Consider the following 447,946-nt stretch of genomic DNA (forward strand, 5'->3'; position numbering starts at 1 on the left):
ACGCCGAGCGTCAGCAGGACGAACCGCGAGCCTTCGGGGGTCAGGCGCACCGAGTAGGGAGCGAACCAGCGGAGAAAACGGCGAAGGCAATCCCGATTCATGGGCCAGTGGCAAGCCGCAAGTGACCAGTGGAAGAGGTTGCGTCCATACCGCTAGCCTCTCGCCCCTAGCCCCTCGCCCCGGTTTCAGAGCGGCACTGGCACCGAGTCCACGATGTCCTGAATGACCTGCCCGGCCTCTTCGAAGCGCCGGCTGGACCCGCCCTGCCCAGAGCTGAGCAGCACTCGATGCGAGAGCACCACGGGCGCCAGCTCCTTCAGGTCGTCCGGCAGGCAGTAGTCCCGCCCGCGGGCCAGCGCGAGCGCCTTCGCCGCGGTCTGAAGCGCGAGCGCCCCCCGCGGGCTTACCCCCAGGGCCAGCAGCTCGCTCCGCCGGGTCTCGGCTACGATGGCGAGCAGGTACTGCTTGAGACTGCCCTCGAGGCGGACCCGCTCGGCCCGCTGTTGCAGGGCGAGGACCTCCGCCACCGAGGCGACCGGCTTCAGGTCGTCGGCCGGATGCAGCACCTGCTCGCGATCGAGGATCTTCTTCTCCTCGGCCGGGTCGGGATAGCCGATCCGGATCCGCATGAGGAACCGGTCGAGCTGCGACTCGGGGAGCGGGAACGTGCCGTGATACTCCATGGGATTCTGGGTCGCCACGACCATGAACGGCGCCGGGAGCGGATAGGTTTGGCTGTCGACCGACACCTGCGCGTCGTTCATCGCCTCGAGCAGGCTGCTCTGGGTCTTGGGCGTCGTGCGGTTGATCTCGTCTGCCAGGACCACGTTCGCGAAGATGGGGCCCGGCTTGAACTCGAAGGCCTGGCGTTGCTGGTTGAAGATCGAGACGCCCAGGATGTCGGATGGCAGGAGGTCGCTCGTGAACTGGATGCGCCGGAACGAGCAATCGAGCGAGCGGGCGAGGCTGTGGGCCAGGGTCGTCTTCCCCACGCCCGGCACGTCCTCGATCAGCAGATGCCCGCGCGCCAGGAGGCACACGACGGCTAGCTCGACCACCTGGGTCTTCCCCTTAATGACGCGCTCGATGTTCGCCTGAATCGCGCGGATCTTCGCGGTGGTATCCATGCGTTGACCGGACTATCCCTCGCGACGGGATGACGGGCAGAGCTTAGCAGAGGGGTCGGGGGCCGTCAATTTACGGAGGGCGTTTGGACGAAGCGTGCGGTGGTGCTTTCTTCGCTGGAGCTGGGTGCCAGAACGAGCTCGCGTCGTCCGGCTTCTTACTCCGGCACCAGCACGACAAACCAGGGCGGCGGCTCCTCGGTCATGTGCGCGAACAGGCGCGCGGTGGAGCTGGCCGGCACACCCTCGAACACTGCGCCGCGGCGGATCTGGACGTAGCGAAAGCGAGCGGGCGGCCCCGGCTCCCCGCCCGTGCTCAGCACGCGGGGCAGCGCCGCACGCAGCGGCGCGATCTCCGACAGCGCCACCGCCTCGCCGAGCTGGAGCGCGGACAGGCGGGCGTGGACCTCGCCGAAGATCTCGCGCAGCGTGCCCGGCTCAAAGACGACATCGGCCGGCCGGTAGCAGTCGTCGGCGAGCAACTGGGCGAGCAGCTCCCAGAACACCTCCGCATCCACCGCGGCCAGGACGCCGAGCTGCCCGCGCTGGGCCACCAGCTCCAGCAAAGCGAGCGGCCCGCGAATCTCGAACTTCCAGGGGGGAAACAGGAGCGCCTGCCCCCCATGGCGCACCTCGAGCGCCGCCTCGCCGCCCTCGCGCACCAGCCGGAACTCCCCCTTGGTTTCGCGCAGGCGGCGCTCGATCACCGCGCGGGACAGGCGCGTCGGCTCGAAGGCGCAGGCAGGCGTCGGCGGCGCATAACAGGCGGCGATCGTGTACCGCGGCCGGAGGCCTTTGAGCCGCCCCAGCGCGAACATGTCCTGCCCGCCCCAGAATCGGAAGTGAAGGCCCGGGGTCGGGTAACACCTCAGCCGATCCAGCCGCGCCCGGTCCGCGTGCAGCCGCCCGCCCAGCTTCGAGTCCGGATGCAGCCGGTCTACACAGTGGAGCGTCAGCTCCTTGGACCGGGCCGCCAGCCGCGGCACGTACTGGTCGGCCAGTTCGGCGGCCAACGAGAGATCGCCCGCGCCAAGATCGAGCACCGACGGCTCATCCACATCGAGCAGGAGGTCAAAGGGATTGGCGGCGCGGCGGACGAGGTCTTCGATCTGCGTCGGCGCGAGCGAGGAGCCGGCCGCCGCGCCGGCTGGCTCGGTGAGCAGTCCGAAAAGCAGGCAGAGGGCACGGACGGCCTTGGTGGCGGGCAGACCGGTGAGCTGCTTGAGCGTCTCGGCGGGCAGATCTTGGACGTGCGCGGCGTCGCCGGCGCCGCGTCTCGGCCGACCAGCCGGCTGGAGGCCTCCCAGGCCTGTGGGTCCGACTTCCGGGCCTGGCTGAGCCGGGCCCGGAAGTCGGCGAGCACCCGCGGATCAAGCCCCATGGGGGCTCAGGACGTGGCGCTCCATGCCCCGCCAGAGGCCGTGCCACTTCTCCATGGCGAGCAGGGCGTGGGCCCGCACCTTCTCGCGCTGCTCCTCTAGGTTGGCGTAGGCCGCCAGCGCGGCGCGGAGCCAGTCGCCGTGCTGGAGCTCCTCGAAGAGATGGGTCTGGAAGAAGCGGATGTCCTCCAAGGACAGGTCCGGAAAGGTCAGGAGCCCGCCATACAGGTAGCGGTAGGTCAGACCCGCGGTCGTCTCGATGCCGAACGAGGCGCCGAGTGCGGACGGCAGATCCCCGTGGAGGAAGACCGCGCCGATCGTGTCAATATAATCCTGCGCCTCGGGACAGAGGCGCTCGTCGGCGAGCGTGGCCCGGTCAATCCCCAGCCGGTCCGCCAGCCGGAGGATCTGCGCGGCGTGCACGTCCTCGCGCACCCCGCCGCCGTATTCCGAATAGAGGACGCGCATCAATTCCAGCCCGATCCCCTCGTCCTTGTCGGAGAGGTTGTATAGCAGCCCGATCAGGATCTTCCGGAACTGGATGCCGAACCGGTACCACTGCCGGACGAAGCGCCGGAGCTGCTCGCGCGTGACGCCGCGATGGAAGGCGACGAAAAAGGGATTCTGGTGCACCGGGAGGGCTTGGAGCTCTTGCTCCAATGCGCGCAGGAATTCCTGGGCTGAGGGCTTGGTGGTGAGGTTCGCCATCGGATGCACCGCCGCAGGAGCGCCAGCGCCAGCATAGCCCCGCCCTCCCTGGCCGTCAAGATCGCCGACTTGCCGAGCCCCGGCGGCTGTGGTAGGTAGGAAATTGGGGCCCGCCCTCCTCGGCCGGCACGCGTATCCGATTGGCCGTCTGGGTTTGTCGGAGACACCGAATGGGCAAGTGGTTTCCCGCCTGTACCGCCCTCATCCTGATCGGCCTGCTCGTCGCGCCCGCCGGCCGCCCGGCCGAGCCGGACAGCGCGCCCACCAAGCCCCTGTTTCGGGAATGGCAGGTGCTAGACGCGCGGACCGCGCAGCCGGTCCCCTTCGACGACTGGATCCGCGACCTAGCCGCGACCCAGGTGATCTATCTGGGCGAGGAACACCGCAACCGCCATCACGTCGAGGGAGCGCTGAAGATCCTGCGGGCTCTGATCGCACGAGGCCGGCGGCCGATCCTGGCCCTCGAAATGTTCGGCTGGGACGGGCAGCCGGCACTCGACCGCTACGTGGCGGATCACCGGACGACGCGGGAGCGGTTCCTCCAGGAGGCCCATTGGGAGCAGAACTGGGGCGGCGCCTTCGAAGAGTACGAGCCGCTCATCGCTTTCGCGCGGGAGACAGGGACGCCCGTGCTCGCGCTCAACCCGCCGCGCGCGCTGGTCCGCCAGGTCGCCAAGCGCGGCCTCTCACAGGCGCTCGCGGACCCGGAGATGATGCGCTGGGGCATGCTGAACGAGCCGCTGGCCGACGAGCCCGCCTACCGCCGGGTCCTCTTCGACCAGATCCGGCGCTGCCACGACGGCCTATCGGACGAGGCCTATCAGCGGATGTACGAGGCCTCCCTCTTCCGGGACGAGGGCATGGCCAAGACGATCGCCAGCTTCCTCGATCACCCGCCGGTCGGCGCCGGCCCTGTCGTAAGCTATACCGGCGGTGGCCACATCCAGTACCGTCTGCCGGTCCCCAACCGCGTCCAGCGCCGGCGGGCCGGCACGGTCACGCAGGCGACGATTTATTTGACGGCCTTCACGCCGGACCGGGTGGAGGAGATCCAGGCGCTCCTCCGAGACGGGATTGCCGACTACCTCTGGCTGACGCCGCTGAGCGCCCACGGGGCGCCGCGCCGCTGCCGGTAAGGCCGCCTTTCTTTCTCGGTTGATCTTCGAGTACAATGCCGCCTCTGTTGGGGCGCGAGACACGAGGTGAGGAGGACTGCATGGCCGATCAGGTCGTCATCGCGCAGCGCGGGCCCTACGTCTTGGAAGTCGGGCCAGGCACGGTGTACTGGTGCCGGTGCGGGCGGTCCAAGACGCAGCCCTTCTGCGACGGCTCGCACACGGGGACCGACTTCGCGCCCCTGGAGGTCGAGTTCAAGGAGACCAAGCGGGTCGCCTTCTGCGGCTGCAAGCACACGAAGCGTCCGCCTTTCTGCGACGGGACGCACTCGAGAATCTAGCCGTCAGGGCAGCGATCCGCGCGCAACCAGGAACTTCCGGCCGACTTCACGAGCCCTCGGATGCGAAGAGCCACTGGCTGGCGCGTTCGGCCCGGGAACGCCTGGATGCGATCGAGGTCCTGCGGCAGATTCCTCTCTGGCTACGATCCACTTTCCGCCAGACTGCAAAGCAGTCTTACAGTTGCTCACCTCGACAGAGGTGGCTCCAAGACGCGCAGCGATCGCAACGCGCGCTGAGCGACTCCCCTGATGGCGCTCCTCAGGACGGATCTTGGCCCCGGACCTAGGAACAACCATCAGCCTGCCATTCGCCACCTCGCCAAGGCCGATCCGGTCTTGCGCCGGCTGATCGCGCGCCTCGGCCCCTGCACGCTCGTCCCGCGCCGCGACTACTTTGCCACCCTCTGCGACTCGATCATCTCGCAGCAGCTTTCCGCCCCGGTGGCCGCCGCCATCTACGACCGCTTCGCCGCCCTGTTCCACGGCCGCCGTCCGACTCCCGCGGCGCTCGCCAAGACGCCGGTGCTGCGCCTGCGCGCCGCCGGCCTGTCTCGGCAGAAGATCGCCTACCTGAAGGACCTGGCGGCGGGCTTTTGCGACGGCCGCATCCAGCCGCGGCGGTTCGGCCGCCTCTCGAACGACGCTATCATTGCCGCGCTCGTCTCGATCCACGGCATCGGCCGGTGGACCGCCGAGATGTTCCTGATGTTCGCGCTCAACCGGCCGGATGTGCTGCCCGTGGACGACCTGGGCATCCGGAAGGCAATCCAGCGCTGGTACGGGCTGCGCCGGCTCCCAACGGCGCGGACGATCCGGACCATCGCCAGACCCTGGCACCCCTACGAGACGGTGGCCTGCTGGTATCTCTGGCGGAGCCTGCGGCAGGACTAGGGCCCGCGCACGACCTCGCGTCGGTCGGCAGCCCCGCAGCTTCTACGTACGCCGTTCGGCGTATTGGCCTCCCGTCGCCCTTCTCGTAAGCTGCGGGACAGGTTCCTAACCAAGGAGGAACTCCCATGCGGCCTCACTGGTTTCGATCCGCCTTGTGGTCGGCGCTCGCCTTTTGGCTCCTCGCCGGATGCGCAACGGGACCAGCGGACGGTTCGGGCCGGACCGCCGGCTTCGGGCCGCGCCACGTCGAGGGCCGGCAGCTCAAGTGGTCCATGGACCTCGCCCCCGGCTGGCTCGGCGGCACGCCGGACTTCTGGGAGCGGAAGCTGGCGGCCGCGCCCGTCGGCGGCGGCCCGGACGCCACGGCGAGCCTGCTCCGAACGATTCGAGCCAACGACATCTACGCCGCGTACAGCGCCGAAGCCATGAAGGGGAACCCTCGACCTACCCGGTTCGATATCGCCGAGCTGTACGTGGCCTTGGCCCCGGAGGCGGCCGCGATCGGCGATCCGGGATTCCGGGCCAGGCTCTGGCAGGCCTTCCAGGCGAGTGCCGCGAAGATCAATCCGGCGAACCGAATGACGCTCGTGAGCGAGCAGTCCATGAAGACCGGCGGGCAGCCGGCCTACCAGGCGATCTTTCGGACCGACTCGGCCGACGGCACGGCCCAATACCAGGTGGTCCACTACGTGACGTTGCTGAGCGGAGAAGTCCAACTCTTCCAACTCCGGACGCGGGGCCCCGACTTCGACGCGCGCTACCAGGACTTCTCCGCCATGCTGGCGACCGTGCGCTACGAGCGGGCGCCTTCCGAGGCGCCCGCCTACGTCGGGCAGCGGACCCGCTTTTCCAAATGGAAAATGGGAATGCTCGGCGGGTGGTACGGCGGAGGCCAGGAGTATTGGGCGCAGCGGTTCCAGGATCTTTCTTCCGCGGCAACCGCCGACCGGGCCCAGATCGCGCAGATGTTGGACCGGGGCGGCATCGCGTTGATCCGGCCGGACAAGAACGAGAAGCCCTGGAGGCCCGTGGCGACGATCCTGATCAACCACGGCCTTTTCCCCCGAGACACGTTCGACCTCGTGCAGTCCGCGGACGGCGTCGAGTTTCTCCGCAAGCATCTGGAAGGAGAGTACGGCGGCGCCGCCAAGACCATCGGCGCCAAAGAGACCGCGGTCGCCGGGAAGCGCGGGTTCGAAGCCAGCTTCCTGCTGACCTCTCCGAGCGGGTATGTGATGATCGTGCACCAGCAGTGGGTCCTGTCGGCCTCCCGCCTGCCGGGCGACGACCAGAACGTGGAGATCGGGATCTTCCAGTTGCAGACCGCGAGCTATGAGGGAGCGGTCCGGGACTTCGACCGGATGATGCAGTCCCTGGAATATGAGTGAGCGCTCAACCGGCGGGCCAAAGAGCTGCCGGAGCGCTGGACGAAGAGAAGCCGCACGGGCGGCAGACGCCACCCGTGGCCTGCAGGTGCGTGCCGTGAGGTCCCCGGGGTGGCCCCCGCCTCGGCGGGACAGCAAATCTCTGAAGCCGGCAGGACGGAGCTAGCTCTTCCGGCTCGTCTTGGCCATGACGCTGGTGATGAGCTGCTCCATCCGCTTGCTCTTACAGGACGGGCAGGTCACCGCACCGCTGTCATGGTCTTTGAGGCTCAGGCTCAAGAGCGCTTCCTTGCCGCAGTCCAGACACTTGTACTCGTACATCGGCATCGGCACCACCTCCCGGCTGTCCTTTGAGGCTCCGGCCAGACCCTGCCGCGTCGCGGGATGCGGCGGGAGCCGGCTCTCGCCCCGTTGTCCCCAGAGCGACGTTTTGCTATATTTTCAACACTCTCCGTTTCGCTTTCAACCCTTACCGTTCGCAGACGGGCCGCCGCCCTGGGAGGACAGCGGCGAGCCCAGCCCCTCGCACGGATTAGCGGCGGTGATGCGGCGGTTCAGGCTGGGAAGGAGACTAAACAATTACTGGTACTGGGTATCCGCCGCGCGCTCGACCCATTGCTCACACAACCCCTTGCTAAGGAAAAAGCAATGGGGACCCCGGCGCGGCGGTTCAGGCTAGCGTGGAATGGAGGGGGCGAGCCATGGAAGTTGAAGGCACCTTTAAGCTCAGAAAGCAGGAGACTGGCCCGATCGAAGTGACCTTCGAGCCGAAGGACAGCGCAACTGCGAGCAAGCGCACGAAGCGGTTCCCGACCTACGACGGCATGGTACGGTTCCTCACCGACATCGGCGTGAAGTCCGACAAGATTCCCCCGGCCTACGAGCTGCGGCCGAACCGGTCCCTTAGCATCTCGGACGTGAAAGTGGACCGGGAGCGCGTGGGCGCTTAAGACCGAGCCACCGGGAGCCTCTGGCGGCGGCCCGGAGATCAGGAACGGGCCGCCGCCGGCTTCGCGGTGAGGCGCATCACCAGCACGTACAGCGCGCAGAGAAGCAGGGCGAACCCGCCGACCAGGTCAGAGCGTTGCTTCATGGCCTGCACCAGCCCCTGCGGGTTCTGGATCAGGTCCGGCTGGCTCCCGAGCAGGTCCCCGCCGAACCAGGCCAGCACCCAGCACCAGAGCCCCGCGCCGATGACGGTCATGAGGCTGTAGAGGCCGAAGGGCATCCGGACCAATCCGGCGGGAATCCCAATCAGGTGGCGCACCACCGGAACGAGTCGGGCGAAAAACACCCCGCCGGCTTCATAGCGGGCGAGCCAGCGCTCCGCCCGCAGCAGCTTGTCCTCCGGGCAAAAGACGTATTTGCCATAACGAACCAGCAGCGGCCGGCCCAGCCAGCGCGCGACCCAGTACGTGGCCGCGGCGCCCAGGTAACTACCCACCGTCCCCGCCAGAACCACGCCGCCGAAGCTGTACCGGCCCTGGGTCGCCCAGTAGGCGGCCGGAGGGATCACGATCTCGCTAGGAATCGGGAAGACCGAGCTTTCCATGGCCATCAGCAGCACGATGCCCGCGTAGCCCCAGTCATGCACCCATTGGAACCAGAGACTGATCCAGTGATTCACGCGCGACGCTCCCGTGACAAGAAGCCGTGATTGTACAGTGGGACTGCACTGGAAGGCCAGCGGGGACGCGCCGCTCTCCGGCTTGCACCGGCCCCCAGAGGGCGCTATAGTGCGGCGCATCCGAAAAGCTGATAGCGGTGAGCTTCCGAGCGATGACCGAAGACTGGCTAGCTGTGCTGATGGGGTTAGGCCTGGTCGTGCTGGCGGCGACGGGTCTCATCGCCCAGGTTCCCTGGTAAGGGGCGGACCTCGGTGACGGAGCACGCACCGGTGCACAAGAGCAGCGATGGGCTCGGCGGCGTCCTGTCGTTCCTGCTCGTGATCGCGCTCGCCCTGCTAGCCAACCGGCTCACGCACCAGAGCAAGTTCTGGCTCGGCCGGGAGGTCCTGGAATATCCGCTCTGGGCGGCCGGGCTCGGACTGGCCGCCAACCTCGCGCTGCGGGCCGCCGGCTCCCGGGAGCGGCTGAGCGCCGCCTTCCGGACCGAGTTCTTCCTCAAGACAGGATTGGTGCTCATGGGCGCCACCATCAATTTCCTGGACCTCCTCACGATCGGCGCGCGGGGCATGATCCAGGCCGTGATCGTGGTCACGACGATTTTCTTCCTGACTTGGCAGCTTGCCGGCTGGTTCAAGCTGGACGACAAGCTGCGGGCGCTGATGGCGGCCTCTGTTTCGATCTGCGGGGTCTCGGCCGCGATCGCGGCGGCCGGGGCCGTGCTCGCCAAGAAGGAGCACCTGACCTACGTGGCCACGCTGGTCATCGTCTTTGCGCTCCCGCTCATGCTGCTCCAGCCTTACGCCGCCAAGGCCATGGGCCTCTCGCCGGATGTGGCCGGCGCCTGGATCGGCGGGAACATTGACACGACCGCGGCGGTGGTCGGGGCCGGCGCCATCCACAGTGAGGCCGCCATGAAGGTGGCCTCGGTGGTGAAGGTCTCCCAGAACGCCCTGATCGGCTTCGCGGCGTTCTTGCTCGCGGTCTACTGGGTGGTGGTGGTCGAGCGCAAGCCCGACCAGAAGCCGGATCCTCGGGACATCTGGACGCGGTTCCCCAAGTTCGTCTTGGGGTTCCTCGTCGCGTCGCTGGTCACGACAGCCGGGCTGCTCACCCCCGACCAGGTCAAGCAGGCCATCGTCCCGCTGCGGAACTGGTTCCTCACCGCCGCGTTCGTCTGCATCGGGCTGGAGCTGACCTTCGACGAGTTCACCAAGGTGGGCTGGCGGCCCGTGCTCGTGTACTTCCTGGCGACCGTGGCCAACACGCTGCTCGCGCTCGCCGCCGCCTCCGTGCTGTTCGGGAAAGTCCTGTAAAGGGGAACGCTTCACGGGTCATGGGCCACTCGGCACCCGTCACTCCTGGCACGGAGCGAATGATAAAAAACGAAGGACGGATACCGATGCCTGCTGACGGTCCCACACGCCGCGTCGTTGCGGTCGCCCCCATGCCGCCGGAGAAGTCGGCGTACGCGCTCGCGCGCTACAGCCGCTCGCCGGACTCCATCGAGGACAGCATCCGCTGGGTGCACACCCACTCTTCCGAGAAGTTCTGGGAGCAGTTCTACTTCGCGTACGGCCACGCCTCGATCGCCGACCTCGGCCACGTCATCATCTGTTTCGAGAATGTCTCCGAGCTCGCGGCCATCCGGATCGAGGACGAGCCGCTCTGGGACGGCCAGGCCAAATCCAGCCGGTACCAGAACTTCGGCCCGAGCGGCTGCGTCACCCCCGAGTCCATCCGCGGCACCGAGACCGAAGGCGCCTACCAGGGCATCCTCCGCAGCCTCGCCTCCATCTACACGCTGCTCCATGAGCCGCTCACGCAGTTCTTCAAGGCGCGGCATCCCACGCCCGAGGGCATGAAGGCAGGCGACTACGACCGCATCATCGCCGCCCGCGCGTTCGACGTGACGCGCTACCTGCTGCCGCTGGCCGCACGGACGAACGTGGGCCAGGTCGTCAGCATCCGGACGCTCGAGAAGCAGATCACCCGGCTGCTCTCCTCGCAGCTCCCCGAGCTGAAGCAGATCGGCGAGGAGCTGCGGGAGGCCTGCCAGCGCCCCCCAGTCAATCTCTGGGCCGAGCTGTGCGGTCAGCCGGCCGGGCTCGCCGAACCGCTCGCGCCGACGCTGGCCCGGCACGCCGCGCCGAGCCCCTATCTCGCCGCGGTCTACACCGACCTGGCCCAGTATGGGCGGGACGTGCTCAAGGCCGCGGGGCTCGATCAGCCGTCGGCCTGGGCGGCGGTGCCAGGGACGACCGAAGCCGTAGACCTCATCGAGCCCCACGACCCGATGGACGAGCTGGTCGCCACGCTGCTCTACCGGGTGAGCCATGCGCCCTATCGGCTGATTCTCGCCGTCGTCCGGGACTGGGCCGACAAACAGAAGCGGGAGACGGTCGAGGTGGCGCTCCGCCGCCGCGGGCCTTACGACGAGCTGATCAAGGAGTTCCGCTGCGGCTACGCCTTCGTCTTCGATATCCTGATGGACATCGGCGGCTGGCGGGACCTGCACCGGCACCGGCGCTGCCAGCAGGTGCAGCAGACGTTCACGACCCTGCACGGATACGAGGTGCCGCCGCCGCTGGCGGAGGCCGGCCTGCGAGCCGATTACGTCATGGCGATGGACGCGGTGAAGGCGGACATCGAGCGGCTCCGCGCGGCCAGCCAGGAGGCGGCGCTCTACGCGATCCCCTTCGGGTTCAAGGTCCGCTGCCTCTTCAAGATGGACTACGCCGAGGCGGAGTACATCGCGAAGCTGCGCTCCGGTGTCAAGGGGCACTGGTCCTACCGCCGCGTCGCCTGGGCAATGAAGCAGCAGCTCGCCCGCCGCTATCCCTACCTCGCCGACCAAATCCAAGCGACCCCGCCGGACGTCGAGGACACCCTGACGCGGTAGATAGTCGGCAGGACCGGGGCGACCGGTGAGGGACCTTTTATGCTGGCCGTTCCGATGCTATACTAGCGCCCTGAACAGCTCGGTCGCAGGGGATGAGCCATGAAGAGCCGCCTGCAGGTCGCTGGCCATCCGTTGCACGCGATGGTGGTGGGTTTCCCCATCGGGCTCTACACCACGGCCTTGCTGTGCGACGTGCTCTTTGTCCTGCTGAAGGAACCCTTCTGGTTCCGCATGGCCTTCTGGGCCATCGTCTTCGGAGTGGTGACGCACGTGGCGGCCGCGGGCACCGGCCTGCCGGACTTCCTGGCGGTCATGAAGGAGCACAAGGAGGCGCGGCGGGCGGCCTCGTCCCATCTCGTCTTCGGCATCGGGCTGCTGGTCGTCCAGGCGCTGAACCTGGGCCTCCGGAACGGGGGCGAAGCCCCGGCGGGCGGCTCGGCCGGCATGCCGCTGATCGTGAACCTGATCGCCGCCGCGCTGGTCGGGGTACAGGGCTGGTACGGCGGCGAGCTGGTCTATCGTTATTTCATCGGCGTGGACGTACCGGATCCGGCATCGGCCCCGCCCGGCGGCAAGCACAAGGCCAAGCATTGACCTCGTCCATCTTCCCCACCGACTCTCTCGTTGAAGGATCCCTCCCGTGACCGAACGGTACCAGCCGTTGATTCAAGACGCCTTCCTGCACGGTGACTGGGCGGCGGCCTTCGAGCAGGCGACGGCCTGGGCGCGTGACCTCGAGCGGGCAGGCCGGCGCGACCCCCGGCCCCATTTCGCCCTGAACGTCGTCCACCTGATCCGCGGGGAGTTCAGGGAGGCCTGGGCCACCCACGCGAAGGCGCTTCAGGAAGAAGCGGACATCGGGGCCGTACGCGCCTGGGTCGAGGGCCTGCTCAAAGACCACGCTGGCCAGGCGAACATCCAGCTTATCGCGGGCCTGTTCCTCTCGCAGTCCGGCCAGTCCGAGCGCTCCATCGAACGGTACAAAGAGGCCATCCGGCTCGATCCCCAGTCGCCGTATCCCCATTACTTCCTCGCGCAGATCCACGAGCGCGCAAACCGGCTGGAGCTGGCGATCAAGGAGTACCGGGAGGCGGTCAAGCTGGATCCCGGCTACGTTGCGGCGAGGACAAACCTGGGCGTGGCCTACCAGGAGCAAGGCCGGCTCGAGATGGCGATCCCACAGTATCGCGAGGTCATCAAGTTGAAGCCCGACGATCCGGTCGCCCACGCGAACCTCGCCTGTGCGCTCGCGGAGCAGGGGAAGATCGAGGCGGCGCTGGCCGAGTACAAGGAGGCCCTGCGGCTCAACCCCCGGGACGTGGAGATCCACCTCGCGCTCGCCGGGCTCTACGAGACCAAGGGGCGGAAGGACCTGGTCCGCAAGGCATACGAGGACGCGCTGGCTATCCAGCCGGAATGCCCCCCTGCCCTGACCTGGCTGGGGTGGACGGCCCTGGAGCAGCATCAACTCGAGAAGGCGATGGAGCTGTTCAACCGGGCACTCAAGGCGGACCCCGAGCACGCGCAGGCCTATTTAGGCATCGCGCGCGTGTACCAGGCGCGCGGCAAGCACCAGTCGGCCATGGAGAACTACGTACAGGCCCTCAAGTACGAACGGGACCCGGAGCGGAAGAACCAGATCATGAATCAACTGTACAAGGAAGGCGGGACGTGGGACGTGTGAACGCCCATGCCTGGGCTTCCGGCGACCTGCGCCGGAAGCCCAGGCATGGGCTGTTGGGGAGGAGAAGAGGCTTGACCCAAATGAATCGGCTGCGGCGCGCACCGCCCGGCGGGAATACAACAACGACCAGACGCCGCAACTGTCCGGCAGCCCCGGCCTGCTGACCGAAGGCGTCCGCTTGGTCGAGCGCGCCATCCCACGGAAACCGTGCTCACAGCGGCCGCTCGAAATTGCCTCCAGCGAGGCCGCAGGAAGCGCGGCGACCAGAGGCGTACGCGGGGAGGGACGTCGCAGGGAGACGCGCGACGAGAACGAAGCTGGAGGCGATTTTCAGCAGCCGCCTACAGGTCCCGGATGCTGCCTTGCAGGACGGTAATCTGGGTGAGGGGATCGCCGGCCTTTTTCAGCTCTTCGCGGATCTGCTCCTTGAGAAAGCTCGAATAGCCGACCTTCTCGACCAGCAGCTCCAGGAACCGCGCGGCGGGCAGGAGGCTCTGTCCCTTCAGCTCGGTGACGGTCTCGTCGCTAACCGGGACGTACGTGCTCCCGATGTGGAGGATCACGTTATAGTGGCGGTCCTTCCCAATGCGTTCGAAGCGGAGCCCCTTCACGACGCCCTCACGGTCCTCGGCAAAAGAGCGCCCCATTCTAGACAAACCGGGAGTCGAAACACAAGGCACCGGGCCGGCCCCGGGCCCGGCACGCGTAGGCCTCCCCCCTGGCTCCTTGCTGGGCGCCTGGTTTAGAATGACGCCCATGCGAAGTCGAGGCACGGCGCTCATCCTGCTGGCGGCGACGCTCCTGGTCGGCGGGGCCGTGGACGCCAAGCCCGCGGACCAGGAACGCTGGGACTCCAAGTACGATACCGCGACGTACATCTTCGGGACGGAGCCCGTGCGCTTCCTGGCCGAGCACGTCCATCTGCTGCCGAAGGGCAAGGCGCTGGACCTCGCCATGGGCGAGGGGCGCAACGGCGTCTTCCTCGCCAAGCAGGGGTTCCAGGTCCTGGGCCTCGACATTTCCGGAAAGGGCCTGAGCAAGGCCAGAAAACTGGCCGAGGCGCAGGGGGTCTCGATCGAGACGAAGGTCGTGGACCTGGAGACGTACGAGTTAGAGAAAGACGCCTACGACGTGATCGTCTGCACGTACTATCTTCAGCGCAGCCTGTTCCCGCAGATCAAGGCGGCGCTGAAAAGCGGCGGCATGGCGGTGGTGGAGACTTACACTATCCGCCACCAGAAGTACAACCCGAAAATGAAGGCCGAGTACCTGCTCCAAGAGGACGAGCTGCCCGAGCTCTTTAACGGCTTCAAGGTCATCAAGTACCAGACCGTGGACGACGGCGAGTCGGCCTATGCCAGCATCATCGTCCAGAAGCCGAACCGCTCCCCGACATTCCCCGCCGCACCCTCCCGGACCCGCAGGAGCCCCCATGACCGAGCGCTGGGCCGAGCCCGCCGTTGTCGCCTGGAGCCAACTCCTGCTAGACAGCTTCCGCCGGTGGCTGGGCCGGGAGTTGATCGAGCGGACCGGGACGCCGGAGGAGCAGGCCCGCGCGCTCTTCTACGCCCCCTTCGTCGTGGTCTCCCACGGCACCGAGCCGGATCCGATCCTCAACTACGGCAACCGGGCGGCGCTGACGCTCTGGGAGCTGGACTGGGACGAGCTGATCAAGACCCCGTCCCGGCTCACGGCCGAGCCGGTCAACCGCGCCGAGCGCCAGCGCATGCTGGAGCAGGCATCTCGCTGCGGCTACATTGACGACTACCGCGGCGTCCGCATCTCCCGGACGGGCCGCCGCTTCCTGGTCGAGGACGCAACCGTCTGGACCCTTGTGGCCCCCGACGGCAGGCCGCGCGGCCAGGCCGCCACCTTCTCGCGCTGGACCTTCCTGGACCGGCGCTGACCCGCCCCCGCCCCATCGCCTCCTCTGCTTCCCTGTCTCGTTCGACAACCAGCCCGTTTACCCACAACAAAGAAAGGGGACAGCTTGGCGTGGGCCCATTTCACGATAGAGAACGCGCCGCCGACTTCCCTATATACAGCGAGACCCGGGGTCATCCGGCAACCGTCGTTCCGGTATCCACGGCCCGGGGGCCAGACCCGTTGTTCGGTTTCAGGGCTCCGCAGGGAGGCGGCCGTGACGCAGGGGACTCTCGCACCCGAGACTCAGGTCATCCCACGCAGCCTGGCTCTCGCGCTCGCCGTGCTCGGAGCTGGAGCGGCCTTCTCGAACGGCACCGGGCCCCCTTCCAGCCTCTCGGTCAGCGGCCACGTGCAGCCGGGCGGATCCGATCCGGCCGGCCAGGCAAAGATCAAGATCAAAGAGGCCTACGGGGCCCTCCCACTCGCCTTCGAGGCCAACCAGGGCCAAACAGATCGCCGCGTGCAGTTTTTCGCCCGCGGCCGTGGCTTCCGCCTGTTCTTGACCGCCCCCGAAGCCGTGCTGGCCATCCGCCAACCGGGGACCTCGCCTCACCCGCCCTTGGTCCCACCGAGGTCGCCCGATCCACCGCCGGCCGCCGGGGCCCTCCTGCGTATGCAGTTCGTAGGAATCAGCCCCGCCGTTCGCATCGTGGGGACGGACCGCTTGCCCGGGAGAGTGAATTATTTTGTGGGCCAGGATCCAACGCGCTGGCACACTGCGATTCCAACCTTTGCCAAGGTCCGGTACCAGGACCTCTATCGAGGGATCGACCTGGTGTACGACGGCACCCAGGGGCATCTCGAATACGATTTCATCGTCGCGCCCGGAGCTGACCCGTCCGACATTCGGCTCAAGTTCACAGGGATCGAGGCAATGAGCCTGGATGAAGCCGGGAACTTGCGCTTGCAGATCGGGGAAGCGACTGTGCACTCCCTCCGCCCGCAGGTCTATCAAGAACGCAAGGGAGTGCGGCGGGAGGTCGCCAGCCGCTATCGGCTGTTGGGCGAGCACCAAGTGGGGTTCAGCCTGGGCGCCTACGACCGCAGCCTGCCCCTCGTCATCGACCCGATTCTGGTGTATTCGACCTTTCTGGGCGGCGCCGAAGCCGAGCAGGCGTTTGGGATTGCTGTTGATTCGGCCGGCGACGCCTACGTGACCGGGGCGACCGAGTCCGCCGACTTTCCGGCGACGACCCCGCTAACCGCCCTCCAGGCCCGAGAGGCGTTCGTGACGAAGCTGAACGCGTCGGGGACCTCGGTCATCTACTCCACCGTCTTTGGTGGGGACAGCTTCGATGAGGGACATGGGATCGCCGTGGATGCCGTCGGCAATGCCTATGTCCTGGTTCAAACCGCCTCCCACGATTACCCGATCACCCCGGGGGCCTTCCAGCGTTGCCATTCAGGGCCGTCCTGCGACGTGTCCCCAGGAGCCTTCGACCTGGCTGTCACCAAGCTGAATCCTGACGGGAACGCGCTGGTCTATTCCACGTTTCTGGGCCCCTCTGATGACATCTTCAGCCGCCCCAGCCTCGCCATCGATGGAGAGGGGAATGCGTATGTGACAGGGGGCACCACGTCTCCCGATTTTCCGACCGCGAATGCGCTGCAGCCAGCCTTTGGAGGCGGCCGGTGTGATGGCATCATCCTCAAGCTGAATCCCACGGGCACCGGCCTGGTGTATTCCACCTTCCTCGGGGGCGAGGGAGATGACGCAGGCCGCAGCATCGCCGTGGATGCCGCCGGCAATGCCTACGTGACAGGCCACACCAACTCCCTGGCCTTCCCCATCGTCCAGCCCTTCCAAGCCACGTTTGGCGGAGGACAGTTTGATGCGTTCGTGGCTAAGGTGGCCGCCTCGGGCGCGGCGCTCGTCTATTCGACATACCTGGGCGGAAACTTGTTGGACACGGGCGATGGGATCAAGGCCGACGCGGACGGCCATGCCTACCTGACCGGCACGACCCAATCCGACGACTTCCCCATCGTCGGCCAAATTCCGGGGACTCGCGGAACTGGGGCCGACGCGTTCGTCGCCAAGCTCACCCCTGCCGGAAATAGCTTGATCTACTCCACCTACATCGGTGGCAACAACCACGACTTCGCCCACGGCCTCGCGTTGGCCGCGACCGGCGGCGTTTCGATCACGGGCTCGACGTTCTCCGACAACTTCCCCACGGTGGAGCCAGTGCAGAGCGCCAACCATGGGGATCAGGACGTATTCGTGGCGACGGTGAATCCCGCCGGCACCGCGCTGACGCTTTCCACCTACCTGGGCGGCGCCGGCACGGACATCGGGCACAGCCTTGCCGTGGATCAGGCCGGCAGCCTCTCCGTGGCAGGCACCACCAATTCGAGCGATTTCCCGGTGACGGCGGGAGCCTTCCAAGCAGCCTTGCGCGGCAACTCCGACGGCTTCGTGGCCAAGATCAGGACCCTGCCGACGTCAACCACCACGACGACCACCACAACAACGACCTCCACCACGACGACCACGACGGCGCCGCCGGCCGTCCACGACGTCATCTGTCAGTTCGCCCCGAGCCAACCGGCCTTCAAGATCATGACGGTCGTCCAGGTTCGCGTCGTCGTCACCAATGTCGGCACCGTCGCGGAGCCCGTGCGTGTGACCTTGAGCGGCACTATCAACTACAGTGCCGCGCAGACCGTCACGGTCCCAGCCGGCTCGTCCGTCACGCTCCTGTTCGATTATCCGGTCCCGGTGCGGACCGAGGTCACGCTGACCGCGACCGCCGAGCTCGCGCCCGGCCTCGCCGACGCAACACCGGCGAACAATTCCGACACCAAGACCTACCCGACGACGGTCCTCTGACGAACCGAACATGGCGGGTTTCAGCTCCCGGCCCAAAGAAATGGCCGTCGCTCCGGGCAGCAGGAAGGCCTTCGCTACGAATCAGGCCGAGACGACGGTCTCGGTGATCGCGATCCCGGCGCCGTAGCAGGGGCATGAGTTCCTTCCGGACCATTCCCCCGATCTTTCTATCGGACTAGCCTCCCCACTCCTTGAGCGTTCCTTCCCAAGAGAACGCGTCCCCTTGTCCCCTGCAGTCTGGCAGGCCGCCCTCGCAACCTCCCTCCGCCACTTGAGCTTCAGCGGATCTCCATCCAGGCCGATATGGTTCCTGGGGCCGGCACCGGGAGTGCGCGGGGCGGCGTCGGCAGGCAATCGAAAGGCAGGGCCCATGAAGCAGCAACGCGGAGTGTTCAGGGTTCCCCTTGAACGCGCGGGACAGCTTCGCCGGGGAACGGAACTCGCCGCCTGTGAAATCCAGAAACTGACGCCTCAGGGGGTCGGGCTGCGGTCCGACCTGCGGGTCGAACCCGGCGAGACGCTGGAACTGGACTTCGAGCTCGCGAAAGGCTGTCTGATCCACTGCGTCATCACGGTCACCCACGCGGCCCATCCCAAGCTGGGAGGCCGGATCACCGACATCGCGCCGGACCAACAGGTCCTCCTCGCGCGGTTCCTCGACGAACTGGCGGTCAGCGCGCTGACCGGCTGGTAGCGGAAAGGAGAGGGCCGCCATGGTCCCCGACGGTCCCAACGGTCTGCGCGCGACGCTCCCGTCGCTGGCCCTGCTCGCCGCGGTCCTTGTGCTCAGTACGATGTCCCCCGTGACGAAGGAGCTGCTGCGGCAGGGCACGGTGGCCCCTTTCGACTTCCTGTGGTTCCGCGTGCTGCTCGCCTGCCTGTTCCTGACCGCGATCGCGCTGGTCACCTCCCGCCGAGAACTGGCCGCGCTGGCCTGGCCCGACGCCCTGCGCCTGAGTCTGCTCGGCATGCTGGCTGTCGGCCTGGGCTACGGCTGCGCGGCCTGGGGCCTCATGTACACCACCGTCACGCACTACGTACTGATCTACAGCCTGCAGCCGTCGTTCACGGCCCTGTTCAGTTGCCTCATGAGGCAGGAGCGGATGGACGGCCTCACGCTGACCGGCATTGCCCTCTCCCTTCTCGGCTGCTTCATTTCCGTCTCGGAGGGCCGCCTGCGCCCGGTTCACGAGACCGGGTTCGGCGATGCGCTGGTCCTGCTCTTCACCGTGACGGGGTCCGCTGGCATCGTCCTGAGCACCGGGGCGGTGCGGCGCTATGGGCCCACCACGGTCACGACGGTCATGTTCGGGAGCAGCGCCCTGGCGCTCGCGCTCGCCACGGGCCTCTGGTCGGTCCCCTCGCACGCCCTGCCCACCGCGACAGAGGGGATCATGCTCGCCTATGTCGGGATCGCCACCGCCGCCGTCTTCCTGCTTCGGTCCGTCTCCCTGAAATCGTTGACGCCGACCACCGTGGGGGCGTTCCACAACCTGGTGCCGGTCCTCGGCACGCTGTGGGCCCACCTCTTTCTGGGCGAGCCGCTGGGGCCGCCCACGATCATCGGCGGGCTGACCATTCTGGCCGGCGTGGAGCTGGTACGGCGCGCCCGCGACAGCCGGCCCGACTTTCCCGTGCTGACCCCTCTACCCAAGCGTGCGTAGGCCTAGATCCGCTGCCTGTACTGGAGATCGGAGAAGGTGACCGCGATGGCGGTACCCTGACCCCGCTGCCGCTCCAACGTTCCGTCGAGCTGCGCGATCAGCATCGGGACCAGTTGCCACCCCAAGGAAGAGACCTTTTCCACGGCGAAGTCCGGCGGCAGGCCGATGCCATCATCCTGGACAACCAGCCGATACCGCTCGTCGGCACTCGGTTCCAGAGCAATCGTCAATATCGCCGAGGTGCACCTCATGCAGGGCAGCTTCCAGGTCAGCCATATTGACCAGCAGCTCGACGGGCGAAACCGGGAACCCGGCGACGTGGCGACGTTCCGCTTCTGCGGATCGCTCGACAAGGATGACGAGGATGGGGCCTTTCTCGTGAACCTGCGGTATGTCCCCGATCAGAACGACCCCTGCCCGCGGGACGAGAACGGGTTCTGCTACGTGAAACGTTCGGCCAAGATCCAGGCCCACGAGAAGAAGGCCAAGAAGGAGAAATAAGTCCGCGAGTCCGGCTCAGCCGTCGGGATCGAGCTTGAGAATCCACTCGCCGCGCACGGCGCTGCTTTCGCGCCATTCGCCAACCAGCACGTCCCCGGCCGGGCTGCGGAACCGCTCGAACGTCACGTCCCCGTTCGAGTAGCTCCCGTCGCGATACCGGTAATCGCCCTCATAGCGGAGGCCGTCCTGGGAGCAGGCCGTCACGGTCACCCTGTCCTCGCCGGTCTCCAGCTCGACCGTCAGGTCGCGGTCGGACAGCGAGGCTCCAGTGAATGTCAGCTCATGCCAGCGATGCTCGTATTTGTAGAGAGTCCAGCCTCTGCGCATGATCACTCCCTCCAAAGGGTTAGCCTGTCATGGATTACCTGCTCCGCCCAGACTACCGAAACCGCTGTCTGATGGCCCTCCCGTAAGCGCCACGCCTCGGCGGAGCGCATCCGTGCCCGCGGGGCGGCCCCATAGCCTGGCGGAAGGCAGGGAGCCACACTTCAGGACTGGCGCGGCGCCCGCGCCTGAGAGAAAATCCGGCTCATTCGACGCCAAGTGGGCCACCAAGAACCCGTAAAGCCTGGGCGAGGGAAGCGAGGGCTCGGGAAGGCGCGCTAGGTGCGTTCCGGAGGACCCACTCCCCCGCCGCCCAGGCGGGCTTCATCCTCCCGCACCTTCCCGCACTAGCCACAGTCCCCAGAGGATCAGGGCGAAGCCGGCGACGCGGCTGAGCGCCGGGCCTCGCGCGACCACCCGCTCGACCAGGACGACGGCAGACAGCACCGCGATCCAGGCGAGGTTCATCACCCCACCGACGAACAGCAGTGCCATCAGGGCCCAGCAGCATCCGACGCAATAGCCGCCGTGGTGGAGTCCCATGAGCCAGGCCCCGCGCGGCCCGTCGCGCCAGTGGCGCACCAGAAACTGGAGCGGGGCCTGGCAATGGGCGAGACAGGCCTGCTTGAGCGGCGTAAGCTGGTAGAGCCCGGCGGCCAGGAGAATTCCCCCGCCGAGCAGGGGGCTGCGGAGCGCCGCCTCGGGCGAGAGGAGCACCAGCGCATGCAGCGTCCCTTGGGCCGCTGTCGCGACCAGGCTGAACCCGCCCCACAGGGCAAGGTAGCCAGCGAGGAAGAGGCCGGTTGGACCCTCGGGGCGGCCGCACCCCGCCCGCTGGCGGGTGATGGTCGCGAAGAGGAGGAGCATGGGCACCGCCGCGGGGAGCATCATCGCGACCATCATCACCAACCACATGGCCGCCGTCATGGCAGCGTCGGCCGGCCCCCAGGGGGCCGCCTGCGGCATGCCCAGCGCCTGCGCAATGCCGGCGGAGGTGAAGACACCGGCCCGGCGCAGGACGTCGAGCCAGGCCAGCGCCAGCAGCGCGAGGAGGCCGAGTGTCACCCCGAGGTGCTCCCGCGCAAGCCATCCCGTCCAGACCGCCTTCGCGCCCTGCGGGTTCCGCTCCTCAGCCGCCATCTTGGCCCTCCGCCTGGCCTCCACGAGAAGCCAGCATGCGCCGCGCCCGCCGCCGGATCAAGTCCCCTGCAGGCGGCCCCCCGCGGCCCGGCCTCAGCCCGGTCTTTACATCTAGCGCCCGATGGGGCATCGTAGGCGGACCTCAGCGGAGGCCAGGATGCCGGACGACCTAGACAGCCTGGTGAACCTGCACGACGTGGAGGCGCACGCCGCGGCCAAGCTCCCCAAGCCGGTCTTCGACTACTATGCCGGCGGGGCCTGCGATGAGGTCACGCTCGGGGAGAACCAGGCAGCCTTCTCCCGCATCGCCTTGAAGCCCCGCGCGCTCGTGGACCTCAGCCGGCGGGATCTCTCGACCACCATCCTCGGCCAGCCCGTCGCGCTCCCGGTCCTCATCGCCCCGACCGCCTTCCACCGGCTCGCCCATCCCCGGGGCGAGGTCGCGACGGCGCGCGGGGCCGCCGCGGCCGGGACGCTCATGGTCCTGAGCACACTCGCCACCTGCTCGGTCGAAGAGGTCGCCAAGGCCGCGGGCGGCCCGCTCTGGTTCCAGCTTTACGTGTACAAGGACCGCGGGGCCACCCGCACGCTCGTCGAGCGGGCCGAAGCAGCCGGCTGCACGGCGCTGGTCCTGACCGTGGACGCCCCGGTGCTCGGCCGCCGCGAGGCGGACATCCGCAACCGGTTTCGGCTCCCAGACGGACTCACCGTGAAAAACCTCGGGGGAGCCGGCCGGGACCGGCTACCCGACATCCAGATGGACTCGCAGGCGGACTCGAGCCTCGCCGCTTACTTCGCCGAGCAGCTCGATCCCGCGCTCACCTGGCAGGACATAGAGTGGCTCCGCTCGCTCACCGCTCTACCGCTGCTGGTCAAAGGGCTTCTGCGGGCCGACGACGCGGTCCGCGCCGCTGAGAGTGGCGCAGCCGGCGTCATCGTGTCCAACCACGGCGGGCGGCAGCTCGACACCGTGCCGGCGACGATCACCGTGCTCCCGGAGATCGTGGAGGCGCTCGCCGGCCGGGCCGCGGTGCTCGTGGACGGCGGGATCCGGCGCGGCACGGACGTGCTCAAGGCGCTCGCCCTGGGCGCGAGCGCGGTGCTGGTCGGCCGGCCGATCCTCTGGGGCCTTGCGGTCGGCGGCGAGCGGGGCGTCGCGCACGTGCTCGCCCTGTTGCGGGCCGAGTTTGACCAGGCCATGGCGCTCTGCGGCTGCCGATCGGTCGCGGAGATCACGAAGGACCTGCTCGCCTGAGCGGCGCTCAGCCGCGCGGGGACAATCCCCCCACGACCCCGACGTGGACCGTGAAGCGGCCGCGCCGCCGGTCCTCGACATAGCAGGCCAGGATCTCCTGGATCACACGGAAGGCGAGCTGGTCCCAGGGAATCTTTTCAGGATCAAAGAGCTGCACCGCCAGGCTTTCGTGGCCCGCGCCGAACTCCGGCGCCCGCAGCCGGCCGCGGAAGACCGCATAGACCTGATCCACACGGGCGAGCGTGAACAGCGCATAGAGGTCCGTGATCTCGACCTGGGCCTGGGCCTCCTCGAGCGTCTCCCGCGCCGCTGCCTGCTCGACGCTCTCCCCTAACTCCATGAACCCGGCCGGAAAGGTCCAGAAGCCTAAGCGGGGCTCGATGGCCCGTCGGCAGAGGAGGATCTGCCCGCCCCATTCGGGGATGCAGCCGGCAACGATCTTGGGGTTCTGATAATGGATGGTCCGGCAAGAGGGGCAGACGAACCGCGGGTGGGTGTCGCCTGCGGGGACGGCCAGCGAGACTGGCGCGCCGCAGTGGCTGCAGAAGTTCACAGCGTGGAGCTCCCGGCGGGCCGCCGCACGGGGCAGGATGCGCGCACGGCCCCGACGCTCCAAGGTAGGCGCGCCGACTGGACGGAGTCAAGAGAGGCCTTCCGCCGACCTCGTCACGGTTAGCGCGGCAGTGACGGATCCGGTGTCCACACCGGCGCCGCTTCGGCGCGGGCCTGGACTGCCGGCAGGCGCCTCCGCAGCAGCTCGGCTGTGGCGAGCAGGACCAGGCCGCCCAGCGCGACGGTCAGCGGCGCCCCGAGCCATGTCGCGCCGATGCCCGCGAGCAGGCTGCCGAAGATCGTGAGGCCCAGCGAGCCAGTCGCATAGAGGCTGACCACCCGTCCCCGCAGCCGCTCCGGGGCCAGGGACTGGAGCAGCGTGTTCGTCGCCGCGAGGCTGCTCACCAATCCGTAGCCGACCACGACGAGCGCGAGCACGGACAGCCAGAACGTCGCGCTCGCCGCGAGCCCGAGCAGGCCCAGGCCGAAGAGCGCCACGGCGCGGGCGATCGCGCCGCCGAGACCCGCGACCGTGCGCCGCCAGGCGAGCCGCAGCGCCCCGGCGAGCGCGCCCAGGCCGGTCGCCGCCATCAACAATCCCAAGCCGTCCGGGCCCCGCCGGAGGATCTCGCTGGCAAACACCGGCAGCAGCGTCGCGAAGGGCATTGCCGCGACGCTCAGCACCGCGGTCAGGCCCAGCAGCAGCCGCACATGCGGCGTCTCCCGGGCGTAGGCCAGCCCTTCAGCCAGGAGCCCCAGGGTCCCGCCGTGCCGCGGTGCGGCCGCCGGCTCGACCCGGATCGCCGCCAGGCATCCAAGGACGACAAGAAAACTAGCCGCGTTGAGCAGAAAGCAGAGTCCTTCCCCGGCCCAGGCGACCAGCACGCCCGCGAGCGAGGGGCCGATGATCCGAGTGAGGTTGAACAGGGAGGAGTTCAACCCGATGGCCGAGGGGATGTCCGCGCGCGGCACGAGGTCGGTCAGGAACGTTTGGCGGACCGTCACCTCGACCACGCTGATCAGGCCCAGGGCGAACCCCAGCGCGAGGATCCACCCGATCGTGACCGCGCCCGTCAGGGTCAGGCCCCCGAGGGCAAGCGCCTGCAGCAGCAGGAGCGTCTGCGTCACGAGCATCGTCCGGCGGCGGGGCCACCGGTCCACCAGCGGACCGGCCAGCAGGCCGAACAGCAGAATGGGCGCGCGGGAGAGGAACTCCACGAGCCCGAGCATGAAGGGCGAGCCCGTCAGCCGGTACACGAGCCAGGCCTGCGCCATGGACTGCATCCAGGTGCCGCAGAGCGAGAGCCCGTGCCCGGCGAAGAACAGCGCGAAGTTCCGGTGCGCGAGCGCCCGCCAGGGCGAGCCGCGCACCGCCGTCGTCACAGACGCAGACAACGATCAAGTCCCCCGCTCCTGACCATCTGGACCGCGCAGCCGCACGGATCGAGCCCGGCCCCGGATGGGCGCGCCGAGCGGCTTCATGGTGGGAGCAGTGTAGTCAAACGGCGGCCATCCTGTCCACTGAGCGGGCACCGACAGGCCGCCTCTTCCCATTCCTCCGCGAGCGTGCTATAAGGGCTTCACCATAGCCCCGCCGGCTCCTCGCCCGCCGGGGGGGGCCGCACCTCATCGGCAGACGGAGCTGGGGTGTTCAAGCCTCCGGAACGGTTGCAGGGTCTCCTGCTCCCCGCCAGCGCGGCGATCACGGTCGCCGTGTTCGTCCTCGATCTCTCGGTTCCCCTCGGTGTCGCGGTCTGGGGGCTCTACCCCATCCCGCTCGTCCTGCTGTCCTGGACCCCCCACCGGCATGCCCCGCTCGTCTTCGCGCTGATCGGCTCCGTCCTGGTCGCGGTGGGCGCGCTGTATTCGCCGCCCGGACCCGTGCCGGTGAAGTACGCCATCTTCAACCGGTCGGTCGCCGTCGGCACGCTCTGGATCCTGGCAGTCGCCCTCACCAAGCGCCACTAGCGCGCGCCGGCAGAGCCTAACTTGTCAATCGTTCTCGCCGTTGCTAAGATCGCGCCTCTCATGATTGAGTTCGCGATCACGCGGGACGACAGGACCGGCGAGGAAACCTGGGAAGTGCCGCTGTGCGGGCACTGGCTCCTCGACCAGCCCCTGTTCAACAAGGGCACGGCGTTCACGGAACAGGAGCGCCGGGACCTGGACCTGTTGGGACTGCTGCCGCCCCACGTGGACACGATCGAGGAGCAGCTCGCGCGCGCCTACGACGCCTACCGCCGCAAGGACTCCGACCTCGAACGGCACATCTTCCTGCGCGCCCTGCAGGACGAGAACGAGACGCTCTTCTACCGGCTGATGCTCGAGCACATCGAGGAGATGATGCCGATCATCTACACGCCGACCGTCGGGGAAGCCTGTCAGCACTTCAGCCGCATCTACCGGCACCCGCGGGGGCTGTTCATCGCCTATCCCGAGCGGGACGCCATGGACCGGATCCTGGCCAACGCGATCGCCCGCCGCGTCGAGGTCATCGTCGTCACCGATGGCGAGCGCATCCTGGGGCTCGGCGACCAGGGAGCGGGCGGCATGGGCATCCCGATCGGCAAGTTGTCGCTCTACACGCTCTGTGGCGGCATCCACCCCGCGACGACGCTTCCCGTCCTGCTGGATGTCGGCACCAACAACCAGGAGGCGCTGCGCTCGCCCCTGTACCTCGGGTGGCGGCACGAGCGCGTGCGCGGGCAGGCCTATGACAACTTCATCGAGCTGTTCGTCCAGGGCGTGATCCGGCGATTCCCGAACGTGCTGCTCCAGTGGGAGGACTTCGCCCAGGCCAACGCGGCCCGGCTGCTCGACCGGTACCGGGACCGGCTCTGCACGTTCAACGACGACATCCAGGGGACGGCGGCGGTGACGACCGGCACGGTGCTCGCGGCCGTGAGCGTGACCGGCTCGAAGCTCCGGGACCAGCGAGTGGTCGTGGTCGGGGCCGGCTCGGCCGGCTGCGGGATCAGCGAGCAGCTCTGCGCGGCGATGGTGCGGGACGGGCTGTCGGAGCGGGAAGCCCGCTCTCGCTTCTGGTTGATTGACCGGCAGGGCCTGCTCCGCGAGGGCCTGCCCGGCCTGCTCCCCTTCCAAGCGCCATTCGTGCAGCCGCGGGCGGCGCTGGCCGGCTGGAAGCTGGCGCGGCTGGACGAGGTCGGGCTGGCGGACGTCGTGGCGAACGTGCGCCCCACGATCCTGATCGGGACCTCCGGTGTGCCCGGTGTCTTTACGGAGCCGATCGTCCGCGAGATGGCTCGCCACGTCGGCCGACCGATCATCCTTCCCCTCTCCAATCCGACCGAGCGGGCCGAGGCGAGGCCGGCGGACCTCCTGGCCTGGACGGACGGGCGCGTGCTCGTCGCGACGGGCAGCCCGTTCGAGCCGGTAGCCTTCCGCGGGCGGACCATCCCGATCGCCCAGTGCAATAACAGCTATATCTTTCCGGGCGTGGGGCTCGGCATCCTGGCCGTCGGGGCGACACGAGTCACGGACGGGATGTTCATGGCGGCGTCGCTGGCGCTCGCCGACTGCGCCCCGGCGCTCCGGGACCGAGAGGCGCCGCTGCTGCCTCCGCTGACCGAGATCCGCGCCGTGTCCCGCCGGATTGCCCTGGCGGTGGCTGCCGAGGCGCAGCGGGCCGGCCTCGCCGCCCCCACCGCACGGGAAGAGCTGGAGCGGCTGGTTGACGCGAAGATGTGGGCGCCCCGCTACCCGCGCCTTGTCCGGAAGGTCGGCTGATCAACGGCCGCGCGAGGCCCACACGGCCGTGTTGGCCGGAGGCGGACCCATGAACTTACGGAGGCCCATGGCTGACACCGAGCGACCGACAACCGGAGCGGACCTGTTGGTGCGCTCCCTGGAAGCCCACGGGGTGGAGTACATCTTCGGCGTGCCAGGCGGCGCGGTCCTGCCGATCCTGAACGTGCTGGCCGACGGCGGTCCGCGCTTCGTGCTCTGCCGGCACGAAACCGGCGCCGCGTTCATGGCCCAAGCCTGGGGCCGGATCACCGGGAAGCCAGGCGTCGTGCTGACGACGTCCGGACCGGGCCTCATCAACGCGGTGTGCGGGGTGGCGACCGCGACGGAGGATCGTGACCCGCTGGTCGTCATCACCGGCCAGGCTCCCCGCGCCGCACGGTGCAAGCCGAGCCACATGAACCTGGATTCGGTCAGCCTCTTCGCGCCGATCACCAAGTGAAGCGTCGAGGCGGAAGAGCCGAACACCCTGCCCGAGATCGTGACCAACGCGTTCCGTGTCGCCGCGCGGCCGAGGCCCGGAGCCGTGCACCTGTCGGTGCCGGTGGACGTGGCCAAGGCGGCCGTCTCGGCTGCGCCGATCCCGGCCCCCGCTCCGGTGGAGCAAGGCGCGGCGCCGGCCGACATCCTGAACCGAGCCGCCACCCTGTTGAACGGGGCGACGGCCCCGGTCGTGTTGCTGGGGGTGAGCGCGGGGCGCCCCGCCGCCGCGGCCGCCGTGCGCCGCTTCGTCCGGCAGCATCCCCTGCCGGTCGCCATGACCTTCGAGGCGGCCGGGACGCTCGCGCGCGACGGGCTCGACCGGTTCGTGGGTCGGGTCGGCTATGTTCGCAACCAGCCGGGCGACCTCGTGCTCCAGCGGGCCGACCTCGTCCTCGCGATCGGCTACGACACGGTCGAGTATGAGCCGGCCGCCTGGAACACCTCGCCCAACCTTTCGCTCATCCACCTGGATGAACTGCCGGCGACCGTGGACCGGGCCTACCGGCCTGCCGTCGAGGTCATCGGTGACATCGCCCGCAACCTGGACGCGCTCGCCCCCCTGGTTCGCCTGACCGCGCCGGCCGAGCGGCCCGAAGTGGTCCAGGCGCGGAAGGCCTTGCTCGACGACGAGCGTCGGGGCGCCGCCCTGACCGGCTCGCCGGTGCATCCGCTGCGCTTCATGTACGACCTCCGGCAAACGCTCGGCGACGACGTGACCGTCACCTGCGACGTAGGGGCACACGAAATCTGGATGGCCCGGCACTTCCTCTGCTACGAGCCGCGCCACCTCCTGTTCAGCATGGGCCACCAGACGATGGGCGTGGCCCTGCCCTGGGCGATCGGGGCGGCGCTCGCTCGGCCAGGCCGCAAGGCCGTCTCGGTGTCGGGCGACGGGTCGTTCCTGATGACGGGCATGGAGCTGGAGACGGCGGTCCGGCTCAGGCTCCCGATCGTGCACATCGTCTGGAAGGACGGGAGCTACAACCTCATCAAGTCCCTCCAGGCGCGGGACTACGGCCGGTGGTTCGGGGCAGAGTTCGGCAACCCGGATTTCGTCGCGCTCGGGGAGGCTTTCGGGGCGGCGGCCTTCCGGATCACGGAAGCGGAAGAGATCGTGCCCGTCTTGAAGAAAGCCCTGGCGACCGAGGGACCGGCGCTGATCGAAGTGGCGATCGACTATCGGGACAATCACGAACTGGCCAGGGCGATGGGTGCATCCGCCCAGCATTGACGCGGCGGCGGAAAGCGAGGAGGACCGCGGCATGGCGATCGACGACGTCTTCATCAAGGCTTTCCAGGCCCATCGGCAGCAGGGCGACCTGTTCCACCACGATCGCGCCAAGGCCCACGAACTGTTTCAGACCTCGACCATCGGCGCCCTGGTCGAGGGCGTCTACGACGGAGAGACGACCTACGCGGAGCTGGCGAAGCACGGGGACTTCGGGCTGGGCACCTTCAACGCCCTGGACGGCGAGATGATCGCCTTCGGGGGCCGGTTCTACCAGATCAAGGCCGACGGGAAGGCCTATCCAGTGGAGCCCTCGCAGAAGACACCCTTCGCCGTCGTGATGTTTTTCGACCCGACTGTGAGGGTCCTGTACGAGGACGTGATAGATTGGACGAAGTTCCAGCAGGCCGTGGACAAGGCGGTGCCGAGCAAGAACATCTTCTACGCGCTCCTGGCGACGGGTACGTTCGACTATATGAAGGTCCGGGCTGTGCCCCGGCAGGTGAAGCCCTATCCGCCGCTGGCCGAGGTGGCCAAGCAGCAGCCGGTCTTTGTCCATGAGGGACTCAGGGGCACGCTCGTGGGTTACCGGTTTCCCGACTATACCCAGGGCATCAATGTGCCCGGCTACCATGTCCACTTCTTGTCCGAAGACCGGACCCGCGGCGGCCACGTGCTGGACTTCCGGATGCGGGACGTGACGGTGGAGATTGACGTGTCCTCGGACCTGCACATGGAAGTTCCGGCCTCCGGGGAGTTTCTCGAGACGGATCTGAGCAAGGACCAGCGCGACACGATCGAGCGGGTCGAACAGGACCGCTGATCCGCTCAACGGACAAATGACCGCAAACGACAAACAGATCATCTTCTCCCTGATCGGCGTCGGCAAGGTCTATCCGCCGAAGAAGCAGGTGCTGAAGGACATCTCTCTCTCCTTCTACTACGGGGCCAAGATCGGGGTGATCGGGCCCAACGGGTCGGGCAAGAGCACGCTGCTCCGGATCATCGCGGGGGTCGAGCAGGCCTATCTCGGCGAGCTGACGAGGTCCAAGGGCTACACGGTGGGGCTCCTGGAGCAGGAGCCCCACCTGACCCCGGGCAAGACGGTGAAGGAGGTCGTCCAGGAGGGGCGCCGGGACGTGATCGCGCTGCTCCGTGAGTACGAGGCGGTCAGCACCAAGCTGGGCGATTGCGCGCCGGACGAGATGGAGGCGCTCCTGGAGAAGCAGAGCCGGCTCCAGGAGCAGATCGAAGCGGCGAACGGCTGGGAGCTGGAGACCGAGCTGGAGATCGCCATGGACGCGCTCCGCTGCCCGCCGCCCGACCTGCCCGTGGATGTGCTCTCCGGCGGGGAGCGGCGCCGCGTGGCGCTCTGCCGGCTGCTGATCCAGGAGCCGGACATCCTCCTCCTGGACGAGCCGACGAACCACCTGGACGCCGAGTCCGTCCAATGGCTGGAGCAGCATCTGCAGCAGTACCAGGGAACGGTCATCGCGGTCACGCACGACCGGTACTTCCTGGACAACGTCGCCGGCTGGATCCTGGAGCTGGATCGCGGGCACGGCATCCCCTTTCAGGGCAACTATTCCGCCTGGCTGGAGCAGAAGCAGGCGCGGCTCGCGCAGGAGGAGAAGGCCGAATCGAAGCGCCGCAAGACGCTGGAGCACGAGCTGGAATGGATCCGGATGGCGCCGAAGGCCCGGCAGGCCAAGGGCAAGGCCCGGATCGCCCGCTACGAGGAGCTGCTGCGGCAGGAGCCGGAGCGGCTGGCGGGCGACCTCGAGATCTACATCCCGCCGGGCCCGCGCCTGGGGGATGTGGTCGTGGAGGCGCGGGGCCTCAAGAAGGCGTATGGGGACAAGCTGCTGTTCGAGGACCTGAGCTTCACCCTGCCGCGCGGCGGCATCGTGGGCGTGATCGGCCCCAATGGCGCCGGCAAGACGACGCTGTTCAAGCTGATCACCGGCAAGGAACAGCCCGACGCCGGGACGATCCGGACCGGCGAGACCGTCAGGCTCGCCTACGTGGACCAGGACCGCAAGCTCGACGAGGACAAAACGGTCTGGGAGGTCATCGCGGACGGCCAGGACACAGTCAAGCTGGGCAAGGTCGCGGTGAACGCGCGCGCCTACTGCGGGCGGTTCAACTTCGGCGGCTCCGACCAGCAGAAGCAGGTCAAGGACCTCTCAGGCGGCGAGCGGAACCGCGTCCACCTCGCGCGGATGCTCAAGGAGGGCGCGAACCTCCTGCTGTTGGACGAGCCGACGAACGACTTGGACGTCAGCACCCTGCGGGCGCTCGAAGAGGCGCTGGAGCAGTTCGCGGGCTGCTGCGTGATCATCAGCCACGACCGCTGGTTCCTCGACCGGATCGCCACCCATATCCTCGCTTTCGAAGGGGATTCCAAGGTCGTCTGGTTCGAGGGGAACTACACGGACTACGAGGCGGACCGGAAGAAGCGGCTGGGCAAGGCCGCGGAGCGCCCGCACCGGATCCGGTACCGGGGGCTGACGCGCGGATGAAAGCCATTTCGGCAATCACGGTGTCATCACAGTTGCTTCCCCTAGAATAATCAGATACCCTACCTTTACCAAGAGTGGCCATTCTGGCGGACCTCCCTATGGCTCGCAACCCAGAAAACTGAGGTTGCAATCACATGATCACAAGGCTTCGCGTAAAGAACTTCCTCAGTCTTCGGGAGGTTGATCTTCCTCTCGGCCAGAGGAACATTCTGGTTGGTCCGAATATGTCGGGCAAGAGCAACCTCGTCGAGAGCCTGCGTTTTCTAACCTCGATCGCCGCGAGCGGTGCCAATCAGGCATTCCTCGATCGCGGAGGATTTCACGAAGTTCTCTGGAAGGGAGGAACAGAGAATAGAATAACCCTGGCACTCACCTGTGAGGTTCCTGCCGAATCGGAGCAGGACCGGAGGGGTTACGACTATGAAATATCCTTCGTCGGTGGTGCGACCGGTGCGTTTGACGTCGAGCATGAGCGGTTGATTCTTCGTGTCGGCGGGAGCACCGCAAAGCTGGTCGATGCACGCGCTGGGCAGGGAGAATTTCTCCACGAAGACGGGACGCCTGCAATCAAGACTTCAATCGACTCAAACCGGTCGGTCCTCGAACTCAACGTTCCTGGTTGGGCTGTCACGACATTTAAGACCTATGTTGCCCTGTGGCATTTTTATAAGCTGATTCCCACCCTCATGCGTCAACCGAATGCCGTCAAAGAGCAATTCTTCCTGAGTCAGACGGGGGACAACTTGTCGGCATGGCTTCTCACTCTTCAGACTGCTCATAGCCAGCAGTTCAACCGGTTGAAACAGGTCGCCTTGGATACGCTCCCCTCGCTGGAAGACGTGTTTGCGCCGCCGACTCAGCTCGGGACGACGATCCTTTCTTCCAGAGAAAAACATCTGAGCCGATCGGTCAATATTTGGCGTATGTCCGACGGCGAACTGACCTTCCTCGCCTTGCTCTCGCTGATCTTCGTTCCCGATTCTCTCGGGTCACCCGTGGTGTGTCTGGAAGAACCGGAGAACCATCTTCATCCCAAGTTGTTAGAAACGTTGGTGGATGTTTACGAACAGCGGAGACAAGAGGTTGGGCCACGGCGCGCCCAACTCATCGTGACGACCCATTCGCCTTATTTGATTGACCGAATGTCCCTTGACGACATCGTGGTCACAGAAAAACACGAGGGCGCCACGGTGTGCCGTAAGCCTGCATCGAAGCAGCATCTCCAAGAATTGTTGGCACGGAACGAGTTGGGCCTTGGAGATCTCTGGTATTCTGGGGCTCTTAGTGAACCCTGATGCCGACGGTCGGGGTGGTTTGCGAGGGAGTGGCTGCCGGAGAGGGAGTGGCTGCCGGAAAAGATGAGGCCATTTTCACGAGCTTGATCCAGCGAACCCTGACGTCATCGCATGAGGTCGTCGTTCGTCCCTGCGACGGTGTGGCGACCCTGATGAAAAAGTTTCCAGGCTATCTGGAGGAGTTTAAGTACCGAGGAGATGTTGTCAAAGCCGTCGTCGTTCGGGACGGGGATAACAAGTGCACTGCAGAACTCCGACAAAAGATGCAAAAGAGGCTATCAGGCCGGCACTATCCATTTGGTCTGTGCCTTCTGATTATCCCCCAAGAGCTTGAAGCATGGCTGCTGGCCGACACCTGCGCCCTCTCGCAGGTGACTGGGCAGCCCCAGGCTCGGATCCCGAATCCTGAGACTATTTCCGATCCCAAGAGGCGATTACAAGAACTCTTGACTAGTGCCGACATCTATTACACCGCTGAGCAAGCAAGAAAGATTGCTCAAGCCCTAAACCTTGAAATTTTAGCTCAGCAATGCCCCAGCTTTGCCAGATTGCGTCGCTTCTTGACCGCAACTGCCTAATCCGGATCGCCCCCACAAGTTGACCAAGAATTGAGGCACTTGTGAGCGCGAGAAAACGTCTCGTTCTCAAGACGGTTGCGATCCTCATCAGCCTTGCCTGGGCTGGGCCCGCGCCGGGCGAGCCGCCGGCCAGTGGCCCATCGGGGGTGATCGAGCAGGTCACGCGCGGGACCCTCGGTATCCTCCAGGACCAGCCGGCACCGGTGGGCCAGAGCGGCGCGAAGATCCTTGTGAAGGCGTCGGGGTTCCACCTCCACGACGGCTACCTGGTGACCGCCCGGCACGCGGTCGAGCAGGAGGAGAAGGGCGATCAGGTCGTCGCCAAGCAGCTCACCGTCCTGACGAACGCGCTGGAGCAGGTCCCGGCTGTCCTCGTCGGCGTCAACGCCTACCTGGACGTGGCGGTCTATCGCGTGACGGACCCGGAGGTGGTCAAGCGGCTCCCGGTCGCGACCTTCGCCGAGCGGGAGCCGGCGCCGGGCGATCCGGTCTTCACCGTCGGCTACCCGCTCGGCTGGGGCCCGGCCGTAGCCTTCGGGCGGGTGGGGAATCCCAACATCTTCCTCTCGACCGTGGACACCCGGCTCATGCAGCTCGACCTCTCCGCCTGCAGCGGCAACTCCGGCGGCGGGCTCTTCAACGAGCAGGGCGAGGTCATCGGGTTCCTGCACGCGGTTATCCGCACCGAGACCACCCAGGGCGAGCCGCAGTGCAGCCGCCTGGCCTTCTCCGTCCCCGGCCGGCTGGCCAAGCGCGTCGTGACGGCCTTGATCCAGGGGGCGCAGCCGAGCTTCTCCCGGCTAGGCATCGCGCTCACCGCGGTCAAGGTGGGCACCCGGCTCCGCGCCGCGGTGGCAGAGGCCACCGGGCCAGCGAAGGAAGGCGGCCTCCAGAAGGGCGATGTGCTGCTCGCGATTGACGAGACCGAGATCGCCGACGGCAAGCAGCTCAAGAACTATCTCATCGAGCGCACCGTCCCCGGCCAGAAGGTGGCGGTCCGCGTCCGCCGGGGCGACCAGGAGCTGGTCCTGACCGTGACGCTGGGGAGGTCCTGACGGATCGGCTAGATCGCCTTGAAGGCCGCCCGCGCGCTCGCGACCGTGTGCGCGATGTCCGCGGCGCTGTGGGCGGTCGAGAGGAAGGCCGCTTCGAACTGCGAGGGGGCCAGATAGATGCCCCGGGCCAGCATCGCCCGGAAGAACTTCGCGTAGGCCTCCCTGTTGGATTGCTTAGCCGTGGCGAAGTCCACGACCGGTCCCTTGGTAAAGAACCCGCCGAGCATGGAGCCGACACGCGTCTGGGTAAAGGGGACGCCCGCCTTTTTCGCCGCCTCGCCCAGCCCCTTCGCCAGCTCGGCGGCTTTCCTGTCGAGTTGCTCGTACAAGCCCTTCGCCTTGAGCCGCGTGAGCGTCTCGATCCCCGCCGTGACCGCGAGGGGATTGCCGGAGAGCGTCCCCGCCTGATACACGGGCCCCGCCGGCGCAATTAGCTCCATGATCTCCTTGCGCCCGCCGTAGGCCCCGACTGGCAAGCCGCCCCCGATGATCTTGCCCAGACAGGTGAGGTCCGGGGTCACGCCGTAGAGCGCCTGCGCGCCGCCGTAGTGGACGCGGAAGCCGGTGATGATCTCGTCGAAAATCAGCAGGATCCCGTGCTGGCGCGTCAGCTCGCGGAGCGCCGGCAGGAAATCCGGGGCGGGCGGCACGACGCCCATGTTGCCCGCGACCGGCTCCACGATGACGCAGGCGAGGTCCCGCTGGTGCGCCTCAATCAGCTTCTGTACGGTCCGGATGTCGTTGTACGGCGCCGTGAGCGTGTGGCGGGTGAAGTCGGCGGGCACCCCGGGACAGTCGGGAATCCCCAGCGTCGCCAGGCCGGAGCCGGCCTTGGCCAGCAGGAAGTCGCTGTGCCCGTGGTAGCAGCCTTCGAACTTGAGGACCCCATCGCGCCGGGTATAGGCGCGGGCGACCCGGATGGCGCTCATGACCGCTTCGGTCCCCGAGCTGACCAGCCGGACGAGTTGCATGGAGGGCACGGCCTCAGTGATCAGCTTGGCCAGCCGCACCTCCAGCTCCGTCGGCGCGCCGTAGCTCGTGCCCTGCGCGGCCGCACGCGCGACCGCCCGCACGACCGGCGCCGGGGCATGCCCCAGGATCATCGGCCCCCAGGAGAGCACGTAGTCAATGAAGCGGTTCCCGTCCACGTCGTAGAGGCGCGAGCCCTTGGCGCGCTTGATGAACAGCGGCCGGCCGCCCACGGACTGGAACGCGCGGACCGGGCTGTTGACGCCCCCAGGAATATACCGCTGGGCTTCGGCGAAGAGCTGCTCCGACTTCCTCGTTTTCATCCTTCTCTCTTCCTCTAAAAACGCGGGGGATGTGGACAGGCTCCTACCACGCGCCGCGCCGCCAGGTCAACCGTGCCGACCGGCTTCTCCCCCGCAGCCGCCGCCACGGGTGCGCCGCCGGACCCCAGTCTGTTAGAATGCGCCGACGCCCTGGCCCGTCCCTGTCCCGGCTGACGGCTGAACGCTGGCGGATCCCGGATGATGCGCAAAGCCAAGATCGTCTGCACCATCGGCCCGGCGTCCGAGTCGCCGGCGGTCCTCGACCAGCTCATCGCGAAGGGGATGGATGTGGCCCGGCTGAATTTCTCGCACGGCTCACAGGACTGGCACGGCCGGGCGATCAAGGCCATTCGCGAGGCGGCGGGGCGACAGGGGGCAGCGGTCGCCATCCTTCAGGACTTGCAGGGCCCGCGCATCCGCGTCGGGCCGCTGCCGCCCGAGGGGATCGAGTTGGCGCCGGGCCAGCGGGTGCGGCTCCGCCCGGACAGGCCGCGGGGCCCCGCCGGCCCGGACGACCTGCCGGTCGGCTACGCGCGGCTCGCCCAGGACGTCAAGCCGGGCGCCCGCGTGCTGATTGACGACGGGCTGATCGAGCTGGTCGCCGACGGCGTCTTCGGCGACGCCGTCGCCTGCACAGTCGTCCGCGGCGGCCGGGTGAGCGCGCACAAGGGGATCAACCTGCCGGGCACCCGGATCAGCGAGCCGACGCTCACCGCGAAGGACCAGGCCGACCTCCGCTTCGGGGTGGCGCAGGGCGTGGATTACATCGCCCTTTCCTTCGTCCGGCACCCCGAGGACGTAAGGGCGGCCCGGGCGCTGATCGCCGAGTGCGGCGGCGACCAGCCGGTCATCGCCAAGATCGAGCGCCCAGAGGCGGTCGCCTGCCTGGAGGCGCTGCTGGAGGAGGCGGACGGCGTCATGGTCGCGCGCGGCGACCTCGGCGTCGAGCTGGGCCCGGAGGAGGTCCCGGTGCTGCAGAAGCAGATCATCGCCGCGGCCAACCGCCGGCACCGGCTAGTCATCACGGCGACCCAGATGCTCGAGTCCATGACCCAGCAGGCGCAGCCAACCCGGGCCGAGGCGTCCGACGTGGCGAACGCGGTCTTCGACGGCACTGACGCGGTGATGCTCTCGGCCGAGACCTCGACCGGCCGCCATCCGGTCGAGGCCGTGCGGGTAATGGACCGCATCGTGCAGGCGGCGGAGCGCGGCGCACAGTCCGGGAGTATCCGCCGGTTGGAGCCGGGACGCAGCCCCCTCTCCTTCCAGGAGGCCATCTGCGCGGCCGCACCGCCCGTCGCGGAACTGGTCGAAGCCAGCGCGATCGTCGCGTTCACCGAGTCGGGCACGACGGCCCGGCTGCTCGCCAAGCAGCGGCCCGCCCCACCCATCATCGCCTTCACCCCGTTCGAGCCGATCCGGCGACGGATGGCGCTCTACTGGGGCGTACGCCCGCTGACGTTGCCGCCGATCGCGCAGACCGAGGAGCGCGTGCAGGCGGCGGAGCGCCGACTGCTGCAGGCGGGGCTCGCGGCGCGCGGCCACCGGCTCGTGATCGTCACGGGCACGCAGGTCGCGCAGCGGGGGGGCACGACGCTGCTCAAGCTCCATGAAGTCGCGTGAAGCGATGAGAACGACGCGACGGGCCGGGCCGCTGCGACACTGGATTAGTGGCGTAGCTCTCGGTCTTGCGCTCGGTCTGCTCCTCTCGGACGGGCTCGCCGTCACCGGCGAGTTGACGAAGAGCCCGGCCGAGGTCGTCAAGAAGTACCTCGAGCTGGACATGAAGGGCGCCCGCCTCGAGGCGCTCTCGCGCGAGGCGCTCCGCCCATACACAACGTGGAAGGAGGAGCCGGCCTGGGGGCACGTGGTGGTGATCCAGGGCTATACCGTCGCGGACGAGAGCAAGCGTTGGGAGATCCTGGGGCCCCTCGAGGTCGTGATCCCCGTCCACTTTCAGGTGCTCGGCCGGATGTACTGGAGCACGGCGACGTTCATCTCCGAGCCGCACGTCGAGGAAGTGCGCGTGCGGGTCGCCGCGGTCGGGGACCGCTGGCGGATCATCGAGCCGCTCGTGCCGCCCCACGTCGGCCGGCAGCGCCTCGTCAACCACGTCAAGCAGGCGCTGCTCGAGACGACGGAGCCGTCGGAGCGGGACGCGCTGACCGCGCTGCGGGACGACCTGAAGCAGGCGAAGTGACCCATGGGCCAGAGGCCGGGCAGCGGGAGCAAGGAGCTGGTCGAGCTGTTGATCTTCGACCTGGACGGGACGCTCATCGAGTCGAAGTGGGACATTGCGACCGCGGTGAACCTCACGCTCGCCGACCTGGGGCTGCCGCGCCGGAGCCAGGAGGAAATCTTCAGCTTCGTCGGCGACGGCGTGAAGCGGCTGCTGCGCCTCTCCGTCGGCGAGGAGAACCAGGCGCGGTACGAGGAGGCGCTGCGGGTGTTCCGCGGGCATTACCTGGCCCACTGCCTGGACCGCACGCGCTTCTACCCTGGGGTCGAGACTGTCCTGGCCCACTTCGCGGACAAGCTCAAGGCCGTCGCGACGAACAAGTCGCTGGAGTACACGCAGCGCATCCTGGAGGGCCTGGGCTCCCACCACTTCGCCTACGTCGTCGGGGGCGACAACGGATACGGCCTCAAGCCGGACCCGGGAATGATCCTCCAGGTCATCGAGGCGCTGAAGGCCGACAAGCGGCGGACCGTCCTGATCGGCGACAGCACGAACGATATCGTCGGGGGCCACAACGCCGGGATCCGGGTGTGCGCCGTGGGGTACGGGATGGGCAACCGGGAGAAGATGGCCGCCTGCAACCCGGATTGGTTCGTCGAGCGGCCCGAAGAGCTGATGGAGCTGTTCGCATGATCGCACGATCGGTGCTCGCGCTCGTGCTCGTGCTCGGGGCCGCCGCACTCCCCGCGGCGCCTGCCGGGCGTGCCGCGGAAGCGCCGGCGCAGGCCGAGCGCCCCGGCCTGGCCGAGCGGGTCGTCGAGCACCGGCTGGCCAACGGCCTGACCCTGCTGATGGTCGAACGGCACCAGGCGCCCATCGTCTCGATCAACCTGACCTTCGGCGTCGGCGGGCTGAACGAGACGACCGGCGCCACCGGCGTTGCGCACCTCTACGAGCACATGGCGTTCAAGGGCACGCGCACGCTGGGCACGCGGGACTACGAGCGCGAGCGGCCGCTCTTAGACGAGCTGGAGCGGCTGCACGCCCGGCTCGCCCAGCTCGAGGCGGCGGACCGGGCCGATCCGGCCGTCGCCGCCGAGCTGGAGCGGGTGCGCCGGCAGCTCGCCGAGACGCAGGAGCAGGCCGACGCGCTCGTCGTCGTCAACGAGGTGCCGCAGCTCTACCAGCGCCACGGGGCCGTCGGCCTGAACGCGTCCACGGGCAAGGACGTGACCCGGTATACGGTCAGCCTCCCGTCCAACCGGCTGCCGCTCTGGGCCGCGATCGAGTCCGACCGGATGGCGCATCCGGTCTTGCGGGAGTTCTACAAGGAGCGCGCCGTGGTCATGGAGGAGCGGCGCCTCCGGACCGAGGACAGTCCCGCCGGCCTGCTCTACGAGGCCTTCACGGCCGCCGCGTTCCAGGCGCATCCTTATGGGTTTCCCACGATCGGTTGGGCCTCGGACATCCAGGCCCTGACCCCGCAGGTCACCGAGCAGTTCTTCCGCACCTACTACGGGCCGAACAACGCCGTCATCGCCCTCGTCGGGGACTTCAAGCCCCAGGAGGTCATCGCCCTCGTCGAGCGCACGTTCGGCCGGATCCCGAGCGCACCGCCTCCGCCCCCAGTGGTGACGGTCGAGCCCCCGCAGCGCGGGGAGCGGCGCGTCGAGGTCGAGTTCGACGCCGAGCCGGCGCTCCTGATCGGCTACCACAAGCCGGCGATCCACCATCCGGACGACTTCGTCTTCGAGGTCATCGAGGCGGTGCTGTCGGACGGCGTGACGTCGCGCCTCTACAAGCGGCTCGTGCGGGAGAAGCAGCTCGCGGCCTCCGTGACGGCGTTCACTGGCTATCCCGGCGTGCTGGCCCCGAACCTGTTCGTGATCAGCGCGACGCCGCTCGCGCCCCACACGACGGCGGAGCTGGAGGCCGCCATCTACGAGGAGCTCGAGCGGCTCAAGACCGAGCCGGTCACGCCGAAGGAGCTGGAGAAGGTGCTGAACAACCTGGACGCCTCGCTGGTGCGGTCGCTCCGCTCGAACAGCGGGCTGGCCTCCCAACTCGCCTACTTCCAGGTCGTCGCCAAGGACTGGCGCTACTTGCTGCGGGCGCGCGACCGGATCGCGGCGGTCACGCCGGCCGACATTCAGCGGGTGGCGGCGCAGTACCTGGTGAAAGCCAACCGGACGGTGGCGACGCTCGTGAAGCCGCCCGGCGCGGCGCCCCTCCCGGCGCCCGTCACGCTGAAGGCGGGGTAGCCATGACGATGCATCCGCCTCGCTCCAGCCGCACCCGCGGGCTTCTGCCGGCCTGCCTACTCCTGCTGGCCACGCTCTGGAGCAGCGGCGCGCTCGCGGGCCCGCCGCAGGACCGGCCGCCCGCCCCGCCGGCCCCGCGTGCCGAGCTGGATCCCCGCACCATGCACTTCGAGCCGGTGGAGTTCCATCCGCCCGAGCCCGAGCGCCTGGTGCTCGAGAACGGCATGATCGTCTATCTGCTCGAGGACCACGAGCTGCCCCTGGTCACCATCACCGCCACGCTCCAGACCGGCGCCTGGCTGGATCCGCCCGAGAAGATCGGCCTGGCTGGGCTGACCGGCGTGGTCATGCAGACCGGTGGCACCAGCCGGATGAGCCCGGACGAGGTGGACGAAGAGCTCGAGCGGCTCGCCGCCTCGCTCTCGGTGAACATCGGGACGGATTCCGGCAGCGCGACGCTGGACGTGCTCACGAAGGACCTGGACCGCGGGCTCCGCATCTTCGCCGACGTGCTCATGACGCCGGCCTTCGACCCGGCCCGGCTGGAGCTGGCCAAGCGGCAAACCATCGAGGGCATCCGGCGCCGGCAGGACCACCCCGGCGCCATCGCGGGCCGGGAGTTCGCCAAGCTGCTCTACGGGCCGGACCACCCCTGGGCGCGGGAGAGCACCGTGGAGTCTGTCTCCCGGATTACGCGCGACGACCTGGTGGCCTTCCACCGGCGCACTGTCCATCCCAACGGGATCATCCTCGGGGTGACCGGCGACTTCCAACGGAACGTCCTGCTCGCGAAGCTGCGCGAAGTCTTCGGCGGCTGGCCGACGGGCGACGTCTCGCCGATCGCGATCCCGCCGGTGGACGCCGTGACGGCCGAGGCCGCGACCGTCCGCTACGTCGGCAAGGACACCCAGCAGACGCACCTCCGGGTCGGGCACCTGTCGGTGAAGGAATCCGACCCGGACTATCCGGCCCTGGCGCTGCTCAACGACATCCTCGGCGGCGGCTCGTTCCGGAGCCGGCTCTTCCAGGACGTGCGGACCCGCCGGGGCCTCGCCTATGCGGTCGGCAGCTCGCTCCGGCCTGGCATCCGGGAGCCCGGCGCCTGGCTGATGCGCGCGGAGACCAAGCTGGCCTCGACGGAAGAGGTGCTCCGACGCATGCTCGCCAACGTGCAGCGGCTGCGCGAGGAGCCGGTGACGGACACCGAGCTGGAGGAGGCGAAAGAGGCGTTCGTCAATTCCTTTGTCTTCTCGTTCAGCAGCCCCTCCGCCATCGTGAGCCGCCTGATCGGCCTGGAGTACGACGGCCTGCCCAAGGACTTCCTGCAGCGGCTCCGAGACCGGGTGGTGAAGCTCACGAAGGAGGACCTCCTCCGGGCCGCCCGCACGCACCTGCATCCGGAGCGGCTGAAGATCCTGGCCGTTGGCCCGCCCGACACCCTCCCGCGCCTGCTCTCGACCTTCGGGGAGGTCAAGGAGATCAAGCTGCCGCCAGAAGGGTAAAGGACCGCGGGTGACGCGCCATCAGGCGCTGAGCCCGACGAGCCGTCCGCCGATCTCCTCCGCCCGTTGGCCGTCAAACAAGCTCCGGGGTTGGCTCGTGTCGTCTTCCTGTGGCACACTCTGTCCGTTGAGCGAGGACGGAGCGCAGCGCATGAGCGCCGACCGCCTGCAGATCACCATCCTCCGCGGCAGCCTGCTCGACGCGGACGCCGAGGCGATCGTCAACGCGGCGAACAGCCTGGGGCTCATGGGGGGCGGGGTGGCCGGCGTGATCAAGCGGGCGGCCGGGGCCGAGGTGGAGACGGAGGCGCGCCGGCAGGCGCCGATTCCGGTGGGGCGCGCGGTGCTGACCTCCGGCGGCCGGACGAAGTTCCGGGGCATCATCCATGCGCCGACGATGCCACAGCCGGCGATGCGGATCCCCGCCGAGAACGTCGCCCTCGCCACGCGCGCCGCGCTCGCGCTGGCGGACGAACGCGGGTTCGCCACGGTGGCGCTGCCGGGCATGGGCACCGGGGTCGGCGGGGTCGCACCCGCTGAGGCGGCCGCCCGTATGGTGGCCGAGATCCGGGCCTTCGCGCCCACGGTGCTCCAGTCCGTGATCCTGGTGGACGTGGACCCCGCGATGGTGGAGGCCTGGCGTGGCTGCCTAGCCGGCAGCACATAGCCAACACCTCATAGTCTGAGCAAGCAACCAGGACGGGCAACCGACTTGTGGTTCTGCTGTCAGCGATTCGCTGCTTGCTAGGAGCTTGGTATGCCCCTCGAAGACGACTTCGGCGACATCGTCAAGAAGGCCCGGACAGGCCAGGGGCTCTCGGTCGGCGACCTGGCCCAGCGGGCCGGCTTGCCCGCCGGCGACCTGACGGTGCTCGAGCGCGGCGGGCGGCGCCCGACCAGCACCGAGGTGGAGGCCCTCGCCGCGGCGCTCCAGTTGCGGGCGGAGCCGCTGGCGCAGATCGTCGCGGGGTGGAGGCCCGCCCCGGTGCCGGAGGTCACGGACGAAGTGACGACCGTGCACGGCTCGGTCGGCGGCTACGCCGTCAAGGGCTACGTCCTGCACGAGGGGGGCGACGCGATCTTCGTGGACACGGCCTATCATGCGGAGGCCATGCTGGAGGTCCTCGCCCAGCGCCAGCTCCGGCTCAAGGCCGTCTGTCTGACGCATGGCCACGCCGACCATGCCGAGGGACTGGACGTCATCCTGCAGCACCACCGGGTGCCGGTGTATATTGGGCAGGCGGACCTGAGCCTGCTGGCGTGGCGCCCGCCCCGGGATCTGCTCGTCCTGCCGGAAGACGGACAGGCCATCCCCGTCGGGGGCTTGACGGTCCGCTGCCTGGTCACGCCTGGCCACACGCCTGGCGGCCTGTGCTATCAGGTGGACAAGGGAACGCGGGCCCTCTGCTTCGTCGGCGACACCCTGTTTGCCGGCTCCATCGGCCGCTCCAACCCCGCCTCGCTGTACCAGACCCATCTGGTCTCGGTCCGGCGGCGGGTGCTCACGCTGCCGGAGCCGACGGTCCTGCTGCCAGGCCACGGGCCAGCCACCACGGTGCGCGAGGAGGCGGCCCACAACCCCTTTGCGATGAACTTATGAGCCTGCCCCAGGATCAGGAGGGTCGCCCGCCGGACCCGTGCTCGCCGGGCTCGGATGAGGATCGGCTCGGGTCCGCCGGGCGGCCGGAGTCGCCGGCCGGGGGCGACGACGCGGAAGAGGGACCTCAGTCATCCCCCGGGGTGGCGCTGCCACTGGCGCTCTTCCTGGCCACGGTGTTCACGACCCTCTGGGCTGGGGCCTACGCGACCAATACCAACCCGAAGCTGGGCGCCCTCGCCTTTTTGCTGGAACATCCGGCCGCGCTGCTCCGGGGAGCGCCCTTTGCCGGCACGCTGCTCGCGATCCTCGTGACGCACGAGCTGGGCCACTACGTGCTCTCCAAGATCCACGGCGTGCCCACCTCCCTCCCGCTTTTCATCCCGGGGCCGCCCCAGTTCATCGGGACGTTCGGCGCCATCATCCGGATGCGCGGGCCGATCCTCAGCCGCAAGGCGCTGTTCGACATCGGAGTCGCCGGCCCGATCGCCGGGTTCGTGGTGGCCGTGGTCGCCCTGGTTATCGGAATGCGGATGTCCAAGGTGGTGCCAGCCGAGGCCGCCTACGGGCTCCACCTCGGCGCCCCGCTGCTGCTGCAGTTCGTCGCGTGGCTGGTGCACGGGCCGATTCCAGAGGGGCAGGAGCTGGTGCTGGGCCCCGTCGGGTTCGCCGCCTGGTTTGGCCTGTTCGTGACCTCGCTGAATCTGATCCCGATCGGCCAGCTCGACGGCGGCCACGTGGCCTTCGCCCTCTGGGGGGCCCGCCAACGCACGATGGCGCTGGCGATCCTGCCGGTGCTGTTGGTCCTGGGGTTCGTCGGCTGGCCCGGGTGGTATCTGTGGGCCGGCCTGGCCGGGCTCATGGGCTTCGCCCATCCCCCCGTCCGCGATCCGGAGGCTGCTCTGGGCCAAGTCCGTATCTGGATCGGCTGGGGCACGCTGGCCATCTTCGTGCTGACCTTCGCGCCCATTCCCTTCTCGGTCCACTAGCCGAAAGCCCCCGACGCTTCACGGCCGATTTTCTCCAGATGGATACGTATAATACTCCAGCCGTTTCTGGTGGGTAAAAAAGCTCTGTCTCCTGGGGGTATCCTGTGTTCCAGCGACAGCCTGTCGCGTGGGAGAGGACGGCACAGGCTCGGCTCGCGAAGAGTGCTGGCATGTCTATCAACGGAGGGCGCCAATGATCCCGCCCGTCTGTCCCAAGCGCGATGTCCCAGGTGCCCAGCCCGCCGTTCCTCGGCCCTGAGTGCACTGCAGGTCGAGCACCTGCGCGCACTCGTCGAGGCGGCGCCGCGATGCTCGAAGCAATCTCCGACCCGGCTCCCTATCACCTCACCGGCTTTGCCGTGCCGCCGCTGGTGGCCGGTGTGCTGATCGCCGCCCTGGGAGTGGCTGTCACGGTCCGGGAGCGCGGGACGGCCGTGAGCCTGGCGTTCCTATTCGTCACCGCAACCGCCTGGGTGTGGCTGCTCTCCTTCGCCTGGATCTATTCCGTGCGGGATGCCGCTGTCGCACGCTGGTGGGTCAACGTGGAGCACCTCGGGGTCGCGTTCATCCCGAGCGCGATCCTCCTGTTCGCGCTGACGACCGTGGGGCGGGTCCGCCAATCCCGGCCGGTCGTCGCCGGCGCGCTCGCCCTCTCTGGGCTGTTCTGCCTGAGCGTCCCGACGACCGACTGGTTCGTCACCGGCTTGCGAGAGTATCCCTGGGGCCTGTACCCGCAGTACGGGCCGCTAAGCGTCCCGTTCGTGCTCTTCCTACTCACCGCCATGGTGGCCAGCGCCCGCCTGCAGTGGAGCGAGTTTCGGCACCGCGCCATAGGGTCGCGGCAGCGGCTGGTTCGGGGGCTCTTCCTCGCTTTCTGCGTCGGGTACCTGGGCGCCGTGGACCTGCTACCGGCCTATGGCGTCCCCGTCTATCCCTTCGGGTTTCTCGCCGTGCTGGGATTCGTCGGGCTGGCCGCCCGGGCGATCTGGCGAGACCGGCTCATGATTCTGACGCCGGCCGTCGCGGCCGGCCAAATCCTCGACACCATGCAGGAAGTCGTGCTCGTCGTGGGTCCCGAGGGGCTCATTCACGTCGCCAATCGGGCTGTCAACACAACTTTGGGGTACCCACCGGCCGACTTGGTCGGGCAGCCGATCAGCGTGATCAGCCCGGCCTTGGCGGTGTCCCAGCCGGAGCCCGCGGCCCGGGTCCAAAATTGCGAAATGGTCTGGCGCACCCGGCCGGGCGAGCTCGTGACCGTCAGCGTGTCCGCCGCCCCGATCACGGACCGGGACGGTCGGCCCGCCGGAACCCTGTTTGTCGCCCGCGACTTGAGCGAGCGCCTCCGGATGGAGGCGACGCTGCACGAGTCCGAGCGGAAGTTCCGCTCGTTGCTGCAATCCGCGCCGGACGCCATCGTGATCGCCGACGCCCATGGCTCCATCCTCTCCTGGAATCGGGCGGCGGAGCGGATGTTCGGCTACAGCGAGCCGGAAATCCTCGGGAAACCGCTGACGGTGCTCATGCCGGAGCGGTATCGGGAGGCGCACCAACTCGGACTGGAGCGGCTGCGCCGGACCGGCGAATCCCGCCTCCTCGGCACGATGCTGGAGCTGGAGGGGCTCCGGCAGGACGGCCGCGAATTTTCCTTGGAGCTGTCCCTCACAACCTGGACGACCGGCGGGCAGGCGTTCTACGGAGGGATCATCCGCGACATCACGGAGCGCCGGCAGGCCCAGGCCCAACTGGAACGAAGCCGCACCGAGCTGGCTGAAGCGGAACGACTCGCCCAATTGGGAAGCTGGAGCTGGGACATCGCAGCGAACCGGATCCACTGGTCCGACGAGCTGTACCGGATCTTCGGCCTGAGCCCGGGCGAGTTCGAGGCCACCTTCGAGGCCTACCTGGGCAGGATTCACCCAGACGACCGGGAGGCCGTGCGAACCCGCATCGAGCGGGCCTGCCGGGACCAGGCCCCCTTCGCCTTCGACCATCGCATCGTCCGCGGCGACGGGGCGATCCGCATCCTGCAGTGCCGGGGGACGGTGGTCGCGGGTTGCCAGGGCCAACCGCTGTCCATGTTCGGGAGCGCTCAGGACGTGACCGAGCTGCGGCAGGCCGAGGAGGCGCTCCGCAAGGCGCAGGAGGAGCTGGAGATCCGCGTCCGGGAGCGCACGGCCGAGCTGGAGGCGGCGAACGAGCGCCTGCTCCAGCAGATCGGCGAGCGCCTCCAGGCCCAGGAGGCGCTCCGGCAGAGCCAGGAGGAGCTGATCCAGGCGCGAAAGCTGGAGGCGGTCGGCAAGCTGGCGGGCGGCATCGCCCACGAGTTCAACAATCTGCTGACCGTCATCCTCGGGTACGGGGAACTGGTCGGCAAGGCCGTCACCGGGCAGACGGTGCTGGCCGACCAGATCGCGCACATGATGCGGGCCGCCGAGCGGGCAGCCTCGCTCACCCAGCAGCTCCTGGCCTTCGGCCGCAAGCAGGTGCTCCAGGCCCAGGTCCTGGACCTGAACGACCTGGTGACCTCCTTCCATCAGATGCTGGCGCGCCTGATCGGCGAAGACGTCACGATGGCGCTGAGGCTCGAGGCCACGCGCGCGATCCGCGCGGACCCGGGCCAGCTCCAGCAGGTGCTGCTGAATCTGGTGAACAACGCCCGCGACGCCATGCCCACCGGCGGCCGCCTGACCATCGCGACGGCCGACCTGGCGGTCATGGAGCCAGCCGCGCCGTCCCACGGGGTTCCGCCCGGCACCTACGTGACCTTAAGCGTCCGCGACACCGGCGTCGGTATGGCGCCAGACACCCAGGCCCGCATCTTCGAGCCCTTTTTCACCACCAAGGAGGTCGGTCAAGGGACCGGGCTGGGGCTCTCGACCGTCTACGGGATCGTCGCCCAGAGCGGGGGCCACATCCGGGTCGAGAGCGAGCCGGGCCGGGGCACTACCTTCACGCTCTACTTTCCGGCCGTGCAGCCTGACGCGCCAGCGCCAGACCTGCCGGCGCCCCCGGCGGAGCTGCCCACCGGCACGGAGACGATCCTCGTCGTCGAGGACGAGCCGGAGATCCGGGCGATCGTGCGCGAGGTGCTCGAGCCCCTGGGATACCTGGTGCTGGAGGCGGAGCGCGGCGAGGAGGCGCTGCGCCTCTGCAAACAGGACGACCGGCCCGTGCACCTCCTGCTCACCGACGTCGTCATGCCGGGCATGACGGGACGGGAGCTGGCGGATCGGCTGCGGGTGCGGTACCCGCAGCTCCAGGTCCTCTACATCTCCGGCTACACGGAGGACCGGACCTTGCGCCACGGGATTCTCCAATCCGAATCCGACTTCCTGCAAAAGCCCTTCAGCCACGCCGCCCTGGCGAGGAAGGTGCGGGCCCGGCTGGACGCCCGCTCGGCCGAGCCCTCCTAAACCGGGGTTGTCTCGCGCCGGGGCCCTGCGCTATGCTGCCCCCGCCACGCGGCGGCGCGCCGCTGAGCCGAGAGTCCCGAGCATGACGCCGACCGAAGCCGCCCAGACGATCCTCGCCGCGCTCCCGCGTCCCCTGCCGCCCGCCACGCTGGCGGAGTACGGGGTCACGGTCTCGCCCGACCAGGCTCGGCGGTTCACCCGCGAGCTGCTCTCGCTCTGCCTGTTTTGGGTCCGCTCGGCGCTCCAGGTCGCCTTCAAGGACACGACCCGAGCGCGGATCTACGGCGAGCTGCGCCAGTGTCTCGCCAAGGCCTGGGCGTCCGAGTTCGGCCAGGACGAGCAGGACCTCCCCCGCTATTTCGAGGAGGCGGAGGCGCGCCGCCGGACCTACGACCAGATCATGCAGGAGGGCGGCTCGCCCGTGATGATCGCCACCGAGGCGGCGGCCATCCTGGTCGAGGTTGGGGCCGTGCCACCAGAGGACCGGACGAAGGCGCTGGCCCTGCTCGTCGACGTGATCCCTGTGGACGAGATCGGCCAGCTCATTGCCGATCTCGAGGTGGGCGATGGGTGAGGGGCGGGCGTGTCACAGGTAGCGGCGCCCGATGACGTCGCCGCGCGCATCGAATTCGTACAGGAGCGGCACGCCGGTCGGGATGTTGAGCTCCAGGACCTCCTCGGGGGTCAGCCGGTCCAGGTGCATGACGAGCGCACGGAGACTGTTGCCGTGCGCCGAAACCAGGACGTTGCGCCCGGCGAGCAGGTGCGGGCGGATCTGCCGCTCATAGTAAGGCAGCACCCGCTCGGCGGTATCCTTGAGGCTCTCACCCCCCGGAGGACGGACATCGTAGCTCCGCCGCCAGAGCTTGACCTGCTGCGCCCCGTATTTCTTCGCGGTCTCGTCCTTGTTCAGGCCCTGTAGATCACCGTACATCCGCTCGTTCAGCGCTTGGTCCTTCTCAATCGGAATGTCGGTCTGGCCGATGACCTCCAACACGAGCCGCAGGGTCTCGCTCGCGCGCGTGAGGACCGACGTGAAGGCCCGATCGAAGCGGAACCCTCTGAGCTTCCGGCCGGCCTCGCGCGCTTCCTCCTCGCCCTTAGGCGAGAGCGGGACATCCACCCAGCCGGTGAAGCGGTTCTCCAGATTCCACTGCGACTGTCCGTGTCGGAGCAACACCAATTGCGCCATCGTGCTGTCTCCCTGTCGGCCGCCTCCTTATCCCCGAGAGCGGCTCGTGTCCGTGGCTTGCAATCCTTCCGGGTGAACGGTACGATGCGCCGACGGGCGCCTGGTATCCCTCGCCGTGAACCCTGGAGCTGTCATGTCCGCCTCACCCCCGCCGCAGGATCCGCCCTGGCACGAGATCGAGCAGTGGTGGGTGGACATGGCCCGCCGGCTCGGCGTCGCCGAGCGCGGCCAGGCGTTTTTCAAGAATGCGCTTGGCCGGAACGGGATCCTGGAGCGCGTCGCGCGCCTCGGCGCCGACGTGCACTACGTGCTGTTCGTGCTGATCCGCTACTGGATCCCACCGGTGCTCCCCCCGGCCGGCCGCGAGCGGACCGCCAAGGGCGACCAGGACTACTGGCTCGAATCCGAGCAGATTCTCAAAGCCGCGGTCGCGCGCCTGCGCGAGCTCAAGCCGCTCATTGACCTGTTGACGGCGCCCAATCCCTTCGCCCCGGAGCCCCCGCCGGATTCCCCACCGGCCAAGCCGGTCGTGGAGGTCGAGCTGGCGCGCATGCTGGAGGGCATCGCGGAGGTCGCCGGGAGCTACGGAGGGCCCGACTACACCTCGGTCATCAAAAATTTCGATCCCATGCCGTTCCGCCAGACGCAGCCGTTCAAGCACAATAAGAAGAACAGCGCCGAGCTATGGGTCGTCTTCCTCCTCCGCGAGCATTTTAAGGCGCTGGGACTCGGCAAGGACCGGTACTGGCCGCTGCTCGCCGAACTCATCGCGGCCGCCGGGATCCTCCAGCCCACCGGCCTCCCCTACGCGGCCGAGGAGCTCAAGTCCTGGTGGCAGAAGAACTGGCCCCGCACCTACACCCAGTTCGTCCAGAAGAGCGCCGAGATCGAGCCGAGCGGCGCCGCGTACCAGCAGGACATGGACTGGTTCCGGGCCTGGTTTGCCTGGCAGATGGCTCGTCCTCGCGGCCGAGGCGCTTAGCCCCGGGCGGGGATCAGCCGCGGCACGGTGCGGGGCAGCTTGCCTCCTTCCGGCGGCCCTTGCAGGATCGCGGCCACCAGCAGCGCGAGCAGCAGCAGGTGGAGCGCGACGCCCAGCCAGATCACGTACACCTGCACCCCGCCCATGTCCTTGAGCAAGGCCTCCCGGCCCGCGGCGTCGAGACCGCCTTTCGAGCGGAGGTCGGCGAGCTTGTCGCGCACGTGCCAGTAGTAGATGTAGTTCGCGCTGGCCCCCGCCATGATCCGCCACACGATCCCGACCGTGACATCGCCCGTGAGATACACAGACAGCACCGGCCCCACGGCGTAGACCGCGGCGTAGAGGTACATTTTCCGGTACAGAAACCAGAGAAACGGATCCACGAGAAAGGCCGGCCAGTGCCAGGTGAGTGCGAACCGGGGCGTCGGGCCGGTCGTGAACTTCTTGAATTGCTGCAGGTACCGGTCGGCGTTCGGGCCGATGAAGGCGCGCCAGAGCGCGGTCTCGTCGGCGGGCATGGCCTGCTCCCAAACCGTCGGTGCCGCGACCGGGGCCTGGGCCGAAAAGGCCTCCCCGCATTGGAGGCAGAACCGCGCCTCCTCGGGATTCGGCTGCTCGCACTTGGCACAGGGTTTCATGAGTCGAGCCTCCTTCCGCCCGACCGGCTTGGCAGAGACCGCGTCCCGGACACGCGCGCGGCAAGCTCGCGCGCCCGCGCCCCCCTTATAACACTTGTCCTGGCGCACGCTCAAGCGCGGGCCGGCCAGAAATTCCCCAATAGAGTGAACGGGATAGCGCCCGACCGCGCTCAGTTTCCGGTTGCGTTCCGGGAGGCACTGTGTTACGTTGCCCCAATTGTTATCTTGTAGGCTTTTCCCATGCTGACCGAGCACCTCCAGCGGGACGCGGATCGGTATCTGATGCACACCTACGCGCGGTGGCCGGTTTCCATCGTCCGCGGCCGGGGCTGCAAAGTCTACGATCTTGAAGGCCGCGAATACCTGGACTTTGTCGCAGGGATCGCGGTGAACACGCTCGGGCACGCGCACCCCGACCTGGTGCTGGCCATTCAGAAGCAGGCCCAACTGGTGCTCCATGCCTCGAACCTCTATTACACCGAGCCGCAGGTCAAACTGGCCGAACTGCTCGTCGCCCATTCCTTCGCCCAGAAGGTCTTCTTCTGCAACAGCGGCGCGGAGGCCAACGAGACGGCGATCAAGCTGGCGCGCCGATACGCCCACCAGCACCACGGCCCGGACCGCTATGAGATCATCACGATGCGAAACTCGTTTCACGGCCGCACGATGGCGACGCTGACGGCCACAGGCCAGGAGAAGGTGCAGCAGGGCTACGAGCCGCTCGTCCCCGGCTTCGTCACGGTTCCCTTCAACGACCTGGCGGCCGTCGAGCAGGCCGTGACCGGTCGCACGGCCGCGGTCATGCTGGAGCCCGTGCAGGGCGAGGGTGGCGTCCACGTCGCCGACCGGGCCTATCTCGCCGGGCTCCGCGAGCTCTGCCGCGCGCGGGACCTGCTGCTGATCTTCGATGAAGTCCAGACCGGGATGGGCCGGACCGGGACTCTCTTCGCCTACGAGCAGCTCGGCGTGCAGCCTGACATCATGACGCTCGCGAAGGGCCTCGGCGGCGGGCTCCCGATCGGCGCCTGCCTGGCCACCAACCGGGTGGCGGCGGCCTTCACGCCCAGCTCGCACGCCTCCACTTTCGGCGGCAATCCTCTCGCCTGCGCGGGGGCGCTGGCCGTCCTCCGGATCCTCCTGGAGGGGCGGGTGTTGGAGAACTGTCGCCGCATGGGCGAGTACCTTGCCAAAGGGCTCCTGGAGATCAAGGACCGAGTCTCGACCGTCAAGGAGGTTCGAGGCCTCGGCCTGCTCCTGGGGATGGAGCTCACGATTGACGGCCAGCCGGTCGTGGCGGCCTGCCTGGCCCGCAGGCTCCTGATCAACTGCACGATGGACCGGGTCCTGCGGTTCGTTCCGCCGCTGATCATCTCGCAGCACGAGATTGACCGCCTCCTGACCGTGCTGCCTCAGGTGCTCGGCAAGCAGCGCTGACAAGACTGGGGAGCTCGTCGTCATGAGCAGAACGTCCAGTCGCGCCGGCCGCCGCACCAGCGGCGCCGCCTGGGGCAAGGACCTGCTGACCGTTTCTACGATCCCGCGGGAGGACGTGCTGCGGCTGCTCAGGACCGCCCGGGCCATGAAGGCTCTGCGGCGCCGCGGCGCGCCGCATCGGCCCCTGCGCGGGGCCACGCTGGGACTGGTCTTCGAGAAGCCCTCGACCCGGACGCGCGTGTCGTTCGAGGCGGGCATGAACCAGCTCGGCGGGCAGTCCCTGTTCCTGTCCGCGACGGACATCCAGATGTGCCGGGGCGAGAGCATCGCCGACACGGCACGCGTGCTCTCCCGGTACCTGGACGGATTGGTGGTGCGCACGTACGAGCACGCCGTCGTCGAGGAATGGGCGCGGGAGGCCACGATCCCGGTCATCAACGGACTCACGGACCTGTGCCATCCGTGCCAGGCGCTCTCGGACCTGCTGACGATCCTGGAGAAGAAAGGCCGGCTGAAGGGGGTCAAGCTCGCCTACGTCGGGGACGGGAACAACGTCGCCAACTCGCTGATCGAGGGGGCGGCGAAGACCGGCATGACGATCAGCCTGGCCTGTCCGAGCGGATATGAGCCGGATCAGCGGATCGTGGACCTGGCGCGGGCGGAAGCGGAGCAGACCGGCGCGGCGATCGAGCTCGGCGACGACCCGCAAGTCGCCGTCAAGGACGCGGACGTCGTATACACCGACGTGTGGATCAGCATGGGCCGCGAGCGGGAGCAAGCGCGGCGGCTGAAGGTACTCGCGCCCTACCAAGTCAACGAGCGTCTGCTGCGGCGGGCGCGGCCCGACGCCATCGTGCTGCACTGCCTGCCCGCGCACCGCGGGCAGGAGATCACCGCCGGCGTGCTCGACGGCCCCCAGTCCGCGGTGCTGGACCAGGCCGAGAACCGCCTGCACATGCAGAAGGCCATTCTGGTCGAACTGCTGGGAGGGCGGGCGGCGGGCCGCCGCGTGCAGGCCCCAGCGGGTCACATCGGCAACAAGTGATGGAAGGAACTCATGAAGCGTGACGGGATCAAGAAGGTCGTGCTGGCCTATTCCGGCGGGCTCGACACGTCGGTCATCCTGAAGTGGCTGCAGGAGACCTACGGCTGCGCCGTGGTGGCGTTTTGCGCGGACCTGGGCCAGGGCGAGGATCTCGCCGCGATCAAGAAGAAAGCGCTCGCGGTGGGCGCAGCCAAGGTCTACGTCGAGGACCTGCGCGAGATCTTCGTGAAAGAGCACATCTTCCCGATGCTCCGCGCCAACGCCGTGTACGAGGGGAGCTACCTGCTCGGCACCTCGATCGCCCGGCCGTTGATCGCGCGACGGCAGATCGAGATCGCCGAGCAAGAAGGCGCGGACGCGGTGGCGCACGGGGCCACCGGGAAGGGCAATGACCAGGTGCGGTTCGAGGTCACCTATCTGGCGCTCGACCCGCGGGTCCGGATCATCGCCCCCTGGCGGGAGTGGGCCTTCCGCTCGCGGCGGGAGTTGATCGAATACGCGGCAACCCACGGGATCCCGGTGACGGCAACCAAGGCCAAGCCGTACAGCATGGACCTGAACCTGTTTCACATCAGCTACGAGGGCGGCATCCTCGAGGATCCTTGGGAAGAGCCCCCAGAGGAGATCTTCCGGATGACGGTCTCGCCCGAGCGGGCGCCCGACGAGCCCCGCTACGTCGAGATTGACTACGAGCACGGCGACCCTGTGGCGGTGGACGGCAAGCGCCTGAGCCCGGCACGGCTGCTCGCGTACCTCAACAAGCTGGGCGGGGCGCACGGGGTCGGCCGGGTGGACCTGGTCGAGAACCGGTACGTGGGCATGAAGTCCCGCGGCGTCTACGAGACGCCCGGGGGCACCGTCCTGCACGTCGCTCATCGCGGGCTCGAGTCCCTCACGATGGACCGCGAGGTCCTGCACCTCCGCGACAGCCTGATCCCCCGCTACGCCGAGCTGGTCTACTACGGCTACTGGTATGCGCCGGAGCGGGTCATGTTGCAGAAGGCGATGGACGAGGCGCAACAGGACGTGAGCGGCACCGTCCGGGTCAAGCTCTATAAGGGAAGCTGCACGGTCGTGGGGCGGCGGTCCGACCGATCGCTCTACCGCCTGGACCTGGCCACCTTCGAGGAGGACGAGGCCTACCGGCAGAGGGACGCCGAGGGTTTCATCCGATTGAACGCGCTGCGGCTGGCGATCCGGGCCCAGCGACGCTCACGGAGGCGAGATCGGTGAACGGTGAACCATGAAACGGGTTGCGCGTCAGCCGTCACCTGTCGCCCGCCCTCCGTCCCGGACCGGCGGGAAGCTGTGGGCGGGCCGGTTCCGCGAGCGAACCCATCCGGCGGTGGAGGCGTTCACCGCCTCGCTCAGCTTCGATCGCCGGCTCTACGCCTACGACATCCAAGGCAGCATCGCGCATTGCCGGACACTGGCGCGCGCCGGCGTCCTGACCCGTCGGGAGAGCCGCGCGATCATCAAGGGCTTAGAGGCGGTGCGGGCCGAGCTCGACGGCGGCCGCTTCCCCGTCGCTCCGCAGGACGAGGACATCCACATGGCCATTGAGCGCCGGCTCACGGAGCTCATCGGGCCGGTGGGCGGCAAGCTGCATACGGGCCGGAGCCGGAACGACCAGATCGCATTGGACCTTCGCCTCTACCTCCGCGACGCGCTGGGCGGGTTGCAGGGGCGCCTGCGCCGCCTCCAGCGCGCCTTCGTGAAGCAGGCGCGAGCGAACCTGGACGTCATCATGCCCGGCTACACGCACCTGCAGCGGGCGCAGCCGGTCCTGTTTGCGCACCACCTGCTAGCCTATGTGGAGATGCTGGAGCGCGACCACGGGCGGCTGCAGGACGCCCTGGGCCGCCTGGACGCGATGCCGCTGGGCTCGGGCGCGCTGGCCGGGACCAACTATCCGGTGGACCGGGCCTACACCGCCAAGCTGCTGGGCTTCCGCGCCGTCACGCAGAACAGCCTGGACGCGGTGTCGGATCGCGACTTCGCGCTCGAGGTGCTGTCGGCGCTCGCGATCCTCATGATGCACCTGTCACGGCTCAGCGAGGAGCTGGTGCTGTGGACGTCGCAGGAGTTTCGCTTCGTGGAGCTGCCCGACGCCTTCTGCACGGGCAGCAGCATGATGCCGCAAAAGAAAAACCCGGACGTGCCGGAGCTGGTCCGCGCCAAGACGGGCCGCGTGTACGGCCACCTCATGGCGCTCCTGACCGTCATGAAGGGGCTCCCGCTCAGCTACAACCGGGACCTCCAGGAGGACAAGGAAGCACTCTTCGACGCGCTCGACACCGTCACTGCGTCGGTGGACCTGTACGCCGACCTGGTCGAGGGACTGGTCCCGCAACGCACGGCGCTCAAGCGGGCGGTGGAGTCCGGCTTCCTCCTGGCCACAGAGTTGGCCGACTACCTGGTCGGCAAGGGGCTGCCGTTCCGTGAGGCGCACGAACTGGTCGGTCGGCTCGTCCGCCACTGCCTGGATCACGGGCGAGACCTGCGCGCGCTCACGCTGGCCGACCTGCGCGGCTTCTCGGAGCGCTTCGAGAAGGACGCGCTGGACGTGCTCACCGCCGAGGGGGCGGTGGAGCGGAAGGCTCAGGTCGGCGGGACCGCCCGCAAACGGGTGGAGGAACGGATCAAGGCGCTGGAGGCGGCGCTCCGGTGACTGAGGCCCCATGGCAAGCCGCCTAACCGGACCAAGCCACTGGGCAATCGCGGGACTATTGCTCCTGGCAGCCCTCATCAGCCTCTCGGCGGGCTGCGGCGCGGTCGGAGCCCCGATCCCGCCGGAGAGCTACGGTGTTGCGGCCCAGCAGGCCCGGGAACGGGAGCGGGAGGCCCAGGCCAAGGGGCGGCCCGTCCCGCCGGCCGCCCCGGAGGTCACGCCGAAGGAACCGAAACCGGAAGAAGAGGAGATCCTGCCGGAGCTTCGCCCCATCGGCTCCCGGTGAGCCAGGCGGCACGGCAGGCTGTTGAGCGAGCGACTGGAGGAGGAACAGCAATGCATCCAATCCGCACACTGGGGAAGACGCGCAGGTTGCTCTTGATCGATCCCTATCCCCGGAACAACCCGTACCATCTGACCGCGAGCGAACGCCGGGCGGTCTGGTTCCCCAAGCTGAGCTTGCCGGTCATCGCCGCCTATACGCCGGAGCATTGGGAGGTCCGGCTCGTGGACGAGGCCGTGCAGGACATTGACTTCGACCAGCCCTGCGACCTCGTCGGGCTGTCGGTGATGACCTGTTACGCGCCGCGCGCCTACGAGATCGCCGCCGAGTTCCGCAAGCGCGGGAAGAAGGTCGTGCTGGGCGGCGTGCATCCGACCTACTGCCCCGACGAGGCGCTGCGGCACTGCGACGCGGTCGTCTGCGGGGAGGCCGAGGACCTCTGGCCCCAGCTCGTCGCGGACTTCGAGGCGGGTGCGCTGAAGCGGCTGTACAAGATGGAGCAGTTCCCGTCGCTCGAGCACTACAAGAGCCCGCGCGTCGAACTGCTGAGCCCGGATGCCTATATGACCCGCCAGTGTACCTTCACGACCCGCGGGTGCCACTTCGACTGCGAGTTCTGCAGCGTCTCCCCCTTCAACGGGAAGACGACCCGGCGCCGACCCGTCCACGAGGTGATCCAGGAGTTGATCCGCGTGAAGCAGTGGATCCGCTCCGAGCTGGTCGAGCGGATGGCGAACGATTCGCTCTGGCAGGCCTTCGTGACCGCGCTCCGGATCCGGGTCGGCATCGAGGACGGCTGCATCTTCGCCTTCGTGGACGACCTCCACAACAGCAACCGGGCCTACTGCCGGGAGCTGTGGACCGCTATGAAGCCGCTCGGCATCAAGTGGGGCTGCCAGTCCACACTGTTCCTCGGCGACGACGAAGAGATGGTCAAGCTCGCCGCCGAGAGCGGCTGCGTCTCGGTCTTTGTCGGCATGGAGTCGCTCGACGAGGAGTGCTTGGAGGAGACCAACAAGTCGTTCAACCGCGTGCAGAAGTTCGAAGCCGAGATCAAGATGTTTCACGACCACGGGATCATGGTGAACCCGGGGATCGTCTTCGGCTTCGACAACGACGACGAATCGGTGTTCGAGCGCGCCGTGGACTTTCTCATCCGGAACCAGGTGGAGCTGGCGTACTTCAACATCCTGACCCCGCTGCCGGGAACGGCGCTCTACGAGCGCTACCACGCCGCCGGCCGCATCTTCGACCGCGATTGGGCCAAGTACGACGGCAAGCATGTGGTCTTCTACCCGAGCCGGATGACCCCGGAGCAGCTCCAGGAAGGCTTCTTCTGGGCCAATCACCAGTTTTACTCTTGGCCCTCCATCTGGCACCGGCTCCGCGGCACGAAACAGCGGTTCTTGGCGCGCCTGCAGATGAACCGGGAGTTCCGCAAGCTGGTCAAGCGGGCCTGCCCGACCGGCCACCTGTCCCCGGTCGCGAAGGTGCTCAAGAATCTCCAGGCGCACCTGCCGACGTTCGACACGGAGCACCTGATCCCCAACGCCCTGCACGCGCTGAAGGTGGGGGAGAAGACCGCTCAGGAGCTGTGGCTCCGGGTGAAGGCCAAGCGGCACGACCAGATGGCGGCGCTGTTCGTGGACCTCGAAGGAACGCTCGACCACCTCAACGCCCAGGAGCTGCTCGAGCGGATCACGCAAGCAGCCGAGAAGGCGAAGATGGACATCATCGTCAACTTCGAGCACCTGCGCCAGGCGACGCCAGCCGCCCTCCAGACGCTCCTGGAGCGGGAGCCCCTGAAGGCGGTTGCGCCCTCCGTGCGGGTGCGGTACCGCAAGTTCAAAGCGGCGTTCGAATCGGCCCTCCGGGGGCTCTCCTTGCCCGGGCTGGAGACGCTGGAAGAGGACTGGCAAGATGCATGACTTTCAGTACCGGCACGGGGAGCTCCATTGCGAGGACGTGCCGCTGAGCCGCATCGGCAAAGAGGTCGGCACGCCCTGCTACGTGTACAGCCACGCGACGCTCGTGCGCCACTTCCGGGTCTTCGACGGTGCCTTTCAGGGCGTCCCGCACCTCGTGGCCTTCGCGATGAAGGCGAACTCGAACCTGGCCATCCTCCGGCTGATGGCCCGAGAAGGCAGCGGCGCGGACATCGTCTCGGGGGGCGAGCTGTACCGGGCGCTCAAGGCAGGGATCCCGCCCTCGAAGATCGTGTTCGCGGGCGTCGGCAAGAGCCGCGAAGAGATCCGCGCCGCCCTCGACGCGGACGTGCTCATGTTCAATGTGGAGTCCTCCGCCGAGCTGCGCGCCATTGACGAGGTGGCGGCGGAGCGGGGCCGCCGGGCCCGCGTCGCGCTGCGGATCAACCCCGACATTGACCCCAAGACACACCCCTACATCTCCACGGGGCTCAAGAAGAGTAAGTTCGGGATCAGCGCCGACCGGGCGCTCGACGAGTACAAGCTGGCCTCCTCGCTCCCGCACATCGAGGTGGTCGGCGTGCACAAGCACATCGGCTCACAGCTCACCGAGGTGACCCCCTTCGTGGACGCCCTCAAGAAGGTGCTCGCGCTCGTCGAGCAGCTCAAGAGCCACGGGGCCGCGATCCGGTACATCAACATCGGCGGCGGCCTGGGGATCACCTACGCGGACGAGACCCCGCCGCGGCCGGAGGAGCTGGCGAACGCCGTCGCCCCGCTGGTCCGCGACCTCAAGTGCGTGCTGATCATGGAGCCAGGCCGCGTCATCGTCGGCAACGCGGGCGTACTCCTCACCCGCGTCCTCTACGCCAAGGAGGGCGAGGCCAAGCGGTTCGTCATCGTGGACGCGGCGATGAACGACCTGATCCGGCCCAGCCTGTACGGGGCGTACCATGAGATCAAGCCTGTGCGCGAAGCAGTGGGGACGAAGACCGTCACGGTGGACGTGGTGGGCCCCGTCTGCGAGTCGGGCGACTTTCTCGCGAAGGACCGCCCGATCCCAGAAGCGGCCCCCGGCGATCTGCTGGCCGTGATGAGCGCGGGCGCCTACGGCTTCGTCATGGCGTCGAACTACAATTCGAGGCCGCGGGTGCCCGAGGTGCTTGTGAAAGGGAGCGAGATCCACGTGGTCCGGGCCCGGGAGACCTACGAGGATCTCGTGCGGGGCGAGACGATTCCGGACTTTCTCAGGTGAGCGCGATGGCGACGCAGCGGTTTCCCGACAAGGCCAGGCCGATCCCGTTCATGAAGCTGTCCGGGAGCGGGAACGACTTCATCCTGATAGATAACCGGAAGCGGCTCGTGGACCCCGAGCGCGCCAGCGCGCTGGCCGCCAAGGTCTGTGCGCATCGCCTGTCCGTGGGCGGCGACGGGCTGATCCTCATCGAGGGCTCGCGCCGGGCCGACTTCCGCTGGCGGCTGTTCAACGCGGACGGAAGCGAGGCCGAGTTCAGCGGCAACGGCGCCCGCTGCGCGGCCCGGTTCGCGTTCCTGAAGCGGATCGCCCCGCGCCGGATGCGGTTCGAGACCCTGGCCGGGCTGATCGAGGCCGAGCTGGTCCCGGCCGGCCGCGGCACGCCGCCGCGCGACCTGACCCAGGTCAAGGTCCGGTTCCCGGATCCCAAGGGCCTGCGACTCCATCTCCGGGTCTCCGTCGGCGGCACAGAGCGCGAGGCGCACTTCGTGGACACGGGCGTCCCGCACTGCGTGTACTTCGTGGACGATCCGGAGACGGTGGACGTCGTCGGGCTCGGCCGCCCGACCCGCTACCACGAGCTGTTCCAGCCGGCCGGGACCAACGTCAATTTCATCAAGGTGCTGGACCCGCACCGGATCCGGATCCGCACGTACGAGCGCGGGGTCGAGGACGAAACGCTGGCCTGCGGCACGGGCTCTATCGCGTCCGCCTTGATCGCGAGCCGCGTGGCGAAGGCGGAATCTCCGGTCGTGCTCGTGCCGCAGAGCGGGCTCGAGCTGACGGTCCACTTCGAGCTGCGCGGCGAGTCCTTCACGAACGTGTACCTGCAAGGCGACGCCAGGGCGGTCTACGAGGGGCGCATCCTGCCGGAGGCCTGGCAGTAACACCGTGATGGGCGACGGGTGATGAGGAAGATGAAAGCTGATCACTCATCACGTACCACTGGAGGTTGAGATGTTTACCGGTTCATTCGTCGCGATCGTGACGCCGTTCCGCCGCGGCCGCGTGGACGAGCGGGCGCTGGGCGACTTGATCGAGTTCCAGCTCGCGAACGGGACGCACGGCATCGTGCCCTGCGGAACCACCGGCGAGTCCGCCACGCTCTCCCACGAGGAGCACAACCGCGTCGTCGACCTGACCGTGGAGGTAGTCCGCAAGCGGGTCCCGGTGATCGCTGGCACGGGCTCGAACAGCACCGAGGAGGCCATCGCCCTTACCAGCCACGCCAAGGCAGCCGGCGCGGACGGAGCCCTGCTGATCACCCCCTACTACAACAAGCCGACGCAGGAGGGGCTCTACCAGCACTACAAGGCCGTCGCCGAGGCGGTGGAACTGCCGCTGGTGCTCTACAATATCCCGGGGCGGACCGGCGTCAACATGACGCCCGCCACCGTGGCGCGCTTGGCTGCCCTGCGCAACATCGTGGCGATCAAGGAGGGCAGCGGATCGGTCCAGCAGGTCTCCGAGATCATCCAGGCCTGCGGCGACCGGCTCACGGTGCTCTCCGGCGACGACGCACTGACCCTGCCCATGATGGCGGTCGGGGCCAAGGGCGTCATCACGGTCACAGCCAACCTCGTCCCGCGGGACATGGCGGACCTGGTCGAGGCAGCACTGGCCGGCCGGTACGACGAGGCCCGACGCCTGCATGCGAAGCTCTACCCGCTGTTCACAGCCCTGTTCCTCGAGACCAACCCGATCCCGGTGAAGGAAGCGCTGGCCTTGATGGGGAAGATAGACGGCGAACTGCGCCTGCCGCTCTGCCCCCTGTCGAGCGAGAACCGCGACAAGCTGACCCGCGTGCTGAAGGAATACGGGCTCATCTAGGAGCGTGATGGGTGAGCAGGGATGCGATACCGACTCTCCGCCAACCCATTCCTCATCACCCAGCACCCATCACGAGACTTATGATTAACGTCATCGTCGCTGGCGCGGCCGGCCGCATGGGCGGGCGGCTCGTGGCGCTGACCGCCGAATCAGCCGGCCTCAAGCTGGTGGGTGCGGTGGAGCGGAAGGGCCATCCCGCGGTGGGCCGCGACGCCGGCGAGGTGGCTGGCGTCGGCCGCCTCGGCGTGCCCATCGGAGACGATCTCGCCGCGCCCCTGGCCCAGGGCGACGTCGTCGTTGACTTCTCCGCACCCGCCGCCACGCTCGAGCATGCGCGCCTGGCGGTCCAACAGCGACGGGCCCTCGTCATCGGGACGACCGGATTCTCGAAGGACGAAGCCGCCGAGCTCCGGCGGCTGGCCCAGTCAGTCCCCTGCGTCTGGTCCCCGAATATGAGCGTGGGGGTCAACCTGCTGCTCAAGGTCGTGGCCGACATGGCCCGCGCGCTCGGCGAGGACTACGACATCGAGATCGTCGAGGCGCATCATCGGCTCAAGAAGGACGCCCCGAGTGGGACGGCGCTCAAGCTGGCCGAGGTGCTCGCCCAGGCCGTCAACCGGGACCTGGACCAGGTGGGAGTCTATACGCGGCGGGGCCTGATCGGGGAGCGCCGGCGCGGCGAGATCGGCATCCAGACGGTGCGCGCCGGCGACATTGTGGGCGACCACACGGTGCTGTTCGGCGGGCTCGGCGAGCGGATCGAGGTCACCCACCGGGCGCAAAGCCGTGACACGTTCGCGCGCGGCGCGCTCCGCGCCGCGCAGTGGGTCGTCGGGCGCTCGCCCGGGCTCTATGACATGGCGGACGTGCTGGGCCTGCGGTAGGGAGGGCTCACGCCCTCCCCTCCGGTCTCCGGGCCAGCCCTCCCGCGGGGGCCGGCTGCATCACTTCGCGGGCAGGTTCAAGTAGAGCAGGACGGGGATCACGATCGCGCTCGTCCAGGTCAGCCACTTCTTCTGGAAGACATCGTGAATGCCGAAGATGAGCACGAACGCGATCGCCGAAAAATAGATGAACGCGTTGCCCCTCGAGTAGCCTGACACCCCTTCGGCCAGCGCCACCGCGGGCGTGATGGTCACCGCGAGCCCCGACAACAAGCCCAAGAGTCGCTTCATGGTGTCTCCCTCCCTGTGAGAAGTTCATACCCCTGCTTCTCCCGGACGGATCATGTCGCATGAAAGAAAAACGCCTCCACGGGCATACACCCCGTGAAGGCGCACCAAGAAGGCCAGGCGAGCTGTCTGCTGACCGATCCCCTTCTGGAAGCTTACCCGGTTCCACGGCTTCCTCCGGGCGTCAACCGGATTTTATGATGCGCCGGCGGCGGGCAAAAGTCAATGTCCTCCGGGTGCCGGATGCAAGCCAGGCCCGATCAGGGGACCAGGGGCTGAAAGTACGGGCGCAGCCGTTCCACGTACTGACGGTCGGACTCCCCGGAAGCCCGCAAGACATCGAGCGCAAGCCCGATCTGGTCCAGGTAGCGGGAGCCCTCGGCCAACCGATGCCGGCGCGTGCCCTCGGCCACGTCCAGCCCCTGGTCAATTTCGTACCGGGTGTACCCGTCGTGCGCCAGGTGCTCGGCACGCACGTCGAAGCTCTTGCGATGCAGCTCGACCATGAGGGGGAGGTACTGGCGCCGGCTCTGGCGTTTGGCCCGGGCCAGCGTCGCGAACCAGCAGCCAGAGAGCACGGTGACGTGAAGCAGGATGTCCGACCAGAATCCCACGAGATACCAGGGCTCGCCCTCGCGGGTCGCTCCGACGCCGAGCGCCAGGACGCCGATCGTGAGCCACCGGACACCCGCCATCGCCTCCGAATGCCGGATGATCCCGTCGCGAACGATGAGCGGGTCACACTCCCGTGCGGACAGCGGGCCGGGCATCGCGGGGAAGGCCCGGACCCAGTAGCGTCTGGCGAACAGCAGGCCCCCCCCGAGCGACACCAGGGTTCCGAGCACGATCAGATCGAATCCGCTCACACCCATTCCGATCGGGCTGATTGGGTCTCCGAGCTCCGCGGCCCCGCGTCCCCGCCGGGCCAGGGCGACCAGATGAACAAGAAACCAAGCAGGAGGTGCGAGCAGGGATCAGGTCACAGCCTTCAATCCTTCAGCGCCGAACGAGACCTCCGGGGCTATCAGCGGCGGCACGATATCACGCCCGCCGGGGCCACGGCAAGGGTGGTGGCGGACCGGTCAGTCCCCTTGCGACACATCGTCCAGGGTCCCCGATAGGGCCGGTCCTCGGACCACGGCTCCGCAAGCGTGGCAGGAGACAAGGGCCTGGCTGGCCTCAAAGCTGATCAGCCGGTAGCACTGCGGACAGCAGACCAGGGAGGTCAATGGGACGCTGGAGACTCGTTTGACGCTCGGTTTCATGACACCTTCAGCCGACACCTCAGGCGAGCGCCGGACGGATTGCGCTTCTCTCCCCCGCAGGGTTCCGGGAAGCCCGCTGGTTGAGGGCTCAGGAAGCGGTGAGGGCGGGATCGGGGCCCTCAGGCGTGGCGACTTAACGACGCGCGGCCATTGGACGCGGCTCTTGTTCCGCAGCTTGGCGTCGCCCGCAGTTCAGGCAGGCGAATAAGGCAAGGACGAGACCGGCGTCCATATCCACAGCCCGTTCCAACAACATTGTGCCGTGGCACTTATCACAGACTCTCATGGGCCCTAAGCTAACATCGGCGCGGTAGCCTGGCTATCGGTCTGAAGACCCTTCCGCGCTGGGCAAAGGACCTCTTCCTTCCTGTCAGCATGGGCCCTTTGGGTCAAACCGGGGCCACGCTGGAGCTAGCCAGGTTCGTCTAGGTCGCCATGTCCCTTCCTTGACAGGGCCTCGGTGTTCCCCCTAGGATGGGTGCACAGATCCGACCCGGTAGAAACCCATCCAGGCGTCCCATGTACCGACTGATCATCGTCCTCGCCCTGCTCGTCGTCGTCTATTTCCTCCTCCGGAACCTCATCCGCGAGCTGACGGGCCGGTCCCGGCGGGACGAGACGCTACCGGACAAGAACCAGATGGTCCAGGATCCCGTCTGTCGGACCTATGTCCCCCGGGGCACGGCGGTGGCGGCCACGATCGGCGGGCAAACCTACTACTTCTGCAGCCAGGACTGCGCGCGAACCTTGCGGAACCAGCTCGCGAGCTGACCCACCCTCTAGCAGCCCGAATAGCTGTACGAACTGAGCTTGTCCTGCTTGTCGAACTTCAGGGTGATCTGACATTGGTTGGGCGCGAAGTTGAAGAAGGGCGGGCCCGTCTTCCCGCCCGCGATGCGGAAGTAGGTCCAGGTCTCGCCCCCGAACCACCGTGGCGCCTTCCCGCTCGGCGGCCCCCAGTTCTTCTCGAACCACGCCTTGTCCTTGCCCTCCAGCTCCGCCGGGTTCAGCGAGGCGTCAAGGTAGGGGTTTCCCCCACAGCTTGCCGCCAGTGCCGCCCCGAGCAGGAGCCCCGCGAGTCGCCGCATCGTCCCAGCCCTCCCTTGTCACTCGAATCCCGCTCGCGCGATTCTAGACTCCGGCCGAGAGGCTGTCAAATTGACCGCGGGACCCGGTACGCCTTGCTTTGAGCTTCAGTTGTTCCTAGAATAGCCGATAGGGAGACAGGGACGGACTCTCGGATGAAAGGAACGAGCTATGAAGATCTTTTTGGACACCGCCAGTGTGAAGGAGATCCAGGAGGCGGCGAGCTTCGGCATCCTCGACGGGGTCACGACCAACCCGTCGCTGGTGTCCAAGGAGGGGCGCAGCTTCCGCGAGATCCTGCTCGAGATCTGCAACCTCGTGGACGGGCCGATCAGCGCGGAGGTGGTCTCCGTCGAGGCGGACGCCATGGTGAAGGAGGGCCGCGAGCTGGCCAAGATCCACAAGAACATCGTGGTGAAGTGCCCCCTGATCCCCGAGGGGATCAAGGCGACCAAGCGCCTGGCGGCGGAAGGGATCCGGGTGAACGTCACGCTCTGCTTCTCCCCGACCCAGGCCCTGCTGGCTGCGAAGGCGGGGGCCTGGTGCGTGTCTCCGTTCATCGGCCGGCTCGACGACATCAGCTCGAACGGCATGGAGCTGATCCGCCAGATCGTGACGATCTATCGGAACTACGACTTCAAGACCCTCGTACTCGTCGCGAGCGTCCGGCACCCGCAGCACGTCGTGGAGGCGGCGCTGGCCGGCGGGCACATCTGCACCATGCCCTTCGGGGTGTTCCAAAGCCTGTTCAAGCATCCGCTCACCGACCTCGGGCTCAAGAAGTTCCTCGCTGACTGGAACGCGAGCGCCGTGAAGTAAGCCTGTGGTCGGGGAACAGTGGGCAAGGGTCAGTGCGAAAACATGCTGATCCCCTGACCACCGACCATCATCCACGGTCTTTCTCTAACACCGCACGCGCCTTCCGGAAGACGGCGTGGAACATCGGCCGGGTGAGCTTCCGGGTGAAGGTATTCTGCTGGCTGGGATGGTAGGACCCGATGAGGGTCACGGCCCAGGGCAGGCGGTAGACGGCCCCGTGGCCGAAGCGAGGGACGGGCGAGGGCACCGCCCGGCCGAGCTCCCGGCAGGCCCGCAGGTAGGCCTCGAACGCGATCTTCCCTAGCGCGACCACCACGCGCAGCCGCCGCAGTAGGCGCAGCTCCTCGAGCAGAAAGGGGCGGCAGGCGTCGAACTCCTCGGGGGTCGGCTTGTTCCCCGGGGGGACGCACCGGACCGCCGCCGCGATGTAGCAGTCGGCGAGCCACAGCCCGTCGCCCCGGTGCGTGGATGCCGCCTGGTTGGCAAACCCGAAGCGGTGGAGCGTTTCATACAGCCAGTCTCCGCTGCGGTCCCCGGTGAAGACACGACCGGTGCGGTTGCCACCGTGGGCTGCCGGGGCGAGCCCGAGCACGAGCAGGCGGGCTGCTGGATCGCCGAACCCAGGCACCGGCCGTCCCCAGTAGGTCCAGTCGCGGAACTGCCGGCGCTTGGCCCGGGCAACCGCCTCCCGGTGCGCGACGAGCCGGGGGCAGCGCCGGCATGCGATGATCCGGTCGTTGAGCACCCGCAGGCTTCGCATGGCGGGCGACAGTGTAACACAGCTCCCCCTGGGAAAGGCCTTGCCGCGCGCCTGACTTCCTGCTAGCATGACGCCGTTCTCCTATCACGACTCACCGAGAGGAACCGCATGGGACAGTGGGTCGCGTGGGCCAGCGAAGTGGCGGCAGCCCTCCTGGTACTCGCCCTGGCTCCCGGCGCGACCGCGGCCCCCGACGACCCGACCTCGGCGCCCGGGCAGAGCCCGCAACTGGCGCAGCCAGGCCCGCTCCCGACGCAGTCCGCCAAGCCGACGGTGCCCCAGACTCCCATGCCACCCGCCCCAGATCAGGCCACAGCCGGCGATGAGGCCGGCCCCGGCGACCTGAGCGAGGGCCCGCCGGAGCAGGAAGACCGCCTGGTCGTGCTCCCCGAGATCCAGCGGTCGGGCACCCGCCACTTCTTGAGCCACTTCAAGCTGCCCGAGAAGCTCGTCTTCGCCGGCCAGCCGATCCCGCTCGACAGCTGGCAGGTTCGCGAGCGGATCGAGTACGAGTTCTATCAGTTTCTCGCCGACGAAGGCGAAAGCATCATCATGGCCAAGCGGACGGGCCGCTGTTTCCCGCCGGTGGAGAAGCAGCTCGCCGAGGCCGGCCTGCCGGACGACCTCAAGTACATGTTGTTGGTCGAGAGCAAGTGCATCGCCGCCGCCTTCTCCCGCGCCAAGGCCTCCGGGCCCTGGCAGTTCATCCGCCCGACCGGCAAGCGCTACAAGCTGAACAGCAACCACTGGCGCGACGACCGCCGCAACTTGGAGCTGTCCACCGAGGCCGCGATCAAGTACCTCCGCACGCTCAAGGAGGAGTTCGGCGACTGGTTCCTAGCGATGGCGGCCTACAACGCCGGCGAGGACCGGGTCCGGAAGCTGATGAAGGAGCAGCGCGTCAGCGACTACTGGAAGCTCTACTACGTGCGCGAGACGATGCGGTACGTGCCCCGGATCATCGCGGCCAAGGAGATCTACTCCCAGCCCGAGAAATACCTCGGCTTGACCAAGGCGGACCTCTACGCGCCGGTGGAGACCGAAACGGTCACCGTGAGCGTCAAGGAGCCGCAGCGCCACCTGGCCGCGATCGCCGAGGAGTACGGCACCTATTTTCTCGAACTGAAGATGTTGAACCCGGAGATTCGGAAGGAATACCTGCCCAAGGGCATCCACCAGATCAAGGTGCCGCGGCGGACCTGCCCCTCCCGCTGCTTCAAGCAGGACAAGTAAACACCGCCTGTACATGCGGATTCGGCTCCCTCACCCTGAGGTCCAGGCGTGGCTGCGGCGGATCCTGACGGCCGCGCTCGCGGCGGTGGATCCGGCCAACGCCCTCCGGCGGTCCGTGCGGCGCACGGGCTCGACCTTGCGGGTCGGCGCGCAGCGCTACGATTTGCGCCGCTATCGGCGCGTCGTCGCGGTGGGCGCCGGCAAGGCCTCGGCCCGGATGGGCGCGGCGCTCGAGCGCGTGCTCGGCGACCGGCTCGACGAGGGACTGGTCGTGGTCAAGTACGGGTACGGCGCCCCCACCAAGCAGATCACGGTCCTGGAGGCCGGCCACCCCGTCCCCGATCGAGCGGGCCTCCGCGCGGCGGCCCGCCTGCACGCGCTCGTCCGAAGCCTGGGCCCCGACGACCTCTTGTTCGTGCTCCTGTCTGGCGGCGCCTCAAGCCTGCTCCCAGCCCCGGCGCCCGGCCTCACGCTCGCCGACACGCAGCGGACGTCCCGGCTGCTGCTGGCCAGCGGCGCCGGCATTCAGGAAATCAACGCGGTCCGCAAGCACCTCTCCTCGCTCAAGGGCGGGAGATTGGCGGCGGCGACCCAGGCCCGGGTGGTCACGGTCATCCTGTCGGACGTGCTCGGGGATGACCTGGCGGCGATCGGCTCGGGCCCCACCGCACCCGATCCGACCACGTTCGAGGAGGCCTGCGCCATCCTGCGGCGCTATGGCCTCTGGCGCGCGGCACCGGCACGGGTACAGCGGCACCTCCGGCGGGGGTGCCAGGGGCTCGTCGCGGAGACGGCCAAGCCGGGCGCCCGCATCTTCGACCGGGTGCAGCACCAGATCATCGGCAACAACGTCCGGGCGGTCGTGGCCGCCGCGCGCGCCGCGCGGCACGCGGGGCTAAAGCCCCTCATCCTCACGACGACGCTCACCGGCGAGGCGCGCGAGGCAGGCCGGGTGTTCGGCGCGCTGGCGCGCGAGATCGTCGCCTGGGGCCGGCCGATCGCTCCGCCCTGTTGCGTGCTCGCCGGCGGGGAGCTGACGGTCACCGTCCGGGGAAGGGGCTTGGGGGGACGGGCACAGGAGTTCGCGCTCGCGGCGGCGCGCGAGATCGCCGGCCTGTCGCGGGTCTGGATCGCGGGCTTCGGCACGGACGGCACCGACGGGCCGACCGATGCGGCGGGCGCGGTGGTGGACGGGCGCACCCTGGCGCGGGCCGCGCGCGTCGGGCTGGATGCTGCCGCCGCGCTGGCGCGCCACGACGCCTATCCGTTCTTCCGCCGGGCCGGCGGCCACATCGTGACGGGCCCGACGGGGACCAACGTCAACGACCTGTACCTATTGATGGTCAGATAGCCGTCAGCTTCTATCTGGGGCTTCCCGTGTCCGACCCGTACGTGGTTCCCCTGGGCGCTTGCGCCGACCGGGCGCTGGTGGGGGGCAAAGCGGCCGGTTTGGGATTGCTGATCCGGCAAGGCTTCCCGGTGCCCGCGGGGCTCTGCGTGACGATCGCCGCCTACCGGGAGGCCCTGCACGCCGCTGGGCTGGATCTCGCCGAGTCCCGATCACCTAGTCGGATCGAGGAGCTCCGTCGGCGACTCGAGGCGGTCGCGGTGCCGGCGCCGGTGCAGGCAGCGTTGGATCCCGAGTTGGACCGGGTGGCGCGGGAGGCCGGCCTGGGGGACGGTGTCGCGCGCTGGGCCGTCCGGTCCTCCTCGTCCGACGAAGACGACGAGGCCGCGACGTTCAGCGGCCTGTACCGGACCCGGCTGGCCGTCCCGCGCGAGCGGCTTGCCGAGACAATCGTGCAGTGCTGGGCATCGCTCTGGACCCCCGAAGCCCTCGCCTACCGGAGCCGGCTCGCTCCCCCGCGGGCCGCGCCCGCCATGGCCGTCGTCATCCAGCCGCTCATCGCTCCGCGCGCCGCCGGCGTCGCCTACTCGCGCCATCCGCTGTCCGGCGACACGACCGTGGTCGTGATCAACGCCGTCTTCGGCCTGGCCGAGCCGCTGGTGAGCGGGCTCGTGCGGCCAGACGAGTATCTGGTCGCAGTGGAAGGAGACCGTGGCACCGTGATCGGGCGCGACGTCCCCGCGAAGCCGTTCGCGCGAGTGCCCGGGCCAGCCGGGCTCACGGACGAGCGGCTGCCGCCGGACCGGGCCGCCCAACCGGCCTTGAGCGACGAGGAGGCCGTGGCCCTGGCCCACCTCGCCAAACGGGTCGAGCGCGCCACGGGCCAGCCGGCAGACATCGAGTGGGCGATGGACCGGCGCGGGTTCTGGCTGCTCCAGGTCCGCGCGATCCCCGTCCCCGCACCCGGGCCCGGCACTCAGACTGTCGTCTGGTCCCGCGCCAACTTCAAGGAGACTCTCCCGGAGCTGCCCAGCCCGCTCGCCCTATCGTTCGTGCGGGAGTTCATGGACCAGTGCATCGTCCGCCCCTACCGGGAGGCGGGCTGCGTCATCCCGCCGGGCTGGTCCGCAATTGAAGTGGTCCGGGGCCGTCCCTACATCAACGTCACATTGTTTCAGACTCTGATGGGGCAGCTCCGCGGCGAGCCGCGGCTCGTGACGGAGCAGATGGGCGGCGAGCCGGGCCTCATCCCGGCGGCCCAGCCGCTCCCCTGGTGGCGGCTCGTCCGGGCGCACCTGATCCTGGACAGCAAGGTCCGCGCGGCGGCGCGGCGGGCGGCGGCGCGGTTCGCGGAGCTGCGGCGGCTCGGCGAGGCGCAGGCCGCCTGGGCGAAGGACCCCGCGAGCTCAGGGCTGGACGAACCGGCGCTCCTGGATCGCGTCGAGGCGCAGCACCGCCGGCTGCTCGACGAGGACCTCACGTTCGGGATCGTGGGCGGCGTCTCCCGGGGCCTCTACGTCCTGGGCGCCACGCTGGCGCGGCGCGCCCCCGACGACTGGCGCCGGCTGCTGAACGCCTCGACGCAGGGCCTGGGGACCATTATCAGTGCGAACCAGATCCTGAGCCTGGCGGACCTGGCCCGGCTCGCGCGGGACGAGCCGGCCGCCCGCGCCTTTCTCCTCACGTCCCCCTGGGCTCCCGAGGACTACCGGGCCCGCCTGGCCGGGACCCGCTTTCTGGAGGCGTTCGACCGGTACCTGGAGGAGTACGGCCACCGCGCAGTCGGCGAGTCGGACGTCATGGTCCCCCAGTTCGCCGAGACCCCGGCCTACCTCCTCGGCATCGTGCGCGGGCATCTCCAGTCCGATGCGCCGCCGGATCCTGACGCCGTCCGCGCCCGCCAGGCGGCTGCGCGCCGGACCGCGCTAGCGCGCATCCGGCGCGCGTTCGGCTGGCGGTGGCATGAATGGCTCTGGTTCCGGCTCTGGTACCGGTCGCTCTGCCGCTTCCTCGCGCTCCGGGAGGCCAACCGCCACGCCCTCATGCGGTACCAGGCCGGCAGCCGGCAGGCGCTGCTCGCGCTCGGGCGCCGGCTCGCCGCCCGCGGGCTTCTGGGCACGGCCGACGATCTGTTCTTCCTGACAGCGCGCGAAGTCCGGACGATCGCGGCTGGAGCCTGTCCGGCGCGGGGCGGAACCTGGCAGGCCGTGGTGGCGGCGCGCCGCGCCGAGCGAGAGCAGCACGCCAGGCTCCCCGCGCCGGACACGCTCATCCACCACGGGAGTGTGCTGCGGGGCAAGGCCGCCGAGGCCGGCGACGAGGCTAACGGTCTGGCCGGACTCCCGATCAGCGCCGGCGTCGCCGAAGGTCCCGTCCGCCTGGTCGTCACCCCCGAGGACACCGGGCGCGTCCAGCCTGGGGACATCCTCGTGGTCCCCGTCATTGACCCGGGGCTCGCCCCGCTCCTAGGCCTCGCCGCGGGGCTTATCGCCGAGCTGGGCGGAACGCTCTCGCACGGAGCGATCATCGTGCGGGAGTACGGGCTGCCGGCCCTCGCGAACGTGGCCGCCGCGACGACGCGCCTGCAGGACGGCGAGCGCGTGCAGGTGGACGCCGACCGCGGACGGGTGAGGCGGCTCGGGCTCGGCTAATCGAGATGGTAGGGCACGTCGAGCACGATCGTGTTGTACTTGAACAGCAGGGCGCCTTTGATCAGCAGCGCGCGCTGGTTGTGGAGCAGCGTCTGCCACCAGCGCCCGGGGACCACCTCCGGCAGGACGACCGTGACCCAGCCGCCCAGATTCTCCTGGCGCACCTGTTCGATATAGCGAAGCAGCGGGACGACGATCTCGCGAAACGGCGAGGGGATGACAATGAGCGGGACTCCCCGCCCCCATTTCTCCCACTGGGCCTTCACCTCGGCCGTCGCGTCCGGGTCCGTGTCCACGTAGACCGCGCGCAGGTCGGGCCGCTCGACGTTGTCCAGGACATAGTCGAGGGCGAGGATGACGGCTCGGTTCACCCCGCTGATGGGCATCACGTACACGGTCCGCTTGGGGACGGGTAGGCGGGAATACTGGCTCAGCGAGAGCGCCCAGTCCGCCGCGACGTAGTGGCGGCGGATGGTGCGGAACATCATCATGAGTAGGGGGATGAGGAGGATCACCGCCCAGGCGCCGTGGACGAACTTCGTGACCGCGATCACGACGGTCGCCAGCCCCGTGGCGATGCAGCCCGCCAGGTTGATGGCCAACGCCTTCCGGGCCCCGCGCTGGCGCTCGAACCGCCAGGCGGCGCGCCAGTACTGCACCATGCCGGCTTGCGAGAGGGTGAACGAAAGGAAGACCCCGATCGCGTACAAGGGGATCAGCGCGTGCGTGTCGCCCCCGAACAGCAGCAGGAGCAGGGCGGCAAAGCCGCCGAGCAGCAGGATCCCGTTGGAGAAAACAAGCTTGTCCCCCAACTCGCTCATTTGGTGGGGCAGAAAGCCGTCCTTGGCCAGCAGCGAGGCGAGGCGTGGAAACCCGGCGAAGCTCCCATTGGCTGCAAGGAAGAGGATGCCCAACGTGGTGGCCTGCAAAAAGTAATAGAGCGGCCCGTCGCCGAACACGGCGTGGCCGAGCTGGGAGACCACTGTCTCGTCCTCCCGCGGCAGGATGGTGAAGGCGGCGGCCAGGCCCGTAATCCCGAGGAACAGGGTGCCGAGGATCGCGGCCATCCAGACCATCGTGATCGCCGCGTTCTCCGCGGCCGGTTTGCGGAAGGCCGCGACGCCGTTCGAGATCACCTCGAGGCCCGTCAGCGCGGTACAGCCGGAGGAGAAGGCGCGGAGCAAGAGGAAGAGCGTGAGGCCTTCCGTCGCGCCGGCGAGCGCCGGGGCGGGCGCCGCAGGCTGGAGTTCCCCGCCGAACAGGAGACGGCCCAGGCCCCCCGCCAGCAGCAGGCCCAGGCTGCCAATGAACAGATAGGTCGGCACGGCGAAGAGCTTCCCGGACTCCCGGACGCCCCGCAGGTTGGCGTAGGTGAGCCCCAGGATGGCCAGCACCCCGAGTCCGACGCGGTGCTCGCGGAGGGCCGGGAACGCAGACGTCACCGCCGCGATCCCGGCCGCGACGCTCACCGCGACGGTGAGGACGTAATCAATCAGCAGCGCGGCTGCCGCGGCCAAACTCCACTTGACGCCGAGGTTGGCCTTCGAGACCGTGTAGGCTCCGCCGCCGGCGGGATAGGCCACGATGATCTGCCGGTAGGACGCGGTGAGGATCGCCAGCAGGAGGACGATCGCCAGGCTGATCCAGATCGAGGCCTTCAGGGCGACCGTGCCGGCCAGCACCAGGACGAGCAGGATCTCCTCGGTCGCGTAGGCCACGGAGGACAGTGCGTCCGAGGAGAAGACGGCGAGCGCCACGGGCTTGGACAGCCGCTCCTCGGCCGCTTGGGCCGTCGCCAGCGGATGTCCGAGCAGCCAGTGCTTGATCTGCATGCGACGGGACTCTGGGGTCCTGCGTGTCGTCCGGCCGCGGCGGGCCGCGGCCACCGTTCCCGGAGGCCGGAGCGGGCACGGGTGAATTCCGACGGCTGGCCGTAGCGGCCCGTCAATGGTCGCCGTGCGGATTGTTCATCTGCTTGGGGCCCGCCGGCGGCTCCTGGGGGCGGGGCTCCGTCACCGGCTGGCCGGCCCAGCCGACCTTCGACGCGAAGCCCTTGCCGTAGCGATCGTACAGCTCGAAGAACTGAAAGGCCTTGCAGTCGGTGAGCACTTCCTTGATCTCTTCGAGGTACCGCTCGAAGGTGTATTCGAAGAGCACCCCCTGGCCGCCGACCATGGTGACCACGCGCCGGGCCGGATCAATCCGGCTCTCCTGGTGGAAGACATACCGGTAATAGGGGCTGTCCGGGCCGCCAATGTGCTTGAGGAACTGCGCCCAGGTCGGCGGCTTGTCCATGGAGAGGCGCAACCGGATGCTCACGCCGGTGACAGGCCCGTAGGGCTCAAAGAACTCCTTGAACATGTTGTCCTGCCAGCGGTGCTCGTCCGCGATGTGATGAATCGCGTGCTCGAAGGGCACGAGCGTGTGGGTCTCCCAGCGCGACCCTGGCGCCCAGTGGAAGATCACGCCGTTGGTCGGCCCCTCCCATTCGGTCCCGCCCACCTGCTCGACCTGGTGCTCGATGATCTTGTTCGCCCAGACCCAGTAGAGGAAATCCAGGAACCGGGGATCCCAGGGCTTGATCGTGAGCGTATCGGTCCGGAGCGGCCCGGTCGGGTTGTAGCTCGTCCGGACATCCGCGCACCGCTGCTCCCACTGGGCGTCGGACCAGGCGGCGCTGCTGATCGGAAACCCTGCCGCCGGATCCGACGACGCCAGCAGCCAGATTAGCAGTGCGCTGCATCCATGCGTGAGCAGGCGGTTCATCGCAAGGCGCTGGTCGCCTCCCCTGCGGACTCGTGCTTGCGGTATTCTACCCAGAATGCCTGCCGAAGGCCAAATCCGTTTCTTGACGGACGCCCGCGATTCCCGTACCCTTGCGGCAGCGCCATCGAGCCGAAGGGTCCGGTGCGGCGCGCAGGGAGGTCGTCCCCTTGGTGGATCTGACGTCCTTCTCGATCGGCCTCGTCGCCGGCCTGATCGTCGGCGCGCTCGTGGCTGGCCTGTGGGCAGCCACCCGATTGCGGGCACAGGCGCAGCCCCGGTTGGTGGAGACGGCCGAGCGAGCGCAGCGGGCCGAGGCGGTCGCGGCGGAACTCCGCAAGCAGATAGACGCTGAGCGCGGAGAGCTGGCCCGCCTCCGCGGCGAGCTGGACGAGGCGCGGCAGGCCCGCGCGGTCGCCGAGACCCGCTGCGAGGACACGCTCAAGAGCCTGGCCGAGCGGACCGCGCTCCTCGCCCAGGCGCGGCAGGAGCTGGCGGACGCCTTCAAGGCCCTCTCAGGCGAAGCCCTCAAGAGCAACAACGAAGCCTTCCTCGATCTGGCCCGGGCCTCCTTCGAGGCGCTGCAGGCCGAAGCCAAAAGTGAGCTGGCGCGGCACCACCAGGCCATTGACGAGGCGGTCCGCCCCCTCCAGGAGGCACTGAAACGGTACGAGGAGCAGCTCCTGCTCCTCGAGCAGTCGCGCCAGTCGGCCTACGGCGGGCTGGACCAGCACCTCAAGCTCCTCGCGGAATCCCACCAACGGCTCCAGCAGGAGACCGGCAACCTGGTCAAGGCTCTCCGCTCTCCGGTCGTCCGGGGGCGCTGGGGCGAGCTCACGCTCAAGCGGGTCGTGGAGCTGGCCGGCCTGGTCGAGCACTGCGACTTCATCGAGCAGGAATCGGTCGAGACCGACGAGGGACGGCAGCGGCCCGACCTGCTCGTGCAGCTCCCCAACGGCCACCAGATCGTCGTGGACGCCAAGGCGGTGCTCGCCGCCTACCTGGAGGCCCACGAGGCGGCGGACGAGGCCCAGCGCCTGGCCGCGCTGCGCCGGCACGCCGCGCAGATCCGGGCCCACATCGAGCAGCTCGGCGCCAAGGCCTACTGGGCGCAGTTTCCACAGGCCCCGGAGTTCGTCGTCCTCTTCCTGCCCGGCGAGCAATTCCTGGGCGCGGCCCTCGAGCAGGACCCCACGCTCATCGAGGACGGGTTCGCGCGCAGCGTCGTGCTCGCGACGCCCACCACGCTGATCGCGCTGCTCCGCGCCGTGGCCTACGGGTGGCGGCAGGAGCGGCTCAGCCGACACGCCGAGCAGGCTGGCCGGCTGGGCAAGGAGCTGTTCGAGCGGATGGCGGTGCTGGCGGAGCACCTGGCGGAGGTCGGCCTGGCGCTGAGCAAGAGCGTGCAGTCCTACAACCGGGCGGTCGGCTCGCTGGAGGCCCGCGTGCTGCCGGCGGCCCGCAAGTTCAAGGAGCTGGGGATCGCCACCGACAAGGACCTACCGCCGCTGGAGCCGATCGAGACCGGCCCGCGGCAGGCACCCGCCCTGGAGGCGGACTGAGCAGGCCGAAGGAGGGCTCATGACGGAGGAGCAGCGGATGGTGGCGGAGTTTCACCGAACGTTCGAGATCCTGGTCGCACCCGCACCGATGCTCCCGGACGAGGCGACGCACCAGCTCAGGGTCCGGCTGATCGCCGAGGAATTCGGCGAGCTGCAGGAGGCCTTGGCGCACAAGGACCTGGTCGGCGTCGCCAAGGAACTGGCCGACCTGCTCTACGTGGTCTATGGGACCGCCGTCTCCTGCGGTATTGACATGGAGCCCGTGTTTCGCGAGGTCCACCGCTCGAACATGAGCAAGGTCGGTGGACACAAGCGCGCCGACGGCAAGTGGGTCAAGCCGCTGACCTACTCTCCTGCCGACCTCGAGCCGATCCTGGCTGCGCAGCGCCTCACGAACGGATCGTCCGGACCCGATGCGGCCCGGCAGGAGGGAGTCTGATGGAACCGCCGTGCCCCCAGTGCGGCAAGGACTATGTCCGCCGGACCCGCCGCGACGGCCTCTTCGAGCAGGTCGCCAGCGTCTTCTACCTCTACCCATTCCGCTGTCAGCTCTGCATGTACCGTTTTCGGGCCTTTCAATGGGGCACGCGCTACACCCGTGGCCCGGCGGACAAGCGGGAATACGAGCGCATCCCGACGTGGATTCCCGCGACGTTCTCCGGCGAGGGAGTGGAAGGGACCGGCGTGGTGACAGACCTCTCGATGGCGGGCTGCGCCCTGCAGACAAGCGTGCGCCCGGATGAGGGCGCCTTGCTGCAGCTCGTGCTGCAGCTCACCGACCCGGCCCAGACGGTGACGGTCGAGGCCGCGGTCGTGCGCTCGATCCGCCCGGCGGGCCTGGGGCTTCAGTTTCTCCGCATCCGCACGGAAGACCGGGACCGCCTCAGCCGGCACATCCAGGAGCTGGTCGCCGCCAAGCGGCACGCGCCCGCCTGACTGCGATCCGCCGGGGCGCCGCCTCCCCGCCCCAGGGCCCTCCACCCGGCTCAGCCCTGCACCAGGAGATTGTCAATCAGCCGGACGCGCCCGACCCGCACGGAGCCGAGCAGGACCGCTCGGCCGCTCACGCGCGGGAGCGGTTCGAGCGTGTCGGGATCGCACACCGCCAGGTACTCCTCGCGGGCTAGCGGCTCGGCGGCGATCACGCGCTGCATGACGGCGCGGACCCGCGCCCCCGAGCGGACGCCGGCGCGGATCGCCTGACGGCCGGCCTGGAGCGCCCGGTAAAGGACCGGCGCGGCACGGCGCTGCGCCGGCGTCAAATATTCGTTCCGAGAGCTGAGGGCCAAGCCATCCGGCTCGCGGACGGTCGGACAGACCACGATCCGCACGCCGAGGTTCAGGTCCGCCGCCAGCCGGCGCACGAGGGCGGCCTGCTGGAAATCCTTCTGGCCGAAGAAGGCGAGGTCCGGCTGGATCAGACACAAGAGCTTGGTGACGACGGTCGCGACCCCTTCGAAGTGGTGGGACCGGGCCTCCCCTTCCCACCGTCGCGAGAGGCGCCGCACGATGACCGAGGTCTGGAACCCGGGCGGATACATGTCCCGGACCGACGGGGTGAAAAGCACGTCCACGCCTTCCCGCCGGCACAGCGCGAGGTCCGCGTGGAGCCGCCGCGGATAGCGGGCCAGGTCTTCCGTTGGGCCAAACTGACGGGGGTTCACAAAGAGGCTGACGACGACCGCGTCGCTCGCCAGCCGCGCCGCCCGGATCAGCGCGCGGTGTCCCTCATGCAGCGCCCCCATCGTCGGCACGAGGCCGACCCGGACGCCTTCCCGCCGGAGGGCGCGGCTCCAGGCCGCCATGGCACGAACGGATCGAATGAGCCGCATCAGATGGGTGAGGGGCGCACCCGTTGCTCTGCCGGGTCCCCAGTGATGGGTGATGCGCACGCGGGGCGGGACCCGTAACGGGAGCCGGGTACCGGCTCCCGTCTCCGGACCTCGGCCGGGTCGGCGAGGCGATCGAGCAGGTCCTTCACGGTCTGCCGCAGGACCGGATGGACCAGGTTGGGGGCCAGTTCGGCCAGGGGTACCAGGACGAAGCGCCGGAGATGCAGGCGGGGATGGGGCACCGTGAGGTCGGACTCGCCGATGACACGGTCTCCATAAAGGAGCAGGTCCAAGTCCAGGGTGCGCGGGCCGCCGCGGTGATCGAGGTCGCGGCCGAGGGCCCGCTCGATCTCCCGGCAGACGGTGAGCAGACTTCGGGGCGTGAGGTCGGTCTCCAGGCGGACGACCCCGTTGAGGAACCAGCCCGCGCCGGGGTCCGTGCCGTCGGCGACCGGCTCCGTCTCGTAAAGCGAGGAGACGGCGGTCACCTGCGAGGAGGGCAGCAGGCTCAGGAGCGTGACCGCCCGGTCGCAGAAATCCAACCGGTCCCCCACGTTGGAGCCGAAGCCAATATATGCAATTTCTCGTGTCATAAGATGCGGGTCCTGTCGTGGCGACCGGGGATACCTCGTCGGGGCCTTGCCCGGTAGAGAACAGGTTGACATCTTAGTGCCCCCTGGCTAGAGTTTGCCAGTTAGAGGAAACCATTACACCAGTTCAGTCGTCTGGTTCAAGCAAGGACTATTCGACGGTGAAAAACTCTTTCAAGGTACATGAAGGTAACACCTCATATGAAATCACCAGCAACCAATTGGCTGAATATGCCAGTCTCTATAGACTGGAACGGCTCATCCCCGGACGGTATAGCTGGTTATTTGTTCTGAATTTAATTGTGCTCGATGTTGATCCATTTTCGATCATTGACGAGATCAAGGCTTTAGAAGGTGTCGGGCAACCTTTGCATACGAAACCCGCCTCCGAATTCAAGGGTAATCATCTCAGAGGACTGTGGCACAAGCACTGGTCAAGCTCTTTTTTTCCTGTAAAAGAGCCTGTTGCACAAACCCCTTGACACCTAGGCAATTATATGTATACTGTCTTCCCGAGTCATGACCGAAGGGAGGATGCGATGGGCTACAACTTTCTGCCGTGTGAGCGCGAGCAACTGTATCTGATGCCGCCGGCGTTGCAGGATTGGCTGCCGGAGGGCGATCTGGCCTGGTTCATCCTGGATGCGGTGGCCCAGATGGATCTGACGAAGATCGAGCGGACGTACCGAGCCGATGGCTGGGGCCAAGCGGCCTACGAGCCGGCCATGATGGTGGCGCTGCTGCTGTATGCGTACTGCCTGGGGGAGCGCTCCAGCCGCCGGATCGAACGGCTGTGCGAGCGGGATGTGGCCTTTCGGGTGCTCGCGGCCAATCAGCGGCCCGATCACACCACGATCGCCCGATTCCGGCAGACCCATGAGGCCGCGTTGGCCGCCCTGTTTACGCAGGTGCTGACGCTGTGTGCGGCGGCGGGGTTGGTGAAGGTCGGGGTGGTGGCCCTGGATGGCACGAAGATCAAGGCCGACGCGGCGCTGGCAGCGAATCGGACCGCCGAGACGATTGCGGCGGAGGTGACGCGGATGCTGACCGAGGCTCAGGCCACCGATGCCGCCGAGGATCGGCTGTACGGACCGGAGCAGCGGGGCGACGAACTGCCGGAGGCGTTGCGGGATCGGCGGAGCCGACTGGCCCGGTTGAAGGCGTGCCAGGCACGGTTGACGCAGGCGGCGGCCGAGGCGACCGCGCAGCAGCAGGCCAAGCTTGAGGCCCGCCAGGCCGAGGAAGCCGCCACCGGGCAGAAGAAGCGGGGCCGCAAGCCGAAGGCGGCCGAAGCGGCAGCGGATGCCACGGCCAAGGCGAACGTGACAGACCCGGACAGTCGCATCATGAAGACCCAGGCCGGGTACGTGCAAGGCTACAATGCCCAAGCGGTCGTGACGGAGGCGCAGATCATCGTGGCGGCCGCCGTCACGCAGGAGGCGAACGATGTCCGGCAACTGCATCCGATGCTGACGCAGGCGCAGGAGAATCTGCAGGCCATCGAGCACCCGCAGGCCATCAAGACCGCCCTGGCAGATGCCGGCTATTGCAGCGAGGCCAACCTGACGGAGGCCGATCCCGCCGGACCTGAGTTGCTGATCGCGCCGAACCAAGATTGGAAACAGCGCAAGGCGCTGCGGGAGCAGCCACCGCCACGAGGCCGCTGTCCGAAGGGGCTGACGGCCCGCGACCGCATGGAGCGCACGCTGCTGACGCAGCGCGGACGTCGTCTGTACACGCAGCGCGGCCAGACGGTGGAGCCGGTATTCGGCCAGATCAAGAGCACCCGTGGCTGTGATCGCTTCATGCGCCGTGGCCGCCAAGCCTGTGACGGCGAGTGGAAGCTGCTCTGCGCCACGCATAACTTGTTGAAGCTCTGGCGGAGTGGGAAGGCGGCCTGGACCGGTCGGCGCAGGGGCAGCGAACCGCGACGGCTTGGCCGGGGAAGCGGAAAGAAGACAAGGGGATGACTCTCTCAAAGGCCACGCTCCCTCGCGGTCTCGGCAGCGAGAAGCCCACATGGGAGCGAAGCGAATCAATGTCTGGTGACCAGAGGGCTCGATCATGAGTTTGAGCAACAGGCTCAAAAGTGGCCATGGCGCTGATCCCTCCGGCTGTCTCCCTCAGGCCACCTGACTCTGCACGGGATACCGCTCCTGGCGGATGGCATCCAACTCGCGCAGGATGCGCGGCGTCATGCGCAACCCACGCCAGCGTTGCGCGGCGGTGAGCAAGGTGGCGAACACCAGCGTCAGACAGGCGGTCTCGGTCGGGAACCGCGGAATCACCTTCGTGCGGCGCCGCCCTTCCCCGAACGTCCGTTCGAGGAGATTCGTCGTCCGAATACTCTTGTGATGCTCCTTGGGAAACTTCAGATAGACCAGGCACGCCTCCAGATCCTGTTCCAGACAGGCCATCGCCGCCGGATAGCGGGCGCGCCACCGGGCGATGAGCGCACGGCCCCGCGTCAGCCCCTGCTCATAGGTGGCGGCACAGAAGACCTGGCGGATCAGCGGCTTGAGCAGCGCCCGCGCGGCCTGCGGCAACTTGGCCAGGATGTTCCGCATCTTATGCACCTGACACCGCTGATGGAAGGCGCGGGGGAACACCTCCCGCAGCGCCTTGCGCAGGCCGGGCTGGCCATCCGAGACCACCAGCAACGGCGCCTCCAGGCCGCGCGCGGTCAGGTCGTGCAGGAAGCTCAACCAGGCGTCGTAGGACTCGCGGCTGCCCAGGGCCAGAGACAGCAGGACCTTCTGGCCCGACTCCAGAATCCCGTAGGCGCAGAGCACCCCTTCCTGCTCGTCCGTCCCTTGCCGCACGGCCAGATAGATCGCGTCCAGGAACAGATAGACGACCTTCAGGGCACTGAGATCCCGGCGCTGCCACGCCTCGAAGTCCGCCTGCAGCTGGCGACAGACCTCGCTGACGCCGGTGCGGGAAATCACCCGGTCCCCCACCGTCTCCAGAAACAGGGCTTCGACATCGGCCTGCGAGAGCCCGCGCACCCACATCCGCGTGGCCAAGCGTTCCAACGCCTTCGAGCGTGTGCCCACCGCCTGCGCCACCCGGGCCGGAAACGGCTCGTCGGTCCCCCGCACCTGCGGCACCGCCACCGGCAGCAGCCCCAGCGGGGTCTTGAGCCCCTTGGGCTCGTAGCCATTCCGCCAGCCGCGCCGCCGCCGGGCGCCCCGCTGATAATGGGCGCGGCCCAGCCACTCGGTCACTTCTTGTTCATAGGCCACTTGCAACACGTACCGGGCGCCCAATTTGATGAGTTCATCCAACGGATGCTCCGCGCTCTTGCTGCCTTGCTCCAACACGGTCGTGAGTGCTTGCTTCAGGTGCTCGCTCGGTGGTACCCTCTTTCGCATGGCGTAAGTCCTCCTTTCAGCTTGGGGCCTCGGCCCCGGGTTGGTAAACGCCGGAGGCATCTTACGCCATTTTTGTTTCTGCTCAACTCACTTTTACAGGAAGTATAGAGCATCACCCAAGCACTTCTTACCAGCAAACCCGAGCTCGCTGGCCCACAACATCGCCAACCAGCTATCAGGGGGAAGACTCGAAAATCTTGTGAATGAGGTTTTTGATCCGAACAAGAGCCCAGTCATAACCAAAGAGATGATAGGCGAGTTATCCCGTAGGGTTGTTTATGAGTCGTTGGACAAGAGAGCCGCTGAAAGCAAGCTCACGGGTGAGTGGATTGTTTTTGCCAAACACCAAGGCCAGAACTACTACCTCTGCATTACAACTCACGAATCAGGCGACGAAAATATCGCCAACAGCATTAAATCAGTATGTTTGCCGCAGTTCCCATTTTTGAGCAGTCTCATGTGTGAACCCGGCAGTTGAGTTGGATCGGCCGCAACCACTGCTGTTCTCGTTGATGCCGCCACATTTAAGAGCCGATAAAGGCCGAACTTTTTGTATCCCACGCGCGGACGAATTCTTCCAATGGCTGGTTCGCATGCCGATCCGTCTTACTCCCGCTTGAACCTGGTGATGGCATGCCTGCAAAGGCACCGTCATGCCCGCGACGGCGGGCATCCAGAAGAACGAGGAATGACCTGGATTCCCGCTTTCGCGAGAATGACAGACGGTGCGGTGATTAACGCCGCTGTGTACAGAAGCCGGATCTTTCCTCCGCTCCACTACTTCCGTCAGCCACTCCCTGGTCGTCGTGACCGTCATGCGGATGTAGCCGTTGCCCGGTGTCGTGACGCCAGCGCCGCCGAGGCACCCCTTGCGGGATCATACCAAATATGGTATAGCCTAACCCGATCATGTGGGAGGTCTACGAGCACCGTCGGGCCGCCAAGCGGCTCGATCGACTCCCGAAAGAAATCCTCAAGCGGTACGAAAAATGGAAGGATATCGTGCAGATTTCGGGACCTCCCGGTCTGCGTCTGATCAAAGGATTCCACGATGAAAGCCTTCGAGGACAGTGGAGAGGACATCGGTCGTCCAAGCTCAGTGACCAATATCGCGTGATCTATAAGGTCGAGGAAGAGCAGGTCCTGGTCATGGACGTGACCGCCCACGATTATCGGAGGAAATCATGAGGAAGAAGGATTTTCGTCGAGCACGGAAGCGGGTGACCGTGTCGGTCGGGGAATCCGTGCGGATCATTCGCGAACTTCAGGGTTTCAGCCAGAGTGAGTTGGCCAGGCTTACGGACATGCCACAATCCACAATCTCCGCTATCGAGCGCGACCGCATCAATCTTGGAGTCGAGCGGGCGAAGATTCTCGCGCGAGTGCTCCGGTGCCACCCGGCTGTCCTGGTGTTTCCAGGATGGGACGTCAAGAAACAGTCCGCGGCCTGATTTCATCGCGTACCCAGCCTGCAGTATTCATGGCGGTTCGTCGCGAAATCGCGGAGTCGCCTGGCGAGACGGGCGCGTGGAGCCGCGAAGGAAGGAGGCGTGCTCCCTGCAGCACGTTGACTGACTGAGCGGCGAGCCCGCCCGCCTGCGTGCTTGAAATTCGCACGCAGGCTTGTCGCAGCCGCGAATCTGCGGTTGCAGCAGAAGCGTTCATGAATAATGGAGGCATCGGCTACCACCCCGCCTTCTTGATCCGCTCCACCGCCTCCGCCAGCCGCTCTTTGCTCGTCGTCACGGTCATCCGGATATAACCCTCGCCCGGCTCGCCGAACCCGTTGCCCGGCGTCGTGACGATCCCGGCCTTCTCCAAGAGATGCGCAGTGAACGAGGTGGAGGTGTAGCCCTTCGGCACGGTCACCCAGACATAGAAGGCCGCCGGCGGCAGGTCCACTTCGAGCCCGAGCTGCTGGAGCCCCGGCACGAGCACGTCGCGCCGCTCCTGGTAGATCCGCCGCAGGTCCGGTGTCAGCGTGTCGTCCAGGTCCAGGGCCGTGATCCCCGCCTCCTGGACGGCTTGGAAGACGCCCGAGTCCAGGTTGCTCTTGATCTTCAAGAGCCCCTGCAGGACTTGCTGATTGCCCACCGCGAACCCGATGCGCCACCCGGTCATGTTGAAGGTCTTCGAGAGCGAGTGGAACTCGATTCCCACCTCCTTAGCTCCGGGCGCCTCCAGGAAGCTCGGCGGCCGCCGGCCGTCGTAGTAGATCTCCGAATAGGCGGCGTCGTGGCAGACGATGATCCGGTGCTCCTGCGCGAAGGCGACGGCCCGCGCGAAGTAGTCTTTGCTCATGACAACGGAGGTCGGATTGTTCGGCGAGTTCAAGAACATGAGTTTGGCGCGCCGCGCCACGTCCTTCGGGACCGCGTCCAGGTCCGGCAAAAATCCGTTCTGCTTCAGCAGCGGCATCACGTAGGGCACCCCGCCGGCGAAGCTCGTGCCCACCGGATAGACCGGATACCCGGGGCTCGGCACCAGGACCACGTCGCCGGGATCCACGAAGGCGAGCGGGATGTGGCCGATCCCCTCCTTCGAGCCGATGAGCGTCAGTACCTCGGTCGCCGGGTCCAGCATCACACCAAAGCGCCGCCGGTACCAGTTGGCGACGGCCTGGCGGAAGGACAGCATCCCCTCGTAGGACGGATACTGGTGGTGCTTCGGATCGGCGGCGGCCTGCTTGAGGCGCTCGATGATCGGCGCCGGCGTCGGGAGATCGGGATCGCCGATACCCAGGTTGATGATGTCCACCCCGCGGGCGAGGGCGGCCCGCTTCATCTCATCAATGGCGGCGAAGAGATAGGGGGGCAGGGACTTGATTCGTCCCGCGTACTCGATCAGAAATCCGGCCATGCGATCGCTCCTTTCGGTCTCGTGCTTGGTCCGCACAGGGTACTGCAGCAGAAGCCCCGCAATCAACGTGCGGGCTGTGCGAGATGCTCGATCAGGCGGTCCGCCCATTCGTGCTGGCGGGGCAGGGCCGGCGCGGCACAGGCGAGCAGGGCCGCCGCATCCAGCTCCGCGCGCCGGAGCTCGCCGGGACATGCCTGGCAGAGTGCCTCGATGTCGGCCCGCTCCATCTCCAGGTGGAACAGGAGCCCATAGGCTCGCTCGCCGGAACGGAACGCCTGGCAGGGATAGAGCGCGGACCGGGCGAGCGAGACGGCCCCGCTGGGGAGATCGAAGCCTTCCCCGTGCCACTGGAAGACCTCAAAGGGGTCGGGGAACGTGCCGAACACCGGGTCCTGGCGGCCGTCCTCGGTCAGGTGGACGGGGGTCATGCCGAGCTCGAGCCCGGGCCCTGGCCGGACCGTCGCCCCCAGTGCCCGCGCCAGGAGCTGCGCCCCGAGGCAGACCCCGAGCACGGGGACGCCAGCCTGCACGGCCAGCTTGAGGAACTCGATCTCCTCGCGGAGCCAGGGCTCCGGGTCGTTGACCGACATCGGTCCGCCCATGACGAGCAGGAAGTCCCCCGGCGCCGCCGGCAGCCCCTGAGCCGGGACCAGGCGGCGCTCGAGCCGGTAGCCCCGCTGCGTCAGCAGCGGCGCGAAGGCGCCGGGGCCTTCGAAAGGGACGTGCTGGAGGCAGAGGGCGCGCCGCTCCATCAGCGCCTCTCCTGGATGGGGACCCCGGCGCCCGGGCGGGGCCGGCGGCGGCTACAACTCTCCAGTGGTCCTTCCCCTCCGTTGTGCGCTAGAATGGCCGCATGTTGCGCCGCATTCGCAGCGCGGAGGACCTGGCCCTCCTGCTGGAGCACGCAAACGCCTTCCAAGGCGGGCAGATCACCGACCTGCACGTGCACAAGCACCGCCTGTTCGACGAGGCCTCGGGCCGCGAGGTCACCGCCGCCACCACCATCACCGCCGTCATCCAGTACGAGCTGCCTGTACGGGCGGCGGGCGGCGCGTTCTCCGTGACCCGCGTCGCCAAGCTCACCATGACCGGGGTCACCGATTTCTCGATCTTCGAGCAGGAGGGCGCGGACTGCTCGGAGATCGGGACGATCCATGCGGAGGCGGCCGGCGGGCGGCTTCGGTTCTGGTTCGACCCCCGCGGGGAGCTCTACGTGATCTGCGACGAGGCGGAAATCGAGGAAGTCTCGCGGCCCGGGACAGGCCGGCTGGTCCCGCGGGGACGGCTCGAGTGGACCTTCCAGGCTGAGCGCGGGGACCTGCCTCCGGTGTCCTGGTTTCTCGACCACCTCGATCGGGCTGGGCTGCCCTGTGCCTGGCGCGCAGCCAAGCGGTCGGGCCCGGCGCATCCGCTTATCCGTTGGGAAGGCTGTCTCGTGCCGGCCGGCGCGCCGGATGAGCCGCGTGGCGGCGTGTACATCCAGTCCTTCGGCCCGCTGGACGGCCGGACATTCGGGATCTCGTTGCGCGCGACCGAAGAAGGGAGGCTGAGCGACCGCCTGCTCGCGGCGCTGGCTGACCTGATCACGCGCCAATTCCCCGGCACCTGCTTGGCCGGGAACGTCGTGCTCGATCGGGACGAATGGCTGGAAGGGCACAGCCTCGGCCTCAGCCCCTGAAGCGGAGCCCCGACGGCGATCCGCGTGACCCCGCCCCAACCCCAACAGAACTCCGCTGCGAACGAGCTAATGCGTGCAGGCGGCCGAGCCGTTCTTGCCGTTGACGCACTCGACCAGATGCCAGAACCGGAAGGGATTGACCTTTTCCTTACGGGCGACGAGGAGCGACGTGCCGGCGAGGACATTGTCCAGCGAGAGGTCGGTCCGGAAGCCGATGTGCTTGCAGAGCGGTGAGATGACCTTTTCCACCGCCGCGATGAGCTTGTTGCCGTTGCTGAAGTGATTGAGCATGATGATGCGGCCACCGGGGCGACACACACGAATCATCTCGGTGACCACTTTCCGGTAGTCGGGCACGGCGGTCACCACGTAGGCCGCCATGACCGTATCGAAGCTGTCGTCGGGGAACTCCATCTGCCCCGCGTCCATCCGGAACAGCTCGATGTGGCGCAGCCGGTGCCGCTCGATGCGCTCCTCCGCCTTCTTCAACATGCCCGGGGACAGGTCAATCCCGACCACCTTGCAGGTGGCCGGGTACAGCGGCAGGGACAGGCCGGTGCCCACCCCGACCTCCAGGATACGCTCGCCCGGCTGAATTTTCAGGTTGCGGACGGCGGCCTCCCGGGATTCGTGGAAGATCCTGCCGAAGATTTGGTCGTAGAATCCTGCATAATTCGAGTACACCCGCTCGATTTTCTTCAGATCCATTGATGCTCTGCCTCCCCGAGCTATGCCATCCCGGCGGCGCCACGGCCGGCCGGGATGTCCTGCCTGTGCGGCAGCGTCGAGAGGTCGTCCCGAGGCAGGGAACCGGATGGTGAAGCTTAACCGGAAGGCCCGCCTGACCCAAAAAGCCGCGCTTACTGTAGCCAAGTTTCCGCACGGAGTCAACACATGAGCCCCATGGAGGACCGCCCCGACCGCGGAGGCGCGGCGTCCCCGGGAACCCTCCGCCTTTTCCGGCCGTCGTCCCCTGTGCTATCGTACGCCTATGTTGCTCGCCGGCCTGTTCGGAGGTCTCCTGCTCGTCGCGCTCGTGCTCGGGGACTGGATCCACTTTACCAGCCTGACGGCGCCGGCGAGCCGTTACGGATGCCCAGTCGCCCGGCGGGAGGACCGGCTCCCTCTCGCCGCGGTGAGCGCGGCCGCGGCGCGCTTCGGCCCGCAGGATGTGCTCGCGCTGCCCCACGGGATCGCCCGCCTCTTCCGCAAAGAGCGCCGGATCCTCCTCCGGCCACAGTACCGGCTCTTTGCCCTGCGGTTCCGGACCGCCTGGCCGATCAAAGGCTCGATCGAGCTGGTGACGGACGGCGAGGCCGCGCGCCTGGTCTGCGCCAAGCGCGTGCCTTGGTCGTCGGCCGTCCTCACCCTGGCCTGGTTCGCCGTGGTCACGGTGGGCACGGTCGCCTTCGTGGTCGCGTACCTGCTGAACGGGGGCCTGTCGTCGCTCCTCGGCGTGCTGCTGGGCCTGGGCATCGCGGGGCTCGGGCTCCTCGTCCTGGCCTTCGGCCTGATCGTCGTCTCGCTGGCCTACCGCCTGGAAGATCACCGGTTCATGCAGGCCTATGAGGAGCTCCGCGCCGCGTTAACCGGCGAGCCGCCCGCGGCCGGCGCCTGACGGTGCGCTCAGGACACGAAGGCGTCGAGGAACGGCTGGTAGTCCGGCGGCAGGTCCCCGGTCTGCCGCGAGCGGACGAGCCCCGCAATGATCCCCCGGTGCTTCTGGCTCAGGCCGGACTCGATGAAGGCTCGCCGGTAGAGCTCCCACCGCCGGGCGGGGTCGGCGGCGACCCGCTCGCGCTCCGCCGGCTCCAGCGCCTTCAACGCGCTGGTCAGGTGCGCGATCGCCTGCTCGACGCTGTGGTACGGCGGGGCGAGCTTCAGGCTCGCGTAGAAGGTCTCCAGGCATCGCCGGAAGTCGTCGCGGAGAGCGTGAATGGGATCGGGCGGCGGTGTTGACATGGGCACGCGGTCGTTCGAGGTCCAACGCACGGTCGCAGGATAGGCCGGCCGGCGCCGGGATGGCAAGGGCCGCCGGCACGGCTCGTGGTCGGGGGACGGTGGTCGGTGAGCAGTAAAGGAGAACCCCAGCCGCTCGACGGACGTCTGCGTGAGGCGGCCCGGGAGGCGGCCATAGCCGCGGCGCGGCTCGCGGGCGCGATCCTCCAGGACCACGCCCGGCGCGGGTTTCGCGTCGAGCACAAGAACGCCGTGAACCTGGTCACGGACGCGGACCGGCGCGCCGAGGCGGCCATCGTCGCAGCCCTGCGGAAGGCTTTCCCCGACCACGAGGTCCTCGGCGAGGAGGAGGGGCTTCAGGCCACCCGGACGTCCCCGTACCGATGGGTCATTGACCCGCTGGACGGCACGACCAACTTTGCGCACGGCTTTCCCGCCTACTGTGTTTCGATCGGGCTGGAGGTCGAGAGGCGGCCGATGCTCGGCGTGGTCTTCGACCCGACGCGGGACGAACTGTTCGTCGGCGAGGCCGGCCGGGGCGCCTGGCTCAACGGCGAGCGGCTGCGGGTGTCGCGCGTGGCGACGCTGAACGCCGCGCTCCTCGTCACGGGGTTCGCCTACGACATCCGAGAGAGCCCGGAGAACAACCTGGACCACTTCTCCCGCTTCGCCCTGCGCGCGCAGGGGGTGCGGCGGACCGGCGCCGCTGCGCTGGATCTCTGCTACGTCGCGGCCGGGCGCTTCGACGGATTCTGGGAGCTGAAGCTGCACCCCTGGGACATGGCGGCGGGAGTCGTGATCGTTCGGGAGGCGGGCGGCCACGTCACCAACTTCCGCGGGCAGGCCCATTCCATCTACGGCGAGCAGCTCGTCGCGAGCAACGGCCTCATCCACGCCGAGATGCTGGCGGTGCTGCAAGGCGGCGAGCCGCCCTTCCCGGGGGCCGCCGGGGCGAGCGGACCTCCTTGCCCCGGCAGTACTCAGTAGAGCTGCTCGAGTTGTCCGCGCGCGCGGGCGAGGTTGATCCGGGCGGCGTTGAAGTTGGAGAGGGCCTCGATCAGGTTGTCGCGCGCCCGCGCGACCGAGGTCTGGGCATTCGTGACCTCGATGTTGCTCGCCACTCCGACCGCGAACCGCTCCCGCGACAGCTCCAGTTCCTTGAGCGCAAGCCGCAGGCCCTCCTGCGAGACCAGCACCTGCTTCCGTGTGGATTCGATCGTGAGCAGCGCGTCGCGCACCTCCAGCGTGATCTGGTCGTTCAGGTCCTTCGTCCGGATTTGCTCTTGCAGGACCTGGCTGCGCCCCTCGGCGATGCGCCCCTCCCGCTGCCCACCGTCGAAGACCGGCACGCTGAGCACGAGCGCGCCGGTATAGGTACCGAAGTTCCGGTCCGGGTCCACCCCGATGAACCCGTAGTCGCCGTTGATCGCGAGCGAGGGGATCCGCTCGCTGGTGATCGAGCTGAGGGACAGGGCCGCCAGCCGCTCCCGCCGGGCCTGGGCCTTCAGCTCGACCCGGTTCGCCCGGGCCGCGGTCAGGACCTGCTGCCAGGGTTCCTCAGGGACCTCGACTAGTTTCAGCTCGTCGGTGAGGACCAGGCGCACGTCGAAGTCAATCCCGATCGCACGGATCAGGTTCAGCTTCGCCCGCTCGCGCTGGTTCTGCGCGGCCAGCAGCCGCTGCCGCTCGTTCTCGAGCTGGACCTGGGCGCGGGTGACGTCCAGCCCCGTCGCCAAGCCGGCCACCTTCCGGTCCTGGGCTAGCTTGAGGAGCTGCTGGTTCAGCTCGAGGTTCGCCTCGCTGGCCTTCACGGCCGCCTCGGCCCTCAGGGCTTCCACATAGAGCAGCCCAACCGTCGCCATCGTGTCGCGCTTGTTCACCTCCGCCTCCAGCTCCGCAACCTCGATGCCCGCCCGGGCCGCCTGCCACCGCTGGATCAAGCTGAGGCTGAAGAGGTTCTGGGTCAGCGCGCCCCGGGTGTCGAAGACATCGAACGGCCCGACGACCCCGCCCGTGATGCCGAAGGTCCCGAGGAAGAAGGTGCGCCGGGTCGCGCTGTAATTGCCGGAAAGGTTCGGGAGCAGCGCCCCCAGGCGGTTCTGCGCGACCCCGCGGGCGGCCTGGATCTTCTCCCGGAACAGCCGCACGGTCGGGTTGTTGTCCAGGGCCGCCTGGATGGCGTCGTGCAGGCTCAGCCTGAGCTCGGGGGCCTCGGGCTCAGCGGCCCGCGCCGGCGTGAGCGTCGCGCCGATCCAGAGGAGCCCAAGGCCGATGAGGAGGCGGACGAGGCGAATGATCGCTCTAGGCTTCATGGCAGACCTTCTCCGAGCGTCCCTAGCGGCCCACGTGGTCCGGGAGCGGCGCCCCCCGCCGGCACGCCAGCCTCGCGCGCCGCCTCCTCTGCGTCCGCCGGCTCCACCGCTGCCCGCCGCGACAGCAGGGTATAGACGGTCGGGACGATGAACAGCGTGAGCAGGGTAGAAAAGCTCAAGCCCCCGACGAGGACATAGCCGAGCTGCTGCCGGCTCTCCGCCCCCGCCCCGGTCGCCAGGGCCAGGGGCACCGCACCCAGGATCATCGCCGCCGTGGTCATCAGAATCGGGCGGAGCCGCAGCGTCGCCGCCGCGACGACCGCCTCGCCGAGCGCCAGCCCCCGCGCGCGAAGCTGGTTGGTGAATTCCACGATCAGGATCGCGTTCTTGCTCACCAATCCCACCAGCATGACCATCCCGATCTGGCTGTACACGTTCAGCGTCGTGCCCATGACCGTGAGCGACAGCAGCGCCCCGGTGACCGCTGAGGGGACTGAGAGCAGGATCGTGAAGGGATGGACGAAGCTCTCGAACTGCGCCGCCAGCACGAGATAAATGAGCAGGATGGCGAGCCCGAACGTCACGTAGAGGCTCCCGCTCGCCTCCTTGAACTCCTTGGACATGCCCGCGTAGGTGATCCGCGTGCCCGGCGGCAGGACCTCGCGGGCCAGGCGCTCCAGCTCGTCCAGGGCCTCGCCCAGCGAGTAGCCGGGTGCGACGTTGGCCGTGATCATGGCCGCCCGCAGCTTGTCGTAGTGGTTCAGCTCGCGCGGGGCCACCGTCTCCTGTAGCGTCACGAGGTTGCTGAGCTGGATGAGCGCCCCCTCCCGGCTCCGCACGTAGAGCGAGCTGAGATCCGCCGGCGTGGCCCGGTGCTCATCGCGCAGCTTGACGATGACGTTGTACTCCTCGCCTTCACGCTTGAAGGTCGTGACCTCGCGCCCGCCCAGCATCGTCTCCAGCGTGCGGCCGATCACGGCCACGGGGACACCCACGTCCGCCGCCTTGTCCCGGTTGATCGTGACCTGCAGCTCCGGCTTGTTGAGTTTGAGGTCGGTGTCCAGATTCATGAGGCTCGGAACGACTCGCGCCCGCTCCAGGATCAGGCCCACGGAGGCCTGCAGGCTCTCGTAGCTCGTCCCCTGGATCACGAACTGGACGGGCGTCTTGATGAAGCTCTGCCCGAGCGAGGGCGGGTTGATCGGGAAGGCGAGGAAGCCCGGGATAGCGAACATCTTGGGCGCCAGCTCCGCAACGATCTCCTGCTGGCTGCGCGTCCGCTCCTTCCAATCCTTGAGCATCGTGAAGCTGAGCGCGTTGGTCACCGGGTTCGGCCGCTCGAGGCCGGGCGCCACGACCATGAAGAACTTGTCGATCTCCGGGACCTGCGCGTACAGCGCCCCCACCTGCTGCGCGTAGGCGTCCGTGTAGGCGAGCGTCGAGCCCTCCGGCGCGATCATGACGCCGATGAAGATACCGCGGTCCTCGACCGGCGCCAGCTCGGCCTTGAGCCCGACAAACAGGACGGCGCTCACGACCGAGGCGGCGAGGCCGACGACGATCACCGCTGCCTGGTGCGCGAGCGCGGCTGCGAGCGCCCGCCGGTAGAGCCGGTTGAGCCCCACGAACAGTCGCTCGGTGACCCGGTGCAGCCAGGTGTGCGCCGCCTCCGGTGTGAGGAACTTGGCGCACATCATCGGGGTCAGGGCCAGCGCGACGAAGCCGGAGAGCAGCACCGAGCCGGCCACGGCCAGGCCGAACTCGGAGAACAGCCGGCCGGTGTTCCCGGTCATGAACGCGATCGGGACGAAGACCGCGACCAGCGAGATGGTGGTAGCGACCACCGCGAAGCCGATCTCGCGGCTGCCGGCCAGCGCCGCCTGCAGGGGCGGCTCGCCCCGCTCGATCCGGCGGTGGACGTTCTCCAGCACGACGATGGCGTCGTCCACCACGAGCCCGATCGCCAGCACGAGCCCCAGCAGCGTGAGCACGTTGATCGAGAAGCCCAGGGCGTACATGATCGTGAACGTGCTGATGATCGAGGCCGGGATCGCGACGGCCGGGATGACGGTGGCCCGCAGGCTCCGCAGGAACCCGAACGTGACGAGGACCACGAGGACCAGCGCGATCGCCATCGTCACGTACACCTCGTGGATCGAGCGCTCGATGAAGATCGAGCTGTCGTAGGCGACCTCCAGCTTCATCCCATCCGGCAGCGCCCGCTCGATGTCGGGCAACTCAGCCTTGATCGCCGCCGCGACGGCCAGCGTGTTGGCCTTCGACTGCTTGACGACGCCGAGACCGACCGCCGGCTTGCCGTTCACCCGGACCTTGTTCCGGTCGTCCTCCGCGCCCAGTTCCGCGGCGCCCACGTCCCGCAGGCGGATCGGGTAGCCCTGGCTGTAGCCAAGGATGATCTGGTTGAACTGCTCGGGCGTGGCGAGGTCGCCCCGCGTCCGGACGCTGAACTCGCGGCGGGCGCTCTCGATCCGGCCGGAGGGGATCTCGACGTTCTGGTTGCGGAGCGCGTCTTCGACGTCCTGGACGGTGAGCTGGCGGGCGGCCAGCCGGTCCTTGTCCAGCCAGATCCGCATGGCGTACCGGCGCTCGCCCCCGATCATCACGTAGGAGACGCCCGGCAGGGCGGAGAGCCGGTCCTTGACGTAGCGCTCGGCGAAGTCGGTGATTTCCAGCGTCGAGTGGCGGTCGCTGGAGAAGGCCAGCCAGATGATCGCGTTCGCGTCGGCTTCCACCTTCGAGATGATCGGCTCTTCGATGTCGTCCGGGAGCTGCCCCCGGGCCCGCGAGACGCGGTCGCGCACGTCGTTCGCGGCCGCGTCCACGTCGCGCGTCAGCTCGAACTCGATCGTGATCTGGGAAACCTCTTCGCGGCTGGTCGAGGAGAGCGTCTTGATGCCCTCGATCCCGTTGAGGTGGTCCTCCAGAATCTTCGTGACGTCGGTCTCGATGATCTGGGCGCTCGCGCCCTGGTACACGGTGCGCACGGAGACGACCGGCGGGTCAATGTCCGGATACTCCCGCACCGAGAGGCGGCCAAACGAGATGACCCCGAACAGGACGAGCACGAGGGTCATCACCGTGGCCAGGACCGGCCGCTTGATGGAGGTCTCGGAGAGCTTCACGGGTGTCGCACCGCCTGGACCGGCATCCCGTCCCGGATCTTCTGGAGCCCGGCCTTGATCACCTGGTCCCCCGCATCGAGGCCGCTGACCACCTGCACGACGCCACGCTCGCGGACGCCCAGCTTCACCTCAGTCTGCTTCGCGAGCCCGTCCGCGACCCGGAAGACGAAGGTCTGTTCCTGGTGGGGCACGACCGCTTCCTCCGGGATCAGGAGCGCCGACTCGATGACCCCCAGGACCAGCCGGAGGCTCGCGAACATGCCGGGCCGCAGCCTCGCCTGCGGGTTCGGGATGCGGGCACGCACCGGGACCGTGCGGGTCACCTCGTCCACGCGCGGGTCCATCGAATAGACCCGCCCTTCGAACACCTGCCCGGGGAAGGCATCCACCGCGACCTCCACCCGCTGCCCCACGCGCAGGCGGCTGAAGAGCGTCTCTGGGATGCGGAAGTCAATCTTGAGCACGGACAGGTCCTCGAGGTTGACCAGGTCGCGGCCGGCCTGGACGTAATCGCCCGGCGAGATGCGCCGGTGGCCCAGGTACCCGGCGAAGGGGGCCACGATCCGGGTCTTGGCGAGCCGTTCCTGATACAGCTTGTAGTTGGCCTGGGCGGACTTGAAGGTGGTCGCGGCCTGGTCGTGCTCCTGCTGGGACACGTTGTCATTTACGATCAGCTTCTGCGCGCGCTCGTAGTTCAGCCGCGCGATCTCCAGCGACGCGGCCGCCTGCGCCAGCTCGGCCTCTAGCTCCGTCGAGTCCAGCTCGAAGAGCACCATGCCCTGCTCGACCTGCTGTCCCTCGCGGAAGTTGATGCGAGTGACGCGGCCCGGGATCTCCGGCCGGATCATGACCGACTCGTTCGCCTGGAGCGTGCCGACGGCGTTGGCAGCCTCGGTTACGCGCCCGACGGTCACCGCGGCCACCTCGACCGGCATGGCGAAGGTGGGCGGCTTGGTGGACGCCTGGACGGATTGGGCAGCCGGCGGCGCCTCCGCCCCCTCGCGGCCCAGGTTCATGAGGACGGGCACGGCGGCGACGAGCAGGAGGACCGTCGCGACCAGCGTCCAGCCGGCCCGGCGGGTCATGACGCCCCCTTCCGGCGGGACGCCGGCGCGCCGGCGCCGTGGAGGAACAACTCGAGCAGCGAGTCGCTCTTCCCCACCAGCGATTCGGACGGCCTGGCCTGTAGCATCCAGAGGTAGATGGTCGAGTTCAGCATCCCGTGGAGCGCGAAGGCCGCCTCCGCCGGGTCCACGGGACGGAACTCGCCCCGGTGGACCCCCTCGCGGATCACCCCCGCAACCAGGTCGAGCTGGGCCTGGTAGCGCTTCCAGCAGCGCTCGCCGAACGCGCTCTTCATCGTCCATTCGAACCCGCTCCACTCCGAGACGTAGATTCGGAAGAAGTCCCGGTTGCGCTCGAAGTACTCAAGCTTCGTTCGGATCACCGCGCCGACCTTCTCCGTCGCCGACCGCGCAGCCGCCAGGCGCTCATCCATCAGCCCGGCGAACTCGTCCATCTTGGACTCGACGACGGAGACATAGATGTCTTCCTTGCTCTTGAAGAACTGGTACACGGTGCCGATGGCGAACTCGGCCGCCTCCGCGATCTGGACCATGCTGGTGTTGAAGTAACCCTGCTTGGAGAAGAGGCGCTCGGCCGCGTCGAGAATGTCGCGGCGCCGCCACTCGAGCTCCCGGGTCTTGCGCAAGGACCGCTGGCTCATGGGTGAGGCTCCGTCGTATGAATGACAATTCCAGCTCGCGAACAATACGAATCATGAGATGAAATGTCAAGTCTATTGTATAGCAGACTCGTATCATCTGTGGCGCGCGGCCAGGCTGCCCGGGAGCGCCCGCATATACAGGGCGGAGACGGATGCGATAAGATGTCCTCCACGCCTTTCAACCGAACGAGGTGAGCGATGGCCAGTCAGGTTCCCCCAGAGACCCCGGGCAACGGGTCGAACGGGTCGGCCGGCGAGCGAGCCGAACCAGCGAGCGAGGTCGAGCTGCTGAAGGTCGTGGTCGCGCGGGAGGGGCAGAAGGTGAGCGCGCAGTGGGGGATCCATCCCCAGATGAAGCTCGACCTCAAGCCCGAGGAATGGAAGGAGCTGTCCGACCTCATGGCCAAGGTCACGAGCCTGGTCGGCACCCGGTTTGCGGAGATCCTGGACCAAGCGGAGCCGGATCCGCCAGGCCACGCGTAGCCCCGCGGGGGCTCAGGCACGAGCAAGGGGCCAAGGAGCGAAGCCATGGAGACCTACTACCATCCCCACGACCTGCACCGGTTCGCCGAGATGGGCAAGGGCAACAAGGAGCTGTGGGAGAAGTTTTCGAGCTACTACACCGCTGTCTTCGCCGAAGGGGCGTTGACGGAGCGGGAGAAGGCGCTGATCGCGCTGGGCGTCGCCCATGCGGTCCAGTGCCCCTACTGCATCGACGCCTACACCCAGGCCTGCCTCGAGAAGGGCTCCAACATCGAGGAGATGACCGAGGCGGTCCACGTCGCCTGCGCGATCCGCGGCGGCGCCTCGCTCGTCCATGGCGTCCAGATGCGCACCGTGGCCGAGAAGCTGTCGATGTGACTCCGCCGTTGGCCGTGACCGCTAACGCCCGCCTGTGCGCTCGCCGACGCTTACAGGGGGGCCAAGGGAAGGCGGTCCAGCCTTGATCGGAGCACGGTTAGATGGACTCTCGAACACACCTGTAGAGGATTCTCCGATGCCGAAGGTTCCAGCCATTATCCCAGTCACCGATCTCCGCCATGATGCAGCGGCCGCCCTCAAGCGTGTTCGAACCTCCCGACAGCCGGTCGTGATCACGCAACGGGGTCGGCCAGGTGCGATCATGTTGAGCGTTGAAGCCTACGAGGACAGAGAGCACGAGCGTGAGCTGTTGCGCCTTCTGGCTCGCGGCGAGCGGGAGATTGCCGAAGGCAAGGGGCACGACCTCGCCAGCGTCCTGGCCGAGGCCGACAACCTGTTGGCGTCGGACTGACCGTTGCGCATACGATTTACGCCTTCGGGGCGCGCCCAGTTCCTCGTTCCTCACAGGTATCCGTTCTGCTTGAACCAGGCCAGCGCGTCGTGGATGGCCGGCTCGATGGGGCTCCGCGGATAGTCCAGCTCGCGGAGGGCTTTCGAACAGTCGTACTGCTGCATGTGCCGGAGCACCTCGACGAAGAAGGCGGGGACGGGCGCCGGCCGGCGCAGCACGGCGCGGAAGAGCCGCTCGCCGACGGCCGACCCGAGCCGGGCGAGCGCGAAGGGGATGGCCACCAGCGGCGCCATGACGCCGGCGAGCCGCGCGATCAGGAGGTTCAGCTCTCGCTGCGTCGTGTTCCAGTTGCCGAGGATGTACCGCTCGCCGATCCGGCCCCGTTCGGCCGCCCGAATCATCCCCGCCGCCACGTCCCGTACGTCAATGACGTTCGTCGGCCCGTCCACGTAGGCCGGCATCAGCCGCTTGGCGATCAGGAGGATCTGGGTTCCCGAGGTCGGCCGGCTGTCGTAGGGACCGAAGAAGACCGTCGGGTTGACGACGACGGCTGGCAGCCCGTTCTTGGCCGCCTCCAGCACCTCCCGCTCCATGGCGGCCTTGGCCATCAGGTAGGGGTTCTTCGGGTAGAGCGGGACGAAGGGGCAGTCTTCGTCGGCGAGCGCGTCGGAGCCAGGCGGCGGGAACCCGATCGTCGTGAGCGTGCTGGTGAAGACGAGCCGCTCGATGGGCGGGCGGCTTGCACGCCGGACGGCGCCCAGCAGATTGCGGGTTTCGGTCAGCGCCTCGCCGACAGCGCGCCCGGCAGGGATCGTCTCGGTGGGGTAGTAGCTGGCCGCCTGATAGACGACCTGGACGCCGTTGCAGGCCCGGTAGAGCGAGGCCTCGTCGCGGAGGTCCCCCTCGATGAGCTCGAGGTCGAGGCCGCTCAGGGTCGGGCGGCCCCGCGCCGCGCTGGAGGGGCGGACGAGCGCCCGGACCTCGTCGCCCTTGGCCAGGAGCGCGCGGACGAGGTTGGAGCCCAGGAGCCCGCCCGCCCCCAGCACCAGGACCTTCATGCCAGTCCCTCCGGATCGGGCCCCCGCACTGACGCCCTCGTCCCCACCGGGGAGAGCACGGAGTGAGCGAAGGCTCCGTCAGAAGTAGGGGTTCATCGGAAGGGCCAGGGTGAAATACTTGCCCTTCTCCTCGTAGAGGATCCGCCGCTCGACCAGGAGCGCGAGCGCCTCCTCCGGCGAGCCCGCGCCACCGCTTCCCTCGCGCGCCTGCCAGGCGCTCTGGATCTGCTCCAGGCTCTTGGGGGCCTCGTTGCAGTAGTCAATGATGAAGGCCGCCAGCCCGTCGTACCGCTGCTTGCTCGGCTGGTCCGGCGCGCGCCCCTCGAAGACCGTGACGTAGCTCGGCGCCTTGGCGTAGTAGAGGAACGGCCGGTTGTCCGAGGCATGCCGGCGCCGCCATTCCTGGGCGAGGGCGACCAGTTCCTCGTAGAGATGGGGGCTCACCCGCGACTCCAGCTCGTATTCGAAGTCGTAGGCGATCTTGTTCAAGTCCACCTTCCGGGGGTCGTAGACGTACTCGTAGGCCAGCCCCGGCCCGGTGATCCGGATGCCATACTGGTGCGGCCGCATGAAGTAGGGGCTGAACCGCTCGAGCCAGAACCGGCCGACCGATTCGGGCGGCTGGAGGTGGAAGAGCGCAGGGAGCAGGCGGATCTGCCGGAGGTAGTCCTCATCGCTTTCCCCCGGAAAGCCGAGCAGAATGTTCCAGGAGATGTCGATCCGATAGTAGAGGCTCCACTTGAGACACTGGATGTTCTGCATCGGGCTGACGCCCTTGTCCATCGCGGTGAGCGAGGCCTGGCTCAGGCTCTCGATGCCGGGTTGCATGCACTTGACGCCGCCCTGCGCGAGGGTCTGGATCTGCCGCCGGGTGAGATTGCTCTTGGTCTCGATGAACACGTCCAGGTCCAGCCGCTCGGCCGCGAACTTCCCGAACAGGTTGTCCACGTACTTCATGTCAATGATGTTGTCCACGAGCCGGAACCGGGTCGTGTCGTAGCGGCTGGAGAGCGCGTCCAGCTCGCGCATCACCTGCTCGGGCGACTTGGCGCGGAATTTCATGCTCTGCGCGTTCAGCCCGCAGAACGTGCAGTGGTGCTTTTCGCCCCACCAGCAGCCGCGCGAGCCCTCGTAGAGGAGGATCCGATCCAGGCCCTTGGACGGGCCCGCGCCAGCCTCCTCCAGGTCGCGGAAGTAGTCGTCGTAGTCCGGCGGGCCCATCCGGTCGAACTCCGTGAACAGGTGCGGGTTCGGCTGGAATAGGATGCGGCCGTCCCGGCGATAGGCCACGCCCGGTGGGTAGCCTTCCCCCTGCCCCTCCCGGCCTTCCAGGATGAGCCTGACGAGCGGCGGGAAGGCGGTCTCGCCCTCCCCGACCACGACGAAGTCAATCCAGGGCCAGGCGCGGAGGTGCTCGAGGCCCATCTCGCCGTCGAAGTTGGCGCCACCGAAGACGATCGTGACCGCCGGATAGAGGTCCTTGATGAGCTTGGCCAGCGTGAGGCTGGAGACGTTCTGGTCGAAGGTCGAGGTGAAGCCGACGATCCGGTACTGGCCCCAGTCAATCGCCGTGAGCGCCCAAGTGAGGAACTGTGGCGCGGTCCGCGCCGCCATCTCCTCGAAGTGCGAGATCGGATAACCGCTCTGGCGGGCGAGGTCTTCGAAGACCGGCTTGAACGTCCGGGGATAGTCGGCGTGCTTGGGGCTGTCCCGGAACAGGAGATAGGAGAAGAGCCACTCGCCGAAGAGCGCCCGCTTCTCGCAGATCAGCTCGTAGAGCTCGACCCCGATCCGGTGAGCGAAGAAGACGTTGAGGTTGTGGCTGCGGACGCCGATCCCCTGTGCTTTCAGCAGGGTCGAGAGCGTGCCCAACTGGATGGACGGGTACTTCGCATAGCCGAACGGCATGTTGACCAGCGCCACCGGCGGCCGGCCCTGCCTCCCGTCCATCGGTTCCCTCGCCCCCGTCGCGTCCGAACCCGGCCGTCAGCGGGCCACCTTGACCATCGCGTCAAACACCCGGTCAGCCTTGGCAGCCATATAGAAGTCGCTCTCGGTCAGCCCGTTGATCTTGTGGGTCCACAGCTCGACCTTGCACTTGCCCCAGGCCAGGTGCAGGTCGGGGTGGTGGCCCTCCTCCTCGGCGACCGCGCCCACCTTGTTCACGAACGCGAGCGCCTCGGCAAAGTCCTTGAACGTGTAGAGCCGCTCCAGGTGCCCGTCCTTGTTGACCGACCAGCCCGGATTCAGCTCCCGCAACAGCTCGTTCACGCGCGCCGGCGCAAGCGGCGGCACGCCGCCGCGGCAAGGCACGCACTTGTTGTCCGCGAGTCCCATGCTTCCCTCCTGGCGCGAGCCCAGCCGGCCGCCGGCTCGCTCAATCAGATAGCTATTATGCTCGCCGGACCCGGCACAATGTCAACGGCCGGGCCAGGCCGGGCAGGAGGCAGGTCCACGCGGCGACGGGCGGCGACGTTGACCGTCCGCCCGAAGTAGTCCAGCCGGCCGTTGGCGTGGATCGCGATGGCGGGCCCGTGGTGCAGCCCAAGCTTGATCACCAACGGCGGCGGAGCCGGACCGGCGGCCGAGGCGGATGCGCCAGCCCCCGGCGCCGCCGGGTCGGGACGCAGGAGCAGCTCGACGTTCGCCCGCAGGCCTGGAGCCGGTACGCCTCCGCCGCAGTGGGACGGCCACCTCGCGGGCCTCGCCGGGCCGCAGCCTCCACCTCGTGCGCGAGACCGCGAGACCGGGGCCTCGATCACCCACTCCTGGCTCACGCAGCGTGGGACCGGTGCCATGGCACCGTCACTCGGCTTCGTCGGGAGGGCCGGCCGCTTCCGCCAGGTCTTCGCTCTTCACCCTGGCGGGGTCGAACTTGGCGGCGGCCTTCACCATGCGGCTCAGGGCCTCGTCGTAGGAAAGCGGCGCAGCCTCCTTCGGCCGGAAGCGGAGCGGATTGATCCGCGCGACCACGAAGTTCCGGAGGTAGGGGCTGGTCAGGCCCCGCGCCTTGAGGGCCTCGACCTGTTGCGTGACAACCGCGTCCAGCTCGAGGAGGCACCGCGCGCGCCGCTCGCGGACGCCCAGCGCCTCCCGGAGCGGCTGCGCGAGAAACGCGTCCACGCGCTTGAGGATCGGATGGTAGGCCCCGCCGCCAAACCGCGGGCGCTCCTCGTAGCAGAGGCCGAGGGTGATCAGCGCGGGCTCCTCGAACTCGAGCGCGTAGGTCTCCTCCGTCGCCGCGTCCCGGGCATCGGCGCCGAGACGCGCCAGCTCCTTGTACATGCGGATCACCTCCAGCGCCTTCTCGCGGAGGTTGTGGGCCTTCTCGGTGTTGAGCGCGAGGATCTGATAGGCGGCGGCCGCCTCGGGGACGACGATCGCGGTGATGCTCTTCGCCCCGAGCGTGCGCATGGCCGAGAGGCGGTGATGCCCGTTGGGGGTCCAGTACTTGGCCCCGCTGTCCCGCGGCTGCTGCGCCCGCACCGCGATGATCGGGTCCAGGAACCGGCCCAGCTTGCCGATCACCGCCTCCAGCTTCCGCACGTGGGTGTCCGAGAGGGTGCGCTGGTAGGGAGTCGGCTCGACCAGCTCGATGGGGAGCGCGGCGAGCAGCACCCACCGGCCACCGAAGGGCTCCCGATAGACCGCGAGCACCTTCCCGCTGTCGCCTTCGATCGCCCGGTGCAGCTCGGCGACCTCGCCCGGCGGCGCAGCCGCCTGCAGCTCGGTCGCGGCCAACCCGATAGCCTGCCCGGCCGGCTTCCGCCGCCGCTTGGCGCCCGGCGCGGGAGCTTTTTTTGCTTTCTTCTCCGCCATAACCTGCTATGGTAGAGAATTCGTAGGATAAAAGAAAGCCCGGCCTGAGGAAGCCCCTGTCATCGGGGGGAGGCAGATGCCCAGAAAGACTTCCAAGAAGGCCAAGACGGACCAGCGCGGCCGCCCGCGCGCGAAGGGCGCGCCGGCCAGGCAGCCGGTTGCGGCGATCCCGGCCGCTCCGGCGCCGCCCGCCCCGGCCGTTGCGCCGCCGCCCCGGGCGGCGGTCGGGCTGATTGACGCACCCCGGGATCTGATCTGCGTCCACGGCGTCCAGTGGCAGCGGGACTACGAGATCAAGGGCTATTCCCGTCCCACACAGGATCTGATGCGGAACCAAGCCCCGACCGTGAACTTCCGGTTCCACGAAGTGCTCTGGTCGGACGTGGTGGAACGGGACGAGCAGGCCCTCATCGCGGGCGCCGGCGTCATCGCGGATATCCTCCAGGGGAACTACGCCGCCGCAGTCTTCGACCTGTTCAAGCTCATTGGGCAGCGCACGGATTTTCAGCTCGACTCCCAGGAGGAAGCCTTCCAGACCCCGCTCCCCTCGCTCATCGCGGGCAAGGGCGGGTTCGTGGAGAAGGCCGTGAGCGCGATCCTGGACATCGTCTTCTATTTCTCGGACCTGTACGGGCCACGTATCCGGGCCAAGGTGCGCGAGGCACTCGACCCGCTCCGAGCCGGTCCCCCGCCGATCCTGTTCGGCCATAGCCTGGGCTCGGTCATCCTGCTGGACATCATCCGCGAAGACTTCGACAACGGGCGGGCGCACGTCGGCGGGTTCGTGTCCGCGGGCAGCCCGATCGGGCTCTTCTACCCGGACCGGGACCGGCCGGAGTTCGCGGAGCTCGACTGGGTCAACTTCTACGACACCGATGACCTCGTGACGTTCTGGAACCCGCTCCGCAAGCGCGGCTATACCTCGGTCACCGATCAGCGGATTGACACGCACGAGCTGCCCTTCTACTCGCACGTCAAATACTGGACGAACTCGGTGTTGGCGCGAGAGCTGGTGGACAAGTGCCTGACCGCCTAGCCGCGGGTGCGGAGGGGCAGGGGCGAGGGGATAAGGAGGGCGACGATGAAGCGATGCGCGTGGGTGCTGCTGAGCGTCTGGCTGGCCGGCTGCTCGGGAACCGCGATCATCCCGGCCAAGGTCACCTACACCTACCCCCTGGCCGGGCCATCCGGCTACGAATCCCCGGCCGGCACCGGCGCCGTGGCCTACCTCGACAACGGCACCCTGGAGCTGTACCTCCCGCTGTTCGCGCCCGGCCAGATCAAGCCCCAGCGCTTCGTCTTTCAGCCCACCAGCCCCACCGGCCTCCTGTGGGCCGAGCGCAAGGACCCGGACCTCCAGGCCCGGATCATCCAACAACCGGAAGAGGCCACATCGGCGACCGGGACCGTGCTCGCCCACTTGAACGAGGGCATGCTGCTGATCGCCTTCCCCGCCAAGCCGCAGTACCGCGACCTGGCGGGCAAGCAGCTCTGGCTCACCTCGACCGCCGGCCCCGACGAGGTCTTCCATCTGCGGGGCCTGTACTGGAAGTCCAAGGCCGCCGTCGGCGACCTGGTCCGGTAGGCCGCCGCGGGCTTCTCCTCGCCCGGCCTCGCTGGCCGAGCGAGACCGCCGCGCCCCAGCACCGACCGGCCACGCGCGGCGGGCGGCCCGGGTGCGGCCAGGATCCCCTTCCTTGACGGCTGGGGCGGGATGGCGGTACAAGGTCAGCGCGCGTGACCACCACCGTCGTCATCGTCTTCACCCTCGTCTACCTCGGGATGATCCTCGGGGGCCTGCCGTTCTTCCAGCTCGACCGCACCGGCGTGGCCGTGCTGGGGGCGATCGCGCTGGTGGCGACAGGCGACGTGGGCTTGGAGGAAGCGGGCCGCGCGATCCATGCGCCGACCCTGCTCCTGCTCTTCGCCTTCATGGTGCTGTCGGCCCAACTGCGCCTGGGCGGCTTCTACACGTTCGTCACCCTCCGGCTCGCCGCCCTACCGCTCGCGCCCGCGCGCCTGCTCGGCGTCCTGATCCTGACGGCCGGGACCCTTTCCGCCGTCTTCAGCAACGACATCGTGTGTCTTGCGATGGCGCCGGTGCTCGTGGATGCCTGCCTCAAGCGACGGCTGGATCCGGTGCCCTATCTGCTCGCGCTCGCCTGCGCGGCCAACATCGGCTCGGCGCTCACGCTGATCGGCAACCCGCAGAACATGCTGATCGGCGAGTCCCTGCGGCTCTCCTTCGGCGGCTACCTGCGCGACGCGGCGCTGCCGGTGCTGTTGGGGCTGGCGGTGACGTGGGCGCTGATCGTGGCCCAGGTCCGGGGCCGCTGGGGGTGCCCGGCCTCGCTGCAGGCCACCCCGCCCGCGTCTGAGCGGCGGCAGGAAGGGGCCGCGCCCTTCGACCGCTGGCAGACGACGAAGGGCTTGACCGTGGCGGCCGTGCTCGTGGCGGTCTTTCTCGCCACGGCCTGGCCGCGCGAGCTGGCGGCCCTGGCGGGCGCCGGCATCCTCCTGCTCAGCCGCCGGCTCCATTCGCGCCACATGCTCGGGCTCGTGGACTGGGAGCTGCTGGTACTGTTCATCGGCCTCTTCGTGGTCAACCACGCGTTCGTACGAACCGGCCTGATGGCCGAGACCGTGCGGGCGCTGGCGGAGGCCGGCCTGCAGCTCGAGCAGCCAGGGACGCTCTTCCTGGCGACGTTTCTCTTGAGCAATGTCGTGTCCAACGTGCCGGCGGTGATGCTCCTCCTACCGGTGGCGACGCATCCCTTGGCCGGGACGCTGCTGGCGCTGGCCAGCACGCTCGCGGGCAACCTGCTGATCGTCGGCAGCATCGCGAACATCATCGTGGTGGACGCGGCCGAGCGGCGGGGGATCCGCATTGACTGGCGCCGGCACGCGCGCGTCGGCGTGCCGGTCACGCTCGCGACACTCACGATCTCCGGCGCGTACCTGTGGCTGCGCCTGGCCTAAACACACGGCCCCTGGCGGCCACAAGCCGCCAGGGGCCGAGCTGATCATCGCAGTTGGTGGAGGTGCCGGGAATTGAACCCGGGTCCGAAGACCTTCGGCGCAACGGTTCTACATGCGTAGCCGATCGTTTGGGGTTCGCCACCGCCCACGCCCATCGGCCGGCTTAGAACGGTGGCTAGCCCAGTGTCGTCTCGTCCTCAGCCGCTGAGCACCAGCCTTGGACCAGCCTGCTGCATCGCGCCCCTTCCGCCCCCGCAGGCCTCAGGCGGAGGGACGTCGCGGTCGTTTACGCCGCGAGTGCCAGCTCGTGGTTGGCAGTTGCTTGTTTCCCGGAGGTTTTACGAGTCCCCGAGAGCTCGGCATGCCCCGTTGACCTCTTGATCCCCGTCGAAGCCTGTCACCCCCTTTGGTTGGCGAGTTCATCCTCATGATACCGCGGGCGCTCGACGTTTACCACTCCGCGCCAGGCCGTCGGCCGGGTGGGCGCATCCCCGCTCACTGCCCCCGCCGTCCGCCTTTCATCTCCCGCTCGATCTCGCGCCCCGCTTCCCGGTCCTTGATCGCCGCCCGCCGGTCGTACTGCTTCTTCCCGCGTGCGAGGGCCAGCTCGACCTTGGCGAGGCCTCTCGGGCTGAAATAGATCCGGAGCGGCACGAGCGTGAGCCCTTTGTGCTGGGTCTTGCCGAGCAGCTTGTTGATCTCTTTCCGGTGCAGCAGAAGCCTGCGGGGCCTGGTGGGGTCGTGGTTCATGATGTTCCCGTGGCTGTAGGGGCTGATGTGGCAGTGGTGCAAGACGACCTCACCGTGCTCCACGGCGGCGTAGCTGTCCCGGAGGTTCGCCTGCCCGGCCCGGAGCGCCTTGACCTCCGTGCCCGTGAGTGCGATCCCGGCCTCCAGCTTCTCCTCGATGTGGTAGTCGTGGAACGCCTTCCGGTTCGTCGCGACGACCTTTTCGCCACGGTCTCGTTCCTGCTCCCGTGCCATCAGCCGCCACTATAGCACGGAGGCCCATTCAGGCGCATGGGCGCGCTTGACACGACTTGCACAAGAGCGGATAGTTATAGGGAGTTTTGGCCCAGATACTAGGATGATTGACCTTGCTTGAACACCCTGCGGGAGAGCATCAGATGGACCCGACGAGTCCTTCGATCTTTGATCTGAGTCCGGCGGAAAAACTCCAGCTCGTGGAAGATCTGTGGGACGACCTTGCGGCGACGCCCGAAGCGGTACCAGTTCACGACTGGCAGAAGCAAGCACTCGCCGAGAGAAAGACGAACCTCATGAATCATCCGGCCTCTGGACTCTCGTGGGAAGAAGTCAAGCGAAGAGTCCGCCGCCGCTATGGCCGCTGAGTTGGTCCTTGCGCCGGAGGCTGAGCAAGACCTCGCGGAGGCTTACGGCTGGTATGAAGGTCAGCGCAGCGGTTTGGGTGAAGAGTTTTTGAGTTGTGTTGATGCTTGTATTGAAGCAATCTGCCGTACCCCAGAGTTGTACGCTGTCATCCACGATCGCCGGGGCTTGGTCCGTCGCTTTCCGTATGCCGTCCTCTACGAGCATGTTGGGAACACGGTAACCGTCTACGGTGTGTTTCACGCTTCTCGCGATCCCGACAAATGGCGTCAGCGGCTTTCGTAAGCCATTCATGAAGAGAGTGTCTCATCGTAAAAGCGCCGGCGGGGAGATCGAGGCCATGCGCTGCGAATACCGATTCGATTACCGAAAGGCGCGGCCGAACCGCTTCGCGGGTCGGTTCAAGGGCGGCACGGTCGCGGTCGTCCCCGACCCCGACGTCGCCGCGGTGTTTCGCTCGTCCGAATCAGTCAACGCGCTCCTGTGATCCGTCATCTCGGCCTTGCCGGAGCAGAAGCGAACACCGGCCAAGTCCGGCTAGGCGTCTCCGCAGAGAGAGAGGACTGCAAGGCTTGACTTCCCAATCTTTGACAGGACCTGACTCTTCTTCGATGACGGTCGGCCCTCGGTTACCTAGACTGGTCCTTTTCCTGGACTATTCAGTCCTTGATCATATCCATAAGCTTGACCGACGTAGGTATTCTGGATCGAGCGCTGCCGCTTTGACGGCTCTGAGGCAAACCGCAGTAGCCGGTAAAATCGAGGTATGGATGTCGAAGCTCTCTCCCGTGGAAATGACCATCGGCCTTGAATCCCTTGAATCGCAGAAGCTCGATCCAGCGCAACTAGCCGGAGCCCAAAAGAATGATATGGATAAACTTGCAATCACGAACTCGATGTACGTCCGCTGGCTTACCTATCCAGCCAACAAGTCCGACGACAATTATTCCAGTGTGGACCTCACCTTTCAGGTGAACTCGGTGGAAGAATTCGCCCATGGTATGACTAATGAGCAGTGGTAGGGTGCGTCGGCACAAATGGTTGAGAATGGAGAACCCGGAGCTGCCCGCCCGTCGTCGCCCGCCGATTCCTCCTTGACCTCCCTCGGCCGCCCGCTTACCATCCCGCCTATGCGCTGCGGATCGTTCTTCCATTCGGTCACGTCTATCCTCCAGGACCTCGTGCACCGGTACGGGATCGAAACCAAGCTGCTCGAACGGCGGCTCCGCCGGTGCTGGCCGGAGATCGCCGGCGAAGTCATCGCCGCGCACACGCGCCCCGACCAGATCCGCTACAGGAAGCTCTATCTACTCGCGGACAGCTCGGCCTGGCTGCAGCACCTGACGTTCCTTAAGCCAGCCCTGATCGAGAAGGTCAACGCGACCGCCGGCAGCCCGGTCGTGACCGATCTCGTGTTGCGAGTAGGAGAGGTCGAGCAAGTCGAACTACCGAAGGCACCAGCCGCATCCGAGGGCGGCGCCGAGGAGGCCGGGCTGACGCCAGAGGCCCTGGCCGAGGCGGAGGCGCGCGCCGCGGCCGTCACAGACCCCGAGCTGCGGACGCGGCTGACGGCCCTGATGGCGAAGGCGCTGGGGCCGCGGTCGTCCCGGGACCAGCGATCGGTCCCTTCTTCTCAAAGGCCTCCTTGACCCCCGGCTCTCCCGCCAGGTACCGATGCAGCATCTCCGGCTCCGCCCAGGCGTCGTGCGTGACTCGGTTACCCGCTGTCGCCATCCGGTCCAGCGCCGTCGCCGTTCTCGGCGGCGCCCTCGTCCCGCTCCGAGCTTTCGGCCAGCCGGGCGACCGCGACTACGCGGTCATCCGGCTCGTCCAGGTCCAGGATGCGGACCCCCTGGGTGTTCCGGCTGGCCTCGCGGATGTCGTCCACGCGGCAGCGCAGCACCTTGCCCTTCGCCGCCATGATCATGATCTCGTCGTCGTCGCGCACCTGGAGGAACCCGACCGCGAGGCCGTTCTTCTCCGTGGTCTTCACGCTGATGATGCCCTTCCCGCCGCGGCCCTGGACGCGGTACTCAGTGACCGGGGTGCGCTTGCCGTAGCCACCCTCGGTGATCGTGAGGATCGTCGTCGTGGAGTCCGGGGTGATCGTCTCCATGCCGATCACCTCGTTCCCTTCCTCCAGCGTGATGCCGCGCACGCCCTGGGCAGTGCGGCCCATCGCCCGGACCTCGTCCTCCTTGAACCGGATCACGATTCCCTGTCGCGTGCCCAGCAGGATCTCCCGCTGCCCGTCGGTGATCTCCGCTCCGACCAGCTTGTCCCCCTCCTCGAGCGTGATCGCGATGATCCCACCCTGACGCGGGTTGCTGAAGGCCGACAGCTCGGTCTTCTTGATCACCCCCTTGCGGGTCGCCATGACCACGTAGCGGTCCTCCCGGAACTCCTTGACCGGCAACGTGGCAGTGACCTTCTCGTCGCTCGCGAGCGCGAGCAGGTTGACCAGCGCCTTGCCCTTGGCTGCCCGCCCCGCCTCGGGAATCTCGTGCACCTTCAGCCAGTACACCTTGCCGGCGTCCGTGAAGAACAGCAGGTAGTCGTGCGTGGACGCCGTGAACAGCGTCTCGACAAAGTCCTCGTCCTTGATCCCCATGCCGATCTTGCCCTTGCCGCCGCGGCGCTGCGCCCGGTAGAGGGATACCGGGTTGCGCTTGATGTAACCGGCGTGGGAGATGGTGACGACCACTTCCTCTTCGGCAATCAGGTCCTCGATGCTGATCTCTGCCTCTTCGGGCACGATCTGCGTCCGTCGCTCGTCCTGGTACTCCTGCTTGATCGCCAGCAGCTCGTCCTTGATGATCTTGCGGACCAGCGCCTCGCTCGCCAGCACCGACCGCAGGTACTCCATCCGCTTGAGCGTCTCCTGGTACTCCTCGACCAGCTTGTTCCGCTCGAGCTGGGTCAGCCGCTGCAGCTTCATGTCCAGGATCGCGTTGGCCTGGATCTCGGTGAGCCGGAACTGGCGGACGAGCCCCACTCTGGCCTCGTCCGGCGAGGCCGCGCGGCGGATGAGCTGGATCACCGCGTCCAGGTGATCCAGCGCGACCTTGAGCCCCTCAAGGATATGGGCGCGCTCCTCCGCCTTGCGCAGCTCGAAGGCCGTCCGGCGCACCACGACCTCGCGCCGGTGCTCGACGAAGGCCTGGAGGATCTGCTTGAGGTTCAGGACCTCCGGCCGGTTGTGGACGAGCGCCAGCATAATGACCCCGAAGGTCGTCTGGAGCTGCGTATGCTTGTAGAGCTGGTTGAGGATGACCATCGGGATCTCGCCCTTCTTGAGCTCGATCACGATCCGCACCCCTTCCCGATCTGATTCGTCCCGGAGGTCCGCAATGCCCTCGATCCGCCGCTCCTGAATCAGTTCCGCGATCTTCTCGAGGAGCTTGGCCTTGTTCACCTGGTAGGGGATCTCGGTGACGACCAGGCTCGCCCGGTCTGTCCGCGGATCGGTCTCGATCCCCACCCTGGCGCGCAGCGTGAGCAGCCCGCGACCGGTCTCGTAGGCGTCCTTGATCCCTTGCTTGCCGTAGATGAACCCGGCGGTCGGAAAGTCGGGGCCGGGGATCAGCGTCATCAGCTCGGCGATCGTGACGTCGGGCTCGTCGATGAGCTTGATGAGCCCGTCAATCACCTCGGCGAGGTTGTGCGTGGGGATGTTCGTTGCGTAGCCGACCGCGATCCCGCCGGCGCCGTTGATCAGCAGGTTGGGGACCTTGGCCGGCAGCACGAGCGGCTCGCGCGTGGACTCGTCATAGTTCGGGCCGAAGTCCACCGTGTCCTTGTCAATGTCCGCCAGCATCTCCCCGGCGAGCTTCGTCAGCCGGGCCTCGGTGTACCGCATGGCGGCCGGCGGGTCGCCGTCGAGCGAGCCGTAGTTCCCCTGCCCGTCCACGAGCGGGTAGCGCATGTTGAAGTCCTGCGCCATCCGGACGAGCGTGTCGTAGATCGCCGAGTCGCCGTGGGGATGGTAGTTCCCCATGATCTCGCCGACGATCTTGGCGGACTTGCGGTAGGGCCGGTTGAAGGCCAGCCCCATCTCATTCATGCCATAGAGGATCCGGCGGTGGACCGGCTTGAGGCCGTCCCGCACGTCCGGCAGCGCCCGCCCCACGATCACGCTCATGGCGTAATCCAGGTACGAGGAGCGCATCTCGTCCTCGATGGCGATCTGGCTCAGGCGTTCGTCAACCGGCATCTCTTCTCCCTGGCTAGCAGCACATCGCTGATAGGGAATAGCTCGGAGCCACTAGCTGCTCGCTGTTGGCTATGAGTCGCTACACGTCGAGATTGCGCACTTCCCTGGCGTGCGCCTGGATGAACTCCCGCCGCGGCTCCACTTCGTCGCCCATGAGGATCGAGAAGATCTCGTCCACCCCGGTCATGTCCTCGAGCTTAACCTGGAGCAGCGTGCGGGTCTCCGGGTTCATCGTCGTCTCCCAGAGCTGCTCGGGGTTCATCTCGCCGAGGCCCTTGTACCGCTGGATCGTCAGCCCCTGTTTGCCGACTTCCAGGATCGCGCGGACGAGCTCAGCGCTCCCGGCGTGCTCCGTCTCCGCCCCCTTCGCCTTCAGCTTGTACGGCGCGCGGCCCAGCCCGATGGACGAAGGTGCATATTTCTGCATCTCCCGGAACTCCGCCGACCCGACCAACTCGTGCGTCACCTCCAGGGTGTGCACGATCCCGTTGTTCTGCACCCGGCAGACGATCTTGTTGGACCGGTGCTCCTCGTCCTCCTCGATGTCGAGCGACAGGGTCGCTTTCGGGTAGGCGACGGCGAGCGCCTTCTTGGCGCTGGCCACGACCTTCTTGAGGGCCGCGGCGTTCTTGAGCAGGTCGCGGTCCAATGTCGGTTCGTCCACGAACGCGCGCAGGATGCCCGTCTCGTATTGCATCTTCCCGAACCGCGCGAGCAGCCCCTCGAAGGCGATCAGCTTTTTGAGGATCGGCAACAGCCGCCGGCCCGTCACGTAGCCCTGCGCGCTCTCGAGGTACAGCTCGACCTCCTCGACCGCGAGATCCGCGAGGTAGTCGTTCAGCGCGTTCTCGTCCTTCAAGTACCGCTCGGTCTTGCCTTTCTTCACTTTGAACAGGGGCGGCTGGGCGATGTAAATGTAGCCCTTCTCGATCAGCTCGACCATCTGCCGGTAGAAGAACGTGAGGAGCAGCGTGCGGATGTGGCTCCCGTCCACGTCCGCGTCGGTCATCAGGATGATCTTGTGGTACCGGGCCTTGGCGAGGTCGAAGCTCTCCTTGTCGTCCTTCGCCTTGTCGCCCTCCTCCCGGTCCTCCCGCTTGCGCCCGATGCCGGTACCCAGCGCCATGATGAGCGTCCGGATCTCCTCGCTCGAGAGCATCTTGTCGAAGCGCGCCTTCTCGACGTTCAGGATCTTGCCCTTGAGCGGCAGGATCGCCTGGAAGCGCCGGTCGCGCCCCTGCTTGGCGGAGCCGCCGGCCGAGTCGCCCTCCACGATGAACAGCTCGCTGTGCGCCGGATCCCGCTCCGAGCAGTCGGCCAGCTTGCCCGGGAGCGAGCTGCCGTCCAGGGCGCTCTTGCGGCGGATCAGCTCCTTGGCTTTCCGCGCAGCCTCGCGTGCCCGCGCGGCCTCGACCGCCTTCGCGACGATCTTGCGGGTGACGGGCGGGTTCTCCTCGAAGTAGGTCCCGAGCGCCTCGTTGACCGCGGCCTCGACGATCCCCTTGACCTCGCTGTTCCCGAGCTTCGCTTTGGTCTGCCCCTCGAACTGCGGGTTCCGGAGCTTCACGCTCACGACCGCGGTGAGGCCCTCGCGCACGTCGTCGCCCGTGAGCGACTCCGCGTCCTTCTTGAGCAGGTCGTTCGCGTTCGCGTAGGCGTTGATCGTCCGGGTGAGCGCGGCCTTGAACCCGACGAGATGAGTGCCGCCCTCACGCGTGTTGATGTTGTTGGCGAAGGAATAGAGGTTCTCCGCGTAGCCGTCGTTGTACTGGAGGGCGACCTCTAGGATCAGATCCTCCTTGCGGACCTCGATGAAGATCGGCTTGTGGAGCGGCGTCTTGGCTTCGTTCAGGTGCTCGACGAAGGACACGATGCCGCCCTTGTAGCAAAAGACCTGCTCCTTTTCGTGGACCATGTCCTTGAGCGTGATCGCGAGGCCCTTGTTGAGGAAGGCCAGCTCCCGGAGGCGCTGGGCGAGCACGTCGAAGCTGAACTCGGTGGTCTCGAAAATCTGCGGGTCCGGCTTGAAGGTGACCTTGGTGCCCCGCTTGCGGGTCTTGCCCGTCACCTTCAGCGGCGCCGTGGGCTTGCCCCGCTCGTAGCGCTGCTCGAAGACCTGCCCGTCCTGCCAGATCTCCAGCTCCAGCCACTCCGAGAGCGCGTTCACGACCGAGATGCCGACCCCGTGGAGGCCGCCGGACACGGTGTAGGCGCCCTGCTCGAACTTCCCGCCCGCGTGGAGCATGGTGAGGGCCACCTCGGCCGCGGACTTCTTCTGCGTCGGGTGCATGCCCGTGGGGATGCCGCGCCCGTTGTCCACGACCGTGACGCTCCCGTCAATCTGGAGCGTGACCTCGATCGTGTTGCCAAAGCCGGCCATGTGCTCGTCCACGCTGTTGTCCACGACCTCGTAGACGAGGTGATGCAGGCCATCGGGGCCGGTGCTTCCGATGTACATGGCCGGCCGCTTGCGGACGGCTTCGAGCCCCTCCAGGACCTTGATCTGGTCCGGGCTGTAGCTGTCGGACCTCGCCGGCCCCCTGGCTGCGTCGGGCTCGACAGCTTCCCCGGCTTTGCCGTCAGGTTCTTTCGTCACCATCAGCCTCCTCAACCCACCGCGCCGCGTCCCTCGTCCCTGCGTCGTCACACCTTGACTGGCATGACGACGCAGGTGAAGCCCGCGTTTCCCGGCTCCCGGATGAGGCAGGGGCTCAGCGGGTTCTCCATCTGCAGGGACACCGCGTCGCCGTCCATGATGCCCAGCACATCCAGCAGATAGCGGGCGTTGAAGCCGGTGGTCAGCGGCTCGCCATGGTACTGCGCGGCGAGCTCTTCGGTCGCCTCGCCGAAGTCGGGGTTACTCGAGAAGAGGGTCATCCGGCCACGCGCGAGCGTCATCTTGACCGCGTTCGTCTTGTCCCGCGAGAGGATCGAGACCCGCCGGAGCGCCCCCTCGAACTCGCCCCGCGCCACCGTCGCCCGCTTGTCCGGATCCCGGTCCTTCGGGATGACCTGCTGGTAGTTTGGGTAATTTCCCTCCATGAGCCGCGAGGTCAGCAGCAGGCCGCTCTTCCGGAAGATCATCAGGTTTTTCGTGAAGCCAAGCAGCGGCTCGCCGTCCCCCTCTTCGAGCAGCCGGCGCATTTCCTGGGCCGCCTTCTTGGGCACGATGGCCTTGATCTCCCGCGGCCCGTCCTTCGCCGGCGGGGCGGCGACGTCCTGCTCCGCGAGCGCGAGCCGATGGCCGTCGGTGCCGACCAGCCGCAGGGTCGTCTTCTTCTCGGCCAGGATGATCGTGACGAGGAGGCCGTTCAGGATGTACCGGGCGTCATTGTCGCCCACGGCGAAGAGGGTCTTCCGGATAAGGTCCGCCAGCCCCGCTCCTTCCACCGGGGTGAGCCCCTCCCGCTCGATCGCCGGCATGGCCGGATAGTCGGCACTGGGGAGCCCGACGATCTTGAACTGGCTTTTGCCCGCGACGATGGTCGCCCAGTTGTTCTCGTCCACGGTGAGGCCGATCTCGCCGTCCGGCAGTTCCTTGAGGATTTCGTAGAGCTTCCGCGCCGCGAGCGTGATCGAACCCGGCTCCTCGACGATCGCCTTATAGAGCCCGCGCATCCCGATCTCGAGGTCCGTGGCGAGGATGTCCACGCCCTCCGGCTTGGCTTCGAGAAGGATGTTCGACAGGATCGGCATGGTGTTCCGCTTCTCGACCACCCCCTGCACTCGCTGCAGCCCGGTCAATAGCTCGTCCCGTGCGATTCGTAGCTTCATTGGGCTCTCCCTCTGCGGTGGGTCCTACCCCTTGGTGATTTGTGCCTTCAGGCTGTCGAGCGTGGCCCGGAGGCCCGCGTCCGCTTCCTTGGCCTTCGCGATCTGCTTGCACGCGTGGATGATCGTCGTGTGGTCCTTGCCGCCGAAGTGGCGCCCGATCTCGGGGAAGGAGGCGTCCGTCAGCTCGCGGCAGAGGTACATGGCGATCTGCCGGGGGTGCACCAGCGTCTTGCTGCGCCGCCGCGACTTCAAGTCGGAGGTCCTGACGTGGAACCGCTCGGCGACGGCTTCCTCGATGTCGGTCATCGTGATGATCTTCTTCTTCTCGCCGATGATGTCCCGGAGCACGTTCTTGGCCATCTCCAACGTGATGGGATGCCCGGTCAGGGAGGAATAGGCGCCGAGGCGGACGAGGGACCCCTCCAGCTCGCGGATGTTGTGCTTCATGTTCTCGGCGAGGAACAGGATCACATCGTCAGGGAGCGCGACCCCCTCGTCTTCGGACTTCTTCCGCAGGATCGCGATGCGCGTTTCGACGTCCGGGGGCTGAAGATCCGCGATGAGGCCCCATTCAAACCGCGAGCGGAGGCGCTCTTCGATGTCCGGCATCTCCTTCGGGAACCGGTCGCTCGAGAGCACGATCTGTTTGCGCGCCTCGTAGAGCGTGTTGAACGTGTGGAAGAACTCCTCCTGGGTCCGCTCCTTCCCGGCGAGGAACTGCACGTCGTCAATGAGGAGCATGTCTATGTTGCGGTACCGCTTCCGCAGGTCAATCATCTTGTCGTAGCGGATCGAGTTGATGACCTCGTTGGTGAACTGCTCGGTCGTCACGTACGCGATCCGCAGGTCGGAGCGCTCCGCGACGTGGTTGCCGATCGCGTTCAGGAGGTGGGTCTTCCCGAGTCCCACGCCGCCGTAGATGAACAGGGGATTATAGGCCTGGGCTGGGCGCTCGGCGACCGCGAGACTGGCGGCGTGCGCGAATTGGTTGCTCGCGCCGACGACGAAGGTCCTGAAGGAGTAGCGGGGATTCAGGTTGGCTCCTCTGCGCGGACGGGGCGCGCCTGTCCCCCTCCCGCCTGCGGCCTGCTCCCCGATCACCTCCCCTGCACCGATCCCCTCCCTCCAGTGACAAAGGTCACCGGAACCCGGGGGCCACCCCGCGCCTCGGCGAGCGCCTCGGCGAGCAGCGGCCCGTAGTGCTGCGCCAGCCACTCGCCGAAGAACTTGTTCGGCACCTCAATCCGTGCGATAGTGTCGTCAATTGCTTCGAGACGGGCTGGGACAAACCACGTCTCGAACACCTGTCTCGGTACCTTCGCGCTAATGTACGCCAGGGCCTGGTCCCAGAGGACTTGGGCCTCCATGAGCGAGCACCTCCAGTTATACACAACTTTATAAACAGCTGTTGATAACTAGCCGCGTGAAGGGACTATCCCCAGATCAGCACCAGCTCCCACCCGGATCAATCTTCTAACTAATTGAATTATAAAATACTTTCTTGTATAAGGCCAGCCACATGGTCTTAAAGGGGCCTTCCGCACACCACCCGCGCCCCCTCTTCCCCATGCTTGCGGAGGCGGACTGGGGCTTTACCCCCAGGAAATCCATCCGCTGCACGACTTCTCCTTGCCCTTTAGTGTCCTGCCGTTCGTTCCAATTCCCACCGTTCACAGGGCTTACGATTGCTCCTACTGCTCCGGATCTTCTTTCTCCATAGGATCCTGTTCGGAGAGGACCTCTGGCATCGGCGCATGACGCTACAGCGCCACGACCACATCTGCGCCAAAAATCATCGTCAGCATCTCGCCGTAAGACAAGCTCGAAGCAGGTGGTGACACGTGACGCGCAACCGCATCCTCGCTCAGGACATAGACTTCCGATGCAGGAAGCTGCTGGGGGTCGAGATGCACGGCATCCTGGAGGAGAATCACCTGGGTTCGTTCGTCCGCTGGTACGGGGCGAGGAAGGAGCATCTGGGCAAGGTCCGGCGAGGCCTTTGTCAGGAGATAGAGTCGCGTGCGCATAACGAGAGTCCCGAGGCGGTTTCCTCGTCAAAACACCAGGACACGATCGGCCTTTCCGACAAAGGTCGCAAGTTCGGGAAGCGAGGCCTCCCTGATGGCAAAAGCGCGATCGAGACCGTACTGAGCCAGCGCGCCTGTCGGAACGAGAAAGGGAATCTGGAGTTGCTGGAGCGAGGGGCGATATTTCTCGAGGATGTCCGCATCCTGCACTTCATCGATGTCCTCGGCAAGGAGGAGCGGAGCGTGATCCAGCAGCACGACCGTGAGCGGGTTATCCCCCGCCCCCAGTCCCAGCGCGATGCGCAGCGCCTCGACGGCACGGTGTGTCTTGCGGGGATCGGCGCGAATGACGAGGACGATGCTCAGGGCCATAGGTTTCCTGACAGGCTCTACCTAGTTAAAGGCGATAAAGCGGTCGCATCCAGTGATCATGTTCGAGAGGACGACAAGACCGCAGAGGCTGATCTCCTCCGGAAGGCCCTCCGTCGAAACCGAATGTTGCTGACAGCCATACGCGCAGACGAAGAGCTTCGCTCCATCGGAGGACAGCCGGGTCAGCCGACTGTCGCGCAGGTTTTTCACGCCCTCGTCAATGAGGTACAGGTAGACATCCACATTGGCACGCAGAGCTTCCTGACAGAGATTAGCCACAGTGATGATGTTTGGATGGGACGGAGGGGTGGAGAGCAGGACGCCAAGTTTCTTTTTCTCCATGGAAATCCACAGGATAGGGTTATTAAAAAGTTATTGAAATTTCAAGCTATTTACTCTTTTTTGGGGAGGAATGTCAAACAAAAAAATCGGGCTCCGCTGGGGGCTCGCTGAGGCGGGCGCGGAGGGAGGTGGGAGGTTCGAAAAGCGGGCGCTCCTCCTGCTTCTTGCTGTGCATATCACGGAGGAGAACCATCCCTTTGGCGACCTCGTCGTCCCCCACGATGAGGGCATAGGAGGCACCCAGGCGATCCGCCTGGCGGAGGTGGGCCTTGAGCGTAGACGCGCGGTAGTGCATGTCCGCCCGCACTCCAGCCTCGCGGAGCATGTAGAGCAGCCGCAACGCGGCCGGGCGGCCCTGATCGCCGAATCCCGCGACATACACGAGGCGAGGTCGTGGCGGGACAGACGCCTCGGGCAGCATCAGCGCGACGCGCTCGAGACCCACTGCGAACCCGACCCCTGGAGTTGGAGGTCCCCCGAGGGCTTCGACGAGCCCGTCGTACCGGCCTCCGGCCCCGACCGCGTTCTGGGCGCCCAACTGGGTGGACGTAACCTCGAAGGCCGTGAGCGTGTAGTAGTCGAGGCCTCGCACCAGGCGTGGGTTCTCGACGACTGGAATCCCGAGGCCGGCGAGCCCTTCGAGCACCTCGCGGTGGTGCCGCCGCGAGGCCTCCCCGAGGTGGTTGGTCAGCAGCGGCGCGTCCGCCGTCGCCGCCCGGCACCCGGGGTTCTTGCAATCAAGGACCCGCAGGGGATTGGTGTCCATCCGCCGCTGGCAGTTCGCGCACAACCGGCTCCGGCGGTCGGTAAGGAACCCGACCAGGAGCGACCGATAGCCGGCTCGGTCCTCGGGAGTTCCAAGACTGTTGACCTCGAAGGCAAGCCCGGGCAGCCCCAGATCGCTCAGGAAGCGCCAGAGGAGAGCCATCACCTCGACATCGGCGAGGGGGCTCGGACTCCCGAACGACTCGACCCCGAACTGATGGAACTGGCGGAGCCGCCCCGCCTGGGGACGCTCGTGGCGAAACATGGGACCGAGGTAGAAGTATTTCTGGCCAGGGGCTGTCGCGAGGTTGTGCTCAATGTAGGCTCGGACGACGCCCGCGGTTCCCTCGGGCCGCAGCGTGAGGAGCTTTCCGTCCCGATCCTCGAAGGTGTACATCTCCTTCTCGACGATGTCGGTCGTCGCGCCGATGCTGCGCGCGAACAGCTCCGTCGCCTCGAAGATCGGGATTCGTATTTCCTCGAAGCCGTACAGAAGAGAGAGGCGGCGGGCGGCGGTTTCGATCGCCTGCCACCGGGGGATCTCCTCCGGCAGGATGTCCTTGACGCCCTTGATGCCGCGGATCATCGATCGCCCGCTCCGATCCTCGCCGGCGCGGCGAGAGATTGACGGGCACTATAGCGCCCGAAATTTCCGCAAGTCAACGCGCGTGGCCGCGCCCGTGAATGCCGCCGCGGAATCTGCTAGACTGGGGCCCGCGCCCGGGAGGAGGACCCCGATGCCCTATCCGCACCGTCTCAGACGCTACTTCCTGACCGGCCTCCTCGTCCTCGTGCCTGCCTGGGGCACGCTGCTCATCATGGAGACCCTCTTCACAGCCCTCGACGGGTTGATCGCGGACCTCGCGGGCCTTGCGGTCAAGTCCGATGTCCCGGGGCTGGGGCTCGTGATGCTCGTGCTGATCATCCTCTCGGCCGGCGCGATCGGCGCTCATCTCCTTGGCCAGCGAATCCTGCGCGCGGCGGATGAGCTCATGGAGCGGATCCCCCTCGTGCGCAGCATCTACGTGACGCTCAAGGGCATGACGGACCTGTTCAACTTCCGCAGCCGGTTCGGCGGAAGCCCGGTGGTCGTGTTCCCCTTCCCGCGCGACGGGCTCTGGGCGCTGGGCTTCGCGATGGGGCTCGCGCCCGATGCGCTCCAGGTCTCCCCAGCGGGCCCGCTCATCACCGTGTTCGTGCCGACGGCCATCCATCCATTCACGGGCTACCTGGCGTTCATCCCCAGGGGACAGGTCATCCCCGTGAACCTGTCGCCCGAGGACGCGATGAAGGTGGAGTTCTCCGCCGGCCTCTTCCGCCCGCGGGCGGGGTGGCTGACCCGGCGCACGCCGGAGGGGCCAGACCGGGGTGGCGCCGATGCCTGACCCGATCACCGTGCGCGACGCCCGTCTGGGTGACCTCGATGTCCTGGTCGAGTTCAACGCGGCCATGGCGCTGGAGACGGAGGGCCGGTATCTGGATCGCGGGAGACTGCGGGCTGGGACCCTCGCGGTGCTGGAGTCGCCAGGACGGGGCTTCTATCGCGTCGCCGAGCTGGTGCAGGAGGGCGGCGGGCGGGTGGTCGGGCAGCTCCTCATCACCGCCGAGTGGAGCGACTGGCGCAACGCCGCCTTCTGGTGGCTGCAGAGCGTGTACGTCCATCCGGACTGGCGCCGCCGCGGCGTCTACCGGAGTCTCCATGAGTCGGTCCTGCGCGACGCTCGCCGGCGGCCGGACGTCTGCGGCGTCCGCCTCTACGTGGATCGGGACAACCGGATCGCGCAGACGGTCTACACCCGGGTGGGCCTGCGCCGGTCGTCCTACGTGATGTTCGAAGAGGATTTCGTGCTGGATACCGGCGCGCGCCGAGTGGATCCATGAGCCGGCGGCCGGTGCGATGGGGAAGGGAAAGAGGTACCGGATGAGGAGACAAACGGGGAACCAAGCGAGGCTGGCGGCACTGGGCCTGACGCTGAGCCTCGGCCTCGGCGTCGTGACCGGCTGCGCGTTCAGCCGGGGAAACGTGGGCGATGCGTTCAGTGACGAGGCCGTGGCGGCGATCCGCAGGGGCGAGACCACGCGGGCCCAGGTCGTGGCGAAGCTGGGGGCGCCGGATCGCATCGTGGCGGCCAATGGGCGGGAGATCTTCCAGTACTACCGCTACGACCTGAAAGCCAGCAGCCTACTCTTGATCCTCGTGAACTTCAGCCGCTTCAACATCAGGAGCGACGACCTGTACGTCATGTTCAACCAGCAGGGTGTGGTGGATGAGGTGGTGTTCGGCAAGCGCACGGATCGGATGGAGTTCCAGTGGTGGCCGTTCGGCGAGTGACCGCGCCGCCGGGTGGCGGACGCTCCCCATGCTGGTCCTGGTGCCCGTGCTTGGGCTCTCCCTCGCGGGCTGCGGGTTCGCCAGCTTCGTCCGGCTGTCCATGAACGATCAGATCAAGCCGGAGGACGTGAGCTTCATCGAGCCGGGGCGGACAACGCTGAGGGAGATCGTGACCAGGCTGGGACCGCCGCACGAGATCGAGGCCGTCGGGGACGGGATGGTCGCCCGGTACCATTTCCGCGACGTGAAGTACTCGCGGCTCAACCTGGGCTGGCCCGCCCGGTTCTTTCTCCCCGTCACCCCGGACATGATCCTCGCGGGCGGAGGGCTGGGGACCGACGTGTTCCAGGTCCGCTTCGACTCGGACTGGGTCGCCCTGGAGCAGGCTTTTGCCCGCCACGCCGACTCGTCTCGCTACAAACCCTGGCCCTTCGCAAGGGGAGGCGTGCCGTGAGCGATCCCGGGCAGGATCTTGAGGCCCGGCAGCGGGCATTGCTGCAGGCCCCGTCCTATCGCCGCGCGGACCAGGACCTGGAATTTCTGGCGCGCGACGCGCTCCGCCCGGTCCGCCTCCAGCTCGAGCTGCTGAAGCCGGAGTTGATTCAGCAGGAGGAGGGGATCCGCTCGACGATCGTCGTGTTCGGGAGCGCGCGGCTCACCGAGCCGGCCGCGGCCCGGGCGGCGCTGGCCCGGGCGGAAGCCGAACTGGCCGGCCGGCCCGATGACCCCCAGGCGCGCCGCGCCGCCGCGGTCGCGCGGCGGCGGCTCGAGCTGGCCCGCTACTACGACGAGGCGCGCGAGTTCGGGCGCCTCGTGTCGGCCACCTGCCAGATGGACGGCCGGTGCGACTACGTCATCGTCACCGGTGGCGGGCCCGGCATCATGGAGGCGGCGAACCGCGGCGCGGCGGACGTTGGAGCGAAGACCATCGGGTTCAACATCACCCTGCCCCAGGAGCAGCGCCCCAACCCCTACGTGTCGCCCAGCCTCTGCTTCCAGTTCCGCTACTTCGCGCTCCGGAAGATGCACTTTCTGCTTCGGGCGAAGGCCCTCGTTGCCTTTCCTGGTGGCTTTGGCACGCTCGACGAGGTCTTCGAGGCGCTGACCCTGCTCCAGACTCGCAAGGTGTCGGACCTGGTCATCGTGCTCGTGGGGCGCGCCTTTTGGGACCGGCTCATCGACTGGCCGGTGCTCGTCGCGGACGGCCTGATCAGCCCGGAGGACCTCGAGCTGTTCCACTATGCCGAGACCGCGGCCGAGGCCTGGCAGATCATCCAGGCGCAGCGCCAGCGGATGACGCCGCCCGGCCGGGAGCCGTGAGCCAAGCCGTGGCGAGGCACGCCATGATCAGCTCGAGGGCACGGGTGTGCAGGCGAATCCTCCCGGTCCTCTTTGTCCTGGCGCTGGGGGCGCCGGTGCGGGAGGTCGCCGTGAGCGCGGGGCCGGCGCCGGACGAGCCGCGTCTGCGGGCGCGCGAGTTGGGCATCACGATCGGGCGCTACCAGCCGGGTCGCTGGAACGCGATCACGGACGTGGCCGGCGTCAAGGTCGGGCACGTCACGCTGATCCGGGGGGAGGGCGCGCTCAAGCCGGGCCAGGGGCCGGTACGGACCGGCGTCACCGTCGTGATCCCTCGCGACGATGTGTGGCGGAAGAAAGTCCCCGCCGGCGCGTTCGTCCTGAACGGCACCGGCGAGATGACCGGCCTCGCCTGGGTCGCCGAGTCCGGGTTCCTGGAGTACCCGATTGCGCTCACGAACACGCTCAACGTGCCGCGGGTGGCGAATGGCGTGATGACCTGGATGATGCGGAACTACCCGGGCATCGGGATCACTGACGACACGCTGACCCCGGTCGTCGCGGAATGCGACGACAGCCGGCTCAACGACAGCCAGGGCCGGCACGTCTCCGAGGACGACGTGGTCAAGGCCCTGGACAGCGCGTCGAGCGGGCCGGTCGCAGAGGGCGCGGTCGGCGCCGGGACCGGCATGGTCTCCTACGGCTTTAAGGGCGGCATCGGCACGGCCTCGCGCAAGCTGCCCGACGAGGAGGGCGGCTACACGGTCGGCGTGCTCGTGAACGCGAACCACGGGCGGCGGCCCGAGCTGATCGTCGCGGGGGTGCCGGTGGGCAAGCTGTATGAGGACAGTGCGGCGCCGCGCCGCGGCGCCGCGGGCGAGCCGCCCGGGCCGCCGGGCGAAGGCTCGATCATCGTGATCATCGCGACCGATGCGCCGCTCGACAGCCGCCAGCTCGGGCGGCTGGCCAAGCGCGCGGCCCTCGGGCTGGCCCGGACGGGCTCCACGGCCCGGCACGGGAGCGGGGACTTCATGCTCGCCTTTTCGACCGGGAACACGATCCCGCACGATCCCCGGGAGCGGACCTTCGTCATGACCCACCTCGCGGACGTCCATCTGAATCCGCTCCTGACCGCGACCGTGGAGGCGACCGAGGAGGCGATCCTCAACGCCTTGACCATGGCTACCACGATGGTCGGGCGGGACGACCACCGCGTGGAAGCGATCTCGCTCCGACGCCTGCGCGAGCTACTCGCCCGTGCCGCGCGCTGAGCGCCGCGGCGGTCCCGGCGCGCTTGCAATTTGGGGGACCTGCCGCTATCCTGGCGTGGGCAAGAGGAGCCATGGGCGAATACCAAATCGGCGGGGCTCTGCGGTTGCTGACCGCGCTCGAGAAGACCCAGAGTTTCTCCGAGTTCCTGAAGACCCGGATGGTCCGGGCGCTGGAAGCCCAGGACCCGACCGAGCTCCACTACCTGCTCGCGCAGCTCGATGACTACCACTCCTACCTGTGGCGGTACTACAAGAAGCTCCAGGAGGAGCGCGGGGATCGCGCCGCGCCGCTCCCGGAGTAATGCCTCCCGCCAATGCGCCAATGGACAAACCCGGACTCGCGTTGCTAGACTGGCGCATGCGCTTCGCCGTGGCGCTCTCGCGGGACTCTGACGCCCTCCTGGCCGGCCGCACGCTCGCGCAGGCCGTCCGCCGCCAGCTCGGCGATGGGGCCGTGGACCTCGCGTTCCTGTTCTGCTCCTCCCATCTCGCGGCCCGGGCCGCGGAGCTGTGCGCGGTTGTGCGGGACAGCCTCGCGCCGCGCGTGCTCGCTGGCTGCACGGGCGAGGGCGTCATCGCCGCAGACGAGGAGATTGAAGTCGCGCCGGCCGCGACCCTCTGGGCCGCGCAGCTCCCCGGGGTGTCGCTGGCCCCGCTGCGGGCCTCCGCCGTCGAGGCGGAAGAGCCCTTCAGGCTCGAGGAGTGGCCCGACGCGGTCGGGGCGGCCTTGCCGACCTTCATCCTGCTGGCGGATCCTTTCACGACGCCCGTGGACGAAGCCCTCGCCGCGCTCGCGGAGCGCGCTCCTGGCGCGGCCGCGATCGGCGGGCTCGCCGGCGGCGGTCAGGACGCGGGCGAGAACCGGCTGATCTTGAACGAGCGCGTTTACGCCGACGGCCTGGTCGGGGTCGCGGTCTCCGGGCCGGTGCAGATCCGGACAGTGATCTCGCAGGGCTGCCGGCCGATCGGCGACCGCTACGTCGTGACGAAGGCGGAGAAGAACGTCATCTACGAGCTGGGCGGCGCGCCGGCGCTCGAGCGGCTCCAGGCGGCCTTCGAGTCGCTCTCGGCGGAGGAGCAGAGCCGGGCGCACCGGGCCCTGCACATCGGCATCGTCATGGACGAGCACCGCAACCGCTTCGAGCGCGGGGACTTTCTCGTCCGCAACCTGATCGGCGCTGACCGCGGGTCGGGCAGCGTGGCGATCGGCGATCTGGTCCGCGAGGGGCAGACGGTGCAGTTTCACCTGCGTGACGCCCGGTCCGCCTCGGAGGACCTGCACCTGCTCCTCGCCGCGGACCGGGCCCGCCACAAGCGGCCGCCGCGGGGCGCGCTGCTCTTCAGTTGCTGCGGCCGCGGGCGGGGCCTGTTCGGGCGGCCGCACCATGACGTGTCCGTGATCCGGGAGCGGGCGGGCGAGGTCCCCGTGGCCGGCTTCTTCGCGCAAGGCGAGATCGGCCCGGTGGGCGGGCGGACGTACCTCCACGGCTACACGGCCAGCGTGGCGCTGTTCGCGGAGCCCGAGCCGGGCCGCGCAGCGGGGCATGACGCGCCCTGACCCGCCGACGAAGGAGCAACCGATGAAACAACGAGCGCTGCTCGCGAGCCTGCTCGCCCTGCTGCTGGGCGTGAGCGCGAGCGGGCGGGCGGACGAGAAGCCAGCCGGGCCCGCCGCCCAGGGGCAGGTCGTGACCACCGAGACCGGGCTCCAGTATGTGGACCTGACCGTCGGGACCGGCCGGCCCGCCGAGATCGGCGACACCGCGACCGTGCATTACACCGGCTGGCTAGCCGACGGGACGAAGTTCGACAGCTCCCGCGACCGCAACGAGCCCTTCTCGTTCCGCGTGGGCGCGGGTCGCGTCATCAAGGGCTGGGACGAAGGGATCCTGGGCATGAAGGTCGGGGGCAAGCGGAAGCTGATCATCCCGCCGGATCTCGGCTACGGCTCGCGCGGCGCCGGCAACGTGATCCCGCCGAACGCGACGCTTACCTTCGAAGTCGAGCTGTTGCAGCTCCGATGAGCGCGCCGCCGGCCTGCCACCGCCGTCCGGCTCGGTCCGCCCCCGTCGCTGCCCCCACCAGGTTCTGGTCCCGCGTATGAACCGCACGCCCCTCTTTGACGCGCACGGCGCCGCGGGCGCCAAGCTGGTGGACTTCGCCGGCTGGGAGATGCCGATCCAGTACTCCGGCGTCGTGGACGAGTACCAGACCGTCCGGACGAAGGCCGGGCTCTTCGACGTCAGCCACATGGGGCGCGTGCGGGTCGCGGGAGCGGGCGCGCTGGCCTTCCTCCAACGCGTCACGACGAACGATGTGACCAGGCTCGACGTGCTGGCCTCCCAGTACTCGATGGTTTGCAACCGGCAGGGCGGGATCAAGGACGACATCTTCGTCTACCGGGTCAAACCCGAGGAGTATCTCCTCTGCGTGAACGCGTCGAACCGGGAGAAGATCGTCGCCTGGCTGCTCGAGCAGGCGGCTGGGGCGCGCGGCGTCACCCTGGCGGACCGGTCAGCCGAGTTGGCGCAGCTCGCGCTGCAAGGGCCAGCCTCGCGCGAGATCCTGGCCGCGTTGGGCGTGGCGGGGCTGGACGCGCTCAAGGCCCGCCGCGGCCTGGAGGGGTCGCTCGCCGGCGCGTCGGCCCTGATCACGCGCACCGGCTATACCGGCGAGCTCGGCTACGAGCTGTACGTGCCAGCGTCGGCGGCGCCGACGCTCTGGCGGGCGTTGCTCCAGGCAGGCGGGCCCCTGGGGCTCAAGCCGGCGGGGCTGGGCGCGCGCGATCTGCTACGGCTCGAGATGGCCTACCTCCTATACGGGAACGACATCTCGGAGGACACGACGCCGCTGGAGGCGGGGGCTGAATGGGTCGTGAGCTTCGACAAGGGCGACTTCATGGGGCGGGCCGCCCTGCGGCGGCAAGCCGAGCAGGGGCTGAGCCGGCGGCTCGTCGCCTTTGAGCTGACGGAGAAGGGCGTGCCACGCCACGGGTTCACGATCCTCGCCGCGGGCGAGGCGCGGGAGCCGATCGGCGAGGTGACGAGCGGGAACCTCTCCCCGATCCTCCAGAAGGGCATCGGGCTGGGCTATGTCCCGCCTGCCTACGCCAAGGAGGGGACCGCGATCGGCATTGAGATCCGCGGCCGCATCGTCCCGGCCGTCGTCGTCACGCCGCCGTTCTACAAGAAGCGAGTAGCGAGTAGCCAATAGCCCAAAGCTCAGGAACCGGGCGTTCGCTATTTGCGGGTCGCTACGAGCGAGTCGCTACCGATGGACAAGAACGTCTTCAAAGGGCGGGTCCTCAATCTCTTCCTGGAGACGGTGACGCTCCCGAACGGAGGCACCGTGGAGCTGGAGATCATCCACCATCCCGGGGCCGCGGCGGTCGTGCCGATGAAGGATGACGGCACGGTCGTCCTGGTCCGCCAGTACCGGCATGCCCTGCGGACCTTTATCTACGAGATCCCCGCCGGCAAGCTCGGGCCGGGTGAGGACCCGAGGAGCTGCGCTGCGCGCGAGCTGGAGGAAGAGATCGGCTACCGCGCCGGCTCGCTCGAGCTGCTCGTCAGCGTCTATACCGCCCCGGGCTTCTGCGACGAGGTTATTCACATCTATCTCGGCACCCAGCTCACGCCGGGTCGCCAGCAGCTCGACCGGGACGAGGTCCTCGAGCTCGTCGAGATGCCGCTGGATCAGGCCCTCGCCCATATCCGCGACGGGCTCATCCGGGACGGGAAGACGATCGTCGGGCTCCAGAGCGTCTACCTGCAGATGCGCAGCCACGCCCCCGAGAAATAGTCCGCCCTGGGCCCCCGCTCCAACTCCGCAGCGAAGCGCTGACCCACGATGCGCATGGGTCGCCCCAAAAACGACGCCCGCCGGGCTTCCAAGGAGGAGCGCCTGCTGCACCTTGAAGCTGCCCTCTGTCGGCCCCTTACTTGGTCGGGTCTGAATGAGGGGGTTGCTTGTCGGTGAAACGACGACCTACAGTCAACCTTCACCGAGGACCTACCGTGCCTCGATGAGGCTAGAGGATGAGGACCGGCGATGTCCCCGCCTCGTGACGTTCCTACCATCCTGGTGGTGGACAGTGAAGCGCGGAGCCAGCAACTGGCCTGCGAGGTCCTCCGGGCAGAAGGGTATACCTGTCTGAACGCTGCCCACGCCCTGCACGCGATCCAGCTCTGCAAGCAGTATCCCGGTGCGATCCACCTGCTGTTGACCGAAGACGAGATGCCTTGGATGGACGGGCCTGAGTTAGCCGTGCAGATCCGGGCGTTGCGGCCACACGTCCGTGTCTTGTTCATGACCAGCTCCTGGTCGGGGACAGGTCCGGCCCCGGCCGGGGTTGGCCGCGATCGCATCCAGAAGCCATTCACGGCGGAGCGGCTGCTGGAGAAAGTCCGGCAGGTGCTGGGGGGCGAGCCGGACTGTGCGGGTGGGCCAGCGAGCGCGGCGAGCGGCACGCACGGGCCGCGCTAACTGCTGAGCCGGCGGATCTCCCCTAAGGTTTGTTCGACTTCCTCCGCCGAGGTCAGGAGGCTGGGGGCGAGCCGCACGTACTTCGTGGCGTAGGGTGTGACCGTGGCCAGGATGCCGCGCTGGTGCAGGCGGTCCACCGCATCGGCCGCCTTCATCCCCTCGACCTCGAAGCAGGTGATCCCTGCCGACAGTTCGTCGGCCAGGGGCGTCCGGAGCGTCACGTGCGGCATTCGGCGCAGGCCCTCCTTGAGCTGGCGGTTCAGGGCGTGGATCCGCTCCGCGACGCGCGCCTTCCCGATCGCGAGGTGGAATTGAAAGGCCTCGGCCAGCGCCCAGCGGTGCTCGAACGAGTGGAACCCGCCCGGCGTCATGAAGGCTCCCATTGGGATCTGCTGCGGCGGCAGGTCTTTCATCCAGATCTGATAGGCCTTGAAGTTGAACGTCGGGATGATCGCGTTCGCGGCCGGCCAGGCCCGGGGATGGCCCCAGACCAGCCCGGTCCCCCGGGGGCCGAACAGCCACTTGTGCGTCCCGGCGACGAAAAAGTCGCAGCCCAGGTCCTCCATCCGCACGTCCTCGACCCCGAGGCCGTGGACGCCGTCCACGCAGAGCAGCACCCGGTCGCCCTCCGCCCGGGTCGCGTTGATTGTGGCCAGGGCCTCGGCGATCTCCCGGATCGGCAGCTTGAGCCCGGTGCTCGAGTGCACCCAGGTGACGGCGACGATCCGCGTTTGCGGGCGCACGGCCGTGGCCAGCGTCTCGACGATCTCGGCCTTGGACACGGTCTCCAGCCGCCGGTAGACCGGGATCTGGCGAAACGCCGCCCCCGTGCGCTGCGCCCGCAGGCGGAGGGACATCTCCGTCGAATAGTGGTCGTGCACCGTGGAGAGCACCTCTTGCCCCTCCCGGAGCGTCAGCCCGCCGTAGAGGAGCCCCAATCCCATGGTCGTGCTGTCCGTCAGCGCGATGTCTTCCGGCCGGACGCCGAGGTAGTCCGCCGCGGCGCGGAGCACCGCGGCCTCCAGCCGCTCCTCGTGCTCGATGAGGTAGCCGAGCGGGTTCTCATCGAGGGCCCGCCGGTGTCGCTCGATCGCCTCCCGGACCGGCGTCGGGTGCGAGGCCAGGAAGAAGCAAGCCATGTGGATCAGGTCACGCGAGAGGGGAAACTGGTCGCGCACAGCCTCCCAGGTGTCGAGCGTCCGCCGCGCCGCGGCGGCGGTCGCTGCGGCCAACACCGGGCGAGCGGCGTCGAACGCCGCGGCACTGACGGCCAAGCCGGACCGGATCAGAAACTCCCGACGATTCATCGGGTCGCCCGCGGGCCTATCCCGAGCCTTCAGCCCGCGTCCTTCGCGCAGCGGAACCCGGTGCCGTGGTTGCGCATCAGCGGGCGGGAGCCGTCGCGCGCCGTGGTGCGGAGGAAGTGCCGGTGGTTGAGCCAGGAGCCGCCGCGCGTCACCTTGTACTCGCCCGCCGCGGGGCCCTTCGGATTCTTCGCAGGTGCGGCGGCGTAGGCGGCGGGGTCATACCAATCCGCGACCCATTCCCAGACGTTGCCGGCGAGGTGCAGGATCCCCGTCGGCGTCGCGCCCGCTTCCAGCGCCGTGACCGGCAGCGTCAGGAGGCCGTGAATGCCCCGCCGCTCGATGATCTCTGCTCCGCTGTCGGCCCACCAGGCCTTGGCCTCCTCGGGCGTGGCGAAGTCCTTCTCCGCCCAGTACGCGACGCCGTTTGCGCGGGTACGATCCCACTCGTTGCCCCAGGGATAAAGCCGGCCATCCGCGCCCCGCGCCGCCTTCTCCCATTCTGCCTCGGTCGGCAGCCGCTTCCCCGCCCAGCGGCAGAAGGCCTCGGCATCGAACCAATCCACGTTCACCACCGGATGGTCAAGGAGCGCGGGCGCGATCTCGGTCCCCTGCCAGAGATTGTAGCCGGGATCGCAGCAATGTTCGGGCACGCGGTGGCCGGTCGCCTTCAGGAAGGCCTGGTAGCGCCGGTTCGTGACCTCGTGCTGGTCGAGGTAGAACGCGTCCAGCTCGATGGTGCGCTGCGGCTGCTCATCGGGATCGCCCTGGCCGGCCGGACTGCCGCGCAGGAACGGGCCGGCAGGGATGAGCACCATCGGCGCCTCGTCACGGCCGTGGCCCTCGCCGGCCCAGGCTGGAGCCGCCTCGCCACTGCCGAGCCAGACGATGCACATCAACAGAATCCGCCCCATGCCGTGACTTTCCCTCGCCGCGCTTACTATACTGCGCTGGCCATGATCGAGCCAAGCTGACGGACGGTCGGAGGGGCACCGATGGAAGTCCGGCACTTCCACTCCTGGAACGTTTCACCGCAAGAGGCGCTGGAGATCCAGCGGCAGCTTCGCGCCCGGGTGGTCACTCAGGGTGAGATCGCCGCGCCCCGGCTGGTGGCCGGCGCGGACGTGGCCTTCACCAGGGACACGGCCCATGCCTGCGTCGTCGTCTTGACGTTCCCGTCCCTGGACCTCGTGGAGACGGTCGTCCACCGGGAGCCTGTGGCCTTTCCCTACATTCCGGGACTGTTGTCGTTCCGGGAGACCCCGGCGCTTGCGCAGGCCTTCAGCCGGGTCCGCCACGAGCCCGACGTCATTTTCCTAGACGGGCAAGGCCTCGCGCATCCGCGGCGGGCCGGCATCGCCTGCCATCTCGGCGTGATCTTAGACCGGCCGACGATCGGCTGTGCCAAGTCGCGCTTGTTCGGGCGACATGGCGAACCGCGAGCGGCCCGCGGCTCGGTCGCTGACCTCTGCGATGAGGACGGGGAGGTGATCGGGGCGGTGGTGCGGACGAGGGACCGGGTCCGGCCCGTCTTTGTGTCGGTCGGGCACCGGATCAACCTGGCCCAGGCGGTCCAGCTCACGCTGGCTTGCGCCAGACGCGCGCGCGTGCCCGAGCCGACGCGCCAGGCGGATCTCCTGGCCGCGCGCGCGAAGCGCGGAGAGCAAGTCGAGGGGGGCGGCTTCCTGTTCGGCTGACCGGGTTACCCCGACTCGCGCTCCACCGGCGGGCAGGTGCAGAAGAGGTTCCGGTCGCCGTAGGCGTTGTCAATGCGCGCGACGGCTGGCCAGACCTTGTGCTCTTGCACCCAGGGCGAGGGAAAGGCTGCCTGCTCACGGCTGTAGGGATGCGGCCAGTCGGTCGCGGCGACCGCCTGGGCCGTGTGCGGCGCCTGCTTGAGCAGGTTGTTGTCGCGCGGCATCCGTCCCTCGACGATCTCCTGGATCTCCCCGCGGATCGCGATCATCGCGTCGCAGAACCGGTCCAGCTCGGCCTTGGATTCGCTCTCTGTCGGCTCGATCATGAGGGTGCCCGCGACCGGAAAGGACATAGTCGGCGCATGGAAGCCGAAGTCCATGAGGCGCTTCGCGAGGTCGTTCACCTCGACGCCGGCCGTCTCCTTGAACTGGCGCACGTCCACGATGAACTCGTGGGCCACGTAGCCGTGCTGGCCCGTGTAGAGCACGGGGTAGTGCTTCTCCAACCGCTTGGCCATGTAGTTCGCGTTCAGGATGGCGACCTGCGTCGCCTTGGTCAGTCCCTCGGCTCCCATGAGGGCGATGTAGACCCAGGAGATCGGTAGGATGCTCGCGCTGCCGTATGGCGCCGCGGCGACCGGGCCAATGGCCTTTGCGCCGCCGACCCGGCGCAGCGGATGGCTGGGGAGGAAGGGGGCAAGGTGGGCGGCCACCGCGATCGGCCCCATGCCCGGCCCGCCGCCACCGTGCGGGATGCAGAAGGTCTTGTGCAGGTTCAGGTGGCAGACGTCGGCGCCGATGTCCCCGGGCCGGCAGAGGCCCACCTGGGCGTTCATATTGGCCCCGTCCATGTACACTTGCCCACCGTGCTCGTGCACAATCGCGCAGATCCGCCGGATGCCTTCCTCGAAGACCCCGTGCGTGGACGGATAGGTGACCATCAGCGCGGCGAGCCGGTCGCGATGCGCGCGCGCCTTCGCCTCGAGGTCGCCCAGGTCCACGTTCCCCCGCGCGTCGCAGGCCACGGGCACGACCCGGAGCCCCGCCATGGTCGCGCTGGCCGGGTTGGTCCCGTGGGCCGACACGGGGATCAGGCAGACGTCCCGCCGGCCCTCGCCACGGTCCCGGTAGTAGGCCCGGATGACGAGCAGGCCCGCGTACTCCCCCTGCGAGCCGGCGTTCGGCTGGAGCGACACAGCCGCGAACCCGGTGATCTCGGCCAGCCACCGCTCCAGTTGGGCGAACAGCTCCTGGTAGCCCTGGGTCTGCTCTTCGGGCGCGAAGGGGTGGATCCGGCTGAAGCCCTTCCAGGTCACCGGGATCATCTCGACGGTCGCGTTCAGCTTCATCGTGCAGGAGCCCAGGGGGATCATGGCGTGCACGAGTGAGAGATCGCGCGCCTGGAGCCGGTGGATGTAGCGGAGCAGCTCGTGCTCGGAGTGGTACCGGTTGAACACCTCGTGCGTGAGGTACCGGCTGGTCCGGACGAGCGGGGCGGGCAGGCCCGGGTCCACCTGCTCGGCCAGCGCCTCGACCGTAAAGGGCCACGGCTGGTCGCCGGCGAAGATGTCCAGGAGCGTCCGCAGCTCCTCGAGGGTCGTCGCCTCGTCGAGCGAGATGCCAACCGATCCGTCCGCGAACGGCCGGAGGTTGGTCCGCCGCGCCCGCGCCCGGGCATGGAGGGCGTCGGCCGATCGCACCGGCGCGCCGGCCCGAGGGCGCACCCGAAGCGTGTCGAAGAACGGCGCAGAACCGAGGTCGTAGCCCAGCCGGCGCAGGCCTTCCGCCAGCAGGCAGGCCAGGCCGTGCACGCGCTCGGCGATCCGCTTGAGCCCCTCCGGGCCGTGGTAGACCGCGTACATGCTGGCCATGACCGCGAGCAGCACCTGGGCGGTGCAGATGTTACTGGTTGCCTTCTCGCGCCGGATGTGCTGCTCGCGGGTCTGGAGGGTCAGCCGCAACGCGGGCTTCCCCGCCGCGTCGCGGGAGACCCCCACGAGCCGGCCGGGCATCTGCCGGACGTATTCCTGCTTGGTCGCCAGGAAGGCGGCGTGGGGGCCGCCGAACCCCAGCGGCACGCCGAACCGCTGGCTGGAGCCGACGGCGATGTCCGCGCCGAACTCGCCTGGCGGCTTGAGGAGCGTCAGGGCCAAGAGGTCGGTCGCGACGACGACCTTCACCCCCGCGGCCCGGGCCCGAGCGATCAGCGCGCTGTCGTCGCGCACCACCCCGTCGGTCGCCGGGTACTGGAGCAGGAGCCCGAAGAGCCCGTCGAGCTGGATGCGGTCCGGGCGGCCCACCTGGAGCCGGATGCCCAGCGGCTCCGCCCGGGTCTCCAGGACGGCGATCGTTTGCGGATGGCAGTCCTCCGCGACGAAGAAGCCGGTCCGGGTCCGGCTGCCGCCGGCCTCGTGGTCGGCGATCCGGAGGCACATGGTCATGGCCTCCGCGGCCGCCGTCGCCTCGTCGAGCAGGGACGCGTTGGCGAGCGGCAGGCCCGTCAGGTCGGCCACCATGGTCTGGAAATTGAGCAGCGCCTCGAGCCGGCCCTGCGCGATCTCCGGCTGGTAGGGGGTGTACTGGGTGTACCAGCCCGGATTCTCCAGGATGTTGCGTTGAATCACTGGCGGGGTCACGCAGTCGTAGTAGCCCATGCCGATGAAGGAGCGGAAGATCTGGTTGCGGTCGTGCAGGGCCCGCAGCTTGGCGAGGACCTCATGCTCGCTGAGGCCGACGTCGAGCGCCAGCGGGCGGCGCAGCCGGATGTCGCCCGGGACCGTCGCCTCGATCAGGGCCTCCAGCGACTGGAGGCCGAGCGTCGCCAGCATCTCCTGGATATCCGCGTCGGTGGGGCCCAGGTGGCGACGAACGAAGCTGTCGGTCGGGTTCAGGAGCTGCCTGCGATCCGTCTCGGTCACCGGTTGACCTCCTTGCGTTTGGTGTGAGCGGCACCGGGGGCTCCCTATTATGCCCGAAACGATCCGCCCTTGCCATCGGCCGACGTTTGCGCCATCATGAAGGCTGTGACGTCTGGACCGATGAACAACCCGCTGCGCCGCACCCGATCCCGCAAGGCTCCCGTCCTGCCCGAACTCATCCCGCACCCTCGGGGCGTCTCCCTGCCGCCCCCGATCCGAGCCGAGGTCCCGCCGCCTGCCGAGGCTACGGCTCCGCGGCCGGCTGGGCAATCTGGCTTTCGGTGGGCGCCGAGCCCCGCCCCTGTTTCCGCCCCATGAAGGTGCACGATCTGCTCATCGTCGGCGCCGGCCTGGCCGGCATGCGGGCCGCATTGGCCGCCCCTGCCCATCTCGACGTCGCGCTGATCTCCAAGGTCCATCCGGTCCGGAGCCATTCCGTGGCAGCGCAGGGCGGCATCAATGCGGCCCTCGGCGAGCACGATTCCTGGGAGCAGCATGCCTACGATACGGTCAAGGGCGGGCTGTGGCTCGGCGACCAGGACGCGATCGAGGCCATGTGCCGCGAGGCGCCGGGCGACATCCTCGAGCTGGAGCGGATGGGCGTCATCTTCAGCCGGGACGAGCGCGGCCGCATCGCCCAGCGGCCCTTCGGCGGGGCGGGCGCCGTGCGGACCTGTTACGCCGCCGACCGCACGGGCCATGCGCTCCTGCACGTCATGTACGAGCAGCTCCTCAAGCGGCAAGCCTTCGTCTACGAGGAGTGGTACGTGACCGCCCTGATCGTGGACGGGGGCGCCTGCCGCGGCGTGGTCGCCTGGGACCTGCTGCGCGGGGGCCTCCACGCGATCGGTGCCAAGGCGGTAATCCTGGCCACGGGCGGCAGCGGGCGCGTGTTCTCGACGAGCACCAACGCCGTCATTAATACCGGCGACGGCATGGCGCTCGCCTACCGGGCCGGCGTCGCGCTGGAGGACATGGAGTTCGTCCAGTTCCACCCCACGACGCTCAAGGACACCGGGATCCTGATCACCGAGGGCGCGCGCGGCGAGGGGGGCTATCTGCTCAACACGCTCGGCGAGCGGTTCATGAAACGCTACGCGCCGGAGCAAATGGAGCTGGCAACCCGGTCCACTGTGTCCCTCGCGATCGGCCGGGAGATCCTGGAAGGTCGCGGCGTGGACGGCTGCGTGCTCCTGGACCTGCGCCACCTGGGCCGCCAGCGCATCCTGGAGCGGCTGCCGCAGATCCGGGAGCTGGCGATGGAGTTCGCCGGCGTGGACCCGATCGAGAGCCCGATCCCCGTCCGGCCCGGCGCGCATTATCAGATGGGCGGCGTCCGCGCAAACCAGTGGGGCGAGACCGAGCTGCCGGGCCTCTACGCGGCGGGCGAGTGCGCCTGCGTGAGCGTCCACGGCGCCAACCGGCTGGGAGGGAACTCGCTGCTCGAGACGATCGTGTTTGGCCGGCGGGCCGGGCAGCGGGCGGCCCAGTACGCGGCCGGCGTCCCGCCCCGGACCCCGCCGGAGAGCGTGCTGCGGGACGAGGAGGCCCGGCTGAAACGGCTGCTGAGCAACACCGGCCGCGAGCGGCCCTGGCAGGTGCGCGAGGAGCTGGGACAGGTCATGAGCCAGAACCTCGGGATCTTCCGGACGCAGAAGTCCCTGCAGGACGCGAACGAAAAGGTCCGCGAGCTGAAGGCGCGGGCCGCACACGTGTACCTGCAGGATCGCGGCCGCATCTTCAACACCGAGCTCATCCAGGCGCTGGAGCTGGCCTCCCTCCTGGACGTGGCCGAGACGATCGTGGCCGGCGCCCTCGCGCGGGAGGAGAGCCGGGGCGCCCACTACCGGTCGGACTTTCCCGACCGCGACGATGCGGCCTGGCTCCGGCACACGCTCGCGCATCGGACGCCGGAGGGTCCGCGCTTGTCCTACGCCCCGGTGACCGTCACCCGCTGGCCGCCGAGGTAAAATAAACTGAAGCGTCTCTCGTGAAGCGTTCCGCTGAAGGGAAAACAAGCAACGTTACTTCTGATCCTACGGGCGACGAACGACGAGATACGAGGCACATGAGAGTTCTCGTCGTGGAGGACGAAGCCAAGGTCGGCTCCTTCATCCGGCGGGCGCTGGAGGAGGAGAGCTACGCCGTGGATCTCTGCGCGGATGGGAAGACTGGCCTCGAGCTCGCACTCCAGGGCCATTACGACCTGGTGATCCTGGACGTCATGCTGCCCGGCCTCTCCGGGCTGGAGGTTCTGGAGCGGCTCCGCAAGGAGAAGGTGCGGACGCCGGTCCTGATCCTCACCGCGCGCTCCCAGGTGGATCAGAAGGTCAAGGGGCTGGACGCGGGCGCCGACGACTACCTCACCAAGCCCTTCGCGATCGAGGAGCTGCTCGCCCGTGTGCGGGCGCTCTTGCGCCGGGGAACCGGGGAGGCGGCCGGCGTGCTCCAGGTGGACGACCTGGTCCTGAACCCGGCCACGCGCGAGGTGACCCGCGGAGGCCAGCGGATCGAGCTGACCGCGAAGGAGTATGCCCTCCTCGAGTACTTCATGCGCAACGCCGGCCGCGTGCTCACCCGCCCGATGATCGCCGAGCACGTCTGGAACCTAGACTTCGACACCTTCACGAACGTGATTGACGTCTACGTGAGTTACCTCCGGAACAAAATCGACCGCGGGCGGGAGCGCAAGCTCATCCACACGGTGCGGGGCAGCGGGTATACGTTGAAAAGCGGGAACGAATAGCCCCCGGCGTCTCGCCTGGGTTCAGATCGGGTTCAGGCTCTGGCCATCGACCAGACGCTCTTTTCCAACTGTTCGCGTCTTGTGAGCCGTACGCCATAAGCCATACGCTACTGACGCTCTGAGCTATGAGCGATCCCCTATCTACCGCGGGCTCTCGTCTCTCGCTCCGCTTGCGCCTCACGCTCTGGTACGGGAGCGCGCTCGCGTTCATCCTGGTCCTGTTCGCCGGCGTGCTCTACGCGGTGATGGCCCGCCAGTTGAAAGACCAGGTGGACCGGTCGCTCGAAGAGGCGGCGACGGTCGCGATCCGCTCGATCGAGGAGCGGCGATTCGGCCCCTTTCTGCTCTTCGACGACCTCTCAGCAGACTTTCCCGAGCTGGCGGTCCTGGACAAGTTCTTCCAGATCTTCGGCCCGAGCGGGAAGATCACGATCCAGTCGGCGAACCTGGGGCATCGGGACATTCCGCTGAGCCGGACCGCGCTGGAGGCAGCGTTCGCCGGCAAGACCACCTTCGAATCCGCCCGCTTCCAGGAGGGCCCGCCGATCCGGCTCGTATCGGTTCCCATCACGCATGGCGGGACGCTCGTCAACATCGTGCAGGTCGGCACCTCCCTGAAACCGGTCGAGCAAGCGCTGAACCGGCTGCTGTTCATCTTGCTGGTCACTGTGCCGGGGGCGCTGATCGTGGCGCTGGCGGGCGGGTGGCTGCTCGCCGGCCAGGCGCTCCGGCCGGTAGGTGCGATCACGCAGGCCGCGGAGCGGATCGCGGGCGGGGACCTCACGCAACGCCTGACCGTGCCGACCTCCGCCGACGAGATCGGCCGGCTGGCCGCGAGCTTCAACCACATGGTCGCCCGGCTGGAGGCCTCCTTCCGCCAGGTGCGCCAGTTCACCTCGGACGCCTCCCACGAGCTGCGCACGCCGCTCACGGTACTCAAGGGCGAGACCGAGCTGGCCCTGCGCCGCCCGCGCTCCGCCGAGGACTACCGCCAGGTGCTGGAGAGCAGCCTCGAGGAGATTGACCGGATGACGCGGATCGTGGACGAGCTGCTCCTGCTCTCCCGCGCCGACCTGGGCGAGATCAAGCTGGCGGCGCAGCCCGTGCGCCTGGATTCGCTGGTGGAGGAGGTGCAGCACCAGGCGGGGGTGCTCGGGCAGGAGCGCCAGGTCGAGGTCACGCTCGGCGCGACGGCGCCGTGTACCGTGGTCGGAGACGAGCTGCGTCTCCGAGAGCTGCTCCTGAACCTGGTGGACAACGCGGTGAAGTACTCCTATCCCGGCGGCAAGGTCGAGCTGGCGCTACGGTGCGAGTCAGGCTGGGCGCAGCTCTCGGTCACGGACCACGGCATCGGCATCCCGCCGGAGGCGCAGCCGCGCATCTTCGACCGGTTCTTCCGCGCGGACAACGCGCGGGCCCACGCTCAGCAGGGCACGGGGCTGGGGCTCCCTATCTGCCGCTGGATCGCCGAAGCCCACCACGGCCGCATCGAGGTGCAGAGCGTGCTCGGCCGGGGGTCGGTCTTCACGCTCATCCTCCCGCTCGCCGCTTAGAACCTTTTAATCCCGCGCTAATTGTCCCCTCATCTTCGCTTGCTAGGGTCATTGAGCAGAACGCCGAGGTACGGCTGCGGCGACACATCTGAAGCCCTGTGGGCGCCGCATGACAAGCGTGGATCATAGAAGAACCTGAATCCGGCGCCAGGTAATGACAAGATCCTCTGCTGACGCGCATTCTCGGGCCGCTGGCGCCCCTTCGGGGGAGTTGAGCGAAAGCTATCATTGTGTTAGCTTTGGCTCAAATGCCGCGGGGGCCCCGGAAGCTCACGATCAGGTTCGGTGCCGCGTCGCTGACGCATTACGGCGGCGTCTACCTGCTGCATCGCTTCTTGTCCCGGATTGGCTTCAAGGACGCGATCGCCCGACATGTCCGAGTGGTCCAGCGGAACAACCGGTACAGCATGGGCGAGATGCTGCTCGCCCTGCTGTACCCCATGATCCTCGGGCTCGAACGGATCGAAACCACGCAGTTGCTGCGGCAGAATGGCGTATTCCAGTCTCTCACCGGCCTGCCGAGCTATCCAGAGGCGACCACGCTCCGCCGCTTCCTGCTGCGGGTGGCCCCGACGGCGCTCCCGAAGGTGCGCGCCCTGCACGACAGCTTTCTGCGCCGGATGACCGTTCGGCCGCGGCCCCCGACCCGGCTGATCTTGGACGTGGACTCCACCGTGCTGGTGGTCTATGGCCGTCAGGAGCAAGCTCGGATCGGCTACAACCCGGTCAAGCGGGGCCGGCCGTCGTATCACCCCTTGCTCTGCTTCGAGGGACAGACCAAAGATTTCTGGCACGGCGAGTTGCGGCCAGGGGATGCGCATACCGCCAGCGGGACGCTCGACCTCCTCGCGGCGTGCTTCGCGAAGATCCCGGCCGGGGTCCGGTTGACGATTGTCCGCGCGGACAAAGGGTTTTACGACCACAAGCTGATCGAGTGGCTGGAAGAACACAGGGCCCGATTTGTGATCGTGGCTCGCCTGACCGCCCCGATCAAGCGCAAACTGTCGGGTCTGCGGTACGTCAGTCCCAGTCGAGGCATCGAGGTGGCCGAGTTCCGCTACCAGCCTACCCGCTGGCCCCATCCCTGTCGGTTCGTCGTGATCCGTCGCCCGCAGGCCGAAGAGCCCACCGCCCAGCTGACACTCTTCAAGCTCGGCAAGTACCACTACCAGGTCCTCGTCACGAATCTCCCGTTGCGACCCCTCAACCTCTGGCGGTTCTACAACGATCGCGCCGGAGTCGAGTTGCTCATCAAACAGCTCAAGGGAGATTACGCGTTGGGCAGCATTCCCACCCGTCACTTCTTTGCCAACGAGACCTACTTCCATCTTCTTCTGCTAGCCTACAACCTCGTCAACTGGTTCAAGCGACTCTGCTTGCCTCTGGAATTCCAGAACGCCACCCTTCAGACCTTGCGTCAGCGGATCCTCTCCATGCCCGCCCAGTTGCGGCGCGCTCGCAATCGTCCCACCCTGACCTTACCGGCCAGCGGCTATCGAGAGGCCGCGTGGAAGTACGCCCTGCATCAGATCCAGCGACTTAGGCTGTGACGCCCGCGCTTTTCACGCCGGATTCAGGAAGAAAACTAAGCTTCCCGGGGGTACGGATCCGGCGCGCGCAATTGTCAGCGCGCCGGCCCAGGCAAGCGTGGAATGGAGGACACACGATGCTCGCACGAATCGTTCGCAAGGGGTTGGCAGGCGCAGCCTCGGTGGCGGCCGCCCTGCTGATTACCGGTCCGATCTGGTTCGCCACCGGCCGACTCGACCACGTGCCACCGTCCGCCGTCGCCGCCGCGACCAGGCCGGCAAGTCCCGCGCCGCCGGTCAGCCAGCCAGCCGCGGCGGGATTTCCCGAGGTCGCCAAGGCGGTGACGCCGGCGGTGGTCAATATCACGACGCCGCGCGAGCGGCGCGGCCCTGTGCCGTTCGGCCAGCAGGATCGGGAGGACCCGATGAACCGCCGGTTCGGCTTCCCGGACCTGCCCTTCGGCCCTCGCGGTGACGGGCCGCGCGGCGGCGGGATGGGCTCCGGGGTCATCATCTCGCCGGACGGGTACATCGTCACCAATCACCACGTGGTCGAGGGCGCGCGCGAGGTGCGCGTGGCGCTCCCGGACAAGCGGGAGTTCATCGGAAAGGTCGTGGGCACCGACCCGAAGACCGACCTCGCGGTCGTGAAGGTGGATGCGCGCGACCTGCCCTTTGTGCCCTGGGGCGACTCCGCGTCACTCCAAGTGGGTGAATACGTCCTGGCTGTGGGCAATCCCTTCGGGCTGAACTCGACGGTCACGCTCGGCATCGTGAGCGCGCTGGGCCGCGGGCGGATGGGGATCACGCAGTACGAGGACTTCATCCAGACGGACGCGGCCGTCAATCCCGGCAATTCGGGCGGTGCCCTGGTCAACACGAGGGGCGAGCTGGTCGGGATCAACACGGCGATCTTCTCCCAGACCGGTGGGTACCAGGGTATCGGGTTTGCGGTGCCGGCAAGCATGGCCAAGCCGGTCACCGAAAGCCTGATCGCGACCGGCAGGGTCGTCCGCGGGTACCTGGGGGTGGCCATCCAGGACCTCACGCCGGATCTCGCCGAGTCCTTCGGGCTCAAGGAGGCCAGGGGCGCGCTCGTGAGCGACGTGAACGAGGCGAGTCCGGCTGCCGAGGCGGGCCTCCGGCAGGGCGACGTCATCATCGCCTACGACGGCCAGCCCGTGGCAGATCCGGTCGCCCTACAGCGCGCGGTCACGAGCACGAAGGTGGGTGCCAAGGTTGCGCTCACGGTGCTCCGTGAAGGCCGTCAGCGCGAGCTCACCGTCACGGTCGGCGAGCAGCCCGCGCCAGCCAGCGTGGCTCGCCGCTCCGACGGCGAAGCTGGCTCCGCGCTGGTCGGCGTCGAGGTCCAGGACCTCGATCGCCGGCTGGCCCGGGAGCTGGGGCTTCCGGGCAACGCCGCCGGCGTTGTGGTCGTGAACGTGGACCCGGAGAGCCCGGCTGCCGAGGCGGGGGTTGTCCCCGGCGACGTGATTCGGGAGATCAACCGGCAACCGGTCAAGACCGTCCGCGACTTCGAGAAGGCTGCCTCGGCGCTCAAGAAGGACCGGACCGCGCTGCTGCTGGTCACGCGGCGCGGGGGCTCGCTCTTCATCACGGTCAAGGCGTAATCCGAAACCCGCTCCCCTGGGGGGAGAGGGGATGGGTGAGGGGAAGAAGGAAGGAGGCTAGAGCCATGAACGGAAGAGTGCTGACGGGCGCGGCGGCGATGGTGCTGGCGCTGGGCGTGAGCCTTGCACCGGCCTGGGCGGACCAGGAGCGGCAGGAGAAGGGGTACGGCGGCCACGGCTACGGGACGCATGCCTGGGCCGCTAGGACGATGGGCCATCACGGCGGCACCGGCCATTTTCTGCGGCACCTGCTCAAGCACGGCCAGGAGATCGGCCTGACCGATGAGCAGGTCGCCAAGCTCAAGGCCCTCCAGCTCGAGATGGACAAGACCCGGATCAAGATGGAGTCGGACATCCTGGTCGCTGAGCGGGAGCTAGCCGCCCTGGTCGAGGACGACAAGGCCGAGATCGGCACGATCGAAGCCAAGCTCAAGCAGAGCGAGGCCCTGGAAGCGGATCTCCGAATGGCCGCGATCAAGGCCAGGCGGGACGCCTGGGCGCTGCTCACGCCCGAGCAGCGGGAGAAGGAGCGGGCCGTGCACGAGCAGATGCGGCGCCATCACCGGGAAGGGCATCACCGGCAAGGGTGACCGGCGCGCGAGCCTCGACGCAGGGCACGACGCGGCGGGCCGGCTGGAGCCGGCCCGCCGCCTTCGCTCCTCATCGGATCTCCCGCACGATCTCCCATCCCCGTGCCACCGCACGCTGCTCCTCCGGCAGAAGCTGCTCCAGCGGGATCTCCTTCCCCGATCGCGTGACCAGCGTGAGCATCGAAGGTCCGCCCAGGGCGGCCGCGACCAGCACGCGCTCGACTGGCTCGCCATCAATGAGGGGGAACAGCGCCGCGGTCGTCGCCGGCAGGGTGTAACTGGCGAAGGCGTTGAGCACGCTCACCGCGCCCCGGGGAAACGTGACGCTGACCGTGGCGGTCGTGCTGGTGAACGTCCCGGTGACCGTCGTGGCCGCGCCGAACTGCGGGAGCAGCTTGAGGGTGAACGGTACGGGCAGCGGAACGTTGGCGAGCGTCAGGGTGACCGGCACAGGATTGGTCGTCTCGGGCGGGAGCGATACGTCCGCTGATCCGTAGGAACCCGTGGGGGCGCTCGGGACCGCGACCCCGCCGACCGCGCTGATCGTGAGGGTCGGCAGGTTGATCAACGCGGGCGTGCTGGCCGCCGTGACCGGGCCGGGCGTGGCGGAGAAGGAGGCCGTTGGGTTTTGGCTGACGCTCAGCCCGGCGATGCTGAAGGCTTCGATGCGGATCCTCCCGCCCCCGGCCGGCGTCGTGCATCCAAACGTTCCAAACGAGGAAATTCCACCGGCGGCCTGGAGAGAGCCACCGGAGCCCGTGATCTGCGGGGCGACGAGACGGATGGCCCCCCCGCTTCCGCCCCCGCCGCAGAACCCGGTGCCAGCAAAGCTATTGTCGCCCCCGCCTCCGCCGTTGGCCGTAATCGTACCGGTCAGGGTAATCTTGGTGGACGAGGCCAGGACAATGGCCCCGCCCCCTCCGCCGCCGGATGCGCCGCTACGCGGAGAACCAAACGCTGAGAAGTTGGTCGCCCCCCCTCCTCCTGAGCCTCCGAAGAGCGGAAGGAGCGAGACAAACGAGCCCGGCGCCCCATAGGATGCGTTGTTGCTCGACCAGGATCCCCCCGGCCCGCCGCCGGGGCCTTGGCCGGCCGACGCGGGCTGTGAGCCATCGCTGGAGGCCCCTTGGCCCCCAGGGAACCCGCCTGGGCCGCCGGCGCCGCCAAAGTTGGCCAGGCCCCCGCTCGTGGTTCCGCTTGACCCGCTCACGTTGATCGTCCCGGCGATCGTAATGTCCCCCGTCGCGAGCAGCGTCACCGGCGTGTTCGCCGCGTTCTTGGCAAACGTCACGGTGACGCCGGCGGGGATGGTCACCGTCGTATAGTTCAACACGCCGTCAGGGGGCAATGTGACGGTCGTGTTCGCTGTTGGGCTGAACGCGCCCAGCGCCCCGGTGCTGCCGCTGTTGAAGGTCTGGGCGGTCGCGAGGCTCGTCCCGAGCGCGAGCCCTGCAAGGCTCAATCCCCCACACAACTGTGGCCCGCGATGCCTGCTCATGGCTGACTCCTTCTGTTGCTCGCTGATGGCTTGCGCGTACCTCTTGCCACCTGCTACTTGCCACTAACGTCTCGTCACGGCATCTGCACACTGGTCGGCGGCGCCACATCCATGCCGGGGCCCGAGGGCGCGACCCCCGATGATGGAAAGGGCAGAAACACACTGGTTGGCGGCGAGACGTCCATGCCGGGCCCCGACGGCGCGGTGCCCTGCGCCGGGAACGGGAAGAAGACGCTGATCCGGGTCACGCTGAACCCCGGCGCGCCAGCCACCACCGACAGCGTGAGGCTGCCGCTCTCGGCGGTTCCTGCCGGGGTCGTCACGGAAAAGCGATAAGCGCCCGGCGGGACGGTCGCGGCAACCGTCACGTTGAGCGGGAGGCGCTGCGAGGTGACGCCCGGCTGAAAGGCGGCGGTGATCCCGCTGACGGAGAACCGGACTTCCGTCGCGCTGGCGAGGTTGAAGCCGGTGATCACGACCCGCGTGGTCACCCCGCGCGCCACCGTGGCGGGCTCGATACCGTCAATGATGGGCGGGACCAGCACGGTAAAGGCCTGGGGACTCGTCGCCGTCCCGTTGGCGCTGGTGACCGTCACCGGGCCGCTCGTGGCGGCGGCCGGCACAGTGACGAGGAGCGAGCTGGTCGTGGCGGCGAGCACCGTCGCCGGGACGCCGTTGAACTTCACCTGGTTGTCGGTGGGGACACTGCCGAACCCGAACCCGCGGATCTGCACCTGGGCGCCGACCAGCGCACTGGAGGGCGACAGGAGGAAGATCCCGACGCCGCTGTCGCCAGCGGCGAAGCGCCGGATCGCGAGCAGATTGCCGACCTCGTCGTAGAGGTACACAGCGGTGTTCCCATCTGCGTCGATCACCCCGACCAGCCGACCCTGCTCGTCGTACAGGTACTGGGCCTGATCGGCGGACGCGGCGGTCGGTCCAAGCAGCAAGGCGGCGAGCAGGGCCCACACCAGCAGGCGAGCGATGGGAAGTGAACGTGTCATAACAGCCCTTTTCGGCATCGTCCTCTATCCTATGCCGTCTCGATCGCCGGGATCTCCTGAGCCGTGGTTGCTAAAATCACGGTAGACGCTTGCTAGCAGCGCTCCCAATGCCGCATACAAGACCATGTTTAGCCCGATCGAAATTGAAAGAGTGAGCAGAGTGGTACGGAGCGCCGGAGGGTCCGTCGAGAGGTCCGCCACGGTCGCGATCGGCCAGGTTGGCCAGAGGACTAAACCGATTAAGGCCATTCGAAGACCCCGCCTTGCAACCGAGTGACGATCTAGATAGCCACCGGCACAAGCAAGCCCGCTAATGCCCAATGTCTGACGACGCGCAGCCGCTTGTGTCTCTCCTTCTGCCAAGAGGACATGGGTCTCCTGTAGGCCTCGGACGACCAGAGGACCGGCAGGGAGCCGCCGGGCCGGGTCATAGGCGAAGCGGGTGAGCCCGTGGCTAGCGTCCGCGAGTATGCGCGCGTGATTCCATTGGAGGCTTACCTATCCGCTGCTGAGGCCCCTTTCCCGGACACGCGGACAATCACCACGCTCAAAAGGTTTCCACGGTTCGCAAGATCGTCCTGACGAAGTCATGCCAATAATCTGCACCCCTCACACCTGAGTAAGGGACGAAATACTCAACTCGCAGTCTTCCCATGCTGCGCGCTACATCCTCGATAAGGTTGATCTCAGTGCTCGTAACCAGATCCTCGGCCACATCGTGTTTGAATGGAAGAGGAATGCCCAACTGAAAATGCCGATACCACTCCCTAGAATGATCTGTCCGTCTCAGCACGATCACTGTGCAGTCCTTGCCGAAGAGCTGCTTCCCGTCAGCTAACCGCACCTCGAGCTCAGAATAGCCGCTGATGGCTTCTAGTTGGTTGTAGCGGCCGGTGTAAATGCGGTACTCCACAGGGCGCTCGATTCGAATGCCGAGCGCTGAAAGGCCGACAAAACCCTTTCCCAGCAGAGGCCCATCAGGGTATTGGTAGAGAATCTTGGCAGCCGAAGCTGGGTCCTTTGCGCCTTGGGTCACAATCTCGGCTTCAGAGGCAATGCCGAACCGTTGCGACAACAGCATGCGTAAAGCTCGGACCAACTCTTTGTATGGCGATCTGACAAGAACAAACACCGATGCCGCTGATGTAGGGTCTGTTACGTTCCCCTGTTCCATAAGAACTTTTTCGCCTGTATGTCGAACCAATGAGCTAGCTAGGTGTTTTCTCGCTCCTTTCTCGTCTGCCTTCGGATCAAGAAAGACCAGTGCAGTCACATTCATGTTCAAAGCACTGATGGCCATGACTGTGGCGAGAACCGTGGTCTTTATGGGCATTTTTGTTTCCTTCGACAGGTGTCGTATCGGTTAATGATCTCCAAATCGTTCTGAAACGATTGTGTCAGTTCGCTCGGCGACGGGAAGAGATCGTGGATGAAGTGTTTCAGGAATTGCCGATTGAAGCCGATTTCCACATACGGCTCATATTTGTGAATCCCTTCGTCTTCCGCTATGTGGAGCGCAAACCCAGGTCGGCACTGGTCAAGCTGTTGTTGAATGAAGCGCCGCGATTTTTCAACGGCATCGTCAACGGACTGATCAGGCCTTCTCTGGGAGTGCCAGTTCGCATTTTGTGGCTTTTGAGAACCTGTCACGAAATCAAGCACCACGCTGTCAATGGCTGTTTGTGTGCTGGTCACGGGGTCATGCCCGGTGCTGATCATGGCATAGAATGCCAAGATGAAGTGCCAGGGCGAGGCATAAAGGCCATAGGGATCGACAAACTTCAGCGGATTGTTCTCCGTGTAGACATAAAAGTTCGGAGCCCCGCCAATCAAGCGTAGGGGATCTTCGCGCAGGTAGCGATGGATCGGGGAGCCATAGTACCGCCTGCGGTAGTAATAAACCCCCGCGCCATCGTTCTCTCTCCCCGTGTATTGGAACGGATTCGCTGAAGTTCCTGTAGCGGTTGTCATGCCGAACGGCTCGTAGCGATAGCTGGCTGTCACCGCTCCGGCGTCACCCGTGAGCGCGAGCGTGCTGCCCAGCGCATCAGCGTGGTAGAACTCGTTCCCGCCGGCGGACTGCCGGACGAAGGGCTCGTCAATGCTGAGGGACCGCAGGTAGGTCGTCGCCATCGCCCCGCCGCCGATCTCCGCCACAATGTCGTTCCCGTCGTACAAGAACTCGGTCGTGACGCCGTTGACGGTTTTGCGGACTCGCCGGCCCAGGGCGTCGTAGGCGAAGCTCGCCGTCACGCCGGGGCCATCGATGCCAACCAGCCGGTTCCGCGCATCCCAGGTATAGGTGGTCGTGCCGCTGGGCTCGGTGTGGCTGGTGAGGTTGCCGTTGGGATCGAAGGTCTGATTGGGTGCCGCGCTGTTGAACTGGATCTGCTGATTGGCGGCATCGTAGGCGGCCTGGACGGCGGCGGGCAGCCGCGTGGCGACTTGCCCGGCGCGCGTGAGGCTAGTGCGATTGCCGGCGGCATCGTAGGTGTAGGTCAAGGATTCGATCAGGCCAGCCGGCCCTTGGTGCAGGATCGTCAGCAGCCGCGAGGCATTGTCATAGCCATAGGCGGTGGTGGTTCCGTTCGGGTAGGCCAGCCCGGTCCGCCGGCCCGCGGCGTCATAGGCCAGGCCGCCGGCCCGGCCCGCCTGGGCAACCTGCGTGAGCCGGGAGGCGGCGTCGTACTGATAGGTCACCGGCGGCAGTCCGTTCGCCGTCATCTGCGTCCGCCGGCCGAGGGCGTCGTACTGATACTGGACTGTCCCCTGGGGGGTGACCGCCTGAATCAGCCGGTCCCGCGCATCGTAGGTAAACTCAATCCTTCCTCCCACCGAATCCTCGGCCGCCGCCAGTCGGCCGCCGGCGTCGTAGATGAAACTGGTCGTGCTCCCGTCGGCGTACTCCGCCCGGGTCCGGCGGTTGAGGTTGTCATACGTGAACGTCGCCACTTGGCCTTTGCGGTCGGTGAACTGGGTCAGATTGCCGGCCGCGTCGTACTGATAGGTTTCCTGCCGGCCTAAGGCATCCGTCCGCATCGCCAGCCGGTCCATGACGTCGTAGGTGTAGGTCGTCCGCTGCCCCTTGGCGTCGCGCACCTCGAGGAGATTCCCGTTCTCGTCATAGGCGAAGCGGGTAAGCCCGTGGCTGGCGTCCGCGATCGTGCTCACGCGGTTCAGCCCGTCGTAGCGGAACTGGGTCTGATTCCCCCGCGGATCGGTCAGGCTGATCAAGCGGCTCACCGCATCATAGGCCCGCAAGGTTTGGTTCCCCAGCGGGTCCGTGGTCGTGACGAGGTTCCCGTCCGCATCATAGGTGAACGTCGTCTGGTGCCCCAATGGATCGGTGACGACCGTGGGCTGGCCGAAGGCATTGTAGCCGATGGTCGTTGTCTGCCCGAGCGGATCGGTCGTGGTGAGCAGGTTGCCCTTGGCGTCATAGGTGAAGGTGGTGACCTGGCCAAGCGCGTCGGTGAGTTTGGTAACACGATTGAAGGTCGGCTCATACGCGAAGCGCGTGACGTTCCCCTGTGGGTCGGTGATCGCGGTCACGTTGCCGGCCGCGTCATGGGCGAACTGGGTGGTGCGGCCCAGGGCGTCGGTGCTGGCCGTGATCAGGTTCCCGGCGCCCCGGATGAGGACCGTCTTCTGGCCCAGACCGTCCTGCCGCTCGGTGGTGAAGCCCAGGTTGTTGAATCGATACGTGCGCGTGGTGCCCCGCGGGTCGGTCACGCTCGTGGCGAGCACGGTGCCGCCGCTGAAGCGATAGCCCGCTTGGACGGTCTCCCAGGACTCTTCGGTCGGGCACCCCGGCCCCGGGCAGCCGGGGCCGCTGACTGTGGCCCCCTGCAGCAGATAGCGGTTGCGCCACTCGCCGCCGTCGGCCTGGACCTGGCGGACCAGCCGGCCGCTCGCGCCATAGACGTTCTGCAGGAACAGGATGTTCCGGGCATCGGTGATGGTTGTGATCCGGCCGCTCGCGTCATAGGTGTAGGTGGTCGTTCCCTGCTCGGGGTCGGTGACGGTGGCGAGCCGGCCATTGCTCCCGTAGGTGTACTGGATCGTGCGGCCCAGGGGATCCTGGACCTGCGTGATCCGGCCGGCCGAGGTCGTGACGGTCAGTGCGCGGCCCGCCGCGTCCACGATCCGCGAGATCGTCCCGCCGGCGCTCCGCTCGATCGTGAGCTGGTTGCCGTTCCGGTCCGTCTGGGCGATCAAGAACTCCACGGTCCCGCCGGCCGGAAAGGTGAAGAGCGGCCGAAAGCGCCAGACGGTCCCGTCCTTGAACCGGAGCTGGTGGTCGCCGCCAGGCAGCGCACTGAGCACCGCGCCGCGGAGGAAGGGATGGGTGTGGTTGACGTAGGTGCCGTCCGGCTGCTTGGCGAGGTCCACGCGGCTGTTCGCGGGGAGCACGAGCCGGTAGGCCGTCTGCGCGGGGTTGAGCGCAACCAGGGTGACATCCACGGAGAGCACCCATCCAAAGCCCAGCGACAGGGTCAAGCCGCCGACCCCGCCGTACGCGTCGAGCGGGTTAAAGGTCCGGGCCAGCACGAGCGGAAGCCGGCCCGGGAGCACGAGGTCGGTCTTCTCCGCGGTGAACAGCCCCGTCCCCAGGTCCACGGGGTCGTTGTCCTTATCCCCTTCGCGGTTGGGGTTGGGCTGGTTGCACGTGGGATTGCCGACGCAGGTGCAGGTGTAGAGCCCGCATTTGAAGCAGAACCGGGTGATTCCTACGCCGGGATTGCTGACGATCGTCGATCCGTCCTCGCTCACCGTGGCCAGCCCCGCTTTCTTCCAGCCGGAGGGCTCGGCCAGGTTCAGCGGCGTCGCGTCGTAAACCCACAGCTCTGCCGTCTCGCCGGGGGCCAGGCCCAGGTCGTTGGGCACCGAGACGGGAATGACCGCGCCCTCGGGGCTGAGGTAGCCACCCATCGGGGTGCCGAAGAAAGGCTGATAGACCGACTTGACCGGGACGGGCGGCGGCGGGACGCCCAAGCGGTCCAGGTCCAGCCGCTCGAGCGCGAGCTTGGTCTTCGGCACATTGTCCCAGCCGATGATCGTCACGCCGACCGGCAGGGTGAGGGACAGGCCGGGATAGCGCGGGTCGGTGAACACCTGATCGCTGGTCCCATTGGCGATCGGAGTGAAGCGCTCCGGCGGCGGCTGAGGCATGATCCAGAACGGCGGGAGCACGTTGGGCTGGCCAGCGGCGAGCACGACATCCGTGCTGTACAGGAACCCGCCGGTCGGGAGCGTCCCGCTGATGAGCAGCTTCTGGGTGCCCGCCGGGACGTTCTGGAGCAGGAAGGCGCCCGCGGCGTCCGTCTGGGTCTGGAGCGTGCCCAGGGTCACCTGGACGTTCGGGATCGGGGCGCCCGTGTCCGTCGCCAGGAACCGGCCGCTGACGTGGGTTTGGCCGCCGCCGGCGAGCACCTGCAGCAGGAGCGGGATCGTCTGCGCGGTCTGGCCGGTCTCGAGCAGGGTTGTGCCGACGACGGTGAAGGCGATCGGGCCGGCCGGCACCGCCCCGCCGACGGTCAGAGTGAGGAGCGCGGTCTGGCCCGCCGTGACCGTGGCCGAGGAGAACTGGGCGGTCACGCCGGCCGGGAGCCCCAGGGCCGCCAGCGTGACCAAGCGCGTGAAGCTCCCGACGGGCGAGAGCGTCACGGCGTAGGCCGCCTGGCCGCCCGGGATCGCGCCCGCCTGGGCGGGCGCGGCGCTGAGCGCGAAGTTCTGGCTGAGGGTCACGGTGAACGGACTGGGGCTGGTGCCCGTGCCGAGCGCGGTCGTGACGGTCACCGGGCCGCTCGTCGCGCCCTGCGGCACGGTGGTGACGAGGGTCGTGACGCTGGCGGCACTCACGATGGCCGGGGTGCCGCTGAACCGGACCTGGTTGCGGGCCGGTGTCGGATCGAAGTTCTGTCCGGTGAGGGTGACCGGGGTGCCCACCGGCCCGCTGGTTGGGGTGAACCCGGTGATGGTCGGGACGCCCGGGGTGATCGTGAGCGTGCTGCTGGCCGGGTGGCGCAGCGGGGCCGTGGCAGTAAAGGTGACGGTGCCCGCGCCAGTCGCCGTCACGGTGAACGGAGCGCTGAGGGCGCCCTCGGGGATGAGGACGGTGGCGGGCGCGCTGACACGTCCGCTGCCGGTCGCGGCGAGGCTGACGAGCAGGCCGCCGGGCGGCGCCGCCTCGGCGGAGCTGACGGTGAACGGCAGCGTGTCGCCGACGCGCAGGCTGGCGGTCGCGGGGCTCAGGCTCAGGGGCGGCGGGACGCGGACGGTGAGCGCGGTGCTGGTCGTGACGGTCCGGCCGGCCGGCGTGGTGCTCGCCGCAGCGATGGTGGTGGTGCCCGCCGCCAGGGTGGAGACGGTTCCGCCGGCGGTGATCGTGGCGATGGTCGTGTCCGAGGAGGTCCAGGTGACGCGGGTCGTGATGTCCTGGGTGCTGCCGTCGGTGAAGGTGCCGAGCGCGGTGAAGGGGACCGTCTCGCTGAGGATCGCGGTCGGGGTCTGCGGGGAGAGGGTCAGGGTGACCAGTTCCGCTGGGATGACCGTCACGGTGGCGCTCGCGCGGGTCCCATTGAGCGTGGCGGTGACCGTCGCTGTGCCTTCGCCGACCGTGAGGACAGGAAAGTCGGCGAAGAAGGCCCCGGCGGGGATGGTGACGGTGGGCGGGACGGTGACGACCTCCGGGGCGCTACCGGTGAGCGCGACACCGGTCGGCTCCGGCGGGGCCGGACTCACGGTGACGCGCAGGACGCCGGGGACGCCCAGGGGCAGCGTCAGGCTGGTTGGGGCCAGCCCCGTCACCGTGGTGGGCGGCGTGGTCACCTGGACGGTGGCGCTCACGCGGGTCCCGTTGAGCGTGGCGGTGACCGTCGCGAGGCCGGGGGTCAGGCCGGTGACGGGGACGGGCGCGCTAAGCTGGCCCGCCGGGACGGTGACGTGGTCGGGAATCAGCGCGACCGCGGGAGCGTCCGTGCTCAGCGCGACGACGGAGTCGTCGAATTGGGCGGCGTTCAGCGTCAGCGTGAGGCTGCCGGTGGCACCTTGCTGCACCGTGAGCGGCGAGGGACCCAGCGCGACGACGGCGGGGGGCGGCGGGACGATGTGGACGAGCGCCGCCTGACGGCTGTCCGGGAGTGAGGCGGTCACCAGGGTGTCCCCGACCGCCAGGCCGGTGACGGCGAAGGCGGCCTGCGTCGCTCCGGCCGGGACGGTGACCGTCGGCGGGACGAGGAGCAGGTCCGGGCGATCGGCCAGGAGCGTCACCTCCGTGGGCGTCCGCTGCGCCACGTTCACGGTCACCGTGAGCGTGCCGGTCGCGCCGACGCTCACCGTGAGCGGCGAGGGGCCCAGCGCGACGACGGCGGGCGGTGGCGAAGTGACCAGCACGGCCGCCGCAGCGCTCGTCCCGTTCAGGCTGGCCGTGACCATCGCCGTGCCCAGGCCGACCGTCAGGACCGGCACCGGCGCGCTGGTCGCGCCGGCCGGCACGCGCACGGCCGGGGGCACGGCGACGATCCCGCCCGGGGTGGCCTCGATCCTTACCTCGGTGTCCGTCGGCTGGGCGGCGGAGATCGTCACCGTGAGCGTCACGGTGGCCCCCAGGGTGGCCGGTGTGACCGGCGGGAGCAGCGAGATGACGATGGGCACGGCCGGCGTCACGGTCACGGTGCTCGTCGCGCTGGTCTCGTTCAGGCTGGCCGTGATCTGTGCGGTCCCCGGCGTGTTGGCGATGACCGGCACCGGCGCGGCGGTGGCGCCAGCCGGCACCGTCACGCTGCTGGGCACGAAGGCGATGGCTGGATCGGTGCTGCTCAGTGCAACGGTGGTGTCGGTCGCTTGCGCCGCACTGATGGTGACGAACACGGTCCCGGTGGCGCCTTGGGTGATCGTGAGCGTGCGTGGCGACAGGCTGGTGACGGTGGGCAGGCGTGGTGTGACCTGCACGGTGCTGCTGGCCGTCCCGCCGTTCAGGGAGACGGTGATCTGCGCCAGGCCCTCGCTCCCCGCCGTGACCGGGATCGCGACGTGGCTCTGGCCGGAGGCGAAGGAGACCGAAGCCGGAACGGACGCCACGCCCGGGGCGGTGCTGCTGACGGCCAGCGTGCCTGCGTCGGTGGGCGTGGGCGAGAGAGTGGCCGTGAGGGTGCCGACGGCGCCCTCCATGATGCTCAGGGGGTTCGGCGTCAGCGAGACCGGTGTCGGGAAGATCGTGGTGCCGAAGACGCTGAGCGTCAGGTAACTGCCGGGCTTGCTCGCGACCGTGACCTGCAGCGTGTTCGAGGGCTGGAGCGTGACGGGGCGATCCACGACCGCGACGTTCTGGTTGAAATCATTGGGGCCCGCCACCTGCACGCCGTTGAGCGTGATCGTCGCGGAGGCAAGGCGGTGGCCGCCCGCCGTGTCCCCGTTGACGATGTGGAGCAGGAAGGGCGCGCCGACCGAGGCCGGGACGGTGAAGGTGTCGGTGTATTGGTTCGGCGCCCCCGTCGTGCGGACATATTGCTTCGGACCGAACAACAAGCGGTCCGGCTGGCTTTCAGCCTGGACGGCGGCCGCGGCGAGGGCGAGGAGGACAAGGGCGCACGGAGGCCCCACCTGTCGGGCCGGTGCACGGCGGCGCGGCGGCACCCCAGAGGGCATCGGCGCGACCCTCCTTCGTTCGCCGTCGGCCTGAGCCGGATGGAGCACACGGCGAGTGGCGCCTGCTATACCGGAAATCTCTGCGGCTGCAAAGGGTCAATTATGAGGCGTCGCTCCCGTTCAGCTACTTTCGTTGGGAGGACTTAAACCTAGTTAAAAATACGCCTCTGCATGGCCTGGCGAGACCGGACGGTCCGGAGATCGGAGAGGGCATCCAGTCATCCGCTTGATTCAGGGAGCCGACTTACCTAGAGTGACGGCTGGCAGGCGGGCCGATCCAGGGGCGTTTGGGTATGATCCGGAGCTTCAACGGCATCACGCCGACGATTCACGAGCGCGTCTATATCGAGGACACGGCCGTGGTGATCGGCGATGTCGTGATCGGCGAGGACTCCAGCGTCTGGTTCAACAGCGTGGTGCGCGGAGACGTGCATTTCATCCGGATCGGGAACCGGACCAACATCCAGGACCTTTGCCTGCTGCACGTGACGCACGACACCCACCCGCTCGTGATCGGCAACGATGTGACGGTCGGCCATCACGTCGTGCTGCACGGGTGCACGATCAAGGACCGGGTGCTCATCGGGATGGGCGCGATCGTGATGGATGGCGCCGTGATCGGCGAGGACTGCATCGTGGGGGCCGGTGCGCTTATCACCGAGGGCACGGTCGTGCCTCCGAAGAGCCTGATCCTCGGCACGCCGGCGCGGGTGAAGCGGGCGGTGACCGAAGCGGAGCTGGCCTGGATCCGCGAATCAGCGGAGAACTACGTCCGCTATGCGCGGCAGTACCTGCGGGGGCCGGAGAAGCCCAGGACCGGCTTCGCGCCGTGATCCTTTGCGGATTTCGTAGGAGAGGCTCGTTTCGGTCCAGTTGTCGGGGCCCAGCGCTATGAGCTTCTGGTGCACGGTCTCCAGGAATCGGTTCCCTTCCCCGCCGGTCGAGTAAAACACGCCGTCCAGGGACTCGCCCTTTAGCAGCTCGACCTTCTCGCGTGTCGCGACGACCTTGACCTGCTCGATCGTCCGGAGGGCCCCCTTCGGGAGCAGGACCTGCATCCGCACCCCGAGCTCCCGCAGCGAGTCACTGGGGAAGACCAGGTCCTGGCCCGGCATGACCAGGTTCCCGCGCACGATGCGGTTCGGCAACAGCGCCGTGACGCTGCCGTTTTCGGCCACGCTGAAGACATGGACGTACACGGGTTGGTTGGCCTGTACAGTGATCCGGACCTCTTCGCCGTCCCGGAAACTGAGCTTGTTCAGCGAGACCCGGAGATTGAGCGCGGTGGGTTGATCGAACCGAACGGACGTGCCGGACTTGGCCGGCTCCGTCGGGAGCCCGGCCGGGCTGGCGGTTCCGACCGCCGGGACTCCGGCGAGGATGCCCATCAGCAACAGGACCAAGCGCGTGAACCATCGCTGGTTGTCAATCATGGCCTGCTCCTTTCGACGTGGGCCCATGTGGAGAGTCGTCGGGCCCCTAGAGCCTAACGAATAGGGGGAGCAAGCCGGATGCCACTCGGGGCGCTGAAGGAGGCAGCCGCTTCCCTTGGAAAGACAGGGGCTTGCCGGCGCGCTCGCGTGGATGCCCCTTCGGCGGGGGTAGGGGCGGACGCCTAGGGCTGTAAAACTTACACCCCCTCGTGTCCCTGGCCCTAGGGGGCAGCGCGTCGTCGTTGGTCCGATGGGGCGGTTCCCACCCGGATGAAGCAGATTGGGTCTTCCACGATCGCGGTCGGATACGTCTTCTGCTCCACGATGCAGGGAATCCGCCGCCGAGCGCACCATTGGGCGATCCAGGGGATCTCTTCCACCGACGTGGTGACAAGCCCGGGCCGCGTGAGCTTGGCGAGGCAGCGCGCTGCGAGCGCGCGGACGGCTGCCCGCTCGCGGGCGAAGGCCCGCGGATCGAAGGTCACCGGGTTCGCCCGGCCGTAGGAGAGGGCCGCCAGCTCCGGCACGCGCTCGGGGTCGTTCAGCACGCTGACGATCCAGAGGTGGTCGAAGCGGCCGGCGGCAGCCCGCGCGTCGCCGGCCGTGACGCGGCAGGGGACTGCATTCCGGAAGGCTTGCGCGACCGCGCGGTTGATCAGCGCGACCTCCGTCTTCCTGAGATTGTAGGCGGCCACTGCCCGGCCCAGCTCCAGCGTCTCCGTCAGCAGCAGCGGGATCTCGGCGACGCCCGCGCCGACATAGAGGCTGCGCCCGCCGGGCATGAGTCGCGGCAGCAGGACCTGGGCGAGCGCGACGCCGAGCGCCTCGCAGGGCTTGCGCTTGGCCAGCCAGAACGCCGCTCCGCCTTCGTCGCAATAGATGGGGCCGAGCCGGGCGTAGTCCAGCCGCGCAAACACTGCGGCGATCATCCGCCGCGTGCGCGGCCTGAGGGTCGGTCTCGTCAGTCCCTTCGGCATCGCGGGCTAGCGTAGGCGATCCACCGCTCGCGCCGCAACCCCGTCGATGCCGGTCCCGGCGCCCTTGTCTTTCTAGCCGGATTCCGCTAAGATCGCCCCCGCATAGGGTTACGTGCTTTCACCGAATCGGAGATAGGGGAGGCCGCGACGGCTGCGGCTGCTCGCGCCGTGCCGTTCCTGCCCTGGCAAGCTCATGACGGCTGACGCTCAGGGGCCCTTGCTGGAGGGGGTGGCACGGCTGCTCCTCCATCTGGGAGTCGGCCGCGCACAGCTCCGGATCGGCAAGCGGAGCTGGCGGTTCGAGGCGCTGGCCGCGGAGTTTGTCCCGGCCCCGGCCGCCGAGCCGTTGCCCGGCGCCGCGCTGGCCCTGCCCGGCGGCGCGTTGACCCTGGACGCCTCCCCGCCCCCGGCCGCCCGCGCGCTCCTCGAGGCGCTCGCCCCAGCCGTGGCCGAGGCCCTGCAGATCCGGGACCGGCTCGACACGGTGTTCAAGACCGGGCTCGCCCTCTCCGCGAACCTCAACCTCAAGAGCGTGCTGGCGCAGTTGCTCGTCCTCACCCAGGAGGCCCTCGGGACGGAGGCCGGCTCCGTCATGTTGCTGGACGAGGCGAAGACCCAGCTCTACTGGGAGGTGGCCGGCGGCGGGGACGAGTCGGGGGCCCTGCAGAGCCGGACGCTCCCCGTCGGCGAAGGGATCGCCGGCACGGTCGCTCAGACGGGTGAGCCGATCATCGTGGCCGATGCGGAGCGGGACCCGCGGGTCGCACGCTGGGTGGACCAAGTCACGAGCTTCCGCACCCGCTCCATCCTGTGCGTGCCGATCCGCTTCAAGGGCGAGATCATCGGCGTGCTCCAGGCGCTCAACAAGACGGACGGCACCTTCGGCCGAGAGGACCGGGAGGTCCTGGAGCTGATCGCGGCCGAGGCCGGCGTGGCGATCGAGAACGCCCGGCTCTACGAGTCCCTGGAAGCGCGGGTCGTCCAGCGGACCCGCGAGCTGCGCGCGGCGAACGAGCACCTCAGCCGGACGCTCGACGAGCTGCGCGCGGCGCAGACCCAGCTCATCCAGTCCGAGAAGATGGCCTCCCTCGGCCGGCTCGTCGCGGGCGTCGCGCACGAGATCAACACGCCGCTGGGCGCGATCACGAGCAACACCGACCTCCTCGGCCGGGGGCTCAAGAAGCTCGAAGCCGGCCCGGGCGACGCGGCGCGGCGCCTGCTCCAGACGCTGGCCCCCCTCGTCGAGACGAACGCCCAGGCCTGCCGGCGCATCGCCGAGATCGTCAAGAACCTCCGGATCTTCGCCCGCCTGGACGAGGCCGAGTGGAAATCCGTGGACCTCCGCGCGGGCATGGACAGCACGCTCGCGCTCGTCCACCACCTGCACAAGGGCCGGATCGAGATCATCCGCGAGTACGAGGAGATTCCGCTTGTCGAGTGCCGTCCCGGGCAGATCAACCAGGTGTTCATGAACCTGCTGGTGAACGCGGTTCAGGCGATCGAGGGCCCAGGCACGATCCGGATCCGGATGCAGGCCGGCGATTGGTCCGTGACGGTGGAGGTCCAGGACACCGGCTGCGGGATCGCCGCGGAGCACCTCGGGAAGATCTTCGACCCTGGCTTCACGACCAAGGGCGTCGGGGTGGGGACGGGACTGGGCCTGTCGATCTGCCACCAGATCGTCGCGGCGCACAGGGGATCCATCCGTGTGACGAGCCGGAAGGGGATGGGTGCCACGTTTACGGTTGTGCTGCCCCTACGGCCTGGCGGGTGATGCGCGTCGCGCGCGGGACTGCGGCGGTGACCCGGGCGTGGCTGGCCCGCGCGGTCCTCGGCGCCGCCCTGGCCGGCGCGGCGGGGCTGCCCGCGCCGGCGAGCGGACAGGGCCCGGAGCCGGGAGCGGTCGGCGAGAAACCTGGCGAGGAGCAGCCGGCGGCACCGCCCGAGCCATCGGCCCCCGAGCCGGCCGTGCCGGTCCCGGGCGGCGTCCTGGCGCGGATTTCCCGGGCGGCCGGGCAACTGCGGGACTTCGGCATCAAGGGCGACGTGACGTACAAGTCCTTCGCCTTTTTCCGGGACACGCCGAACGACCCGCGGAACTTCGGGAACGAAGGCATCTTCCATTTGCAGTTGGACCGTGACTTGGCCGACTGGGCGCGCCTTTCGATCAAGGGGGAAGCCCGGCAGGACGACCGCCGGTTCACGCGGGGCGCGCGCACGCGCGTCCCGGACAACCTCTTGCACCGGCGCATGGTGGACCTCATGGAGTCCTACCTGAAGCTCAGCCTGCCGGGAGATGCGCAGCTCACCGTCGGGAAGCTGATCTACACCTGGGGCAAGGCGGAGATCTACAGCCCCACGGACAACATGAGCCCCTACGACTACCTGGACGTGATTGACCGCCAGAAGCTCCCCGTGTACTCAGGTGAGCTGGCCAAGACCTTCGACACGCCCGCGGGACCGGTGGACCTCACGTTCATCTACATCCCGTTCTTCACCCCGGCCCGCGATCCCCTGCTCGAGAGCCGCTGGACGCCGGCGCCGACCCCGATTCCGGGCGTCGGGGAGAGCGTGCCGGCGGGCGTGAACGTCCAGCAGCGCATCACGCCCGGCCGGGAGGCGAAGAACATGTAGTACGCGGTCCGGCTCCGGAAGACGATCGGGAAGGTGGACGTCTCGGCGAGCTACTTCGACGGCTTCGAGTACCTGCCGATCGTGCGAAAGGACGTGAGCGGCTCGACCGCGACGTTCGTCCCCGTGTACCGGCACATGCAGGTGCCCGGCTTCGATTTCGAGACCACAGTGGACCGGTTCGTCCTCAAGGGCGAGGCGGCCTTCAAGCTCGCCGACCGGGAGGCGAAGGACAGCCGCTTCCAGGGTCTGATCGGCGCCCGCTACACGCGGGACGACCTCCTCACCGACTGGCTCCGCAAGCTCACGGTGCACTTCGAGTACAACCGCCAGGAGTTCATCTCGGCCCAGAACCCGCGCTACATCGTGACCGGGAGTTTCCTCAACGGGTTCACCAATTCCGGCTCGGGCGGCTTTGAGTTCGACTTCAATCCGGACCGGACCTTCAACCGCGAGACGAAGTTCCGGGTCGTCGGCTCCATGGACTGGGCCGAGTCGGCGAACTACTGGATCCAGTACCAGCTCACGGTCAAGCCAGTCGAGGATTACACGGTGGAGGCCGGGTTCGACACCTTCTCCGGCAACCAGACGACCTTCTGGGGCGAATGGCGGCGGAACGACCGGTTCTACTTCAAGCTGACGAGGCTCTTCTAAATCCTGGTTAACCGAAAGGAGCGGAGAAGACCATGCGTACAGGACACCGACCTCCATCGAGCTCGCAGGGATTGGGGGTGCTCGCGGTTCTGCTGGGGCTGGCCCTCGCCGGCCCGGCCTGGGCCGAGCCCACCGGCCTGGAGATCATAAAGAAGCAGCGGGACCTCCAACGGGCCAAGGATGAGGAGGAGACCCAGCAGATGACCCTGGTCAACAAGAACGGCGAGACCAAGCAGCGGAAGGTCGTCCGCCAGACGCTCACGGTCGCGGACGACCTCAGCAAGATCCTGATCCGGTTCAAGGCCCCGCGGGACGTCGAGAACACCGGGCTGCTCACCTGGGAAGCGAAGGACGGCAACGACGACCAGTGGCTGTACCTGCCGGATCTGAAGAAGACCACCCGGATCGCCTCCAGCGGGAAGAAGAACCGGTTCATGGGGACGGACTTCGCCTACGAGGATCTCCGGCCGGAGACCCTCTCTCTGCATACCTACACGGTGGTCGGCTCGGAGGCGGTGGACGGCCAGGACTGCTTCATCATCGAGGCGCTGCCCGCCAACGACAGGGAGGCGGAGGAGAGCGGGTACAGCAAGCGCAAGCTCTGGATCCGCAAGGACCTCTACTATACGGTCAAGCGCGAGTTCTACGACAAGAAGGGGCAGTTGGAGAAAATTCAGGAGGACCGGAAGCTCCAGCAGGTCAGGGGCAGCGTCTGGCGCGCGAACGAGGTGGAGATGCGCGACGTGCAGGCGGGCACCAGGACGGTGGTGACGATCGAGGCGCGCGCGCACGACAAGGGCCTGAAGGAGAGCCTCTTCACCGCGTCGGCGCTGGAGCGGGGCGGACGATAGAGAGGCCGGCTGACGAAGGGGTGGCCGGGCTCGCGGGCAGCCTCTGAGGGACGGGAGCACGACCGGGCATGAAGCGGCTGATGCGCTGGATCGCGGACCATCCCCTGCTCGACATGGGCTTGGTCCTTGCGGCGACGGCGGCGTTCGCGCTCCAGATTCCCAAGCTGGAGGTGGACACCTCCGCCGAGGGCTTGATGCTTGAGAAGGACCCGAGCAAGGCCTACTACGACAAGATCAAGACGAAGTTCGGGAGCGACAACCTGACCATCGTCCTGGTCAAGGCGGACGACGTCTTCGCCGCGCCGGTCCTGCAGAGCCTCAAGCGGCTCTCCGACGCGATCGAGCGCTTGCCGGGAGTCTCGCGGGTCGAGAGCCTGACCACCGTGAACAACATCAAGGGTGAGGGCGACTCGCTCAACACCGAGCCGCTGGTCGGCGCCCGGGTGCCGACGGACCTGGCCCGGCTTGCGAAGATCCGCGCCGACGCGCTCGGGAACCGGATCTTCGTCGGGAACATCGTCGCCCGGGACGCCAAGGCGGCGGCGATCAACGTCTATACCGATCCCAAGCCGGGCGACAAGGGATTCAACCGGCGCTTCACCGACGCGGTCGAGGCGCTGATCGCCCAGGAGACCGCGGCGGGGCGCTCGATCTACCAGATCGGCGGGCCGCTCACGAAGGTCACGTTCGGCGACTACATCCGGCAGGACCAGATCGCTCTCGTGCCGCTCTCGCTGGCCGTGCTGCTCGTCGTGCTGCTCCTGGCCTTCCGGATGGTGCAGGGCGTCGCGATCCCGATCGTCACGGGCTTGGTCAGCATCACCTGGGGGCTGGGCTGGATGGCGCTCGTCGGCATCCCGGTGAACGTGATCACGGCGATCATCCCCTCGCTGCTGATCGCCATCGGGTTCACCGAGGACGTCCATATGATCTCCGAGTACCACCAGGCACTGCGGCAGGGCCTGGACAAGGTCGCCGCGGTCCGGCACATGGCCGAGCACGCCGCCCTGCCGATCCTCATCACCACGGTCACGACGGTCGTCGGGTTCGGGAGCCTCATGACCAGCGACATCACGATGCTGATCCAGTTCGGCCGGGCCTCGGCGCTGGCCCTCTCCTCGAACTTCGTCATCACGATCGTGCTCGTGCCCGCCCTGCTTCGGCTCCTGCCCGTCCCAAAGCGATTCCGGGCCCTGGCGCTCGTGCAGGAATCCCCCGAGGGCCCGACCACCGCCTGGATGGAGCGGCTGGGCCGGTTCAACCTGCGGTACCGCCGCCCGATCGTGGCCCTCACGGCCCTGCTGGTCACTGGCTCCCTGGTCGGCTGGGCCTTCCTCAAGGTCAATACGGACTTCATCAGTTACTTCCCCGAGTCCTCCTTCATCCGGCAGCGGACCCTGGACCTCCACCAGTCGCTCGCCGGCGCCGTCAACTTCTACGTCGTGGTCGAGACCGGCCGGGCGGACGGGGTGAAGCAGCCGGCGGTGCTCGCGGCGATCGCGGACCTGCAGGACTTTCTCGCCGGCACGGGCCTGGTGGACAAGACCGTCTCGGTCGCGGACTACGTGCGGACGATGCACCGGGAGATGAACCGCGGCGATCCGAAGCTGGAGCGGATCCCCGCGAGCGCCAACCTCATCGCCCAGTACCTGCTCGTGCTTGATGGCAAGGACCTGGCCAAATACGTGGACGCCGACTCCTCGACGGCCAACCTCGTGGTGCGGCACAACATCACGAGCTCGTGGGAACTGTCGGCGCTCCTGGCGCGGCTGGACGAGTACGTCAGGGGACGCATCCCGCCGGACGTCCGCGTCACGACCACGGGCGAGGGCGTGCTGATCAACAACGCGGCCGACTTCATGGCGATCAACGAGATCACGAGCTTCTCCTCCACCTTCGTGATCATCGGGTTGCTGCACTCGCTGCTGTTCACGTCGCTCAAGGCTGGCTTCCTGTCGCTGCTCCCGAACGTGATCCCGATCCTGCTGAACTTCGGGCTGATGGGGCTGCTGGACATCCCGCTGAACACGGGGACGGCCCTGATCGCGACGATCGCCATCGGGATCGCCGTGGACGACACCGTCCACCACATGGTGCGGTACAGCCGCGAGCTGAACGAGCGCCACGACCAGACCGCTGCCATGTTCCGTACGATGCAGGCCCAGGGGCCGCCGATCCTCTCCATCTCGCTTGCCCTGGCCGGCGGGTTCCTGGTCCTCATCTTCTCGAACTTCGTCCCGACCGTCTATTTCGGCGCCCTCTCCGCCCTCGTGATGCTGGTGGCCGCCGGGACCGAACTGGTGATCACGCCGATCCTCATGCACTCGACGCGCCTGGTGACGCTCTGGGACCTGCTCCTGGTCAAGATGAGCCCCGAGCTGGTGCGTGCTGCGCCGTTGTTCCGCAACCTGAGCCGGTGGGAAGCCCGCAAGGTGGTGCTCTTGGGGCGGCTCCGGACGCTCGCGGCCGGCGAGCCGCTGATCCGGACCGGCGAGACCGGGACTGAGTTCTACATGCTGGTGACGGGGCGCGTCCGGGTGCTGGCGCGCGGCGCGGATGGCACGGCGCAGCCGCTCGCGATCCTGGCGCCGGGCCAGGTCTTCGGCGAGATGGGGCCGCTGGAAGGCGTCCCGCGCTCCGCGGACGTGGTGGCCCTGGAGCCGGCGGAGGTGCTGGCGCTCGACTATGCGGACCTCGAGCGGATCCGGCGGCGGTTTCCGTACACGGGCGCGAAGCTCTTCCTGAACCTCGCCCGGGTGCTCAGCGAGCGGCTGCGCGCGACTACCCAAGCCTATGTCCAGGTCCCGGCGGGAGGGGCGAGGCCGTGAGTCAGACTGCAACCGACGCCTCGGCGCAGACCTACAACTACCTGATCATCAGCGACCTCCACCTCAAGGAGGCCGAGAAGAGCCCGGCCGGCCGGCTCTTCTACTTCGACCAGGACTTCACGGACTTTCTCCGGCATTACCGGCACACTTACGCGGGGCAACGCCGGTGGCGGCTGATCATCGGCGGCGATTTCATCGAGTTCTACCACCGGATCAACGAGGCCCTGAACCCGCGCGGCAAGCTCCTGCGCGGCACCGCGCTGACGGAGACGGACCTCAAGTTCTATCCCGGCACCGAGTGGCCGAAGTCCGTCTGGAAGCTCGACCGCATCCTCCGGAGCCACCAGTTGCTCCTGATCGCGCTCGCCCGCTTCATCCTCGAAGGCAACGAGATCCATATCCTGCGCGGGAACCACGACCTGGAGTGCTTCTGGCCACAGGTCCAGGAGCAGTTCCGTGCGCTCGTGGCCGAGCACCATCCGGCAGGCGTGACCTACATGGAGATGAAGACGCTGGTCCAGGAGCACATCCGCTTCGTCCCGTGGTTCTACTACGAGAAGGATCTGCTCTACGTCGAGCACGGGCACCGTTACGATCCCTACTGCTCGAACGCCCACCACCTCTGCCCGGTGCTGCCCCGGAAGCCGGACCGGCTGGAGATGGCCTTCTCGGCCTTCACCATGCGGTACTTCGTCGCCCGGCTCCACTACGCCGATCCCGCGTCCATGGAGAACTTCAGCTCGGTCCCCAAGTACCTGGGGCGGCTCTTCCGGAGCAACCTCGCGCAGATCCTGGAGATCCCCCGGTACTACATCGAGATGGTCGTCCGCACGCTCGGCAAGGTGCAGCGGGAGGCGGAGCCGGACCCTGCGCTGGAAGAGCGGGAAGCCCAGGCCCGCGAGGCCGTCCGGGCGGCCTACGGGTTGTCCCAGGCCGCGATGCGGACGTTGAGCGGGCTCGCCCACCCGCCCGTCCTTTTGAGCCGCTGGGAGACGGTCAAGTGCTTCCTGCTCGATCTGCAGGTGGCGACGCTCCTGGTGCTGGGGCTCGGCCTGGAGGGCTGGCTCGGCGCCGCGGACCGGGCGCTGGCCTGGGGTGCGGCGGTGGGGGCGGGGCTGGGCCTCGGCGCGGTCGTCTGGCTGGGGCGGCGCCGCATCGTCGCCTTCAACGACCACCGCAACCTGCGCGAGATCGCACGCACGATCCGCGACGTGGTTGGCTGCCGCTACGTCGTCTTCGGCCACTCGCACGATCCGGACGCCTATCCCCTGTCGCCGGAGCGCGACGCCTGGTACTTCAACGTGGGGACCTGGGTGCCGCGGGGCCGGGAGGGGCAGTTCATCTTCCTGGAGCTTCTCCACGGGGCGGCGGGACCGGTCGCCCGGCTCATGCGGTGGAATCGGGCGGAGCAGGTTCCGGTCGAGGTGGACGCGGCCAGCTATGCCAAGGGGACCAAGGAGCGGCGGGCGCTGCTCCACGAAGCGGGCGGCGGGTCAGACTAGGTCTTGAGCTGTTGGAGCTGCCGCTCCAGCGCCTTCACCTTGGCCTCCAGCTCCTGGGCATGCTCCTGCAACTTGTAGATAAGCATCCGCTCGTTCAGGCCTGCCTCGATGATCCGGAGCATGTCGTCGTTCTGCCAAGGCTTCTCCAGGTACTGGTACAGCCGGACTTCGTTGATCGCGCGGATCGCGCTCTCCTTGTCGGCAAAGCCGGTCAGGATGATAAGCTGGATGGCCGGGTAGAGGCGCCGGACTTCGCGGAGAAAGGTCACCCCGTCCATCTCGGGCATCAAGAAGTCGGAGATGGCGAGATCAATCGGGTTGAACTTGATGGCCTCCAGGGCTGCCTGGCAGGACGTGAAGGCCAGGGGCTCGTGCTCGGTCTCGAGGCTGATCAGCGTCCGCAGGCTGTGGACGACGATGTCCTCGTCGTCCACGATGAGGATGCGCTTTGACTGACCGCCCACTCGAAGCCTCGCCCGTTCGAAGACAGGAGCCGACGCGAACGGCGGCCAAATTCTAGGGAGCTTGTCGGGGGAATTCAACACATTTCCCGGCCACTGCGCCTGCGTCGCCTGACGTTAGCCGAGAGGAGCCTGTGAGCCCGTCGTGCCCCCTTCCCGCTGCCCCTCCCCGGGCCTGGATCACCCGGACCGTCCTCGGGATCGTGCTCGCCACCTTCTTCTCGGACTTCGGCCATGAGATGGCCACGGCCGTGCTGCCCCTGTATCTCGCTGCGCTCGGCCTGGGTCCCGCGGCGCTGGGGCTCATCGAGGGCGTCGCGGATTTCCTGATCAGCCTCTCGAAGCTCGCCGGCGGGGTGCTCGGCCGGCACGTGCGCGACAAGCGGCCCTGGGCCTCGCTCGGCTACCTCGTGACGGCCGTCGCCACCGCGGCGATGGCGCTCGCCGCTGGCGTCGCGGCGCTGGTCGCCCTGCGCGGGGCCGCCTGGATCGGCCGCGGGTTCCGGGGCCCGCTGCGGGACGCGCTGCTCGCCGAAGCGGTGGCCCCCACCCACTACGGCCGCGCCTACGGACTCGAGCGGGCTGGGGACATGGCGGGCGCGGTGGTGGGCCCCCTCGCGGCCTCGGCCCTGCTCTTCGTCGGCGTCGCCTTCCGCGACGTCCTCCTCTGGACGCTGATCCCGGGACTCCTCGCAGCGGGAGCGATGTTCGTCATGACCCGCGAGCGGACACCCCCGACTGCCGCTCGGGCGGACCGCCCGCCGCCCGCCGCCCGCCGGGGCTTCCCGCGCGCCTTCTGGCTCTTCCTGATCGGCGTGGCGCTGTTCGGCCTGGGGGACTTCTCCCGGACCTTTCTCGTCTGGCTCGCGGCCCGGGACCTGGGCGGAGCGAATCCGGCCGCAGATCAGGTCACCGGACTGGTCTCCGCCGCGGCATTGCTGTACATGCTGCACAACCTCGTGAGCGCCGGCGCGGCCTATCCGATCGGCCACCTGGGCGACCGCCGATCCCGCTACGCGGTCCTGCTCTGGGGCTATGGCCTGGGCGTGGGCACCAACCTGCTGCTCGCGGCGACGAGCGGGAGACTCGGCTGGCTCGTGGTCGCGATCATGCTGTCGGGCGTGTCTATCGCGGTTGAGGAGACGCTGGAGAAGGCCGTTGCCGCCGAGATCCTGCCGCGCGAGCTGTGGAGCCTCGGCTTCGGCATCCTCGCCTGCGCGAACGCCGCCGGCGATCTCCTCTCCAGCCTCTACGTCGGGGCACTGCTCCAGGCCGGATCGCCCGGCTGGGCCTTCGGCCTGGCGGCTGCCTTCGGGCTGGCCGGGACGGGGTGGTTGGGGATCGTCGGGAAAAGGGTTCAGGAGGCGCGAGGGGCACGCGCCTAACGGCTCGCTGTCTCTCCCGGCAGGGCCTGGTAGAAGCCGTTGGCCTGGACCAGCCTGATCGGGGTGTCGAAGAGGCGGCCGAGGTTGGCCGCGGTGAGCACGTCCGCCTTCTTGCCGTCGGCGACGACCTTGCCCGCCTTGAGCAGGACGACGCGCTCGATCTCCGGCGGGATCTCGTGGATGTGGTGGGTGGCGAGGATGACGGTCTTCCCCGCCCGCATGAGCCCGCGGATGACCTCCAGGTACTGGAAGCAGGCCTTCATGTCGAGCCCGCTGGTCGGCTCGTCGAGCACGAGCGCCTCCGGATCGTGGATCAACGCACGGCCGAGGAGAAAGCGGCGCTGCTCGCCGGTGGAGAGGGTCCCGAAGCGCCGCTCGCCGAGCCCCGCCACCCCGAGCTGCGTCATGAGCCGGGCCGCCCGCGCTAGCTCGTCGGCCGTGAAGGGGTGACGCCTCCACACGCCGATGCTGGCATAAAGCCCGGAGAGGATCACCTCGATACCTGTGGCGTCGTTCGCGTACTCGTGCTGGAGGTCGTGGGAGACGAGCCCGAGCCGCTTGCGCAACGCCCAGACGTCCCACCGCTCCTGGCCGAAGAGCCGGACCGCGCTCCCCTCCTGGGGCACCCAGTACAGCTCCCGCGCGAGCAGCTTGAGCAGCGTGGATTTCCCCGCGCCGTTCGGGCCGAGGATTGCGGTTTGCTCGCCGTGGGCGATCTCTAACGACAGGTCGTCGAACACGCAGGTGTCCCCGCGATAGACCGTGGCGTGCCGGATCTCGAGGATCGCGTGCGTCACGAGGATGGGTCGCGATGATCCTGAGGGGGTCGGAATCTATGGGGCTCCCCGGCAACTGTATCCAAAGTCCTGGTGCAAAAGCTACTGTCAGCCTCGGTCCGTCTCGGGCATGTTTCGCGCCGCTGCGACGACCAGCCGGGTCACCCGCTCGATGAACGAGAGGTCCAGCGTGTCGAGCGTGTCCGTCGGCTGGTGGTAGTGGGGGTTGCGGAAATTGGCGGTGTCGGTGAGCATCACGGCGGGATAGCCGTACTGCCAGAAGGCGGCATGGTCGCTCCGGCGGGTGTCTGGGAGCAGATCGCCCTGGCCCGGGACGACCAGCGGGACGGTCTTGAGGTTGGGAACGTCGCGTCTGGCCGCCCCCTCGATCGCGGCCACCAGCCCGGCCGAGGCGGCGTTGCCGACGACCACGAGGAAGTCACCCGCGGAGGGCACGGCGATCGGCACGCCCGGCGGCACCTGCTGGGTGCCCTCCTCGGGCCGCGCGAAGCCGACGCACTCCAGGACAATCGCGCCGCGGAGCGGCTCGCCACGCTCGCGCAGCGCCGCCGCGTAGGCCAGGCTCCCGAGCAGGTTCTCCTCCTCCAGGCAGAACGCGATGAACCGCACCGGTGCGGCCGGCGGCGGCGCCGCCAGGCTGCGCGCGGCTTCGAGCAGCACGGCCAGTCCGCTCGCGTTGTCGTCGGCACCGGGCGAGCCTGGCACCGTGTCGTAGTGGGCAGCGACGATCAGGGGCGGGCCGGCGTCTGAAGTCGCACCGGGCAACTCTGCGATCACGTTGCGATAGGTTCCGCCGAGCGCGTCGAAGTCGTGGAAGCAAACGGCCAGTCCGAGGCCACGGAACTGCTCGGCGAGATAGGCTTCGGCGCGGCGGAGGGCCTCGGGGGTGGAGAACGGATGGCGTTCGCCGACGAGGGCGGCCAGATGCTCTTGGAGGCGGCGGGTCACCCGGGCGGCGCGGGAGTCACGGCACCGTGACGCCGAGATCGCGCGCGGTGGCCGGGATGGCCCCGGCCTGCCGCATCTCCGCGATGGCCCGCGCGCAGTCGCCGGGGGTCGCGTCAATGCCGCGGATCGCATCCTCCAGCAGCACGACGCGCAAGCCGATCCGGCAGGCGTCCAGCACCGTGTGTTTGACGCAGTAGTCGGTGGCGAGCCCGGAGACATAGAGCGTCTCGACGCCCAGCTCCCGCAGCCGCTCCTCCAGCGGTGTGCCCTCGAAGGAGGAGTAGGCCTCCTTCTTCGGGTCGGTGGCCTTGGAGATGATCAGCGTGCCCGGCGGGAGAATGAGCTTGGGGTGGAACTGGGCGCCCCGCGAGCCCTGGACGCAGTGCACGGGCCAGGGGCCGCCGTTCTCCTTGAACGAGCAGTGATTGGGCGGATGCCAGTCGCGGGTCGCGACGATCGGCAGGCCTCTGGCGTGGAACAGCCGGATGTACTCGTTGATGACAGGGATGATCTCGTCCCCGCCGGGCACCGCGAGCGCGCCGCCCGGGCAGAAGTCTACCTGGATGTCGCCCAGGAGCAGGGCGCTCTTTTCGTCCGGATGCTTGCCGGCTCCTTTCGGATTCGTTTTCATGGGGGGAGCCCTCTGCAGCCGTCACCCTGCGAGGCCGGCTCGAGCCGTGCCGACCGCTAGCAGACGATTTCCGTGCCGATGCCCCTGTCGGTGAAGACCTCGAGCAGGATCGCGTGGGGCATGCGCCCGTCGATGATGTGCGCCTTTCGGACGCCGCCGTCAAGGGCTGCCAGGCAGGCCTGGACCTTCGGGAGCATCCCCTCGGTGATCACGCCCTTCTTGACCATCCGCTGCATGTCCTTGCGCGAGAGTGTGGAGATGTGCCGGCCCTTCGCGTCCCGGATGCCCTTGACGTCGGTCAGCACGAGGAGCTTCTCCGCTTTGACGGCGGCCGCGATCGCCCCGGCGACCAGGTCCGCGTTGATGTTGTACGTGTGGCCCGCCCGGTCGGTGCCGATGGGGGCGATGACTGGGATGAACTGCTCCTGCTGGAGCCGCACGAGCAGGTCCGGGTGGACGGTCTGCACCTCGCCGACGAGGCCGAAGTCCTCGTCCGGCTCGCCGTCCGGCTCGGTGTAGAGGCTCTCCGCCCAGGCCTTCGCGGTGAGCGGCTTGGCCATGATCAGGCCGCCGTCCTTGCCGGTGAGGCCGACCGCCCGGGCGCCGTGGCGGTTCAGGAGCGCGACGATCTCCTTGTTGATTTTGCCGCCGAGCACCATCTCGACCACGTCCATGGTCGCCCGGTCGGTCACCCGCACACCCTGGCGGAACTTGGCCTCCAGACCCAGCCGGCCCAGCATCTGGTCGATCTGCGGCCCGCCGCCGTGGACGATGACAGGGTTCAGCCCGACGTACTTCATCATGACCACGTCCACGGCGAAGCCTTCCTTGAGGCTGTCGTCCGTCATCGCCTTACCGCCGTACTTGATCACGACGGTCTTGCCGGCGAACGTGCGGATGTAGGGCAGGGCCTCGACCAGGATGTTGGCCTTCTTGATCAGTTTGTTCATCTCTTCAAGCTCCTAGCTTGCAGCGAATAGCTCATAGCGAAGGGCTTCAACCTGTCGTCGGGCTCCCTGGTCCCGTTATCTAGCTGCGAGCTATTCGGTGGCTCGCTGTCGGCTAGAGGATGAACCGGCTCAAATCCTCGTCCTTCACGATCTCGCGCAGCCGCTCCTTCACGTAGGGCGCGTCAATGACGAGCTTCCGGTCAGTCAGCTCGGGTGCCTCGAACAGCACGTCCTCCAGCAGGCGCTCCATGACCGTGAACAGCCGCCGGGCGCCGATGTTCTCGGTTCGCTCGTTGACCAGCGCGGCGGTGGCGGCGATCTCTTCGAGCCCATCTTGGGTGAAATCGAGCGTAACCCCCTCCGTGGCCAGCAGCGCCTGGTACTGCCGGACGAGCGCGCCGCGGGGCTCGGTGAGGATCCGGATGAAGTCCGCCTTGGTCAGGGGCTCTAGTTCGACGCGGATCGGGAAGCGCCCCTGCAGCTCGGGGATCAGGTCCGAGGGCTTGGCGACATGGAACGCCCCGGCCGCGATGAACAGGATGTGATCGGTCCGGACCGGGCCGTATTTGGTGTTGACGGTGGAGCCCTCGACGATTGGGAGGAGGTCACGCTGGACACCCTCCCGGGACACGTCGGGCCCCAGGTGTCGCTCGCGCCCGGCGATCTTGTCGATCTCGTCGAGGAACACGATTCCCGTCTGCTCGACCTTGGCGACCGCCTCCCGGATTACCTCGTCCATGTCAATGAGCTTCTGCGCTTCCTCCTGCGCGAGGCACTTGAGCGCCTCCGGCACCTTGACGAGGCGCTTCTTCTTCCGGCCGGGAAACAGGCCGCTGAGCATGTCGCGCAGGCTGCTCTCCAGCTCCTCCATGCCGCCGACGTTGGAGATGACCCCGATCGGCAGGCCCCGCTCCTTCACCTCCAGCTCGACGGTCCGGTGATCGAGCTTGCCCTCGCGTAGCTGAAGCCGGAGCTTCGAGCGGGTCGTCTCGTAGGATTCGCTGCCGGTCACGGGCTCCGCCGGCTCCTCGCCGAAGAAGCCAGGGAACGGCCGCTGGCCGGCGGGCGGCAACAGGAGGTCGAGCAGCCGCTCCTCGCCCAGCTCCTCCGCCTTTTGCTGCACGCGTTCCATGTGCGCGGCCTTGACCATCCCGACGGCCAGGTCGGTGAGGTCCCGGATGATGGACTCCACGTCGCGGCCGACGTAGCCGACCTCGGTGAACTTCGAGGCCTCAACCTTGAGGAAGGGCGCCTGCGCGAGCTTGGCTAACCGCCGCGCGATCTCGGTCTTCCCGACGCCCGTGGGCCCGATCATGATGATGTTCTTGGGGATGACCTCGTCGCGCAGGTCCGGGCCGAGCTGCTGGCGCCGCCAGCGGTTGCGGAGCGCGATCGCGACCATCCGCTTCGCGTCGCGCTGGCCGATGACGTACCGGTCCAGCTCCTCGACGATCTGGCGGGGCGTCAGGCTCTCCCGCTTGAGCGGCCGCATGGCCTGGTCGGGTACCGGATCCGGCATAGGGTTAGCGCTTGAGCTCCTCGATGATCAGGTTCTGGTTCGTGTAGATGTCAATCCCGCCGGCGATCCGGAGCGCCTCCTCGACGACCTCGCGAGCCCCGAGCTGCGAATGGTTCAGGAGCGCGCGGGCGGCCGCGAGCGCGTAAGGCCCGCCCGAGCCGATCGCCAGAATCCCGTCCTCCGGCTCGATCACGTCGCCGGTACCGGAGATGATGAAGGCGTGATCGAGATCTGCGACGGCCAGTAGCGCCTCGAGCCGCCGCAGGATTCGGTCGGTCCGCCAGTCCTTGGCCAGCTCCACCGCCGCGCGCTTCAGGTTCCCGCGATACTCCTCGAGCTTCGCCTCGAACTTCTCGAACAGGGTGAACGCGTCGGCGGTCGCGCCCGCGAAGCCCGCGAGCACTCGGTCCTTGTGCAAGCGGCGGAGCTTCCGCGCGTTGGCCTTCATGACCGTGGTCCCGTGCGTGACCTGGCCGTCCGAGCCCATGGCGACGACCGCATCGCGGCGGACGCAGAGGATCGTGGTGGACCGGATCGTCATGGCGCCGGCGGCTCCCTACGGGCCCGGCCGACCGGTGCCCTGCCCGCCCGCGGGTGGGCGCGATCATACACCTCGAGCAGCCGGTCCGTCGCCACGTGCGTGTATTTCTCGGTCGTCGCGAGCGAGGCATGGCCCAGCAGCTCCTGGATCGCCCGCAGGTCCGCGCCCTCCTCCAGCAGGTGCGTTGCAAAGGAGTGCCGGAGCCCGTGCGGGCTGATTCCGCCGCTGGGCAGGCCTCCAGAGTAGCGGCGCACGATCCGCTCTACGCTGCGGGCCGTGAGGCGCCCTCCACGCCGGTTCCGGAACAGGGGGGCTTCTTGGGGCTGAGGGCTGAGGGCTGAGGGCTGAAGGAGCGCCCGATACTCCTGGATCGCCTCCGCCGCGACCGCGCCGATCGGCACGATCCGTTCCTTCCGGCCCTTGCCGCGCAGCCGCACGAGCCCGTCGGCCAAGTTGAGATCCGCCTCGTTCATGCCGACCAGCTCGCTGACCCGGGCGCCGGTCGAGTACAGGGTCTCCAGGATCGCTCGGTCCCGCAGGGCCAGGATCCCGTTTCCCTCCGGGATCTCCATGAGCGCGTTGGCCTCCTCCTTGGTGAGCACGCGCGGGAGCGGGCGCGGCAGCCTCGGCGTGCGGACCTCCGCGGCGGGATTGGTCGTCGCGCGCCCCTCGCGGATGAGGAACCGGTACAGGCCGCGCAGTGCAGCCAGCTTGCGCGCGAGCGAGGATTTCTTCTCGCCCCGCCGGTCCAGCCAGGCCAGGTAGCTGCGGACCGTCACCGAATCCGCGTCGCCGGGCGCGAGCGGCCCGGCATCGGCCGGCCGCTGCGCCGCCGCGAACGAAAGGAACTGGCGCAGGTCCGCCCGATACGCGCGAATCGTCTCGCGGGACGCTCCTCGCTCGACCTCAAGAAACGTCACGTAAGCCCGAATCGCGTCTTCCATTCCTCCCAGTCCTTGAGCGCGCGCTCGCCGATGAGGCGCCGCTTCTGGTCTTTGTCGCGGATCCGGGCGGGCAGCGGCGGGAAGAGCCCGTAGTTCGTGTTGATCGGCTGGAAGTGGCGCGGGTCGCTGGTCGTGATGTAGGTGATCAGGCTCCCGTGCGCCGTCGTCGGCGGCGGGGTGACGAGCGGCAGCCCCGCCAGCCCGCGTGCGGCGTTGATGCCGGCCAGCCCGCCCATCGCCGCCGATTCGGTGTACCCCTCCACGCCCACGATCTGCCCGGCGAGGAAGGCCGTCGGGCGCATCTTGAGCTGCAGCGTCTCCCGCAACAGGAGCGGCGCGTTCACGAAGGTGTTACGGTGGAGGCTCCCGTAGCGGAGGAACTCGGCTCGCTCCAGGCCGGGGATCATCCGGAACACCCGCCGCTGCTCGGGGTACGTCAGCTTCGTCTGGAAGCCGACCATGTTGTAGCAGGTGCCGTGGCGGTTCTCGGCGCGGAGCTGGACCACCGCGAAAGGCCGGGTGCCCGTCTTCGGGTCCTCCAGCCCCACCGGTTTGAGCGGCCCGAACAGCATCGTCTGGCGGCCGCGCTCGGCCATGACCTCGAGGGGGATGCAGCCCTCGAAATAAGGCGTCTTCTCGAAGTCCTTGGGTTGCACCTTCTCAGCAGTTAGGAGCGCCTGGTAGAAGGCGTCGTAGGTCGCCTCGTCCATCGGGCAGTTCAGGTAGTCGTCGCCGCCCTTGTCGTACCGCGAGGCCCGGAACACGACGTCCATGTTGATCGAGTCGGCGTCCACGATCGGCGAGATCGCGTCGAAGAAGTACAGATGCTTGGCGTGGGTGAGGTCACGGATGGCCCCCGACAGCCGCTCCGAGGTCAGGGGCCCCGTCGCGACGATGCACACGCAATCGGTCGGGATCTCCGTGACTTCCTCGCGCAGGATCCGGATGCGCGGATGGTGCTCGAGCGCCTGGGTGATCCGCTGGGCGAACTGCTCGCGGTCCACGGCGAGCGCCGAGCCGGCGGGCACGCGCACCTCGTCCGCCACGCGGATGACGAGCGAGTTGAGCCGCCGCATCTCCTCCTTCAGGATGCCTGGCGCGTGCAGGATGTCCGCGGAGCCCAGCGAGTTCGAGCAGACCAGTTCGGCCAGGAGTCCGGTCTTGTGCGCCGGCGTGGTCTCCTTGGGCCGCATCTCATAGAGGGTGACCCGCGCCCCGCGGTTGGCCGCCTGCCAGGCTGCCTCGGAGCCCGCGAGCCCCCCGCCGATCACCACGACGTCGTCGCGCATGGGCTTAAATTCCTCGTGAAAATGGCATTCTACGGGCCACCCGGAGTGGAGTCAAGGAGAGCGCTCGCTGGGGCCCCCGCGTTGACTGCTCGAAATTTCCCGTGCTAGACTCGCTCCCCGGGTGGGCGATTAGCTCAGTGGGAGAGCGCTTCCCTCACACGGAAGAGGCCACTGGTTCGATACCAGTATCGCCCACCACACCAAGCTAGCTTGACTGCCGCGCTCTGAACTGTGCCCGGCAGAGCCGTACCTTCGGTGGTCTTTTCTCTTCCACTCACGCTAGCCTGGGCCGCTCGCCTCTCATTTCGGCAAGCGGGGCCGTTCCTCCAGTAATCATCGTGGCTTCTTCCCAATCGCCCTCTTGCTGGACAATCGCCTCGGCTTGGGCTACAGTTTGAGCGATTGATCCGGAGCAGCCGCTTTTGCAGGGCTCTGGCGGTGGCCGTCAACGGGTGAGGGAAGCGATGCAACGATTCCATGTGCTGGCCGGCATGGCTCTCGTCCTCGCGCTGTTCGCGGGCGGTTGCGTGAGCCGTCAGGAATACAGGCAGACCCAGCTCCTGACCGTGTACTCGTCCATGGACAGCATGGCGCTCGTCTATTCCGATCCGGTTGCAACCTCGCCGCTCAACGATCATCCCTTACGGTGGGTCGGCTTTCTCCTCCACCCGATCGGCGTCGGGGTTGATTCTCTGATCAACCGGCCGCTCTACAGCGCGGCCTCCGGCGCGCCCGCGGTGACCGGCTTCAACAGTGAGGACGCGATGCTCGATGCGCAGCGCCTCAGCCGGGCCAGGCGGTAAGCCGCCGCCTGGCCTGCTGAAGGCGCGGCCGGTCCTGGCGACGCCGCCCCTCGCCTCGCTGCTCCGATGACTCCCGGCGAGTCCGATCCATGCGTTGGCGTCCCTCTGTGATCCCGTTCCCGCGCGGCCTGCGGTGGGGGATCTGCCTGGTAGCTGCGGCCCTGAGCCTTTCGGCCTGCGCGGAAGGCCCACCTCCGTCGCGGCTCCCGCCGTCGGCCAGCGACCTCCCGCTGCTGAAGACGATCAAGCTCTGCGACCGCAAACCAGCGGTTCTGGCACGGCTGCAAGGCGAGCGGCATCCCTGGGGCGCGGGCGAAGAGGTGCGCATCTCCCGGACCGCCGCCGAGTCCGGCGCCGAGGAGTCGCTATTCTTCGATCAGGATGGCCTGCTGGTCGGCGCGCTGTTCGTCTTTCCGGGCGGCCTCAAACTCGATCGGTACCCGGTGCTGCGCGACACCCTTTCGAAACTTCCCACGAGCACGGAGTTCTACGTCAACGTCGCCGGGCTGGCCAGCCAGCGCGACTTCACCAGCAGCCGGCTGCTCCGCACCGGGGACGAGAGGAGCACGACGGAATACCTCGTGCTCGGGGAGGCAGAGGCCCCTACGCTCCTGATGGCGTCGCTCAGTGTGGATCCCTACGTCGCCCTGCTGAGCGTGCATCGGCGGGATTTCCTGGCCCGGATCGAGGCGCCGGCCAAGGGCGGGCAGGGTGCGCGGAAGGGCCCGGGCGTCGAGGATAAGGAGCCCTTTGGGGCGCTCCAGCAGTTCGCGCGCGGCGAGACTGCGCAGTTGGGCTACTGCGGGGCCCGCAACCACGCCCTCGCCGTCGAAGCCTACGGGCAGGCGCTCGCCCAGGGGCTCTCCAACCCCGCCCAGGTCGCCGAAGCCCACCATAAGCTAGGTCTGGCGTGGATGGGCAAGGGCCGGCTCGACCGCGCCCGGGACGAGCTGATCCACGCGCTGCAGATCCAGCCCAACCGCGCGGACGTCATCAACAACCTCGGCGAGGTCTACCGGCGGCTCGGCGACCCGTCGAAGGCGATCGCCGCCTTCGAGCGGGCCGTGACCCTCAAGCCCAACTACGCGCTCGCCCGCTTCAACCTGGCGGAGATGTACGAGACGCTCAACCCGAAACAGGCGCTCTCGGAGTACGAGACCTACCTGGCGATCGTGGAGGGAATCCCCGAGGAAGAGGAGCGCGCGAAGCAAGCCCGTGCGCGCATCGAGGCGTTGAAGCGGTGAGGCCGGGGGCGCACGGCTACTGGCGGATTTTTTCTTCCTGCTCCTGGAGCGTCTTGCACTCGATGCAGAGCGTGGTGACGGGGCGCGCCTTCAGCCGCTTCAGCGGAATCTCCTGGCCGCAGCGCTCGCAGATCCCGTAGGTCCGGGTGGACATCCGGTCGAGGGCCTCGTCTATCTTCTTGAGGAGCTTCTGCTCCCGCTCCTTGAGGCGCAGCGTGAAGTTCTGGTCAATCTCCGCAGCTGCCTGATCGGTGAGGTCGGGGTAGGACTCGAACTCGTGCCGGACGGCCAGCGTGCCGTTGACCTCGCCCAGCAGGCTGTCGCGCTGGCGCTCGAGCTCCCGTCGGATCTCCTCGTATTTGCCGAGAGGCTTCGCTGCCTTCGCAGCCTGCTTCGGCTTGGCGAGCTTGGCAACCCTCTTGGACATCCCCCTCCTCCGTCGGGCATCCCGGGATACGTCGGAAAGAGTCTTGATTGTAGTCGAAGCCTCCCGGTCAGTCAATGACGCGGAACGGTTCCGCCCCCGCCGGGTTACAGTTCCCGCCGGCCTTCCAGGGATTTCAGCAGGGTGACCTCGTCCGCGTATTCGATATCCATGCCGACCGGGATGCCGTAGGCGATCCGGGTCACGCGGACGCCGGACGGCTTCAGCAATCTGGTCAGATAGATCGCAGTCGCTTCGCCCTCGATCGTCGGGTTGGTCGCGAGGATGACTTCCTGGACCTCACCGCCGCGGACGCGCTCGAAGAGATCGTGAGCCCGGATGTCCGAGGGCCCAACGCCGTCGAGCGGCGACAGCGACCCGAGCAGCACGTGGTAGAGCCCGCGGTAGGCGCCGGCACGTTCGATCGCATAGAGGGTGCTGGGTTCTTCCACAACCAGAATCTTCGTGCGGTCGCGCTTGGGGTCCCGGCAAAACTCGCAGAGGTCCCCCTCGGCGATGTTCCGGCAGAGGCTGCAGAAGGCCAGGCCGTCCTTGACGGCGCGGATGGCGTCCGCCAGCCGCAGCGCCTCCTCCCGGTCGGCCTTCAAAAGATGGAAGGCTAGGCGCTGCGCGGTCTTCTGGCCGATGCCCGGCAGGCGCACAAGTTCCCGGATCAGCTTGGCGAGCAGGCCGTCCTGGTCCATCCCCATCGCGTCGCCTCGGCCCGCGGGCTAGAACAGGCCCGGGATCTGGAGCCCCCCGGTGACCGCCTTCATCTCTTCGGTCATGAGGTCGCGCGCCTTCCGCAGCGCGTCGTTGGCGGCCGCCACGATCAGGTCTTGCAGCATGTCCACGTCCCCCGCCTTCATCACCTCGGGATCAATCCTCACGCTGACGATCTGCTGCGCGCCACTCGCCGTGACGGTCACCATGCCGCCGCCCGCCGTGCCCTCCACGGTCTTGGCGGCAGCCTGCTCCTGGATCCGGGCGAGTTGCTCCTGCATGGCCTGGGCTTGCTTGACAAGATTGCCGAGGTTGCCGAACGGATTCCTGGACATCACGACGCCTCCTTCTGCGGGGTGACCTGCCGGACCTCGACGAGGTCCCCACCGAACAGCTCCAGGGCTTGCTTCACCAGCGGGTGGGCCCTGGCGCGCTCGAGCAGCGCCCGCTTCTGGTCCTGTTCCTTGGCGGCGCGCACCTGGGCTAGGCTCGGGTTTGCCGCTTGCCCGTCCGGCAGCTCGGTGACCTGCACGCGAACGCGGCACCCCGCCAGCTCCGCGCAGATCTCGCCGACCGCCCGCAGGCTCTCTTCCCGCCGCATCTTCGCTAGGGCGATCGGCGCCGTCTCGGGATAGCCGATCACGACCTGGGTGCTGTTGGCGGACAGCAGGGTGCCGGCCGCGAGCGCGGGAGCGAGGTTCGGATGCACCGCCTCGACCCGTTCGAGGAGCCGCTCCCAGTCGAGCGCCAGGGGCCGCGCCGCCTCGGCGGCCGGCTCGCCGCCGCCCGCAGCAGGGAGGGCGTCCGGCACTGCCTGGGCCTGCAAGGGCGCGGGCCTCCGGGCTGGCGCGACCGGCTGGCTCGTGGGCGAAGATGGCTGCGAAGGTGCGGCTCCTGGCTTGAGCCTCGCCGCAGCGGCCTGCGCCGGCCTGCCCGATCCGGCTAGCGCAAGGGGCGGCTCGGCCACCTTGCCGGCCGGTCCCGCCGGCTCGGCGGGCGTGGCCAGGGGATTGGCTGTAGCCGGCTGTGGGCCCGCTGTCCGCTCGGCCGCTGGCGCCAGGCGGGCGGCCTGCGCCGGCCCCGCGGAGACCTGCAGGCGTGTCGCGCGCACCGCCGCCGTCTCCAGCACAAAGCGCGGGTGGGACGTGCTCCGCAGCGCGTCCTCGGCCTGCGTGAAAATCCGGAACAGTTCCTGAAGCTGCTCGGGCGAGAAGGCCTTTGCGGCCGCAGCAATCTCGCGCACATCCTCCTCGGACAGATCAATCAGGTCCCGCAGCTCGCGCGGGTCCGACACGACCGCCGCCACGAGCAGGTGGCGGAAGCGCGCCACCAGCTCCCCGCAATAGGCCTTCAGGTCGTGGCCCTGGTCGAGGAGTCGGGCGATCACGCGCACGGCGGCCAGGCTGTCCTGCGCACGGACGGCCGCCACCATGTCCCGCACGTGCTCCTGGGGCACCGCCCCGAGGAGCATCTCCACGTCCTCGTGCCGAAGCACCGTGCCGCAGAAGGCGACGGCTTGGTCCAGCAGGCTCAGCGCGTCGCGCATGCTCCCCTCGCTGGCGCGCGTGATCGCGGCGAGCGTCCGGTCCTCGACCCGTAACCCGTCCTGGTCGGCAACGAAGCGCAGCCGCTGCGCGATCTCGGACCGCGGAATCCGGCGGAAATTGTAGTGCTGGCAGCGGGAGAGGATCGTCGCTGGGATCTTGTGGATCTCGGTCGTGGCGAAGACGAACACCACGTGGGCCGGGGGTTCTTCCAGCGTCTTGAGCAGTGCGTTGAAGGCGGAGGTGGAGAGCATGTGGACTTCGTCGATGATATAGACGCGGTAGTGCCCCCGGAACGGCGTGAACTTGACGTTCTCGCGGATCTCCCGGACGTCGTCCACGCCGGTGTTGGAGGCGCCGTCAATCTCGATCACGTCCACCGACGAGCCCTGGGCGATTTCCTGGCAGTTGGCGCAGACGTCGCAGGGCGTCGGGGTCGGGCCGCGCTCGCAGTTGAGGGCCTTGGCGAGGATGCGCGCCACCGTGGTCTTGCCGACGCCGCGGGTGCCAGAAAAGAGATAGGCGTGGGCGACCCGGCCAGTGGTGATCGCGTTGACCAGCGTCTGGACGATGTGGGGCTGGCCGATGACGTCCTGGAACGTGCCGGGCCGGTATTTCCGCGCGGAGACCTGATAGTCCATGACTAGTGGTCAATGGTCGATGGTCAATGGAGGGAGATGAATGATCGGCATTTCAAAGGACCAATGACGATTGACGAATGACCGCCTTGAAGAAAAACGGGGTCAGGTGATCCTGCGGCACACAGACTTGCCCGCTTACCGTTGCTTCCTTCCGGACCTGGCGGGGTTCACAGGATTCTGTTGCACAGGGCCCGACCCCTTTAAGACCGTGATGGGGGTACCCGGTTGCTCTGCCGGGTACCCGTTGCATTCTGTGGAGCAACCGGGTGCCCAACGGATCCCCGGTGACGAGTGACGGGTTGGGACAAAGCAACAAAGAGCATTTCTATCGGTTTTCCCCGTCACCGTTCACGCGTCACCTGTCGCGCCTCCGTCTCGCCGCAAAGCTGCTAAGGTACTGACTGGCCGCACAAATTGGAAGCGGCCAGCCGAGCTAGCTTGGTGTGGCGGAGAGGGTGGGATTTGAACCCACGGTGCCGTTGCCAGCACACGTGCTCTCCAGGCACGCCGATTCGGCCGCTCTCGCACCTCTCCGCGCGGGCTCCTCTTGCTCCGAAGGAGCCTCATCGTAGCACGCGGTCGGATCGGCAGCAAGCGGAGTGTCAGGCCAACCCAGGGAGCCTCTGTGGCCGAGGGCTTGACCTGGCGCGCCAGCCATGCTCTTCTTGCGGGCATGACCGAGTCGGCTGGCCGCCTCTACTTCGCGTATGGCTCCAACATGGTGGAGCCGCAGATGACAGAGCGGTGTCCCGGAGCCCGGCTCATCGGGCCGGGGACACTTCGCGGCTATCGGTTTCTGATCAACAGCCACGGGTACGCGACGATCCAGCCGGCCCCGTCCGCCGCGGTCCATGGGCTGCTCTGGAGGCTCACGCCCGCCGACGAGGCGAGCCTCGACCGCTATGAGGGCGTCCGACCGGGACTGTATCGGAAGGTCGAGATGGAGATCGGCACACCCGGGGCACCGCCGGTGCGCGCGTTTCTCTACGTGGGTACCGACTCTGTGCCCGGTGCCCCGCGGCCCGGATACCTGGATGCGATCCTGGCCGCGGCCGAACGACACGGCCTGCCCGAGCCCTACCGCCGCGAGCTGGCGGCCTGGCTGCGCCCGGCGAGGGGCAGGCCGGGGTCATGACCCTGACCTGCCGGCCTGCCGCGTCGCGGGTCCCGACGGCGCCGCGCGCATGACGAACCGGGCGATCTGCTGGTCGGCGGTCCGGCGATCCGCCGCTACAGCTTGCAGGTGTTCTGCGTCAGGTCCCCCGCCACCGCGTCGCCCGGAACAGTCTCCAGAATCTTGTAGTGGCCGAGGCCCAACTCTTTCCCATAGGCCTGGCCGACGAGCACGTCCTGCACGTGCTGGTGGTCCCACGCACGGAAGTAGGATCGGCCCTCCTTGAGCCCGTCGAATTCGTGACCCTCGAGCGCCTTGATGAGCGCCGGCGCGTCGGTCGTCCCGGCGCGGCGGACCGCTTCCAGGATTTGGATCATCGCCGCGTAGCCGAGGTAGCAGCGTGACGTCGGCGTGTGGTTGTACTTGTCAATCACGCCCTGGATGAACCGGCGCGAGCCTTCCGTGTTGATCTTCGGGTCCCAGATGAGCCCCCAGATGCCCGCGTTGTTCGCATAGCCCAACGGCCGACCGATCTGCTCGCCTCCGATCATGCCGCCCACCCCGATCTTGTCCTTCACCAGTTCCAGCTTGGTGTAGGCCTTGAGCGCGTGGACCAGGTCCCAGCCGTACAGGTTCAGGATCACCGCGTCCGGCTTGGCGGCTTTCGCCGCCGTCAGGACCTCCGTGAAGTCGGTCGTCCCGAACCGGGTGGTGGCGTTGCCAACCACGTCGCCGCCCTGGACCGTGAGGGCCTCGGTCATCGCCTGTAGCGCCGCCTGCCCGTCCACCGTGTCGGCGGTGACCAGGTACCAGCGCTTCCCATAGGCCTTGACGAGCTGCGGGACGACCGCCCGGGCCATCATGCGGGCACTCGGCATGAACACAAACGTGTGGCTGTTGCACCGCGCGCCCGTCAGCTCTGGGATGTGGGCGCAGGTGACCATGAAGAGCCGGTTCGCCTTCTTGGCGACCTCGGAGACGGCCAGCGCGACGTCGCCGTTGAAGGTACCCATGAGGACATCCACGCGGTCCTCCTCGATCAGCTTGGCGGCGGCCTTCGCACCGGTCTCCGGGTTCGAGGCGTCGTCCGCCTCGATGATGACGACGGGTCGGCCCAGCACGCCCCCACGCTTGTTGTAGAAGTCTAGCGCGACGGTGGCGCCATGGACGTCGTGGACTGACGAGGTCTTGTAAGGACTGGAGAGCGGATCAATGATGCCGACCTTGATCGGCTCGCCGCGCGGCGGCTCCGCTGCCGCCAGCCCGGTCAGTCCGAGCAGCCGGTCCGCCGCGCGGCCGAGGACGCGCGCGCCGCCCGCCAGGGTCGAGAGCTGAAGAAAGCGCCTGCGCGAGATGATCGTCATAAGGGCCTCCTCCGGGAACGTGGGGACTCAGTGCTGTGGGGATGAGAGCATAGGTGCCGGGGGCTTGGCAACGTTTCCGGCCTCTGCCCGAGAGCTCGGAAGGTTTCCCCCTGAGAAAGGGGACTTGCACAACGGCAGGGGCAGGGGTAAAGGGCGCCGGACCGGCCGGCGGGGCGTCAGCGAGCCCGGGCGGTAAGCGGGGAAGGCCAGCCGCCCGGGCCCGATGTCCCGCTCAACTGTACTGGTCCTCCGTGTAGCACTGCTTGATCGCCCAGAAGACCGCCTCCTTCAGTTTCTTGATCAGCGGATCGGGCGGGTCGTTTCGGATCTTCTGGAGCTTGCGGTCCAGCGCGAAGAGCGGCTCGACGGACCGCTTGTCCGGCAGCTTGCCAAGGGCCCAGGCAATCTCGGTCTGGACACGGATGTCAATCCCAGGCGCATCCAGCATCTCGAGCAACGGCGGGATGATCCGCGAGTCCCCGTGGAGCGCACCCACCTGCCCCAGACCCTTGGCCGCCGCCGCCTGCAGCTCCGGGTCCTTCGCGTTCTTCAGCATGTCGATCAGGATCGGGATGGACTCCTTGCCAAGGTTGCCCATGGCGACTGCGGCCTGCTTGGCGAGGTCCTTGTCCTTGAGCGCCTCCTTGAGCTTCGGCAGCGCCTCGTCGGCGAGCAGCTCGCCGAGCAGCGAGATGACCTTGAGCTTCCGGAGCTGCTTGGTGTCCGGCGAATCCAGCACCTTCAGCAGCACTTCGGAGTGCCCCCATTCGGCCGCCAGCAAGACAGGGAAGTCGTACTGCTCGAAGAGGTCCTTAAGCTTCGCCATGGCGTAGGCGCCAGGCTCGCCTGCGTTGGCCTTCTGCGCCGCGGCGACCGCGTCCTCGAAGTCGGTGCGCACCTCCTTCTGCCACTTGATCCGGGTGCCGCCGAGCAGGTAGTAGAGCTGGCAGGCCGGCCCTTTCCAGACCCGCGAGGGCGAGTCAGGGAGATCGGCGTCGCTGCCCATCGTCGTCGTACCTTCCCAGGTCTTCCGCTGCTCGCACTTGACCTTGAGGACCACGTCGTGCGGCTTGGCGGGGTCGGTGACGACCTCGTAGCCCAGCTCCGTGAGGCGCGCCTTGGCGATCTCCACGAAGGGGCTCGGGTCCACCGCTCCCTTGTCGGTGAGGGCGATCCCCTCGACCAGCACGGTGCGGATCTTCGCCAGGTGCTGTTTCTGCTCCGGTGTAAAGTAGTCGCGGTAGGCCCAGCTCGCACCGGTCGCGAGCAGGAGGAACAAGACCGTGCCCAATAGGACTCTGATCATAAAGCACCTCCGTGGAGACGACAGCCTGCTTGGTTCGGATGGATGGTAAGACTCCCGGCCTCTGCGCATCCCCCGCAGGCCAGAGACGGTGTCCAGGTCAAGCCGCCGACACGACCGGACGCGTCGTGGGAGGGGCGGGCGGCCATCCACCGGCTCCGGTCGCACGAAAGCCTTAAAAGTATACCGCGCCCAGGGGACTTCCGCTACAGGGGTGCTCTGGAGGCGCCGGCGGGCTTGGCCCGGCCCGGGCGGCCCGGGGACGCCGCAACCTTGCCCGTTGACAGGGATGCGCGGGGGCCTGTAAATAAGGATGCCTGACCCGGGTTGAGGTCGGGTTTGAGCGTCGAGCGGCGGGTTCCGTCCTTGACCACGGTCGTGACAGCCAGGGGCGAGAGTGGCGGAACTGGCAGACGCGCGAGACTTAGGATCTCGTGGGCTTCCGTGGGGGTTCAAGTCCCCCCTCTCGCACCATCTCCCTAGTCGTCTCCCACCCCCCACGAGCCGCTCAGGAATCAGACGAGGATGAAACTCGAAGTCACGGAGCTGGGCCCGGTCAAGCGCGTGCTCAAGATCGAAGTGCCGCAGGACGAAGTGGACCGGCGCTTCGCCGAAGCCTACGCGGACCTCAATCGGCAGGTGCACATTCCCGGCTTCCGCCCGGGCAAGGCACCGCAGGCCCTGCTCGAGAAACGGTACGCCAAGGCAATCGAAGAGGACCTAGTTCGCCGGCTCGTCCCCGAGTACTACGACCGGGCCGTCCGCCAGGCCGGGATCAGTCCCGTGCTGGTCGAGGTGCCGCCGATGGAGCGGCTCAAGCTCAAGAAACACGCGGCCTTCTCGTTCACGGCCACGGTCGAGATCAAGCCGAAGATCGAGCTGCGGGACTACCGGCCGCCCAATCCGATCTCGCTCAAGCCGGACAAGCGGACGATTACGGACGAGCAGGTGGACAAGGCGCTGGAGCTGCTGCGGGAGCAGCAGGCGCAGCTCTACCCCGCGCCGGCTGGCACCGCGCTGGCCGAGGGCGACTATGCGGTCCTCGACGTGGAAGGGTTTCTGGACCTGGCCCCGCTCGAGGGCGCCAAGCGCGACGGCGTGCTCCACAAGGTCGGCTCCAAGGAGCCTGTGCTCGGCCTCGAGGTGGACCCGCACCTGCCAGGCAGAAGGGCGGGCGAGTTCGTCGAGGTCTCCCAGCCCTATCCCCCAACCCATCCGGATGCGCGGCTGGCCGGCAAGACCGTGGTGTTCCGGATCAGGATCCAGGCCGTCAAGCGGAAGCAGCTCCCGGCGCTGGACGACGAGTTTGCCAAGGACTGCGGCCCCTATACGTCGCTGGCCGAGTTGCGGGACAAGCTCCGCGAGCAGATGGAGCGCGCGCTCAGGCGGGACATCGAGGAAGGCTACAAGGAGCAGGTGCTCAAGCGGTTGGCGGAGACGCACCACTTCGATCTGCCCGAGACGCTGGTCGAGCGCGAGCTGTCGGCGATGATCCGCGGCCACCTGGAGGCCCAGCGCCGACAGAAGGGGCAGACGCTGGACCTCCAGGCGCCCGCGGCGCGGCAGGAGGAGATCAAGCGGCTGCGGGCGGAGCACCTGCCCGAAGCGCAGCGGCGCGTCAAGGTGGCGCTGATCCTGGAGGCCATTGCTGAGCGGGAAGGGCTCACGGTGGACGAGGCGGACATCCAGGCCGAGATCGCCCGCATGGCAGGGGAGCTGAAGCTCCCGAAGGCCGAGGTCGAGCGGCTGGTCGCGGCGGGCGGCGAGGAGTCCCGTGACGACCTCCGCAGCCGCATCCTGGCGGAGAAGGCGCTGGACTTCGTGTACCGCCACGCCGTCATCCAGGGGTAGCCCCGGAAGCCCAGCCGCCCGGTCGCAAACCGAGACGACTGTGATAAGATGACGCTGTCCGCCCGCGCCAAGCGGAGCGAGCCGACGGAGCGCCGACGACATCGAGCTTCAGAAAGGACAAGCCGGTATGTTAGTCCCGATCGTGATCGAGCAAACCAACCGAGGCGAGCGTGCCTACGACATCTATTCCCGCCTGCTGAAGGACCGGATCATCTTCCTGGGGGCGCCGATTGACGACGTGTTTGCGAATCTGGTCATCGCCCAGTTGCTCTTCCTCGAGGCCGAGGACCCGGAGAAGGACATCAACCTCTACATCAATTCCCCCGGGGGCAGCGTGACGGCGGGGCTGGGCATCTACGACACGATGCAGTACGTGAAGCCGCCGATCAACACGATCTGCCTCGGACAGGCCGCCAGCATGGGCGCGCTGCTCCTGGCTGCGGGGACCAAGGGGAAGCGGTTCGCGCTCCCCAACGCCCGCATCATGATCCACCAGCCGATGGGCGGCTTTCAGGGCCAGGCCACCGAGATCGACATCCACGCCCGGGAGATCCTGAAGATCCGCGAGCGGCTCAACGAGATCCTGGCCAAGCACACCGGTCAGCCGATCGAGAAGATCGCACAGGACACCGAGCGCGATTACTTCATGTCCGGGGAGGAGGCGCGGCGGTACGGCTTGATTGATGAGGTCATTACCCGCGCGCCGAAGACGATCCGGGAGCTGAAGGGCGAGAGCAAGGACGGGGCGCAGGAGGCGGCCAAGGACGGCGGCAAGGGATAGGCTGCGACCACAGCAGGCGGAGGGGGCATGCCCAAACAGGAGAAATCGGACCGGCAGTTGCGGTGCTCGTTCTGCGGCAAGAGTCGCGAGGAGGTGCGCAAGCTCATCGCGGGTCCCACGGTCTACATCTGCGACGAGTGCGTGAACCTCTGCAACGACATCATCGCGGAAGACTGGGAGGAGGCCAAGGAGGAGATCTCCGCCAAGCTCCGCAAGCCAGCCGAGATCAAGCATCACCTAGACCAGTACGTCATCGGGCAGGAGCGGGCCAAGAAGATCCTCTCCGTCGCCGTCCACAATCACTACAAGCGCATCTCGGCGAACGAGGTGGACGACGTCGAGTTGCAGAAGGGCAACATCCTGATCATCGGGCCGACCGGCACGGGTAAGACCCTTCTCGCCCAGACCCTCGCCAAGTACCTGGACGTCCCGTTCACGCTGGCCGACGCCACGACCCTGACCGAGGCGGGCTACGTCGGCGAGGATGTCGAGAACATCATCCTCAAGCTCCTGCAGGCCGCCGACTACGACGTCGAGCGGGCGGAGCGCGGTATCGTCTACATTGACGAGATCGACAAGATCAGCCGCAAAAGCGACAGCCCCTCGATCACCCGCGACGTGTCCGGCGAGGGGGTGCAGCAGGCGCTGCTCAAGCTGATCGAGGGGACGGTCGCAAACGTCCCGCCGCAGGGCGGCCGCAAGCACCCCCACCAAGAGTTCATCCAGGTGGACACGACCAACATCCTCTTCATCTGCGGGGGCGCCTTCGTCGGGCTCGAGCAGATCATCGAGCAGCGGCTCAACAAGAAGTCCATGGGGTTCGGCGCGGAGATCCGAGGTAAGAGCGACACCCGGCTGGGCGAGCTGCTCGCGCGTGTGCAGCCCGAGGACCTGCTCAAGTACGGGCTGATCCCCGAGTTCGTCGGGCGGCTGCCGGTGGTGGCCACGCTCGATGAGCTGGACGAAAAGGCGCTCGTGCGCATCCTGACCGAGCCGCGCAACGCGCTGACCAAGCAGTACGAGAAGCTGCTGTCCTTCGAAAAGGTCAAGCTGCGCTTCACCGAAGGTGCCCTCGCTGCGATCGCCCACAAGGCCTACGTCCAGAAGACCGGGGCGCGTGGGCTCCGGGCGATCCTGGAGGAGGTCATGCTCGACGTCATGTACGACGTGCCCTCCCAGAAGCAGATCAAGGAGATCGTGGTGAACGAGGAGGTCATCCTCGGCAAGTGCCAACCGATCCGGATCTTCGAGCAAGACAAGGACATCAAGAGCGCCTGACCCGCGCGGGGGGCGGAGCGGCGATGCGTTGACAGGGGGACGAGAGCCCCGATGGGACGACGCAGGCTGCGCGAAGCGCTCCGGGAGGCGCTGGTCCTGCTGCTGGCGTTGAATGCCGCCTCGGCGGGGGCACCACCGGCGGGTGTCGGGCTGGACGGCGCGCCGATGGTGCTGGTTCCCGCCGGCCCCTTCAGCATGGGCAGCAACGAGGTGCCGGACGAGCAGCCAATCCACGAGGTGGACCTGGACGCCTTCTATCTGGATCGGTTCGAGGTCACGACGGCGCGCTACGCGAAATTTCTGGAGGCGACGGGCGCGAAGGCGCCCCGGCACTGGAACGAAGTGAACCTGGCCCGCGACGGTCAGCGTCCCGTGGTCGGCGTGAGATGGGACCTGGCCGAGCGCTATTGCCGCTGGGCGGGCAAGCGGCTGCCGACCGAGGCCGAGTGGGAGAAGGCGGCGAGAGGGACGGACGCGAGACGCTACCCCTGGGGCAACGAGGAGCCGACTGGCGAGCGGGGCAACTTCGGCAAGCTCCGTTGGATAGGCTACGAGACGCTCGATCCGGTCGGCAGCCATCCCCGCGGCCGGAGCCCCTACGGCGCCGACGATCTGGCCGGGAACGCCTGGGAATGGGTGGCGGACTGGTACGATCCCAAGTACTACGCCAGGAGCCCGGCGAAGAATCCGCCCGGGCCGGCCGATGGCATTGAACGGGTTGTCCGGGGCGGCGGGTGGAACTACGAGGGCCTGCTCGCCCGGTCGGCGGATCGGAACCGCGACGCGCCTGACACGGAGATCAACACCTTCGGGTTCCGCTGCGCGACAGACGCTAGGCAGAACGACGTGACCGGGAACAAGTGAAGGAGTGACGAGTGGGGGCTGAAGAGTTGGCGCCAGGCCATCGCTACGAGCCGGGTCTACCTTCGGTGATGGAGGCAGCGGCCCAGGCGGCCCAGCGGCGCACGTCCTCACTCTTGTCGCTCCTCGCCGTTTCCGTGAGTGCCGACTCCACGGTCCGGTCTCCAAACTTCCCCAGCCGGAACGCCGCCTCGGCCCGGACGCCAGGATCGGGGTCGGTCAGCAGCCGCTCCTGGAGGGCTGGAAGGCTGCGCGGGTCGGCCAGCTCGCCGAGCGCCGCGACCGCGCCCTGCCGGACGCGCGCATCCGGATCGCCTAGCGCCTCGACCAACGCCGGATAGGCGGCTGGCGCCTCGATCCACTCGAAGGCCAGGACGGCGGCGCGCCGGGTGGGAACCTCGCCGTCGCGCAGCGCCTCGGCGATCAACTCGATCATCCCCTGGGTCGCCCCAATCTGCCCCACTGCCTGCGCGGCCGCGACCTGCACGGCCGGCTCGGGATCGCGCAGCCGTTCGACGAGCGGCAGCCCGGCGTGGTCTAACGCCGGCTCGCCGATCGCACCCAGCGCCCAGGCACTCGCCGCGCGGACCGCGGCGTCCTCGTCCAGCAAACGCTCCGCGAGCGCGGCTGCGGCTCCTGGCTCGCCGACCTTGCCGAGGGCTTGGGCGGCGGTCCGGCGGACGTCGGCATCCGGATCCTTGAGCAGCGCCACCAGCCGCGGCACCGCGGTCTGCGGCTGGGGCGGCGGTGACTCGCCCGTGCAGGCGGCGAGGAGGCTGGCTAGCGCAAGCAGGCTGTTCGCAGCCCTCAGAAGGGGGCCATGATTGCAAAGGGGCGACTGGCGACGACTGACGAGCACGGATAGCGAATAACGATCTTCAACCCTGCTTGGGAGGCTCTTCCCGCGGGGGCGGCATCTCCTTGGCAGATTCGATCGTCTGCTCGATCTCCTTCTGCGCGGCGTCGAGCTCCGCCTGGATCGTCCGCATTTGCGGGTCTACGGAATTGCGCACGTCGGCTACAGCCTGCCGGAACGTCCGCAGCGTGTCGCCGAGTCCCTCGCCCAGGCTTTGGAGATCTTGCGGCGACAGGCCGCCGCCGGCCTGAGCCTGGGCAGCCTGCTGTTTCCGCGCCGCTTGCTGGGCCTGGACGCGGGCGACCGCCTCCTTGTTCACGATCGCCGAAGGCCGCTTCGCCGGGATGACGGGCTTGGGCTGCGCGGAGGGCGGGAGCGGCGGGTAGGACGCGCGCGGGAGTGGTGGCGGCTGGGCCATCCGCTCTTCCATGGTCGGAAGCGGCGGTGGCTGGTAGCCGGTCGGTCCGCTCGTGGGCGTCTGCGCAGCGGCGGGCTGCGCGGCCGGCTGCAGCTTAGGCTTGGGCGGCTTCGGCGGGGTCGGCCCCGCGCCGGCTGCGACCAACGCCGCCGTCGTGCCCGGTGTGGCCTCCGGCCCGGGCTGGTAGGCAGCGAGCACTTGGCGGCCCGGCTCGGCCGGCGGCGGCGTTGCGGCGGCTGGCGGCGCCGCCGACGCCGGTGCGGGTGCCCCCGTTCCCTGGGCTTCGAGCTGCGCCGGTTCTGCGGCCGGCGGGACCGCGTTGGGGTCTGCTGCCGGCACTTCGCTCACTTCCTTCTTGAAGCCCTTCAAGGCCTTGCCCAGGCCTTCGCCGATCTGTGGCAGCCGGCCGGCGCCGAAGATGATCAGAATGATCACCAGGATGATGATCAGCTCGGAGAACCCCAACGTGCCGAACATGCGTGCGTCCTTTAGTGGTAGGGCGGTGCCGACGCGTCAGGCAGACTCTATCTGCTGGGCCGGGACGGTGTCAAGCTGGCTCACCGTGAGGCGTGCGGTGTAAGGGGTGAGGGGCCAAGATCGGCACGATCTCTGTTTGCAGCGGCTGCCCGAAGATCTGCACGTCGGGCTTGGCCAGATAGACGTCCAGCTCGCTCCGGATGCCGAACTCGCCCGGCAGGTAGATACCGGGCTCGATCGAGAAGCAGGTCCCGGGGAGCAGCCGCCGACCGTCCTGGGTCTCCAGGTTGTCGATGTTGGCGCCGTTCCCGTGGACCTCCTCGCCGATCGAGTGGCCTGTGCGGTGCAGGAATCGGTCGCCGTAGCCGGCTTCGCGGATCACCTGACGGCAGACCTCGTCCACTTCCCAGCCGCAAGGCAAGTCGCCTGCGGCCGCGCGGGATCGGACGAAGGCGACAGCCGTGTCGCGCGCCGTGCGCACGATCTCGAAGATCTCCTGATGCCGCGCCGGCACGGCCGTCCCCACGTAGCCAGTCCAGGTGATATCCGCGTAGACGCTCCCCGGCTCGGGCCGCTTCGCCCAGAGATCAATGAGGACGAGGTCGCCCGCCCGGATCGCGGCGGAGCCCTCGGGGGCCGGCCCGTAGTGCGGGTTGGCGCTGTGGGCGTTCACCGCGGCGATCGGCGGGCTCGCGGTGACGAGCCCGTGCGCCCGGATGCGGGCGAGGATGAACTGCTGGAGCCCGTATTCGGTCAGCGGCTGCGCCCCGGCGACGGCCCCGCGGACGTGCGCGAAGGCCTCGTCCACGATCCGGCGGAGCTTCTCAGCAGCGTCGCGGTGCGAGGCCAGTTGCCGGTCGTCCCAGACCGCCTCGAAGCGCTGAACCAGGTCCGCCGAGCTAACCACCTCGACCCCGAAGCTCCGAATGAGCTCGATGGTTCCGGCGTCCACCCGCGAGACGTAGGGAATGGCGTTCCTCGGCGAGTACTGCATCGCGATCCGCCGGGCCCCCGCAAGGATCCGTCCGAGTGTCGCCTGCTGCTCCACCCACGAGACGTAGAGGCACAAGTCGCCAGGCAGCTCGTCGAGCTGATGGGGTTCGATGCGGTGCGCCAGCTTGACCGGGGTGCCCCGGGCGGGGATCCAGTAGTACCAGCGTCGGGTGACGTGGCGGGCCGGATCGAGCTTGAGCACGCGATAGGCCAGCGGGTCGCTCCCCCGGAAATCGTAGAACAGCCAGCCGTCCAGCCCCGGCGTCTCGCGCAGGGCCTGCTGGATCGCGGCCACGCGTTGGCTCCACGGGGACCGGTCGGCCATGGCGGGTGGCATCGTACCGCCGCTCGGCGGGCGCGTCAATTGGATGCGCCCACCCGCGATCACGGCGCCGCGTCCCTCCTTGTGCTCGCCCCACCGCCTACGCGTATGTCACGGAAAGACCACCGGTCCGGGTTTCTTGGTCGCCACCGGCGCGAACGGTGTGCCGATCACCAGGCTTTGTATCGGCGAAATTGGTCCCCCCGGGTAGGGCGGTGCCTTCCCTCCGTTCCACGCCGGGGTCAGTAGGTGGGAGTTGGGGGGAGTGAGGAAGGCAGCATCAAGATAATACTGACCCGCAGTTTGGGTCAGATTGACAACATATTCCCCCTGGTAAATGGTGTTGCTGCCATCGGTGATGGTAAGTCCATACACGTTTGTCCCGAGGCTGCCGTTGATCGTTGGGTATGGATTGGTATTGCTGCAAGGGCCCGGGCCGGAGGGGGTGTATGGCTGTTGATTGATGGTGAACGTATAGTTCGCGGGGGGGCATCCAGAGGCATTCACCGACCAGTTGAGGCTGGTACCGAATTGCAATGTCCCTTCGGGTTTCGCCAGGGTCCCGGTGGTCATGCTGTAGACAGGGACGGTAAATGAGGAAACAGGATTCCCATCCAGTGTGCTTGTCGCGGTGACGCTGATCTGGTAGGTCGTGCCGGGACTCAAACCGGAGATCGTAGTTCCACTCGGACTTGGGGGAGAGGGTGTCAGGGTAATCCCTGGAACCGGGATGCCCGCGCCGTAGCTCACGGTGACCGCATAGGCCGTCGCTCCGCTGACGACGGGCCACGTAATCGTGAGCGAGGTGTTGGTCGGGTTCGAGACCGCCACCTGCGGGGCATCAAGGCGATTGTCATTCAGGATGGTGATGCGCACGGTGGTCGCGTTGCTGGGCAGCGGCACGTAGGGGCTGGGCCGTCCACCGCGGTCGCTGTAGGCAAAGCCATAGGCGTCGGACAGGTTGTAAAAGACGGCCGCGTAGGGATTGTAGAAGCCGTCGTTCGTCTTGCGTGTGCTGGCGAACGGATACAGGATAGGCGGATTACTGTACCAGTTCGCGCTATTCTGGGAGGCGGTGCTTCCCGGGCCCACGTACCCGAAGTTGATCCCGGCCATGAAATCCCCCGCGATCACCGCGTAGAGGCTATTGGGGATGGCGCTGATCTGTTGTTGGGTCATCCCTGCTGTCGGCACCGAGAAGGCCGTCGCGGGCGCCCCGTAGAGATTCACGTCGTACCCGGCCTTCGCGGAAGGAGCCGGCAGGCTTACCGAAACGGGTAAATTTGCAGGGAGCGTCACATCGGAGCCCGAAGGAGTGACTCCACACGGCGGCCCATTCGTCATGGACGATGTGCTGGTCAATGTCACGGTGTATCCACTGTGTCCGTCCGAAGCCAAGCTTGCCTTGTACGTGTAGCCGACTTGGTTCGGGCATCCCGCATTTCCAGCTCCGCTGACCGTGAACGATTGTCCGACCAAGGACGCCAGATACGCTCCGAAGCTGGGATAGGGCGTCGGAGAGCCAGTCGCCGAATTGGACGCCAGGAGCGAGGGGCCCATGACACGGGCGAATCGAGTGAGTGGCTGGCTCGGGGTCCAGGTCCCGAGCGAGGACGAGCCGACCCCTTGAAACGCGCGTTTCATCTGCGGGCTGAGCCCATAGAGCTGGCTCAGGATGGTGCTCGTCGAGGCGTAATAGCTCATGGTAGTAAGGATGTTCCCGCTGCTGTCGAGGTAGTCGTACTGCATCGGAATGCCGAAGAAATCCATGGACGTCAGGTCTGCGCCGCTATTGGGGTAGCCAAATTCCATCTTGTCCCAGCGGAACGACTCTGTGCCGGTCGGAAAATTGCCGTTGGTAACGGCGACCGGAGTGCCATACGAAACCATGAGCCGTCCGCTGCTTATCGCGCTGATCCCGAATTGATATATGGGTCGGGTCTTTCCAGTGTAGGCTGACGTGATCGTCCCGCATGGCGTCATGCTCGTCAATGGCTTCGCATGTTGGGTGCCCGTCGGGCTCGCGGCGATATCGAGATAAGAAAGGCCAGGAGGCGGTCCGCCAGATGGCCACCCGAGGCTTTTCCCGGTCAAGAGCCCATACACCTGACTGTCATGGAGCCCGCTGTCATTGACCAGTTGGACGGCGAGGGCACCGGGAATTGTCCTCGGTTGGCAAGGGGGCGAAGCGGTCGGCGCCGACGTCTTGCCCTCCGCCGTTTCTCCCAGGACCTTGGCGAGCTTCGCGGCTGCGGCTTTTTGGGCCTCGCTCTCCTGTTCCATCGTCGCGGCGAGCTTGCGCTCCTGTTCCAGCTCGGTACGCATCTTGGCCTTTGCCTGTTCCTGCTCCTGCCGGACTTCCTCCACGTCGCCGGAGGAGACGCACCCGGCCAGCAGCAGGACTGCCGCCAGACCCCAGATACAAGGGACGACTCGGCGAAGGGGGCGAGATGTCGCTGACATGGGCTGTCTCCTTATTCTAAGCTCTTCAAGGTGGCCCGGACCTGATGTAGGGCGTCCACATGTCGCGCCTCTTCGGCTTTCAGGTATTCTTTGACGGACTGGGAAATCTTGGCGTGGGCGGCGCGCAGCTCCTCATTCTCCTTCGCCAAGGCGGTAAACTTCGTCTGCTCCTTCATCAGGTCCTCCCGCAGCGCGCTCTCTCCCTGCTTGGCCTCCTGACGGACCTGTTCCAGGTCGCCGGAGGTGGCGCAGCCGGCCATCAGGCCCGCCACCACGAGCACCATGACTTGCGCGGCCGCCGTCAAGGGCCGGCCAATCGTGCGTCGTTTGGTCACCACGATGGTCCTCCTTGCTTAAGAAGGTTTCACGATCAAGCGGTTTGGGGGAACGCAGTGTAGCGGAGCCACCCCAGCATGTAAAGGGAATTCCGCGGTCCTGCTGCTGTCCGCACCCCCTATCCCGTTGCTCAATGGGGCGATTTCCCCATCTTCGTCTGTCAGTCGCGTTCGGGATCGGCCATCGCAACCAGGGAGCTGACTCCCTATTTCGTGCGAGGCCGCAGCCCCGGTCGCTACACGGGTGGCCCGGGGCATGGTTGCCCCTGCCGGTCTGTGGGGGTGAGGCACCGGTGTGGTAAGTTGGTCTGTGAGTGGGGAACGCTGCCATATTTCTTGTGCGGTCTCTTGGCCTGTGCCATCATAAGACGCGTCAGAGGATCACGGCATGTCTGGTATTCCCTCGCCCCGAGTGCCGCCGTATCGCGTCACGCTTTTCTACGGTCCGGACCTAGTTGGCGGCCCGCCTCAGCGGCTGGCGTGCGTTTTCAACGTGAAGAAACGGAGCTGGAAGGGGGGCGTTCAGATCACGGTCGAGGTAGAGGAGCGCCAGCTCGACCGGCTGCGCGCGGCCGTGGGATTCGACGCCTGGCTGCAGGGGGTCCTGGCCGGCTGGCCGGAAGCCGATCAGGATGACTATGTCACCCGGGCGCGCGACGCGTTCGTCCAAGCGATCTGCGCCAGGAAGCTGGACCTGGCACTGGAGGCCGGGCTGTCCCAGGAAAACGGCCGCCTCCCGGCGGAGGCGCTGACGGCCGAGCTGGAACGGGCGATCCTGGGGGCGCCGGAGCGGATTATGGCGCACGTTCTCACCGAGCTGGACCTGGCCGACTCGTGACCCGCGGCGTGAGCCGGTCCCTCCAAATAGTAGTTTGCTAGCTCGGGAGGATTTGCTATAAGGAAACGGTTTTGCCGACGCTTGCCACCCGCGTCGAGGGACTGACGCTTCAGCCAAGGAGGGAGATCAGGTGCGCACCAGTCGTGATGCCCGTCAGACGGGAAGGGGAAGAGACTTTGCAGGGACGATCCGTAAAGCCGTGGCTGTGGGACTCGTCGTGGCCCTCTGCCACGTGAGCCTACTCCAGACAGGGTGGGCACAGGAAGGTGCGGCGGCTGCGGACAGGTCGGCGCCCAACGCGGCGGCCGAATTTGGGTTGGGCGCGGCCAGTGTGTTCGCGACGATCCCCTATGGGATTCTCAAGTTCGTCTTCGCCACCCTCGGCGGCGTCTCCGGCGGGCTGACGTATGCGTTCAGCGCCGGCAACGAGAAGGCCGCGAAGTCCGTGTGGGACACCAGCCTGCGCGGCACCTACGTCATCACCCCGGAGCACCTGAAAGGCGACCAGGCGATCCGCTTCTTCGGCGTCCCGCCCGAGGCGGAAGGCCCGGTTCCGGCCGAGCCCGCCCCGCCCGCGGAGCCGGCCCGCTGACGGACCAGCATGAAACCGATCATTGGGGTCACGCCGGACTTTGCCGAGGGTGAGCGGCAGGTGCTCGGGAGCCGGGAACCCACCTATTTCCTGCGGGCGCGCTACGTGCGGGCGATCGAGGACCTCGGCGGGGTCCCGGTGATCCTGCCGCTGGCGACCGATCCGGCCGTGCGGCGCCGCCTGCTCGAAGGCCTGGACGGCCTGCTCTTGACCGGGAGCGGGCCGGACCTGCCGCCCGCCCTCTACGGCGAGCGGCGGCGGTTCGCCTTCCCGGTGATGAGTCGGGAACGGTGCGAGTTCGAGCTGGAGCTGGCGCGTCTGGCGGCCAAGGCCGGGCTGCCCACGCTCGGCATCTGCGGGGGGATGCAGGCACTCAACGTCGCGCTCGGCGGCAGCCTTGTCCAGGACATCGCCGGCCAGATGCCGGCCGCGCTTCCGCACAAGCCGGCCAGGCCGGCCACGCGGCTGTCGCACGAGGTTCGCGTGATGCCGGCGAGCCTCCTGCGCCGCATCCTCGGGCGCCGCCGCCTCCGTGTGAACAGCTCGCACCACCAGTCCGTCAAGCGGGTGGCCCCCCTGCTGGTCGCCAGCGCGGTCGCGCCGGACGGGGTCATCGAAGCGATCGAGTCGCCCCGACATGTCTTCCTGCTTGGGGTCCAGTGGCATCCGGAATGCCTCTACGCGCGCCACGAGGTTCAGCGGCGCCTCTTTCGGGCCTTCCTCAAGGCCGCGCGCTCCGCCACATGACCAGTCCGCTGTTCCGCACCAAGAGTATCGAGCAGATCCTGGACGACTGCAATCGTCCCGAGCACCGGCTCAAGAAGACGCTGACGGTCTGGGACCTGATTGCGCTCGGCATTGGCGGGATCATCGGCACCGGGATCTTCGTCCTGATCGGGACCGCGGTGGTGGGCGACGCGACCCGGCCCGGCGCTGGACCGGGCATCGTGCTCTCCTTCCTGCTAGCGGGCGTGGCCTGTGCCCTGACCGCGCTGTGCTATGCGGAGTTCGCCGCCATGCTGCCGGCTGCCGGCAGCGCCTACACCTATACGTATGTCGCCATGGGGGAGTTCTTCGCCTGGATGACAGGCTGGAACCTGATCCTGACCTACGGCGTCGCCTGCGTGGTGGTCGCGATCGGCTGGTCGGGCTATTTCACGAACCTCCTGCAGACCCTGGGGCTGGCCCTGCCAGCCTGGGCAGTCCGTCCGCCGGGGGCCGACGGCGGGCTCGTCAACCTGCCCGCCGCGCTCATCGTCCTGCTGGTGACAGTCCTGTTGATCGTCGGCACTAAGGAGAGCGCCCGCGCCACGGGCCTGATCGTGCTCGTCAAGGTGGCGGTGATCCTGTTCTTTCTCGCCGTAGGCGTCTTCTCGATCGAGCCGGCCAATTGGGAGCCGTTCCTGCCCAACGGCTTCGAAGGCGTCGGCGCCGCGGCGGCGGTGGTCTTTTTCGCCTATATCGGATTCGACGCGGTCTCGACGACTGCCGAAGAGGCGCGCCATCCGCAACGGGATCTCCCGGTCGGCATTCTGGGGTCGCTCGGCATCTGCACGGTGCTCTACATCGCCGTGGCCGCGGTCCTGACGGGCATGGTGCCGTCGCCCCAGATTGATATCCACGCGCCGGTGGCCGAGGCGCTCCGGCGGGCCGGGCTGACCTGGAGCGCGATTCTGGTGGCCGTGGGCGCCCTGGCCGGCATCACGAGCGTCCTGTTCGTCATGCTGATCGGGCAGATCCGCGTGTTCTTCGCGATGTCGCGGGACGGCCTGCTGACCCCCTGGCTCTCGGCCGTGCATCCGCGCTTCGGCACCCCGTCCCACGCCACCGCACTCACGGGACTGGCCGTCGCGGTGCTCGCCGGGTTGGTGCCGATCGGGGCGGCCGCAAACATGACGAACATCGGCACCCTCTTCGCCTTCGCGTTTGTCTGCGGAAGCGTCTTGGTGCTGCGGCGGACGCTCCCGGATCGGCCGCGTCCGTTTCGCATCCCCTTCATGCCGTGGACCGCTCTGCTGGGAGTCGGCGGCTGCCTGACCTTGATGGCCTTTCTCCCGGGGACGACCTGGTTGGGCTTCGCTGTCTGGACCCTCGCCGGCGTGTTCCTGTACCTTGTCTACGGGATGACCCACAGCCGACTTAGGAAGCCCTCGGCCACCTCCGCCCCAGCGGACGTGTAGCTCCTCGCCTGCGAGGCTTGCATCTCGGGAGATCCGCTTAAGGACGACGGTGCGAGGGGAAGCGAGTTATCCGACGTCTCCGGCGGGCTTGGTCGGGTCGGCGGAGGAGGCGGCGACGGGGGTCTGGACCGCGGCGGCGGGTGTAGCTGCCGCGGGGTGAGGCTTGGCCGCATCCGCGGGTGCGACGGCTTGGTCCGCCGCTGCGGGTTTCGGTGGGGCAGCCGGCTTGGGCGGGGCGGGCTTCTCGGGCTTGATCCCCCCCTCCCACGAGGGACCACTGTACATGTCGGGCGACAGCCCCTTCGCTTTCCACTTGTCTTCGAAATCGGCGGCCGCGCGATTGGGCGTCTCGCCCTTGCCGACCACGTCGTTCCACGGGTAGACGCGCGGGCCGATCTCGCAACCCTGGTCCGTCCGCTTCAGATAGAGCGCGATCGGATTCCCGCGATAAGGGCCAAGAAAGATATGGAGAGAGCCGACGTATTCCAAGAGGCGCGCCACCTCGAAAACTCCGAAAGAAGCCGCAACATCATCAACAGAATTTATGGAGGGCGCTTATGATGCCACATCCGGCCCACCCGTGCAAGCGGGGTCAAGGGCCGGGGCGGACGGAGCTCCCGGCGCCCCGCTCCCTTCAAGCGAGGCCCAGGAGCGGGCACACGAGCCGCAGTGTCAGCCAGATCAGGATGGCACCGACGAGGTCGAGCAGAAGGCCGGCGCGGAGCATGCTCCGCAACGGGATGAGCCCGGTCCCGTACACGATCGCGTTGGGTGGGGTGGACACCGGCAGCGCGAAGCCCAGGCTGGCCCCCAGGCAAGCTCCCAAGGCCGGCGGGACGGCGGGCACCTGCGCCGACTGGGCGATCGCGATCACGAGCGGGACGAGCATGCTGGCCGTCGCGGTATTGGAGGTCAGCTCGCTCACGAGGATCGCCACGACGATGGCGCCGGCGGTGAGGCTCCAGACTGACGCGATCCCGAATCCCTCGACGACCCCGCGGCCGACGGCGTCGGACAGGCCCGTCTTGAGCATGAGGTCGCCGAAGGCCAGCCCGCCGCCGAACAACAGGATGGTGCCCCAGTTGATCCGGGCGGCCTCCCGCCAGGACAACGTCATGATCCCTGCCTTCCAGTCAGCGGGTAGCACGAAGAGGAGCCCGGCCGCCAGGAGCGCGACCAGCTCGTTCGGCAGGTGACGATCCATCCAGCTTGCGGCGCCGCTCTCCGGGCCCGCGATCGCGGTGAGCAGCCCTGGCGCGACCCACAGCCCGACGGCGACGCCGAAGGCGAGGCAGGCGTTGATCTGGCCGCGGGTCCAGGGCCCCATCGCCGCCCGTTGCCCCTGAAGATACTGCGCCAATCCCGGCACGACTGGCTCGTCCGCGGGAAAGAGCTGCGCAACCAGGATCCAGCTCGCCAGGAGCAGCACAGCGGCCAGCGGCAGGCCGAAGGCCAGCCAGGTCTGGAAGGGGATCGGCACGCCCGTTTCCTGTGCGATGAGGCCTGCCCCGATGAGGTTGGGCGGCGTGCCGATCAGGGTAGCGGTCCCGCCGGCGGTCGCGGCGTAGGACAGGAACAGGAGCGCGCCGATCCGATAGCGGTCGAAGCCGGCCGGCCGGGCGTCCCGGAGCGTCGCCAGGAGGCCTTGGGCGACGGGCAGCATCAGCGCCGCGGTGGCGGTGTTGCTCACCCCCATGGAGATGACGGCGGTCACCGTACCCAGCGCCAACAGGATCCGGCTCGGCCGGCCGGCCACCCAGGGCAGGGCCAGCACGCGAGCGGCGAACCGCCGGTCCACCCCGTGCACGGCGAGGCCCTGCGCCAGACAAAAGCTCCCGATAAAGAGGAAGATGATCGGATGGGCATAGGCGGCGAAGACGCTGCTGACCGAGCCGAGGCCGGCGAGCGCGCACAGCGCGGTGCCGAGCAGTGCGGTAACGGGCAGCGGGATCGGCTCGGCGATCCAGTAGCACACGACCCCGGCGAGGATCGCAGCCAGGCGGTGCGCCTCCGGCGTGAGGGCCGGCAGGGGCGCGAGCAGGACGAGCGCAGCGGCAAGGGGACCCGCGAGCAGGCCCGCGAGCCGCCTCCCACGCGCCTGGCGCGCCGACGCGGCAGCGGATTCCTGGCTCGCGTGGCGCGTCATGAAGACCGTGCGTTAGCTCTTCGCGCTCGGCACGGGAGCGGAGGGATCGGCCGGGCTCTTGCGGACGACAAGGACGGCCAGCATCAGGACCATGACGACCGCCACGTTCAAGCCGATGTCCAGCAGGTAGCGCTGGAACAGCTCCTCGGACACCCCGGTCAGGTGCGCGAGCTCGGCGCCGGCCGTGAGGATGCGCCGGATCGAGGCGATGATGCCGATATTCAGGAACGGCTCCAGGGTGATGATATCCGTCTGGAGGAAGCGCACGATCGTCCGGAAGAGTTCGAGCAGAATGATGACGAGCAGGAGATCGTTGACCAGGGTCAGGGCGGCGGGGAGAAAGGCCGCTCGGGCGGCCATCGCGAAGGTCCCCCAGCTATAGGCGAAGACGAGCATGCCGAGGAACAGGAAGCTGAAGCCCGCGGTGACGTACCCCCACCGGTCGAGCCACCGCATCCAGGCGACCCATCTTCGCATCCGTTCGTCGGTCGGTTCGAACATGGGCCTCCGAATGACGTCAGGCGGTCCCGGTTTGCCCCGACTCGTCGGCCGCGCTCCCGCGGAGCTTCCCGAACCGGAGGTCCCGCATCGCGGTCAGCGTCAACGAATGGCCGCAGCAGACGATCTCCTTGAAGCCCGCGCCGCCCTCCATGATCATCACGCGCAGCCCGCAGGAGTCGGGGTAGAGCTTCTTTTCGTCGAGCACGATGCCGGGGAGCAGCAGGTCGCGCTTGCGCCCGTGCGTGGAGCCTGGTCTCGCGACCACGTCCTCCTCGGTCAGCTCGTGGTCGCAACAGACGATCTTCTCGAAGCCCGCGCCGCCGCCCATGATCTTGACCATGAGCCCGCAACTGCCTGGGTGCCGCTTGTGCTCGTCAATAATGTCGCCCTTCTTCACAGCCATGACACCACCGTTATTAGACGTGAGCGGAACCCTGGCCAGAGACACCGATTGCTAGGCTCGTTCCACGCCTCATGTCTCGCGCCTCACGGGTTTGACGCGGCTGCGATCCCCCGCCGCTCGTCCACCGCCTGGAACAGCAGGAGCCCCAGTGCGAAGAAGCCGGCCATCGCGAGCACCGCCCAGCGCTGGCTGCCGGTCCAGGCCGTCACCTCTCCGTAAACCAGCGGCCCGACCACGGCCGCGAACTTCCCCGTCACCGAGAAGAACCCAAAGAACTCCGCCTGCCGGCCGGGCGGCGTGAACTGTCCCAGCAGCGCGCGGCTCGTCGCCTGGTTCGCACCCAGCGCCGCCCCGGCGATCAGCCCGATCGCGTAAAACTGCTCAGGGGTCTGGACGACCGCGGCGCCGGCCGTGAGCGCGATCCACAAAACCAGCGTGGTCGAGATCGTTCCCTTGGGGCCGATCCGGTCCGCTAAGAGCCCGAAGCCCGCCGCGCCCAGGCCGGCCGTCACCTGGGTCACGAGGAAATAGATAATCAGATCGCGCGGGGTAAAGTCCAGGACTTTGTTCGCGAAGATCGCGGAGGCCACGATCACCGTGTTAATGGCATCCGTATAAATCAGGTAGGCGACCAGGTAGGTAAAGAGATCCCGGTAATGGCGGACCTGCCGCGCGGTGGAGGCCAGCCGCGCGACGCTCTCCCGCCAGAGCGAGAGCCCGACGGCGCCGGCCTGGGGCGTCGCGCGCTCCTTGAGCCAGAGCAGGGTTGGCACGGAGGCCAGCAGGAAAAAGGCGGCTGTGATCGCGAAGCTCAGCCGGTAGGCGGGTAGGTTGTCCTCCGCGAAGCCGCCGCGGATGAACGGGAAGGCCAGGGCGAGCGAGAGTAGCCCGCCGACGTAGCCCAGGCCCCAGCCGTAGCCGGAGATCCGCCCCATGCGCTCAGGGGGCGTGATCTCCACAAGGAAGGCGCTGCAGAACAGGAAACCGAGATCGAAGGCGACGTTGGCGATGCCGAACAGGACGAGCCCCATCCCGACATCGCCCGCTCGCACGAACGCGAGGAGCGCGGTGCACACGACGCAGATCAGCGTGGACCCGATCAGGAACGGCCGCTTGCACGCGCGGGCGTCGGCGAGGGCGCCGAGCGGCGGCGCGAGAACCGCGGCCACCAGCATCGAGGCGGCGTAGCCCCAGAACCAGAGCCGCTCGGGCAGGGTTTCCTGGCCCGGCTGGGCCAGCGGGGCGGCCACGACCTGGACGAAGTAGACGCTGTAGGCGACCGTGACGATGAGGGTGGTGAACGAGGAGTTCGCAAAGTCATAGAAGGCCCAGGCCCAGAGCTCTTTGGGCCCGGCGGGTCCGACGGGCGCCGGTCTCACACCGGGGCCTGCGGGCGGTGCTCGCTCCTGCAGCGGATCTGGTCGAGCAACGTCCGGTGGGTCCGGCTCCCCACGATGGCCTGCGCCGCCACCAGGTCGGCCGGCCGGTACGGCTGGAGGAAGCGTTCCTTCACGCGGGCGATCCGCCGGAGTGACTCCTCGAGCCGGGTCTCGGGGAGCAGCCCGTCCTGCACCGCGTTCTCAACGGCCTGGCAGGCGGTCGCTACTCGGTCCCGGTCCTGGCAGATCAGCAGGATATCAGCGCCAGCCTGGAGCGCCTGCACGGCCGCCTCGCCGATGCTACGGTGGTCCATGATCGCGCGCATCTCCAAGTCGTCCGTGAGGACGAGGCCGTCGAAGTGCAGCTCGGTCCGCAACAGGCCCGTCAGGATCGCGGGCGACAGCGTCGCCGGCCTCTTCTCGTCGAGCGCCGGATAGACGACGTGCGCGGTCATGACGCTGGCGAGCCCGCGCGCGATCGCGTGGCGGAAGGGCCGCAGCTCGACCTCCTCCAGCCGCTCGCGCGACGCGGTGACCACCGGCAGCTCCCGGTGGGAGTCGGCGGTGGTGTCGCCGTGCCCGGGGAAGTGCTTCCCGCAAGCCACCACCCGGCCGTTCTGCAGGCCGAGGACCGTCGCCAGGCCCAGCTCGCAGACGGGCGCCGGCTCGGAGCCGAACGCACGGTCGCCGATGACGGGATTGGCCGGATTCGTCTGGACGTCCAGCACCGGCGCCAGGTTCATGTTGATGCCGACGGCGCGCAGCTCGGCCGCGGTGACCGAGGCGGCGGCGTAGGCCAGCTCGGTGGACTCGCACCGGCCGATCAGCCCGCAGGCGGGAAAGACCGTGAAGCCCGGGGGGAGCCGCGAGACCCGGCCGCCTTCCTGGTCAATCGCGATCAGCAACGGCGCATGCGAGGAGCGGCGCTGCAGCTCGTTCGTGAGCGCGACGATCTGGTCCACGCTCTCGAGGTTGCGCGAGAACAGGATCAGGCCGCCCGGCCGGCAGGCGGCGAGCAGCTCGGCGACCTCCGCCGTCACGGCTGTGCCGGCGAACCCGACCATGAACAGTTGCCCGACTTTCTCACGGAGGGAAAGCGTCATCGGCGATCAGCCTTCGGCCTGGTTCAGCAGGTACTGAACGAGCAACCGCGTCCCGATCCCCGTGGGGCCCTTCGGGATATAGGCCCGCTCGCGGTCGCTCCAGTCGGTGCTCGCGATGTCGAGGTGGACCCAGGGGCAGTCGCCGACGAACTTGCTCAGGAACAGGGCCGCCGTGATCATCCCGCCGCCCCGCCCGCCGATGTTGCGCATGTCGGCCACATCGCTCCGGAGCTGCTCGAAGTAGTCCTCCCACAGCGGCATCTCCCAGACCCGCTCGCCCGCTGTCTGCCCCGCCTCACGGATCGCGCGCTTGAGCGCCTCGTCGTTCGCGAACATCCCGATCGCGAACTGCCCGAGCGCCACCATGCAGGCGCCCGTGAGCGTCGCCACGTCAATGAGCGCGGCGGGTTTGAAGCGGGTCCCATAGGCCAGGCCATCCGCCAGGATGAGCCGTCCCTCGGCGTCGGTGTTCTGGACCTCGACGGTCTTCCCCGAGAGGGTCTTCAGGATATCGCCAGGCTTGATCGCCCCGCCGCCGGGCATGTTCTCGGTGGCCGGGAGGATGCCGACCAGATGCAGTGGCAGCCGCAACTGCGCGGCCGCCCGCACCGCCGCAAGCACCTCCGCCCCGCCGGTCATGTCTGCCTTCATCTGTTCCATGTTCTCGGCCGGCTTGAGGGAGATGCCGCCCGTGTCGAACGTGATGGTCTTGCCGACCAGCACGATCGGGCCAGCCCGCCTCCCGTCCCCCTCGCCCCTCGCCCTTGGCCCCTGGCCCCTGTATTCCAAGATGATGAACTTGGGCGGCTCGTGGCTCCCGCGCGCGACGCCGAGCAGCGCGCCCATCCCCAGCCGCGCCATGTCGCGCCGCTCCAGGATCGTGAGGCGCAGGCCGTGTCGGCGGGCGATGGCTTTAGCCTCCTGGGCCAGTCGTGTGGGCGTCATGACGTTGGCGGGATGGTTGCAGAGGTCGCGCACGTACGCGGTCGCCTCCGCGCTCACGCGCCCGCGAGTCGTCCCCAGCTCGATGGCGGCCCGGCGCGCCGCGCGCGGCTCGACGATCGTGATGCGTGCGAGCCTCTTGGCTGCCTCCTGGTCGTCGCTCCGGTACTCGGTGAACCGGTACACGCCGAGGATCGCCCCTTCGACCATGGCTTGAGCAAGTTGGGCGGTGGAGAAGCCCGACAGGCCCTCGCCCTGGACCGGCGTCGCGAACGAGCGGGCGCCGACCTGGGTCACGCGCTTCGCGACGGTGCCCAGTGCCTGCCGGATCGTGTCGAGCTGCGCCTCGCGCTTTTTGCCCAGGCCGACGAGGAGCACCCGCTTCGCGGGGATCCTCCCTAGCGTGTGGATCAGCGCGGTCTGGCCGCTTTTGCCCTCGAACTCTCCCGACTTCAGCAGGTCCCGCAGGCAGCCGTCCAGCGCCTTGTCCACCTGCCCCGCTGGCCCCTGGAGGGCGGCGTCGTCCTCGAAATGGCTGAGCACCAGCACTTCGGCCGGCTCATCCTCGACGCGCCCCCGTTTCACCTTCACGTCAACCGATTGCATTCGGGTCTCCTCACTGCCTTGCTCTGGCACGCTCAACATTCAGCGTTGAGCCGTCAGCTTTGGAGCTGACGGCGGCGTCAGACTCCCCGCATGTCCGGGGCCCAGACGTATTTGTGAAGCTGGAGCTGGAACCGGACCGGCAGCCGGTCGGCCAGGATCCATTCGGCGAGCTGCCGCGGGTCGAGCTCCCCGAAAACAGGCCCGAAGAGGACGGTGCAGCGGGCGTCGAGCCGGTGTTGGCGCAGGACGGACACGGCCCAGTCGTAGTCCGCGCGGTCCTTGATCACGAACTTCACTTCGTCCTTGGACCCCAGCCGGTCCACGTTGCCCCAGTCCGTGCGGTCCGTCATGCCGCTGCCCGGGCACTTGAGGTCCAGGATCACGTGGGCCCGCCGATCCACTGGCTCGATGTTGATGGCGCCGCTCGTCTCGACGAGCACCTCGTACCCCTCGTCGCAGAGCGCCGTGATCAAGGGCACCGCCTCCGGCTGATGGAGCGGCTCCCCACCCGTGATCTCCACCAGCGGGCAGCCGTAGGCCCGGACCGCCGCGAGTACCTGGTCCTGGGTCATCTCCGTGCCGCCGTGGAAGGCGTAGGCGGTGTCGCACCAGGCACAGCGGAGCGGGCAGCCGGTCAGCCGCACGAACACGCAGGGCTGGCCGGCGTGGCTTGACTCGCCCTGGATGCTATAGAAAATCTCGGTGACGCGCATCGCCCCACAGCGGTGACATGAGTGACGGGTGACAGGGGGCGGAGAGCCGGCAAGATCGGTTCCTGCCCGTCACGGCTTCACATCCATCTCGCGACCGGCCAGCCCTGCCGGCGCGCGATCCGCGCCATGCCGCGAATCGGGTTCACCACGCGGGGATGACCGACCGAGCGCAGCGCCGCCACGTCGCCTGGACTGTCGCCGTAGGCGTAGCTCGCCGCGAGGTCGAGCCCGCGCTCGCGCGCGAAGGCCTCCAGCAGACGGCGCTTGCCGTCCCCGTAGGGGACGGGAGTCCGAAGGCGCCCGCTGTACACGTCGCCGACCCGCTCCGGCTGTGCCGCGAGCACGCTCGGGACGCCCAGATGGGCCGCGAGCGGGGTGATGAGGAAATCCAGCGAGCCGGTGACCAGCACGAGCTCATGCCCACGCTCCCGATGCGTTTGGAGGACCGCCAGCCCGTCCTGTGACAACCGGGGACGGACCTCGCGTTCGAAGAAGGGCTCGGCCAGGGACTCGATCGCCGCCCAGCGCTTGCCCGACAGGTAAACCTTCCGCTCCCGGAGTGCCTGGAGCGACACCGGCGGCATGTGCCGGAGCAGGAACCAGAGGCTCTGCACCCCTTCGGTCGCTCCCACGAGGCCCCGCTGCCAGAGGAAGTGGAAGAACCGGACCTCGATGGCGACGCCAGGGATCAAGGTGTTGTCCACGTCGAAGAAGGCCCCGATGCGGGCGTCGGTTGCACGGGACGTTGTCACAGCGGGATGGACCATCAACCATCTCAAGGGGTCGGCCTCAGGCGAGCCGGGGCGCGAGAGGACAAGGTGAGCATTTTACCCAACAGCCCCTTGATTGACAAGCGTTTCTGGGGCCACCTATAATGCCGTCGGCGCCGAAGTGGTGGAACTGGTAGACACGCACGTTTGAGGGGCGTGTGGGGAAACCCATGCGGGTTCGAGTCCCGCCTTCGGCACCACCTCCCCAGCCCTAATCCTCCGAGCGGCCATTGGTTCCCTACCAATCCGGCCGCCGTTCAAGGATCGGTTTTCATCCAGCACTGGCCGGCGGCCCCGGCTCACTTCTTTCCCGCGCTCGCGTTCTCGCCCGGCTCTCTCGGGACAAGGATGATCTCGATGCGGCGGTTGGCGGCGCGCCCTTCGTCCGTGCCGTTGTCGGCGATGGGGCGGGTGTCGGCATAGCCGGCCGTGGCGATTCTCGATTTGTCCACGCCGCCCTGCTCGACGAGATACCGCGCGACGCTGGCGGCCCGCGCCGCGGACAGCTCCCAGTTGGTGGGGTACTTCTCCCGCAGCTTGGTTCCGATCGGGACGTTGTCGGTGTGGCCCTCGACAACGATCTGCTTATCGGGCACGGTCTTGAGGATGTCGCTGACCTGCTTGAGCAGCTTCTGGCCCGCGGGCTTGACCCCGGCCTGCCCTGGCTCGAAGAGCGCCCGATCCGGGATAGTGATCGAGAGCCGGTCGCGCACCTGCCGGAGGCGGAGGTCGCCCTTGGCGCTCTCCACCTCCAGGGCCTTGGTGAGCTGAGCGGCCGTCTTGGCCAGCCGCTTGCTCTCCTCGTCCTTGGCGGCATGTTCCGCATCGAGCCGGGCCGTTTCCGCTTCCCGAAGCTTGAGCAGTTCCTGCTGGCGCTGGAGGGAGGTCTCAAGGGTCTGCGAGCCCGCCAGGAGCTGGTCGCGTTCCTGCTTGACCTTCGCGTTCTCCTCGCTCAGGGTCTTCAGCTCGTCGGTGAGCGTTTGGACCCGCTCCTTCGTCTTCTCCAGCTCGTCGGTGAGGCTGGCGACCTTGTTGAGGAGCGCCTGGCGGTCGGCCACGCTCTGCCGGAGCTTGGCGATCTCCTGGTCACGCTCTTCGAGCCGCTTCTGGAGGTTGGCGGCGCGCGCAGCCTCGGTCTCCAGCTCGCCGGCCCGCTTCTGAAGCCTGGCGATCTCTTCCTGCGCCGTCGTGGTGCCGGACATGAGCTTCTGCTTCTCCTCCCGCAGGGTGGCAAGTTTGACCTGCTCGGCCGCAAGCTTGGTCTCGAGGTCCCGGGCCTGGTTCTTCGCCTGGGTCAAGGCCGCGACGGCCTGCTCTTTTTCCTTCTCGATGGCCGCGATGCGGGCGCGGGCATCGGCCAGCGTCTTGGTCGCACTGCCCAGCTCCTGCTGGGCCGTGTCGAGCCGCCGCTGCAGATCTTCGGCTTTGGTCTGAAGCGTGTCGCGCTCACGCCGGAGTTCCGAACCCAGGCGCTGGGCCTCTTCACCCTCGCTCCGCAGCTTGTCGAGCTTGCTCTGGATCTCCCGGCGGGCCTGGCTCTCGGCCTCGGCTTCTCGCCTGGCCTCGCTCAGCGCATGCGCGGCCCGGAGGGCGGCGTCCTGTGCGGTCTGCACCTCACTCGCCAGGCGGGCTTTCTCCTGCTCGAGGGCCTGGGCCTTCTCTTGGCTGGCCTGCAGGTCCTTTCGCAGGACTTCGAGCGCGGCGGCGGTCTCGGCCGCCGCCTTCCGCAGGGCTTCAAGCGTCGCTGCGGTCTCGGCCGAGGATTTGCGCGCGGCTTCCAGCTCGGCGGCGGTCTGCCGGTATGTCCCCTGGGAGACGCAGCCCGCGAGCAGCGCGCCCACCGCCGCCAGGACCACCACCGCCTGACGCGTCATGCACTCCCCCTCTGTCGGCCCGTCGCGACCGCGAGTACGCCGCGGGCCTCAGCTTCCCAGAGACCGGACGTAGGCCATCACGTCCCGGAGCTGCTGGTCGTTTAAGATCCCCCGCCATGCCGGCATGGTCGAGCCCTTGCCGTCGGCGATGACGCGGAACAGCTCCTCGTCGCTCATCCGCTTGATTTCGGGACCGGTCAGCTTCGAGGCGGGCGGCGAGGTGGCCTTGGCCATGGGCCCGTTCCCGAGCCCGCGCGCCCCATGGCACACCGCACAGTATTGCTCGTAGGGAGCCTTCCCGTTCCTGGGGTCGCCAGCCGGCTGTCCCCATCCGGCTGGACCGAGCCACAAGCAGGGCAGCATTATGCCAGCCACAGCCAACAGAATCCATCGCAAAGCACTCCCCATGGTGCACCTTGTCCAGGCAGGAGCCGCGCCACCTGCGCTTGAGGCCGAGGACGCCAGCCGCCGCAAGGCGCGGCAGCCTACGGATGGCGGTGGCCCGGTCCCGGGCGAGTCCTATGTTACCTGATCCGGCCGATCTGGCGTTAGGGGGTCCACAGGGAGCAGTGAAGGAAGGCCGGAGGTCTCGTGAGCTGGGGTGGCTTGAAGAGGCCCAGACAAGCGGAGGTAAGGAGCGCGGCCGAAGGCCGCGCTCCCCTCGAACGGATTAATTCCCACCCTTCTTCTCGTCCTTCTTTTCCTCGTCCGCCTTCGGGCCGCTCGGTTTCTTGTCCTTCTTCTCCGTGGGAGCGGGGGCCGGATCGCCGGCCAGCGTGAAGGTGGCCGTGCCAAAGGTAAGCATCAGCGCCAGCGCCAGAAGTCCTGCAAGCTTCTTCATGGGATCCCTCCTTGAAGTGATAGATGAGCAGAACTGCTTCCGCCTTCGCCGCGGAAGCGAACAGCAGCCGCCAGGCCAAGCAAAAGGCGCGCCTAGGTAGATTCATCAGGGAGAGGAGAAAAAGGGCTGGATTTGCAAGCGGATCCAGGCGGAGGGCCCGACCGCGGCGTCTGTCGGCCGGGAACTCCCGCGGGACAACTTGTCCGGGCCCGGACAAGTCGTCTCCGCTCCCCTGCAGGCATTAGAGGGGACTTGGTCGTGAGCCTTACGGTTCGCACAGGAGGGGCTCAGCGCGGTTGGCTCGGTGGGGGAGATGGAAGGCAGGCGCGAGATCGCGGCGGCCACGAGCCCTGTGGCCCCAAGGACCATGCCAATGCCGATGATTCCCCAGCGCTCGCCGAATTCCTGGGTGATCCAGCCGAACACCGTCATGCCGCTGATGGCCGACGTCATGGCTCCCGTGGTGTAGATAGCGAGTACACGGCCGACCAGGTGGGTCGGCGACAGTTCCTGTAGCACGCCCCAGGCGATCGGTGTCAAGGTGCCGGCCCCCACGCCGACCAGGACCATCAGCCCGACGGCTACGACCCGGTCCGAGGCCCAGACCAACCCGACGAGCGCCGCCCCACTGATCACGCTGGACATGGAAATCGTGAGCACGCGTTTCCGGATCTCACATCGGGTCAGCCGGAGCAGCCCGACGGACATGAGGAGCAGTCCGATTCCGAACGAAGACCAGAGGTAGCCCACTTCGACGGGGCCCAGGTCAAGCATCCGTCGCCCGAAGACAGGGAACAACGTGCTGAAGGCGCTCGTGCCGAACGTATAGCACGAGGCCGTGAGGGTCAGCCAGAGCACCAGCCGCTGCGTGACCAGCGCGAAGTGGAAGCCCTCCGCCAGGTCGCGGAGCGTCGCCGCAACCGGCGACTCGGCGGGGCGCAGCGGGATGCCGCGCGGCAGGCGGAGCGGGATAAAGCAGGCCGCTGAGGCGGCATAGGTCAGGGCGTTGATGCAGAGGACCTCCTGAGAGCCGAGCGCCGCGATGCCCAGCCCGCTCAGTAGGGGCCCCACGATCACCCCCAGGCTCGTCGTGCCCTGGAACAGGGCGTTCGCGGCGGTGAACTGGTCGCGCGGGACCAGGAACGGTACCGAAGCCCAGAGCGCAGGTCCGAACAAGGCGGCCGCGAGGGCGTGCAGGAAGACAAGCACGTAAAGGCGCTCGACCGTAAAGGCCTCGACGGAGATCAGGCAGGGGACGAGCCCGATCAGCAGTGCCTTTCGGGGAAGCCGGTCCACGAGCACGCCGATGAGGGGACCCAGGAGGATGGGTGGCACAGTCTGGAGCAGCCCGATGACCGTCGTCTTGAGCGGGGAGCCGGTGATCGCATAGACGAACCAGAGCATCGCGAGCTTCGAGACTCCGTCGCCGATCTGGGAGACTAATTGTCCCCACCAGACCAGGCTAAACTCGCGTGTGAACAGGAGCCCTCGTTCCTCCACGCTCTCCTCCGGTGACAAGCGTTCGGCCGCGCGTGTCAGTCGCCGGCCTCCAGGCGGACACCCTCGGTCCTGACGGCCTTGACCCCGGGGACCTGCCGCGCGGCCTCTGCGGCTTCCAGGACGATCACCTGAAAGCGCGTCTGCCCGCTCAATGACACCACACCGTCCTCAGTCTTCACCTCGAAAGCGGCCGCCTCGAGCGTCGTGCTAGCCTTGAACCGGGCCTTGACGTATTTGGTGATCGTCTCGTCCCGGTTCCGCGCCAGTGCCCGTGCGAGCTCCGGCACGACCTTGAGCTTGCTCACGACCGCCTTGACGCCCTCCACCTGCTGGGCCACCGCCATTGCTGCGCGTGTCTCCTCCTGGCTGGCCACCTCGCCGGAGAGGACGGCCTTCGATCCGTCCACCGTCACTTCGATGTCGTAGGGCAGCAGCAACCGAGGGTCGGCCATCAGGGCCAGCTTAATCGTCACCGGGAGCGACACGACCGACTTGCGGCTCGGGACCTCCTTGGATTCGGGCGCCGCCGCCGGCTTCGACTCGGGCGGGACGGCTTGCTCTGTCGTCGGCGGGCGGGGCTTGCCGCCGGGCTGTTGGGCCGCGGCGGGCGGCCCGGCTGCCAGAGCGAGCCCGAGCAGGAAGCTCACTCCCAGGCCTGCAGCGGGCAGGGTGATCGGTTTCATGGGCCCACCTCCATCCTTGCGAGCCTGGACCGGCGCGCTGCGAATTGGGCGCGCCGGATACGCACCGTCAGCGATCTTTCTCTTCCATACTCCATTCCTTGCGAGTCTGGACCGCTCGTCTCTCAATTGTGCGGCTGGCCGCCTGCTAATCTGGGCGGCCAGTTCATGCCGTCGCGGCCGGTCACCCGTTGCTCTGGCACGTACCTGTTGCATCTTGGGAGCCACTGATGCCCAACGGGTCCGGCGGATAGGGACCAGACGAGGACCACCGGCTGGCCATAGCCTATCGCGAAGAAGCCGGCGGCAAGAAGTCCTTCGTTGGAAGGGAGTGAGGGGGAATCGTGGAATGGCCTGACGACTGCCATGGCCGCGCCCACGCCGTGCCGACGCTGCGCCTAGGCTGGACGGGGGGCGGGGAGCACCTGTCGGCTGAACCAGGTCGTCACCAGGGCGGTCAGGAGCAGGGTCAGGCCGATCGCCAGCAGCGTGCTGGCCGGTCCGATGGAATCCGCCGCCCAGCCGAAGCCAGCCATGTCGGTCATCGCCGCTGCCATGCTGCTAGTGCTGAAGGTGGTGAACACCCGGCCCAGCAGGTGTGCCGGGGTCATCTCCTGCAGCATCGCCCAGACCACGGGGGTAAACAGGGCCGTGCTGCCGCCGATCACGAGGATGAGCCCCGCGGACAGCAGGGGGGTGGCCTGGAAACCCAGGGTGCCGATCGCCAGCCCGCCGACCGTCATCGCCCGGGCGACCATCTTCAGCCGGTCCCGGAAATCTCCTTGGTTCAACTGGGCCAGCCAGACGGAGGCGATGAGCATACCCATCCCGAGCGAGGACCAGAGCCAGCCGAGCTTCACCGGCCCGATCCGTAGCACCTCCCGGGCGATGACCGGAAGCAAGAAGACGAAGGCGCTGGCTGCCAGATTGTACAGCGCGGCGGTGATCATCAGCAGAAACATCGTGCGGTGCTGGACGAAGACGAATCGCACCCCCTGGAGCAAGTCCTGCAGCACCGTGGACGTGGCCGCCTGCGCCGCCCGGTGCACCTCCTGGATCTGGATGGGAATGAGGGATAGCGTCGCGAAGAGGAACGTCCCCGAGTCCAGGTAGAGCACGTTCTGGGCGCCGATCAGGGCGATCCCAAGCCCGCTGATGACTGGCCCCAGTAGCACGCCGATGTTGGCCGTGCTCTGGATCAGGGCGTTGGCAGCCGTGAGGTGCTGGCGCGTCACGATGAGCGGCACGGCGGAGGAGAGGGCCGGCCCGAACACGGTCGAGACGACCGAGATCAGGAACACCAGGAGGTAGAGCCGTTCCAGCGTCAGCAAGCCGAGGGTGTAGGACAATGGGACGAGGACGATCATGACGGCGCGGATCAGGTCCACCCAGATCAGGACCGCCTTCTTCGGGAGCCGGTCGAGGTAGACGCCGATCAGGGGGCCGAACACCAGCGGCGGGATGGTCTGCAACAGCCCGATCATCACCATCTTCAACGCCGATCCGGTCAGCTCGTACACGAACCAGAGCAGCGCCACCTTGTTCAGCCCGTCCCCGATCTGGGAGACGGCCTGGCCGATCCAGAGCAAGCCGAAGTCCCGCGTCTTCAGTAAGCTCAGTCCGCCGCCCATCGCTCCTCCCCCTGCTCGTCGCGGGGCGCTGGCCTCACCGGCGCTCGCCGCCGGGTTACGCGGTGAGGGCCCCCGGCTCAGAGACCCTCGCCCGCGGGCGACGACGGCTGCGGGCCGGCTCAGGCGCAGCCCTCGTCACCAGCTCTTCGTAGACCCTCAGGTAGTCCTGGGCCATCCGCTCTACGGTGAACCGCTCTTCGAAGGCCTGCCGGCAGTGCCGCCGATCAATCCGCTCGATGTGCTCGACGCTCGCCACCATGCCGTTCAGGCTGTCGGAGATGAACCCGGTCAGCCCGTGCTTGATGATCTCGGGAACGGATCCTCGGCGATAAGCCAGCACCGGCGTCCCGCAGGCCAGGGCTTCGATGAAGACCAGCCCGAAGGGCTCTGGCCAGTCGTAGGGACAGACGAGGGCGTAGGCCTCGCCGAGAAACTCGTTCTTTTCGCTGTCCGTGATCTCTCCGAGGTATTCCACCAACGGGTGGTCGAGCAGCGGCTCGATGGCGGTGCGGAAGTACTCGCGGTCGGCCGGGTCCACTTTGGCAGCGATGCGCAAGGGGAGACCGACGCGCTTGGCCAGCTCGATCGCGTGGTCGGGACGCTTCTCGGGGGCCAGGCGTCCCAGGAACGCCAGGTACTTGCCCGGCTCGGGATGGAAGCCATAGAGATCGCGGGGTAGCCCGTGGTGCACGGTCGCCATCCAGTTGGCCCACGGGACCGGCTGGCGCTGGGCGTCCGAGATCGAGACCAATGGCAGCTCGGGGAATTCCCGGTACACCTCCACGATCTCCGGCAGATCCAGGCGCCCGTGCGTCGTCGTGACAACCGGGGTCCGGCACCGGCGGGTCAACGGGAAGGCCAGAAAGTCCAGATGCGAGTGGATGATGTCGAACTCGTCGGCCGCGCTGAAGACCCGCTCCATCATGATGATCAGTGGCGCATCGCGATTGAAGATCCCGTCGTTCAAGCGCAGCGCCTGAGGGCAGGTCGACTCCAGCCGGGCGGCGGTCACGGAGTCGCCGCTGGCGAACAGGGTGACCTCATGCCCCATGCGGACAAGCTCCTCGGTCAGGTAGGAGACGATCCGTTCCGTTCCTCCATAGAGCTTGGGGGGGACGCTCTCCCAGAGAGGGGACACCTGCGCGATTCTCATCGGTCGGTCCTCCTTACCAGGTGATCGCACGGCCCGGCGCCTCCGGAGCGGCCCCTCCTCCACGGCCCAGGTTGCCCATGGAGGCAGTGGGACCCGCCGGCTGGTTGTGCAAACCGCAAGCCAGCGCCGTGCTCAGCCGAAGCACATTCCAATTCAATTGATTAAACGGCAGGTTCGGGCTGTCAAGGGGTCGTCACGCGGAGGAGGCCGGCGCAGGCTGTCTAATGCACCGGCAGGCTCGGCGGTCCAATCTGTTGGAATGTCCAGGAGATGCGAGGCTCAGACAGGATGTCCTTCCGGAAGACAAGGCTTCCTCACAAAGGAGGGGAATCTTCCGTGGGAGCCGTCAGGACGCCGTAGCCCCGCAGTTTCCGCAGCAACGTCTTCCGGTGAATGCCCAGCACCTCGGCCGTGCGGCCGAGGTCGCGCTGATGCGCCTCGTAGGCCCGCAGGATGTAGTCCCGTTCCACGTGGTCGAGCGGCATCCAGCCGCGCGCGGCGCTCGGCTTGGCCTCGGCCGTCCGCACGCTGTCGGGGAGGTCGTCCGGCATGATGAGGGGATGCGGCGTCAGCACGACGGCGCGCTCGATCACGTGCTCGAGCTCGCGCACGTTGCCCGGCCAGTGATAGCGCAGGAGCAGCTTCATCGCCTCGGGGGCGAGGCCGGTGACGGGCTTCTCCCGGCCGGCTCCGTACTTCTGCAAGAAGAATTGCGCGAGCAGGGGGATGTCCTCCGGGCGTTCCCGCAGCGGCGGGATCGTGATCGTGACGACGTTGAGCCGATAGTAGAGGTCCTCACGGAACTTGCCCGCCTCGACGAGCGGCTTGAGGTCCCGGTTCGACGCCGCCAGGATCCGGACGTCCACGCTGGTCGGCTCGTTGCTCCCGACCCGCCGGATCTCGCGTTCCTGGATGACGCGGAGCAGCTTGCTCTGGAGCGTCGGCGAGATGTCGGCGATCTCGTCCAGGAAGCAGGTGCCCAGGTGCGCTTTCTCCAGCAGACCCTTCTTGGCCGTAACCGCGCCGGTGAAGGCCCCGCGCTCGTGGCCGAACAGCTCGGACTCCAGTAGGCTCTCCGCGAGGGTGCCGCTGTCCACTGCGACGAAGGGGCCGCTGCTGCGGGCGCTGTTGGAATGGATCGCGCGCGCGACCAGTTCCTTGCCCGTCCCACTCTCGCCTTGGATCAGGACCGTGCTGTCAGTCTGGGCGACGCGGGCGATCATCTTGTACACTGCGACCATGCCGGGGCTGCTCCCGACGATCTTGTCGAACCGGTAGCGGTCCCGAAGCTGCTCGCGCAACGCGGCGTTCTCCCGGAGCACATGCTTGTGCTCCAGCGCCCGCCGCACGACTAGCCGGATCTCGTCCACGATGAAAGGCTTGCTGATGTAGTCGAAGGCGCCAGCCTTGATCCCGTCCACCGCGGTCTTGAGCGAGCCGTAGGCCGTCAGCAGAATCACGAGTGTGTCCGGCAGGCGCTGCCGCAGCTCGGCAAGCAGGGTGAGCCCGTCCATCCCCGGCATGTTCAGGTCCGTGATGACGACGTCGGGTTGCTCGCGCGCGGCCAGCACGAGGGCGGCCCCGCCGCCCTCGGCGCTCGAGACCTGGTAGCCTTCCTTGTCGATGATCTCGGTGAGGAGGCTCAGGGTCTCGGCATCGTCGTCGACGACCAGGATTCGCGGCCCGCCATGCATCAGTATCCCTCGCTGCTCGTCGGGAGGAGGACGGTGAACCGGGCTCCCTTGCCGACCTCGCTGTGGACGGTGATGTGTCCGCCGTGGGCCTTGACCGTTTCGAGGGCGATGGCTAGGCCCAGCCCGGTCCCCCGCCCAGGCGTCTTGCTCGTGAAGAAGGGCTGGAAGATCTGCTCCTGCTGGTCCGGGGCGATGCCGACGCCCGTGTCCTCGACCTCGACTGCCGCCCGGGCGTCCACCTCGCTGGCGCGCGAGGCCTGTACCAGATAGCTGCGAAGCGTGAGCGTGCCGCCGTCCGGCATGGCGTCCAGCGCGTTCTCGAGCAGGTTGGAGAAGACCTCCTGGAGCTGCATGTGGTCGCCCACGACCTTGGGCAGGTCGGGGCTCAGGGTTTGCACGAGGACGACGTGGCGCCGGGCGATCTCCGGTCGCAGCATGGCCACGCACTCTTCCAGGCAATGGTTCAGGTCCATGGGAGCGAGCGCTAGCTCCGGCTTGCGGGCGTACACCAGCAGATCCTGGATGATCCGGGAGGTGCGCTCGATCTGGGCCTCCACCGTCTGGAGCCGACGCCGCCCGTCGGGGCTCAGGCTGGGGTCTTCAGCGAGGAGCTGGATGTGGCCGGACAGCGCGGTGAGCGGCGTGCCGATGCGGTGGGCCACGGTCGCGGCGAGCTGGCCGATCGCGGACAGGCGCTGGGCGCGCGCCACCTCGCGCTGGGCGGTGGACAGCAACTCGTTCGTCCGGACCAGCTCGCGGTTCTTCTCCCGGATCTCCGCGGTCGCTTCCTCCACGCGGCGCTGAAGGTCGTCGTGCGCCAGGCGCAGCTCTTCGTACAAGCGCCGGTTCATCTCGGTGGCGGCCCGGATGCGCTCGACCATCGTGTTGAAGCGCGCCCCGAGCCGGCCCAGCTCGTCCTCGCCCTGGACCGGGACGGTCGCGGACATGACGCCCTGGCTCACGGCCTCGACGCCGGCGAGCAGGGTCTTCACCGGCCGGTGGACCTTCCAATAGAGAAACAGGTTGATGGCGAGGATGATGACGATCCCGGTCAGCAAGCGCCGGTCGAGCGACAGCGACCGCTGGTATTCCAGGACCTCGTCGAACTGCGTGGTGGAGAACTCTGCGTAGGTCGCGCCGACGAGCTTGCCCGCCACGGAAATGGGCGCCGCGATCTTCAAACGGTGCTCGTCCTCCCAGCCCTCCAGGTCGGTCACGTCGTGTTCGAACCGCAGCGCCTGAACGACGAGCGGCGGGACGCGCTCGAGCCGTGGGAGAGCCGTATTGCCTGCGCTCACGAGCAGGGTCGGCGGGCCGCCCGGCTCAGCCGGAAGTGCGTAGAGGGCGATGTCGGTGAGGTCGGGGCGGCTGGCCAGCAGCTTGTAGAGGTCCAGCTCGCGTGCGGCCTTGTTGTGGAACTCGGCCACCGTGGTGATGTGGGCGCCGACCTGGCGCGCCACGGCCGCTACCTCCTCCTTGAAGTTCTCCTTGGCGAGCCGGCCGACGAATTTGCGGTCAATGTATTCGGCGGACAGGGCGGAGAGCGCCACGATGAGGATGACGACGCCCGTGACCTTGGTCTGGAGGCTCAGCCGGCTCCACGAGAGGGCCATAGTGCCTCAATGATAGCGTCCCCGTCGCCGAGCCGCAAATCATCCACTCGAGTCCGGCGGAGCGGCACGGACTGTCCGGTGGTCGGACAGTTTGTCCCGCTTGCAATCCCGGGGGGCCGAACGGGGCGACGAGGGGCCCTCAGACGCGCCGAAGTGCGGCCCTCGAGGCCACGGCGACCCCGGTCGCTCGCCAGCAATCGCTTGCGTCCCCGGGAGAGCGACGCTCGCCCGCCATGGCATCACATTTGCTGAGCGCTTAGACTGATCCCTGCCGTCCGTCCCTCAGGAGGCGGTGGGTTGAGAGGCAAAAAGGCTCCACAATGAAATCGGCGCGTGACGCACGGGTCGGCATGAGCAGCCCGGTGCTCGTGGTCGAGCGGGACTCGGTGTTGGGCGAGATGTTGGGCGAAGTGCTTCGCCGTGCGTACGGGTGCGTGAGCATCGTGGGCACCCTGCTAGAGGCGCTCGCCCGGCTCGGCGCTGGCGATGTCCAGGCCGTGGTCCTGGATACGGATACGGTGTTGGCGGAAGAGGGCGAGGTCAACCGCGCGAGACTACGCGATTGGCTGCGTGACTGCGCGGCTCCGCCTCCCTTCGTGCTGGTCAGTGTGCGCGTGCCTTCCGACTGGAGCGGCCGGCTCTTGGAGCTCCCGTCCCGCGGCTTCTCCGCGGAGTGGGTCCGCAAGCCCTTTCGTGTCGAGGACCTCCTCTCCGCGGTTCAGCGGGCTGTCCGGAAACAGGACTGCCCGCCCTCGGCTCTCCGCGCAGTGCCACGCGGGCAGCCGCTCCCCCTGCCGCGCTAGCCGATCCGCCCCTAGGCCGCGACGTTCGCCCCGATCGTGCTCAGCCCCCAGGAAAAGGCTTGCGCTACGGTGGGGGGCCCTCTATCATGAGCCGGCGCACTGCGCCGGAGGGATCCGGGGGATGAGCCCCGCCGGACCTGTTATCCCTGGACCGGAGAGGGCGTGGGATGTCGGACTTTCACCAGAACGGCGTCGTGACGGTGCTCCATCGGCTGGGCCGGCCCAACGTCGAGCAGCTCGAGAGGGAGTTGGAGCGGCACGCGGCGCTCAATCCGATCGCGCTCGTGCTCCCCTGCCTGTACGCGGAGCTGGAGCGCCCGGCGCTGAAGGGGATCGTCGAGCAACTCGCACAGGTCCGCTACCTGCGCGAGATCGTGGTCGCGCTGGGACAGGCCTCGGCGCTGGAGTTCAGGCGGGCGAGGGAATTCTTCAGGGCGCTCCCGCAGGACGTCCGGCTCATCTGGGTGGACGGGCCGCGCATTCAGGAAATCCTCAAGACGCTGGTCAGCCAGGAGATTGACATCGGCCTGCCCGGCAAGGGCCAGTCCTGCTGGATCGCCTTCGGCTATGTGTTGGCGCGGCGCCAGAGCAAGGTCATCGCGCTCCATGATTGCGACATCGTAAGCTACGACCGGTCGTACTTGGCCCGGCTCTGCTACCCGATCGCGAACCCGAACATGGGATACGAGTTCTGCAAGGGCTACTACAGCCGGGTCACCGACCGGCTGCACGGACGCGTGACGCGCCTGTTCATCACCCCGCTCATCCGGAGTCTCCAGCGGCTGGTGGGCGACCAGCCGCTCCTGCGGTTTCTGGACAGCTTTCGCTATCCCCTGGCCGGCGAGTTCGCGATGGTCAACGACCTGGCCTGGATCAACCGGATTCCGGGGGACTGGGGCTTGGAGATCGGCGTGCTGGCAGAAGTCTACCGGAACTGCGCACTCCGACGGATCTGCCAGGCGGACATCGCGGAGGCCTACGAGCACAAGCACCAGGCGCTCTCGGCGGACGATCCGGAAAAGGGCCTGCTCAAGATGACGGTGGACATCACGAAGTCCCTGTTCCGGAGCCTGGCCAGCGAAGGCGTGGTGCTGTCCGAAGAGATGCTCAAGACCCTGCGCGCGACCTATCTCCAGAGTGCCCAGGAGGCCATCCGCCGGTATGAGGATGACGCTGCGATCAACAGCTTGAAGTTCGACCGGCACGAGGAGCGGACCGCGGTTGAGGCCTTCCTCAAGGGGCTCAGGCTCGCGACCGAGGTCTTCACGGCGGATCCGCTGGGCGTGCCGATGATCTCCCACTGGAGCCGCGTCGCCGCTGCGGTGCCCGACATCTATGAGCAGTTGACCCAGGCGGTCGAGCAGGATCATCGCTGGGATCCCAGGGCCGCGGGCGAAGCGGTGCGGACGTGACCGTACCAGCCTGCATCGGAGCGGGAACGCACCCATGAGTCTAGGACCCACCTTGTCGCCCACCTTGCAGAAGCTCGTGTTCGCAGGTGCGGTGTTCCTCGCCGCGACGGCGGCGGCGTTGGCGGTGCGCGCCCTGGCCTTTCGGGGGCTCCACCGCTGGGCCGCCTCCACGGAGACCGACGCCGACGACCTGATCGTCGAAAGCTTGCGCCTCCCCTCGATCGCCTGGGTGGTGCTGCTCGGGCTGTACGTCGCCGTGACCACGGCGGATCTCCCCGCGCGCTACAGCGGCACCGCCCTGAACCTCATCTACAGCCTGATCGTCCTGTCCGTGACGGCGACGCTGGCGAACCTCGTCGGGGCCGGGATCCGCTACGGGCTCCGCGACACCACCCTGGCCGTACCCGCCACCGGGCTGACGATGACCTTTATCAAGGGCGCGGTCTGGGTCGTCGGCGGGCTGGTCCTGCTCGGAGGGCTCGGCATCTCGATCACGCCGGTCCTGACCGCGTTGGGCGTCGGCGGGCTGGCCGTGGCGCTCGCGCTTCAGGAGACGCTCTCGAACCTGTTCGCGGGGCTGCACCTGCTCATCGAGAAGCCGATTCGAGTCGGCGACTTCGTCAAGCTGGAAACAGGCCAGGAGGGCTACGTCGCGGACATCGGCTGGCGGAGCACGCGCATCCGGATGCTGCCGAACAATATGGTGATCATCCCCAACAACAAGCTCGCCCAGTCCATCGTGACGAACTACTACATGCCCGAGCAGCGCATGGCGGTGCTGATTCCGATCAGCGTCTCCTATGCCAGCGACCCGGACCGCATCGAGCGCGTGCTGGTCGAGGAAGCGTCAAAGGCCGTCGGCGAAATTCCCGGGCTGCTCGGCGACCCGGCGCCCTTTGTCCGGTTCATTCCGGGATTCGGCGAGTCGTCCCTGGACTTCACATTGATCTGTCAGGTGCGGGAGTTTGTGGACCAGTACCTGGTCCAGCACGAGTTGCGCAAGCGGATCTTCAGGCGATTCAAGGCTGAGGGGATCGAGATTCCCTTTCCCCAGCGAGACCTTCACATCCGTTCTTCACCAGGGTCCTCCCCGCCCGTCTAACCGGCACGGTTCCTGCGAGAACTGGTCGTCAGAATCCTGCTCACCGACACTTCCCGGCAGGACTGAGCCTCCCAAATAGGAATCAGGTCATAACTACTTATAATTTCGCGAGAAAAAAGAATGTAAAAATGTTGACTAATTAGTCGAAATAGACTGATAATTCACAATCGGGTTTACAGTCACTTGATGTAGAGGATTGAGGATGAGAGGCACTTGGGCGAACTTCCCGAGCCTCACCTGGAACCGCTGACGCGGAGAACCTGGCCAACTGCATATGATGATTCCCTTGAAGGGTGCAGACGATCCCTCAATCGGGGCTTTTGCAAGGTACCTCCGTGGCAACTTTGTTGCCGAGTCCCCCGGCAGGGACTCGTGAGCCTGCCGCGCCCGGCGTCCGGCGGCGGGTGAGGGCGCGGGCACTCACAGGGGAGGCGCGCCCGACAAGACGCCGCGGCGCGTCCCTCACGGAAGGAGGAGTCGTATGCGATGCCTGCGATGCCAAGGCTGTCTGGTTCCCGAGCGATTTGTGGATCTCCTGGACGACACCGGCCGGCTCTACTGCGATGGGTGGCGCTGCCTCAACTGCGGCGCTATACTGGATCCGGTGGTGCTGGAACGGCGAGCGGACCCGGACGCGGCGGCCTCCACGGCGCGCACGAGGCCGAGGCGACGGTGGAATCGCCAACTCGTCCCGGTGGTGATTACGCATGGCTGAGACGTTGCTCTCGCGCGTCGAGCGCCGGAAGGAGAAGACGCGCAAGGCGCTGATGGAGGTAGCCCTCGCGCTCTTCTACGAGAAGGGGATCTACTGGACCAAGATCGAGGACATCACCGAGGAAGCCGACATCGGCAAGGGGACCTTTTACCAGTACTTCGAGACAAAGGAGAAGCTGCTCCGGGCCCTGCTGGAAGAGGGTCTGGAAGCGTCGCTGGCCCGGATGCACGAGGCCGCGGTCGGTGCGGCAGACGGAGCGGCGCTCCTCTGCGCCCTCATCCGCGCAAAGCTGGACTTCTACCTCGAGCATCCCGAGTACCTGCTCTTCTTCCACCAGGTGCGGGGCTGGCTCCAGTTGAAGACCCAGTCCGTCACGGAGTTGCGCGAGGTCTACGACCGGTATCTGGATCGGGTCGGCAAGCTGCTGCGGCCGGCCGTGCCGGAGGGACTGGACCAGGAGGCCCGGGCGCGCTGGCTGGCGCTGACGCTCTCGGCCTTCACCTCGGGGCTCGTGACATACGCGCTGCTGTTCGATGGGGCCGGCGACGTCGCGCGCCGGCGGGACGAGATCCAGGCTCAGCTCGAGCGTGGTCTGCTCGCGCTGCTGTGATCCTGCGGCGATGAAGGAACGAGCGATGGTGGAGCGCAGACACCGCCCGCGCATCCTCGCCATGATCATGGCCGGCGGCAAGGGCGAGCGCCTGATGCCGCTGACCGAGGTGCGCAGCAAGCCGGCCGTGCCCTTCGCAGGCAAGTACCGGATCGTGGACTTCGTCCTGAGCAACTTCCTCAACTCCGAGATCCTCTCGATGTACGTCCTGGTCCAGTACCGGTCACAGTCCCTGATCGAGCACCTGCGCCGGGCCTGGCGGATCGGGGGCCGGATCAAGCGGAACTTCATCACCGTCGTGCCTCCGCAGATGAAGGCCCGCGGGGGTTGGTATGAGGGCACGGCCGACGCGGTCTACCAGAACCTGAACCTCATCCGGGACTTCGCGCCCGACCTCGTCGCCGTCTTCGGCGCCGACCACATCTACCGGATGGACATCGGCCAGATGGTCCACTTCCACCTGGAGCAGCGGGCTGAAGTCACGGTGGCCGCCCTGCCGGTGCCACTCCACGCCGCGCGGGCCTTCGGCATCATCGAGGCCGACCGCGAGGGCCGGATCCGCGGCTTCGAGGAGAAACCGAAGCAGCCCAAGCCCCTGCCCCAGGACCCTGAGCACGCCTTTTCCTCGATGGGCAACTATCTGTTCGACACGGACGTGTTGCTTCAGTCCCTGGAGCACGACGCGGCGCGCCCCGGCTCGCACGACTTTGGTCGGAACATCATCCCGAACCTGATCGGCTCGCACCGGGTGATGGCCTACAACTTTCTCACGAACGAGGTGCCCGGGCTGCGCCCCTACGAGGAACGCGGCTACTGGCGGGACGTCGGCACGCTGGAGGCCTACTGGCAGGCGCACATGGACATCCTGGGCGAGACGCCGATCTTCGACCTGCGGAACGACGCGTGGCCCATCCTGACCGACAGCTACGACGGGCCGGTCGCCAGCCTCGTGCGCTCGCACCTCGACGATGCGATGGTCGGCCAGGGCAGCCAGGTAATCGAGGCCGAGATCCGGCGCTCAGTCATCGGCCGAAACGTACGGATCGAGCACGGGGCGACGATCGAGGAGTCCGTGATCATGGACGGGGCTGTGATCGGATCGAAGGTCCGCCTCCGGCGCGTGATCGCCGACCGGTTCAACGTGATTCCTCCTGGCACGGAGATCGGCTACGATCCCGCGGCGGACCGGCAACGCTACCAAGTCGTCAAGTCCGGACTGGTGGTCCTCCCACGCGGGCGCTCCGCGGGGGAACGTCCCGTGCCGGTCCCGGACTGACGCGCATCCAAGAGCCTGATGTCCGGACCTCCTGCGCCACGTATCCCCGTCTCGACCTATCGGCTCCAGTTCAACCGGGCATTCACCTTTGCCGATGCGGCCCGCCTGGTCTCCTACCTGGACGCCCTCGGCATCACCGACTGCTACTGCTCCTCGTACCTGATGGCGATGCCAGGCAGCGAGCACGGCTATGACGTGGTGGATCCAACCCGGCTGAACCCAGAGCTGGGCTCCGAGGAGGACTACCAGGTGTTTGTCGCCGCGCTCAAGGAAAGGGGCATGGGCCAAATCCTGGATGTTGTGTCCAATCACATGGGCATCGGTCGGGCGATCAACGCCTGGTGGGCGGACGTCCTGGAGCACGGCCCGGCCGCGCGCTACGCCCGGTTCTTCGACATAGACTGGCATCCGGTCAAGCGAGAGCTGGAGGACAAGGTTCTGCTCCCGATCCTCGGCGACCTCTACGGCCTTGTGCTCGAGAACGGCGACATTCAGCTCGAGTACGAGGCGGGCGCCTTCTTCATCCGCTACTACGAGCACCGCTTGCCGGTGGCACCCAAGTCCTGGGTGCGCATCCTCTCGCACCGGCTAGACGAGCTGCTCAAGGCGAGCGAGTCCGAGGATCCGGCTCTCGAGGAGCTGCAGAGCATTCTCACCGCCTTGGGACATCTGCCGGCGCGGGGCGAACGGGATCCGCGGCGTGTGGCGGAGCGATACCGCGAGAAGGCGGTCGTCCAGCGGCGCCTCGCGACGCTGGTCGACGCCAGCCCGGCGGTCGCATCGTTTCTGCAGGAGAACCTCCGGCTGTTCAACGGCGTGAAGGGCGATCCCGCGAGCTTCGACCTGCTCGACGCCCTGCTCAACGACCAGGCCTACCGGCTTGCCTTCTGGCGGGTGGCGGCCGAGGAGATCAACTACCGCCGGTTCTTCGACATCAACGAGCTGGGGGCCATCCGGATGGAGGACGCGGCTGTCTTCGAGGCCGTGCACCGGCTGATCTTCCGGCTGGTGCGGGAGGGAGCCGTGACCGGGCTGCGGATTGACCACGCGGACGGGCTGTACGATCCCGCCGACTATTTCCAGCGGCTCCAGGCCTGGGCCCGGGAGACGCTGGTCCAGACCGAGGACCGCGCCGAGCCCCCTGACCGTCCCCTCTACGTCGTCGCGGAGAAGATCCTTGGCAAAGACGAGGCGCTTCCCGCCGAATGGCTCGTGCACGGCACGACCGGCTACGATTTCCTGAACCTGGTGAACGGCCTGTTCGTGGACAGCGCCAACCGGCGGGCCTTCGACGCGCTTTACGCGCGTTTCGCCGGCGTGCGGACGTCCTTCGACGAGCTGGTCTACGAGTGCAAGAACCTGATCATGCACGCCACGATGGCGAGCGAGCTGAACGTCCTCGGGCACCAGCTCAACCGGCTCTCCGAGCGGGACCGGCGGTCCCGCGACTTCACGCTCAACAGCCTGACCCGGGCGATCCGGGAGATCATCGCCTGCTTCCCCGTGTATCGCACCTACCTCTCGCCAGCGCCGGGTGCCCGGCCGACCGAGCGCGACGAGGCATACATCCGGCAGGCCGTCGCGAAGGCCAAGCGGCGCAACCCCGCCTTGAGCGGGCTGGTCTTCGACTTCGTGCAGGATCTGCTGCTCAAGGGGCTGCCGGACCGCTCCCCGCAGGACGAGGCCGAGCGGCTGCGCTTCGTAACCAAGTTCCAGCAGACGACCAGCCCGGTGACCGCCAAGGGCATCGAGGACACGGCCTTCTACCGGTACAACCGGCTGCTCTCGCTCAACGAGGTGGGGGGGGCGCCGGACCAGTTCGGGGTGCCGGTCGCGCTGTTCCACCAGCGGATGCGCGAGCGGCAGGCGCACTGGCCGCACGCGTTCTCCGCCACCTCGACGCACGACACCAAGCGCAGCGAGGACGTGCGGGCGCGGCTCAATGTCCTTTCGGAGATGCCGCGAATTTGGAGCGCCCAACTGGCCCTCTGGAGTAAGTTGAACCGCAAGCGGCGGGCGCGGCGGGGCGGGCAGGCCATTCCCGACCGGAACGAAGAGTACTTCCTCTACCAGACGCTCGTCGGGGCTTGGCCGTTCGGTCCCCTGGACGAGGCGGCGTGGCGCGACTTCCGCGAGCGCATCCAGGGCGTGATGACCAAGGCGCTGCGGGAGGCGAAGGTGCACACGAGCTGGGTGAATCCCGATCCGGGCTACGAGGAAGCCGTGCGGGCCTTCGTCGCGGCGCTCCTGAGCCGCGACGGGCCGAACCCGTTCCTGGAGGCCTTCCGGCCGTTCCAGGCCGCCGTCGCGCGCTACGGCGCCGTGAACTCGCTCGCGCAGGTGCTGCTCAAGGTCGCCGCGCCAGGCGTGCCGGATTTCTACCAGGGGACGGAGCTGTGGGACTTCAGCTTGGTGGACCCGGACAATCGCCGTCCGGTAGACTATGCTCGCCGCGTCCGGCTCCTGGCCGAGCTGGACCAGGCCTGTGCGCGCCCCGGCGACGCCCGGCGGGAGCTGGTCCGCGACCTGGTGCGGACGTTCGAGGATGGGCGGATCAAGCTCTACGTCACCGCAACGGCGCTACGCTATCGCCGGGCCCAAGCCGCCCTCTTCCGGGAGGGTGAGTACGTCCCGCTAGAGAGCGGTGGCCCGAAGCGGGACCACGTCTGCGCCTTCACGCGACTGCACGGGGAACGTGCGGCGGTGGTCGTCGTGCCCCGACTCGTGGCCGGCCTGGCTCCCGAGGGCGCGGTGCTGCCCTTTACAGAAGAGGTCTGGGGGGACACCTGGATCGCCGTCCCGTCCTGGCGTCCGCAGTCCGAGTACCGGAACCTGTTCACGGACGAGCGGCTGTTCTCCGAGACGACCGGGGATCGGCAGACCCTGCCGGTGGCGAAGATCCTCGGCGAGTTCCCCGTGGCTTTGCTGGAGAGGCTGGCATGAGACCGGATGCGCGGGTGCGAGGCGAGTGGCGCAGGGGCGACGGCTCCCGGGAGAGCAACGACGGAGAGTGGCTGGGGGCGGAGGCCCACGTGCCCTATCGCGAGCGACGGCCCGGCTGGCCCGAGCGGTTCCGGCGCCCGGAGACGGGCTTCAGCGGGCTCGCGCTTGGGCTGGCCTTCACGACTGGGGTCCTGCTGGGAGGGGGGCTGGCGCTGTGGCGTCGGGCGCGGCGCGGCTCGAACGACCAGTGAAAGGCGCGACGATGCCGCTGACCCCCGAGACCGAGATGAAGGTCCGGGAAATCGGCGAGGCGGAGATCCTGGTCGGCATCCCCAGCTACAACAACGCGGGTACCATCGGCCACGTGGTCCGGGCGGTGAGTGCCGGCCTGGCCAAGTACTTTCCCCGGTCCCGTGCCGTCCTGGTCAACTCCGACGGCGGCTCTTCCGACGGCACGCCCGAGATCGTCGCGCACACGGTGCTCGACCACGGCACCATGCTCATCAGCGAGCAGCAGAGCCCGCTGCAGAAGATCATCACGCCGTACCAGGGGATTCCGGGCAAGGGCAGCGCCTTCCGAACGATTTTCGAGGTTGCGCGCCGCCTGGGCGCCAAGGCCTGCGCGGTCGTGGACTCGGACCTGCGGAGCATCACGCCCGAGTGGATCGAGCTGCTCATCCGGCCGGTCCGGGATGAAGGCTACGACTACGTGGCGCCCTATTACCTGCGGCACAAATATGACGGCACGATTACCAACGGCATCGTCTATCCGCTGACGCGCGCCCTGTACGGGCAGCGGATCCGCCAGCCGATCGGGGGCGACTTCGGGTTCGCGGGGCGGCTCGCCGAACATTACCTGGACAAGCACGTCTGGGAGTCGGACGTCGCCCGGTTCGGCATTGACATCTGGATGACGACGGAGGCGATCGCGAGCGGCGCGCGCGTCTGCCAGAGCTTTCTGGGCGCCAAGATCCACAACCCCAAGGATCCGGCTGCCGACCTGACGGCCATGCTCGTCCAGGTGCTCGGCGCCGTCTTCGCGCTCATGGAGGAGCACCAGACGATCTGGTCCATGGTCGAGGGGTCACACCCGGTCAAGCTGTTCGGGTTCCAGTACGAGGTTGGGGTCGAGCCGGTGAACGTCAATGTGGAGCGCATGGTCGGCGCGTTCCGGCAGGGGCTCGCGGACCTGGAGCCCATCTGGCGGCAGATGCTCCTCCCCGACACCCTCGAAGGGCTGTTGCCGCTCAAGGACTGCCCGCTCCACGCCTTCGCGATCCCCGACGACCTCTGGGTGCAGGTGGTCTACGACGCGGCGGTCGCCTACCACGGCCGCGCCATGCCGCGCGAGCACTTGCTCAAAGCCTTCACGCCCTTGTACCTGGGGCGGACGGCGACCTTCGTGCTCCAGACCCAGGGGCTCACCACCACGGAGGCGGAGGGTCGGGTCGAGGCGCTCTGCGAGGTGTTCGAACGGCGCAAGCCCTACCTGATTGAGCGCTGGTATAGCCAGATCCGGTAGCGGCCACGTGCGGGTGCCGCGGGGCACCCGAGACTGAGGAGGGACGGTCATGGAAAATTTCGTGGAGACGGCGCTGCTCGGTCCGATGGAAGCGCTGGCCAGAAAGGTGCTCGCGCTCCTCCCCAACCTGCTAGCGATGGTGATCATCCTGGTGGTCGGGCTGATCGCGGCCTGGGTCGCCGGCTTTCTTATCGAGCGGCTCCTGCGCGTGATCGGCCTCGACCATCTGAGCAACCGGCTCGGTGTGAGCGCTGCCTTGGCGCGCGGCGGGGTCAAGTCGGACCCCTCGCACCTGGTGGGCCGCGCCGCCTATTGGTTGCTAGTGGTCTTCTCGGCGATGGCGGCCCTCGGCGCGCTCGACCTCCAGCCGATCAACCAGTTCGCCCAGTCGTTCCTCGCGTACATTCCCCGCCTGTTCACGGCGCTGCTCATCCTCCTGGTCGGCTACCTGCTGTCGAACTTTGTGTCGCAGGCGGTCCTCATCGCGGCCGTCAATGCGGGGTTGCCGCCCGCGCGGCTGGTGGCGCTGCTCGCCCGATGGGGCGTCCAGCTCGCGGCGGTCGCGATGGCGCTGGAGCAGCTCGGGATCGCCCAAAACATCGTCGTCGTGGGCTTCGGCATCACCTTCGGTGGGGTCGTGCTCGCCGCCGCGCTCGCGTTCGGCCTGGGGGCGCGGGATCTGGCGAAGGAGTTCCTGGAACGCCGGTTGGGCAGCCGGCCGCGCGAGCAGGCGGCAGACGACCTCCGGCACCTGTAGCGGGCGCGGACTGCTCCTCACTGCGATGAAGCGGCGGTGCTCGGCCGGCCGTGGGACAGGCGTCAGCCAACCGATTCATGTGTCCGCATCAACGCGAAGTCCCGCGAGCATCGTCGGCGTGCGGCTAGGGGGCGGCGATGCGACGCTGGTTCTGGAAGCCGATACACTAGCAGGGCCTTCCCGGTGGTGAAGGCTTGCATGCGAGGACCTGCTGGGATGAAGAGACGGACGGAGCCGCCGGCGGCACGAGTCGCCCGGACGGCTCGGCGAGGACTGCAGGCGAGTCTGTGGGGACTCGCGGTCGCGGCGTTCTTGTGGGCCTGCGCCGCGCCGGCGCCGGAAGGCCATCCGGCGCGACCAGCGCCGAGGGCTCCGCTTGCGCCCGTGGAGATCACCGAATGGCGGGTGCCCTGGGAGGGCACACGGCCGCGCGATCCCTTTGTGGACCGGTCACAGCAGGTCTGGTTCGTGGGCCAGTTCGGCGACTACGTCGCTCGGCTCGACCCAACGACTGGCACATTCACGCGGTTCGATCTGGATCCGGGGACGGGCCCGCACAACGTCGTCGTGGACGAGCAGGGGCTGGTCTGGTACGCCGGCATCCGCTCCGCCCATATCGGCAGGCTGGAACCGCGGACAGGGCACATTCAGAAGGTCCCGATGCCGGATCCGGCCGCACATGATCCTCACACCCTGGTGTTCGACGGGCAGGGACGCCTCTGGTTCACGGTCATCCAGGGCAATTTCGTGGGACGTCTCACGCCCGCGACCGGCCGGGTCGAGCTGGTCCCCGTGCCGACGCCCAAGGCCTTCCCCTATGGGATCGTGCTCGACGCGGCGCAGCGGCCCTGGTTCACCGAGTATGGCGTCAACCGGCTCGGCATGGTGGATCCCGCGACCCTGACGGTCCGCGAGGTCGTGCTTCCCCGCCCCGAGACCCGCTGTCGTCGGCTAGCCGCAACCTCGGATGGGCGCATCTGGTACGTGGACTACGCGAAGGGCTTCTTGGGCCGGCTGGACCCCACTAGCGGCAGGATCACCGAATGGCCGGTGCCGGGCGGGGACGACGCGCGCCCATACGGGATGACCGTGGACGACCGCGACCGGCTCTGGTTGGTGGAGACCGGGCCGCAACCCAATCGCCTCGTAGGTTTTGACCCCGCACGGGAGATGTTCTTCAGCATCACGGAGATCCCCAGCGGCGGCGGGGCGGTCCGAAACATGGTCTATGATCGGGCCACGGGCGCCCTTTGGTTCGGGACTGACGCCAACACGATCGGCCGCGCCACGGTACCGTAGCCTCTTGGAACCCCAATGGCTCCAGCTCCTGACCCGGAGAAGGCGTGGCGGAGCCGCCAGGCGATCCTGCGGCTCGGCCTCATGGCGGGCGTCGTGCTGCTGGTTCCAGCCTTTCTGTACTCGATCGCGCCGGAGGCGCCCCTCCGCGAGGGCGATCTGGTCTATTCGACTGGCCGGCACCTCGTCTATTTCGTGGACCCGAGCCGGTACGAGGAGACCGGCTATACGACCTACTGCGTCCTCGAGCCGCGTCAGCCGCTGTTGGTCCTCCGAAAGCCCCACGATCGGCCGGCCGAATCCCTCGTCGCCCAGGTTCACGGGCAGAAGCCCAAACTCGAGCGCCCGTTCTGCCCCCCACAGGCCGAGGTTATCCTGAAGCCGCACCAGGTGACCTCGAAGGTGGACCTCGTCGGCGAGGTCAAGGACGGCCTGGCCCGCCTCCTTACGCCATGACTACGTCTCCCGCTCTCCCGATGAATAAGAGCGCTTGTGCTTATCCGGTTGACTCCACAGACCCCACTGGATAGTATGGGCCGGAGTGCGACCGGAATTTCCCCAGACCCCGCTGGAGTTTCGGCGGCGTTTCGCCGACGAGGATGCCTGCCGCTTGTACCTGGCCCAGTGCCGATGGCCGGACGGCTTCCGGTGCCCGAAGTGCCAGCATGGGGAAGCCCTGGAATTGCCGACGCGGCTGCTGTGACAATGCCGAGCGTGTGGCCACGATACCTCGGTGACCGCGGGGACGGTTCTGCACCGGACCCGCACCCCGTTGACGCAGTGGTTCTGGGCTGCCTATCTGGTCGCGACCCAGACTCCTGGGTTCTCGGCGCTCCAGCTCCAGCGGCAGTTGGACATCGGTCGCTACGAAACCGCCTGGGCGATGCGGCCCAAGCTCCGGCGCGCCCTGGGACGATCCGACCGCAAGCGGTTGAAGGAGAAGGTCGAGGTCGAGGAACCCTACATGGGCGGGCCTGAGGCGGGGCTGAAAGGCGGCCGGCAACTCGTGGATAAGGCATTGGTCGTCGCTGCGGTCGAGGTCCGTGGCAGGGCGTCGGGCCGGGTGCGCCTCCAGGTGGTGCCTGATGCCTCTGCGCCGTCCCTCACGGGCTTCGTCACCGCGAATGTCGAGCCGGGAGCACTCGTCGTGACTGATGGCTGGGGCGCCTACGCGCCCCTTCGGGGTTATGGGCTATCGGCATCGACCCAAGACCTAAGGTGACCCGGAGCGGGCACCCATGATACTGCCCCATGTGCATCGGATCTTCGGGACCCTCCAGACCTGGCTCCGGGGCACCCATCATGGCGTCGGTAACCATCACTTGCAGGCCTACCTCGACGAGTTCACCTTCCGCTTCAACCGGCGCCCCACCCTGATGGCAGCCTTCCAGACCCTGCTCGGACTCGGCACCCAGCACCAGCCCACGACCTACAACCAGTTGTATGATGTGGAGTCAACCGGATAAGCACAAGAGCGCTTTTCTTGCCAGGTCCTTCTGAGTTGTGTGTGGGGCCGGCTCCATCAACCCCGCACTGCGTGTCAGGGCCACCGCGGTCGGCCATGAAACCCCATGGGTTCCGCAATGCCCCAGGCTCCTAGCCCAGGAGGATCTCGATGAGGCGGTCCAGGTCTTCGGGCGTGAAGTAATGGATAACGAGGGTCCCACCCCGCCGTCCCTTCGTGATCGCGACGCGGGTCCCGAGCCGCCGCTGAAGGCGCTGCTCGAGGTCCGGATAGGCGGAGGCTCGGCTCCCCCGTCGGCGCGTCCGCCTCGCGCGGGCCGCCTGTGCGATCCATTGCTCAGCCTGGCGCACTGAGAGGGACTCAGATGCGATCCGACGGGCCACCCGAAGCTGCTCCTCGGGCTCGTCAAGCGCCAGCAGCGCCTTGGCGTGGCCGACGGTCAGGCGGCCGGCTTCTATATCCTGTTGAATCTCACTAGGGAGATGTACGAGCCTCACCAGGTTGGCCACCGACGAGCGGTCTTTCCCGACCCGCTGCGCGAGGGCGTCCTGGGTCAGGCCGAACTCACGCAGCAGCCGGTGATAGGCCCGAGCGGTCTCCATCGGGTTGAGGTCCTTGCGCTGCAGGTTCTCGACCAGCGCGAATTCCATCGCCTCTTGGTCGGTACAGTGCCGGACGATCACCGGAACCTGTTGAAGCCCGGCCAGCCGGGCCGCGCGAAGGCGGCGCTCGCCCGCGATCAGCTCGTACCGGCCGTCGCCCTTTCGCCTGACTAGGAGCGGCTGGAGCAAACCGTTCCGCTTGATCGAGTCGGCCAGCTCAGCTAGGTCCTCCTCGGCGAAGTCCGTCCTGGGCTGATAGGGATTGGGCAGAATCTCGCTGAGCGCGACCGACTCTCCCTCCTCGCCCGGGAGCTTCTTCGCCCCGCGATCTGGGAGCAATGCATCGAGACCCTTACCGAGCGCTTTCTTTTCCATGTACGAGGAACTCCTTGGCAAGCTCCAGGTAGGCCTGGCTTCCCGCCGCTGCGGCGTTGTAGAGCATCACGGGGCGCCCGTAGCTCGGCGCCTCGGCTAGCGTGACGTTTCGGGGGATGACGGTGCGATAGACGAGTCCGCCGAAGTGGCTCCGAATTTCATCCGCCACTTGGCGGCACAGGGTGTTGCGTGAGTCATACATGGTCAGGAGGATCCCCTCGAAGGTTAGCGCGGGATTCAGCGACTGCTGGACACGCTGGACGGTCGCCATCAGCCGGCCAAGCCCCTCCATCGCATAGTATTCGCACTGGACAGGCACGAGCAGGCTCGAAGCGGCGGTGAGGGCATTGACCGTCAGCAGGCCAAGCGCGGGCGGGCAGTCGATGATGATGTACTGGTAGCGCGGCAGAACCTCTGCCAGGGTCTGCCGCAAAATGCTCTCGCGCTCCGGAGCGCCGACCAATTCAATCTCAGCACCAGCCAGATCGGCACTGGACGGCAGGAGATCCAAGCGCGGCACTGATGTCGAGACGAGCGCATGGGCAAGTTTCTCGCCTCCAACCAGGCAGTGATAGACCGTCGCAGCCTGCCCGCGCGGGTCTATGCCCAGGCCACTGGAGGCATTTGCCTGGGGGTCCAGGTCCACCAGGAGCACAGGACGATCCTCAATGGCGATCGCAGTGGAGAGATTAATAGAAGTCGTTGTTTTTCCGACACCTCCCTTTTGATTCGCAACCGCGATGACCTTAGCCATAGAAAAGATTCGTCAAGCTCCCTGAGCAGTTTTCAATCTTGCGCGGATGCGCCCCCTGTTCCACGTGGAACAGGGGGCGGACTGCAGCCCCGAGCTTTCAAGAGCCTGTCGGGTTCAGGACTGTCAGAACACGATGACCATAGTGAAAGGGTAAGTCATAGTGATGCTCTTCGCCAACGAGGAATCCCGGTAAGTGGCGCTGTGGATCCAGCGGTGCTGTGCGACACAAGACCAAGCGTCCGTCTGGACTGAGCAGCCGCCGGATCAGTGGTAAGATCGTGTCGAGCTTCAATGCCCTGGTGATTGCGACGGAAAACCGGCTGGCCATGCACGGCTCGGCGGCGATCTGCTCGACTCGCTTCGGCAAGACCGTGACGTCCTTCAGACGAAGCGTGCCGACCATGTGGCGAAGAAAGGCGATCTTCTTTTGGCTAGGCTCAAGCAAGGTGAGCGCTAGCTCAGGGTTTGCGATCTTCAAGGGAAGGCCTGGGAAGCCTGCACCGGTCCCAACATCCAGCAAAGAGAGAGGTCCGTCGGGCGGCAGCGCCCTCTGACAGGCGAGTGAATCAAGGAAATGCTTGACGGCAACTTCCCGTTCCTCGGTGACGGCGGTCAAGTTGATCGTCTTGGTCCAGGTGGTGAGTTCGGAAAAGTAAACGACGAATTGTGCGATTTGGTCCTCAGTGAGCGCGACTCCCAGCGAAGCTGCTCCATCGCGCAACGTTTCGGCGAGCCGCCTTCCCTGTTCCACGTGGAACATGTACGGGAATCGCGCGGCTGGGTCAAGAGAAATTGTGGTCGCGTCATAGTGGAGATCCAGCCTGCGGCCGAGAGAGAAGCGCTTCCTGTCGCCGCTGCTTCTCTAAGGCGACGAGTAAGAGCGCGATGGCCGCCGGAGTTACCCCGGAGATACGAGAGGCCTGGCCGATCGAGGCCGGGCGGACCCGCTTGAGCTTGTCTCTGGCTTCCTTTGAAAACCCCGGCACGGCGTCGTAGTTGAAATTCTCCGGAATTCTGCGCGCCTCGAGCCGTTTGAAGGACTCAACTTGACGAAGCTGGCGGGCGATGTACCCTTCGTATTTGACCACCATCTCAATTTCATCCCGGACCGCCTGGTCCTCGGGATCCGCCTCACCAGTCAGCTCCAGGAGATCGGCATAGGAGATGTCAGGCCGCTTCAGGAGCTGGGCCAGGGTCGCGGCGGGCGTGACCCCCTGTAGGTGCATCTGGGCCACCTGATGCTTCACCGCCTCGGTCCATGGAAGCCTGGTCTCTCGCAGGCGCGCCGTCTCGCGCAGAACCGCCTCCCGTTTGGCACACAGACGGTCGTACACCGGCTGCGGGATGAGGCCAAGCCGGTAGCCAATGTCCATCAGGCGAAGGTCCGCATTGTCGTGTCGGAGGAGCAGACGGTACTCCGCGCGAGACGTGAACATCCGATAGGGCTCCCGCGCATCCTTGGTAATAAGGTCGTCAATGAGGACCCCGATGTAAGCCTGCGAGCGGTCTAGGATCAAGGGTGGCTCCCCACGGATCCCCAGCACCGCGTTGATCCCGGCAATGATGCCTTGGGCGGCCGCCTCTTCGTAGCCGGAGGTGCCGTTGATCTGGCCTGCATGATACAGCCGGGTGACCAGCTTGGTTTCAAGCGTCGGATGGAGCTGGTGGGGCGGAAAGTAGTCGTACTCAACCGCATAACCCGGCTTCAGCATCCGGGCTGTCTCCAGCCCCGGGATGGTCTTGAGGATCGCGGCCTGGACATCCACCGGCAGGCTGGTCGAGATGCCGTTGGGGTAGAACTCGGTCGTGTCCAGCCCCTCCGGCTCGAGAAAGACCTGGTGGCGCGGCTTGTCGGCGAAGCGGACTACCTTGTCCTCGATGGACGGACAGTAGCGCGGTCCGACGGATTCGATGACCCCGCTATAGAGGGGCGAGCGGTCCAGGTTGTCGCGGATGATCTGGTGCGTCTCCTCGGTCGTGTAGGTCAGATGACAGGGGACCTGGGGCGTGGTGATCCGCGCCGTGCGGCAAGAGAACGGCGTCGGCGGGTCATCGCCCGGCTGGGGCGTCATGACACCGAAGTTGATCGTGTTGCGGTCGAGCCGCGGGGGGGTGCCGGTCTTCAGCCGGCCGACCTCGAAGCCGAGGTCGCGCATGCAGTCGGACAGGTGCTCGGCCGAGGCCTCGCCGGCTCGCCCCGCCGGGAAGCGGCTTAGCCCGACATGGATCAATCCCTTAAGGAATGTTCCTGATGTCAGGATGACGGCCCTGGCGCCGAGGCGCTCGCCCTGCTCGGTCACGAGCCCGGCCACGGCGCCGCCGCGCGTCAGGAGCCGGTCTGCGGTGCCCCGGGCGATCGCCAGGCCGGGCTGGGCGCGGAGTGTCTGCTGCATCGCCTCACGGTAGAGCCGTTTGTCGCACTGGACCCGGAGCGCCCGCACGGCGGGTCCCTTGCTGGTGTTGAGCAGCCGGAACTGGATGCCGGCCCGGTCGGTGTTCCGGCCCATCTCGCCGCCGAGCGCGTCAATCTCCTTGACCAGGTGGCCCTTGGCGATGCCGCCGACCGCCGGGTTGCACGACATCTGGGCGATCTTGTCCTCCTCCATCGTCAGCAGCAGGACGCGCGCGCCCATGCGCGCGGCGGCGAGCGCCGCCTCGCAGCCGGCGTGCCCGCCTCCGACCACGATGATGTCGTACTCGGAAGCCATGAGGGAAGCCGTCAGCCATCAGCTCTCGGCGAAGCAGACCCAGCTCCCTGCTGTCAGGCTGACGGCTGATTGCTGTCGGCTGAGGGCGTTCTTATCACTTTCCGATGCAGAACTCCTGAAAGATGCGGTCTAGCACATCCTCCGTGGTCGTGGCGCCGGTGATCTCTCCCAGGGCCTCGATCGCCGCCCGCAGGTCCACGGCCACGAACTCGCCGGACAGCCGCTCCGTGACGCTCGTCTCCGCCCGCTCGAGCGCGTCCCGCGCCTTCTCCAGCGCAGTCCGGTGCCGCAGCCGGGTGACGACGGCGGCGTCGCCCGGCTCGAAGTCCGCGCGGAGCATGAGGGTCCGGAGGCGATCCCGGAGGTCGTCCAGCCCGGCGCCGGTCTTGGCGGACACGTGCACCACGGCGCTCGGCGGCTCCGCCCGCTCGTAGGCGGCCAAATCGGCCGGGGTGAGCCGTGGCGGCAGATCAGCCTTGTTGATCACGACGAGCCGCTTCTTGTCCGGAGGCACCTCGAGCAGGGCCCGGTCCTCGTCCCTCAGCGGCGCCGAGCCGTCCACCACCACCAGCAGCAGGTTGGCTTGTTCCATCGCCGCGCGGCTGCGGCGCACCCCCTCCTGCTCGACCGGATCGGCGGCTTCGCACACCCCCGCGGTGTCCAGCAGGCGGACGGGCAGACCCCGGATATTGAGTGTCTCTTCCAGCACGTCACGCGTCGTGCCAGCGATCGGCGTCACGATCGCGCGATCGGTCCGCAGCAAGGCGTTCATGAGGCTGGACTTGCCGACGTTGGGCCGCCCCACGATCGCGGCCACGATCCCTTCGCGCAGGATGCGACCCTCTTCGCCCGTCTGGGCCAAGCGGGCGACGGCGGTCCGGGTCTCGCGCAGCCCCGCGGCAAGCGCCTCGGGCTGGATGAAGGTGAGGCCTTCCTCCGCGAAGTCAATCGCTGCCTCCACATGGGCGAGCAAGTGGATGAGGGTTTCGCGGAACCCCTCCACCGTGCGGGAGAGGGCGCCGCGGAGCTGCTCCTGTGCCAGGCGCAGGCTAGCGGCCGTCTTGGCCTGGATGGTATCGAGGACCGCTTCGGCCTGGGTCAGGTCCAGCCGGCCGTTGAGGAAGGCTCGTTTGGTGAATTCACCCGGCTCGGCGAGGCGCGCCCCGAGCCGCACCAGACACTCGCAGACCCGCTGGAGCACGAAGGCGCCCCCGTGGCAGTGCAGCTCCACCACGTCCTCGGCGGTGTAGGAATGCGGGGCGCGCATCACGACGACGAGCGCTTCGTCCAATCGGTGAGCCTCGCTGGCGCGCGCCGCCGCGGCTGCAGGCCCTGCTGGGCCGGAGACATCCAGCAGGTCGGCGGCGTAGAGCCGATGGCTCCTGACCGAGCCGAGCGGCTGGCCACACCGGAGCCGGACGAGGCCGGCCGCCACTTCCACGGCCTTCGGCCCACTCACCCGGACGATGCCGATCCCACCCTCTCCGACCGGGGTCGCGACGGCGCAGATCGTATCCTCCATCGGTCCGCCCATGGCCGGTGCGCCTCACGCTTCGACCTGACTGTCCGTTTCGGCTTTCCGGACGACCTTGTCCTTCTTGCCCTTGCCGGCGGCCTTCTGGCCGTCGGGCGAGCCGGCCTCCTCCAGCAGCTCGGAGGCCAGGGCGGGTTTCTTGAAGATGTACCGGTCCGTCACGAACTGTTGCGCGATGGTGAGCACGTTGTTCGTCAGCCAGTACAGGACCAGGCCGGCGGGGAAGGTCAGGAACAGGAGGGTCAGGAAGGCTGGAAACACGAGCATGATCTTGGCCTGGGTCGGGTCCATCGTCGTCGGCATGATTTTCTGTTGGACGACCATCGAGATCCCCATGAGGACCGGGAGCACGTAGTAGGGGTCCTGGACGGAGAGGTCGGTGATCCAGAGGACGAATGGCGCCTGTCGCAGGTCAATCGTCATGTACAGGATGTTGAACAGCGCGACGAAGACTGGCATCTGGAGCAGCATCGGCAGGCACCCGCCGACCGGGTTGACCTTGTGGTCCCGGTAGAGCTTGATCAGCTCGCGGTTGAGCCGCTCGCGGTCGTCCTTGTATTTGGCCTGCAGGGCCAGCACCTTGGGCTGGATGACCTGCATGTCCTTCATGGACTTGTAGCTCTTGTACTGCAGCGGGACGAACAGGAGCTTGATCGCGACGGTCAGGAGGATGATGGCGACCCCGTAGTTGTGGGTGAAGCCGTAGACGAAGCGCAGCACCGCGAACAGCGGCCAGGCGACGGCTTTGACAAGGCTCCAGCTCCCGTAGATGAACCACCCGAAATCAATGGTCTCTTCGAGTCCGAGCCCCAGCGCCTTAAGCGTGTCGTACTCCTTGGGCCCGGCGTACAGCCGCGCGGTGACCGTCGCGGCGGCGTCCGGGGCGAAGCGGACACTGGCAGAGACGAGCTTGTCGCCCTCCTTGCGCGCCAGTGCGGCGGCCCCATTCGTTGGGATGAGCACGCTGATGAAGTACTTGTCCTGCATCGCGACCCACCCTACCGCTCCCTTGCGCTCCGCCTCGGTCTCGGGGGTGTCCTTCTCGATGAGCCCATCCACCAGGGAAGCCGGGCCGATCAGGCCGATGAACCCCTCGCCCCACTCGACGATGCCGAAATTGGTGCCGAGCCCAAGCGTGACACCCCCTTGGAGGCCCGAGGCGCGCACGGCGACGTCCACGAGGTAGCTGTTGTAGCGGAAGGTGAGCTGCTTCTCGAGCGCGAGGTTTCCGGCGGCCGCGCGGTACCGGAAGGTCAGGTGTCCGACCGGGTGCGACGTGTCCAGCGTGGTGAAATCCCGCTCCACCTCGTACAGACCCTCTGCCAGCTCCCGGGTGATGGCGGGCTCGGCCGCGAGGACGGACAGAGGCCCCTTGAACTTCCCCTGGCGGTAGACGAGCTGGACCGGCGGCGAGTCCTCCGCGGCGGTCAGCCGGTAGCGCTTGAGCTCCCAGCTTGTGATTACGCCGCCGCGGTTCGTGAGGACGGCGCGGTAGAGGTCCGTCTCGACGACGACGGTCTGCTCCGGCGTCCCGGAGCTGGGCGTCACCGCGCCGGGCACAGGCTTTGACGGGCTGGCGGGCGCGGGGCCAGGCTTCGCCGGTCCCAAGGTTTGCTGGGTCGGGGCGGCCTCCGGGCGCGCCCCCGTGGGCCGCTCTTCGGCTGGCCTGCCGTCGGGCGGGTTGCCGGCGCCTGGAGTCGGTGCGAGCCCGAGCTGCCGGAGCAGGTAATCGTAGCCGAGGATAATGGCCAGCGAAAGGACGAGGAACAGGATGACGCGCTTTTCCATGAATCCCGGGTTCCTTCTCGGTCTAACGCCTCGATTCGGTGGTGGGGCCATGCCGAGAGGGCCTGGCCCGGCGCGCCACGATGCCCGGACGCCGACGGCCCTCGCCGCGGAAGGGGAGCCGACTCACCGAACGGGGTCGGTCCCGCCGGGATGGAAGGGATGGCATTTCAGCAGTCGGCGGGCGGCCCAGCCCGCCCCGCGAATCACGCCATGCCGCCGGACCGCCTCATAGGCGTAGTGGGAACAGGTGGGCTCGAAGCGACAGGCACGGGGGAGCGCCGGCGAGACCCAGTACTGGTACAGCCTGATTAAGCCGAGGCAGAACCGCCGCATACGAAGTTCGATTCCGGCAGCAGCAAACCCTCCCGCCGGAGCACGGAGAGCCAGAGGTCGCGCAGCACCGTCGGCCGGGCCGTCACTGCCTCGCGACGGGGGAAGACCAGCACCGCGTAGCCGGCGACCAGTTGGCGCTGCACCTGTCGGGCCAACTCCCGGAAGCGCCGCTTGGCCCGGTTCCTGGCCACCGCGCTGCCCAACCGCTTGCCGACGACGATCCCGATCCGCGTCGGCGCGCCGCAGGCCTGGCAGGCCTGGATGTTGAACAACGGGGTCTGGACGCGTCGCCCCTGCCGCTTCACCCACTCGATGTCGGCGCCCATCTTCAGGAAAAACGCGCGTTCCCGGCCGGGCTTCGCCATGGATGGACCGGCCGGGTCACACCGTCAGCCGGGCGCGGCCCTTCGCCCGCCGCCTGGCAAGGACCTTGCGCCCGCCTTTCGTGCGCATCCGCTTCCGAAACCCGTGCTCGCGCTTCCGCTTGAGATTCGACGGTTGCCTGAACGTGAACGACATGGGCGCTCCCTTTCTGCTCCGGAACGAAGGTCTGATTATAGGAGGGGGGCAAGAGGCCTGTCAAATGTGCGACCCCGACGCGCGTGGGGCGGGTGAGCTGGCCGCGGCGTCCTGGTGAGGCTCCGGAAGCGGCACCCGGACATAGATGGCTGTGCCGCGTCCGGGGGTGGACTCGATTTCGATCGTGCCGTTGACGAGGCTGGCCCGTTCCTGCATGCCGTGCAGGCCGAAATGGGTGGTGGCGCCGGACAGCCGCAAGGTCTCCTCCACGTTGAACCCGCACCCGTCGTCCTCCACGATGGCCTGTAGGACGGTCGGATGCCGCTCGAGGACGATGCCGACGACCGTGGCCTGGGCGTGCTTGGCGATATTCGTCAGCGCCTCCTGGATGATCCGATACACAGCGGTCTCCACCGGAGACGGCAGGCGGCGCCCATCCAGGCCCTGGCAGTGCACGTCCACAGTAAGCCGGTAGGACTTGGCATACTGCTCCGCGTAGCGCTCGACAGCGGCGGCGAGCCCCAGGTCATCTAGCACGCTGGGCCGGAGCCCCATGGCCAGCCGGCGCACCTCTTCCAGCGCCGAGGCGGCGATCTCGCGGTACTTGCGGGCGAGGGCTTGGGCCTCCGGAGCGGTTCGGGCCGCCTCGATGGCGTGGAGTCCGACCAGCAGCGACATGAGCGACTGGCCCGTCTCGTCGTGCAGCTCCCGGGCGATGCGGCGGCGTTCCTCCTCCTGGGCGGAGATGATCTGCTCGAAGAGCCGGCTGCGGACCTCGGCGGCCTGGACCTGCTCGGTGATATCCCGGACGATGCTGCTGAAGTACCGCTGGCCGTGCTGGGAGAATTCCCAGAAGGAGAACTCCAACGGGATCTCCCTGCCGCTCTTGTGCCGGCCCGGCAAGCGTACCGCCTCCCACGGGCGGTGCTTCTGCCCGGTGGCGAGGTATTCGCGAATCGCAGCCCGGTGAACGTCCCGCACGGCTTCGGGCATTAGCCTCGTCAGGGGCTGTCCCAGCATCTCCTCGGCTGTGTAGCCAAAGATCTGCTCGGTGGCGCGGTTCACGAACACGATTGTGCTGCGCTGGTCAATCGTAATGATCCCCTCGGCGGCCGTCTCCGCAACGATCCGGTACCGCTCCTCGCTCTCGCGCAGCGCCTCTTCCACCCGCTTGAGATCGGTGACGTCCTGTGCGGAGCCGACCATGCGGACCGGCCGGCCCTCCTGGTCCGCCACCACCCGACCCAGACAGTGAAGCGTGCGGACCACCCCGTCGGGGCGCGTGATCCGGTAGTGAAAGTTGAAGGGCTCCCGGTTCTCGGCCGCCTTCCGCAGGGCGGCGTGGACGGTGTCCCGATCCTCAGGATGGATGCAAGCCAGGTAGGCCTCGTACGTCGCCGGGAACTCGATCGGCGGGAGCCCGAAGATCCGGTAGAGCTCGTCGGACCCCTTGACGATGTTCGTCGTTATGTCCCAGCTCCAGCTTCCGAGATGGGCGAGCCGCTGGGCCTCGGCCAACTCGGCCTGGCTTTCCTGGAGTCGTGCTTCGGCCCGTTTGCGCTCGGCAATCTCCCGCTGGAGCAGGGAGATCGCCTGGGACAGCTCGGCCGTGCGCTCCTGCACGCGCCGCTCCAGCTCGTCGTGCGCGCGCCTGATCGCCTCCTCCGCCAGCTTCCGGTCCGTGATGTCCCGGAGCAGGCAGACGACCGCGAGGGGATGACCGGTCCGATCGCGGATCGCCGACGCCGACACTTCCAGCACGAGCGCGTCCCCGTTCTTCGGCCGGCAGGTCGTCTCGAAGACATCCAGCTCGCCTGTTCGGATGACCGCGTCGAGCTTGTCGAGCGGAAACAGCCCGCCGCCGATCCCCGACACCGGCTGGCCGAGCAGGGGTTGGTCCCCGAACAGGCGGCGGACGTGCTGGTTCGCCACCCGGATGACCCCTTCGTGGTCGAACACGAGCAGCCCATCCGCCATCGTCGAGAGGATCTGCTCGGCGGCGAAGGCCGGGGTGATATCCACCAGTCGGTAGCGCCAGATGGCGACCGCCATCACGACGACGTAGCCGAAGACCGGGGCGAAGCCGAAGGGATAGAGCGGCACGCCGAACTTGGCGAGGAAATCCACCGACCCCGAGAGGGCCAGGGCGAATGCGATCATGAACAGCTTGATCCGCTGCCGGCGGATACCGGGCCGCGCCACCCGGTATTCGATCCAGAAATTGCGGAACGTGGCGACCATGATGGTAAAGAAATAGGCCAGGAACGGCAGGCTCACCCACCCGTATTTCGGATAGTAGCCCCACCAGTACCGGTACAGCCCGGCGAGGAACTGGTCCGTTTCGGCGGCGGCCCCGGCAAACAGGGCCGCCAGGCCCCACGCGGCCCAGACCGTGGGGCGAGGCCATCCATGGCGCTGGAGACTGAGCACGTTGAAATGGTAGAAGGCCGCCGGGATGAACGGCACGCCTAGGTAGGCCACCTTGGCCCAGAGCAAAGCGACCCGGTCCGTCGTCGCTTGGTACATCCAGGAGAAGGAGATGAGCCACAGGCTGATCGTGACGGTCACCATGAAGAACGAGACGCTGACTTGGGACGCGCGCTCTCGGACCAGCACCAGCGATCCCAGCAGCAGGATCGCCAGGCCGGTGGCTAACGACGGGCAGGCGATGGCGTTGAAGGCGTAGAAGGCGAGTGAAAACAGGTCCGACACCATGGCGGTCAGTCCCTAGATGCGAAGTGGGCGCAGTCCGCGTGGCGACGGACCCGCGGCCCCCGTGCCGGAGCGTGAGCGCGCCCGCCGCTCCGGCGCGCCGTGCGTCGCGGGAGCGGAAGAGAACCTTGGGTTTGGTCGGCGATCGTGGCCGAGGGGAGGGGCTGGGCTAGGAGGGGGGCGAACCGGGGCCGCACAGCCGAACAACCGGACGAATCCTCGCCCCCTGGCTTCTGAGTCAACCGTGCCCGCATCGCCGTTACCTTGGGGGGACAGGCTCTGAAATCGAAACCAGGCGATTAACCCTAGCCGAAACTGCCCCACCGGTCAAGCCGGAGCGGCAAGCGCTCCGTTGATTTCCTCAGGGGCCCATGCTAAAGCAGCCTCCATGCGGATCGTGTTCATGGGCACGCCGGAGTTCGCCGTGCCGTCCCTTGAGGCGCTCCTGCGTTCTGAAGACACCCTGGTTGGGGTCGTCACCCAACCGGACCGGCCAAAGGGGCGCGGCCAGACGCTCGTCCCCTCCCCGGTCAAGCAGCTCTGCCTGCGGGTCGGAGTGCCTCTCCTCCAGCCGGTGAAGATGAAGGACCCGGCGTTTCTCGAACAGCTTCAGGCCTGGCAGCCGGACCTGATCGCCGTCGCCGCGTTCGGCCGCATCCTGCCGAAGGTCGTGCTGGACTTGCCGCCGCGGGGCTGCGTCAACGTCCACGCGTCGCTCCTGCCGAAGTACCGGGGTGCCGGGCCGATCCAGTGGGCGATCATCAACGGGGAGCACGAGACCGGCATCACGACCATGTTGATGGATGAAGGCATGGATACAGGGGCGATCCTGCTCCAGGAAGCGGTGACAATCGCGCCCGAGGACACGGCGGGCACGCTCTCGGTCCGGCTCGCCGAGGTCGGGGCCCGTCTGCTCCTTGAGACGATCCGCCGTCTGAAGGCGGGCACGGTCACGCCCCGCCCGCAGGATCATTCCCAGGCCACGCTCGCGCCGATGCTCAGGAAGGAGGACGGGCTCATTGACTGGTCGCTGCCGGCCGTGCAGATCGCGAACCGTGTCCGTGGGTTGTCCCCTTGGCCGGGGGCCTACACCTACGCGGGGGATGAGCGGTGGATCGTCTGGCGGGCGACGGCCGCCGACGGGCCAACCGACTCAGCCGCTCCGGGCACGGTGATGGCAGTCCGGAAAGATGCCCTGCTGGTCGTGACGGGCAAGGGGCTCCTCGCGATCACGGAGCTGCAGCCCGCCAACAGCCGCCGGATGGGAGTTGCCCAGTACCTGGCCGGGCATCCGCTGGCCCCCGGGTTGCGCCTGGGGAGCGGCCCCGCATCCGCGCAGGAGGCCCTGTGAAGCGCCAGGCTGGGGCAGCGGCGCCGTGCCACGCCGGCTGCGAACGCCCAGGCGTGCGAGTCGGGGCCAGGGCAGCGGCGTTAGCGGCGCTGGTCGAGGTCGAGCGGCGGGGAACGCCCGCCGACGACGCTCTGGAGCGGGCCTTCGGCGGGAGCGGTGTGGAGGGGCGCGATCGGCCGCTCGTGCATGAACTCCTGTACGGGGTGTTGCGGCATCGGGCCACGCTCGATTGGCTGCTCGACCATGTCGCGGACCGGCCGGTGGCACGGCTGCCGCTGGTTGTCGCCACAGCCTTGCGGCTCGGCGCCTACCAGCTCCGGTATCTGGATCGGATCCCCGCCGCCGCCGCCGTCCACGAGTCCGTGGAACTGGTCAAGCGCCTCCCCGGCGACCATTGGCCCGGGTTCGTCAATGCGGTGCTGCGCCAGCTCGCCTGTGCGCCGACACCGCCCTGGCCGTCGGCGGATCAGGATCCCGCCGGTTACCTGGCCGTCCGGTATAGCTGCCCTGGGTGGCTGGCCGAGCGCTGGCTGGCGCGGCTCGGGTGCGCCCGCGCCGAAGCGGTCTGCCGCGCCATGCTCGCGGTCCCGCCCCTGACGGTTCGGGCTAACCGGCTGCGCGTGACCCGCGAGGAGCTGGCGGCCGATCTGGCGCGTGCTGGCTGCGTCGTCCGCCCGACGGCCGTGAGCCCGGTCGGACTCGTGCTCGAGCCCCGCGGCCCGGTCACGGAGCTGCCGCAGCTCCGGCAGGGCCTGTGCTACGTGGAGGACGAGGCGGCGCAGCTCATCCCGTTGCTGGTGGACCCACAGCCGGGCGCGCGGGTGCTGGACGCCTGCGCCGCGCCAGGCGGCAAGACGACCCACCTCGCCGCGCTCATGGGGAATAAGGGCGAGATCGTCGCACTCGATCGGCATCCCAAGCGGCTCGCTCGGCTTCGCGAGAACTGCGAGCGGTTGGGCGTCCGGATCGTCACGCCAGTGGTTGCCGATGCGACGGATGCCCGCGCCCTGGCTCGGCTGGGCGATCGCCTCTTCGATCGTATTCTGGTAGACGCGCCCTGCAGCGGCCTCGGCGTGCTGCGCCGGCACCCGGAAGGGAAGTGGCAGAAGACAGCGGCGCGGTTGCTTGAGCACCGCGCCACGCAGCTCGCCCTGCTCGATCGGGTCAGTCGGCTCTTGCGGCCCGGCGGGGTCCTGGTCTATAGTACGTGCTCGACCGAGCCCGAGGAAAACGAGCAGGTCATCGAAGCGTTCTGTGCGCGGCACGCGGAGTATCGTCGGGAATCCGTCGCGCCGTGGCTCCCGCCGGGCGGGGCTGGGCTCGTGACCATCCAGGGCGATCTCTCGACAATGGTCTCGCCCGCGGCCGCCGCCATGGACGCGTTTTTCGCCGCGCGGCTTCGAAAGGTCGCCCCTGTATGACCCGCCCCCCGCTCCGGATCGCCCCGTCCATTCTGTCCGCTGACTTCGCGCGACTGGCCGAGGAGGTGGCGCTGGTCGAGGCGGCCGGCGCTGATTGGGTGCACGTGGACGTCATGGACGGCCACTTCGTTCCCAACCTGACCGTGGGACCGCCGATTGTAGAGGCTTTGCGCAAGGTGACCAAGCTGCCGCTGGACGTGCACCTGATGATGACGAACCCGGAGGTGTTCCTCGCGGAGTTCGCGGCGGCCGGGGCGGACTACCTCACGGTGCACGTGGAGGCCTGCCCGCACCTGCATCGGACCGTCCAGGCAATTAAGGAGTGTGGCGTCAAGGCCGGCGTGACGCTCAACCCGGCGACGCCGCTGAGCACGGTCGAGGAGATCCTCCCCGACGTGGATCTGCTCCTGGTCATGTCCGTCAACCCCGGATTTGGCGGCCAGCAGTTCATCCCCGGCGTGCTCAGCAAGATCGCGCGGGCGCGGCGGCTCATTGACCGGACCGGCAGCCGGGCGCTGCTGGAGGTGGACGGCGGCGTCAAGGTGGACAACGCCGCCCGGATCATCCAGACAGGCGCCGACGTCCTGGTTGCGGGGTCCGCCATCTTCGGGAGCGGCGACTATGGCGGGACGATCGCGGCCCTGCGGGCGGCCGCTGGCCAGGACAGGGCCTGAGGCATGGCCGACGTGGGCGTGCCCATTGACAGTCTCCACCCACTGGAGATCAAGGTGCTTCAGGCTCTGGGCGCCGCGGCTCAGGCGCGGGAGGGCGCCTCGCTCCGGGACGACCAGATCGCCCAGGCGGCCGCGCTCGACCGCGCCCAGATCAGCATGGCGGTCGAGTGGCTCCTGGCGAAGGGGCTGGTCCGCATCGAGGCCCAAAAGGTCACCCCCATCGTCTCGCTCACCCCTGTCGGCGAGCGGTACTTCGAGAAATACTCGCCCATCGAGCGCATCCTCTCCGCCATCCGGCAGGCGGCCCAGATTGGCAAGCGCCTGACCGTCCAAGATCTGCAGGCCCGGGAGGCGCTGGAGCCGGCCGAGCTGAGCACCGCGGTCGGGAGCCTCAAGAAGGAAGGGGTCATCCGGATCGTCCAGGGTGGCTTTGTGGAGGCGACCGGTGCCCCGAGCCAGACGGCGGAATCGCTCCGGTGGCTGCTCAAACAACTCCACTCGGGCGCGAAGGACCTCCAGTCTTTTCCCGAGCCCCTGCGCCGCGTGGTCGAGCGCTACGCCGTGCGGCGCGGAAACCCGCGGGAGCCCTTCCGGATTGACGAGCGGGTCGAGCGCTGGTATGCGCTGACGTCGGCGGGGCGCGACGCGACGCAGGCCCTAAGCCGGCAGGCACCGGCAGAGGAGGTCTCCCAGCTCACGCCGGAGTTACTCAAGGACGGCGCCTGGCGCGCACGACGGTTCCGAAAGTACACGATCAGTCTGCGGCCGCCGCGTGCGGCGATCGGCCGGCTCCACCCCTATCGCGAGTTCCTGGACCTCGTGAAGCACAAGCTCGTCAGCATGGGCTTCGAGGAGATGCGTGGCGGGCTCGTCGAGACGGAGTTCTGGAACATGGACGCGCTGTTCATGCCGCAGTTCCACCCGGCCCGCGCCATCCACGACGTGTACTTCGTCAAGGAGCCGAGCCACGCCCGGGCGATCCCGGAGCCGTTCCTGTCTGAGGTCGCCGCGGCCCACGAGCGGGGCGGGAAGACGCAGTCGGTCGGCTGGGGCTACGACTACGATCGCGAGCGAGCCCGCCGCCTGGTGCTGCGGAGCCAAGGCACGGCGGTCTCCGCGCGGACGCTCGCGGCGGGGCCGAAGGTGCCCGGCAAGTATTTCTCGATCGCACGGTGTTTCCGCTACGACCAGGTGGACGCCACGCACGCCACGGACTTCTTCCAGGTGGAAGGGATCGTGCTGGGGCAGGACATCAATTTTCGGACGCTGCTGGGCCTCCTCGAGCTGTTCGCCCGCGAGGTGGCCCAGGCGAAGGAGATCCGGTTCCTGCCCGCGTACTTTCCGTTCACCGAGCCCTCCGTCGAGCTGCACGTCCGGCATCCACGCCTCGGCTGGATGGAGCTGGGCGGCGCCGGGCTCTTCCGGCCGGAGGTCACCATGCCCCTGGGCGTGGAGGTCCCGGTGATTGCCTGGGGGCTAGGTTTGGATCGAATGGCTATGGTCGCCCTGGGCATCCATGATATCCGGGATCTGTTCACCGCCGACCTGGAGCTGATCCGGACCACGCGCGGCCGCTTCTGAAAAGCCGTGAAGGATGACGCGTGATCGGTGACGAGCGGCATCAAGCGAGGACGATAACCCTGCACAACCCGTCACGCGTAACGTCCCCATGCCGACGATTGCCATCAATCTGAAAGACTTCGAGCAGCTCCTGGGCGGGAAGCCAGTCACCGTCGAGCAGTTTGTGGCCTGGCTGCCCCTCGTCAAAGGGGAGCTCAAGGATCAGGATCCTGAGACCGGCGAGCTCCGGGTCGAGCTGCAGGACAGCAACCGGCCGGACCTCTGGTGCTGCGAAGGGATTGCCCGGCAGATCCGGATCACGCTGGCCCGGACCGCCGGCCCCTACCCCTTCTTCGCGGCCCCGGCCTCGCGGCGCCTCCTGGTCTCGCCAGGCCTGGAGAAGGTCCGGCCCTACGTGGCGGCCTGCGCGGCGCGCGGCTACGGCGTGACCGCCGAGGGACTGGCGCAGCTCATCCAGACGCAGGAGAAGCTGGCCGATATCTACGGGCGGAAACGCCGGAGCGTCTCGATCGGCCTCTACCGGCTGCCGCCGATCGTCTTCCCCGTCACCTACGGGCTCGTCAAGCCGGACGAGGCGCGGTTTACGCCGCTGGGGCTGGAGGAGAAGCTCTCGCTGCGCGAAATTCTCAGTGTGCACCCGAAGGGGATCGAATACGGCCCGATCCTGGCCGGGCACGACCGCGTGCCGTTGCTGCGGGACGAGGAAGGGCAGGTCCTGTCCATGCCGCCGATCATCAACAGCCGCGAGATCGGGGAAGTGCGGGTGGGCGATACGGAGCTGTTCGTCGAGGTCACCGGGACTGATCTCCCGATGGTGCTGCTCACGCTGAACATCCTCGCCGTGAACCTGGCGGATCGCGGGGCCGCGATCGAGCCGGTCGAGGTCGTCTACCCCTATGCGACGAAGTTCGGTAAGAGCGTGCGGACGCCGCTGGACTTCGGCAAGCCTCGCTCTGTGGCCGTCAAGACGATCCAGACCGCGCTGGGCGAGGCGCTCAGCGCCGCCGAGATTCGGCAGGCGCTTGCCGCATACGGCTATGAGGCCCAGGCCTCGCGCGACCGGGTGTCCGTGCGGTTGCCGCCCTATCGCAACGACCTCATGCATCCGGTGGATGTCGTGGAGGACGTGGCGATCAGCCGAGGCTACCAGACCTTCTCGCCGGTCATGCCGTCTCAGTTCACCGTGGGCGGCCTGTCGCGGCTGGAGCAGTGGTCCGATCGCATCCGGCAGCTCATGGTGGGCATGGGGTGCGAGGAGATCATCTCGAATGTCCTGGCCGCCCGGCAGGACCTCGTGGACCGCATGCGGCTGGCCGGCACCGGCTGGGACCGGGTGGTGGAGGTGGACAACGTCATGTCGCAGAGCTACGGCTGCGTGCGGCAGTGGATCCTCCCCTCGCTCCTGCGCGTGGAGGCCGCGTCCCCGCGCGCCTTCTATCCGCACCGGATCTTCGAGGTCGGCGAGGTGGCGGTCCCCGCCCCGGAGGAGGATCTTGGCTCGCGCACGCTCGTGATGCTCGGGGTCGTCATTGCGCATGCGGCGGCCAACTTCTCCGAGGCCCATTCGTGCCTGGATCTGCTCCTGTATTACCTCGGCCAGCCTTACAGCCTAGAGCCCGTGCAGCATCCCTCTTTCCTCGATGGGCGCGTGGGGCGGATCGTGTCGGGTGGCGCAGCGCTGGGCTTGATTGGGGAACTGCACCCGGAGGTGCTCGAACGCTGGCAGATCAGTATGCCGACCGTCGCGTTCGAGCTGGAGGTGGATCGGCTGGCTAGGCACCAGTGATGAGTGATCAGTGACGGGTGTGAAGGGTCGGAGCGCTGCTTCTTTGCTCCTCACTCGTCATACATCACGCCTCACGAGGCTGTGGGGGCGGCGAGCTGGTGCTTGGCGAGATCGGTGAGCCGGGCGAACCCCGCCTCGTCCCGGATAGCCATGTCGGAGAGCACCTTGCGGTCCAGCAGGACGTTCGCTTTTTGCAGCGCGGCGATGAAGCGGCTATATGTGAGCCCGTGAGCCCGCACGGCCGCGTTGATGCGGGCCACCCAGAGCCGACGGAAGTCGCGCTTTCGCTTTCGCCGAGACGCATAGGCGTACGTCTGCCCTTTGTCCACGGATTCAGTGGCGGTGCGAAACAGCCGGCTCTTCGCGCCGTACTGCCCTTTCGCCAGCTTGAGCCGCTTTTTCCTGCGCTGCCTGGTCTTCGGTCCGCCTTTGACGCGTGGCATGCTTGGAGACTCCTTCTCTACGAGTGATACGGCATCAGCTTGGCGACCGAGGACGCCAGGTTCGGATCAACGACCACGACCCGCTTCAATCGCCGTTTTCGAGTCCGGTGCTTGCCGGTCAGTAGATGCCGCCGGCCGGCTTTCCGTCGGACGAGCTTGCCGCCGCCCGTGCGGTCGAACCGCTTGCTGACTCCCTTGTGGGTCTTCAATTTCAATTTGGCCATCCTCTGGAACCTCCTCAACCCTTCGGCGCCACGATCATGACGAGGCTGCGGCCCTCCAGCCGCGGGGGAATCTCGACGGTGCCGACCTCGGCCAGTTGCTCGATCACGCTGGCGATCATGGCCCGCCCCTGCTCCTGGTTGGCCATCTCCCGGCCGCGGAAGTTCACCGTCACCTTGGTCTTGTTGCCCTCCGTCAGGAAGCCCTTCATCTGCCGGACCTTGATCTCCAGGTCGTGCTTGTCAATTTTCGGGCGGAGCTTGATCTCCTTGACCTGCGTCGACTTCTGGTGGCGCCGGCTCTGGTGCTCCTTCTTGCTCAGCTCGTACTTGTATTTGCCGTAGTCCATGATCCGGCAGACGGGCGGCTGCGAGGTGGGCGCCACTTCCACAAGGTCGTAGCCGAGGTCTTGCGCCCGCCGAAAGGCGTCGGGCGTCGGCATGATGCCGAGCTGCTCGCCGTCGGGGCCGATGACCCGGACCTCCCGGACCCGGATCTCACGATTCACGCGCAGTTTGGGAACGATACCGCACCTCGCCTGTGAAAGGGGTTACCGCACCTCGCCGGGGCCTGCCGCCTCGGCCCGGATCAGCTCGATGACTTCCGCGACGGTCTTGGTACCCAGGTTGGCGTTGTTTCGCGCCCGGACTGACACCGTCCCGTCCTGCACCTCGCGGTCGCCGATCACCGCCATGTACGGAACCTTGGCGACCTCCGCCTCGCGGACCTTCAAGCCGACCTTCTCGTTTCGGAAATCCGACTCCACCCGCAGCCCGGCCCCCTTGAGCCGGTCCGCGACCGACTGTGCGTAGGCCCGCTGCCTGTCCGTGATCGTCAGGACCCGCACTTGGACGGGAGCCAGCCAGACGGGAAACGCGCCGGCGTAATGCTCGATAAGAATCCCGAAGAACCGCTCGATCGAGCCCATCAACGCCCGGTGGATCATGATCGGCTGATGGGGCTTCCCGTCCTCTCCTGTGTAGGCCAGGCCGAAGCGCTCGGGGTTGTTGAAGTCCACCTGGACGGTCGAGCACTGCCAGGCGCGGCCGAGCACGTCCTTGATCTTGATGTCAATCTTCGGCCCGTAGAAGACGCCCTCCCCGGGATCGATCGCGTAGGCGATCCCGCGGCTTTTCAGGGCCGCTTCCAGCGCGCCCGTCGCCTCGGCCCAGTGCTCTGGGGAGCCGACGGCCTTCTCTGGGCGCGTGGAGAGGTACACCTCGAACTCCGTGAAGCCGAATGTCCGGAGGACGAAGAAGGTGAAGTCCAGCACCTGGCTGACTTCGGCTTCGAGCTGATCCGGACGGCAGAACAGATGGGCATCGTCCTGCGTGAACCCGCGCACGCGGAGCAGTCCGTGCAGGACGCCGGTCCGCTCGTAGCGATAGACCGTGCCCAACTCTCCGTACCGGATCGGAAGGTCCCGGTAGCTGCGGAGGTGGGACTTGTAGATCATGATGTGGAAGGGGCAGTTCATCGGCTTGAGCTGGTATTCGCTCGCCTCCACCTTCATGGGCGCGAACATGTTGTCGCGGTAGTAGTCCACGTGACCGCTGATCCGCCACAGGTCTAGGCGCGCGATGTGGGGCGAATACACGAGCTGGTAGCTCTGCTTGAGGTGCTGCTCCCGCCAGAAGTTCTCGATCAGCAGCCGGACGAGCGCCCCCTTGGGGTGCCACAACACCAATCCGGGCCCGATCTCGTCCTGAATCGTGATGAGGTCGAGCTCTTTGCCCAGCTTGCGGTGGTCGCGGCGCTTGATCTCCTCGAGCTTGGCCAGGTGGGCGTCGAGCGCCGCTTGCGTGGGGAAAGACGTACCGTAGATCCGCTGCAGCATCGGGTTCCGCTCGTCGCCGCGCCAGTACGCGCCCGCGCTGGAGAGCAGCTTGATGGCGCGGATCCGGCCCGTGGAGGGGACGTGGGGTCCCCGGCAGAGGTCCACGAACTCGCCTTGGCTGTAAAGCGACACGGTGGGGTCGTCAATGGACTCGAGGATGTCCACTTTGTACAGCTCGCCTCGGTCTCGGAAAAACCGGATGGCCTCTTCGCGCGGCATCTCCATGCGCCTGAAGGGGCGGTCCGCCTTGATGATCTCCTGGATCCGCGCCTCGATCTTCTGGAGATCCTCCGGGGTAAACGGCCGCTCGAACGCGAAGTCGTAGTAGAACCCCTCCTCGATGGCGGGACCGATCGCAAGCTGTGCGGACGGAAACACCTCTTTCACAGCTTGCGCCATGATGTGGGTGCTGCTGTGGCGGTATACCTCCCTGCCGTCCGGCGAGTCGAACGTCACCGGCTCTAAGATCGCGTCCTCGGCGAGCGTGGTCTCCAGGTCCCGGACCACCCCGTTCACCTTGACAGCGAAGACCTCGGGGCCTACTCCGCCGCCCGGCCCGTCGAGCGCCTGGGCAGCGGTGCATCCCGCGGGCATGAGACGCCGGCTCCCGTCGGGCAATGTCACGTGAATCTGTCCCCCCTGACTTCCCATGGTCGCTCACCGCGAGCCTCCGCCGCCGGTGTCCGCCATCCGAACCGGCCGACACCTACGCAGCAGACCCGAGCCGGCCCCGGGTCCCGCTTCTCCGGCAATGCCTCAGGCCTCGGCTGCTTGCCACGAGGGAAGGTTCCGGCGGGTGTCTGGCTGGTCTGAGCGCCTCGGCGGAGTGGTAGGCGCGGGCGGTCTTGAACCGCCGACCTCTACCGTGTCAAGGTAGCGCTCTCCCCCTGAGCTACGCGCCTAAACGTCCGCCGCCATGCTAATATAGCCGTGCAGGACCTGTCAAGAATCACGGAGCCGGCGCCTCTCCGACACCGACCGCATGACCCGGCTGCGCACGCTCCGGTCTCCGCACTTGTCCGCGCGTGACGGGGATCCGCAGCTCGGTGATCTTCTTGCGGAGCGTGTTGCGGTTCATCCCCAAGAGATGCGCGGCCTGGATCTGGTTCCCGTTCGTCTCTTTGAGGGCTAGGGTGATCAGCGGTTTTTCGATGGCTTTGATGAGCATCGGGTGGAGGTTCCGGGCCGAGCTGCTCTTCATCCCCTTCACGAACTCGCTGAATTTCGTCTCAATGTAGTCCTCAAGGTTCGGCCCACTCGGTCCGGTGTGGGCGCCCAGGTGCCCGTTGCGGTGGGCGATCGCGTGCACCGCGCCGGACAGATGCCGCAGCACGGAACGCGGCCCCGCCAGCACCACGGTGCGCGACAGATCCACGGCTCGCTGGACCTCCGCCACGTAGTGGGACAGATTTCGCTTTGTCTCCAGGATCACGAGGTCGAACGGCCGCCTGCCGGCCGCTCGGGACACAGAGGCCCAATCCTTCGCGACGATGACGGTCGCGTCCTTGAAATCCTGCTTCAACTGGACCTGCAAGTCGGGGTCACCGGTCAAGAGGAGGACACTCAGGACGGATGACCGAATTGCCATGACGGCACCTCGGGTGAAGAGGGCGGGATTATCACGCGAACGCTGAAGCCCTGTCAATTGGAAAAAACTCTCCAGTGGCGCGCCAACGCTGCAATCACAGTGCCACAGCATCGCATCTCGGTACGTCCGCTGTCATGGATCCCGCCGTCGAATCTGCTCGCCCGGGCGCCGGATTCCTGGGCCGTGCGCGGCCGTGCTCGCGGTTCGGCGCGCCAAGAAGAATGTGGACGGAAGGACAATGGAGGGAGGTGCCTAAGCCTGTCGCGAAGTTTCCGCTCGCCGGTGGTCGGATGTCGGTCGGCAGGCTCCTAAATCGGTCCAACCTGCTCGGCGGGCCGACGGCGAGTGGGGCCCGGCGCAACTGCCGGCCTGTTGGGAGATGGGAAACGACGGGATCGGGCTGAGCCGCCCTCCTTAAGTGAGGAGTCCTGTTCGGCCCCTCTGCGAAGCTCGGCACGAATCCACGCCAATCGCATGCCAACAGGCCCGCTTGACATTTCTGCGCCGACAGGTATAGAGTGGACACTCACAATTTATTTCCTATCGGAATACTCAGAATGAGAGAGCCGTGATCGCATGCGGGTTTCACTCAAGGCCACGTACGGAATCTTGGCTGGCGTTGACCTGGCGCTCCACCATGGTGGCGCAGGCGGCCTGCCAGTTCAGGCCAAGGCGATTGCGCGGCGGCATGCGATCCCGCTTCGGTTTCTCGAGCAGGTGCTGCATCTCATGAAGAGGGCGGGCTTGGTCGAGAGCGTGCGCGGAGCACAGGGCGGGTACCTGCTCGCCAAGCCACCGGCGCAGATCTCGCTGGCCGAGATCCTCGAAGCGCTGGACGGTCCGCTCACGCCGGCCGCTCGCCCCGGCGCGCCGGGACGTCGAAGCCGCGAGCGGCTTCGGCCCGAGCTTCTTCTGGGAGCCGTCTGGGAGCGAGTCCACCAAGCTGAGCTGAGCGTGTTGAGCACGGTGACCCTTCGGGACCTGGTTGAGCGCCAACGGGAACTCCAACAGACCGAGGCCTTGATGTACCACATCTAAGGCGGGTACGATGCCCCGCTCCGGCGTGATCGCAGCGGTCACGCCCACGGAACTAACGGAGACGGCCCATGAAGACCTCCCCAACCGCGTATCCCGACGTCCAGACTATGCCCATCCCGCCGGCGATTCTGGAGGAGATCGAGGCCTTCGAAGGCGAGGTGGCCCGCTTGAAGGCTGGCGAGGTGTCGGCGGATATCTTCAAACCCTTCCGCCTCCAGCACGGCATCTACGGTCAGCGGCAGCCCGGGGTCCAGATGTTCCGCATCAAGATTCCGTTCGGGGGGCTGACTGCCAACCAGTTGCGGCGGATCGCCCAACTGGCAGACCGCTACGCCACCGGCGTGGGCCACGTGACGACCAGGCAGGACATTCAGCTCCATTTTGTGGACCTGGACCACGTGGGCATCATGATGCGGCTGCTCGCCGAGGTCGGGCTCACCACGCGGGAGGCCTGTGCGAATACGGTCCGCAACGTCACGGCCTGCCACCTGGCGGGGGTCTGCCCGGGTGAGGTCTTTGACGTGACCCCCTACGCGAAAACCGTCGCGTTGCACCTGCTTCGTAACCCGCTGAACCAGAGCCTGCCGCGGAAGTTCAAGATCGCCTTCTCCGGCTGCCGCCACGACTGCGCCTTGACGCCGATCCACGACATCGGGTTGCTGGCCGTCCGGCGCGACGATGGCGCGATCGGCTTCCGGATGACTGTTGGGGGTGGGCTCGGCTCCACCCCGCGCCTCGGCCAGGTGCTCCGGGAGTTCGTCCCGATGGACGAGCTGATCCCGACGATCGAGGCCGTGATCAAGGTCTTCGACACGCTGGGCAACCGGAAGAACCGCCACAAGGCCCGCATGAAGTTCGTCATTGACAAGCTCGGGTTCGCGGAGTTCACGCGGCGCTGGGAAGCAGCCTATGTGGCGATGGGCCATGCGCGTCCGGACCGGCCGCCGATCCGGCTGCTCGAGCACCGGGACGAGCCCCCGCTGCTCATGCCGACCTCGGCCAAGCAAGACGGGCACGGCAACGGCGCGTCCGGCAACGGCCACGCCAGCCCCGAGACAGCTTTCGGAAGGTGGGCACGGGCGAACGTGGTCCGGCAGCGACAGGCCGGCTACGCGGCCGTCTTCATCAAGCTGCCGATGGGCGACATCACGGCCGCACAGATGCTCCATGTCGCCGACCTGGCCGAGCGGTTTTCAAACGGGAACCTGCGGACAACGATCAACCAGAACCTCATCATCCGGTGGGTGCCGGAGTCCCGGCTCGAGGAACTGCACCAGGAGCTAGCGGCCCATGGGTTGGCCGATCCCGGCGCCGAGCAGGTCGAGGACATCATCGCCTGCCCGGGGACCGATACCTGCGGGCTCGGCATCACCTCGTCGAAAGGGCTGGCGCGTGCGCTCGCGGAGATCTTCCCGCCCGGCCGGGTGCCAGACGATCTGGCCGGCGTGAGCGTCAAGATCAGCGGGTGTCACAACTCCTGCGCCCAGCACCACATCGCCACGATCGGCCTGCACGGGGTCGGCAAGCGGGTCGGCGACCATGTCGCGCCGCACTACGAGTTGCACCTGGGCGGCCAGGTGAATGGCACCGCCAAGATCGGCCAGATGGTCGTGAAGCTGCCGGCTAAGAACGTGCCCGCGGCCATCTCGCACCTGGTTGCAGTCTACCGCCGAGACCGTCAGCCGGGGGAGAGCCTGCCGGCCTTCATCGCCCGCGTCGGCAAGGGCAAGCTCAAGGACGAACTGATCCCCTACACTATCCTGCCGAGTTTCCAGGAGGACCCGACCTACTATTTTGATTGGGAGGCCGAGGAGGAGTTCGTCCTGGAGGACCTGGGACCGGGTGAATGTGCGGGCGGCGCTCTGGAGATGATCGATAACCGCCTGCTGGAGGCCGAGCAGGAGCTGTACCAGGCTCGGCTGCTGCTGGAGAAGCACCAGTATTCGGTCTCGGTGAACAAGGCCTACCGGGCCGTCCTCGCCGGCGCGAAGGCCTTGCTGGTCACCGAAGGGATTGATCCGGCGACCGATGCGGAGACGTTCGCCGAGTTCGAGCGGCGGCTGGCCGAGAATCCCTTTGTTCCCACGACCTACCGTGACCTCAGCGCGCAGATCGGGGACCTCGGACCGAAGGAGCCGACGCCGGAGTTCGTTCAGGCCAAGCTTGCCTTCGCGCGCGGCTTCGTCGAGGCCTGCCGGGTGGCAACCGAGCAGATGGGCAAGGACCTCAAGCTGGCGTCTGCTGACGCAAAGGCCCAGGCCGCGCCCGCGCCGGTCCGGGAAACCCCTCACCCCGCGCCGGCGGCCGCAGGCACCGGCGACGCGGTCCCCGTCCTGGACCTGCGCGGCGTCATGTGCCCGCTCAATTACGTCAAGACCAAGCTCAGGCTCGAGATGATGGATGCCGGCGAACGGCTCGAGGTCTGGCTCGATGCGGGCGATCCGATCAGGAACGTCCCCATGAGCTTGCGGAACGACGGGCACAGGGTGCTCGCGGAGGAGCCCCTGGAGCCGGACGCCGCACATTTCAAGGTGCTGGTCGAGAAGGTGGAAGCCTGACGCGTATCCAGTGGTCCAAAGAGCGTGGTCTGTGGTCGGTGAAGAGTTTCGATGCGCTGACCATTGCCCCCAGGCTCCTGACCACGGTTCGGTTCGTACGGCGGAGAGGCGGCGCGGCATGACGGCCGACAACAGACCATCCGAAGCCGAGCTGAGGGCGCTGAGCGATGCCTTCGAGGCCAAGCCGCCGCAGGAGGTCCTCGCCTACGCCTTGGCACGGTATTCCCCTGGCATCGTCCTCGCCTGCAGCTTCGGCGCCGAGGACGTCGTGCTGCTGGATATGATCCAGCGGATCAATCCGCGCACGCCGCTCCTGTACTTGGACACAGATTTTCTCTTCAAGGAGACCTACGAGCTGCGCGACCGTCTCGTGGCAAAGTACGGGCTCCGACCCGAGCTGGTGCTGCAGGTCAAATCGCGCCTGACGCCCGAGCAGCAGGCCGCCGAGTACGGCGAGGCGCTCTGGGCGCGCGACCCGGACCGCTGCTGCGCCCTGCGCAAGGTGGAACCGCTCGGCCGGGCGCTGGCGGGCTTTTCGGCGTGGATCACCGGGATCCGCCGCGACCAGGCTCCGACCCGCGCCCGCGCCGGGCTCGTGGAGTGGGACCACAAGTTCCAGTTGGTGAAGTTCAATCCGCTGGCTACATGGACCTGGGCGGACGTCTGGACCTATATCCGTCTCTACGAGGTCCCTTACAATCCGCTGCACGACCAACAGTACCCCAGCATCGGGTGCACCCACTGCACCGCGCCGGTCGCGCCCGGGGAGGATCTCCGGTCGGGCCGGTGGAGGAATCTGGGGAAAATCGAGTGCGGGCTGCATAAGTAGCCGGCAACGAGTCGCGAACAGCCGCAGCCTCGGGGAAAGCTAGTCGCGGCTCGCGATTTGCTGATCTTGGAGCGTTGACGAATGAAGAAACTGGCCGTGATCGTGACCCGTGGGGCCTACAACAACCTGCTGCAGGCCTGCGAGCTCGTCCGGATCGCCGCCGAGGGGGGAGCCCAGGTCAGCGTCCTCTTCCGCGACGAAGCCGCCTCCAAGCTCACCCAGGAGAAGGTGAAGGAGATCACCTTGTCTGACGCCTACCGCGGGCGGGAATCGCGCGTGCGTGAGCTGCTCCGCCAGCGCGCACGGCACGACCTGCCGGCTCTCCTGCGCCAGATCAAGGAGAAGGGAGATGCCAAGTTCTCGGTCTGCCGCGAGTCGGTCGAGCTGTTCGACATCGATATCCGCCAGCTCATTCCCGAGCTGGACGAAGTCCAGCGCGCCGAGGCCTTCTGGAGAGAGGAGGTGGCGCAGGCAGACCAGGTCCTGACGTTCTAGGAAGCGAGGAGCGAACAGGCCCTCGCTAACAGCCTGATGATCCGGCTGCCGGCTATTCGCGGCTCGCTGTTCGCTAGGGCTCATGCAAGCGTTTATCGCCAAGGTCGGCAAGGGACAGAAGACCTGGAAGGACCTGACCTGGGACGAGGCCAAGCAGGCGATGCGCCTCCTCATCGAAGGCCAGGCGACCCCAGCCCAGGTCGGCGCCTTCTTGCTGGCCATGCGGCTCAAGATGGAGTCGGTCACGGAACTGGCTGCCTTTACCGCCATCGCGCGCGAGTACGTGGCACCTCTGCCAGTCCCCGCAGGCCTGCCGACGGTGGATGTGCCGGCCTATGCCGGGAAGCAGGACACGTTCCATGCCTCCGTCGGGGCCGCAATCGTCGCCGCAGCAGGCGGTGCTGCGGTCCTCCTCCACAGCACGGAGGTGCTGGCGGAGCGCCCTGGCCCCGCGCGCGCCCTGGCGCAACTGGGAATCCCGACCGATCTGGAGCCCAGGCGGGCGGCCGAGCGGCTCGTCGCGACCGGCTTCGCGTACCTAGACCTCGCGCTCTACCACCCGCCGCTCGCCCGGTTCCTGGAGCTGCGGCAGGAACTCGGCGTGCGGAGCTTCTTTCACCCGGTCGTCAAGATGCTGAATCCCGCGCGGGCGGGGGCTCAAGTCCTCGGGGTGTCCCACCCGCCCTACATGGAGAAGATGGCGGAGGCCTTGGCGATGCTCGGCGGCCGGCGCGCCCTGATCCTGCGGGGAGTCGAAGGCGATCCGGAGCTGTCCATCGCGGGCGTGACGCGGGTCCTCGAGGTGACCGCGGCGCGGACGTTTCCGCTGGCCCTGCAGCCCAGGGACGTGGGGATGGCGGCCGGAACCATGAAGGACATGGCGAAGGTGGACCAGGAAGGCGCGCTGCTGCGGCGGATCCTTCGGAACCAGCTCCGCGGCGGAGCCTGCGACTGGATCGTGCTGAACGCGGCGCTGCTGCTCTATGCGGCCGGGAAGGCGCCGTCCATCTCGGCAGCCGTGCCGGTGGCGCGGCAGGCGATTGAATCGGGGGCCGCGGCGCGCAAGCTGGAGGAGTTGCTCGTCGCCCCGGAGCCGGTTCAGGCGTGACGGGAAGAGGAGGCGCGATGAAGCACCTGCGTGAGCTCGAGGACCAGAGTGTGTATATCCTGCGGGAGGCCTACAAGCACTTCGACAACCTGGCCATGCTCTGGTCCATCGGGAAGGACTCGACGGTGCTGCTGTGGCTGGCCCGAAAGGCCTTCTTCGGACACGTGCCGTTTCCGCTGATCCACGTGGACACGAGCTATAAGATCCCGGAGATGATCCAGTACCGGGACCGGCTGGCCCGGGAGTGGCGGCTGAACCTCGTCGTCGGGATGAACAAGCAGGCGCTGGCGGAGGGGATGAACCATACCAAGGGCCGGATCGCTTGCTGTACGGCGCTGAAGACCGAGGCGTTGCGGCAGCTCATCGAGGAGAAGGGCTATACGGGCATCATCCTCGGCGTGCGGGCGGACGAGGAAAGCACGCGGGCGAAGGAGCGCTACTTCTCGCCCCGGGACAAGAACAACGAATGGGACTTCCGGGACCAGCCGCCCGAGCTGTGGGACCAGTTCAAGACATCCTTCCCCAAGGGTACCCACGTACGCATCCACCCGCTCCTGGACTGGACCGAGCTCAACATCTGGGAATACATCAAGCTGGAGCACATTCCGTTCATTGACCTCTATCTGGACCGCGGGGACGGCACGCGCTACCGGAGCCTGGGCTGCGCCCCCTGTACCTTTCCGATCAAGTCCACCGCCAAGACCGTGGACGAAATCATCGCCGAGCTCCGGACCACCACCGTGGCGGAGCGCGCCGGCCGCGCCCAGGACGAAGGCCGCGGCATGGAGCTGCTCCGCAAAGACGGTTACATGTGACGCCATGACCCGCGCAGCGGCTCCGCCCAGGGAGCATCTCAACATCGTGATCGTTGGCCACGTGGACCACGGCAAGTCCACGCTGCTCGGCCGGCTCTACGCCGACACGGGCTCGCTCCCGGAAGGGAAGCTCGAGCGCGTCCAGGCGATCTGCCGCCAGCAAGGCAAGGAGTTCGAATACGCCTTCCTCTTTGACGCCTTCCTGGAGGAGCAGGAGCAGGGCATCACCATTGATACGGCCCGGACTTTCTTCTCGTGGCAGGGCCGGCAGTACATCATCATCGATGCGCCGGGACACAAGGAATTCCTCAAGAACATGATCAGCGGTGCGGCGCGTGCGGAGGCGGCGCTCCTCCTCATTGACGCGCTGGAGGGGGTCAAGGAGCAGTCCAAGAAGCACGGCTACCTGCTTTCGATGCTGGGGATCCGGCAGGTGGCGGTGGTCGTCAACAAGATGGATCTCGTCGGCTACCGACAGGACGCGTTCCAAGGCATCGAGAAGGAGTACCGGGAGTTCCTGGCCCAACTCGGTGTGGTGCCGGACCAGGTCGTCCCCGTCAGTGCGAAGCTGGGCGACAACATCGTGACCCGCAGCGAGCGGATGGCCTGGTACGGGGGGCCGACCGTCCTGGACGTGTTGAGCCGGTTCAAGAAGGAGACAGACCGCGCCCAGAAGCCGCTCCGCTTCCCCGTCCAGGACGTGTACAAGTTCGACGCGCGGCGGATCATCGCCGGCCGGCTCACCTCGGGCCGGTTGCGGGTGGGCGACCGGCTTGTGTTCTCGCCATCCAACAAGACAGCGGTCGTCAAGACCATCGAGGCCTTCAACGTGGAGCCGCCTCCGACCGAGGCCCAGGCCGGGCAATCCATCGGGCTCACGCTTGACGAGCAGATCTTCATCGAGCGGGGCGAGATTGCCTCCCTGCACGAGTCCCTCCCGCTGGTCTCGACCGCGTTCCGCGCTAACGTGTTCTGGCTCGGACAGCGGCCGCTGCAGCAGGGCCGCAAATACGAGCTCCGGCTGGCCACCCGCGAGGTGGACTGCGAGGTCGCGGCGATCCACCGGATCGTGGACGCCGCCCAGCTCGACGAGCGCCGAGGCGGGAACGCCGTCGGCCGGAACGAGGTGGCCGAGGTGACGATCCGCACCCGCTCCCCGATCGCCTTCGACCCCTACGCCTCGTTCGAAGCGACCGGCCGCTTCGTCGTGGTGGACGAGTACGACATCTCAGGCGGCGGCATCGTGACCGAGCTGGTGCACGACGAGCAGGAGTTCCTGCGCGACGAGGCGCGCCGGCGCGACTTCGCCTGGGTCCGCGGCGAGGTCAGCCTGGAGCAGCGCGCGCAGCATTACGGGCACCGCGCGGCCGTCGTCCTCCTCGCCGGCCCGGCCCAGACTAGCAAGGCGTTCCTGGCCCGGAAGCTGGAGGCCATGCTGGTCGCCGAGGGGCGGCACGCCTACTTGCTGGAGGGAGAAAACCTGCGCCGCGGGCTCGACGCCGACCTGGCGGCCTCCGACTCGGCTGGCGTCGCGGAGATGATCCGCCGCTATGGTGAGGTGGCTCGCCTGCTGATCGACACCGGCCTCATCGTCGTGTCCACCACGAACCCCTTCGGAGCGGCGAGCCAGCAGGCGGCGCAGGCGATCCGGACTCTCGTCCATCCCGCGCCCGTCATCCAGGTCTACATGAGCAAGTCGCCGGACGAGCCGCCGCCGGAGGCCGACCTCAGCTTCTGCGGGCCCGAGGACTTCGACGCGGCCGCCCGGCAGATCCTCGAGGCGCTCAAGCGCCGGGGCGTGCTCGCTCACGCCATCGGCGCCAAGCCGGTGTTCCAGTATTCGATCTGAAAGGATGCGAACAGCAAGCAGCCTAAAACGAATGGCCCGTCCGGACAGCTTTTCGCCGCTGGCTCTTCGCTGCAAGCGACAGGTTTGACGTGCCAGAAACCGCTGTGGTACGGTTGGGGCGCAGAAGGAGGCCGTGATGGCCGACAAGGATCTCAAAGCCATCCTGGGCAAGCTTCAGTACACCGACGACGCCAAGGTGGTCCAGCAGATCACCGAGCAGATGCAGCAGGTGCAGGCCCGGATGGTCGGCATCCGGCACAAGCTGGTCGTCATGAGCGGCAAGGGCGGGGTCGGCAAGAGCATGACCACGGTCAACCTCGCGCTGGCGCTCGCGCGACAGGGGTACCGGGTCGGCCTGCTGGATGTGGACCTGAATGGCCCCTGCGTCCCGCGCATGCTCGGCATGCACGGGCTGGGGATGACGATCACGCCGGAGGGCGCGATCCCGCCGACCGGACCCCTGGGCGTGAAGGTGGCCTCGATGGACTTCTTCCTCAGTGCAGGCTCGCCGGTCCGATGGAAGGGGCCGATGGACCTGAGCCCGGTCTGGCTCGGCGTGATGGAGATGAACGTCATCCGGGAGTTCCTGGCCGATGTCGTCTGGGGCGAGCTGGATTTCCTGCTGACGGACCTGCCGCCCGGTGCCGCCGCGGACAAACCCCCGGTGATGGCGAGCTTCATCCCCGACTTGGCCGGCGCGATCGTCGTCACGACGCCGTCCGAAGTCGCCTCCGAGGTGGTCCAGAAGTCGGTGACCTACGCGCGCGACATGGGCATCAAGGTCCTGGGGATGGTCGAGAACATGAGCGCGTATCGCTGCCCGTCCTGCGGGGCCGAGCACGAGCTGTTCGAGGGGAACACCGAGGCGATGTGCGAGGTCCTCGACGTCCCGCTCCTGGGCCGGATTCCCTTCGACCGGACGCTCGCCCGCACCTTCGACCGGGGCCAGCCGCTGCTGGAGGAGACCTATCCGACGATTCAACGCTACCAGGAGATCGCCGAACGGTTGCGGGCCGTTCTCGATTACAAGAAGGTCCTGGCTGAAAAACTCTAATGCGGGCGAGAGGCCAGAGGCCCGTTCCCGCAACCCTCTCGCTGCTCGCCTCGCACCCCGCGCCCAGGAGTGCTCCGATGAAATTCGTCTGCCTTAACTGCGAAACCTATATGTCCTTCGAGAAGGTGGACAAGGTCGCCGAAGGATCGCTGGGCGTGTTTTTCGGCTGTCCCTCCTGCGGCGCCAAGTTCTCGATGGTGACCAACCCGGGCGAGACCCAGATGGTCAGCTCGCTGGGCGTCCAGCTCGGCGGGCGCAGCGTCGCTCCGGAGCCCTTCGAAATGACCCGCGGCACGCTCAAGCGGGAGGCCCAGCCGGGCCCCGGGCAGATGGCGGACTATCTCAACGAGAAGATCAAGGCAGGGCAGTCGGCGGGCGCGACCGCGGCGGCTCAACCGGCGGAAGGGGGCAAAACCAGCGGGTGCCCCTTCTCCGCCATGGTCGCCCAGATGGGCCTGACCTCTTCGGGCAGCCAAGCGGCGGGGTCGAGCACCCTCTCGTCGGAGTTCACGTGGACACCGGATGCCCGGGAGAGGCTGGAGCGGCTTCCCTCCTTCGTCCGGCCGATGGTCCAGACCAGCGTCGAGGCCTACGCGCGCAAGCACGGGTACAGCACGATCACGCTGCAGGTCATGGACGATTCCAAGCACGAATCGTCCGGCGTCGCCTGGACGCCGGAGGCCGAGAAGCGGCTGGAGAACATTCCCGACTTCATCCGGCCGATGGCGCGCCGGGAGATCGAGCGGCTCGCGCGCGAGCGCGGCGCGGCAACCGTCACCGCGCAGGTGATGGATGAGGCGAAAGAGAAGTTCATGAAGTTCCTGTAGGCCCGGGCCGGCGCGAGGCTCGGGACGCAGCGAGCGGAGGAAGGCCCATTCGGCCAGCCGGATGGGCCTTTCGTTTGTCAGGCCGAGGGACGGCCATCGTGCAATCCATGAGCCCTTTCCCGCATCTCTCATTTCTCATCGCTGTTCTCTTCACGGTCGTCACTGCGTTCCTGGGCGCGCCCGGCCCCGCGCCGGCCCAGGATGGTCCTCCGTCGCAGGAACCCGCTCACGAGCCTGTCCACCACGCGCCAGCCGGCGCACCTGCGTGGGAGGGATCGCCGGCAGGGAAGGCCTACTCCGAGTTCAACCACCACCTGGCCGGGGTCTTCGTGCTCCTGATCGGGCTCAGCGAAGTCCGAAGCGCCTTGGCCTTGCCCCGGTTCGCCTGGACCCGTTTTCTCCTGCCCGCTTCCATGGTTGGGGCCGGGCTCTACCTGCTCATCTGGAGCGACCACGAAGCCTGGCCAATCGGGCGGATGAGCCTCACTGAGACCCTGTGGTCCGACGACCTGGAGATCCTTCAGCACAAACTCTACGCCGTCCTGCTCCTGGCGGTTGGCACGATCGAAGCGCTCCGGCATCTTGGCCGGATTCGGCACGGTCTCTGGCAGGCGCCCCTCCCCGTGTTCGCGATCCTCGGCGGTCTCCTGCTCTTCCTGCACGGCCACGGCGCCCATCCGGCCGCCCACAAGATCGCCCTCCACCACGCGATCATGGGGACCCTGGCGATGTCCGCTGGCGCCTGCAAGCTGATGCCCGGCTGGACGGCCGGTGGGAGGAGGACCGAGTTGGGTGGTGGCCCCAGAAAGACCAGGTGCTCTCGCTGGGACCTGGTCTGGGCGGGCTTGATCTGCCTGATCGGCATCCAGTTGCTCGTCTATACGGAGTAGCCCGCCGGGGCGGCTCCCGGTCGGCCATTCCCTGCACCGCTAGCGGTCTCTCCGGGTATCTGCTAGACTGAAACGCCGGTTAAACCGCCCTGAGCAGAGCCAGGGCGCATTGCTTGCGCGACACGTCGCCGGCCCAGGCGACCGGCGGTCCCGAGTGTCCCGCTGCCCACTGATCGACACCGCAGAGGAATCGGTGATCCTCCTTGGAGGGCTATGGAAGGCAAGCCGGCCAAGAGCCCGACCGTGGCGGGCATCCTGTCCGGGGTGCTGCCGGGCCTGGGCCAGTTCTACTGCCGGCAGTGGAAGAAAGGGGTGGGATTTCTGATCGGCGCGCTGGTGGCCGATGGCGCGTTCGGGGCCTCGGCTGGGTTCGTCCAGCTTCTGCACCATCTCCTGGCTGGTTCGCCGCCTCCGGAGGCCGGCTCGATCGTCCTGCGCTCGCTGCCGCTGTTTGCAGTCGCCATCTGGAGCATCGTGGACGCGGTCCGGACGGCAAAGGCCAGCATGGCGGCAACGTGAAGCTAGCTCCCGCCGCCGCTCGAGCGCGTGACGCGCGGCGTTGACACCCCTCCGGGGACTGTGTTAGAAGCTCCCTCAGATCGAACTGAAAATGAATGAGATTTTGCCGGTTTGCGCGGGTTTCCTCCGCAGATCGGCCGGAGCAGGAGGAGGCAGTCATGGGCGGCCATAGTCACTGGGCCACCACCAAGCGGCACAAGGCGGCGCAGGACGCCAAGCGCGGCAAGATTTTCACCCGCATCATCCGCGAGCTCACCATCGCCGCCCGCCAGGGTGGCGGTGACCCGGACCATAATCCCCGCCTGCGATTGGCTATCGCCAAAGCGAAGGACGCCAACATGCCCGGCGATACAATGAAGAAGGCGATTCAGCGTGGCACCGGCGAGCTGCCCGGAGTGAACTACGAAGAATTCACCTTGGAAGGCTACGGCCCGGGCGGGACAGCGTTGTTGCTGGAGATCACCAGCGATAACCGGAACCGGACCGTGGCGGAGATCCGAAGCCTGCTCACCAAGAACAACGGCAACATGGCCGAAGCCGGCGCGGTCGCCTGGCAGTTCCACAAGAAGGGGCTGCTGGTGGTGGATCGCGAGAAGGTGGACGAGGACCGCTTGCTCAGCCTGGCACTGGATGCGGGGGCCGAGGACGTGAAGGTCGGAGACAAGGCGTACGAGGTGCTCACCGCGCCCCAGGACTTCGAGGCGGTGAAGAAGGCCCTCACGGACGCCGGCATCGAGACCTCGCTGGCCGAGGTGACCTTCGTTCCCCAGAACACCATCCGGCTCGAGGAGAAGGCCGCCGAGCAAATGCTCAAGCTGATGGAGATTCTCGACGATCACGATGACGTGCAGAAGGTGCATGCGAACTTCGACATTCCGGACGAGATCATGGAAAAGGTCGCCGCAGCGGGATAAAACAGTGACGGGTGATGCGTGACGAGTGACGGGTACGGAATTCGTTCCTTGCACTGCTTAAATCTCCGGTCTTCGCCGGTCACGTGTCACCCTTTACGCGTCACGCGGAACGCATGATCGCCGCGCTCACTGGCCGGCTGACCTCGAAGGCTCCGTCGCTCATCACGCTCGACGTGCAGGGCGTCGGGTACGAGGTCCATATCCCCCTGAGCACCTACTACACGCTGCCGGACGCCAACGAGGTGGCGTCCCTCCACATCCACACCTATCTGCGCGACGACGCGATCCAGCTTTTTGGATTCTCCAGCTTTGAGGAGAAGGGGGCGTTCCTGCTCCTGACCGGGGTGTCCGGGATCGGGCCCAAGCTCGCGTTGAGTGTGCTGTCCGCGCTGTCTGTCTCCGATCTCATCTCGGCCGTGCGGGCGGGAGACGTGGAGAAGCTGGCCACGGTGCCCGGAATCGGCAAGAAGTCGGCCGGCCGGATCGCGCTTGAGCTGAAGGACAAGATCGAGCGCTTCCATCCTGCCCTCGCGAAACAGGCCGCCCCGCAGCCCGCGCTGTCGGGGCGGTTGCAGGAGGACGCCCTGTCCGCCCTTGTCAACCTGGGGTACAAGCCCGCCGAGGTCAAGGCTGCCATCAAGCGGGTGCTCGATGTGCCGGGCGCGGCGCTGTCGCTCAAGGAATTGATCCGGGATGTGCTGAAGGCGTTGGCCAAGGGGGGAGGGCGATGATGCGAAGAACGCAGTGGCCTGTCGCGGTCGCGCTGTTGGTCACGTGGCTCCCGGTCTTCCCCCTTGCGGTTGGCTTGGCCGGAGAGGCGGAGCCGAAGAGCCCCAGAATGGTCTGCGGCTCCTGTCCATCGGGCTATGCGCTGACCGGGGTCACGGAGGATGCCAAGCTTTGCCCGGACGAGGACCACCGGTTGGTGCAGTGCGTCCCGCTGGGCGCGAACCTGCTCTCCGTGTGCGGCTCGTGTCCGGACGGGTATCGCCCGGTGGGCTCCTCGCTGGTGCCGCCCCGCTGCGGCGGGGCCGATGGCGGGCTCATGAGCCAGTGCCAGCTTGAGCAGCTCGAGCGGGTTCTGCCCGACCCGACCCAGGGCGGGGTCCGGTGCCCGCCCGCCTGCGCGGGCGAGCTGCCGACTCCGGGCCAGGGGACACTCGAGCCGCCAAAGAAGTACCGGCCGGCGCCGAAGCCGTCGGAGAAGTGAGCAAAGCCGGGAACGTATCGGGACCAGGAAGAAGGAGATGGCTGAACGGCTGGTGACGGGGCAGGCTGCTGAGGCCGACCGCGGTCTTGAAGCGACGCTGCGGCCGCAGACGCTGGACGAATATGTCGGCCAGCGTCGGATGAAGGAGTCGCTCCGGATCTGCATTGAGGCGGCCCGGCGCCGCCGCGAGGCGCTGGACCATGCGATCTTCTACGGCCCCCCCGGGCTCGGCAAGACGACGATCGCGCACGTCATCGCCCGGGAGATGGGCGTAGCCATCCGCTCCACCTCGGGCCTGGTCCTCGCGCACGCAGGAGACTTGGCCGCCATCCTGACGAACCTCCAGGACCGCGACGTGTTGTTCATTGACGAGATCCATCGGCTGCCCGCGGCGGTGGAAGAGGCTCTGTACCCCGCGATGGAGGATGGCCAACTGGACCTCGTGATCGGGCAGGGCCCCTCCACCCGCACAATCAAGCTGGATCTGCCCCGGTTCACCCTCATCGGGGCGACGACCCGGGCGGGTGCGCTCACCTCGCCGCTCCGGGACCGGTTCGGGCTGGTTCACCGGCTCGACTTCTACCAACCCGACGAGCTACAGGCGATCGTGACACGCTCGGCGCGCTTGCTTGGGGTTTCCTTGGAGGAAGACGGCGCCGCGGAGATCGCGCGGCGCGCCCGCGGCACGCCGCGCATCGCGAATCGGCTCGTCAAGCGCATCCGTGACTTCGCCGAGATCAAGGCCGAGGGCCGGATCACCCTGCCGGTGGCCCGGGAGGCGCTGGCGTGGCTGGGTGTGGACAGCGCGGGCTTTGACGAGATGGACCGAAAGATCCTCCAGACCATTCTGGATCGGTTCGGTGGCGGGCCGGTGGGGATCGAAGCGCTCGCCGCGGCGGTCAGCGAGGAGAAAACGACCCTGGAGGACGTCTACGAGCCGTTCCTGATCCAGTCCGGCTACCTAGAGCGGACGGCCCGCGGTCGCCAGGCCACCCGGCGCTGTTTTGAACATTTTGGAAAGACAAGAGATTTGTTGACTTGAGGACTCCGAGCCTTCCTCTCGCGCTCCGTGACGATCCCCCCGCAGCGCGGCCAGCCGGTTGGTGCGGTCTGAGCCGGGCAAGTCGTAAATCTCATTGAAAAACCTTGCAAACCTTGGATGGGTTCAGTATGATGTTTGCTCTTCGTTCCGCGCCGGCGAGGGGGGCCATTGAGTACCCAGAATGACATCCAGGCGTTTCGCGCCGAGATTGACCGGCTCGACAACGAGATCCTGCGCTTGCTGAACGAGCGGTCCAAGCGGGTGATTGAGATTGGCAAGCTGAAGAAGCAGGCTGGGGCCGAGGCGAACCTGCACACGCCGGCCCGGGAGGCCGAGATCGTCGAACGGCTCATGCGGCAGAATCCGGGTCCCTTCCCGAACGAGGCGATCCGGCCGGTCTACCGGGAGATCATGTCTGCTTCCCTCTCGCTGGAAGGCCCCCAGAAAGTGGTCTACCTGGGCCCGCCCGCCACTTTTACGCACCTGGCCGCGAGCCAGAAGTTCGGGTCGTCCGCTCATTACATCCCGGTAAACGGCATCAAGGATGTCTTCGACGAGGTCGAGCGGGGCCGGGCGAACTTCGGCGTGGTGCCAATCGAGAACTCGACAGAGGGCGTGGTCAACCACACCCTCGACATGTTCATTGATTCCAACCTGTTGATCTACGGGGAAGTGCTCCAGGAGGTCTCGCACCACCTGTTGTCGCGGGCCGAGCGGGTGGAGGAGATTCAAAAAATCTACTCCCATCCCCACGCCATCGCCCAGTGCCGGCATTGGCTGGAGGCCAATCTGCCGCAGGTGCCGCTCGCCGAGGTGGCAAGCACCGCCCGCGCGGCGGAGCTCTGCACGGCCGAGCCGACGGCCGCCGCGATCGCATCGGAGCTGGCGGCCGAGCTGTACGGGCTGAAAGTCTTGAAGGCGCGGATCGAGGACAACATCAACAACGTCACCCGGTTCCTGATCCTGTCCAAGTGCGTACCCGAGCGGACCGGCAAGGATAAGACCTCAGTCATGCTGTCCGTCAAGGACCGCGTCGGCGCACTCTACGATCTGCTCCGCCCCTTCGCCTCGCACGGGATCAACCTGACGAAGATCGAGTCACGTCCCTCTCGGAGGAAGGCCTGGGAGTACATCTTTTTCGTGGACCTCGAGGGCTACGCCGAGGAGGAGCGGGTGAAGAAGGCCCTCGATGAGGTCAAGGGTCGGTGCCTGTTTTTCAAGATTCTCGGGTCCTATCCGGCCCACAGCTAAGCCTATGCCCTTGCGCGTCCACCAGGATATTGCCTCGCTCACGCCCTATAGCCCGGGCAAGCCAATCGAGGAGCTGCAGCGCGAGCTCGGGCTGACGTCCGTTATCAAGCTGGCTTCGAACGAGAACCCCTGCGGGCCATCGCCAAAGGCCGTGGCGGCGCTCTCGGACGCTGCGGCGACGCTCCATCGGTACCCGGACGGAAGCGCTTACCGGCTCCGGGGTGCCCTGGCCGAACGGTGGAAGGTGGCTCCGGACCAGGTGATCCTCGGTAACGGCTCCGACGAGATCATCGGGTTGCTTGTCCGCGCCTTCCTCGCGCCGGGCGACGAGGCGATCATGGCCGACCAGACCTTCGTGATCTACCGGATGGAGGTCACCGCCGCGCACGGGAGGCCGGTGGTCGTGCCGCTCAAGGCCCACCGTCACGACTTGCCAGCCATGGCCGACGCGATCACCGAGCGAACGCGGCTGCTGTTCGTGTGCAACCCCAACAATCCGACCGGCACGATGGTCAGCGCGACGGAAGTCGAGGCCTTGATGGCCCATGTGCCGGACCACGTGATCGTGGCCTTCGACGAGGCCTACTACGAATATGTCACGAGCCGGGACTTCCCAGACAGCCTGGCCTACGTCCAGCGCGGGCGGCCCGTGATCGTCCTGCGGACCTTTTCCAAGATCTACGGGTTGGCGGGCCTGCGGATCGGCTACGGCCTGACCACGGCGGAAATCGCCGAGTACCTCAACCGGGTCCGGCCCCCCTTCAACGCTAACAGCCTGGCCCAGCGGGCCGCGCTGGCTGCGCTGGACGACGACGAGCACGTCGCCCGCAGCCGGGCCCTGAACCGGCGTGAGAGGGACGTCTTGGAGACCGGGCTGCGGGCCCTAGGCTTTGCGCCGGTCCCGAGCCAGACGAATTTTCTGTATTTTGATGTGGGCCGCGACGGGCGGGCCGTCTTCGAGGCCCTGCTGCACGAAGGCGTGATCGTGCGCCACATCGAGGGGCCCATGCTCCGGGTCACCGTCGGGCTGCCCGAGGAGAACCGGCGGTTTCTGGAGGCGCTCCAGCGAGTCCTGCACCACCAGCGAACGTCAGCGAGGGAATCATGATTATCGTGTTGAAGCCCGAGGCCACCGAGCGGGAGATCGAGCACATCCTGGATCGGCTGCGGGAGCTCGGGCTGAAGCCGCACATTTCGAAGGGCGAAGAGCGGACGATCATCGGGGTGATCGGGGACGACCGGATCCTCCAGAATCAACCCCTGACCGTCTTCCCCGGCGTCGAGAGCGTGACGCCGATCCTGGCGCCGTGGAAGCTCGTGAGCCGGGAGTTCCAAAAGGCCAACACCGTCATCGACATCCAGGGGGTGAAGGTCGGCGGCAAGAAGCTCGCGATCATGGCGGGCCCCTGTGCAGTCGAGAAGCTGGAGCTGACGGTGGGTATCGCCCACGAGGTCAAGGCGGCCGGCGGAAGCATCCTCCGGGGCGGCGCGTACAAGCCCCGCACCTCCCCCTATTCGTTCCAGGGGCTGGGGCGCGAGGGCTTGGACTTCCTGCTGGAGGCCAAGAAGCAAACGGGGCTCCCAGTCGTGAGCGAGATCCTAGACCCGCGCGACATGGACCTCTTTTTGGAGAAGGCCGACATCATCCAGATCGGCGCCCGGAACATGCAGAACTTCGAGCTGCTTAAGGAAGTCGGGGCCTATGACAAGCCGGTCCTCCTGAAGCGTGGGCTGTCCGCGACGATCAAGGAGTTCTTGCTGTCGGCGGAGTACATTATGTCCCGTGGGAACCGCAACGTCATGCTGTGCGAGCGGGGGATCCGGACCTTCGAGACGCAGTACCGGAACACGCTGGACCTGGCCGCCGTCCCGACGCTCAAGGAGCTGTCCCACCTCCCGGTGATCGTGGATCCCAGCCACGCGACGGGCAAGTGGAATCTCGTGGCCCCGATGGCCAAGGCGGCAGTGGCGGCGGGCGCGGACGGGCTGCTCATCGAGGTGCACTCCGACCCCGAGCTGGCGCTGTGCGACGGGGAGGAGTCCATCAAGCCGACGAAGTTCAAGGAGTTGATGCTGGATCTCAGGAGGATTGCGGAGGCGGTCGGACGGGAGATTTAGGAGGCAGGACGCGTGACGCACGACGCGTGACGCGTTGAAAGACAACCAGCAGTCAACCAGTCTTGCCCGTCACCGGGGACCCGTTGTTGGGACGCCCAGTGCTCAGCGCTTGCAATGGGCCGGAGCAACGGGCGCCCCGCGTCACTCGTCACGGTCATCATGCCACCCCGCTTTAAGCAGGTTGCGATCATCGGGACCGGATTGATCGGCGGCTCCCTGGGCATGGTGCTCAGGCGCCAGGCTTTGGCCGACGCCGTCATCGGCGTCGGGCGCCGGGTCGAGAATCTGAAGGCGGCGGTCGAGCTGGGTGCCATTGATCGGTATGTCTCCGAGGCCCGGGAGGGCGTGCGGGGAGCCGACCTGGTGGTGCTGGCCACGCCGGTGGATACGTACGAGCGGCAGGTCCGCGACTGGGGCGAGACCTTGGCACGGGGCGCGATCGTCACCGATGTGGGCAGCGTCAAAGGCTCCCTGGTGGGGCGAGTGGAGGCGCTGCTCCCGACCTGGGTCCGGTTCGTCGGGGCGCACCCGATCGCTGGCAAGGAGAAGACCGGCGTCGCCGCTGGGTCCCCCGACCTGTTCCGGGGGGCCCGCTGCATCGTGACCCCGACGCCCCGGACCGATCCCGAGGCGCTGCGGCTGGTCCAGGAGCTATGGGAGGCCGCCGGCGCGACAGTCATCAGCATGGATCCGCTCGTGCACGACCGTGTGCTAGGGGCTGTCAGCCACCTGCCACACGTGGCGGCCTTTTCGCTCATGACTGCACTGGATGAGGTCCGGCGCAGCCTCGCCCCGGACCTTGATGTGCTGGCCTTCTCCGGCGGCGGGCTCCGCGACACCACCCGGATCGCGGCCAGTTCGCCTGAGATGTGGCGGGACATCTGTCTGTGGAACCGGGGCAACCTCGTCCAGTTGATTGAAATCTATGAATCCCACCTCCGGCACCTCAAGCAGCTCATCCGCGACGGGGATGGAACTGGCATCGAAAAGGAGTTGGAGCGCGCCCGGCAGGTACGGCTGGAGCTGCGCTGATCCCGCATGGCCTCTCTCACCGTGAATCCAGGCGGTCCGCTCCAGGGGACGATCTCCGTGCCCGGGGACAAGTCCATCACCCACCGCGCGGTGATCCTGTCCGCCCTGGCGGAAGGCGAGAGCGTGCTCGCCGGCTACAGTCGAGGCGAGGACTGCCTGAACACGATCCGGGCGTTTCGGCGCATGGGCATCCGGATCGAGGAGCGGGAGGACCGACTGCGGATCTTCGGCAAGGGGCTGTGGGGGCTCTCCGAGCCCGACGCGCCGATTGACTGCGGGAACTCGGGCACGGGCATCAGGCTGCTCGCGGGCCTCCTGGCCGGGCAGGATTTCTTCACCGTGCTGACCGGGGATGAATCCGTTCGCCGTCGGCCGATGGGCCGGGTGGTCAAGCCGCTGCGGGCGATGGGGGCGGTCATCGCTGGGCGCAAGGGCGGCGAGCTGGCCCCGCTGGCGATTACCGGCAGCCGGTTGCGCGGGATGACCTATCACTTGCCGCTGGCGAGTGCCCAGGTCAAGTCGGCCCTGCTTCTGGCTGCTCTCTACGCCGAGGGGACGACGCGGCTGACGGAGCCCCAACGCTCGCGCGACCATACAGAGCGGCTGTTCCGGTACTTCGGCATTCCGCTCGTCGAGGAGGGCGAGGCCTTGGTGGTCCAAGGCCGGCCCGCGACGGGCTGGCCTGGAGCCTCCGCACTGACGGTGCCCGGGGATCTCTCGGCGGCCGCGTTCTTCGTGGTCGGTGCGACGATCGTGCCCGGCTCGGACGTGACGATCCGAAACGTGGGGCTCAATCCGACCCGGACGGGCCTGCTGGACCTCCTGGTGGAGATGGGCGCCGACATTCAGGTGCTGAACCGGCGGGAGGACGCGGGAGAGCCGGTCGGCGATCTTCACGTGCGCGCGGCCGCGCTGCGCGGCGTCCGGATCGCCGACGCGCGCATTCTCCAGATGATTGACGAGGTTCCGATCCTGTGCGTCGCGGCAGCCCTGGCGGCGGGTGACACCGTCGTCACGGGGGCGGCGGAGCTGCGGGTCAAGGAAAGCGATCGGATCGCCAGCATGGCCTCGGAGCTGCGCAAGCTGGGGGTTCAGGTCGAAGAACATCCTGACGGGCTCCGCATTACGGGCGGGGGCGGGCGCCCCTTGCGGGGCGCCGCCTGCCAGAGCTTCGGTGACCACCGGGTGGCGATGTCGCTGGCGATCGCGGCGCTCAGGGCCGAGAGCCCCGTCACCATCGGCGAGACGGACTGCATTGACACGTCGTTCCCTGGGTTTTCTGACAAGCTCTTGGAATTATTGACACAATCTCCACGGGGACTATAATGGACAGCCGGCGAGCCACCAACCCGAATCCACCCCGGCGCGAGCCGGCGTCGGCGCGGCGCTTGCTCGTCACGATTGATGGGCCGGCCGGAGCTGGCAAGAGCACCGTGGCCCGGCGGTTGGCCCGGCGGCTCGGCTATTTCTATTTGGACACGGGCTCGCTCTACCGAGCCCTCGCCTGGAAAGCGACGGCGACGGGCGTCAGTCCCGCCGACTCCCAGGCCGTGACGCGAATGCTTTCAGAAACCAGCCTGACGATCGAGGGTCCTCCGGACTCCCCGCGGGTGCTCATGGACGGGCGGGACGTCACCCAGGAGATCCGCACACCCGAGGTCAGCCGCGCGGCTTCGGTGATCGCCGCCATCCCCGCGGTTCGGGAGTGGCTGATTCCGGTGCAGCGCCGGCTTGGCGCCGCCGGGGGGATCGTCGCGGAGGGGCGCGACCTCGGCACGCGCATTTTTCCGACGGCGGACGTGAAATTCTTTTTGGACGCCCGGCTTGAGGTGCGCGCGGAGCGGCGCCATCAGGAGCTCGTCCGCGCGGGCCATGTCTCGGGTTTGGAGGAGGCGCGCGCCGACCTTGACGCCAGGGACTCACGAGACCGGTCCCGGGAGGTGGCTCCGCTCAGGCCCGCTCCCGACGCCCACGTCATTGACACGTCCATGCTGGAGGTGGACGACGTGATCGAACGGATGATGGCGGAGATTGCCACCAAGCTGTGAGCGCCGTCCTCTACGGGCTCCTCTGGGTGCTGTTCAACGTCCTCGGCCGTCTGTTCTTCCGATACAGGGTCGTCGGCCGCGAACATATCCCGAGACGCGGGGGAGTGCTGATCGCGGCCAACCACGCGAGCTATCTAGACATCCCGCTCCTGGGATGCGGGATCCCGCGGCGGGTGGCGTTTCTCGGTCGCCAGGATCTGTTTCCGATCCCGGGCGTCCGGGAGACCCTGCGATGGCTCGGCTGGATTCCCATTCGCCAGGACCGGCTGGATCGGGAGGGATTCGGCCAGGCGATCCGCCTCATCAAGGCGGGAAAGGTGGTGGTGATTTTCCCGGAGGGGATGCGCTCTCCGGACGGCCGGCTGAGGCCAGGGAAGCCGGGGATCGGCGTCATCGTGGCTGAAACCGGTTGCCCGGTGGTGCCGGCCTACATCGCGGGCACCCATGAGGCCTTGCCGGTGGGCGCCCGCTGGATCAAATGCCATCCCGTCAGGATCACCTACGGGAAGCCGCTCGACTTTACGGCCGACGCGGCGCGGGGCACCGGCAAGGAGTTCTATCGTCACGTGGGTCGGGTCGTTGTGGAGCGGATCGCCGAGCTTGGGCACGTCGCCCCGCCGGCGGACCCGAGCGAAGGCCCCCGGCGGGGCCGCACGAGCCCGCCCACCGAACCGCACAACGCTGAGTGAGGTTCGGATCGTTCAACCATCAGCACCCGACCTGGGTCGGACATGAGCCAGACAGAAGGATCGCACGCATGAATATAGGATCGAAGCAGACAGACGAGTTGCTGGACCGAGGCGCCCTGGCCGCGCTGTACGATGAGACCTTCCGGAACTTCGAGGAGGGCACGATCATTGAAGGGCGCGTCATCGCCGCGGGCAAGGACAAGGTGATCGTGGACATCGGGTACAAGTCCGAGGGCGTCATTCCCGCGGAGCAGTTCTCGGCCGAGGAGCTGCAGCACCTGAAGGTGAATGACCGCGTCATGGTCTACATCGAGGAGCGGGAGGATGCGGAAGGCAACCTCGTCCTGTCCAAGGAAAAAGCGGACAAGATGAAGGTCTGGGAGGAGCTGGAGCGGGCCTACAAGGAGGAGAAGACCGTCGAGGGCCGCATCCTCTCGCGCATCAAGGGCGGGATGATGGTGGACATCGGCGTCAAGGCCTTCCTCCCCGGTTCGCAGATTGACCTGCACCCGGTTCGGGATCTCGATGCGTTGATCGGGAAGACGTTCCCTCTCCGGATCATCAAGATCAACCACCGGCGGGGCAACGTCGTGGTGTCGCGGCGGGTGCTGCTCGAAGAGACGCGCGACAAGCGGCGGCAGACCACGCTGGCAACCCTGAAGGAAGGCCAACTGATCCAGGGCTCGGTCAAGAACATCACCGAGTACGGCGCCTTCATTGACCTGGGCGGCATTGACGGCCTGCTGCATATCACCGACATGTCCTGGGGCCGAGTCGGGCATCCCTCCGAGCTGTTCGTGGTCGGCGACAAGGTCGAGGTCATGGTGCTCAAGTACGACCGCGACACCGGCCGCATCTCCCTGGGCCTCAAGCAGAAGAGCCCGGATCCCTGGACCAACGTCGCGAGCAAGTATCCCGTAGGCTCGCGGGTCCGCGGCCGCGTCGTCAGTCTCACCGACTACGGGGCCTTCGTGGAGCTGGAGCCAGGCGTCGAGGGGCTCGTGCATGTCTCCGAGATGTCCTGGACGCACGAAGTCCGCCATCCGTCGCGGCTGGTCTCGGTGGGGGACCAGGTGGAGGCGCAGGTCCTGAACGTGGATCCGAACAACCGCAAGATTTCCCTGGGCATGAAGCAGACGGCGCCGAACCCCTGGGATACGGTCGAAGCGAAGTATCCGCCCGGCACTCGCATCGAGGGCAAGGTGAAGAGCCTGACCGACTTCGGCGCCTTCATCGGGTTGGACGAGGGGATTGACGGACTCATTCACATCTCCGACATGTCCTGGACCAAGCACATCAAGCACCCCTCGGAGCTGTTCAAGAAGGGACAGAAGGTCGAGGCGGTGGTCCTCCGCATTGACAAGGAGAAGGAGCGGCTGTCCCTCGGGTACAAGCAGCTCACGCGGGACCCCTGGGAGGACGTGATTCCACTACGGTACCGCGTCGGCGCGGAGACCGTCGGCAAGGTCATGAAGATCACTGACTTCGGGGTCTTCGTCGAACTGGAGGGCGGCGTGGAAGGGCTCATTCATATCAGCGAGACCGGCCTCGAGCCACACACCCGTCTGGAAGAGAAGTTCAAGCTGCAGGACGAAGTCCATGCCAAGATCATCAAGGTGGACCGCGAGGAGCGCAAGATCGCGCTGAGCCTCCGCGAGTACCAGATGGACTCCGAGCGCAAGCAGGTGGAGGAGTTCCACGCGACTCAGGGGGCCCTGGATCAGAGCCTGGGCCGGGCGGCGAAGAAGACCAAGCGGCGCGGCGACGCGGAGTCCGAGGAGTCCTAGAACCGGGGAGCGGGACGGGATGGGAAGCCCATGAGCGAGGATGCATCGGAGAAGGGACGGCGGCGACGGCCGTGGCGGTTCATTCTGTGGACACTCGTGATCGGGTTGGCGTTGGTCTATCTGGTCAGCGCCATCTTTCCCGATCTGGACCTCATCCCAGGCGATCGCGTTGCGTTGATCCGGGTGGAAGGCGTGATCCTGGATGCTGAGCAGACGGTGGGCGACCTGAAGCGATTCGCGGACAGTCCCTCCGTCAAGGCTATCGTGCTGCGGATTGACAGCCCCGGCGGGGGCGTCGTGCCGTCCCAGGAGATCCACGACGCAGTCAAGCGGGTCCGGGCGAAGCACAACAAGGTCGTGGTGGCCTCGATGGGCACCGTCGCCGCGTCCGGGGGGTACTACATCGCGGTCGCGACCGACCACATCGTCGCGAACCCCGGGACATTGACAGGGAGCATCGGGGTCATCATGGAGCTGGCCAACCTGGAAGGTCTGCTTCAGAAGATTGGCGTGGAGAGCGTGGTCGTCAAGAGCGGGCCGCACAAGGACCTCGGGTCGCCCTTCCGAAAGATGAGCGAGGACGAGCGGCAGATCCTGCAGTCGGTCCTGGACGACGTCCACGGGCAGTTCATCGAAGCGGTCGCGGAGGGGCGGGCGCTCGATATCGCCAAGGTGCGCCCCCTGGCTGACGGGCGCATCTTCACGGGGCGCCAGGCGAAGGAAGCCAACCTGGTTGACGACTTGGGTGATCTGGACGAGGCCATCCGGGTGGCGGCGGATCTGGGTGGGATCGAAGGGGAGCCCAAGGTGGTCGAGCCGCGGCGCCGATTCTCGATCCGGGAGCTCTTGGAGAGCAAGCTCTTCGGCCCGCTCCACCGGCTGAATTTCCAAACAGGTGTGAGTCTGAAATACCTCATGGCGTTCTGAAGCCGGCCTGGTCAAGCCTGCACCGAAGCAGGACCCGGCGCCACCCCCAGCTCGCGGCTGGGCAAGGAGGAAGAAGGGATGACGAAAGCACAGATCATCGAACGTGTCGCGGAGCAGGTCACGACGCTCACGAAGCGGCAGGCAGAGGTCGTCGTCAATACGATCTTCAACTCCATCCGTAACTCCCTGCAAAAGGGGGACAAGACCGAGATCAGGGGGTTCGGCAGCTTCCGGCTGCGCTCCCGCCGCATGAAGGAAGGCCGCAATCCCAAAACCGGCGCCACCGTGAGCGTGCCCGCCAAGAAGGTGCCTTTCTTCAAAGCGGGCAAGGAGTTGAAGGAGCTGCTCAACAAATAGGCTCGTGTGCCGGGGAGCCATCCAATGGAGATGTTTGATCGAAACGAGGAACCCGCCGTTGCCGCCGTCACTTGGACTGAAGGCGCGCTGAAGCGCATAGAGCGCGCGCCCGCGTTCCTGCGCGGCATGGTCAAGCGGCTGGCCGAAAAGAAGGCGCGCGAGTTGGGGTACGCGGAGATTACGGAGGAGATCCTCGATCAGTTCAAGAGCCAGATGATGGGCCGCATGGGCGGCGAGGCCGGCCTGGCCGTCGCGGCGGGCCAGATGGCCAAGGGCCAGCTCCCCTGGACGGCCGCCGCACGGGAGCGGCTCGAGACAGTGCCGGAGTTCATGCGCGGTATGATCAAGCAAATCGCTGAAGAGCTGGCGCTCAAGGACGGCCATCTGGAAGTCAACGTCGATCTCTTCGAAAAGGTCGAAGCGCTGGGTGATCTCCAGGAGCGCCCCAGCCCGCCGATGGAGTGGACCGACGAGGCCCGAGCCTTGCTCCAGAACAAGGTGCGGGAAGCTCCACCGATCGCGATGGAGTTCGTCCTGGACATGCTGCAACGGGACACGGAGGATCTGGCGCGGGAGCGGGGGCTCAGCCGCATTGACAAGGCAGCGTTCCTCGCCGTCTGGGAGGCCCCCCCAGAGCAGATCACGTGGACTGACGAAGCCTGGAAGCGACTCCAGACCTCCCCGGATTTCGTGCGCAGCGGGATCCGCAAGGCCGCCGAGCGCCGGGCCAGAAAAATGGGGCTCAAGGAGATTGACTCCGAGCACCTTACGCAGTTCCGGAACGAAGCGATGATGAAGGCGGTCAAACGGATCCGGAGTTTCGGGTACCGGGAGCTGACCTTCGACGCGTTCGAAGACGCCATGGCGAAGGTCAAACGGCTTCAGGGCAACGAGCAGGCCGAGAAACGCCTGGCGGAGATCCGCGAATACATGAAAAAGAAGCCGGAGGTGGGCGTGCTCGGCGAAGAGCTCATGGAGCGATTCCGGAAGTATCTGCGAGGCGAAGGGCCGCTGTAGGGCCCGGCCATCCGGTGAAGACGCTTGCCCTCCTATTGCTCCTGCTCCTCTCCCTTGCCGGTTGCGCCACGGGGCTCAAGCGGGACGGACGTTGCCTGGCCAGCCTGACCCCAGAGTTCCTCGGGGCGCACCAAGAGCTGGATGAGCTGGAGGCGGCCTGGCGCGCGGCGGAGCGGGTCCTCGATCGGAGTGAGGCTGCCAAGGAGCCGGGTCCTGGAGCCGGCGCGCTCCGGCCTGCCCGCGGGAGCGATTCGTTCACCGATGCCCAGACTTCCTCCGAGGAGGCCCGCCGGGCCGTGCAGGAGGCCTACCGTCGCTTGGTCGAGGCGAAAGCCCGGCACCGGACGACGCTGGCGTGGTACGAACGCGTCTACGACCGGGTCCGCACCAGACAGGAGGAGGAAGAGATCCTGTCGCAGGCTCGCGCTGTGTTGATCACGGGCCCAGGGCTTCTGCTCTACCCCGTCATCCACTGGAACGTCCATCACGTCTTCTGGGACGGACAAGACCCGGATGCGGAATCGGATGGCGTTACGCAGTTCTGCCAGGGGCGTTTGGCGGCGGAGCTGGGCGGCGGGGAGCTGCCCGGGACGGCGAACCGCGCCTTGGCGAAAGAACGGGAAGCAGACGCAGGGGCAGGAACGACCGCGCGGCAGGAGAAAAGTGGTGGAGGGACGTCTCCCTAGGAGGATGAGGAGACGTCAGTTACTTTGGGGCACAACCAAAGCAAACACCTCCACCGCTTCACTAAATCATGGGAGTCCTCATCGGTGCAAGCCCAGGCAGGTCCGTCGCCGCGGCCGTGAGTCAGCTTGACTTTTCGCGGTGTTCCAAGGAGACGCCGCCTCGGCTCTTGCCTGCCGGAGACGGCGTCCGCGGGGCTTACTTCGAGAGGGTCTGCTTCGGCCAAAATTTGTGTCGAATCTGGGGCAGTGGGGCGTTCTCGAAGTTGGGGATGTCGTAGAGGCACCGGTCAATCGTCTGAATCTCTTCTTCCGTCAGCTCCAAGACGACTTTCTTCTTCCAGAACTGATCGAGCACGTAATAGTCGGCGGTCTGCGGCTTTCCGGCGAGCAGCGCCTGCATGGTCTTGAAGCCCTCGGTGTCGGTGCCTGGGATCCGCCCCTTGTTTTTGTCCAGGCACCATTTCAAGACCTCCGCGATCCCATACATAGTCAGCTCGATCTTCACCTTTTCGGCCATTGGTCCCTCCTTCGCGTGGGCGCCTATTCTACCGTACCGCTGCGCCGGACTGCCAGAGGCAAGACCGGGGCGGCCCCGCTGAGACCCGGGCGATTGCGAAAGTGCGCTGCGCCTCTGTATACTACGTTCTTGGCCGGGATGCGACGAATGACATGCCTGCACGACCTCGCACCGTGCAATGCACGGCGATCCCGAACATCTGCCGGGCAGGGACGGTGAACGCGCTGGGTCGTCCGAGGCGTCTCCGGGCCGGCGCCGGAGGCGCACTGCTCGCGGCCGCCGCGCTCGCCTGTGCCTTCGGCGGATGCTCGCAAAAAGACCCCTACCAGCCGCCCGATCTCCTCTATCTGTTCGCCAGCTACCCTGTGGGGAAGAACCCCACTTCTGTCACGACCGCGGACCTCAACGGGGACGAGTTCACCGATCTGGTGACCACGAACATCGGCAACAATACGTTGTCGGTCCTCTTCGGCAACGGCGACGGCACGTTTCGAGAGCAGATTGCCATCGAGGCGGGCAAAGAGCCGCGCGCGCTTGCCTTGGAAGACTACAACGCTGATGGACTCACCGACGCGGCCGTGGCGTGTTCCGGCAGTGACCAGGTCGCAGTCTTTTTCGGAGTCCAGGGAGGCACGTTTCGGGTCGGGCACCGGTACTCCGTCCACCGTACCCCCGTCTCGATTGCTGCGGGCGATGTCAACGGGGACGGGAAAGCGGATCTCGTGGTCGCGTTGCGAAACGATAAGGTACGCGTGCTTCTCGGGAACGGCGACGGGACCTTTCGCGAGGGGCCCCAGTACGAGTTCGGCGATACGCCAACGTCTCTGGCGATCAGCGATCTGAATCGGGACGGCAAACTCGACATCGCCGTGACCAACGGCGGACCCATGAGCAGCGCGGTGTCCATCTGGCTCGGCAGGGGTGACGGGACGTTCCAGGGGCCGACCGACTATCGAACCGGGAAGCGCCCGCTGAACGTGGCTTTCGCTGATTTCAACAACGACCACCTGACCGACTTGCTCGTGATCAACGGGGAGCGGGATACGTTCACCGTGTTCCTGGGGAAAGGCGACGGGACGTTCCAGGAAGGCAAGGAGTCTGGCGCCGATGCGGGGCCGGTCTTCGGTGTCGCTCGGGATTTCAACGGGGACCATCTGACCGACGTAGCCATCGCCAACATCCAGTCGAATAACCTCTCGATCCTGTACGGCCGCGGAGACGGCACGTTTCGCTACCCTCCGATCAACTACCGGACCAAGGCCGGTCCCTTCGCCATGGCCACGCTCCACCTCCGGACGAATGACAGGAGCGAGCCGGGCCTGGCGGTCGCTGACAACGGCAGCGGGAGTGTCACGATTTTTCTCCATCGGGGGATCAAAGCGCCAGCGGGTGGGTCGCCCGCCTCGTCGTAATCGGGCCGCTTGTTTCTTGACAGTCCTTCATCTCTGGGCTAGAGTGGCCGATATCTTCATCAAGTCCTGCCGCAGACGATGGCTGCCGCTTCGAAGGACCAGTAAGGGTGAGGACATTCCTCTGGTGGTTTGGCATCGGGTCGCTCACCACCCTCTCGGTGCTAATGGTACAGGGCGGTGTCCGTGACCTGGTCTACGCCAGTCATCCGGCGGGGAGCACCCAAGCCCTGCTCACCTTCACTATCACCATCGCGGGCGGAGGGCTGCTCGCCGGGTGCCTGGCGCTGATTATGAATCGCCTCAGGTGACGGCGCACAAATGGCTTGACAGCGGCGCGAGCGAAGGAGTAGAAGCCTCCCTGGTCTGGGCCGCGCAGGAAAGACCAAGATCGATCGCTGCAGAGCTGGGGCGGGCATGCATTGTTTGAAATGCAAGGGCTTCATGATGGTGGAGCGGCACTACACGCTCGTGAACCGGCGGCTCTACGCCCGTTGCCTCAACTGCGGCTTTTGGCTGGATCTCGCGGATCTGCTCAGATTCTTTCACAGGGTGATTGATAGTGGAGTCCGGGGCGCCAAGGTCCGTGAAACGCTCACGCTCTGACTGCAGTCCGGCGGCCTCCTCGTCGTGCGGTCCGCCCGGGTGGCTCCGCCGGCTCACCGGCTGCCACGGCCGGAGCGCCGTCGCATTGGGCCTGCTCGCCTGCCTCCTGGCCGCTGGCCTGGGCTGGTCCTCGCTCGCCCAGGCGGAGTCGCAGCTCCCCGTGAAGCCGCCCGCCCACAAGCTGTTGGGTCCTCGGGCTTGGGCCCACGGTATCTTGCTGAAAGATCTCAGGACCGGCCGGACGATCTACGAATTCATGTCTGATCGGCGCCTTTCCCCCGCCAGCCTCACCAAGATCATGTCAGCCCTGGTCATCCTGGAAGAAGGCCACTTGCACGACTACGTCACGGTGAGCCGGAAGGCGGCGGCCGCGCCCAGGATCCGCCTCCGGCTGCGAGCCGGGCAGGTGTTCCGCCTGGAGGATCTCCTCAAGGCGATGCTCATCACCTCCGCGAACGATGCTTGCCTGGCTGCCGCGGAGCATGTCGGTGGCTCAGAGGAGGGCTTCGTCGCATTGATGAACCGGAAGGCGGCGGCGATGGGGCTCCAGGACACGCACTTCAGCAACGCGTGCGGATTCGATGCCCCCACCCACTATTCAACCGCGGCCGACCTGGCCAAGCTCACCGAGAAAGCCCTGCAGGACCCCGTCTTCCGCGCCTTTGTCCGCGAGAAGTACGAGGTGATCAGCGCCGTCAACGCCAACCGGTCGTACCTTCTCCGGAACACCAACCGCCTGCTCGGCGCGGTGCCCGGCGTCGAGGGCGTCAAGACCGGCTTTACCTCGCAAGCCGGGCGGTGCCTTGTCGCCAAGGTCTCGCAGGACGGGAAGGAACTGCTGCTAGTGCTTCTTCACGCCAATCGTCGCTGGAACTCGGCGATGCACCTCATCAACTACGGCTTGCAGACCCTCGACCAGACCGCCAACGTCATGCGGTAAGCGCCAGGCGGACGCCTTCGGGCGCCGTGACCGGGGCGTTGAGTTAGCGGGCCCTCATACGGAGCGGACCCTGTGTGGCAACCAGGATGGAACGAGACCGTCGGCCCTTCTGCGCGGTGTCAGCGGCGGCTTCTCATTGCGGTCGGGCGTCGGGCCCGCGGTCAGTGCGGGAGGGTGAACTCGACGTTGATGTCTTTTCCGAGGTAGTTCACGAGGAAGCCCTGCTTCTCGTAGGTCATCGCGGCGCCCATGACGTTTTCGTCGCCGAAGTCTTCTTTCCCCAAGAGCTTGCGGATCTCCTCGGGACTCTCGCTGTTCAGGACGTTGCGAAAGATCCCGCGCGCCTTAAAGGCAAAGCGATTATTGATGAAGATGAGGTCCACCTTGCCATCCATCAACCGCACGCCGGCCATGGGCCCGGTGGGCTTCCGCTGGTCCAGCAACAGGATGAAGGTCCCTTCCTGCTCCGCCTTAACTCCGGGGATCTTCTCATTCACCAGGACATCGGTGGCCTTGGATTCTGGATCCCCCAGTTTGACGCCGTACAGGGAAATCTCGGTGCTCTTGATCGCTTTGGGATCCATCACGTCGTTCTTCGTCAGCTCATACGGCTCGGCTCCGGCCGCGGCAGCCAACCAGCCGGAAAGCATCAGTGCGGATGCGAACGATCGCAGCCAGACCACCCACCGTCGTGCGTGCATCGGATCCTCCCTAAGCTGGTGGCCGAGCCTCCAGCGCAAGAGCCGGGACGAGGCCAAAGGAAGTCGGGTAAAAAAACGGCGCCATTGTAGCCGAGGCTGGGTGAAGTTGCAAGGCAACGGCCTGCGGTGCGCGTGGGGGGTGCTCCGTGCAGACTGTGGGATTGCCGTGAGCGGGCGCCGGCGGGCCAGCGCGAAGGCCGTATGAAGCGCATGAAGACGGAGGGTGATGCTGACGATCAGGTCCGCCACGGAGCGGGATTTCCCTGACATTCTCAGGATTCAGCGGGACGCCTTTTCCGAGTACGCCAACGTCTACGAGGTCAGCGCGTGGACCACGGAGACGCTGGAAAGTCTCGCGGCGGACGCGCGGGAGAAGGCCATCCTGGTGGCGACCCTGGACGACACGATCGCAGGCTCGGTCCGGTTCTGGACCGTAGCTGGCGTCTGCGTCATTCGTCTCCTCTCGGTGGATCCCGTGCGGCAGGGTCGTGGGATCGGCAAAGCCCTGCTGCAGGAGGTCGAACGGAGGGCTTCCGGCGCACACAAGCTCTACGCCTGCACGATGCTGCGGACGGCCCGCAATGTCCACCTCTTCCTGTCCCTGGGCTATGAGCCGGAGACGATCCTTCCCCGACATTATCACAAGCTCGACCTCATCTGCTTCGCCAAGTACCTCGAGCCGGCCGTGCCAGGGCCGCGAGCCTCCTGACCGGCCGGTCCGTCCAATCGGCGGTGTCACCTACCGAGACTGAGCCACCACGGCCGGCCCCGCGGGAAGGGTGTCGCCGGAGCCCTCCGGTTCGAGCTGCAGCTCGGCGAGAACGGTTCGGCAGAGACGCAGGAACTCCCGGGCTGCTAGGCCGAGATGCCGCCCGGCCAGATGGATGAGGCCCACGGGATGGCGCGGGACTGGATCATACAGGGGGATGGCGCGCAGCGCGGCCTCTTGCAGGCGCGGGCGGACGTAGAGCTCCGGAAGAATGGTGAACCCCGCGCCGTGACGGATTGCTTCGAGGATCCCGTCCGGGGACGTCATCTCGACCGAGACCTGCGGACGCACGCCGGCGGCCGCACACTCCGCTTCGATCATCTTGCGGAGGCAGTAGTCCGCCGGCATGAGCACCAACGGAAGCTGCGCCAGCTCGCGCATCCGCATCCGGTTCCGCAAGAGGCGAACCTGCGCCGGCGCGACCAGCACAAGCCGCTCCTGAAACAGTCGCGACACGACCACGTGCTCCTGCGGGACCGGGAGCAGGCAGAGGCCCAGGTCCAGCCGGCTCGCCAGGACGGCGGAGACGATGTCCGCGGACGGCAACGCGTGGATCTGGAGATGCACCCCCGGGAACCGCCGCCGGAACCGGCTGACCAGCGGCGGGATGAGGTAGGAATTGACGGTCGAGAGGGCACCGACCTGGAGCCGCCCGCGCGCGCCGTTGGTCAGCTCGTGAATCGCCTCTGTGGCATGGTCCACCTCGCGCAAGAGGCGCTCGGCGTGTGCGTGCAGGATCTCGCCGGCCTGGGTCAACGCCACTTTCCGCCCCAACCGGTCGAAGAGTGGGGCGCCGAGTTCGTCCTCGAGCGCCGCGATCTGGACGGACAGAGAAGGTTGCGAGACGTGCAAGGCCTCAGCGGCCCGCGTAAAACTCTGGTGAGACGCGACGGCGAGGAAGTAGCGCAGGTGCCTGAGCTCCATCGGGTCCTCCGTGCGATAGCTAAATTTTATTAAATCAATTGAAACAATGTATTGGACCTATGGATCGTAACCGAGTACAGTGCCCTCGTCAATGGAGATCCGATCGCAGGGCGACTCGCCGCGCGACGGGCGCGGTGGGACGCGGGGGAACTCACCACAGGGAGGGCACCGTGCGCAGCAGAGGAGTCAGGAGGGCAAGCGGCTGGATCACGGCCGCCGTGATGCTGGCCACGTTGAGCTGTACAGGGATGCGGGCGGGAGAAGGACCGGCGACCAGCCAGTCTCTCTATGACCGGCTCGGGGGCAAGGCGGCGATCCAGGCGGTCGTGGACGAATTCGTCACGAACGTCGCGAAGGACGGGCGCATCAGCGGGCGCTTCGCCAACGTGGACATCCCGAAGTTAAAGGGGCATCTCGTGGACCAAGTCTGTGAGGCCACCGGCGGGCCCTGCCGGTATCGAGGTCGGGATATGAAAGCTGCCCATGCCGGTATGAGGATCACAACCGGCGACTTCAATGCCCTGGTCGAGGATCTGGTCCGTGCACTCGACAAGTTGAAGGTCCCGGAGCAGGAAAAGCGGGAACTCTTGGCCCTGCTAGGCCCCATGCAGAAGGACATCGTGGAGCTTCCCGAGCGGTGAGGGACCAAGTTGGCCCGAGGCTGATCAAGGCTGCCGGTGAGCGTCGAGCACGAGGCTGGCCAGGGTCCGGAGTCGTTCGAAGTACCCGACCGCCTCTTCCGGGATATCCGGCAGGAGCGTGTCCAGGTCGGCCAGGCAGTCCGCCAGGATCTCTATCCGCTGGCGGTCGAGGCCATCGGCCGAGTCTAGAAAGTACGTCGCGCAGCCGCTGATCACCGTGTCGAGGGTCATCAACTCGCCTTCGCTGGTCGTGGTGAAGATGGGCCATCCAGCGTTGCGGTGGACCTCCCATAGCGCGGCAATCGAGTCCACGTGGCAACCTCCTGTAAGCCCGGGGCCTAGGTCAATGCGTCGTCCCGAGCCAGCCGAGTGCGTTCAGCAACAGCAGCGCCAGGGCGCACAGCGCCAGGCCGAAAAACCGGTAGTCGATGTCATCCCGATGCAGGAGCCACTCGAGGATCCCGTGGCGCCACCGCTCCGGCCCGATTGTGAACAGCAGGCCCTTCGCCACCATGAGCCCGCCAGACAGCACCCAGAGCGGCTGGTACTGGAGACCCTCCGCCCCGATCAGGAGCAGCAGGCCGAGCAGGACGCCCACCCCTTCCCAGCGGAGCATGGCGGGGGCGACGCCGAGGACTTCCCGCATCCGCGTCACGATGTGGCGCGGCGCGACCAGCAGGGCGAGCCCGTCGGCCATCCAAATGCCGGCAATCGCTGCCAGGACGTATTTCATGGCCGGAACCTCGGGCTGGCCGATGCCGCGGTCTCGGTCCTGCCGCGGTCGCCGAGGCCACGCTCAGGCTATGGGTACAGGCCGCGAGCCAGATGGGCCTGCGCCACCTTGTCAATGCCGCTCATGAGCGCGGCCATCCGCATGGAGACTCGATGCGTCTGGGAAAATTGCAGGGTGCGCTGAAACGCGGCGGTAATAATCTCGTAGAGCCGGTCCTGAATGTCCTTGGCGCTCCAGAAGAACCGCTGCGCGTCCTGCACCCATTCGAAATAGGAGACGATCACGCCGCCGGAGTTGGCCAGGATGTCGGGGATGATGAAGACGCCCTTCTCTTCCAGAATCTTATCGGCGTCGAGCGTCGTCGGCCCGTTGGCCCCTTCGGCCAGGATGCGGCAGCGGACGCGAGCCGCATTCTTCGCCGTAATCTGCTCGGAAAGCGCCGCTGGCACCAGCACGGTGCAGTCCAGGGCTAACAGCTCCTCGTTCGTGATAAAGTCTCCCGCTTTGCTCTCGCGGAGCGGCTGTCCTTCGTCCCGGTAGCGCTGCAGCAACGCGGGCAGGTCCAATCCCCTGGCATTGTACACGCCCCCTGAGACGTCGCTCACCGCGATCACCTTGGCACCCGCCTCGGCCATGATCCGCGCGGTGTTTGCGCCGACGTTGCCGAAGCCCTGCACCGCCACGGTCGCTTTGTCGAGCGAGAGGCCCAGGTGCCGCATCGCCTCCAGGGTAACGTACACGACGCCGCGGCCCGTGGCATCCTCCCGCCCAAGGCTTCCGCCAATGGACAGGGGCTTCCCGGTCACGACGCCGGGCACCGCGTAGCCGACCTGCTGGCTGTAAGTGTCCATGATCCAGGCCATGACCTGCGCGTTCGTCCCGACATCCGGTGCCGGCACGTCCTTGTCCGGGCCGAGCAGCGGGAAGATGTCGGCCGCGTACCGCCGGGTCAGGCGTTGCAGCTCGCCACGCGACAACTCTTTGGGCGAGACACGCACCCCACCCTTCGCGCCCCCGTAGGGGAGCCCGGCCACCGCGCACTTCCAGGTCATCCACATGGCCAGGGCGGCCACTTCTCCCAGATTCACGGAGGGATGGTACCGGATTCCTCCCTTCGATGGCCCGCGCGACGAATCGTGCTGCACGCGGTAGCCGGTGAACACCTTGACGCTCCCGTCATCCATTCTGATCGGCACGCTGACGATCAACGAGCGCTCGGGTAGCTTCAGGCGCTCCCGCAGGTTGGGGTCGAGGTCCATCAATTCTGCGGCCTGATCAAACTGTGCGACCGCCAGTCGATAAGTGTCGGTATCCAATTCGGTCACGATGGTCTCCATACCAGTGGGAGAGGACGATTTCCTGATGCTCCTCGGCAGCTTAGGCGACCGGCTGGGCGTCTGTCTCCATCGCGTCCAGAAAGGTGACTTCGGTCCAGGCTAGCCCGAAGACTTCTGCAAACCGACTGGCCAGCCGAGCGCGAACAGCGGCCATGTCCACGGAATGTCCGAGCAGAGCGGCCATGGAGGTGACCGACACGCCCGGGATCCCGCAGGGGACGATGTGGCCGAATGGCTCCAGGTCCACGGTCACGTTGAGCGCGAACCCGTGCATCGTGATCCCGCGGACGATCCGGACCCCCACCGCCGCGATCTTCGCGGGCTGGGAGTCTCCGACCCAGACCCCTGGCAGGCCCTCCCTGCGACGACCGATGATACCCCACTCCTCTAGTGTCCGGATCACGGTCTCTTCAAGCCTCCAGACATAGGCCTTCGGTCCCGGACAATAGTCCTGCAATCGGAGGATCGGGTATCCCACGAGTTGACCGGGTCCATGGTAGGTGATGGACCCGCCCCGCTCCACCCACACCACAGGATGGCCACCGATGTGCGAGGGAACTGCCTCACCGTGCCAGTGGGCGGGCTGCCCCCGCCGCCCAACCGTGTAAACCGGGTCGTGCTCGAGTAGGAGCAGCGTGTCCGGACAGTAACCCGCCGCTCGGGTCTCGACCAGACGGCGCTGGAGTGCCCTGGCGGTCTCATACTCAATCTGGCTGTATTCCATCAAGGCAGCGGGGCGACGGGCGCGCACGGTGGGCGCCGGAATCGGTCCCGTCGGAGGTCGCGTGGTGGGTCCAAGCATGAGACTCACAACCGCATCGCCAACGCGGCGATCCGGTGCCGGTGTGCAAAAACTATATCACAGGGTCCTCAGGCCGGCAACGAACTCACCTCCTTAGACCACTGTAGAGATTGATCGGGCCGGGCCCCGTGGCTTCTCCCCCCAATGGCCGGGACTGGCTCGGGTGGTTCCGCTCACCGGGCGCTCAACCACGAAGACAGATCGCCGATAGAGCAAGTACGATGTCCACTCGCGGGCGGGCACTGACCTTTGACGAGCTGCTTGCCGCCGAGGCCGCGTTCAGAGGGGAACCCCTGGAGCCCGGTTGGTCACAGTCCGCGCAGGCGATTTACTTCGGCATCCTCGCGGTGACCCAAGGCCGGGATATCACGCTCTTGGCGGACAGGCTGCCAGATGAGGCAAGGGTCTGCTGCGCGCAGGAATCGGCCGGCGGCGGCCGTGCTCCATGAGCGGGGTTGTGGCGGTCGCCTAGCCTTAATCCGAAATTAAAATTCGGGTGATTTTACGTATATTGTTGATGAAAAAAGGCCTCCTGTGTGGTACAGAGAGTGTGCACGCCAATGCAACACTCTCAACACAGGAGGCCTGGGAATGCGCTTGAGAATAGCAAGCTTGCGGCACACTGTCAAAGGGGATCTCCGGATCGAATTTGTCCACCAGCAGTTGACGTCGTACAGTGGCCTGGAACTGCTGCGCCGGTATTGTGCCCTGCTCGGGCTGCATCGTCGGATCCGCCAGGCGTTCAGCGCCTACGGGGTCCACGGAGATTATGGCTGCGGGCGGCTGGTCCTGTTGGTCATCGCCTTGCTCGTGGTGGGGGCGCGGCGGCTCGGGCATCGGCGGTACGTCGAGCAGGACCCCCTGCTGCGCCGGCTCTGTGGCCTGGCCCGCGTGCCGTCCGATCGCACCGTGGTCAACTGGCTGAAACCATTCACCCACGAGGCGCTTCAAGCTCTGGTCGCGCTGAACAGTGCCCTGCTGTACGAGCAGATTGAGCGCCTGGGGCTGAGTCGCCTGACCCTTGATCTCGATGGCACTGTTGTGCGGACCGGCGGCACGGTGGCGTGGGCCTTCCGGGGCTTCAATCCGCATCATCGCAAGGATGCCAGCTACTACCCGTTGCTGGCGCACGTGGCGCAAACCGGCCAGATCCTGCGCGTGCGGAACCGGCCGGGCAATGGGCATGACAGCCGGGGTGCGGTGAGCTTCCTGCGCGACGTGATCCGCGACCTGCGCGGCCGCTTCGGGCGGGGCCTGCCGCTCGAATTCCGCATGGATGCGGCGTTTTTCCAGCGTGACATCCTGACGCTGCTGGCGCGGGAGGGCTGCGAGTACGCCATCAAAGTGGGGTTCTGGGACTGGGTGGAGCTCAAGCCGCTGGTGGCCGCCCGTTCCCGCTGGGACCGCGTCACCGACGAGGTCAGTTGTTTTGAGACTCGCTTGCCGCTGGTGCCCTGGGGCCTCACGCTGCGGGTCGTCGTCTATCGCAAACACGTCCGCCATCAGACGCGGAAGAACTTCCAGCTCGATCTGTTCTCGCCAGATGATGGGCATTTCGAGTACTCGGCGGTGACGACCAACAAGGCCCTCAGCGCAGCCGCCCTGTGGGACTTCATGGCTGGTCGGGGCGCTCAAGAGAAGACCCTCGCTGAGCTCAAAGGCGAGTTCGCGTTCGATGTCGTGCCGACGCATCACTATGGCGCCAACAGCGCCTGGCAACAGCTCAGTGTGCTCGGCCCTAACCTGCTGCGCGGCTTCCAGCTTCACACGATCGCGACGCCCAAGCCGCGGTCGGCCAAGCGGACCTACGCGTACGTCTTGCAGAGCATGCGCACGCTGCGGTTTCGCCTGATCAATCGTGCGGGCCGACTGACTCGCAGTGACAATCGGAACGTTCTGCGCATCACGGAGAACCCCGCAACCGAAGCCTTGTATACGAAGATTTCCCAGGCCCTGATGGCCTGATTTATTTTCGGATTAGGGCTAGCTGGCTAGCGTGACACTTGCGGGGCCGGCACCCTCGGCAGCGTGATAGAAAGCTGCCCGGTTTTGCGGTAGACCGACAGCTTGGCGGGAGACTCGCTCGACTGGAGAAACAGATGCCAGAAGTCGCCCAGGTTGTAGATCGGCGTATTGTCAATGGCGGTGATCACGTCACCGTCCTGAAGGCCAGATTGCGCGGCCAGCTTGACGGACGCCACCTGAACGGCGAGCACGCCACGATCCACATCCAGGTCGAAGCTGGCGGCGATGCTGGGCGTCACCGTCAGAGGTACGAACCCGAGGTCCGGCCTCAACACAGTGCCCCGCACCATCATGGAGGCGATGTTCGGATAGGCGGCGTCAATCGAGATGGCGTAGCTGATCGCCTGGGCGGCAGGCGCAACGGCCGCGTTGATCCCCACCACGTGCCCTGAGAGGTCCACGAGCGGGCCTCCGCTGTTGCCGGGATTGATCGCCGCATCGGTCTGGATCAGATCGTAGAGCGTCTCACCATTCGGAGCCAGGATGGCGCGGTCGAGGGCGCTGACGACGCCGACAGTCACCGTGGACCCCCCCTTAAGGGCGAAGGGGTTGCCGATAGCCACCACCGTTTCGCCGATCTGAAGCTCCGAGGATCGCCCGAGGCGTGCCGGCACGAGATCCTTGGCCTCGATCTTGATCAGGGCCAGGTCGAGCAGAAAATCCCGCCCGATCACGCGGCCGGGGGTCAACCGGCCAGAGGGGAGCCCGACCACCAGGCTCTTGATCCCTTCCACCAGGTGATTGTTCGTCAAGATAAACCCCTGTGCATCAATAATGATCCCCGACCCCGACCCGGGCGGCGACGGATGCTGGAAGGGGTTGGGCGGGACGCCACGGGTCATGACCGTGACGACGGAAGGTCTCACCGCCGCGACCACCTCCGCCACAGTCATGGTCTTGCCCTTGACCGGCTGGGTCGGAGGTTCGGCTGTGGCGGTGCCGAAGACGGACAGCATCAGACCGAGGCCGAAGAGTAGGCCCAGGCCCAGTCGCGCTTGCACGCCGGTCTGGCTCGTCACGCACATCGCGGCCCCCTCCCAGGTCTTCAACGAGTTCGTTGTGACAGCTTGCTCTCCGCGTGTGGTTCCGGCCAAGTTTAGCAAAAACTCCCAGGTTTCTGACCAGAAAACAAAACGGGCGAGACCTTGAGGCCTCGCCCGCTCGGTCGGCCATGTCCGCTGGCCTCCTATTTGATCGACGCGAACATCTGCATGACCTCGGGGGATTTGAGCTTCTTGAGAGCTTTCGCCTCGATCTGCCGGATTCGCTCGCGAGTGACGCACAGGTTCTGCCCGACCTGCTCCAACGTCCAGGGCTCGTCCTGTCCGATTCCAAACCGCAACCGAATTACTGTCTGCTCCCGTGGGGTGAGGGTGCTGAGGATGCGGTCCAGTTCGCGCGACATCTCCGTACGGTGGACGTGCGAGTCCGGAGGAAGCGCCTGGCGGTCCGCAAGCAACTCTCCGAACAGGGTCTCCCCGTCACCCACCGGGTTCTCGAGCGAGATCGGCTCCTGGAACGCCTGCAACGTTTCCTGGATCTTCCCTGGGCGCAGCTTGAGCGCCTTGCTTAACTCTTCGGGCCGCGGCTCCCGCCCGAGCTGCTGCACCAGCCGCCGAGACGTTCGGAGGATCCGGTTCGAGGCCTCGGTCAAGTGGACGGGAATCCGGATCGTTCGGGATTGGTCCGCCAGGGCACGAGTGATCCCCTGCCGAATCCACCACGTGGCATAGGTGCTGAACTTGAACCCCTTCCGGTACTGGTAGCGCTCGGTGGCTTTCATGAGACCGATATTGCCTTCCTGCACCAGGTCGAGCAGTGAGAGGCCGCGACCTGTGTAATGCTTGGCAATGTCCACCACCAGGCGGAGGTTATAGCGCACCAACTCATCCTTGGCGTGTTCGAAGGCGCCCCGGGCCGCGACGATCTCGCGGCGACACGCGGCCAGGCGCTTGGCCTTCAGAGTGCCTGCCTTGCCGGCCGCCCTCGCCTCGGCGATCAGCGTGTCGAGCCCGGTGGTAATCCGATCCAGGGCCGTCGCCGAAAAGCCGCTCAAGCCCAGCGCCTGGCGGAGGCCCAGGATGGTCTGGCTGAGCGCCTCAGTCTTCCGGAGCTGGGCCCCAATTCGGATCGCTTCGCGGACCTGTCGGCGGATCGTCCGAGTGCCCCGGTCTATCTGCTTCGCCAGAGCGATCTCCTCTTCGCGGGTCAGGAGCGGTCGCTCCCCGAAGGACCGGAAGTAGACAGACTCCAGCGCCAACGAGGTATCCTCCGGTTCCTCGCCCTGCGGCCTGTGTGGCTTGGCGGGGTTGGCGGGCGACGTCGCCGGGCCCTGCTCAATAATCTCAAGGATGTCGCTGGCCTCGGAGTCATCCGCTTCCAGCTCCAGCGCCACCGCCTGCTCCCGTTCGTGGCTGTCCAATAGCAAGTCTTTTTTCATGATCTCCATGCCTTCTTACGTTCGGCGCCTATAACCCTCTCCTCCCCCGGCCTCTCCATGAGACACCTTAGCCCCACACCCTCATTAGTGTCGGGCAGGAGACAAAGGATTCGCCCCAAGCCGAGCCGTCAGAAGAAGCTCCTCGTCAGGGGCCCATACCGACGGAAGGGTGAACCAGAAGACGAGAAGGTTTGGGTCTAGTTAGAATAAATCGGGCGGCCGCAAAATCAAGGGGGAATAGTCAAAGGGAGCAAATAATCACAACTCAGCGAAACACCGTGACTTTTACTCGAAATTGCTGAACCGATCCAAATCCTCCTCCTTGCCAATAACCACGAGGACATCCCCCTTCTCCACGGTATCTTCCAGAGAGGGGGTGAAGTTGAACACTTCGTCCTTGACCATGCGCCCCTTCACCATGCGGGTGACCTGCTTTTTGATCCCGATCACGTTCAGCCGGTACTGCTCGCGGATCCGCGCCTCCTGCAGGCGCAGCCCGGCTAGCTTGTCCGGAACCGTAATCTCCTCAATGCTGTAGCCAGGGGCGAGCTCCAGGTACTCCAGCACCTTGGGGGATACCAGCCGGTGGGCCAGCCGGATCGCCGCGTCCCGCTCGGGGTAGATGACCTCGTTGACACCGAGGTTCGTGAGGATCTTGCCGTGGGTATTGGTGACCGCCTTGGCAATGATGGACTTAATCCCCATCTCCTTCAGGGTCTGGACGATGAGGATGCTAGCCTCGATGTTCTCCCCGATGCTGACGACCGCCACATCCACGTTCTGGGTGCTCACGGCCTTGAGGGCCCGTTCATCAGTCGCATCGCACTGCACGGCAAACGTCACCAAGTCGCTGATGGCCTGGATCTTGGTCTCATCGCGATCAATGGCGAGGACCTCGCATCCTTTCTTGACGAGCGTTTCTGCGACGCTGTAGCCGAACCGGCCCAGGCCGATCACCGCAAATTGCCGCTTGGTCGCCACGTATCCCCCCGGGTGCTATGGTAGCAGGGCGTCATTCGGTCCCGCGGCGAGCGGGGCCCTGCTCCTGGTTCGCAAAACTCTTCATGAGCGGCGTGAGGATGTCAATGGGAACCGGGAAGATCGTCGTCGAGTTCTTCTCCGCGGAGATCTCCACTAGCGTCTGCAGATACCGGAGCTGCAGGGCCATCGGGTGCTGGGCCATCACCTGGGCCGCTTCGGCGAGGCGCTGCGCGGCCTGGTATTCCCCTTCCGCGTGGATGATCTTCGAGCGCCGCTCCCGCTCCGCTTCCGCCTGCCGCGCGATCGCGCGTTGCATCTCCTGGGGCAGGTCAACGTTCTTCACCTCGACCGCCGAGACCTTCACGCCCCAGGGCTCGGTCTGCTCGTCAATGATCCGCTGCAGCTGCGTGTTGATCTCGTCACGCTTGGCCAGGAGGTCGTCGAGGTTGCTCTGCCCCAGCACGCTCCGGAGCGTCGTCTGGGCCATCATCGAGGTCGCGTACAAGTAGTCTTCAACCTCCACGATGGCCCGCTGCTGGTCCACGACCCGGAAGTAGATCACCGCGTTCACCTTCACAGAGACGTTGTCCTTGGTGATGACGTCCTGCGGCGGCACGTCCATCGCCACGGTCCGCAGGCTCACCCGCACCAGCTTGTCAATGAACGGGATGATCACGACGACGCCAGGCCCGTTGCCGCCGATGATGCCGCTGGCGAGCCGGCCGAATCGAAACACGACCGCGCGCTCGTACTCGCGCAGCACGTGGAAGCCCATCGCGACTAGCAGGCCAGCGAGGATTACAAGGACTAAAGGGCTGAACAACAGGCTCATCGGGCGTCCCCCTGTTTCGGAAGGGGCTTGACGTAGAGCTTCAAGCCGTCAATCCGTGTGACTTCCGCATACTCGCCGGCCTGGAGGGGCTGCTCGCTGATCGCGTCCCACAGCTCCCCATGTACCAGTAGCTTGCCCTGCGGGGCCAGCGCGGTCTTGGCCACTCCGACCAGACCAACCATGCCTTCGCTCCCAGTCCGAGGCCGGCGGCGCATCGCGCGCACTGCCATGCCGACGACGAAGAGGCTGAAGGCGCCGGCGAGCGTGACAACCGGAAGGATGACCGACCAGGAGATCTTGAGGAACGGCGCCTCGGCTTTGATCAGCATGAGCGAGCCCAGGATCATCGAGACCACCCCGCCAATCGCCAGCAGCCCGTAGCTCGTGACGCTCACCTCCAGAATGAACAGGATAATCCCCAGCAGGATGAGGAGCACCCCCGCATAGTTGACGGGAAGCGACTGGAGCGAGTAGAAAGCCAGGATCAGGCTGATGGCCCCGACGATCCCCGGCAGGATCGCGCCGGGGTTGTACAGCTCCGCCAGCAAGCCGATCATCCCGATGGTCATGAGGACATAGGCGATGTTGGGGTCGCTCAGCGCCTTGAGCATCTCCAGCCGCCAGCCCATCGCGAACTCGCGGACCTCCGCGCGTTTGAGGTGCAGCGTCACGGTACCGGTCCCCACCGCGACGGTCCGGCCCTCCAGCTTGTCGAGCAACTGGGGCAGGTCGTCCGCGACCAGGTCAATGATCTTCAACTGGAGCGCCTCCTTTTCCGTCACCGAGACGCTCTTCCGCACCGCATCCTCGGCCCAGGCGACGTTCCGTTTTCGCTGCTCGGCGATAGACTTGATGTAGGCGACCATGTCGTTCTCGATCTTCTCCTTCATCGTTTTGTCCATCTCGCCGCCGCCCATGGCCACCGGATGGGCGGCGCCGATGTTGGTGCCGGGCGCCATGGCGGCGACGTGGGCTGCTAACGTGATGAGCACGCCGGCCGAGGCGGCGCGACCGCCCGACGGCGACACGTAGACCACGACCGGAATGGGGGAGTTCGTGATGTCCTTGATGATCAGCCGCATGGAGCTGTCCAGGCCGCCGGGTGTGTCCAACCGCAGGATCAGCGCCAGGGCGCGCTGCTCTTCGGCGAAGGCCAGGGCGTCGTGAAAGTATTCCGCCGTGACCGGGTTGATCACCCCTTCGTAGGTGGCGAGCACCACCGCTTGAGTCGCCGCTGCAGATTGGGCGGTGACGCCGAGCAGGAAGGTCGAAGCGATGACAAAGCGGAGTCCGGGGAAAAGCCGGACGCAGACGGCGAGGCCGCGCGCCACCAGTGTCATCGCGCAATCCTTCGTGGAACTGCTTGAGATACGTTGGATCATACGGCCAGGGTGCCACCCTGTCAAGGAATGAAGGGACAGGTGGCTTGGTTGCAATGGCATCCTGGTTCTCCTAGAATGCCCGCGATGACGCGGTTTCGTGACGGCGAAAGCATCCATCTCATGGACAAGAAGGGGCGCCACTACGCCCTCACGCTCAAGGCCGGTGAGGTGTACCAATACAGCGGCGAGACCATCCCGCACGACGCCCTGATCGGCCTGCCGGACGGATCCCTGGTCACGCTCTCACGCGGAAAGCGCATGCTCGCCCTGCGCCCGACGCTCGGCGACTACGTGCTCAAGATGCCGCGAGGCGCCCAGGTGATCTATCCCAAGGACCTCGCGATCATCGCGATGTGGGCCGATATCTACCCGGGCGCCCGGATCTTTGAGGCAGGCACCGGGTCGGGGGCGTTGACGATGGCCTTGCTGCGCGCGGTCGGGGAGCGGGGCACCGTCGTGACCTATGAGCCCCGTGAGGATTTTGCCCGGGTGGCGCTCAAGAACATCGAACGGTACCTCGGCCCAACCCCCAACCTCACGCTGCGCCGGCGGGATGCGACCGAGGGGATCGAGCCTGAGGCGGGAGACGGGGCTTTCGACCGGGTCGTGCTGGACCTACCCGAGCCCTGGCGGGTGGTGCCTCACGCCGCGGTGGCCCTGCGGTCCGGGGGGGTCTACCTGAGCTACGTGCCGACGGTCCCGCAGGTGATGCAGACGGTCGAGGCACTCGAGCGGGCCTCGGTCTTCGGGCTCATCCAGACCTTCGAGACGTTGCTCCGGACCTGGAACATTCAGGGGCGGAGCGTCCGGCCCGACCACCGCATGGTGGCCCATTCCGGGTTCATCACAGTCGCCCGCAAGGTGGAGCCGGGGCTCTGGTCGCGGCGGAGCGCGGCCGGCGAGGCCGTTCGCGCGGAGCCAGTGCCGCTTCCGGACGCGTCGGCTTGGGATAGGGATGATGAGGGCGCTGGGAGCGACGAAGGGGACCAGGACCATGAAGCGACTTGACGGAAAAGTCGCCTTGATCACGGGCGGAGGCGTCGGCATCGGCGCGGCCGTCGCGCGGCTGTTCGCCCGCGAGGGCGCCGCCGTCGTCGTCACCGGCCGGCGGAAAGACATGCTCGAGCGGGTCGCCGAAGACATTCAACGCACCGGGGGGCGAGCCCTCGCAGCGGCAGGGAGCGTTGCCGACGAGACCCATGTCCAGTCCGCCGTCTCGCAGGCGGTCCGGGTCTTTGGCAAGCTGGACGTCCTGGTGAACAACGCGGGGATCGGGGCCTTCGGGATGACCCTCCACGACACCACTGACGCGACCTGGGACGAGCTCTTCGCGACGAACATCACCGGGGTGTTTCGCATGACCCGCGCCGCGATTCCGGCGATGCTCAACGCGGGTGGCGGCTCGATCATCAACGTGTCCTCGATTGCCGGCCTCGTTGGCATCCCGTTGACCGCCGCGTACAGCGCGACCAAGGGTGCCCTCAACGCGCTGACCCGGTGTATCGCAGTGGACTATGCCAAGCAGGGCATCCGCTGCAACGCCGTCTGTCCTGGGCTCGTGGAGACACCGATGGCCGCCCCCCTCATGAGTGATCCGGAGCGGCTTGCCCAGGTGCTCGCCGTCTATCCGCAGGGGCGCGCAGGCAAACCAGAGGAGGTGGCGCAGCTCATCCTCTATCTGGCGTCCGACGAGTCGGCCTGGGTCACCGGCGGCCTGTTCCCGATTGACGGCGGGATGACCGCGCAATGAAGAATGTGAGATGCGGAGCAAGCCATGGCACCCGAACAGTGGAAGACACGACGTTGGGATCTGCTGATTGGGACCCTGTGTTGTCTGGGGCTGGCCCTCATTGGTCTGCAGGCGGCGTTGGCCGGCGGCCCTGTCGAGTTCACCGGCAGCGTCCTTAAGGTGGATCCCGCCTACAACAAGTTGACCGTAGTCAAGCAAGGTGGCGGCACGCGCTTCACCTTTGTCGTGGACGACAAGACCCAGTTCGAGGGAACGACCTTCAAGGCCCTCAAGAATGGCGATACCGTGACCGTGCTTTATGTGGTCAATGGCAGCCAGTACCTGGCGCAGAAGGTCAGCGCCAAGGGCAAGGAGAAATAAGGGAGGGCAGCCGGTGCGGCGCCCGCGGACCCTATGGAGATCAATACCTACACCCAGCTCTGCGGCCTGCTCGGCAACCCGGTCGAGCATTCGCTCTCCCCGGCCGTCCATAACGCGGCCTTTCAGAAGCTGGGGCTCAACTTCGTCTATCTTGCCTTCCGGGTCGAGGATCTCGCCGGGGCGATCCGCGGCATCCGGGCGCTGGGAAACCTACGGGGCTTCAGCGTCACCATCCCGCACAAGGTTGCGGTCCTCTCCTATCTTGACGAGGTCGAGCCGACCGCCAGACACATCGGATCGGTCAACACCATCGTCGTCGAGGACGGGAAGCTCATCGGGTACAACACCGACGCGTCCGGCGCGCTCCGTGCCCTGAGGGAGGCGGGGGTAGGGCTCAAGGGGCAGCATGTCCTGATGCTGGGGTCCGGCGGGGCCGCGCGCGCCATCGCCTTTGCGCTGGCCCTCGAAGGGGGCGTCGCGGGCCTCACGATCCTGGGCATTGACGAGCGGGAGCGGCGCAGCCTGGTCGCTGACCTCCGCGCGCGCACATCGCTCCCCGTGGAAGAAGGGCCAATCTCCGACGACCGCCTGCGCCGGGCCATCGCGGCGCACCAGGTCCTGCTGCACTGCACCCCGGTCGGGATGTCTCCGAAAGTGGAGGACACCTGTGTGCCGGCCGCCTTGCTGCAGCCCCACCTCGCGGTCATGGACATCGTGTACAACCCGCTCGAGACGCGTCTGCTGCGGGAGGCCCGGGCGGCCGGCTGCAAGACTGTGCCCGGTCTCGAGATGTTCCTGAACCAGGCCGTCGGGCAGTTCGAGCTCTGGACGGGCCGGCCCGCCCCAGTGGACGTCATGCGAGCGGTCCTCAAAGCTCGGTTCGCATGAACATCGTCCTGATCGGCTATCGGGGAACCGGGAAAAGCAGCGCGGGGAAGCTCCTGGCCGAGCGGCTGGGTTGGGAGCTTGTTTCCACCGATGCCGAGATCGTCCGGCGCGCTAACCTCGCGATCCCCGAGATCGTCAACCGGTTCGGCTGGGACCATTTCCGCGACCTGGAGTCGCAGGTCTGCCAGGATCTCGCGGCCAAGGACCGCCTGATCGTCGACACAGGCGGCGGCGCCATCCTCCGGCAGGAGAACGTGGACTGGCTCAAGGCAAACGGGCGACTCTTCTGGCTGACAGCCGAGGTGGGCACGATCGCTCAGCGGATAGGGGGAGACACTCAGCGACCGTCCCTGACCGGGACGAAAAGCTTTGTCGAGGAAATCGAAGACGTTCTGCAGGAACGGCTGCCCAAGTACCAGGCTGCAGCGGACCACATCATCCCGACGGACGGCCGGCCGCTGTCCGCGGTTGTGGAGGATATCCTCGCCAAGCTCTAAACTGGCCGTCTGCCTGTCAAGCCATTTGAAAATCTTACCCAAGCTCCCTTCGTTGCGTCATTTGAAACTCTTACCGGGCGGCTCGTTCTCCCAGCCCGGTTTTGAGGCTCTTCGGGCTCCCTGCCGGAAAAACGGCTTCTCCAGGTGCTCGAGGAGCGGCGATCGTCGCCCGGTCCATCCTGGAGGATTCCCCCTCAGGTGGCTGGGAACCAGCTCTCACCCGCTTCTGGTGTTGGAGCCTTGGGCTGAAGGTCCACCCACGCCAGGGCGTGGTCGCCCGCGGCTGCGGCGGCCGGGGGGCTGTCTCGCGCGGCGTGCGCGGCGCCCGCGTGGCGAGCGCCCAGAGCCGCTCCAGGGGCCGGTCAATCCGCTGCGAGAGCACGAACGGGTCGGTGGTCTCCCGCACCCGCTCAAGGGCGGCCACCTTCCGCGGATCCGCGTCCGGACAGGCCCGCACCCGTTCAAAGGGGGTCTGCGGCCGGTCATAGCGGCGGATCTGCCGCGAGCCCACCCGCACCTTGCGCACCAGGTTCATGGAGGGCTGAAAGAGATTCTGAAAGAGCCGCAGATCCGCATACAGCGCGGTGAGCGCCGCCAGGGCTTCCGGGGTGTCGTACCGCTCCCAGCCCACGAGCTTGCGCACATGGGTCCAGTTCTTCTGCTCCACGTGAGCGTTGTCATCCTTCTTGTACGGCCGCGAGCGCGTGCACTGAATAGCCTGCCCGGCGGGGCGGTCCGAGCAGAAGGCCCAGAGATGGTCATTGATGAATTCGCTCCCGTTGTCGGAATCCAGGCCTCGCAGCGGGAACGGCAACTGCTGCTCAATGGTCCTCATGGCCTGCACGACCCCGTGGCGGCCCTTGCCCATGAGCGCCTGGCGCTCCACCCAGGTCGTCTGGATGTCCACACAGTCCAGCGTGTGGAGGAACTCGCCGGCGGCCGAGGCCCCGGAGTGCGAGACCAGATCGATCTCCAGAGAGCCGGGCTTGCTCACGTCCCAGTGATCGGTCTTGATGGGAATCATGTGTTTCAGCAAGGAGCCCGGGCGCGTGGTGCCATAGAGGCGCCGCTTGATCCGGTGCTTCCGCTCCCGCCGCCGGCGATCGATCTGCCGGGAACTGATCCGCAAGAGCTGCTGCTCCAGGGTCGGACTGAGCTGCCCCCGCCGGCGCAGCCAGGGCAGCCAGTGCGGGAGGGCGGCCGTGAGCCGCTGGCCGTACAGGTATCCTGAGGCCTCCCAGAGCTGGGCGAGGAGCCGAATGACCTCCGCCGAATAGGTGGGCCGCCGCCGAGCCACCCGGCGCACCGGCGGCCGGGGCGGGGTCGCCTGGCGCAACAGCCCAATGGCGTACTTGCGATGATAGCCACACACCCGCGTCACTTCGTCCAAGAGCGCCGAGCGTGCGACCCGCTCCGCCCGCTGGTACCGCTGCCACATGACTCGCAGATACTCGTACGTGGATCGTCGCGCCATGGGTCCCTGCTCCATCGCTCCCCTCCTTGAGGCCGGATCCGCCCAGCCTTGGAGGGTAAGAAATACAAATGACGCAACGATGTGTCACCGGGTAAGATTTTAGATGGCTCAATACGGTCTGTTGCAATGCCTGGGGGGCCGTGCTATGCTGTGGGGCGCAATTCATCGCTACGGGGCCGAGTGATGGAGAGCCGAGCGGAGAGGCCCTGATCGATGTTGCCTTGCGAGAGGAAGCTGGCTGGACAGCGTGAGTGATCTGATGGTGCCGCGTCGCGACGCGCCTTCGCGTCCCACCTCCGTTTCCCCATCCCTCTCCTCCAAGACAATGTCAAGAGCCGTGTAGGAGGTTAGCCGTGGGTACCAAATTGTATGTGGGCAGCCTGCCCTATTCCACCACTGAGCAGCAGCTCAACGAGCTGTTCTCCCAGTACGGGACGGTCCAGTCCGCGAAGGTGATCACTGACCGGTACACCGGACAGTCGCGTGGGTTCGGGTTCGTCGAGATGGCGACGGGCGAGGAGGCCCAGAAGGCCATCGCGGCCCTGAACGGGTCCACGCTGGGCGGCCGCACGCTGGTGGTCAACGAGGCTCGACCGCAAGAGAAGCGCCCCTACGGCGGGGGTGGCGGAGGTGGCGGAGAGGGGAGAGATCGCTGGTAAGTCCCATCGTGGAACAGCGTTTCCGTAGGCAGTGCGAGGGGGCTGAAGCTGAGCAGCGGCCCCCCCTTTTGTTTGAAGGCCGACAGAGGTTCCCCCTTCCCGGGCCGACGCGGTCTGGCTTGAGAAGCCTTCCAGCCCGGCGGCTGTCCTCTTGTCGTGTGCGCCCGTAGCTCAGTTGGATAGAGCGTCGGGCTTCGAACCCGCAGGTCGCCCGTTCGAGTCGGGCCGGGCGCACCTTAGATTTTCAAGGACTTCGGTGTTTTCGCCGCTCCGGGCCGCGACAGCTGGTTGCGGGGGGGTCGCAGATTCCCCCTCAGCCGGGGGGTCATCCAGCCGGTCCACCGCCTGCCGGTTGCCCCCGGGAATCAGGTGGCCGTAGAGGTCCACGGTGACCTGAATCGAGGAGTGCCCCATCTGCTCCTTGACGTAGACGGGGCTTTCGCCCTGCTGGAGCAGGAGGCTCGCAAACGTATGGCGGAGGTCGTGAATGCGGATCTTGCGCAACCCCGCCGCGCGCAGGGCGGGATAGAAGACCCGATGCCGCAGGTTGTCGGGATCGAGGAGGCCCCCCGTCTCGCTGCAAAAGACCCAGGGCGACATCGCCGCCCCGGTGGCCGCCGCCTCCAGCTGCCGCTCGGTGTGGAGGTCTTTCAGCGTCCGCGTCAGTTCTCGCGAGCAGTCGACCCGCCGCACCTCATCATTCTTCGGCGTGGTCAGGTGCCCGTGACTATAGGAGCGCTGCACGAGCAGGTACCGGCTGCGCAGATCGAGGTCTCCCCATTGCAACGCCAGGAGTTCGCCCAGCCGCAAGCCGGTCCGGACCGCACAGAGAAAGAGCGGATAGTACCGCGGCGCCTGGCGCCGGATGGTCTCCAGGAACACCCTCACTTCCTCGCGCGTCAGCGGGTTCACCTTGCGCCGCTTGGAAATCCTCGGCAGGAAGCGCCCCGGCTTGAGCGCGACGTTGGTGGACACCAGCCCGTCCTCCACGGCTTGGCTGAGTAGACTGCTCAGCACGCGCACCGTGTTCATGACAGTCTTCGGCGCGAGCCCCCGGTTGAGTTGGTCCGTCACCAGGGCCCGGATTTTGTCGCGGCTGATCGCTCGGAGCGGCAGCGCCCCCAAGGCGGGCAGGATCCACTGGTCCAGGCGTTTCCTGTAGTCGCGGGTGGTGTTCGGTTTGCGAACCTGGCGGATGTACTCCAGCCAGGTTGCCGCGTAGTCGGCCAACACCCGGTCGCTCCCCTCGGCCGGAAAGGCGCTCTGCCCGAGGGCCAGCCGGGCGGCGATCTGCTGGGCCGCCAGCTGCGCCGCGTGCTTGCCCGCCGCCCCGACGCCCACGCGTTTGGCCTTGCGCTGTCCTTGATGGTTAACAAAAATGTACCACGCCCCTTTCCGTTCGCGCACCCGGACACCCATGGCTAGCCGTTACCTCCCGGCGGTCCGCGCGCAGACCGCCGCGACGACCTGATCGACCAGCTGGTCCAGGTCCTCCCCACGGCGACAGACGCGGTACCGCGCAATCCACACATCAAACTCTTCCCGCTTGACTAACAGTTTTCTGCCGATGCGATAGTGTGGCAGCGGATGCGCAGCATCCGCGAGTCGGGCCCGCAGCCACCGCACCGAGCATGATGCATAGGCGGCCAGGGCCCGCAGATCAAGATACGCCGGCGTCGACATCACTCCACCAGGTGCACCAGCCACACCCCCTTGCGGGTCTCGATCCGCTCGACGGTGGCCTGCGGGTAGTCCCGCTCCACAGCCGCCCAGACCGCGTGCGCGGCCATGCTCGCGGGATAGTCCGTCTCCCGGACGACGCGGTGGATGCCCCGGGTATCGAGCGACTCGCGGACCAGTCCCGGCTCCCGCGGCGCGCGCTGCTCCGCCCGCGCCCGCCACCGGGCGACGGCCTCGCGCAGGCCCGCAATCGTCCGGTCTTTCTGGGCGCATTCGCTGCAGCTCATCGGAAGCTCCCGAGATACGCGTGCGTCACGCTCTCGCGTGAGTGCCCGAGGTCCTCCGCGACCGTCATCCGCGCGATCGCGACCCGCTCCGGATCTCCCGCCTCGACGTCTCCGCCGCGCACCGGGCTCGGGGCTCCGGTCAGCGCCTCGTACCGCTCCTGTGCGTACTCGTGACGGAGCCCATGGCTCGTGAGCCCCGTCTTGCGGGTGAGCCCCTCCCGCTCCATTACGTAGTAGTACCGCCGCTCGACCTGGTGGTAGGTGAGCCCGGTGCGCTCCCCCTGGCCGAGGGTCTGCGTCCCGCGCGTCAGCGCCTTCGCGCGCTCCAGCGCCGCGCGCTGCTCCGGCGTCGTGATCGGCACCGTGCGATCACGGCCCCCCTTCGTGCCACGATTGACGGCGAGATGCGTCCCCTGGTCTGCGAGATGGGGACGCACGCACAGCGATTCGCGGACCCGCAGCCCGAACTCCCGCTGCAACGCGAGCGCCGCCGCGATGCGTGGTTCCCGTGTCGCCAGCTCTGCGATCCGCGCCCGCGCCTCCACCCCTTGCGCGGCCCAGCTCTTGTCTCTGGTCGCCACGTAGGTCCGCCGCATCTGCTCTCGGTAGTTGCGGGCGACCTGATCCACAAGACCGGGCTTGTTGATCCAGGCCGCAAACACGCGGAGGACACTCAGCCGATTTTGCCACTCGGCCGCGCTGAGCCCGCGGGCGGTCCACGCTTCGCACAAGGCGCGTACGTGCCGGCCGCCGAGGCCGCGCACACTCGGTAACTGGTAGCCCAGCTCCCGGAGCGTCCGGAACGCCCCGAAGAGCACCTGGCTCCGCTTCTCCAGGGTGGCCGTGCTCAGCACCCGGGCGCGATCGTGTGAGATGCGTCCGTGGACGCGCAGCAGCCCCGCGAGCTCCCCTTTCCAATTGTTGCCCATCGCCTCACCTCTTATGTGTGACGTGAACGTGAATAGGTACGACCCGCTCACGACGGCTCCCCCGTGCGTGAGCGCCCTGCTCGCGCAGGGTCCTGGTCACCGCTGTTTCCTCTCTCCCGATGGCCGCGTCCGCCACCGGATCGAGAGGCTCCGCCGCCGCGAGGCCGGGCTCGATCACGAGCCCGCGCGCTCGCGGGGCGACACACACCGCAGCTCACCGCTCGCTGCTGTCTCGCGCTCGCGGCGCGCGGGTCGCTCGCGCGCGCCGCGATGGGCTCGGCTCCCTCTGCGGTGGGACTACTCGCAGCATTGGCCTCACGCCCTCGCCGAGTCGCCGGGGTCGGGCGCGTCGTGGGATCGACCGTCATTCACCACGCGCCTCATGCGCCTTGCGCCCTCCCCTGTTTCTCGCCACCGACTCGCGTCCGCGAGTTTCGCCTCTTGATCGACGGCCGCGGCCGGTGGGCTCGTCAGGGTGGCCCGGCCGCGTCCGCGCTCCGTAGCGGCGGGCGACGGGTCCCTCGCCCCCCGCCGCCCGCTCGCCCCTCCGCGCGGAGATTTCCGTCTCCGCGCTCGTCTCTCTCCGATTCATCGTCGTTCCCCGCTCCTGGCGCGGGGCCTCGGGCACTCTCTGTCCGCCCGCCCTCCCGGTCGGGCAGACAGAGAGTGCCCGTCGGGGGCTGGCCGCCCCCGCCTCCGGCCGGCTCCCCCGCTCACGGCGCCTCCGCGCCCGCCACGGCGACCGGGTGCTCCGCCGCCCGCCGCCGCGCCCGGCGCTCCGGGTGCTCTGCCCCCAACAGCACACGGCGCAGCAGCCGCGCCGTGAGGTCGCCGCGCGAGAGCACCGCGTCCCCGCCGAGGTCGCGGTGCAGGCGCTCCAGCGCCTCAGCCAGCTCGCCCGTGAGCGTGACCGAATACCGGATCGTCGTCTCCCGGCGCTCCGCCGCCAACTCCGCAGCCAGCGCCGTCTGCAGATCACTGGGCTTCATCATGCGATCGTCCTCCTTCCCTTTTTTCTCGCCCGCACGGCCGCCGCCGGGACGTGGCTCGTGATCGCGGCGTACGGCACCCACGTCCAGCGCCATTCGCTGTGCGGGCCGTAATCGGCGACGATGTACCAGTCGCCGTCCCGGAGCTCCACTCGGCACAGGGGACGTTCCACGGCCGACTCGCCCCGCCGGGGCTGCCACCACACCCAGTCCCCCGGCTCAATCTGCCCCGGCGTCGGCCGATAGCCCGCCGCCTGCAGCTTGTCCCGCATCGCGAAGGCACGGGTGATCTCTTTGATGTCATCGATCCTTCCCCTCACGCCCATCACGTCCCCTCCCCTTTTACGAATAAACGAAAAAAACGAAATAAATCCTAAGCTCTGGATTTTTCAGCGAGGTTGGGTTACGAAATAATTCCATTTTTTCGTACACCATTGTTGAGTCGTCAGGTCAACTTACGAAATAATTCCTTGAGTGCGTCCGCATAACTCCTTGATTTTTAACGCCAAACTATTTTTTTCGTTTTTTTCGTATCTTCGTAGGTACACCACCTCTTTCGGGCGGCCGCGCTCGCGGGCGACGCGGCGAATGGTGACCTGTTTTGCTGCGAGCAGCACGGTCAACGCGCGCTCGATCTCGGCGGCTGAGACGTTGCGCCCTAGCGCAGCCGACAGTTCTGTGCGGCTCAGGGCTCCGCCAGCGGCCTGCAGATGCGTCACCACCGCATCCGCGGTTGGGTCCCCCAGCCGCTCGCCAAAAATTAGTTCGATTGATTGTTCGCAGAAGGCCCAACCCATTAGCGCGGCCCGGAGATGTGGGACATCGATCCTGTCCGCGCCATCGAGGAGGGCGTACACCAGGCTGAGACGGGTCACCTGCGCCTCCGCCCGGGCCGTCATCGCTCCAGCCAGTCCCGGACGGTCTGCGGTCAGCACCGGATACACCGTGTGCCACAGCTCGCGCGCGGCCTCCGTGCGGCCCAGCCGCCCGATGCGCCGGGCCCGTTCGAGCACCGTCCGGAGCCGCCCCACGAGCGGGGCGAGTGTCGCCTCCTCGAGCCTGCCCCCATCCGGCAGGCATTTTGACCGCCGCACCATCGCCACCAGAAACCGATTCCCAAATCCATTGGCGGCGTCGATCTCCGTTAACAAGCGGAGCAGCTCGTCGCGGGTCGTGTGCGCGACCAGCGAGACGTGACTCTGCTCGGCGCGCAGCGGTGAATTCTTATTTAATACCTGGAGCTCGCCCACGTCCCAGGCCTCGCGCAGGATCGCACTGAGGGTATTGCCGTCACGCCGAATGGTCGCGAGCACCCGCGCGAACTCGGGCTCGTAAATGAGCAGGCGGTAGTCCTTGGCCGGGGGCTCGCCTGATTCTCCGGCACGGGCCAGGTGCGCGACGAGTCCCTCGCCAGAGGTCAATCCGCCCACAATCGCGTGCCGGCAAAATTCCGGGTCGGCGGCGGCAAAGAGCCGCCGAATCCAGCCGAACGACGTGCCTTTGCGGGCGCGTGAGGTAGGTCCAACGAGCAGCACATACAGGTTCCCATAATGCTTGTCGGCTTCGACGCACCAGTGGGGCTGCCGGCCCACCGCCGCGCCGAAAAAGGTCAACCATTGCAGCGCGAGCGCGGCCGGATCCGCTTCCGTATGCGGCTCGATGGCGTCCAGCACATCCCCAGTTAGCCCGTACCGAGCTTCCGGCTCGAGGGTCGGCCATCGCTGGCGCGGCTCCGCCGAAGTCTGATCCCCTTGCGCCTGCTCCCCATCATCCAGCGGCGCCTGCGCCGCCTCCACCAAGCGCGCTACGTCCGGATGCATCTAGGCCACCTCCTGCTGCGACGTCTGGTCTTCCGCGAGGCCCCGGGCTCGGACGCGGCAGGCTACTTCCTCCAGCAGGTCCGCGCGCGCAAGATCGTCATACGCGCGCGACCGCCGCCAGCGCGGCATCCAGCTCGGCCTCTGTCCAGGTCCAGGCGCTCGTGAGCCCCGTCGCCGCGGCCAAGATCCGCTCGGCGCGTCGAGTGAGCCGAGCGGCCCCGTCCTCGAGCGCCGCCGCGGCCTCCCGCCAGCCCCAGCGCCGCGACCGCGGCGCCGGCCGTGGCGCGCGCCCCCCTGCCGACGGGGCGTAAAACAGGTCCCGCATGCTGATCTTCAGCGCGGCGGCGATCTCCGCCAGGGTACACCCCGCGAAGCAGTGGATCAGGACCCCCCGCTCTCCCTGAGCGATCGATAGTGACGGCGTCCGATCGTCATGGGCTGGGCAACGCGCCATCCAGCGGCCCGCGCCGCGCGGGCGGACGCCCTCCAGCTGCGCCAATATGTGGTTGCAGTCCATCGGTGACTCTGATACGCTGCTCGCGTGACAGCGTAACATACCACGAGCGTGCGTCGCCGTCAAGGTGTGGTTGCGCGCGCGGCGCCCCTCCGCTATATTGCCCTCATGGACCTCTGGCTCGATGTCGCCAATGCCCGCACCTACGAGGACCTGATCCAGATCTTCTATCGCCGCGCCGGCCGAGCGAAGCCGGTGTATCTCGCCCTCGAGCGATTTGTGTCTGGCGCTATTCCAGGCTGGCGAGCCATCGCGCTGCGCCATCTGTCGCAGTACCATGAGTTCGTGCAAAAATGGCTGGACGGGACGCTCGCTGAGGAGGATCTGACCCGGGCGCTCTGGTGGGCAGGGGACCAGCCGGAGTCCCGTCTCCGCACCCTCGGACGCTTGCTGCTGGAGCCGTCTCCGTTCAGCCTGGATGCCTGGCTCATCACCGAACGGCGACGGAACCCGCATCAACCGTTTGAGGAATGTTATCGGCAGGTCCTCCACCTCATCCAGCAAGATCGGGCCGGGACGTTACGCTGGCGTCCGCAGCGCTGCGCCCAATGTGGCCGCATCTATATTCCTGACCGAGCCAGCCAACAGTATTGTCGCCCCCTCTGTCGCACCCGAGCCTTTCGCGGAGCTCCCCCCCAACACCACCCAGCCGCTCAGCATGCGGGGCCAGTGGGCTCCCGCTCCGCCCCCTCCCCTTGACGGCCGGCCGCGGCTCGACTACGATGCCGTCATGGGCGTCACGTCTCTGATGCGCGGCGGGACGCCCCCATCGGACCTCAGGCCCTCACGGCCCCCTGGGAGTCGAGCTATGCCGTTCAACCTCCCTCTCAACGACATGACGCTTCAGGAGAAACTTGCCGCCATGGAGTCGCTGTGGGAGGACCTCGCCCGCACTCCAGAGGCCATGGAGTCCCCTGCCTGGCACCAGGACCTCCTCGATGCGCGCCGCCAGCGGCTCGCCGAGGGCACCGCTCGATTCAGCGATTGGGAGACGGCCAAAGCCGACATCCGCACCAAGCTCTCGTGAGAATCGAGATCCTGGATGACGCCCAGGAGGACTTAATCCAGGGCTTTCACTTCTACGAAAGTCTGGAACCGGGGCTCGGGTCCTACTTCTTAGACTGCCTGTTCTCTGATATTGATTCGCTTCTGGTGTCCGCAGGGATTCATCCCCTGACGTTCACGTATCACCGCTGCCTGTCCAAGCGCTTTCCCTTTGCCATCTACTACAGTGTGTCGGGAGAGTTGGTTCGCGTGCATGCCGTGCTGGACTGTCGCAGAAAGCCCTCGTGGATCAGGAAACGGTTGAAGGCGGAGGACTAACCCGTCCCTGCTCCGAGGGGGCGTCGTGGTTGCAGGGAGGTTGCAGATTCGGCGTCGGTTGCGCCGGATCCTGCTGCAAAGTGCCAGCCCATTCGTCAAGAGTTTCGCGGACTTCTCGGGACGCCGCAGCCGCCGTCAGCGGCTTCGAACCCGCAGGTCGCCCGTTCGAGTCGGGCCGGGCGCACCAGCCGCCTGCTCACCCATGCGTACCGGAGTCGCCCAGCTTCCCTTGCATGACGGCAAGGCGCCGCGCTGGCTCTTTGCCCTGATGGTCCGGCTTGCACGGGAGGTGCTTGGGCACCTCGTCGCTGCCGAGGGGCCCGAGGTGGTCCTGCGGCGGTTGTCCGATCCCTTCTGGTTCCAGGCCTTCGGTTGCCTGCTCGGGTTCGACTGGCATTCCAGCGGCCTGACGACGACGGTCTGCGGGGCGGTCAAGGAGGCGGTCCGCGGCGAGGCGCGCAACTTCGGCCTAATCGTCGCTGGCGGTAAGGGGAATGCCTCGCGCCAGACGCCCCAGGAGATCGCTGCAGCTTGCGAGACGCTGGGGCAGGACCCAACAGGGCTCGTGGCGATGAGCCGGCTGGTCGCCAAGGTGGACAACGCGGCCGTGCAGGACGGCTACCAGCTCTATCACCACGTCTTCCTGTTCACGACGGCAGGGTACTGGAGTGTGATCCAACAGGGCATGTCGGACACAACCCGGATGGCGCGGCGGTACCACTGGCTGGGCGAGCGGATCGAAAGCCCGGTGGTGGAGCCGCACGCGGCGGTCTGTTGCGACGCGACCGGGCCGACGCTCAACCTCGTGGCGGCGGAGAGCCAGCCGGCGCAAGCGGCGATCGTCGAGCTAGCGACGGACCCGAACCGGGAGGTGCTCCGGGTGCTCGACCGCCTGCCGACCCTGACGTTGCCGTCGCGCCACACGATCGCCGCTGAGGACCTGGATTCGCGCTACGTCCGGAAGGTTCTGCTTGCGACCTACGAGGCTGCCCCCGCACACTTCCAGGCGCTGCTCGGCGTCCCCGGCGTGGGCCCCAAGACACTCAGGGCCCTGGCGCTCGCGGCGGAGCTGATCTACGGCACGCCGTCCAGCACGCGCGATCCGGCGCGCTTCGCCTTCGCCCACGGTGGCAAGGACCGCGTCCCTTACCCTGTGGACCTGGCCACCTATGAGCAGACGATCGAAGTCCTCCGTCAGGCCCTCGACCACTCGCGCGTGGGCCAAAGCGACAAGCTCCGCGCGTTGCAACGCCTCGCCGGATTTGCCAGCGTGGCCTGCCCGCTGGCTTGACGCCGCGCCGGGAGGCTCGTGTGTCGGCTCGTTCCCCAACAGCCTCAGACGGCTGACCCGCCCTAGCCTGCATTATTCAGTGCGCCGTGAAAAGGCGCTGTGTGTCTCACAGGTGCAAGTCCTGTCTGGGGAGTTGTCGGGACACCCCAGTAGCTACCAAGGCAGTCGCAAGGGTCACTGACCGACTGAAGCCCTCGGGACAGAGGCCCACCGTGGGTGGGTCAGCGAGCCGACGGGCCGCAACACGGGTGAAGCCTGAGCAGGCCTCGAACGTGCAGTCGCGAGGGCCGACCGGCCTGAATAACCGGGAAGGCCGCTGGAGTCTGGAGGAGCACCCGACCGATGAGCCCAGACTTCCTCGCCGGGGTAGTGGGCGTGGCACGCCGGCACAGCACACAGGGCAACACGGGAGATCCCGCTCGGCGGGGCCGCGCAGGCCTCGCTCCATCACGAGGGTGGAGCCGGGCGGGAAGTCGGAGGGGCTCATCGGACCGATGGCACTCGGCGGACAACACAACCGCCGAGGAGGGAAGGAGCCCTGGTTCGAGGCGTGCCTCACCGAGAGAAGGATCAGGAGATTGGCGTGAGCCTGGCAACTCCACGTACGATCCGGCGACTCCAAGAGGCACTGGGCACCAAAGCCAAGCAGGCGCCGACCTATCGCTTCTCCCTGCTGTACGACAAGGTCTATCGGGCGGACATCTTGGCCCATGCCTACGCCCTCGCGAAACAACGCGACGGAGCGTCGGGCGTGGATGGAGAGACGTTCGAGGCCATTGAGGCAGCGGGACGGGAGCGATGGCTGGCCGCCGTGCAGGAGGCCCTGCGGACGGAGACCGACCGCCCGCAGCCCGTGCGACGGGTGCGGATTCCCAAACCCGCCGGCGGGGAGCGGCCACTCGGGATTCCGACGATTCGGGATCGGGTGGGGCAGACGGCCGTCCTGCTGATCCTGCCCCCGATCTTTGAGGCGGACATGGAACCCACGGCCTATGGCTATCGTCCGGGGCGCACGGCGCGCGCGGCGGTGGCAACCGTCCACCGGGCGCTGTGTGCCGGGCAGACGCAGGTGGTCGATGCGGATGTGTCGCAGGACTTCGACACGATCCCGCACGCGGCCTTGATGCAGGCGTTGGCACGCCGGATCAGCGATCGGAAACTGCTCCGGCTGCTGAAGCGGTGGCTGAAAGCGCCGGTGGCCGAGCGGACGGGGCGCGACGGATGGCGGTACCCGGGAGGCAAGCGGGCGACGCGGGGCATCCCGCAAGGCGGGCGGGTACCCGCCAAGCGGGTGCCGCCGTTGCTCGCGAACCTCTACATGAACCGCTACCTGCAAGCGTTCCGCCACGCCGGACTGGACCGGCGCTACGGGGCACGACTGGTCAACTCTGCCGACGACGTCGTGGTGCTGTGTCGGCAGGGGGCCGCCGAAGTCCTGGCGCAGCCCCGGCAGTGGTTCCAGCCGATGGGGTTGACGTTGAACGAGCAGAAGACGCGCCTGTGCAATGGGCGGCGTGAGCCGTTCACGTGCCTGGGCTATACCTTCGGGCCGCAGCCCTATCGCAAAGACGGCCACTGGTATCTGGGAGCAGCCCCGGCCAAGAGGGCGGTGCAGCGGATCAAGGGTCGCATCCGACAGATGCTCTGCCCGGCGAATCACGCGCCCTGGGAGGACGTGGTCACGCAGCTCAACACCGTGTTGCGGGGTTGGGCGGCCTCTTTCTCCTATGGGACGCGCCTGATGGCGTATCGGGCGGTGGATCGATCTGGCGCAACGCGGGTGCGGCACTTCTTGCGGCGACGACACAAGGTTCCGACACGCGGCACGCGGCGCTGCTCGTCCGATATGATCTTCGGCGAGTGGGGCGTCCTCCGGCTGCGGCGGGTGCACCTGGGGTCGCCTGTGCATGCTGTGGTGTGACGCTCGTCCGAGAGCCGGATGCGGGAAAACCGCACGTCCGGTTCGATGAGCGGATGGGGGAAACTCCTGACCGCTGTGGTTGGCGGTAGATGCGTGCATCGACACCATCGAGAGCGGCTCCAGGCCAGCGCCCATGTTCGACTCTACTGGCGGTTCGTCGCGAAATCGCGGAGTCGCCTGGCGAGACGGGCGCGTGGAGCCGCGAAGGAAGGAGGCGTGCTCCCTGCAGCACGTTGACTGACTGAGCGGCGAGCCCGCCCGCCTGCGTGCTTGAAATTCGCACGCAGGCTTGTCGCAGCCGCGAATCTGCGGTTGCAGCAGAAGCGTTCATGAATAATGCAGGCTAGCGCACCAAACGCTTCCGGGTCCTTGCTGAAGCGGCGTGAACGGGTCGCGACCGGTGAGCGGCGCGCGGCTTACTCAGCCGCGCGCCGCGTCCGTCTGGTTGGACGTTACTGCCTGACGACGAAGTGGGCCCGGCGGTTCTCCTGCCAGCAGAGCGTGCTGTGCTCCTGGCAGAAGGGCCGCTCCTTGCCGTAGCTCGTGATCTGGATCCGCGATGCCTCGAGCCCGAGGTTGGCCAGATAGCGCTGCACAGCCTGTGCCCGTCGCTCCCCGAGGACCAAGTTGTAGTCCGCGGTGCCCCGCTCGTCGCAATGGCCCTCGATCAGAAGCTTCCAGTTGGTCGTGCTCCTGAGCGCCTGCGCATCGTGTTCCAGCGCGGCTTTCGCGTCTTCGCGAATGGCGAACGCATCGAAGTCGAAGAAGGCGTCGGACAGGGTGAGCGTCCGAGGCTGGAGGGTCGGAGCGGGTGGAGCCTCTGGCTCTGGCGCCCTAGCCTCCTGCGGGGGAGCCGCCGCTTCCGGCGTTGGCGGTGCGGCGGGCTCAGGGATGGGCTCGGGCTGGACACGCTCCTCGACCGGCGGGGCCGCGTCTGGAATCCTTGCTGCCTCGATGGGCGCCGGTGGCTCTTCCTTGGACGCAACCGTCGGGGCTTCGGCCTCAACTACAGGGGCCGGAGCCGGTGGCGGGGTGGCCTGAACGACCGGAGGCCCGGGGACAAAAGCCTGGTCCTCCGCGGAGCTGGTGAGTTGGCGACCGGTGCAACCGGCCGCGAGGATGAGGAGACTGCTGGCGAACAGCACGGACTTGAGTCGCGCGATGGACAGTGCCATGTCGGTGGTTCCTCCCTGGTAAAGTGACCGCCAAGCCGGCGGGCCTCTGCCGGAATGACAGGGCCGGCTTCCAGGGGGCCAGCTTGCGGCTCAACCCACGGCTGGGAAGCAAGCACTATGCCTAGAGACAACAACTTAGAATTACCATGTTAAGTTCGCGCATTGCAAGGCTCCATAGCTGCTGGAAGGGCCGCGAGAATCCGGCCGCTGTGCAAGTTGGACACACCCTGCGGCGGGTGCGAGGCCAAAAAGTCGCACTCTGGCCGTCGCGAGGCTTGTCCCGATCGGTGAGACAGAATGCTCTGCGTCACGGCCCCGCCCGCGGGCGTGAGGACCCAAGGGAGCTCTGTAGCCGATGAACGATTGGCCCGCCCGAGATCGCTGCGGTAGGCGACCACCCTCGCGAGCGGTCGGGGCGGGAAGCGGGCGCAAACGTCGTTGACATGCGAATCCTGACCGTGTAAGGTTAGTCGCTCGTGTCACATCACGTTGTCCGTAGCAACGCTTGGGCATGAGATCGCTCAGCAAGCTTTCCATCGGGCTATTGCTCTGTGTGCTCCTGAGCGGGTGCGGCTATGGGTTCATTCTGGCCGTTGAAGATGGGGATACCGCCGCCGTCCGGGCCAAGTTGGATGCGGGGGCGGACGTCAACGCGGAGCTTCCGATCCTCGGCACGCGGCCGCTCATGGCCGCGGCTGCGCGCGGGCAACTCGAGACCGTCCGTCTTCTGCTGGACTGTGGCGCGGATGTCAACGTGTCCGATCTGACAGGGTGGACGCCCTTGCACGCCGCGGCGTACTCCGGTGATCCCGAGATTATTCGGTTGCTGCTGGATTGGGGGGCGGTCCCCACGGACGAAACCTGGTATCTGCCGAGCCCCTTGACCGTCGCGGAGCAACTCAAGCGAACCCACGCGGTGGAACTGCTGAGATCCGTCCAGGCCCGCCCTGGTGGCAATTCCATCGCCGCGCGCCGGTCGAGTGAGCCCGCGAATGAGGCTCCGGGCCGCCAGCCTGGCGCCTCCCCCAACTGAGCCGCCGTCGCACTCTCTGTCGATGCATGCCTGTCCTTTCAGGAACCGTCTCTATCCCTCACCCTGCCCCCGACCCAAACCGCCCGCACCTCCTGTCTGGCGAGATCCGCGTCTTGTCAAGGTTCCCTCGGTCAGGTTCCAAGCAACCGACCGATGACGACGTATTTACTCCCTGTACCTTCGGCTCCTTCATCGCAGGGGTGCGCATTGAGGGGACTGCCCTGGCAGGTCGGCCAGTGGGAAGGCGGTAGGCACGGGGTCATCCTGTGACTGCGCAGAAATGACCGAGCGGTCGAACCGCGAGATTCTCTCCCACGTTTCCGTCGTCAGGAGGAATGAGCCATGCGTGTCTCGGCGATGCCGAGCGCGGCGCTGCAGCGGCCCTGCTGGTCTCACATCCGGCCTGGGGCAGGACGTGTTGCCCGAGCCCTATGTCAAGTACCAGTATGCGGTGAAGTTCGTCTTGCGGCATTCAGGCGAGAATCCCCTGCAGGCGGCGAAGGGGGGCTTACGCGAGCGCGATTAACGTGCATAATCCCTCTCTGTATCAAAACACAACATTCATCAGGAAAGGGGCCTTCGCCTTCTCAAAGCAGCGGCCCGGTCCCGTTTCTCCTGGTTTAAGGCCGTTTTGGAGCCGGATCAAGCCTTTGAAATTGATTGTCCGGACATTCGAAAGATCATCAGGTCCACTCAGACGCCGATCCCCATTCCGGCGTTCATCAAGGGGTTTTGTGGTGATCCTTACGCCCATGCCGCTCGACGTGACCGCGGTGTCTACGGCCCGCCCCACCGACGGGCAGGTCTCGACCATGGATATCGAGGTCGTGCAGCCGCGTGTGATCGCCAGCCCGACGACTCCGTCGCTCGCGCGCCGGCCGGCGACCCGGTCCGGCTGCGGCCGCCTGGAGGATGGGGGCTGGAGGGAAATGCTGTCCGCGGTGACTTGCGGTGGAACACGGAGCTGTGACGCATCTGGTGTCGGGGTGACACGAGGCCTTGCGGAGACAGCGTCGTCCCCGTGCCGTCGGCTGTTCCCGCGGTTGGACCGCACCCAGACCGCGCGGACGCTCGGCCTCAGGCCTGTGTCATCCAGCTCCAGGCGCCCGGCGCCGGGGTTCCATCGCTCTTTCGTCGAGCCACGGGTCTGCAAGAGGACCGCGTCCGCACCGGAATCTGCTGGCGGAGCAAGGACCGACGCCGTTGGCGCCCTGGTTCTCACACCGGCGGTGGCTGGGTGTCCGCGGTGGGAGGGAGTGGTCGCCGTCCCGCTGTGAGACGTCCCGGTCCAGCGCTGGTGAGCGATCGAACCGACTTGCCAAGCCTTTCGCCAGCCGGCAGCGGGGAGGGCCGAGCGCTCGGCCCTCCCATTCCATGCCACGTTCCAGGAGCGGCCTCCCTCAGTGAGCGGAGGAACCGGGGGCTCGGACCAGTCACAGCATCGGCGAGACGAGCCGGGAGGCGTCCACGTCCACCAGCCCGCGGTCCGTGATCTTGAGTGATGGGATTACCGGCAAGGTGAGAAAGGAGAGTTGTACGAACGGCTCCTGCAGGCACCCGCCCATCCCGCACACCCTTGTCTTGAGCCGGTCCACCATCGCCGCCACTTCTCGCGAGGTTGTCAAGTTCTTAGTTGAAGTTACGTCGTGGCTCATGGTTGATGATGTCATGCCGCGGCCTGCTCCTGCTGCCCGGCGTCCTGCTCGACTTCGATGTGTTTCACCACGACCGCGATCTGTCGCAACCCTTTCACTCGTTTGAAGCCCTGCTCGCAGTGCATCAGCACGGTCGCCAACCAGCGCTGACGCATCGTGCTGTTCCGGTAGCGCTTGATATTGCCTTCGCAATCCCGCACCGTCGAGAACTTGCGTTCGATCGGGTTCGTCGAGTGCAGGGTCTTGCGCAGCAGTGCTGGCCCCTGCAGGCGATGCAGCGTCAGCAACTCCTCGAACGCTTCGAGCAAGGAGTCCGCGGCTGACTCGTTGATCCGGCGCAGCCACTGCTCGAAGTCCGCGAACATCGCCTTCGCGTCGTCGTAGCGGTTCTGCTCCAAGGCCATCTGGAACCGGCGATGCGCCTCCTTCCGGTACCGCTTCGGGAGATGCTTCTGGATGTTGCGATCCTTGTGGCTGGGGCCCCGTTGGTGCACCAGCTTCTTGCCGTGGCGCGCCTTCAGCGCCTTGATGATGCCCTTGCCCCCATCGGTGATAGAGCGCACCCGCGTGGACAGCGTCAGCCCCCGCCGCTCCAGGTCGGCCAGCAGGCCCTCGCAGATCTCGTGGTTCTCCGTTGCGCCTTCCCAGAACCCCAGGGCGCGCTTCTGCCCGCTCAGGTCGATGCCCAGCGCCACGATGAAGGCCTGGCCCCCGCGGTGGATCGTGTCGAGGAACAGGGCGAACACCTCGAAGTCCTCGAGCCGGCGTTCCCGGAACTCGCGCCGCTGCTTCGCCGTGGCTTCGACGAGATGGCGCGAGTCCCGCGCTCGCGGACACGCCGAAGGCACGGCCGGCGGCGGTCACGGTCTCCTCATACTTGCGGGCTGACATCCCCCGCAGCACCTCTCCCAAAAGTTCTTCCGAGAAGCCGCCGCGCTGCTTCAACTGCTCGTAGCTCCGCAACGTGCGCTCGCCGTCAGGACCGCGTCACCGGGGATGCACCACGCGCAGTTTCTGGTCGCCGACGTAGATCGAGCCAGGCTGGCTCGCCCACTTCCGAAGCTCACGCGAGGTCGGATGGTAGTCCGGACCCGCTTGCTGCTCGCGCTCCATGGACATGATTGTCTCCGCCACCAGGCGTCCGATGTCCAGCAGCGCGGCATCGAGCGCCTGTTTGCCTCCCAGCATCACCTGCACCATCCGGTCCATCCACCACGGCTTCTCCTGGATCTCCTGCAACGCCTGGATGGCCTTCTTCCTCTGCTTCGTGTCCGGTCTCATCGCGGTGACTCCTTTCGTGTGCAGATCGTCTTCGGGTTGAAGCGACCTGATTTGAACGAAGCCACTCACCAATTTCAACTAGATTCAGTATAACCTCCTTCTCGCGGCTCCTGGTCGCACATCAGCCCGCCGAGCGGCAGCGGCAGGGCGTCCGTCGAGGACTCGTCCTCGGCTACAACGATCCCGCCGTCCACCGTGATGAGCCGGTTCACGGCAGCCGCCATCGCCCGGGCGGTCGCCGCGGCCGGCTGGGTCGGCATGCTGGCCGCCTGGGCCTGGCTGGGAGGGCAGTGGAGGGAGGCCGCCAGGTTTTGGGGAGGGGCCCGCTGTGATTCCCTAGCGGTCCGGCGGCACGGGCTTCACGGCTAGCGTGATGTGGCGTGCCACAGCTTGGAGGGTGTTGGGGTCCTGGCCGGGAAGCGGGCGCAGATCCCAACCGTAGAACAGCCCCCTGTGGCCCGGAGCGTGAATCTCGGCTTCGACCACCACCTCGTCGCCGACGAGCACGTCAGGCGGCCTCAGGATTGGGGTGCCGCAGAGGCCCAGGACCGTGACCTCGATTGCGCCGGTGTGGTCGCCCAGGATGAAGGAATAGGCGCCGTAGCAGGCGGCGCCCGTAGGGAGCTGGTAAGGCTCGATGAGCTGGACCTCCCGCACGGTCCCGTGGAGGGTGACGAGGTGAAGGTGATAGCGGTCGGGGTCGGCCAGGATCTCGGCCATTGGCACCGGCTCATCGGCACGAGCCGATGCACCCGCCCAGAGGGCGAGAAGGGCGAGCAGCCATGGCAGGCGCCAGTCAGGCCGACGATGGCCGGCTGGATCGGCCTTTCGGCCGTGCACGTCCTCTTCGATCCTTCTCTCAGGCGCATCCATTGGCTCAAGCTGAGCATAGCGGGACGGGCGTGGTCAAGGGAATGGTCTGAGACGGAGGTCGGCCTCGCCGGAGCGCCGGGCTGATCACGTCGGCTCCGCCAGCGCCTCGCGCACCTTCTCCACCAGTACATCGGCCGAGAAGGGCTTCTGCACGAAGGTGGCCTGGGAGGTCAGCAGGAGGTGGGTGAGCGGGGCGCTGTCCACGTAGGCTGACATGTAGAGCACCCGGGTGCTGGGTCTCAAGAGGACCACCTGCTGGGCAAGGTACAGCCCGTTCATCCCCGGCATGCGGACGTCCGTCAGCAGCAGGTGGATAGGGCCCTCGTAGCTGCGGCAGAGGCGCAGCGCCTCTTCGCCTCGGTCGGCCTCGAGGACCTGATAGCCTTGTTGCTCCAGGATGAGGCGCACGAGCCGGCGCACCGTGGCTTCATCCTCGACGAGCAGAATCGTGCACCTCGGTGACATCATCGGCACCTCCGGCGTCTTCCTCCTTCCATGCGCCAAACGACGCCTGTTGATTGCAGGGAATTGTCCCCCTCTGAGCAGGGGATCGTGGCTCATCCAGTGTGCTCCGAGTCGGACACGCCTTCGGGCACGATAGTTCGCTGAGATTCGCAGGTCCAATACCTTCTTGCGCTCATTGCACTAGGTCGCTTCTAGGCAGGCCCCGTCCCCTCGGCCGACCTCGCCACGGACCAACCGAGTGCTCCCAAGAAGGGAGGACGGGCAAGCGCGGCCTCTTTGTGGACTTGCGGCCTGATTGCATCCTTGCGTGAATGTAGCTAGACTGCCGGCCTTGAAAAGGCGGAGCGTGCCGTCTTAGCAGGCACTGACACGCCCCGCCCCCCCACGGAGCGCGCGGATATGACCACACGCCCGTGGTGTCTTCGCCCAAGGGCCGTCCCCATAGGTGGAGCGGAGGATTCAGGCGGCCCCGGGAAGCTGTCCCCATGTCAGATCGGTTCCAACGCTGCGGCAGTCTAAGGTATACCTTATTGACTGTCAACATTCTAATAAGGTAATACTTAGTGTCTCGGGAACCCTACGCAATCCTCGGTCGCCTCCTCGCTGCGCTGCACGTGAAGACGCGGACCCAGTTGGCCGCAAGTCTTCAGATCAGGCCGCAGTCCATCGTGTCGGCGATCAACCGCAGAGAGATTCCCGAGGCGTGGCTCTATCGCGTCGCCTACATGACGGGGCGGAGCGTGGAGTGGCTGCGGACAGGCAAGGGGCCGGTCTGGCACGAGCCGGTCGCCGCGGAAGGCGGGCTTCCCGTGTATGGAACCGAGAAAGGTGTGCCGGCGCCGGTGCGCCGGCTCCTGGAGATCTGGAGCGAGTTGGGGGCGCAGGAGCGGACGGCAGTGTCGCGCTTCGTCGAGGCGCTCCGGTCCGGCGATCGAGAGATCCGCGAGCACCTGATCAGGCAGATGAAGCTGATTGAGGAGTCCCTCCAGCTTCGCCGGACGCGGCGCGGGAAACGGCAGCGGCGGCCGGCCCGGCCCTGAGCCCTTCGGGCGGGGCTCGGGCACATCCGCCGCGACAGGCCGCTGGTGGCCCGTCGCAACGTGGGACTATCCGGTCAAGGCGCATCCACGAGGAGCGAGTATGCGGGTAGAGTCGTCGAAACTGGGCTCGTACATTCAAGCGGCGCGTCCGACGTTCGAGCGGATGCTGGCGGAGCTGGTCGAGCTGCCCTCGGTCAGCATGGATCCCGCACGTGCGGGGGACGTCCGGAGGACGGGTGAGGTAGCAGTCCAGTTCCTCACATCGCTGGGAGCCGATGCGCAGCTTGTAGAGACCAAGGGCTATCCTGTGGTCTCAGGCGGCTGGACGACCGGCCGGGGCCACCCCACGGTCACGATCTATAACCACCTGGACGTCCAACCTGCGCAGGAGCCGGAGTGGCGCCACTCCCCCTTTGCGTTCCAGAACGATGGCGGAGTCTACCGCGGGCGGGGGGCAACCGACGATAAGGGACCCGCACTGACCGCGCTGCTCGCGGCGCGCTACGCCGTGGAGGAAGGGCTGCCGCTGAACATCCGGGTTTTGTGGGAGTTGGAGGAGGAGATCGGGAGCCCGAACTTTGCGGAGGCACTCCGGCGCCGCGACATGGTCCCCAGGCCGGACTCCGTTGTGGTCTCCGACACGATCTGGCTCTCCAAGGGCCGGCCCGCCCTGGCCTATGGGCTCCGCGGGCTGCTCGCGGTCAGGCTCACGCTCCGCACGGGGACGACCGACGCGCACTCTGGACTCACGGGGGGCGCCGCCCGGAACCCGCTAGCGGAGCTCTGCGCGCTCGCGGACGCCTGCGTGGACGCCAAAACCGGTCGCGTGAAGATTCCGGGCTTTTACGAGGACGTGGTGGCGCCCACGAAGGCCGAGCTTCAGAGCTTCCTCGCCTCGGGCTTCGACATCCGGCGCTTCCGGCGGGCCTATGGGTTCAGGACCCTGCGAACCACCGATCCGGCCGAGGTGGTGCGGCGGATCTGGGCCTCGCCCACCTTCGAGGTGCACGGCCTGGCCGGCGGGTATACTGGCCCGGGCGTCAAGACGGTCGTACCGGGAGCGGGTGAGCTGAAGGTGAGCATGCGATTGGTGCCGAACCAGCGGCCGGAGAAGATCCTCGCCCTGCTCCGCCGGTACGTCGCCCGGCTCAACCCGGACGTGCGCGTGGAGTGCCAGGGCATGCTGCGACCGTTCCTGGGGGAGTTTGATGGCCCCTATGCCGAGGCGGGGCGCCGGGCGATGCGGGCCGGGTTCGGCAAGGAGCCTGCCTTCGTCCGCGAGGGCGGCTCGATCGGTGCCGTTGTGACGATGGAGCGGGCCTGGCACGTGCCGATCGTGTTCCTGGGCCTGAGCTTGCCGGAGCACGGCTACCATGCGCCCAACGAGCACTTCGACTGGGGCCAGGCCTCGGGCGGGATGAAGGCGTTCGCGGCGTATTTCGCGGAGCTGGCGAGAATGGGGCGTCTCGGCTGAAGAACGGCCCGCGGGCTGGGTACCTGTCCTGTTGCGTCAAATCTGAAAATCAGATATGCTGCCTCGGCAGAGGAGAGCCTACCATACGCATAAAACGATCTCGGCCACGACTGCCGCCCGAAGTTTCTCAGAGCTACTGAACAAGGTCAGCGTTCGAGGTGAGCGCTTCACGATTGCGAGGGGCGGAAAGGTGATCGCGTGTCTCACTCCTGCGACTGAGCCTGTTCACAGGATTCTGGGCGAGCTCCCCGACCTCCTGAGGAAATTGCCGTCGCTTGGAACGGAGGCAAAGCCGTTCGCCCGTGACGTCGCGCGCGCACAGCGCAAGGCTCCTGGTCTTCCCAGGAAAGCGCCGTGGGCGTAATCCTTGACACCAGCGTGCTGATTGAGTGGAACGGAAGATCGGGTCGCTCGAGGCTTACGCGGCAGCTCACTCGGAAGAGCCGCTCGGGCTCAGCGTGATCACCGCCGCGGAACTCTTTCACGGCGTCCATCGAACCGGCACCGCACCCAGGCGACTCAAGCGCACAGCCTTTGTAGAGCACGTGCTCACTTTGTTTCCGGTGTATGGCTTCGACCTGGCCGTCGCCCGCCTCTATGCCGAACTCTGGGCGTCGCTGGAGCGCGCCGGGACCAAGATCAGCGCCCATGACCTGATCATCGGCGCGACTGCCATCTCAAGGGGCGACACGGTGCTGACCTTGGACCGGCGCGACTTTGGGAAGATCCCAGGACTCTCATTCAAGGTGCTGTAGTCTCCGGTTCCGCTCCTCGTTATCTACGACGCTGAGCACGGCTACCGTACGCCCGGCGCTGCTCGGGCGCTCGGGGTACCCTTGCTATTCCTCATGCAGTGGGTCGTGATCGCCCATAAGCCTCCTCACCCGTTGCAGTGGCAAAGCAACGGGTACCCGACTCGCCTGCGCAACTCGCTGGTTTCCCGCTTCGCGCAGCCAGCCTCAAAACAAGCTTTCTACTTGCCCTGGCCCGGGAGGAAGGTGGAGGCCTTCCACGTCGACTTCGACGACTTGAAGCGCGAACTCGATCGTGGCTGAGCGCCCCGCCGTCAACGCCTCTCCCCTCAATTACTAGACGTGCGCTGGCTTGCTCGATCTGCCGTCCGCCGCGTGCGGTGCATCTGGCTCCGGCATGACTTGGAGACGATGCACAAGCGGCTGAAGGCCCTGGAGGCCAAGTTGCGCAGGCCGGCCGCGTCCTCACCGAGGCCCAGGTGGTGGCGCTGGAAAAGGCGACGGCCGGCAAGGAGGCGCACGGCGAGTTCGAAAGCGAATGCCCCGGCTCTCGCGGCGCGCGGGCGACCTTTTTGAGGCTCAGGGCATCCCGCTGTAGTGCATCCTGACCGATCGCGGGACCGAGTACTGCGAGGCGCCGGATCAGCATGAGTACGAGCTGTCCCTGGCGGGGGAAGACAGCGAGTACACGCGGGCCTAGACCAAGAGCCCGCAGACGAACGGCATCGGCGAACGCTTCCACAAGACGAGGCTCGATGAGTTCCATCGAGTGGCAGTTCGCAAGAAGATCTACCAGAGCCTGGAGGAGCGACAAGCGGACCTGGATGCCTGGCGCTAGGCATACAACGAGCGCCGGCTCCACCAGGGGTGCTAGGGCTATGGCAAGACGCCGATGTAGACGTTCGTGGATACCGTGTCGCTGGTGAAGGAAGAGAGGCTGGCGGCGTGATCAGGCAACCGCGAGGACTCACAGTCTGTCAGATACAGTCCTGACATTTACAGCTCAAAGCTATTCGCTGCGCGCTGTTAGCTGTTAGCTACGACGCGGCCAGCAGCGGCTTGAAGGCCGGGTCCGACTCGATGACACCCTTGAGCGTGTCGTTCGCCAGGAGGAACCGCCAGGAGTCGAGCGAGGCGCCTGTGAGCTGCAGGTACCATTTCTGAGCTTCGGTGAGGTGCTCGAGCATCAGCCGGTTGTTCCGGTCCGGCATGAACGCCTGGCTGTAGGCCATCGTGTAAGCCGCGGCGAACTTGTCCTGGGGCCGATCGGTCAGCTTAAACGCCTCCTCGGCATCCCGATAGGCCTCTTTGATCGCCGGATCGTCGAAGATCCGGTTCCAGGCGACCTTTGCGATCTTTGACCAGGCCAGCTCGATGAGCGCCCGCGCCCGGAACGGCGCCCGCTCGGCGGGGACGCTCTTCACCAGCGCCTCGTGGGTGCCAATTGCGTTCTGTTGATCGTTGAGCCAGCGGTAGGCCACGCCGAGTCGCAGGCGATTCTCAAGGTCCTCGGGGTTGATCCTGGCGAGCCGTTCCATGGCAGGCACCATCCGGTACAGGTAGTCCGCCGGTGTCGGTTTGGCGAACCCGCCGATTTCCATGTCCAGCGAGATGTCCACCCGCGTTGTGTGCGCGTAGGTGTCCCAGTACAGCTCGTTGAAGCGCGCCGCGAGCGCCGGATCGCCGAGCGCCACCTGATGGGCCCGCGCTCCCGCCGCCAGCAGCGCGTTGAACAGGTCGCGCGAGAGCGCGGTGAGCGCGTCGTGCTGGTCCGGGTCAATGATCAGCACCCGATTGAGCATCGCCACGCGCTCGCGGAGCTCCGGGAACTGGGCGGCGCGGCCGACCGCGGCGATGAGGAGCCCCGGGCTGTCCGCCGGGCCCCACCACTCTGCCGAGTCCCTGACGTAGCCGCCGTACTCGGTCGAGAAGGGCACGGCCGGGCTCTGGTCCGTGGCCGGCGTGACTGGCAGGTTCAAGACCGCGTGGTCGCTGGGAAAGCCGAGCTTCTTGAGGTTGGAGAGGACGACCCAGCCGACCGTCACAGCCTTCAAGGCCTGCCGCGGCCGACGCACTGCGCTGGTCCAGCGGTAGGTGCCCTGGGCGTAGGTCACAGGGGAGGTCAGCGGATCGTTGTACGCGACCCGGAGCCGGACCAGCATGGCTGGCACGGCGGTCATCCGGTCTTCGTCGCGCAGCCGGAACGAGACGGCCGGTAGCGGCCCCGCGTCCACTGGCGCGAGGCGCAAGCCGCCGCCTGGCGGAGACTGCCCGAGCCGATCCATCACGAAGGCGGACGGGGGATACTGGGTCAGTTCTTCCCCGAAGAACACGAGGGCTCCCTGCCCGGGCCACAGGACGTCCATGCCCAGGTCGCGTCGATCCACGGCGGATTGGTGGGCCTCTGCCAGCGCGGCCCAACACTGCGCGTAGATCGGGTCCGACTCGGGCGGGAATTTCTTAAGGCCCTTGGGATTGGCCGCGAGCATGCGGTACTGGCAGGCGAAGTCGAGCTGGCCGACCGCCGTCCGGTCGCCCTTGGCGACCGCCTCGGCGTAGCGCAGCGCCACCGCGGCGAGCGGGGATTTGGGTTTGGCGTTCGCCGGGGCGGCGGCCGCGAGGCCGTCGCGCCCGCCGGGAACAAGGGAGATCGCCGCCAGCGCGAGCGTCGCAGCGACTGTCGATCGCGCCGGGCGTGCGCGGTGCTTGCATGATGCCGGGGTCATCGAATCAGGTCCTCCCGTCAATGAGTTCGTCCTGCGGCTCACTGTCTCCCCGCTCGGTCCCGATCAGGAAGGATCACTCTATCACGGCGGGTGGAGGCGGCGAAAGAGCGGCCCGGTCCCCGGCGGACCGCTTACGGCTCTGGCGGGGGTGGGGTGAGCGGCTGCGGCTGGAACCGGACCAGGCTCCGGATGTAGGCCAGCACGTCGCGGCGCTCCTGCTCGCTCAACACGTCCTTCCAGGCGGGCATGGCGGTTCGGGGTTTCCCGTTGGCGATCGTGGCGAGCAGCTCCGCGTCCGACTTAACCGAAGTGGCCGCGGAGATCAGGCTCGCCGGACGGGGCGAGAGAAACGGCGCCTCGGGCCCGTCACCGCGGCCCTGAGGACCGTGGCAGACCGCGCACCGTTGCTCGAAGATCGGCTTGCCTCGCTGGGGGTCGCCCGGCGGGAGGCCCTTGGCCGCGGCGCCAAGCGACAGGGCCAGGCAGGGCGCCAGCAGGACCAGGCGCACCGTCATGGCTCGTCTCGGACTGGGACGCTTCATCTGCCTGTCATTGGATCCCGGCTGCGGCCACGCCCTCGTAGGCGGGACGGAGACCTGCCAGGAACTCGATCTGCCGCTTGAGGCGATCCGGGGTCGGGATGCCCTTCAGCAGGACGGCCGAGGCGTCGCCGCGCAGGGTGAGCGCCAGCGCGCCCAGCCCGAACCAGGGGTTCAGGAGCTCGTGGCGGACCGCGACGGCGGCGATGGCCTCGATCGGGATGTCGCGCACCGTCGGCTTACGGAGCCCGGTGGCGATCCGGATCCGCTGCGAGCTGATCTGATAGTAGGTGCCGTAGTGGAACGCTGCGGCGATCCCGAAGAACACGCCGATCGCCAGCAGGTATAGAGCCGCCGTCAGCCAGTCCGCGGAGTGGGCGGCCACCGCGGCCCGGGCGAGCGCGAAGCCCATAAAGGCGAACAGCAGCGCATGGTCCGCCCAGGAAGGGTGCCCTTCCCAGAGGAGTCGCTCGTACGGCGGCAGGGGCGGCGGGCGCATCATTGCACGAGGATCGTGGCCTTCATCTCGTGGCCGGGCATGTCGCAAATGTAGGGGAACTCGCCGCGCCGCTCCGGGACGAACCGGATCACCGCGACGCCAGAGGAGGGAATGATCACGCGCTTGAAACCGTCCTGATCGAATTGCGGGGCGCCGTTCCCTGTGATGTTCAGGTTGACGCCCTTGAACAGCTCCACCGGCACGAAGGCGTGCAGCTCCGCGTCCTCGTTCTGGAAGACTAACCGGGTCTTCTGCCCGGCCTGGAGGGTGACCGTGGCGGGGTCAAAGGTCCGGGCGTGGATCTTGATGACGATCTCGCGCTCCATGCCGGAATCGGATGGAGCTAGAGTCGGCGTCCCAGCCACCGGCCCGGCGGCCGTGAGCACCAGGGCCGCGCCGAGCCAGAGCCGGTACCGGCATCCCCTCGCGTTGACCGGCGATCGCGGGTTCATGGCTTTTATTTTACCGTAGGGGTCCTGGGGTGTGCCAGCCGGCGCGGGCGGCTGCGGGCGGGGAGCCACCGGGCGGACGCGGCTCAGACCCGGCCGGCTGCCCGGAGAATCTGCGTGCGAAGCCGCGCCTTCAGGGCGGGGGTGAGCGGCTTGACGGTCGCGTGCCGGCACAGGGTCACGGTCTGCTGCAAGGACGCGACGAACAGCTCGCAGTTGGGGCAGGCGCCAAGGTGGCGGCGGATTTCCGCGCAGACGTCCATCGAGAGGTCGCCGTCGAGATAGGCAGAAAGCTGGCGCAGCACCCTCAGGCAGAAGGCCTTGGAAGGGTGTCTCGCCTGGCGGGGCCTGCGGCGCTCCACCTGACTTGTTCCGCGCTTCCCGCTCATATGGCGTCAGGCCTCTCTGGCACCCGTGGCGGTCCGGGCTCGGGCGGACTGGCCGGGCTTGCCGATCCCGCGCGCGCTCAATTCCCGCCGGACGAAGAGTCGGGCCCGGTGGAGGCGCGACTTCACTGCCCGTTCGGTCAGCCCCATGATCGAGCCCACCTCCTTGGCCGAGAGCCCTTCCATGTCCCGGAGGATCAGCACGAGCCGGTATTTGGGTGGCAGCTTCTGGATGGCCAGGTGCAGCGCGCGCCGAAGCTGCTTGTTGGCCAGCGCCTCTTCCGGGCTGAGCCCGTCCGTTGGCACTTGCAGGCGAAACTCGCCTTCAGAGGTGGGGATGAACTCCTCCAGCGACAGCTCGCGCTCCGGCTCGCCCTTGCGCTTGCGCCGCATGCGCAGGCAGGCCCGCGTGGCGATCGTGTATAGCCAGGTCGAGAGCTGCGCATCTCCGCGGAACTGCTTGAGCCCCCGATAGGCATTGAGGAAGGTCTCCTGGACGAGGTCCTTCGCGTCTTCCGCCTGTCCGCAGACGCGCTGCGCGAACCGGTAGACCCGATCCACATGGTCGCGGTAGAGCCGGTCGAAGTCGGCCGCTTCGCTCCCTTCGGCGGTCGCGGAGAATGGACCGGCTCCACGACCCTGTGTGTGCGTCTTCATCGGGTTGAGCGAGTCTACGGTCCTCATCCGGGACTGTCAAGGCGCCCAGATGGCCGGCCGCTGACGGTCTGGGATCGCGTCCCGGCGCCCTGTTCGAGGGCCGATGGGACCTCGAAAGATGGGGCTTCGGGTCCATCACCGATACGAGGAGTTGCCGCTCCTCAGCGAGCGATCCAGTTGAAAGGTTGAACTTAGGGCTCGCTCCGTTCAGTCATTTCTTGCGGACGAGGAGCCGGAGCGGTGACCCGAGGAAATCATACTGATCCCGCAGACGGTGCTCCAGATGGCGAAGGTAGGGCTTGGTGAGGTCCTCGGGACGGCCGACGAAAAGGGCGAAGGCGGGCGGCTTGGTGGCGACCTGAGTCATGAACACGGACTTGACGGCCTTCCTCGGCGAGCCCTTGCGGACCGGAATCGGATGCTCGGCGATGATGGTCTGCAGGAACTGGTTGAGCTGGCCCGTCGGCACGCGTCGGGTGAAGGCTCCGATGGCGCGGTCAATGAGCGCGAAGAGCCGGCTCACGGACTCCGGCTTGAGTGCCGACCCGAAATGGACTGGGGCCCAGGGGAGGAACGCGAACCGGCGCCGCAGGTCCGCCTCGTATCGCGCCCGTGCCTCTGGCTCGCCCTCGCGCAGGTCCCACTTATTGACGAGGAGGAGGCAGGCGCGACCCTGCTTGAGCGCCAAGCCCGCGATCTTCGTGTCCTGCTCCGTAATTCCCTCCACCGCGTCGAGCACGAGCACGGCGAGGTCGGACCGGCCCATGGCGCGGAGCGCCCGCGCGACGCTGTACCCCTCGACGCCCCGGTCCACCTTCCCGCGGCGTCGGATACCCGCGGTGTCCGTGAGGATATAGGGCTTCCCCTTGTGGATGATCCTTGTGTCAACGGCGTCCCGCGTCGTGCCGGGGACCTCGCTGACGAGGACCCGCTCTCCGCCGATCAGCGCATTGACCAGGGTGGACTTGCCGACATTGGGCCGGCCGACAATGGCGATGCGGGGGACTTCGGCGGGGCCCTCCGGCGACTCGGTGTCAGGGAGCAGGGGATAGATCGCCTCCAGCAGGTCGTCCACCCCGATACCGTGCTCGGCGGAGAGAGCGTAGAGGCGCTCCTGGCCGAGGCGATAGAAGTCGGCGAGCAGCGGGTCGGATTGCAGTGTGTCAAGCTTGTTGATGGCGTAGAAGACCGGCTTTCGGACGCGGCGGAGCAGCGCGACGATCTCCTCGTCGGCCGGCGTCAACCCGGCCCGGCCGTCCATCACGCAGATGAGCAGGTCAGCCTCGGCGATCGCGATCTCGGACTGGCGGCGGATGAGCGCGAGCATGCCCTCGCGGGCCGCGGGGTCGAGCCCGCCCGTGTCCACCAGCCGAAAAGGCCGCCCGCGGAACGTGCCGTCCCCGTAGTTCCGGTCGCGCGTCACTCCCGGCACGTCGTCCACGATGGCGACCTTCGCGCCGAGGATGCGGTTGAACAGCGTGGACTTGCCGACGTTGGGCCGGCCGATGATGGCGATGAGGGGGGGCATGGTCGGTGGTTAGTGGCCAGTGGCGAACAGACCCTATCACAGGAGCCAGGTCAAGACAAGGAAGGTGAGGACGGTCCCGTCGAGAAATTCGTCGCGCTTCCCATCCGGCGGGATGTGGACGTAATCGGAGTCGGCCAGCTTCTGCTTCAGCTCACCACCCATCGTGGCACCTCTAGGAGCCTGTCCGACATTAGCTCCAGAAACCTCTTGTCAGGACCCTTCCGCTCATGTATAAGCAGATCAACCTAGCCACGAGACAGGAGGCCCTGCGATGACGATGCGCACCGTTCGCCCCTATGATCCCGATGAGCTGTGGCTGTTGCCGCCGTCGCCGCGAGACTGGCTGCCGGAGGACCACGTGGCCTACTTCCTGTCGGATCTGGTGGACGCATTGGACCTCCAGCCCATCCTGGAGACCTCTCACGGGGTCAAGCGCGGCCCGGGTCCGTATCAGCCTCAGATGCTGGTGACGGGGCTGCTGGATGCCTACGCCGGAGGGAGTCCCGCCTCGCGGCAGATGGCCCGGGAACGGGAAGAAGATGTGGCCTGTCGCGTCCTGGCGGCGACCCAGCGCCCGGATTTTCGGACGCTCAGCGAGTTCCGCAAGCCGCATCTGGCCGCCCTGTTCGTGCAGGTGCTGAAGCTCTGTCAGCGGGCGGGCTTGGTGAAGCTTGGGCCTCTCGCCCTGGATGGCACCCAGGTCAAGGCGACCGCGTCGAAGCCCAAGGCGATGCGCGATGGCCGGATGGTGACGGAGGAGGCCCGTCTGCAGGCGGAGGTCATGGCACTGCTCCAACAGGCCGAGGCGGCGGATACCCGGGATGATGCGACCTCTGGCCCCGACCGACGCGGCGAGGAGCTGCCCGCCGAACTGGCGCGCCGGGAGCAGAGGCTCCAGACGCTTCGCGCGGCCAAGGCGGTCCTGGAGCAGGAGGCGCCGGCCGAGGCGGCCGTGACGCAAGCCGCCCGCGCGGTGCACGACCCGGCGCGGCCGCGCCGAGGACGGCCGCCCGTCGGACTGTCGGTGGCCGACCGGATGCGCCGCACCCTCCGCACGAAGCGCGGACGTTCCCACGACGCGCGGCGCAAGGCGATCGTGGAGCCGGTGTTCGGCCAGATCAAGCAAGGCCGTGGGTTCCGCCAGTTCCTGTTGCGCGGCCTGCGGAAGGTCCGCGGGGCATGGGCGCTGATCTGTACCACCCATCATGGGCTCAAGCTCTGGACCGCCCTGCGACATCGACGCCGACGCCCCGGCGAGGGGCTGCGGGCACTGAGCGGCGGCCGGAAGGCGAACCGGAGAGACCAGCGATAGTGGAAGGGCGCCGTGCCGATCACCGCGTCGCCGAACACGAACTGAATCCGCCGTCAAGAACATGGTTCTTTCATTCCAATGTCGGACAGGCTCCTAGCCTGCCCCGTGACTATAAGCGGCCTTTGAGACCGGAGTCCACGCACACAGGAAGAGAGTAGGAGACAGGCCGATCGAAGAGGAGTACAATTCCGCTGGTTGTTCTCTCGCCGGCCGGTAGGGTATGACCCATCACCCGTCACCCATCACCCATCACGCTCTAGACTGGGGGCAAGTGGACGATGTCCTGCTCGACATGGACGGGACGTTGCTCGACCGGCACTTCGACAATTTCTTCTTCGAGCAAGAGCTGCCGCGTCGGTATGCCGCCAAGCATGGGCTTTCCTTCGACGAGGCACGCGATCGGCTACTCGCCATGTACCGATCGGTCGAAGGCGAGCTCCACTGGACGGATCTGCGGTACTGGACGGACCGGCTCGGCATAGACGTGGTCGCGCTCACCAAGGAGTTTCAGCATTTGATCCGGTTCCTCCCGGACGCGGAGGCCTTCCTGCGCCACCTGCGCGAGCAGAAGAAGCGCGTGCACGTGGTCACGAACGCGCACGAGGCGGGGATCGCGATCAAGGTCGCGCGGACCGGCGTGGACCGGTACGTGGACCGGATCCTGAACGCCTTCGAGGTGGGATACCTGAAGATGCGCGCGGAGTACTGGCCAGCCTGCCAGGAGGCGCTCGGCTTCGATCCCTCCCGCGCCCTCTACATTGACGATGACGAGGCCTGTCTCGATGCTGCGCGCGCCTTCGGCGTCGCCCACGTCGTGCACCGGTCGAAGTCCAGCTCCCGGCTCCCGCCCCACCCCTCGTCCCGCTACCCCTCGATCGAGAGCTTTCATGTCCTGATGGGACGCTGACTGCATCCCAAGCCCCCGCCGCCTTGTGGCCCATACTCGGCTATGCTAGATTTTGGCTTTCGCTGGCGCAGACTTCGCCCGGCCGGTTGACCACCGAGAGCAGGATTCATGAGCCGATCCTACGATCATCGCGACATCGAGGCCCGCTGGCAGGACTACTGGGAGCGCTCGGGCACGTTCCGCGTTGTGGAAGACCCAAGCCGGCCGAAGTACTACTGTCTGGAGATGTTTCCCTATCCCTCCGGTCGGATCCACATGGGCCACGTGCGCAACTACGCGATCGGGGACGTGATCGCGCGCTATAAGCGCATGCGGGGCTTCAACGTCCTGCACCCGATGGGCTGGGACGCATTCGGGCTGCCGGCCGAGAACGCAGCGATCGAGCGGGGCGTCCATCCGCACCAATGGACCCAGGACAACATCACCTACATGCGCACGCAGCTCCGACGGCTGGGGCTCTCCTACGACTGGGATCGGGAGGTGGCGACCTGCCAGCCCGACTACTACCGCTGGAACCAGTGGTTCTTCCTCAAGATGTACGAGCGCGGGCTGGCCTACCGGAAGCGCTCGCCGGTGAACTGGTGCCCGAGCTGCGAGACCGTGCTGGCCAACGAGCAGGTGGAGGAAGGAGCCTGCTGGCGCTGCGGCGCAACGGTGATCCAAAAGGAGCTGGAGCAGTGGTTCTTCCGGATCACCGCCTATGCCGAGGAGCTGCTCGACTGGTGCGACCGGCTGGCGGGCTGGCCGGCGCGGGTGCTCGTCATGCAGCGGCACTGGATCGGCAAGAGCGTCGGGGTCGAGGTGGACTTCCCGCTAGCCGAGCCGCTGCCCGGCCTCGCCGCGATCCGGGTCTTCACGACGCGCCAGGACACGATCTTCGGCGCGACGTTCATGAGCCTCGCCCCTGAGTCGCCGCTCGTCGAGCGGCTGATCGCCGGCCGTCCCGAAGCGGCCGCGGTGCGCGAGTTCGTCGCCCGGGTCTCCCGGCAGGACAAGGCTGTTCGGACCGCGGCGGACCGGGAAAAGGAGGGGGTCTTCACCGGCGCCTACGCGATCAACCCTCTCACGAAGGCGCGCATCCCGATCTGGGTGGCCAACTTCGTCCTGTACGAGTACGGCACCGGCGCCATCATGGCTGTGCCGGCGCATGACCAGCGCGACTTCGAGTTCGCCCGGGCCTACGGCCTCCCGGTCCGCCTGGTCATCCAGAATCCGGACGGGACCCTGGACGAGGCGAACCTGGCGGCGGCCTACGAAGAGCAGGAACGCGCCGGCTGGCTAGTCAACTCCGACCGGTTCGATGGCCTGTCCGTGCCGGAGGCGAAGGAACGGATCGCGGACTTCATCGAAGCGCAAGGGCTGGGCCGCCGCGCGGTGAACTACCGGCTGCGAGACTGGGGTGTCTCCCGCCAACGCTACTGGGGGACGCCGATCCCGATCGTGTATTGCGACGCCTGCGGCGTGGTGCCGGTCCCGGAGCAGGACCTGCCTGTGACGCTGCCAGCCGACGTCCCCTTCACCGGCAAGGGCGCCTCGCCGCTGGCCCAGACGGAGCGGTTCGTGCGCACCCCCTGCCCCGCCTGCGGCCGGCCGGCCCGGCGCGAGACCGATACGATGGACACCTTCGTGGACTCCTCCTGGTATTTTCTCCGCTACTGCTCGCCCCGCGCCGAGAAGGTCCCCCTCGATCCGGCCGCCGTCCGGTACTGGATGGCGGTGGACCAGTACATCGGCGGGATCGAGCATGCGGTCCTGCATCTGCTCTACGCGCGGTTCTTCACCAAGGTAATCCGGGACCTGGGGCTCACGCATGTGGACGAGCCTTTCCTAAGCCTGCTGACCCAAGGCATGGTCTGCAAGGAGACTTACCGGTGTCCGACTCACGGCTGGCTTCTGCCGGCCGAGGTCACCGGGTCCGGGCAAGAGGGCTGGCGCTGCGTCCCCTGCCTGGCCGGGGGCCTCGAGCAGCCCGTCGAGCGGGGCCGGGTCGAGAAGATGTCCAAGTCGAAGAAGAACATCGTGGACCCGGAGCATCTGATCGCTGCCTATGGGGCTGACACGGCGCGCCTCTTCTCGCTCTTCGCCGCGCCGCCGGACAAGGACCTCGAGTGGAGCGATGCCGGGGTCGAGGGCTGCTCCCGCTTTCTCAACCGCGTCTGGCGGCTCCTCACCGACCTGGCGGACACGCTGCCTGTCGAGCGGGGCGCGCGGCGCGAACGCGAGCCGGAGCCGCCGGCTCGCGTGCTCGAGTTGCGGCGACTGACGCATCGGACGATCAAGAAGGTGACCGACGACATCGAGCGGGAGTTCCAGTTCAACACCGCGGTCGCCGCGCTCATGGAGTTCGTCAACGGGCTGTACAAGTTCGTCGGCGAGGGCGGCCGGCGGGCGCTGCCGGGCGAGGCCGCGGCGCTGCGCGAGGCCGCGCAGACGCTGGTGCTGCTGCTCGCCCCCTTCGCCCCGCACCTGGCCGAGGAGCTGTGGGAGCGCCTGGGCGAGGCGCCGAGCGTCGCAGACCGGCCTTGGCCGGCGTACGATCCGGCGCTCGTCGCGAGCGAGCGGCTGACGATTCCGATCCAGGTGAACGGCAAGCTGCGCAGCAAGATCGAGGTTCCGGCCGACTCCACCGAGGAGCAGGTCGTCGGGCTGGCGCAGCAGGACGCGAAGCTCGCCGAGTGGCTGCAGGGGAAGACCCCGCGCAAGGTCATCTACGTGGAGAAGAAGCTGGTCAATTTCGTCGTGTGAGGCTCAGCGACTAGCGAGCAGCTAACCGAGAGTAGCGGCAGATGACTCTCGGGTAGGTGTTCGCTCGCTGTCCCCCTATGCGCACCTCGCTATTCGCTATTGGCTGTTTGCTGTCGTTCTCTGCCGCATGCGGCTATCAGTTCCGGGTCGGCGGCGCCGGCCCGACCGTCGGCGGGGCGCCCGCCGGGGAGGCCGCGGCGAAACCCGGGCCGGCGCCGAAGCTCCGCATCGGCACCTTCGAGAACAAGTCCTTCCAGCCCAACCTCGAGTATAAGTATACGACCTATGTCCGGTACGAGTTTGCGGCGGCGAGTGGGGCCGAAGTTGTGGCCGACGGTGAGCCGGCGGATTACGCGCTCCGAGCCCAGATCGTCTCCGTGACGATCCCGTCGCTCACCTTCACCCAGACCGACACGTTCGAAAGCCGCGTGACCGTGACCGTCAAGGCCACCGTCGAGGATCTGCGCACGGGCAAGCCCGTCTGGAGCCAGCACTCGACCCAGTCCTCCGAGTTCTTCATCACCAACGACCTGCAGTTCAACCGCGTGCTCCAGAACCGCGCGCTGGAGCAGGCTGGGGAATTCATCGCCCAGGACCTGGCGACCCGGTTTTTGACCTTCCTTCGCTCCGGGGCCCAGCCGGGGCCGGGGACGCCGCGCGGCGCGACAGGCGACGGGTCCCGGTGAAGCCCGGGCGCCGGGAGCCGCCGCAGGAGGCCGCGTGACCGTCCGGGAACTCACCGCCGCGATTGCAAAGGGAGCGCTGGCTCCGGTCTACGCCGTGCTCGGCGAGGAGGCCTACCTGCGTGATCGGGCGGTCGCCGCGCTCAAAGCCACTGTGGGCGTGGGGGGGGAGAGTGGGATCGAGGCCTTCAACCTCGATCTGCTCTACGGCGATGAGTGCGGCGCGGCGGACATCTTGGCGCGCGCGACCGAGGCGCCCGTCTTCGCCGCGCGCCGGCTCGTGCTCATCAAAGCGGTGGACAAGCTTCCGGCGCGGGAGGGCGAGGCCCTCGTCCCCTATCTCAAGGCACCCTGCGCCTCGACGATCCTGGTCCTCGTGGCCGGAAAACTGGACGGGCGCACGAAGTTCGGGCAGGCCGTCGCCAAGCACGCCGTGGCGGTGGACTGCAGCCGGCCGCCCGCCGGTCAGCTTCCGGCGTGGATCAAGGAGGAAGCGCGGGCGGTGGGCGTGCAGCTCACTGAGGACGCGGTCCACCTGCTCGCGGAGTTGGCCGGGGATTCCCTCGCGTTCGCGCGGCGGGAGCTGGAGAAGCTGGCCGCCTATGTCCCCCCGGGGCGGCTGGCCGGACCTGCGGACATCGAGGCCCTGCGCGGCGGGGAGCCCGGCGCCTCGGTTTTCGATCTCAGCAGCGCGATCGCCGCCGGGGCCCGGGCCCAGGCGCTCCGCATCCTGGCGAGGAACTTCGAGGCGGGCGCGGCGCCGGTGCGGATCCTTGGGTCGCTCGTCTGGCAATATCGGCAGATCTGGAAGGTGCAGGACCTGCTGCGGTCGGGGTGTTCGGAGGCACAGGCCGCCCAGGCGCTCGGCCTGTCGCCCTATCGCCTGGCCGGGTTCGCCGCCCTGGCGCGGCGGCTGTCGGAGGCGCACCTGCGGCGGGCGTTTGCGCTGTTCCCGCAGACCGACTCGCAGTTGAAGGGAGGCAGCGGGGGGCGCCCGGAGATCGTGCTGGAGTCGCTGGTGCTCGCGCTGTGCGCGGCGGTGGACGCGACGAGGCCGACGCGGGAGACTCGACCCGGTCCCGCGGCGAGTGCCGGCGCGCCTCGCACCGTAAAGCCGGTCAGGGCGTGGCGGACGCCAGGGCGTTGACCTTGGCGGCGAGGCGGGAAATGCGGCGGGAGGCCGTGTTGCGCTTCAACACGCCCTTCGTCACTGCTTTGTGCAGGGCCGCGGTCGCCTCGCGGAGCGACGCCTGGGCTGCCCGCGGGTCCTTCTGTTCGAGGGCGGTCAGGACCTTCTTCACCGTGCTCTTGACGGCGCTCAGCCTAGCCCGGTTCCGCTGGTGGCGGCGCTCGGCCTGGCGGGCGCGCTTGATCGTGGACTTGTGAACGACTGGCATCGCGCGTGCTCCTTGTGGAAGAGCTGAGTTTCTAACACAGACCCCGCGGGGCGGTCAAGGGAGGTGACATGCACAAGCGGCATAGCTTCGTCGCGGTGTGGCTGCCGGTCGCGCTTCTGGCTTGCGCGCCGATCCCCGATCATTATCTGAACAGGGAAGCCGGCCGCGCTACCCAGGAGAGCGTCCGCGTCGAGCTCGGTCCGCCTGACTATGTGAGAGACCTGGGGGATGGCCGGACGGTCTGGATCTACGCCATCAAGTGGAGTACCGCCACGTACCTGACCTATGCCAACCCGGACGCTCAAGTGTGCAACGAATACAGCCTGACTTTCGATGCCACCAAGGTGCTCCGCGAGTGGACCAAGAAGGGCTCGTGCTGACCGGCGGTCCCGGGAAGGCTCCGATGGCGAGCGTCACTGCGAAAGACCGGCTGATCCTGGCGCTGGACGTGCCCGCGGCCGAGGAGGCGGAGCGCTTGATGAGCCGCGTTTCGCCCGCGGTCGGGTTCGTCAAGATCGGGCTGGAGCTGTATACGGCGGCGGGGCCCGAGGTCGTCCGCCGTGCGCGCGAGCGGGGGATGCGCGTGTTCCTCGATCTCAAGTTTCTCGACATCGAGGAGACCGTGCGACGGGCCACCGCGCGCGTGGCCGAGTTGGGCGTGGACTTCCTGACCGTGCACGCCAACCGGAAGGCGCTCCGCGCGGCGGTCGAGGGGCGGAAGGACAGCGGCCCCTCGGGGCTCCGACTGCTCGCCGTGACGGTGCTCACGAACTTCGATGCGGGCGACCTGCGGGAGATGGGCATCCAGTGGAGCGTGGCCGACCTGGTCGCGGCGCGGGCGGGTCTGGCGGCGGAGGTCGGGTTCGACGGCGTCGTCGCCGCGGGCGAGGAGCCCGCGGCGATCCGCCGGAAGGTCGGGGACCGGTTGCTGATCGTGACGCCCGGGATTCGGCCGGCCGGGAAAGGGGCGGACGACCACGCTCGTGCGACGACTCCGACCCAGGCCATCCGGGCGGGTGCGGACTACCTCGTCGTCGGGCGGCCGATCCGCGACGCCGCGGACCCGAGGGCTGCCGCCGAAGCCATCCTCGCCGAGATGCAGGCCGCCTTTGACGCGCGAGGTGGGTGAGCGGCGCTGCGCGATCCTTGCAGGCCTCCCGTCCCGTTGTGTTAAAATAGCGGGCTACCTCGAACCTATCTCAAAATTGCTTGAGGAGCATGGTGATGCAAGCGAGTTGCACAAACCCCAGGAAGTTGGTGGGGTCGTATTCCCAGCGAATCAGCAACCGCCGCTTCCATTGGAGCCAGGCAAAGAACCGTTCGACGAGCCAGCGACGTTGATACCGCCGCAGATGGCGGCCATCTTGGTCTTGAGCTTGCGGGTGGACCGGTGTGGCGCAATCAGGTTCACCCCATCCCGCTTGAGTTCGTCATCGAGCCGGTCGCTGTCGTAGGCCCGATCCCCAAGGAGATGTTCGGGCTTGGCCTCCAGCATGGAGCAGTCGAAACTCAGTTGCACCAGCGTGACCTCATGATGATTCGCGGCGTGCGTACTGACCGAGAGCGGGAGCCCATGCCGATCCACAATGGCCAGGATTTTCACTCCCTTGCCACGTTTCGTGAGGCCCACGGCATCGCCCCCGCCTTTGGCTGCGGCAACCGTGGCATCGATGAAGCTCTCGCGCTCATCAACGGTTCCTTCGTCTCGCCGCGTATTGGCGAGGGCCTTGAGAATCTCCCGCAGCACTTCTCGTTCGCACCATTGCTGAAAGCGGCGATGGACCGTCTTGTCGTTGGGAGAGCACTGCGGCAGCATGTGCCACTGGGCCCCAGTGTTCAGAATCCACAAGACTGCTTCCAGGACCGCACGCGTGGGGATGGGTTTGCGGCCCGGCCGCCCCTCGGGGATGTGTTCCTCGGGAAAATGGTCCCGAATCCGCGCCCATTGTTCGTCGCTCAAGCGCAGCATGGACGTATCTATACCTAAGTGCGATCATGTTGTCAATAATTTTGAGATAGGTTCTCGTCTCCTGCCGGTCTCGTCCCTGGCGGTGGGTGTAGCTCAACGGTTAGAGCGCCTGGCTGTGGCCCAGGAGGTTGCGGGTTCGAAACCCGTCACTCACCCCAACACTCGCCCCCTCACGCCGGTTCGTCAGGTGTTGCGACTGACCTGCTCGCACGGGCCCTGGACTGCCGTTCAGCCAGCAGAAGAACCAGAGCGAGCAGGCGACGGTGAGATAGAAAATCGCCTTGCCCGCCTTCGTCTCCCATTCCAGTCGCGGGGCGTTGTCGGCCTCTGATTCTGTGTGCTGGTCTCTCGCGGACTGCGGGATGAGCGGTGTGCGCGCAGGTTCCACGGCGAGCCTCCATTGCAACTCGTGAAACAGTGGTGGAAGGAGCCACGGCGAGCCAGTCGGGCCGGTGACGACCAATGGAGAGCTGCCGCTCGATCATTCTCTACACCCCGCGGGGTGTGCGGCCGCTTAGCAACCCTCCCAGCCCGGCTTGGCCAGAGCGCGGGACGGGCACGCAGGTGTGGGCCCACATCACGATCCGAGAGTGCGACCTTAGGCGCTGGCACTCTGCGATCGGCAGGCCAGGCCAGCGGGGCGCGCGGAACCTCGCAAAATCTTGACGGAATGCCGGCGCGGGCCACCCTGGTTGGACAGGTCTTCCGTTTGCGCGTACAATGGCCGATATCGTTTGAGCTCCGTTGACTTTCCCATCCTTCGCGCGCTCCGGTCCGCTCGCATTCCGCGCGACTGATTCCCAAGTCTCCGCTGCTCCGACACCAGGGTTGTTCCGCCGCTGACCCGCCAGAGTTGATTGCGGGGCGGGAACCCCTGGAGTCCTGAAGGGCGGCGCGACGGAGCTCAGGTCTTGATCCCCTTTCAACCAAGGAGCGTCCCGTGTTGAGGAAAGATCAGCGAGAAGGCGCTGTTGAGCTTGAAGAGATCGAGCGCCGGCGGCAAGCGTTGAAATCGCTCATGAGCAGGCGCAAGAAGCAGCTTCGCGAATCCCTTGACCAGCGCATCAAGCGAGCCGGGGAGGGAAGTGTCTGGGCCAGCCTCTCGCGCGCGGACTGCGCCACCCTCCACCAACAGGAGATCGAGCACCTGCGCGTGCAGTTGCAGGACCTCCATCTGGAGTGCGCCCAGGCCCAGCGGCAGCTCTCCGCATTGCGACGAGTCATGACCAGGGCTCAGCGACTCCGGGCCGCTCGCGCCTCGGATTTCGGTGGGCGCAGAAGCGCCTGAGCCCGCGCCGCCCGGCCCAAGGGCGGTCACTGCAAGGCCTTTACGAAGGAGAGCAACGACGATGGCGGACAACCGCAAGCATGGGACGCCGGAGACCGGAAGGACGACGGAGCCAGTCAAGGCGGTGAAGCCTTGGGCGCGGATCCCCGACGGTACGCGGGTCAGACACCGGCTCGACGGCCAGGAAGGGATCATCGAGGGCCTGACGGCGATCGTCGCCGGAGACGGCCTGAATCCGGACGGGATGACCCAGTACCGGGTGAACACAGGCGCGCCCGAGCGGCGACGAGTGGCCGAGGAGGATCTCCTGATCCTGTCGGACCGGGACGGCCTGGTGCTGATGGGCAAGGAGCACGTGGAGTACCGCCGCTACGTCACGGAGCGGCTCCGGACGACCTTCGCGGACGACCGATTTGTCAGTCAGGAGGTGAGCGGAGCGGGAGGCTCGCTCGAAGTCCGGCCCAGACGCGTCGTGCCCTGAACTGCGTCAGTAGAGCGGGGCTTGCGGCCCCGGGACCATCCCGTACAGGTCCGGATCGGATCCGTCACCCGGACGGGACATAGCTTTCTTGCTCTCCTTGCGCTGGGCCTGGCGGGCTTCTTTTTCCCGCCGCTTGGCCTGCTGGGCGCGCTCGCGGTTGCGTTTGGCGATGGTCGCCTTGCCTGGTCTGGAAATGGGACCCTCCCCGGCTTTCGCCGAATCAGAGAGAAGAGAGAGGCGTGGGCGGGACCCCCGCAACGCGGGGGTCCCGCCGGTTCAGCGGACGCTTACCACCGGCTGCCGCGACCGCCCCGGCCGCCGCCCGAGCGCGGCTCCTGAGGCTTCGCCTCGTTAACCGTGAGCGTCCGGCCGTCCAGCGTGGTGCCGTTCAGCGCGGCGATCGCCTGTTGGGCCTCCTCGCCCGTGGACATCTCCACGAAGCCGAAGCCGCGCGACTGCCCCGTGAACTTGTCCGTGATGACCCTGGCCGACTCGACGGTGCCGTGCGGAGCGAACAGGTCGTTCAACTGCGACTCGGTCGCCGAATACGGCAACCCCCCGACGTAGATCTTCGAACCCATGGGGTTCCTCCTTTAGGGGAAAGTGATATTGTCTTGAACTCGAGAACGTGGGGACGACAGGAAGGAACGGGCCGAAGACGCGAATGACGCGGCGGCTTAGGTCTGGCTTCCGATCAGATTCCCGGGCAAAACAACATCGGTTCAGGGCTCGTCTGTCTCTCGCTCCATCACGAGCCCCCAGTGATGAAGTGAGCACACCCTACCACACCGATTCCCGGAAAGCAAGCCATTTCTGCCGTGGAAGGGCGGAGGGGACGAAACCAGACCGGGCTGCCCCAGTCCCCTCAGCCTACCGGCACTCGCAACTCTCGTACGAATTTTGCCATAATGCGCCCCGGTTCGGAGGCTTCCGAGCTTCCTCGGCGATGGGCTTGGAGAGGCAGCGACGCCACCAGTCGCGGTTGAGCGGACCGGGCATGATCACTGGGGATGGGACATCACGGGACAGCGCCCTGCAGGGCCGGCGCGAACCGGGGCGCGCGGCCAGCCGGCTGGCTGGTCGTGTTCGGGCTGTGGCTGGCTTGGATGCCGGCGCTGGCGCAGGAGGCGCCGGAGTCGCCCGAGGCCTACGAGTTGAATTACTCGCGAGGGGCGATGGAGTTCAGCCGTGGGCGGTACGAGAGGGCCGAGACGTTCTTCCGGGCCGCGCTCAAGGCCAAGCCGGATGATCCCGAGGCGAGCGCCTTTCTCGGGCAGACGCTCCTTCGGCGGAAGAAGGACGCGGAGGCCGAGGTCGTGTTCAGGCGGATGCTGGAGGTGGACCCGTCCTCCGGCCAGGCCTGGCTCGGGCTCGGCATCATCCAGTATCACCGGAAGGACTATCGGAAGGCCAAAGACAGCTTGCTGGCCGCCGAGCAGGCCGCTCCGGACAACCCGCTGGTCCACTATTACCTCGGCCTCGTCCACCACGAGTTGGGGGAGTACGCGGAAGCGCCCGCACGGTTCAAGCAAGCCATGACGTTGAGCCCGGACCTGGCGCCGACCGCTCACTACTACACCGGCGTGGCGCATCTCCGCCGCGGGGCGCTGGCCGAGGCCCGGGAGGCCCTGCAGGCTGTGGTCGTGGCGGAGCCCGAATCAGAGCACGGGCGCTCCGCGAGGGAGCTGCTCGCGCAGGTCGAGCAAGCGGCGCCGGCGCCGCCCTCCCGGTGGAAGGCGACCGCCTCGGCTGGCATGGAATACGACTCGAACGTCGTGCTGCTGCCCGGCGGCACCTCCCCGCCGGCTGGCCCCACGGGCATCTCCCGAGAGTGGGACTGGCGCACCGTGCTGACCGGCGCGCTTGATCTGCGGGCCGTCCAGACCGAGCGGCTGGTCGGCGGCGTCTCCTACGCCATCTACCAGAGCTTCCACTCCCGACTCAGTGGCTTTGATGTTGAGGACCACCAGCCGACCGCCTACGCCCAATACCAGGCCGGGCTGCTCACCATCGGCGTCCAGTACATCTACAACTACACGCTGGTTGGGCGGTCCCCCTATCTGAACGCCAACACGGGGCTCGGGGTGCTCACGTTAACGGAGGATAGGAATACGTACAGCCAGTTCCAGTTCCGCTACATGGACAAGGTCTTCCGGGACGGCCGGTTCCTCCTCAACTCCGCCCGGAACGGCAAGAACTGGCTCGCCGGGCTGACCCAGTACCTGGTCTTCGCGGAGAGCAAGGGGCGGCTGTGGGTCGGCTTCATCTACGACACGGACGTGACCGGCGGCGGGTCGCCCTCCGTCGCGGGCCCACCCAACACGAAGGACAACGCCGACTGGGACTACAACGGCTACCACCTCACGACGGGGCTGGAGTTGCCGCCGGTTTGGGACTGGGGGTTGTCGCTCGCCTTCGACTGGATCCACCAACAGTACACGAACCCCAATTCCTTTTCCGCTGACGGCCGCACCCGCCGCCGTGATAATATCTACGCCGCTACAGCGGCGTTGAGCCGGGACCTGACCGAGTACTTCACCTTCACGATTCAGTACGCCTATACGCGCGACGACAGCAATCTCGACGTGTTCCAGTACACGCGGAGCGTCACGACCGTGATGGTGAGCGCCTCGTTCTGATCGCAACCGCCGAGCCATTCATGGAGGGTGAGCCGATGATGCACCGGAGCTGGCACCGATGCGGATTCCTGTCCACGGCAGGCCTCATGGCCCTGACGTTGACGACCGTCGCCTGGGGAGCCGAGCCTGCACCGGAAGGGATCGGTGCCATCACGGCGGTCGAGGGTCGGGTGAGCATGGACCATCCGGATCCGGAGGGCCCGTTCCAGCCCAAGATCAGCGAGAGCCTGCAAGCTCAGGATGTGATCGAGACCCAGGGCCAGTCTCGGACGAAGGCCCTCTTCCACAACGGGAGCCTCCTGACGGTTGGCGAGAACAGCCGGGTCGAGATCGTGCATCACGACCACGATCCGGCGCAGGATCAGCGGAGCGTGACGGTCCGGCTGGTCCGGGGCAGTCTCCGGGCCGTCGTCGGGAACGCCTTCGCGACCGAGGGCTCGAAGTTCGAAGTCCTGATGCCTGGGGCGACCGTCGTCGCGCGTGGCGGGCTGTTCGTGGTCTGGACAGAGGGGGAGGAGAGCGGCGCGGCAAACATCGGGGCGTCCGGCGAGATCGCCTTTACGTCGGGCGGCCGCACCGTACACCTCGATCCCAGCCAGTACAGCGTGGCACCCGTGGGCCTGACGCCCGTACCGCCGGCCTCCCTCGAGGGGGCAGCGCGCGGGGTCCGGGCCGTCGTTGACGCGACGCACCTCAAGGAGAGCCTGCGGCACGAGGCGCCGAAGGACGCGCTCCGCGAAATCGGCGCGCCGCGGGCGCTCACGCTCGGACTCGGCGGCGCGGGTGCGGCCGGCCCGGGCGGGGCCCAAGGCCAGGGCGACAGCCAGAGTGCGGGTGTGGAGCAAGCCCAAGGGGGCGGGGAGAGCCCGAGCAACCAGGTGCGGCACCACGGCAACCTCGTGCCCGCTCATCCTCATACGCCGCCCTCCGTCCAATCCGGCGCGGCCAACGGCATCCTAGGCAGCCACGATCCCAGCCTGCAGCGCGGCCATGAGCGGGTGAGACGGTAGCCCCCGCTCCGCTGTCTCCCTCCCCGTTTCTGGTCCGTCTTACCGCTTCCTGCGAAGCGTCTCACCATTGTTGGCCGCCCCTGTGCACGCCTGCTCCGCCCTTACAGCGTTTTGACGCGGCGGCGCCCGGCTTTAACACTGTTTTGAGATGCGGCGCGCTAGGCTGTCATCCGAGCCTGACAGCGGCCTTGCGAGAGACCGGTCAGGGAATGGGAAGAGCGCGATGGCATCCATGCGGGGCTGGCCGGGTCGAGTTCTCGTTGCCTGCTTAGCGTTGGGCGCTTCCGAGGCGCAGGCGTCGGCTCCTATGGCCGAAGGTGCACCAGTGCGCCAGGGGCCGGCTGAGGGGACGGCTCCTCCGGCGGCTGACTGGCACTACGGCGGGTTCCTGGACCTCGGCTACTCGCTCGACTTCAATTTTCCCCGGAACCATCTCTTCCGAGACCGCTCCACCACACCGCGGGTCAACGAGCTGGATCTCAATATGGGCGCGGTCTATGTCAGGAAGGACGCGACCGAGCGATCCCGCTGGGGCCTCGAGTTGATGGGGCAGGGTGGAGAAGATGCCAAGGCCTTTGGCTTCGGCGTCAACCTGCCGAAGCTCGACGGCTCGTCCTGGCTGCGGCACCTGGGCCGCGCGAATGTGTCCTACCTCGCACCGGTCGGCAACGGCCTGACTGTCCAGGCCGGCATCTTTCCCAGCCTCATCGGCTACGAGTCGCTCTATGCCAAGGACAACTTCAACTACACACGGGCCTGGATCGCGGACTATTCGCCCTATCTGATGATGGGGGTGAACGCCCTCTACCCGTTCAACGACCGGTGGACCGGCGCCGTCTTCGTCATCAACGAATACTTTCACCTGCAGAACGCGAACAGTCTCCCGAGCTACGGCGCGCAACTGGCCTACAGGCCTGCCCAAGCATGGGTGCTCAAGGAGACGGTGTACTGCGGGCCGGACCAATCGGCCACGGCCCTGGCATTCTGGCGGCTGTTCTCGGACAGCATCGTGGAATGGAAGGTCACCGACGACCTGATTCTGGTCGGCGAGTATCAGGTTGGGACCCAGCGGGCGGCGGCGGTGCCGGGCCATCCGCGTCAGTTCTACATGGGGGCCGCCTTCCCGGTGCGGTGGCACCTCGGCGGGCCCTGGAGCGTCGCGCTGAGGCCGGAGGTCTATTGGGACCGGAACGGCCTGATCACCGGCGATCGGCAATTCATCCGGGCCGTGACGGCGACGACGGAATACAAGCTGCCGGCCGGGTGGACCACCGCGAGGCTGCGGCTCGAGTACCGCTACGACGAATCCACCGGTCCGGGCGGCGGCTTCTTCAAGGGCGGCGAGACCGCTCCCGGCGTCGTCGGCCTGACGCCCGTGCAGCACCTGTTGATCGTTGCGCTGATCTGGACCCTCGACTTGCCGTGACCGGGGCCGCCATTTTTACGCCGTTTTGACGCGCTGTTCTGTAGAGTGATCCCGAGAGAGGCGGAGGCATGGACGCGGGCGTGCTCGGCGTAGCGGTGGGTTTCTTCGTGCTCTCGGCCTGGCTCGTCGGGGCGCTGGACAGGTTGAGGTGACCGTGGACCTGCTCTACGTCGTCTGCGCCATGCTCTCGCTCGGCTTGTTCGTCTATCTGTTGGTGGCTTTACTCAAGCCAGAGTGGTTTTAGCCAGGTGGTTCTGATGACCGCCAACGGCCTGGTGCAGATCGGGCTCTTCTTCCTCCTGCTGCTCGCATCGGTGAAGCCGGTGGGCTGGTATCTGGCGCGGGTGTACGAGGGCCGCCCCCTCGGCGTGGAGAAGCTCCTAGGGCCGGTGGAGCGCCTGCTCTATCGGTCAGCCGGGATTCGCCCGGAGGCCGAGATGGACTGGAAGACCTATAGCCTCGCCCTGCTGGGCTTCAACGCGGCCGGCTTCTTCCTCCTCTATGCCCTCCAACGGTTCCAGGGGGCCCTGCCGCTCAACCCGCAGGGGGTCGGCGCGGTCCCGCCGGAGTTGGCCTTCAACACGGCGGTCAGCTTCGTCTCCAATACCGACTGGCAGGCCTACGCGGGCGAGACAACCATGAGCCATCTCACGCAGATGCTCGGTCTGACGGTGCAGAATTTCGTCTCGGCCGCGACGGGGCTGGCGATCCTAGCGGCGCTGATCCGCGGCCTCGCACGGCGGAGCGCCGAGACGATCGGCAACTGCTGGGTGGATCTGACCCGCGGCACGCTCTATCTCCTGTTGCCCGCCTCCTGCCTGCTGGCCCTCCTCCTCGTCTCCCAGGGCGTCGTCCAGACGTTCGACGCCTCCCGGACCGTGCGGCTGCTCCAGCCGCGCCCCGCCACCGACGCCGGCCCACCGCTGACGCAGCAGATCATCGCCGTGGGGCCTGTGGCTTCCCAGGTCGCGATTAAGCAACTCGGTACCAACGGGGGCGGGTTCTTCAACGCCAACGCGGCCCATCCGTTGGAGAACCCCACGCCGCTTTCGAATCTCCTCGAACTACTGGCCATCCTGTTGATTCCTGCCTCCCAGTGCTACACCTTCGGCGCCATGGTGGGGGATACCCGCCAAGGGTGGGCGCTCCTGGCCGTGATGATGGTCATCCTGCTCCCGCTGCTCCTGCTGGGGCTTTGGGCCGAACAGGCCGGGACGCCGACCTTCGCCGCCTTGGGGCTCGATCAGGTCCCGAGCGATCGGCAGCCGGGCGGGAACATGGAAGGCAAGGAAGCGCGGTTCGGCATTGTGAACTCCGTGCTCTGGGCGGCGGTCACCACCGCCGCTTCGAACGGCTCGGTCAATGCCATGCACGACTCCTACACCCCGCTCGGAGGATTGGTGCCGCTCCTGCTCATCCTGCTCGGCGAAGTGGTCTTCGGCGGGGTCGGCTCCGGCCTCTACGGCCTGCTGGTCTTCGCGATTGTCGCGGTCTTCCTCGCGGGATTGATGATCGGGCGTACGCCGGAGTACCTCGGCAAGAAGATCGAGCCCTTCGAGATGAAAATGGCCTCGCTGGTCGTGCTGCTCATGCCGATCGTGGTTCTCGCCAACACAGCAGTCGCGGTCGCGATCCCGGCTGGCCACGCCGCGACCCTGAATCCGGGCCCGCACGGGTTCACGGAGATCTTCTATGCCTTCAGCTCCCAGGGCAACAACAACGGGAGCGCCTTCGCAGGTCTGAATGCGAACACGCCGTTTTACAATCTGACCGGCGGCCTGGCGATGCTGGTCGCGCGCTTCTGGCTGGCGATCCCCGTGCTGGCCCTGGCCGGCTCGTTCGCCCGGAAGACGCCGACGCCGGCCGGGCCCGGCACCCTGCCGACCCATACGCCGCTCTTTGTCCTGCTGTTGGTCGGGCTCGTGCTGATCGTGGGGGCTTTGACCTTCGCCCCGGCGCTGGCCCTCGGCCCCGTTGTCGAGCACCTGCTGATGGCGGGGGCACGCTGAGAGGCTCCCGATGACGACGCAGACCTCGCCACGACCGCTCTTTCACTGGCCGCTGCTCCGCCTGGCCCTGGCGGACTCGCTGCGGAAGCTGGACCCGCGCCAGCAGGTCCGCAACCCGGTCATGTTCGTGGTCTTCGTCGGCGCGATCCTGACCACGGGCCTCGGCCTGCAGGCGCTCGTCGGCCGCGGGGACGAGCCTGGCTGGTTCATCCTGGCCGTGACGCTCTGGCTCTGGTTCACCGTCCTGTTCGCGAACTTTGCCGAGGCCATGGCGGAGGGGCGCGGGAAGGCCCAGGCCGCCGCCCTGCGCCGGGCGCGCCGCGATCTCGCCGCGAAGAAGCTCGCCGAGCCCCGATTCGGCGCCGCCTACGCGCTCGTGCCGGGCCACTCGCTCGCGAAGGGCGATGTGGTCCTCGTCGAGGCGGGGGACTTCATCCCCTGCGACGGCGAGGTCATCGAGGGCATCGCCTCCGTGGACGAGAGCGCGATCACCGGGGAGAGCGCGCCGGTCATCCGGGAGAGCGGCGATCGCAGCGCGGTCACCGGCGGGACCCGCGTGCTCTCCGACTGGCTGGTCGTCCGCGTCACGACCAACCCGGGCGAGACCTTCCTCGATCGGATGATCGGGCTAGTGGAGGGGGCCAAGCGCCAGAAGACCCCCAACGAGATCGCGCTGACCATCCTGCTGGCCGCCCTGACCCTCATCTTCCTGCTCGCGACCGTCACGCTCCTGCCGTTCTCGCGCTACGGCGTCTCGGCCGCGGGCCAGGGGACGCCGGTCTCTGTCACGGTTCTCGTCGCCCTGCTGGTCTGCCTGATCCCCACGACCATCGGAGGGCTGCTCTCGGCGATCGGGATCGCGGGGATGGACCGCATGGTCCAGGCGAACGTCATCGCGATGTCAGGCCAGGCCGTCGAGGCGGCCGGCGACGTGGACGTGCTCCTGCTCGACAAGACCGGCACGATCACGCTCGGCAACCGCCAGGCGGTGGCGTTTCTCCCGGCCGAGGGGGTCAGCGAGACGACCTTGGCCGACGCTGCCCAGCTTGCCTCCCTCTCGGACGAGACGCCCGAGGGGCGCAGCATCGTCGTGCTGGCCAAGGAGCGGCACGGCCTGCGCGGCCGCGACCTCCAGGCGCTGGGGGCGACGTTTATCCCCTTCACCGCCCAGACGCGGATGAGCGGCGTGGACCTGAACGGCCGGCAGATCCGCAAGGGGGCGGCCGACGCTATCGAGGCCTTTGTCGTGAAGCGGGGCGGCCAGATGCCGCCGGCGGTCCAGCAGACCGTGGACGCGGTCGCGCGGCAGGGCGGGACCCCGCTGGTGGTCGCGGACGGCGCGCGGGTGCTCGGGGTCATCCAGCTCAAAGACATCGTCAAGGGCGGGATCCGGGAGCGCTTTGCCGAACTGCGGCGCATGGGGATCAAGACGATCATGATCACGGGCGACAATCCCCAGACGGCCGCGGCCGTCGCGGCGGAAGCCGGCGTGGACGACTTCCTTGCCCAGGCGACGCCCGAAGCCAAGCTCACGCTCATCCGCGAGCTGCAGGCGGGCGGGCGCCTGGTCGCGATGGCCGGCGACGGGACCAACGACGCCCCGGCGCTCGCGCAGGCCGACGTGGCGGTGGCGATGAACACCGGTACCCAGGCGGCCAAGGAGGCCGGCAACCTCGTGGACCTGGATTCCAACCCCACCAAGCTCATCGAGGTCGTGGAGATTGGCAAGCAGCTCCTGATGACGCGGGGCGCGCTGACCACCTTCAGCCTGGCCAACGACGTGGCCAAGTATTTCGCCATCCTCCCCGCCGCCTTGGTCGGGACGTACCCGGCGCTGGGATCGTTGAATGTCATGGGCCTGGCCACCCCGGCCAGCGCGGTCCTCTCGGCCGTCATCTTCAACGCCGTGATCATCGTCGCGCTCATCCCGCTCGCGCTCCGCGGCGTCCGGTACCGGCCGGTCGGCGCAGCGCGCCTGCTCCGCCGGCACCTGCTAATCTATGGGCTCGGCGGGCTCGTCGTCCCGTTCGTCGGCATCAAGCTGATTGACTGGCTCCTCGTCATCTTGGGGCTCGGCTGAGGGGGGACCCGATGCGCGCGCACCTCCGCCCGGCCATCGCGATCCTGCTCGGCCTCACAGTCCTGACCGGGCTCCTCTACCCGCTCGCCATCACCGGCCTCGCCCAGGCTCTGTTCCCTTGGCAGGCCAACGGCAGCCTCCTCGTCCGGGACGGTCAGCCGGTCGGCTCCGCGCTGGTCGGCCAGCCCTTCGACGAGCCGCGGTACTTCTGGGGCCGGCCTTCCGCCACCGCGCCCGTTCCGTACAACGCCGCTGCCTCGGCCGGCTCGAACCTCGGCCCGACGAACGCGGCGCTGCGGCAGGCCGTCGCGGCCCGGATTGCCGCGCTCCGGGCGGCCGACCCGGTCAACCCGAAAGTGATCCCCGTGGACCTCGTGACCGCCTCCGCGAGCGGGCTCGATCCCCATATCAGCCCGGCGGCGGCTGACTATCAAGTCCGCCGGGTGGCCGCGGCGCGCCGGCTGGACGAGGCGACGGTCCGGCAGCTCGTCGCCCGGCACACTCACGGCCGCCTGCTCGGTCTCTTCGGCGAGCCGGTGGTCCACGTGCTGGAGTTGAATTTGGCGCTGGATGGCTTAGACTAGAACGGTGCGTGCGCCTGTTCTGCGACCGGCTGGTCCGGGGGCTCTATGACTACCCAACGGCCCGATCCCGACGCCCTGCTCCAGCGCGTGCAGGCAGAAGAGGCCCGGCAACGCCGCGGGAAGCTCAAGATCTTCTTTGGTGCGACGGCCGGCGTGGGGAAGACCTACGCCATGCTCGAGGCCGCGCACGAGCAGCGCGCGGACGGGGTGGATGTCGTGGTCGGGTGGGTGGAGACCCACGGCCGGGCTGAGACGGAGGCGCTGCTCACAGGCCTGGAGATCCTGCCGCCGCGGGCGATCGAGTACCGCGGCACGACCCTTCGCGAATTCGATCTGGACGCGGCGCTCGCCCGCCGCCCGCAGCTCATCCTGATGGACGAGCTGGCCCACACGAACGCCCCCGGCTCGCGCCACGCCAAGCGCTGGCAGGACATCCAGGAGCTGCTGGAGGCGGGCATCCACGTCTACACCACCGTCAACGTCCAGCACCTGGAGAGCCTCAACGACGTCGTCGCCCAGATCACGGGCGTGGTCATGCACGAGACGGTGCCCGACTCGGTCCTGGAGCGAGCCGACGACGTCGAGCTGATAGACCTTCCTCCGGACGACCTGCTGGAGCGCCTCAAGGACGGCAAGGTCTACGTGCCGGAGCAGGCGGAGCAGGCCATGCGGAATTTCTTCCGCAAGGGCAACCTCATCGCGCTCCGCGAGCTGGCGCTCCGCTGCACGGCCGACCGGGTGGACGCGCAGATGGAAGTGTACCGGCGCGACCATGCCGTGGCCCGGACCTGGCCGGCCGGCGAGCGGCTCATGGTCTGTGTGAACATGAAACCCCGCGGGGCGCGGCTGGTCCGCGCCGCGCGCCGGATGGCGGCGGGCCTGCACGCCCCGTGGCTGTGCGTCTACGTCCAGACGTCGCGGCATCTGCGGCTGCCGCAGGTGGACCGCGACCGGGTCATCCAGACCCTGCGGCTCGCGGAGCGGCTCGGCGCCGAGACAGTGACCCTCACCGGCGATCGCGTGAGCCAGGAGCTGCTCGACTACGCGCGCGCCCGCAACGTCACCAAGATCATCGTCGGCAAGCCGGTCCGGTCCCGGTGGAAGGAATGGCTCTTCGGTTCGGTCGTGGCCGACCTGGTCCGGAACAGCGGAGACATTGACATCTACGTCATCACCGGCGAAGCGGGCGAGGGGCGCCCGCTCATGGCCGGCGTATTCCAGCGGACGAGCCGCTGGTGGGCCTACGGCCAGGGCGCGCTGGTGGTCGCCCTCTGCTCGCTCGTCGCCTGGCTGCTGTTTCCCGCGTTCGGCACCGCGAACCTCATCATGTTGTACTTGCTGGGCGTGACCGTCGTCGCGGCTCGCAACGGCCGCGGGCCGTCGGTCCTCGCCTCGATCCTGAGCGTGGCGGCCTTTGATTTCTTGTTCGTGCCGCCGTACTGGACCTTCGCGGTCTCGGACGTGCAATACCTGCTCACGTTCGGGGTCATGCTCGTCGTCGGGCTCCTGATCAGCGGGCTCACCGCCCGGACCCGCCAGCAGGCGGAGCTGGCACGCCAGCGCGAGCGGCGGACGGCGGTCCTCTACGCGCTGAGCCGCGAGCTCGCGACGCACCGGCTGGTGGACAACCTCACGCAGGCGGCGGTCCGGCACATCCGCGAGGTGTTCGAGAGCCAGGTCGCCGTGTTCCTGCCCGATGCGGCGGGGCGATTGATGCTGCAGCCGGGCGAGGGGGTCGCTTTCGCCTTCGACCAGCGGAACGAAGGCGTGGCCCAGTGGGTGTTCGAGCACCGCCAGATGGCCGGTCAGGGCACGGACACCCTGCCGGGAGCGGGGGCGCTCTACCTGCCGTTGGTCGGGACGCGCGGGCCGGTCGGGGTGCTGGCGGTCCGGTCTGAGCAGCCGGGCCGGCTGCTCGATCCGGAGCAGGTCCACCTGCTTGAAGCGCTGGCCAGCCAGCTCGCGCTCGCCGTCGAGCGCGCTCGCCTGGCCGAGGAGATGCAGCGCGCGCAGGTCCAGGCCGAAACCGAGCGGCTGCGCAACGCGATCCTGAGCTCCATCTCGCACGACCTCCGCACGCCGCTGGCGGCGATCACGGGCGCGGCCAGCGGGCTGCTGGCCGGCCAGGAGACCTTACCCCCCGCCTCGCGGCGCGACCTAGCCCAGGCGATCTACGAGGAGGCGAACCGGTTGGACCGACTCGTCAGGAACCTCCTGGACATGACCCGGCTGGAAGTCGGAGCCGTGCACCTTCACAAGGAATGGCATCCGCTGGACGAGGTCGTCGGTGCGGCCTTGACCAGGCTGGAAGGTCGGCTCCGCGGCCGGCGGGTGACGACGCAGTTTCCCTCGGACCTGCCGCTCGTCCCGCTGGACGGCGTGCTGATTCAGCAGGTCGTCATCAACCTGATCGAGAACGCGTTGAAGTACACGCCGGCCGACAGCCCGATCGAGCTGGCCGCCGCGCCGCAGGACGGGGCGGTCTTGTTCGAGATCGCGGACCGGGGTCCGGGCCTGCAGCCCGGTGACGAGCAGCGCATCTTCGACAAGTTCTACCGGGCGAACCCGGAGCGGGAGGGCGGCGTGGGGCTAGGCCTCACCATCTGCCGCGGGATCATCGAGGCGCACGGCGGCCGCATCTGGGCGGAGAACCGCCCGGGCGGGGGTGCGGTGTTCCGGTTTACCCTGCCGCTCGAAGGGGCTGAGCCGCGGCTGGAGCCGGAGAAGGCTGAGCCCCAGTCGGCCGTCTGAGCGCGCCTGCCCGGGGGACCGTATGCCCACTCACCAGGCCACCGTGCTGTTGATCGAGGACGAGCCGGAGATCCGTCGGTTTCTGCGGGCGACGTTGCCGCCGGAGGGCTACCAGGTCGTCGAGGCGCTAACCGGCCAGGAGGGGCTTGCGCAGGCGGCTGCCCGCAACCCGGACCTGATTCTGCTGGATCTCGGGCTGCCCGATCTGGACGGCCTCGAGATCGTCAAGCGTGTGCGGGAGTGGGGGGCGGTCCCGATCATCGTGCTGACGGCTCGGGACCAGGAGGCCGTCAAGGTGCAGGCGCTCGACCTCGGTGCGGACGACTACGTCACCAAGCCCTTTGGGGTCAACGAGCTGCTCGCGCGGATGCGCGTGGCCCTCCGGCACCGTGCGCGCGTTTCCGCCGAGGCCGCCGACTCCGTGTTCGTCCTCGGCGACCTCAAGGTGGACCTGGAACGGCGACAGGTGTTCGCAGCCGAGCACGAGGTCCATCTCTCCCCGCTCGAGTATAAGCTGCTCACCACCTTGATCCGGCACGCGGGCAAGGTGCTGACCCACCGCCAATTGCTCAAAGAGGTCTGGGGCCCCTTGCATGTAGAGGACTCGCACTACCTGCGCGTGTACATGCGCCAGCTCCGCCACAAGCTGGAGACCGATCCCGCGCGGCCACGGTATCTGCTCACGGAATTGGGGGTGGGCTACCGCCTGCGGACCGATTGACCTCCCCAAGCCCGTCGCCGGCTCCTTAAGAGTACTGCCCGCGTCCGCTGCCCCTATCTGTGTAGATAAGCGTCCCTATCCCTTCCGGATAGCCCTCCGAGCAGCTCAGCACCAGCCGCCGGAAATGCCTCTCGCTGCTCTCTTCTCGGAAATCACATCGAATCAGTCACTTGCGATGATCGGTCCGGAACGGGCCGCGCGCGGTATTGCCCTTGCTCTCTTCCCGGGCAAGGACGTGGTTGAGGGATCCGCTGCAATCGGGGAGGGCCGGGACATGGTATTCGTGGTGGCACTGGGGGGCAGGGTGCTGTTCCTGCTGGCGTGGAGCCTGATCGTGGCGGCATTGGTGGGCGAGGACCTCACGGGTCGCGACTGACTCGCCTCCATCCGGACTTGCACCGGCGTCCCGCCCGGTCTAGAGTAAGGGCTCGCTTCCGGCCTTGTATCCTGTTGTCGAGGGTGGGCGCGAGCCGAATCCACCGGCCGGCAAGCGACCTCATCGCGGATTGACACGCGACCTCACCGATACGGGGGCACCATGAGACAGGAGGTACGCGCCGCGCTGTGCGCGAGCGTCGGTCTGTTGTTGCTGGGGACTGCCGGCTGTGTCACGACGTCGGATCTGGAGAAGCTCGACCAGGGACTCACCCAGAAGCTGCATCAAGGCCTGAGCCAGACGGCGGAGACCGTCACCGGGGCGGTCCGCAAGGAAGTCGGCGACGTGCGCGCCGAGTTGGCGGAGCTGCACGCGGCCGAGCAAGCCAAGCTCGATGACCTGCGGGCGGAGGTGGCCGCGATCCGCCGCGCGCAGACGCAGCGCCAGGACGAGCTGGCCAGGACGCTGGACGTGGTCCGGACGACGCTTGAGACCGAAGTGGTCGGTCTACGGCAGGTCGTCGAGACCCTTAAGACGGACACGAAGGCGGCGCTCCAGCAGGCCGAAGCCAACCAGGCGATGCAACACAAGCTGCTGATGGCGTTGCGGTCGGACCAGGCGACGTTCAAGGATGTGCTGGCGGAGCACGCCGCTGCGAACACGCAGGAGCTTCTGAAGCTCCAGAGCATGGCGGACAAGGTCGCCAGTCAGGTGCAGAGCCTGCAGGCGGCGGTCGCCAGCCTGAATGCCGGGCTCCAGCAGCTCACGCCGGCCGTCGCTGCTGTCCAGGGCCAGATGCAGGCCTTGAACCAGACCGTCCTGGGCACCTACCGGCTGGAGGAGGCGGCGCTCCGCATCCGGTTGAAGGCGCTGGAGGAGGGGATCAAGCAGCTTGAGCCGGCCGGCCCTCCGAAGGACGCGGCGAGCGGACCGGCCAAGGCCAGCGGGCCGCGGTAGGCGCGTCGCCGCTCGGAGGGTTCACGGCTTGACCGCCTGCCGCGCTCCCCTGACTCGAGCCGTGCTGAGTCTCCTGCTCGGCCTGCTCTTCTCGTCGAGCGGCTGTGTGCACGTCATCCATGTGAGGCCCAAGCCGGACCGGGTTGCGGTGGAGCCGATCCCGGCCACCGTGACCGTCGAGGTCGCCAGCCTCGCGCAGGAGGGGCCGGGCAGCATCCCGCGCATCTATTACCTGAAGTGGACCAAGCAGGATCTCAGGGAGGCCGTTGAGGGCTATCTCGAGAAGCGGCGCACGTTCGCTGGCCGGGATGGCGCCGCGGGAGACCTGACGCTGTCGCTCAAAGCCGCCCTGCGCCTGGAGAGCCGGGACCGGTACGTCTTCATCTTCGAGATCGAGGGTACCGTGCTCAAGCGCGGCACGGCGCTCAAGTCCTACCGGGGCCGCGGCCGGGCCGTTGGCCCCTGGGCGCGGTGGACCACCGCCTCCGACGAGGAGCCGATCACGGAGGCGGTCCGCCTCGCGCTCGACGAGATCTTCGCGGCCATCGAGGCCGACCGGGCGGTGCTCCTCGAGGCACGCGGCTCGTAGCGGCTCGCCCGCTGCGCTACCGCTTCGCGGCGGAGTGGGCCCCGGCCTCTTGTGCGTGAGTCTGGCCGCCGAGGAACCGGAGCCGCTCCCGGCCCCGCAGATGGTCGGGGGTGATGAGGTAGTCGCCGCCCATGCTGGTCGTCCAGACGGCCATCGCGGAGTCCTTGTTGCCGCCGGAAAAGGTGAACGTCAGGACGCCGACGGTTCCGCCGACGATGGCGTAAGCCACCTTGGCGGCGCCGTAGGGCACGGTGAGCACCCAGGCGGCGGCGTTGATCCCCCACTCCGACGGCGGCTCCGACCCGGTCGTTTCACCGGAGCCGGCCGACTGGGCCCGGCTGGCCGGCGCGGCGATGACGCCCAACCATGCGACGAGGAGGGGCAGGGCCGCCGCTCGTACCAAGGCTGTCCGGATCGCGGGATGCCGGTCGAACACGGATTGTCTCTCCTCCTTGCTCATGGGTCACTCCCTTAGGGTGAGCCGCAACCGGCCTCTTCGAGGCGACATCATACGCCAGTTTGCGGGCCGGCTCCAGAGGAGAGTGGGATGTCGGGACGATGACCGATGAATGGCGACCCTCACCGCATCGTGCGGGTCGAGCTGTGGCCAGTTGATGTGCCTCTCACCGATCCGTTCGTCGTCGCGACGGGCGCGCGGCGCACCGCCCAGAACGCGATCGTCCGTGTCACGCTCGCCGGCGGGGCGCGAGGGTACGGCGAGATCGCGCCCTTTCCGGAAGTGGGCGGCGAAGATCGCGCGGCTACCTTGGAGGCCGCGGCGCAGCTTGCCCGGGCAGCCCTCGGAGAGTCGGTCCTCCGGGTCCGGCGGCTCGCCGCTCTGTTCCGCGAGGTAGCCCCGACCCTCCCGGCGGCGCGCTGCGGGCTGGAGACGGCGGTGCTGGATGCTCTCTGTCGGGCCGCTGGCCTGCCGCTGTGGGGATTCTGGGGCGGAGCCGACCTACGCGAGCGCGAGACGGACATCACGATTCCGATCGCCGACCGCGACCGGACCGTGGCTCTGGCGTGCGGCTGGTACCAGCGGGGCTTTCGGCTCTTCAAGGCCAAGATCGGGACAGATGTGGACGAGGACGTCCGCCGGGTGGAGGCGCTCCACCGTGCGCTGCCGGGCGTCTCGTTCATCGCCGACGCTAACCAGGGCTATACCCGGGCAGAGAGCCACGCCTTCATAAAGGCCGTGCGCCGGTTCGGAGGGAACCTCATCCTGTTGGAGCAGCCGGTGGCGAAGGACGACCTCGAGAGCCTCGCTGCGCTGCGGCACCAGGCGGGCATCCCTGTGGCTGCTGATGAATCCGTCCGGAGCCTCGAGGACGCGAAGCGCCTGGCCCGGGCGCAGGCGGTGGACTTTCTCAATATCAAGATCATGAAGAGCGGGGTGCTCGCGGCGCTGGAGATCGCGGCCTTCGCGCGGGCGGCGGGCCTTCGCCTGATGATTGGCGGGATGGTCGAAACACGTGTCGCGATGGGCTGCTCCTTCGCCCTGGTCCTCGGCGTAGGCGAGTTCGACCTCCTCGACTTGGACACGCCGCTCCTGCTGGCGGCCGATCCTGTGAAGGGCGGCTATCGCTACGCTGGGCCCCTCCTGCAGCCCTGGGAGGGGCCGGGCCTCGATCTCGAGGTGGAGGGCGTCGCCGCAACGACGATCGCGTGACCGGGCCGGACGCCCGAGGGAGTTGCCCCCGACGGTTTCAATCGGGGGCCAGCCGAAGGATTGACAACACGGGTGGCCCTGCTATAGCGTTGCCCCAGCACTCTCGCTTGGGCCGGTGCGGGTCGTCGGCGTGACTCGGCCGGCGTCAGCCGGACTCACCAGCGCAGCGGGGTGGTCCGGATCTCGGCGGAGGCTCACCTGTGTGGCCTACCTCGCGCCTGACGACGTTCGGTCTCGTCCTCACGCTGCTTGTGGGGCTGTCCCTGGGACGCCCCAGGGCATTCGCCGCAGACCAGGCGGGGAAGCCGGGCCCGCCCGCCGGATCAGCGCCCGCCGCCAATGCCAACCGGGACGGGAAGGCCGTCGCGGATGAAGCCTTCCGCAAGATTCTGGCGGAGGGGATGGTCGTCTCCATTCCTCCTGTGGACCAGCTCAAAAGCCTCGTGGAGCAGGAGGGGGCCGGCAACGCCTCGCTGAACGTACCAGTCACGCTCCAGGCGACGGAGGCAGCCCGCGCGGCCCTGGAGGCCGCGGCCCAAGAGCTGGGCGGCACGGTCCTGGACGCCGTCCTCGAACTGGACTACGGGATCGTCTCCGTGAAGGCGCGCTCGGCCCGGATCAGCGACGATCCCGGCCTCATCGAGTATTTTCAGAAACGCATCGGGTCTCTCCTGCTGCGATTGGATTTGGTGCTGGACGACGGCCAGGTGTACGAGTGCACCACCGGCAACCCTTGGCGGCTGCCCGTCACGACCGTCTCCACGCTGTTTGCGTACGGTGGCCGGCCCAGCATTCAGGGGCTCGGCCTCTCCCCCGCCTACGACAGCAAGGACTACGGGTTCGTCGCGGCGCGGAGCGACACGATGAGGGTCATCTTCAAGGCGACGATCCCGGCCGAAGATATGGCGCGCCTGCAGAAGCTCACGGCCAAGATCGTTGTGGGGACGGGGGACGAGCGCGAAGGCCTGTGCCAGAAGGCCAAGAAGTAGGGAGCCTGGGCTTCCCCGGCGAAGGGGACGTCCGGGGGAGCCGTGCGGCCATAGCGGGCCGGCGCAAACCCGTCTATAATAGAAAGCCATGAACCGGGGAGGAGAGCGATGCTTCCGCTGGCTCTGCTCATCTCCTTGATGTTCCTGACCTGGGCGGCGGCGATCGTGGCGACCTATACCGAGGCGGGCAAGCCCTCGAGCGGGTCGCCCGGCACCGAAGCCGAGGATCAGGATTACTACGAGGCGGCGTAACCCTGATCTCTGATCGGGCCGTCCATCCGAGCCAGGCGAGCCTCGGCGAGCCTGGCGCCTGCCTTGTCCGTGCCCGCGCCCCCTCACGCAGCCCGCGCAGAGGTCCAGCCTGACACGCTTGCCCCGACGATTGATTGGGGTGACGACAGGAGATTCTATGAACCCGGATTCCGCAGTTGAAGGACGATCATGGGGAGGCGCCATGGGCATGAGGCGTGAATCGGATCGCTGGCACGGGAAGGTCGGCCGGCCCGGATGGGGGCTGGCTGGCGGCATTCGCCTCGGCCAGGTCCCAGTCCAACTGCGCCGCAATCGGGAGGCCTTCCGTGAGGGTGCGCAGGCGCTGCAGAAACTCCGCCCGCTCCTCCGGTGGAACGGCGAATCGGACGCGGAGCCGTCGGGCTTCGGGGATCAGGTCCGCCGCGACCAGAACGATCAGGTCCCGGACGGCCCGCAGCCGTCGTTCAAACCAGCACGAGGGCAGCACGGTTTCCCGAAAGCCCCTGAGGAAGGTGTCCAACACACAGCCGGTCCGGAAGGCTGCATCGGTCGCGTCGAACGACTGCAGGCAGAACGTGTCCAGGCTCAGGGCCTCCGTGAGTGCTTGGATCCGGTTCTCGCTGTCCGCCCGGCCCGCGTCCATCCACGTCACCAGGTCGGCGGCATAGGGCACAGAGGTGACGAAGACCCGATACGGGTCGCCGGGACACTCGATCAGCCTCCGCCCGCGCGCCTCAGGCCGCTCCGCCAGGGCTTGGCGCAGGCCCACAAACCGGCGCGTCTGCCCCCGCCAGGCCGGCCACGAGGCCATGCCATCGGCCACCGCGATGCCCCGGGCGACCGGGCGCCAGTCGGCCGCCGGAATCCGCTGCACGACCAGCTTGCGCACCAGCGGCGTCAGCCGCGCCACGATGAGAGACGGCCAGTCCCGGGCTTCCAAGAACAGCAAGAAGGCCGTGACAAAAAAGCCGGCAGCGGCCCGTACCAAGCCGATCCGGTGCCCCGCTGGCAGCCTCGGCAGCGCGTGCGCCAGCAAGGCCCGCGCACCAGTGGCGGTCCCGGCATGGCCGGCTCGCACGGTGGCCCACCAGAGCCGCCGCCGTTCACTCAACCAGGCGACCAACGGGTGAGGCGAGGGGCGGCCGGGCTTGAGCGGGGTGTGCCCCTTGAGGCTCCCCTCTTGCTCGCCATAGCGACAGAACACGGTCGAATCCAGATCCCACGGATGGCCGAGCAGGATCGGGCGCATGGCGCTCAGGGAGAGCCGCATCAGCGCTTCGGACCCCTCGGTGAGCCGCCGGTCGGTCAAGCCGTGGCAGAACCGCCGCACGGGATCGGGCGCCGGGAACCGCGCGAGACCCAGGAGGCGCGGGAACAAGGGAGCCCGACGGTACTGCGTGACGGGCTCGACCCGCTCGATCCCCAACGCCAGGCTGGACCACCACGCCAGCCGCACGTCCCCCGCCGCGATCTGATTGTTCGAGCTCTTCGCGAAGGGCGCCAGCAGCGGGATGAGCGCGGCCCGCAGCCCGATCAGTGCGAAGGATAGGCGGAGCAGCATGGCCCCAGCCCCGACGGTGATCGGATGGTCCGTAAACGCGAAGCGGATCTTCGGGTAGAGCGATGAGGCCGGTGGCTGACGGGTGCGCATGCCAAACCTCCTGTCCAGCCAGAAGAATTTGGCCGCGCATTCTACATCAAGACGAACCAACTGCGGAATCCGGGATGAATAGGGCCCCCTTTACGTTGGTCGACAGTCGAGGTATGAAGGCCCGACTGTCAGGGGTGAGCAACCACCACCAACGAAAGGGGGCAGACGATGGTGTACATCGGATTGGATGTCAGTGGCAAGAGTCTGGTGGCCTATGGGGTCAATGAGCGGAAGCAGCGCGTGTTCGAGGGAGAGCAGCCAGCCACCCGGGCAGGACTCCGGGCGCTGCTGCGGCAGGTGGGCGTTGGCCCCAAGCTGGTCGTGTGTGAAGCGGGCAATCAGATGAAATGGATCGCGGAGACGCTGAAGCAGATCGACGGGGTGCAGGGGCATGGGGTGCATCCGAATGAGGTGAAGTGGATCACGGAGAGTGGCGGGAAGACGGATCGGGTGGATGCGAAGAAACTGGCGGAGTTGGCGCGCGCGGGGCTGCTGCCGCGAGCGGTCCACGTGGTGGAGGGGCCGGTGCGGAAGCTGCGGGAGTTGGTCAGTGCCCGGCAGCAGGTGCAGAGCAAGCGGGTGGCGTTGATCAATACGATCCGGGGCTACGTGTACCAAGAGGGGCATCGGCTGCCCGAGAAGTTCTTTGCCGGCGCCACCTGGCGGGCCAAGTTGGCGCGGCTGCCGGTGAGCGCCCCGCTGACGCTGATCATCGAGACGTTCATGGCCAGCATCGAGGCGCTCGAGGCGGCGGAGTGGCAGCTCACCGCGCGGCTGCGGGCGATCGAGGATCCGCGGTGTCCGCTGCTGGAGAGCATCCCGGCCATCGGCCCGCTGGCCGCCCGCGTCCTGGTGAGTGCGCTCGATGAGGCCCGCCGGTTTGACGATCAGAAGGCTGTGGCGAACGATGGCGCCTTGGCACCGACGATTTATCAGAGCGGGGAGGTGCGGCAGTTGGGGCGGATCAATCGCGATGGGCGGCTGGAGGTCCGCCGCATCCTGCTGCAGTGTGCCCATACGGTGGTGCGCATGCAGAGCCACGGGGCGAAGCCGTTGCAACCGTTCGACGCCCGGATCGCCCGGCGGCGGGGGAAGAAGATCGCCGTGGTGGCCCTGGCCCGCAAGCTGCTGACCACGGCCTATGGCGTGCTGAAGTCGGGCCAGCCGTATGACCCGCGCCGGCTCCAGCCAGCCACCGCGTAGCGTGCGACTGACGGTTGGGCCAGGTTGTCTCACCCGGATGGACAGGCACAGACAGTGAGCCCGCATGTCCCTTGAGGACCCGACCTCGTGTTGGAGATTGGGCGGCTGTCTTTGCACCGGAAGGTTGGGCGATCGAGCCCGCATGGGAGGTTAACGGTCCATCTATTTCAACAGGGCCTCGTGTTGACTGTTGACAGAGGCCCTATTCATGGGAGGAGTCAATGACCGAGACGCCCGGGGCTGGATCGGAATCGAGGGAGATCGCCACCCTTGCGGGCGGATGCTTTTGGTGCTTGGAGGCGGTCTATGACCAGATGAAGGGGGTGGAATCGGTCGAGTCCGGCTACACGGGCGGGCGGATCCCGAATCCGTCCTACGAGGCGGTGTGCACGGGCTGCACGGGCCACGCCGAGGCGGTACGGATCGCCTTCGATCCGAAGGTCGTCTCCTATCTGGAGCTCCTGGAGGTGTTCTTCGCGATCCACGATCCGACTACGCTCAACCGGCAGGGCAACGACGTCGGTACCCAGTACCGCTCGGCCATTTTCTACCACTCGCCGGAGCAGCGGGCGACGGCGGAGGCTATGATCGCGGAGCTGACGAGGCGGCAGGTCTTCGAGAGGCCGATCGTGACCGAGCTCGCGCCGGCCGGCCCCTTCTACGTCGCCGAGGCCTACCACCAGGAGTACTTCGCCCGCAATCCCTCCCAGCCCTACTGCACCTATGTGGTCGGCCCGAAGGTCGCCAAGGCCCGGAAGCTGTTTGCGGAGAAGATGAAGGGCTTGTACCGTACCTGATTTCTTGGACACTGGAATGCCGTATTCAGCGCGACCTCTGGGCCGCGTCGCGTGGTGATCGCCGGTTCCTTCTCTGGAGCAGCCCGTTCCCGTCAAGAGCTGCACGATGGGGTCAGTCTCCCGCTCCTTCTGCCCCCTGAGGGGATTCACCAAGGCTGTCGCATCAGGTGGAGCACCCGGAGCGTGGAGGTGCGAAGGTCCTGCACGCGGCGGCGCGCTCGGCCCTGGCAGTGCCCTTCGCCGAGAACGGGCGAGGCCGCGCGCACCTGGCGGATGCGGGCCGTGCGCCTTCGTCCGTGTCCGAGGTCTTCGGGCTACGCCTGGCCGGCTCGCGGGACGGCTGCACGGCGCGGTCCTGTGGGCGAGAGAATGGCGACCGGCTCTTCCGGTCCCTCCGGTTTGTGCTAAGCTGAAGCCATGGCCAGCCTCTTCAAGGGCTTGGAGTGGATCGAGGAAGCGCGGGAGCGCCTGACCGGGCTGAGTTTCATGGCCGGGGTGTTCGTCGGCCGGCCGGACTTCTCCCTCCTGCTCCCTCCGCCGGAGCCGCCCGAGGAGCGCGCGATCGGCGAGGCCTATTGCCGCGAGATCGAGCGGTTCCTCCGGACCCACGTGGATCCGGACGAGATCGAGCGGACGGCGACCATTCCCGAGCCCGTGCTCAAGGGCCTGCTGGAGCTCGGCGCGTTCGGGATGAAGATTCCCAAGGAGTACGGCGGGCTCGGCTTCTCCTACACGAACTACGGCCGCGTCCTCACCCTGATCGCAAGCTGGAGCAACATCCTCTCGCTGACTGTGGCCGTGCCTCAATCCATCGGCATCGCCATGCCAATCCTGCTGTTCGGGAGCGAGGACCAGAAGAGGACCTACCTCCCGCGGGTCGCCCGGGACTGTCTCTCCGCCTTCGCGCTCACCGAGCCGATCACCGGCTCTGACGCGGCGAACATCCGGACCGAGGCGGTGCTGGAGCGGTCGGGGACCCACTTCCGCGTGAACGGGGAGAAGCTCTGGTGCACGAACGGCTCGATCGCCCGGTACATCACGCTCGTCGCGCGGGTTCCGGCCCGGCAAGTCTTCCGGGGCGACAAGGCCGCATGGGAGCCGGTCCGCGAAGGCGAGCCCTGCGACGACCGGGTCCACACCGCCTTCATCCTGGACATGCGGAGTCCGGGCGTGGCCATCCGGGAGCGCTGCCAGTTCGAGGGCTGCCGCGGCATCGAGAACGCCTACCTGACGTTCACGGATGTGCGGATCCCGGCGGAGAACGTGATCGGCGAGGTCGGCCGCGGGCTCCGGTACGCGCTGACGATTCTGAACGTCGGCCGGGCGGTCAGCATTCCGGCGATCTGTCTCGGCATGGCGAAACAGGCCTGGCAGCCGACCCTCGACCGGGCCAACAGCCGGCTGACCTTCGGCAAACCGCTCGCGGAGCGGCAGACCCAGATGATGCGGGTCGGCCGGATGGCGACGGACCTCTTCGCCATGGAAGCCTTGGCCTCGCTGGTCTGGCGCCTGGCTGACCAGAAGCAGTACGACATCCGGATCGAGGCAGCGATCGCGAAGATCTTCTGCTCGGAGCGGACCATCCAGTTTCTGCGGGACGCCCAGATCCTCTTCGGCGGGATGGGCTACGAGACCGCCGACTCCAAGCGGGTGCGGGGCGAGCCCGCCTTCGGGATTGAGCAGCTTGTCCGGGACGCCGAGATGTACCGGATCGGCGAGGGCGCGACCGACGTCCTGCGTCCCTTCGTGGCCCGGGAGGGGCTGAGCCCGCACCTGGACCGGGCCCGCACGTATCTGGATGAGCAGGCGCCAGCCAGCGCGCGGCGCCGGGCGCTGCTGGCATTGATCCGGTTCTACCTGCCCTGGTACCTGGCGCGGTTCAGGCGGGCCCCGCTGCCCGCGGCGCCGCCGTGCCAGCATCCGCGGGTCCGCGAGAAGCTGCGCTACGCGGAACGCGCCAGCCGGCGCCTGGCCCGGGCCATCCTCTGGGCGATGGTGCGGCGGCGCGCCGCGCTGCGGGACGACCAGGGGCGGCAGAATCGGATCGAGGCGGTCGGCGAGGATATCCTGACGATCGCCGCGACCGCGCTGCGCGCGGAAGCGCAGGAGCGCGTGGCCGGGGATGCCTCGCTGTGGGTGCTCGCGGACGAATTCTTCAGAGAGGCCCGGGTGCGGATCGCCCGCGCCGTGCGCGAGCTCATCCGGAACGACGACGCGGCCTCCGCCGCGGTCGGCCGCCGAGCCCTGCAGGGCGCCTTTCCCCTTCTCTCCGACGGGATCATCCGGCGGGGGCTCGACGCCTACCGCGTGAAGCCCGTGGATCAGGTTCCGGAATGGGCGGTCGGGCGCCGACCAGTCCCCCCCTCTTGACCTTCCCTCCGGCACTCCCGCTACCATGGAAGGGCCAGTCTTCAGGAAAGGAGGCTCTCCAATGCGCCCAGCCCAGGATCTCCGGGAAGGTCATGCTATTCTCCTCAACGGCGAGCTGTACAGGGTCCTCTCCGTGACGCTCCATTCCGGCACGGGCCAGTTCGCTGGCTCCGTGCGGGCCACGCTCCGCCACCTCCGGACGGGACGGGAACGGGAGCAGCGCTGGGCCATGGATGATCGGGTCGAGGATGTGGCACTGGAGCGCGTGAAGATGCAGTTCCTCTATTCGGACCAGGACGAGGTCGTCTTCATGCATCCCGAGACCTTCGACCAGGTGAGCCTCTCGCGCGCGGCCCTGGAGAAGGTCCTCCCCTTCCTCAAGGAGGGTGATAGCATCCAGGTGGAGTGCTACGAGGGCAAGCCGGTATCGGTGGACATGCCGCGCGCCGTCGAGGTGACCGTCGCCTCCTGCGGGACCGGGATCCGGGGTCAGGGCGAGAATACGATGAAGGACGCGACGCTGGACAACGGCATGGTCATCCTCGTTCCCCAGTTCATCCAGCCAGGGGACCGGATCCTGGTCGAGGTGGAGACGTGCAAGTACCTGGACCGGATGCGCAAGGAAGGCAAGCGGGCGCCGGAAGGGCGCAAGGCGAGCTGACGGTGATGGACGAGTCCGCCAGGCATGCGCTCGCGGAGCTGGCCGTGGTGACCGCGATCGGCGTCGAGCGTGCGCCGGGGCCGGTCGAGCGGCGGCTGGTGCTCATGCAGGCGTTCGGCGAGGCGCACCGGATCAATCCCGCCGTCACCGAGGACCCCGACCTGCGCCTCCTGGACGGCCTGCTGCGCGAACGCCACGCGCTGATCCCCAGCCTGGAAGCGCTCTGGATGGAAGAAACGGGCTAGCCGCCACTACAACAGCCCGTGCTGCTCGCGGCCGATCCGGCTGTCGTAGAGGCGCGACGACTTGAAGGGCTCGAAGCGGCCGTCGGCCGCGTAGCCTGCGACTCGGGTCCGCAGCGCGGCCATCTCCTGCGGCGTCATCGGCACGAACCGGCGGGCGATCCCGAGGTTCTGCCGGAGGACCTCCCGGGAGTCGATCCCGCTCACGATCGTGGCGACGGGCAGACTCAGCACGTAGCGCAGCGCTTCCTCCGCGGTCAGCACCCGGTGCGTGATCGGGGCGCCGTTCCCGCTCAGCGTCTTCATGGCGAGCGGCGCAATCCCGCGGCGGGTCAACTCGGGGAGCACCTCCCGCTCGAAGCTCCGGAAGGTGCCGTCGAAGACGTTGAGCGGGAGCTGGCAGGCGTCGAAGGGAAAGTCGTGGGCGAGCATCCGGAGATGGAGCTTCGGGTCCTTGTGCCCCGTGAACCCGAGGAACCGGACCTTGCCCTGCTGCTTGGCCTCTAGGAGCGCCTCCGCCGCGCCACCGGGCGCGAAGTGGCGGTCCGGGTCGTCCTCATAGATCACCTCGTGAATCTGCCAGAGGTCGAGGTAGTCGGTCCGTAGCCGCCGCAGGGAGTCCTCCAGTTGCTGCATCGCCACCTTCTTGTCCCGGCCGTGCGTGCAGACCTTGGTCATCAGGAACACCTGCTGGCGCCGGCCCGCCAGCGCTCGGCCCATCAGCTCTTCGGCGCGGCCCTGGTGATACTCCCAGGCGTTGTCCATGAAGGTGATCCCGGCGTCAATCGCTTCGTGGACGATCCGGATCGCCTCGGCGTCGCTGGCGGCGCGCCCCAGGTGGGCGCCGCCGAGGCAGAGCACCGAGACCGCGAGCCCGGTACGGCCGAAGGGGCGGCGCGGGACCTCGCCGGCCGCCGGCTGTAGGCCAGGGACCGGCCCGGGCGCCGCCGCCTGAGCCAAGGCCCGGGCGGCCGCGAGCGGTCCGCCCAGCGCCGCCATGGCTCCGAGCGCGCCCAATCTCTTCAGGAGTTGTCGGCGGCCGACCGCATCGGCCCCGGTTTGGATCTCCCGCTTGTCTTGATCCATGGACTCCATCACTCCCTTGTCGCGTCCAGGCTGACGACCGGCTCGTCGCCGACGACCGCGGCGGAATGGACCGTTCCCCGGGGCACGGCGAGCACGTCGCCGGCTTCCAGGACCACCTCCCGTCCTTCCACCACCATGCGGAAGCGGCCGGAGAGTACCGCGTCCAACTTGTCCATCCCGTGGGTATGGTCGGGAAAGACCGTGCCCGGAGGATACACATAGCGCGAGACGCGGTAGCCGCGCGCCTCAAGCTTCCGCCGCAGCGCCGCTTCCGAGAGCGGCCCGTCCCGTGTCGGGTCCCAGCGTTCGATCCGCACCCTGCGCTCCAGGCCGGCCGGGCGGCAGTCGCCCGGCTCCCCCGATTACGTCCATTTCTAAATCGTTCCGCTCCGTCCCGCAACCCCCTGTCCGGCAGGGGGAGGACGGCCTGTCGCTGCGCCGGGAAGCCCCGCCGGTGGCCGGAGCGTTGTGTCCAGCCGCGCGGTCCTGTATATCTGATACGGAAGCGCACCGTGCCTCCGACAGCCAACCCACCCAACCTCGACCTGCTCCGCCTCGGCCTCTCGCTGGTCGCCACGCTGAGCCTGCTCGTCCCCGGCGAGCCTCCCTCCGCCCGCGCCGTTACCGAGCCGGCCGCTGAGCTGGCGCGCCATCTGGCGGCCATCGCGAACCTAGCCGAACCCTCGCCACTGATCTCCGTGCCGGCTGGCTGGTTCCTCTTGGGGAGCGTGCGGAAGGACGACGACCCCTACGGGCTCGAGACGCAGTTCGACGACACGGAGCTCCCGCAACGGCGCATCTGGCTCGACGCTTTTGCGATTGACCGCGACGAGGTCAGTCTCGGGGAGTTCCTCGCGTTTCTGCAGGAGCGGGGGCGGCCGCCAGCCGACGAGCTGCAGCGGCTGATCTGGCACGTCATCACCGTGCACAGCCTGCCGGACTATGTCCTCGCCCGCTGGCCCGCGCTGTACGTGACCTGGGCCGAAGCCGACGAGTTCTGCCGGGCCAAGGGGAAGCGCCTCCCGACTGAGGCGGAGTGGGAGAAAGCGGCCCGCGGCGCTGACGGCCGCCTGTTCCCCTGGGGCAGCGCACCGCCGCAGCCGGGCCTGGCGGTGTTCGGCCAGTACCACGTCCATGAGATCCCGCTGGTCGCGTCGGTGAACAGCGGAGACGAGGGGCAGAGCCCCTACGGCGTCCGTCACATGGCCGGCAACGTCGCCGAGTGGGTCCAGGACTGGTTCGGCTTTGACTACTACTCGGTGATCCCCGAGCGGGACCCGCCTGGCCCGACGTCGGGCCGGTACAAGGGCGTCCGCGGCGGCTCATGGAAGAGCAAGCCGGCCATGTTGCGGGCCGCCACGCGCAACGGCGCCCCGCCGGACCAGCGGGCGCCGACCATCGGGTTCCGTTGCGCCAAGCCCGGCTCGTAGCCCGCGCCCGATGGGCTCAAGTCCCCCTGGATACCTGCCGAGAACGCAGGCGATGAGCCGTCTCGGCAGACAATCGCCTAGAATCCCCGCGTGCGCCGCGAGCCCGGTCCAGTCACGCAGCGGGGCGCCGCGCCCCCAGGCCCCCGCCGTCTATTGCGGGTGGCAAAAGGGGACGGCCCTGATTCCGGGGTTTGAGGTCTGGATACTCGTCCGGGACATCGAGGGCCATCCGGCTGGCTCCAGCGTCAGCCGGCAGACGTTGGAGCTGGCCGGCTACTGGTGTCCGCCTGTCACCCACCCGCCTGCGTAGAATCCCGCTGTGCGGCCGACCCGCCGTCGCCCGGGCTCTTGCAATTTCCCGGGGGCCACCTTACCATCCACCCACACAGGCGCGGTATGCTTCGACCGGGTCTCGTCCTTCTGGGCCTCCTCGCAGGCGCGGTTTGTTCGCTGTTCGCCTCCGCGGGCGAGGAGCGAGCTCTGCAGCGCGAGGCCTTGGTCGGCACGTGGGGCTGCCAGTCGGTCTACGGCGGGCCCTTCACGGGCCGATCCTGTCGCACGTGGCCTCAACTGACGTTGAGCGCCGACGGGACCTATACCTGGGGGAGCGAGCAAGGGACCTGGGAGATCGGCGACAGGGGGCTGCACCTCTCCGCCCGCACAGGCGTGGGGCGGCTCGAGGCCGACGGGCGGCTGGTCGTGGAGTACGAAGTCAAGGGCACGCAGTATCGGCAGGTGCTCTTCAAGCGCTGAGCATCGGGCCGCCGTGCGCCTGCGGTGCCGCTCCCCTCTCTTTGGAAGCGGACCTGGCCGGCCAGCGACGAACCGATCGTTCAGGCGAAGACAGCCGGGACGGCAGCGGCGATCAGCAAGGAGGTGGCTCTATGCGGGCGCAGGTAGGCAGGGGTCGGGGCGGACGTGCGCGGGCGTTGTTCTGGAGCGTCGCCCTTGGGTTGGTCGTGGCGGGAGCCCCAGCGGGCGCCACGGATGTGAAGGCTCCCGTGCGGACGGTGCAGGGTGAAATCGTGGCCGTCAACCTCGAGGCCGCTCCGCCGGTGCTCGTGGCCAAGACGCAGACGGCGAAGAAGCAGGAGCTGATCGTCGGCGTGGTCGTCCAACCGGACGCGGTGATCACCCGCGGGAAGCAACGGGTCGCCCTGGGCGACATCAAGGTGGGCGAGCGGGTGGACCTCACCTACGTCCGGGACGCGAACGGGCTGGTGGCGAAGGCGATCCACGTGCGGTAACGGGATGGCGCCAGGCGCTGGGCATCCCGCGCGCTCGGCCGTTCCGCCTCGCTAATCTTCCTCGCGATAGATTGTTTCCTGCAGCGGGTGGTCCGTCAGGGCCTCATAGGCCTTGCTGACCGTGCCTACTGGGGAGACATGGAGGAGGAAGGGCACGGTCCAGTCCGCCTCGGTGGTCGCATACTCCTCCGGCACCAGCACCCGCTGGAGGTGCTTCTTCTGGGCCGCCTCGAGCTTCAGGCCGATGCCGTCCACCGGGCCGATCTGGCCGTCGGGGGCGATGGTTCCGGTGATCACGCGATCGGTGGGGATGGTGTCGCCCTTCGCCAGCGCCGCCACGGTCAGCCCGACCATGGCGGACAGGCTCCCTCCCGACACGGTGCGGCCCGGGGCCAGCGCGGCTAACGACACGCTCCAGGAATCGGGGTTCAGGTTGGCCAGCTTGGCCGTCCGCACGATTGCCGACAGGACCTCGGTCTGCGCCGAGATGGAGAACCGGCCGGGCTGCGTGTGGAAAGTGACCTGTATCCCACGCTGATCGGAGCGCTGCTCAAGGGCCACGACCAGCTCCGTGACTGCGCCAACCGGGTGGCGCGAGTGGTTGAGCGTCGTCGCGAGCACGCGGATCAGTTGCACCTTCGTGAAAGGAGCGTCTCGCGAAGGGCTGGCTTCAGCCGGATAGGGGCAGAAGGCGGCGGCGGACAGCACGACCGCGCCGAGCAGCACACGGGCCGCAGGAGGCCTGTGACTTTCCCGGCAAGAGGGACTTGACCCTGTTCCCTTTGGCGAATTCATACGTCTCGCCCTTCGGTCGGGGAACGTAGAGTTACTATACACCGCCAGGGCCACCCCTGCAACAGATCTCACGGCGCGCCGGCCGGCCGCTCGTGTCCCCGATTCGCGTTGGGTGATGTCCGTGGAGGTTCGTCCCGCCGCAGGGCTCAAGGCCCCCGCCGCCGCGCCGATAACCTAACGAGCCGTCTCTCGCTCATCGTTGATCGCTCCGCGTTTGCATGAGGAGGGCCACCATGTGTCCGCGATGCCAACGCGCGTCCCTACTCCCGCTCGGGGCATTCTGGATCTGCGACATCTGTGGGCTTGTGATCGTTGACCAGGCAGCCGCGCACCAGCCCGTGAGGCCGGCGGGGACGCCTGAGGCCCCGTCCGCGCAGGCGCCCGTCTCGGGGAGCTGAGCGCCGCGGGATCAGGTACCCCTGCGGAACGGCGGCGGCGGCGGGCCTCCGTCGCGACCCGTTTCTAACGTTCCTGTCCAATTTTGATAGCGACCCTGTACGAAAGGTCGCCTTCGCCTCGCTCGCTCTCCTCCGGCGCTCCAAGGAAGGAACGTGAAAGCAACGGCTTCCGACGCCGATCGGGAAGACGGCGCCTGGCATCGCGATTGCTTGACACTATGAAAGGGTATAGGGTTGACGCCTGGCATCGAGCGACCGCCGGCGCACGGAGCCGAAGACGGGACCTTGGGCTCGGAACTCGTCCACCACGGAGGTCTGCCATGTCCTGGCTGATGGGGATCGCGCTGCTCGGGCCGATTCTGGTCTTCGCGTGTCTGCTGGCGCTGGAATGGCGGCATCGCCGCCTGCGGCGCCGGGCTCTTCAGCCTCCGCGCGGCCACGGGTGATTGCCCCCGGGAACGGCGGCTCCCGGTGGCCGCAGCCCCCGCCCACGCGCATCTCGCTCTGAGGCTTGCCCTGAGGAACCTCTACGTACGCCGTTCGGCGTATTGTCCCCGGAACGGTTTTTATGGTCTCTGCTGGGTGGCGCCCGGAGTCCGCCCGGCGCAGGGGCGGCGATGCCGCCCCGCCGGTGGCTGGTCTGGGGAGGCGATGGCGGAGGAGGAGGACGAGAGGACAGGAGGGCGGGATGCGGATCGGGGAAGGCTTGCGGCGAATCACGCTGGGCGTCCTGGGGGCGGCCTGGCTCACCGCCCCAGCCGTGGCGGCGGAGCTCCCTGCGGCCCCGCAGCTCCGGTTGGAGACTGGCATGCATACGGAGGTCATCCGGCGGATCGGCGTGGACGCAACCGGCCGGCTGCTGGTCACGGCCTCCCGGGACAAGACCGTACGGCTCTGGGAGCTGCCGAAGGGCCGGCTCCTGCGCGTCCTGCGGCCGCCAATCGGCGACGGAAACGACGGCAAGCTCTACGCGGTGACTCTGTCGCCGGACGGCCGGACGGTCGCCTGCGGCGGCTTCACCGGCGCCGCGGACGAGCCCAAGAGCATCTACCTGTTCGATGCGCCGAGCGGGCGCCTCGTGCGCCGGATCGGCGGCCTGCCCGAGGCGGTCAACCACCTGGCCTACTCCGCGGACGGGCGGTGGCTGGTGGCGACCCTGGGCGGCGGGCACGGGATCCGGGTCTACCGGACCGGCGACTACGCGCAGGTGGCGCAGGACCAGCGGTACGGGTCCGCGAGCCATGGGGCGGACTTCGATCGGCAGGGGCGGCTCGTCACGTCGTCCTGGGACGGCTACCTCCGTCTCTATTCGCCGACCTTCCAGTTGCTCGCCAAGGCCCGGGCGCCCGGCGGCGTGCAACCGCTGCAGGTGAGCTTCTCGCCGGACGGCGCCAAGGTTGCAGTCGGGTTTGCGGACTCGCCGCAGGTGAACGTGCTGTCAGCGGGCAACCTAGCCCTGCTCTATGCCCCGGACACGCGCGAGGTGAGCCCGGAGCAGCGGCTGAGCAGCGTGGCCTGGTCGGCGGACGGGCGTACGCTCTATGCGGGCGGCACCTTCGCGCGCAACGACACAATCGTGGTCCGCGCCTGGAGCGAGGAGGGCCGGGGGGCTGCGATGGATGTCCCGGCTGCGGGGAACTCGATCCAGCACCTGCTCCCGCTGAACGAGGGCGGCGTGGTCTATGCGACTTACGACCCCGCCTTCGGCGCGCTCGATGCGGCCGGCCAGCGGACGCTCTTCGTCGGGCCGTCCACGGCGGACTACCGCGCGGTGTTTGAGGGCGGCTTCCTGGTGTCGGCGGACGGCGGCACCGTGCGGTTCGGCTATGAGTTCCAGGGCCGGGCGCCTGCCCGCTTCTCGATCGCGACCCGGGTGCTGGAAACGGATCCCCCACCAGACGGGACGCTGGCTGCGCCGGTCACCGGCGCACCCGGGCTGGAGGTCACTGGCTGGCAGGATACGACGGCGCCGCGGCTCAACGGGCGGCCGCTCCCACTGGAGCCGGCGGAGCGGGCCCGCAGCCTGGCGCTGGCCCCCGGTGGGTTCATCTTCCTGGGAACCGAGTGGTACCTGCGGGTCTTCGACCGGACCGGCCAGCCGCGGTGGGCGGTCCCCCTGCCCGGCGCGGCCTGGGGCGTGAACGTAACGGGCAATGGCCGGATGGTCGTCGCCGCGCTCGCCGACGGGACGCTCCGCTGGTATCGGCTGCGGGATGGGAAGGAGCTGCTCGCGTTCTTCCCTCACGCGGATCGGAAGCGGTGGGTCCTGTGGACCCCGACGGGCTACTACGACACCTCGCCGGGCGGTGAGGACCTAATCGGCTGGCACCGGAACAACGGCCGGGATGCCGAGGCGGACTTCTTTCCCGTCGGGCAGTTCCGGAGCGTGTTCTACCGCCCGGATGTGGTTGCGCGGGTGCTCGACACCCTGGACGAGAGCGAGGCGCTCCGGCTCGCCAACGCGGAGGCCGGGCGTCAGCCGCCGGACGTCGCGCTAGGCCAGCGGCTGCCGCCCGTGGTGACGATCCACTCGCCCGTGGACGGGACCGAGGTGAACCAGTCCGAGATCCTCGTCCGGTTCACGGTCCGGTCGCCCTCTGGGGAGCCAGTCACCGCCGTCAAGGCGCTGGTGGACGGCCGGCCTCTGGCCACGACCCGCGACATCAAGGTGCAGGGGCGCAAGCCGGGGGTCGAGCCAGAGGCCAAGGAGCTGCGGGTGACGATCCCGCCGCGGGACACGGAGATCGGGATCATCGCCGAGAACCGCTTCGCCACGAGCCAGCCTGCGACCGTGCGCGTCATGTGGCGGGGGCCGAACCCCGAAGAGTTCGTCGTCAAGCCCACGCTCTATGTGCTCGCTGTCGGCGTGAGCCAGTATGAGAACAAGGAATGGGCGCTCGGGCTCGCCGCCAAGGACGCCCAGGACTTCGTCGCCACCATCCAGAAGCAGAAGGGAGGGCTCTACAGGGATGTCGTGGCGAAGGTCCTGACTGACGCGCAGGCGACCAAGGACGGGATTCTGGACGGGTTGGAGTGGATCCAGCGGGAGACCACCGCCAAGGATGTCGCAATGGTCTTTCTGGCCGGGCATGGCGTGAACGACCCGAGCGGCACCTACTACTTCCTACCGGTCAACGCCGACACGGAGAAGCTCAAACGGACTGGCGTGATCTTTGCGGATATCCTAGCCACGGTCCACGCGCTGGCGGGCAAGACGCTCGTCTTCCTCGATACCTGCCATTCCGGGAACATCATGGGCATGCGCCGGGGCGTCGCGGACATCACCGGCGTCGTGAACGAATTGGCGAGCGCCGAGAGCGGCGCCGTGGTCTTCGCCTCCTCGACCGGCCGACAGTACTCGCAGGAGCGCCCGGAATGGGGGAACGGCGCGTTCACCAAGGCACTGCTGGAAGGGCTCGACGGCAAGGCCGATTTCCTCGGCAAGGGCAAGATCACCGTCAACATGCTCGATGCCTGGCTCGCCGATCGGGTCAAGGAACTGACCCAGGGTACCCAGACCCCGACCACGTCTAAGCCGAAAACAGTCCCCGACTTCCCGATCGCGCTGCGGCCGTGAGGCGGGCGCGCGGACCATCTACTCGAGAGGCGACGATGCGACTTCGAGACGCACTGTTCACCGGGGGCCTGACCGTGGCCAGTCTCCTGCCCGCCAGGGCGGGCGAGCCGCCCACCGAGCCAATCCTCCGCATCGAGAGCGGGACCCACACGGCCCGGATCGGCCGGATCGGCGTGGACGCCGCGAATCGGGTTCTCGTGACCGGCTCGGACGATAAGACCGCCCGGGTCTGGGACCTGGCGACCGGACGGCTCCTGCAGATCCTCCGGCCGCCGATCGGCGAGGGCAATGAAGGCAAGATCTATGCGGTGGCGATCTCCCCGGACGGCCGGACGGTCGCGGCCGGCGGTTGGACGGGATATGCCTGGGACGGGAGCCACTCCGTATACCTCTTCGACCGCGCGACGGGGCGGCTGCTCCGGCGCCTGGCGGGCCTCGACAACGTGGTGGATCACCTGGTCTACAGTCCGGATGGCGCGCGCCTCGTCGCGCTGATCAAGGGGAGCGGGATCCGCGTGTATCAGACCTCGGACTATACCCTGGTCGGAGAAGACCGCGAGTACACCAGCGACAGCTATGGTGCCGACGTGGACTGGGCCGGCCGGCTGGTGACGAGCTCATGGGACGGCTGGATCCGGCTCTACGACCGGACGCTCCGGCTGCTCGCCAAGCGGCGGGCGCCCGGTGGCACGCGGCCGTTCGGCGTCCGCTTCTCCCCGGACGGGACGAAGGTCGCCGTGGGATTCGACGATTCGCCCAGCGTGAACGTCCTTTCCGCTGCCGACCTGACCCTGTTGTACGCCCCGGACACGAGTGACGTGAGGAGCGGGGATCTATCCAAGGTTGTCTGGTCCGCTGACGGTCGCCGGCTCTACGCGGGGGGCCGGTACTACGTGGACGACCTGAACCCGATCCGAGTCTGGACCGAGGGCGGGCGGGGCCGGGCCACCGACCTGCTAGCCGCCAAGGATACCATTATGGACCTCCAGCCCCTCGACGACGGCGGGGTGGTGTTTGGAGCCGCCGATCCAGCCTTCGGGGTCTTTGACGCGCGGGGCCGCCGGACGCTCGTCGTGCCGCCGGCGATCGCCGATCACCGGAGCAACCAGGCGGGGTTTCTCGTGGCTCAGGACGGCACCGCGGTCCAATTCTCCTACGACGTGGGAGGCCGCTCGCCCGCCCAGTTCTCGCTGGCCACCCGGTCGCTGGACATGGATGGCACGGGCGGCGCCGCGCTGACCGCGCCGGTCACGTCGGCGCCCGGGCTCGCGGTCACTGATTGGCAGAACAGCGTCGCCCCCAAGCTCAACGGCAGTCCGCTACCGCTCGAGCCCTATGAGACGACGTTTAGTCTGGCCGTGGCGCCGGACGGACAGACCTTTCTCCTAGGCACGCACTGGTACCTGCACCTCTTCGACCGCACGGGTCGGGAGCTCTGGCAGGTGGCGACCCCCGGGGTTGCCTGGAGCGTCAACATCGCGGGCAACGGCCAGGTGGCGGTGGTCGCCCTCGGCGACGGGACGATTCGCTGGTACCGCCTGCGGGACGGAAAAGAACTGCTCGCCTTCTTTCCGCACAACGACCGGAAGCGCTGGGTGCTGTGGACGCCCTCCGGCTACTACGACGCGGCGCCGGGCGCGGAGGAGCTGATCGGCTGGCGGCTCAACCGGGGCAAGGACCAGGCCGGCGACTTCTTCCCCGTGGGACAGTTCCGGAGCACCTACTACCGGCCGGACGTGGTCGCCAAGGTGCTGGAGACGCTGGATGAGGGCGGGGCGATCCGGGCAGCCAATGCCGAGAGCGGGCGCAAGGGGGCCGCCGTCCCGCTCACGCAGCAGCTCCCGCCGGTGGTGACGATTCTGGCGCCGGCGGCGGGGGCGGCGGTGGCCGGGGCGGAGGTGCTGGTGCGCATCGCGATCCGCTCGCCCTCGGGCGAGCCGGTGACGGTGATCAAGGCGCTGGTGGACGGGCGGCCGGTGATGGTCGAGCGGGGGGTGGCGGTGCTGGGTCCTGCGACTCAGCGACCTGGCTCAGGGCAGGCTGGCTCGGGACCGGCTTCGGCCGGTCCCGAGCAAGGGGAGGGGGTGCGGGAACTGCGGGTGCCGATCCCGGAGCGGGATGCGGAGATTGCGATTCTGGCCGAGAACCGCTTCGCGGTGAGCGAGCCCGCCCTGGTCCGGGTGCGCTGGCGCGGGCGGGCCACCGGGAACGAGGCTGTCATCAAGCCGAAGCTCTACGTACTTGCGATCGGGATCAGCGCGTATCAGCGGGAGGAGTTGCGGCTGGGGTTCGCTGCGAAGGATGCGCGGGATTTCGCCCGGGCCATGGCGCGGCAGCAGGGCGGGCTGTACGAGGCGGTGGAGACCAAGGTGCTGACCGACGGGCAGGCCACGAAGGAGAACATTTTGGATCATCTGGACTGGTTGCTCAAGCAGACGACGGGCAAGGATGTGGCGATGGTGTTTCTGGCGGGGCACGGGGACACCGACGTGAAGGGCAAGTACTACTTTCTCCCGGTCAATGTGGATCCGGAGCGGCTGATGGCGACGGGGGTGCCGTACACGGACCTGAAGGAGACGGTGGAAGCGTTGGCCGGCAAGGTGTTCGCGTTCGTGGACACGTGCAAGGCGGGCAACGTCCTGGGCAAGCGGCGGGGCGGGGCGGACATCAATCAGCTCGTGCACGAGCTGGCGAACGCGGACAGCGGGGCGGTGGTGTTCACGGCGGCGACGGGCCGGCAGGCGTCGCTGGAGCATCCCGACTGGGGGAATGGGGCGTTCACGAAGGCGCTGGTCGAGGGGCTGAACGGCCAGGCCGACCTGTTCGGCCGGGGCACGATCACGATCACGAGCCTCGAGGCCTACATTGCCGAACGGGTGAAGGCATTGACGAAGGGCAAGCAGACGCCGACGACGGCCAAGCCGAAGACGGTTCCCGACTTTACCATTGCCCTGAAGCCGTGAGCTGGAAGGGAGCGGGCTCGCGGCGAGTCTACCGAGTCCCCGCCGAGACGGCCCGTGCCAGTCAGCGCGGTTCGTTCAAGTTTCTCTCCATGTCGGCCGAGAGTGTCTATAACGCACCCATTCGCTGGAGCCGAGCTACGATGCCGCTGTCCTGCGACGAGCGCGAGCTGGGCCAGTTTATCCCGCTTCACTACCACTACAACATGCTCAACGACCGGGCGCGGATGGTCGGGTTCCAGGCTGCCCTGGCACGCCTCGTGCGGCCCGGCGCCCGCGTGCTGGAACTAGGGGGCGGGACGGGGGTCCTGTCCTTCTTTGAGGCTCAGCGCGCCGCCAGGGTCTGGTGCGTCGAGCGCAACCCCCAACTTGTGCGGGAGGCGCGGCGCCTCCTCGGGCTGAACGCCGGCGGCGGGATGATCGAGGTCGTCGAGGCCGACGCGTTCGAGTACCTGCCACCGGAGCCGGTGGATCTCGTGATCTGCGAGATGCTGCATGTGGGCTTGCTGCGGGAGCAGCAGATTCCTGTCCTCGCCTCGTTCAAGGCCCGGTACCTGGGGCGGTTCGGTGGCCCGCTGCCGACCTTCGTCCCGGAGGCAACCCTGCAGGCCGTCCAGCCGGTGCAGCAGTGCTTCGACTTCCACGGCTATTACGCACCGACGGTGCTGTTCCAGGATCCGACCGTGACCCAGCCCGCCACCAGGGAGCTCGGCGAGCCGGCGCTCTTCCAGCGAATCATCTACGAGGAGCCGCTGCCGGACCGGTGTGCCTGGGACGGGCTGCTGACCGTCCGGGTCGCGGGGACGTTGAACGCTCTCCGGTTCGCCACCAAGAACCTTCTGGCGATTCTGGTCAACGAGGGGCGCACCGTTGACTGGTTCAATCAGTACCTGATCGTGCCCCTACCCGAGCCCCTTGCTGTGCAGCCAGGCGACCGAGTCGGCGTCCGGTTCGCCTACCGGCCAGGCGATCCGCTGGACGCGCTGTGCCCGGACGTCCGGTTCGCGCCGCCGGGCGCGTGATGTCCTACCCCCCGCCGGTCTCTTCTTGATCGGCCGCCCGTCCGGCGGTAGGATCACAGGCGACGCGGGCGAGGGGCGCGCAGATGCGGCAGGTCCTGGTCCTAGGCGCTGGCAAGGTGGGCTCGCTGATCGCCTGTCTGCTGGCAGAAAGCGGCGACTACCTCATCCACCTGGGCGATGTGAGCCCGGCCGCGCTGGAGCGGCTGGCCGACGAGGCCACCCCCGCGATTGCTCGCCGCCTGCACATGCACGTTCTGGACGTCCGGGACAAGGCGGCGCTGGAAGCCTGCCTGGCCGAGACCCCGTTCGACGCGGTGATCTCCAGCCTGCCCTACTACTGCAACCTGGCCGTGGCCGAGGCCGCCCGCGCGCACGCCCTCCACTACTTCGACCTCACGGAAGACATCACGGTCACCGAGCAGGTCAAGCGCATCAGCGCGGGCGCGGAGCGGGCCTTCGTCCCTCAATGCGGGCTAGCGCCGGGCTTCATCAGTATCGTCGCCAACGAGCTGATCGGCCACTTCGAGTCGGTGGAGACGGTGAAGATGCGCGTGGGCGCGCTCCCAACGAATCCGAACAACGTGCTCAAGTACTCGCTGACCTGGTCCACCGACGGCCTGATCAACGAGTACGGCAACCGCTGCTACGGCATCGAGAACGGCGAGAAGACGGTCTTGCTCCCCCTGGAAGGCTACGAGACGATCACGGTGGACGGGCTGCTCTACGAGGCGTTCAACACGTCCGGCGGGTTGGGCACCCTGGCCGACACCTACGCGGGCCGGATCAAGACCATGAACTACAAGACGCTCCGGTATCCGGGCCACTGTGAGATGATCCAGCTCCTGATGAAGGACCTCAAGCTGAACGAGGACCGGGAGACGCTGAAGCGCATCCTAGAGCGCGCGGTGCCGCAGACGCTCCAGGACGTCGTCCTGCTCTACGTGGCCGTCACCGGCTGGCGCCGGGGGGAGCTGTTCGAGGAAAACTACGTCAAGAAGGTGTACCCGCAGACGATCGCCGGGAAGCGCTGGTCCGCGATCCAGGTCACCACGGCGGCGGGGCTCTGCAGCGTCGTGGACCTGGTGCTGCAGCGGCCCGCGGCCTACCGCGGCTTCGTTACCCAGGAGACCTTCGCGCTGGCTGACGTGCTCGCGAACCGGTTCGGCAGGTATTACAACTGAGGGACGGCTGACGGGGGAAGCCATGGACGTGTTGAAGGAGCTGGGCCTTCAGGCGATCAATCCCGGCGGCTGCTCGGGACCGGGCCGCTGGCTCGCGGGCGAGGGCGGCGTGATCGAGTCCGTCAACCCGGCGACCGAGGAAGTCCTCGCCCGGGTGCAGGCCTGCTCAGCGGAGGACTACGAGACGATTGTCCAGGAGGCGGTCGCCGCCTTCCGGACGTGGCGGATGGTCCCGGCCCCCAAGCGGGGCGAGTTGGTCCGGCTCATCGGGCAGGCGCTGCGCGAGAAGAAGGACGCGCTCGGCAGCCTGGTCGCGATGGAGATGGGGAAGCTCAAGGCCGAGGGCGACGGCGAAGTCCAGGAGATGATCGACATGGCCGACTTCGCCGTCGGCCAGTCACGCATGCTGTATGGCCTGGCCCTGCACTCCGAGCGGCCGCGGCACCGCATGTACGAGCAGTGGCACCCGCTCGGCCCGATCGGGGTCATTACCGCGTTCAACTTCCCCGTGGCGGTCTGGGCCTGGAACGCCTTCCTCGCGGCCGTCTGTGGCGACACGGTCGTCTGGAAGCCCTCGCCGCGGACGCCGCTCTGCGCGATCGCCGTCCAGCACCTCTGCAACCGGGCCATGGCCGAGCTGGGCTCTCCGGGCGTCTTCTCGCTGGTCGTCACGGACCGCGTGGATCTGGCGGAGACGATGGTCCAGGACCGGCGGCTCCCGCTGATCTCGTTTACGGGCTCCGTGCCGGTGGGCCGACGCGTCGCCCAGCTCGTCGCTGCACGGCTGGGGCGGAGCCTGCTCGAGCTGAGCGGGAACAACGCGATCATCGTGGACGAGACGGCTGACCTCGCGCTCGCGATCCCCGCGATCTTGTTCAGCGCGGTGGGGACGAGCGGGCAGCGCTGTACCACGACGCGGCGGCTCATCGTTCACGAGAGCCGCTTCGGCGAGGTCGTCGCCCGCCTGGGCGCTGCCTACCAGCAGGTCAAGATCGGGAATCCCCTGGAGCCGGGCGTGTTGATGGGGCCGCTCGCGAGCCGGGAGGCCGTCCGGGCCTACGAGGCGGCGATCGCGGAGGCGCGGCGGCAGGGCGGGGAGGTGCTCTGCGGCGGGCGTGTCTTGAAGGGCCCAGGGTACTTCGTCGAGCCGACGATCGTACGGGCGCAGAACCACTGGGACATCGTCCAGCGCGAGACCTTCGCGCCGATCCTCTACGTTATGCCCTACCGGAGCCTGGAGGAGGCCGTTGCGCTGCAGAACGGGGTGCCGCAGGGGCTCTCGTCGGCGATGTTCACCCTGGACCTCCGGCATGCTGAGGAGTTCCTCTCGGCCAGAGGAAGCGACTGCGGCATCGCGAACATCAATATCGGCACCTCCGGCGCCGAGATCGGCGGTGCCTTCGGCGGCGAGAAGGAGACCGGGGGTGGCCGCGAGTCCGGCTCCGACGCCTGGAAGGCCTACATGCGCCGCCAGACCGTCACGATCAACTGGGGCACCGAGCTGCCGCTGGCGCAGGGCATCAAGTTCTGGCCCTGAGGGCCGCCCGGTCGTTCCCCGGGGGCCTGACCCTTAAGGTTCTTCCCGCTCCGACCGATCTTATCGGATAGGACCACTGCGGGGGCCTAGCTATGGCTACAGGTGAAATCGTCCAGCTTCCCGTGGCCGATCCGATCGCCGTGGGCGCGGCCGGGTCCGCGACTCACCGGGGCAGCGGCCGGGAGCCGAAGCCGGGCCGGACCCGGTCCCGGTCAGCGGCGGCCGAGCCCGCGCCGCCAGCCGCCGAGAGGCTGGCCGCCGACTCCGCGGGCGAGCCGGCACACCGGATTGATGTCCTCGCATGACGCCATCCTGCCCGTCCCGCGCGCGCTGGCCGCCGGTGTCGCGCTCCTGCTCGGCTTGACGCTCCCGGCCGGAGCCCAAGACTGGCTCCAGGGCGATGACCAGCGGATCGTCCAGGTCTTGACCGTGGACGGGACTGCGGTCGAGGGCAGGGTCGTGGGCGGGATCCTCACGGTCCGGACCGCCGCCTATGACATCCTCACCGCTGGCGAAGACCTCATCGTCTGGACCTACCAAGGGAACCGATCGCGGTTGACCAGGGTCAAGTAAGCCCAGCGCGCGGCCGTCGCCGCCTGGAACGAAGGGCCGAAAGTTTCAGCCGGGCCGGCGGGTTGGGGTATAATGGCTCGACTTTTTGTCTTCACGCAGGACCCGCCGGATGATCGCCGTTTCCCATCTCACCATGCGCCTGGCTGCGGGCAGCCACGTCGTCACGGTCCTGGACGACATCAACCTGGAGATCCCGCATAAGCAGGTGGTCGCGATCGTCGGCCCCTCCGGCAGCGGGAAGTCTACGCTCCTGGGGCTGATCGCCGGGCTGGACAAACCGACCGCCGGATCCATCCGGCTTGACGGCGTGGAGATCACGAGCATGCCCGAAAGCCGGCTGGCCCGCTTCCGGCGCCAGAAGATCGGCTATATCTTCCAGGCCTTCCACCTGATCCCCACGCTCACGGCGCTGGAGAACGTCGCGGTGCCGCTCGAGCTGAGCGACGACCCCGACGCACGCCGGCGCGCCGCCGACCTGCTCGGGGCGGTGGGGCTGCGGGACCGGCTCGACCACTATCCGGTCCAGCTCTCCGGCGGCGAGCAGCAACGCGTGGCCGTCGCGCGTGCCTTCGCCTGTCGGCCGCCGATCCTGCTCGCGGATGAGCCCACCGGCAACCTGGATTCGGCCAATGGCCGCCAGGTGATCGACCTCCTGCTCGGGCTCAACCGCGATCACGGGAGCACCCTCGTCCTCGTGACCCACGATCCTGACCTCGCCGCCCACGCCGAGCGGATCGTCTCGCTCCGCGACGGCCGGATCGAGGGGGACGACGTTTCATAGAGAGGAGCCAGATTCGCTCCGTGATGCTGTTGCCCCTTCGCATGGCCTGGCGCGAGACGCGGGCGGCCTGGCGCCACTTCCTCTACTTCTTCGTCTGCATCGCGCTGGGAGTCGGCGCGGTGGTCGGCGTCGGCCTGTTCGGGAGCGCCATGCAGCAGGCCGTGACGCGAGAAGCGCGCGCCCTTCTGGGCGGGGACCTGGAGGTCCGGCTCGCCCATGCCTTGAGCCCGAGCGGCGAAGCCGTGCTGACAGGGCTTGCGGACCGGGGCATCGCCGTGACCCGTGTGAGCGAGCTGGCTGCGATGGCGGCGGTGGTGAACCGGGGGAACGGCCTGGGTGGACGGCTCAGCCAGCTCGTCGAGCTGAAGGCCGTCGGAGACGGCTATCCGTTCTACGGGACGCTCACGGTCGAGCCGCCGCGGCCGCTCGCTGAGTTGTTGGCGCCGGAGCCGGCCTGCGCCGTGTCCCGCGCCCCGCGTCCCGCGCCCTGCTATGGGGTCGTCGTCCAGGAATCCCTCCTGATCCGGCTGGGGCTCGCGGTAGGCGATCCGCTTAAGATCGGCGAGGCGGTTTTCACCATCACCGGAATCCTCCGAAAGGAACCCGATCGAGCGGTGAGCCTGTTCAGTCTGGGGCCGCGGGTGATCGCGTCCCGTGCCGGGCTAGAGGCGGCGCAGCTCGTCAAGCCCGGCAGCCGCGTGCGGGAGCGGTACCTGGTGCGGGTCCCTGCCGGCCTCCCGCTCGACCCGCTCCTCTACGAGCTGCGTGGCCGGCTGGCCGGGGAATCGGCCCGGGTGCTGCCCTACCAGGACGCGCAGCCGCAGCTTCGGCGGTTCCTCGACCAGCTCACGCGGTATCTGGGCCTGATCGGCCTGACCGCGCTCTTCGTGGGCGGGATCGGGGTCGCGAGCACGGTCCACGCGTTCCTCCGGGAAAAGCTCCAGACGATCGCGATCCTCAAGACGCTGGGCGCCGACTCGGGCGCGATCACCCGCGTCTATCTTCTGCAAACGCTCCTCCTCGGGCTCGTGGGGAGCCTGGCCGGCGCCGCGCTGGGCGTGGTGCTCCAACGCCTGTTGCCCCTGTTGATGGCGGATCTCCTGCCGCCCGGCGCGATCGAGCTGGCCAGCGGGCCGGCCCTCCCATCCCTCGCGCCGTTGGTCAAGGGGATCGCGATGGGGCTCCTCACGACGCTGCTCTTCACCCTCTGGCCGCTGCTTGGCATCCGCACCGTCCGGCCGTCTGCCGTCCTGCGCCGCGAGGTCGCGCCGACGGAGGACCCGGCCGCACCCGGCTGGCGCGGCCGGCTGCAAGCGAGCGGGCTTGTGGATCCGTCGCGGCTGCTCGCGGCCGGCGGCATCGTCGCCGGGCTGGCCGGGCTCGCGATCTGGCAGGCCGGGAACTGGCGGGTCGGGCTCCTGTTCCTTAGCGGACTTTTTGCGGCGGTCGCCGCGCTCCGGCTCGCGACAGGCCTGCTTGTGCACGGGCTCACGCGCACGGCAACCGGCGCGCGGTCGCTGGCGGTCCGTTACGCCCTGGGCAACGTCGCGCGCCCCGGCAGCCAAGCCGCCGGGGTGGTCGTCGCGGTGGGACTCGGCGTCATGGTCGTCGTGACGGTGTCGCTGCTGCAGCGAGCGTTGGTGCGCCAGCTCGGGGAGCACCGCCCCGCCGACGCCCCGAGCTTCTTCTTCATTGACATTCAGCCCGATCAGAAGGATCGCGTCCTCGAGCTGCTCCGCGCGCAGACCGGCGACGCGAGTCCGGAGGCGACGCCGCTGGTCCGCTCGCGGCTCGCTGCAATCAACGGCCGGCCGGTCTCGGCGGAGGAGGAGCGGAAGCCGGGGCCGGGCCGCGAGCGCGAGAGCCGGGCGACCTGGTACCGCAGCCGGGAGTATGTCCTGACGTTCCGGGAAGAGCTGCCGAGGGACAACCGGATCATCCGGGGGACCTGGTGGCGGCGGGGGGAGCCGGCCGGCCGGAACTGGGTGTCGGTGGAGGAGGACGCGGCGCGGAACCTAGGCGTGGACCTCGGCTCGACGCTCGCGTTCGACATCCAAGGAACGACGGTCTCGGGCGAGGTGCGGAGCATCCGGTCCGTTCAGTGGGAGACCCTCTCGACGAACTTCTTCATGATCCTCTCGCCGGGGTCGCTCGAGGGCGCCCCCGTCACCTACGTGGCGACCGTGCGCGTTCCGCCTGAGCAGGAGGTGCCGGTCCAGCAGGCCGTGGTGGCAGCCTTCCCGAACGTGACGGCCATCAATATCCGGGACGTGCTCGAGAGCTTCATGCGGATCGTCGAGCGGCTCTCGCTCGCGGTCCGCGCGATCGCGCTGTTCTGCATCGCGACCGGCGGGCTCGTGCTGGCCGCGGCACTCTCCACGACGCGCTACCGGCGGCTCTACGAGTCGGTGATCTTCAAGGCCCTCGGCGCGACGCGCGGGCTGCTCGCCTGCACCTATGCCATCGAATACGCCCTGTTGGGGCTCGTGGGCGGGCTGATCGGAGTGCTGCTCGCGAGCCTGCTCTCCTGGGGCATCCTCGAATGGATCTTCGATCTGGCCTGGACGCTCCAGCCAGACGTGCTCGCCGCCGGCCTCCTGCTCACGGTCCTTCTCACCCTCGCGGTTGGCTTCCTCGCCACCTTCCGCCTGCTGGGCGAACGCCCGCTGGCGGTCCTGCGGCAGGAGTAACAAGAGCGCGCGTGGCAGTGGTAAACAAGATTCGGGAAGTCGTCCCCCGGCGTCGGCGGGGTGGGGCGGTGGAAAACGGGGGCCGCCCGGGCTCGACGCACGCGGCCGCTCCCTCCTGTCCAGTGCCCGCAGGTCTCCGCCCGATCTGGTGCTCTCTCAGCTCGGTTGGAAGCTCCGCCGGGAGCCGAATGGCGCGACGCCTTCCGGCCGACTTCGTGCCGATCCCCCCGGAGGACGTCTTTCATGAGCAGCGGCGTCGTCCCGCTCAGCAACTGGGTTGCCGCGCTCTGGCCGGTCCCCCTTTTATTGTGGAGGTTCGAGCTCGTGCGGTTACGCGGCGGTGCCCCCTTTCCCGGTCACGGGGACGCTAGCCCTGTCGCCTGCCGACGGTGCCGATACCACATACTCGAACTGGGTCGGGTGGCGGAGGATCACCTTGCCTTCCCGGCTGAGCCGGTCCACGGCGAGGAAGACCTCGTTCCCCGTAAAACGAGGCCGCGCCTGGACGAGCACGTCCAGCGTGGCACAGCCTCGTCCATGGAGTCTGTGCAAGACGGCCAACTCGATTTCCGGTCTGCTGGCCATGGGGCGCCTCCTTTACCATCAATGGCGGGGTGACACACCGAAGAGAGGCATCAGGTGGAGGCTACGCGGAGGCCGATGGGGAGGCAATCGGGAAGATGCCTGATCGGGTTCCGGTAAAGACCCGAGCGCGAAGGCGCTCGCGAAGGGCAACCGTCCTCGGGACAAGAGGGGCTGAGCGGCAGGGACAACGAGTTAGGCGGGGGCGGCAGGTGGCCCGAAAAATGCGTCGTCACGAGGTGGCTGCACGATCCCCCGTTGGGGTCACCCTTGATACAGCCCGAGCCGTATGACTTTCCGACGAGCGGCAGGTTGGCAAGCGTCGCAGGGTGGTTCAGCAACTGCCAGAGCCCATCGAGGAAAAGGCCATCGTCTGACCGCGGATAGACGCACAAGAATCCTGTGAGCGGCACCACCCCGCGCGATTGCGCACGAACCGAGCATGTCGGCGCCCGAGGTAAGCGAACAGAATCGGCGGAGCCTTGCGGAACTCCATCTTGTACCAGGGATGCCGGGAGGCAATGAGGGGGCGGCTCTGCAAGCCCTGGCGCTTTCCTTCTTTGAGATAGCGTCGTACGGCCGCCGGAAAGCACTCCAGGGGGCGCCCATCCGGACAAAAGAGGAGCGTCGGCCGGCCCGACGCCTCCAGGCGCGCCAGCAGGTCTTCGTCGATCGCATCTCCGGGCGCATTCCGGGTCCGGCCGATCGCGCGCGTGAGGAAGCTGTCCGGGATCCCCAGCGTCTCGGCCTGTGCTCGGGTCAGAAAGAAGAACTCGTTTGCGCCAGTGGCTACCCCTCGACGCACTGTGGCCAAGTCCCGAAGAGACGGCCCGGCGACGCGGCCCTCGATTGGAGGCCTGGAGAGACCTGTGCCGAGCCCTTCGGCCAGCTCACGCTGGTACACCACAAGCCCCTGCTTAGGCCGATGTCGGAAGGCAGAAAGCGTCCATCGCTTCAATTCCGCTGTGCCGGCTTCCCGTACACCGGGCCCAAAAGAATTTTTCCACCGGCGCGGCCCGGCAAATCAACAAGACGAGAGCATTGGTGTCTACACCAGGGAATGGCGAGGCTTCGGCATCGAAGGAGACTACGTCATCGAGGCGGTAGTGTTGTGAGATCCAGCCCCAGAGGAGCGGGGCGAACACGCCCTCCAAGGTGTCGGCGGGCATGATGAAAGCGAGCCGTCCCTCCCGAGGGTCGAGGAGTTGCAAGGCCTGGAGCAGGAAGTAGATGTGAAGGCCGGCTCGGCCATCGAGTGGTTGGCCGAGCAGACGCACACAAAAGGCTCGCAGCCTCGCCTTGAGCGTCGCCGGAAGCCGATGGTGCCGAATATAGGGTGGATTAGCGACGATGGCCTTGAAAGGGCCGCGGGGAGGGTCGAGAAGGAAATCCCGGAGTTCGACCTGTCGGAGGTCGCAACCGAAAGTCCCGCCGCCCGCGCCTCGGTCAAGGCTTGCGGATCGATCTCGGTGCCCAGCCGTGTGTCCGCACCGTCACAGGACCAGCCAGGTCGCCAGCGCCAGGAACAGCCCCATGCTCGCCACGTCGGTCGCGGTCGTGAGGAAGATGCTGGAGGCAGTGGCCGGATCGGCGCCGGCTCTTTTGAGGATCAGCGGGACCAGCGCGCCGGAGACCCCACTGACCACGCAGCTCCCGACCATCGCCAGGAAGACGACAGCGGCCAGCAGGACAGCGGCCTCATGGTGCTGGAACGAGGCGTAGAGGTACATGCCCAAGCCGGCGGTCAGCCCTACCAACAGGCCGTTCAGCAGCCCGAGGAGCGCCTCCTTGGAGACGAGCCGCTTCTCCCGGCCGGCCTGCAGCTCGCCCAGGGTGAGCCCGCGCAGGGTCACGGCGAGTGCCTAGCAGCCGGTATTCCCGGACTGGCCGGCCAGGACCGGCAGGAAGACCGCCAGCGCCACCACCTGGTTGATCGTCTCCTCGAAGGCGCCGACGACCGCCGCGGCCACGAAGGCGGTGAGCAGGTTGAGCTGGAGCCAGGGATGGCGGAACTTGAGACTGCGCCACCACGGCGTCGCGACGCGCTCCTCCTCCTCGACGCCGACCATGCGGCCGGGCTGGGCGCTGATCTCGATGGCTTGCTCCTGGAACAGGACGGACCCGCGGACGAGGCCAACCAGCCGGCCCCGTCCGTCGCAGACCGGGTAGACGGGGTAGTGCCGGTGCAACACCTGGCGCATCGCGTCCGCGACCGCCGTCTCGGGGGCGAGCCAGAAGGGGTCGCGGAGCATGATCTCGGCGAGTCGCTGGTGGCGCTCGGCCAGCAGCAGGTCCCGCATGACGAGCACACCGACCAGCCGGCCGTCCGTCTCGGTCACGTAGCCGTACGTGATGAAGGCCTGCTTGACCTGCTCGCGCAATCGCTCCACCGCCTCCTGCGCGGTGAGCTGGGGGGCGAACACGGCGACGGGCGGATCCATCAGCCGCCCGACGCTCCCCTCCGGATAGGCGAGGGCCCGGGTCCAGTGCTCGCGCTGGTCCGCCGGGGCGGCGGCCAGGACGGCCGCGCGGCGGGCCTTCTCCAACCGCGGCAGGAGCTTGATCGCCCGGGCGTGAGGCAGCGACCCGAGGACGGCCGCGGCGCGCGCATCCGATTGCGCTCGGAGCCGATCGAGGGCGTCATCTTCGGGCAACCGTTCGAGCTCGGCGGCGAGTTGCGCGACCTCCGGCTGGTCGGCGCGGCGGGGCTGGACTTCGGCGGAACCGGGCCTGCTCTCCATGGGCATCGTGTCTCCCGTGAGTCGGTGCGGTGCGGGCCGTCGCGCGGCGTCTAGCGCGACAGGAAGTTGGCGAGGCGGGAGCGTTCTCGCTCGCGCAGGGCGACGGCGATCCGAAGCTGCTCCAGGTACTGCGCGAGCGTCTTGCCACCGAGATCAATCTTGCGCTCGGCGAAGAACTGCTGGATATCCCGCTCCCAGTCCGGCGTCGCGAGGCCCACCACCCCGTGGCACATCCGGCGGAGCCCGTTCTTCGGAAAGCGGGCGTCCAGCCGCTCCCAGTTCGCCTTGACGAACTCCCAGGCGAGGCTGCGGCCAGAGACGCTCAGGAGCAGCGCGTGAATGAGGAAGGGGGCGTCCTGCGTCCGGATCTCGTCGGTGAGCGTGCGGGCGAGGGTCTGCTCGATGAGGGCGGGTGAGCGGAAGGCGGCCAGGGCGAAGAGGTAGCGGCGCTCCTCCTGGGGCGTGGCGGCGGTGTGGAACCGCTCGCGGAACTCCTCGTAGCGGGCGGCGTCGCCGGTGTGGGCGAGGATGGCGACGAGCGCTGGGAGCACGTTCGGGTCCACGGGGCTCGGGCCGCCGGCGCCGGCCCTGTGGTGCTCGGCGTACAGCTCGGCGGCGCGCGCCTGCACGGCCGCGTCGTTGCCCAGGGTCCCGATCGCCCGCAAGAGATCGCCGCGGAGCTGGCGCGTCAGCTCGTCCTCGCCGGCTCGGGGCGCCCAGCCCAGTTCGGCGACCGCGGGCCCGAGCCGGTCGCGTACGAGCGCTTCGAGCCTCGGGCGGTCGCGCTCGTCAATGATGCGGTTCAGCGCGGCGAACGACTCGATCAAGAGCGCCCAGACGTTCTTATCCCGCTCGCCGCGGAACCGCGCGGTGATGTCCAGATAGTCCGGGACCGGCAGGAGTCCGGCCACGGCCGCCGCCCAGGCGTCGTTGACGAGGTTGAAGCGATCAATCGCGTCGAGCCGCTCGGGTACGAGCGGCAGCAGCCGCTCCCACAGCTCCGGGCCATACCGGACGCGATAGAACCCATGCCCGCCCTCGTTGACGAGCACCGACTCGAAGCCCGCCGGCAGGGGCAGACGCACCTCCCACTCAGTCAAGAGGAGCCGCCGGGTCTCTGCCTGCCCCTTCGTCATGATACGGAGCTGGATCGGGATGTGCCAGCGCTGGCTGTCCGCGGATGCTGGCCCGGCGCCGCCCGGGTCCGGCGGCGCGGCGGACGCTGGCAGATAGGTGAAGCGCTGCTGCGCCAGCCGGAGCGTCCATCGGGCATCGCCACCCGCCTGTTCGAGAGACGCACTGACCAGCGGGTAGCCGGGCTTGAAGATCCAGCCGTCCATCATGGCGGGGATCGGCTCGCCGGTCGCGCGCGCGAGCGCGGTCCAGAGGTCGCCGGTGTCGGCGTTGCCGTAGGCGTGCGTGCGCAGGTAGTCGCGGATGCCGGCGCGGAAGCGTTCGGGACCGAGGTACTGCTCGAGCATGCGCAGGACCGAGGCGCCCTTCTCGTAGGTGAGCACGTCGAACATGGCGTCCGCGTCCTTCGGCGCGCGGACGGGATATTCGATCGGCCGGGTGCTGTGCAGGCCGTCCACGCCGAATGCCGCCGCCCGCGCCATCCCAAAGGCGGTCCAGCGCCGCCATTCGGGCTTCCACGCGTCCACCGCGAGCATCTCCATGAAGGTCGCGAAGGCCTCGTTGAGCCAGAGCCCGTTCCACCAGGCCATGGTCACGAGGTCGCCGAACCACATGTGCGCGTTCTCGTGGGCGACGACGTCCGCGACGCGCTCCAACTCCGCGTGGGTGGCCGTCCGCTCATCCACGAGCAGGGCGGTCTCGCGGAAAGTGATCGCACCCAGGTTCTCCATCGCGCCCGAGGCAAAGTCGGGGATCGCCAGGAGGTCGAGCTTCTCGGCCGGGTAGGGAAGGCCGTAGTATTCCTCGAAGAACTGGAGCGAGAACGCGGCGATCCGCTGGCCAAACGCGGCCAGCCGCCGCTTGCCCGGGACGCACCAGATCCGGACCGGCGTCTGGCCGACCCACACCGGCTCGGTCGCTTCCAGCTTCCCGACGACGAAGGCGACCAGGTATGTGGACATCGGGATCGTGTCGGCGAAGCGGACGGCGCGCTTCCCCCTTTCCAGCGTCTCGCTGGCGATCGGCGTGTTCGAGACCGCTGTCAGCTCGGGGTCAATCACGAGAGTCGTGGCGAAGATCGCCTTGAAGGCGGGCTCGTCCCAGCAGGGGAAGGCGCGCCGGGCGTCGGTGGCCTCGAACTGGGTGGCGGCCAGCACCTGGGTCCGGCCCGCCTCGTCCTTGTACGTGCTCCGGTAGAATCCGCGCAGCTTGTCGTTCAGCTTGCCCGTGAAGGACAGGCGGAGCCGCCAGGCGCCCGGCTGCAGGGGCACGGGCAGCCGCAGACAGCAGCGCTCCGTCGCCTCGTCCAGCTCCACGCGGGCACGGTGCGAGCCGGCGTCGCCCTCGACGAGGGCCTCGGTCACGTCCAGCTCAGCCGCGTTGAGCAGGATCTCGGTCGTCGGCTGGCGCACGGTGATCGCAATCGTCTCCTGGCCGGCGAACGTCGCAGCGGCCAGGTCGGGCTCCAGCCGAATGTCGTAGCGGGTCGGAACGATGTGCTGGGGAAGCCGATACGGGTCCACGCTGTGCCTCCGCTGATCCGGGCGCTCCGGCTCGTCGGCGAGCGGGCGGCCGGCCTGGGCGCGCCGGTTGCCGGACCAAACCAAGCCGCCCGCCAGCCCGACGGCGCCGAGCCGGAGCGAGGCGACCAGGCCGGCCGCGGCCCGCGCAAGGAGCCCGCGCCTGGTCACGGGAGAGCCGGTCGGCGGGTCGCTCATCTCCGAGCCGCCGCGCCGATTGCGTCCGCGCGCCGCTGCACCTCTACGCCGTGGGGCGTGCCGACGATCAGGGTGTCGGTGTAGCCCACGAACAGCCCGGTCTCGACGACGCCGGGAATCCGATTAAGGCGGACTTCGAGCCCGGGCGGGTCCTCGATCCGGTCGAGGTGGAGATCCAGGATATAGTGCCCGCTCTCGGTCGTAAAGATGCGGCCGCCCTGCTCGCGCAGGACCGCCTTGCCGCCGATCCGCTCGATCTGCCGCGCGGTGCTGCCCCAGCCGAAGGGCACGACTTCGATGGGCAGCGGCATGGGCCGGCCGAGCACGGGAACGCGTTTCGTGTGGTCCACGACGATGATCAGCTTGGCCGCCGCCGCGGCGACGATTTTCTCCTTGAGCAGGGCCCCACCGCCGCCCTTAATGAGGTTGAGCTGCGGGTCCACCTGGTCCGCGCCGTCAATGGCGACGTCGATCGCCCAGGTGTTCTCGGTCTCGACCAACGGGATGCCGACTTCGCGGGCCAGCTCCGCCGTGGCCCGCGAGGTGGCCACGCCCCGAATTTTCAGCCCGGCCCGGACCCGCTCGCCGAGCAGGAGGACGACGTGCCGAGCGGTCGAGCCGGTGCCCAGGCCTACGAGCTGGCCGTCCCGGACGCGGGCGACCGCCGCCTCCGCCGCGCGGCGCTTGAGCTGGTCGAGGTCGTCGGCCGTGCCGGTCACGGTTCGCTCCTTTCCTAGCCTGGCTCGCCGCGCGCCACGCGCGCGGCGACCGCGGCGGCGCCGAGGAGGGCGGTCTTCTCGTTGAGAATCACGCGAACCGGGATTGCGCTCAGGAGCCGCTTGTAGCGGCCCTTGGCGGTAAAGGCCCGCATGAAGCCGCCCTCCTTGAGCTTGGGCAGCAGCTTCGGGGCGATCCCGCCACCGAGGTAGACGCCGTCGAGCGCGAGCGCCTTCAGCGCGAGGTTCCCGGCCTCGGCGCCGTAGATCGAGACGAAGAGATCCAACGCCTGGACGCAGATCTCGGCCTGTTTCTTCAGTCCGATCTCGGTGATGACCGCCGCCGGATCGCCGACCTTCAGCCGCTCGGCTACCCAGGTCGGCTCGTTCTTCTTCGTGTCCCGGAGAAACTCGTAGATCGCGTGCTGCCCGGCGCCGGAGAGCACCCGCTCGTAGCTGACGTGCAAGTAGCTCGTCCGGAGGTAGCGAAGCAGCTCGATCTCGATGTCGCTGGTCGGCGCGAAATCCGTGTGCCCGCCCTCCGAGGGCATCGGGCGGTAACGGGCGCCGTCCCAGAAAAGGATGGCTTCGCCCAGCCCCGTGCCCGCGGCGATCAGGGCCATCGCGCTCTTGGAGGCGGGCGGCGAGCCCGCGTTGAGCACGAGGGTCTCCTCGGGGCGCAGTTCGAGCAAGCCATGCGCCGTGGCCTCCAGATCGTTGAGCAGCCGCACCCGCGGGATCGTGAACCGCTTGGCCAGCTCCGCTCCGTCCACGACCCAGGGCAAGTTCGTGGTCCGGCATCGGTTCTCGATAACCGGCCCCGCGACGCCGAAGCAGGCCGCGTCAAGCACTTCGACCGCTGGCTCCGCCTCCTGCGCCTCTTCCTTTTCGGTCTCCGGAGGCTCGGCCGCCGCCGAGGTCTCGTCGGCCTCTCCCGGCTCGCCCAGTTCGTCTGGTTCCTCCCGAGCTGGTGGCTTCAGGAACTCCGCTACGATCTCTTCCAGCGAGCCGAAGTCGGCGCTGTAGAAGGTCCGCTCCCGGACCGGCTCGACCCGCTGGTCCTTCCAGTCGAAGAGCGCGAGGACGGTCTTGGTCCCGCCGATATCGCCTGCGAGGATCATCTATTCCTCACGAGAGTCCAGATGCTGTCGGATGACGGCCAGCGCGGCGGCGGCGGGCCGATCCAGCAGCCAGATCAGGCGGCCCTGCTCTGGCCGCACCAGCCCGGCTGGATACCGGCCAGCTTCCCGCTCTGGACCTTCCAGGACCGCGCGCACGACCGGCGCCTTGGCCGCCCCGCTCACCAAAAATAGCACAGTCCGCGCCTGGTTCAGAACCGGGAGCGTGAGCGTCAGCCGGTTGGGCACGCCCGACGGAGCGTTCCCGACCGTGACCCACCGCGCGCGGTCTTCGAGGGCCCCGGTGCCAGGAAAGAGCGAGGCGGTGTGGCCGTCCTCGCCGAGCCCCAGCAGCACGAGGTCGAAGCGCGGCCAAGCGCTGGCCTCGCCGAATCGCTGGCGGAGCAGCGCTTCGTATTCCGCGGCCCCCGCCTCCGGCGGCTCCGCTTCGCCGCGCATCCGGAAGACCTGGCTCGGCGCGATGCCCAGCGGGCGGAGGAGGGCCGTCTCGGCGAGCCCGAAGTTGCTGTCCGGATGGTCCGGCGGGACGCAGCGCTCGTCCCCGAAATAGAACTCGACTCGCGACCAGTCGAGCCGCCGGGCGAAGGCCGGGCTCGTCAAGGTCACATACAGGTCTCGGGGCGTGCGCCCGCCGGAAAGCGCGACCCGGAAGCGGCCGTCGGCCGCCAGCGCCTGCTCACCGACCCAGACGACCAGGTCGGCGGCCTCGCGCGCCAGCTCGGCGCTGTCGTCAAGGACCCGGATTTCCGGTGCCGCACCCATGGTATCGCACGTCGCCGAGTCCGCCGGCGCCGGGCCGCGGTCACCGCGGGGTGATCCCCCGTCTCCGGGCCGGCGGGCGCCGGATCTCCTGGGCGAGCGCGCGGATCCGCTCGGCGACCTGGCGGCCGAGGGCGATCCGCGCCACCGGCCGGCCGCGTCGCTGGAGCGACTGGAGATCGCCGTCGGCCTGCGCGCCAGCCAGCATCCGGAACGTATAAGAAGCGCCGGGGATCGGGACATCGGTACCGGACTGGTCGGTGAACTGAAGGAACAGCCCCGTCGCGGGCCCGCCCTTGTGCAACTGCCCGGTCGAATGCAGATACCGCGGGCCGTACCCGGCCGTCGTGGTAATGCGGTACACCGAGAGCACGGCCTTGCGGAGCCGCTTGATCGCCGCATCGGTCTTGTCCGACGGAGGCAGGTAGGCCAGCACGGCCAGATAGCGGCCCGGGGCCGCCTGAGCCAGCAGGTCCCGGACGCTGCAGGTTGGCCCGGTCGGTTGGGGGGAGAGTGGCCGCCCGCGCTCCGGCGACGCGGACAGGATCCGGCTCGTGTTCTCCTTGCTCTCCTGGACGTTCGGCTGATCGAAGGGATGGATGCCGAGGAAATGGCCCGCCACGGCGGTGGCGAATTCCCACAGGAAGAACTGGGCCGCCAGATCGTACCGGTCCCGCAGCCCGAGCTGGACGACCGGATGCCCCGCCTTGGCGATCGCCTTCACCTGCCGGTCCAGCACAGCATTCGCGTCGCCGGCCACCCGGAGGTAGACGAAGAGGCGGTCGTCCCCGTAGAGGTGCGGGCTGACGAGCGGCTCGTCGGCGACCGGGACCAGTCCGGTCCCGTCCTTGCCCGTGCTCTCGGCGAGCAACTGCTCCGCCCATAGCCCGAAGGCCTTGACCTTCGGGGACGCGACGAGCGTGACCTTGTCGCGGCCTCCGGCGCCCAGGAGCCCGAGGATCGCGCCGAGCCGGGCGCCGGGATTCTCGGACGGGGGGACCGAGGGCCCGCAGGCCCGCGCCATCTCCAGGGCCCGCGCGAGCATCTGGTCCAAGTCAAGGCCCAGCAGCACGGCCGGGACCAGCCCGAAATAGGACAGCACGGAGTAGCGGCCGCCGATATCGGGGGGGTTGGTAAAGGTCGTGCGGAAGCCCCGCTCTTGCGCCAGCGCCGTGAGGCTCGTGCCGGGATCGGTAATGGCGATGAACTGGGCGCCGCCTGTGTTCCCGCGGGCGCGGTGGACGAGCTGCCAGAAATGGGCGAAGAGGGCGTTGACCTCGATCGTCCCGCCGGACTTGCTGGCCAGGATGAACAGGGTCTTGGCCGGCCGGATGGCTTTGGTGACCTGGCGGACCGCACCGGGAACCGTCGAGTCCAGCACGGTCAGCCGAGGACACCCGCGGGCCGAGCCGAACGTCCGGCGCAGGACCTCGGGGCCGAGGCTGCTCCCGCCCATGCCGAGCAGGACCACGTCGCGGAAGCCCGCCTCGCGGATGCCCTTGGCGAAGGCCCGGAGGGGGCCGACGCGCGCCTGCATCTGCTCGGGGACCGTGAGCCAGCCAAGCCGGTTCGCGATCTCGGTCGGGTCGGGCCTCCAGAGTGTATGGTCCTTGGCCCACAGGCGCGCGACCAGGCGGGTCCGGGCCATCTCGCCCATCGCTGCACTGAGGCGCCCCTCGAACGCCCCGACGCTCGCCTCCAACAGCCTTGCCGACATAGTGGCCTCCGGTCCGGACGGTCAAACGAGGCCCGTATCTTAGGCCGCCGGGGCTGAAAACGCAAACGGCTTTCTCCGCCGTTCCGTTCCGAGCCAGTCGCAGGGGAGCGGGGGCTCAAGGCAGGCCCCGGGCCGCCTCGCGGGCGTCCATCGAGGGGGGTATTGCGTACGCCAATCGGCGTATTTTCGAGAAGGTTGCGTCCGGGTAGGCTGTCGTCCTAGCAACCCGGGTCACCCGGTGTCCGGGCGCCTGGTCCGCGCCATCCGGCTGCTCGCTTTGAGGGTCGCGGTCGTCCTGCTCCTGCTGCTTGGGGCCGTGTTCATCACGACCTACGGAGCGGGACTGCTCGACCGGTTCATCGCCCTCAGCCGGAGGACGCTACGAGACGACGACGAGGGCGGCAGGCCCGCCTGCCCGCGAGCCAATTGCCAGTTCCCCTTGAAGCCGCCCAGGCCGGTGGGGAAGGCCGCGCGTCGTGAAACAGCAGGGAGAGTCGGGGGGCGTCGGACGGTATGGGGATTGAGGACTTCAGGTTGGCGTGGCGATGGACCCAGCCCGGGCACGCCGAGCTCCCCGCCGGAGGTCCTCCAGACCCTGTCGCCCCTTTCACCTGACAGCGCCCGCGCCCTCTTCAGATCGGCTTCCCGCATGCTCTCACGAATTCCCGAGGCCTCTCCTTGCGCGTCCGCGAGGGCCGACGAGGTTCGGGCTTGGCTCCGGCGGTTGCCGGTCTTCGATGAGGAGCGGGTCGTCGTGCTCTGGGACGACACGACGGGGCTGTCCGTACCGTGGTCTGTCTTCGTCGCGTACTGAGACCGCTTCTGCGACCCGTCCAGCGATGATGCCCTGATCATGCTCGGGTGAACAAGGGGAGCCGGATGGAAACAGACCGGCTGGTCGGCGCGTGGGCCGCATGCACGGGTCGTTCGCGAACGAGCGCGCGGCCTACTTCGATGCCTTGCTGTCCCCCTCCCCAGCGTCGCCTCGGGTCTGTCCCGCGCTGGAGGAGCAGGTTTGGGACGGCCAGGTGCCCCGGCGGGTCTTGTCGCTCGGGGTAGCCCGGCGCCCCGCCGAGGAGAAAGCCGGACACCCCGTTTACGGGATGGCGCAGAAGGCGCTCTGCCCGGAGCGGGGCCAAGGGGGCGTCTTACCGTGCTGGCGACTCTGTGTGACCGTCCGATGGCCGTGTCAACCGTTTGCGGGGCGCGGGGCGACGTGAATTGAAGGCTGAGAGGCGGCAATGAGCAAGGGGCGACCGTCCGGCACGGCGGGCACCGGTGCAGCCGAATTGGCCGAGTTGGCCAAAGCGCTGGCTCGGGGGATGGCACGCCACGAGGCGGCCGAACGGAAGCGACGAACCAAGATCAAGCCGCCTGCGTTTGACAGGAGGCTTTGGTTCACGATAGGTGTGGATTGCCGCCGGAAGCACTTTCTGCTGAATGAGAACCCCCACAGCTCCGCAGGGCGGATGCGCGCCTGGTGCCTGGCCCAAGGCGTGAAATTCTACGTGTCGAAGGGGGCGATGGAGCGGGTCTCGCCGCAAGCCAGGTACTGGATCCAGGGATTCCTGTGCGGCAATGAGCCGGAGCCCCCGAGGGGGAAGGACGGGGATTGGCTGCCCTTTGACGACCCGAGGCATCAACGGTGGCTGGCGTCGGCTAGCCTCTTTGCCGAGACCGGGTTTTGGCACTGGAAGCGCTGGAGGTGCAACCGCTGTCGAAAACAGCTCCTCTATGCCTGGCCGGAACCGACCTGTCAGGCCTGCTCGAGGAGACGCCGCTGCACTCCGGCTGGGGGAACACGTTGATGCGACTCGCGTGGGTCACCGACATCCACCTGAATTTCTTGAAGCCGCACGAGCACCGGCGGTTTCTCGATGCTCTGGCCGCGACGGACGCCGCCGCCCTCCTGGTGGGGGGCGACATCGGAGAGGCCGATTCGGTCGGGACGTATCTCGCGGAGATGGCCGTCGTCTTCCAGCGCCCCGTCTACTTCGTCCTGGGCAATCACGATTTCTATGGCGGTTCGATCGCCGCCGTACGCCGGGCGATGACGGAGCTGTGCCGACGTGAGCCGTGGCTGCAGTATCTCCCCGAGTCCGGCGTCGTGGAGTTGACGCCGACCACGGGCCTCGTCGGGCACGACGGCTGGGGCGACGGCCGGAACGGCAACTACGCAACCACCCCGGTGGCGCTGAACGACCACCGGCTCATCGCGGAGCTCACGGCGGTGAGCAGACCTGTCCTCCTGGAGCGCCTGCGCCGCTTAGGGGACGAAGCCGCCGCCTGCTTGCGGCCGGTCCTGGCGGACGCCTTGCGGCGCTATCCGCGCCTGTTCGTGTTGACCCATGTCCCGCCGTTTCCGGAGGCCTGCTGGTACCAGGGACAGGCCGGCGATGCGGATTGGACGCCGTTCTTCTCCTGCAAAGCGGTGGGGGATCTGTTGCTGGATCTTCTACGGACCCATCCTGATCGCCACGTGACCGTGCTGTGCGGCCATGCCCACGGCGCCGGCGCCGTCCAGATGCTCCCCAATCTGCTCGTGCTGACCGGCGAGGCCGAATACGGAGTGCCGCAGATTCAGCGGGTCTTCGAGGTGGGGTGAGCGGCGCCATGGCAGCCGTTCCGGCGGCTGGCCACCGGCCCGCTGAATTCAGGCACCGGCCTCTCGCTGCAGGATCGTGTCCAGGGCCTGCTGTAGCTCGACCAGCTCTTGCGATGGCAGGGCACTCGTCGTCCTGGCGAGCACCGCCACTGTCCGGCGCAAGGCTCCTTCATAGCGGGTTCCTTTCAGGCAGCCGACGGCCTGACAGAGGTCCACCGATGGGTGTCCGAGTCCCTCTTTTCTGGTGGTTTCTAAGGCGGCTCTGAGGCTCTCCGTAATCTGACCCAAGAGGTACATCGTCTGCGTCCGCAGGTGGTCGATCCGCGACGCGGATGCTGCCCCTGTCCAGAGGCCGCCGTCGTCGAGCAAGGAGGCTTCTAGGCGGTCCATCGCCGCCCCCCACGTATGGATCTCTTCACGGACCTTGCGGAGGGCCCGCAGGAGACTCCCCTTCCCGATCGCTCGGTTCACGCTGGCGACCAGCAGCTCCGGGTCCACCGGCTTGACCAGATAGTCCACCACCGACAGGCGCACCGCCTCGATGGCGGTCATGACAGACGGATAGCCGGTGATCACGATGACGGGCACCCGCACCGCACCTCTCTGGCAATCCTGAAGATAAGCCAGCGTGGTGCTGTCCGGCATGTTGATGTCGGTGATGAGGAGGTCGTAGGCATGGGCAGTCAGGGCCCTGGCCGCCTCGGCGGCGGTGCCGACGCCGTCGCACAGGTAGCCTTCCCGCCTGAGACATTCGGAGAGCAACTCCCGGACGGGTTCGTTGTCGTCGGCAATCAGAATCCGACCCCACTTGCCGAGTGGAACGACTGACCTATCAGGTACCGGTCCCTCTGAGTGCCCATCCTGCATGACGTGTTCCGGCCATCCTCCTCGCCGCCAGAGGCTCTATCGGTCGGCGGGCAAGCAAACCTAAGAGGGCTGTGGAAGCGGCTTCGGATTGGCGCCGTCACTCCAGCGGGGACGCACCAGCCGACGCGTGGCACGGCTCTGACTGGGGAGGCCGGATGGCCGGTCACCGCGGGCTCGGACGGCGTACCAGGGCGGCCATGCCGTCGGTGACAGTCCAGGCGAGCGACTGCCCGACCTCCTGCGGGAGGATGAGATGGAGGTGCGGGTTGCTGGAGGAGAGGCGACCCCACCAGTGGGCGAGGAAGCCCCGGGCCCACAACCACAGTCCTTCCTGCGGTGGCGGGCTGATCGTCAGCGTCAGCGCGGGCTCAAACACCAGCTCGTAGGCGGCCGGCATGTCGGCCAGCTCGATGGGATCCAGTTCGGCGTCGGGGCTCCCTGCTGCCCGGGGCCGGACCACTGGGGGACGGGCACGCAGGCGAAACGTCCCCGTGAGCGCGTCGGTGCCGGTTCCGGACCAGGATTGGATCGGCAGCCGGTACAGCTCCAGCCCGCGCCCCTTGATCAGAATGGCGCGTTCGGCCAGATCCACGATCAGGTAAATCTGCGGGCGGGCGGCGAGCTGGAGTTCCTGCTCCAGGAGCCGGGTGTCCTCCTGCAGCATCCGGTCGTCGGAGCGCTCGGGTGCAGGGACGGCGGCTGCGGCGTCCGCCGCCAGGGGCGCGAGCGCGCAGGCAAGCAGGCCGATCCGGCAGAGACGGACAAGGCGCGGAGGCAACGGCCAGGGGACCTGCGAGGCATCGGCGACTAGCATAATCGGGCCGCGGACGCGGGCTCGGGCGAGGGAGCCTAGAAGATCAGCACGGGGGTTCCGACTTTGGCGAGCCGGTACACCGCGCGAAGGTCCTCGTCGTTCAGGCGAATGCAGCCGTGGGTCACGTTCTTGCCGAGCAGTCGGGGATAGAGGGTGCCGTGGATGAAGTACCCCTTGCCGAAGCCGAGCGCGTAGTCCCCGAGAATCCCGGCCTCCAGCCGCTCGTCCTGGCTCTTGGGCACCGACAAGCCTTCCTCGAGAAAGGCCCAGTCGGGCTTGACCCAGACCGGATTGGTCAGCTTGGACTGGATGACGAACACGCCGCGCGGCGTGTCGAACACCCACTTCGCGCCCGGCCGCTCCGGGTTTTCGAGGATGGTACCGCTGCCGGTCGAGGCGACGGCGGTCAACAGGGTCTCCTCGCCGCGCCTGACGTACAGCCGGTTGCGAGCGGTGTCCACCACGATGTAAATGCCGCTCGGCGCCTGCTGCGCAAGCTGCCGCTGGAGCGTCGCCTGGCGGGCGCGCAGCGCGGACGGATCGGACTGACGGTCGGCTTGCGGCGGCACCGGCGCGGGTGCGCGCGGGGCGCCGCTTTGCGAGGCGGGCGCCGCAAGGAGCCCGCTCAGGGCCAGGAGAGCCCACAGACTGACGAGCTTCAGGACGCGATGCGCTGGCAGAGTCGCCATGGGGGGTTCTCCGGTCACGCTCACACCCTTCGAGACGCCGCCGGTTGCGCGCGGCTCGGCTGGGTCCGGCCCCGCTCCAGGTCCGCGAGCGCGAGCGCCACGGCGTTGCTGCGGTCCATGGCTCCGACAATGGTGACCGGCGTGCCGGTCGCGACCGCCGCGAAGACCGCGTCCATGTGCTGGTCCTCCAGCATGACGCAACCGATCGTCTGACTCATCAGCAGATCGCCGGTGCCGTGGATCTCGATCTCGCCACCGATGGAGGCATGCCGCGGAATGCGGCCGGCGGTACGCGCGACCCGGAAGCGGCGGAGATCGTCGGCGTTGGGATAATCCAGGAGCAACGCCCGGTAGAACAGGGTCTCGCCGCGGTCGCGCTTGCGGACGACTCGGTAGAAGCCCTCGGGCGTCGCCCCGTCACCCTGGTACCGCTTCTCCAGGACGCCGTTGTAGCCGAGCTGGACCGGATAGGAGGCGACGGCGCGTCCGTTCCGGTAGAGCGTCAGCCGCCGGTCGGCTTTGCTGACCACGATGGCAGGCGCGCGGTGCGCGCGCGACCATTCGACGGTCTTGCGGATCATCCGCCGCCAGGCAGCGATGTGCCGCTCGTCGGCGTAGTGACCGAGCTTGTCGGCCAGCAGCTCGGTCTGTGCGTCCAGCAGGCCGGCGGCTTTCTGGCTGGCCTGCAGCGATCGCGAGAACTGCTCCTGTTCCAGGTATGTGCGTGCCTGTTTCGCGAGCAGGTCGGTCTCGACGGGGCGCTGGCCAAGCACGAGCCGGCTCCCCATGACGGCGATGCTTTCGTGGAACACCGCGAGCCGGCGCTCCAGGGTGGCGAGCGCCTGGGCCGCCGCGGCGCGCTCGGCTTCCTTGCGTTGGGCTGCCACCGACGCGGCCCGGACGCCTTGCTCGTGAACCCGGTGCAGCTCGGCGACCAGGGGGTTGGGCTCCCACGGCCACCGGATGACGTCTTCCTCGGCCTGGAGCCGCCCCTTGACCGCCACCCATTGCTCGACGAACCGGGCGTACTCTTCCGGTGCGAACTCCGCGCCCTGGACCGCCACGAGCTGGCGGTCCAGGGCCTCGACGGCTTGCAGGAGTTCCGGGGGAGGCTGCTGGACGCAGGCGGTGAGGCTCCCGCCCAGCAGGAGAGCCGCTAGGCCCGCGCGCAGCCGGGTTCGCAGAGACGCGGTCATGGGCCCGTTACTTCTTTTTGCCCTTGGCGGCCTTGACCTTAGCGAGCGCGTTCTCGATTTCGGTGGCCACTGCCTGGCTCTTCTCCTGGATAGCCTTCGCCTTGGCCTGCGCCGCCGGATAATCGCCTTTGTCAATGGCAGTTTGCACTTCGGCGAGCGACGCCGTCAATCCCTCGGCGTCCGCCTTGATCGCCTCCAGCGCGGCGCGGTCCTTGCCGACCGGGGCCTTCGCGACGAGGTCCTGGGTCTTCGCGACCGAGTCCTTCGCCGCCTGCTGGGCCTGGAGGGCGGCCTGCTTCGCCTCTTCCTTCTTTTTCCCCGTTTCGGTGGTCACCCGCGCCGCATCGGTCTGGACCGACGCGAGCATCTGCTCCGCCTTGCCGTAGTCGCGGAACAGGGCGAACTTGGCGTCCTGGTCCGCGATCTCCTTCTTGGCGTTGGCCAACATACCTTCGAGCTTGGCGAAGTCCTCCGCCATGTAGGTCTGCGCGCCGGCCGAGCGGGCCTCCTCGACGGCCTTCTCGGCGGCGGTCACCTTCTCCGTGGGAGCTTTGGCGCATGCGCCCAGGACGAGCAGCAGGGGCGCCAACGCGATCAATACCAGTCGTTTCATTACAGGTCTCCTCCTCACGCTGATTGTCGTTAGGGTTCAGTCTGGAATTTGCGGACGGGCGTCCGGGCGTGTCAAACGGCCAACGAACCGGCGGCCCCTTCGGGCCAGCGCGCGCTCGCCCGAAGGGAGCCGGGGTTCTTCAGGCGACGCCGTATTACTTCTTCTCGGCTTTCTTCTTGTCCTTCTTTTCGGCCTTAGGCGCGTCCTTCTTCGCGTCCTTCGCCTCAGTCTGCGCCGCGGGCGCCGCAGGCGGCGCCGCCGGGGCCGCGGCCTTCTCGCCGGCCAGCACGACGGTCGCCGTCGCGAAGCTCAGGCCGACAGCCAACGCCATCACGGAAAGCATACTCTTGGTCATGTCGCGTCACCTCCTTTCAACCCTGACTTACCGCCAGCAAGCGGCTGGGGCAAGAGTGAGCAAGCCCTGTGCCATCTGGAGTCGGGACGGCGATATGATGAACCGCTGGGAATTCAGCGGGTTCAAGCTGGAGAGGCTCGACACCCTGTGGCAGTCTAGTCGGGTGGCCTGCAAAACCGCCCCGCGTCCTGCCTCTCGGTGCAGGGCCCAACGGGCTGGGATTTTTTGGTTGCGCCGCGCCGTTGGCTTTGAGTACAATCCGCTCCGTTTGCCCGGCCCCGGTTTACGCCGGGCGTTACGAAGGAGGCCCCCCATGAGAAGAGTCTTGAGTCTGTTCACGGCGATGCTTCCGATCCTGTCCACGGCGGTGGTGGCGCTGGCCAATGAACCCAAAGGCGGCCCCCCGGACTATTCCGGCATCACGTACATGTATTACGTCCTGATCGCTGGGATCTTGGGCTACGGCGTGTACGACACGTTCTTCAAGAAGTCCTGACGGGCTTCATGGAAGATCCGGTGCGGCGAGGGCCGCGCGCGGGGCTTACTTCGGCAAGGTCGCGCGCGGCCCTTTCTTTATCCCTTCCCAGAGGCTGAGGCGAAGCCTTCCCTGAGGCCCCCTTCTTGAGCAGGGGCTCCAGCACTGGCCAGAGCTTGTCCACGATGATGCGATAACCCTGCGCGGTCGGGTGGATCCCGTCCGGCTGGTTGAGCGCTCGTTGAGCCGCGACCCCCTCGAGAAAGAAGGGCATGAAGGGCAGGTGGTAGCGTCGAGCCAGGTCCGGATAGATCGCTTCGAACTCCCTGCGATAGTCGGCGCCGTAGTTGGACGGCAGTTTCATGCCCGCAAGGAGCACCGTCACGCCGGCCGATTGAAGGCGGGTGACGATCGCCTCCAGGTTCGCCCGCGTCTCCCGGGGATCGAGCCCCCGCAGGCCGTCGTTCGCCCCCAATTCGAGGATGACGATGGCGGGCCGACTCTTGAGCACCCAATCCACGCGGCGACGTCCGCCGGCGGTGGTCTCGCCGCTCACGCCCGCGTTGATGACGCGGTACCGGTAGCCGGACTCCTTCAGCCGGCGCTGCAGCACGGCCGGATAGGCCTCCTCCGGGGCGACGCCCAGTCCAGCCGTGAGGCTGTTGCCGAAGGCCACGATCCTGGGCCGGTCCCCCTGAGGCTGAGCGGCAGCCTCCGATTCAATCGTCGAAGCTCGCGGCGGGCCGGGGACCGTCGCGGGGGAGGTCGCCGGGTCTTCCTGGGGGGCCCGATCGCAGCCGGACAGGCAGAGAGCAGCCAGGATCGAGCCGGCAAGCCCGGCAGCCTGCATCCAGGTCCGGGACCAGTCGCGGAGGCTCAGGCGAGGGGACACGCGAACTGACCAGAGACCGCCGAACATGGAGCTATCATACCGAGCTCCGCCGAAAGATGCAGCCGTCACCGCGGCCTCGGACCAGCTCGCCCCGAAGCTAGAACGTCACAAGGCGCGCCCCGCTGACGTCGCACGCCTTCCGGTGCAACGGCGCGGGGAGTGGCTCCCTCTCCCGACGACTCCACCGCAGTCGCCCGGCGGCTTGGGCTTCGGAGGCGAGGCTCCATGGCCGCGGGGGACCTGGCCGCGGAAAGTGTGGTAGCATACGGGGACTCTGTGATGTGACGGCGTCTGGCTGGGCTCCGAGGGAGGCGACATGGGCGACCATCGGCAAGCTGAGCAACAGGACAACGGTCAGTCTTCGGGGCCGGGGCCCCGCGCGGCAAACCAGCCGGATCCGCTGGTCGTGCTGGACGAGTGTCTGGCCTCCCTGCCTGACGGGGATCCCCGCCAACGTATCCTCTACAAGCTCCGCCATCTCCTGACCCAGGACGCCGTGGCTCGCCAGCAGCGGGAGGTGGAATTTAAAAAGCTTCAGACGGTCGTCGAGAAGCTCACGGCGCCAGCCAACCGGGTCGGCCTGCTGCTGGACGTGTCGGCGGAGGGGCTGGCCCGCATTCTCGTCGGCGGAGGCGAGTATTACGCGAACGTGGATCCTCGGGTGCCCCCGGCTGAACTCAAAATCGGCGCTCAGGTCCTGGTCAACGAAGCCTATGCGGTGATCAAGGTCCTCGGGTACGATCGGAACGGACCTGTGTTGAAGGTGGCGGAATCCCTCCCGGACGGCCGGATCCGCTTCGAGCAGGAGCCCGGCCGTCAAGCCCTGATCCTCGACCGCTCAAGCGATCTCGCCGGCGTCGAGCTCAAGCCGGGCGACGAAGTCCGGATTGACCCCGGTCATCGGATCGCGCTCGAGCGCCTGGCGGACCGCAAGGCCAAGACCCATCTCCTCGATGAGGTGCCGACCGTCTCCTGGGAGCAGATCGGCGGACAGGAGAAGGCGATCGCGGCGATCCGGCGCGCGATCGAATACCCCCTGCTCCACGCCCGGACCTTCGAGCGGTACCGCTTCACGCAGCCCAAGGGCTTCCTCCTCTACGGCCCGCCCGGCTGCGGCAAGACGCTGATCGGGCAGGCGGCGGCCGCCAGCCTCGCCAAGCTGGTCCGGGAGGCGGACGCCGAGCAGGGAGCGGCCTCCGCGGAGCGGCCGCCGGTGACGAGCGGGGTCTTTCTCCACGTGAAGGGGCCCGAGATCCTGAACATGTGGCTGGGCGAATCCGAGCGGATGGTGCGCGAGCTGTTCGCGCAGGCCCGGGAGCGGCGGAAGGCCGGCATACTGCCGTTCATCTTCATTGACGAGGCGGAGTCCATTCTGGGCACGCGGCGCGCGATGCGCTCGTTCAACATCACGAACACGCTGGTCCCGATGTTCTGCGCGGAAATGGACGGGATCGAATCTCTGCGCGACGTCGTGATCATCCTGGCCTCCAACCGTCCCGACCTGATTGATCCCGCCGTGCTCCGTCCCGGCCGGATTGACCGGAAGATCAAGGTGACGCGCCCGGGCCGGGCGGAGGCCGCCGAGATCCTGCGCATCTATCTGAAGCCGGATCTTCCCCTGGAGCCGGCTCTCCTGGATCGCCACGGGGGCGATCGCGCCGCGGCCTGCGAGGCCCTGATCGCCGCGGTGGTCGAGCGAATCTTCGGGCGGTCGGATGCCAGCCGGCTCCTGGCCATCCGGTTGCGAAACGGCCAGCACAGGGTGCTGCATCGGGGCGACCTGGTCAGCGGCGCTATCCTGGCCTCGATCGTCCAGCGCGCCAAGGAGCGAGCCATCGAGCGGGCGCTGCGCCCGCCGCACGGCCAGGACTCGGCGGCGGCCGCTGCCGGCGCCGCGGGCGATGGCGGGCTCACGCTGGAGGACCTCCTGGTCTCGGTGGACGCCGAATATCGGGAAGGCGAGGTGCTCCCACCGGATGATGCGGCGGAGGAATGGCTCAAGCTCCTGGACCACCACCCGGACCAGGTCATCGGGATCTCCTCGTACCGGAAGGGCCAGGCCGCCGAGGAACGGCTGGTCGGGCAGATCATCTGAAACTGGCGAGAGGCATGAGGCAAGGGGCGAGAGGCAACGGGCCGGACCCTTAGCCGCTGGCCCCGTGCCTCGCGCCGAAGACGTATGCGTTTATTCGGCATCGAGACCGAGTACGGCATCACCCGCGAGGACCAGGACGTCGTGGATCCGGTCGTCGAGTCTATGGAGCTCGTCCGCGCCTCCCTGTCGAGTCCATTCGAGCGCCGCTGGGACTACCGGGGCGAGGACCCGCACCAGGACGCGCGCGGCTTTCGGGTCTCCCAGCTCCAGCAGGACGAGGAGGAGCAGGAGCTGGTCCGGCGGGACGTGCAGCGGCCCTACTCGTTCCACGAGATGAAGAGTGATCTCGTGCTGCCGAACGGGGCGCGGTTCTACAACGACCATACCCATCCGGAATATTCCACGGCGGAATGCCGCACGCTGCGCGATCTCCTCGCCCAGGACCGGGCCGGGGAGCGGATCGTGCAGCAGGCGGCCGACCGGCGCAACCGCGCGCTCGGCGGCCCCTACGTGCAGCTCTACAAGAACAACACGGACTTTCACGGCCACAGCTACGGGTGTCACGACAATTACCTCGTCCCGCGCGCGATTCCCTTCGCGGCTCTCGTGGACGGGCTCGTCCCGTTCCTCGTCAGCCGCCAGCTCGTCGCGGGGGCCGGCAAGGCCGGGATCGAGACCCAGGACGGTGGCTTTCGTCCCGGCTGCTTTCAGCTTTCCCAGCGTGCGGACTTCATAGAGACCGATCTCAGCGTGGACACCATGCGCAACCGGCCGATCCTCAACACGCGGGACGAGCCGCACGCCGACCGGGCGCGGTATCGCCGTCTCCACCTGATCGTGGGGGACGCGAACATGTGCGAATACGCCACCGCCCTGAAGGTCGGGACGACCTGCCTGGTCCTCGACCTGATCGCCAGCGGTGCGGCCCCGGCCCTCTCGTTGGAGGACCCGGTCGCGGCGATCAAGCAGCTCTCTCGGGATCCGGACCTGAAGGCGGTCGTCCGCCGCGCGGGCGGGCGCACCATCTCGGGGCTCGAGATCCAGCGCGTCTACTACGAGGCGGCCCGGCAGCGGCTCGCGGGGCGGGATGAGGAGACCGGGTGGATCCTCCGCGAGTGGGGCGACACGCTTGAGCGGTTGGAGTGCGATCGAGCTGCGCTCATCGGCCGCCTCGATTGGGTCACGAAGCTCTGGTTGCTGGAAACCTTCGTGCAGGAGGAGCGGGTCGGCTGGGACGATCCCTGGCTGGCCAGCCTGGACCTGGAGTATCACAATATCAATCCCGAGCGGGGCCTGTTCCTTGGCCTGGAGGCGGAGGGCAGGGCCCTGCGGCTTACGACGCAGGCCGACGTGGAGGCTGCCGTGGCGGCGGGGCCGCGGGACACGCGAGGCGGTATCCGTGGGCTCTGTGTCCGGCGGTTCGCCGACCAGATCGAGTCGGTACAGTGGGCGCAGATCCGCTTCAAGGGAGGGCGCGGGGCTGCCGTGCTCGAGATGGACCGGCTGTTCGAGCCGGCCGAGATCGCGGCCCTCGATCGCCTCCTCGAAGCGAGCGCCTCGGCGGAGGAGGCCCTCGCCCGTTGGTACCAAGGAAAGGAGCGCAGCCGATGAACGGACCGATGACGCTGGATCGCCGAGAGCGGCCGTTCGAGCCGATGCCGCGGCCGACGCGCCCGTCCGAAGAGGAGGGCGGCCCGCGACGTCCCGACTCCGGATCGCCCGAGCGGGACAACCTGCTGAAGCGCATGCGCCGCGTGGATCCCAAGCAGGCGGAGCGCTACCGGCAACGAACCGGCGAATAGCCGTGATGAGTGATGGGTGATCGGTGAAGGGTTGAGAACAGACTCTCGATCGGACCTTCACTGTTCCTACCCATCACTCGTCACACATCGCGTGTCACGGGGGCCGAGATGGGTATGCAAGGCGATTTTCTCCAGGTGCTGAAGGAGCACGGATACCGGTTCCCGGCTGTGGAAAGCGGCGGCTCACCCAGCGCGGCGTCGGAGATCGCGCGCAGCACGACGATCTTGGCGATGAAGTACCGGGATGGCGTGCTTGTGGCGGGCGACCGGCGGGCGACGGCGGGCACCATGGTGATGTACGATCGCACCGACAAGGTGCTGGAGCTGGACCGCTACAGCGTCATGGCCATCGCTGGCGTGCCGGCGACCGCCTACGAGATGGCCCGTGTGCTCGAGCACTCGTTCAAGTATTATCGGCGCAGCCAGCTCCAGGAGCTGAGCTTCGAGGGCAAGCTGCGCGCGGTGTCGAAGCTGCTCCAGGAGAACGTTCCTGCTGCGTTGGCCGGGACCGGCGCCGTCGCCCCGATCTTCGCTGGCTATGACTTGGACCAGGGTGCGGCCAAGATCTTCTTCTACGACATCCTCGGCGCGGAGTTCGAGGGCGTCGAGTACGCCGTGTCGGGCTCCGGCGCACCGGTGATCCGCGGCATCCTCCATTACCTGAACGTCTGGGGTGAGCGGCCTCTGTCCGCCTGCTCGGACGAGGAGGCGGTCACGCAGGCGCTGCGTCTGTTGACCTGCGCGGCAGAATTCGACAGCGCGACCGGCGGCGTCAACCGGGACGCAAACCTCTACCCGGTCGTCAAGCTGATCACGGCCGCCGGCCTCGCGACTGTGCCCGCCGAGCAGCTCAAGGGGCTGTTCGAAACGAAGGTGGCGCGCCATGTATGAAGAGCCCTACCGCTGGGTGGAGGCCGTCGGCAACCGGCGGCAATACCTCGACGAGCAGTTCAAGCAAGGCAGCCCGGTCGTCGCGATCTCCTACGCGGAGGGGGTGCTGCTGCTAACGGTCAGCCGCGGGACACCGAAGCTCTACGAGATCTACGACCGGATCGGGCTGGGCGGCATGGGGCACCCGGCCGACCTCGAGAAGTTGCGCTTCAGCCTACTGGAGATGGCGCACATCGAGGGCTTCAGCCGGTCGCCGTCCGATGTCACGGCTGCGCGGCTGATGAAGTACGGCCTGGCGCCCATCCTCAAGCAGGCCTTCGAGGAGATCTTCAAGGCGCCCTACATCGTCAAGGTCCTCCTGGCCGAGCTGGGCCTCAAGCCCGGCCGGGATTCGTTCCTGACCGTCAACTACGACGGCGGCTTCGAGGAGACGACGGACATGGCGACGCTCGCCGCAACGCCGGCGATCCAGGCGGACATGCTGGCGTTTCTCAGGCAGCGGCTCACGCCGGGACAGGCCTCGCTTGAGCAGGCGGTGCAGGCGGCGAGCCGCGCCTGGGCCCTGGGCTCGCTGAGGCAGGCCGCCGAGCTGGAGCCGGTCGGGGACAAGGACGATCGGGGTGTCCGAGACATCGCCCGCACGCCCGAGCTGCCAGAAGAGGCCGCGCTTCTCACCCTCCTACGCGCGTCGCTCGCCGAGAAGTCCCTGGAATGCGCCGTGCTGGAGCGCCGGCTGGCGGGCTCCTCCAAGTACCGGGCGGTGCCGGCGGAGGAACTGGCTCGCCTCCTGCCGGAGGCGCTTCCCGCCAAGGCGTAACCTCAGACTCCGTCGGTCCGGCCGCCACCCCATGCTGAACCGGATTTTCGGACTCGAGACGGAATACGGGCTCCTGATCAACGAGGAGCGGCCCGAGCACTCGCCGTCCTGGATGGCGCATCGCGTGCGCGACCACCTGTTCCACGTCCAGCGACGGGGGGTGCTGGACCTGCACCACCGGGGCCACGACGAGCCGCCGGGCAACGGCGGCTTCCTCATGAACGCGGGCCGGGTGTACCTCGATATGGGGCACCTCGAGTATGCGTCGCCCGAGTGCCAGTCGCTCTTTGACCTGGTTGCCGCCGACCGGGCAGGGGACCGGCTGCTCCAGGAGGCTGTCGAGGCCATGGGCCTGGCCGACCGAGTGTCCCTGATCAAAAACAACGTGGATCACGAGACGGACGCCACCTTCGGCTCGCACGAGAACTACCTGGTCTCGCGTCGGTTCCCCTTTACGCGGCGGGGCCTTGGCCTGCTCGTGCCGTTTCTGGTCACGCGCCAGATCTTCACGGGAGCCGGGCGGGTGGGTGCCTGCGACGCGTCCGACCGGTGGGTGCAGATGGACCGGCTCATCGTGCCGCGTGCCGAGCGGCGCAGCGCCAGGGGCGAGCCGGCCATCCGGTTCCAGATCTCCCAGCGGGCCGACTACATCGTCAACGACTTCTTCGAGTGGGTGCAACAGAACCGCGCCATCGTCAACACCCGGGACGAGCCCCTCGCCGATCCCACCCGGTTCCGTCGGATCCACCTGCTGCTCGGCGACTCCAACATGTCGGAGGTCGCCACGGCCTTGAAGCTCGGGACCACGGGCCTGGTGCTGCAGCTCATCGAGGAGGGGCACGCGCCGACAGGGCTCGAACTTCGGGAACCGGTCGAGGATCTGCAGGAGATCTCCCGCGATCAAGAGCGACAATGGCTGCTCACGCTCGCGTCGGGTAAGACGCTGTCCGCCATTGACGTGCAGGAGCGGTATCTCGAGGCTGCACAGCGTCACTGCCGCGGTCAGGACGAGGAGACGGACTGGGTCCTCGAACAGTGGGAAGGCGTCCTTGCCGACCTGCGCGGGGATTACCAGCGGCTCGTCGGGCGGGTGGACTGGGCGTCGAAGCTCTGGCTCCTGGAGACCTTCCGCGAAGCCGAGCAGCTCGACTGGCACGATCCCTGGCTCAAGAGCCTCGACCTGGAGTATCACAACCTCGCCCCTGGCAAGGGGCTCTACTACGGGCTCGAGCAGGAGGGCCGGGCGCCACGCGTGACGACGGATGTGGCGGTGTCCCTCGCCCAGGCGCATCCCCCGCGCAATACCCGCGCATTCGGGCGCGGGGAGCTCATTCGGCATCTGCTGACCTGCGGCTCGCCCGAGCCGATCGCCTCGGGCCCGGAGGAGCGGTTCTTCCCGCCCTACGTCATCAACTGGTCGGTCTTCCAACTCCGCGGTCGCCAGCCGTTTGCCATGCCCAATCCCTTCCAGACCTACGTTGACGAGGTTCGCAGCCATCTCGCCGCGCCGCACGCGTAACGTCGAGCGGCCTTCCCGCTGCGGTTCAACCCACAGGATCTGCCCGGTCTCGCCTCCAGCCTAATCGCCCAGCCCAAACTGGGGATTGAGCGGCGTCCTCTTCCGCCGTGAGAGTGTTCTGTTGCAAGAAGGCCGGGATGGACGGTGTCCGGGGCGGCCAGCCGGCTCGCGAGGTGCGGCAGCCCAGGTTAGCTGGAGTACTTATCCGGCGCGCGCAATTATCAGCGCGCCGGTCCAGGTAAGCGCGGAATGGAGGGCAAGGCCATGGAACGGGTCAGCCTGCGAATGGGGGCGGTGCTCGCCGCCTCGCTCGTGATTGCAGGGGCGGTCGGGGCAGGTCCAGAGATCGCTCTGTCTGCGAAACAGGGGCCTGCGCGGTTTCCGGTGATCGTCGTCTTCGAGGAGGACGCGCCGTTCCATCGGTATCAGGATCTGTACCGACCGGATGAGCGCGCCCAGGCGCATCCGGAAGTCTGGGGATACCAGACCCCGGGTGTCGCGGGGGCGGTGCAGGCCCTCGAAGCCGTGCATGGCTTCCGTGCCGAGCATGTCTACAGCGCGGCGATCGAGGGCTTCTCGGCCAAGCTGACCGCGGAGCAGATCCAGGCGGTCGAGAGCGAGCCGCTCGTCGCCTACGTCGAGCCCGACGGGATGATGCGGGCCACGGGCCAGATCCTGCCCTGGGGCGTGGACCGCGTGGACGCAGACCTCAGCTCGACCCGGGCCGGGGATGGCATGGGGGCGGTGACGACGGTCAACGTCTATATCGTTGACACCGGGATTGACCGGACCCACGCCGACCTGACTGTGGTCAACCATGTGAACTTCACGGGATTGCTCGGCGGCGGCAACCAGGACTGTCATGGGCACGGGACGCATGTGGCGGGCACAGCGGGCGCGCGAGACAACAGCATGGATGTGGTCGGGGTGGCGCCTGGCGTGAACCTGACCAGCGTGAAGGTTCTCGACTGCCTGGGCGTCGGCGCCACGTCCACCGTGATCCAGGGTGTGGACTGGGTCACAGCGAACGCCATCAAGCCGGCTGCCGCGAACATGAGCCTCGGCGGCTCACCGAGCACCGCGCTCGACGACGCCGTCCGGCGGTCGGCGCAGCGCGGGATCGTCTATACGATCGCGGCGGGAAACAGCGGCGCCAACGCCTGCAACGAGTCGCCGGCACGGGCTGGAGGGGGGTACAACAACGGGATCATCACGACCGCAGCCACCGATCAGACCGACAACGAGGCGTCCTTCAGCAATTTCGGCGGGTGCGTGGATCTCTGGGCGCCCGGGGTGCAAATCCCCTCCACCCGGCTCGGGGGAGGCACCACGACCATGTCCGGGACCTCGATGGCCGCCCCGCACGTGGCGGGCGCCGCAGCCTTGCTGCTGAACCTGGATCCGACGCTCACCGCGCCGCTCGTGGAAGGCTTCCTCAAGTTCGACTCGGTCGCGACGGCGACGGTCAGCAAGGACGGCCGGGCGATCCGCCTGGTCAACGTCGCCAAGTATTAGCAAACCTGCCGGCGTTCGAGTATCATGGGTTCGATCGGGCCGGCACACCGACTCGGACGAAGAGACCGCTCGATGCGCCTGGTGGGCCCTGTTGCGTGTTTGTTAACTTGCTGCCTGGCGGTGGCTACCAGCGGCGGCCCCCTGCCGCCAGCCCCCACGCTGTCGGGGTTAAAGGACCTCCGAGTGTCGCTGGCGCCCGACCGGCCCGAGTACCGGCCCGGCCAAGCGCTCCAATTCCGGCTCCTGCTGGTGAACCCGACGACTGAACGCGTGACCCTCCGGTTCAACACCGGCCAGCGGTTCGACGTGACGGTGGAGGATCAGAACGGGGCCGTGGTCTGGCGCTGGGCGGAGGGCAAGATGTTCACACAGGCGCTGGGCCAGGAGACGCTGGGGCCGGGCGAGTCGCTCTCCTACACAGCGGTTTTCAGGGGGGCGCTCCTGCCAGGGACCTACCGGGTGCGCGGCGACATCGTGTGCGCCGACGGTCCGCTCTCGGCCACCGCGACCGTTACGGTCAAGTGAAAGGGAAAGTGGGCGCGGCCCTGCTCACTTGCTCTTACCGAGCCGCCGTCGCAGGAGGCTATAGAACGCGTAGGCCTGCGCGAGCAGCCCGGTGACGATCAGCCCGAGCGCCGTCGGCAGCCAGAACGAGTCCCGCTGCTCCAGCCCCTGGATGCCTGCAACAAAGCCCGACGCGATGCAGAGGATGCCGACGACGCGCGCCACGACGACATCGGGCTGCATCCGGCGCCGCGAGTCGCTGCCGTTTCGCCCTTGCCGGTCGGCCATCCGGTTCCCTCCCACAAGCCGACGTGTCGTTGCTGGCTGCGATCCTCGCAGAGTCGGCCGGGGAATGCAACGGCTGTACAAACCACCCGCTATTGCATATGGTGGGGCGCGGGGCTCGCCCGATGGCGCGGCGGGTGGTGCCCTGGAGGGGCCTTGGAGGCCTACTGATGGATGGATGGATCGGGTACGCCCTGCTCGCGGCGGCGGGCTGCATGGCCGGCGCGGTCAACGTGATTGCCGGCGGCGGGTCGTTCCTCACGCTCCCACTGCTCATCTTTCTGGGGCTGCCCGCGACGGTGGCCAACGGGACGAACCGCGTGGCGATCCTCCTGCAGAACGTCGCAGCCGTCTGGGGCTTCCACCGGCACGGCGTGCTGGACTGGCGCGCGCTGGCCTGGGCAGCCGTGCCCGCGACGATCGGCAGCGTCTTCGGGGCCTGGGCGGCCCTCGCCGTGGGCGACGAGGTGTTCAAGAAGATCCTTGCGATCCTCATGGTCGCCGTCACGCTGTGGACGCTGTGGGATCCGTTCGCGGAGCGGCAACTGGCTGAAGGCGTGCGCTCCGGCGAAGTGGGCTCGCCGGGGCTCGCACTGGGCCTCGGGTTTTTCCTCGTCGGGGTCTACGGCGGCTTCGTGCAGGCCGGGGTCGGCTTTCTCGTGCTGGCCGGGACGACCTGGGCGGGGCTCGACCTCATCCGGGGCAACGCCGTGAAGGTGCTGACCGTGCTCGCCTCGACAGCGGTCTCGCTCGCCATCTTCGTCTCGGCGGGCAAGATCCACTGGGGCATGGGGCTCGCCCTCGCCGCGGGGATGGTCGCCGGGGGGCTCGTCGGCGTGCGGCTCACGGTGCTCAAGGGCCACGCCTGGGTGAAGGGCGTGGTGACTGCGACGGTGGTGGCGTTCGCGGTGAAGTTGTGGCTGGGCTAATGTGACGGGCCCAAGAGCTCCCGCACCTTCCGGCGCAGCGTGTCGGGCGAGAAGGGCTTGGGCAGCAACGCGAGCTCCGCATCAAGCGCGCCGGCTTGGATCGGCCCGTCGTCCGGGTACCCCGACATGAAGAGCACCTTCGTCGCCGGCCGGGCGGCGGTGAGCTGCTGCGCGAGCTGGTGCCCGCCCATGCCGGGCAGGAGCACGTCCACCACGAGCAGGTCAATGGGGCCGCCGTGTTCCGCCGCGCGACGTCGCGCCTCGTCCGGTGTGGTCGCTTCCAGCACCCGATAGCCGCTCATCGAGAGGATGTTGCGGACGAACTTGAGCACGGTGGGGTCGTCCTCGACCAGGAGGATCGTCCCGGACCCGCTCCCGAGCCCCTCCACCGGCGCAGGCGGGCTGGCATCGAGCGCCTCCTCGTCAATCCGCGGCAGGAAGACGGCGAACGTGGTGCCCTGGCCCACATGGCTGGTCACCTCGATGTGGCCGCCGCTTTGCTCGATGATCCCGTACACCGTGGCCAGGCCCAGGCCCGTGCCCTTGCCGACGTCCTTGGTGGTGAAAAAGGGCTCGAACAGGTGCGACTGGGTTTGCGGGTCCATGCCGCACCCCGTGTCCGTCACCGACAGCATGACGGACGCGCCCGCGGGCGTGACGGCGTTGGCCGTCCGGATCGTGATGGTCCCGCCTTGCGGCATGGCGTCCCGGGCGTTGACGATGAGGTTCACGATGACCTGATCAATCTGGCTGGGATCGCCCCTGACGCGCCCCAGCTTCGGGTCGAGCGAGGTGATCAGGGTGATCTGCGCGCCCAGCAGGCGCCGGAGCAGCGTCTCGAGGTTCGCGACCACCACGTTGAGGTCGAGGACCTTCGGCTCGAGCACCTGCTTGCGGCTGAAGGCCAGCAATTGCTGGGTCAGGGCGGCCGCCCGTTCGCCGGCCTTGTAGATCTCCTGCACGTCCCGGTAGAGGGGGTGCTCCGGGCCGAGGCTGCCGAGGGCGAGCTGGCTGTAGCCCTTGATGACCGTCAGCAGGTTGTTGAAGTCGTGGGCGATGCCCCCGGCCAGCCGGCCGATGGCTTCCATCTTCTGGGCCTGGCGCAAGCGCTCTTCCATTTGCTTGCGGGCGGTGATGTCCCGGAAGCTCCAGACGCGCCCGACGCACTGGTTGCCGATCCGCTGCGGCAGCGAGTAGCGCTCAAACAGGCGGCCGTCCTTGAACTCGACGAGGTCGTAGCTCTCCGCCTCCGGCTGGCCGTAGAGGGAGCGGACCTTGGCGAGGAAGCCGTCAGGGTCCCTGAGCTGGTCCAGCACACAGGCCAACGCACGCTGGTCGTCCCGGGCGGCGAGGACCGACTCCGGCAGGCGCCACATCGTGGCGAACCGCCGATTGAAGCTGGCGATCCGTCCCTCGAGATCCACGACCAGGATGCCGTCGGCGGTGGACTCCAGCGTGGCGCGGAGCAGGGAGAGCGACTGCGCCAGGTCGGTCTCCGCGCGCTTGCGCTCGAGCTCCGCCGCCGCCCGCGCCGCAAAGATCGAGAGGACGTCCTTGACCTCCAGCGCCGCCCGCATCGGCCGGTCGTGCATGACCGCGAGCAGCCCGATGACCTTTCCTGCCCGATCCACCAACGGCGTCCCGCAATAGCTCTCGACGGCCAGTTGCTTGACGATCGGGTGGTAGGGGAACAGCTCCTGGAGATTCCGCTCATAGTAGCAGCACGTCCCGTTCGTGACCGTGCTGCAGGGGGAGTCCTGGAGGTCGTACTCGAAGTTCGGGAAAATCCCGTCCCCCGCCCAGACGGCGAGCGTGGCCACCCGGTCGGGTTCCTTCTCCTTGACCGCGGCGGCGAGTGCGTACCGGACCTTGAGGGCGGAGGCGAGATGCGTCACCAGCGAGCGGAAAAAGTCGTCCCCGATCGTCGCGGCGGTGCCCGCGACGACCGAGCGCGGCGCCTTCGACTGCTCGCTGAGCTGCTGCATCGCCGCCTCGACCCGGCCCGCCTGGGCGATGACCGTCTCCTCATGCGCCGCCAGGAGCTGCTCCATGGCCGCGAGCCGGGACCGGGGCCGCTCGACGACCACGTTGGCCCGGCGCTGGCGGCGGATCTCGCCGTCCGCGAAGGGCAGCAGGGCGATCTTTGTGCAGAGGGCGAGCGTCTTGAACAGGTTCGCGGTCTCCTCCGACAGGGGCACCTTCGAGAAGAGGATCACCGCGAACATGTGGTGCCCCGGCAGCAGGCCACCGAAGCCCAGGACCGACTGCACGCCGAATGGCACGACGAACTCGCGCTGGACCGGCACGTAGGGGCTCCCGACCGCCTGGGGGACATAAAAGACGTTGTAGGTGTGTTGTGGGACGTCCATGAGCAGGTCGGGGGTTGGCTGCAGCACCGTGTTCAGCTCCACCCCGAACTGCGCGAAGAGTTGCGAGAACATCGGGAAGTGGTCAATGAATTGCTTGCTCGCCAGGGGGATGGCTCGGTAGTGCCGGGAGTTGACCGGGTCGTTCCATTCGGGCCGCTCGCCCGCAGAGGCGAGGAGGGTGAAGACCTTCATCGCAGGCGAGGGCGGGTCGGACCCGAGCACGGCGCGGGCGAGCTTCCGGTCCTGCGCATTCAGCCGCTCGAAGGGATGTGTCTTGAAGAGACGGATCAGCGCGCATGCCGGCTGGCCGGTCTGGCCGTCCACGAGGTGTGAGTAGAGATAGTGCGTGATCTGCCCAGCGACCTCATCCAGGTTCTCGGCGTCCGCGCCCAGCTTCCGGAGCGCCGCCCCACACTTCGTCATCTCGATCAGCGTGAAAGTCCTGAGGTCGAACATGCGCCACCCCGCTCCGGTCCCCCATCATAGCCTCAATTTCGTGGCGAGCAAACTAGAGCCTGACTTTCCGGCACCAAGGGGCCCCCCTCAAAAAAGGGGGGCGCGGTCACGCCCAGATGTCCATGCGCAGGCCACGCGCGTCTCGGGTCACCGTGTTGCCGACCGGGGCGGCCGTCCGCTCCAGGATGCGCAGCGCCGTGACGGCCAGGGCGCAGGCGTCCAGGAAGTCGTCGGGAGCGACGTCCGTGCGGGTGAAACGGCGGAGCCAGCCGTCGAGCAACCGGCCGATCCGTAAGAAGGCGGGACGTTGGCTCCGCGCCAGCGCGCGCAGCCGCTCGAGCCGGCCAGTCCGCGTCTTCTTCCCGTGGCGTGCGGGCCCATTTAGGAGGATGTGGAAGGCCAGCTCGGGATGCGCCTCGAAGATCCGGGCCTGCAGGGCCGGCGTCATGAGCCGGTCCACCTCGCGGATCTTGGGCAGCAGGCCGAAGGCCTGCATGGACACCCCGAGCCGCCGCACCTCGTCGTAGCGCCGGGCCGCAAGGACTGGCCGCGGCGGGGGGCTGAACACGCTGCTCGCCCGGCGGCCCAGCAGGCGGCGGGCGGCCCGGTCGCAGGGCCGCCCGCCGGGCCGGCCCGAGTCCAGCAGCCCGATCGGGATATCCACCGCGATGACCGCCGGCGCGGGTGTGAGCGCCAGCACCTCCGCGAAGCTCTGGCAGAGCCGGGCCTCTGGCGGGCGCGCACGGGCGCCCGCGGCAACGAGCACCGCGATCCAGCCGCCCCGGCAGCCGTCCACGCCCGCCACCCAGGTCATCCCACCGCTCCTCGCTTTGGAGCCTAGCCCCGGTGCTATAATGCCGCACTTCGATTCAGGGATCACCGCCAATGACGGACTTGTTCCAAGGCTGGCTCACGGAGTACGGCTATGCGGGCCTCTTTGCCCTGCTCGTGCTCGGCATCGTCGGGCTGCCCGTGCCCGACGAAACCCTGCTCACCTTCGCCGGCTACCTTGTGTTCAAGCAGACCCTGACGTTCCCCGCCACGCTTGCCGCCGCGTTTCTCGGGACGACCTGCGGGATCACGCTGAGCTACGGGATCGGGTGGGGTGTGAGCCCCGCCGCCGTGCGGAAGTTCGGCTCTTTCTTCCGCATCACCCCGGCGCACCTCGATCGGGTCCAGACCTGGTACCGGCGGCACGGGAAGTACGCGCTCGTCTTCGGCTACTTCGTGCCGGGCGTCCGCCACCTCGTCGCGTTCGTCGCGGGCTCGGCGCGGCTGCCCTGGCCCCTCTTCGCGCTGTTCGCCTATGCCGGTGGGCTCGTCTGGGCCACCACCTTCATTGTCCTGGGATACGGCTTCGGCGAGGAATGGGCGCGGATGTCGCAGACCTTGCACCGAGGCTTGCTGGTCCTGGCCGGGCTCGTCATGGTGGGAACTGCGGGCTTCGCCCTTCGGAGTTGGTGCCGCCGCCGATCCACGTAAGTTCCCGCGGCGGCGGGCGGGTTCCTACCTGATGAGGATCTCCTGCAACAGGCCAAGCAGGGCCAGCAGCGCGGTCCCGATGACCGGTCCCTCCGTGAAGGAGCCGAAGGCGCCATCCCGCATCGCTTGGATCTCATCGAGCACGCGCTGGATCGTGTTGTCCCGCGGCTCATTGCGGCCCCCCTCCTGCAACTGCAGGCGGCGCAACTGCTCCAGGGACATCCGGCGGGCCGCTTCCGCCGCACGGCGGAGCCGGTACGCGCTCGTGATGACCAGCGAAACGAGCAAGAGCCACATGACGATCAAGGGGGCCGGGTGCCCCCAGTTATCGAAGAACGCGCTCCGGGCCAGGGTGAAGCAGACCAGCGCAACGAGTGGGAAATACATGATCCACTTGATGACCCTGGTTCGTTCCGCAATCAACTTGATGGTCAGGTAGGAGGTCAGGTCATCCGGCAAAAGAGGCGCTGACCAGTTCTGGGGAGCCAGCGTCACCGCTTGAATGAACCCGACGCAGTGACGGCTGACGGCGAAGACAAAGACGGTCAGCCCGAGGAAGAGCGGCACCACGACGAAGAAATAGAGGACCCTATCAACCCAGAAGCTGATCTGGCCGCGGGAGGGCACGAATGGAAACCCCCAGATCCACCCGACGCTCAAGCCCAGAGCGTAGAGGGCGGCGACCACGACGGGAACGCTGGGCCGATGCGATTCGAGGGAGCCGGTGTGAGTCTTGTACTCTGTCCACCGAGCGCAGACGTTGCTCCAACTGCCTCCGCCCGCGGGCTGCGGATTGTTCAGAGCGAACCGCCAGGACAGCGTCTCGGCATTGGTCCGGAGCCACCGGCGTCCCCCGCAGAGAAGGACCACACAGAGCAAGGCGGTTAAAACCCGGGTCGCCTCGGTCGGCCAGATGCTGACCCCGTCGGACAGCGTGAAGGGCTCTCCGCCTTGGCCATCGGCCAGTAACAGGGGAACGATCAGTATCGCCGCAACAGCGGACCCGGCCGCCACTTTCACCAGGCCCTTCATCCGACGTAGGTCATCCTGGGCCTGCGGCCTCAGCGCCCAAGCCGATGCAATGGCGGTGATGACGAGGAGTCCTACCTTGAAGATGCCTTCAGCGGCGTCCAAGAGATCGGGCGGGGCATCCCGCCGTGGATGGATGTCACGAACTGAGGGGGCCTGACAGCGATCGGGGCGAAGGTAGAACCACGGACTCCCGCACTCAACAGGAATTAGCCCCAAGACACGATAGGCAGGCAGGCCCTCAGATGCGTCAACAGTCAAATCGACCGCGCCGTTACGGCCCACTTCATAGATCCGAGGCGTCTGCGGGTCGAGAAAGCGTATTGTCGGAGGAAGCCCCTTCAAAGAGTATAGGCAGCCGGCTGATCCTTGCGCGGATTCCCCGGTCCGGCATGGGTGGGGCGCCGGTTCGAGACGCTCGATTGCCCGCAGGACAGCAAAGTAGGTGGAAGCCTGGTAGGTGTCCCGGAAGGGCGGCGCCCCGCGCTGGAGTTTTTCGTCGAGCGAGAGTCCGTAGGGAGAGGCGATGATCAGGTTGCGCGCCCATGGGTATTCATGCGGATGGGTCAGGCGTGCGTCCAGGTCGGTGGTGAAGAAGATGGTGTCGGGCAGGCGCTTCCGCAGCGCCTGGAGAAGGAGGAGCTTGTCGTAGGTTTCTGATCCGAAGATCCCGACCGCCTTGAGCCCGCATCCTTGCGGCCACCGCTCCCAGAACCAACAGGCCCGGCGTCGCTCGCGGTCGTCGCGAGCGATCTTGTCCGCCAACCGGCTCACATAGTCGAGTTGCGGGTCTCCCTCCGGCCGTTCCAGGCTCTCCAGAGTCTCCTTACGATCCGAGCCGCCGTCCAGGAGCTTGGCCAGGTCTTCCGGCTTTTTCGCCTCCGACTTTGACCGTCCCTTGCCCGGCTGATACCCGTCCAGCCCGCCGAAATAGTAGTAGCGCTTGATCTTGAGGTCGTCGAGGTTCGTTTCAGACTTGAACCGCTTGAGGAGTTCCGTCAGGTAGACTTTCTCGTCTTCGCCGTTACGCAGGCACTTGCGCTGGACCTCACAGACGGCTGCAGTGAACTCCAGGGACAGCGTTCTGGCGTAGAAGGTATCCCACTCGGAGATCAGGGCGATGGAATCTCCTGCCGCATTGTTGTCCACAACCGTGCTCCAATCTATACCCCGTCGCCCAAGCTCCCGCACGAGCGAGCGGGATAGGTCGAGGTCCGACAGGACATGGTGCTCCAGCTCGATTCCCGCACGGCGAAGCTGCTGTTGCAGCCAGCGGGGGGCTTGGCTGTCTGTAGTGCCAAAGAAGACCATGAAGATCTCCTGAGAGGCCGTGGCCCAGGGGGAAAACAACGGAAGATCGCCCTGGCGGTCCGGCTCAGACGGGGCGGGCATCCGCCACGCCTCGCGGAGCATCTCTCTCAGGACGGCGGAACTCCGCGGCCCGATGATCTTGAAGACAACCGGCAGGAGTCTATGAGGCTCGACTGATTGTTGCGGCAGGGAGTCGCGAAGGGATGGCTCATCCGTGCGGCCTCCTGTCGGCTCGGGGGTGGTCGTCGTTAATTGGGCGATGAGGTTACGGAGGGCACGGATCGGCTCCTTCTCAACGCGATTCTCGTTAATCCAGAGCACCAACACGCGGGAATAGGGCGGGTTATCGTCGTTCACACAGCTACGGAGTTTTCTGAGATCGAACCACTCAAACGGCACCAGCGTTTCCGGCTCCTCTGCCCCTCTTTTCCACTTGACATAGCGGATAAATTCTCTGTCGGCGGGAACAAAGCAGCTTGTGCCCAGCGCCGCGATGACCGCATAGCGGTCCCGTCGTCGCGTCTCTGCTGCGTCGGGGGTGAGGCTGCCGTTTGTCATGACAAGTAAGGCGAGGGTCGAGTCGGCGGGGCGTTGCATCCACACTTGGTTGGCCAGAGTCTTCAGGCTGTGACGATCCGCGTGGGATGCCTTTGGCCCTACTTCGAGAGACGGTGGCCTCAAGCGCGCTTTGCTATCCAGGATAATGGTCTGTGATGTGGTGCGGGACGTGTCCTCCCGTTCGTGCTCTTCGGCCGCGGCCAGGGGGTCCTGCCACAGGCGGGCCGGAACCTGCTCCGGAACGGGGGATCGCCGGCTCTCGGTTCCGCTGTCGGCGGGGCGCGAGGTCTGCAACGGCTCCCAGTAGATCCACAAGCCGCCCGCGACGCTGGCGATCACGATCGCCACGATCTGGCCGATGGGCAGCCTGGAGTCGTCCCGCCCTGATGGCATGGCTGGCCTCCGGTCCATACGCGACCAGCGGGGGAATGCTCACAAAAATCGAGGAAGAAATCAACCATGCCAAGGTGCGGGAGGCTAGACGGAGTGCAGGGTTGGGGGGGTCTTCCGCTCGATGATCTGCTATACTCGCCTGGAATATGCCGCGGCTGGCGAACAAGATCGCGATCGTGACGGGGAGTAGCAGCGGGATCGGCAAGGCGATCGCGCGGCGCTTCGCCGAGGAAGGGGCGCGGGTCGTGATCGCGGCGCGCCGGGCCGCGCTCTGCGAGCAGGTCGCGGCCGAAATCCGGGCCCGGGGTGGGGAGGCGGTCGCCCTCCCGACCGACGTGAGCGACGAGGCGCAGGTCGAGCGGCTGATCGCGGAGACGGTCCGCCGGTTCGGCCGGCTGGACATCCTGGTCAACAACGCCGGGATCGGCGGCGGGGGCCGCCTCGCCGACACGAGCACCGAGGAGTTCGATCGGGTAATGGCCACGAACCTCCGCGGCACGTTCTTCTGCTGCCGGGCCGGGTTCCGCCAGATGGCCGCGCAGGGGGGCGGGACGATCCTCAACATGTCCAGCGTCGCGGGCATCGATGCCTGGGCGGGAACCGGCGTGTACAGTGCCTCCAAGCACGGCATCCTGGCCTTGAGCAAGGCCCTGGCCGACGAGGGGCGGAACTGCGGGATCAAGGTCTGCGCGATCTGCCCGGGCGGGGTGGCGGACGAGCTGGTGGACGCGTCGCCGGCGGAGATCGCGCGGAGCGGGAAGATCAGCCCCGACGATGTCGCCGAGACGGCGGTCTATCTCGCGTGTCTGGGGCCGAACGCGATCGTCCTGCGAGTCGTCCTCGACCGGCTGGGGGCCGACTGGTCATGAAGCTCGCCACGTTCAACGTGAATTCCATCCGCCGCCGGCTTCCCGTCGTGCTGGACTGGCTGGCGCGCCATCAGCCGGATGTGCTCTGCCTCCAGGAGACCAAGATTCAGGACGAAGACTTTCCCCTGCTGGACTTTCAGGCCGCCGGCTACCACGTGGCCTTCCGCGGCATGAAAGCCTACAACGGGGTTGCGGTGCTGAGCCGGAAGGCGCCGGAGGCGGTCTTCTACGGCTTCGACGACGGGGGTGAGCCGGACGAGGCGCGGCTGATCCGGGTCGTCATTGACGGGATTCCGATCGTCAACACCTACGTGCCGCAGGGCTACCAGATTGACTCGCCGAAGTACGCCTACAAGCTCGACTGGTTCAAGCGCCTGCGCCGGTATTTTGCCAAGCACCTCTCGCCCGACCAGCCGGCCATCTGGTGCGGCGACGTCAACGTGGCGCCGGAGCCGATCGACGTGCATAGCCCGGAGAAGCACCTGACCCACGTCTGCTACCACGAGGCTGTGCGCAAGGCCTACAAGGAGACGGTCGCCTGGGGGTTCGTGGACGTCTTTCGCAAGCTCCACCCCGACCGGCTCCAGTACACCTTCTGGGACTACCGGCAGCCCAGCTTGCTGGAGGCCAACAAGGGCTGGCGGATCGATCACATCCTGGCCACGCCGCCGCTGGCCGCGCGCTGCGTCGCGGCGGACGTGGACGTGGCGCCGCGCCGCGGGCCGAACCCCTCGGACCACACGTTCCTCTGGGCGGAGTTCCGGCTGAAGAATGTGAGACGCGAACGGTCAGCACGCGGCCGAGGTTGAAGCCGCTAAGGAGCCCCGGCCGCCGTCTCAATCAACTGAGGGAGATCCGAGATTTTCTTCGCAACGACATAGTGCCAGCATCCGTAGGCTCCGTCGGCATTGACGGCAGCCACCCACCGTTCAGCCGCCGCCCGCTTGATATCCTCCAACGGATCAAACCCCTTGGTTTCCAGGATCACGTATCTCGCAGGAGGGGACTCGAGCCGAATCAGAAAGTCGGGCACGTACTCGTGCATTTGCCCGTTGTGCAGATAGGGGATCGCGAACCCCAAGCCGGTGTTCTTCACAAAGGCCTGGACCGCCTTGTGTCGATCCAGATAGTAGGCTGCCGACTGCTCCCATTGCTTCGTATCGGCGACAACGTAATTCACGTGACTTTTGACCACTTCCCGCACCTCGCGGCTTGTCCAGAAGTCGACATCCGCGGTCGAACCGGGTCCGCGGGTGGATTCATAGCGAGGCACTTCGGGGGCTTCACCGTGGGAGGTGTCGGGGCGGATCGCATCCAGCAGACGCTCGGTGAGCCAGCCGTAGTAAGGGGCGAGAAATAGATCTTTCAGGTCCGCCGGCGGCTGTGCTTCCACTTTCTTTTCAAGGTATTGTTGAACGATCTTCGCGACCTGCGGAAAGAGAGTATGAGCCGCCACATTGCAGTGCTGCTGAGCAATGTAGTCCTTCGTGAGCGTTCGAGCCAGATCGAAGATGAGCTCTTGGACGCGATGCTTGGCCCGGAATTCGGTTAACTTCACTTCATCGAGGCGTCCCGGCCCACTCAACGAGAGTCGCCCTTGGTTGTTGATATGCAGCCCCTTCATGTCCACTTCGGGTGGAATCCGCCCGGGCTCCAGCACCATCGACGGGACTTGCGACCAATCCACGGTCACGCGATTGCGAATCGCCTGCGTGTACCCTTCCACGCGAGGGAATTTGATTTCATATTGGGCCTTGCTCGGTAGCGCATGTACGTGATAGCGACGAACCCGAGGTTGCGAGTGCCCCTGAGGCGAGGCCTTGAAGGGAATCACCTCGAACGGCACCCCGAACACTTTGGCCACCTCCTCGGAGAATTTCCCATTCTCCCCGAGCGCATAGCTGCTTCGCCGGAGGGCCCGCCCCACCACCTGCTCGCAGAGCAACTGGGACATGAACGGCCGTAAGCCGATGATGTGCGTCACCGTATTGCAATCCCACCCTTCCGTCAGCATGCCGACGCTCACGATGCACCGCACATCGCGCCCCGGCGGGTGAAGGGGGCGATTGAGCTTCTTGGCCAGTTCCTCAAAGCCTTCCGGATACATCGGCTTTCCTAAGCGATCGGTAGGCCACGCGGTTTTGCCAACTGTATCCAGCGTGAACCGCATCCAGCGTGTTTCGTCGCTCTTGGCTTCGCCAGTATCCGTTTCATGCACAACCCTGGAATCCACGCGGATCGTGTTCAGGGTGCCGTTGCGGTTCTTGAAGCCTTCGATCTTCACGGGAGGGATGCCCATCGGCGGTCGATCCTCGGCCAGCCATTCATACATCACTTTGGCGATCTGTGTGTTCTTACACACCAGGATAAAGACCGGGGACCGTGAGTGCTCACGATGTTTGGCCCACTCTTCACATTCTTTTTCCCACAGGGCGCCCAGCATAGCGATGGGATGGTGCGCATACTTCAGAATCGCCTCGGGCTTGGGGTTCGCCCGTTTGCCCCCGCGTTCAGCCGGAGTCAGTTGCGGAAGAATCCAGTGCCAGATGTTGAAGTATCCGGGGATCTCTTTTCCCGTAGTGTCGCGTACCGCAAGCTGGGGAATTTTGACGAGGCCCGACTCGACCGCGTCAATCAACCCGAAATCGCTCACGACCCACGGGAACGGCCGGTTCGTGGCCTGGCCGACGCGTCCAAGAAAATACGGCGTCGCGGACAAATCGATGCAGAAGTTGATACCGCGAAGTTTCTGGATACGATCCAGGCCGTCGATCCAGACCGTGGCCTCTTTGAAGAACTCCTCGGCTTCTTCCTCTTCGCCGAAGAGGTCTTCCTCGTCTCCCTCGGGCTCTTCTCGCCTGATTCGGTAGGCGTGATGGGCCTCATCGTTCATGACCAGAATGTTCTGTTTCCCGCCGACCTCCCGGCCCAGAATCCGGTTCACGACGGACGTGTCGCTCTCGACATAGCGGAAGGATTCCACGAACACCTTCTGCAGGTTTCCGTCCTTATCCCGCTGCGCATCGAGCACCGTCAGCAAGCCGGCTTTCACCTGGTTCTCCAAGTCTTCGAGGGTGACATACCGGCTTCCCCGCGCGGTCGTCGTCTTCGGGCCGATCGTAATGGTCTCCCTCGTTCGCACCGGAACTCCGGCCTTGGTGACCTTGGCACCGACGCCGCCGACCTGAACCGTTTGGGGCTCGAAGACATGCCAGTTCGTCACCAGGACCCGTCCTTGACACAGCAGAGGCATGAAGTGAGGAGGCACCAGGTCGCGAGTCCGGTACAGGCTCGCCTCGCCTTCTTCGGGGTCCAATTCCCGGAGGCGGTTCCGAATCGTGACGTTCGGGCAGACGATCAGCACCACGTCGGAAAACCGCGCATCGCGTCGGTCACTGACTTTGTTGAGGATGCTCCAAGCAGCCAGCATGCCCATGACGGTCGTCTTCCCGGTGCCGGTCGCCATCTTGCAGGCGTATCGTGGGAATCCCGCGAACCCCTGCGCTCGCTTATCCTCGCTCGCGTCCTCCTGCGGCACCGCGAGGCCTTGCCGGAAATCGGCCCGCGCCTCGGTGAGGAAGATAATCGTTTCCGCCGCTTCGAGCTGGGCGAAGAACAGGGGAACCTTGCGCCCTTCGCGTCGCCAATAGGTCAACAGCTCGTGCGTGGTCCTGGTCACGCCGCCTTCCCCGCGCAACGCCAGCGGCAGCCATTCTTTCAGGCGGCTCCGGATGAGATTGACGAGCTTCAGCTCGACCGCGGTGCCCACCCCGCGCCCGGCCTCGGTCTCCGGCTTGGCTTTCGGATCGCGATAGAAATACATCGCGGGGCGTCGTCCCGGACGACGCTCCGGGGGTTCCCCTTCCACGATGTGCCAATGTTCTTGGGGTTCGTCGTAGGGCGAATTGAGGATCGGCTCAGCAACTTCGAAGGCGCTCATAGCCCAAACGCCCGTTGAATCGCGTCGAGTTTTTCAATGACCTCGGGATGGACTTCATCCGGCTGCATGGCGGCGGCAATTTCATTGAAGCGCGTGTACGGGAAGCCGTGCAAGCCGGCCGCGTCTAAGATGGGGGGAATCACATCGGTGCGGGCTTTTCTCTGCTGCAAATACGCGTCCACAAGGGGGTGTGTGGCGAGCGGGTTTTCAAGAAAATCCCGTGTAAAGGTTTTTTCTACCTGAATCCGGCGCCAGGTAATGACAAGATCCTCTGCTGACGCGCATTCTCGGGCCGCTGGCGCCCCTTCGGGGGAGTTGAGCGAAAGCTATCATTGTGTTAGCTTTGGCTCAAATGCCGCGGGGGCCCCGGAAGCTCACGATCAGGTTCGGTGCCGCGTCGCTGACGCATTACGGCGGCGTCTACCTGCTGCATCGCTTCTTGTCCCGGATTGGCTTCAAGGACGCGATCGCCCGACATGTCCGAGTGGTCCAGCGGAACAACCGGTACAGCATGGGCGAGATGCTGCTCGCCCTGCTGTACCCCATGATCCTCGGGCTCGAACGGATCGAAACCACGCAGTTGCTGCGGCAGAATGGCGTATTCCAGTCTCTCACCGGCCTGCCGAGCTATCCAGAGGCGACCACGCTCCGCCGCTTCCTGCTGCGGGTGGCCCCGACGGCGCTCCCGAAGGTGCGCGCCCTGCACGACAGCTTTCTGCGCCGGATGACCGTTCGGCCGCGGCCCCCGACCCGGCTGATCTTGGACGTGGACTCCACCGTGCTGGTGGTCTATGGCCGTCAGGAGCAAGCTCGGATCGGCTACAACCCGGTCAAGCGGGGCCGGCCGTCGTATCACCCCTTGCTCTGCTTCGAGGGACAGACCAAAGATTTCTGGCACGGCGAGTTGCGGCCAGGGGATGCGCATACCGCCAGCGGGACGCTCGACCTCCTCGCGGCGTGCTTCGCGAAGATCCCGGCCGGGGTCCGGTTGACGATTGTCCGCGCGGACAAAGGGTTTTACGACCACAAGCTGATCGAGTGGCTGGAAGAACACAGGGCCCGATTTGTGATCGTGGCTCGCCTGACCGCCCCGATCAAGCGCAAACTGTCGGGTCTGCGGTACGTCAGTCCCAGTCGAGGCATCGAGGTGGCCGAGTTCCGCTACCAGCCTACCCGCTGGCCCCATCCCTGTCGGTTCGTCGTGATCCGTCGCCCGCAGGCCGAAGAGCCCACCGCCCAGCTGACACTCTTCAAGCTCGGCAAGTACCACTACCAGGTCCTCGTCACGAATCTCCCGTTGCGACCCCTCAACCTCTGGCGGTTCTACAACGATCGCGCCGGAGTCGAGTTGCTCATCAAACAGCTCAAGGGAGATTACGCGTTGGGCAGCATTCCCACCCGTCACTTCTTTGCCAACGAGACCTACTTCCATCTTCTTCTGCTAGCCTACAACCTCGTCAACTGGTTCAAGCGACTCTGCTTGCCTCTGGAATTCCAGAACGCCACCCTTCAGACCTTGCGTCAGCGGATCCTCTCCATGCCCGCCCAGTTGCGGCGCGCTCGCAATCGTCCCACCCTGACCTTACCGGCCAGCGGCTATCGAGAGGCCGCGTGGAAGTACGCCCTGCATCAGATCCAGCGACTTAGGCTGTGACGCCCGCGCTTTTCACGCCGGATTCAGGTTCTATATAGGCCAGCATATCCCTGCGCGCCTGTTCGGACATGGCTCCAGGTCCTACCTGTCGCTCAATAAAGCGTTCTAGGGTCTTTGGATGGATTAAGTAGCTTTCAATTTCATACCGCTTCCAGCGAACCCGCTGCAGACCGGTTCCGGTGATCGGAGTCTCAGGTACCCTCGGGTCATCATCGCCGTCTAAGAGAATGAGGCCCGGCAAATCATCGCGCACCAAACGGAGGGCTTCGTAATGATGTTGAGCCTTGATACCGGCGGCACCCGGCCTGGGCTCCCAGACACATGGTCTCCAGAACAGTCGCGTGGTCAGAGTTTGATAAGCCGGATGCCTTAGGAGCTTTGCCCATTCGATGAGTAGATTGATGTCCGTATAACCTTCGACATAGAGAATTCCAGGTGCTTCCTTGGCCAACATAATATCGGTATGGCTGAGGATCCCGAGAGAATTGGCGAGCCGGTCGCGGTCAACCACGGATTCCAACAGCTTGGGACTGTCAAGCAGCATGCAGAGTTCCCGAGGCTCCACGGAGTTGATGATGACCTCGGAATGGGTCGAGATGATCAATTGTGAGCCGGTCTTGGCGGCAACCGACCGCAGTTCCCCATAGATCGCATCCTGCAAGATGACATGAAGATGTGCGTCGGGTTCATCCAGCAGCAAGGTCGAGCCTGGCCGCGCATGGAGGAATGTCAGGAGCATGAGGACCTGCTGAAAGCCGCTGCCGGCACTGGCGATATCGAGGCGAGGTCCAGAAGGACGGGACCTATATTCGGCAATGATGTCAGGACCTGTGGCTTCGGGGGGAAGAATGTCGTAATCAAACAGCCGCTTGATGGAATCCGACAACGCGGTCCAAGCAGAGGACTGATGGGCCTCGACCAACAGATTCCGGATCACGTCACCAGGTTTTCCCAGTCCGAGCAATTGGTCGACTTTCGGGCGTTGATAGACTGGTTCAGCCGTGCTCAGTCCGGTCATTGGCGGAACGAACACGGTTCGAAGCTCAGCTCGACGGACAGTGGCGGGATCGGCATCCGGCTTCGGGCGCACATACATCTGCTCGGTGCTGTCCGCGATCAGCTCCATCGTGACCGTCCAACCCTTTGCGTGTCGGATTTCAATTTCGATCGAGCCCGAATACGACCTGTTGTTCCACAGCAGGTCGAAGGCTCGCAGTGGAACGGCAGAGAACGCCTGGCGAGCAATAGGTGCCTTGGCATAAGCGCCTCTGTGACGCTGGTAGTCGTTGAGTTGCTTCCAGCGGTTGATCGCCAAGTTCCAGGCGGCGATGGCTTGGAGCACAGTGGTCTTTCCGCAGTTATTAGGACCAGCGAGCACGACATGGCCGGGGAGATGGAACGTGACGTCCCTAAATCGCTTGAACCGCCGGATGGTCACTCGCTCGATCATCGTCCGGCCTCGGAGAGGTTTTTTACCACCAGCAATTCGTTCCCCCGGTCGTCAATCACTTTGACGGCAATCTGCCTGTGCTCACCGGGGGCGAACGGTGCGCTCACGGTGCCGGGGAGATGGTCCCACACGCTCTCCTCGTACTCCGCCTTCAGCGCCTTCTTGAGATTCTCCCAGGCGCTGGTGCGGGGGAAGAAGGCCTGGCACACGTGGAAGCACAGGTCGTTGTAGTCGGTGTCCAGAAACCAGGCCGGCACGTCGTCCCCCCGGCGATGGGCGACCTCCATCGTCACCGGATCGAACACATCCAGTCCCAGCAACTGCACCTGATAGAGCGGTGCGCCGCTCTTGCCTTTCTCCTTGAGCCGTTTCACCTCGACTTCCGGCAGCCCGCACACGCTGAAAATCTGGCTCGACCGTAGGTTCTTGAGCAGGTCGCCCATCATCAAGTCCGGCGTGGCCTGGACATAGGTCGCGGGCACGCCGAAGACCTTCTCACAATGCGCGATGTCTCCCGCGCCTTGGCCTCGATCGCAAACCCGATCACATAGAGATGCGTGTAGCTCTTGCCGTAGGCTTCGCGGGCCGCGCTTTCCACGAGCTTGGTGCTCACGGCGCCGTTCTCGGGACCAAAGACAAAGGCGACCGGTTTGTCGCCGCCGTTCGTCACCAGGGCTTCCGCCGACAAAGACAAGGTCTTCGCCGGAGGCCGGATGTTTTTCAGCGTGACGGTCTTGTTGCCTTCCAGTCGCAGCACCGGGCTCTTGCGGAGGACCTCCAGCATGCGGTCCACGAAGGAGCCGTAGGATTCAGCCACGACACTGGCGCCGGAGTCCTCGACGCCGTTGCCTTCCCAATCCACCGGCGTCGGGATCGTCGCCTCGACGCAGAAGGGCCCGCTCACGCGGGTGATGCCGTTCACGACTTCCGGCCGATCCACGAGCACCTCTTCCTGCGGCGGCTCGTTGTTGGCGATGGACTTGAGCGTAATGTGCGGGACGATCCCGCCGACCTCTTCGCCCTTCTTGTTCTGCTTGCGCTTATAGACGAATCCACCGGCCGGCCCGCGGGAGTCGTCCTTCAGCTCGTACCAGGGGAAGGTGGCGGTGAGGAGGCGCTGACGCGCGAGGGCGAGCGGGACCCGGCTCGTGTCGATTGTGATCCAGCGCCGGCCCCACTGCTCGGCGACATAGGCGGTCGTCCCGCTGCCGCAGGTCGGATCGAGCACCAGATCGCCGGGGTCGGTGGTCATGAGAAGGCAGCGCTGGACAATTTGGGGGTTTGTCTGGACTACGTAAATAGGGTCGGAAGCTCCACCCAAACTGTCCCACCAATTCGACAAGGGAACATAACCAAAGTCGTCGAGGTAACGCTTGAAGCGAAGCTGACCTTCGCCAGCCAAAAGCCGATTCGACTCAGCGAGTCGTGTCATACCAGGAACTGAACCGTCATCCGTGCGAACCGTCGTCTTAAAACAGCTCCCCTTTGGTGGCGAGTATTCCTTTCCCTTGAACTTAAACGGAAGACTCTGGTTCTTTCGTTCGCCTCCGCTCGTGAGCGGGTTGGAGGCGAAGAGACGTGCGCCAGGGTAATTGGAGAATATTTGCTTTGGGAACAGGCGATAGTCGCGAAATTCACCTTGTGGGTCTGGCATCTCCGCAATCGGGAACTCACGGCCGTCCGGCAATTCGACCATTTTGAATTCGGAGATTGTTTCAGCGTCCAGTTCGCGCTTCACAAAGTACGGTCGGAATTTTGTCCGACCTTCTACTCTCGGACTCTTTCCGTACCAGAGCAAATAGTCGTTAACCGGGTCCATGAGGGAGCTTTTTTGACTACCCTTCTTCTTTACCGCGACCGTTATGATGAAACACTCTGCCCCGAACACCTCATCCATCACCTCGCGCACGTGGTGCAGGTTCTCGTCGCTGATCTGGACGAAGATGCTGCCGCTGGGGGCCAGCAGTTCGCGACAGAGCAGCAGCCGGTCCCGGAGATACGTCAGGTACGAGTGCAGGCCGAGTTCCCACGTGTCCCGGTAGGCCTGGACCATCTCCGGCTCGCGGGTCATGTCCTCGTCGTCGTTGTGCGTCACGTCGCGCTTGCGGACGAAGGGCTGGAAGTTGCTGCCGAACTTCACCCCGTAGGGCGGGTCCATGTAGATCATCTGCACCTGCCCGCCGAGCCCTTCGTAGTGCAGCAAGGAGTTCATCACGACCAGCGAATCGCCCAGGATCAGCCGGTTGGTCCAGTTGTCCTGATATTCGTAGGCGTTCAACACCTGGTCGGTGATCGAGTGCTGCGGGTCGCCGAACAGGTCGAACATCGTCTGCTGCTGGTCGCGCTTGTGTCCGGCCAGCGTCTCGACGATGGCCTTGGTGGAGAGCCGCTCGTGAATGAAGAGCGGCAAAGTGGGGACCTCGAACGACAGCCGCTCGGCCTTCCCCGCCCAGTTGAGGAACGGTTTCGACAGCGCCTTCAACTTCGCCGCGGCCGCCTTGGCTTCTTCCAGCGTCTTGGCGTCGAGCATCTGCTGGATCAGCGCCTCGCCCTGCTCCCGCGCCGGGTTTTGCCCGTCCCACTCCAGGGCAGGCGAGAGGGAAGAGTCATAGCGGTAGGTCTGGGGCGGCTTCTTCTTTTTGAACTGCGCCTGCGTGCCCACCTCCGGCCGCATGAGGCTTTGCGCCTTAGGATGCCGATACGTCGCCGTCTGGTTTGGCTGGGTTGTTCCCTTCCGGTTCGGCATCCGCGCTCCCCTGCGATGCGTTCCTTTCCCGGCCATGAAGCGACAAGCCCTCCAATGGAGGTCCTGAGACTCCTACGCCGATTTGCAAAAGAAATCAACGGGGTTTCGGTTTGTTGACGGACTGGCGGGTTGATTCTGCGGCTTGCAGGGCGGGCTCCGTTTGCTATACTCGGCCCAGCCACCTCTTTGCTCGTGAGTCACGCATGACGAATCACGCATCTTCCAGACGCCGTGGCGTCGTGCTCGTCGGGCACGGGGGCGTGCCCAAGGACTTTCCGCGGGAGCGGCTGACCCGGCTCAAGGCGCTGGAGGCGCAGCGGCGCGGTTCGGGGCGCGGGCCCTCACCCGAGGAGGTCGAGCTGGAGCGGGCGATCCGGACCTGGCCGCGGACGCCGGAGACCGATCCCTATCAGGCGGGCCTGGAAGCGCTGGCCGCCGCGCTCGCGCCGCTCCTCGACGGCGCGCGCTTCGCGCTGGCCTACAACGAGTTCTGCGCGCCCTGCGTGGAGGAGGCCGTCGAGGGCCTGATCGCGGCCGGCGCGACCGAGATCACGGTCGTGCCCTCAATGTTGACCCCCGGCGGCAGCCACGCACAGGAAGAGATCCCCGCCATGCTGGCGCAGCTCCAAGCCAGGTATCCGGGCGTGGTGATCCGCTACGCCTGGCCCTTCGATCTCGCCGACGTCGCGCGCCTGCTGGCGCAACAGGTCGCCCGGTTCGAGCGTTCCGGCTGGCCCGCCGCTCAGAACCGCGTCACGCTGGAGAAATAGAACTCCCGCACCTTCACGGCCGGCACGAGCATTTTCACGCTCTCGACCGTCTGGGCCTCGATGGGACCCGTGCAGGCCTCGACCTGCGCGAACGCCCGAAGGGGGCTCTCGTGGAAGCGGAAGTTGCGGACCGGCGCGGCCAGGCGGCCATCCTCGATCAAGAAGGTTCCGTCCCGCGTCATCCCGGTCAGGGTGAGGTCCGTCGGATTGACCATCCGGATGTACCAGAAGTTCGTGACGAGGATGCCGCGCTCGGTCGTCCCGATCAGGTCCTCGACACCGGCCGCGGCGGCGTCGCCGGACAGGACCGGCGCGTCCAGCGTCGGAATCGGGGCGACGCCGTGCTGGCGCGCGGTGAAGCGATCGTAGAGGAGCTGCTTCAGCACGCCCGACTCGATCCAGGTCGAGGGCAGACTGGGGAGGCCGTCGCCCGTGAAGCCAGCCCCGAGCAGGTCCGGATGCTCCGGCTCGTTGCGGAGCGTGAGCCGGCGGTCCACGACCGGCTGGCCGAGCCTGTCAGCGAAGGGGCTCGTCCGCCGGTCGTAGGCCTTGGCGTCGAGCTGCCAGAGGAGCCAGCTCCACAGGCCGACGACGGCGGCCGGCTCCAGAATGACCGTGTAACGGCCGGCCGGCAGATCCTTCGGTGCCTCGGAGCGGATCGCTTTCTCGATCGCCGTCCGCGTCCGGCCTGCCACGTCCAGCCGATCGAAGGACCGGTGCGCCGTCGCGGCCCAGCCGGTCGCGCCGTTTCGGGCCGCGGTCACGCTGAAGCGCGCCTCGGTCCGCGGCTCGTAGGCGAAGAGGCCCGTGTTGGCCGCCAGGGCGACGACGGAGACCGAGGAGGCGACGAGGCCGGCCGCCGCGAGGGCGCGCTCCTGGCACAGTTCGATCGCCGTCCTTGCGTCTGCGAGGCGGCGGGCCGGCCCGCCCGCCGCCGTCTCCGGACGCCAGGTCGGGGGGGAGGGGTACGTCTGCGGCTCGACCGGCGGGAGGTACTCGGGGTCCGGCGGGGAGACCCGCGCGACGGCCTCGGCGCGCTTGAGCGCGTCCTGCACGCCGCCCACCGTGAGGTCGCTCGTGCTCGCGGTCCCGTGCCGCTGCCCGAAGGCGACTGTGACGGCGAGCGTGACGCGGCGCTGGTTCACGTTCTGCACGACCTGGTTGTTGGCGAACCGGGTCGCGCCCCCGTGCTGGTCGTGGAGCGCGACGAGCGTGTGGTCCCCGGACGAGTGTTTCAGGATCAGGTCGGCGAGGAAGCGGAACTCCTCGCGGCTCGTCAGCTTGACGGCGGGATCCGGGCGCTCGACGTTCATCCGGCCTCTCCCCGGATCACCGCTACGTTCCGGAACCGCGCCGGCGCAGCGGCGTGGGTCATCCAGCCGGACTGCCCCGGTTGGCCCTTGCCGCAGGTCAACAGCCCGTAGCGCCGCCGCCACTCCGGTCCGGCCACCCCGTCGCAGCTCGCCCAGAACTCCGGCGTGATTCCGTGGTAGATCACGTCGCGGATCATGTGGGTGCGCTTGCCGTGCTCGATCAGCCAGCAGGCGTCCCCGCCGAACTGGAAGTTTTCCCGCCGCTGGTCAATGCTGAAGGAGCCCTGGCCCTCGATGTAGATGCCGCGCTTGACGTCGGCGAAGAGATCCTCCAGCGAGCCCCGGCCAGGCTCGAGGCCAATGTTGGCGATGCGGACGATCGGGACGCTCGCCCACCCGTCGGCCCGGCAGCAGCCGCGGGAGCGCGGCTCGCCGATCTGCGGCGCGACCTCGCGGTTCGTGCAGTAACCGACGAAGAGGCCCTCGCGGACGATGTCCCAGCGCTGGCAGGCGACGCCGTCGTCGTCGTAGCCCGTGGCGGCCAGCGTCTCTGGCTCGGTGTTGTCGGCGACCAAGGTCACGTGCGGCGAGCCATAGCGGAAACGCCCCAGCTTCTCGGGCGTCAGGAAGCTGGTCCCGGCGTAGTTGGCCTCGTAGCCCAGCGCGCGGTCCAGCTCGCTCGCGTGGCCGCAGGTCTCGTGGATTGTCAGGCAGAGGTGCTCCGGGTCGAGCACGAGGTCGTAGCGGCCCGGCGCCACCGGCGGCGCCGTGACCTTCTCGACCGCCTGCGCGGCGACGCGCGGCGCCTCCGCCAGAAAGTTCGCGTCGGCGATCAACTCGTACCCCTGGCGCAACGGGGGTACGGCGAAGCTGCGGGAGGCGAACCGGCCGTTGTGCACCGCGGTCGCCTCGAATTCCCCGTGGACCGCCAGGAGGTCGAAGTCAATCCACGAGCCCTCGGTGGAGGCGAAGAGCTTGAGGTCGCGGCGGGCCCACAGGGTCGCGCGGCTGCGCGCGATCCCCGGTTGCCGGTGGACATATTCCATCAGGTCGAGCAGGAGCTGCGCCTTGTCCTCCAGTGGGACCGTGAACGGGTCAATCCGCCGCGGCGTCACCACGGTCGCCTGGTGGACCGGCTCGGGGGCGAGCCGGACCGGCTGGCGTGCGAGGGTCGCCGAGCCCTTCGCGATCTCGACGGCGAGGTCCGCAACGCGCGGGACCTCCTCAGGTGAGAGGATCGCGCTGGCCGCAAAGCCCCAGGCACCCTGAGAGAGCACGCGCACGCCGAAGCCGCTGTCGCGGCTGTCGCGGGTGGCGGCGATCCGCCGGTCCTCACCCCGGATCGTCTGCGTGATGCTGGCGACAAACCGAATGTCGCCGTATTCGACGCCGGCCGCGCGGAGGCGCGCCAGCGCCAGCTCGGCCAGCTCGTTCCAGTCAGGGCTCCTCAACCGTCAACTCTGCTCTTCCGCCCGCGGCCTGCGTGGGCCCCGTGGCCGCTCCGCCTCGACTGCCCGCTGGCAGGCCTCGCACAGCTCGCCGTGCTGCTCCGTCATGAAGGTCTCACCGATCTCGCCGCAGCGCTCGCAGATCATAGGCGCACCTCCGCGATCAGGCTTGAGGCATAGAACAATGCCCGAAAGCCTGTCAAGCCTGCGAGTTAGCCCTTCAGGATAAGGCGGCTATCCTTTTCTGACAGTCCCGGCCGAGCCCCTGCCCGCCTCCGTCGCTGGCGCCCGCTTCGGTTGATCTCCGCGAGCTTCCAGGAAATCGAGTGCTTATGCGTCTCGGGCTTCGTCGGCGCGGTCTGGTCCGCCGTCTGGTATCGCCCTTGCTTCTCTCTGGCGGGCGGTGAGTGAGGAGCAAGCAGCGGGAGTCTGGATGTCGGGGGGAGAACCACCACCAATAACAGGAGGAGAGGGCCATGGCGTGGGGAATCTTGATGGCGGCGGTGGCGCTGTTCGGCATGCTGGGGCTGGCCGTCGCGTCAGCCCGGATGGAGCGCGAGACGACCGAGGTCCCTGAAGCGCGGACGGAGGAGCGCGCGGTCAAGAAAGCGGCGTAGCCGGGACGGACGGGCCTGTGCCACCCGTCCGAAGGGCGGGGGCTCTTCCTCCTAGGCCCCTGCCCGTCCCTCCCGGCAATCGAGGGTCCGAAGACATGAAGATTGAGCAGGAGCGGAAGAAGCACCGGCCCCGGTGTCCCTGCTGTGATCGCGGCGTCCTGCACCCGACGGGCGCGTTCTCCATTTGCGACCTCTGCGGGCTCGCTATCACGCGGCAAGCGCTGGCCTATGCGAACACGGTGTCGCAGGACAAGCCCAGCCAGGACCGGGAGCAGGCTGAGCCCCCGCGTGTCGCGACAGACGAGGACGACACTGCAGCCTGACCCCCGTCCGCGGCGTGTCGAGGGAGACGGGCCTCCTCCTAGCCGCCTCGGTGCCAGACTGTCCAGGTGCGGGCGACGAGGGCAGCCGGTGGGGGCCCGGTCCGGCAACCATAAACGCGCGACAAGGGCCCGTTGACGCCGCTTTTCCGCCGGTGGTAGCCTCACAAGAAACTCCCAGGCGCGGCATTCATGCCCACCGATATCGGCGAGGAGGCGCGCGGGACCGGGCGGTGGCTTGAGGAGGTCAAGCGAATCGCCCGCCGCGTCCGCCTGCGCGTGCTGGCCCACACGATCAAGCACAACGGCGGCTACCTCAGCCAGGCCTGCTCGGCGGCCGAAATCCTCGCCACCCTGTACACCCATGTGATGAAGCTGGGCCCCAGCCTGGGCCAGCCGGTCCCACGCCCCTTCGTTGGCGTGCCGGGACAGGCTAACCGGCAGGACGTGAGCGGCGCCCTGTACAACGGCCCCAGGGCTCCCGACCTCGACCGCTTCTTCTTTTCCCCGGCGCACTACGCCCTGGTGCTCTACGCCACGCTCATCGAGGTCGGCCGGCTGGCGCCGGAGGCGCTCGAGCAGTTCAACCGGGACGGGAGCACGCTCGAGATGATCGGGGCGGAGCACTCGCCGGGGATGGAGCTGACCACAGGCTCGCTCTCCCAGGCGCTGAGCCAGGCGGGCGGCGTCGCGCTCGCGCGCCGGCTCCGCGGCGAGCCCGGCCGGTGCTGGGTCTTCATGTCGGACGGGGAGCTCCAGGAGGGCCAGACCTGGGAGGCTGTCGCCGCGCTGGCCTTCCATCGGCTCGACAACCTCGCCGTGTACGTGGACATCAACGGACAACAGTGCGACGGGCGGATGGAGACGGTCATGGCTGTCGAGCCGGTCCGGGCGAGGCTGGAAGCCTTCGGCGCGCGCGTCGTCGAGGTGGACGGGCACGACCCCGAGGCGCTGGCCGCCCCGGCGCCAGCGACGGGCTCGGGCCGGCCGCTGTTCGTGCTCGCGCGGACCGATCCCTGTCGGGGGCTTGACGTGCTGCGGGCGCGCGCGCCGAAGCTGCACTATGTGCGCTTCCGGAACGAGGAGGAGCGCCGGCTCTTCGAGGAGGCCTACGCGAAGCTGGCCCGGGAGGTGGGCCTCGCGTGATCGAGATGGTCTCCCGACCACATGCCCGGAATTTCGTCCGCTGGGCCCAGGATCGGCCCGAGGTCGTCGTGCTCTCGGGCGACCTCACGAGCTCCTGCGAGATTGACGACTTCCGGCAGGCCTACCCCGATCGGTTCTTTTCCATGGGGATGGCGGAACAGAACATGATGGGGTTCGCCGCTGGCCTCGCCCGCGAGGGATTCACGCCGTTCGTTCACACATTCGCCGTCTTCCTCTACCGCCGGCCCTACGATCAGCTCGCCATGGCCATTGCCTATCCGAACCTGCCGGTGCGGCTCCTGGGATTTCTCCCCGGGATCGTCTCACCTGGCGGCGTGACCCATCAGGCGATCGAGGACCTGGCGGTGCTCCGGGCGCTCCCGAACCTCACGATCCTGGAGTGCGGCGACGCGACGGAGGTGGAATCCGTGCTCGATGTCGCCCAGGCGGTCCGAGGGCCCGTCTACGTCCGCATGCTCCGGGGTGAGGTGCCCCGCCTCTTCGACCCTGCGGAGCCGATGCGGCTGGGCCGGGCTCGGGTGCTCAGTCGGGGCACCGATGTCACGATCCTCTCCAGCGGGATCTGTACCGAAGAAGCGCTGCGGGCGGTGGCCGCGCTCCGCACCCGCGGGGTCTCGCTCACCCACCTGCACGTCTCGACGCTCAAGCCCTTCAGCGACCCGGTCGTGCTCGACGCCGCGGCCGAGGCCCGCGCGGGTGTGGTCACGATCGAGAACCACAGCGTGCTCGGCGGATTGGGGACGGCCGTCGCCGAAGTCCTGGCGGGGGCCGGGCTCGGCCGCAAGCTCGTGCGGCTCGGCTTGCAGGACACCTTCGCGCATGGCGCGAGCCGCGCCTACCTGATGCGCGAGTACGGGCTCGATGCGCGCGCCCTCGTGACAGCGGTAGAGGGCCTGCTCGGCGCCTCGTTCCAGCTCAGCGAGGCCGAGCTGGCGGCCGTGCGGCTGGATGCGGTCCACGGCGGAGCCCAAGCGGAGGCCCTGTAGATGGCCGGCGCCGCCTCGCTCGATCTGTCCGGCCGGCGCTTCCTCATCCGGTACGAGCTGACCGGCTCGGAGGCCGACGCCCGGGCGCTCGCCGACGAGCTGTGCTACGAGCAGACCGTCGAGGTGCACCGGGAGGTGGTGCCGCCGGGGCCGATCCGCGAGCAGCTCGTCGGCCGCGTCGAGGGCTTCCGGCGGCTTCCCTCCGGCGCCTTCGAAGTTGCGCTCAGCTTCGCGATCGAGACGGTCGGGTGCGAGCTCCCGCAGCTCCTGAACGTCCTGTTCGGGAACGCGAGCCTCCAGCCGGGCGTCCGCCTGGTGCGGATCGAGCCGCCGCCGGAGGGGTTCGAATGGCTGCCCGGGCCGCGGTTCGGCCGGGCCGGCCTCCGCGCGCTCGTCGGCGCCCCCGACCGGCCGCTGCTCTGCTCCGCACTCAAGCCGATGGGGCTTTCCGCCAAGGACCTAGCAACCATGGCCTACCAGCTCACCGTGGGCGGGATCGACCTCATCAAGGACGATCACGGGCTGGCCGACCAGCGGTTCTCGCCGTTCGAAGAGCGAGTCGGGCGGTGCGCGGAGGCGGTGGCCAAGGCGAACCGCGAGACCGGCCGCCGGAGCCTTTACGCGGCCAACGTGACCGCGCCCTCGGGACTGACCTTGCAGCGCGCCCGCCTCGCCCAGGCGGCGGGGGCCGGCGCGGTCGTGCTCAGCCCCGGATTGGCCGGCTGGGACGCGGTGCGCGAGCTGGCGAGCGAGGCCGGCCCAGCACTCCCGGTCCTCTGTCACCCGGCCTTGTTGGGCACCTTCGTCGCCGACCCGCGGCAGGGGATCGGCCACGCGGTCCTCTTCGGCCAGCTCCCGCGCCTGGCCGGCGCCGACGCGACGATCTTTCCCACCCACGGCGGGCGCTTCGCCTTCAGCGCCGAAGACTGCCGCGCGATCGTCGCGGGGACCAGCGAGCCGCTCGGGCCCTGCCGGCCCATCTTCCCGGTCGCCGGCGGGGGCATCCGCCTGGAGCGCGTCGGCGAGTTGCGCGAGTTCTACGGGCGGGACGTCGTGCTGCTGATCGGGAGCTGGCTCCGCCTCGCTGGGCCGGACCTGATCGCGAACTGCCGCCGGTTCTACCGCGCGGTCGCGGGCGCGGATCCGGACTGAGGCGCGTCCGCGCCTCCGGGAGGCTCTGAAGAGCGGGTCGCGGCCGGTTGGTACGCGGTCAGGAACCGACGCAGGATGGCCTGCTCCAGGCGCGAGGTGCCCTGGGTCGGGGAGGGAAACCGCAGCAGCAGGTTGATCCGCCCCGGCTCCGGGAGGTGGAGCTGGACGCGCGGGTCCACCGAAGGCGTGTCCAGCCAGTTCCGTCCCTCCAGCCGCTTCATGTGGAGCCGCGCCTCCTCCATGAAGGGCGTGCATTCGGCCCGTGCGGCCTCCAGCAGGGCTTTCTCGGCTGCCTGCCAATCGTCCCGGGTCGTGAGCGGGACCGTGAGGATCTGGACCACGTAGGGCTTGGTGAAGGTCTCGTTGATCACCGCCTGGCTGAGCAGGAGGCTGTTCGGAAAGATGACGGCGCGGCCGGTGTACTGCTGGGACTGGTGGCCCGGCCCGATCTCCATGACCGTCGTCGCGAGCGCGGTCTGGTCAATCACATTCCCGCGGATCCCGCCGATCTCGATCCGGTCGCCGATCTCGTAGGCGTTGGCGCCCAGCCGCAACACGGTGCCGCTCAGGCAGAGCAGCAGCTCCTTGGTCGCCAGCACGAGCGCCACGGCGATCGCGACCAGCGAGACGGCGAGCGCGCTCAGCTCGTGCCCCCAGATGAAGATCAGCCCGAGGACGAAGACGAGCGCGGTGATGTTCCGGATCGTCACGACCCAGCGCCGCCTGGCCTCGACGGTCAGGCCGGGACTCGCGTGGACCGCGCGGAGGATGAGGGCCCGGACGGCCAGGATCACCGCGAGCAGCAGGGCGGAGTTGAGGCCGTCCACAATCAGCGTGCGCTCGGAGAAGTCCAGCCAGTCTGGGATCATGACGTCCCACCGGGATGTGGAGCCGAGCGCCACCCGCCGGTCCGCTCGGGCTCAAGGGTCCGGTGCATCGTGCGATGCGGGATGCCGGCATCCAAGAAGACGGCGCCCGTCGCCGCGAAGCCGCGCTTCCGGTAGAAGCCGATCGCGCGGGTCTGCGCGTCCAGCGTCACCTCGACCAGCCCGCGCCGGCCCGCCTCACGAAGCAGCGCGTCCAGGAGCGCGGTGCCCACGCCGCGCCGCCGCCAGGCCGGGCGCACGGCCATGCGGCCGATCTTGCCGTCCGGCCGCATCCGGGCGGTGCCGATCGGGGTGCCTTCGGGAGACCGGACCAGCGCGTGCACACAGGAGGGATCGAGTCCGTCCCACTCCAGCTCGACCGGCACGCCTTGCTCCTGGATGAAGACCGCCTCCCGGATGGGGCGGACGAACGGCTCGGCTGCGACCCAGTCGAGTAGCTCCACGCGCCAGCCCGGCCGGTCGCTCATGGGGCACGCCCGTCACCCCAGGGCAGCTCGTTGAAGCCCGCCTTGCTCACCCCGACCCGCCCGGGCTCGCGGAAGACCTCGCGGAACACCGCGACGACCTCGTGGAACGTCTCGAGGGTCGCCCAGCGGCCGCAGCCGCTCTCCTCCAGCAATCGCGGGAGCGGCGTCTGCCTGGTGCGCAGGCCGTCGGGGCTGCCGTCTCCCAGCAGGTAGTGGTCCAGCACGACGCGATCGCAGGCGGCCTCCAGGGCCTCCGCGAACCGGCGCGGGTCGTCGAGCGGGAGCAAGGGGCTCACGGTCGCGACGGTGGTGAGCCCGGCCGCCCGCAGGGCGCGCAGCGCCGCGATTCGCGCGGCCGGCGCATAGGCGTGCGGCGGGAAGCCCGGCGGGAGGACCGGCTTGTCGGTCTCCACGGTGATGTTGAGCTGCAGCGCGCAGCGCCCGTGCAGCTCCCGGAGCAGCGGGATATCCTCCACGGCCAGCGGGGTGTGCGACTGGATCACCAGCGCGTCCGGCGGCCGGACCAGCATCTCCTCGATCAGCCGCCGCATGCGCCGCGCGCGGCGTTCCTGGGGCGGGTAGGGCTCGGTCACGCTGGAGAGAAAGATCCGGAGCGGCTTCGGCTCGCCCTGCGCGGGCCGCTTCAGGCGCTCGTACTGCGCCCGGTACGCCTCCAGGTAGCCCTCCTTGATGTCGAGGAAGCTGCCCCAGGCCCGGCCCAGGGTATGGTAGGGATTCCACTGGGCGTAGCAGTAGAGGCCGCAGAGGGAGTTTCCGAGCGGGCAACCCCGGTAGAGGTTGATCGTATGGGTGAAGCCCTCGCCCAGGAACCCGCCCGTGGGATTGAGGATCGTGGTCGTCGGGATCTCCTTCGTGACCATGGGGCGCCACCAGCAGCCATTATACCGGATCGGTGGCCAGCCGATCCGTCGCGCCCGCCCGGCGCGGCCGGCGGATCACGGGGTCGGGGGCTGGCGGCTCCGCCGGACGGCCTCGCGCAAGCGCGCCGCCGCCCGTTCCGCCGCTGTGACGACCGCTGCCGCCGAGACCCCGACGAACTGCCCCTTGGCCTTGAGGGCCCGGCCGTTGACGAAGACGGACTCCACGTTCGCCGGCTGGGTGTTGAACACGAGCTGGCCGATCCAATCGAACCGCGGCGCGAAGTTCACCCCGCTGGGGTCCAGGATGATGAGATCGGCCTGCTTGCCGGGCGTGAGCGAGCCGATCCGGTCCGCGAGGTCGAGCGCCTCGGCCCCCCCGAGCGTCGCCATGCGGAGCACCTCCGCCACCCCCGGATAGATCCCCGGGCGCAAGGCCCTGGCGCGCTGCAGCCCCGCCGCGGCGCGCATGGTGTTGAACATGTCGCTCGTGTCGTTGGTCGCGCCGTCCAGGCCCAGCCCGATCTTGAGCCCGGCCGCATGCAGTTCGGGTAGGCGGATGATCCCCGAGCCCAGCCGCAGGTTGCTGAGCGGGTTATGGGCGATCCGCACGTCGTGCTTGGCCAGCAGCGCGATCTCCTCGTCGGTCAGATGGATCGCATGGTTGGCGAGCAGGTTCCCGCGGAGGGCCAGGGCGCCCGATTCCTCCAGCGACCGCACCGGCTGGCGCTCCCGTTGCGCGACGGTCTCCAGGAGGTGCACGTTCAGCTTGACGCCCCAGTCGCGGGCGAGCCGGGCCGCCTCCTTGAGGGGCGCCAGGTGCTCCATGCCGGTCGCGCCGGCGAGCTGGAGCGTCGCGAGCGGGTTGGGCGTGATCAGCTCGTCATAGAGCCGCTTGAGGGCGTCCAGCTCCGCCGCGCGGGGCGTGGGGACGTAGACGAAGCGGAGCCCCGACTCGGTGAGCGCGCGGAGGTTCTCGCGCGCGGCCTCGAACTTGATCCCGCCGGCCCAGTCCACGACCGTGGTGACGCCGGTCCCGATGAGATCGAGCGTGCTGAGCCGGACCGCCGCGTACACGTCCTCCGGCGTGAGCGCCTGATAGACGGGCCAGGTACATTCGTGCAGCCAGGCCTGCAGGTCCTGGTCCGGGCACCCGCCCCGCATGACGGATTGGACGAGGTGGTTGTGGAGGTCCACGAAGCCGGGGAGCACGATCTTGCCGGTCGCCTCGATGACCGTGGCGTCGGCGGCGGAGAGGCCGGGACCCACGGCAGCGATTGTATCCCCGGCGATCAGGACATCGGCATCCGCCACGGTCCCCAACGGCCCCTTGCCGAGCTTGGGATCCATCGTGACGACGAGCGCGGCGTGCCGGATCAACGTCCGCGGGCCGGCGGACTCCGCCGCCGTGATGGCCGGCGGGCCGCCGGGCTGGCTGACGCCCGGGAGGAGCCCGACCAGGAGGGCGAGCACAACGAGGCCGCCGCGGCCGCCGACCCGGCTGTACCGCCTCAAGTATGGGCGCGAGGACGTGCGCACGGGTTCTTCGACTAAAGGTGCCGCTTCGTCGCCTCGAGGATCTGCCGCGACTTGGCCTCGTCCCCCATGACCCCCACCCGGATGGTGATCTTCGAGCGGGAGTCGGTCAGGGACTCGATGGAAATCCAGACCTGGGTGTCGCTCGCGAGATCGGATTTCACGCTCGCTGTCAGCTTGTCGCCCTTGTCTTCGAGCACGGGCAGGTTCAGATCCTTGAGCCCAGCGACGGCCGCCTGGTGCGGTGTCGGGACTGGGACGTCCAGCTCCTCCTTCAACTGGCCGTTCACGTACACGACGCCCGCCGTGCCTCCGGCCGCGCCGACGAGCAGCAGGGCGCAGCCGGTCAGTGGCGCCGTCAGGAGGAGCGTCAGGCTTAGCCACAGCGTTCGGATTCGTCGCATCGTGTCACCTCAGGGGGCCGCCCCCTCCCTCAACCCTCTCCCCCCGCGCGGGCATCGGCCGCGCGCTCCGCATCCATGCCGTCTCCCGCCCACAGCCGAGCCGGTAGCGGGCGGCCCGGTCGTCGAGGGCCTCGGTTCGCAAAGAGGGCGCACCCCGCCGCCGCGGCCGGGTTGAAGCTGGCCCGATGGGGATTCGACAGGGGCGTCGGCCGCTCGTGCGGGAAGAACGGGGCGGGCAGACGGGCGTCCGTGTTGTGGAAGGCGAGGGGTTCGAGCGTCCGCACCAGGGGCATGGCTTCCATCCTTAGCACGGGCGGCCCGGCACGTTCAACCGCAGCGGTCGGAGCCGACATCTTCCGTCAGCCCATTGGAAACACCCGCAATGTCGCACTTGTGCGGGCCGGGCGTCCGCCGTAGGGGAACAGCGCGACGTCCGCGCCAGCGATTGCAGCCTACGACGTGCTGCTCCGGGCCTGTGAATTGTGAATGACGAGGACAAGCCGCTGACCTCGATTCATGGGACCGTAAGGTCGAACCGGCAGCGGCGCGCCTCCGGCTCGTCGCCGGGGCCGGGCGGCTCCAGCGTGACGACGACTCGCGGCCGCTGCACGGGCGGGATGGCTTGGAAGATGCGGTCCTTCGCGAGGTAGGGATCGCCGGCGAAGTACATCTGCGTCGTCAGGTCGGGGAACCCGCGCCGGTGCACCTTGAAGTGCACGTGGGAGGGGCGGGTCCAGAAGAAGCCGGCGGGATAGGGCGCGGGGTACACGGTTTTGAACCGGTAGCGCCCCTCCCGATCGGTCGTGTCGAATCCCCAGTACTGGAAGTTTGGGTCGAGGGGCGCCCGGGTATTGTCATCATCGGGATGGTTGTAGCGGCCGTGGGCGTTGGCCTGCCAGATCTCGACCAGCGCGCCCGCGACCGGGCGGCAGGCAAGGTCCCGCACCTGCCCAACGATGGAGATGATTGGTCCCGCCGCGCGCCCTGATGCGCCCTGGAGCCGGGTCAAGTCGTTGTCCTTCTCCGTCTGGTCGCGGACGGGGTAGTAGGGGCCTTCCGTCTGCGGCGGGGTGAGCAGACAGGCGTCCTGGACCGTCCGGCCGAGCGTCGTCGCGGCGACGAGCGTGCTGGCTGAGCCCAGGAATGCGGCGAGGAGCTGCCGACGGGTGAGCGGCGTCGCCGCCCGCCACCGGACGGCCAGGGTCGCCAATTCGGCCTGAATCAGCCTGAACCTGCGCTCCTGCATGGCCGCCTCTCCCGCGTCGCGGGTATCATACACGACTTTCCCCATTTGCTCCCGCTGGGAGGTGCAGGTTGGCGCGCCACACTGGTATAATGCCGCTTCGCACCGATCGGCAGACACCTTCCGCCATCAGGGAAAGTCACGGGTATGGCCGCGAAGACGCTGTTCGACAAGATCTGGGAGGCGCATGTCGTCCGCGAAGAACCGGACGGCACCGTGCTCCTCTATATTGACCGGCACCTCGTCCACGAGGTGACCTCCCCCCAGGCGTTCGAGGGATTGCGGCTCGCCGGCCGGCGCGTCCGGCGCCCCCGGGCGACGCTCGCCGTGCCCGACCACAACGTCCCGACCACGGACCGGCGGTTCGGCATCGCGGACCCGGTCAGCGCGAAGCAGGTCAAGGCGCTGGAGGACAACTGCCAGGAGTTCGGCATTCCCTTCTTCGGGATGAACGACGTCCGGCAGGGCATCGTCCACGTGATCGGGCCGGAGCAGGGGTTCACGCTGCCGGGCATGACGATCGTCTGCGGCGACTCGCACACCTCCACGCACGGGGCCTTCGGCGCGCTGGCCTTCGGGATCGGCACGAGCGAGGTCGAGCACGTGCTGGCGACGCAGTGCCTGCTCCAGACGCGACCCAAGACGATGGAGATCCGGGTCGAGGGGGCGCTGCCGCCGCACTGCACGGCGAAGGATGTCATCCTCGCGATCATCGGGAAGATCGGCACCGCGGGCGGGACCGGCCATGTCGTTGAGTACACCGGGTCGGCCATTCGGGCGCTCAGCATGGAAGGGCGGATGACGCTCTGCAACATGTCCATCGAGGGCGGCGCGCGTGCCGGGCTCGTGGCGCCCGACGCGAAAACCTTCGCGTACCTGGAAGGGCGGCCCCTGGCTCCCCGGGGCGACCTGTTCGCCCGCGCCGTCGAGGCCTGGACGGCGCTGCGGACCGATCCCGGGGCGAGCTACGACGCGGTTGTGGTCCTCGACGCGGCCGAGCTCGAGCCACAGGTGACCTGGGGGACGAGCCCCGGCATGGTCACGGGCGTGACCGGCCGGGTCCCGGACCCGCGGGCGATACCGGACGAGAGATCGCGTCGCACGGCGGAGCGCGCGCTCGAGTACATGGGGCTGACGCCGAACACCCCGATCACCGAGATCCGGATTGATAAGGTCTTCATCGGCTCCTGCACGAACTCCCGCATCGAGGACCTGCGCCTCGCCGCTCGGTATCTTAAGGGCAGGAAGGTGGCGCCCGGCGTGCACGCGATGGTCGTCCCGGGGTCCGGCTTGGTGAAGAAGCAAGCGGAGGAGGAGGGGCTGGACCGGATCTTCAAGGAGGCCGGGTTCGAGTGGCGCGAGGCCGGCTGCAGCATGTGTCTCGCGATGAACGCCGACGTGCTTCAGCCCGGCGAGCGCTGCGCCTCCACGAGCAATCGGAACTTCGAAGGGCGGCAGGGGAAAGGCGGCCGGACCCACCTGGTCTCGCCCGCCATGGCCGTCGCCGCCGCCGTGGAAGGCCATTTCGTGGACATCCGGACGTGGTCGTAACCCATGCAGCCCTTTACGACTTTGACCGGGTTGGTGGCCCCGCTCGACCGGCTCAACGTGGACACCGACCAGATCATTCCCAAGCAGTTCCTCAAGACCCTCACGCGGACTGGGCTCAAGGAGGGGCTGTTCTTCGACTGGCGGCACCGGAAGGACGGGACGCCGGATCCGGACTTCTTCCTGAACCAGGCGCGCTACCAAGGGGCGACGATCCTGCTTGCGCGCGACAACTTCGGCTGCGGCTCCTCGCGGGAGCACGCGCCTTGGGCCCTGCTGGATCAGGGGTTCCGCTGTCTGATCGCGCCGAGCTTCGCGGACATCTTCTACAACAACTGCTTTCAGAACGGCATCCTGCCGGTCGTGCTTGCGGCCGACGAGGTCCAGGCGCTGTTCCAGGCCGTGGCCGCGACGGAAGGCTACTCCGTGACCGTGGACCTGGCCGCGCAGACCGTCACCACGCCGGAGGGCGCCGTCTATCGCTTCGAGGTGGATCCCTTCCGGAAGGACTGCCTCCTCAAAGGGCTCGACGCCGTCGGCCTGAGCCTCCAGCACGAGCCCGCCATCGCCGCCTACGAGGCGCGGCGCAAAGCCGAGGCCCCGTGGCTCTTCGCCGATCTGTGAGCCGCCTGCCGGCCTCTGGCGCGCCGCGCCGATCCGCGCGGCGGACGATTCTTATCCCCCGTTCGTGCCGGAACCGATGGACCGCGAGCTGACCATCCTGCGCGACGCGGTCCTCGCGGCGGGCCGACGCGTGCTGGACCTGCGCCGCACGGGCTTCGACACGCAGCTCAAGGCCGACCGGTCTCCCGTGACCACCGCCGACCTGGAGGCGGACCGGATCCTTCGCGAAGCGCTCCTCGGCGCCTTTCCCGGCGACGGCTGGCTCTCGGAGGAAGCGGCGGACGACCCGATCCGGCTCGATCGGAAGCGGGTGTGGATCGTGGATCCTCTTGACGGCACCAAGTACTTCCTGCGCGGCCTGCCACAGTTCGCCGTCTCGGCGGCGCTGGCCGAGGGCGGGACGGTCGCCGCCGCGGCCCTGTTCAACCCGGCGACCGAGGAGCTGTTCTGCGCGGTGCGGGGGCGGGGCACGACGCTGAACGGCGTGCCGGTGCGGAGCTCGCCGCCGGGCGACCGGCTCACGGTGCTCGTGAATCCCCCGGCGCTGGCGCGGGGGGACTTCCGCGCCTACGAGCCGTACGCCGACTGCCGGCCGATGGGCTCGATCGCCTACACGCTCGCGCTGGTCGCCGCCGGCCGGGCGGACGCGACGGTGAACGTTGAGCGGCTCAACGAGTGGGACGTGGCCGCCGGCGTGCTGCTCGTCGAGGAGGCGGGCGGCACCGTGGCCGGCTGCCGGGGCGAACCGCTCCGGTTCAACCAGCCGGACCCGTCGCTGCATGGAATCCTCGCCGCCGGCCCCGGCCGATGGCGGAGGCTGGAGCAGGTGCTGGACCGCGTGCGGCGCGAAGGAGGCGGGGCATGAACGGACAGACGATCGTCAGGGGGCTCGCAGCGATTCTGGCCGCCGGCGCCGTCGCCTGCTCGACCTGGCAGGGGGAGTACCTGCGCGCGAATGTGGGCAAGGCGACGCAGGCGGACGTGCGGCAGCACCTCGGCGAGCCGTCGCTGACCAGGAGTCTGGAAGGCGGGGGCTCCGAATGGCTGTACCACTACTTCGCCGGCAAGCTCTACAGCGAGCTCGTCGAGGGCCACGTGGGCGGGCGGCAGCCCGACTGCACCGAGTACCTGCTCACCTTCGACGAGCGGAACGTCCTCTCCGACTGGCGCAAACAGGCCTGCGACTGAGGCGACTTGGTGAGCGGCGCTATCCAGAGCCAAGCCGCTCAAGCTTTCCAACCCATTCATCAAAATGTCTGCACGCTCGGCGCATGGTTGCCAAGCCAATGCGACCTGTGGCTAAAGGACCGTGCAGGCGTTTTCGATAGCGAGGAAACATGGCCAGTAGACGGGCTGATGGGGTGGTTTGGGGGTCGTCATCAATGTCTTCTGGTGTGGGGAATCCGTTTCGGATCTCCTCGAGGCATGTTCGAGTTTCCGGGGCATTCATGACGTCGGCCACCACCCCAGGGTTGGAGAACAGGAGAGCCTCGAATTCGTGGATCATGAAATAAGCCGCAAATCTGTTGCCAGCGTTGAGATGTTTCTCTAAAGCCGCTTCCAGCTCTCTCGCCCGTTCAAGCGAATTGGTTCCTTGGAGGTTCTGTTTCCCTGGGAAGTTGTTGGGTAACCCATAATAGTCGATCATAGTCGTGATCAAAGTAGCGTCAGTATCTCCAAGCAATCGTCGGAGATCATCCTCGACCTTCTTGAAGTCTGTGATCCCTCCTTTAAAATGAGAACCACACTTGACACGTTTGGTCGTGGCGATCTTCGGTTCCGCATGGACGCCAACGCCCCACAAATACGTCTGTAGGACATCCTTTACAAAACGTTCCTCGGTTGGGCCCTCGACCAGGATCAGCACCTTTCGCACTTGCATGGGTCAGGGTCTGCCACCGAGGATGTTCTTCTCCCACAGCTCACCCAGGGAGTAATTCTCCAACCATGCTGACATGTCGGCAGCTTCAAGATGACGGAAAACACTCTGGTGCTCCACTCGTTCCACGACCCAAACAAATTCCGGGGTAAATTGATTAACCAATGTAACAGACTGTGTCGCTACCAGTATCTGGGTTTGTTGAGAAGCTGACTCCAGCAGCGCTGCCAACA

The 447,946-nt window shown here is 67.5% G+C and carries 422 protein-coding genes, 7 tRNA genes, 2 other RNA genes and 11 pseudogenes (2 of these 442 running past the window's edge); 251 read left to right on the plus strand and 191 right to left on the minus strand.

The window, feature by feature from the left end; translation table 11 throughout:
• From ACWHYQ_RS07630 to ACWHYQ_RS07645, 4 genes are all read right to left on the minus strand, one after another.
• Window positions 1-101, minus strand: partial view of a DUF58 domain-containing protein gene (locus ACWHYQ_RS07630; RefSeq protein WP_447975095.1) — the 5' portion only. Its footprint begins 1,036 nt before the window's first position; 101 of the gene's 1,137 nt are visible here — the first part of the coding sequence; its start codon is at window positions 99-101; its stop codon lies beyond the left edge, outside the window.
• 84 nt (window positions 102-185) lie between these two features.
• The gene (locus ACWHYQ_RS07635; protein ID WP_447975096.1) at window positions 186-1,127 is read right to left on the minus strand and encodes an AAA family ATPase; all 942 of its coding nucleotides are present in this window, start codon (window positions 1,125-1,127) and stop codon (window positions 186-188) included.
• 155 nt (window positions 1,128-1,282) lie between these two features.
• Entirely contained in the window at window positions 1,283-2,167 is an 885-nt protein-coding gene (locus ACWHYQ_RS07640; RefSeq protein ID WP_447975097.1) for a hypothetical protein, read from the minus strand.
• A gap of 327 nt (window positions 2,168-2,494) precedes the next feature.
• Window positions 2,495-3,211, minus strand: a complete 717-nt coding sequence (locus ACWHYQ_RS07645; RefSeq protein ID WP_447975098.1) for a TenA family transcriptional regulator — start codon at window positions 3,209-3,211, stop codon at window positions 2,495-2,497.
• Window positions 3,212-3,381: 170 nt separating this feature from the next.
• On the opposite strand from ACWHYQ_RS07645, the gene ACWHYQ_RS07650 reads away from it, so the two are divergent.
• From ACWHYQ_RS07650 to ACWHYQ_RS07665, 4 genes are all read left to right on the plus strand, one after another.
• The gene (locus ACWHYQ_RS07650; RefSeq protein WP_447975099.1) at window positions 3,382-4,347 is read left to right on the plus strand and encodes a ChaN family lipoprotein; all 966 of its coding nucleotides are present in this window, start codon (window positions 3,382-3,384) and stop codon (window positions 4,345-4,347) included.
• 80 nt (window positions 4,348-4,427) lie between these two features.
• Window positions 4,428-4,667: a CDGSH iron-sulfur domain-containing protein gene (locus ACWHYQ_RS07655; protein ID WP_447975100.1), complete on the plus strand. Its 240-nt coding sequence runs from the start codon at window positions 4,428-4,430 to the stop codon at window positions 4,665-4,667.
• Between the two features lie 249 nt (window positions 4,668-4,916).
• Window positions 4,917-5,558 (plus strand): DNA-3-methyladenine glycosylase family protein, encoded by a 642-nt coding sequence (locus ACWHYQ_RS07660; RefSeq protein WP_447975101.1) that lies wholly within the window; start codon window positions 4,917-4,919, stop codon window positions 5,556-5,558.
• Window positions 5,559-5,683: 125 nt separating this feature from the next.
• Window positions 5,684-6,946: a hypothetical protein gene (locus ACWHYQ_RS07665; protein ID WP_447975102.1), complete on the plus strand. Its 1,263-nt coding sequence runs from the start codon at window positions 5,684-5,686 to the stop codon at window positions 6,944-6,946.
• A 159-nt stretch (window positions 6,947-7,105) separates the two neighbouring features.
• On the opposite strand, the gene ACWHYQ_RS07670 is transcribed toward ACWHYQ_RS07665, so the two are convergent.
• A complete protein-coding gene (locus ACWHYQ_RS07670; RefSeq protein WP_447975103.1) occupies window positions 7,106-7,270 on the minus strand; it encodes an FmdB family zinc ribbon protein in 165 nt (54 codons plus the stop codon).
• 374 nt (window positions 7,271-7,644) lie between these two features.
• Here ACWHYQ_RS07670 and ACWHYQ_RS07675 point away from each other — a divergent pair, with 374 nt between their 5' ends.
• On the plus strand, window positions 7,645-7,893 hold the full coding sequence (locus ACWHYQ_RS07675) for a hypothetical protein (protein ID WP_447975104.1): 249 nt from the start codon (window positions 7,645-7,647) through the stop codon (window positions 7,891-7,893).
• Window positions 7,894-7,931: 38 nt separating this feature from the next.
• Here ACWHYQ_RS07675 and ACWHYQ_RS07680 read toward each other — a convergent pair whose 3' ends face one another.
• A complete protein-coding gene (locus ACWHYQ_RS07680; RefSeq protein ID WP_447975105.1) occupies window positions 7,932-8,570 on the minus strand; it encodes a DedA family protein in 639 nt (212 codons plus the stop codon).
• Between the two features lie 252 nt (window positions 8,571-8,822).
• On the opposite strand from ACWHYQ_RS07680, the gene ACWHYQ_RS07685 reads away from it, so the two are divergent.
• The 4 genes from ACWHYQ_RS07685 (at window position 8,823) to ACWHYQ_RS07700 (ending at window position 13,154) form a co-directional block, all read left to right on the plus strand.
• Window positions 8,823-9,884 (plus strand): YeiH family protein, encoded by a 1,062-nt coding sequence (locus ACWHYQ_RS07685; protein ID WP_447975106.1) that lies wholly within the window; start codon window positions 8,823-8,825, stop codon window positions 9,882-9,884.
• An 86-nt stretch (window positions 9,885-9,970) separates the two neighbouring features.
• Window positions 9,971-11,470 (plus strand): FAD-dependent thymidylate synthase, encoded by a 1,500-nt coding sequence (locus ACWHYQ_RS07690; protein WP_447975107.1) that lies wholly within the window; start codon window positions 9,971-9,973, stop codon window positions 11,468-11,470.
• A 99-nt stretch (window positions 11,471-11,569) separates the two neighbouring features.
• Window positions 11,570-12,064 carry a DUF2231 domain-containing protein gene (locus ACWHYQ_RS07695; protein WP_447975108.1) on the plus strand — a complete coding sequence of 165 codons (495 nt, stop codon included), beginning with the start codon at window positions 11,570-11,572 and terminating at the stop codon, window positions 12,062-12,064.
• 46 nt (window positions 12,065-12,110) lie between these two features.
• The gene (locus ACWHYQ_RS07700) at window positions 12,111-13,154 is read left to right on the plus strand and encodes a tetratricopeptide repeat protein (protein ID WP_447975109.1); all 1,044 of its coding nucleotides are present in this window, start codon (window positions 12,111-12,113) and stop codon (window positions 13,152-13,154) included.
• Window positions 13,155-13,495: 341 nt separating this feature from the next.
• On the opposite strand, the gene ACWHYQ_RS07705 is transcribed toward ACWHYQ_RS07700, so the two are convergent.
• A complete protein-coding gene (locus tag ACWHYQ_RS07705) occupies window positions 13,496-13,765 on the minus strand; it encodes a hypothetical protein (RefSeq protein ID WP_447975110.1) in 270 nt (89 codons plus the stop codon).
• 145 nt (window positions 13,766-13,910) lie between these two features.
• Between ACWHYQ_RS07705 and ACWHYQ_RS07710 the strand changes: the two are divergent.
• The 5 genes and pseudogenes from ACWHYQ_RS07710 to ACWHYQ_RS07730 form a co-directional block, all read left to right on the plus strand.
• Window positions 13,911-14,471 (plus strand): annotated as a pseudogene (locus ACWHYQ_RS07710) (class I SAM-dependent methyltransferase); the annotation flags it as partial.
• 115 nt (window positions 14,472-14,586) lie between these two features.
• Window positions 14,587-15,060, plus strand: coding sequence for an MEKHLA domain-containing protein (locus ACWHYQ_RS07715; RefSeq protein WP_447975111.1), 474 nt, complete (start codon window positions 14,587-14,589; stop codon window positions 15,058-15,060).
• A 234-nt stretch (window positions 15,061-15,294) separates the two neighbouring features.
• Window positions 15,295-17,913, plus strand: coding sequence for a DUF7948 domain-containing protein (locus ACWHYQ_RS07720; protein ID WP_447975112.1), 2,619 nt, complete (start codon window positions 15,295-15,297; stop codon window positions 17,911-17,913).
• A 370-nt stretch (window positions 17,914-18,283) separates the two neighbouring features.
• The gene (locus tag ACWHYQ_RS07725) at window positions 18,284-18,607 is read left to right on the plus strand and encodes a PilZ domain-containing protein (RefSeq protein ID WP_447975113.1); all 324 of its coding nucleotides are present in this window, start codon (window positions 18,284-18,286) and stop codon (window positions 18,605-18,607) included.
• Between the two features lie 19 nt (window positions 18,608-18,626).
• Window positions 18,627-19,577, plus strand: a complete 951-nt coding sequence (locus ACWHYQ_RS07730) for a DMT family transporter (protein ID WP_447975114.1) — start codon at window positions 18,627-18,629, stop codon at window positions 19,575-19,577.
• 2 nt (window positions 19,578-19,579) lie between these two features.
• Here the strand turns inward: ACWHYQ_RS07730 and ACWHYQ_RS07735 are convergent, their stop codons facing one another.
• Window positions 19,580-19,828, minus strand: a complete 249-nt coding sequence (locus ACWHYQ_RS07735) for a hypothetical protein (RefSeq protein WP_447975115.1) — start codon at window positions 19,826-19,828, stop codon at window positions 19,580-19,582.
• Between ACWHYQ_RS07735 and ACWHYQ_RS07740 the strand changes: the two genes are divergently transcribed.
• On the plus strand, window positions 19,827-20,078 hold the full coding sequence (locus ACWHYQ_RS07740) for a hypothetical protein (protein ID WP_447975116.1): 252 nt from the start codon (window positions 19,827-19,829) through the stop codon (window positions 20,076-20,078). The two genes, ACWHYQ_RS07735 and ACWHYQ_RS07740, sit on opposite strands and share 2 nt — an antisense overlap.
• A gap of 15 nt (window positions 20,079-20,093) precedes the next feature.
• On the opposite strand, the gene ACWHYQ_RS07745 is transcribed toward ACWHYQ_RS07740, so the two are convergent.
• Together ACWHYQ_RS07745 and ACWHYQ_RS07750 are read right to left on the minus strand one after the other, a co-directional pair.
• Window positions 20,094-20,405, minus strand: a complete 312-nt coding sequence (locus ACWHYQ_RS07745) for a hypothetical protein (protein ID WP_447975117.1) — start codon at window positions 20,403-20,405, stop codon at window positions 20,094-20,096.
• Between the two features lie 321 nt (window positions 20,406-20,726).
• A complete protein-coding gene (locus ACWHYQ_RS07750) occupies window positions 20,727-21,542 on the minus strand; it encodes a DUF2182 domain-containing protein (protein WP_447975118.1) in 816 nt (271 codons plus the stop codon).
• A 157-nt stretch (window positions 21,543-21,699) separates the two neighbouring features.
• On the opposite strand from ACWHYQ_RS07750, the gene ACWHYQ_RS07755 reads away from it, so the two are divergent.
• Entirely contained in the window at window positions 21,700-22,797 is a 1,098-nt protein-coding gene (locus ACWHYQ_RS07755) for an alpha-hydroxy acid oxidase (protein ID WP_447975119.1), read from the plus strand.
• A gap of 7 nt (window positions 22,798-22,804) precedes the next feature.
• Here the strand turns inward: ACWHYQ_RS07755 and ACWHYQ_RS07760 are convergent, their stop codons facing one another.
• Both ACWHYQ_RS07760 and ACWHYQ_RS07765 read right to left on the minus strand, forming a co-directional pair.
• Entirely contained in the window at window positions 22,805-23,350 is a 546-nt protein-coding gene (locus tag ACWHYQ_RS07760; protein ID WP_447975120.1) for an NUDIX hydrolase, read from the minus strand.
• A gap of 119 nt (window positions 23,351-23,469) precedes the next feature.
• Window positions 23,470-24,744 carry an MFS transporter gene (locus ACWHYQ_RS07765; RefSeq protein WP_447975121.1) on the minus strand — a complete coding sequence of 425 codons (1,275 nt, stop codon included), beginning with the start codon at window positions 24,742-24,744 and terminating at the stop codon, window positions 23,470-23,472.
• Between the two features lie 252 nt (window positions 24,745-24,996).
• Between ACWHYQ_RS07765 and ACWHYQ_RS07770 the strand changes: the two genes are divergently transcribed.
• The 9 genes and pseudogenes from ACWHYQ_RS07770 to ACWHYQ_RS07810 all read left to right on the plus strand — a co-directional run bounded on the left by ACWHYQ_RS07770 (window position 24,997) and on the right by ACWHYQ_RS07810 (window position 34,275).
• Window positions 24,997-25,317, plus strand: coding sequence for a hypothetical protein (locus tag ACWHYQ_RS07770; RefSeq protein ID WP_447975122.1), 321 nt, complete (start codon window positions 24,997-24,999; stop codon window positions 25,315-25,317).
• Between the two features lie 60 nt (window positions 25,318-25,377).
• Window positions 25,378-27,096 (plus strand): NAD-dependent malic enzyme, encoded by a 1,719-nt coding sequence (locus ACWHYQ_RS07775; RefSeq protein WP_447975123.1) that lies wholly within the window; start codon window positions 25,378-25,380, stop codon window positions 27,094-27,096.
• Window positions 27,097-27,145: 49 nt separating this feature from the next.
• On the plus strand, window positions 27,146-27,556 hold the full coding sequence (locus ACWHYQ_RS07780) for a thiamine pyrophosphate-binding protein (protein WP_447975124.1): 411 nt from the start codon (window positions 27,146-27,148) through the stop codon (window positions 27,554-27,556).
• A gap of 12 nt (window positions 27,557-27,568) precedes the next feature.
• Window positions 27,569-28,828: pseudogene (gene alsS, locus ACWHYQ_RS07785) on the plus strand (acetolactate synthase AlsS); the annotation flags it as partial.
• A gap of 31 nt (window positions 28,829-28,859) precedes the next feature.
• Window positions 28,860-29,648, plus strand: coding sequence for an acetolactate decarboxylase (gene budA, locus ACWHYQ_RS07790; RefSeq protein WP_447975125.1), 789 nt, complete (start codon window positions 28,860-28,862; stop codon window positions 29,646-29,648).
• A 16-nt stretch (window positions 29,649-29,664) separates the two neighbouring features.
• Entirely contained in the window at window positions 29,665-31,347 is a 1,683-nt protein-coding gene (ettA, locus tag ACWHYQ_RS07795; RefSeq protein ID WP_447975126.1) for an energy-dependent translational throttle protein EttA, read from the plus strand.
• A 134-nt stretch (window positions 31,348-31,481) separates the two neighbouring features.
• Complete coding sequence (locus ACWHYQ_RS07800; RefSeq protein WP_447975127.1) at window positions 31,482-32,642, plus strand: AAA family ATPase; 1,161 nt, start codon at window positions 31,482-31,484, stop codon at window positions 32,640-32,642.
• Window positions 32,643-32,689: 47 nt separating this feature from the next.
• Entirely contained in the window at window positions 32,690-33,220 is a 531-nt protein-coding gene (locus ACWHYQ_RS07805) for a DUF4276 family protein (RefSeq protein ID WP_447975128.1), read from the plus strand.
• A gap of 41 nt (window positions 33,221-33,261) precedes the next feature.
• Window positions 33,262-34,275: a S1C family serine protease gene (locus ACWHYQ_RS07810; protein ID WP_447975129.1), complete on the plus strand. Its 1,014-nt coding sequence runs from the start codon at window positions 33,262-33,264 to the stop codon at window positions 34,273-34,275.
• 8 nt (window positions 34,276-34,283) lie between these two features.
• Here the strand turns inward: ACWHYQ_RS07810 and hemL are convergent, their stop codons facing one another.
• Window positions 34,284-35,567, minus strand: a complete 1,284-nt coding sequence (gene hemL, locus ACWHYQ_RS07815) for a glutamate-1-semialdehyde 2,1-aminomutase (protein WP_447975130.1) — start codon at window positions 35,565-35,567, stop codon at window positions 34,284-34,286.
• A gap of 198 nt (window positions 35,568-35,765) precedes the next feature.
• Here hemL and pyk point away from each other — a divergent pair, with 198 nt between their 5' ends.
• From pyk to ACWHYQ_RS07865, 10 genes are all read left to right on the plus strand, one after another.
• Window positions 35,766-37,190: a pyruvate kinase gene (pyk, locus tag ACWHYQ_RS07820; protein WP_447975131.1), complete on the plus strand. Its 1,425-nt coding sequence runs from the start codon at window positions 35,766-35,768 to the stop codon at window positions 37,188-37,190.
• Window positions 37,191-37,194: 4 nt separating this feature from the next.
• Complete coding sequence (locus ACWHYQ_RS07825) at window positions 37,195-37,767, plus strand: hypothetical protein (protein WP_447975132.1); 573 nt, start codon at window positions 37,195-37,197, stop codon at window positions 37,765-37,767.
• 3 nt (window positions 37,768-37,770) lie between these two features.
• A complete protein-coding gene (locus tag ACWHYQ_RS07830) occupies window positions 37,771-38,439 on the plus strand; it encodes an HAD family hydrolase (RefSeq protein ID WP_447975133.1) in 669 nt (222 codons plus the stop codon).
• Window positions 38,436-40,007, plus strand: a complete 1,572-nt coding sequence (locus ACWHYQ_RS07835) for a M16 family metallopeptidase (protein ID WP_447975134.1) — start codon at window positions 38,436-38,438, stop codon at window positions 40,005-40,007. Before ACWHYQ_RS07830 ends, ACWHYQ_RS07835 begins: the two co-directional genes overlap by 4 nt.
• 2 nt (window positions 40,008-40,009) lie before the next feature.
• Complete coding sequence (locus tag ACWHYQ_RS07840) at window positions 40,010-41,509, plus strand: M16 family metallopeptidase (protein ID WP_447975135.1); 1,500 nt, start codon at window positions 40,010-40,012, stop codon at window positions 41,507-41,509.
• Window positions 41,510-41,660: 151 nt separating this feature from the next.
• Window positions 41,661-42,176 carry a macro domain-containing protein gene (locus ACWHYQ_RS07845; RefSeq protein ID WP_447975136.1) on the plus strand — a complete coding sequence of 172 codons (516 nt, stop codon included), beginning with the start codon at window positions 41,661-41,663 and terminating at the stop codon, window positions 42,174-42,176.
• 90 nt (window positions 42,177-42,266) lie between these two features.
• The gene (locus ACWHYQ_RS07850; RefSeq protein WP_447975137.1) at window positions 42,267-43,109 is read left to right on the plus strand and encodes an MBL fold metallo-hydrolase; all 843 of its coding nucleotides are present in this window, start codon (window positions 42,267-42,269) and stop codon (window positions 43,107-43,109) included.
• Complete coding sequence (locus ACWHYQ_RS07855) at window positions 43,106-44,095, plus strand: site-2 protease family protein (protein WP_447975138.1); 990 nt, start codon at window positions 43,106-43,108, stop codon at window positions 44,093-44,095. The genes ACWHYQ_RS07850 and ACWHYQ_RS07855 overlap by 4 nt, the downstream gene beginning before the upstream one ends.
• A 308-nt stretch (window positions 44,096-44,403) precedes the next feature.
• On the plus strand, window positions 44,404-47,511 hold the full coding sequence (locus ACWHYQ_RS07860) for a PAS domain S-box protein (protein ID WP_447975139.1): 3,108 nt from the start codon (window positions 44,404-44,406) through the stop codon (window positions 47,509-47,511).
• An 82-nt stretch (window positions 47,512-47,593) separates the two neighbouring features.
• The gene (locus ACWHYQ_RS07865) at window positions 47,594-48,085 is read left to right on the plus strand and encodes a hypothetical protein (protein WP_447975140.1); all 492 of its coding nucleotides are present in this window, start codon (window positions 47,594-47,596) and stop codon (window positions 48,083-48,085) included.
• Window positions 48,086-48,097: 12 nt separating this feature from the next.
• Here the strand turns inward: ACWHYQ_RS07865 and ACWHYQ_RS07870 are convergent, their stop codons facing one another.
• Window positions 48,098-48,703 carry a 2,3-bisphosphoglycerate-dependent phosphoglycerate mutase gene (locus ACWHYQ_RS07870; protein WP_447975141.1) on the minus strand — a complete coding sequence of 202 codons (606 nt, stop codon included), beginning with the start codon at window positions 48,701-48,703 and terminating at the stop codon, window positions 48,098-48,100.
• A gap of 133 nt (window positions 48,704-48,836) precedes the next feature.
• On the opposite strand from ACWHYQ_RS07870, the gene ACWHYQ_RS07875 reads away from it, so the two are divergent.
• Window positions 48,837-49,685, plus strand: coding sequence for a hypothetical protein (locus tag ACWHYQ_RS07875; protein WP_447975142.1), 849 nt, complete (start codon window positions 48,837-48,839; stop codon window positions 49,683-49,685).
• Here ACWHYQ_RS07875 and ACWHYQ_RS07880 read toward each other — a convergent pair.
• Window positions 49,682-50,323, minus strand: a complete 642-nt coding sequence (locus ACWHYQ_RS07880) for a DUF2628 domain-containing protein (protein ID WP_447975143.1) — start codon at window positions 50,321-50,323, stop codon at window positions 49,682-49,684. The two genes, ACWHYQ_RS07875 and ACWHYQ_RS07880, sit on opposite strands and share 4 nt — an antisense overlap.
• Before the next feature lie 240 nt (window positions 50,324-50,563).
• Here ACWHYQ_RS07880 and ACWHYQ_RS07885 point away from each other — a divergent pair, with 240 nt between their 5' ends.
• From ACWHYQ_RS07885 to dapB, 10 genes are all read left to right on the plus strand, one after another.
• On the plus strand, window positions 50,564-51,757 hold the full coding sequence (locus ACWHYQ_RS07885) for an acetylornithine transaminase (protein WP_447975144.1): 1,194 nt from the start codon (window positions 50,564-50,566) through the stop codon (window positions 51,755-51,757).
• Between the two features lie 22 nt (window positions 51,758-51,779).
• A complete protein-coding gene (gene argF / locus ACWHYQ_RS07890) occupies window positions 51,780-52,802 on the plus strand; it encodes an ornithine carbamoyltransferase (RefSeq protein WP_447975145.1) in 1,023 nt (340 codons plus the stop codon).
• A 12-nt stretch (window positions 52,803-52,814) separates the two neighbouring features.
• The gene (locus tag ACWHYQ_RS07895) at window positions 52,815-54,035 is read left to right on the plus strand and encodes an argininosuccinate synthase (RefSeq protein ID WP_447975146.1); all 1,221 of its coding nucleotides are present in this window, start codon (window positions 52,815-52,817) and stop codon (window positions 54,033-54,035) included.
• A gap of 10 nt (window positions 54,036-54,045) precedes the next feature.
• Window positions 54,046-55,473 carry an argininosuccinate lyase gene (gene argH / locus ACWHYQ_RS07900; protein WP_447975147.1) on the plus strand — a complete coding sequence of 476 codons (1,428 nt, stop codon included), beginning with the start codon at window positions 54,046-54,048 and terminating at the stop codon, window positions 55,471-55,473.
• 10 nt (window positions 55,474-55,483) lie between these two features.
• Window positions 55,484-55,759 carry a hypothetical protein gene (locus ACWHYQ_RS07905; protein WP_447975148.1) on the plus strand — a complete coding sequence of 92 codons (276 nt, stop codon included), beginning with the start codon at window positions 55,484-55,486 and terminating at the stop codon, window positions 55,757-55,759.
• A 50-nt stretch (window positions 55,760-55,809) separates the two neighbouring features.
• Entirely contained in the window at window positions 55,810-57,684 is a 1,875-nt protein-coding gene (locus tag ACWHYQ_RS07910) for a radical SAM protein (protein WP_447975149.1), read from the plus strand.
• The gene (lysA, locus tag ACWHYQ_RS07915; protein WP_447975150.1) at window positions 57,677-58,936 is read left to right on the plus strand and encodes a diaminopimelate decarboxylase; all 1,260 of its coding nucleotides are present in this window, start codon (window positions 57,677-57,679) and stop codon (window positions 58,934-58,936) included. Before ACWHYQ_RS07910 ends, lysA begins: the two co-directional genes overlap by 8 nt.
• Before the next feature lie 5 nt (window positions 58,937-58,941).
• Window positions 58,942-59,823: a diaminopimelate epimerase gene (gene dapF, locus ACWHYQ_RS07920; RefSeq protein ID WP_447975151.1), complete on the plus strand. Its 882-nt coding sequence runs from the start codon at window positions 58,942-58,944 to the stop codon at window positions 59,821-59,823.
• Between the two features lie 70 nt (window positions 59,824-59,893).
• A complete protein-coding gene (dapA, locus tag ACWHYQ_RS07925) occupies window positions 59,894-60,766 on the plus strand; it encodes a 4-hydroxy-tetrahydrodipicolinate synthase (RefSeq protein ID WP_447975152.1) in 873 nt (290 codons plus the stop codon).
• Between the two features lie 80 nt (window positions 60,767-60,846).
• On the plus strand, window positions 60,847-61,650 hold the full coding sequence (gene dapB, locus ACWHYQ_RS07930; protein WP_447975153.1) for a 4-hydroxy-tetrahydrodipicolinate reductase: 804 nt from the start codon (window positions 60,847-60,849) through the stop codon (window positions 61,648-61,650).
• Window positions 61,651-61,710: 60 nt separating this feature from the next.
• Here dapB and ACWHYQ_RS07935 read toward each other — a convergent pair whose 3' ends face one another.
• Entirely contained in the window at window positions 61,711-61,941 is a 231-nt protein-coding gene (locus ACWHYQ_RS07935) for a hypothetical protein (protein ID WP_447975154.1), read from the minus strand.
• Between the two features lie 257 nt (window positions 61,942-62,198).
• Entirely contained in the window at window positions 62,199-62,804 is a 606-nt protein-coding gene (locus ACWHYQ_RS07940) for a hypothetical protein (RefSeq protein WP_447975155.1), read from the minus strand.
• Between the two features lie 918 nt (window positions 62,805-63,722).
• Between ACWHYQ_RS07940 and ACWHYQ_RS07945 the strand changes: the two genes are divergently transcribed.
• Window positions 63,723-63,974 carry a YHS domain-containing protein gene (locus ACWHYQ_RS07945; RefSeq protein ID WP_447975156.1) on the plus strand — a complete coding sequence of 84 codons (252 nt, stop codon included), beginning with the start codon at window positions 63,723-63,725 and terminating at the stop codon, window positions 63,972-63,974.
• An 8-nt stretch (window positions 63,975-63,982) separates the two neighbouring features.
• Here the strand turns inward: ACWHYQ_RS07945 and ACWHYQ_RS07950 are convergent, their stop codons facing one another.
• The gene (locus ACWHYQ_RS07950) at window positions 63,983-64,291 is read right to left on the minus strand and encodes a hypothetical protein (RefSeq protein ID WP_447975157.1); all 309 of its coding nucleotides are present in this window, start codon (window positions 64,289-64,291) and stop codon (window positions 63,983-63,985) included.
• Window positions 64,292-64,460: 169 nt separating this feature from the next.
• Between ACWHYQ_RS07950 and fsa the strand changes: the two genes are divergently transcribed.
• Window positions 64,461-65,108, plus strand: coding sequence for a fructose-6-phosphate aldolase (gene fsa / locus ACWHYQ_RS07955; RefSeq protein WP_447975158.1), 648 nt, complete (start codon window positions 64,461-64,463; stop codon window positions 65,106-65,108).
• Window positions 65,109-65,175: 67 nt separating this feature from the next.
• Here fsa and ACWHYQ_RS07960 read toward each other — a convergent pair whose 3' ends face one another.
• Window positions 65,176-65,868 carry a uracil-DNA glycosylase gene (locus ACWHYQ_RS07960; RefSeq protein ID WP_447975546.1) on the minus strand — a complete coding sequence of 231 codons (693 nt, stop codon included), beginning with the start codon at window positions 65,866-65,868 and terminating at the stop codon, window positions 65,176-65,178.
• 108 nt (window positions 65,869-65,976) lie between these two features.
• Between ACWHYQ_RS07960 and ACWHYQ_RS07965 the strand changes: the two genes are divergently transcribed.
• The 3 genes from ACWHYQ_RS07965 to ACWHYQ_RS07975 are packed head-to-tail and all read left to right on the plus strand — an operon-like array spanning window position 65,977 to window position 71,100.
• Entirely contained in the window at window positions 65,977-67,101 is a 1,125-nt protein-coding gene (locus ACWHYQ_RS07965; RefSeq protein WP_447975159.1) for a transglycosylase SLT domain-containing protein, read from the plus strand.
• 13 nt (window positions 67,102-67,114) lie between these two features.
• Window positions 67,115-68,452, plus strand: coding sequence for a glycerate kinase type-2 family protein (locus ACWHYQ_RS07970; RefSeq protein ID WP_447975160.1), 1,338 nt, complete (start codon window positions 67,115-67,117; stop codon window positions 68,450-68,452).
• Window positions 68,453-68,478: 26 nt separating this feature from the next.
• Window positions 68,479-71,100 (plus strand): PEP/pyruvate-binding domain-containing protein, encoded by a 2,622-nt coding sequence (locus ACWHYQ_RS07975; RefSeq protein WP_447975161.1) that lies wholly within the window; start codon window positions 68,479-68,481, stop codon window positions 71,098-71,100.
• Here the strand turns inward: ACWHYQ_RS07975 and ACWHYQ_RS07980 are convergent.
• Together ACWHYQ_RS07980 and ACWHYQ_RS07985 are read right to left on the minus strand one after the other, a co-directional pair.
• Window positions 71,097-72,932: an APC family permease gene (locus ACWHYQ_RS07980; RefSeq protein ID WP_447975162.1), complete on the minus strand. Its 1,836-nt coding sequence runs from the start codon at window positions 72,930-72,932 to the stop codon at window positions 71,097-71,099. The genes ACWHYQ_RS07975 and ACWHYQ_RS07980 overlap by 4 nt on opposite strands.
• A gap of 112 nt (window positions 72,933-73,044) precedes the next feature.
• Complete coding sequence (locus ACWHYQ_RS07985) at window positions 73,045-73,866, minus strand: hypothetical protein (protein ID WP_447975163.1); 822 nt, start codon at window positions 73,864-73,866, stop codon at window positions 73,045-73,047.
• A 170-nt stretch (window positions 73,867-74,036) separates the two neighbouring features.
• Here ACWHYQ_RS07985 and rmuC point away from each other — a divergent pair, with 170 nt between their 5' ends.
• From rmuC to ACWHYQ_RS08000, 3 genes are read left to right on the plus strand one after another with little or no spacing between them, the layout of a single operon-like run.
• Window positions 74,037-75,425, plus strand: coding sequence for a DNA recombination protein RmuC (gene rmuC / locus ACWHYQ_RS07990; RefSeq protein WP_447975164.1), 1,389 nt, complete (start codon window positions 74,037-74,039; stop codon window positions 75,423-75,425).
• Between the two features lie 19 nt (window positions 75,426-75,444).
• Complete coding sequence (locus ACWHYQ_RS07995) at window positions 75,445-75,864, plus strand: pyrophosphohydrolase domain-containing protein (RefSeq protein ID WP_447975165.1); 420 nt, start codon at window positions 75,445-75,447, stop codon at window positions 75,862-75,864.
• Entirely contained in the window at window positions 75,864-76,361 is a 498-nt protein-coding gene (locus ACWHYQ_RS08000; RefSeq protein WP_447975166.1) for a PilZ domain-containing protein, read from the plus strand. Before ACWHYQ_RS07995 ends, ACWHYQ_RS08000 begins: the two co-directional genes overlap by 1 nt.
• A gap of 50 nt (window positions 76,362-76,411) precedes the next feature.
• Here the strand turns inward: ACWHYQ_RS08000 and panC are convergent, their stop codons facing one another.
• Both panC and folK read right to left on the minus strand, forming a co-directional pair.
• Entirely contained in the window at window positions 76,412-77,257 is an 846-nt protein-coding gene (gene panC, locus ACWHYQ_RS08005; protein WP_447975167.1) for a pantoate--beta-alanine ligase, read from the minus strand.
• Window positions 77,257-77,850: a 2-amino-4-hydroxy-6-hydroxymethyldihydropteridine diphosphokinase gene (gene folK, locus ACWHYQ_RS08010; RefSeq protein WP_447975168.1), complete on the minus strand. Its 594-nt coding sequence runs from the start codon at window positions 77,848-77,850 to the stop codon at window positions 77,257-77,259. Before folK ends, panC begins: the two co-directional genes overlap by 1 nt.
• Before the next feature lie 158 nt (window positions 77,851-78,008).
• Here folK and ACWHYQ_RS08015 point away from each other — a divergent pair, with 158 nt between their 5' ends.
• Together ACWHYQ_RS08015 and ACWHYQ_RS08020 are read left to right on the plus strand one after the other, a co-directional pair.
• Window positions 78,009-78,329 (plus strand): hypothetical protein, encoded by a 321-nt coding sequence (locus ACWHYQ_RS08015; RefSeq protein ID WP_447975169.1) that lies wholly within the window; start codon window positions 78,009-78,011, stop codon window positions 78,327-78,329.
• A 57-nt stretch (window positions 78,330-78,386) separates the two neighbouring features.
• Window positions 78,387-79,817: an IS1182 family transposase gene (locus tag ACWHYQ_RS08020; RefSeq protein WP_447973018.1), complete on the plus strand. Its 1,431-nt coding sequence runs from the start codon at window positions 78,387-78,389 to the stop codon at window positions 79,815-79,817.
• 153 nt (window positions 79,818-79,970) lie between these two features.
• Here the strand turns inward: ACWHYQ_RS08020 and ACWHYQ_RS08025 are convergent, their stop codons facing one another.
• Window positions 79,971-81,221, minus strand: coding sequence for an IS256 family transposase (locus ACWHYQ_RS08025; protein WP_447975170.1), 1,251 nt, complete (start codon window positions 81,219-81,221; stop codon window positions 79,971-79,973).
• 909 nt (window positions 81,222-82,130) lie between these two features.
• On the opposite strand from ACWHYQ_RS08025, the gene ACWHYQ_RS08030 reads away from it, so the two are divergent.
• Both ACWHYQ_RS08030 and ACWHYQ_RS08035 read left to right on the plus strand, forming a co-directional pair.
• Window positions 82,131-82,409 (plus strand): type II toxin-antitoxin system RelE/ParE family toxin, encoded by a 279-nt coding sequence (locus ACWHYQ_RS08030; protein ID WP_447975171.1) that lies wholly within the window; start codon window positions 82,131-82,133, stop codon window positions 82,407-82,409.
• On the plus strand, window positions 82,406-82,672 hold the full coding sequence (locus tag ACWHYQ_RS08035) for a helix-turn-helix domain-containing protein (protein WP_447975172.1): 267 nt from the start codon (window positions 82,406-82,408) through the stop codon (window positions 82,670-82,672). The genes ACWHYQ_RS08030 and ACWHYQ_RS08035 overlap by 4 nt, the downstream gene beginning before the upstream one ends.
• Window positions 82,673-82,904: 232 nt before the next feature.
• Here the strand turns inward: ACWHYQ_RS08035 and ACWHYQ_RS08040 are convergent, their stop codons facing one another.
• Both ACWHYQ_RS08040 and ACWHYQ_RS08045 read right to left on the minus strand, forming a co-directional pair.
• Window positions 82,905-84,080, minus strand: coding sequence for an LL-diaminopimelate aminotransferase (locus ACWHYQ_RS08040; protein ID WP_447975173.1), 1,176 nt, complete (start codon window positions 84,078-84,080; stop codon window positions 82,905-82,907).
• Between the two features lie 62 nt (window positions 84,081-84,142).
• Complete coding sequence (locus tag ACWHYQ_RS08045) at window positions 84,143-84,832, minus strand: type 1 glutamine amidotransferase (protein WP_447975174.1); 690 nt, start codon at window positions 84,830-84,832, stop codon at window positions 84,143-84,145.
• 101 nt (window positions 84,833-84,933) lie between these two features.
• Here ACWHYQ_RS08045 and ACWHYQ_RS08050 point away from each other — a divergent pair, with 101 nt between their 5' ends.
• Entirely contained in the window at window positions 84,934-85,758 is an 825-nt protein-coding gene (locus ACWHYQ_RS08050; protein ID WP_447975175.1) for a hypothetical protein, read from the plus strand.
• 66 nt (window positions 85,759-85,824) lie between these two features.
• On the opposite strand, the gene ACWHYQ_RS08055 is transcribed toward ACWHYQ_RS08050, so the two are convergent.
• On the minus strand, window positions 85,825-86,466 hold the full coding sequence (locus ACWHYQ_RS08055) for a class I SAM-dependent methyltransferase (RefSeq protein WP_447975176.1): 642 nt from the start codon (window positions 86,464-86,466) through the stop codon (window positions 85,825-85,827).
• A 283-nt stretch (window positions 86,467-86,749) separates the two neighbouring features.
• Here ACWHYQ_RS08055 and ACWHYQ_RS08060 point away from each other — a divergent pair, with 283 nt between their 5' ends.
• The gene (locus ACWHYQ_RS08060) at window positions 86,750-87,376 is read left to right on the plus strand and encodes a hypothetical protein (RefSeq protein WP_447975177.1); all 627 of its coding nucleotides are present in this window, start codon (window positions 86,750-86,752) and stop codon (window positions 87,374-87,376) included.
• A gap of 8 nt (window positions 87,377-87,384) precedes the next feature.
• Here ACWHYQ_RS08060 and ACWHYQ_RS08065 read toward each other — a convergent pair whose 3' ends face one another.
• The gene (locus ACWHYQ_RS08065) at window positions 87,385-87,720 is read right to left on the minus strand and encodes a hypothetical protein (RefSeq protein WP_447975178.1); all 336 of its coding nucleotides are present in this window, start codon (window positions 87,718-87,720) and stop codon (window positions 87,385-87,387) included.
• Window positions 87,721-87,825: 105 nt separating this feature from the next.
• Here ACWHYQ_RS08065 and ACWHYQ_RS08070 point away from each other — a divergent pair, with 105 nt between their 5' ends.
• The gene (locus ACWHYQ_RS08070) at window positions 87,826-88,704 is read left to right on the plus strand and encodes an inositol monophosphatase family protein (protein ID WP_447975179.1); all 879 of its coding nucleotides are present in this window, start codon (window positions 87,826-87,828) and stop codon (window positions 88,702-88,704) included.
• Here ACWHYQ_RS08070 and ACWHYQ_RS08075 read toward each other — a convergent pair.
• From ACWHYQ_RS08075 to ACWHYQ_RS08090, 4 genes are read right to left on the minus strand one after another with little or no spacing between them, the layout of a single operon-like run.
• The gene (locus tag ACWHYQ_RS08075) at window positions 88,698-90,029 is read right to left on the minus strand and encodes a TolC family protein (protein ID WP_447975180.1); all 1,332 of its coding nucleotides are present in this window, start codon (window positions 90,027-90,029) and stop codon (window positions 88,698-88,700) included. The genes ACWHYQ_RS08070 and ACWHYQ_RS08075 overlap by 7 nt on opposite strands.
• Window positions 90,026-93,172: an efflux RND transporter permease subunit gene (locus tag ACWHYQ_RS08080; RefSeq protein WP_447975181.1), complete on the minus strand. Its 3,147-nt coding sequence runs from the start codon at window positions 93,170-93,172 to the stop codon at window positions 90,026-90,028. The genes ACWHYQ_RS08075 and ACWHYQ_RS08080 overlap by 4 nt, the downstream gene beginning before the upstream one ends.
• Window positions 93,169-94,257 carry an efflux RND transporter periplasmic adaptor subunit gene (locus ACWHYQ_RS08085; protein ID WP_447975182.1) on the minus strand — a complete coding sequence of 363 codons (1,089 nt, stop codon included), beginning with the start codon at window positions 94,255-94,257 and terminating at the stop codon, window positions 93,169-93,171. Before ACWHYQ_RS08085 ends, ACWHYQ_RS08080 begins: the two co-directional genes overlap by 4 nt.
• On the minus strand, window positions 94,254-94,898 hold the full coding sequence (locus ACWHYQ_RS08090; RefSeq protein WP_447975183.1) for a TetR/AcrR family transcriptional regulator: 645 nt from the start codon (window positions 94,896-94,898) through the stop codon (window positions 94,254-94,256). The genes ACWHYQ_RS08085 and ACWHYQ_RS08090 overlap by 4 nt, the downstream gene beginning before the upstream one ends.
• A 198-nt stretch (window positions 94,899-95,096) precedes the next feature.
• Here ACWHYQ_RS08090 and ACWHYQ_RS08095 point away from each other — a divergent pair, with 198 nt between their 5' ends.
• The 3 genes from ACWHYQ_RS08095 (at window position 95,097) to ACWHYQ_RS08105 (ending at window position 96,171) form a co-directional block, all read left to right on the plus strand.
• Window positions 95,097-95,381 carry a hypothetical protein gene (locus tag ACWHYQ_RS08095; protein WP_447975184.1) on the plus strand — a complete coding sequence of 95 codons (285 nt, stop codon included), beginning with the start codon at window positions 95,097-95,099 and terminating at the stop codon, window positions 95,379-95,381.
• 45 nt (window positions 95,382-95,426) lie between these two features.
• Window positions 95,427-95,759 carry an arsenosugar biosynthesis-associated peroxidase-like protein gene (locus ACWHYQ_RS08100; protein ID WP_447975185.1) on the plus strand — a complete coding sequence of 111 codons (333 nt, stop codon included), beginning with the start codon at window positions 95,427-95,429 and terminating at the stop codon, window positions 95,757-95,759.
• A gap of 136 nt (window positions 95,760-95,895) precedes the next feature.
• Window positions 95,896-96,171: a type II toxin-antitoxin system Phd/YefM family antitoxin gene (locus tag ACWHYQ_RS08105; protein ID WP_447975186.1), complete on the plus strand. Its 276-nt coding sequence runs from the start codon at window positions 95,896-95,898 to the stop codon at window positions 96,169-96,171.
• A gap of 50 nt (window positions 96,172-96,221) precedes the next feature.
• Here ACWHYQ_RS08105 and ACWHYQ_RS08110 read toward each other — a convergent pair whose 3' ends face one another.
• From ACWHYQ_RS08110 to ACWHYQ_RS08125, 4 genes are all read right to left on the minus strand, one after another.
• Window positions 96,222-97,229, minus strand: coding sequence for an NAD-dependent epimerase/dehydratase family protein (locus ACWHYQ_RS08110; protein ID WP_447975187.1), 1,008 nt, complete (start codon window positions 97,227-97,229; stop codon window positions 96,222-96,224).
• A gap of 78 nt (window positions 97,230-97,307) precedes the next feature.
• On the minus strand, window positions 97,308-99,179 hold the full coding sequence (locus ACWHYQ_RS08115; protein ID WP_447975188.1) for a RiPP maturation radical SAM C-methyltransferase: 1,872 nt from the start codon (window positions 99,177-99,179) through the stop codon (window positions 97,308-97,310).
• 36 nt (window positions 99,180-99,215) lie between these two features.
• A complete protein-coding gene (locus ACWHYQ_RS08120; RefSeq protein WP_447975189.1) occupies window positions 99,216-99,566 on the minus strand; it encodes a 4a-hydroxytetrahydrobiopterin dehydratase in 351 nt (116 codons plus the stop codon).
• Between the two features lie 468 nt (window positions 99,567-100,034).
• Entirely contained in the window at window positions 100,035-101,048 is a 1,014-nt protein-coding gene (locus ACWHYQ_RS08125; protein ID WP_447975190.1) for a chromosome partitioning protein ParB, read from the minus strand.
• 76 nt (window positions 101,049-101,124) lie between these two features.
• Here ACWHYQ_RS08125 and ACWHYQ_RS08130 point away from each other — a divergent pair, with 76 nt between their 5' ends.
• The 3 genes from ACWHYQ_RS08130 (at window position 101,125) to ACWHYQ_RS08140 (ending at window position 104,027) form a co-directional block, all read left to right on the plus strand.
• Window positions 101,125-102,084 (plus strand): hypothetical protein, encoded by a 960-nt coding sequence (locus ACWHYQ_RS08130; protein WP_447975191.1) that lies wholly within the window; start codon window positions 101,125-101,127, stop codon window positions 102,082-102,084.
• A gap of 45 nt (window positions 102,085-102,129) precedes the next feature.
• Window positions 102,130-102,633: a hypothetical protein gene (locus ACWHYQ_RS08135; protein WP_447975192.1), complete on the plus strand. Its 504-nt coding sequence runs from the start codon at window positions 102,130-102,132 to the stop codon at window positions 102,631-102,633.
• A gap of 152 nt (window positions 102,634-102,785) precedes the next feature.
• Window positions 102,786-104,027 (plus strand): anion transporter, encoded by a 1,242-nt coding sequence (locus tag ACWHYQ_RS08140; protein WP_447975193.1) that lies wholly within the window; start codon window positions 102,786-102,788, stop codon window positions 104,025-104,027.
• A gap of 54 nt (window positions 104,028-104,081) precedes the next feature.
• On the opposite strand, the gene ssrA is transcribed toward ACWHYQ_RS08140, so the two are convergent.
• Both ssrA and smpB read right to left on the minus strand, forming a co-directional pair.
• Window positions 104,082-104,432: a transfer-messenger RNA gene (ssrA, locus tag ACWHYQ_RS08145) on the minus strand.
• A 90-nt stretch (window positions 104,433-104,522) separates the two neighbouring features.
• Entirely contained in the window at window positions 104,523-105,011 is a 489-nt protein-coding gene (gene smpB, locus ACWHYQ_RS08150; protein WP_447975194.1) for an SsrA-binding protein SmpB, read from the minus strand.
• A gap of 143 nt (window positions 105,012-105,154) precedes the next feature.
• On the opposite strand from smpB, the gene ACWHYQ_RS08155 reads away from it, so the two are divergent.
• The 5 genes from ACWHYQ_RS08155 to ACWHYQ_RS08175 all read left to right on the plus strand — a co-directional run bounded on the left by ACWHYQ_RS08155 (window position 105,155) and on the right by ACWHYQ_RS08175 (window position 107,026).
• Window positions 105,155-105,379, plus strand: coding sequence for an addiction module protein (locus tag ACWHYQ_RS08155; RefSeq protein WP_447975195.1), 225 nt, complete (start codon window positions 105,155-105,157; stop codon window positions 105,377-105,379).
• Window positions 105,369-105,662, plus strand: coding sequence for a type II toxin-antitoxin system RelE/ParE family toxin (locus ACWHYQ_RS08160; RefSeq protein ID WP_447975196.1), 294 nt, complete (start codon window positions 105,369-105,371; stop codon window positions 105,660-105,662). Before ACWHYQ_RS08155 ends, ACWHYQ_RS08160 begins: the two co-directional genes overlap by 11 nt.
• Window positions 105,663-105,669: 7 nt before the next feature.
• Entirely contained in the window at window positions 105,670-105,864 is a 195-nt protein-coding gene (locus ACWHYQ_RS08165; RefSeq protein WP_447975197.1) for a hypothetical protein, read from the plus strand.
• A 283-nt stretch (window positions 105,865-106,147) separates the two neighbouring features.
• A complete protein-coding gene (locus ACWHYQ_RS08170) occupies window positions 106,148-106,399 on the plus strand; it encodes a hypothetical protein (protein WP_447975198.1) in 252 nt (83 codons plus the stop codon).
• A gap of 108 nt (window positions 106,400-106,507) precedes the next feature.
• On the plus strand, window positions 106,508-107,026 hold the full coding sequence (locus tag ACWHYQ_RS08175) for a DUF721 domain-containing protein (RefSeq protein ID WP_447975199.1): 519 nt from the start codon (window positions 106,508-106,510) through the stop codon (window positions 107,024-107,026).
• Window positions 107,027-107,094: 68 nt separating this feature from the next.
• Here the strand turns inward: ACWHYQ_RS08175 and gyrA are convergent, their stop codons facing one another.
• The 8 genes and pseudogenes from gyrA to hisS form a co-directional block, all read right to left on the minus strand.
• Window positions 107,095-109,590 carry a DNA gyrase subunit A gene (gyrA, locus tag ACWHYQ_RS08180; RefSeq protein ID WP_447975200.1) on the minus strand — a complete coding sequence of 832 codons (2,496 nt, stop codon included), beginning with the start codon at window positions 109,588-109,590 and terminating at the stop codon, window positions 107,095-107,097.
• 79 nt (window positions 109,591-109,669) lie between these two features.
• The gene (gene gyrB, locus ACWHYQ_RS08185; RefSeq protein ID WP_447975201.1) at window positions 109,670-112,189 is read right to left on the minus strand and encodes a DNA topoisomerase (ATP-hydrolyzing) subunit B; all 2,520 of its coding nucleotides are present in this window, start codon (window positions 112,187-112,189) and stop codon (window positions 109,670-109,672) included.
• A gap of 44 nt (window positions 112,190-112,233) precedes the next feature.
• Window positions 112,234-113,364, minus strand: coding sequence for a DNA polymerase III subunit beta (dnaN, locus tag ACWHYQ_RS08190; protein WP_447975202.1), 1,131 nt, complete (start codon window positions 113,362-113,364; stop codon window positions 112,234-112,236).
• A 24-nt stretch (window positions 113,365-113,388) separates the two neighbouring features.
• Window positions 113,389-114,731: pseudogene (gene dnaA / locus ACWHYQ_RS08195) on the minus strand (chromosomal replication initiator protein DnaA).
• Between the two features lie 393 nt (window positions 114,732-115,124).
• Window positions 115,125-115,391, minus strand: coding sequence for a hypothetical protein (locus ACWHYQ_RS08200; RefSeq protein ID WP_447975203.1), 267 nt, complete (start codon window positions 115,389-115,391; stop codon window positions 115,125-115,127).
• A 27-nt stretch (window positions 115,392-115,418) separates the two neighbouring features.
• Window positions 115,419-115,763: a DsrE family protein gene (locus ACWHYQ_RS08205; RefSeq protein WP_447975204.1), complete on the minus strand. Its 345-nt coding sequence runs from the start codon at window positions 115,761-115,763 to the stop codon at window positions 115,419-115,421.
• 21 nt (window positions 115,764-115,784) lie between these two features.
• On the minus strand, window positions 115,785-116,105 hold the full coding sequence (locus tag ACWHYQ_RS08210) for a DsrE family protein (RefSeq protein WP_447975205.1): 321 nt from the start codon (window positions 116,103-116,105) through the stop codon (window positions 115,785-115,787).
• Window positions 116,106-116,178: 73 nt separating this feature from the next.
• Window positions 116,179-117,456: a histidine--tRNA ligase gene (hisS, locus tag ACWHYQ_RS08215; RefSeq protein ID WP_447975206.1), complete on the minus strand. Its 1,278-nt coding sequence runs from the start codon at window positions 117,454-117,456 to the stop codon at window positions 116,179-116,181.
• A gap of 151 nt (window positions 117,457-117,607) precedes the next feature.
• Here hisS and ACWHYQ_RS08220 point away from each other — a divergent pair, with 151 nt between their 5' ends.
• The 12 genes from ACWHYQ_RS08220 to ACWHYQ_RS08275 all read left to right on the plus strand — a co-directional run bounded on the left by ACWHYQ_RS08220 (window position 117,608) and on the right by ACWHYQ_RS08275 (window position 126,257).
• Window positions 117,608-118,255: a DUF502 domain-containing protein gene (locus ACWHYQ_RS08220; protein ID WP_447975207.1), complete on the plus strand. Its 648-nt coding sequence runs from the start codon at window positions 117,608-117,610 to the stop codon at window positions 118,253-118,255.
• The gene (locus ACWHYQ_RS08225) at window positions 118,248-118,751 is read left to right on the plus strand and encodes an N-acetyltransferase family protein (RefSeq protein WP_447975208.1); all 504 of its coding nucleotides are present in this window, start codon (window positions 118,248-118,250) and stop codon (window positions 118,749-118,751) included. The genes ACWHYQ_RS08220 and ACWHYQ_RS08225 overlap by 8 nt, the downstream gene beginning before the upstream one ends.
• 40 nt (window positions 118,752-118,791) lie before the next feature.
• Window positions 118,792-119,202 (plus strand): hypothetical protein, encoded by a 411-nt coding sequence (locus ACWHYQ_RS08230; protein WP_447975209.1) that lies wholly within the window; start codon window positions 118,792-118,794, stop codon window positions 119,200-119,202.
• Window positions 119,203-119,230: 28 nt separating this feature from the next.
• Window positions 119,231-119,656 (plus strand): hypothetical protein, encoded by a 426-nt coding sequence (locus ACWHYQ_RS08235; RefSeq protein ID WP_447975210.1) that lies wholly within the window; start codon window positions 119,231-119,233, stop codon window positions 119,654-119,656.
• The gene (locus ACWHYQ_RS08240; RefSeq protein WP_447975211.1) at window positions 119,653-120,522 is read left to right on the plus strand and encodes an LOG family protein; all 870 of its coding nucleotides are present in this window, start codon (window positions 119,653-119,655) and stop codon (window positions 120,520-120,522) included. The genes ACWHYQ_RS08235 and ACWHYQ_RS08240 overlap by 4 nt, the downstream gene beginning before the upstream one ends.
• 23 nt (window positions 120,523-120,545) lie before the next feature.
• Window positions 120,546-121,772, plus strand: coding sequence for a DmpA family aminopeptidase (locus ACWHYQ_RS08245; protein ID WP_447975212.1), 1,227 nt, complete (start codon window positions 120,546-120,548; stop codon window positions 121,770-121,772).
• 71 nt (window positions 121,773-121,843) lie between these two features.
• A complete protein-coding gene (locus ACWHYQ_RS08250) occupies window positions 121,844-122,074 on the plus strand; it encodes a hypothetical protein (RefSeq protein ID WP_447975213.1) in 231 nt (76 codons plus the stop codon).
• A 20-nt stretch (window positions 122,075-122,094) separates the two neighbouring features.
• The gene (locus ACWHYQ_RS08255) at window positions 122,095-123,330 is read left to right on the plus strand and encodes an FIST signal transduction protein (protein WP_447975214.1); all 1,236 of its coding nucleotides are present in this window, start codon (window positions 122,095-122,097) and stop codon (window positions 123,328-123,330) included.
• Window positions 123,331-123,400: 70 nt separating this feature from the next.
• Window positions 123,401-123,796, plus strand: coding sequence for an FKBP-type peptidyl-prolyl cis-trans isomerase (locus ACWHYQ_RS08260; protein WP_447975547.1), 396 nt, complete (start codon window positions 123,401-123,403; stop codon window positions 123,794-123,796).
• A 76-nt stretch (window positions 123,797-123,872) separates the two neighbouring features.
• On the plus strand, window positions 123,873-124,985 hold the full coding sequence (gcvT, locus tag ACWHYQ_RS08265; RefSeq protein ID WP_447975215.1) for a glycine cleavage system aminomethyltransferase GcvT: 1,113 nt from the start codon (window positions 123,873-123,875) through the stop codon (window positions 124,983-124,985).
• 60 nt (window positions 124,986-125,045) lie between these two features.
• Entirely contained in the window at window positions 125,046-125,573 is a 528-nt protein-coding gene (locus ACWHYQ_RS08270) for an NUDIX hydrolase (protein WP_447975216.1), read from the plus strand.
• Window positions 125,574-125,822: 249 nt separating this feature from the next.
• Window positions 125,823-126,257 (plus strand): response regulator, encoded by a 435-nt coding sequence (locus tag ACWHYQ_RS08275; RefSeq protein ID WP_447975217.1) that lies wholly within the window; start codon window positions 125,823-125,825, stop codon window positions 126,255-126,257.
• Here ACWHYQ_RS08275 and ACWHYQ_RS08280 read toward each other — a convergent pair.
• Both ACWHYQ_RS08280 and ACWHYQ_RS08285 read right to left on the minus strand, forming a co-directional pair.
• Complete coding sequence (locus tag ACWHYQ_RS08280) at window positions 126,254-127,564, minus strand: aminotransferase class V-fold PLP-dependent enzyme (RefSeq protein ID WP_447975218.1); 1,311 nt, start codon at window positions 127,562-127,564, stop codon at window positions 126,254-126,256. The genes ACWHYQ_RS08275 and ACWHYQ_RS08280 overlap by 4 nt on opposite strands.
• A 29-nt stretch (window positions 127,565-127,593) precedes the next feature.
• Entirely contained in the window at window positions 127,594-128,475 is an 882-nt protein-coding gene (locus ACWHYQ_RS08285) for a formylglycine-generating enzyme family protein (protein WP_447975219.1), read from the minus strand.
• Between the two features lie 81 nt (window positions 128,476-128,556).
• Here ACWHYQ_RS08285 and nfi point away from each other — a divergent pair, with 81 nt between their 5' ends.
• Complete coding sequence (gene nfi, locus ACWHYQ_RS08290; RefSeq protein ID WP_447975220.1) at window positions 128,557-129,258, plus strand: deoxyribonuclease V; 702 nt, start codon at window positions 128,557-128,559, stop codon at window positions 129,256-129,258.
• Between the two features lie 5 nt (window positions 129,259-129,263).
• Here nfi and gcvP read toward each other — a convergent pair whose 3' ends face one another.
• Window positions 129,264-132,176 (minus strand): aminomethyl-transferring glycine dehydrogenase, encoded by a 2,913-nt coding sequence (gene gcvP / locus ACWHYQ_RS08295; RefSeq protein ID WP_447975221.1) that lies wholly within the window; start codon window positions 132,174-132,176, stop codon window positions 129,264-129,266.
• 314 nt (window positions 132,177-132,490) lie between these two features.
• Between gcvP and ACWHYQ_RS08300 the strand changes: the two genes are divergently transcribed.
• The 6 genes from ACWHYQ_RS08300 (at window position 132,491) to ACWHYQ_RS08325 (ending at window position 140,225) form a co-directional block, all read left to right on the plus strand.
• Complete coding sequence (locus tag ACWHYQ_RS08300) at window positions 132,491-134,146, plus strand: FAD-binding protein (RefSeq protein WP_447975222.1); 1,656 nt, start codon at window positions 132,491-132,493, stop codon at window positions 134,144-134,146.
• Between the two features lie 98 nt (window positions 134,147-134,244).
• Window positions 134,245-134,922, plus strand: a complete 678-nt coding sequence (locus ACWHYQ_RS08305) for a response regulator transcription factor (protein ID WP_447975223.1) — start codon at window positions 134,245-134,247, stop codon at window positions 134,920-134,922.
• A 125-nt stretch (window positions 134,923-135,047) separates the two neighbouring features.
• Window positions 135,048-136,475 (plus strand): sensor histidine kinase, encoded by a 1,428-nt coding sequence (locus ACWHYQ_RS08310; protein ID WP_447975224.1) that lies wholly within the window; start codon window positions 135,048-135,050, stop codon window positions 136,473-136,475.
• Between the two features lie 248 nt (window positions 136,476-136,723).
• Window positions 136,724-138,025: an IS1380 family transposase gene (locus ACWHYQ_RS08315; RefSeq protein WP_447972544.1), complete on the plus strand. Its 1,302-nt coding sequence runs from the start codon at window positions 136,724-136,726 to the stop codon at window positions 138,023-138,025.
• Between the two features lie 116 nt (window positions 138,026-138,141).
• Window positions 138,142-139,635 (plus strand): DegQ family serine endoprotease, encoded by a 1,494-nt coding sequence (locus ACWHYQ_RS08320; RefSeq protein ID WP_447975225.1) that lies wholly within the window; start codon window positions 138,142-138,144, stop codon window positions 139,633-139,635.
• A 65-nt stretch (window positions 139,636-139,700) separates the two neighbouring features.
• Window positions 139,701-140,225, plus strand: coding sequence for a Spy/CpxP family protein refolding chaperone (locus ACWHYQ_RS08325; RefSeq protein WP_447975226.1), 525 nt, complete (start codon window positions 139,701-139,703; stop codon window positions 140,223-140,225).
• Window positions 140,226-140,295: 70 nt separating this feature from the next.
• On the opposite strand, the gene ACWHYQ_RS08330 is transcribed toward ACWHYQ_RS08325, so the two are convergent.
• From ACWHYQ_RS08330 to ACWHYQ_RS08345, 4 genes are all read right to left on the minus strand, one after another.
• A complete protein-coding gene (locus ACWHYQ_RS08330) occupies window positions 140,296-141,723 on the minus strand; it encodes a hypothetical protein (protein WP_447975227.1) in 1,428 nt (475 codons plus the stop codon).
• Between the two features lie 74 nt (window positions 141,724-141,797).
• Window positions 141,798-142,727: an IPT/TIG domain-containing protein gene (locus ACWHYQ_RS08335; protein WP_447975228.1), complete on the minus strand. Its 930-nt coding sequence runs from the start codon at window positions 142,725-142,727 to the stop codon at window positions 141,798-141,800.
• Between the two features lie 547 nt (window positions 142,728-143,274).
• The gene (locus tag ACWHYQ_RS08340; protein ID WP_447975229.1) at window positions 143,275-144,060 is read right to left on the minus strand and encodes a hypothetical protein; all 786 of its coding nucleotides are present in this window, start codon (window positions 144,058-144,060) and stop codon (window positions 143,275-143,277) included.
• On the minus strand, window positions 144,051-151,376 hold the full coding sequence (locus tag ACWHYQ_RS08345; RefSeq protein ID WP_447975230.1) for an RHS repeat-associated core domain-containing protein: 7,326 nt from the start codon (window positions 151,374-151,376) through the stop codon (window positions 144,051-144,053). Before ACWHYQ_RS08345 ends, ACWHYQ_RS08340 begins: the two co-directional genes overlap by 10 nt.
• A gap of 293 nt (window positions 151,377-151,669) precedes the next feature.
• On the opposite strand from ACWHYQ_RS08345, the gene ACWHYQ_RS08350 reads away from it, so the two are divergent.
• Window positions 151,670-152,209, plus strand: coding sequence for a gamma carbonic anhydrase family protein (locus ACWHYQ_RS08350; RefSeq protein WP_447975231.1), 540 nt, complete (start codon window positions 151,670-151,672; stop codon window positions 152,207-152,209).
• Here ACWHYQ_RS08350 and ACWHYQ_RS08355 read toward each other — a convergent pair.
• Together ACWHYQ_RS08355 and ACWHYQ_RS08360 are read right to left on the minus strand one after the other, a co-directional pair.
• The gene (locus ACWHYQ_RS08355) at window positions 152,132-152,809 is read right to left on the minus strand and encodes a DUF4384 domain-containing protein (protein ID WP_447975232.1); all 678 of its coding nucleotides are present in this window, start codon (window positions 152,807-152,809) and stop codon (window positions 152,132-152,134) included. The two genes, ACWHYQ_RS08350 and ACWHYQ_RS08355, sit on opposite strands and share 78 nt — an antisense overlap.
• Window positions 152,810-153,030: 221 nt before the next feature.
• Window positions 153,031-153,738, minus strand: coding sequence for a hypothetical protein (locus tag ACWHYQ_RS08360; protein ID WP_447975233.1), 708 nt, complete (start codon window positions 153,736-153,738; stop codon window positions 153,031-153,033).
• Between the two features lie 241 nt (window positions 153,739-153,979).
• Here ACWHYQ_RS08360 and ACWHYQ_RS08365 point away from each other — a divergent pair, with 241 nt between their 5' ends.
• The 6 genes from ACWHYQ_RS08365 to ACWHYQ_RS08390 all read left to right on the plus strand — a co-directional run bounded on the left by ACWHYQ_RS08365 (window position 153,980) and on the right by ACWHYQ_RS08390 (window position 162,252).
• The gene (locus ACWHYQ_RS08365) at window positions 153,980-155,560 is read left to right on the plus strand and encodes an ATP-binding protein (protein ID WP_447975234.1); all 1,581 of its coding nucleotides are present in this window, start codon (window positions 153,980-153,982) and stop codon (window positions 155,558-155,560) included.
• Window positions 155,560-156,420 carry a hypothetical protein gene (locus tag ACWHYQ_RS08370; protein WP_447975235.1) on the plus strand — a complete coding sequence of 287 codons (861 nt, stop codon included), beginning with the start codon at window positions 155,560-155,562 and terminating at the stop codon, window positions 156,418-156,420. The genes ACWHYQ_RS08365 and ACWHYQ_RS08370 overlap by 1 nt, the downstream gene beginning before the upstream one ends.
• Window positions 156,421-156,453: 33 nt before the next feature.
• A complete protein-coding gene (locus ACWHYQ_RS08375) occupies window positions 156,454-157,071 on the plus strand; it encodes a hypothetical protein (protein WP_447975236.1) in 618 nt (205 codons plus the stop codon).
• Between the two features lie 32 nt (window positions 157,072-157,103).
• Entirely contained in the window at window positions 157,104-157,922 is an 819-nt protein-coding gene (locus ACWHYQ_RS08380; RefSeq protein WP_447975237.1) for an outer membrane lipoprotein-sorting protein, read from the plus strand.
• A 68-nt stretch (window positions 157,923-157,990) separates the two neighbouring features.
• On the plus strand, window positions 157,991-160,750 hold the full coding sequence (locus ACWHYQ_RS08385) for an MMPL family transporter (protein WP_447975238.1): 2,760 nt from the start codon (window positions 157,991-157,993) through the stop codon (window positions 160,748-160,750).
• On the plus strand, window positions 160,747-162,252 hold the full coding sequence (locus ACWHYQ_RS08390) for a hypothetical protein (RefSeq protein WP_447975239.1): 1,506 nt from the start codon (window positions 160,747-160,749) through the stop codon (window positions 162,250-162,252). Before ACWHYQ_RS08385 ends, ACWHYQ_RS08390 begins: the two co-directional genes overlap by 4 nt.
• Here the strand turns inward: ACWHYQ_RS08390 and ACWHYQ_RS08395 are convergent.
• Window positions 162,249-162,716, minus strand: coding sequence for a response regulator (locus ACWHYQ_RS08395; protein WP_447975240.1), 468 nt, complete (start codon window positions 162,714-162,716; stop codon window positions 162,249-162,251). The two genes, ACWHYQ_RS08390 and ACWHYQ_RS08395, sit on opposite strands and share 4 nt — an antisense overlap.
• Window positions 162,717-162,847: 131 nt before the next feature.
• Between ACWHYQ_RS08395 and ACWHYQ_RS08400 the strand changes: the two genes are divergently transcribed.
• The gene (locus ACWHYQ_RS08400; protein ID WP_447975241.1) at window positions 162,848-164,098 is read left to right on the plus strand and encodes an MFS transporter; all 1,251 of its coding nucleotides are present in this window, start codon (window positions 162,848-162,850) and stop codon (window positions 164,096-164,098) included.
• Here ACWHYQ_RS08400 and ACWHYQ_RS08405 read toward each other — a convergent pair.
• From ACWHYQ_RS08405 to trmFO, 8 genes are all read right to left on the minus strand, one after another.
• Window positions 164,095-164,895: an ABC transporter ATP-binding protein gene (locus ACWHYQ_RS08405; protein WP_447975242.1), complete on the minus strand. Its 801-nt coding sequence runs from the start codon at window positions 164,893-164,895 to the stop codon at window positions 164,095-164,097. The two genes, ACWHYQ_RS08400 and ACWHYQ_RS08405, sit on opposite strands and share 4 nt — an antisense overlap.
• 87 nt (window positions 164,896-164,982) lie before the next feature.
• Window positions 164,983-165,843: a M20/M25/M40 family metallo-hydrolase gene (locus ACWHYQ_RS08410; protein ID WP_447975243.1), complete on the minus strand. Its 861-nt coding sequence runs from the start codon at window positions 165,841-165,843 to the stop codon at window positions 164,983-164,985.
• Between the two features lie 16 nt (window positions 165,844-165,859).
• The gene (locus ACWHYQ_RS08415; RefSeq protein ID WP_447975244.1) at window positions 165,860-166,474 is read right to left on the minus strand and encodes a nicotinamidase; all 615 of its coding nucleotides are present in this window, start codon (window positions 166,472-166,474) and stop codon (window positions 165,860-165,862) included.
• A 56-nt stretch (window positions 166,475-166,530) separates the two neighbouring features.
• Window positions 166,531-167,424, minus strand: a complete 894-nt coding sequence (argB, locus tag ACWHYQ_RS08420) for an acetylglutamate kinase (protein WP_447975245.1) — start codon at window positions 167,422-167,424, stop codon at window positions 166,531-166,533.
• A 112-nt stretch (window positions 167,425-167,536) separates the two neighbouring features.
• A complete protein-coding gene (gene hslU / locus ACWHYQ_RS08425) occupies window positions 167,537-168,943 on the minus strand; it encodes an ATP-dependent protease ATPase subunit HslU (protein ID WP_447975246.1) in 1,407 nt (468 codons plus the stop codon).
• A gap of 4 nt (window positions 168,944-168,947) precedes the next feature.
• Window positions 168,948-169,484 carry an ATP-dependent protease subunit HslV gene (hslV, locus tag ACWHYQ_RS08430; protein WP_447975247.1) on the minus strand — a complete coding sequence of 179 codons (537 nt, stop codon included), beginning with the start codon at window positions 169,482-169,484 and terminating at the stop codon, window positions 168,948-168,950.
• Complete coding sequence (locus tag ACWHYQ_RS08435; protein ID WP_447975248.1) at window positions 169,481-170,428, minus strand: tyrosine recombinase XerC; 948 nt, start codon at window positions 170,426-170,428, stop codon at window positions 169,481-169,483. The genes hslV and ACWHYQ_RS08435 overlap by 4 nt, the downstream gene beginning before the upstream one ends.
• On the minus strand, window positions 170,401-171,717 hold the full coding sequence (trmFO, locus tag ACWHYQ_RS08440; protein ID WP_447975249.1) for a methylenetetrahydrofolate--tRNA-(uracil(54)-C(5))-methyltransferase (FADH(2)-oxidizing) TrmFO: 1,317 nt from the start codon (window positions 171,715-171,717) through the stop codon (window positions 170,401-170,403). Before trmFO ends, ACWHYQ_RS08435 begins: the two co-directional genes overlap by 28 nt.
• Before the next feature lie 123 nt (window positions 171,718-171,840).
• Here trmFO and ACWHYQ_RS08445 point away from each other — a divergent pair.
• The 3 genes from ACWHYQ_RS08445 to ACWHYQ_RS08455 all read left to right on the plus strand — a co-directional run bounded on the left by ACWHYQ_RS08445 (window position 171,841) and on the right by ACWHYQ_RS08455 (window position 173,764).
• A tRNA-Val gene (locus ACWHYQ_RS08445) sits at window positions 171,841-171,915 on the plus strand.
• A gap of 266 nt (window positions 171,916-172,181) precedes the next feature.
• Window positions 172,182-172,520 carry a hypothetical protein gene (locus ACWHYQ_RS08450; protein ID WP_447975250.1) on the plus strand — a complete coding sequence of 113 codons (339 nt, stop codon included), beginning with the start codon at window positions 172,182-172,184 and terminating at the stop codon, window positions 172,518-172,520.
• Window positions 172,521-172,609: 89 nt separating this feature from the next.
• Entirely contained in the window at window positions 172,610-173,764 is a 1,155-nt protein-coding gene (locus tag ACWHYQ_RS08455; protein ID WP_447975251.1) for a tetratricopeptide repeat protein, read from the plus strand.
• Window positions 173,765-173,780: 16 nt separating this feature from the next.
• On the opposite strand, the gene dksA is transcribed toward ACWHYQ_RS08455, so the two are convergent.
• The 6 genes from dksA to ACWHYQ_RS08485 form a co-directional block, all read right to left on the minus strand.
• Complete coding sequence (dksA, locus tag ACWHYQ_RS08460; protein WP_447975252.1) at window positions 173,781-174,191, minus strand: RNA polymerase-binding protein DksA; 411 nt, start codon at window positions 174,189-174,191, stop codon at window positions 173,781-173,783.
• Between the two features lie 104 nt (window positions 174,192-174,295).
• Complete coding sequence (gene recR, locus ACWHYQ_RS08465; RefSeq protein WP_447975253.1) at window positions 174,296-174,898, minus strand: recombination mediator RecR; 603 nt, start codon at window positions 174,896-174,898, stop codon at window positions 174,296-174,298.
• Window positions 174,899-174,919: 21 nt separating this feature from the next.
• Window positions 174,920-175,246 (minus strand): YbaB/EbfC family nucleoid-associated protein, encoded by a 327-nt coding sequence (locus tag ACWHYQ_RS08470; RefSeq protein ID WP_447975254.1) that lies wholly within the window; start codon window positions 175,244-175,246, stop codon window positions 174,920-174,922.
• Window positions 175,246-177,096 carry a DNA polymerase III subunit gamma/tau gene (dnaX, locus tag ACWHYQ_RS08475; RefSeq protein WP_447975255.1) on the minus strand — a complete coding sequence of 617 codons (1,851 nt, stop codon included), beginning with the start codon at window positions 177,094-177,096 and terminating at the stop codon, window positions 175,246-175,248. Before dnaX ends, ACWHYQ_RS08470 begins: the two co-directional genes overlap by 1 nt.
• A gap of 97 nt (window positions 177,097-177,193) precedes the next feature.
• Window positions 177,194-177,293: signal recognition particle sRNA small type (gene ffs, locus ACWHYQ_RS08480), an RNA gene on the minus strand.
• 247 nt (window positions 177,294-177,540) lie between these two features.
• Window positions 177,541-177,630: transfer RNA gene (locus ACWHYQ_RS08485), tRNA-Ser, on the minus strand.
• 91 nt (window positions 177,631-177,721) lie between these two features.
• Here ACWHYQ_RS08485 and ACWHYQ_RS08490 point away from each other — a divergent pair.
• Window positions 177,722-178,231 (plus strand): gamma-glutamylcyclotransferase family protein, encoded by a 510-nt coding sequence (locus ACWHYQ_RS08490; protein WP_447975256.1) that lies wholly within the window; start codon window positions 177,722-177,724, stop codon window positions 178,229-178,231.
• Between the two features lie 95 nt (window positions 178,232-178,326).
• Here the strand turns inward: ACWHYQ_RS08490 and ACWHYQ_RS08495 are convergent, their stop codons facing one another.
• Together ACWHYQ_RS08495 and ACWHYQ_RS08500 are read right to left on the minus strand one after the other, a co-directional pair.
• Window positions 178,327-179,574 (minus strand): ABC transporter substrate-binding protein, encoded by a 1,248-nt coding sequence (locus ACWHYQ_RS08495; RefSeq protein WP_447975257.1) that lies wholly within the window; start codon window positions 179,572-179,574, stop codon window positions 178,327-178,329.
• Between the two features lie 232 nt (window positions 179,575-179,806).
• Window positions 179,807-180,880: a HEAT repeat domain-containing protein gene (locus ACWHYQ_RS08500; protein WP_447975258.1), complete on the minus strand. Its 1,074-nt coding sequence runs from the start codon at window positions 180,878-180,880 to the stop codon at window positions 179,807-179,809.
• 388 nt (window positions 180,881-181,268) lie between these two features.
• Here ACWHYQ_RS08500 and ACWHYQ_RS08505 point away from each other — a divergent pair.
• The 5 genes from ACWHYQ_RS08505 (at window position 181,269) to ACWHYQ_RS08525 (ending at window position 185,651) form a co-directional block, all read left to right on the plus strand.
• A tRNA-Leu gene (locus ACWHYQ_RS08505) sits at window positions 181,269-181,351 on the plus strand.
• 51 nt (window positions 181,352-181,402) lie between these two features.
• Complete coding sequence (tig, locus tag ACWHYQ_RS08510) at window positions 181,403-182,728, plus strand: trigger factor (protein ID WP_447975259.1); 1,326 nt, start codon at window positions 181,403-181,405, stop codon at window positions 182,726-182,728.
• 127 nt (window positions 182,729-182,855) lie between these two features.
• Complete coding sequence (gene clpP, locus ACWHYQ_RS08515) at window positions 182,856-183,509, plus strand: ATP-dependent Clp endopeptidase proteolytic subunit ClpP (RefSeq protein ID WP_447975260.1); 654 nt, start codon at window positions 182,856-182,858, stop codon at window positions 183,507-183,509.
• A 27-nt stretch (window positions 183,510-183,536) separates the two neighbouring features.
• Window positions 183,537-184,787, plus strand: a complete 1,251-nt coding sequence (gene clpX, locus ACWHYQ_RS08520) for an ATP-dependent Clp protease ATP-binding subunit ClpX (RefSeq protein ID WP_447975261.1) — start codon at window positions 183,537-183,539, stop codon at window positions 184,785-184,787.
• A 51-nt stretch (window positions 184,788-184,838) separates the two neighbouring features.
• Complete coding sequence (locus ACWHYQ_RS08525; RefSeq protein ID WP_447975262.1) at window positions 184,839-185,651, plus strand: formylglycine-generating enzyme family protein; 813 nt, start codon at window positions 184,839-184,841, stop codon at window positions 185,649-185,651.
• 43 nt (window positions 185,652-185,694) lie between these two features.
• Here ACWHYQ_RS08525 and ACWHYQ_RS08530 read toward each other — a convergent pair whose 3' ends face one another.
• The 5 genes from ACWHYQ_RS08530 to ACWHYQ_RS08550 form a co-directional block, all read right to left on the minus strand.
• Entirely contained in the window at window positions 185,695-186,507 is an 813-nt protein-coding gene (locus ACWHYQ_RS08530) for a HEAT repeat domain-containing protein (RefSeq protein WP_447975263.1), read from the minus strand.
• 19 nt (window positions 186,508-186,526) lie between these two features.
• A complete protein-coding gene (tatA, locus tag ACWHYQ_RS08535; RefSeq protein ID WP_447975264.1) occupies window positions 186,527-187,399 on the minus strand; it encodes a twin-arginine translocase TatA/TatE family subunit in 873 nt (290 codons plus the stop codon).
• Window positions 187,400-187,469: 70 nt separating this feature from the next.
• Window positions 187,470-188,717: a M24 family metallopeptidase gene (locus ACWHYQ_RS08540; RefSeq protein WP_447975265.1), complete on the minus strand. Its 1,248-nt coding sequence runs from the start codon at window positions 188,715-188,717 to the stop codon at window positions 187,470-187,472.
• A gap of 108 nt (window positions 188,718-188,825) precedes the next feature.
• The gene (locus ACWHYQ_RS08545; protein WP_447975266.1) at window positions 188,826-191,177 is read right to left on the minus strand and encodes a fibronectin type III domain-containing protein; all 2,352 of its coding nucleotides are present in this window, start codon (window positions 191,175-191,177) and stop codon (window positions 188,826-188,828) included.
• 11 nt (window positions 191,178-191,188) lie between these two features.
• Window positions 191,189-191,515 carry a hypothetical protein gene (locus ACWHYQ_RS08550; RefSeq protein WP_447975267.1) on the minus strand — a complete coding sequence of 109 codons (327 nt, stop codon included), beginning with the start codon at window positions 191,513-191,515 and terminating at the stop codon, window positions 191,189-191,191.
• 385 nt (window positions 191,516-191,900) lie between these two features.
• Between ACWHYQ_RS08550 and ACWHYQ_RS08555 the strand changes: the two genes are divergently transcribed.
• The 4 genes from ACWHYQ_RS08555 to ACWHYQ_RS08570 all read left to right on the plus strand — a co-directional run bounded on the left by ACWHYQ_RS08555 (window position 191,901) and on the right by ACWHYQ_RS08570 (window position 195,122).
• A complete protein-coding gene (locus ACWHYQ_RS08555) occupies window positions 191,901-192,350 on the plus strand; it encodes a hypothetical protein (RefSeq protein ID WP_447975268.1) in 450 nt (149 codons plus the stop codon).
• A gap of 199 nt (window positions 192,351-192,549) precedes the next feature.
• Window positions 192,550-192,942 (plus strand): hypothetical protein, encoded by a 393-nt coding sequence (locus tag ACWHYQ_RS08560; protein WP_447975269.1) that lies wholly within the window; start codon window positions 192,550-192,552, stop codon window positions 192,940-192,942.
• A gap of 9 nt (window positions 192,943-192,951) precedes the next feature.
• Entirely contained in the window at window positions 192,952-193,689 is a 738-nt protein-coding gene (locus tag ACWHYQ_RS08565) for a gamma-glutamyl-gamma-aminobutyrate hydrolase family protein (RefSeq protein WP_447975270.1), read from the plus strand.
• A complete protein-coding gene (locus ACWHYQ_RS08570; RefSeq protein ID WP_447975271.1) occupies window positions 193,686-195,122 on the plus strand; it encodes an amino acid permease in 1,437 nt (478 codons plus the stop codon). Before ACWHYQ_RS08565 ends, ACWHYQ_RS08570 begins: the two co-directional genes overlap by 4 nt.
• 66 nt (window positions 195,123-195,188) lie before the next feature.
• Here ACWHYQ_RS08570 and ACWHYQ_RS08575 read toward each other — a convergent pair whose 3' ends face one another.
• The 9 genes from ACWHYQ_RS08575 to ACWHYQ_RS08615 all read right to left on the minus strand — a co-directional run bounded on the left by ACWHYQ_RS08575 (window position 195,189) and on the right by ACWHYQ_RS08615 (window position 203,682).
• Window positions 195,189-195,623: a hypothetical protein gene (locus tag ACWHYQ_RS08575; RefSeq protein WP_447975272.1), complete on the minus strand. Its 435-nt coding sequence runs from the start codon at window positions 195,621-195,623 to the stop codon at window positions 195,189-195,191.
• A gap of 133 nt (window positions 195,624-195,756) precedes the next feature.
• Window positions 195,757-197,268, minus strand: coding sequence for an SLC13 family permease (locus tag ACWHYQ_RS08580; protein WP_447975273.1), 1,512 nt, complete (start codon window positions 197,266-197,268; stop codon window positions 195,757-195,759).
• A gap of 12 nt (window positions 197,269-197,280) precedes the next feature.
• Window positions 197,281-197,769: a phosphate-starvation-inducible PsiE family protein gene (locus ACWHYQ_RS08585; protein ID WP_447975274.1), complete on the minus strand. Its 489-nt coding sequence runs from the start codon at window positions 197,767-197,769 to the stop codon at window positions 197,281-197,283.
• A gap of 16 nt (window positions 197,770-197,785) precedes the next feature.
• The gene (locus ACWHYQ_RS08590) at window positions 197,786-198,172 is read right to left on the minus strand and encodes a hypothetical protein (protein ID WP_447975275.1); all 387 of its coding nucleotides are present in this window, start codon (window positions 198,170-198,172) and stop codon (window positions 197,786-197,788) included.
• Between the two features lie 83 nt (window positions 198,173-198,255).
• Entirely contained in the window at window positions 198,256-199,551 is a 1,296-nt protein-coding gene (locus tag ACWHYQ_RS08595; RefSeq protein ID WP_447975276.1) for an MFS transporter, read from the minus strand.
• Window positions 199,548-200,654 carry a beta-N-acetylhexosaminidase gene (gene nagZ, locus ACWHYQ_RS08600; RefSeq protein WP_447975277.1) on the minus strand — a complete coding sequence of 369 codons (1,107 nt, stop codon included), beginning with the start codon at window positions 200,652-200,654 and terminating at the stop codon, window positions 199,548-199,550. The genes ACWHYQ_RS08595 and nagZ overlap by 4 nt, the downstream gene beginning before the upstream one ends.
• 6 nt (window positions 200,655-200,660) lie before the next feature.
• Window positions 200,661-202,202, minus strand: a complete 1,542-nt coding sequence (locus tag ACWHYQ_RS08605) for a leucyl aminopeptidase (RefSeq protein ID WP_447975278.1) — start codon at window positions 202,200-202,202, stop codon at window positions 200,661-200,663.
• Window positions 202,203-202,279: 77 nt separating this feature from the next.
• Window positions 202,280-202,915 (minus strand): 7-carboxy-7-deazaguanine synthase QueE, encoded by a 636-nt coding sequence (gene queE, locus ACWHYQ_RS08610; RefSeq protein WP_447975279.1) that lies wholly within the window; start codon window positions 202,913-202,915, stop codon window positions 202,280-202,282.
• Between the two features lie 77 nt (window positions 202,916-202,992).
• Complete coding sequence (locus tag ACWHYQ_RS08615; protein WP_447975280.1) at window positions 202,993-203,682, minus strand: HAD family hydrolase; 690 nt, start codon at window positions 203,680-203,682, stop codon at window positions 202,993-202,995.
• 118 nt (window positions 203,683-203,800) lie between these two features.
• Between ACWHYQ_RS08615 and ACWHYQ_RS08620 the strand changes: the two genes are divergently transcribed.
• A tRNA-Leu gene (locus ACWHYQ_RS08620) sits at window positions 203,801-203,885 on the plus strand.
• A 99-nt stretch (window positions 203,886-203,984) separates the two neighbouring features.
• On the opposite strand, the gene ACWHYQ_RS08625 is transcribed toward ACWHYQ_RS08620, so the two are convergent.
• The 9 genes from ACWHYQ_RS08625 to ACWHYQ_RS08665 form a co-directional block, all read right to left on the minus strand.
• A complete protein-coding gene (locus tag ACWHYQ_RS08625; protein WP_447975281.1) occupies window positions 203,985-205,559 on the minus strand; it encodes an OmpA family protein in 1,575 nt (524 codons plus the stop codon).
• Window positions 205,560-205,607: 48 nt separating this feature from the next.
• Window positions 205,608-205,967 (minus strand): c-type cytochrome, encoded by a 360-nt coding sequence (locus ACWHYQ_RS08630; protein WP_447975282.1) that lies wholly within the window; start codon window positions 205,965-205,967, stop codon window positions 205,608-205,610.
• A 262-nt stretch (window positions 205,968-206,229) separates the two neighbouring features.
• On the minus strand, window positions 206,230-206,400 hold the full coding sequence (locus tag ACWHYQ_RS08635; RefSeq protein WP_447975283.1) for a hypothetical protein: 171 nt from the start codon (window positions 206,398-206,400) through the stop codon (window positions 206,230-206,232).
• A gap of 105 nt (window positions 206,401-206,505) precedes the next feature.
• On the minus strand, window positions 206,506-207,900 hold the full coding sequence (locus tag ACWHYQ_RS08640; RefSeq protein ID WP_447975284.1) for an MFS transporter: 1,395 nt from the start codon (window positions 207,898-207,900) through the stop codon (window positions 206,506-206,508).
• 35 nt (window positions 207,901-207,935) lie between these two features.
• Window positions 207,936-208,583, minus strand: a complete 648-nt coding sequence (locus tag ACWHYQ_RS08645; RefSeq protein ID WP_447975285.1) for a BON domain-containing protein — start codon at window positions 208,581-208,583, stop codon at window positions 207,936-207,938.
• A gap of 395 nt (window positions 208,584-208,978) precedes the next feature.
• Window positions 208,979-210,211, minus strand: coding sequence for an MFS transporter (locus ACWHYQ_RS08650; protein ID WP_447975286.1), 1,233 nt, complete (start codon window positions 210,209-210,211; stop codon window positions 208,979-208,981).
• Window positions 210,212-210,266: 55 nt separating this feature from the next.
• Window positions 210,267-211,364, minus strand: a complete 1,098-nt coding sequence (locus tag ACWHYQ_RS08655) for a glycosyltransferase family 4 protein (RefSeq protein ID WP_447975287.1) — start codon at window positions 211,362-211,364, stop codon at window positions 210,267-210,269.
• Window positions 211,365-211,678: 314 nt separating this feature from the next.
• A complete protein-coding gene (locus ACWHYQ_RS08660; RefSeq protein WP_447975288.1) occupies window positions 211,679-213,058 on the minus strand; it encodes a sigma-54-dependent transcriptional regulator in 1,380 nt (459 codons plus the stop codon).
• Window positions 213,058-214,671, minus strand: coding sequence for a sensor histidine kinase (locus ACWHYQ_RS08665; RefSeq protein WP_447975289.1), 1,614 nt, complete (start codon window positions 214,669-214,671; stop codon window positions 213,058-213,060). The genes ACWHYQ_RS08660 and ACWHYQ_RS08665 overlap by 1 nt, the downstream gene beginning before the upstream one ends.
• 320 nt (window positions 214,672-214,991) lie before the next feature.
• Between ACWHYQ_RS08665 and ACWHYQ_RS08670 the strand changes: the two genes are divergently transcribed.
• From ACWHYQ_RS08670 to ACWHYQ_RS08725, 12 genes and pseudogenes are all read left to right on the plus strand, one after another.
• A complete protein-coding gene (locus tag ACWHYQ_RS08670; RefSeq protein WP_447975290.1) occupies window positions 214,992-215,474 on the plus strand; it encodes a hypothetical protein in 483 nt (160 codons plus the stop codon).
• A 167-nt stretch (window positions 215,475-215,641) separates the two neighbouring features.
• Window positions 215,642-216,886, plus strand: a complete 1,245-nt coding sequence (locus tag ACWHYQ_RS08675) for a glycosyl transferase (protein WP_447975291.1) — start codon at window positions 215,642-215,644, stop codon at window positions 216,884-216,886.
• Window positions 216,887-216,920: 34 nt separating this feature from the next.
• On the plus strand, window positions 216,921-217,988 hold the full coding sequence (locus ACWHYQ_RS08680; RefSeq protein WP_447975292.1) for a mechanosensitive ion channel family protein: 1,068 nt from the start codon (window positions 216,921-216,923) through the stop codon (window positions 217,986-217,988).
• Between the two features lie 707 nt (window positions 217,989-218,695).
• On the plus strand, window positions 218,696-219,313 hold the full coding sequence (locus ACWHYQ_RS08685) for a TetR/AcrR family transcriptional regulator (protein WP_447975293.1): 618 nt from the start codon (window positions 218,696-218,698) through the stop codon (window positions 219,311-219,313).
• Window positions 219,314-219,323: 10 nt separating this feature from the next.
• Window positions 219,324-220,589 carry a glucose-1-phosphate adenylyltransferase gene (gene glgC / locus ACWHYQ_RS08690; RefSeq protein WP_447975294.1) on the plus strand — a complete coding sequence of 422 codons (1,266 nt, stop codon included), beginning with the start codon at window positions 219,324-219,326 and terminating at the stop codon, window positions 220,587-220,589.
• A gap of 18 nt (window positions 220,590-220,607) precedes the next feature.
• The gene (treY, locus tag ACWHYQ_RS08695; RefSeq protein ID WP_447975295.1) at window positions 220,608-223,532 is read left to right on the plus strand and encodes a malto-oligosyltrehalose synthase; all 2,925 of its coding nucleotides are present in this window, start codon (window positions 220,608-220,610) and stop codon (window positions 223,530-223,532) included.
• Window positions 223,529-223,783 carry a hypothetical protein gene (locus tag ACWHYQ_RS08700; RefSeq protein WP_447975296.1) on the plus strand — a complete coding sequence of 85 codons (255 nt, stop codon included), beginning with the start codon at window positions 223,529-223,531 and terminating at the stop codon, window positions 223,781-223,783. The genes treY and ACWHYQ_RS08700 overlap by 4 nt, the downstream gene beginning before the upstream one ends.
• Before the next feature lie 11 nt (window positions 223,784-223,794).
• Window positions 223,795-225,054, plus strand: a complete 1,260-nt coding sequence (locus tag ACWHYQ_RS08705; protein WP_447975297.1) for a glycosyltransferase — start codon at window positions 223,795-223,797, stop codon at window positions 225,052-225,054.
• A 49-nt stretch (window positions 225,055-225,103) separates the two neighbouring features.
• Entirely contained in the window at window positions 225,104-225,811 is a 708-nt protein-coding gene (locus ACWHYQ_RS08710; protein ID WP_447975298.1) for a mechanosensitive ion channel family protein, read from the plus strand.
• A gap of 216 nt (window positions 225,812-226,027) precedes the next feature.
• Window positions 226,028-227,110, plus strand: coding sequence for a Vgb family protein (locus ACWHYQ_RS08715; RefSeq protein ID WP_447975299.1), 1,083 nt, complete (start codon window positions 226,028-226,030; stop codon window positions 227,108-227,110).
• A 15-nt stretch (window positions 227,111-227,125) separates the two neighbouring features.
• The gene (locus ACWHYQ_RS08720; RefSeq protein WP_447975300.1) at window positions 227,126-227,563 is read left to right on the plus strand and encodes a hypothetical protein; all 438 of its coding nucleotides are present in this window, start codon (window positions 227,126-227,128) and stop codon (window positions 227,561-227,563) included.
• A 70-nt stretch (window positions 227,564-227,633) separates the two neighbouring features.
• Window positions 227,634-228,573 (plus strand): annotated as a pseudogene (locus tag ACWHYQ_RS08725) (IS1595 family transposase).
• Window positions 228,574-228,703: 130 nt separating this feature from the next.
• On the opposite strand, the gene ACWHYQ_RS08730 reads toward ACWHYQ_RS08725, so the two are convergent.
• The 10 genes from ACWHYQ_RS08730 to ACWHYQ_RS08775 form a co-directional block, all read right to left on the minus strand.
• Window positions 228,704-229,549, minus strand: a complete 846-nt coding sequence (locus ACWHYQ_RS08730; RefSeq protein ID WP_447975301.1) for a ParB/RepB/Spo0J family partition protein — start codon at window positions 229,547-229,549, stop codon at window positions 228,704-228,706.
• Entirely contained in the window at window positions 229,527-230,303 is a 777-nt protein-coding gene (locus ACWHYQ_RS08735) for a ParA family protein (RefSeq protein ID WP_447975302.1), read from the minus strand. The genes ACWHYQ_RS08730 and ACWHYQ_RS08735 overlap by 23 nt, the downstream gene beginning before the upstream one ends.
• Before the next feature lie 97 nt (window positions 230,304-230,400).
• On the minus strand, window positions 230,401-231,063 hold the full coding sequence (gene rsmG / locus ACWHYQ_RS08740) for a 16S rRNA (guanine(527)-N(7))-methyltransferase RsmG (protein ID WP_447975303.1): 663 nt from the start codon (window positions 231,061-231,063) through the stop codon (window positions 230,401-230,403).
• Window positions 231,064-231,106: 43 nt separating this feature from the next.
• Window positions 231,107-233,011 (minus strand): tRNA uridine-5-carboxymethylaminomethyl(34) synthesis enzyme MnmG, encoded by a 1,905-nt coding sequence (gene mnmG, locus ACWHYQ_RS08745; protein ID WP_447975304.1) that lies wholly within the window; start codon window positions 233,009-233,011, stop codon window positions 231,107-231,109.
• Between the two features lie 94 nt (window positions 233,012-233,105).
• On the minus strand, window positions 233,106-234,545 hold the full coding sequence (gene mnmE / locus ACWHYQ_RS08750) for a tRNA uridine-5-carboxymethylaminomethyl(34) synthesis GTPase MnmE (protein WP_447975305.1): 1,440 nt from the start codon (window positions 234,543-234,545) through the stop codon (window positions 233,106-233,108).
• A 12-nt stretch (window positions 234,546-234,557) separates the two neighbouring features.
• Window positions 234,558-236,333: a membrane protein insertase YidC gene (yidC, locus tag ACWHYQ_RS08755; protein WP_447975306.1), complete on the minus strand. Its 1,776-nt coding sequence runs from the start codon at window positions 236,331-236,333 to the stop codon at window positions 234,558-234,560.
• A gap of 123 nt (window positions 236,334-236,456) precedes the next feature.
• Window positions 236,457-236,666, minus strand: a complete 210-nt coding sequence (gene yidD, locus ACWHYQ_RS08760; RefSeq protein ID WP_447975307.1) for a membrane protein insertion efficiency factor YidD — start codon at window positions 236,664-236,666, stop codon at window positions 236,457-236,459.
• Window positions 236,642-237,031: a ribonuclease P protein component gene (rnpA, locus tag ACWHYQ_RS08765; RefSeq protein WP_447975308.1), complete on the minus strand. Its 390-nt coding sequence runs from the start codon at window positions 237,029-237,031 to the stop codon at window positions 236,642-236,644. Before rnpA ends, yidD begins: the two co-directional genes overlap by 25 nt.
• A gap of 16 nt (window positions 237,032-237,047) precedes the next feature.
• Window positions 237,048-237,185, minus strand: coding sequence for a 50S ribosomal protein L34 (gene rpmH / locus ACWHYQ_RS08770; protein ID WP_447975309.1), 138 nt, complete (start codon window positions 237,183-237,185; stop codon window positions 237,048-237,050).
• Between the two features lie 60 nt (window positions 237,186-237,245).
• Window positions 237,246-239,900: a PAS domain S-box protein gene (locus ACWHYQ_RS08775; protein WP_447975310.1), complete on the minus strand. Its 2,655-nt coding sequence runs from the start codon at window positions 239,898-239,900 to the stop codon at window positions 237,246-237,248.
• Between the two features lie 385 nt (window positions 239,901-240,285).
• Between ACWHYQ_RS08775 and fmt the strand changes: the two genes are divergently transcribed.
• From fmt to pheT, 5 genes are all read left to right on the plus strand, one after another.
• The gene (gene fmt / locus ACWHYQ_RS08780) at window positions 240,286-241,248 is read left to right on the plus strand and encodes a methionyl-tRNA formyltransferase (protein WP_447975311.1); all 963 of its coding nucleotides are present in this window, start codon (window positions 240,286-240,288) and stop codon (window positions 241,246-241,248) included.
• Window positions 241,245-242,669, plus strand: a complete 1,425-nt coding sequence (rsmB, locus tag ACWHYQ_RS08785; protein ID WP_447975312.1) for a 16S rRNA (cytosine(967)-C(5))-methyltransferase RsmB — start codon at window positions 241,245-241,247, stop codon at window positions 242,667-242,669. The genes fmt and rsmB overlap by 4 nt, the downstream gene beginning before the upstream one ends.
• Window positions 242,666-243,343, plus strand: a complete 678-nt coding sequence (rpe, locus tag ACWHYQ_RS08790) for a ribulose-phosphate 3-epimerase (RefSeq protein WP_447975313.1) — start codon at window positions 242,666-242,668, stop codon at window positions 243,341-243,343. The genes rsmB and rpe overlap by 4 nt, the downstream gene beginning before the upstream one ends.
• A gap of 3 nt (window positions 243,344-243,346) precedes the next feature.
• Window positions 243,347-244,924 (plus strand): phenylalanine--tRNA ligase subunit alpha, encoded by a 1,578-nt coding sequence (gene pheS, locus ACWHYQ_RS08795; RefSeq protein WP_447975314.1) that lies wholly within the window; start codon window positions 243,347-243,349, stop codon window positions 244,922-244,924.
• A gap of 88 nt (window positions 244,925-245,012) precedes the next feature.
• Entirely contained in the window at window positions 245,013-246,710 is a 1,698-nt protein-coding gene (gene pheT / locus ACWHYQ_RS08800) for a phenylalanine--tRNA ligase subunit beta (protein ID WP_447975315.1), read from the plus strand.
• A gap of 71 nt (window positions 246,711-246,781) precedes the next feature.
• Here pheT and rplT read toward each other — a convergent pair whose 3' ends face one another.
• The 6 genes and pseudogenes from rplT to ACWHYQ_RS08830 form a co-directional block, all read right to left on the minus strand.
• Window positions 246,782-247,153, minus strand: coding sequence for a 50S ribosomal protein L20 (gene rplT / locus ACWHYQ_RS08805; RefSeq protein ID WP_447975316.1), 372 nt, complete (start codon window positions 247,151-247,153; stop codon window positions 246,782-246,784).
• Window positions 247,154-247,170: 17 nt separating this feature from the next.
• Entirely contained in the window at window positions 247,171-247,377 is a 207-nt protein-coding gene (rpmI, locus tag ACWHYQ_RS08810) for a 50S ribosomal protein L35 (RefSeq protein ID WP_447975317.1), read from the minus strand.
• 14 nt (window positions 247,378-247,391) lie between these two features.
• Window positions 247,392-247,883, minus strand: coding sequence for a translation initiation factor IF-3 (gene infC / locus ACWHYQ_RS08815; RefSeq protein WP_447975318.1), 492 nt, complete (start codon window positions 247,881-247,883; stop codon window positions 247,392-247,394).
• Between the two features lie 42 nt (window positions 247,884-247,925).
• Window positions 247,926-249,806: a threonine--tRNA ligase gene (gene thrS, locus ACWHYQ_RS08820; protein WP_447975319.1), complete on the minus strand. Its 1,881-nt coding sequence runs from the start codon at window positions 249,804-249,806 to the stop codon at window positions 247,926-247,928.
• A gap of 233 nt (window positions 249,807-250,039) precedes the next feature.
• Window positions 250,040-250,114: transfer RNA gene (locus ACWHYQ_RS08825), tRNA-Val, on the minus strand.
• A 47-nt stretch (window positions 250,115-250,161) separates the two neighbouring features.
• Window positions 250,162-250,365, minus strand: a pseudogene (locus tag ACWHYQ_RS08830) (helix-turn-helix domain-containing protein); the annotation flags it as partial.
• A 1,011-nt stretch (window positions 250,366-251,376) separates the two neighbouring features.
• Between ACWHYQ_RS08830 and ACWHYQ_RS08835 the strand changes: the two are divergent.
• The 27 genes from ACWHYQ_RS08835 to ACWHYQ_RS08965 all read left to right on the plus strand — a co-directional run bounded on the left by ACWHYQ_RS08835 (window position 251,377) and on the right by ACWHYQ_RS08965 (window position 277,860).
• Entirely contained in the window at window positions 251,377-251,838 is a 462-nt protein-coding gene (locus tag ACWHYQ_RS08835; protein WP_447975320.1) for an RrF2 family transcriptional regulator, read from the plus strand.
• Window positions 251,839-251,906: 68 nt separating this feature from the next.
• Window positions 251,907-254,396, plus strand: a complete 2,490-nt coding sequence (locus tag ACWHYQ_RS08840; RefSeq protein WP_447975321.1) for a sulfurtransferase TusA family protein — start codon at window positions 251,907-251,909, stop codon at window positions 254,394-254,396.
• 118 nt (window positions 254,397-254,514) lie between these two features.
• Window positions 254,515-255,225, plus strand: coding sequence for a phosphoadenylyl-sulfate reductase (locus tag ACWHYQ_RS08845; RefSeq protein WP_447975322.1), 711 nt, complete (start codon window positions 254,515-254,517; stop codon window positions 255,223-255,225).
• Window positions 255,226-255,306: 81 nt separating this feature from the next.
• On the plus strand, window positions 255,307-255,720 hold the full coding sequence (locus ACWHYQ_RS08850; protein ID WP_447975323.1) for a DsrE family protein: 414 nt from the start codon (window positions 255,307-255,309) through the stop codon (window positions 255,718-255,720).
• An 82-nt stretch (window positions 255,721-255,802) separates the two neighbouring features.
• Window positions 255,803-256,828: an anthranilate phosphoribosyltransferase gene (gene trpD / locus ACWHYQ_RS08855; protein ID WP_447975324.1), complete on the plus strand. Its 1,026-nt coding sequence runs from the start codon at window positions 255,803-255,805 to the stop codon at window positions 256,826-256,828.
• Window positions 256,829-256,845: 17 nt separating this feature from the next.
• On the plus strand, window positions 256,846-257,643 hold the full coding sequence (cysD, locus tag ACWHYQ_RS08860) for a sulfate adenylyltransferase subunit CysD (protein WP_447975325.1): 798 nt from the start codon (window positions 256,846-256,848) through the stop codon (window positions 257,641-257,643).
• A 4-nt stretch (window positions 257,644-257,647) separates the two neighbouring features.
• A complete protein-coding gene (locus tag ACWHYQ_RS08865) occupies window positions 257,648-259,492 on the plus strand; it encodes a GTP-binding protein (RefSeq protein WP_447975326.1) in 1,845 nt (614 codons plus the stop codon).
• Between the two features lie 136 nt (window positions 259,493-259,628).
• On the plus strand, window positions 259,629-260,546 hold the full coding sequence (locus tag ACWHYQ_RS08870) for an Mrp/NBP35 family ATP-binding protein (RefSeq protein ID WP_447975327.1): 918 nt from the start codon (window positions 259,629-259,631) through the stop codon (window positions 260,544-260,546).
• 77 nt (window positions 260,547-260,623) lie between these two features.
• Window positions 260,624-261,373, plus strand: a complete 750-nt coding sequence (locus ACWHYQ_RS08875; RefSeq protein ID WP_447975328.1) for a PCP reductase family protein — start codon at window positions 260,624-260,626, stop codon at window positions 261,371-261,373.
• 98 nt (window positions 261,374-261,471) lie between these two features.
• Window positions 261,472-262,263, plus strand: coding sequence for a hypothetical protein (locus tag ACWHYQ_RS08880; RefSeq protein ID WP_447975329.1), 792 nt, complete (start codon window positions 261,472-261,474; stop codon window positions 262,261-262,263).
• A 213-nt stretch (window positions 262,264-262,476) separates the two neighbouring features.
• The gene (locus ACWHYQ_RS08885; RefSeq protein WP_447975330.1) at window positions 262,477-262,782 is read left to right on the plus strand and encodes a hypothetical protein; all 306 of its coding nucleotides are present in this window, start codon (window positions 262,477-262,479) and stop codon (window positions 262,780-262,782) included.
• Window positions 262,783-262,940: 158 nt separating this feature from the next.
• Window positions 262,941-263,696 carry a YebC/PmpR family DNA-binding transcriptional regulator gene (locus ACWHYQ_RS08890; protein WP_447975331.1) on the plus strand — a complete coding sequence of 252 codons (756 nt, stop codon included), beginning with the start codon at window positions 262,941-262,943 and terminating at the stop codon, window positions 263,694-263,696.
• Window positions 263,697-263,809: 113 nt separating this feature from the next.
• Window positions 263,810-264,427, plus strand: coding sequence for a Holliday junction branch migration protein RuvA (ruvA, locus tag ACWHYQ_RS08895; protein ID WP_447975332.1), 618 nt, complete (start codon window positions 263,810-263,812; stop codon window positions 264,425-264,427).
• The gene (locus tag ACWHYQ_RS08900) at window positions 264,424-264,906 is read left to right on the plus strand and encodes a hypothetical protein (protein WP_447975333.1); all 483 of its coding nucleotides are present in this window, start codon (window positions 264,424-264,426) and stop codon (window positions 264,904-264,906) included. Before ruvA ends, ACWHYQ_RS08900 begins: the two co-directional genes overlap by 4 nt.
• A gap of 37 nt (window positions 264,907-264,943) precedes the next feature.
• Window positions 264,944-265,948, plus strand: a complete 1,005-nt coding sequence (ruvB, locus tag ACWHYQ_RS08905; RefSeq protein WP_447975334.1) for a Holliday junction branch migration DNA helicase RuvB — start codon at window positions 264,944-264,946, stop codon at window positions 265,946-265,948.
• Between the two features lie 168 nt (window positions 265,949-266,116).
• The gene (gene pheA / locus ACWHYQ_RS08910; RefSeq protein ID WP_447975335.1) at window positions 266,117-267,199 is read left to right on the plus strand and encodes a prephenate dehydratase; all 1,083 of its coding nucleotides are present in this window, start codon (window positions 266,117-266,119) and stop codon (window positions 267,197-267,199) included.
• 4 nt (window positions 267,200-267,203) lie between these two features.
• Window positions 267,204-268,307, plus strand: a complete 1,104-nt coding sequence (gene hisC, locus ACWHYQ_RS08915) for a histidinol-phosphate transaminase (protein ID WP_447975336.1) — start codon at window positions 267,204-267,206, stop codon at window positions 268,305-268,307.
• Window positions 268,304-269,317 (plus strand): 3-deoxy-7-phosphoheptulonate synthase, encoded by a 1,014-nt coding sequence (gene aroF / locus ACWHYQ_RS08920; RefSeq protein WP_447975337.1) that lies wholly within the window; start codon window positions 268,304-268,306, stop codon window positions 269,315-269,317. The genes hisC and aroF overlap by 4 nt, the downstream gene beginning before the upstream one ends.
• Window positions 269,318-269,431: 114 nt before the next feature.
• Complete coding sequence (locus ACWHYQ_RS08925; protein WP_447975338.1) at window positions 269,432-270,349, plus strand: prephenate dehydrogenase; 918 nt, start codon at window positions 269,432-269,434, stop codon at window positions 270,347-270,349.
• A gap of 6 nt (window positions 270,350-270,355) precedes the next feature.
• Entirely contained in the window at window positions 270,356-271,675 is a 1,320-nt protein-coding gene (aroA, locus tag ACWHYQ_RS08930) for a 3-phosphoshikimate 1-carboxyvinyltransferase (protein WP_447975339.1), read from the plus strand.
• Window positions 271,675-272,397 (plus strand): (d)CMP kinase, encoded by a 723-nt coding sequence (cmk, locus tag ACWHYQ_RS08935; protein ID WP_447975340.1) that lies wholly within the window; start codon window positions 271,675-271,677, stop codon window positions 272,395-272,397. Before aroA ends, cmk begins: the two co-directional genes overlap by 1 nt.
• Complete coding sequence (locus ACWHYQ_RS08940) at window positions 272,394-273,086, plus strand: lysophospholipid acyltransferase family protein (protein WP_447975341.1); 693 nt, start codon at window positions 272,394-272,396, stop codon at window positions 273,084-273,086. The genes cmk and ACWHYQ_RS08940 overlap by 4 nt, the downstream gene beginning before the upstream one ends.
• 68 nt (window positions 273,087-273,154) lie before the next feature.
• Window positions 273,155-274,873: a 30S ribosomal protein S1 gene (locus ACWHYQ_RS08945; RefSeq protein WP_447975342.1), complete on the plus strand. Its 1,719-nt coding sequence runs from the start codon at window positions 273,155-273,157 to the stop codon at window positions 274,871-274,873.
• Window positions 274,874-274,903: 30 nt separating this feature from the next.
• Entirely contained in the window at window positions 274,904-275,800 is an 897-nt protein-coding gene (gene sppA, locus ACWHYQ_RS08950) for a signal peptide peptidase SppA (protein ID WP_447975343.1), read from the plus strand.
• A gap of 78 nt (window positions 275,801-275,878) precedes the next feature.
• On the plus strand, window positions 275,879-276,157 hold the full coding sequence (locus ACWHYQ_RS08955) for an HU family DNA-binding protein (protein ID WP_447975344.1): 279 nt from the start codon (window positions 275,879-275,881) through the stop codon (window positions 276,155-276,157).
• A gap of 24 nt (window positions 276,158-276,181) precedes the next feature.
• A complete protein-coding gene (locus tag ACWHYQ_RS08960; protein WP_447975345.1) occupies window positions 276,182-277,174 on the plus strand; it encodes a PCP reductase family protein in 993 nt (330 codons plus the stop codon).
• Window positions 277,175-277,188: 14 nt separating this feature from the next.
• Window positions 277,189-277,860 (plus strand): hypothetical protein, encoded by a 672-nt coding sequence (locus ACWHYQ_RS08965; RefSeq protein WP_447975346.1) that lies wholly within the window; start codon window positions 277,189-277,191, stop codon window positions 277,858-277,860.
• A 196-nt stretch (window positions 277,861-278,056) separates the two neighbouring features.
• Here the strand turns inward: ACWHYQ_RS08965 and ACWHYQ_RS08970 are convergent, their stop codons facing one another.
• Window positions 278,057-278,377, minus strand: coding sequence for a hypothetical protein (locus ACWHYQ_RS08970; protein WP_447975347.1), 321 nt, complete (start codon window positions 278,375-278,377; stop codon window positions 278,057-278,059).
• A gap of 152 nt (window positions 278,378-278,529) precedes the next feature.
• Here ACWHYQ_RS08970 and ACWHYQ_RS08975 point away from each other — a divergent pair, with 152 nt between their 5' ends.
• The 4 genes from ACWHYQ_RS08975 to ACWHYQ_RS08990 all read left to right on the plus strand — a co-directional run bounded on the left by ACWHYQ_RS08975 (window position 278,530) and on the right by ACWHYQ_RS08990 (window position 281,332).
• Window positions 278,530-279,789: an FG-GAP repeat domain-containing protein gene (locus tag ACWHYQ_RS08975; RefSeq protein ID WP_447975348.1), complete on the plus strand. Its 1,260-nt coding sequence runs from the start codon at window positions 278,530-278,532 to the stop codon at window positions 279,787-279,789.
• 107 nt (window positions 279,790-279,896) lie between these two features.
• Window positions 279,897-280,097: a hypothetical protein gene (locus ACWHYQ_RS08980; protein ID WP_447975349.1), complete on the plus strand. Its 201-nt coding sequence runs from the start codon at window positions 279,897-279,899 to the stop codon at window positions 280,095-280,097.
• Between the two features lie 115 nt (window positions 280,098-280,212).
• Complete coding sequence (locus ACWHYQ_RS08985; RefSeq protein ID WP_447975350.1) at window positions 280,213-280,392, plus strand: hypothetical protein; 180 nt, start codon at window positions 280,213-280,215, stop codon at window positions 280,390-280,392.
• Window positions 280,393-280,477: 85 nt separating this feature from the next.
• Window positions 280,478-281,332 (plus strand): D-alanyl-D-alanine carboxypeptidase family protein, encoded by an 855-nt coding sequence (locus ACWHYQ_RS08990; RefSeq protein ID WP_447975351.1) that lies wholly within the window; start codon window positions 280,478-280,480, stop codon window positions 281,330-281,332.
• Between the two features lie 161 nt (window positions 281,333-281,493).
• On the opposite strand, the gene ACWHYQ_RS08995 is transcribed toward ACWHYQ_RS08990, so the two are convergent.
• Window positions 281,494-282,033, minus strand: a complete 540-nt coding sequence (locus ACWHYQ_RS08995; protein ID WP_447975352.1) for a hypothetical protein — start codon at window positions 282,031-282,033, stop codon at window positions 281,494-281,496.
• A gap of 226 nt (window positions 282,034-282,259) precedes the next feature.
• Here ACWHYQ_RS08995 and ACWHYQ_RS09000 point away from each other — a divergent pair, with 226 nt between their 5' ends.
• A complete protein-coding gene (locus tag ACWHYQ_RS09000) occupies window positions 282,260-282,742 on the plus strand; it encodes an N-acetyltransferase family protein (RefSeq protein ID WP_447975353.1) in 483 nt (160 codons plus the stop codon).
• Window positions 282,743-282,772: 30 nt separating this feature from the next.
• Here the strand turns inward: ACWHYQ_RS09000 and ACWHYQ_RS09005 are convergent, their stop codons facing one another.
• Window positions 282,773-283,726, minus strand: coding sequence for a LysR family transcriptional regulator (locus ACWHYQ_RS09005; protein ID WP_447975354.1), 954 nt, complete (start codon window positions 283,724-283,726; stop codon window positions 282,773-282,775).
• 170 nt (window positions 283,727-283,896) lie between these two features.
• On the opposite strand from ACWHYQ_RS09005, the gene ACWHYQ_RS09010 reads away from it, so the two are divergent.
• The gene (locus ACWHYQ_RS09010; RefSeq protein ID WP_447975355.1) at window positions 283,897-284,367 is read left to right on the plus strand and encodes a group I truncated hemoglobin; all 471 of its coding nucleotides are present in this window, start codon (window positions 283,897-283,899) and stop codon (window positions 284,365-284,367) included.
• 24 nt (window positions 284,368-284,391) lie between these two features.
• On the opposite strand, the gene ACWHYQ_RS09015 is transcribed toward ACWHYQ_RS09010, so the two are convergent.
• From ACWHYQ_RS09015 to lipB, 4 genes are all read right to left on the minus strand, one after another.
• Complete coding sequence (locus ACWHYQ_RS09015; protein ID WP_447975356.1) at window positions 284,392-284,679, minus strand: hypothetical protein; 288 nt, start codon at window positions 284,677-284,679, stop codon at window positions 284,392-284,394.
• 31 nt (window positions 284,680-284,710) lie between these two features.
• Window positions 284,711-285,100: a hypothetical protein gene (locus ACWHYQ_RS09020; RefSeq protein WP_447975357.1), complete on the minus strand. Its 390-nt coding sequence runs from the start codon at window positions 285,098-285,100 to the stop codon at window positions 284,711-284,713.
• 68 nt (window positions 285,101-285,168) lie between these two features.
• Window positions 285,169-286,425 carry a Glu/Leu/Phe/Val family dehydrogenase gene (locus ACWHYQ_RS09025; protein WP_447975358.1) on the minus strand — a complete coding sequence of 419 codons (1,257 nt, stop codon included), beginning with the start codon at window positions 286,423-286,425 and terminating at the stop codon, window positions 285,169-285,171.
• A 52-nt stretch (window positions 286,426-286,477) separates the two neighbouring features.
• Window positions 286,478-287,188 carry a lipoyl(octanoyl) transferase LipB gene (lipB, locus tag ACWHYQ_RS09030; protein ID WP_447975359.1) on the minus strand — a complete coding sequence of 237 codons (711 nt, stop codon included), beginning with the start codon at window positions 287,186-287,188 and terminating at the stop codon, window positions 286,478-286,480.
• 642 nt (window positions 287,189-287,830) lie between these two features.
• Between lipB and ACWHYQ_RS09035 the strand changes: the two genes are divergently transcribed.
• Window positions 287,831-289,204: an IS1380 family transposase gene (locus ACWHYQ_RS09035; protein ID WP_447975360.1), complete on the plus strand. Its 1,374-nt coding sequence runs from the start codon at window positions 287,831-287,833 to the stop codon at window positions 289,202-289,204.
• A 26-nt stretch (window positions 289,205-289,230) separates the two neighbouring features.
• On the opposite strand, the gene ACWHYQ_RS09040 is transcribed toward ACWHYQ_RS09035, so the two are convergent.
• From ACWHYQ_RS09040 to ACWHYQ_RS09060, 5 genes are all read right to left on the minus strand, one after another.
• Window positions 289,231-290,289, minus strand: coding sequence for a S1C family serine protease (locus ACWHYQ_RS09040; RefSeq protein WP_447975361.1), 1,059 nt, complete (start codon window positions 290,287-290,289; stop codon window positions 289,231-289,233).
• 161 nt (window positions 290,290-290,450) lie between these two features.
• Window positions 290,451-291,704 carry a sigma-70 family RNA polymerase sigma factor gene (locus tag ACWHYQ_RS09045; RefSeq protein WP_447975362.1) on the minus strand — a complete coding sequence of 418 codons (1,254 nt, stop codon included), beginning with the start codon at window positions 291,702-291,704 and terminating at the stop codon, window positions 290,451-290,453.
• 285 nt (window positions 291,705-291,989) lie between these two features.
• A complete protein-coding gene (locus ACWHYQ_RS09050) occupies window positions 291,990-292,685 on the minus strand; it encodes a potassium channel family protein (protein ID WP_447975363.1) in 696 nt (231 codons plus the stop codon).
• A 31-nt stretch (window positions 292,686-292,716) separates the two neighbouring features.
• On the minus strand, window positions 292,717-293,517 hold the full coding sequence (locus ACWHYQ_RS09055) for a slipin family protein (RefSeq protein ID WP_447975364.1): 801 nt from the start codon (window positions 293,515-293,517) through the stop codon (window positions 292,717-292,719).
• On the minus strand, window positions 293,514-294,857 hold the full coding sequence (locus ACWHYQ_RS09060; protein WP_447975365.1) for an NfeD family protein: 1,344 nt from the start codon (window positions 294,855-294,857) through the stop codon (window positions 293,514-293,516). The genes ACWHYQ_RS09055 and ACWHYQ_RS09060 overlap by 4 nt, the downstream gene beginning before the upstream one ends.
• Window positions 294,858-294,983: 126 nt before the next feature.
• On the opposite strand from ACWHYQ_RS09060, the gene ACWHYQ_RS09065 reads away from it, so the two are divergent.
• The 5 genes from ACWHYQ_RS09065 to ACWHYQ_RS09085 are packed head-to-tail and all read left to right on the plus strand — an operon-like array spanning window position 294,984 to window position 298,394.
• The gene (locus ACWHYQ_RS09065) at window positions 294,984-295,907 is read left to right on the plus strand and encodes a tRNA (adenine-N1)-methyltransferase (RefSeq protein WP_447975366.1); all 924 of its coding nucleotides are present in this window, start codon (window positions 294,984-294,986) and stop codon (window positions 295,905-295,907) included.
• Window positions 295,894-296,649 (plus strand): SDR family NAD(P)-dependent oxidoreductase, encoded by a 756-nt coding sequence (locus ACWHYQ_RS09070; protein WP_447975367.1) that lies wholly within the window; start codon window positions 295,894-295,896, stop codon window positions 296,647-296,649. The genes ACWHYQ_RS09065 and ACWHYQ_RS09070 overlap by 14 nt, the downstream gene beginning before the upstream one ends.
• A 24-nt stretch (window positions 296,650-296,673) precedes the next feature.
• A complete protein-coding gene (locus tag ACWHYQ_RS09075; protein ID WP_447975368.1) occupies window positions 296,674-297,009 on the plus strand; it encodes a DUF5666 domain-containing protein in 336 nt (111 codons plus the stop codon).
• Window positions 297,010-297,042: 33 nt separating this feature from the next.
• A complete protein-coding gene (locus ACWHYQ_RS09080) occupies window positions 297,043-297,897 on the plus strand; it encodes a shikimate dehydrogenase (protein ID WP_447975369.1) in 855 nt (284 codons plus the stop codon).
• A complete protein-coding gene (locus ACWHYQ_RS09085) occupies window positions 297,894-298,394 on the plus strand; it encodes a shikimate kinase (RefSeq protein ID WP_447975370.1) in 501 nt (166 codons plus the stop codon). Before ACWHYQ_RS09080 ends, ACWHYQ_RS09085 begins: the two co-directional genes overlap by 4 nt.
• A gap of 70 nt (window positions 298,395-298,464) precedes the next feature.
• Here the strand turns inward: ACWHYQ_RS09085 and ACWHYQ_RS09090 are convergent, their stop codons facing one another.
• Window positions 298,465-299,883 (minus strand): integrase, encoded by a 1,419-nt coding sequence (locus ACWHYQ_RS09090; protein WP_447975371.1) that lies wholly within the window; start codon window positions 299,881-299,883, stop codon window positions 298,465-298,467.
• 338 nt (window positions 299,884-300,221) lie between these two features.
• Here ACWHYQ_RS09090 and ACWHYQ_RS09095 point away from each other — a divergent pair, with 338 nt between their 5' ends.
• Together ACWHYQ_RS09095 and ACWHYQ_RS09100 are read left to right on the plus strand one after the other, a co-directional pair.
• Window positions 300,222-300,527, plus strand: a complete 306-nt coding sequence (locus tag ACWHYQ_RS09095) for an RNA recognition motif domain-containing protein (RefSeq protein ID WP_447975372.1) — start codon at window positions 300,222-300,224, stop codon at window positions 300,525-300,527.
• A gap of 160 nt (window positions 300,528-300,687) precedes the next feature.
• Window positions 300,688-300,761 (plus strand) — tRNA-Arg (locus ACWHYQ_RS09100).
• Between the two features lie 192 nt (window positions 300,762-300,953).
• Here the strand turns inward: ACWHYQ_RS09100 and ACWHYQ_RS09105 are convergent.
• The 8 genes and pseudogenes from ACWHYQ_RS09105 to ACWHYQ_RS09140 all read right to left on the minus strand — a co-directional run.
• Window positions 300,954-301,946: pseudogene (locus ACWHYQ_RS09105) on the minus strand (tyrosine-type recombinase/integrase); the annotation flags it as partial.
• A 9-nt stretch (window positions 301,947-301,955) separates the two neighbouring features.
• Window positions 301,956-302,210 (minus strand): helix-turn-helix domain-containing protein, encoded by a 255-nt coding sequence (locus ACWHYQ_RS09110; protein WP_447975373.1) that lies wholly within the window; start codon window positions 302,208-302,210, stop codon window positions 301,956-301,958.
• Complete coding sequence (locus ACWHYQ_RS09115; RefSeq protein ID WP_447975374.1) at window positions 302,210-302,494, minus strand: hypothetical protein; 285 nt, start codon at window positions 302,492-302,494, stop codon at window positions 302,210-302,212. The genes ACWHYQ_RS09110 and ACWHYQ_RS09115 overlap by 1 nt, the downstream gene beginning before the upstream one ends.
• Window positions 302,491-303,423, minus strand: coding sequence for an integrase domain-containing protein (locus ACWHYQ_RS09120; RefSeq protein ID WP_447975375.1), 933 nt, complete (start codon window positions 303,421-303,423; stop codon window positions 302,491-302,493). Before ACWHYQ_RS09120 ends, ACWHYQ_RS09115 begins: the two co-directional genes overlap by 4 nt.
• A gap of 713 nt (window positions 303,424-304,136) precedes the next feature.
• Window positions 304,137-304,415 (minus strand): hypothetical protein, encoded by a 279-nt coding sequence (locus ACWHYQ_RS09125; RefSeq protein ID WP_447975376.1) that lies wholly within the window; start codon window positions 304,413-304,415, stop codon window positions 304,137-304,139.
• Entirely contained in the window at window positions 304,412-304,738 is a 327-nt protein-coding gene (locus tag ACWHYQ_RS09130; protein ID WP_447975377.1) for a hypothetical protein, read from the minus strand. The genes ACWHYQ_RS09125 and ACWHYQ_RS09130 overlap by 4 nt, the downstream gene beginning before the upstream one ends.
• A 129-nt stretch (window positions 304,739-304,867) precedes the next feature.
• Window positions 304,868-306,211, minus strand: coding sequence for a DUF3987 domain-containing protein (locus ACWHYQ_RS09135; RefSeq protein ID WP_447975378.1), 1,344 nt, complete (start codon window positions 306,209-306,211; stop codon window positions 304,868-304,870).
• Between the two features lie 118 nt (window positions 306,212-306,329).
• Window positions 306,330-306,749 carry a DNA primase gene (locus ACWHYQ_RS09140; RefSeq protein WP_447975379.1) on the minus strand — a complete coding sequence of 140 codons (420 nt, stop codon included), beginning with the start codon at window positions 306,747-306,749 and terminating at the stop codon, window positions 306,330-306,332.
• A gap of 105 nt (window positions 306,750-306,854) precedes the next feature.
• On the opposite strand from ACWHYQ_RS09140, the gene ACWHYQ_RS09145 reads away from it, so the two are divergent.
• The 5 genes from ACWHYQ_RS09145 to ACWHYQ_RS09165 all read left to right on the plus strand — a co-directional run bounded on the left by ACWHYQ_RS09145 (window position 306,855) and on the right by ACWHYQ_RS09165 (window position 311,281).
• Window positions 306,855-307,445 carry a hypothetical protein gene (locus ACWHYQ_RS09145; protein WP_447975380.1) on the plus strand — a complete coding sequence of 197 codons (591 nt, stop codon included), beginning with the start codon at window positions 306,855-306,857 and terminating at the stop codon, window positions 307,443-307,445.
• Between the two features lie 109 nt (window positions 307,446-307,554).
• Entirely contained in the window at window positions 307,555-307,773 is a 219-nt protein-coding gene (locus ACWHYQ_RS09150) for an addiction module protein (protein WP_447975381.1), read from the plus strand.
• Entirely contained in the window at window positions 307,770-308,069 is a 300-nt protein-coding gene (locus ACWHYQ_RS09155) for a type II toxin-antitoxin system RelE/ParE family toxin (RefSeq protein ID WP_447975382.1), read from the plus strand. Before ACWHYQ_RS09150 ends, ACWHYQ_RS09155 begins: the two co-directional genes overlap by 4 nt.
• A 202-nt stretch (window positions 308,070-308,271) precedes the next feature.
• Window positions 308,272-309,360, plus strand: a complete 1,089-nt coding sequence (locus tag ACWHYQ_RS09160; protein WP_447975383.1) for a DUF763 domain-containing protein — start codon at window positions 308,272-308,274, stop codon at window positions 309,358-309,360.
• 583 nt (window positions 309,361-309,943) lie between these two features.
• Window positions 309,944-311,281, plus strand: a complete 1,338-nt coding sequence (locus ACWHYQ_RS09165; protein WP_447975384.1) for a reverse transcriptase domain-containing protein — start codon at window positions 309,944-309,946, stop codon at window positions 311,279-311,281.
• Between the two features lie 452 nt (window positions 311,282-311,733).
• Here the strand turns inward: ACWHYQ_RS09165 and ACWHYQ_RS09170 are convergent, their stop codons facing one another.
• Window positions 311,734-312,456: an OmpA family protein gene (locus ACWHYQ_RS09170; RefSeq protein WP_447975385.1), complete on the minus strand. Its 723-nt coding sequence runs from the start codon at window positions 312,454-312,456 to the stop codon at window positions 311,734-311,736.
• Between the two features lie 511 nt (window positions 312,457-312,967).
• On the opposite strand from ACWHYQ_RS09170, the gene ACWHYQ_RS09175 reads away from it, so the two are divergent.
• Window positions 312,968-313,489 (plus strand): ankyrin repeat domain-containing protein, encoded by a 522-nt coding sequence (locus ACWHYQ_RS09175; protein ID WP_447975386.1) that lies wholly within the window; start codon window positions 312,968-312,970, stop codon window positions 313,487-313,489.
• 1,433 nt (window positions 313,490-314,922) lie between these two features.
• On the opposite strand, the gene ACWHYQ_RS09180 is transcribed toward ACWHYQ_RS09175, so the two are convergent.
• The 5 genes and pseudogenes from ACWHYQ_RS09180 to ACWHYQ_RS09200 form a co-directional block, all read right to left on the minus strand.
• Window positions 314,923-315,159 (minus strand): adenine deaminase C-terminal domain-containing protein, encoded by a 237-nt coding sequence (locus ACWHYQ_RS09180; protein ID WP_447975387.1) that lies wholly within the window; start codon window positions 315,157-315,159, stop codon window positions 314,923-314,925.
• Window positions 315,156-316,425: pseudogene (locus ACWHYQ_RS09185) on the minus strand (IS256 family transposase). The gene ACWHYQ_RS09180 and the pseudogene ACWHYQ_RS09185 overlap by 4 nt, the downstream one beginning before the upstream one ends.
• 74 nt (window positions 316,426-316,499) lie before the next feature.
• Window positions 316,500-316,685 carry an adenine deaminase C-terminal domain-containing protein gene (locus ACWHYQ_RS09190; RefSeq protein WP_447975388.1) on the minus strand — a complete coding sequence of 62 codons (186 nt, stop codon included), beginning with the start codon at window positions 316,683-316,685 and terminating at the stop codon, window positions 316,500-316,502.
• A 76-nt stretch (window positions 316,686-316,761) separates the two neighbouring features.
• Window positions 316,762-317,145, minus strand: coding sequence for a hypothetical protein (locus ACWHYQ_RS09195; protein WP_447975389.1), 384 nt, complete (start codon window positions 317,143-317,145; stop codon window positions 316,762-316,764).
• A gap of 237 nt (window positions 317,146-317,382) precedes the next feature.
• Complete coding sequence (locus ACWHYQ_RS09200) at window positions 317,383-317,766, minus strand: response regulator (RefSeq protein WP_447975390.1); 384 nt, start codon at window positions 317,764-317,766, stop codon at window positions 317,383-317,385.
• 560 nt (window positions 317,767-318,326) lie between these two features.
• On the opposite strand from ACWHYQ_RS09200, the gene ACWHYQ_RS09205 reads away from it, so the two are divergent.
• The 4 genes and pseudogenes from ACWHYQ_RS09205 to ACWHYQ_RS09220 form a co-directional block, all read left to right on the plus strand.
• On the plus strand, window positions 318,327-318,803 hold the full coding sequence (locus ACWHYQ_RS09205; RefSeq protein WP_447975391.1) for a helix-turn-helix domain-containing protein: 477 nt from the start codon (window positions 318,327-318,329) through the stop codon (window positions 318,801-318,803).
• 100 nt (window positions 318,804-318,903) lie between these two features.
• Window positions 318,904-320,277, plus strand: coding sequence for a M20/M25/M40 family metallo-hydrolase (locus ACWHYQ_RS09210; protein ID WP_447975392.1), 1,374 nt, complete (start codon window positions 318,904-318,906; stop codon window positions 320,275-320,277).
• A 389-nt stretch (window positions 320,278-320,666) separates the two neighbouring features.
• The gene (locus ACWHYQ_RS09215) at window positions 320,667-321,032 is read left to right on the plus strand and encodes a PIN domain-containing protein (RefSeq protein WP_447975393.1); all 366 of its coding nucleotides are present in this window, start codon (window positions 320,667-320,669) and stop codon (window positions 321,030-321,032) included.
• 372 nt (window positions 321,033-321,404) lie between these two features.
• A pseudogene (locus tag ACWHYQ_RS09220) lies at window positions 321,405-321,927 on the plus strand (integrase core domain-containing protein); the annotation flags it as partial.
• 139 nt (window positions 321,928-322,066) lie between these two features.
• Here ACWHYQ_RS09220 and ACWHYQ_RS09225 read toward each other — a convergent pair.
• From ACWHYQ_RS09225 to ACWHYQ_RS09260, 8 genes are all read right to left on the minus strand, one after another.
• The gene (locus tag ACWHYQ_RS09225; RefSeq protein ID WP_447975394.1) at window positions 322,067-323,755 is read right to left on the minus strand and encodes a tetratricopeptide repeat protein; all 1,689 of its coding nucleotides are present in this window, start codon (window positions 323,753-323,755) and stop codon (window positions 322,067-322,069) included.
• Between the two features lie 131 nt (window positions 323,756-323,886).
• Entirely contained in the window at window positions 323,887-324,270 is a 384-nt protein-coding gene (locus tag ACWHYQ_RS09230) for a c-type cytochrome (protein WP_447975395.1), read from the minus strand.
• A 34-nt stretch (window positions 324,271-324,304) separates the two neighbouring features.
• Window positions 324,305-324,796 (minus strand): PH domain-containing protein, encoded by a 492-nt coding sequence (locus ACWHYQ_RS09235; RefSeq protein WP_447975396.1) that lies wholly within the window; start codon window positions 324,794-324,796, stop codon window positions 324,305-324,307.
• Window positions 324,793-325,245 carry a cupredoxin domain-containing protein gene (locus ACWHYQ_RS09240; RefSeq protein WP_447975397.1) on the minus strand — a complete coding sequence of 151 codons (453 nt, stop codon included), beginning with the start codon at window positions 325,243-325,245 and terminating at the stop codon, window positions 324,793-324,795. The genes ACWHYQ_RS09235 and ACWHYQ_RS09240 overlap by 4 nt, the downstream gene beginning before the upstream one ends.
• 83 nt (window positions 325,246-325,328) lie before the next feature.
• On the minus strand, window positions 325,329-325,631 hold the full coding sequence (locus ACWHYQ_RS09245; RefSeq protein ID WP_447975398.1) for an anti-sigma factor family protein: 303 nt from the start codon (window positions 325,629-325,631) through the stop codon (window positions 325,329-325,331).
• 6 nt (window positions 325,632-325,637) lie between these two features.
• Window positions 325,638-326,312, minus strand: a complete 675-nt coding sequence (locus ACWHYQ_RS09250) for an RNA polymerase sigma factor (RefSeq protein ID WP_447975399.1) — start codon at window positions 326,310-326,312, stop codon at window positions 325,638-325,640.
• 184 nt (window positions 326,313-326,496) lie between these two features.
• Window positions 326,497-327,813 carry a ribosome biogenesis GTPase Der gene (gene der, locus ACWHYQ_RS09255; RefSeq protein ID WP_447975400.1) on the minus strand — a complete coding sequence of 439 codons (1,317 nt, stop codon included), beginning with the start codon at window positions 327,811-327,813 and terminating at the stop codon, window positions 326,497-326,499.
• 36 nt (window positions 327,814-327,849) lie between these two features.
• Complete coding sequence (locus tag ACWHYQ_RS09260; RefSeq protein ID WP_447975401.1) at window positions 327,850-327,975, minus strand: hypothetical protein; 126 nt, start codon at window positions 327,973-327,975, stop codon at window positions 327,850-327,852.
• Window positions 327,976-328,090: 115 nt separating this feature from the next.
• Between ACWHYQ_RS09260 and ACWHYQ_RS09265 the strand changes: the two are divergent.
• From ACWHYQ_RS09265 to holA, 6 genes and pseudogenes are all read left to right on the plus strand, one after another.
• Window positions 328,091-328,438 (plus strand): annotated as a pseudogene (locus ACWHYQ_RS09265) (transposase); the annotation flags it as partial.
• A gap of 369 nt (window positions 328,439-328,807) precedes the next feature.
• Window positions 328,808-329,125 (plus strand): annotated as a pseudogene (locus ACWHYQ_RS09270) (transposase); the annotation flags it as partial.
• A gap of 220 nt (window positions 329,126-329,345) precedes the next feature.
• Entirely contained in the window at window positions 329,346-330,032 is a 687-nt protein-coding gene (locus ACWHYQ_RS09275) for an HAD-IA family hydrolase (protein WP_447975402.1), read from the plus strand.
• Between the two features lie 108 nt (window positions 330,033-330,140).
• On the plus strand, window positions 330,141-332,777 hold the full coding sequence (gene leuS, locus ACWHYQ_RS09280) for a leucine--tRNA ligase (protein WP_447975403.1): 2,637 nt from the start codon (window positions 330,141-330,143) through the stop codon (window positions 332,775-332,777).
• A gap of 77 nt (window positions 332,778-332,854) precedes the next feature.
• Complete coding sequence (gene lptE / locus ACWHYQ_RS09285; RefSeq protein ID WP_447975404.1) at window positions 332,855-333,463, plus strand: LPS assembly lipoprotein LptE; 609 nt, start codon at window positions 332,855-332,857, stop codon at window positions 333,461-333,463.
• A gap of 34 nt (window positions 333,464-333,497) precedes the next feature.
• The gene (holA, locus tag ACWHYQ_RS09290) at window positions 333,498-334,607 is read left to right on the plus strand and encodes a DNA polymerase III subunit delta (RefSeq protein ID WP_447975405.1); all 1,110 of its coding nucleotides are present in this window, start codon (window positions 333,498-333,500) and stop codon (window positions 334,605-334,607) included.
• On the opposite strand, the gene rpsT is transcribed toward holA, so the two are convergent.
• Window positions 334,579-334,857 (minus strand): 30S ribosomal protein S20, encoded by a 279-nt coding sequence (gene rpsT / locus ACWHYQ_RS09295; protein ID WP_447975406.1) that lies wholly within the window; start codon window positions 334,855-334,857, stop codon window positions 334,579-334,581. The two genes, holA and rpsT, sit on opposite strands and share 29 nt — an antisense overlap.
• 68 nt (window positions 334,858-334,925) lie before the next feature.
• On the opposite strand from rpsT, the gene ACWHYQ_RS09300 reads away from it, so the two are divergent.
• Both ACWHYQ_RS09300 and pyrF read left to right on the plus strand, forming a co-directional pair.
• Entirely contained in the window at window positions 334,926-335,237 is a 312-nt protein-coding gene (locus ACWHYQ_RS09300) for a hypothetical protein (RefSeq protein ID WP_447975407.1), read from the plus strand.
• 23 nt (window positions 335,238-335,260) lie between these two features.
• Window positions 335,261-335,986 (plus strand): orotidine-5'-phosphate decarboxylase, encoded by a 726-nt coding sequence (gene pyrF, locus ACWHYQ_RS09305; RefSeq protein WP_447975408.1) that lies wholly within the window; start codon window positions 335,261-335,263, stop codon window positions 335,984-335,986.
• 150 nt (window positions 335,987-336,136) lie between these two features.
• Here the strand turns inward: pyrF and ACWHYQ_RS09310 are convergent, their stop codons facing one another.
• Window positions 336,137-336,826 (minus strand): IS5 family transposase, encoded by a 690-nt coding sequence (locus ACWHYQ_RS09310; protein ID WP_447975409.1) that lies wholly within the window; start codon window positions 336,824-336,826, stop codon window positions 336,137-336,139.
• An 82-nt stretch (window positions 336,827-336,908) separates the two neighbouring features.
• Between ACWHYQ_RS09310 and ACWHYQ_RS09315 the strand changes: the two genes are divergently transcribed.
• The 3 genes from ACWHYQ_RS09315 to ACWHYQ_RS09325 all read left to right on the plus strand — a co-directional run bounded on the left by ACWHYQ_RS09315 (window position 336,909) and on the right by ACWHYQ_RS09325 (window position 338,595).
• Window positions 336,909-336,984, plus strand: a tRNA-His gene (locus ACWHYQ_RS09315).
• A 782-nt stretch (window positions 336,985-337,766) separates the two neighbouring features.
• On the plus strand, window positions 337,767-338,114 hold the full coding sequence (locus ACWHYQ_RS09320) for a hypothetical protein (RefSeq protein WP_447975410.1): 348 nt from the start codon (window positions 337,767-337,769) through the stop codon (window positions 338,112-338,114).
• 61 nt (window positions 338,115-338,175) lie between these two features.
• Window positions 338,176-338,595, plus strand: coding sequence for a hypothetical protein (locus ACWHYQ_RS09325; RefSeq protein WP_447975411.1), 420 nt, complete (start codon window positions 338,176-338,178; stop codon window positions 338,593-338,595).
• Between the two features lie 287 nt (window positions 338,596-338,882).
• Here ACWHYQ_RS09325 and ACWHYQ_RS09330 read toward each other — a convergent pair whose 3' ends face one another.
• The gene (locus ACWHYQ_RS09330) at window positions 338,883-339,176 is read right to left on the minus strand and encodes an RNA recognition motif domain-containing protein (protein WP_447975412.1); all 294 of its coding nucleotides are present in this window, start codon (window positions 339,174-339,176) and stop codon (window positions 338,883-338,885) included.
• Between the two features lie 429 nt (window positions 339,177-339,605).
• Here ACWHYQ_RS09330 and ACWHYQ_RS09335 point away from each other — a divergent pair, with 429 nt between their 5' ends.
• From ACWHYQ_RS09335 to ACWHYQ_RS09385, 11 genes are all read left to right on the plus strand, one after another.
• Window positions 339,606-341,234, plus strand: coding sequence for a surface lipoprotein assembly modifier (locus tag ACWHYQ_RS09335; protein WP_447975413.1), 1,629 nt, complete (start codon window positions 339,606-339,608; stop codon window positions 341,232-341,234).
• A gap of 86 nt (window positions 341,235-341,320) precedes the next feature.
• Window positions 341,321-342,244 (plus strand): FecR family protein, encoded by a 924-nt coding sequence (locus tag ACWHYQ_RS09340; RefSeq protein ID WP_447975414.1) that lies wholly within the window; start codon window positions 341,321-341,323, stop codon window positions 342,242-342,244.
• 307 nt (window positions 342,245-342,551) lie between these two features.
• A complete protein-coding gene (locus ACWHYQ_RS09345; RefSeq protein ID WP_447975415.1) occupies window positions 342,552-343,670 on the plus strand; it encodes an outer membrane beta-barrel protein in 1,119 nt (372 codons plus the stop codon).
• A 154-nt stretch (window positions 343,671-343,824) separates the two neighbouring features.
• Entirely contained in the window at window positions 343,825-343,914 is a 90-nt protein-coding gene (gene kdpF, locus ACWHYQ_RS09350; RefSeq protein WP_447975416.1) for a K(+)-transporting ATPase subunit F, read from the plus strand.
• A gap of 13 nt (window positions 343,915-343,927) precedes the next feature.
• Entirely contained in the window at window positions 343,928-345,679 is a 1,752-nt protein-coding gene (kdpA, locus tag ACWHYQ_RS09355) for a potassium-transporting ATPase subunit KdpA (RefSeq protein WP_447975417.1), read from the plus strand.
• A 10-nt stretch (window positions 345,680-345,689) separates the two neighbouring features.
• Complete coding sequence (kdpB, locus tag ACWHYQ_RS09360; protein ID WP_447975418.1) at window positions 345,690-347,759, plus strand: potassium-transporting ATPase subunit KdpB; 2,070 nt, start codon at window positions 345,690-345,692, stop codon at window positions 347,757-347,759.
• 11 nt (window positions 347,760-347,770) lie between these two features.
• The gene (gene kdpC, locus ACWHYQ_RS09365; protein WP_447975419.1) at window positions 347,771-348,343 is read left to right on the plus strand and encodes a potassium-transporting ATPase subunit KdpC; all 573 of its coding nucleotides are present in this window, start codon (window positions 347,771-347,773) and stop codon (window positions 348,341-348,343) included.
• 45 nt (window positions 348,344-348,388) lie between these two features.
• Window positions 348,389-351,094, plus strand: coding sequence for a DUF4118 domain-containing protein (locus ACWHYQ_RS09370; RefSeq protein WP_447975420.1), 2,706 nt, complete (start codon window positions 348,389-348,391; stop codon window positions 351,092-351,094).
• 22 nt (window positions 351,095-351,116) lie between these two features.
• Window positions 351,117-351,815 carry a response regulator gene (locus ACWHYQ_RS09375; RefSeq protein ID WP_447975421.1) on the plus strand — a complete coding sequence of 233 codons (699 nt, stop codon included), beginning with the start codon at window positions 351,117-351,119 and terminating at the stop codon, window positions 351,813-351,815.
• A gap of 538 nt (window positions 351,816-352,353) precedes the next feature.
• Window positions 352,354-353,148 carry a hypothetical protein gene (locus ACWHYQ_RS09380; RefSeq protein ID WP_447975422.1) on the plus strand — a complete coding sequence of 265 codons (795 nt, stop codon included), beginning with the start codon at window positions 352,354-352,356 and terminating at the stop codon, window positions 353,146-353,148.
• Window positions 353,149-353,209: 61 nt separating this feature from the next.
• Window positions 353,210-353,737, plus strand: coding sequence for a hypothetical protein (locus ACWHYQ_RS09385; RefSeq protein ID WP_447975423.1), 528 nt, complete (start codon window positions 353,210-353,212; stop codon window positions 353,735-353,737).
• Window positions 353,738-353,753: 16 nt separating this feature from the next.
• Here ACWHYQ_RS09385 and ACWHYQ_RS09390 read toward each other — a convergent pair whose 3' ends face one another.
• Window positions 353,754-354,197, minus strand: a complete 444-nt coding sequence (locus ACWHYQ_RS09390; RefSeq protein WP_447975424.1) for a hypothetical protein — start codon at window positions 354,195-354,197, stop codon at window positions 353,754-353,756.
• Between the two features lie 105 nt (window positions 354,198-354,302).
• Here ACWHYQ_RS09390 and ACWHYQ_RS09395 point away from each other — a divergent pair, with 105 nt between their 5' ends.
• The 3 genes from ACWHYQ_RS09395 (at window position 354,303) to ACWHYQ_RS09405 (ending at window position 356,647) form a co-directional block, all read left to right on the plus strand.
• Window positions 354,303-355,406, plus strand: a complete 1,104-nt coding sequence (locus tag ACWHYQ_RS09395) for a mandelate racemase/muconate lactonizing enzyme family protein (RefSeq protein WP_447975425.1) — start codon at window positions 354,303-354,305, stop codon at window positions 355,404-355,406.
• A gap of 200 nt (window positions 355,407-355,606) precedes the next feature.
• Window positions 355,607-356,395 (plus strand): hypothetical protein, encoded by a 789-nt coding sequence (locus tag ACWHYQ_RS09400; protein ID WP_447975426.1) that lies wholly within the window; start codon window positions 355,607-355,609, stop codon window positions 356,393-356,395.
• Between the two features lie 108 nt (window positions 356,396-356,503).
• Window positions 356,504-356,647 (plus strand): hypothetical protein, encoded by a 144-nt coding sequence (locus ACWHYQ_RS09405; protein WP_447975427.1) that lies wholly within the window; start codon window positions 356,504-356,506, stop codon window positions 356,645-356,647.
• 187 nt (window positions 356,648-356,834) lie between these two features.
• Here the strand turns inward: ACWHYQ_RS09405 and ACWHYQ_RS09410 are convergent, their stop codons facing one another.
• Window positions 356,835-358,298, minus strand: coding sequence for a transposase (locus ACWHYQ_RS09410; RefSeq protein ID WP_447975428.1), 1,464 nt, complete (start codon window positions 358,296-358,298; stop codon window positions 356,835-356,837).
• Window positions 358,299-358,466: 168 nt separating this feature from the next.
• On the opposite strand from ACWHYQ_RS09410, the gene ACWHYQ_RS09415 reads away from it, so the two are divergent.
• From ACWHYQ_RS09415 to ACWHYQ_RS09435, 5 genes are all read left to right on the plus strand, one after another.
• Complete coding sequence (locus ACWHYQ_RS09415) at window positions 358,467-359,501, plus strand: IS110 family transposase (RefSeq protein WP_447975429.1); 1,035 nt, start codon at window positions 358,467-358,469, stop codon at window positions 359,499-359,501.
• A gap of 221 nt (window positions 359,502-359,722) precedes the next feature.
• Window positions 359,723-360,298, plus strand: coding sequence for a peptide-methionine (S)-S-oxide reductase MsrA (msrA, locus tag ACWHYQ_RS09420; protein ID WP_447975430.1), 576 nt, complete (start codon window positions 359,723-359,725; stop codon window positions 360,296-360,298).
• Window positions 360,299-360,715: 417 nt separating this feature from the next.
• Complete coding sequence (locus ACWHYQ_RS09425) at window positions 360,716-362,668, plus strand: acyl-CoA dehydrogenase family protein (protein ID WP_447975431.1); 1,953 nt, start codon at window positions 360,716-360,718, stop codon at window positions 362,666-362,668.
• Between the two features lie 61 nt (window positions 362,669-362,729).
• Window positions 362,730-363,329 carry an elongation factor P gene (locus ACWHYQ_RS09430; protein WP_447975432.1) on the plus strand — a complete coding sequence of 200 codons (600 nt, stop codon included), beginning with the start codon at window positions 362,730-362,732 and terminating at the stop codon, window positions 363,327-363,329.
• 2 nt (window positions 363,330-363,331) lie between these two features.
• A complete protein-coding gene (locus tag ACWHYQ_RS09435) occupies window positions 363,332-363,574 on the plus strand; it encodes a hypothetical protein (protein ID WP_447975433.1) in 243 nt (80 codons plus the stop codon).
• 6 nt (window positions 363,575-363,580) lie between these two features.
• On the opposite strand, the gene ACWHYQ_RS09440 is transcribed toward ACWHYQ_RS09435, so the two are convergent.
• Window positions 363,581-364,657, minus strand: coding sequence for an aldo/keto reductase (locus ACWHYQ_RS09440; protein ID WP_447975434.1), 1,077 nt, complete (start codon window positions 364,655-364,657; stop codon window positions 363,581-363,583).
• 8 nt (window positions 364,658-364,665) lie between these two features.
• A complete protein-coding gene (locus ACWHYQ_RS09445) occupies window positions 364,666-364,974 on the minus strand; it encodes a cupin domain-containing protein (protein ID WP_447975435.1) in 309 nt (102 codons plus the stop codon).
• A 195-nt stretch (window positions 364,975-365,169) separates the two neighbouring features.
• On the opposite strand from ACWHYQ_RS09445, the gene ACWHYQ_RS09450 reads away from it, so the two are divergent.
• The 3 genes from ACWHYQ_RS09450 to ACWHYQ_RS09460 all read left to right on the plus strand — a co-directional run bounded on the left by ACWHYQ_RS09450 (window position 365,170) and on the right by ACWHYQ_RS09460 (window position 367,334).
• Complete coding sequence (locus ACWHYQ_RS09450; RefSeq protein ID WP_447975436.1) at window positions 365,170-366,087, plus strand: formylglycine-generating enzyme family protein; 918 nt, start codon at window positions 365,170-365,172, stop codon at window positions 366,085-366,087.
• 396 nt (window positions 366,088-366,483) lie between these two features.
• Window positions 366,484-366,840: a hypothetical protein gene (locus ACWHYQ_RS09455; protein WP_447975437.1), complete on the plus strand. Its 357-nt coding sequence runs from the start codon at window positions 366,484-366,486 to the stop codon at window positions 366,838-366,840.
• A 131-nt stretch (window positions 366,841-366,971) separates the two neighbouring features.
• Window positions 366,972-367,334: a hypothetical protein gene (locus tag ACWHYQ_RS09460; RefSeq protein ID WP_447975438.1), complete on the plus strand. Its 363-nt coding sequence runs from the start codon at window positions 366,972-366,974 to the stop codon at window positions 367,332-367,334.
• A gap of 51 nt (window positions 367,335-367,385) precedes the next feature.
• Here ACWHYQ_RS09460 and ACWHYQ_RS09465 read toward each other — a convergent pair whose 3' ends face one another.
• A complete protein-coding gene (locus tag ACWHYQ_RS09465) occupies window positions 367,386-368,060 on the minus strand; it encodes a S16 family serine protease (RefSeq protein ID WP_447975439.1) in 675 nt (224 codons plus the stop codon).
• A 787-nt stretch (window positions 368,061-368,847) separates the two neighbouring features.
• Here ACWHYQ_RS09465 and ACWHYQ_RS09470 point away from each other — a divergent pair.
• The 10 genes from ACWHYQ_RS09470 to ACWHYQ_RS09515 all read left to right on the plus strand — a co-directional run bounded on the left by ACWHYQ_RS09470 (window position 368,848) and on the right by ACWHYQ_RS09515 (window position 382,848).
• Entirely contained in the window at window positions 368,848-368,973 is a 126-nt protein-coding gene (locus ACWHYQ_RS09470; RefSeq protein ID WP_447975440.1) for a hypothetical protein, read from the plus strand.
• Window positions 368,974-369,215: 242 nt separating this feature from the next.
• On the plus strand, window positions 369,216-372,104 hold the full coding sequence (locus tag ACWHYQ_RS09475) for a caspase family protein (protein WP_447975441.1): 2,889 nt from the start codon (window positions 369,216-369,218) through the stop codon (window positions 372,102-372,104).
• A 35-nt stretch (window positions 372,105-372,139) separates the two neighbouring features.
• A complete protein-coding gene (locus tag ACWHYQ_RS09480; protein ID WP_447975442.1) occupies window positions 372,140-375,067 on the plus strand; it encodes a caspase family protein in 2,928 nt (975 codons plus the stop codon).
• 140 nt (window positions 375,068-375,207) lie between these two features.
• Window positions 375,208-376,086, plus strand: coding sequence for a methyltransferase domain-containing protein (locus tag ACWHYQ_RS09485; protein ID WP_447975443.1), 879 nt, complete (start codon window positions 375,208-375,210; stop codon window positions 376,084-376,086).
• 83 nt (window positions 376,087-376,169) lie between these two features.
• The gene (locus ACWHYQ_RS09490) at window positions 376,170-377,267 is read left to right on the plus strand and encodes a saccharopine dehydrogenase family protein (RefSeq protein ID WP_447975444.1); all 1,098 of its coding nucleotides are present in this window, start codon (window positions 376,170-376,172) and stop codon (window positions 377,265-377,267) included.
• Window positions 377,268-377,289: 22 nt separating this feature from the next.
• Window positions 377,290-378,804 carry an L-piperidine-6-carboxylate dehydrogenase gene (gene amaB, locus ACWHYQ_RS09495; RefSeq protein WP_447975445.1) on the plus strand — a complete coding sequence of 505 codons (1,515 nt, stop codon included), beginning with the start codon at window positions 377,290-377,292 and terminating at the stop codon, window positions 378,802-378,804.
• Window positions 378,805-378,896: 92 nt separating this feature from the next.
• Entirely contained in the window at window positions 378,897-379,109 is a 213-nt protein-coding gene (locus tag ACWHYQ_RS09500; protein ID WP_447975446.1) for a hypothetical protein, read from the plus strand.
• Complete coding sequence (locus ACWHYQ_RS09505; RefSeq protein WP_447975447.1) at window positions 379,096-379,377, plus strand: hypothetical protein; 282 nt, start codon at window positions 379,096-379,098, stop codon at window positions 379,375-379,377. Before ACWHYQ_RS09500 ends, ACWHYQ_RS09505 begins: the two co-directional genes overlap by 14 nt.
• 109 nt (window positions 379,378-379,486) lie before the next feature.
• Window positions 379,487-380,158: an ABC transporter ATP-binding protein gene (locus ACWHYQ_RS09510; RefSeq protein WP_447975448.1), complete on the plus strand. Its 672-nt coding sequence runs from the start codon at window positions 379,487-379,489 to the stop codon at window positions 380,156-380,158.
• Window positions 380,159-380,181: 23 nt separating this feature from the next.
• Entirely contained in the window at window positions 380,182-382,848 is a 2,667-nt protein-coding gene (locus ACWHYQ_RS09515) for an ABC transporter permease (RefSeq protein WP_447975548.1), read from the plus strand.
• Between the two features lie 330 nt (window positions 382,849-383,178).
• Here the strand turns inward: ACWHYQ_RS09515 and ACWHYQ_RS09520 are convergent, their stop codons facing one another.
• From ACWHYQ_RS09520 to ACWHYQ_RS09560, 9 genes and pseudogenes are all read right to left on the minus strand, one after another.
• Window positions 383,179-383,433, minus strand: coding sequence for a hypothetical protein (locus ACWHYQ_RS09520; protein WP_447975449.1), 255 nt, complete (start codon window positions 383,431-383,433; stop codon window positions 383,179-383,181).
• 914 nt (window positions 383,434-384,347) lie between these two features.
• Window positions 384,348-384,785, minus strand: a pseudogene (locus tag ACWHYQ_RS09525) (Eco57I restriction-modification methylase domain-containing protein); the annotation flags it as partial.
• A 138-nt stretch (window positions 384,786-384,923) separates the two neighbouring features.
• Complete coding sequence (locus ACWHYQ_RS09530; RefSeq protein ID WP_447975450.1) at window positions 384,924-385,283, minus strand: magnesium transporter; 360 nt, start codon at window positions 385,281-385,283, stop codon at window positions 384,924-384,926.
• 9 nt (window positions 385,284-385,292) lie between these two features.
• A complete protein-coding gene (locus tag ACWHYQ_RS09535) occupies window positions 385,293-386,171 on the minus strand; it encodes a CBS domain-containing protein (RefSeq protein ID WP_447975451.1) in 879 nt (292 codons plus the stop codon).
• Between the two features lie 50 nt (window positions 386,172-386,221).
• Entirely contained in the window at window positions 386,222-389,023 is a 2,802-nt protein-coding gene (locus ACWHYQ_RS09540; protein WP_447975452.1) for a M1 family metallopeptidase, read from the minus strand.
• Window positions 389,020-389,742, minus strand: a complete 723-nt coding sequence (rpiA, locus tag ACWHYQ_RS09545; RefSeq protein WP_447975453.1) for a ribose-5-phosphate isomerase RpiA — start codon at window positions 389,740-389,742, stop codon at window positions 389,020-389,022. The genes ACWHYQ_RS09540 and rpiA overlap by 4 nt, the downstream gene beginning before the upstream one ends.
• A gap of 14 nt (window positions 389,743-389,756) precedes the next feature.
• Window positions 389,757-390,860 (minus strand): glucokinase, encoded by a 1,104-nt coding sequence (glk, locus tag ACWHYQ_RS09550; protein WP_447975454.1) that lies wholly within the window; start codon window positions 390,858-390,860, stop codon window positions 389,757-389,759.
• The gene (pgl, locus tag ACWHYQ_RS09555; protein WP_447975455.1) at window positions 390,861-391,640 is read right to left on the minus strand and encodes a 6-phosphogluconolactonase; all 780 of its coding nucleotides are present in this window, start codon (window positions 391,638-391,640) and stop codon (window positions 390,861-390,863) included.
• Between the two features lie 40 nt (window positions 391,641-391,680).
• Window positions 391,681-393,354, minus strand: a complete 1,674-nt coding sequence (locus tag ACWHYQ_RS09560; protein WP_447975456.1) for a glucose-6-phosphate isomerase — start codon at window positions 393,352-393,354, stop codon at window positions 391,681-391,683.
• Window positions 393,355-394,003: 649 nt separating this feature from the next.
• Between ACWHYQ_RS09560 and ACWHYQ_RS09565 the strand changes: the two genes are divergently transcribed.
• From ACWHYQ_RS09565 to ACWHYQ_RS09575, 3 genes are all read left to right on the plus strand, one after another.
• Window positions 394,004-394,168 (plus strand): hypothetical protein, encoded by a 165-nt coding sequence (locus tag ACWHYQ_RS09565; protein WP_447975457.1) that lies wholly within the window; start codon window positions 394,004-394,006, stop codon window positions 394,166-394,168.
• A 100-nt stretch (window positions 394,169-394,268) separates the two neighbouring features.
• On the plus strand, window positions 394,269-394,574 hold the full coding sequence (locus ACWHYQ_RS09570) for a hypothetical protein (protein WP_447975458.1): 306 nt from the start codon (window positions 394,269-394,271) through the stop codon (window positions 394,572-394,574).
• Window positions 394,575-395,161: 587 nt separating this feature from the next.
• Window positions 395,162-395,959 (plus strand): metallophosphoesterase, encoded by a 798-nt coding sequence (locus tag ACWHYQ_RS09575; protein ID WP_447975459.1) that lies wholly within the window; start codon window positions 395,162-395,164, stop codon window positions 395,957-395,959.
• 48 nt (window positions 395,960-396,007) lie between these two features.
• On the opposite strand, the gene ACWHYQ_RS09580 is transcribed toward ACWHYQ_RS09575, so the two are convergent.
• The 6 genes from ACWHYQ_RS09580 to ACWHYQ_RS09605 form a co-directional block, all read right to left on the minus strand.
• Window positions 396,008-396,826, minus strand: a complete 819-nt coding sequence (locus ACWHYQ_RS09580; RefSeq protein ID WP_447975460.1) for a response regulator — start codon at window positions 396,824-396,826, stop codon at window positions 396,008-396,010.
• A 163-nt stretch (window positions 396,827-396,989) separates the two neighbouring features.
• Complete coding sequence (locus ACWHYQ_RS09585) at window positions 396,990-397,640, minus strand: hypothetical protein (protein WP_447975461.1); 651 nt, start codon at window positions 397,638-397,640, stop codon at window positions 396,990-396,992.
• Window positions 397,641-397,675: 35 nt separating this feature from the next.
• The gene (locus ACWHYQ_RS09590; RefSeq protein WP_447975462.1) at window positions 397,676-398,329 is read right to left on the minus strand and encodes a L,D-transpeptidase; all 654 of its coding nucleotides are present in this window, start codon (window positions 398,327-398,329) and stop codon (window positions 397,676-397,678) included.
• A 20-nt stretch (window positions 398,330-398,349) separates the two neighbouring features.
• On the minus strand, window positions 398,350-399,525 hold the full coding sequence (locus ACWHYQ_RS09595; RefSeq protein WP_447975463.1) for a L,D-transpeptidase family protein: 1,176 nt from the start codon (window positions 399,523-399,525) through the stop codon (window positions 398,350-398,352).
• A gap of 7 nt (window positions 399,526-399,532) precedes the next feature.
• A complete protein-coding gene (locus ACWHYQ_RS09600) occupies window positions 399,533-400,138 on the minus strand; it encodes a hypothetical protein (protein WP_447975464.1) in 606 nt (201 codons plus the stop codon).
• 154 nt (window positions 400,139-400,292) lie between these two features.
• Complete coding sequence (locus ACWHYQ_RS09605; RefSeq protein WP_447975465.1) at window positions 400,293-400,493, minus strand: hypothetical protein; 201 nt, start codon at window positions 400,491-400,493, stop codon at window positions 400,293-400,295.
• 313 nt (window positions 400,494-400,806) lie between these two features.
• On the opposite strand from ACWHYQ_RS09605, the gene ACWHYQ_RS09610 reads away from it, so the two are divergent.
• Window positions 400,807-400,989 (plus strand): hypothetical protein, encoded by a 183-nt coding sequence (locus tag ACWHYQ_RS09610; protein WP_447975466.1) that lies wholly within the window; start codon window positions 400,807-400,809, stop codon window positions 400,987-400,989.
• On the opposite strand, the gene ACWHYQ_RS09615 is transcribed toward ACWHYQ_RS09610, so the two are convergent.
• Window positions 400,976-401,887, minus strand: coding sequence for an arylesterase (locus tag ACWHYQ_RS09615; RefSeq protein ID WP_447975467.1), 912 nt, complete (start codon window positions 401,885-401,887; stop codon window positions 400,976-400,978). The genes ACWHYQ_RS09610 and ACWHYQ_RS09615 overlap by 14 nt on opposite strands.
• 289 nt (window positions 401,888-402,176) lie before the next feature.
• Here ACWHYQ_RS09615 and ACWHYQ_RS09620 point away from each other — a divergent pair, with 289 nt between their 5' ends.
• The 8 genes from ACWHYQ_RS09620 to ACWHYQ_RS09655 all read left to right on the plus strand — a co-directional run bounded on the left by ACWHYQ_RS09620 (window position 402,177) and on the right by ACWHYQ_RS09655 (window position 411,024).
• Window positions 402,177-403,955 (plus strand): AAA family ATPase, encoded by a 1,779-nt coding sequence (locus ACWHYQ_RS09620; RefSeq protein WP_447975468.1) that lies wholly within the window; start codon window positions 402,177-402,179, stop codon window positions 403,953-403,955.
• Window positions 403,956-404,039: 84 nt separating this feature from the next.
• A complete protein-coding gene (locus tag ACWHYQ_RS09625; RefSeq protein ID WP_447975469.1) occupies window positions 404,040-405,566 on the plus strand; it encodes a proteasome accessory factor PafA2 family protein in 1,527 nt (508 codons plus the stop codon).
• A complete protein-coding gene (locus tag ACWHYQ_RS09630) occupies window positions 405,563-405,757 on the plus strand; it encodes a ubiquitin-like protein UBact (protein ID WP_447975470.1) in 195 nt (64 codons plus the stop codon). Before ACWHYQ_RS09625 ends, ACWHYQ_RS09630 begins: the two co-directional genes overlap by 4 nt.
• Before the next feature lie 114 nt (window positions 405,758-405,871).
• A complete protein-coding gene (locus ACWHYQ_RS09635) occupies window positions 405,872-406,648 on the plus strand; it encodes a proteasome subunit alpha (RefSeq protein WP_447975471.1) in 777 nt (258 codons plus the stop codon).
• Window positions 406,641-407,465: a proteasome subunit alpha gene (locus ACWHYQ_RS09640; protein WP_447975472.1), complete on the plus strand. Its 825-nt coding sequence runs from the start codon at window positions 406,641-406,643 to the stop codon at window positions 407,463-407,465. Before ACWHYQ_RS09635 ends, ACWHYQ_RS09640 begins: the two co-directional genes overlap by 8 nt.
• 31 nt (window positions 407,466-407,496) lie before the next feature.
• On the plus strand, window positions 407,497-408,984 hold the full coding sequence (locus ACWHYQ_RS09645) for a proteasome accessory factor PafA2 family protein (protein WP_447975473.1): 1,488 nt from the start codon (window positions 407,497-407,499) through the stop codon (window positions 408,982-408,984).
• A 264-nt stretch (window positions 408,985-409,248) separates the two neighbouring features.
• Window positions 409,249-410,499 carry a S8 family peptidase gene (locus ACWHYQ_RS09650; RefSeq protein WP_447975474.1) on the plus strand — a complete coding sequence of 417 codons (1,251 nt, stop codon included), beginning with the start codon at window positions 409,249-409,251 and terminating at the stop codon, window positions 410,497-410,499.
• A gap of 183 nt (window positions 410,500-410,682) precedes the next feature.
• On the plus strand, window positions 410,683-411,024 hold the full coding sequence (locus ACWHYQ_RS09655; RefSeq protein ID WP_447975475.1) for a BsuPI-related putative proteinase inhibitor: 342 nt from the start codon (window positions 410,683-410,685) through the stop codon (window positions 411,022-411,024).
• Between the two features lie 24 nt (window positions 411,025-411,048).
• On the opposite strand, the gene ACWHYQ_RS09660 is transcribed toward ACWHYQ_RS09655, so the two are convergent.
• Window positions 411,049-411,291 carry a hypothetical protein gene (locus ACWHYQ_RS09660; RefSeq protein ID WP_447975476.1) on the minus strand — a complete coding sequence of 81 codons (243 nt, stop codon included), beginning with the start codon at window positions 411,289-411,291 and terminating at the stop codon, window positions 411,049-411,051.
• Between the two features lie 167 nt (window positions 411,292-411,458).
• Between ACWHYQ_RS09660 and ACWHYQ_RS09665 the strand changes: the two genes are divergently transcribed.
• Window positions 411,459-412,217, plus strand: a complete 759-nt coding sequence (locus ACWHYQ_RS09665; RefSeq protein WP_447975477.1) for a sulfite exporter TauE/SafE family protein — start codon at window positions 411,459-411,461, stop codon at window positions 412,215-412,217.
• Here ACWHYQ_RS09665 and ACWHYQ_RS09670 read toward each other — a convergent pair.
• Both ACWHYQ_RS09670 and ACWHYQ_RS09675 read right to left on the minus strand, forming a co-directional pair.
• Complete coding sequence (locus ACWHYQ_RS09670) at window positions 412,214-415,042, minus strand: ATP-binding protein (protein ID WP_447975478.1); 2,829 nt, start codon at window positions 415,040-415,042, stop codon at window positions 412,214-412,216. The genes ACWHYQ_RS09665 and ACWHYQ_RS09670 overlap by 4 nt on opposite strands.
• A 106-nt stretch (window positions 415,043-415,148) precedes the next feature.
• Window positions 415,149-415,856 carry a DUF429 domain-containing protein gene (locus ACWHYQ_RS09675; RefSeq protein WP_447975479.1) on the minus strand — a complete coding sequence of 236 codons (708 nt, stop codon included), beginning with the start codon at window positions 415,854-415,856 and terminating at the stop codon, window positions 415,149-415,151.
• 71 nt (window positions 415,857-415,927) lie between these two features.
• On the opposite strand from ACWHYQ_RS09675, the gene ACWHYQ_RS09680 reads away from it, so the two are divergent.
• Window positions 415,928-416,524: a DedA family protein gene (locus tag ACWHYQ_RS09680; protein ID WP_447975480.1), complete on the plus strand. Its 597-nt coding sequence runs from the start codon at window positions 415,928-415,930 to the stop codon at window positions 416,522-416,524.
• Between the two features lie 24 nt (window positions 416,525-416,548).
• On the opposite strand, the gene ACWHYQ_RS09685 is transcribed toward ACWHYQ_RS09680, so the two are convergent.
• A complete protein-coding gene (locus tag ACWHYQ_RS09685; RefSeq protein ID WP_447975481.1) occupies window positions 416,549-419,815 on the minus strand; it encodes a hypothetical protein in 3,267 nt (1,088 codons plus the stop codon).
• Window positions 419,816-419,961: 146 nt separating this feature from the next.
• Between ACWHYQ_RS09685 and ACWHYQ_RS09690 the strand changes: the two genes are divergently transcribed.
• Together ACWHYQ_RS09690 and xth are read left to right on the plus strand one after the other, a co-directional pair.
• Window positions 419,962-420,684: an SDR family NAD(P)-dependent oxidoreductase gene (locus tag ACWHYQ_RS09690; RefSeq protein WP_447975482.1), complete on the plus strand. Its 723-nt coding sequence runs from the start codon at window positions 419,962-419,964 to the stop codon at window positions 420,682-420,684.
• Entirely contained in the window at window positions 420,681-421,493 is an 813-nt protein-coding gene (gene xth, locus ACWHYQ_RS09695; protein ID WP_447975483.1) for an exodeoxyribonuclease III, read from the plus strand. Before ACWHYQ_RS09690 ends, xth begins: the two co-directional genes overlap by 4 nt.
• Before the next feature lie 5 nt (window positions 421,494-421,498).
• On the opposite strand, the gene ACWHYQ_RS09700 is transcribed toward xth, so the two are convergent.
• Window positions 421,499-424,624, minus strand: coding sequence for a BPTD_3080 family restriction endonuclease (locus tag ACWHYQ_RS09700; protein ID WP_447975484.1), 3,126 nt, complete (start codon window positions 424,622-424,624; stop codon window positions 421,499-421,501).
• The gene (locus ACWHYQ_RS09705; RefSeq protein ID WP_447975485.1) at window positions 424,621-424,806 is read right to left on the minus strand and encodes a hypothetical protein; all 186 of its coding nucleotides are present in this window, start codon (window positions 424,804-424,806) and stop codon (window positions 424,621-424,623) included. Before ACWHYQ_RS09705 ends, ACWHYQ_RS09700 begins: the two co-directional genes overlap by 4 nt.
• Window positions 424,807-424,976: 170 nt before the next feature.
• On the opposite strand from ACWHYQ_RS09705, the gene ACWHYQ_RS09710 reads away from it, so the two are divergent.
• On the plus strand, window positions 424,977-426,278 hold the full coding sequence (locus tag ACWHYQ_RS09710) for an IS1380 family transposase (protein ID WP_447972544.1): 1,302 nt from the start codon (window positions 424,977-424,979) through the stop codon (window positions 426,276-426,278).
• Here ACWHYQ_RS09710 and ACWHYQ_RS09715 read toward each other — a convergent pair.
• From ACWHYQ_RS09715 to ACWHYQ_RS09725, 3 genes are read right to left on the minus strand one after another with little or no spacing between them, the layout of a single operon-like run.
• A complete protein-coding gene (locus tag ACWHYQ_RS09715) occupies window positions 426,268-427,728 on the minus strand; it encodes an ATP-dependent nuclease (RefSeq protein WP_447975486.1) in 1,461 nt (486 codons plus the stop codon). The two genes, ACWHYQ_RS09710 and ACWHYQ_RS09715, sit on opposite strands and share 11 nt — an antisense overlap.
• The gene (locus tag ACWHYQ_RS09720) at window positions 427,725-428,210 is read right to left on the minus strand and encodes a hypothetical protein (protein ID WP_447975487.1); all 486 of its coding nucleotides are present in this window, start codon (window positions 428,208-428,210) and stop codon (window positions 427,725-427,727) included. Before ACWHYQ_RS09720 ends, ACWHYQ_RS09715 begins: the two co-directional genes overlap by 4 nt.
• Window positions 428,174-430,474, minus strand: coding sequence for a site-specific DNA-methyltransferase (locus tag ACWHYQ_RS09725; protein WP_447975488.1), 2,301 nt, complete (start codon window positions 430,472-430,474; stop codon window positions 428,174-428,176). Before ACWHYQ_RS09725 ends, ACWHYQ_RS09720 begins: the two co-directional genes overlap by 37 nt.
• Window positions 430,475-430,677: 203 nt before the next feature.
• Between ACWHYQ_RS09725 and ACWHYQ_RS09730 the strand changes: the two genes are divergently transcribed.
• Window positions 430,678-431,244: a sirohydrochlorin chelatase gene (locus ACWHYQ_RS09730; protein WP_447975489.1), complete on the plus strand. Its 567-nt coding sequence runs from the start codon at window positions 430,678-430,680 to the stop codon at window positions 431,242-431,244.
• On the opposite strand, the gene ACWHYQ_RS09735 is transcribed toward ACWHYQ_RS09730, so the two are convergent.
• The 3 genes from ACWHYQ_RS09735 to ACWHYQ_RS09745 are packed head-to-tail and all read right to left on the minus strand — an operon-like array spanning window position 431,217 to window position 434,152.
• Entirely contained in the window at window positions 431,217-432,557 is a 1,341-nt protein-coding gene (locus tag ACWHYQ_RS09735; protein WP_447975490.1) for a TldD/PmbA family protein, read from the minus strand. The genes ACWHYQ_RS09730 and ACWHYQ_RS09735 overlap by 28 nt on opposite strands.
• Window positions 432,554-434,008, minus strand: a complete 1,455-nt coding sequence (locus ACWHYQ_RS09740; protein ID WP_447975491.1) for a TldD/PmbA family protein — start codon at window positions 434,006-434,008, stop codon at window positions 432,554-432,556. Before ACWHYQ_RS09740 ends, ACWHYQ_RS09735 begins: the two co-directional genes overlap by 4 nt.
• A gap of 3 nt (window positions 434,009-434,011) precedes the next feature.
• Window positions 434,012-434,152 carry a hypothetical protein gene (locus ACWHYQ_RS09745; protein ID WP_447975492.1) on the minus strand — a complete coding sequence of 47 codons (141 nt, stop codon included), beginning with the start codon at window positions 434,150-434,152 and terminating at the stop codon, window positions 434,012-434,014.
• A gap of 329 nt (window positions 434,153-434,481) precedes the next feature.
• On the opposite strand from ACWHYQ_RS09745, the gene ACWHYQ_RS09750 reads away from it, so the two are divergent.
• The 5 genes from ACWHYQ_RS09750 to ACWHYQ_RS09770 all read left to right on the plus strand — a co-directional run bounded on the left by ACWHYQ_RS09750 (window position 434,482) and on the right by ACWHYQ_RS09770 (window position 438,247).
• Window positions 434,482-434,622 carry a hypothetical protein gene (locus ACWHYQ_RS09750; RefSeq protein ID WP_447975493.1) on the plus strand — a complete coding sequence of 47 codons (141 nt, stop codon included), beginning with the start codon at window positions 434,482-434,484 and terminating at the stop codon, window positions 434,620-434,622.
• A 95-nt stretch (window positions 434,623-434,717) separates the two neighbouring features.
• Window positions 434,718-434,945 carry a hypothetical protein gene (locus ACWHYQ_RS09755; protein WP_447975494.1) on the plus strand — a complete coding sequence of 76 codons (228 nt, stop codon included), beginning with the start codon at window positions 434,718-434,720 and terminating at the stop codon, window positions 434,943-434,945.
• Window positions 434,946-435,134: 189 nt separating this feature from the next.
• Entirely contained in the window at window positions 435,135-436,088 is a 954-nt protein-coding gene (locus tag ACWHYQ_RS09760) for a transketolase (RefSeq protein WP_447975495.1), read from the plus strand.
• Complete coding sequence (locus ACWHYQ_RS09765) at window positions 436,088-437,095, plus strand: transketolase family protein (protein ID WP_447975549.1); 1,008 nt, start codon at window positions 436,088-436,090, stop codon at window positions 437,093-437,095. The genes ACWHYQ_RS09760 and ACWHYQ_RS09765 overlap by 1 nt, the downstream gene beginning before the upstream one ends.
• Entirely contained in the window at window positions 437,096-438,247 is a 1,152-nt protein-coding gene (locus ACWHYQ_RS09770) for a RuBisCO large subunit C-terminal-like domain-containing protein (protein ID WP_447975496.1), read from the plus strand.
• On the opposite strand, the gene ACWHYQ_RS09775 is transcribed toward ACWHYQ_RS09770, so the two are convergent.
• From ACWHYQ_RS09775 to ACWHYQ_RS09805, 7 genes are all read right to left on the minus strand, one after another.
• Window positions 438,214-439,116, minus strand: a complete 903-nt coding sequence (locus ACWHYQ_RS09775) for a mechanosensitive ion channel family protein (protein WP_447975497.1) — start codon at window positions 439,114-439,116, stop codon at window positions 438,214-438,216. The two genes, ACWHYQ_RS09770 and ACWHYQ_RS09775, sit on opposite strands and share 34 nt — an antisense overlap.
• The gene (locus tag ACWHYQ_RS09780) at window positions 439,113-439,601 is read right to left on the minus strand and encodes a GNAT family N-acetyltransferase (RefSeq protein WP_447971941.1); all 489 of its coding nucleotides are present in this window, start codon (window positions 439,599-439,601) and stop codon (window positions 439,113-439,115) included. The genes ACWHYQ_RS09775 and ACWHYQ_RS09780 overlap by 4 nt, the downstream gene beginning before the upstream one ends.
• Window positions 439,598-440,482, minus strand: a complete 885-nt coding sequence (locus tag ACWHYQ_RS09785) for a hypothetical protein (protein ID WP_447971942.1) — start codon at window positions 440,480-440,482, stop codon at window positions 439,598-439,600. Before ACWHYQ_RS09785 ends, ACWHYQ_RS09780 begins: the two co-directional genes overlap by 4 nt.
• Window positions 440,483-440,557: 75 nt before the next feature.
• On the minus strand, window positions 440,558-442,018 hold the full coding sequence (locus ACWHYQ_RS09790) for an amidohydrolase family protein (RefSeq protein ID WP_447971943.1): 1,461 nt from the start codon (window positions 442,016-442,018) through the stop codon (window positions 440,558-440,560).
• Window positions 442,019-442,029: 11 nt separating this feature from the next.
• Window positions 442,030-442,419 (minus strand): DUF3568 family protein, encoded by a 390-nt coding sequence (locus ACWHYQ_RS09795; RefSeq protein ID WP_447971944.1) that lies wholly within the window; start codon window positions 442,417-442,419, stop codon window positions 442,030-442,032.
• Window positions 442,420-442,448: 29 nt separating this feature from the next.
• The gene (locus ACWHYQ_RS09800; RefSeq protein ID WP_447971945.1) at window positions 442,449-442,712 is read right to left on the minus strand and encodes a hypothetical protein; all 264 of its coding nucleotides are present in this window, start codon (window positions 442,710-442,712) and stop codon (window positions 442,449-442,451) included.
• 221 nt (window positions 442,713-442,933) lie between these two features.
• The gene (locus ACWHYQ_RS09805) at window positions 442,934-443,710 is read right to left on the minus strand and encodes a dioxygenase family protein (protein ID WP_447971946.1); all 777 of its coding nucleotides are present in this window, start codon (window positions 443,708-443,710) and stop codon (window positions 442,934-442,936) included.
• Between the two features lie 99 nt (window positions 443,711-443,809).
• On the opposite strand from ACWHYQ_RS09805, the gene leuC reads away from it, so the two are divergent.
• The 4 genes from leuC to ACWHYQ_RS09825 all read left to right on the plus strand — a co-directional run bounded on the left by leuC (window position 443,810) and on the right by ACWHYQ_RS09825 (window position 447,022).
• Window positions 443,810-445,213 (plus strand): 3-isopropylmalate dehydratase large subunit, encoded by a 1,404-nt coding sequence (gene leuC, locus ACWHYQ_RS09810; RefSeq protein WP_447971947.1) that lies wholly within the window; start codon window positions 443,810-443,812, stop codon window positions 445,211-445,213.
• Window positions 445,214-445,216: 3 nt separating this feature from the next.
• Complete coding sequence (leuD, locus tag ACWHYQ_RS09815) at window positions 445,217-445,834, plus strand: 3-isopropylmalate dehydratase small subunit (RefSeq protein WP_447971948.1); 618 nt, start codon at window positions 445,217-445,219, stop codon at window positions 445,832-445,834.
• A 76-nt stretch (window positions 445,835-445,910) separates the two neighbouring features.
• Window positions 445,911-446,699, plus strand: a complete 789-nt coding sequence (locus tag ACWHYQ_RS09820) for a 3'(2'),5'-bisphosphate nucleotidase CysQ (protein WP_447971949.1) — start codon at window positions 445,911-445,913, stop codon at window positions 446,697-446,699.
• Window positions 446,696-447,022: a hypothetical protein gene (locus ACWHYQ_RS09825; protein WP_447971950.1), complete on the plus strand. Its 327-nt coding sequence runs from the start codon at window positions 446,696-446,698 to the stop codon at window positions 447,020-447,022. Before ACWHYQ_RS09820 ends, ACWHYQ_RS09825 begins: the two co-directional genes overlap by 4 nt.
• 19 nt (window positions 447,023-447,041) lie before the next feature.
• Here ACWHYQ_RS09825 and ACWHYQ_RS09830 read toward each other — a convergent pair whose 3' ends face one another.
• Window positions 447,042-447,701, minus strand: a complete 660-nt coding sequence (locus ACWHYQ_RS09830) for a DUF4276 family protein (protein WP_447971951.1) — start codon at window positions 447,699-447,701, stop codon at window positions 447,042-447,044.
• A gap of 18 nt (window positions 447,702-447,719) precedes the next feature.
• A protein-coding gene (locus ACWHYQ_RS09835) for an AAA family ATPase (RefSeq protein ID WP_447971952.1) crosses the window boundary here: on the minus strand, window positions 447,720-447,946 show its end. The gene runs 865 nt beyond the window's last position; only the last 227 of its 1,092 coding nucleotides appear in the window; the start codon falls outside the window, past its right edge; its stop codon occupies window positions 447,720-447,722.

This window comes from Nitrospira sp. Kam-Ns4a (genome assembly GCF_965152595.1).

Coding starts and splice junctions, on each gene's coding strand:
- ACWHYQ_RS07635 (WP_447975096.1), bottom strand. CDS start 1,127: ATGGATACCACCGCGAAGATCCGCGCGATTCAGGCGAACATCGAGCGC.
- ACWHYQ_RS07645 (WP_447975098.1), bottom strand. CDS start 3,211: ATGGCGAACCTCACCACCAAGCCCTCAGCCCAGGAATTCCTGCGCGCA.
- ACWHYQ_RS07650 (WP_447975099.1), top strand. CDS start 3,382: ATGGGCAAGTGGTTTCCCGCCTGTACCGCCCTCATCCTGATCGGCCTG.
- ACWHYQ_RS07655 (WP_447975100.1), top strand. CDS start 4,428: ATGGCCGATCAGGTCGTCATCGCGCAGCGCGGGCCCTACGTCTTGGAA.
- ACWHYQ_RS07660 (WP_447975101.1), top strand. CDS start 4,917: ATGGCGCTCCTCAGGACGGATCTTGGCCCCGGACCTAGGAACAACCAT.
- ACWHYQ_RS07665 (WP_447975102.1), top strand. CDS start 5,684: ATGCGGCCTCACTGGTTTCGATCCGCCTTGTGGTCGGCGCTCGCCTTT.
- ACWHYQ_RS07670 (WP_447975103.1), bottom strand. CDS start 7,270: ATGCCGATGTACGAGTACAAGTGTCTGGACTGCGGCAAGGAAGCGCTC.
- ACWHYQ_RS07675 (WP_447975104.1), top strand. CDS start 7,645: ATGGAAGTTGAAGGCACCTTTAAGCTCAGAAAGCAGGAGACTGGCCCG.
- ACWHYQ_RS07690 (WP_447975107.1), top strand. CDS start 9,971: ATGCCTGCTGACGGTCCCACACGCCGCGTCGTTGCGGTCGCCCCCATG.
- ACWHYQ_RS07695 (WP_447975108.1), top strand. CDS start 11,570: ATGAAGAGCCGCCTGCAGGTCGCTGGCCATCCGTTGCACGCGATGGTG.
- ACWHYQ_RS07715 (WP_447975111.1), top strand. CDS start 14,587: ATGACCGAGCGCTGGGCCGAGCCCGCCGTTGTCGCCTGGAGCCAACTC.
- ACWHYQ_RS07725 (WP_447975113.1), top strand. CDS start 18,284: ATGAAGCAGCAACGCGGAGTGTTCAGGGTTCCCCTTGAACGCGCGGGA.
- ACWHYQ_RS07730 (WP_447975114.1), top strand. CDS start 18,627: ATGGTCCCCGACGGTCCCAACGGTCTGCGCGCGACGCTCCCGTCGCTG.
- ACWHYQ_RS07740 (WP_447975116.1), top strand. CDS start 19,827: ATGCAGGGCAGCTTCCAGGTCAGCCATATTGACCAGCAGCTCGACGGG.
- ACWHYQ_RS07735 (WP_447975115.1), bottom strand. CDS start 19,828: ATGAGGTGCACCTCGGCGATATTGACGATTGCTCTGGAACCGAGTGCC.
- ACWHYQ_RS07745 (WP_447975117.1), bottom strand. CDS start 20,405: ATGCGCAGAGGCTGGACTCTCTACAAATACGAGCATCGCTGGCATGAG.
- ACWHYQ_RS07750 (WP_447975118.1), bottom strand. CDS start 21,542: ATGGCGGCTGAGGAGCGGAACCCGCAGGGCGCGAAGGCGGTCTGGACG.
- ACWHYQ_RS07755 (WP_447975119.1), top strand. CDS start 21,700: ATGCCGGACGACCTAGACAGCCTGGTGAACCTGCACGACGTGGAGGCG.
- ACWHYQ_RS07775 (WP_447975123.1), top strand. CDS start 25,378: ATGATTGAGTTCGCGATCACGCGGGACGACAGGACCGGCGAGGAAACC.
- ACWHYQ_RS07780 (WP_447975124.1), top strand. CDS start 27,146: ATGAACTTACGGAGGCCCATGGCTGACACCGAGCGACCGACAACCGGA.
- budA (WP_447975125.1), top strand. CDS start 28,860: ATGGCGATCGACGACGTCTTCATCAAGGCTTTCCAGGCCCATCGGCAG.
- ettA (WP_447975126.1), top strand. CDS start 29,665: ATGACCGCAAACGACAAACAGATCATCTTCTCCCTGATCGGCGTCGGC.
- ACWHYQ_RS07800 (WP_447975127.1), top strand. CDS start 31,482: ATGATCACAAGGCTTCGCGTAAAGAACTTCCTCAGTCTTCGGGAGGTT.
- hemL (WP_447975130.1), bottom strand. CDS start 35,567: ATGAAAACGAGGAAGTCGGAGCAGCTCTTCGCCGAAGCCCAGCGGTAT.
- pyk (WP_447975131.1), top strand. CDS start 35,766: ATGATGCGCAAAGCCAAGATCGTCTGCACCATCGGCCCGGCGTCCGAG.
- ACWHYQ_RS07825 (WP_447975132.1), top strand. CDS start 37,195: ATGAGAACGACGCGACGGGCCGGGCCGCTGCGACACTGGATTAGTGGC.
- ACWHYQ_RS07830 (WP_447975133.1), top strand. CDS start 37,771: ATGGGCCAGAGGCCGGGCAGCGGGAGCAAGGAGCTGGTCGAGCTGTTG.
- ACWHYQ_RS07835 (WP_447975134.1), top strand. CDS start 38,436: ATGATCGCACGATCGGTGCTCGCGCTCGTGCTCGTGCTCGGGGCCGCC.
- ACWHYQ_RS07840 (WP_447975135.1), top strand. CDS start 40,010: ATGACGATGCATCCGCCTCGCTCCAGCCGCACCCGCGGGCTTCTGCCG.
- ACWHYQ_RS07845 (WP_447975136.1), top strand. CDS start 41,661: ATGAGCGCCGACCGCCTGCAGATCACCATCCTCCGCGGCAGCCTGCTC.
- ACWHYQ_RS07850 (WP_447975137.1), top strand. CDS start 42,267: ATGCCCCTCGAAGACGACTTCGGCGACATCGTCAAGAAGGCCCGGACA.
- ACWHYQ_RS07855 (WP_447975138.1), top strand. CDS start 43,106: ATGAGCCTGCCCCAGGATCAGGAGGGTCGCCCGCCGGACCCGTGCTCG.
- ACWHYQ_RS07860 (WP_447975139.1), top strand. CDS start 44,404: ATGCTCGAAGCAATCTCCGACCCGGCTCCCTATCACCTCACCGGCTTT.
- ACWHYQ_RS07865 (WP_447975140.1), top strand. CDS start 47,594: ATGACGCCGACCGAAGCCGCCCAGACGATCCTCGCCGCGCTCCCGCGT.
- ACWHYQ_RS07870 (WP_447975141.1), bottom strand. CDS start 48,703: ATGGCGCAATTGGTGTTGCTCCGACACGGACAGTCGCAGTGGAATCTG.
- ACWHYQ_RS07875 (WP_447975142.1), top strand. CDS start 48,837: ATGTCCGCCTCACCCCCGCCGCAGGATCCGCCCTGGCACGAGATCGAG.
- ACWHYQ_RS07880 (WP_447975143.1), bottom strand. CDS start 50,323: ATGAAACCCTGTGCCAAGTGCGAGCAGCCGAATCCCGAGGAGGCGCGG.
- ACWHYQ_RS07885 (WP_447975144.1), top strand. CDS start 50,564: ATGCTGACCGAGCACCTCCAGCGGGACGCGGATCGGTATCTGATGCAC.
- argF (WP_447975145.1), top strand. CDS start 51,780: ATGAGCAGAACGTCCAGTCGCGCCGGCCGCCGCACCAGCGGCGCCGCC.
- ACWHYQ_RS07895 (WP_447975146.1), top strand. CDS start 52,815: ATGAAGCGTGACGGGATCAAGAAGGTCGTGCTGGCCTATTCCGGCGGG.
- argH (WP_447975147.1), top strand. CDS start 54,046: ATGAAACGGGTTGCGCGTCAGCCGTCACCTGTCGCCCGCCCTCCGTCC.
- ACWHYQ_RS07905 (WP_447975148.1), top strand. CDS start 55,484: ATGGCAAGCCGCCTAACCGGACCAAGCCACTGGGCAATCGCGGGACTA.
- ACWHYQ_RS07910 (WP_447975149.1), top strand. CDS start 55,810: ATGCATCCAATCCGCACACTGGGGAAGACGCGCAGGTTGCTCTTGATC.
- lysA (WP_447975150.1), top strand. CDS start 57,677: ATGCATGACTTTCAGTACCGGCACGGGGAGCTCCATTGCGAGGACGTG.
- dapF (WP_447975151.1), top strand. CDS start 58,942: ATGGCGACGCAGCGGTTTCCCGACAAGGCCAGGCCGATCCCGTTCATG.
- dapA (WP_447975152.1), top strand. CDS start 59,894: ATGTTTACCGGTTCATTCGTCGCGATCGTGACGCCGTTCCGCCGCGGC.
- dapB (WP_447975153.1), top strand. CDS start 60,847: ATGATTAACGTCATCGTCGCTGGCGCGGCCGGCCGCATGGGCGGGCGG.
- ACWHYQ_RS07935 (WP_447975154.1), bottom strand. CDS start 61,941: ATGAAGCGACTCTTGGGCTTGTTGTCGGGGCTCGCGGTGACCATCACG.
- ACWHYQ_RS07945 (WP_447975156.1), top strand. CDS start 63,723: ATGTACCGACTGATCATCGTCCTCGCCCTGCTCGTCGTCGTCTATTTC.
- ACWHYQ_RS07950 (WP_447975157.1), bottom strand. CDS start 64,291: ATGCGGCGACTCGCGGGGCTCCTGCTCGGGGCGGCACTGGCGGCAAGC.
- fsa (WP_447975158.1), top strand. CDS start 64,461: ATGAAGATCTTTTTGGACACCGCCAGTGTGAAGGAGATCCAGGAGGCG.
- ACWHYQ_RS07960 (WP_447975546.1), bottom strand. CDS start 65,868: ATGCGAAGCCTGCGGGTGCTCAACGACCGGATCATCGCATGCCGGCGC.
- ACWHYQ_RS07965 (WP_447975159.1), top strand. CDS start 65,977: ATGGGACAGTGGGTCGCGTGGGCCAGCGAAGTGGCGGCAGCCCTCCTG.
- ACWHYQ_RS07970 (WP_447975160.1), top strand. CDS start 67,115: ATGCGGATTCGGCTCCCTCACCCTGAGGTCCAGGCGTGGCTGCGGCGG.
- ACWHYQ_RS07980 (WP_447975162.1), bottom strand. CDS start 72,932: ATGCAGATCAAGCACTGGCTGCTCGGACATCCGCTGGCGACGGCCCAA.
- ACWHYQ_RS07985 (WP_447975163.1), bottom strand. CDS start 73,866: ATGAACCGCCTGCTCACGCATGGATGCAGCGCACTGCTAATCTGGCTG.
- ACWHYQ_RS07995 (WP_447975165.1), top strand. CDS start 75,445: ATGACGGAGGAGCAGCGGATGGTGGCGGAGTTTCACCGAACGTTCGAG.
- ACWHYQ_RS08000 (WP_447975166.1), top strand. CDS start 75,864: ATGGAACCGCCGTGCCCCCAGTGCGGCAAGGACTATGTCCGCCGGACC.
- panC (WP_447975167.1), bottom strand. CDS start 77,257: ATGCGGCTCATTCGATCCGTTCGTGCCATGGCGGCCTGGAGCCGCGCC.
- folK (WP_447975168.1), bottom strand. CDS start 77,850: ATGACACGAGAAATTGCATATATTGGCTTCGGCTCCAACGTGGGGGAC.
- ACWHYQ_RS08020 (WP_447973018.1), top strand. CDS start 78,387: ATGGGCTACAACTTTCTGCCGTGTGAGCGCGAGCAACTGTATCTGATG.
- ACWHYQ_RS08025 (WP_447975170.1), bottom strand. CDS start 81,221: ATGCGAAAGAGGGTACCACCGAGCGAGCACCTGAAGCAAGCACTCACG.
- ACWHYQ_RS08030 (WP_447975171.1), top strand. CDS start 82,131: ATGTGGGAGGTCTACGAGCACCGTCGGGCCGCCAAGCGGCTCGATCGA.
- ACWHYQ_RS08035 (WP_447975172.1), top strand. CDS start 82,406: ATGAGGAAGAAGGATTTTCGTCGAGCACGGAAGCGGGTGACCGTGTCG.
- ACWHYQ_RS08040 (WP_447975173.1), bottom strand. CDS start 84,080: ATGGCCGGATTTCTGATCGAGTACGCGGGACGAATCAAGTCCCTGCCC.
- ACWHYQ_RS08045 (WP_447975174.1), bottom strand. CDS start 84,832: ATGGAGCGGCGCGCCCTCTGCCTCCAGCACGTCCCTTTCGAAGGCCCC.
- ACWHYQ_RS08050 (WP_447975175.1), top strand. CDS start 84,934: ATGTTGCGCCGCATTCGCAGCGCGGAGGACCTGGCCCTCCTGCTGGAG.
- ACWHYQ_RS08055 (WP_447975176.1), bottom strand. CDS start 86,466: ATGGATCTGAAGAAAATCGAGCGGGTGTACTCGAATTATGCAGGATTC.
- ACWHYQ_RS08060 (WP_447975177.1), top strand. CDS start 86,750: ATGTTGCTCGCCGGCCTGTTCGGAGGTCTCCTGCTCGTCGCGCTCGTG.
- ACWHYQ_RS08065 (WP_447975178.1), bottom strand. CDS start 87,720: ATGTCAACACCGCCGCCCGATCCCATTCACGCTCTCCGCGACGACTTC.
- ACWHYQ_RS08075 (WP_447975180.1), bottom strand. CDS start 90,029: ATGAAGCCTAGAGCGATCATTCGCCTCGTCCGCCTCCTCATCGGCCTT.
- ACWHYQ_RS08085 (WP_447975182.1), bottom strand. CDS start 94,257: ATGACCCGCCGGGCCGGCTGGACGCTGGTCGCGACGGTCCTCCTGCTC.
- ACWHYQ_RS08090 (WP_447975183.1), bottom strand. CDS start 94,898: ATGAGCCAGCGGTCCTTGCGCAAGACCCGGGAGCTCGAGTGGCGGCGC.
- ACWHYQ_RS08095 (WP_447975184.1), top strand. CDS start 95,097: ATGGCCAGTCAGGTTCCCCCAGAGACCCCGGGCAACGGGTCGAACGGG.
- ACWHYQ_RS08100 (WP_447975185.1), top strand. CDS start 95,427: ATGGAGACCTACTACCATCCCCACGACCTGCACCGGTTCGCCGAGATG.
- ACWHYQ_RS08105 (WP_447975186.1), top strand. CDS start 95,896: ATGCCGAAGGTTCCAGCCATTATCCCAGTCACCGATCTCCGCCATGAT.
- ACWHYQ_RS08110 (WP_447975187.1), bottom strand. CDS start 97,229: ATGAAGGTCCTGGTGCTGGGGGCGGGCGGGCTCCTGGGCTCCAACCTC.
- ACWHYQ_RS08115 (WP_447975188.1), bottom strand. CDS start 99,179: ATGGACGGGAGGCAGGGCCGGCCGCCGGTGGCGCTGGTCAACATGCCG.
- ACWHYQ_RS08120 (WP_447975189.1), bottom strand. CDS start 99,566: ATGGGACTCGCGGACAACAAGTGCGTGCCTTGCCGCGGCGGCGTGCCG.
- ACWHYQ_RS08125 (WP_447975190.1), bottom strand. CDS start 101,048: ATGGCGGAGAAGAAAGCAAAAAAAGCTCCCGCGCCGGGCGCCAAGCGG.
- ACWHYQ_RS08130 (WP_447975191.1), top strand. CDS start 101,125: ATGCCCAGAAAGACTTCCAAGAAGGCCAAGACGGACCAGCGCGGCCGC.
- ACWHYQ_RS08135 (WP_447975192.1), top strand. CDS start 102,130: ATGAAGCGATGCGCGTGGGTGCTGCTGAGCGTCTGGCTGGCCGGCTGC.
- smpB (WP_447975194.1), bottom strand. CDS start 105,011: ATGGCACGGGAGCAGGAACGAGACCGTGGCGAAAAGGTCGTCGCGACG.
- ACWHYQ_RS08155 (WP_447975195.1), top strand. CDS start 105,155: ATGGACCCGACGAGTCCTTCGATCTTTGATCTGAGTCCGGCGGAAAAA.
- ACWHYQ_RS08160 (WP_447975196.1), top strand. CDS start 105,369: ATGGCCGCTGAGTTGGTCCTTGCGCCGGAGGCTGAGCAAGACCTCGCG.
- ACWHYQ_RS08165 (WP_447975197.1), top strand. CDS start 105,670: ATGAAGAGAGTGTCTCATCGTAAAAGCGCCGGCGGGGAGATCGAGGCC.
- ACWHYQ_RS08170 (WP_447975198.1), top strand. CDS start 106,148: ATGTCGAAGCTCTCTCCCGTGGAAATGACCATCGGCCTTGAATCCCTT.
- ACWHYQ_RS08175 (WP_447975199.1), top strand. CDS start 106,508: ATGCGCTGCGGATCGTTCTTCCATTCGGTCACGTCTATCCTCCAGGAC.
- gyrA (WP_447975200.1), bottom strand. CDS start 109,590: ATGCCGGTTGACGAACGCCTGAGCCAGATCGCCATCGAGGACGAGATG.
- gyrB (WP_447975201.1), bottom strand. CDS start 112,189: ATGGTGACGAAAGAACCTGACGGCAAAGCCGGGGAAGCTGTCGAGCCC.
- dnaN (WP_447975202.1), bottom strand. CDS start 113,364: ATGAAGCTACGAATCGCACGGGACGAGCTATTGACCGGGCTGCAGCGA.
- ACWHYQ_RS08200 (WP_447975203.1), bottom strand. CDS start 115,391: ATGCGCACGCGACTCTATCTCCTGACAAAGGCCTCGCCGGACCTTGCC.
- ACWHYQ_RS08205 (WP_447975204.1), bottom strand. CDS start 115,763: ATGGCCCTGAGCATCGTCCTCGTCATTCGCGCCGATCCCCGCAAGACA.
- ACWHYQ_RS08210 (WP_447975205.1), bottom strand. CDS start 116,105: ATGGAGAAAAAGAAACTTGGCGTCCTGCTCTCCACCCCTCCGTCCCAT.
- hisS (WP_447975206.1), bottom strand. CDS start 117,456: ATGATCCGCGGCATCAAGGGCGTCAAGGACATCCTGCCGGAGGAGATC.
- ACWHYQ_RS08220 (WP_447975207.1), top strand. CDS start 117,608: ATGCCCTATCCGCACCGTCTCAGACGCTACTTCCTGACCGGCCTCCTC.
- ACWHYQ_RS08225 (WP_447975208.1), top strand. CDS start 118,248: ATGCCTGACCCGATCACCGTGCGCGACGCCCGTCTGGGTGACCTCGAT.
- ACWHYQ_RS08230 (WP_447975209.1), top strand. CDS start 118,792: ATGAGGAGACAAACGGGGAACCAAGCGAGGCTGGCGGCACTGGGCCTG.
- ACWHYQ_RS08235 (WP_447975210.1), top strand. CDS start 119,231: ATGCTGGTCCTGGTGCCCGTGCTTGGGCTCTCCCTCGCGGGCTGCGGG.
- ACWHYQ_RS08245 (WP_447975212.1), top strand. CDS start 120,546: ATGATCAGCTCGAGGGCACGGGTGTGCAGGCGAATCCTCCCGGTCCTC.
- ACWHYQ_RS08250 (WP_447975213.1), top strand. CDS start 121,844: ATGGGCGAATACCAAATCGGCGGGGCTCTGCGGTTGCTGACCGCGCTC.
- ACWHYQ_RS08255 (WP_447975214.1), top strand. CDS start 122,095: ATGGACAAACCCGGACTCGCGTTGCTAGACTGGCGCATGCGCTTCGCC.
- gcvT (WP_447975215.1), top strand. CDS start 123,873: ATGAACCGCACGCCCCTCTTTGACGCGCACGGCGCCGCGGGCGCCAAG.
- ACWHYQ_RS08270 (WP_447975216.1), top strand. CDS start 125,046: ATGGACAAGAACGTCTTCAAAGGGCGGGTCCTCAATCTCTTCCTGGAG.
- ACWHYQ_RS08275 (WP_447975217.1), top strand. CDS start 125,823: ATGTCCCCGCCTCGTGACGTTCCTACCATCCTGGTGGTGGACAGTGAA.
- ACWHYQ_RS08280 (WP_447975218.1), bottom strand. CDS start 127,564: ATGAATCGTCGGGAGTTTCTGATCCGGTCCGGCTTGGCCGTCAGTGCC.
- ACWHYQ_RS08285 (WP_447975219.1), bottom strand. CDS start 128,475: ATGGGGCGGATTCTGTTGATGTGCATCGTCTGGCTCGGCAGTGGCGAG.
- nfi (WP_447975220.1), top strand. CDS start 128,557: ATGGAAGTCCGGCACTTCCACTCCTGGAACGTTTCACCGCAAGAGGCG.
- ACWHYQ_RS08300 (WP_447975222.1), top strand. CDS start 132,491: ATGAAGGTGCACGATCTGCTCATCGTCGGCGCCGGCCTGGCCGGCATG.
- ACWHYQ_RS08305 (WP_447975223.1), top strand. CDS start 134,245: ATGAGAGTTCTCGTCGTGGAGGACGAAGCCAAGGTCGGCTCCTTCATC.
- ACWHYQ_RS08310 (WP_447975224.1), top strand. CDS start 135,048: ATGAGCGATCCCCTATCTACCGCGGGCTCTCGTCTCTCGCTCCGCTTG.
- ACWHYQ_RS08315 (WP_447972544.1), top strand. CDS start 136,724: ATGCCGCGGGGGCCCCGGAAGCTCACGATCAGGTTCGGTGCCGCGTCG.
- ACWHYQ_RS08320 (WP_447975225.1), top strand. CDS start 138,142: ATGCTCGCACGAATCGTTCGCAAGGGGTTGGCAGGCGCAGCCTCGGTG.
- ACWHYQ_RS08325 (WP_447975226.1), top strand. CDS start 139,701: ATGAACGGAAGAGTGCTGACGGGCGCGGCGGCGATGGTGCTGGCGCTG.
- ACWHYQ_RS08330 (WP_447975227.1), bottom strand. CDS start 141,723: ATGAGCAGGCATCGCGGGCCACAGTTGTGTGGGGGATTGAGCCTTGCA.
- ACWHYQ_RS08335 (WP_447975228.1), bottom strand. CDS start 142,727: ATGACACGTTCACTTCCCATCGCTCGCCTGCTGGTGTGGGCCCTGCTC.
- ACWHYQ_RS08340 (WP_447975229.1), bottom strand. CDS start 144,060: ATGCCCATAAAGACCACGGTTCTCGCCACAGTCATGGCCATCAGTGCT.
- ACWHYQ_RS08345 (WP_447975230.1), bottom strand. CDS start 151,376: ATGCCCTCTGGGGTGCCGCCGCGCCGCCGTGCACCGGCCCGACAGGTG.
- ACWHYQ_RS08350 (WP_447975231.1), top strand. CDS start 151,670: ATGATCCGGAGCTTCAACGGCATCACGCCGACGATTCACGAGCGCGTC.
- ACWHYQ_RS08355 (WP_447975232.1), bottom strand. CDS start 152,809: ATGATTGACAACCAGCGATGGTTCACGCGCTTGGTCCTGTTGCTGATG.
- ACWHYQ_RS08360 (WP_447975233.1), bottom strand. CDS start 153,738: ATGATCGCCGCAGTGTTTGCGCGGCTGGACTACGCCCGGCTCGGCCCC.
- ACWHYQ_RS08365 (WP_447975234.1), top strand. CDS start 153,980: ATGACGGCTGACGCTCAGGGGCCCTTGCTGGAGGGGGTGGCACGGCTG.
- ACWHYQ_RS08370 (WP_447975235.1), top strand. CDS start 155,560: ATGCGCGTCGCGCGCGGGACTGCGGCGGTGACCCGGGCGTGGCTGGCC.
- ACWHYQ_RS08380 (WP_447975237.1), top strand. CDS start 157,104: ATGCGTACAGGACACCGACCTCCATCGAGCTCGCAGGGATTGGGGGTG.
- ACWHYQ_RS08385 (WP_447975238.1), top strand. CDS start 157,991: ATGAAGCGGCTGATGCGCTGGATCGCGGACCATCCCCTGCTCGACATG.
- ACWHYQ_RS08415 (WP_447975244.1), bottom strand. CDS start 166,474: ATGAAAACGAATCCGAAAGGAGCCGGCAAGCATCCGGACGAAAAGAGC.
- argB (WP_447975245.1), bottom strand. CDS start 167,424: ATGAACAAACTGATCAAGAAGGCCAACATCCTGGTCGAGGCCCTGCCC.
- hslU (WP_447975246.1), bottom strand. CDS start 168,943: ATGCCGGATCCGGTACCCGACCAGGCCATGCGGCCGCTCAAGCGGGAG.
- hslV (WP_447975247.1), bottom strand. CDS start 169,484: ATGACGATCCGGTCCACCACGATCCTCTGCGTCCGCCGCGATGCGGTC.
- ACWHYQ_RS08435 (WP_447975248.1), bottom strand. CDS start 170,428: ATGGAAGACGCGATTCGGGCTTACGTGACGTTTCTTGAGGTCGAGCGA.
- trmFO (WP_447975249.1), bottom strand. CDS start 171,717: ATGCGCGACGACGTCGTGGTGATCGGCGGGGGGCTCGCGGGCTCCGAG.
- ACWHYQ_RS08450 (WP_447975250.1), top strand. CDS start 172,182: ATGCAACGATTCCATGTGCTGGCCGGCATGGCTCTCGTCCTCGCGCTG.
- ACWHYQ_RS08455 (WP_447975251.1), top strand. CDS start 172,610: ATGCGTTGGCGTCCCTCTGTGATCCCGTTCCCGCGCGGCCTGCGGTGG.
- dksA (WP_447975252.1), bottom strand. CDS start 174,191: ATGTCCAAGAGGGTTGCCAAGCTCGCCAAGCCGAAGCAGGCTGCGAAG.
- recR (WP_447975253.1), bottom strand. CDS start 174,898: ATGGGGATGGACCAGGACGGCCTGCTCGCCAAGCTGATCCGGGAACTT.
- ACWHYQ_RS08470 (WP_447975254.1), bottom strand. CDS start 175,246: ATGTCCAGGAATCCGTTCGGCAACCTCGGCAATCTTGTCAAGCAAGCC.
- dnaX (WP_447975255.1), bottom strand. CDS start 177,096: ATGGACTATCAGGTCTCCGCGCGGAAATACCGGCCCGGCACGTTCCAG.
- ACWHYQ_RS08495 (WP_447975257.1), bottom strand. CDS start 179,574: ATGACGATCATCTCGCGCAGGCGCTTTCTTCAGCTCTCGACCCTGGCG.
- ACWHYQ_RS08500 (WP_447975258.1), bottom strand. CDS start 180,880: ATGATCAGAGTCCTATTGGGCACGGTCTTGTTCCTCCTGCTCGCGACC.
- tig (WP_447975259.1), top strand. CDS start 181,403: ATGAAACTCGAAGTCACGGAGCTGGGCCCGGTCAAGCGCGTGCTCAAG.
- clpP (WP_447975260.1), top strand. CDS start 182,856: ATGTTAGTCCCGATCGTGATCGAGCAAACCAACCGAGGCGAGCGTGCC.
- clpX (WP_447975261.1), top strand. CDS start 183,537: ATGCCCAAACAGGAGAAATCGGACCGGCAGTTGCGGTGCTCGTTCTGC.
- ACWHYQ_RS08525 (WP_447975262.1), top strand. CDS start 184,839: ATGGGACGACGCAGGCTGCGCGAAGCGCTCCGGGAGGCGCTGGTCCTG.
- tatA (WP_447975264.1), bottom strand. CDS start 187,399: ATGTTCGGCACGTTGGGGTTCTCCGAGCTGATCATCATCCTGGTGATC.
- ACWHYQ_RS08540 (WP_447975265.1), bottom strand. CDS start 188,717: ATGGCCGACCGGTCCCCGTGGAGCCAACGCGTGGCCGCGATCCAGCAG.
- ACWHYQ_RS08545 (WP_447975266.1), bottom strand. CDS start 191,177: ATGTCAGCGACATCTCGCCCCCTTCGCCGAGTCGTCCCTTGTATCTGG.
- ACWHYQ_RS08555 (WP_447975268.1), top strand. CDS start 191,901: ATGTCTGGTATTCCCTCGCCCCGAGTGCCGCCGTATCGCGTCACGCTT.
- ACWHYQ_RS08565 (WP_447975270.1), top strand. CDS start 192,952: ATGAAACCGATCATTGGGGTCACGCCGGACTTTGCCGAGGGTGAGCGG.
- ACWHYQ_RS08570 (WP_447975271.1), top strand. CDS start 193,686: ATGACCAGTCCGCTGTTCCGCACCAAGAGTATCGAGCAGATCCTGGAC.
- ACWHYQ_RS08580 (WP_447975273.1), bottom strand. CDS start 197,268: ATGACGCGCCACGCGAGCCAGGAATCCGCTGCCGCGTCGGCGCGCCAG.
- ACWHYQ_RS08585 (WP_447975274.1), bottom strand. CDS start 197,769: ATGTTCGAACCGACCGACGAACGGATGCGAAGATGGGTCGCCTGGATG.
- ACWHYQ_RS08590 (WP_447975275.1), bottom strand. CDS start 198,172: ATGGCTGTGAAGAAGGGCGACATTATTGACGAGCACAAGCGGCACCCA.
- nagZ (WP_447975277.1), bottom strand. CDS start 200,654: ATGACGCTTTCCCTCCGTGAGAAAGTCGGGCAACTGTTCATGGTCGGG.
- ACWHYQ_RS08605 (WP_447975278.1), bottom strand. CDS start 202,202: ATGCAATCGGTTGACGTGAAGGTGAAACGGGGGCGCGTCGAGGATGAG.
- queE (WP_447975279.1), bottom strand. CDS start 202,915: ATGCGCGTCACCGAGATTTTCTATAGCATCCAGGGCGAGTCAAGCCAC.
- ACWHYQ_RS08615 (WP_447975280.1), bottom strand. CDS start 203,682: ATGGTCCATCCCGCTGTGACAACGTCCCGTGCAACCGACGCCCGCATC.
- ACWHYQ_RS08625 (WP_447975281.1), bottom strand. CDS start 205,559: ATGACGCGTCAGGCGGTGGTGGTCCTGGCGGCGGTGGGCGCGCTGCTC.
- ACWHYQ_RS08630 (WP_447975282.1), bottom strand. CDS start 205,967: ATGGGGAGTGCTTTGCGATGGATTCTGTTGGCTGTGGCTGGCATAATG.
- ACWHYQ_RS08635 (WP_447975283.1), bottom strand. CDS start 206,400: ATGAAGAAGCTTGCAGGACTTCTGGCGCTGGCGCTGATGCTTACCTTT.
- ACWHYQ_RS08645 (WP_447975285.1), bottom strand. CDS start 208,583: ATGAAACCGATCACCCTGCCCGCTGCAGGCCTGGGAGTGAGCTTCCTG.
- ACWHYQ_RS08650 (WP_447975286.1), bottom strand. CDS start 210,211: ATGGGCGGCGGACTGAGCTTACTGAAGACGCGGGACTTCGGCTTGCTC.
- ACWHYQ_RS08655 (WP_447975287.1), bottom strand. CDS start 211,364: ATGAGAATCGCGCAGGTGTCCCCTCTCTGGGAGAGCGTCCCCCCCAAG.
- ACWHYQ_RS08660 (WP_447975288.1), bottom strand. CDS start 213,058: ATGCATGGCGGGCCGCGAATCCTGGTCGTCGACGACGATGCCGAGACC.
- ACWHYQ_RS08665 (WP_447975289.1), bottom strand. CDS start 214,671: ATGGCCCTCTCGTGGAGCCGGCTGAGCCTCCAGACCAAGGTCACGGGC.
- ACWHYQ_RS08670 (WP_447975290.1), top strand. CDS start 214,992: ATGAAATCGGCGCGTGACGCACGGGTCGGCATGAGCAGCCCGGTGCTC.
- ACWHYQ_RS08675 (WP_447975291.1), top strand. CDS start 215,642: ATGTCGGACTTTCACCAGAACGGCGTCGTGACGGTGCTCCATCGGCTG.
- ACWHYQ_RS08680 (WP_447975292.1), top strand. CDS start 216,921: ATGAGTCTAGGACCCACCTTGTCGCCCACCTTGCAGAAGCTCGTGTTC.
- ACWHYQ_RS08685 (WP_447975293.1), top strand. CDS start 218,696: ATGGCTGAGACGTTGCTCTCGCGCGTCGAGCGCCGGAAGGAGAAGACG.
- glgC (WP_447975294.1), top strand. CDS start 219,324: ATGAAGGAACGAGCGATGGTGGAGCGCAGACACCGCCCGCGCATCCTC.
- treY (WP_447975295.1), top strand. CDS start 220,608: ATGTCCGGACCTCCTGCGCCACGTATCCCCGTCTCGACCTATCGGCTC.
- ACWHYQ_RS08700 (WP_447975296.1), top strand. CDS start 223,529: ATGAGACCGGATGCGCGGGTGCGAGGCGAGTGGCGCAGGGGCGACGGC.
- ACWHYQ_RS08705 (WP_447975297.1), top strand. CDS start 223,795: ATGCCGCTGACCCCCGAGACCGAGATGAAGGTCCGGGAAATCGGCGAG.
- ACWHYQ_RS08710 (WP_447975298.1), top strand. CDS start 225,104: ATGGAAAATTTCGTGGAGACGGCGCTGCTCGGTCCGATGGAAGCGCTG.
- ACWHYQ_RS08715 (WP_447975299.1), top strand. CDS start 226,028: ATGAAGAGACGGACGGAGCCGCCGGCGGCACGAGTCGCCCGGACGGCT.
- ACWHYQ_RS08720 (WP_447975300.1), top strand. CDS start 227,126: ATGGCTCCAGCTCCTGACCCGGAGAAGGCGTGGCGGAGCCGCCAGGCG.
- ACWHYQ_RS08730 (WP_447975301.1), bottom strand. CDS start 229,549: ATGGAAAAGAAAGCGCTCGGTAAGGGTCTCGATGCATTGCTCCCAGAT.
- ACWHYQ_RS08735 (WP_447975302.1), bottom strand. CDS start 230,303: ATGGCTAAGGTCATCGCGGTTGCGAATCAAAAGGGAGGTGTCGGAAAA.
- rsmG (WP_447975303.1), bottom strand. CDS start 231,063: ATGTTCCACGTGGAACAGGGAAGGCGGCTCGCCGAAACGTTGCGCGAT.
- mnmG (WP_447975304.1), bottom strand. CDS start 233,011: ATGGCTTCCGAGTACGACATCATCGTGGTCGGAGGCGGGCACGCCGGC.
- mnmE (WP_447975305.1), bottom strand. CDS start 234,545: ATGGGCGGACCGATGGAGGATACGATCTGCGCCGTCGCGACCCCGGTC.
- yidC (WP_447975306.1), bottom strand. CDS start 236,333: ATGGAAAAGCGCGTCATCCTGTTCCTCGTCCTTTCGCTGGCCATTATC.
- yidD (WP_447975307.1), bottom strand. CDS start 236,666: ATGCGGCGGTTCTGCCTCGGCTTAATCAGGCTGTACCAGTACTGGGTC.
- rnpA (WP_447975308.1), bottom strand. CDS start 237,031: ATGGCGAAGCCCGGCCGGGAACGCGCGTTTTTCCTGAAGATGGGCGCC.
- rpmH (WP_447975309.1), bottom strand. CDS start 237,185: ATGTCGTTCACGTTCAGGCAACCGTCGAATCTCAAGCGGAAGCGCGAG.
- ACWHYQ_RS08775 (WP_447975310.1), bottom strand. CDS start 239,900: ATGGTGTCGGACCTGTTTTCACTCGCCTTCTACGCCTTCAACGCCATC.
- fmt (WP_447975311.1), top strand. CDS start 240,286: ATGCGGATCGTGTTCATGGGCACGCCGGAGTTCGCCGTGCCGTCCCTT.
- rpe (WP_447975313.1), top strand. CDS start 242,666: ATGACCCGCCCCCCGCTCCGGATCGCCCCGTCCATTCTGTCCGCTGAC.
- pheS (WP_447975314.1), top strand. CDS start 243,347: ATGGCCGACGTGGGCGTGCCCATTGACAGTCTCCACCCACTGGAGATC.
- pheT (WP_447975315.1), top strand. CDS start 245,013: ATGCCGACGATTGCCATCAATCTGAAAGACTTCGAGCAGCTCCTGGGC.
- rplT (WP_447975316.1), bottom strand. CDS start 247,153: ATGCCACGCGTCAAAGGCGGACCGAAGACCAGGCAGCGCAGGAAAAAG.
- rpmI (WP_447975317.1), bottom strand. CDS start 247,377: ATGGCCAAATTGAAATTGAAGACCCACAAGGGAGTCAGCAAGCGGTTC.
- thrS (WP_447975319.1), bottom strand. CDS start 249,806: ATGCCCGCGGGATGCACCGCTGCCCAGGCGCTCGACGGGCCGGGCGGC.
- ACWHYQ_RS08835 (WP_447975320.1), top strand. CDS start 251,377: ATGCGGGTTTCACTCAAGGCCACGTACGGAATCTTGGCTGGCGTTGAC.
- ACWHYQ_RS08840 (WP_447975321.1), top strand. CDS start 251,907: ATGAAGACCTCCCCAACCGCGTATCCCGACGTCCAGACTATGCCCATC.
- ACWHYQ_RS08845 (WP_447975322.1), top strand. CDS start 254,515: ATGACGGCCGACAACAGACCATCCGAAGCCGAGCTGAGGGCGCTGAGC.
- ACWHYQ_RS08850 (WP_447975323.1), top strand. CDS start 255,307: ATGAAGAAACTGGCCGTGATCGTGACCCGTGGGGCCTACAACAACCTG.
- trpD (WP_447975324.1), top strand. CDS start 255,803: ATGCAAGCGTTTATCGCCAAGGTCGGCAAGGGACAGAAGACCTGGAAG.
- cysD (WP_447975325.1), top strand. CDS start 256,846: ATGAAGCACCTGCGTGAGCTCGAGGACCAGAGTGTGTATATCCTGCGG.
- ACWHYQ_RS08865 (WP_447975326.1), top strand. CDS start 257,648: ATGACCCGCGCAGCGGCTCCGCCCAGGGAGCATCTCAACATCGTGATC.
- ACWHYQ_RS08870 (WP_447975327.1), top strand. CDS start 259,629: ATGGCCGACAAGGATCTCAAAGCCATCCTGGGCAAGCTTCAGTACACC.
- ACWHYQ_RS08875 (WP_447975328.1), top strand. CDS start 260,624: ATGAAATTCGTCTGCCTTAACTGCGAAACCTATATGTCCTTCGAGAAG.
- ACWHYQ_RS08885 (WP_447975330.1), top strand. CDS start 262,477: ATGGAAGGCAAGCCGGCCAAGAGCCCGACCGTGGCGGGCATCCTGTCC.
- ACWHYQ_RS08890 (WP_447975331.1), top strand. CDS start 262,941: ATGGGCGGCCATAGTCACTGGGCCACCACCAAGCGGCACAAGGCGGCG.
- ruvA (WP_447975332.1), top strand. CDS start 263,810: ATGATCGCCGCGCTCACTGGCCGGCTGACCTCGAAGGCTCCGTCGCTC.
- ACWHYQ_RS08900 (WP_447975333.1), top strand. CDS start 264,424: ATGATGCGAAGAACGCAGTGGCCTGTCGCGGTCGCGCTGTTGGTCACG.
- ruvB (WP_447975334.1), top strand. CDS start 264,944: ATGGCTGAACGGCTGGTGACGGGGCAGGCTGCTGAGGCCGACCGCGGT.
- hisC (WP_447975336.1), top strand. CDS start 267,204: ATGCCCTTGCGCGTCCACCAGGATATTGCCTCGCTCACGCCCTATAGC.
- aroF (WP_447975337.1), top strand. CDS start 268,304: ATGATTATCGTGTTGAAGCCCGAGGCCACCGAGCGGGAGATCGAGCAC.
- ACWHYQ_RS08925 (WP_447975338.1), top strand. CDS start 269,432: ATGGGCCGGAGCAACGGGCGCCCCGCGTCACTCGTCACGGTCATCATG.
- aroA (WP_447975339.1), top strand. CDS start 270,356: ATGGCCTCTCTCACCGTGAATCCAGGCGGTCCGCTCCAGGGGACGATC.
- cmk (WP_447975340.1), top strand. CDS start 271,675: ATGGACAGCCGGCGAGCCACCAACCCGAATCCACCCCGGCGCGAGCCG.
- ACWHYQ_RS08945 (WP_447975342.1), top strand. CDS start 273,155: ATGAATATAGGATCGAAGCAGACAGACGAGTTGCTGGACCGAGGCGCC.
- sppA (WP_447975343.1), top strand. CDS start 274,904: ATGAGCGAGGATGCATCGGAGAAGGGACGGCGGCGACGGCCGTGGCGG.
- ACWHYQ_RS08955 (WP_447975344.1), top strand. CDS start 275,879: ATGACGAAAGCACAGATCATCGAACGTGTCGCGGAGCAGGTCACGACG.
- ACWHYQ_RS08960 (WP_447975345.1), top strand. CDS start 276,182: ATGGAGATGTTTGATCGAAACGAGGAACCCGCCGTTGCCGCCGTCACT.
- ACWHYQ_RS08970 (WP_447975347.1), bottom strand. CDS start 278,377: ATGGCCGAAAAGGTGAAGATCGAGCTGACTATGTATGGGATCGCGGAG.
- ACWHYQ_RS08975 (WP_447975348.1), top strand. CDS start 278,530: ATGCCTGCACGACCTCGCACCGTGCAATGCACGGCGATCCCGAACATC.
- ACWHYQ_RS08995 (WP_447975352.1), bottom strand. CDS start 282,033: ATGCACGCACGACGGTGGGTGGTCTGGCTGCGATCGTTCGCATCCGCA.
- ACWHYQ_RS09000 (WP_447975353.1), top strand. CDS start 282,260: ATGCTGACGATCAGGTCCGCCACGGAGCGGGATTTCCCTGACATTCTC.
- ACWHYQ_RS09005 (WP_447975354.1), bottom strand. CDS start 283,726: ATGGAGCTCAGGCACCTGCGCTACTTCCTCGCCGTCGCGTCTCACCAG.
- ACWHYQ_RS09020 (WP_447975357.1), bottom strand. CDS start 285,100: ATGAAATACGTCCTGGCAGCGATTGCCGGCATTTGGATGGCCGACGGG.
- ACWHYQ_RS09035 (WP_447975360.1), top strand. CDS start 287,831: ATGCGCTTGAGAATAGCAAGCTTGCGGCACACTGTCAAAGGGGATCTC.
- ACWHYQ_RS09040 (WP_447975361.1), bottom strand. CDS start 290,289: ATGTGCGTGACGAGCCAGACCGGCGTGCAAGCGCGACTGGGCCTGGGC.
- ACWHYQ_RS09045 (WP_447975362.1), bottom strand. CDS start 291,704: ATGAAAAAAGACTTGCTATTGGACAGCCACGAACGGGAGCAGGCGGTG.
- ACWHYQ_RS09055 (WP_447975364.1), bottom strand. CDS start 293,517: ATGAGCCTGTTGTTCAGCCCTTTAGTCCTTGTAATCCTCGCTGGCCTG.
- ACWHYQ_RS09060 (WP_447975365.1), bottom strand. CDS start 294,857: ATGACACTGGTGGCGCGCGGCCTCGCCGTCTGCGTCCGGCTTTTCCCC.
- ACWHYQ_RS09065 (WP_447975366.1), top strand. CDS start 294,984: ATGACGCGGTTTCGTGACGGCGAAAGCATCCATCTCATGGACAAGAAG.
- ACWHYQ_RS09070 (WP_447975367.1), top strand. CDS start 295,894: ATGAAGCGACTTGACGGAAAAGTCGCCTTGATCACGGGCGGAGGCGTC.
- ACWHYQ_RS09075 (WP_447975368.1), top strand. CDS start 296,674: ATGGCACCCGAACAGTGGAAGACACGACGTTGGGATCTGCTGATTGGG.
- ACWHYQ_RS09080 (WP_447975369.1), top strand. CDS start 297,043: ATGGAGATCAATACCTACACCCAGCTCTGCGGCCTGCTCGGCAACCCG.
- ACWHYQ_RS09085 (WP_447975370.1), top strand. CDS start 297,894: ATGAACATCGTCCTGATCGGCTATCGGGGAACCGGGAAAAGCAGCGCG.
- ACWHYQ_RS09090 (WP_447975371.1), bottom strand. CDS start 299,883: ATGGAGCAGGGACCCATGGCGCGACGATCCACGTACGAGTATCTGCGA.
- ACWHYQ_RS09110 (WP_447975373.1), bottom strand. CDS start 302,210: ATGTCGACGCCGGCGTATCTTGATCTGCGGGCCCTGGCCGCCTATGCA.
- ACWHYQ_RS09115 (WP_447975374.1), bottom strand. CDS start 302,494: ATGAGCTGCAGCGAATGCGCCCAGAAAGACCGGACGATTGCGGGCCTG.
- ACWHYQ_RS09120 (WP_447975375.1), bottom strand. CDS start 303,423: ATGGGCAACAATTGGAAAGGGGAGCTCGCGGGGCTGCTGCGCGTCCAC.
- ACWHYQ_RS09125 (WP_447975376.1), bottom strand. CDS start 304,415: ATGATGAAGCCCAGTGATCTGCAGACGGCGCTGGCTGCGGAGTTGGCG.
- ACWHYQ_RS09130 (WP_447975377.1), bottom strand. CDS start 304,738: ATGGGCGTGAGGGGAAGGATCGATGACATCAAAGAGATCACCCGTGCC.
- ACWHYQ_RS09140 (WP_447975379.1), bottom strand. CDS start 306,749: ATGGACTGCAACCACATATTGGCGCAGCTGGAGGGCGTCCGCCCGCGC.
- ACWHYQ_RS09145 (WP_447975380.1), top strand. CDS start 306,855: ATGGACCTCTGGCTCGATGTCGCCAATGCCCGCACCTACGAGGACCTG.
- ACWHYQ_RS09150 (WP_447975381.1), top strand. CDS start 307,555: ATGCCGTTCAACCTCCCTCTCAACGACATGACGCTTCAGGAGAAACTT.
- ACWHYQ_RS09160 (WP_447975383.1), top strand. CDS start 308,272: ATGCGTACCGGAGTCGCCCAGCTTCCCTTGCATGACGGCAAGGCGCCG.
- ACWHYQ_RS09170 (WP_447975385.1), bottom strand. CDS start 312,456: ATGGCACTGTCCATCGCGCGACTCAAGTCCGTGCTGTTCGCCAGCAGT.
- ACWHYQ_RS09175 (WP_447975386.1), top strand. CDS start 312,968: ATGAGATCGCTCAGCAAGCTTTCCATCGGGCTATTGCTCTGTGTGCTC.
- ACWHYQ_RS09180 (WP_447975387.1), bottom strand. CDS start 315,159: ATGACATCATCAACCATGAGCCACGACGTAACTTCAACTAAGAACTTG.
- ACWHYQ_RS09190 (WP_447975388.1), bottom strand. CDS start 316,685: ATGCCGACCCAGCCGGCCGCGGCGACCGCCCGGGCGATGGCGGCTGCC.
- ACWHYQ_RS09195 (WP_447975389.1), bottom strand. CDS start 317,145: ATGGCCGAGATCCTGGCCGACCCCGACCGCTATCACCTTCACCTCGTC.
- ACWHYQ_RS09200 (WP_447975390.1), bottom strand. CDS start 317,766: ATGATGTCACCGAGGTGCACGATTCTGCTCGTCGAGGATGAAGCCACG.
- ACWHYQ_RS09210 (WP_447975392.1), top strand. CDS start 318,904: ATGCGGGTAGAGTCGTCGAAACTGGGCTCGTACATTCAAGCGGCGCGT.
- ACWHYQ_RS09225 (WP_447975394.1), bottom strand. CDS start 323,755: ATGACCCCGGCATCATGCAAGCACCGCGCACGCCCGGCGCGATCGACA.
- ACWHYQ_RS09230 (WP_447975395.1), bottom strand. CDS start 324,270: ATGACGGTGCGCCTGGTCCTGCTGGCGCCCTGCCTGGCCCTGTCGCTT.
- ACWHYQ_RS09235 (WP_447975396.1), bottom strand. CDS start 324,796: ATGATGCGCCCGCCGCCCCTGCCGCCGTACGAGCGACTCCTCTGGGAA.
- ACWHYQ_RS09240 (WP_447975397.1), bottom strand. CDS start 325,245: ATGAACCCGCGATCGCCGGTCAACGCGAGGGGATGCCGGTACCGGCTC.
- ACWHYQ_RS09245 (WP_447975398.1), bottom strand. CDS start 325,631: ATGAGCGGGAAGCGCGGAACAAGTCAGGTGGAGCGCCGCAGGCCCCGC.
- ACWHYQ_RS09250 (WP_447975399.1), bottom strand. CDS start 326,312: ATGAGGACCGTAGACTCGCTCAACCCGATGAAGACGCACACACAGGGT.
- der (WP_447975400.1), bottom strand. CDS start 327,813: ATGCCCCCCCTCATCGCCATCATCGGCCGGCCCAACGTCGGCAAGTCC.
- ACWHYQ_RS09260 (WP_447975401.1), bottom strand. CDS start 327,975: ATGGGTGGTGAGCTGAAGCAGAAGCTGGCCGACTCCGATTACGTCCAC.
- ACWHYQ_RS09275 (WP_447975402.1), top strand. CDS start 329,346: ATGACCCATCACCCGTCACCCATCACCCATCACGCTCTAGACTGGGGG.
- leuS (WP_447975403.1), top strand. CDS start 330,141: ATGAGCCGATCCTACGATCATCGCGACATCGAGGCCCGCTGGCAGGAC.
- lptE (WP_447975404.1), top strand. CDS start 332,855: ATGCGCACCTCGCTATTCGCTATTGGCTGTTTGCTGTCGTTCTCTGCC.
- rpsT (WP_447975406.1), bottom strand. CDS start 334,857: ATGCCAGTCGTTCACAAGTCCACGATCAAGCGCGCCCGCCAGGCCGAG.
- ACWHYQ_RS09300 (WP_447975407.1), top strand. CDS start 334,926: ATGCACAAGCGGCATAGCTTCGTCGCGGTGTGGCTGCCGGTCGCGCTT.
- pyrF (WP_447975408.1), top strand. CDS start 335,261: ATGGCGAGCGTCACTGCGAAAGACCGGCTGATCCTGGCGCTGGACGTG.
- ACWHYQ_RS09310 (WP_447975409.1), bottom strand. CDS start 336,826: ATGCTGCGCTTGAGCGACGAACAATGGGCGCGGATTCGGGACCATTTT.
- ACWHYQ_RS09325 (WP_447975411.1), top strand. CDS start 338,176: ATGGCGGACAACCGCAAGCATGGGACGCCGGAGACCGGAAGGACGACG.
- ACWHYQ_RS09330 (WP_447975412.1), bottom strand. CDS start 339,176: ATGGGTTCGAAGATCTACGTCGGGGGGTTGCCGTATTCGGCGACCGAG.
- ACWHYQ_RS09335 (WP_447975413.1), top strand. CDS start 339,606: ATGGGACATCACGGGACAGCGCCCTGCAGGGCCGGCGCGAACCGGGGC.
- ACWHYQ_RS09340 (WP_447975414.1), top strand. CDS start 341,321: ATGGCCCTGACGTTGACGACCGTCGCCTGGGGAGCCGAGCCTGCACCG.
- ACWHYQ_RS09345 (WP_447975415.1), top strand. CDS start 342,552: ATGGCCGAAGGTGCACCAGTGCGCCAGGGGCCGGCTGAGGGGACGGCT.
- kdpA (WP_447975417.1), top strand. CDS start 343,928: ATGACCGCCAACGGCCTGGTGCAGATCGGGCTCTTCTTCCTCCTGCTG.
- kdpB (WP_447975418.1), top strand. CDS start 345,690: ATGACGACGCAGACCTCGCCACGACCGCTCTTTCACTGGCCGCTGCTC.
- kdpC (WP_447975419.1), top strand. CDS start 347,771: ATGCGCGCGCACCTCCGCCCGGCCATCGCGATCCTGCTCGGCCTCACA.
- ACWHYQ_RS09370 (WP_447975420.1), top strand. CDS start 348,389: ATGACTACCCAACGGCCCGATCCCGACGCCCTGCTCCAGCGCGTGCAG.
- ACWHYQ_RS09375 (WP_447975421.1), top strand. CDS start 351,117: ATGCCCACTCACCAGGCCACCGTGCTGTTGATCGAGGACGAGCCGGAG.
- ACWHYQ_RS09380 (WP_447975422.1), top strand. CDS start 352,354: ATGAGACAGGAGGTACGCGCCGCGCTGTGCGCGAGCGTCGGTCTGTTG.
- ACWHYQ_RS09390 (WP_447975424.1), bottom strand. CDS start 354,197: ATGAGCAAGGAGGAGAGACAATCCGTGTTCGACCGGCATCCCGCGATC.
- ACWHYQ_RS09395 (WP_447975425.1), top strand. CDS start 354,303: ATGAATGGCGACCCTCACCGCATCGTGCGGGTCGAGCTGTGGCCAGTT.
- ACWHYQ_RS09405 (WP_447975427.1), top strand. CDS start 356,504: ATGCTTCCGCTGGCTCTGCTCATCTCCTTGATGTTCCTGACCTGGGCG.
- ACWHYQ_RS09410 (WP_447975428.1), bottom strand. CDS start 358,298: ATGCGCACCCGTCAGCCACCGGCCTCATCGCTCTACCCGAAGATCCGC.
- ACWHYQ_RS09415 (WP_447975429.1), top strand. CDS start 358,467: ATGGTGTACATCGGATTGGATGTCAGTGGCAAGAGTCTGGTGGCCTAT.
- msrA (WP_447975430.1), top strand. CDS start 359,723: ATGACCGAGACGCCCGGGGCTGGATCGGAATCGAGGGAGATCGCCACC.
- ACWHYQ_RS09425 (WP_447975431.1), top strand. CDS start 360,716: ATGGCCAGCCTCTTCAAGGGCTTGGAGTGGATCGAGGAAGCGCGGGAG.
- ACWHYQ_RS09430 (WP_447975432.1), top strand. CDS start 362,730: ATGCGCCCAGCCCAGGATCTCCGGGAAGGTCATGCTATTCTCCTCAAC.
- ACWHYQ_RS09440 (WP_447975434.1), bottom strand. CDS start 364,657: ATGGATCAAGACAAGCGGGAGATCCAAACCGGGGCCGATGCGGTCGGC.
- ACWHYQ_RS09455 (WP_447975437.1), top strand. CDS start 366,484: ATGCTTCGACCGGGTCTCGTCCTTCTGGGCCTCCTCGCAGGCGCGGTT.
- ACWHYQ_RS09460 (WP_447975438.1), top strand. CDS start 366,972: ATGCGGGCGCAGGTAGGCAGGGGTCGGGGCGGACGTGCGCGGGCGTTG.
- ACWHYQ_RS09470 (WP_447975440.1), top strand. CDS start 368,848: ATGTCCTGGCTGATGGGGATCGCGCTGCTCGGGCCGATTCTGGTCTTC.
- ACWHYQ_RS09475 (WP_447975441.1), top strand. CDS start 369,216: ATGCGGATCGGGGAAGGCTTGCGGCGAATCACGCTGGGCGTCCTGGGG.
- ACWHYQ_RS09480 (WP_447975442.1), top strand. CDS start 372,140: ATGCGACTTCGAGACGCACTGTTCACCGGGGGCCTGACCGTGGCCAGT.
- ACWHYQ_RS09485 (WP_447975443.1), top strand. CDS start 375,208: ATGCCGCTGTCCTGCGACGAGCGCGAGCTGGGCCAGTTTATCCCGCTT.
- ACWHYQ_RS09490 (WP_447975444.1), top strand. CDS start 376,170: ATGCGGCAGGTCCTGGTCCTAGGCGCTGGCAAGGTGGGCTCGCTGATC.
- amaB (WP_447975445.1), top strand. CDS start 377,290: ATGGACGTGTTGAAGGAGCTGGGCCTTCAGGCGATCAATCCCGGCGGC.
- ACWHYQ_RS09500 (WP_447975446.1), top strand. CDS start 378,897: ATGGCTACAGGTGAAATCGTCCAGCTTCCCGTGGCCGATCCGATCGCC.
- ACWHYQ_RS09505 (WP_447975447.1), top strand. CDS start 379,096: ATGTCCTCGCATGACGCCATCCTGCCCGTCCCGCGCGCGCTGGCCGCC.
- ACWHYQ_RS09510 (WP_447975448.1), top strand. CDS start 379,487: ATGATCGCCGTTTCCCATCTCACCATGCGCCTGGCTGCGGGCAGCCAC.
- ACWHYQ_RS09515 (WP_447975548.1), top strand. CDS start 380,182: ATGCTGTTGCCCCTTCGCATGGCCTGGCGCGAGACGCGGGCGGCCTGG.
- ACWHYQ_RS09520 (WP_447975449.1), bottom strand. CDS start 383,433: ATGGCCAGCAGACCGGAAATCGAGTTGGCCGTCTTGCACAGACTCCAT.
- ACWHYQ_RS09535 (WP_447975451.1), bottom strand. CDS start 386,171: ATGGAGAGCAGGCCCGGTTCCGCCGAAGTCCAGCCCCGCCGCGCCGAC.
- ACWHYQ_RS09540 (WP_447975452.1), bottom strand. CDS start 389,023: ATGAGCGACCCGCCGACCGGCTCTCCCGTGACCAGGCGCGGGCTCCTT.
- glk (WP_447975454.1), bottom strand. CDS start 390,860: ATGATCCTCGCAGGCGATATCGGCGGGACCAAGACCGTCCTCGCGCTC.
- pgl (WP_447975455.1), bottom strand. CDS start 391,640: ATGGGTGCGGCACCGGAAATCCGGGTCCTTGACGACAGCGCCGAGCTG.
- ACWHYQ_RS09560 (WP_447975456.1), bottom strand. CDS start 393,354: ATGTCGGCAAGGCTGTTGGAGGCGAGCGTCGGGGCGTTCGAGGGGCGC.
- ACWHYQ_RS09565 (WP_447975457.1), top strand. CDS start 394,004: ATGCTCTCACGAATTCCCGAGGCCTCTCCTTGCGCGTCCGCGAGGGCC.
- ACWHYQ_RS09570 (WP_447975458.1), top strand. CDS start 394,269: ATGCACGGGTCGTTCGCGAACGAGCGCGCGGCCTACTTCGATGCCTTG.
- ACWHYQ_RS09575 (WP_447975459.1), top strand. CDS start 395,162: ATGCGACTCGCGTGGGTCACCGACATCCACCTGAATTTCTTGAAGCCG.
- ACWHYQ_RS09580 (WP_447975460.1), bottom strand. CDS start 396,826: ATGCAGGATGGGCACTCAGAGGGACCGGTACCTGATAGGTCAGTCGTT.
- ACWHYQ_RS09585 (WP_447975461.1), bottom strand. CDS start 397,640: ATGCTAGTCGCCGATGCCTCGCAGGTCCCCTGGCCGTTGCCTCCGCGC.
- ACWHYQ_RS09590 (WP_447975462.1), bottom strand. CDS start 398,329: ATGGCGACTCTGCCAGCGCATCGCGTCCTGAAGCTCGTCAGTCTGTGG.
- ACWHYQ_RS09595 (WP_447975463.1), bottom strand. CDS start 399,525: ATGACCGCGTCTCTGCGAACCCGGCTGCGCGCGGGCCTAGCGGCTCTC.
- ACWHYQ_RS09600 (WP_447975464.1), bottom strand. CDS start 400,138: ATGAAACGACTGGTATTGATCGCGTTGGCGCCCCTGCTGCTCGTCCTG.
- ACWHYQ_RS09605 (WP_447975465.1), bottom strand. CDS start 400,493: ATGACCAAGAGTATGCTTTCCGTGATGGCGTTGGCTGTCGGCCTGAGC.
- ACWHYQ_RS09610 (WP_447975466.1), top strand. CDS start 400,807: ATGAGAAGAGTCTTGAGTCTGTTCACGGCGATGCTTCCGATCCTGTCC.
- ACWHYQ_RS09615 (WP_447975467.1), bottom strand. CDS start 401,887: ATGTTCGGCGGTCTCTGGTCAGTTCGCGTGTCCCCTCGCCTGAGCCTC.
- ACWHYQ_RS09620 (WP_447975468.1), top strand. CDS start 402,177: ATGGGCGACCATCGGCAAGCTGAGCAACAGGACAACGGTCAGTCTTCG.
- ACWHYQ_RS09625 (WP_447975469.1), top strand. CDS start 404,040: ATGCGTTTATTCGGCATCGAGACCGAGTACGGCATCACCCGCGAGGAC.
- ACWHYQ_RS09630 (WP_447975470.1), top strand. CDS start 405,563: ATGAACGGACCGATGACGCTGGATCGCCGAGAGCGGCCGTTCGAGCCG.
- ACWHYQ_RS09635 (WP_447975471.1), top strand. CDS start 405,872: ATGCAAGGCGATTTTCTCCAGGTGCTGAAGGAGCACGGATACCGGTTC.
- ACWHYQ_RS09640 (WP_447975472.1), top strand. CDS start 406,641: ATGTATGAAGAGCCCTACCGCTGGGTGGAGGCCGTCGGCAACCGGCGG.
- ACWHYQ_RS09645 (WP_447975473.1), top strand. CDS start 407,497: ATGCTGAACCGGATTTTCGGACTCGAGACGGAATACGGGCTCCTGATC.
- ACWHYQ_RS09650 (WP_447975474.1), top strand. CDS start 409,249: ATGGAACGGGTCAGCCTGCGAATGGGGGCGGTGCTCGCCGCCTCGCTC.
- ACWHYQ_RS09660 (WP_447975476.1), bottom strand. CDS start 411,291: ATGGCCGACCGGCAAGGGCGAAACGGCAGCGACTCGCGGCGCCGGATG.
- ACWHYQ_RS09665 (WP_447975477.1), top strand. CDS start 411,459: ATGGATGGATGGATCGGGTACGCCCTGCTCGCGGCGGCGGGCTGCATG.
- ACWHYQ_RS09670 (WP_447975478.1), bottom strand. CDS start 415,042: ATGTTCGACCTCAGGACTTTCACGCTGATCGAGATGACGAAGTGTGGG.
- ACWHYQ_RS09675 (WP_447975479.1), bottom strand. CDS start 415,856: ATGACCTGGGTGGCGGGCGTGGACGGCTGCCGGGGCGGCTGGATCGCG.
- ACWHYQ_RS09680 (WP_447975480.1), top strand. CDS start 415,928: ATGACGGACTTGTTCCAAGGCTGGCTCACGGAGTACGGCTATGCGGGC.
- ACWHYQ_RS09685 (WP_447975481.1), bottom strand. CDS start 419,815: ATGCCATCAGGGCGGGACGACTCCAGGCTGCCCATCGGCCAGATCGTG.
- ACWHYQ_RS09690 (WP_447975482.1), top strand. CDS start 419,962: ATGCCGCGGCTGGCGAACAAGATCGCGATCGTGACGGGGAGTAGCAGC.
- xth (WP_447975483.1), top strand. CDS start 420,681: ATGAAGCTCGCCACGTTCAACGTGAATTCCATCCGCCGCCGGCTTCCC.
- ACWHYQ_RS09700 (WP_447975484.1), bottom strand. CDS start 424,624: ATGAGCGCCTTCGAAGTTGCTGAGCCGATCCTCAATTCGCCCTACGAC.
- ACWHYQ_RS09710 (WP_447972544.1), top strand. CDS start 424,977: ATGCCGCGGGGGCCCCGGAAGCTCACGATCAGGTTCGGTGCCGCGTCG.
- ACWHYQ_RS09715 (WP_447975486.1), bottom strand. CDS start 427,728: ATGATCGAGCGAGTGACCATCCGGCGGTTCAAGCGATTTAGGGACGTC.
- ACWHYQ_RS09725 (WP_447975488.1), bottom strand. CDS start 430,474: ATGCCGAACCGGAAGGGAACAACCCAGCCAAACCAGACGGCGACGTAT.
- ACWHYQ_RS09730 (WP_447975489.1), top strand. CDS start 430,678: ATGACGAATCACGCATCTTCCAGACGCCGTGGCGTCGTGCTCGTCGGG.
- ACWHYQ_RS09735 (WP_447975490.1), bottom strand. CDS start 432,557: ATGAACGTCGAGCGCCCGGATCCCGCCGTCAAGCTGACGAGCCGCGAG.
- ACWHYQ_RS09745 (WP_447975492.1), bottom strand. CDS start 434,152: ATGATCTGCGAGCGCTGCGGCGAGATCGGTGAGACCTTCATGACGGAG.
- ACWHYQ_RS09750 (WP_447975493.1), top strand. CDS start 434,482: ATGGCGTGGGGAATCTTGATGGCGGCGGTGGCGCTGTTCGGCATGCTG.
- ACWHYQ_RS09755 (WP_447975494.1), top strand. CDS start 434,718: ATGAAGATTGAGCAGGAGCGGAAGAAGCACCGGCCCCGGTGTCCCTGC.
- ACWHYQ_RS09760 (WP_447975495.1), top strand. CDS start 435,135: ATGCCCACCGATATCGGCGAGGAGGCGCGCGGGACCGGGCGGTGGCTT.
- ACWHYQ_RS09770 (WP_447975496.1), top strand. CDS start 437,096: ATGGCCGGCGCCGCCTCGCTCGATCTGTCCGGCCGGCGCTTCCTCATC.
- ACWHYQ_RS09775 (WP_447975497.1), bottom strand. CDS start 439,116: ATGATCCCAGACTGGCTGGACTTCTCCGAGCGCACGCTGATTGTGGAC.
- ACWHYQ_RS09780 (WP_447971941.1), bottom strand. CDS start 439,601: ATGAGCGACCGGCCGGGCTGGCGCGTGGAGCTACTCGACTGGGTCGCA.
- ACWHYQ_RS09785 (WP_447971942.1), bottom strand. CDS start 440,482: ATGGTCACGAAGGAGATCCCGACGACCACGATCCTCAATCCCACGGGC.
- ACWHYQ_RS09795 (WP_447971944.1), bottom strand. CDS start 442,419: ATGCGACGAATCCGAACGCTGTGGCTAAGCCTGACGCTCCTCCTGACG.
- ACWHYQ_RS09800 (WP_447971945.1), bottom strand. CDS start 442,712: ATGCCCCTGGTGCGGACGCTCGAACCCCTCGCCTTCCACAACACGGAC.
- ACWHYQ_RS09805 (WP_447971946.1), bottom strand. CDS start 443,710: ATGGGGAAAGTCGTGTATGATACCCGCGACGCGGGAGAGGCGGCCATG.
- leuC (WP_447971947.1), top strand. CDS start 443,810: ATGGCCGCGAAGACGCTGTTCGACAAGATCTGGGAGGCGCATGTCGTC.
- leuD (WP_447971948.1), top strand. CDS start 445,217: ATGCAGCCCTTTACGACTTTGACCGGGTTGGTGGCCCCGCTCGACCGG.
- ACWHYQ_RS09820 (WP_447971949.1), top strand. CDS start 445,911: ATGGACCGCGAGCTGACCATCCTGCGCGACGCGGTCCTCGCGGCGGGC.
- ACWHYQ_RS09825 (WP_447971950.1), top strand. CDS start 446,696: ATGAACGGACAGACGATCGTCAGGGGGCTCGCAGCGATTCTGGCCGCC.